The following is a 380,262-nucleotide window of genomic DNA, read 5'->3' on the forward strand; positions in this document are numbered from 1 at the left end:
GTGGGCGGCCATCGGCGTGCGGGCCGATTTTCTTGCGCAGGTTGCTGACGTGCATGTCCAGACTGCGGTCGTACAGGGTCAGTTTGCGGCCCAGGGCCAGTTGCGCCAGTTCCTGCTTGTCCAGCGGTTCGCCGGGCTGGCGCATCAGCGCTTCCAGCAAGCGGCTTTCGGACACCGTGAGGGTCAGCTCCTTTTCGTCGACACTGACCACACCGCGCATCGGGCTGAAGGTCAGGTCGCCCAGTTCTAGCTGGCTGGATGATGCGACCGGATGACTGCGGCGCAGCACGGCGCGCAGGCGGGCAGTGAGTTCGCGAGGGTCGCAGGGCTTTGCCAGGTAATCGTCAGCGCCCAGTTCCAGACCCAGAATGCGGTCCAGCGGCTCGCCGCGTGCCGAGAGCATGACCACCGGCAGGTCGGGGTGGTCGGCACGTAATTGCTTGAGCAACTCCAGACCGCTGCCGTCAGGCAGCATCACGTCCAGCACCACGGCAGCGGGTGCGGCGTCGGCCAATGCCTGACGCGCGCTGGTCCCGTCGTGACAGGCGCGCACCTGAAAGCCTTCCTGGCTCAGCCAACTGCTCAGCAGTTCGCACAGTTCCTGATCATCATCAATTAGTAACAGCTCGCTCATGACTCACTCAATTTAGCCACTGCCGACGTTGCCTACGCCAACCGCTGACCAATATACCGCACAGAAGGGCGAACATCGCAACGCCACCGCCTGCGATGAACCATTGTTGCTGCTCGGTCAGCAGGCGCGGGGGCGCTGCGGACAGTGCTTCTTTGAGCTGCAACTTGAGCTTTTGGTTCTCCTGACGCAAACGTGTCAGCAAGGCGTTGTTGCGTTCCGGATCGGCGTTCTGCAACTGCCGGGTCAATTCTTCGCGCTGCCGCTCGCTGTCCTTGAGACGCACCTGGAGGTCGGCCATCTGGCTGGCGGTGCCTGGCTGATGCAAAGGCTGTACTGCGCCACCTTCACCGACCGTCTCGGCGTTTACCTGCACACTCGCCGTCATCAATATCGCCAACAGACACCACGTCGCTGAACGCATCAGAACTCCCTTTTACCGAGCCGTGTAAATTCGCACATTGAGCGGGTTATCGGCAGGCAGGCGGGAATGATGAATGAAGGTCGGGGCGGCAGGACGGCCCTGCTTCGCTGGAAGCAGGGCGTGCAGGTGTGGTCGAAGGGCGGGGATCAGGGCAGGACTTGCTTGAACGGCTTGACCACGACGTTGGCATAGACGCCAGCGGCAACAAATGGATCGGCTTCGGCCCACGTCTTGGCGGCGCTTTGCGATTCGAACTCGGCAACGATCAGGCTGCCGCTGAAACCGGCAGCGCCCGGGTCGTTGCTGTCGACTGCCGGGTGTGGACCGGCCAGCACCAGACGGCCTTCATCCTTGAGCGCGTTGAGGCGATCGAGGTGCGCCGGGCGAACGCTGAGGCGTTTTTCCAGCGAGTTTTCGACGTCGGTGGCGATGATTGCGTAGAGCATGTCAGTCCTCGGATTTGGTCGTATTGGGAGCGGTGTCGTGCAGGTGGCGTGACAGGTAGATTCCCTGGCCGACCAGGAAGATCAGGGTCATGCCCAGGCTGCCGAATACTTTGAAGTCGACCCAGAATTCCTGATAAGTGAAGGCCACATACAGGTTGGCTGCGCCACAGAACAGGAAGAATATGATCCAGGCGATGTTGAGCCGGGTCCAGATCGCCGCCGGCAGGGTCAGTGCATGCCCCATGATGCGCTGGATAAGCGGACGGTCGCCGATGAAATGACTGCCGGCGAAGGCGACGGCAAACAGCCAGTTGACCACCGGGGCTTTCCATTTCAGGAAGGTTTCGCTGTGGAAGGCCAAGGTCAGGCTGCCGAACACCAGGCACGCCACCAGCGTGAGCCACTGGCTTTTTTCCAGCTTGCGTTGTTTGACGTAGAGAATGCCGTAGACCACCACCGAACTGATGATCAGCATCGCCGTTGCACTGAAAATGCCGCCTACCATATAGGTATTACCGAGGATATCCACGGCACGCGGCTCGGTTTTGTAAACGATGAAGAACAGGAGCAGCGGGATGAAGTCGATGAATTGTTTCACAATGGCAGCCAGAAGCAGGATGTGGCGGCATAATAACAAACATCAATGAACACGAAAGCATCACTATGAATGTAGACCTGCACTGCCACAGCACCGCTTCCGACGGGGCGCTCTCGCCTACGGCACTGGTTGCGCGTGCTCATGAAAACGGCGTGCGCGTCCTTTCGCTGACCGACCACGATACCCTCGAAGGGCTTGAAGAGGCCCGTGCGGCGGCGCATTCATTGGGTATGCAACTGGTCAACGGGGTGGAGCTGTCCTGCACCTGGGGCGGCGCGACCATCCATATTCTGGGTTACGGATTCGATACCCAGGCCCCGGCGCTGACCGAAGCCATCGGCCGTTTGCATGAAGGACGCTGGCTGCGTGCGGAAGAAATCAGCCGTAAATTGGCGATCAAAGGTATGCCTGGCGCGCTGGAAGGCGCTCGCGCGATTCAGCAGGAGCTGGGTGACAGCGGTAATGCGCCTGCGCGTCCGCACTTTGCCGACTTCATGGTGCGCTCGGGTTTCGTCAAGGATCGCGCCGAGGCATTTCGCAAATGGCTGGGGGCGGGCAAACTGGGCGATGTGAAGCAGCACTGGCCGACGCTGGAGGACACGGTCGCCACCTTGCGGGCGTCGGGTGCGTGGGTCAGCCTTGCGCATCCTTCACATTATGACTTTACCCGCAGCAAACGGCGTAAACTGGTCGGCGATTTCGTCCAGGCCGGTGGGCACGCCATAGAAGTGGTCAATGGCATGCAGCCTGCCGATCAGGTCGGAACCCTGGCCATCCTTGCACGCGAGTTCGGTCTGCTGGTCTCTGCTGGCAGCGACTTCCACGGTCCTGGCACCTGGGGCGAGATCGGTACTTATCGTCCCGTGCCTGAAGATCTACCGCCTTTGTGGTGCAGATTCAAACATGAACAGCCTACTGCCGCCGTCTGAACAGGAAGTAATCGTGAGTCAATTTTTCCAGGTCCATCCGGAAAACCCGCAGCCGCGCCTGATCAAACAGGCCGCTGAAATCATCAAGGCCGGCGGGCTGGTGGTGTACCCGACAGATTCGTCCTATGCACTGGGCTGCCAGATCGGTGACAAGAGCGCCATCGAGCGCATCCGCCGCCTGCGCCAGCTGGACGACAAGCACAACTTCACCCTGATGTGCTGCGACCTGTCGCAGCTGGGGCTGTTTGCCAAGGTCGACACCGGCGCGTTCCGTGCACTGAAGGCGCACACGCCCGGGCCGTACACCTTCATTCTCAATGCCACCCGTGAGGTGCCGCGCCTGGTGCTGCACCCCAAGCGCCGCACCATCGGCCTGCGGGTGCCAAGCCATCCCATCGCCCAGGCCCTGCTGGAGCAATTGGGTGAGCCGCTGATGAGCGTCAGCCTGATCATGCCGGGCGACAGCGTGCCGCTCAGCGATCCCTACGAGATGCGCCAGATTCTCGAGCATCAGGTCGACCTGATCATCGACGGCGGGATCGGCGGTATTTCGGCGTCCACGGTCATTAACCTGGCCGAGGGTGAACCTCAGGTCGTTCGGGTCGGCTGTGGTGATCCGACGCCGTTCGGTGAACGCGCCTGATGACAGCCGTCGAGGCAGTGGACAGCCAGGCAGACGCCCAGCAGGAACTGCCGTTCGCGCTGGTCTACGGGCGTGCTGTCACGCAGATGCCGCTCGACCTGTACATCCCGCCCGACGCGCTGGAGGTCTTTCTCGAAGCGTTCGAAGGCCCGCTTGACCTGCTGTTGTACCTGATCCGCAAACAGAACATCGACATCCTCGATATTCCCGTTGCCGAGATCACCAAGCAGTACATGGGTTACGTCGAGCTGATGAAAACCGTGCGCCTGGAGCTGGCTGCCGAGTATCTGGTCATGGCCGCCATGCTGGCCGAGATCAAATCGCGCATGCTGTTGCCGCGCTCGGCGGAAGTCGAAGAGGAAGAAGGCGATCCACGCGCCGAGCTGATTCGCCGCTTGCAGGAATACGAACGCTTCAAGGTCGCCGCCGAGGGTATCGACGGGCTGAGCCGGGTGGGCCGCGATGTCATCGTGCCGAAACTGGACGCTCCCGAAGCCCGCGCACGCAAGTTGCTGCCGGATGTCAGCCTTGAAGAAGTGCTGATGTCGATGGCCGAAGTACTGCACCGTGGCGACATGTTCGAAAGCCACCAGGTCAGCCGCGAGGCACTGTCCACCCGCGAGCGCATGAGCGATGTCCTGGAACGTCTCAAGGGCGGCGGTTTTGTGCCGTTCGCCGAGCTGTTTACCGCCGAAGAGGGGCGTCTGGGTGTGGTCGTGACGTTCATGGCGGTGCTTGAGCTGGTCAAGGAGTCACTTGTCGAACTGGTCCAAAACGAGCCCTTTGCGGCGATCCATGTCCGGGCGCGAGCCGAGTAGAGCAAGAACACACCCATGAACCTCAACGAACCCCGCGAACTGGCCCCGCTGCTTGAAGCATTTCTGCTGGCCTCCGGAAAACCGCAGACGCTGGAGCGCCTGTATGAGTTGTTCGAGGAAGGTGAGCGCCCTGAGCCTCCGGTGTTCAAAAAGGCACTCGAGGTGTTGCGCAAGTCCTGTGAGGGGCGCGCCTTCGAGCTCAAGGAAGTGGCATCGGGTTATCGCCTGCAGATTCGTGACCGCTTCTCGCCGTGGGTCGGGCGGTTGTGGGAAGAGCGGCCGCAGCGTTACTCCCGAGCCATGCTGGAGACCCTCGCGCTGATCGCTTACCGCCAGCCGATCACGCGGGGCGAGATCGAAGATGTCCGTGGTGTCGCGGTCAACAGCCACATCGTCAAGACTCTGCTCGAGCGCGAGTGGATTCGTGTGGTGGGCTACCGGGATGTGCCCGGCAAACCGGCCATGTTCGCGACCACCAAAGGCTTTCTCGACCACTTCAATCTCAAAAGCCTCGACGAGCTGCCGCCGCTGGCCGACCTGCGCGAGATGGAAACCGAGCCGGTGCTGGATTTCGAAGAGGCACCGGTGCCTGCGCACCTGCAAGCCCTGGCCGACGCCAGCCTCGACCCGGACGCAGAGCCGGAAGCCCCGCGTGACGAAACCAGCTTCCGCAGCCTGCTGGTGGAACTGGACTCGATGGAGCAGGGCCTCAAGACCGACTTCGACGACCTGCTGCGCGCGGAGCCAGAGCCTGAAGGCGACAAAGGCGACGATGAGGTCTGATTGACTCGCGCTCCCACGCTGAAGCGTTCAGCGTGGTACACAAGTCTCGTGGGAGCGAGCTTGCTCGCGAAGGCGATGGTGCAGGCTCGCTATTTTCGGATTCTGTGCGGGCCCTTTCGCGAGCAAGCTCGCTCCCACATGACCTGTATGTAGCCATGAGCGCTCTGCGTCCTCTTGATACCTCGTCCTGGAGCGTGCAGAACGATAATCAGGACTGTCGTGCCAACGCCCAGCGCATTTCGGTCGAATTCATACGCCAGCCCAGGGTCACATCTGATACCACTCGCCATGAGATTCGCTGCCCATGAGTTCGACCAAGAACCCCTGCATCAGCCTGTGCAAGTTCGATGATGACATTTGTCTGGGATGCGGCCGCAGCAAGCGCGAAATCAAGGCCTGGAAGAAACTCGACAAGGACGACAAGCGCACGGTGCTCGAGGAGTCTGCCAAGCGGCTGGCCAAGCTCAAGACCGCCGGTCGTAAAAAGAAGAAGTGATTCGGGCATTTGCCGTTGACGCCGGATGCGTAAACCGGCGCAGGGGCGTATGATGGCCGACCCTCGGCGATCAAGTGTCGCCCGGGCTTTCAAGTATTTCGCCTTGCCGCTATCCACAGCGCGCCGGGCACAGGTCTTGCCGGTTCTCGGCCAGCCCTGATTCGACACACCGGGAGGTGCCCAGATGAGTGAAAAAGACAAGCAGGACAGCCAGGAAATCGGACCCGCAGGCGAAAAGCTGCAGAAGGTTCTGGCGCGCATTGGCGTGGGTTCACGCCGTGACGTGGAAGCCTGGATTACCCAAGGCCGTATCAAGGTCAACGGCAAGGACGCGACCCTCGGTCAACGCGTCGACCTGCATGACGCCATCAGTGTCGATGGTCGCGTCATCAAGCGCGAAGAAGCGGCCGAAACGGTCCGTCGCGTCATCATGTACAACAAGCCCGATGGTGAAATCTGCACCCGTGACGACCCGGAAGGCCGTCCGACCGTGTTCGACCGTCTGCCGCGTCCGAAGGAAGGCCGCTGGATCAACATCGGTCGTCTCGACATCAACACCACCGGCCTGCTGATGTTCACCACCGACGGTGAACTCGCCAACCGCCTGATGCACCCGTCGTTTGAAATGGACCGTGAATACGCGGTTCGTGTGCGTGGCGAAGTCGATGACGACATGCTGCTGCGCCTCAAGAATGGCGTGATTCTCGAAGACGGTCCTGCACGCTTCACCGATATCCAGCAGGCACCGGGCGGCGAAGGCTTCAACCACTGGTATCACTGCGTGGTGATGGAAGGCCGTAACCGCGAAGTGCGTCGTCTCTGGGAATCCCAGGGGCTGGTGGTCAGCCGCCTGAAGCGCGTGCGTTACGGACCGGTGTTCCTCAACTCCGACCTGCCGATGGGCCGCTGGCGCGAAATGAGCCAGTACGAAGTCGATATTCTGGCAGCTGAAGTTGGTCTGCAACCTGTGGCCCAGCCGCAGATGAATGCCAAGACCAAAGACAAGATGGAGCGTCTGCAGCGTCAATCGTCGCGCCCTCTGGGCAAAGGCGAGCGTGTTCGTACCTTGCGTCCGGCGGCTGGTGCTCCGGCGACCGGCGGCGAACGCGCACCGCGTCAGCCGCAGATCACCGGCAGCGAGCGCGATCGTCCGCGCGGTGGCGATTCGACTCAGCGTCCTTCGCCGCGCAAGGATTCGGGCAAGCCCGGTTCACGCGCGCCGCGTCCGGCCGACAACAGCCGTGGTACGCCGGTCGCCGAGCGTCCGAGCGACATGAACAAGCGTCCGGCCAAGCCGGGCCCGAAGCGTATCGGCATCAAGCTGGTCAACGATGATGCGCCGTCAGGCAAACGTCGTGGCCCACCGGCAGGTTCAGGTCAGCGTCCAGGCTTCGGTCGTCGCAAGCCTGAGTGATCGCTCGGTGTGAATGAATGGCAACGCCAGTCCACAGGGCTGGCGTTGTCGTTTTCGGCGCTCTGAAAAGCGCTGTCACACTGCGGTCACGCATCGACCTTCCGGTTTTGAACCTCAGCCGGAATGCCCGTGTACAATGCTGCGCTTTTTTCTGTGAAACAGTGCTGTTCAACGCTCCGGGCCATCCGCCTCGAACGCTGCAATTCTGTTGCGTCACAAGCGCAGCAGGTTCTATTTCGTCACAGCACAAGATCGATCAGGTGGCTATTGAATGAGTGAAACAACCTCACCCTCGGGCGAACTGAAACGCGGCCTGAAGAATCGACACATCCAGTTGATCGCCTTGGGCGGTGCCATCGGGACGGGCCTGTTTCTCGGCTCGGCGGGCGTGCTGAAATCAGCCGGGCCGTCGATGATTCTCGGTTATGCCATCTGCGGCTTCATCGCCTTCATGATCATGCGCCAGCTGGGCGAGATGATCGTCGAAGAGCCGGTCGCCGGGTCGTTCAGCCACTTCGCGCACAACTACTGGGGCGGTTTCGCCGGGTTCCTGTCGGGCTGGAATTGCTGGCTGCTGTACATTTTGGTCGGCATGTCCGAGTTGACCGCCGTCGGCAAATACATCCATTACTGGTTGCCGGACATCCCGGGCTGGGTATCCGCAGCGGCCTTCTTCGTGCTGATCAATGCCATCAACCTGACCAACGTCAAGGTGTTCGGCGAGACCGAGTTCTGGTTCGCGATCATCAAGGTGGTGGCGATCATCGGCATGATCGCGCTGGGCAGTTACATGCTGGTCAGTGGCAGCGGTGGCCCGCAGGCCTCGGTGATTAACCTCTGGGAGCATGGCGGGTTTTTCCCTAACGGCGTCGGCGGCTTGGTGATGGCGCTGGCAATCATCATGTTCTCCTTCGGCGGGCTGGAGATGCTCGGTTTCACCGCTGCCGAAGCCGAACAGCCGAAGACCGTGATCCCCAAGGCAATCAACCAGGTCATCTACCGCATCCTGATTTTCTACATCGGCGCGCTGGTGGTGCTGTTGTCGCTGACGCCCTGGGACAGCCTGCTGGCCAGTCTCAATGCGTCTGGCGATTCCTACAGCGGCAGCCCGTTCGTGCAGGTGTTCTCGATGCTGGGCAGTGACACGGCGGCGCATATTCTTAACTTCGTGGTGCTCACAGCGGCACTGTCTGTGTACAACAGCGGCACCTACTGCAACAGCCGCATGCTGGTGGGCATGGCCGAGCAGGGCGATGCACCCAGGGCGTTGGCCCAGGTCGACAGGCGCGGGGTGCCGGTCAAGGCGATTTTCGCCTCTGCCGCGGTGACACTGGTTGCGGTGCTGCTCAACTATTTCGTGCCGCAGCAGGCGCTGGAACTGTTGATGTCGCTGGTGGTGGCCACGCTGGTGATCAACTGGGCGATGATCAGCTACTCGCACCTGAAATTCCGCCAGCACATGAATCGGACCGCGCAAGTGCCGCTGTTCAAGGCGCTGTGGTATCCCTATGGCAACTATGTGTGCCTGGCGTTTGTGGTGTTTATCCTCGGCATCATGCTGATGATCCCCGGCATCCGCATATCGGTGTACGCGATACCGGTCTGGCTGGCGGTGATGTGGGTCTGTTACCGGGCCAAAAACAGGCGTAGCGTTATCGTGCCTGCCCAGTCCTCCGGCAAGTAGCCTTGCCCGTTGCCGAGAAGAAGATAACCCGATGCTGGTGATTTCCAACAACGTCCATCTGCCCGACGCCGAGATCGAATTGACTGCTATCCGTGCTCAGGGCGCAGGAGGGCAGAACGTCAACAAGGTCTCCAGCGCCGTGCATTTGCGTTTCGATATCAATGCCTCGTCGCTGCCGCCGTTCTACAAGGAACGGCTGCTGGCGTTGAGTGACAGCCGGATTACCAGCGACGGCGTGATCGTGCTCAAGGCCCAGCAGTATCGAACCCAGGAGCAGAACCGTGCCGATGCGTTGCTGCGCCTGAGTGAGCTGATCGTCAACGCGGCCAAGGTCGAAAAGAAGCGCCGCCCGACCCGCCCGACTCTCGGCTCCAAGACCCGACGCCTGGAGTCCAAGAGCAAACGCGGCTCGATCAAGGCCGGACGCGGGAAAGTGGATTTCTGAAGTGTTTTTCAGTCTCGTGCCACGCTGGAGCGCTTATCGCTATAAATAAGTCCGCTCTTGATTCTGGCCGCAGGCCGTGCGGACTTGTTCGCGAAAGGGCCCGTACCGTCGCAGAAAATTTAGCGTTCAAAACAACGCCTTCGCGAACAAGTTCGCTCCCACAAGAGCCCTCCCGCCCACGTTAGAACGTAGGAGCGAACCGGCGCCCACGCTCGAACGTAGGAGCGGACTTGTTCGCGAAAGGGCCCGTGCCGTCGCAGAAGATTTGACGTTCAAAACAATGCCTTCGCGAACAAGTTCGCTCCCACGCCCTGCGGGCAGAATCCTGAAAATTCCGCTTTCCGGGCTATTCAGGACCTGTATATCTATGAGCACCGATCATCGCTGGCGCAACGCCTGCGCCTGCTTGTACAGATAAACGCTCAACGCCAGCCCGGTAAGTGACGCCAGTGCCGCGAACAGGAAGATCGAGACGAAGCCGAAGCCGGCAGCAATCGCGCCTGCCAGTGGCCCGGTGATGCCCAATGACAGGTCTATGAACAGCGAATAAGCGCCTACTGCTGCGCCTCGGCTTGACGCCGGGACCAGATTGACCGCTTCCACACCCAGCGCCGGGAACACCAGCGAGAACCCGAAACCGGTCAGCGCCGCGCCAGCCAGTGCCAGGTTTGGAGTGGGTGCCAGCCACAGCAGCAACAGGCCCAGGCTTTCCACCGACAGACAGACAATCGCCACTCGAAAGCCGCCCAGGCGATTGATCAGGTTGCCGAACAGCAGGCGCGCGGCGATGAAGCTGCCGCCAAACAGCGTCAGGCACAGCGCGGCATTCGGCCAGTGGTTGCTGGCGTAATACAGGGTGATGAACGTCGCGATAGTGCCGAAACCGATACCGCCCAGCGCGAGGCCCATGCCATGCGGAAACACTCGCCCCAGCACATGCATGAACGGCAGTCGCTCACCCTGCACAATCGGCGCGGGCTCTTTGTGCCATGTCAGGTAAAGCCCCAGCGCGCACAGCAGCATGATGCTCACGCCCACTGTCCACAGGCCGAGTTCGTCAACCATCCACACACCTAATGGCGCACCAATGGCCAGCGCGCCGTAGCTGGCGATACCATTCCAGGAAATGACCTTGGCGGTGTTCTGCGCGCCGACCCGGCCTATGCCCCAGCCAATCGAACCCGAACCGACCAGGCTTTCCGCGGCACCGAGGATCACCCGGCCAATCAGCAGAATCACCAGGCTCGCCATCGGCCAACTGTCCAGCCATACCGGCACCAGCATGAACACACCGCTCAGCCCGCAGCCGGTCAGCCCGATCTGCACGGCCTTCTTGCTGCCCAGATTGTCGATGATGCGACTTGCCCAGGGCCGACTGATCAGCGTGGCCAGGTATTGCACGCTGATGACCAGTCCTGCGATGACTGCACCGAAGCCCAGATCACTGTGGACGTAGCCGGGCAGAACGGCGAGGGGAATGCCGATGTTCAGGTAGCCGATGAAGGTGAACATCACAATGGAAACGACGGTCAGGGTAACGGCCATCGGGGTTTGCGGTGTGTTTTTCGGTGTCTCGGACATGGGGCGGGCTTTCATTCTGTGCGGGCATGGCGTTCGAGCGGGCAGGGAAAAACCCTTAGCAAGCTCTCGAAGTGCTCATCATACCGATGCATCGGGTGATGCAGGTGCAACAGATTGAAATAAACGTGAATGGAAGGTTATTCGTGCCTGGGTGCCACAAGGTGTGTGGTCACGAGGGCGGCCAGGGCGTTTTCCTGAGTACCGAAGCGGGCGAGCAGGGCGCTCTGTTTTTCCGGGCTGAGGCGTGACCAGATCTCGATCATTTTCTCGGCGGTGCCAATCAGGGCGCTGGCTTGCGTTTCAGTGAAGTCGCTCATAAAAATCTGCTGTTTGCCTGTTGCTGGTTTTCCAGGCGTATTGAAAACCGGCAAAACCGTTTTTCGATACGCCTGAAAACAATCGCCTTCAGTCTTTGCGTCCGGCTTTCTGGCTGTCTTGAGCCGAGGGTGCTGCTTTCATTGCGACAGGTTGACCAAGCTCTTGCTGAGCCAGAGTCGACTGTTGTGGTTCCTGTTGGCCTGGTGGGAAGTTAGGGATTTCATGCATCGTCGTCGCTCCTCGCAAGGGGTTGCAGATAGAACCGTGCTTTAAAAAGCCTGCGCAGGATAACCCACCGAAAATGACAATCAGGATATTTTTTTACCCCGATTGCCCTGATCGTGAAACAAAATGGCTTTTTTACTGTCCGGCTTTTTATCTCGCGAGGCGCTGACGAGCTTGATTTCATTGGGCCAGACCGTGTGAGCAGGGGCCGCGGCCCGTTGAACATTTTATTTTCGGCCTTCTGCATCCTTGGCCACTTCGTCAGTGCGCGCGGCCATGATGAAATCGTTGCGGTGCAGGCCCTTGATCGAGTGGCTCCACCAGGTCACGGTCACTTTGCCCCACTCGGTCAACAGGCCCGGGTGATGGCCTTCCGCTTCGGCAATTTCGCCCACTGCGTTGGTGAACGCCAGCGCCCATTTGAAGTTCTTGAACAGAAACACTTTTTCCAGCTGCATCACCGCGTCGCGGACCTCGATGTTCCAGTCCGGGATCTGCTTGAGCAGTTCCGGCAATTCGGCTTCGCTGACCTGCGGCGCGTCGGCACGGCAGGCTTCACAGTGAGCTTGATTCAAGGTGGTCATAAGCAGAGGGTCCTTTTCGGATAGCGGGCCGAGGGTCAGGCGGCGTGGCTTTTGGTTTTAGGTGGAAATTTGGGAGCGTGCAAGCCCAACTGCATGCCTTGCCCGACCAGCGCCATGATGTCTTGCTGCGCCAGATCGAACAGACGCTTCAAATCCGGCAGGACAAAGTACAGCGGTTGCAGAATGTCGATGCGATACGGTGTGCGCATCGCTTCAAGCGGATCGAAAGGCTGGTGTTCGGGGGCTGACGACAAGCTGTAAACCGCCTCCTTTGGCGAAGAAAGAATACCGCCGCCGTAGATTTTCCGTCCTTGTGGTGTGTCGACCAGGCCGAACTCGATGGTCATCCAGTACAGCCGGGCCAGGTACACGCGTTGTTCCTTGCTCGCGCTCAGGCCGAGTTTGCCGTAGGTGTGGGTGAATTCGGCAAACCATGGATTGGTCAGCAGCGGGCAGTGGCCAAATATTTCATGAAAGATGTCCGGTTCCTGCAGGTAGTCCAGTTCTTCTGCGGTACGAATGAACGTTGCCACCGGAAAACGCTTGCTGGCCAGCAGCTCAAAGAACGTCTGGAAGGGGATCAGCGCGGGAACTCGCTCGACCTGCCAGCCAGTGGTCGCGCCCAGAACCTTGTTGATTTCGCCTAGCTGAGGGATGCGATCGAGCGGCAGGCCCAGTTGTTCGATGCCGTCCAGATACTCCTGACAGGCGCGCCCTTCGATGATGGTCATCTGCCGGGTGATCAGGGTGTTCCATACCGCATGTTCGTCCGCCGTGTAATCGATGAAACCCGAAGCGTCCGGCTCGCGTGCCACGTAAAGCGTCTGGGCCATGCTGATGTCCTCGAAAGGCTGCTGTTTTTAAAGTGTTCTTGTCAAAGCCTGTGGTCAGGAATAACCCGGTTTCGGAGGCACGTCAGCGGCTGTGAGCGGGGTGGCGCGAGGATTTGATCACTGGTCCGTAACGAAAAGTTTACGATTACGATAGGCGGGGCCTGAAATCAGCCATTCTGTCGCTCGCGAAGTGTGAATGCGTAACGTATTGTTGACATTAATTTTGCTGCCTCACAAAAAACTACCCTCACAGGGGCGATGACTCATGCGCATCAAGGTGCACTGCCAGAACCGCATCGGCATTCTTCGCGACATTCTCGATCTGCTGGTGGCTTACGGTGTCAACGTGGCACGCGGTGAAGTGGGGGGCGAGCACGGTGATGCGATCTATCTGCATTGCCCGAACCTGATCAACCTGCAGTTCCAGGCCCTGCGCCCGAAGTTCGAGGCGATCACCGGGGTGTTCGGCGTCAAGCGTGTCGGGCTGATGCCCAGCGAGCGCCGGCACATGGAGCTCAATGCCTTGCTCGGCGCGCTGGAATTCCCGGTGTTGTCCATCGACATGGGCGGGGCCATCGTTGCGGCCAATCGTGCCGCCGCGCAGTTGCTGGGTGTGCGGGTCGATGAAGTGCCGGGCATGCCCTTGTCGCGTTACGCCGAAGATTTCGACCTGCCTGAGCTGGTGCGCGCCAGCCAGTCGCGGATCAATGGCCTGCGGGTCAAGGTATGCGGCGATGTGTTTCTTGCCGACATCGCGCCTCTGCAATCGGAACATGACGACAGCGAGGCGATGGCCGGGGCCGTGCTGACACTGCACCGCGCTGATCGGGTCGGTGAGCGCATTTACCATGTGCGCAAGCAAGAGCTGCGTGGCTTCGACAGCATTTTTCAAAGCTCGAAGGTCATGGCTGCTGTGGTTCGCGAGGCGCGGCGCATGGCGCCCCTGGATGCGCCGCTGCTGATCGAGGGGGAAACCGGTACCGGCAAGGAATTGCTGGCCCGCGCCTGTCACCTGGCCAGCCCGCGCGGCCAGTCACCGCTGATGGCGCTCAACTGCGCCGGGTTGTCGGAGTCCATGGCCGAGATCGAGCTGTTCGGCTATGACCCCGGCGCGTTCGAAGGCGCGCGAGCGGAAGGGCGGCTGGGGCTGTTGGAACTGACCGCGGGCGGCACGCTGTTTCTTGATGGCGTGGGTGAGCTGAGCGCGCGCATGCAGGCCAAGCTGCTGCGCTTCATTCAGGACGGAAGCTTTCGCCGGGTCGGCAGTGACGAGGACATGTTTCTCGATGTGCGGGTGATGTGTTCGACCCAGGTCGATCTGTCGGAGCTGTGCGCCAAGGGCATGTTCAGGCAGGACCTTTATCATCGCCTTAACGTGCTGTCGCTGCATATACCGCCGCTGCGCGACTGTCTGGACGGTCTTGAGCCTCTGGTGGAGCATTTTCTCGATCAGGCCAGCCGGCAGATCGGCTGTTCGCTGCCCGGCATATCACCTGCGGCCATCAAGCGTCTGAGTCAGTACCACTGGCCCGGCAATGTGCGGCAACTGGAAAACGTATTGTTTCAGGCTGTATCGCTGTGTGACGGCGGCAAGGTGCAGGCCGAACACATTCGTTTGCCGGATTACGGCGTGCGACAGGGATTGAGTGAGGTGTCGCTGGAGGGCGGGCTGGGCGCAATTATCGGGCGCTTTGAAAAGTCGGTGCTGGAACAACTGTATGCGCAATATCCCAGCAGTCGCCAATTAGGCAAACGCCTGGGGGTGTCTCATACAACGATTGCCAACAAGTTGCGCGACTATGAAGTGGGGCGCGAATCAGATCCGCATTCAGTCGATAAATAACTCGCTGATTGATGACTCTGCAACTTAACGTCGTGCATGCGCCTCGCACCTTATAGAGCGGCGAGGCGTCGTGCACAGGCTGTGACAGCGAAAAGCCTCAACCGTTGCTGCAGCCGTTGCCCATCACCTGATAGCTCATAATGTGGCGTGCGCCTTGCGAGTCCTCATACACCATGCGTGCCGGGACCACTTCGCAGACATTGGGGACCTGGCTGATGGAGATAACCCGGGCGATATCCAGATGCGTGCCGTAGGTATATTGCTCGACACGCGCCTGTTGCGCCGCCACTTTGGTCTGCGATTCTTCGGCCATGGCGAAACTGCTGATGCCGCACAGGGCCAGGGCCATTAATAAAGCTTTCATTGTCGTTTACCTTTTTGAAAGTGAGCGCCGTCGCATCACGTTTTTGACGTCATGGGCTCAGGCGGTCTGATGCGTTTTTCGAGTTGGAACAACACTGCGTGGGGGCAGTTGATGTTTGCCTTGTTGGCGGATCGAATTCTATGCCTGTTGCAACAGCGCATATATAAAGACTTTGGATAAGCGCTTTTATCAAAATGGTAATAATCTGACGTACTGCTTCACGCGTGCGGCTTGTCGTCATGGCCCCGGTCCCGCCGGTAAGACCAACGTCGAATGGCCCCTGCGGATGAGGCGGGATACAACAGGGGCATAAAACAACAACTATCCACCGAGGTAACCAAGATGAGTGCAGCTTCCCTGTACCCCGTCCGCCCAGAAGTCGCAGCGACTACGCTGACGGATGAAGCGACCTACAAGGCCATGTACCAGCAGTCGGTGGTCAACCCTGATGGTTTCTGGCGTGAACAGGCTCAGCGCCTCGACTGGATCAAACCTTTCACCGTGGTCAAGCAGACCTCGTTCGATGATCACCGTGTCGATATCAAATGGTTCGCCGATGGCACGCTGAACGTCGCCTATAACTGTCTGGATCGCCATCTGGAAGAGCGCGGCGACAGCATCGCCATCATCTGGGAGGGCGACGACCCTTCCGAGCACCGGGAAATCACCTACCGCGAACTGCACGCCGAAGTGTGCAAGTTCGCCAACGCGCTGCGTGGCCAGGACGTGCACCGTGGCGACGTCGTGACGATCTACATGCCGATGATCCCCGAGGCTGTGGTCGCCATGCTGGCGTGCGCCCGGATCGGTGCGATTCACTCGGTGGTGTTCGGCGGTTTCTCGCCCGAAGCGCTGGCTGGCCGGATCATCGATTGCAGTTCCAAAGTGGTTATCACCGCCGACGAAGGTCTGCGTGGCGGCAAGAAGACTGCGCTCAAGGCCAACGTCGACCGCGCCCTGACCAACCCGGAAACCAGCAGCGTGCAGAAGGTTATCGTCTGCAAGCGCACCGGGGGCGAGATCGAATGGAACCGTCACCGTGATATCTGGTACCACTCGCTTCTGGAAGTGGCGTCCAGCACCTGCGCGCCGAAAGAGATGGGCGCCGAAGAGTCGCTGTTCATTCTCTACACCTCGGGCTCGACCGGCAAACCCAAGGGCGTGTTGCACACCACCGCAGGTTATCTGCTGTATGCGGCGCTGACCCACGAGCGCGTGTTCGACTACAAGCCTGGCGAAATCTACTGGTGCACCGCTGACGTCGGCTGGGTGACCGGGCACAGTTATATTGTCTACGGCCCTCTGGCCAATGGTGCGACCACGCTGCTGTTCGAAGGCGTGCCAAACTATCCGGACATCACCCGTGTGTCGAAAATCATCGACAAGCACAAGGTCAATATTCTCTACACCGCGCCGACCGCGATCCGCGCCATGATGGCTGAAGGCACCAAGTCCGTTGAAGGCGCCGACGGTTCCAGCCTGCGCCTGCTGGGTTCGGTGGGCGAGCCGATCAACCCGGAAGCCTGGGCCTGGTACTACAACACGGTCGGCAAGCAGAACTGCCCGATTGTCGATACCTGGTGGCAGACCGAAACCGGCGGCATCCTGATCAGCCCGTTGCCAGGCGCGACCGCCCTGAAGCCGGGCTCGGCGACACGTCCGTTCTTTGGCGTGATCCCGGCGCTGGTGGACAACCTGGGCAACCTCATCGAGGGTGCTGCCGAGGGTAATCTGGTAATCCTCGATTCGTGGCCGGGCCAGTCGCGCTCGCTGTACGGCGATCACGACCGTTTCGTCGATACGTACTTCAAGACCTTCCGCGGCATGTACTTCACCGGTGACGGTGCCCGTCGTGACGAGGACGGTTATTTCTGGATCACCGGGCGTGTGGATGACGTGCTCAACGTTTCCGGGCACCGCATGGGTACCGCGGAAATCGAAAGCGCGATGGTTGCGCACCCGAAAGTCGCCGAGGCGGCCGTGGTCGGTGTGCCGCATGACCTGAAGGGGCAGGGCATCTACGTCTACGTCACCCTCAACGGCGGTGAAGAACCAAGCGACGCGTTGCGTACCGAATTGCGCAACTGGGTGCGCAAGGAGATCGGCCCGATTGCCTCGCCTGACTTCATTCAGTGGGCGTCGGGCCTGCCGAAGACCCGTTCGGGCAAAATCATGCGCCGTATCCTGCGCAAGATTGCGACTGCCGAGTACGATGCGCTGGGTGACATCTCCACCCTGGCTGACCCGGGCGTGGTGCAGCATCTGATCGACACGCACAAGACCATGAATGCTGCCTGAGCGATCCTGTGACTGAAGCGCCCCGTTCGGTGAGAGCCGAACGGGGCGCTTTTGTTTCAAGTGTCTGACTTGGAAAACGGGATATATATCGGGTTGTTACCGGTCTACACGGTGTTGTCGAACGTTGCTTCGTTGTAGGACACGTCCGAGCTTTCTATGTAAGAAGGTGCGACACCGCAGGGCTTTTAAACCCCCATGTGACACGCTGGGCTTGCCGGATTAAAAGGGTTTGCCAATAATGGGCGCGCTTTTTGCTGTTATGACAGGTTGAGTCTGTGTTGCTGGATCAGCAGATACAGGCCCCGTCAATACCGTGTAGTGGGTTTTCATGCGCTTCTGTAACTAGTTGTCGCATTGAAGAAATATCGACTTCGAGCCTGTCGTTAAAATGCCCCTCATTCGCCGAAGGGCTGTGAGCCGCCTGCGCGGTGTCACGTACCCGGCGTCGCTTTTCCCCGAGGTTGTCCTTTCGCACATTGGGCGCTTGCTCACTTTGCCACTTGTCGTGCTTTACCGATGGAGTCCCTGGAAATGAAAAAGCTCATGCTTATTGGCGCGATGGCGTTGTCCGTGCTCGCCCAGCCGATCTTTGCTGATGAAAAACCACTGAAAATCGGTATCGAAGCGGCTTACCCTCCGTTCGCGTCCAAGGCCCCGGACGGCAGCATCGTCGGCTTTGACTACGACATCGGCAATGCGCTGTGTGAAGAAATGAAGGTCAAGTGCACCTGGGTCGAGCAGGAGTTCGACGGCCTTATCCCGGCGCTGAAAGTGCGCAAGATCGATGCGATCCTGTCGTCGATGTCCATCACTGACGACCGCAAGAAGTCCGTGGACTTCACCGGCAAGTATTACAATTCCCCGGCGCGTCTGGTCATGAAGGACGGCACCACGGTCAGCGACAGCCTGGCAGAACTCAAGGGCAAGAAGATCGGCGTGCAGCGTGGCTCGATCCACGAGCGGTTCGCCCGCGAAGTGCTCGCTCCCAAGGGTGTCGAAGTGACGCCGTACGGTTCGCAGAACGAAATCTACCTGGACATCGGTGCAGGCCGCCTCGACGGTACTGTCGCCGACGCCACGCTGTTGCAGGATGGCTTCCTGAAAACCGACGCTGGCAAAGGCTATGCGTTCGTAGGCCCGTCGTTCGTCGATCCGAAATACTTCGGTGACGGCATCGGCATTGCTGTGCGCAAGGGCGACAAGGCCAACCTTGACCGTCTCAACGCCGCCATCGCCGCGATTCGTGCCAACGGCAAGTACAAGGCCATCCAGGACAAGTATTTCGATTTCGACATCTACGGCAAATAAGTCGTCGTCCTTACCCTGACCAATGGCGCAAACAGAATTGCCTGGATTGCGCCATTTTTATTCCACGCTTGAGGACCGCACATCATGTTGAAAGGTTACGGAGCTGTCATCCTCGAAGGTGCCTGGCTGACGTTGCAGCTGGCCCTGTCGTCGATGGCTCTGGCGATCGTTCTCGGTCTGATCGGCGTGGCGCTGAGGCTGTCTCCGGTACGCTGGATTGCCTGGCTGGGCGATCTGTACAGCACGGTGATTCGTGGCATTCCCGATCTGGTCCTGATTCTGCTGATCTTCTACGGCGGCCAGGACCTGCTCAACCGCGTTGCCCCCCTGCTGGGGTTTGACGACTACATCGACCTTGATCCGTTGATGGCCGGCATCTGCACGCTGGGCTTCATCTTCGGCGCGTATCTCTCGGAAACCTTTCGCGGCGCATTCATGGCCATCCCCAAGGGGCAGGCCGAGGCAGGCATGGCGTATGGCCTGAGCAGTGGCAAGGTGTTCTTCCGCATTCTGGTGCCGCAGATGATTCGTCTGGCGATTCCCGGCTTCACCAACAACTGGCTGGTGCTGACCAAGGCCACCGCGCTGATTTCCGTGGTCGGTCTGCAGGACATGATGTTCAAGGCCAAGCAGGCGGCCGATGCCACCCGCGAGCCTTTCACCTTCTTTCTGGCGGTTGCGGCGATGTACCTGGTGATCACCAGTGTGTCGCTGCTCGCCTTGCGTTACCTCGAAAAACGCTACTCGGTAGGCGTGAGGGCGGCTGACTTATGATCTTTGACTACAACGTGATCTGGGACAGCCTGCCGCTGTACTTCGGCGGCCTGCTGACCACCCTCAAGCTGTTGGCGATTTCGCTCGCGTTCGGGCTGCTGGCGGCATTGCCGCTGGGCCTGATGCGGGTCTCGAAAAACCCCTGGGTGAACATGCCTGCCTGGCTGTATACCTACGTGATTCGCGGCACGCCGATGCTGGTGCAACTGTTCCTGATCTACTACGGGCTGGCCCAGTTCGACGCGGTGCGCGAAAGCTTTTTGTGGCCCTGGCTGTCCAGCGCTACCTTTTGTGCCTGCCTGGCGTTCACCATCAACACCAGCGCCTACACGGCGGAGATCATCGCCGGCAGCCTCAAGGCAACACCGGCCGGTGAAATCGAGGCCGCGCGGGCCATGGGCATGTCGAAAGCCAAGATGTACCGGCGCATTCTGCTGCCCTCGGCCTTGCGCCGGGCGCTGCCGCAGTACAGTAACGAGGTCATGATGATGCTGCAGACTACCAGCCTGGCGTCCATCGTGACCCTGATCGACATCACCGGCGCGGCGCGTACGGTCAATGCGCAGTTCTACCTGCCTTTCGAGGCTTATATCACCGCAGGCGTTTTCTATCTGGGCCTGACATTCATTCTGGTGCGGCTGTTCAAGATCGCCGAACGTCGCTGGCTGGGCTACCTCGCCCCACGGAAGGTCTGAAATGCAAAGAACCGATCATGTATTGCCGTGGAGTACCCTCGGCACCGAACGCACGCTGAGTGTCTTTCGCTTCGGCACCGGTGAGCGCAAGGCGTACATTCAGGCCAGCCTGCATGCCGACGAACTGCCCGGCATGCGCACAGCCTGGGAGCTGAAAAAGCGTCTGACCGAACTTGAGCAGCAAGGCCTTCTCAAAGGTGTCGTCGAACTGGTGCCGGTGGCCAATCCACTGGGCCTGGGGCAGTTGCTGCAAGGCGCGCATCAGGGCCGTTTCGAGTTCGGCAGTGGCAAGAACTTCAATCGTGACTTCACCGAGCTGAGCGAACCGGTCGCCGAGTTGCTGGAAGGACAGTTGGGCGATGACCCGCGTGCCAACACCCGGCTGATTCGTCAGGCAATGAGCGCTGCGCTCGAGGCTCTGCCTGCGCCGCAGAGCGAACTGCAAGGCATGCAACGCATCCTGCTCAGTCATGCCTGTGTCGCTGATGTGGTGCTCGATCTGCACTGTGATGCCGATGCCGCGCTGCACATGTACGCCTTGCCGCAGCACTGGCCACAATGGCGTTCGCTGTCGGCGCATCTGAATATCCAGGTGGCGCTGCTTGCCGAAGATTCCGGTGGCAGCTCCTTCGATGAGGCCTGCTCGCTGCCGTGGCTGCGTCTTTCGCGGATTTTCCCGCAGGCGCAGATCCCGCTGGCCTGCCTCGCGACCACTCTTGAGCTGGGCGGTCAGGCCGACACCGGCAAGCCGCAGGCACTCGCGCACGCCGAGGGTATTCTGGCGTTCCTCGCCGAACAGGGTTTTATCAGCGGCGACTGGCCGCAGCCGACGCACGAAGCCTGCGAGGGCTTGCCGTTCGAAGGCACCGAATTGCTCTATGCGCCGCACCCTGGCGTGGTGACGTACCTGCGCGCTGCAGGCGACAGGGTCGAGGTGGGCGATCCGCTGTTCGAAGTGATCGACCCACTGTCCGATCAGGTCAGTACCATTTGTGCGAATACTGCCGGGGTGTTGTTCGCCATCGAGCGGCTTCGTTACGCTCAACCCGGTTTCTGGCTGGCCAAGGTGGCGGGGCGCACGGCGCTGCGTCACGGACGTCTGCTCAGTGATTGACCGTTCTGTGGAAACCCAAAGCATGAACAAACTGGAAGTGCAGGATCTGCACAAGCGCTATGGCAGTCACGAAGTGATCAAGGGCGTGTCCCTGACCGCAAAAGCCGGCGATGTCATCAGCATCATTGGCTCCAGCGGCTCGGGCAAAAGCACCTTTCTGCGCTGCATCAACCTGCTCGAACAGCCCCATGCCGGCAAGATCCTGCTCAACAACGAAGAGTTGAAGCTGGTGCCGAACAAGGACGGCGGCCTGAAGGCTGCCGACGCCAAACAGTTGCAGCGCATGCGCTCGCGTCTGTCGATGGTGTTTCAGCACTTCAATCTGTGGTCGCACATGACTGCACTGCAGAACATCATCGAAGCGCCGGTCCATGTGTTGGGTGTGTCGAAAAAGGAAGCGCTGGAGAAGGCCGAGCACTATCTGGCCAAAGTCGGCGTGTCCCATCGCAAGGACGCTTACCCTGGGCACATGTCCGGCGGTGAGCAGCAGCGCGTGGCGATTGCCCGCGCACTGGCGATGGAGCCCGAGGTGATGCTGTTCGATGAGCCGACCTCGGCGCTGGACCCGGAACTGGTCGGTGACGTGCTCAAGGTCATGCAGGGCCTGGCTCAGGAAGGCCGCACCATGGTGGTGGTGACTCACGAAATGGGTTTTGCCCGTGAGGTCTCCAATCAGCTGGTTTTCCTGCATCAGGGCGTTGTTCTGGAGCGTGGCGATCCGCGCGAAGTGCTGGCCAATCCGCAGACCGAGCGTTTGCAGCAATTCCTGTCCGGCAGCCTGAAGTGACGATCGGCAGCGCATGACGATGCCTTTTTATGCCAGAACAGGGCATGCTGCGCGACGCGCGACACGACCTGGATGTTCCAGACCGAGCTATCTTTCCAGACTCGGCTTTTGCGGCGATACGTATCGGATGTCCCAATGACTGCCCATCGAATAGGTTTCCTCGTCTGGCCTGGCACCAAAGCCCTGACCCTGGCACTGGCCGAGGAAGCCTTGCGCGTTGCGCAGCGCGTTCATCCCGAAGTGGTCTATGAACTGTCGTTCCTGCAGGCCGAGGCCGCGGAGCCTTCGGCGGTTGCCGGCGCGTGGCAGTTGCCGGGTGAGCCCTGGGCGGGGCGGCTGGAAGGCTTTCAGAAGCTGTTTTTACTGGCTGACGAGCCTCCTGCAGGTGTGGCCCCGGCGCTGGGCAGCGCGCTCAAGCAACTGGTGCGTGCCGGTTGTTCGATTGGCGGGCTGTCGGCGGGCGTCTATCCGCTTGCGCAACTGGGCCTGCTGGATGGCTACCGGGCCGCTGTGCACTGGCGCTGGCAGGACGACTTCGCCGAGCGCTTCCCCAAGGTCATCGCCACCAGCCATTTGTTCGATTGGGACCGGGATCGCCTGACTGCCTGTGGTGGCATGTCGGTGCTCGACCTACTGCTGGCGGTGCTGTCCCGTGATCATGGGGCCGAACTGGCCGGGGCGGTTTCCGAGGAGCTGGTGGTCGAGCGCATTCGCGAAGGCGGCGAGCGTCAGCGCATTCCGCTGCAGAACCGTCTGGGCTCCAGCCATCCCAAGCTGACCCAAGCGGTACTGTTGATGGAGGCCAACATCGAAGAGCCGTTGACCACCGACGAAATCGCCCAGCACGTGTGCGTGTCTCGTCGTCAATTGGAACGGATCTTCAAGCAGTACCTTAACCGTGTGCCCAGTCAGTATTATCTGGAGCTGCGCTTGAACAAGGCGCGCCAGATGCTGATGCAGACCAGCAAGTCGATCATTCAGATCGGCCTTTCGTGCGGTTTTTCCTCGGGGCCGCACTTCTCCAGCGCTTACCGCAATTTCTTCGGTGCCACGCCGCGTGAAGACCGCAATCAGCGACGCAGCAGCAGCCCGTTCGAACTTTCCCCTGTGCCTGCCGAACGCGGTTGATTGCCTTGTCGCGATAGAAGTGCTGCCGCGACAGCTCTGGTCCAGACAGGCCAGCCTCAATCCGTTTAAACTGCGCCTTTGTGACGCAAATTGTCGCATTGCCGAAAACCTTGAAAAAACCCGGTTTTGCGCTGTAACAAGTTGTCGCCTGGCGGCAAGGCCGAACACAATTCAGTCCTTACAATCTTTCCATCGCTCGCCAGTTTCAGGCAGGCGTTCCTCATCAGGAGACTCCGATGTCCGTTGAGCATGCTGCGGTGCAACGCGCCGATTTCGACCAGGTAATGGTCCCCAATTACGCCCCGGCCGGGTTCATCCCCGTGCGCGGTGCGGGCTCCCGGGTCTGGGATCAGGCGGGGCGCGAACTGGTGGATTTCTCGGGCGGGATCGCCGTCAACGTATTGGGCCACTGCCACCCGGCGCTGGTCGGTGCCTTGACCGAGCAGGCCAATAACCTCTGGCATGTGTCCAACGTCTTCACCAACGAGCCGACCCTGCGTCTGGCGAAAAAACTGGTGGATGCGACGTTCGCCGAGCGCGTGTTCTTCTGTAACTCCGGTGCTGAAGCCAACGAAGCCGCTTTCAAGCTGGCGCGTCGTGTGGCGCATGATCAGTACGGCCCGGAAAAGTACGAAATCATCGCGGCCCTGAACAGTTTTCATGGCCGTACCCTGTTCACTGTCAGCGTGGGTGGGCAGCCGAAGTACTCCGATGGTTTCGGGCCGAAGATCACCGGCATCAGCCATGTGCCGTACAACGACCTCGACGCACTGAAGGCCGCCGTTACCGACAAGACCTGTGCCGTGGTGTTGGAGCCGATCCAGGGCGAGGGCGGTGTGCTGCCGGGTCAGCTTGAGTACCTGCAAGGTGCGCGCAAGCTGTGTGACGAGCACAACGCGCTGCTGGTGTTCGATGAAGTGCAGAGCGGCATGGGCCGTAGCGGCCATCTGTTCGCCTACATGCATTACGGCGTGACCCCGGACATCCTTTCCAGCGCCAAGAGCATCGGCGGCGGCTTCCCGCTGGCGGCCATGCTCACCACTGAAAAGCTCGCCAAGCACTTTGCGGTCGGCGTCCATGGCACCACCTATGGCGGTAACCCGCTGGCTTGCGCGGTCGGTGAAGCGGTCATCGATGTCGTCAATACGCCTGAAGTGCTGGCTGGCGTGCAGCGCAAGCATCAACAGTTCAAGACCCGTCTGGAAAGCATCGGCCAGCAGTACGGCGTGTTCAGCGAAGTGCGCGGTCTGGGCTTGCTGATCGGTTGCGTGTTATCCGATGCCTGGAAAGGCAAGGCCAAGGACATCTTCAATGCGGCCGAGGCCCAGGACCTGATGATTCTGCAGGCCGGCCCTGACGTGATTCGTTTCGCGCCGAGCCTGGTGATTGAAGACGCAGACATCGAAGAGGGCCTGAACCGCTTCGAACGCGCCATCGCCAAACTGACATCCTGACTCGATTGCAACCTTGCGGTGCCCGCCTGATGGCGGGTGCCGAACCTGTTTCCTGCGCCATGCGGCCTGACGCCGCGTGGTGCTCTTACTAGCGCCGGTCGTAAAGGCTGGTCGATCTACAAGGAGTGGCACCATGCTGGTAATGCGCCCTGCGCAAATGGCTGACCTGGCCGAGGTTCAACGCCTCGCTGCCGACAGCCCTATCGGTGTCACGTCCTTGCCCGACGATGCTGGCCGCCTGACCGACAAGATCGGCTCGTCGGAGGCGTCGTTTGCCGCCGAGGTCAGCTTCAACGGCGAAGAAACCTACTTCTTCGTGCTCGAAGACAGCGAAAGCGGCAAGCTGGTGGGCTGCTCGGGCATCGTGGCCTCGGCGGGCTATTCCGAGCCGTTCTACAGTTTCCGCAACGAAACCTTCGTGCATGCTTCCCGTGAGCTGAAGATCCATAACAAGATTCACGTGCTGTCGCAGTGTCATGACCTGACCGGCAACAGTCTGCTGACCAGTTTCTACGTGGTCCCGGAGCTGGTCGGCACGGCATGGTCGGAGCTCAATTCGCGCGGCCGTCTGCTGTTTGTCGCCAGTCACCCCGAGCGCTTTGCCGATTCGGTGGTGACCGAGATCGTCGGTTACAGCGATGAGCAGGGCGACTCACCATTCTGGGATGCCATCGGGCGCAACTTCTTCGATATCAATTACGCCGCTGCCGAACGCCTGTGCGGGCTGAAAAGCCGGACCTTCCTCGCTGAGCTGATGCCGCATTACCCGATCTACGTGCCACTGCTGCCCGACGCGGCGCAGGAAGCCATGGGGCAGGTGCATCCGCGCGCGCAGATCACCTTCGACATCCTGATGCGCGAAGGTTTTGAAACCGATCACTACATCGACATTTTCGACGGTGGACCGACGCTGCACGCGCGGGTATCCGGGATCCGTTCGATTGCCCAGAGCCGTCTGGTTCCGGTCAAGGTCGAGCCCGGGCAAACCAGCGATGTCGGCAAGGGCGGGCGTCTGTATCTGATCGCCAATGGCCTGTTGCAGGACTACCGCGCGGTGCTCCTGGAGCTGGACTGGGCGCCCGGCAGGCCGGTGGTGCTGAGCCTCCTGGCTGCCGATGCCCTGGGTGTTGGTGAAGGTGCCAGTGTGCGGATCGTCGCGGTCTGAACCGGACGTTCGATAGCTGATTAGCGAGTTTCAAGGCTCTTGATGAGCCGCTGAGGAGATAACATGATCGTTCGTCCTGTACGCAGCAGCGACCTGCCCGCGTTGATCGAGCTGGCGCGCAGCACCGGCGCCGGTCTGACGACCCTGCCCGCCAATGAGCAGCGTCTGGCGCACCGGGTAGGCTGGGCCGAAAAGACCTTTCGCGGCGAAGCCGAGCGCGGCGACGCCGATTACCTGTTCGTGCTGGAAGATGATGACGGCCGGGTGGTGGGCATTTCCGCCATCGCCGGAGCGGTCGGTCTGCGCGAGCCCTGGTACAACTACCGGGTTGGTCTGACCGTCAGTGCTTCACAGGAGCTGAACATCTACCGGGAAATTCCGACCCTGTTCCTGGCCAACGACCTGACCGGCAATTCCGAGCTGTGCTCGCTGTTCCTGCACAGCGATTCGCGCACCGGCCTCAACGGCCGCCTGCTGTCCAAGGCGCGCATGCTGTTCATCGCCGAATTCCCCAGGCTGTTCGGCAACAAGATCATTGCCGAAATGCGCGGCATGTCAGATGAGCAGGGCCGTTCGCCGTTCTGGGAAAGCCTGGGGCGGCACTTCTTCAAGATGGAATTCAGCCAGGCCGATTACCTGACCGGCGTGGGCAACAAGGCATTCATCGCTGAACTGATGCCCAAATTTCCGTTGTACAGCTGCTTTCTTTCCGAAGACGCACGCAACGTGATCGGTCGGGTGCACGCCGACACCGAGCCTGCGCTGACCATGCTCAAGAGCGAGGGCTTTTCGTATCAGGGTTATGTCGACATCTTCGATGCCGGCCCGGCCATCGAGTGCGAGACCGGCAAGATTCGCGCAATCAAGGACAGCCAGGCGCTGGTGCTGGCCATCGGCACGCCCGGTGACGATGCTCCACAGTTCCTGATCTACAACCGCAAGCGTGAAGACTGCCGCGTGACCGTAGGCGCTGCGCGTTTTGCCGCTGGCACGCTGGTCGTCGCTCCGCAAACCGCCAGGCGGCTGCGCATGAGTGCCGGCGACAACGTACGCGCGGTGCCCTTGTCTGCGGCGCGGGAGGGCGTTTGATGAATAGCCTTTACATCGCAGGTGCCTGGCAGGAAGGGCAGGGTGAGCTGGTCAAGTCGCTGAACCCCGTGACTCAGCAGGTGCTGTGGTCCGGGCGTGGCGCGAGCTCCGCGCAGGTTGAGCAAGCGGTGCAGGCGGCGCGTCAGGCATTTCCCGGCTGGGCGCTGCTGTCTCTGGATCAGCGCATCGCGGTACTGGAAGCCTTCGCTGCACGTCTCAAGCATCATGCCGACGCGCTGGCGCACTGCATCGGTGAAGAAACCGGCAAACCGTTGTGGGAGTCGGCGACCGAAGTGACCAGCATGGTCAACAAGATCGCCATCTCGGTGCAGAGCTATCGCGAACGAACCGGCGAAAAGAGCGGGCCACTGGGCGACGCCACTGCGGTACTGCGCCACAAGCCGCATGGCGTGGTCGCTGTGTTCGGCCCGTACAACTTTCCGGGGCATCTGCCCAACGGCCATATCGTCCCGGCCTTGCTGGCGGGCAACGTGGTGCTGTTCAAACCCAGCGAGCTGACACCGAAAGTCGCTGAGCTGACCGTCAACTGCTGGATCGAAGCCGGGCTGCCTGCCGGTGTCCTGAACCTGCTGCAGGGCGGTCGCGAAACCGGTATCGCGCTGGCGGCCAATCCGGGCATCGACGGCCTATTCTTCACCGGGTCGAGCCGGACCGGCAATGCGCTGCACCAGCAGTTCGCCGGTCGGCCGGACAAGATTCTTGCGCTGGAAATGGGCGGTAACAATCCGTTGATCGTCGATCAGGTTCAGGACATTGATGCAGCGGTGTACACCATCATTCAGTCGGCCTTTATTTCCGCCGGCCAGCGCTGCACCTGTGCGCGTCGTCTGCTGGTGCCCGAAGGCGACTGGGGGGATGCCTTGCTGGCACGACTGGTTGGCGTCAGCGCGACTATCGAAGCCGGGGCGTTCGATCAACAGCCTGCGCCGTTCATGGGCTCGGTGATTTCGCTGGAGGCCGCACGTGCCTTGCTCGACGCGCAGCGCGAGCTGCTCGCCAACGGCGCGCTGACTCTGTTGGAAATGCGCCAGCCGCAGCCCGGCGCCGCGCTGCTGACGCCGGGCATTATCGATGTCAGCGCGGTGCCGGATCGACCCGACGAAGAGCTGTTCGGCCCGCTGCTGCAGGTCATTCGCTACGCCGGTTTTGACGCCGCCATCGCCGAAGCCAACGCCACCCGTTATGGCCTGGCCGCAGGTTTGCTCTCGGACTCCGAAGCGCGTTATCAGCAGTTCTGGCTGCACAGCCGTGCCGGTATCGTCAACTGGAACAAGCCGTTGACCGGAGCCGCCAGCAGCGCTCCGTTCGGCGGGGTCGGTGCCTCTGGCAACCACCGCGCCAGCGCCTATTACGCGGCCGATTATTGCGCCTATCCGGTGGCTTCGCTGGAGGCGGGCAGCCTGACGCTGCCTGCGACACTGACCCCCGGTATCAGGCTGAGCTGACAGTGCGCACGATTGCTTATAAAAACAGATCCACGGAGCCTTGCCGATGAAGTCCTGTGAAGTGAATTTTGACGGTCTGGTCGGGCCAACCCACAACTACGGCGGGTTGTCCTACGGTAACGTTGCCTCCCAGAGTAACAGCCAGCAAAGCGCTAACCCGCGTGAGGCGGCGCTGCAAGGCCTGGCAAAAATGAAGGCGCTGATGGACCTGGGTTTTACCCAAGGCGTGCTGGCACCGCAGGAACGTCCTGATGTGTCCGGCCTTCGCCGTCTGGGCTTCACCGGCAGCGATGAGCAGGTGATTGAAAAGGCGGCCCGTCAGGACATGCCGCTGCTGGTCGCCAGTTGCTCGGCATCCAGCATGTGGGTGGCCAACGCGGCCACGGTCAGCCCCAGTGCCGACACTGCCGATCGGCGCGTGCATTTCACGGCGGCCAACCTCAACTGCAAATACCACCGCAGCATCGAGCATCCGACCACCACTCGCGTGCTGGGCGCCATGTTCGCCGATGCAAAGCATTTCGCTCATCACCCTGCGTTACCGGCTGTCGCGCAGTTTGGCGATGAAGGCGCTGCCAACCACACCCGTTTCTGTCGTGATTACGGCGAGGCTGGGGTCGAGTTTTTTGTGTTCGGCCGCAGTGCGTTCGACACGCGCTACCCGGCGCCGCAGAAGTACCCGGCCCGTCAGACCCTGGAGGCGTCACGCGCCGTTGCGCGGCTGCACGGCCTGAGCGAGGCCGGCGTGGTCTATAGTCAGCAGAACCCGGCGGTCATTGATCAGGGTGTGTTCCATAACGATGTGATTGCGGTCGGCAACGGTGAGGTCTTGTTCTATCACCAGGACGCATTCCTCAATACCGAGCCGATGCTCGATGAGCTGCGCGACAAACTCAGTCGTGTCGGCGGGCAGTTGCGGGCGATTTGCGTACCGCGTGCCGAGGTCTCGGTTCAGGATGCCGTGCGCTCCTATCTGTTCAATAGCCAGCTGTTGTCGCGGGCCGATGGCTCGATGCTGCTGATCGTGCCGCAGGAATGCCAGGCTAATGCGAGCGTCTGGGCTTACCTGCAACGGCTGATTGCCGATGACAGCCCGGTTGCCGAGGTCAAGGTGTTCGACCTCAAGCAAAGCATGCAGAACGGCGGAGGTCCGGCCTGTCTGCGCTTGCGTGTGGCACTCAATGACACCGAGCTGGCGGCGGTGAATCCGGGGGTGATCATGACCGCGCCGTTATACGAAACGTTGACGCAGTGGGTCGACAGGCACTACCGGGACCGCATGAGTGAAAGCGATCTGGCCGACCCCCGATTGCTCAACGAATGTCGCACGGCATTGGATGAACTGACGCAAATCCTTAAACTGGGCGCGGTTTATCCGTTTCAACTGAATTGAAGCACCCTGCGCGTCGGGCAATTGTCCTGCGCACTATTTCATTTATAGAGAGCATTCCTACATGAGCGACGCCCTGCAACTGATCCTTGAAGACACTGATGGCACCCAGCTGGAAACGTCCTGCACCCGCGTTGCCGTCATCTGGCAGGGCAAGGAATTGTGGATTCAGCAGGATGGCCGTGGCCAGTTGCTGATCGGCGTTGACGTCGAAGAAGACGACGCCGAATACGCCAACCTGCTGCTGCGTCCGCTGGCGACCAACCTGGTCAGCCTGCAACTGGAAATGGAGCCAGCCGACATGGGTGTCGAGGAAGACGGTCACGTTCACGGCCCTGACTGCAACCACTAAGGAAGCGCGCCATGCTCGCCCTCGGCAAACTGCTTGAACTGACCCTGGCTGGACGTGAGCCAGCGGAGAAGACTCAACTGACCGTCGAAGGCGTGCGCATGCGCTGGATGGGCGAGGGCGCGCTGGAAGTCCGCCCGCCAGAAGTTCGTGACAATGGCACCGATCTGCTGCTGTCTGCCGGTATCCATGGCAACGAGACGGCACCCATCGAGCTGCTGGATGAACTGATCCGCAGCATCGCGCGCGGCGACCTGAAACCGCGCGCACGTATTCTGTTCCTGTTCGGCAATCCCGACGCCATGCGACGCGGGACGCGTTTTGTCGAGCAGGATGTCAATCGGCTGTTCAATGGCCGGCACGAGCAAAGTGGTGGCGCCGAGGCCTTGCGCGCTTGCGAGCTGGAGCGACTGGCAGCCACTTTCTTCAGCCTGCCGGACCGCTACCGCCTGCATTACGACCTGCACACGGCCATTCGTGGCTCGACGATCGAGCAATTCGCGCTGTACCCGTGGAAGGAAGGACGTAATCATTCGCGGCTTGAACTGGCCCGGCTGCGGGCTGCGGGTATGAGTGCGGTGTTGCTGCAAAACAAGCCGTCCATTGTGTTCAGCGCCTACACCTACGATCAGTTGGGTGCCGAGGCCTTCACTCTGGAACTGGGCAAGGCGCGGCCGTTCGGGCAGAACCAGCAGGTCAATCTTGGGCCACTGCGCTTGTGTCTCGAGCAGCTCATCGAGGGCACCGAGCCTGAGCGGGATGACGATCTTGAAGGGTTGCAGCTGTTCAGCGTGGCGCGGGAAGTGATCAAGCGTACCGATGCGTTCACGTTCAATCTGGCCGATGACGTCGAGAACTTCTCGCCGCTTGAAAAAGGCTACGTGCTGGCCGAAGACGCGGGTGGTTCACGCTGGGTAGTGGAAGAGGAGGGTGCGAGGATCATCTTCCCCAACCCCAGGGTCAAAAACGGCCTGCGGGCTGGGATTCTGATCGTACCCACTGATGCGGATAGCCTCGGCTGATCGCCCGGCACCCTCAAGACCGGACGCAGAGCGTCCAGAACGGCATTCCCACGCTGAAGCGTGAGGAACGGTAGGTGTCCGGGAGAACACCTACCGATGCTTCGTCTTAGCAGGCCGCTTTCTGCTGTGCATCCAGACGGCGCAGACTGCGTACCTTGTTCAGGGTGTCAGCGCAGGTCTTGGCCGCTTCTTCGCCCTTGTGCACGAAGTGATCGAAGAAGAACTTCTGATGCTCTTCGCCTGCATGGAAATGATGCGGTGTCAGGACCACGGAGAACACCGGTACTTCGGTTTCCAGTTGGACCTGCATCAATGCGCTGACCACTGACTGCGCGACGAACTCGTGACGATAGATGCCTCCGTCCACTACCAGTGCGGCGCCGACGATGCCAGCGTAGCGGCCGGTATTGGCCAGCAGTTTTGCATGCAGCGGGATTTCAAAGGCGCCGCCCACTTCAAAGATGTCGATATCGCTTTCGGCATAGCCCTGATTGGCCATCTCGGCGATAAACCCTTTACGGCTCTGGTCGACGATATCCTTGTGCCAGCAGGCCTGGATGAACGCGACACGCTCGTTTGCGTGGCTTTTGCTTTTGCTGTCGATTGCAGTTGGTTGCACGTGTTCTGACTCCTGTTTATGGAAAAAACAGGGCATTTGGATCGAAAGGGATTCAAGCTGCGTAGGAAAGCCTCCTGAACGATGTCGTTCATGGATAGGTTTTACAGACGTTCTTGCTGACACCAATCCCGCTCTCTCTTCATCCGGACTATGACCGTCGGCCCCGGAATCACACCGGGTCTGCTGACCTTGCAGATAGCAGCCAAAGCCGCGATCCCCAAGCGCTCGCGGGCTAGACGCATTGCGCATCATTACCGCCGGTGGGGAATTGCACCCCGCCCTGAGAACGTTGCCGTCACTTTACGTGGCCGGCGCGAGATTTTTATCATAGTTCGCTGGATCATGCATGGACACTTTCGTACGGTACACCTACCTTTTTCTTATAAGGGCACGGAGTATCGAGAGCGGCGGTGCTTGATTATCATGTACCGCGGCCTCAGTAATGCCTTGTTGCAAGCCAAAGGTTGCATGCATTATCGATCTTCAACTTCAGGGAGCTTTTTCGTGACTGTCATCGATCTGCGCAGCGACACAGTGACTCTGCCTACGGCCGGCATGCTCGATGCCATGGCACGTGCGCCCGTTGGCGATGACGTCTACGGTGAGGACCCTACGGTCAATCTGCTCGAAGCAACGCTCGCCAGGCGTCTCGGGTTCGACGCCGCGCTGTTCGTGCCGTCGGGCACCATGAGCAATCTGCTGGCGCTGATGGCGCACTGTGAACGCGGCGATGAGTACATCGTCGGCCAGCAGGCCCACACCTATAAGTACGAAGGTGGCGGTGCGGCAGTGCTGGGCTCCATTCAGCCGCAGCCACTGGAGGTACAGGCCGACGGTTCTCTGGACCTGCAGCAGGTGCTCGACGCCATCAAACCCGATGACTTTCACTTCGCCCGCACGCGCCTGCTGGCTCTGGAAAACACCATGCAGGGCAAAGTGCTGCCCTTGGACTACCTGGCTGCCGCGCGTACCCTGACCCTGGAAAAGGGGCTCGCTCTCCACCTGGACGGCGCACGGCTGTACAACGCTTCGGTCAGGCTGGGTGTCGATGTTCGCGAGATTACCCGGCACTTCGATTCTGTTTCGGTCTGCCTCTCCAAGGGGCTGGGCGCGCCGATCGGCTCGGTGCTCTGCGGTTCGCACCCGTTGATCGCCAAGGCCCGCCGCTTGCGCAAGATGCTGGGCGGTGGCATGCGTCAGGCTGGAGGGCTGGCTGCGGCAGGGCTCTACGCGCTGGATCATCAGGTCGAGCGGTTGGCGGATGACCATGCCAACGCGGCGTTTCTGGCTGAAGGCCTGAGCGGGCTCGGCTACGCTGTCGAGCCGGTACAGACCAATATGGTCTATGTGCCGATCGGCGAGCGCGCGGCATCGCTCAAGGCGTTCTGCGCCGAGCGGGGCATCGTACTCACGGCCGCACCGCGGCTGCGTATGGTGACCCACATGAACGTGTCGCGCGCTCAGATCGAACAGGTCATCGCCGCATTCGCAGCCTTTGAACACTCATGACATGCCGATAATCCAGTTACTTGTTTCTATCGCACAAACACACTGTACCGAGGGCGCAACGCCTATATAATGCGGCCCTTTGCCGTCGCTACGTCATTTGACGTTTTGCACTTGCCTCTGGCCGCAGTCTCCGTGGAAGAACCTATGAAAAGCGCAGAAATCCGTGAAGCCTTCCTTGGCTTCTTCGAAGAGCAAGGCCACACTCGTGTCGCTTCAAGCTCCTTGATTCCGGGCAACGACCCAACCCTGCTGTTCACCAACGCAGGCATGAACCAGTTCAAGGATTGCTTCCTGGGCCAGGAAAAGCGCGCCTACACCCGCGCCGTTACCAGTCAGAAATGCGTGCGTGCCGGTGGCAAGCACAACGACCTGGAAAACGTCGGCTATACCGCCCGTCACCATACTTTTTTCGAGATGCTGGGCAACTTCAGCTTCGGTGACTATTTCAAGCGTGATGCCATCACCTACGCCTGGACGTTCCTGACCTCCGAAAAATGGCTCAACCTGCCCAAGGAAAAACTCTGGGTCACGGTGTACGCCACTGACGATGAAGCCTATGACATCTGGACCAAGGAGATCGGCGTGCCAGCCGAGCGCATGGTTCGCATTGGCGACAACAAAGGCGCACCGTACGCCTCCGATAACTTCTGGACCATGGGCGATACCGGCCCGTGCGGTCCTTGCAGCGAGATTTTCTTCGACCACGGCCCGGAAATCTGGGGTGGCCCGCCAGGCTCGCCGGAAGAAGACGGCGACCGTTACATCGAAATCTGGAACAACGTATTCATGCAGTTCAACCGGACTGCAGATGGTGTGCTGCACCCGCTGCCAGCGCCTTCGGTCGATACCGGCATGGGCCTGGAGCGTGTCAGTGCGGTTCTGCAGCACGTGCACTCCAACTACGAAATCGATCTGTTCCAGAGCCTGCTGGCTGCGTCTGCCAAGGCCATTGGTTGCAGCAATGACAACCAGGCTTCGCTGAAGGTCGTGGCTGACCACATTCGCTCGTGCGGCTTCCTGATCGCCGACGGCGTGCTGCCGTCCAATGAAGGTCGCGGTTATGTGCTGCGCCGCATCATTCGTCGCGCCTGCCGTCACGGCAACAAGCTGGGTGCCAAGGGCAGCTTCTTCTACCAGATCGTTGCCGCGCTGGTTGCCGAGATGGGGTCTGCGTTCCCTGAGCTGGTGCAGCAGCAGTCGCACATCGAACGCGTACTCAAAGGCGAAGAAGAGCAGTTCGCCAAGACCCTCGAGCAAGGTCTGAAAATTCTCGAACAGGATCTGGCCGACCTCAAAGGCACCGTGGTTCCGGGCGAAGTGGTGTTCAAGCTGTACGATACCTATGGCTTCCCGATGGACCTGACAGGCGACATCGCCCGTGAGCGTAATCTGACCCTGGACGAAGCAGGCTTCGAGCGTGAAATGGACGCCCAGCGCGTGCGCGCCCGTTCGGCCAGTTCGTTCGGCATGGATTACAACAGCCTGGTCAAGGTCGATGTGGCCACCCAGTTCACCGGTTACTCGGCGACCACTGGCAGCGCCAGCGTCGTGGCCCTCTATAAGGAAGGCCAGTCGGTTTCTCACCTGAATGAAGGTGAAGAGGGCGTGGTAATTCTCGACGTCACTCCGTTCTACGCCGAGTCGGGCGGTCAGATCGGTGACAGTGGTTTCCTGCAGGCCGGTGACGCGCGCTTTGACGTCAGTGATACCACCAAGACCGGCGGCGCCTTCCTGCACCACGGCGTTGTGGCGTCCGGCAGCCTGAGCGTTGGCGCGCAGGTTGAAACACAAGTGGCTGATGAAGTTCGCGATGCAACCAAATTGAACCATTCGGCCACTCACTTGCTGCATGCCGCATTGCGTCAGGTGCTGGGTGAGCACGTTCAGCAGAAAGGCTCGCTGGTCGACAGTCAGCGTCTGCGCTTCGACTTCAGCCACTTCGAAGCGATCAAGGCCGAGCAACTGCGCGCGCTGGAAGATATCGTCAACGCCGAGATTCGCAAGAACACCGAGGTCATGACCGAAGAAACCGATATCGACACGGCGAAGAAGAAGGGCGCCATGGCGCTGTTCGGCGAGAAGTACGGCGACAGCGTTCGCGTACTGAGCATGGGCGGCGAGTTTTCCGTCGAGCTGTGTGGTGGCATTCACGCCAGCCGCACCGGTGACATCGCGCTGTTCAAGATCGTCAGTGAAGGCGGTGTCGCAGCAGGCGTGCGCCGTATCGAGGCCGTCACCGGCGCTGCGGCCCTGGCCTGGCTGAATTCGGCCGAAGATCAACTCAAGGAAGCCGCGACGCTGGTCAAAGGCAATCGCGACAACCTGCTGGACAAGCTGACGGCGGTGATTGAACGCAACCGTCTGCTGGAAAAACAACTGGAACAACTGCAAGCCAAGGCAGCCAGTGCCGCCGGTGACGACCTGTCATCAGCTGCGCTGGATGTCAAAGGGGTCAAGGTTCTGGCCACGCGCCTGGATGGTCAGGACGGCAAGGCGTTGTTGGCGCTTGTCGATCAGTTGAAGAACAAGCTCGGCCGCGCAGTGATCCTGCTCGGCAGTGTTCATGAGGACAAGGTTGTCTTGGTCGCAGGCGTGACCAAGGACCTGACTGGCCAACTCAAAGCCGGTGATTTGATGAAGCAGGCAGCTGCCGCCGTAGGTGGTAAAGGTGGTGGCCGTCCTGATATGGCTCAAGGCGGTGGTGTCGATGCCGGTGCGCTGGATTCAGCGCTGGCACTGGCCGTTCCTTTTGTAGAGCAGGGTATCTGAGTCGGGTCAGCAGGCCTGCCGCACACCGGCAGGCCTTACTTGGACTCGAATGTTAATGGGTGCTCTTAACGGGATTTGAGGCGGCTTTGAGATGGCTTTAATCGTACAGAAATTTGGCGGCACCTCCGTGGGCTCTGTAGAGCGCATCGAGCAGGTGGCCGACAAGGTCAAGAAATTCCGTGAGGCGGGTGACGACCTGGTGGTCGTGCTGTCGGCCATGAGCGGTGAAACCAATCGTCTGATCGAGTTGGCCAGGCAGATCAGTGATCAGCCGGTTCCCCGTGAGCTGGATGTCATTGTCTCCACGGGCGAGCAGGTGACCATCGCGCTGCTGGCGATGGCCTTGATGAAGCGTGGCGTTCCGGCGGTGTCCTACACCGGCAATCAGGTGCGTATCCTCACCGACAGCGCGCACAACAAAGCGCGCATCCTGCAGATCGACGACCAGAAGATCCGCTCCGACCTGAAAGCGGGTCGTGTGGTGGTGGTCGCCGGTTTCCAGGGTGTCGACGAACACGGCAACATCACGACCCTCGGGCGTGGTGGCTCGGACACGACCGGTGTTGCCCTGGCGGCGGCGCTGAAAGCGGACGAGTGCCAGATCTACACCGACGTCGATGGCGTCTACACCACTGATCCACGCGTCGTGTCGCAGGCCCAGCGTCTCGACAAGATCACCTTCGAAGAGATGCTGGAAATGGCCAGCCTCGGTTCCAAGGTGCTGCAGATCCGTGCGGTCGAATTCGCCGGCAAATACAATGTCCCGCTGCGCGTTCTGCACAGCTTCAAAGAGGGGCCGGGCACCCTTATTACAATCGATGAAGAGGAATCCATGGAACAGCCGATCATTTCCGGCATCGCCTTCAACCGCGATGAAGCCAAGCTGACCATCCGTGGTGTGCCAGACACCCCCGGCGTGGCGTTCAAGATTCTCGGCCCGATCAGCGCGGCCAATATCGAAGTGGACATGATCGTGCAGAACGTCTCGCACGATAACACCACCGATTTCACCTTCACGATCCATCGCAACGACTATCAGGCGGCCTTGCAGGTGCTTGAGGCTACCGCGCGTGAAATCAGCGCGCGTGAGGTTTCCGGCGATACCAAGATCGCCAAGGTGTCCATCGTCGGCGTTGGTATGCGCTCGCATGCCGGCGTTGCCAGTCGTATGTTCGAAGCGCTGGCCAAGGAGAGCATCAATATCCAGATGATCTCCACATCGGAAATCAAGGTTTCCGTGGTCATCGAAGAGAAATACCTGGAGTTGGCTGTGCGCGCACTGCACACGGCCTTTGAGCTGGATGCTCCGCGGCAGGGCGAATGACCCTGTCATCGAAGGGCGCGGCGTGACCGCGTCTTTCGGGTGCTGCGCAGAAGGGCTTTTGTTTTCTTTGCGTTAGTCGATATACAGGTAGTGGTTATGGCGTTTTGCTACTGTCACTGCCTATAGGTTTGCAGACTGTTGTCCCTGAATAAAGGCGTAAGGAGAAAAGTATGCTGATTCTGACTCGTCGGTGCGCGGAAAGCCTGATCATTGGAGATGGTGAGATCACCGTCACCGTGCTCGGAGTGAAGGGTAATCAGGTGCGTATTGGTGTCAATGCGCCCAAGGAAGTCGCGGTTCATCGTGAAGAGATTTACCTGCGTATCAAGAAAGAGAAGGACGAAGAACCAAGCCATTAATTTTTATTGAATTTTTGGTTTGCAAACGGGGAAAAGGGTGGTTATTATACGCCCCGTGTTGCGGAGAGCTGGCCGAGTGGCCGAAGGCGCTCCCCTGCTAAGGGAGTACACCTCAAAAGGGTGTCGGGGGTTCGAATCCCCCGTTCTCCGCCATTATTTATGTAGTGCGTAAGATTGGGCTTGATCTGTAAGTTGTTGAATTTACTAGAAAAAGTGCTTGACTAAACAATTTTACGACCTATAATGCGCGGCACCAACACATGCACTCGTAGCTCAGCTGGATAGAGTACTCGGCTACGAACCGAGCGGTCACAGGTTCGAATCCTGTCGAGTGCACCATTTAAAGTTGTTTGAAGTGTTGTAAGTAATTACAAGGTTTCCGATAACTGGCTCCAACCAGAGGTGATCTGGTCTAAAAACACCAATGCACTCGTAGCTCAGCTGGATAGAGTACTCGGCTACGAACCGAGCGGTCACAGGTTCGAATCCTGTCGAGTGCACCATACAAACGAAAAGCCCACATCGAAAGATGTGGGCTTTTTGCTTTCTAGCGTTTTCCTTTAACGCATCCGTTCTCGTCAAATGTCACCTTATTGCTGCGGCCTTTTTTCTGGTTGTACACGTAATGCAATTCTCCATTGCGGTTAGTAACTTTGTCGGGGCGTCCCAGCAGGCTCTCGACATCACGCTGCGTCATACCGGGAGGGGTGCGCTGGTTGATGATCGCAGCCCGGCGCTGTTCGGCGCTCAAGCGGTTTCCACAGCCATCATCGCGTGTGCCGACCACGACCAGTGTCTGATCTGCCGGTTTTCCACGCGCGGTTTGCGCAGTGTTGGCGGGCGGCATCACATCGATACGGGTTCCCGGTGGTGCGTTGAAGGCTCTCTGCAGGCGGGTACTGTGCCCATCCGGGCAGCCGAGGGTGGTAAACGTAATCTTTCCGGATGCATCCTCGCAGCGATGAACGTTGCTGGCGGTTGCAGCGGCAGGAAGGCAGAGCAGGGCGCTCCACAGCAGCAGATGATTTTCAGGTCGCATGCTCAAGGTCCTCCGTGACAGGTGTCGGCAAAGGCTAACTGCGGTCTTTGAAAGGGGCGAGCGTGTTTTATTGGCTGAATGTGACGTCGAACCCTGGCTGGCTTACGGAGTTGTGCAGGTTTGCGCTGCAAACGGTTGTTATGAGCTGAATTTTCTCGCGTGCGCTTCGCTCAAAGCGGTGTATCATTGCGCCCGTCAGCTCCGCCGGGGCTTGTGGAACACCTCCATGGACATACCCAGTCGTTACTCGATAATGTTTTTCAACAATCATGAATTAACTGATTGATCTCCCGGCGTGCTCCGCTGCTGGGAGTGGAGTTCGCCTATGACCGAAAGAGAAGTAAAAAAAACGCAGGAAAGCTTGCAGGATCGCCTGGCTCAGGTTGTCGATCTGCTGCAGCGCCAGCGTATTGTTGAAGACCTGACCCACCGTCAGGAAGGTCAGCATCAGGACCGTGTAGAAAACCTGGTTCACCGGCAGAACCTCGTCGAGTTGCAACGCAAGCTCGAAGACCTTCACTCTGCCGACGTCGCCTATATCCTTGAAGCCTTGCCCCTGGAAGACCGCCTGACCGTCTGGCAGCTGGTCAAGGCCGAGCGCGACGGCGACATTCTTCTTGAAGTATCCGATTCCGTTCGTGAAACCCTGATCGCCGACATGGACGATCATGAGTTGCTCGCGGCGGCACGGGACATGGACGCCGACGAACTGGCCGACCTTGCTCCCGAGTTGCCCCGCGACGTCGTTCACGAGCTCATGGAAACACTGGATTCACAGCAGCGTGAGCGCGTGCGGTCGGCCTTGTCCTATGACGAGGATCAGGTCGGTGCGCTGATGGACTTCGAGATGGTGACGATCCGTGAGGATGTCAGCCTTGAAGTCGTGCTGCGCTACCTGCGCAGGCTCAAAGAGCTGCCTGGTCACACCGACAAACTGTTCGTAGTCGATTCCGAGGGTGTGCTCAAGGGCGTGCTGCCGATCAAGCGTCTGCTGGTCAATGATCCGGAGAAGCAGGTTGGCGAAGTCATGGCCAACGATCCGGTCAGCTTTCACCCTGAAGACGATGCCTACGATGCGGCACAGGCGTTTGAGCGTTATGACCTTATCTCCACGCCGGTCGTGGACAAGAACGGCAAGCTGATCGGCCGTCTGACCATCGATGAAATGGTCGACCTGATCCGTGAGGAAAGCGAGAGCGAAGTCCTCAACATGGCGGGTCTGCGTGAAGAAGAAGACATCTTCGCGTCGGTATGGCGTTCGCTGCGCAACCGCTGGTCCTGGCTGGCAGTCAACCTGGTAACCGCGTTTCTGGCCTCGCGTGTGATCGGCCTGTTCGAAGGCTCCATCGAGAAGTTGGTGGCGCTCGCTGCACTGATGCCTATCGTGGCCGGGATTGGCGGCAACTCCGGTAACCAGACCATCACCATGATCGTCCGCGCGATGGCGCTGGATCAGGTCAATACCGGTAATACGGCGCGATTGCTGCGCAAGGAGCTGGCTGTCGGCTTGATCAATGGTCTGATCTGGGGGGGGGTGATCGGCGTGGTCGCCTACTTCCTGTATGACAGCTGGTCGCTGGGTGTGGTCATGACCGCAGCCATGACGCTCAACCTGTTACTGGCAGCGCTGATGGGTGTTTCCATTCCTATGGCGCTTGCACGTTTGGGGCGAGATCCCGCGATGGGGGCGAGCGTCATGATTACGGCGATGACCGACAGCGGCGGCTTCTTCATCTTTCTCGGGCTGGCGACGATCTTTCTGCTCTAAGGCTCGCGACGGCTAGAGTCTATTGAAATAAAAAAACCGCCATGATCAGGCGGTTTTTTTATGGTTCCGCCAAGTCTTCAGGTCGCTGTGTAACGCAATAAGCCGACGACTAATAAAGAAAAAGGCTACAACGAAAAAGGCCAGCTTTCGCTGGCCTTTGTCTGTTACGTCAAATCTCAGGACTCTTCGGAAGCGAGTTCCGTGTCATGAGCAATCAGCGAAACAAGAGCGTTCTGTTGACGATGTGAAAGCTGACGAAAGCGCTGCAGCAGCTCGCGTTCGTGCAAGGACAGCTCAGGACTATCGAGGCGCAGGCTTGGTTCATCACCAAGAGCACCTTCCTGAATCAGGCTTTGTTCGAGACGAGCGATGATTTCCGAGTTCATGCTGCGGTGATGATTCTTGGCTACCTCTTGCACGCGATTACGCATGCCGTCTGGTAGGCGAACGACGAACTTGTCAGCCGTGCGGCTGGAATAAGTAGCCTGTTTCATAGGGCTCATATATTTAACCGGTTAGTTCAGGGGAAGCGGTTCTAGCAAGTGGCCGCAAGATTGTCACAGTCAGACAATCATTTTGGCCAAATGTTCAACCGGGGTTCCAAGGGGCCGACATCATGCCGTATTACGTCGAATCCTTGGCGTCAATTCTGTGACAAATATTGACTCAGGTAGCGGCGTATTGCCAGCACCAATTATCAGAAATGCGAGCGAATTTGCAAACTCATCACATTTGTCCCCGGATAAAAGGGCACGCCATTGAGCTTTTTTGCTGTCATTGCCATTTGACTCTGAGTATGCGTCTAAATTCAGCGTGACCGAGGTTAGCCGACAAAGGGTTGGCTGCGGTGCAGGAAGGTTCTTTCGGAGGAGGGGAGATTCTGGATGCGAACGGTCAGACGACCGGGCAGATTACCGCAGGTAGCTTCGCTTTCAGCGAAGCACCGGGTCGAATTTGAAGCGGCGACCGACGAACAACGCAACCACAAAGAGACTGGCGAACACGCCTGCGGCGATGTTTGCAGCGATACTCATAGCCTGTGCATTAACAGGAAGCAAAAGGTCGGCGACGACAGCCATGATCGCCAGGACCAGAAATGACAACGCGGATTTTGACATGGCTACTCTCTCTTGGAAGGGTCGTTGCGGGCGTTATCAGAAAACCCAGCGCTGTTCAGCGCGTGGAAACTGAAGTGACTCATCATCGTCATTGGCCAGCACCGCTGCGCTCGCAACGCGTTCAGTCATGATTGCCAGCTTTGGCGCCTGACTGATCTGGTGGTGGACAGGAGCAGGCGTGATGGCCTGAGCATCCTTGATACCAGAATCCTGGAAATGAAATGCTACCAGAGCCACCAGAGCTGCCGCATTCAACACTGAGAGAGTCTTGTTCATTTTCCAGTACCTGTGCCCGACCGTTTGGGATGAGATGTGTTCCACAGATATCAATAATGCAGTCTGCATGCCAATCAGAAAATGATAAAAAGTCCTTTAAAATCAATTGCTTATTAAATTAAAAAAAGTGCTCTACAGTGCGTTTTGCAATGATGGCTTTTTGGGGGATTGCAAATTGCATGATCGGTTTATCAGGCCGTGTTTTCAGGCGACATCGGCTACAGGGTCGAAGGACAATGACGACATGACAAAAGCGCCACATGCCGCTAAGATGCACGCCGTCCTCGCTGGCACCGATCGGTGTGTCGGCACGCAGTGTCTCAGTAGCTCAATTGGATAGAGCATCCCCCTCCTAAGGGGAAGGTTGCAGGTTCGAACCCCGCCTGGGACACCATACAAACAAGCATCACTGACTCTCCTCCGCCGCTGCATCCTTCCCAGCCCCCTCATTAATCAACACCATGCTCTGCGGTGCAGACAGCGCTACACCCAATTCCCTCAGACGCCCCAAGACCGTAAATAACAGATCACTCCGTGCGCCCCCCACCGAGCGTGGGCTGTTCACATAGCCGCTGGCGCTGATGATCAAACCGGTATTGGTCAGGTCCTTGAACGTGACTGACGGTGCTGGTGCGTCGAGTATCGCTTCATGCTCGGTGAAGGCCTGCAACAGCAGTTCGCGTATTTGCAGGACGTCTGTTTCCAGGGGCAGGGTAAGGGTGATTCCGACCACGCCCAGCGCATTGCCCATAGTCACGTTGCGGACGTTCTGCGTGATGAACTGCGAGTTCGGCACGATCACTGTTGAGCGGTCGCCCATCTGGATTTCGGTCGCGCGGACGTTGATCCGGCGAATATCGCCTTCGACCCCCGCCAGGCTTACCCAGTCGCCGACTTTGACCGGACGCTCGGTCAGCAGAATCAGGCCGGAGATGAAGTTCTGCACAATGGCTTGCAGGCCGAAACCTATCCCCACCGACAGCGCACTGACCACCCAGGTCAGATTGGTGAGGCTGATATTGAGCGTGGACATCACCACGGCTACCACCAGCACAAAGCCGATGTAACCGATCAGGGTCACCAGCGAGGCCTGCATGCCTGCGTCCATGTTGGTTTCGGGCAGCAGGCGTTCTCCAAACCACTCCTTGAGTACACGCACACTCAGCAGGCCGACGACCAGGCAGACCAATGCCACCAGAATGTCGCTGGGGACAATGTTCAGGTTGCCCATGGATTTGGACGTGACATCCAGCTGAGTAAAGCTGGCGAGCAGGTCGCCCGGGCTCGACCCTGAAGGCATGAACGCCAGCAGTACAGCGGTGAGCAGAAGCAAGGTGCGGCCTATGCCGGCCAGTACGGTACTTGCCTGCGCCTGATGGCGAGTGGACAAGCCCAGCGCTGAGCCCAGCGCCAGGCCGCCAGGTTGTTTGGGTGACAGGAGGGTTTCGCAGATGTCACCGAAGCAGGCGATCAGCAGGTATGCAGTGGACGCCACCACGCTGATCCAGAGCAGTTTCACTGCCAGAAAGTAAGCCAGCGTCAGGTAGCCGCTCAACAACGCCAGCAAACTCAGGCCGACCCACACCGCAACGATAAACGGAATCAGCCCGGCGAAGCCTGCCGGGCGCTCTAGTTCAAAGCGGCGGCGGGTACGGCGGTAGCGCAACAGGGCGTAGAAGAACACCAGCGAAACCGCCAGTGCCGTCAGGCCATTGACCGCAACGGTCAGTGCCAGGCTGCTGGCAATCACACTGTTGATTCGTTCCTGGGTGCCGATGACCATCAGTGCCAGTGCCAGGGCAGGGGGGAAGCGGCCCAGTGCGGTGGCAATCTGGTCAGGAATTTGCGGCAGGCGCCACGAGGCATGTGCCAGCATCAACAGCGCGCGGCCCAGACCGACGATGAAGGCGCAGAAGGTAATCAGCGTCTGCACCTGATCGAGCAGATTGACCACGTCGTTGCTGAGCACCGCGTTGTGGACGATTCCCCAGCGCAGCAAGGAAGTGGCAATGGTGATGGTGAGAATGGTCGACAGCCCGACCGCCAGGGCCAGGGCGCTGCGGCGCAGGCGGCCTTCGGGCAGCCAGCGAATCATCGCCCAGATCAGCAGGCGCTCCAGCAGGCGCCGGACAACCACCCAGATGAACAACGCGCCCAGCACCACGCTGATGAATTGCACACGGTTGTCCGGTGCCATCGCGTTGTTGAGTACTTGGCGCACGTCCACCAGAAGCCTGTTCAGGCGTCCCAGGTCGTCATCGGTCGGGCGAATCAGCGTGGACCAGAATGCCGAACTGAGCGGGCTCGCCGTGCGCGTGCTGATCTGTGAATCGAAAAGGCTGCGGCGCAGGTTGAATATCTGCGTAGCCAGATCCCGGGCTGACTGGCTCAGCTCATTGGTCTGACGTTCATCATTGACCAGCGCGTTTTTCTGCGCGGTCAACGTCTTGCGCTGACTGGTCAGGCTTTGCGCTTCGTCCGGTTGCACCGGCCCGAGAATGTTGAGCTGATCATTCAGGTGTTCGATATCGACAGCCTGCTGAGCAATCAGATTGTCGGTTTGTTTCTGGACCTGCAAAGCCGCCTGGCGCAGGCTTGAAAGCAGGTCGTCGTTGGCGCTGACCGTCACTTTCTGACGGATCTGATCGAGCTGTTGGCTCAGATCATCCAGGCTCGGGGCATCCACGGCAGGGGTCGCGCTGCTGGCGCTATCGGCCTGGGGGGCGGGAGCATTCTGGGCCAGGGCCGGCAAGGTCACGCAGAGCAAAAGCAAGGCGAGCAACCCGGTACGAAAACGGTTCAGCGAAGCGTGCTGCATTCTTTTTCCTTCTTTCTCTGCGCTATGCGGCCAGGCGAGGCCTGTGGTTCGAGCCTGGGTCTTGTACGTTTTTGAGCAGCATTCACTGGCCGCCCGAGATCGGCGCACAGGATATCAAGGCGCTCACGTTTGAGCGCTGTCAATGCGGGCCAACCCATGCCTGAAGGCTGCATTTTCAGCAGAATCTTCTCCGATTGCCAGGCTTGCGGATCAGCCGAGTGGATACTACTGGCCTAACAAGTGTTAGGTAAACGTTGACTCAGAACAAAAGTACCGCTACGGTGTGGATACCTAACGATAGTTAGGTAGGTGTTTTACCCTACCTCACAGGCCTGACCATGACCTCTAAATTGCGACTTTTCACCTCTCCTTCGGCTTTTCCGAATCCTCAACGCCTGCGTTTGTTCATCCACGAAAAAGGCATTGCCGATCAGTTCGAAGAAACCATTTATGACATGACGCCGGGTGGAGAGCAGCGTGGCTGGCGTCATCTGAACATGAACCCGTGGGGTGAAACACCGACCCTGGAACTGGCAGACGGCAGCTTCATATCCGAGACGGCCGCTATCGCTCGCTATCTGGATCAGTCTTATCCGGGCCGCAAGATCATGGGCGAGGGCGCTCTGGAGCAGGGCCTCGATAGCATGTGGGACAACCGCATCTGGGTGCATATCCTCTATCGGATCGTTACGGCCTTTCACGTGCTGCACACCGGACTCGGTTTCAAGCTTGAACTGACCAAGAACGAAGCATGGGGCGAGCACTGCCGCAAAGAAGCGCTGAGCCACGCGGCATTGGTCAATCGTCATTTGTCCGATGGTCGCGAATGGCTGCTGGGCGGCGATGCGCCAACGTTCGCGGACATCACGCTTGCAACTGCTATTGCCTTCTCCAAGTTTCCGGTCAACGCCACGCCATTGGATGAGCGTTTCGAGTTTCTGGACCTGTACTGGCAGCGCTGGCAGAAACGTCCGGCTTTTCAGGCGGCCTATGCTGATCGCAGCAGCGGTATTCCCGAGCTGGACTCGCCGGCCGAGTGATTGAGCTGTTTTTACGCTCACCTTATCGCCGGGAACGTCATGCGGGATGTTCCCGGCGATAGCCGTTTCAGCTTGTGAGAAACCGACGATGGCCGTTCAGCAGCGGATGGCTGCTGCCATGCGTCACACCGTCTTTCTACCTAACAAAAGGCAGGTTTTTGAATTAGCATGTGCCGGTCTCCAGAAACGCGTCCGAAGTACAAGGCACTACGATGACCATCAACGCCCGTGAGGCGATCCTGCTTGCTGCGAGAAACATCGCCCAGTCCCAGGGCTACAACGGCCTGAACTTTCGCGATCTGGCCGCCCAGGTCGGAATCAAGCCGGCCAGTATTTACTACCACTTCCCCAGCAAGGCTGATCTGGGTGTCGCTGTTGCCAGGCGATACTGGCAGGACGGTGCCGCTGCACTTGAGACGATCGCCGAAGAAACCCCCGATCCCAGCGAAGCATTACAGCGCTTTCCGGAGATCTTCCGGCGCTCGCTGGAGGTTGAAAACCGCCTTTGCCTGGGCACTTTCGTCGGCGCTGAAACCGACAACCTGCCGCCGGAGATGACTGAAGAAATGCAGCTATTCGCCCAGGTCAACATTGCCTGGCTGAGCAAGCTTCTGGTGGCAGCGAACATTTGCACGCCTGCGGACAGCGAGGTGCGGGCGCAGGCCATTTTTTCCGCTGTGGCGGGCGCTCAACTGGTCGCCAGAAGCAGGTCGGACATAGCCCTTTTTGACACGTTGATCGACACCTATCGCGCCTGCGGGCCATTGCCGAGCCAAGTCAGTATGGGAAGGCGCTGATACGTCCAGACCATGGCATCTATACCGGCAAGCGAAACTGCTTGCGCAAGCTTTTATCGAACGCTCCGGCAGGCGCGAAGCGCCGTAGCAGGCTGATTTGTCGGGCGGCCTTGCCGGCGGTGTATCGATGCCGTGGGCGAACATCGCTCGCCGCTTTCAGTACCACCGCTGCGACAACCTCGGGCAGGTCGGCTGTCGGCATCACATCGGCGAGCAACGCACGGACACCCGCTCGCGCCTGATCATACTCCGGCAACCGTGAGTCCGGCTCGATGCCGTTTTGATCGAAGACGGTGCGTACGAATGCCGGCTCAATGACCGAAACCCGGACGTCGAAGGCGCGAATTTCGTGATCGAGCGATTCCGAATAGCCTTCCAGAGCATGTTTGACCGCCGAATAATGAGCCGAGTAGGGCGCGGGTATCAGTCCCAGAACCGATCCGATATTGATAATGCGTCCCCGACCTTGTTCGCGCATCGACGGCAGTACTGCGCTGGTCATGCGCATGACGCCAAACAGATTGACGTCGAACAGTGCCTGCACTTGTGGGATCGAGAACTCCTCGGCCCCGCCCAGCATGCCGATGCCGGCATTGTTGACGAGCAGGTCGATACGCCCGGTTTTCGCAAGCACGGTGGCAACGAGCGCGCGGACAGAGTCGTCATTCGTGACATCGCAGGTCAGCATGGAGACCTTTGCATAACTGTCACCAATTTTGCGGCTTGTGCCAAACACGGTATACCCCGCGCGCGCCAGCGCCTCTGCGGTGGCACGACCGATGCCCGATGAGGCACCCGTGACGATGGCGGTTCTTTCGGAAGAGGTGTCCATTTGATACTCCAATGCTCGACAGATGCGGGCCTGAATGGTGGCTGAGTGGACGTTGAATAAACGCTTACTTGATCTTCACGACGACCTTGCCTTTGGCACGGCCCTGGCCCAGGTATTCAAGCCCTTCGCTGGCCTGTTCAAACGCAAAGACCCTGTCAATCACCGGTGTTATGTGACCACTTTCGAGCAACCTGGCGATGTCGCCAAGTTGAGCGCCATCCGCGCGAACAAACAGAAACGAGTACGACACATTCTTCTTCCTCGCCAGGCGCGTGATTCTGCGGCTCATCAACCCGAATACGAAGGTGAAGAAGACATTCATCCGCCGAGCCCTGGCGAATACCTTATCCAGCGGGCCGACCAGGGATACGATCTTGCCGCCGGGCTTGAGGATGCCGACAGCTCTTTCAAGGTCGTCTCCCCGGGTGGTGCCGAGCACCAGGTCAACGTCGTGCAGCACTTGTTCAAATGCCTGCTCTTTGTAATTCACGACTTCATCTGCGCCCAGGCTGCGAACCAGCTCCATATTCCCCGCGCTGGTGGTCGTGGCCACTGTGGCGCCCAGGTGTTTGGCCAGCTGGATGGCGAAGGTACCGATACCTCCAGACCCGGCCGGTATGAACACCTTCTGGCCCGCTTTAAGAGGGGCGCGTTCCTTGAATGCCTGCCACGACGTAAGCCCGACCATCGGGATGGAGGCGGCCTGAACAAAGTCCAGATTGGCGGGTTTCAATGCGGCAGCGTGTTCCGGTACGGCGGCGAACTGGGCGATGGCGCCCCCACGCAGTTCGAACAGGCTCGCGAATACTGCGTCGCCTGCCTTGAAACGAGTGACTGCGCTGCCTACTTGAATGACCATGCCTGCCAGATCGCTGCCCATGGTGGCCGGTAGTTGCAACTTCACTACAGGCTTGAAGACCCCCGTAGTGATGATGTTGTCGATCGGGTTCAACCCGGCCGCGTGAACTTCCACCAACAGTTCGTCAGGTTTGATGGCCGGTATGGGGACGTGGGTAATCGCAATCTCAGGCGACTTGCCGTACTTTTCGAATGTCAGTGCTTTCATGACGCTCTGATTCCAGTGTCGTCGAACAAGGGTGTGGATCTGCCGCGGCTTGACCCGCCTCAGGCTTGCGGGCGATAGCGCTCGGCCGCCTGAGCCTGTCGAATGTCCGACAACAGCCCTTGCCGCGCCTCATCCAGCGAGTCCCAACGACCCGCTACATGCAGCGGCGGAATGGTCACCTGCTCGCGGCGGTCGTAGCCCACCAGTGCCGCATCAACCAGTTCGTCGACGTCCATCACCTCTGCAATCGTGTTCAGATCGATCCCCGCACGCTCCCAGATTTCGGTACGCGTAGCCGCCGGGAGCACCGCCTGGACGTAGACGCCGTTGGGCGCCAATTCCACGTTCATTCCCTGGGAAAGGAACAGCACGTAGGCCTTGGTCGCACCGTAGACCGACATGCCGAACTCTGGCGCAAAGCCCACCACCGAACCGAGGTTAACGATCGAGCCCGAGCCGGACTGCGCGAAACGTGGGGCCACGGCGGCCGCAAGGCGTGTCAGGGCGACGATATTGAGGGCGACAAGCTTGTCGATGGACTCGGCGTTCTGTTGCGCGAACCCTCCGGATTGAGCAATGCCCGCGTTGTTGATCAGCACACCGATGCTGGCGTCCTCACGCAGGCGGGTTTCCAGAGCTGTGAGGTCGGCAGCTTGAGTCAAATCGGCCTGAATGACTTCAACGGCAACGCCGTTTTCTTCACGAAGGCGTGCTGCCAGATCATCAAGACGTGCCTTGTCACGAGCGACCACTACGAGATTGTGACCGCGACGGGCAAATCGTTCGGCATATACCGCGCCGATGCCGCTGGAAGCACCGGTAATGAGAACAGTGGATGGCGTTGTCATGGAGGATGTACTCGTAAACTGCGTGGAGGAGATGGCAGTTATGATTACGATCAAAATCTAAAATGTCAACGTATTGATGTCGATCGACATCAAAAATAGGCCGTGCTGATCCTGCTCGGGTTTCGGAAGGGGACGTGGGGAACATCATGGGAAGACGTGCGGGCAAATTGCATGCACACCGCCGAAACCGCTTCTGCGCAAGCGCAGTCACGACGGCGGTTGTGTATCGATCTGATGGAGGTCTGTGCGTCTGTTTTCAGTCTGACGGCATAAGCACGGCGCATGTCATCAATTGCAGTACCGACTCGGCAGAGGGAATAGGGGGGGTATTCGTCTTTCTGTCGATGGTCAGGGAAGCGTAGCCATGCGCGGTGCTCCAGGCGAGGAAGGTGCGCTGTTCAAGCAGTTCCGGGTCGGGCTCGCTACCGTATTTTGTTATCCAGGCGTTGCGTATCGACTGGCGGAGGACTTGCAGCGCACGTTCACCCGATTCGAGAAGCCTGGGCAACGTGCGGTTTACACCCGCGCCAAACATCAACCGGAAGTGCTCCGGGTAACTTTTGGCGAAACTTACATAACCAATGCCGCAACCCAGGAGGGTGTCGTCAAGTTCCTGTTGCACGGCAACGATGACGTCGGCCATGCGCTCATACCCATCGGCCACCACCTCCGCCAGCAGATTTTCCAGAGAGCCGAAATGGTGGGCGGGGGCGGCATGAGAGACATTCGCCCTTCTGGCGCACTCGCGCAGTGACATGCCGCGGACTCCCGCTTCCCCCACGATATCCCAGGCGGCCTGACGCAGGACGGCGGGCAGATTGCCGTGGTGGTAGGTCCGTGGGGCGTCTGAAGTCGACATGTAAGGCTCCCTATCATGAAACAAAAGTTATATTCCCATCGGTTCAGCCTATCTTGTCAGTGACAAGATAGACTGTTCTAATGGCGCCAGATCATCTGACGGGCGTGGGGAATAGCGATGAGCGACATCATCAACAGGCTTCGACTATTGACGCTGCGCGGCATGTTCACGCTGAGCAGCCGTATTCTACCGGGCATCACTGGAAGATACCTCGCTCAACGTTTTGTGACTCCTCAGGCGTCCGGACGTGCCAAGGCTGCCGAAATCCTGAGTACAGCGACGGATGTGCAAACCGGTAGCCTTGAACTGGACGGCATCAGAATTGCCACCTATGTCTGGGGCGATCCCTCCAGCCAGCCGTATGTGTTGCTGGCCCACGGCTGGTCAAGTTACGCAATGCGTTTTATTGGATGGGTGCCGTTACTGCGCTCGATGGGCTACGCCGTGGTGGGGTTCGATCAGCCCGCCCACGGGTTGAGCGCAGGCAATATCAGCCACATGACCCAGTTCGTGGCTGTGCAGCAGCACGTGGGACGCCATTTCGGAAAACCTGCGGCGGTGATAGCGCATTCATTGGGCGCTTCATCGATTGTTTTCGCTCAGGAACAGTCGTGGTGCCCTGGTCGTTTTATCCTGATTGCGCCGTTCCTGGCACCTACGGACAGCGTACTTCAACTATTCGATTCGGTCGGTGTTGCCCACACAGTATTCAAACCTTTCGAGGGCGTCCTGCACTCGCTGACCGGACGCCGCTTTGCAGACTACGACGCCAGTTCGCGACTGCCGCTGCTTGATCGTCCCGCCCTGATCATTCATGACCGCCGTGACCGTGAAACACCGTGGGAAAAGGGCGCTCGTTTTGCAGAACTATGGCCGGGGGCGCGTCTGTTTACCACTGAAGGGCTTGGTCACAATCGGCTGATTGATCACCCTTCGGTGATTGCGGAAGCGATGAACTTTCTGAAACCGGATCATCTTTGACGGCACCCGCAACGGATGGCCTTTCCAACGGTTCCACTCTGAAGCGTCTATACGCAGCTTCATGAAATCCGTATGTGCCAGCTGGATCTGGCTCGTTTAATTGCAAGATGAATAACGGAAGCCAGATGCGTTTCCGCTCATCACGAGCTGAGCTTCTTTTAAAAGTCCTGACACAGCCGGACAGGCGAGTCAGCGTCTTCAGAAGTGGGAGGCCGCTATGGGTTTTAATAATTTTTCCGATGAATTGGCGGTGCTTGAAATCGTCCGCAGCGCGAACTTCGTCCGCCCTGGAAAGTTGACGTCCGGTCAAATTTATCTCGCGTTGATACGCCTTCAATCAGACGTTCCGGCGGCCGGGGATTTTATGGCAATGATTGATGAGCTGGTCAAAGAGGGGCTGCTGGTTTCAGCCGCTGTGCTGGAGCACGACATCTCGTTTCCCTATGTCCAGCACATTGTTCTTGGTGTTACCGAAACAGGTGCGGCCGTACTGGAAGACCGGAGTTTTCAGGCTGACCTTTTTTACGTGTGATCGACGGTGCCGTTTCTTGCTTTTGGTGTAGGCGAGCTGCCGGATGGGCTGAATGGAACAGTCGAGCAGAGCAGGCCGCTGCCTAACGCTTTCCGGCAGCGGCCTTGCCACGTCAGATTCGGAAACTGCCCACCAACTGCGTCAATCGAGTGGACTGCTGTTCAAGGTCAGTGCACGCACGCAGGGTCGCGTTCAGGTTCTCTACGCCTTGCTGGTTCAGCGTATTGATCTCGGTGATGTCCACGTTGATCGCTTCCACGACGGCGGTCTGCTCTTCGGTGGCAGTCGCCACCGACTGGTTCATGCCGTCGATTTCGCCGATACGCTCGGTGACGTTTTCCAGACTTGTCACGGCCTTGTTGGCAATCTCGACCGTTTCAACGCTCTCGCGCTGGCTGTCGTTCATGATCGCCACGGCTTCACGAGCACCGGATTGCAACTGCTCGATCATCTCCTGCACCTGACTCGCTGATTCCTGGGTTCGGTGCGCCAGGCTGCGGACTTCATCGGCAACCACGGCAAAACCTCTGCCGGCCTCACCCGCACGCGCGGCCTCGATGGCCGCATTGAGGGCCAGTAGATTGGTCTGTTGGGAGATGCCGGTAATCACGTCGAGGATCTGGCCGATGTTGGCTGTTTTGGTATTCAGCGTCTCGATCTGCTCGCTTGCGCTGCTGATGCGTTTGGAGAGACGGCTCATGGCCGAGATGTTCTGCCCGACTACGTCCTGCCCGTTAGATGCCAACGTCCGTGCATCGCTGGAGTGCCCCGATGCACGCGCGGCGTTCTGGGCGATCTCCTGTGTTGCGGCGCCCAGCTCATTGATGGCTGCGGCGACACTGTTGGTGCGGTGGGACTGCTGATCGGAATTGAGCATTGACGAGTTGGATGCGTTCAATACCCGCTGGGCAACTTCGTTGAGCTGTACGGTGGAGGAGGCGACTTCACGCATCGAGTCATGGATTCGCTCTACAAAGAGGTTGAAGCCGTTGCCCAGATAGCCGAACTCGTCTTGGCTCTCGATAATCAGGCGCTTAGTCAGGTCACCTTCGCCGGCAGCGATATCGTGCATGGCGCGGCCCATCAGGTTCAGTGGCCGCAGCAGGACGCTCAGGAGCATGCCCAGCAGCAGGATGATCAGCACCACAGCAATCACAGTGGCCACGATGGCCGAGTTTCTGAACTCGCCCAGCGCCGCATAGGCGATGTCTTTATCCATCGCCACGCCGACGTACCAGTTGACCGATGGCAGACCGTCCACGTGAGCGAAGGTAAGGATCTGTGTCTTGCCGGCATATTCGCTTTCACTGAGGTCTTGCGACAGCTTCGGTGTGTTCGTCGGGTAGACTTCGGCCAGCGTCTTCATCACCAGCGAGGTGTCCGGATGAACCAGAATGCGGCCATTCGCATCGACCAGGAACGCGTATCCGTCGCCGTGCAGTCGCAGTGAACTGATCATCTTCACCAGGATTTCCAGGCTCAGGTCACCGCCAATCACGCCGGCCACGCCAGACTCACCCTTGATCGGTGTGGCAAGGGTCACGATCAGGCCCTTGGTCACCGCGTCCAGATACGGCTCGGTGAGGATGGTTTTGCCGGCGCGAACGGCATCGACATACCACGGCCGCGTTCGCGGGTCGTAATCGGCCGGCATGTCATCAGGCGGCTGGGTGACGAAGGAGCCATCACTTTTGCCCTGGTAAATGCTCATGAAGGTGGCGATCAGCGTGGGTTGGCCGAGCACCCGATTCTGCTCTTGCGCGGACTGAGGCGAAGAGGCGTTTTCCGCCAGGTTCTCTACCAGAAGAATTCGCCCTGAAAGCCAGTTACGGATATTGCCAGCGGTGCTTTCGCCCGTCTGGTTAAGGTTCTCCTTGAGCTGCACGCGCAACGCATTGCGCTGCAGATAATCGTTGTAGAAGGTGAACAGTGTGAAGGCGGCGATCACCACAAGGGACGCTGCCAAGAGGATTTTATGACTGAATTTTAACGATGTTCTCATGCCGGTATGAGCCTTTAGAGGGGTATTACGCAAGGAGTCATAGGTAGTGGGTAAAGCTGGGGTGGTTATCGGCGGGAATCGATGTTTATGAATGTCATATGTCATATAAATGACAAAACACCTGAAGGTTTCATCCTTCAGTTCAGAATGACGCTGTCAGTTCAGTAGGCAGGGTGATTCAAATCGAGATACCACTGTGCATAAGGCGTGTTTTTCACCTTGCGCCGATTGAAGTCCTCGGCGCCATCGGTCCACCAGACCTCACCGCGCTCGCCAAGCGCAACCTTGGCCTTGTCCACACTGGTCCGAGCCGTCTTCAAGGCTTCGGGGTCTTCGGACGCCTTGGCGGCCTTGACTGCACGACGTGCAGCCATCAGCTCATCCACCAGATGCTGGCGGACGTCGTCGCTCAAAGAGGGATTGGAGCACCGCCAGAGTTGGTCACTGACCACAAAATACCGACCGTCAGGCGTGGTCGGATTCACCCTACGAAAACCCGCGGGCGACCGCGTCAGCGCCGATCAGGCCTGTCACTCGCCCGGCCAGCGCATCCAGCCCGAACGGCTTGGTGAGCACTTGCGTGCAAGGCCGCAGGTGGCAATCGTCCAGCACGGATGTTTTGGCATAACCGGTGATGAACAGGGTCGGCAGGCCCGGTCGACAGTCGCCTGCCGCATCGGCCATTTCCCGGCCATTCATGCCGCCCGGCAAGCCTATGTCACTGATCAGCAGGTCGATGCGTGTGTCCGACTGCAGGATCTGCAAACCTGACTGTGCGTCTGCCGCTTCCAGGCAGTTGTAGCCCAGACCGCTGATGACTTCGGCGACGAGCATCCTCACCGAGGGTTCGTCGTCCACGATCAGGACGGTTTCGCCGGTGTGATGCGGCGGTTCTTCAATGACTTCCGGCTCGAAGGGGCGGGGAGCATTTTCAGCAGTGTGGCGTGGCAGGTGCATGACTACGCTGGTGCCCTGGCCTTCGACCGATTCGACGCGAATCTGCCCGCCGGACTGGCGCACAAAACCATACACCATCGACAGCCCGAGACCGGTGCCGGCACCTATGGGCTTGGTGGTGAAGAACGGTTCGAAGGCTTTGGCGGCAATGTCCGGACTCATGCCGATGCCCGTGTCGGTGACCCGTATGCTCAGGTGCTCGCCGGCAGGAATGCCATGGTCCGGATCGGTGCACTCTTCAAGAGACGCGTTAGCGGTCTCGATGATAATGCGCCCGCCGTTGGGCATCGCGTCACGGGCGTTCAGGCACAGGTTCAGAAGCGAGCTTTCCAGCTGGGCATGATCGATCAGCGCAGGCCATAGATCATTCTGGGCGACGACCTTTATGTCTATCTCCGGGCCGACGGTACGGGCGATCAACTCTTCCATGTCATGAATCAACCCGTTGACGTCGGTGACTCTCGGCGACAGTGTCTGGCGTCGGGAGAACGCCAGCAGACGGTGAGTCAGCGACGCCGCGCGGCGTACTGCGCCCTGGGCGACCGACACGTAACGGTCAACATCGCCGACGCGCCCCTGAGCCAACCGTTTGGTGATCAGTTCCAGGCTGCCGGAAATACCGGCCAGCAGGTTGTTGAAGTCATGAGCGATGCCTCCGGTCAGTTGCCCGACGGCATCCATCTTCTGCGAGTGGCGCAGGGCGTCTTCGATCTGCTCGCGTTCGAAAACGGCTTGTTCGATGCGCTGTTCGAGTGTCTGATTGAGTTCTCTGACCGCTTCTTCGGCTTTTTTTCTGGCGGTGACATCAACCGACGAGCCGATCAGACCGATCACCTCGCCGTTTTCATCGAGCAGGGGCGCTTTGGTCGAGAGCCACGTCGCTGCAGAGCCGTCAGGCAGGTTGACGTGTTCTTCGATCTGTTCGCTGACATTGTTCTGCATGATCCGGCGGTCGGTTTCCATGAGCACCCGTGCCTGCTGCGGATCATCCAGAAACTCCAGGTCCGTCTTGCCGATGAAAAACGCGGGCGGCTTGCCGATCAGTTCAGCGGTGCCACGATTGGCGACCAGCATGCGACCCTCGAGATCCTTGGCGTAGACGACGCCGGGAACGGCAGCCGTGAATATCCTCAGCAACTCGTTGAGCCGGTCGCGCTCCTCTTCAGCCGTGCGACGGCTGTCTATATCGAGCAATACGCCCGGACTGCGAACAGGTTTGCCGCGACTATCGCGCTCGATTCGTCCGCTGGCTTCGATCCAGCGATAAAGACCGTCTTCATGCAGAACCCGGTATTCGCATCGGTAGGTTTCGCTGCTTTGAAGCGCGTCCTCGATTGACTTGTCGACTCTGGCCGAGTCGTCGGGATGAATGGAGGCAATCACCAGTTCCAGTGGCAAGCCTTTGGCGCACAGCTTCGGGGACAAACCGAAGGTCCGGGCAAAACGCTCATCGCCGGTCAACTGATCGGCAATGATGTCCCACACCCAAGTGCCGACAACTGCCCCTGAATCCAGGGCGAGTTGTAGTAGCTGCTCGGCCGCTTCCTGCTCCGAAGGCGGGGGTGGCTGGGGGGCAAATGGCCTGCCGCCAGAAACATCATTGCTCATCACTATCGACCCACTTGAACGCCTGGTTCACAAAGACTCAGTCATAGGGCAGCGCAGCGGCCTGAAAGTTGTACAAAATTTATTCTATTTTGTGCCTGATGCCTCACAGAGTGATCAGTGACACTCGATCATTCCATGATTCTGGATAGGGTGATATTAAATTAATATCATTTGAGGTGCGCGCTATTTTCAGCGGAGCAGGCAGGGCAGCGCTTTCAGGTCATGCCGGGCTCGGCGAGTCACCTGAAAGCGCTGGTTTCATTCAAGTATTCAGCGTCCTGCGAACGTCTCAATGCTGGCCGACGGGCGCAGGCAGGTTGGCAGCCTGCACCGGCGACCAGCGGGTTAGCGCATAAAACACTGCGCCGCCCAGGATGCAACCGGTAAACCAGGCGAAGTTGGCAATCGGCTTGAACCACTCGACAAAGGTGAAGCACAGACCGACCAGTGCAGTGAGCAGCAGTGCCTTGACCGCGATCCAGTTGACGCCGTTGGTGTACCAGTAACGACCGCTTGGCGTGTCATTGAACAGGGCGTCGACGTCGATCTGCTGTTTCTTGATCAGGTAGTAATCCACCAGCAGGATGCCGAACAGCGGGCCGATACAGGCCGCCAGCACGTCCAGAGTGTAATGGATCACTTCCGGGTTGTTGAACAGGTTCCAGGGGGTGATGAAGATCGACGCTACGGCAGCGATCATGCCGCCTGCGCGCCAGCTGATGCGGCTGGGCGCCACGTTGGCGAAGTCGAAGGCAGGGGAAACGAAGTTGGCGACGATGTTGATACCGACCGTCGCGGTCACGAAAGTAAAGGCGCCGAGCAGCACGGCCGTGGTGTTATCGATGCGCGCGACGGTCGCGATCGGGTCGTGGATCATCTCACCGAAAATCGGCAATGTGCCCGAGACGATCACCACCGTTACCAGTGAAAACGCCAGAAAATTCACCGGCAAACCCCAGAAATTGCCGCGGCGCACGTCGGCCATGCTGCGGCAATAGCGGCTGAAATCACCGAAGTTCAGCGTCGGCCCAGAGAAATACGAGACCACCAGCGCGATGGCCATGACCACTTGCCCGAACGCCGCCCAGCCGGACAACTCTTTTTCAGCCAGGGTGAAACTGATGTTATCCCAGCCGGCGCGCCAGACAATCCAGCCTGCCAGCGCGAACATCACCGCGTAAACGGCAGGACCGGCCCAGTCGATGAAACGTCTGATCGACTCCATGCCGGTCCAGAACACAGCAGCCTGAACCACCCACAACGCCAGAAAGCCGGACCAGCCAAGCCACGACAGCCCGAGAAAGGTCACATTCTGATACGCAGCCAGTTCCGGGAAGAAACGCAGCACCACGATCACCAGCGCGCTGGACGCCAGGTAGGTTTGAATGCCGTACCACGCCACCGCGATCAGCCCGCGAATGATGGCGGGAATGTTGGCACCGAAGACGCCGAAGGCCAGGCGGCAGATGACCGGGTAGGGCACGGCGGCTTGCTGACTGGGTTTGGCGACCAGATTGGCGATCACTTGAATGATGCAGATCCCCACCAGCAGCGCGATCAGCACTTGCCAACTGGCCAGGCCCAGAGCGAACAGACTGGCCGCGAAAACGTAGCCGCCGACGCTGTGCACGTCGCTCATCCAGAACGCCAGGATGTTGTACCAGGTCCACTTCTGCGGCACCGGCCCCAGATCATGGTTGTGCAAGCGCGGGCTGTACCCGGTCGGGCGTTGATCTGTCATTGCGTGACTCCCTCGGTGTGTCGTGACGGGATCGGAGTACGATCGGCGATTTTTTTGTATACGATCGTGTACGCAAAACATGTGCCATACGATTTCTATTCGGCCGGGAATGGCCGCGAGTCTTGTTTCAGGGCGCTTGTATCGAGACGGGTGGGTAAATCAGACAGGTTCGAACCTGCGCCTGAAGTGCACGTAAACAGGGCACTTTTGCTCATTTAAGGTGCGATTCATGCGTTTTCGACTGAGGAGCCATTTGGCGCGCTGCTAAATTGCGCTACTCATCATGTTCCGCATCAGGCACTATTCTTGTATACGATCTGTAATGCCAATGCGATGTGAAGCCATGATCCGATCTGACAGTGCCCCGTTGTTTCTCACGCCTTCTGCCGATGAAAAAGGCCGTGATGAACAGATTTACCAGCATGTACTGGAAGCTATCGTCGAACATCGGCTCGCTCCCGGGACGCGCTTGCCCGAGGACGCTTTGGCCGACGTATTCGAGATCAGCCGTACCGGCATTCGCAAGGTCTTGCAGCGTCTGGCGCTGGAACGACTGGTGACCCTGCGCCCCAAGCGCGGCGCAGAGGTTGCGCAACCGTCGGCTCAGGAGGCACAGGATGTATTGGGTGCCAGGCAACTGATCGAGCCCGCGCTGATGGCCGATATCGCCACGCGAGTCGCCGGTCAGTGCCTGCAAGCCCTGCGCGCGCTCTGCGATCAGGAGCATGAGGCGCAACACGCCGGGCGCCACAGCGAAGCGATTCAATTGTCGGCGCGTTTCCATGTGCAACTGAGCGCGCTGGCGGGTAATCAGGTGTTGACCGAGCAGGTTGCGCAGCTCACCACACGGTCCTCGTTGATTGTGGCGGTGTACGGCTCGCGACGCAGTGTCGGCTGTGATTGTGGCCAGCATGTTGACTTGCTGACCTTGCTTGAAAGCGGGCAGGGCGAACAGGCACGTGAATGGATGGCCGAGCATTTACGGCGCATCCGTGCCAGCCTGAATGTGGATGCGCCGGTCAGCGAGACAGTGGATTTTCATAGCATTTTCAAACGGCGCTGAAGGAGTTCCGGTGCGTATTCAAGTAATCAACCCCAACACCAGCGAAGCCATGACCCATAAGATTGGCCTCGCGGCGCAAGCCATTGCGCGCCCCGGTACGCAGATTCTTGCGTGCAGCCCCGATGATGGCCCGGTGTCTATCGAAGGTCATTTTGACGAAGCGATCGCGACCCTTGGCGTGCTGGAAGAAATACGCAAAGGCCGTGAGCAGCAGGTCGACGCGCACATCATCGCCTGTTTCGGCGACCCCGGCCTGCTGGCGGCACGCGAGTACGCCAGCGCCCCGGTGATCGGTATCGCCGAAGCGGCTTTTCACATGGCCAGCCTGATTTCTACCCGTTTCGCCGTGGTTACCACACTGACCCGCACCCGGATCATCGCCGAACATCTGCTGCAGCGTTATGGCTTCAGTGAATTATGCACATCGGTGCGCTGTATCGATCTGCCGGTGCTGGCGCTGGAGGAAAGCGGGCCGGAGCTCATCGAATGCATGGCCGAACAAGCCCGTCGCGCCCGTGATGACGAAGGGGCGGGAGCCATTGTGCTGGGTTGCGGCGGGATGGCGGATCTGGGCAGGCAGTTGAGCGAAGCGATCGGCCTGCCGGTCATCGACGGCGTGGCTGCGGCGGTGAAGCTGGCCGAATCGCTGGTGGATCTGGGCCTGACCACCAGCAAACACGGCGACCTGGCCGACCCCATCGGCAAACCGTTCAAAGGCCGATTTGCCTACCTGAGCCGTTGATGGCTTCTGCCCGAAGGGCGTAGGAGCGAACGTGTTCGCGAAAGGGGCGGCATGAACGATGAACATTCATCGTCTGAATACCGTTCGCGAACAGGTTTGCTCCTGCGGCCTTAGGCCAGAATCAAAAGCGAACTTGTATCTCACATAGCCGGAACGCCACCCCCGACCAAGGCTTCGGTCGTGTCGTCGGGCACCACAATCGTATTGTTGCCCGGCGTCAGGATGACCTTGCGGCAATCCTCTTCCTTCTTGTCGAACAGCTTGTAGCCCTTCGCCGCATCCTCCAGTGACATCCGGTGCGTGATGATAGCTTCGGGCTCCAGGCGGCCGGCCTCAATGTGTTCCAGCAGTTCAGGCATGAAGCGATGCACGTGGGTCTGGCCCATCTTGAAGGTCAGGCCCTTGTCGAACGCATCGCCGAACATGAAGCCGTGGATGAAACCGGCATATACGCCTGGCACACTGACCACGCCGCCACGTCTTACCGCCGCGATGCACTGACGCAATGCCTTGCCGCTGCTGCCTTCCAGCTTCAGCGTGGCCAGGATGGTTTCAGTGGTGCTGCCCTTGGCCTCGAAACCCACCGCATCCACAACGCCGTCCACGCCACGCATGCCAGCAGTCTGGCGGATGATCGTGTCGGCCGGATCATCATCTTCGTCGAAGTTGATCGGGATCACGCCGTAGGTTTTCTGCGCATAGGCCAGACGGTACGGGTGGTGATCAACCATGAAGATCTTCTCCGCACCGAGCATTTTTGCGCACGCTGCGCTCATCAGGCCGACCGGGCCAGCCCCATAAATGGCAACAGTCGAGCCTTGGCCTATCCCGGCGTTGAGTACAGCCTGCCAAGCGGTGGGGAGAATATCGGAGAGGAACAGAACCTTCTCGTCAGCCAGCGTGCCCGGCACCTTGAACGGACCGACATTGGCCTTGGGCACGCGCACGTATTCGGCCTGGCCGCCCGGGACGCCGCCATACAGATGGCTGAAGCCGAATAGCGCCGCGCCTGGTGGAATCGACTTTTTGTTAAGAATCGCGCCACGTCCGGTGTTGGTGGTTTCGCAGGCCGCGAACAGGTCGATGTTGCAGAAAAAACAGCTGCCGCAGGCGATGACGAACGGGATCACCACGCGATCGCCTTTGGCCACGGCCGTGACGGCCGAGCCGGTTTCTTCCACGACGCCCATGAACTCGTGACCGAAAATGTCGCCATGTTCAACCGTAGGGATTTTGCCGCGATACAAGTGCAGGTCGGAACCGCAGATAGCCGTCGCGGTTACGCGCAGAATGATGTCATCCGCTTGCTCGATCACGGGGTCCGGCACCGTGTCGACCTTCACATTGTTCGCACCGTGGTAAGTCAAGGCTCTCATGGTTAATCCTCAATGGCAGCAGGAATTCCGCTCCGTTAATGAAGATGAACCATGAGATTTTTGTTGGTTCAGCGCGATTGGTCGACGTGGGACTAACGGTAGGTCAGTTGCGGAACGCCGTCATATCCTGCAACAGCATGCCCATCAGGCGGTTGGCGCCGACACTCAGTTGACGGCCCAGGCGGCTGATCAGGTGGGTCTGCGGGGTGCTGAACACCTCATGCTGCAAGGGCAGGGCCCGCAATGTTCCGGCCTTTATTTCTTCCTCCACGACAAAGGTCGGCAGCAGCGTGACGCCACCCTGCATGGCGAAGTGCTTGAGCATGGCGAAAGTGCTGCAGGTCAGCGTCGGCTGCACAGTGATGCCCAACTGGTGCTCGGCTTGCAGCAGAATCTGGCGGATACCGTAAGACACTGCGGGCAGGGCGACACGGTAGTCTTCAAGTGCCTGCAGCTTTATCGGGCCTGGTTCTTCCGCCAGCGGATGATTCGGCGCGGTGATCACACAGACCGGTTGACGCTGATGCGCATGCGAGCGGATTTTCGGGTCGGCAGCCGGGTTGAAGACCAGGCCGATGTGCGCTTCATCCTCGACCACCTGGCGAATCACTTCGTTGCTGCCACACACGTTCACGATCAGTTCGATCCTGGGGTACAGCTCGGAAAACCGGGCCAGCGGCTGCGCGAGACTCTCCAGAAACCCCTCTCCGGAGACCAGCGTCACCGAGCCGCTGTGCAAGCCTTTCAGAGCCTGAATCGAATCCAGCAGGACCTCCTGCTGCGTCAGTCGCTGGCGGTAGTAGGCCAACACCTTTTCGCCCGCCTCGGTCGGTTTGACGCCGCGTCGATGACGCTCCAGCAGTGGAGAGCCCAGCTCCTGTTCCAGTTGCGCGATCTGACGGCTGACCGCCGAAGGCGCAACGTTGAGGAAGTCGGCAGCAGCCCGGACGCTGCCCAATCGTACGGCTTCGAAAAAATACAGGATGCGTCGATCTTGAACGAGGCTCATGGGCTTCCAGTGTTGCGCTAAAGGCAACATAAATTCGATTTTTGGATTATTGCTGAGAGGGGAGAGCGCTGTCCATACTCGAATCATCAGCACATTGCAGGCCGAAAGGGCCCGCAGCGTCATCCTCTAATTCGTACAAAATCTTTGATCGGGATGCAGACATGACTTTGAAAGCAGGTGTGATCGGATTGGGCAACATGGGCGGCGGCATGGCTGCGACGCTGGCGGGCAAGGGCTTTGATGTCAGCGGCTTCGACCTGTCGCAGGCCGCGCTGGCCCAGGCCGAAAGCAAGGGCGTCAAGCCGGTTGCCGATCGCACGCAACTGATTCAAGGCGTGGACATTCTGATCCTCTCGCTGCCCAAGGCCGAGCATGTGGAATCGGTGTGCCTCGGCGCGGGTGGCATCAACGAGGTGGGTCGCAAGGGCCTTATCGTCGTCGATACCACGACGTCAACGCCGGAAATGAGCCGCAAGGTCGCCACCGAACTGGCGAAGAACGGCATCGCGTTCATCGACGCGCCGGTGTCTGGCGGCCCGAAAGGCGCAGCCACCGGCACCATGTCGATGGTCATCGGTGCCGAGGACGCCGACCTGGCGCGCGCCATGCCAATCCTGGAAGGCATGAGCGGGACACGCGTGCACGTCGGGCAATGTGGCGCAGGCAATGTCGCCAAGATCGCCAACAACATGCTCGCCGCCTGTCACCTGATCAGCACTGCCGAAGCCGTGGCGATGGCCGCGCGTGCAGGGGTCGATCCGGAAAAACTTCTGCAGGGCCTGAATGCCGGTTCCGGACGCAGCGGTGCCACGCAAGTGATGTTCCCGACCTGGGTACTCAACAAGGCCTATGACTCGGGTTTCACCATGGGCCTGATGCGCAAGGACGTTGGCCTGGCCAGCGATCTGGCGGACAGCCTGGACATGGACCTGCCGCTGTCGCGCGTCGTCGCACAATTGTGGCAGGCCAGCAGTGAAACCCTGGCGGACAATGAAGACTTCTGCGCCATCGTGCAACGCACCGATGGCAAACTTTACGGTCATGGAGAATAAGCGATGAGCACTGCAAAAATCCTCGAACTGATGCGTCCTTACTGGGGCGATCGCAGTGTCATCGCCAGCTACGTAGGTGGCCAGTTCATCGAAGGTCACGGCGCGCCCGTCGAAGTGCGCAATGCCCATGACGACAGCCTGTTGCTGAGTTTTCCGGATGCCGACGAGTCGTTGGTCGAAGTGGCCGACAAGGCCGCCAGGGCTGCACAACAACAATGGTGGGCACTGACCGCTCAGGCGCGTGGCCGCGCCATGTATCAGGTGGGCAATCTGATTCGTGACGAGCTGGAAAACCTCGCTCAGATTGAATCCCTGACCGCCAACAAGCCGATCCGCGATGCGCGTGTCGAAGTGCTCAAAGTGGCCGAGATGTTCGAGTATTACGCCGGTTGGGCGGACAAGCTGCACGGCGAAATCATCCCGGTGCCGACCACGCACCTGAACTATGTGACCTACGAACCACTGGGCACGGTGTTGCAGATTACGCCCTGGAATGCGCCGATCTTCACCTGCGGCTGGCAGATCGCCCCGGCGATTGCAGCGGGCAACGCGGTCATTCTCAAACCGTCGGAACTGACCCCGCTCAGCTCGCTGATGGTCGGCGTGCTGATCGAGCGTGCCGGCGTGCCGAAAGGGCTGGTCAACGTGATTGCCGGTTTCGGTCATTCCATCGGCCAGGCGTTTATTGCCAAGGCTGACATTCGCAAGGTGGTGTTCGTCGGCTCACCCGCCACTGGCCGGCATATCGCTGTGGCAGCGGCGCAGCGTTGCATTCCTGCGGTGCTGGAACTGGGCGGTAAGTCGGCCAATATCGTGTTCGACGATGCCGACCTGGAAGTCGCCTTGCGCGGTGCCCAGGCTGCGATCTTCTCCGGTGCCGGGCAGAGCTGTGTTTCAGGTTCGCGCCTGTTGGTGCAGGAGTCGATCTTCGAGAAGTTCACCAATGCCCTGGCGGTGGCTGCGACGCAGTTCAAGGTCGGTGACCCGAGCGATCCGGAAACCCAGATCGGCCCGATCAACAACGCCAAGCAATACAGTCATGTGAAAAACATGGTCGAGCAGGCGCTCAAGGACGGCGCAAAACTGGTGGGCGAGCACGCTGATCCGATCCCGGAAAAGCCCGGTTACTACATCAACCCGACCGTTCTGGCGGGCACCAACGCGCTGTATTGCGCGCAGGAAGAAATCTTCGGCCCGGTGGTAGTGGCGATTCCATTCAAGGACGAAGAGGACGCGATCCGCATCGCCAACGACAGTCGTTTCGGTCTGGCCGGTGGTGTCTGGACCCGTGATGTCGGCCGCGCTCACCGCGTTGCAAAGCAAGTGCGAGCGGGGACCTTCTGGGTCAACGGTTACAAGACGATTCACGTCAGTTCGCCGTTCGGCGGCTATGGTGAGAGTGGTTATGGCCGGTCTTCCGGTCTGGATGCCCTGCGCGAGTACAGTGAAGTGAAAAGCGTCTGGGTCGAAACCGCCGCCAAGCCAGCCGCCAGCTTTGGCTATGGCGCGAGTCTGGAGTAAGCACATGTCCATTTCAAAGACGTTGATTGACGAAGCCACCGTGTGGCGCCGCACCCTCCACGCCGCGCCGGAACTGGGGTTCCAGGAGCTGAAAACCTCTGACAAGGTGGCTGAGTTGCTGAGCGGTTTCGGCATCGAGATCCACCGAGGTCTGGGCGGCACTGGCGTGGTTGGCACCCTGCGTAATGGTGACGGGCCGACCATCGGCCTGCGTGCCGACATGGATGCCTTGCCGATTCAGGAGCTGGGCGACAGCGTTCACAAGTCGACCCACAAGGGCTGCATGCACGCCTGCGGTCACGATGGCCACACCGCGATCCTGCTGGCCACCGCCAGGCATCTGGCCGAGACTCGCCGCTTTCGCGGCACGGTGCATTTCGTCTTCCAGCCTGCCGAAGAGAACCTCGGCGGCGCACAGCGAATGATCGAAGACAGGCTGTTCGAGCGCTTTCCGATGGAAGCCATCTACGGCCTGCACAACTGGCCGGGTGTGCCTGCGGGCAAGGTTGTGATCAATCCGGGTCCGATGATGGCCTCGCTCGACACCTTTGAAATCACCCTGACCGGCAAGGGCAGCCACGCGGCCATGCCGGACAAGGGCAATGATCCGATCGTGGCCGCAGCCGAGCTGGTGCTGGGGCTGCAAACCATTGTCTCCCGGCGCCTGTCACCGCTCGACTCGGCGGTGGTCAGCATCACTCAGTTCAATGCCGGTGAGGCGATCAACGTGATCCCGGAAACCGCCACGCTGCGTGGCACCGTGCGTTGCCTGCAAACCCCTGTGCGGGAAAAGGTCCAGCGACTGATCGGCGAGTTCGTCGAGCGTTTGCCGACGGCCTTCGGCGTGCGCGGCGAACTGGTTTACAACGTCGGCTACCCGGTGACCGAAAACCACGTCGAAGCAGCAGCCACGATCCGTCGTGCAGCGGTCGCTGCAGTGGGCGAGGCCAACGTGCAGTGGGGCTGCAACCCGTCGATGGCCTCCGAAGACTTCGCCTTCATGCTGCATGCCTGTCCGGGTGCCTACATCTGGATGGGCGTCGACGGCGAGAAGCCGTCGGCGGCGTTGCACAATCCGTACTACGACTTCAACGACCAGGTCATCGAACCCGGCGTTGCGGTCTGGACCTCGCTGGTGGAGCAGTGTTTGCCGCTGAGTTGAATGGCTCGCATACATATGTCGTAGGAGTGAGCTTGCTCACGAAAGCAATGGTCCAGACGCCCTTTTTTATGGGATTTACTGGCCTCTTCGTGAGCAAGCTCACTCCCACCGGGAACGGACTCCGTCAAGGTGCCGCGAGCAATTCCACTGCAATACCGGATATGTCCGGCAGGCAGGTCAGCAGGTGGTCGCGCAGTTCCAGTACTCGCTGGCGCTTAAAGCTGTCCTGCAGCCAGACCAGGTAATAGGCATCTCCGGTGCCAACCGCCGAGTTGAACGGCAGAAAAACCTGGCCTTCGTTCAGGTCATCAGCGACTAGAAACAGATCGCCAATCGACACACCGTGCCCTCTGACCGCGGCGGTAATGCCCTGATCAAGCGTGTCGAACACCTTGCCTTTGCTCAACGTCACCTGACCGGAGAGGTCCATCCGGTTCAGCCAGCGCCGCCAGTCGCGGCGGTCGCTGGACGGATGGATAAGTTCAGCGGCCTGCAGCCTCTCTGTTCCCCACGGCTGGTCGCCTAACGTGTCTGCCGAGCAGATCGGGATCAGCCACTCATCGAACAGCTTGCAGGTTTCCACCTCGGCACCAAAGTTGCCATTGCCCAGCAGAATCGCGCAGTCGAAAGGCTCCGAATAGAAGTCCACGCTATCAAAGTCCATCCACACGCTGGACAGCTGAACCGGCAGGGCGGGCGCAGGCTTTTTGAAGGACTCCAGCGCGTGCAGCAGCCAGCGCATGGTCAGGGTGGACGGTGATTTGAGGCGCAGATTCGCGCCCTGACCCCGGAAGGGCTGGCAAGCGTCCTCGATAATCCGGAAGCCGATCTTGAGCTGGCTGGACAGCCGCCGGCCCTCGTCACTGAGCGAAAGCCGCGGGCCATTGCGTTCGAACAATCGACAGCCAAGGGTTTCTTCCAGGGTACGAATATGACGGCTGATGGCACTCTGGGTAAGAGATAGCTCCTGCGCAGCACGCGTAAATGAGCATGATCGGGCCGCTACTTCAAAGGCTCTCAGCGCGTAAAGAGGCGGTATACGTTCAGTCATGTGATAACTAACCATGATTATTTGTCATAGTAGGTTACACCTTTTTCCATTTTTCCGCGCACGCGTCTCCGGTCAGAATCGCCGGCTCGTCCACTGTCGTAAAAATCAAACAATAAGGCGGTGTTCTTATCTGCTGCGTGCGTGAGGGAATATGCTGCCCAAGTCCGAAAAGCTGTTGCGCCAATCTGTTGTAAGACATTTGCTGGAAAGTGACACCGCCCTGGAAATGGGCTGGCGGGTTCAGGCTTACAGGCAGTTCGAGCAGGTGCTGAGTGACAAGGGCTTCCCTTGTCTGTTTGGACGCCGTGCCAACAAGTCCGGAAGTTGTCTGCTGCTGTTCATCCCCTGTGAGAATGAGCAACAAGCGCTACGTGACGGCATGGAAGCGTACGTGAAGTTCGTTAATGACACACCACTTGAAGATCGCCTGTTCAACCCGTTGATTGTCATTTTCGAGAAAACCGATTTCAACAGCCTGGCCGAAGAACAGGCCTATGCCTGGGCCACCCTGCAACATTTACATGAAGGTGACCGATCACCCTGGCCGGCCAACGCCTGCACAGACCCTGAAGTGTTCGAGTGGACCTATCACTTCGCCGGACTGCCGATGTTCATCAACATGAGCTTTCCCCGTCACAGCGCGATGAAAAGCCGTTCGCTGGGTGGGCACATTGTGTTTGTGGTCAACCCTCGGGAGAACTTTGACGAGGTGGCAAGCGCCGAGACGGAAAGTGGTCGCAAGGTCAGGGAAAAGATTCGCCAGCGAATCGCCGATTACAACAACGGCGTGGTACCCGACACGCTGGGTTTTTTCGGCGACCGTAGCAGCCTGGAATGGAAGCAATATCAACTGTATGAAGAAGGCGGGCTTTCACTGTCCCGTTGTCCTCTGCACATCAAAGTCGACAAGACTGACCATTTGAACGAGCGTTGAGTACCCATGGATATATCGTTGCTGCTGATCTACATGTTCAGCGTGTTCATGCTGATCATCACCCCTGGTCCGGTGGTGGCACTGATCGTCAACACCAGCCTGGCGTGCGGGCCGAAACGCGCGATGTTGACGGCGCTGGGCACCAACTGGGCGTCACTGGTGCTGGTGTTGGTCGCGGCATTGATTCTGACGGGAACACTGTCGGTGAGCGTAAGCATGCTCAACTGGATCAGCCTGGTGGGCTGTTTCTTCATCGCTTACCTGTCGGTGCAGGCGCTGGAACAGGCGTTGCGTTACGCCCCGTCGCGGCCTGAAACAGCGCCAGCGCCGATGCCTGCGCATAGCAGGCACAGCGGGCTGGTGACCGGTTTTCTGGTCGGAATTTCCAATCCGAAGGACATCATCTTCTTCGTCTCGTTTTTCCCGCAGTTCATTCACGTCACCGAATCGTTCAAGGGCAGCATCGCCTTGTTGTCGTTGCTGTGGATCATCATTGATCTGTCTATCCTGTTCGCCTATATCTTCCTGATGCGCCAGAAACTGGCCTTGAAGTACAAGCGCAAGATCGAAGTCGCCTCCAGCGTGACCTTGCTGCTGATCGCGCTGGGCGGGATCCTCTATTCGGGCTCGACACTGTTGAATCAGTAAACGCCTGCGCCCATCAGCACTCGATCAGGTTGACCGCCAGGCCGCCGCGTGAGGTTTCCTTGTATTTGTCGTGCATGTCGGCGCCGGTGTCGCGCATGGTGCGGATGGCGTGGTCCAGCGAGATGTGATGCTCGCCGTCGCCGCGCAGGGCCATCTGGGCGGCATTGATGGCCTTCACGGCAGCAATCGCGTTGCGCTCGATGCAGGGGATCTGCACCAGCCCGCCGACAGGATCGCAGGTCAGCCCCAGATTATGCTCCAGGCCAATCTCGGCAGCGTTCTCCACCTGCTCGGGCGTTGCGCCGAGGATCTCTGCCAGACCGGCGGCGGCCATCGCGCAGGCCGATCCTACCTCACCCTGACAACCGACTTCGGCACCGGAAATCGAGGCGTTTTTCTTGCACAGAATGCCGACCGCAGCGGCGCTCAGGAAAAAGCGCACCACGTCATCGTCATTGGCCGTGGGTTTGAATTTCATGAAGTAGTGCAGCACGGCGGGCACGATGCCAGCCGCGCCGTTGGTGGGCGCCGTCACCATGCGCCCGCCTGCGGCGTTTTCTTCGTTGACCGCGAGGGCGAAAAGGTTGACCCATTCCATGGCGCTCAGCGTCGAGCCGATCACGTTGGGGTTATCGAGGTTCTGCAGGTTCTGATGCAGGCGGTAGGCACGCCGCCGCACGTTCAGGCCACCGGGCAGGATGCCGGTTTCCACCAGGCCCTTGTCGACGCAGGCGCGCATCGCGGCCCAGATCACCATGATCTTCTCGCGGATTTCTTCCTCGCTGCGCCAGACCTTCTCGTTGGCCATCATCAGTTCGGAAATGCTCATGCCGTGGGTCTTGCACAGCTTGAGCAACTGCGCGCCGCTGAAAAAATCATAGGGCAGGACGGTTGTGTCGTTGTCCAGCACGCCGCTGGCGGCCTGTTCGGCGTCGATCACAAAACCGCCGCCCACCGAATAGTAGGTCTGCTCGTAAAGTTCGCCGTTCTTGCCGTAGGCACACAGGGTCATGCCGTTGGGGTGGTAGGGGAGGCTTTCATCGAGCAGGCACATGTCCCGCTCCCAGACGAAGGTGATGGCCTGTTCGCCCGCCAGCATCAGCTGGTTATCGGCACGCAGTGCGTCGATGCGCTGGTTGACCTGGCTAGGGTCGATCTGATCCGGCCACTCACCCATCAGGCCCATGACTGTTGCGCGATCGCTGCCGTGACCGATGCCCGTGGCCGACAGAGAACCGTACAATCGCACCTCGATCCGTTCTACGCTGTGCAACCGGTTGTGGTTGCGCAGCTCGGTCACGAACAGCGCACCGGCGCGCATTGGCCCTACGGTGTGGGAACTGGACGGCCCGATGCCGATTTTGAACATGTCGAAGACGCTGATAGCCATCACGAAGGTCCTTCAGGTGAGATGATGCACGGGAATTTGGTATTCCCCTTTTTCTGTTACTCATCTTTGGCTTCGGCTGTCGAAACGACAAACGATTGTTGCTATGCAACGCTTTAGCGGAACTCTTCAATGAGCAGAATCTTCAACGCACAGATGCACGCCTGGCTACAGGTGTTCGCCTGCGCGGCCCGTCACCTGTCCTTCACCCGCTGCGCGGAAGAATTGCACGTCACCCCCGGCGCGATCAGTCAGCAGATGCGCCAGCTCGAGGAGCGCCTGGGCTTTGCGCTGTTTCACCGGGTCGGGCGCGGGCTTGAGCTGACCGCGGAAGGTCAGCGTCTGGCGGTGGTCGCCAACGAAGTGCAGAGCCGTATCAGCGAAGAACTGCGCCTGCTGTATTCCGGGCGTATCGGCGGGGTGTTCAAGCTGCGCTGCATTCCATCATTCCTGAGCAAATGGCTGATGCCGCGCCTGCCACGCTTGCAGGCAGCGTTTCCGGACATCCAGTTGCGGATCATTGCCGAGGACAGCAGCGGGTCGTTGCGTGATGACGATTTCGATCTGGCCATCGACCTGAACGACGGCAGCTATCCGGGGTTGTCGACTACGCCCTTGCTGGAGGAGGAGCTGTTTGCGGTCTGCTCGCCAGACCTGCTGGTAGGCAAGCCGCCGCTGGATACGCCCAGTCAGCTGGTGCACTTCCCGTTGCTGCACGACATCACCGCCTGGCGCGGCAGCTATGAATATGCGGAGTGGGAGTTCTACCTGACGGCCATCGGTGCCGATGGCATCGACGTGCGTCGCGGCCACACGTTCAATCGTAATCATCTGACCATCGACGCCGCGCGTATGGGTATGGGCGTGGCCATTGCACGCAAGGCGCTGATCACCGATGAGCTGGAGCAGGGCTTGCTGATCGTGCCGTTCGGCCATCCGATAAAGGCCAGAAAGAAATACGTGCTGGCCTATCGCGAAGGGGCGCTCAGCACCCCGTCACGTCGCGCAGTGCATGACTGGCTGGTGAACGAGGCGCTGGGCTGATTCGATCCGAATCATTCGGTGCGAATCAATGAAACAGCTCGGCGATCAATACCGCGCCAATGAACGTACCGAAGTTGGCCAGGAACGACACCAGCACAATCCGCCAGCCCAGGCGGCGGAAGGCCGGGAGGTCCTTGGCAATCGACAGGCCGGCGAAGGTCAGCATCGGGGTAATGACCGCCAGCAGGTTGATCGAGCTGGTGACTCGCGCAATCTCGGCGGCCCAGGGGCAGGCCGGCGAGGTCAGGAACATTGCTACCAGCGACACCATGCACACCGCGGGGATCTTGCGGCGAAGCAGGTTGCACAGCACCTCACCCGCGAAGGCGCAGAAAATCATGATGCCCATACCGGTGAGGGCATCGGCTGACAGGGTCTTGTAGCCGACATAGTTGGCAATCAGCGCCAGTGCACCCGCCGCTAGCCAGGCACTGATCTTGCCCGACCAGCCCAGCTCCGGCACCTCCAGCGACACGTCGCTGTGGCGCAGACCTTCCTCGCTCATGGACGCCTTGGTGGTGCGGCCGATCAGCGGCTCGAGCACACGGTAGCCCCAGACCGCCAGTGGCAGGGAGATGAACAGGGTGAAGTAGGTGCCGATGGTGGTGGTGATCAGGTTCGAGGCTGCCGCCAGAGTCATGACTTCCTTGGCGACTTCTGGTGTCTGTTGCGCGGCAATCGCCCCGGCAGCGGCGGCCATCATGCTGCCCGAGCCGATCCCTGAGCCCATCGCCAGCGAGTTGGGATGGAAGATCCCCAGGCTGGCGATAAACCCGGCGACAATCGCAATGAACAGCGCGCCGAACAGGGTGCCCGTCAGGTATTCGGCCAATACACCGCGACCCTCCGGAGAGTCCATGCCATAGCGTTCGCCGATGATTGCCAGGCTTGGTTCACGGCCGACCGAGAAGGTCGCACCGATGGCTTCGCGCTTGATACCGAGCATCAACGCCACCGGCAGACCGAGCACCACGGTGCCGACGAAGTGGCCGAACTCCTGAAACATCAGCGCCCATCCGGAAGCGAACACCACCGGCAGCGAGCCGCCGACCACCAGGCCGAGCTTGGCGATGAAAATCAGCAGGGCAGGTTGCAGGATGGAGGCCGAGCGCAATTGCGTACCGTGGTCGATACCAATGGTGCCTGGCATACGGCGACTGGCAAGGCCGATCATCGCGCCCAGCAGCAGCGCCCAGACCATCGGTAACAGCACCACTTTGCCGGGGCCCAGCGGGATACTGATGGCACCGATCATTTCGGCAATGATGAGGATAATGGCGGCCCAGACATACAGTTTCACCGTCGATGAAACGGCCTGATTGTCACCCGACACTGCAGCGTGTGAGTTTTGCATGATGATCCCCTTGCCTGCTGAATGGCCTTTTTCAGGCCTTATCAATCGTTATTCTGTTTTTCAGGTCGGCGCGGTGAAGCGCCAGGGCAGCGTTGAAAAGTCCATGAAGTCATGGAGACCGTTATCCGGCCAGGTATTTTTATGAGGTCTGAATGTGATCCAGACCCAGGCTGCTTCGAGCCTTTGCAAGGGGATCACCGGGTGCGCTATTTGAAGGGATGAGCCTTTGAATACGGCACTTTGCTGTCCACACGCAATCGCAGTATGCATAGCACGAGGTTGCACACCAATATTGCGAATTTTATTTATCGTTGCTTTAAACAGAACGCAGAACGCTAAGGGAATGTGACGCAGAGCGCTCATCATTATGCACAAGTCCGCTTTTGATTCTGGCCGAAGGCCGTAGGAGCGAACTCGTTCGCGAAGACGATGTTGGCTATCGTGCCGACGCTCCGCGTCGTCATGCCGTTCTGGACGCTCCGCGTCCTCTTGGCGACGCAGAGCGTCGAGACCTGCATTCCCACGCGGAGCGTGAGGAACGATAGTCTCAACTCCGTGCCGAAGCTCTGCGTCGATATGCACGGACAATCCGATTATCGTGCGACGCTCCGCGTCGTCATGCCGTTCCGGACGCTCCGCGTCCTCTTTGCGACGCAGAGCGTCGAGACCTGCATTCCCACGCGGAGCGTGAGGAACGATGATCTCAACTATCGTGCAGCCCCTGTCGCTCTCACTAATCAGTAGGCGGGACTGCTCAGTTCCAGCGCCCTGGCGCATTCCTCCAGTGAGCGCCGCTGGGTGTCGGCATACAGGTCCAGTTCGTTGAGCGTCCCGCGTCCCAGTGCCTGCTCGAAATCCTGCTGATTCGAATTCGTCGCGTAGTGCGCCTGTGCGTTATCGCCCAGGTTGGACTGGAAAATGCCCGCCGCACTGACCGGCAAAAAGTCTTCGTACACCAGTGGCTCGAAGCGCACGTGACCTGCTTCGACAAGCTGCTCCAGACTGCCGGATGCACGCTCGGCAATACCTGATTCGGTCGGGAAATAGCGGAAGTAGGCCAGGCCCTGCCTGCGCATTTCAGCGTGGCTGTCCGGAAACGCCTCGAACGTGTTTTCCAGCAGCTCGGCATAGCGCAGGGCATTCGCCTCATTGGGGAACTCACCCAGCGCGTCTCGGGCCTCGTTCAGCAGCCGGTCATACAGCTCGCGACCTTTGGGGGTCAGTGCAGCGCCACGCTGTTCGATCTCGCCGAAGCGTGCCGAGTGGCTACCCGACTGACTGCCACCCTGGCCCATGAAGGCAATCGGTTCTTCCAGCGCCTTGAAGCTGGTCTGGCGCAGCAGAATCGGGCACTGGCGACGTGGCGGCCCCTCGACCACCGCCTTCGGTGTGATGCCTTTGCCGGGCATACCGGCCTGAACCGCATCAATGTCCAGCGTGCGTGGCGTCAGGTGGTTGATGTGCGGACCTCGAAACGCCACCACATCGGCGATCAGGCGATGCTGAGTGTTCAGCTTCTGGTAGTCGTCCAGCGAAACGGTCGCCATGTTGTGCCAGCGAAAGGTTTCCAGCGCCTGCTGAATGAACTCGGCCGCATCGGTTTCGCTCAAGCCGCCGTCTGCTTCATGCTTGTCGATCAACGCCAGGGCGCCGGGCGTGAAGATACTGCGTTTGCCCAGCACCTGACCGGCGAACTCACGCAGGCTGTCGCTTTCGATCAGTTCCAGACGCAGCAACGAGGTGAACACGCGAAACGGACTGACCTGCAGCGCCTGCTCATGCACGGCGCGAAAGGCGGTGGAGTGAACCGGCACGCCGGCCGCGCTCAGGTCGTAGTAACCCACCGGCTGCATGCCCATGACCGCGAACAGGCGGGCGAGGGTGGCCAGTTCCTGTGCCGTGCCGACGCGGATTGCACCGTGCCGTTCCATATCCAGGCGCTGGATTTCACCGGTCTGGCGCAAACTGTCCAGCACGCTGCTGTCATGGTTCATGACCTGTTCGTTGACTTCACTCACCAGCGCCATCAGCGTGCCGTACAGCGGCACTTCGTGCTTGTACATCTGCGACATGGCGCGAGAAAAGCCCGCGCGGATCTGGTCCGGGTCGGCAAAGCGTGCTGTGCTCATCAGGGTGTTTTCTCCGTACGGGTTCAAGCCAGCGCTGCCAGGCAGCGCTCGAAAATATCCAGCCCTTCGTGCAGCACGTCGGGCTCGATGGTCAGCGGGATCAGCAGGCGGATGATGTGCCGCGACTTGCCGCTGGGCATCAGCAGCAGCCCGGCGTCCCTGGCCAAGCTCAGCAGCTCGGCGAGCTGTCGGGTGCCGGGCTCGCCCTCCGGCGTGATCAGTTCGATACCGCGCATGCAGCCGACACCGGTCAGCCTGCCCAGATACGGCGACAGTTTGCTCGTCCGCCAGGCTTCATAGCGTGAAACGATAGCGTGCTCCTGCTGCTCGCCCCAGCTGGACAGGTTGGCATCGGTCATCTGCGCCAGTGACGCGAGGCCCGCTGCGCAGCCGATCGGGTTACCGGAATACGTGCCGCCCAGGCCGCCCTTGGGCAGGTTGTCCAGCAACTGCCTGCGACCTACCACCGCGCCCAGCGGGATGCCGCCCGCAATGCTTTTGCCCAGCAGAATCAGATCCGGCTCGATGCCCAGACGACTGAACGCAAAACGCTGCCCGGTACGGCCGAAGCCGGACTGGATTTCATCGGCGATCAGCACGATGCCGTGTTTATCGCAGAACGCTCGCAGTGCCTGGGCAAAGTCCGGCTGCATGGCCAGAAAACCGCCTTCGCCCTGAACCGGTTCGAAGATGATGCAGCCCACGTCGTTGACGTCGATCTCGACGCTGAACAGCCGGTCCATGGCCTTGAGCGCCTGCTCGGTGGACACGCCGTTGTCCTTGCTGGGGAACGGAATGTGAAAGACCGGACCGGGCAGCACGCCGACTTTCTGTTTATAGGGCGCTACCTTGCCGTTGAGGTTCAGGGTCGCCAGCGTTCGGCCATGAAAGCCGCCGTCAAAGGCGATGACCGCCGTGCGGCCGGTGGCGCCGCGTACGATCTTCAGCGCATTTTCGGCCGCTTCCGCACCGCTGTTGGTGAGCATGCCGCTGAGGGGGTAACTGACCGGTACGAACTGCGTGAGCTGCTGCATGAAGCGGATATACGGGTCATGAGGCGTGGCGTTAAAGCAATAGTGGGTCAGCTTTGCCGCCTGATCCTGAATGGCCGTGACCACCTGCGGGTTGCAGTGCCCCAGATTGAGCACCCCGATGCCGCCGACAAAGTCGATATAGCGCTTGCCGGTGGTGTCCCAGACTTCGGCGTTGCGGCCGTGGGACAGCGTCATGTTGTGGACAAACGAAATGGATTCGCTGATGTGTTCGCTCATCGGCCTGGCCCTGACTCCGGGTGATCATGATGGCCTTATCCAAACAAACATCGGGCCGCGCTCGCAAACGAAATAAAATCACCGGGTCATTCCAATAATTCCCGATGTAAGGGCTTTTATGGCTATTAACGATCAGGAGTTCATTCCTAAAAGGAATCATGTTTTTCAAAAACGTCGTTTGTAGCCCGACCCTGAGTAGCTTGATACTGAGGTCATCGATGATTTCCACCGGGTTCATGACAGGAGAATCAACATGGTTGCCGAGTTATTAGCACGTCTGGGCGTAGCGAACAGTGCTCACACACAAGGGGACTATCCGGTTTACACCCCGATTGATGGCAGCCGGATTGCCTCGGTCACGCTTGAAGACAAGGCACAGGTCGTGGCGCGTATCGACAGCGCCCACAATGCGTTTCTAAAGTGGCGCACAGTACCGGCGCCACGGCGTGGCGAGCTGGTGCGGATCTTTGGTGAAGTGCTGCGTGAGCACAAGGCTGATCTGGGCGAACTGGTGTCGGTCGAGGCCGGCAAGATCACTCAGGAAGGTCTGGGTGAAGTGCAGGAAATGATCGACATCTGCGACTTTGCCGTCGGTCTGTCGCGTCAGTTGTACGGCCTGACCATCGCCTCCGAGCGTCCCGGTCATCACATGCGCGAAACCTGGCACCCGCTGGGTGTGGTCGGCGTGATCAGCGCGTTCAACTTTCCGGTTGCGGTCTGGGCCTGGAACACCACGCTGGCGCTGGTCTGCGGCAACCCGGTGATCTGGAAACCTTCGGAAAAGACTCCGCTGACGGCACTGGCCTGTCAGGCGCTGTTCGACAAGGCGCTGAAGATTTTCGGTGACGCGCCGGCAGCACTGGCGCAACTGGTGATCGGTGATCGTGACGCCGGTGAAGCGCTGGTCGACGACCCTCGCGTGCCACTGATCAGCGCCACCGGAAGCACCCGCATGGGCCGTGAAGTCGGGCCGCGTGTCGCCGCCCGTTTCGGGCGCAGCATTCTGGAGCTGGGCGGCAACAACGCGATGATTCTGGCCCCGAGCGCCGATCTGGACCTGGCCGTGCGCGGCATTCTGTTCAGTGCGGTAGGCACCGCCGGTCAGCGTTGCACCACGTTGCGCCGCCTGATTGTGCACCGCTCGATCAAGGACGAAGTGGTCGCCCGCGTCAAGGCAGCCTACGCCAAGGTGCGCGTCGGTGATCCGCGCGAAGGCAATCTGATCGGCCCGCTGATCGACCAGCAAGCGTTTTCGGCCATGCAGAACGCGCTGACCAAGGCCCGCGACGAAGGCGGCCAAGTGTTTGGTGGCGAGCGTCAGTTACAGGACAAATACCCGAACGGCTACTACGTCACGCCGGCCATTGCCGAAATGCCTGGCCAGAGCGAAGTCGTGCGTCACGAAACCTTCGCGCCGATTCTCTACGTGCTGGCTTACGACGACTTTGAAGAGGCCTTGCGCCTGAACAACGAAGTGCCGCAGGGCCTGTCGTCGTGCATTTTCACTACCGACCTGCGTGAGGCCGAGGCTTTCCAGAGTGCCGCGGGCAGCGATTGCGGTATTGCCAACGTCAATATCGGCACCAGCGGTGCGGAAATCGGCGGGGCATTTGGTGGCGAGAAGGAAACCGGTGGGGGGCGCGAATCCGGCTCCGATTCGTGGCGCGCCTACATGCGCCGGCAGACTAATACCGTCAACTACTCCCGCGAGTTGCCGCTGGCTCAGGGCATCGTTTTCGACTGATGTGAACCGGGCGCTTATTGCCGACATTGCTGGAGCTTTTCGATGGTGCAGTTTGCTGAAGGCTGTCTGTGGGAACAATTGACTCCGCAACGCCCGGTCAGCCCGGCCCTGAGCGGTGAGCGGAGCGCCGACGTGTGCATCATCGGCGCCGGGTTCACCGGTCTGTCGGCGGCGTTGCGCTTGCTGGAAGGCGGCAAGTCGGTGTGCGTGGTCGAAGCGCATCAGGTCGGGCATGGCGGTTCCGGACGCAACGTCGGTCTGGTGAATGCCGGGACCTGGGTGGCGCCCGATCAACTGGACAAGGTACTGGGCAGTGTCGAGGCCAGCCGATTGAATGGCGCGTTGGGCGCGGCGCCGGCACTGGTGTTCGCGACCATCGACAAGTACCGCATCGATTGTCAGGACACCCGCACCGGCAACCTGCACATGGCGCACAACGCCAAGGGTCTGGCTGATCTGCGTAGCCGTGCCGCACAGTGGCAACGGCGTGGTGCCAACGTTGAATTGCTGACCGGCAAACCCTGCGAAGACGCCTGTGGCACCGACAAGGTAAGCGGCGCCTTGCTCGATCATCGCGCAGGCACGGTGAACCCGATGGCTTATGTCTCGGGCATGGCGCTTAACGTGGTAGCGCAGGGTGGGCAAGTATTCGGTGATTCTCCTGTCAACGGTTTGCAACGCACCGCTGATGGCTGGAAGGTCTTTACTGCTGCGGGCAGTGTGCGCGCCGAGAAAGTAATCATCGCGTCCAATGCCTACACAGAGGGCGAGTGGACCGACATCAAGGATCACATCTTCGCTGGTTATTACTATCAGGTCGCTTCGCAGCCACTCAGCGGTGCCGAGCAGGCGCAGATTCTGCGCGGCGGGCAGGGTTCGTGGGACACGCGTACGGTGCTCAGCAATATTCGTCGCGACGCTCATGGGCGCCTGCTGCTGGGCAGTCTGGGTAACGCCGGCAATTATCCGCTGTGGTTCATTCGTCAGTGGGCGGATCGCGTCCAGCAGCATTACTTTCCGCAACTGGGCCGGGTCGAGTGGCAGAGCACCTGGACCGGGCGCATCGGCTTCACGCCGGACCACTTGCTGCGCCTCTTCGAACCTGCGCCAGGCTTGCTGGCGGCGACCGGTTTCAATGGCCGGGGGGTGACCACCGGGACACTGGTGGGCAAATGCTTTGCCGATTACCTGCTGAGCAACGACGCAGCTGCGCTGCCGGTGAGCTTTTCAAGCGGTAAAAAGGTTTCGGGCAGTTCGCTGCGCAGTCTGGCCTACGACGCGGGTTTCACCCTGTATCACGCCGGGCAATGCCTGCGCGTGGTGCTTTGAGCCAGGCAGGGTTCAGCTCGTCCTGCTCTTGATGCGCAGCTCTGCACACAGTCCGCCCTGCGCCGAGTTGCGCAGGTGCAGGCTGCTTTCCAGTTTGCGTACGATCATGTCGACGATCGCCAGCCCCAGTCCTGCGCCGTTGCTGTGACCCTGGCTGTAGAAGCGTTCGAACAGGCGAGCCTTCTGCTGTTCGTCGATACCAGGCCCAGCGTCTTCGACCGACAGGTGCGCGCTGCCATCTTCCTGGGCGTGCAGGGCAACGCGAATCTCGCTGGCGGTCGGGGCGAAATTCAGCGCATTGGTCAGCAGGTTCTGCAGGGCAATGGTGATGGCTGCCGGGTCGCTGCGGATCACGCAATCCTCGCCTTCTTCAAATACCAGATCGACGCGCTTCTCCAGTGCCAGCGGCGTGAGTTCGGCCATTTCCTCGCGTACCAGCGTGTTCAGCTCGAAGGTCTGTAACTGACTGACTTCAAGGCGCGGTTCCAGGCGTGCCATGGTCAATAGCTGACTGGCCAGGCGGGCGGCGCGGTCGACGCCATGCACGAGAAAGTCCAGCGCTTCCAGGCGTTGCTCCGGGGTTTCGGCCTGGCGCGCGTTCTGCGCGTGGATACGCAGGATGGTCAGCGGCGTGCGCAATTCGTGGGCCGCGTCAGCGATGAAGCGTCGCTCGCGTTCCAGCACACTTTCGATCTGGGTCAGCAGGCGGTTGAGCGCGTACTGCATGGGCTCCAGTTCTTTGGGCAGGGGCGTTACATCAAGCGGTTCCAGGCTCTCGGCATCGCGCTTGCGGATAACTCTGGCCATTGATTGCAGCGGGCGCAGGCCCCAGCCGATGGCCAGCCAGATCGCGACCACCAGCAGCGGCACACCGATCAGCGCCGGCCACAGCGTGTGACTGACAATGCGCTGAATCAGGTCCTGGCGTACGTCATCGCGCTCACCCACCCAGATCAGAAAACCCTGCTGTGGATCGGCGAGGAGAAAGCCGCACCACTCGTGCCCGTTTTCGACTAAGTCGTGGGAGCCTTCGGTTGCGGGAGGTGCGCTGAGCAGCGGGGCTTCGGCCGAGCGCACCAGCAGCTCGCCCGAGGTACGCCAGACCTGAAAGGTCAGCCGGGTTTCGTAGGGGTGGGCCACGCCGCTGGTGCCAACCCGGCTCATGGCCTGATCGAACGCCTGATACAGCTTGTCGAGATCCTGCTCACCCGCTGCGCGCTGACGTAGCACACCCTGCAGCAGACGCGCGCTCTGGGCCAGTTGTGCATCGTAGACTTCTTCGATTTCGTGATGGCTGTCGCGCAGGGCGAGCAGGCTGATCGTCAGGTCGCCGAGCAGCAACAGCATCAGTACCGGGATCAGAATACGCGCGCGTACCGAGGTCATGCCTTGAGCTCCAGCAGGTAGCCGACACCGCGCACGGTGCGGATCAGCTCGGTGGACAGTTTCTTGCGCAGGTTGTGAATCAGCACCTCCAGCGTGTTGCTTTCGACCTTGTCCTGCCAGCCGTACAGGGTATTGGACAAGCGCTCGCGGGTGACCACCTTGCCGGGACGGATCATCAGTTGATGCAGCAGCTGGTATTCCATCGGCGTCATCGGTACTTCACTGCCCTGAAAACTGACCTGTTGCGACGCCGGGTCGAGGCTGATGCCGGCGTGTTCCAGCAGCGGTTGCGCACGGCCCTGGCTGCGCCTGAGCAGGGCGCGGACCCGGGCTTTCAGTTCATCGACGTCGAATGGCTTGATCAGGTAGTCGTCCGCGCCGGCATCCAGACCAGCAATACGGTCGGCAGTCCCGTCGCGTGCGGTCAGGATCAGTACCGGCAAGGTAAGTGCTTCGGCGCGCAACTGGCGCAGCAGGTCCAGGCCATCCATGCGCGGCAGTCCAAGATCGAGCAGCAACAGGTCGAATGGCTCGCTGCGCAGGGCGTGCAGCGCGCTCAGCCCGTCCTCCAGCCAGTCGAGGGTATAGCCCTCGGTATTCAGGGCCACGCGGATGCCTTGACCAATGGCTCGATCATCCTCGACGAGAAGCAGGCGCATAGGGCTTTGACCGGTGAGTGTGGGGAAGGGCGCCATGATGCCGTCAGCAGGCAGCAGCGCGAAGTGCCGTGTGTCCGGGAAGATGTTACGAGCTATTACGTATTAAGCTTTTCCTAAGATTCGTTTCGCACAGTAGGCGCTCCTTAACTGCTTGCGAGTATTTGTCATGCGTAAAGTCCTGCTGATTTCCTTGTGTCTGGCCAGCCCGCTGGCACTTGCCGGCCCGCAATGCACCACGGCTGACAAGTCCCAATGGCAGGATCAGGCCAAATTCCAGGAGCAACTCAAGGCTCAGGGTTACGAGATCAGCAAGTTCAAGGTGACTGACGGCAACTGCTACGAAATCTATGGTTTCGACAAGGACAAGCGCAAGGTCGAGATCTATCACGATCCGGTGACGGGTAAAGCGGTGAAGACCGAGACCAAGTAATGAGCCGTGTTTCCCTGCGCCTGTGGGACCCGCTGGTCAGGCTGTTTCATGTCTCGATCGCGGGTGTCTTCGTTGCCAATTATTTCTTCAATGAAGCAGGTGGCGACTGGCACATCTGGCTGGGCTATTACGCGGTTGCCTGGCTGGCGGTGCGCGTGGTGTGGGGATTCATCGGGCCGCGCAGCGCACGCTGGAGCGATTTCTGGCCACATCCGGCGCGCCTGCGTGCGCACATCCGCTCGCTGATCGACCGGCGGCCGATGCATCGGCTCGGCCATTCCCCGCTCGGCGCGTTGGTCATGGTACTCATGATGGTGCTGATCTTCGGCATGGGCCTGACCGGTTTTCTGATGGAAGAAGTCGATGCCCTGTGGGGCGCCGACTGGCCGCAGGACATCCACGAAATTCTCGCCAACACTTTGTGTGCCTTGGTGGTGCTGCACATGGCCGCCGCCATCTTCGAAAGCGTTCAGGTGCGTGACAACCTGCCCTTGTCGATGCTGACAGGCAAGCGACGCCCGTTGCCCGAAGATCGCCATCGCTGAAACCACACCTTTGTTCCTCTTTACAGTGATGCCTCCCGATGCGTGTTATTTCCCGAAACCTGGCTGCATGGAGCGCAGGCCTGATTGTTGTGGCGATTTTTCTCAGTGCGTGGCTCAGCCATCCACAGCACCGTATTGCGCCGTTCGCGCTCAGCCCCGCGCCGGTTGGCGCTGAAAGCGTGGCGCCCAAGGCGTCCTACATTTCGCGTTTCGCGTCTTCCGATCTCGACGACTTCGTGCATTCCTCAGCCGTGACGGCATTGCCCGGTGGCGACCTGATGTCGGTGTGGTTCGCCGGTTCTCGCGAGGGCGCGGGCGACGTTGAAATACGCACCTCGCGCTTCGACGCGGCCAGTGGTGAGTGGGGCGGCGAGCAGGTGCTGGCAACCCGTGATTCCACCCAGTCGGGCACTGGTAAATACATCCGCAAACTGGGCAATCCGGTGATCGCCCTGGCTCCGGACAATCGCCTGTGGCTGTTCTACGTTTCAGTCTCGGTCGGCGGCTGGGCGGGCAGTACGGTCAACGCCATGGTCTCCAGCGACATGGGCTCCAGCTGGTCGCCGCCGTGGCAACTGGTGACAACCCCGTTTCTGAACATCAGTACGCTGGTGCGCGGCGCGCCGGTGTTTCATGCCGACGGTTCGATCGGCCTGCCGGTCTATCATGAGTTTCTCGGCAAGTTTGCCGAATACCTGTACCTGAGCGCCGACGGTGAAGTGATCGACAAGTTTCGCATCAGCCGTGGCAACAATTCCCTGCAGCCCACCGTCGTGCCTTTGGACGGGCAGCGCGCCGTGGCCTTGTTGCGCTATGCCGGTGAGACGTTCCACCGGGTGCTGGCCAGCCGCACCGAAGACGGCGGGCAGAGCTGGAGCGAGCCGTATCCGTTGACCCCGAGCAACCCCAATTCTTCGCTGGCTGCGGTCGGTGTGCCAGGCAAGGGGCTGCTCGTGGCGCTCAACGACCTGCGCGAGGGGCGCTTTAAACTCAGTCTGTACGGTACTGACGAGGAGATGAACGTCTGGAGGCCACTGATGGATTTCGACAAGTCGCCCGATCCGCTGGGCACACCGTTTACCCTCGAAGCATACAAGGAGGTGATCGGCGAGGGCTTCCGCAGTTCCAGTGGCGCCCTGCGTCAACCGATGGAAGAGGCGTTTCTGAGCAATCTGGACCAGCGCGTCTGCTCGCCCCAGGGCTGCGACTTCGAATACGAATACCCGTACTTCATCCGCAGCCCGGACGGCCTGTATCACCTGGTCTACTCATGGAATAACACCTTCATCAAGCATGTCAGCTTCAACGAGGCCTGGCTGGCGGAGCAACTTTTATGATCGCGTTGGGATTGGCTCATCTGGCATTTGCCTGGACCCTGTTTGTGCTGTTGGCGCCCTTGACCGCATCGTTATGGTGGCGCTGCGGCCTGCTGGCTGCCGTCTCGCTAGTGAGTGTGATCTCGATCGACGGGCTGTCGATGGCGTCCTATGCCCGCAGCCTGACCGATGACCTGGCCATCAGCAGCCTGGTGCTGCTGGGCTGGCTGACCCTGCAGCGACTGGGTGTGCTCAGGCCGATGGCAGTGTCCAGGCGCGGGCTGATGCTGTTGGTGTTCGCTGCGCTGGCACTGACTTTGTACCCGGCCACGCTGGGCCTGACGTATTTCGATCCGTACCGCTGGGGCTACAACCCGCGGCCGATGATCATGGTTGTCGCTGTCATCGCGCTGGGGCTGGTCTTTATGCGCAATGCGCTGGCCGTCGTGATGCTCAGCGCAGCGACGCTGGCCTTCACTTTCCGCATCAAGCCATCGGAAAATTATTGGGATTACCTGATCGACCCGCTGCTTGGCCTTTACTGCTGTGGGGCCTTGCTGGTCCTGGCTGTCCGGTTTGTTTATCGCCGCACAATGGAGACGCGCCGTCCGGCGGCTCTGTCTGCCGGCAATGTCTAGAGGAATGACGATGAGTTGGTTGCAATCGCGACGCCTGCATTATTGGCTGGGCGCGGTCATGGTGGTGTTCCTGCTGTCGGCGTTGCTGAGGGGCGTGTTCTTCTACGGGTTTTCCGGTATCGAACCGGGCACGCTGTTCACGCATGGCGAGGTCGCAAAGACGCTCGGCATCGGTTTGCGCTTCGACCTGCGCCTGGCGCTGCTGATACTGCTGCCGGTCGCGGTGCTGCTCTGGATGCCAGGTTGTAACCTGATCAGCGTGCGTGCCCTGCGCTGCCTGGCGCGGGGCTATCTGATCGTGGCGCTGGCGATTCTGACAATGATTTACATCGTCGACTTCGGCCATTACGCCTATCTCGGGGTCAGGCTCAACGCCAGCGTGCTGCGCTATCTGGAGGATGCGCAGATTTCCCGGGACATGCTTTGGCAGACTTATCCAGTATTCTGGATCACTGTCGGCTGGCTGCTCACTGTCGCAGTGCTCGGCTGGGCATTGATCAGGCTTGAACGTGCCACCCTGGACCGTGAGGCCAGACCGATCAAACGCGGGTCCGTGGTCTGGGGTTCGGCGCTGATGGTCTGTGCAACCTTCCTCGGCCTGCTGGGCCGGGTCGAGAATCTCAATCTGGAAAACCCGGTACCGTTGCGCTGGAGCGATGCGTTCTTCTCAGGCAACAGCCAGGTGGCGGCACTGGGGCTCAACCCGGCGCTGTTCCTGTACGACACGCTCAAGGTCTCCCAGTCGAACTTCGACGAACCCGAGGTGCGCAAGCACTATGAGCGGGTCGCGCGTTATCTGGGCGTCCGGCAGCCAGATGTACAGGGATTGAGTTTCAAGCGTCACCAGACCGTGCAGCCCTACCGGCTGCCGGGCGAGCGGCCGCCGAATGTCATGTTCGTCATGCTCGAATCGCTGGGCACCAGTGCTGTCGGTGCCTACGGTAACCCGTTGAACCCGACGCCAAACCTGGACCATCTGGCCACTCAAAGCTGGTTCTTCAAGCACTTTTACGTACCGGTGACCGGCACTGCGAAAACGGTCTGGGCGAGCATCACCGGGGTGCCTGACGTGACACGGCAGGAGACCGCCACGCGCCATCCGCTGCTCACACGGCAAAACACCATCATCAATGACTTCAAGGGGTACGAGAAGCTGTACATGATTGGTGGCAATTCCGGCTGGGCCAACATGAACGCCTTGATCCGTCGCAGTATCAACGACGTACGGCTGTACGACGAGCGCGACTGGAAGTCACCGCAAGTGGATGTCTGGGGGATTTCCGACCTGGATCTGTTCAAGGAGAGCGACCGGATCCTGCGTGCGTTGCCAGCCGACAAACCGTTCTTTGCCTATGTGCAGACTGCGGGCAATCACCGGCCGTTTACCATTCCGAAGGACAACGACGGTTTTCAGGTCAGCGACAGGACCGTGGAGCAGGTCCAGGCCGCCGGTTCGCGTAGCGTGGAGCAGTACAACGCCGTGCGCCTGCTGGATTTCAACATCGGACGGTTGATGGAACTGGCCAAGGCGGGCGGTTACTACGAAAACACCATCTTCGTGCTGTTTGGCGATCACAACACGCGCATCAGCCAGATCCCGCACATGGCGCCGGCGTTCGAGCAACTGGGCCTGGAGAGCAACAACGTTCCGCTGTTGATTCACGCCCCCGGCCTGCTGGGCACACGCGTTGTCGACGAAGCGGTCGGTCTCGCCGACCTGCTGCCGACACTGGCGGGGATGGCCGGAATGGACTTCACCAGCGGCACCATGGGTCGTGACATTCAGCAAGCGGCTCCGGAAGGTGAACGTGTGGTGCCGCTGGTACTGCGCGAAGGTACGTTCCCGCTGATCGGCGGTGTCACGCGCAACTACCTGCTGCAAATGGAGCACGACGGCAGTTCGCCAACGCTCCATGACCTGTCTTCACCCACGCCGCTGGACAACGTCGCCGAACAGAACCCGCAAGAGTTCGAACGGCTGCGCGACCTCACCCGCGGTCTGCATGAAACCTCGCGAATGATGCTGTATCAGAACGTGCGTTGACGAAGCGAACCGGCCTTTGTCAGCGTTGCTACGCAAGCCGCTGGTCGAGTCAGCGGCTTGCCTGAGGATGGCATATTTATTGGATGATGTTAAAGTGCTTGCGCCTGTGAACCACGCACGCACGAAACGCATATAGGGCTCGGTTTTCGACTAGCTTCGTTAGTTGAGCGCGTATTTTGCGGGGAGTTGTAAACCGTCGTCCTGTCACGCTGGCTTTTATCTTTATGGATTGCGGTATTTCATCGCAAACACATGAAAAAACTGTCAGATTTTGCTCTGAATCTGTATTTTGGCGGCCTGTTTTCGCTCGGATGCGTTTTTTGCCCATTGCACACTCAAGAGCCTTACTGGATGCCGGCAAGTTTTTCATGTGTTAACCCGCCGAAACTGCTTGATGCACTGCGTGCTGAAACGAGGCAGTTGCACGTCAAGCTTGAAAAACGCATGCCGTTTTTTTCACCCGCTCTGGATCACGCTCTTTACCTCCGTCTGCTTCAGGCCTACTACGGTTTTTATGCACCGCTTGAGGCGATACTGCATGGCAGTGCCTTGATACCTGCGGAGCTTATTCCGGTCGAGAGGGTCAAAACTCCTGTGCTGGTCGAGGATCTGCGTGCGCTGGGGCTGTCCGATCACGACATCGGGCAATTGCCCCGCTGCGAACGGTTGCCCACTGTTGATTCTGCCGGTGCATGCCTGGGTGTGATGTATGTGCTGGAAGGGGCGACACTGGGCGGGCAGGTGTTGCGACGTGAGATAAACCGGCGTTTGGGCCTGGATGAGCAACGTGGAACGGCCTTTCTCGATGTTTACGGTGCCCTCACCGGACCTCGCTGGAAGGCGTTTCTGAATCATCTGGACGACGTGCCGCGAGAAGTTGTTCTTATTGATGCCGCCGCGTTTGCAGCGCACTCCACATTTGCATGTTTCGAGCACTGGCTCGAGGGTCAAGAGGTACTGCTATGAGCCAACTCGACAAAGACGCCTTTGAAGTCCTTCTGGCCAATTGTGCGGATGAGCCCATTCAGTTCCCTGGCGCCATTCAACCCCACGGCCTGCTGTTCACGTTGCAAGAGCCCGAGCTGACTATCCTGCAAGTCAGTGCCAACGTGCACTCTGTGCTGGGCCATGTGCCCGAGCAGGTGCTCGGCAAGGGGCTGGACTGTGTGCTGGGCGCTGGCTGGGCCGAGGTGATTAAAAGCGCCAGTGCTCATGACTCGTTCATCGACGCGCAACGCCTGCTGATGTCGATCAACGGCATCGAGTTTGAAGCCTTGCTGCACCGCAGCCAGGGCGTTCTGATTCTGGAACTGGAGATTCAGGACAAGGATGCGCAAGCGATCGGTTATTCCGAGCGCACCGGCAACATGGGCCGCATGTTGCGCCAGTTGCATGCTGCGAGTGATCTGCAGACCCTGTATGAAGTCAGTGTCCGCGAGATCCAGAAAATGACTGGTTACGACCGGGTGCTGATCTACCGTTTCGAAGAGGAAGGCCATGGTCAGGTGATCGCTGAAGCGTCGTCGCCCTCCATGGAGCTTTTCAACGGACTGTTTTTCCCGGCATCGGACATTCCCGAGCAGGCGCGCGAACTGTATCGCCGCAACTGGCTGCGCATTATTCCCGATGCCGATTACATCCCGGTGCCCCTGGTGCCTCAACTGCGTCCGGACACTCAGGAGCAGCTTGATCTGAGTTTTTCGACGTTGCGCAGTGTTTCACCGATCCACTGCCAGTACATGAAGAACATGGGCGTGCTGTCATCCATGAGTGTTTCACTGATTCAGGGCGGCAAGTTGTGGGGATTGATCAGTTGCGGCAACCGCACGCCGCTGTACGTGACTCACGAACTGCGCAGTGCCTGCCAGGCGATAGGCCAGGTGCTTTCCCTGCAGATCAGTGCCATGGAAGCGCTGGAAATAAGCCGTCAGCGAGAGGCGAAAGTCAGGGCGCTCGAGCAATTGAATCTGGCCATGGCCGAGTCCGAAGAAAACGTCTTTGACGGTCTGGCGCAGCAACCACAGTTATTGATGGATCTGGTAGGCGCGAGCGGCGTCGCCATCATCGAAGACCGGCAAACGCATTGTTTCGGCACCTGCCCGGAGCCTTCTGAGGTACGTGCACTGCATGCGTGGATGATTGCTGGTGGCGAACCAGTGTATGCCAGTCATCATCTATCCAGTGTCTATCCGCCTGCCGAGGCCTATCAGCCAGTTGCCAGCGGCGTATTGGCGATGAGCCTGCCAAAGCCGGTCGACAACGGCGTTATCTGGTTTCGCCCCGAGGTCAAGGAAACGGTTCAGTGGAGCGGTAATCCGAAAAAACCACTGGATATGGAGAGCTCGGCAGGCGGCATGCGTCTTCGGCCGCGCACCTCGTTTGAGATCTGGAAAGTCGAGATGACCGGGATCGCTACGAAGTGGAGCTATGGCGATGTGTTCGCCGCCAATGACCTGCGCCGCTCCGCTCTGGAAAATGACCTCGCCCGCCAGGTGCGCAGGGAGCAGCAGGCCGTTCGCGCCCGCGACGAGCTGGTAGCGGTTGTGTCCCATGACTTGCGCAACCCGATGACGGTCATTTCCATGCTGTGTGGGATGATGCAGAAGTCGTTCAGCTCCGATGGGCCACACACCTCGCGACGTATTTCCACGGCAATCGATACCATGCAGCAAGCGGCCAGCCGCATGAATGTGTTGCTCGAAGACCTGCTCGACACCTCGAAAATCGAAGCAGGCCGTTACACCATTACGCCGCAGCCGCTGGAAGTCAGCCAGATATTCGAGGAGGCTTACACCTTGCTGGCCCCCCTGGCGATGGACAAGTCCATCGAGATCTCCTTCAACGCCGAGCCTGACCTCAAGGTCCAGGCCGACCCGGAGCGTCTCTTCCAGGTGCTGTCCAACCTGATCGGCAACGCCATCAAGTTCACCCCGAAAATGGGCACAATCGGTGTGGCGGCAATGTCCAACGGCGCTGAAATCGTGTTCACCGTACGGGACTCCGGCGAGGGTATCCCTCCCGAGCAGTTGCCACACATCTTCGAGCGCTACTGGACCGTCAAGGAAGGCAACCCGACCGGCACCGGTCTGGGCCTGTACATCTCGCAAGGCATCATCAAGGCACACGGCGGTGAACTGGCTGCGCAAAGCCGGGTGGGCGAGGGCAGCGAGTTCCGCTTCACGGTGCCAATGGCAGTTTGATCGCTTTCTCAGGCTTGCAGTGTGTGTCGGCTCAAGCCTGAGTCGCGTCAGCCCTGATGCCAGTTAGTGGCTTTTTCGATGTATTCAGCGTTCGCCGGAAGTACCTTGCGCAGGAAAGCGAGGTACTTGTCCATCAACGCCTTGCTGGGAAAGCGCGCGGCGAAGCCGGTGGTGATATCGTCGCAATGGATGATGACCATCAGGCGTCTGTGATCGACCGTGACAAATTCATGCAGGTGCCAGGGGGCGGTTTGTCGATGGTGGACAGGGTTTTCCCAGTTCAGCAGTTTGATGGCGGCGATGAAGGCCATCGCTACCGGGCCGACCAGAAAGAGCAACGATCCGGTCAGGACGGCGACGAATCCGAATACCAACATGACGAAAATGGCGATGCCCTTGAAGAAGCTTGAGGCGAAGTCGGGGTAGTGGAGGTAATACTCGACCGTGGCGCCATCGGTTTTCAGGGTGTAGTTGAAGATGGTTTTTTGGCGGATGAGCAGGCCTACGAAATAGGCAAGAACGCCGGCGAGCGCTAATACAGTGCCCACTAATGAGTAGAGACTATCTGAAAACATTATCCAGCCTCCCCACAGGTAAAGTGTGCATCCTGTTAGGTAGAGTGCGATAAATATGGACTGAGTTATCATCATTTCTCTGGGCGATCTTGCAAGTGTTTTGATTTTCCAGTTCAGAACATCTCTACCCTGTGGCAAAGTTGGGACTTTTTCTTGTTGAGTCATATAAGTGTGCCCTCTGCGACTTCTAGAGTCGGCGTACCGGCTCTGTTTGATGCCTTCACTTCAAGTTCCACAGCAGCCAGTCCGTCAATAGCGGTATCGCCTCTTGGGCCAAGCTCCATCTGAAACAGATAGCTTCTATCGTCTTCGCCAAGGTTTAAAAGACTGGCCGGATACCAGATTTGCAGCTCGAGATACATTGCGTCCTTGTTCAGTGGCACCCAGGTTTCCCAGATGAGGTCTTCATTTTCTGGTGGCATGAGAGGGTAGGTGAGGTCATCACTCGCCTTGCCAGAAGGCGTGTTGGTTAGCTTCCCGAACTGTTCGGCTTTCCTGAATTGCCCGCGGTCCAGAAAAGCTTGATGCAGCGGGTCGTCTATTTTTTCTACAGGTAGCACTCCCCATGGTCGCTTGCTGCTGACGATGTTGAAGTGTATGGACTGCCCGCGTATCAGGTTGGGCAATTGCACTTGTACTCCAACACCATTTTGTACCGCTACGCTGTAGTGATCTCCTTTTCCTAGATAACGGTTTTCATAATGCACCGTGCTTTTGACATGAACCTGCGGAGATAATTGAATTTCCATCAGTGCGCGAACTTCTTCATACTCACCTTTGGCAGTCTCAGCGTAGCGATAGTCCAGGGTTCTGGACCAACAGCACTTGCGTAGCCACCAGCCGACACTGTCTTGCTTGAAATAATTCAGGGTCATCGTAGTGAAAAGATAAATAGAACCTATTATGAGCAACGCCACACTGAACCATGAGCTCATCGCAACAGTCGCGAATGCACTGGCAGGCGATAATCCTCCCATCAATTGAAAAGTTGAGCCCACTCCCATTGTGAACACAGAAATGCCTTTTACAATGATTACGTTCTTTTCTTCTGGTGTTTTTGCTGCGTAAAAGTCATCTGCAATATCAAATATTTCAAGCGTAACTGCCGCGAGTCCAAACCCACCCATCGCCACCATCGAACCTCTAAACCCCCTTATCGCATCCCCCCAAACCGCATTACCTCGTGCTTTCCAGTAAGCCGCCGATTTATCGAGAATGCCTATGTTATAGCCGCCAATGACAAGTGGCTTCGCCGTACTGATAACCGCCCACGGTGCTTCAACAAACACCGCCATCAACAGGTTAAAGCTGTACCCCAGCCCATACGTTACCTTGCCAATATCCTTGGCACTGAAGTCTCCATCCCGAGTAAGGTCGCGATAAGTGAAGGCGGTGTTGATGAAGTTGAGCATGATCACGCTCCAGGTGATCGAGCCGGCAATCCCTCCCAGTCCATCGAGCCAGCGTTTGGCGGTCGCCAGCCAGTCTTTGGTGATGGCTTTGCCCGACTGGAAGTACAGGCGAATCTCATCCTGCAACTGCCTGGCGTACTCGTTGTTCTGAAAGTCGAGCAGGGCGGGCATGCTCAGTTCGTGCAGGCGAAGCTTTTGCTCGAGCGTGCGCAGGTGGCTGGCGATGCTTTTGCGGGGGTTGTAAGCGGTGGGGTAGAGCCAGCTGCGACGGGTATCGCTGATCTGTTTGTTGAGCACCTGCCACTCACTGATCCAGTTTTTCAGCTTCGCGAGCATCTTGTGATCGATCGCGATACGCGCCTTCGAATCGAGCAGGATCTGGCCTATCAACAGCGTGCGTATCAGTGCAACGATGTTCTGCTGCTTGCCCACCGCCAGGCGGCTGTCGATGGGCACCCAGGCCAGCAGAATGCTTTCGAACGTCGCCTTGCCTGCGCTGCTGGCCAGTTGGCCGAGAGCTTTGAAGGTGTCCTGAACGGGTTGTTTCAGCGCCTTCATCCACGGCTTGTCGGCAAAGCCCTGATGATTGAGCGTGCCGTTGAGTTCGCCGATTCGGGTGGCCAGGTTGGTCACGTCGCCAAGGCCGTTCAGCAGCGCGTTGGCCTCCTGATGCAGCGCGTGTTTGAGCGCCGGTGAGAAGCCGTAGCGCAAGGTGCCAAACAGGCTGCTGTCGTTGGCTTCCTGCTCGGCAAGCCAGGTGCTGGCGGCGTTGTCCTGAGCGTAGATGATCTGCAGGTTAAGCATGAGCGTTTGCAGATAAAGCAGGCTTTCGGGGTGGGTGGTGTCGACAAACAGCTTGAGCGGTTCCGTGCCCAGATGGGTCGACCATTGCCGAAAGTCGCTTTGCGTGTCACGCACCTGTTGCAGCAGTGTGTCGCCGGTTGGCAGGTGCTGCTGAAGGTATTGGCGCGCACCGCTCAGATCGACCTCGCGCCGCCATTTGTGGCGATCTTTCCAGGCTTGCAGGGCCTCGTCGGAGGGCGCGCTGCCGTAACGCATTTCAATCAATTTGCGCATGTCCAGGCTCTTGAACATGTCCGGCATCAGCAGAAAATCGCCGGGAACGTTACTGCTGCTGATCTGCGCTTCCTCAAGGATGCACTGCTCGAAGTAAGCTTCGAGCTCGCCCAGGTACTGATGGGTGAGCGCCGCATTGTCGCGCACCGATGCCGGCAATTTCTCCGGTTCGCCTTCAGCGCCACACAGTGCGGTAACCGTCTGGGCGATCTGGATCCTGTGTTCGTACTCGGCTTGCCAGTTGCGGTAAGCGGCCTGATCGGCGGCCAGTTGCATACCCAGATCGTTGAAAATGGCCAGCGGGTCATCAAGGGCAATGAGCAGTGAACTGTGCTGGTCTTCAACGCTGCCCTGCCAGAAAACGTCAGCGCCGATTGGCGAAAACAACGGCTGGGTTTCTTCGCTGGAGGCCTTGGATGTAGGAATCGTCGAGTCTGCAAAGCGGCCATCGTCAACCACATGCTCCTTGTCGATGTCCGCCACCGCTTCGGCAATGCGGTTCAACGGCAAGGTATCCGGCTCGGCCATGGTCATGCAGTAGCGTTTCAGATCCAGCGCTTTCATCCATGCAGAGCGGCTTGCCGGGTTCGAACGCAGGTGTTCGCATGTTCGCCACGTCCATTGCAGCGGAGAAAAGGCGATATGAAGCCGGTTGTTTCGCGGATAGAGCAGGAAGGGTTTGCCATCGTCGGCACCGCTTCGCCGGTCACTGCCAAGCTGCGTATCGGCCCACACAATACGGCTCAGGTTGCCGGTGGCGGCTGACACCGCGTACTCGTGCAACGTTTCGGCAGTCTCGTCATAGACATATACGTAACCGTCATACAGCTGGCGAAGGGTATAGCTGCGTGTTTTCAGCTTCGGCATCACCGCCCAGCGGCTGCCCTTGAGTAGCGGTTTCAGCTTCTGGGGAGCGGTATCGTAGCGGGAGCGATCCAGCGCATAGCGCACGGGCACGATGGCGACGTCAGGTCCGCGGAAGGGACACAGGCTGGTGGCCGTGGCGGGAGTTTTGGCGAACGTTGCAGCACGTCGTTGAGTATGGGTGCCGGATTTGTCGGTCATGCATGGAATCTCTGCGCAGAAACGGTCGATATCGCCCGCTGTATGCAGAGGTGCATTCCAAGATATGTGCCGACTGTCTACTTATCTATAAAAAACAAATAGATAGGGATTTAAAGCAAAGACATCGAGCAAGAAAAGCGTGAAATAGTGCGCAAGTATCTGCACACGTGCGCTGACTCGCGCATGCTCGCTGCATCGCTTTGAGTACAAGCCTTGGTCAATTTTATTTAGGTATTGGGTGCGCAAAAGTCTGCACGGCCCGCGCCAAGTGCCACGAACAGGAAATCAGGTCGTTTGCCGAATCAGGCAGGCAGTGCAATTTCCACCTGAATACTCTTGCGTGCCTTGAACGGAGCGAGCAGGGATTCGTCATCCACCGGGTTGGTAATCAGCGTCCAGGGCTGGCGCAAGGGTGTCCAGTGCTGCTGACGAGCTCGGCCCAGCTTGGTGACGTCAGCCAGGACAAAGACCTGAGCGGCGCGTGCCACCATGTTTTCCTTCAGATACGCCTGTTCGGCGCTGGCCTCGCACAGACCCAGCTCCGCTACCACGCCATCGGCACTGATGAACAGTTTGTCGGCACTCAGGTGTTCCAGGGCTGCCTGCGCCGCCACGCCATAGGTCGACATGCTCGATGCGCGCAGCGTGCCGCCGAGCACGGTGATGCGCCCATCGGGGATCAACGCCAGATCGCTCAGCGCCAGCAGGTTATTGGTGATCACATGCAGCCCGCGCCGCTGATTGAGAATGTGCGCCAGCGCGCTGGTACTGGTACCGCCTTCGAGAAACAGCGTGTCGTGATCCTCGATGTGCGCCAGTGCGGCACGGGCGATGTCCATTTTTTCCTGGCTGTGCTGACGGCTGCGCTCTTCCAGAGAAGTTTCCGGCTCGCGCTGACCGACGTGTGCCGCGCCGCCGTAGGTGCGCAGGATCAAGCCGTGTTCGGCCAGGGCGGTCAGGTCGCGGCGAACCGTGGCTTCCGAGACGCCGAGTTGGGCGCACAGCTCGTCCACGTTGGATTTGCCGGAAAGAACCAGTTCGAGTATCGCTTGACGACGGTTGGCGACTTTCATTACAGCCCTTGCACTAAAGCCTGGAAGCGGGATGCAACCTTACAACGACGCACCGCCGCATACCACCAGGCTTTGCCCGGTAATTGCACCCGCGTCGGGGCCGAGTAGAAACGCCGCCAGACCGGCGATTTCCTCGGGTTGCACGAAGCGGCCTATCGGAGGCTTTCGCGGCGGCGTGCCACTGCGTCCCGGGTCCAGCAGCATCGGCGTTTCGGTCGCGCCGGGGGCGATCAGGTTGACGGTGATGTTACGCGGGGCCAGCTCGATCGCCCATGAGCGAACCATGCCTTGCAGCGCCGCCTTGGTCGCTGCGTACTGGCTGCGTTGCGCCGCGCCCTGCATGGTGCGGCTGCCGATCATCAGGATACGGGCACCGTCGCGCAGGCGTGGGTAAAGCGCATTGACCATGTGGCTGGCAACGGCCACATGCAGATGCCACATCGCCTGGCCATCGGCATCGTCCAGTTCGCCAAGCGCTGCAGTGCGCATGAAGCCGGCCGCATGGATCAGTGCATCGATGCGCGGTGTTTGCTGCAGGGCTGCGTCCAGCGCGTTGAAGTCGTTGAGGTCGCACGCTCGCCAGGTGAAGTTCTTGTGTTCCAGGTCTGGCGTGCGGCGGCTCAGACCGGTGACCTGCAAGCCCTGTGTCAGCAAGCGCGTGATAATGGCTTTGCCAATGCCGGAGCTGGCACCGGTGACGAGTACGGACTGAATCGGTTCGGGCATGGCATGGGTTCCGCAAAGGCGTCGATCGGCAGCAGGCTGATCGACGCGGGTGGGTCAACGGATCGCGTTCAGCGGCAAGTGAATATGTTTGATCTTCTGTCGGAAGTAGGTGAAGGCGACATGCAGGCTGCCATCCGCGGCCTGGATGATGCTGGGGTAGGAGAATTCGCGGTTGAGCTTTTCCTGTGAGTTGTTGGTCAGGCAAAAGCCGTCGCCCAGCTCCAGGTCCAGACGGGTCGGCCAGGTACCACCGCCGTCCCGCGAGACCGCCAGGCTCATTGGCGCACGGGGGATGCCCCACACTGCAGCCTTGCCGTCCTCACGCGGTCCCGGTGTGATCCGCTCGTCACCTTCGTCTTCGATTTCGTCGTACAGCGAGGCGCGGCGCTGGGCGTGGCCGTCGGCGCTGACAGGGTTATAGACCAGTGCCAGCTCGTCCGTCGCCAGTCTCACGAACTGGATCGACGAGTTGTTGTTGGGCAATTCGGTCGGTGCCGGCACGCTCCAGGTTCGGCCCCGGTCGCTGGACCGGCTGCTGTAGATGAAGTCTGCCCAGCGGCTGCGGAACAGACCGAGCAGGCTACCATCCGCCAACTGATGAACATTCATGTGCACGCTGCCGGTGCTGTCAGGCACGTCGTGGCGTGACCAGTTGTGTCCTTGATCGGTGGAGATCATTACTGCACTGACGTCATGGTTGCCGACCCACTTTTCACCGGGGCCGGTGATGCAGTACCAGACCGGCAATACCCAGTCACCGTTATCCAGTACCACCGGCGGCTGGCGTACAAAGGTACCCGGCTCGTCGAACAAGGTGTCTACAGGCCCCCAGCTCTGGCCGTAGTCCAGCGACAGGCGACGGCGGATGATCGCGGTCTCCTGATTACCGGAAATCTGTGCGGTCCAGATCAACCACAGCGGGCCGTCGGGTGCTTGAAACAGAATCGGGTTCTGTTCGGAGCGGGTCGAGTCTTCGGACATTTTCCGGGGCTCGCTCCAGACGCCCGTCACCGGGTCACGGCGCGACAGCAGTACGAAGATGTCGGCCATACCCTCCTGAGTCCCCGCGAACCAGGTGCATAGCACTGTGCCGTCGGCCAGCTCGTGCAGGTTTGCCGCATGGTTCTGTGCGTAAGGCGTTGGCAGGAACGCGTCCTGACGGGTATCAGCGGTTGGCATGGGGGACCTCGGTTTCTACAGGATTGGCAGGTTGGCTCGGCGCGGACTGGGGCAGCAGGCGCTCGATGGCAATCACAACGGCAGGTGTCACCAGGGCGATGTACATGTTGTCGATGCCGTAAGGGTTGTTCAACAGATACCAGACGCTGGTGGTAATCGCTGAGGCGATCAGACCCAGCGTGGCGCCTCGGCCCGAACCGAAGAACGGCAGGTAGATGGCGATCATGGCGACAACGGCAATCGACAGGCGCAGGGCGCGAGTGAAGAATGACAGGTTGAGGATTTCGGGGACGAAGAACACGAAGAACAGCGGCACGAAACCGATCACCAACGCGATCAGGCGTGTGGTTTTGAATTCCTGATCCACGGACGGTTTGCGCCACGGTACGTAGAAGTCACGGACGACCAGCGAGGCGATGGCCAGCGCTACCGTACTGACGCTGACGAAAATCGAAGCGACCAGCGAGATGGTCACTACGCCTGCCAATACCGGGCTCATCGATTGCAGGAAGATCGGCAGCGCGTACAGGCTGCTCATTTCCGGGTGCAGGTACTTGGACGCGACACCGATGAAGCCCAGCGCCAGGGCAATCGGGATGCACAGCAGCGAGGCATAGAAGGTCGAGCGGCGTGCTGCGTTCTGATTCTGCGTCGAGGAGATGGCCTGAATGATGAACTGCGTGGAGAAAATCGCGCCGACCGTGCCGATGATCCAGGCGAGGATTTTCGAACCACCGATGGCGCCGTCCCACGTGAAGTAATGCTCGGGCATGTTCTGCACCACGGGGCTGAAGCCGCCAGTCATTTTCAGTGCCACGCCGAGCACGATCAGCACGCCGATGTATTTCACCCCGGTGTGCAGAATACTCATGTAAGCCACGCTTTTCAGGCCGCCGAACACGTAGTAGAGCGTGCTGATGATCGCGGTAATGAAGGCCGCAGTGGTCAGGTTGATCTTCAGAACCGTGGCAATGGCCGCCGCGCCGCTGACGTAGTTGCCGACGTTCACCAGCAACAGCGCGTAGATCATGATGATCGAGACTGCGAGTTTGGTGGAGGTGCCGTATTTTTTGGCGATGAAGCCGGAAATGGTGAATTCGCCGGAGCTGTACAGCTTGCGCGCCATCAGCAGGCCGAACAGCGGGAAGCCGATGGCTGCGGCGATCACTGACCAGGAGGCGGCAAAACCGCTTTCGAAGGCCGCTTGTGCCGTACCGACCGTAGACTTGGCGCCGATGAATTCGGACATCATCAGCACGCCGACGACAAAGGCGGGCATGGTGCGCGAGGCGACCATGTATTGCTCACTGGTCTTGCTGCGCAGGCGCATGCTCATCCAGGTGGTTATGAGGATGTAGACGACCACCATACCGATGATGATCGAGGTGTCTTGCGCGTTGAAGGTATCCATCAGTCTCGCTCCATTGTTTTTGTTCTGGCGCGTTATGGGGTGCCGCTGGGGATCGTTGGGTCAGTACCGGTAACGACCTCAGACGGCGATGGAATTGCGGGTGTCGCGTTTTCGGGTGGCCAGCTCCACGGCCTGGCGCATGGCTTCGATCAGGCTGCGTTCGTCGGCGATGCCCTTGCCGGCGATGTCGAAAGCGGTGCCGTGATCCACCGAGGTGCGGATCACCGGCAGGCCGATGGTCACGTTGACCCCGGCCTCCAGACCCATGACCTTGACCGGGCCGTGGCCCTGATCGTGGTACATCGCAACCACGGCATCGAAGTCGCCGCGTCCGGCACGGAAGAACAACGTATCGGCGGGCAGCGGGCCTTCCACGCGCCAGCCACGGGCGCGCAGTTCATCAATCGCAGGCTGGATCTTGGTGGCTTCTTCGCCATAGCCGAACAGGCCGTTTTCCCCGGCGTGAGGATTGATGCCACAGACCGCGATCAGCGGGTTATCGATGCCTGCGCGGGTCAGCGTCTCTCTGGCGCGCTCGATGGTGCGCTTGACCAGCCCAGGTTCGATGCGCGCAATGGCGTCGATGATGCCGATGTGGGTTGTGACGTGAATTACCCGTAATGTCGGGGTCATCAGCATCATCGACACTTCTTCGATGCCCAGCAGGTGCGCGAGCATTTCGGTGTGACCGGGGAAGATATGCCCGCCTGCGTGCAGGGCTTCCTTGTTCAACGGAGCGGTGCAGATCGCATCCAGCTCGCCGGCCTGAGTCAGTTGCACCGTACGCTCGATATAGCGGAAGGCCGCATCACCGGCGACCGGCGAGAGTTTTCCATAAGGCAGGTCGGCGGGGATCAGACCCAGGTCGATGCAGTCTACGCTGCCCTGAATGAAGCGCGCTTCTGCCGGGCTGGCGATGCTGTTGACGCGCAGTTGGCTGCCGACGATGCGGTTGGCGTCTTCCAGGCGTTGCGCATCGCCGATCACCAACGGTCGGCAAGTCGCGTACACCGAGGCATGGGTGAGCATTTTCATGATGATTTCCGGTCCCACCCCGGCGGCGTCGCCCATGGTGATACCAATGACGGGACGTTCAGACATAGGAAGCTTCCTCGTTGAAAGGGGTGTCGGTCGCAGCCGGTGCGTGGAGCCGTTGCCAGGCGTCAAGCAACGTGTCGGGGTCGCCGAAAGCGCCGGCTTTGGTCACTACATTGAGTGTGTGCCTGCCCAGTTGCGCTTCGGCCAGAACCACGCCGGTGGCCAGTTCGCCAGACAGCATCAAGCGTTCGATACCGGCGGCAATCAGGATCGCCCTGGCGGTTTCACCGCCCGTGGCGATCAGCGAGCCTGCATGGGGCAGGGCGGGTGCCAGCCATTGCGCCAGCGCGTGACTCAAGGTGGCTGCCCGAGCTGGATCGCGCTGTTGTTGATCGAGGCGCACCAGTACATCCTGCCCGGCGGCGAGGTGTTGCTGAAGCTGCTCGCTCAGGGCATCGCGCTCGGTGCTCCTCTCTTCATTGAGTAGCGTCGAAGGTTGTAGCGTCAGGCACAGTGCCTGACTGGCGTGCGCGAGGCTGTCGGCCTGGGCTTGAGAGTGCCGGGACATGCTGCCGATCACGGTCAGCACCGGTGAGCGTGGTCTGACACTGATCGGCAGCGCTGCGGCCAGACCGAACGCTTGTGGCAGATGGCGAGCCAGCCCGGCAGAGCCGACCCAGAACAGCTCGTCGTGCCAGCCCACTGACGCGTCGGCCAGACGCAGCAGGTCACTGTCCAGTTCAGCGTCGCAGACCAGCACCTGCACACCCTGCTCAAGCGCGCTGCGCAGAGCGGTTTTCAGACCGGCAGGGTCACGAATGGCGTCGAGCCCCAGCCATTGCGTGTGCAGGCCCTGCGCGGCAAACAGCTCAAGCAGGTCGCCGGTGCCCTGCAGGTGCTCGTTGCGCCACACATCACTTTGATCGACCGGCACACCATTTATCAATTGCACACCCATCACGGTCGTGCGCTGCATGGCCGGGAACGCCGGAGCGACCAGCGCCATGCCGCGCAGTCCCTGCAAGGCATCGACCTCGCTGGCGATATTGCCGCGCAGTGTCGAGTCGATTTTCTTGTACAGCGCCATGCCTGCGCGGGACTGTTGTTGCAGCGCTACGCGGTTCTGTTCGGCGGCCTGTTGCGGCGCCAGGCGACGCGAATCGGTATCGAAGGCGATGACACCTTGCAGGTCTGGGGCGCCGTTGCTCAGCAGCACATGGGTATCGAACCGCGAGGCGAAATCCGCCGCGCAATCGGCGGCCCCGGACAAGTCATCGGCGATGATCAACAGGCCGGGAAACTCGACGTGACTCATGGCAGCAGGCACCGGTACAGTTGCTGGATATCGTCAAGGCTGAGCGCCTTGGGATTATTGGTCATCAGGCGGGTGACCCTTGAGGCCGCCACGGCCATGTCAGCCAGATGCTCTTCGGCCACGCCAAACTCACGCAGGTTCTGCGGGATGTTCAGCACTTGAGTCCATTGGCGAATCTGTTCGATCAGCTTGTGGGCCGCCGCCTCATTGCTGTCGTCCTGCTGTGCTACACCGCAGATCAGTGCCGCGCGCTTGAGCCGTTCGGCGCAACTGTCCAGATTGAAGGCCATCACGTGGGGCAGCAGCATGGCGTTGGCTACGCCGTGGGTGACGTGAAACTTGCCTCCCAGCGGGTAGGCCAGCGCATGCACTGCAGCGGTCCCGGCAGCCGTCAGCGCCAGGCCGCCGTACATCGAACCCAGCAGCATGTCGCCGCGAGCGCGCACTGATTCCGGTTGTTGCCAGGCTTCCACAATGCTGCCTGCGATGAGACGCATCGACTCCAGGGCAAAGGCATCGCTGATCGGGTTGGCCTTGGTGGAAATGAAGGACTCCAGCGAGTGCGTGAAGGCATCCATTCCGGTCGCGGCAGTGATCGCTCGGGGCAGGCTGAGGGTCAGTAATGGATCGAGAATCACCAGCGTCGGCAGCAGATGGCGGCTGACCACGCCGATCTTCAGTTCTTCGTCGGGCAGCGTGACGATCGCGTTGGGTGTCACTTCCGATCCTGTACCCGATGTGGTGGGCACCAGCACCATGGGCTTGCCGGGGTGGGTCACCTTGTCGATGCCCAGCAGGTCTCTGAGTGGCGTGTCATTGGTCAACATGACGGCGAACAGCTTGGCGGCATCCAGCACGCTGCCTCCACCGATGGCGATCAGGGCGTCCGGCGCATGCGGAGCGACGTCGTCACGGAACACACGTTCGATGTTTTCCAGGGTCGGTTCGATTTCGACGTTGTCGAGCATGTGCACGCGGATATTCAGGTCGCGTAGCTGATCGGTGACGCGCTGGGTGACACCAAGGTTATGCATGGCGTTTTGCGTGACCAGAATGACGGTCCTGACCGGCACATCGAGCAGTGGCAGCTTTTCGCCCAGCAGATCCAGGCTGCCGGGACCGTGGACAACATGCTTCACGGTCTGGAAATGGTAGGTAGCAGACATCGCAATGACCTCAGGCTTGGCGGTAAACGGCCAACAGGCTGTGAAGTTTTTCCAGCGCGGCGGCGTCGAGCGGCTGTACCGGCGCACGGCAGGGGCCGACCGGTACATTGAGCAGTTGCGTGGCGGTTTTCAGCACTACAGGCAGGGTGCCCAGCGCGAAGGCATCGCGCAGCGGGCGCAGGGACTCCTGCGCGGCGCGGGCAGCGTCATGATTGCCCGACTGGAAGTGGTTCCAGATCGACATGACCAGACCCGGCACCGCGTTGGCGGTTGCAGCCACCGCGCCGTCACCGCCGGCCAGCAGGTTCCAGTGGATCAGCGAGTCGGTTCCGGCGAATACCGCGAAGTCGTCGCTGCGGTACTTCATCATCTGCACCAGTGCATCGAAGTTGCCAGCACTGTCCTTGATGCCCTTGATCTGCGGATGCTGGCTGAGGGTGGCCACGGCATCCGTGCCGATCGACATGCCGGTCTTGGCCGGAATGTTGTACATCATCAGCGGCAGTTCGGACGCATCGGCGATACTGGTGTAGTGCTTGATCAGCTCGCGCTGGCTGACAGCGTTGAAGTACGGCGTGATGATCGACAGGGCATCGGCGCCCACATCGATCATCTTTTTGTTCATTTCAATCACTTCGTGCGTGGCAAATGCCCCGGTGCCGACTACGACAGGTACGCGCCCTGCCGTCGCTTCGACGGTAATACGAGCGATCTTTAGTTTTTCCGCTTCGGAAAGGGCGAAGAACTCACCGTTGGTGCCCAGTACGAAAAGCCCGTGAACACCTGCATCCAGAAGGTTTTCGATCAGATTGCGCAGGGCCTGCTCGTCGAGCTGCTGATCTTCGGTGAAGGGCGTGACCAGAGCTGGAATGATGCCGCGAAATTGCATGGCCAGGTTCTCGTTTTATTTTTAGTAAAACGATAGTGATTGAATCGATCATTACTGGCAAGCATTTTGAGCGTTTTTTTCACGAAGGAGTGGGGTGATGCAGTAAAAATGAAAGAACCGATCAAAAAGCCAGGCACAAGGCCTGGCTCCAGATGAGGGTATCGAAAAGGTCAGGCGGGCCTAGCCACCTCGATTGCCGACGAACGACTGACCCGCAAGGCCACCAGACTGCCGACGATGGTCAGCGCGGCCAGTGAATACAGCGCCAGGGTAGTCGAGCCGGTTTGATCCTTTATCCAGCCCACCAGGTAAGGGCTGAGAAAGCCTGCCATCTGCCCGATCGAGTTGATCAGCGCCAGCCCGCCTGCGGCAACGCTGGCGCTCAGCAGGGCGGTTGGCAATGGCCAGAACATCGGCAGGCTGGTCAGCGCACCCATTGTCGCGATAGTCAGCCCGATGATGGCAACGATGGGCAGCGTCGCGAAGTTGGCGGCAATGATCAGGCCGGTCGCGCCCATCAGCATTGGCACCACCAGATGCCAGCGGCGCTCATTACGCAGGTCGGCGGAGCGGCCGACCAGCAGCATGAACACGCCCGCCATCAGGTACGGCACGGCACTGATCCAGCCGATCACCAGTGCATCGCTGAAACCGAGGTTCTTGATGATCGACGGCAGCCAGAAATTGATCGCGTAGACGCCGCTTTGAATGCAGAAGTAGATAAAGCCCAGAATCCATATGAACGGCATGGTCAGCACTGAAGCCACCGAGCTCTTGCCGTGCACCGGACGGCTCAGTTCATCGTTGGTGATATCGGTCTTGACCCGCTGACGCTGCGCGGGCGTCAGCCAGCGGGCATCCTCGACCCTGTCGCACAGCAGAACGAAGGCCAGCACACCCAGCGCCACGGTAGGCAACCCCTGAATCAGAAACATCCATTGCCAGCCGGCCATTCCGCCCTGGCCCGCAGCGAAATGGTTGAGAATCCATCCGGAAAAAGGACCGCCCAGCAGTCCGGAGACCGGAATGGCCGACATGAACAGTGCCATGATCCGTCCGCGACGCTGGTTCGGATACCAGCGCGAGAGGTACAACACGATGCCGGGGAAGAAGCCGGCCTCTGCCATACCGGTCAGAAAGCGCAGCACGTAGAACTCGACCGGCGTGGTGACGAACAGCAGGCAGGTCGAGAAAATTCCCCAGGTAATCATCATCAGACCGATCCAGCGACGCGGCCCGAAGCGGTTCAGCGCCAGATTGCTGGGCAGGCCACACAGCACGTAGCCAATGAAGAAGATACCGGCACCGAGGCCATAGACCGTCTCGCTGAAACTCAGGGCATCGAGCATCTGCAGCTTGGCAAAGCCCACGTTCACGCGGTCGAGGTAATTGAACAGGTAACAAATGAAGATAAACGGGATAAGGCGCAGGGTGATGCGACGGTAGACATGATTGCCTTCGGCGTCGCCCACCTCGTGGGTCGAGACAGGTGTCATGGCGGGTGTTCCTCTGTGCTTGTTGTTTTTATATAGCCGGATAGCTACTGGGTGCACTCCTGATCATAGGTGGGCAGTGACAAAAACGCTTTGGGGTTTTGCACGGCGGCAGGGGGCACGCGTTATGTGATTGCACAACGCGTGCCTCCGCGGAGCTTATGGCTTGCCGCGAATGTCAGCACGCAACGAAAATCACTGCGCCGGGGCCAATGCTCTACTCGACAGCCTCATACGGCAAGCCCACATAATTCTCGGCAATGGTCCTGCGCCCGGCTTCCGAGCCGACGTAGTAGTCCAGTTCGGTTTGCTGGATGCGCTGGCTGAACGCGTCTGTGTCGGGAAAGTTGTGCAGCACCGACGTCATCCACCAAGAGAAGCGCTCGGCTTTCCACACTCGGCGCAGGCAGATCTGTGAATACTTTTCCAGCAGGTCAGTGCGGCCTTCCTGATAGACCTTGAGCAGGATACGGTACAGCGTGCTGACATCGCTGGCCGCCAGGTTCAGCCCCTTGGCACCGGTCGGCGGGACGATGTGCGCGGCGTCGCCGAGCAGGAACAGGCGCCCGTACTGCATGGGTTCAACCACAAAGCTGCGCAGCGGCGCGATGCTTTTCTCAATGGACGGGCCGGTGACCAGGCGCTCTGCCAGATGCTCGGGCAGGCGGGATTTGAGTTCATCCCAGAAGCGCTCGTCCGACCAGTCTTCGACCTTCTCGTCGGCACTGACCTGCACGTAATAGCGGGTACGAATGGCCGAGCGCATGCTGCACAAGGCAAAGCCGCGCGGGTGATTGGCATAGACCAGCTCTTCGTTGACCGGCGGCGTATCGGCCAGTACGCCGAGCCAGCCGAACGGATAAACGCGTTCGAATACCTTGAGGGCGTCGGCGGGAATCGATTGCCGTGACACGCCGTGAAAGCCATCACAGCCGGCAATGTAATCGCAGTCCAGGCGCACGGTCTCGCCGTCTTTCACAAAGGTCAGGTACGGACTGTCGCTCTTGAGGTCGTGCGCTTTGACGTCTGCGGCGTCATAGACCGTCATTGCACCGCTGGCTGCGCGCGCGGCCATCAGGTCGCGGGTGACCTCGGTCTGGCCGTAGACCATCACCGTCCTGCCATCGGCAAGGCTCTTCAGGTCGATGCGCTCGCAACGACCAGCGAACGCCAGCTCGAAACCGTCATGGATCATGCCCTCTGCGTCCATGCGTTCACTGACGCCCGCTTCACGCAACAGGTCGGTCATGCCTTGTTCCAGCACGCCGGCGCGGATGCGCGACAGGATGTAGTCGGGGTCCTTGCGCTCGACGATGACGTTATCGATGCCGGCACGTTGCAACAGTTGGCCCAGCAACAATCCGGAAGGGCCTGAACCGATAATGGCAACCTTGGTTTTCATGGCGATAGTCCTGTCTTTTGATCCCTGCCAGGTTTAGTCAGCGGGAAATGTTTGTTTTTGTCTCCTGCATTTTTAATGGATGCCGTCGAGATAAGAAGGCAATATCCGCTGCATTATCTGGACTTTTCGAGGGTCCGGACCAGAGAGGACGACATGGCCAGACCTGCCACAGCAGCGATACCGGTGTTCAAACTCTATGGGGAAACCGCGGCCTGGCCGACCCCCGATCTGATCCATTGTGAGTCGATCCCCGAGCGCAGCAGGATTCACGAATGGGAGATCAAGCCGCATCGGCATGGCGATCTGGTCCAGCTGCTTTACGTGCAGTCGGGCAAGGCGATGCTCAAGGTCGAGGACCGGGTCAGCGAGGTCGAGATGCCTTCGTTGCAGGTCGTGCCCGCACTCAGCGTGCACACCTTCAGGTTTTCCAGAGATATTCAGGGCCATATTCTCAGCCTGGCCAGACCCTTGGTGGAGCAACTCGAGGCTGCGCTCGACGTCTCTGCCCTTAGCGCTGCCCGCTGCTATGCGCTCGGGGCGGACAGCGATTATGTCGACACGCTGTTCAATGCCATTGCCAATGAATACCGGCAGCCCAGAGCGGGCCGCGATCTGATGCTGCACTCGCTGGTCAGTGTGCTGGCGGTGTGGCTCAGTCGGCGCAGCAGTGAAGGTGCTGGCGAAGAGACTCACGCCATGGATCGCGGCCGCGAGCATTTGCAGGTGTTCATGCATCAACTGGAAGCGAGTTTTCGCGAGCACTGGTCGATTGACCAGCATGCCCAAGCGATGGGCATCAGCGCCGCGCATTTGAATGCTCTGTGTCGGCGGCTGTGCAACCAGTCGGCCTTGCAGATCATCAGTGAGCGCTTGCTGCTGGAGGCCAAGCGCAACCTGATCTACACCACCCTGACCATCAATCAGGTGTCAGACAGCCTGGGCTTTTCCGAGCCGGCGTATTTTTCGCGTTTCTTCAAGCGCGCTACCGGGCAATCACCCAAGGCATTTCGTCGGCAGCAATAGAAACGGGGTGCTCAAGAGCACCCCGTTGGCTTGTCGCAGGTCGCTGTGCGGTCAGGTCACGACCTGGTAGCACGGCACGTACGCCGCGCCGCCTGGCAGCTTCATGCGGTGCTGATCGACGAAGGCCTGCAACAGCTTGTCCAGCGGGCCCATGATCGATGGATCGCCGTGGATCTGATAAGGACCGTGCTGTTCGATCAGGCGAATGCCCTTGTCCTTGACGTTGCCGGCGACGATGCCGGAAAACGCCCGGCGCAGATTGGCGGCCAGTTCGTGAGTCGGCACATCGTGGTTCAGTTGCAGTCTGGACATGTTCTCGTGGGTCGGATCGAAAGGGTGCTGGAAGCTTTCCTCGATCTTCAGCAGCCAATTGAAGTGAAACGCGTCATTACGCTCGCGGCGGAACCGCTTCACTTCCTTAAGGCCCTGAGTCATCTGCCGGGCAACGTCTGCCGGGTTGTCGATGATGATCTGGTAGTGGCGCTGCGCCTCTTCACCCAGCGTGGCACCGACAAATGCGTGCAGTTGCTGCAGGTACGGCTCGGTGTTTTTCGGGCCGGTCAGGATCACCGGGAACGGCACGTCCTTGTTGTCCGGGTGCATCAGAATGCCCAGCAGATACAGGAACTCTTCGGCAGTGCCTGCGCCACCAGGGAAAATGATGATGCCGTGACCGACGCGGACGAACGCTTCGAGGCGTTTTTCGATGTCCGGCAGGATCACCAACTCATTGACGATCGGGTTGGGCGCTTCGGCAGCGATGATGCCCGGCTCGGTCAGGCCCAGGTAGCGACCGCCGACGATACGCTGCTTGGCGTGCGCGATGGTCGCGCCTTTCATCGGGCCTTTCATCACGCCGGGGCCGCAGCCGGTGCAGATATCCAGGCTGCGCAGGCCCAGTTCGTGGCCGACTTTCTTGGTGTATTTGTATTCTTCGGTATTGATCGAATGGCCGCCCCAGCACACCACCATCTTCGGCTCGACACCAGCACGCAGGGTACGAGCGTTGCGCAGCAGGTGGAACACGTAGTCGGTGATGCCCTGGGAATTGCTCAGGTCGATGCGCTGGCTGTCCAGCTCGCTTTCGGTATAGACGATGTCGCGCAAGGCGCTGAACAGCATTTCGCGGGTGCTGGCGATCATCTCGCCGTCGACGAAGGCATCGGCCGGAGCGTTGAGCAGCTCCAGGCGAACGCCGCGGTCCTGTTGATGGATGCGGACTTCAAAACTCTCGTACGCTTCAAGAATGGTCTTGGCGTTATCGACGTGGGCGCCAGTATTGAGAATGGCCAGGGCGCACTGGCGAAACAGGGTATAGGTGCTGCCTGAACCGGCCGCGCTGAGCTGCTGCACTTCACGTTGGGACAGGGTTTCAAGGCTGCCTTTCGGGCTTACGGTGGCGTTAATCACTTGTCTTGGGATCATTCTATTTTCCATTAGAGCGATGCAGTCGAGCATCAGGATGGTGAATATCGAGAACATTCACCCCTGTGGAGCCTTTTCTACAGCACTTGGCCGGGAAAGCAAACGCCGGACCGCAGACATCCCCTGTTTGAGCCGTTGTGCGTCGTCGCAGGATTGAATCGGCAGGTGAATTCTTTTGAAAGCAGGCACTTGCTTCGCATGACCGTGCGGCTGAATTTTGACGCGGACAACGGGCAATAGTGAACCTGACCCCATTAACGGAGTCTGTTAGCTGATGGACTTTCTGGACGGCCTGCACGAAAGGGATCATCAGGTGCTTTTTCAGCGCGCCTGATAGGCAGACATTCCGTCCGGGCAGGAGTTGCAAAACCGTTGATCACTTGCCGCTCCCATCCTTAGCCGGCCCGTTAAACGAGGCTTTATTTTCATTTCAGATAAAGATAATTATCGCCATGTCTCGTCATTTTTCCGCACTTCTTTCCCGAGCCCCTGGCCTGTTCGTCGTTTCGCGTCGCTTGCTCGGCGCAGGCCTGGTTGGCGCTGCATTGACCGTTGTCGTGCCTGGCAGCGCACAGGCCGCAGGCAGCGATCGCTGGGTCAGCGACAGTCTTACGACTTATGTACGCAGCGGACCAACCGATGATCACCGGATTGTGGGAACGCTGAAATCCGGGCAGAAGGTCGAGCTGCTCAGCGCTTCGGGCAAGTTCAGCCAGGTGCGCGGCGAAGGCGGTTCCACGGTGTGGATTCCGAGCAGCGACTTGCAGGAAGTCCCTGGCCAGGCCGAGCGTGTCCCACAACTGACTCAGCAGGTCGCCGATCTGACCGAGCAACTGGCGGGCATCGACAACACCTGGAAGACTCGCGTGCAGGGCATGCAGGAAACGCTGGACGCGCGCAAGAAACTGGTCGATGAGCTGGAGGCGCGCACCAAGACCCTCAACGATCAACTGGCCGACTCTCAGGCTGAATTGCGTGCGACTCAGGCACGACTTGGCGATGAGAACAAGCAAGTGATGATGCGTTACATGGTCTACGGCGGCAGCATTGCCGGTGCCGGCTTGCTGGTCGGCCTGATCCTTCCGGCGCTGACCAAGGGCCGTAAGAAGAACGACGGCTGGGTGTAAACCACCTTGATCACCTCACATGCCAGCGTCCCGCGCTGGCATGTTGTCCGCCACGCTGTGCGTTTTATCGAGTGCGCAGCCGATGTGTGACGGACCTCTCCGAAAATGCCTTTCCCCTGCCGCAATCACGATCCAGCCCACACTCTTTATGCCTGCCTGGCACAGGGTTCGTGCGCGAAGTTGATGTTCGTTCTACAGTTTCTGCGTGGATGGTCGAAAAACTGAGTGTCGCCCTCAACCTCGTGCGCTGACGCATAGGAGGAGGGGACCGGCAAGTTGTGTAATGGCTCTTTGCCATCAGTTATTATGTGCGTCCTGAAAAATGGGCTGCCGAGTCGGGCCTGAATGATTTTCATGCCGCGGGTCTCATATTTTCACCCTCTCCTGTGCAGGAATCCGGATGCTGGCGTACAACCAAAAAAGCTTTCTTATCGTTGATGATTTCTCTGACTTTCGCAGTTCAGTGAGATCGATGCTGCGTGAGTTGGGCGTCAAGGAAGTGGACACTGCCGACACCGGCGAGCAGGCTCTGCGCATGTGCTCGCAAAAGCGTTATGACTTCGTGCTGCACGATTTCAACCTGGGTGATGGTCGCAAGAACGGTCAGCAAGTGCTGGAAGACCTGATGATCGAGCGGCTGCTGAGTTACGAAAGTGTATTCATCATGGTCACTGCCGAAAACAGTCAGGCGATGGTCATGAGTGCGCTTGAGTGGGAGCCGGATGGTTACCTGACCAAGCCGTTCAACCGCGCCGGACTGGCCCAGCGCCTGGAAAAGCTGGTGCAGCGCAAGACCTTGCTCAAGCCGATTCTGCAGGCCCTCGACCGTCGCAAACCGGCCGAAGTACTGGCCGCGTGCGACAAGCTGATCGAGCAGGACCCACGTTATGCGCCGTTGTGCCTGCGCTACAAGGCCGATGCCCTGCGTGACCTGAAGCAGAACGAGCCCCTGGAAGCGTTCCTCAAGACCATTCTGGCCGATCGGGCCACGCCGTGGGCCTACGGTGCATTGGGCAGCCTGCTGCTCAAGCGCGGCAAGACCGCCGAGGCGCAGGCTGTCTACGAACAGGCAATCAAGGCATTTCCGACCATGCCTGCGCTGTTCGATGGCCTGGCTGATGTGCTGGTCGCGCTTGGCGATGGCAAACGCGCGCAGTCCGTGCTGGAAAGCGCAGTGCGCCTGTCGCCGCTGGCGGTGCGTCGGCAGAAGCTGCTGGGCAAGCTGGCATTGGGCAACGAGGACTTCGAAAGCGCTTCCAAGGCATATCGCCAGGCTGTCTCCCAAGGTCAGCATTCGCGTTTCAAGGATCCGGAAACCAACCTGGGGTTGGCGCATGCGCTGATCAGCAAGGGCGGTGATCAGGGGCTCGATGCGCGCACCCGTGTCGAGATCAACAACGCCCTGGTCGACGTGGCCAAGGAGCATGGCGACGACGAGGGTCTGCAAGTGCGCACCCGCTTGATGAAAGCGGCCAGCCTGCAGCATTCGGACCCGGAAACCGCAGCCAAGCTGACCGAGCAGGCAATGGCCAGACTGGATGGCATGGAGCAGGTGCTCAGTGCCGATGCCGCACTGATGGTGGCTGCGCAACTGAAGAAGCTTGGTCAGGAAGAGGCCGGTGCCGGCGTCTTGAAGAGTTGTGCGGGAGCCTATGGCGATGATCCTGCGGTGATGAAAAGCATTGCCAGCATGACCGATGATCCGGCGATTCTGGGTGCCAGCAAGGCGGCTGTCGATTTCAACCTGCAAGGCGTGCGCAGCTACAAGGCCGGCAATCTTACGGAAGCACAGGCATTTTTCCGCAGTGCGCTGGGGCTGCAGCCAAAGAACATCAGTATTGCGCTGAACATGGTGCAGTCGCTGCTTCACCCTGGCCAGAATCTGGGCCAGGCCGGAATTGACGAGTGCCGTGCCAGCCTGACCATGCTTGGCAAGATCCCGGAAAGCGATCCACGCTATGAGCGCTACCAGAAACTCAGGGAGAGGGCATTCAGCGCATGAGTGAGGAGACAGAGCAGGGCCTCGACTTTTCCATGGTGATCGCCTCCACGGTGCACGACATGAAGAACTCGCTGGCGACGCTGATCCAGGCACACAGCCAGTGGCAGGCGAAGCTTTCGGTCCAGCAGCGCGATACGCCGGAGCATGGCGTCATCAATTACGAGTTCGCCAACCTCAACGGGATGCTCGTGCAGTTGCTCGGCCTTTACAAGCTGGGTGTCAACCAGATGCCGTTGCGTCCGGACTACCACGAACTGGACGATTTCATCGAAGCGCAACTGGCCCATCATCAGGACGTGCTGGCCAGCCGCGGGATTGCCGCGCGTCATGCGATCGATGTGGTTAGCCCCCTGGGCTTTTTCGACCGCGAACTGATCGGCTCGGTGGTGGGCAATATCATCGTCAACGCCATCGGCTTTGCCCGCGAGCAGATTGTTGTCAGTGTCGGTGATGAAGGCGGGCAACTGAAGATCACCATCAATGACGATGGCCCCGGCTACCCGGCGTATCTGATCGAACGCCAGACCGACTATGTGCAGGGCATCAACCAGGGCAGCGGCAGTACCGGCCTGGGCTTGTATTTCGCTGCGCACATTGCCCGGCTGCATGTACGCAACGGCATGCGCGGGCGCATTGAAATCGCCAACGGCGGCGTGCTGGGCGGGGCGATGTTCAGTATGACCCTGCCCTGAGAGGCCGCAGCCTTTCCAAGAGCACCCCGCAACGCCTTGTCAGGATTGCGGGGCGTATTCGGCGCTTAGATATTCAGCCCGAAGTTCTGTTTGATGCTGTTCAGGCTGTCCATCAGGTCCTGATCAGACGCCAACGGATGTCTGACCGGTTCGCAGCCGTGCTTGAGCGTGAAGTGCTCGATGGCCGCAAGAGCATTTTGCCGATGCAGGGTATCGGACGAAATCGTTGAGCCCTCAAGCGTCCAGGGCTCGTCCCCCAGATACAGCTGCGAATTATCGATGTCGGCAAAAAACCAGAACGGCGGGTGCATGTTCTGGTTGATGATGGCCAGGGTGTGGTCGACGTGTTCGAAGGCGTTGTGATACGTCTCGTCCATCAGGCCGGCCGCTTCCAGGCTCCGTCTGGAATAGTAGGAAAACGCGCCGACGCAATGGCGGTACAAGGGCAGGTTGATGCCATTGCCGTAGTCAATCCTGTACACCGCATTGGCCTCGCCGGACGGCGTCTTGTTCATCAGGCCATGCTGGCTGTAATTGAGGTGCTGAATACCGGTCAGTGTCGAAGTCAGAATATAAAGCTCGAAGACTTCCGGGCTTTTTATGTAGATGTCGTCTTCGATCAGGAACAGATGCTCGCACCCGGCATCCATCAGTCGCGACAAGGCTCTGTTCTTGGATTTTCCAACGCCGAGGTTGGTTTCGTTATTGAAGAAAACCTCGCTGTCATACGCGGAAAACTCCGGATACACATCGCCGTCATTGATGATGACAACGCAGTCGATGATCTCGGCAGGCAGGGAATCGTAAAGTTTTTTCAGCAGCGCAGGACGGTTGTAGGTGACGATTCCGCAGCCAACCTTTTGACCATTGATCATGGTGATCCTCTGTTCTCTTGGGCGTTAGCGTGATTGTTTGTTGATTGGCGTCGCAGCGTGGCGAGTGGTTCAGGCCTGCGCTGACGTCAATCGACGTATGTACGCGGTGGATTGCAATATTTGCGCCAATTGCGGGCACGCCAAAGACCTGGAGCGGTGCCGGTTAAAGTTTTAGCGGACACCGCCGAAACCGATGAAAGACTGTATTCGATATCACGATGAGCGGTGGGTGGGTGATGCTGTTAGCTAAAAAGTACTGCCAGGGGCATGGTATAGAGTTGGGCGCAGCGGCTCACAATGCGTTCAATCTTGCCAATTGCCTGAACGTTGCGCCGTGCAACGGTGTGGATTTTTTGCACCCTCGCGACATGGAAGACTATCAGCAGTACTTCGTCGAGCAGATGAAAGTGTCGGGCGACGTTTCGAAGGTCGACATGCTGGGCGATTTTCAGTGCATCCATACGGCCGACTCGTCAGTTGACTATCTGATCAGTTCGCACGTCATCGAGCACGTCCCCAACCTGCTCTCTGCCTACGTCGAATCCTTCAGAGTGCTGAAGAACGGCGGGGTATTCTTCTGCATCTTTCCCAAGCGCACCGCAGCCAAGACTGATCGGGCCCGTCGTTTGACGACGCTGGCGCAGATGATCGAGGACTATGAAAACAAGGTCGACATGACCACCGTCACTGAAGGCGAGTGGCGCGGTCACTATCAGGTCTTTTCCCTGCAAAGCATGCTCCGCGCAGTCAATTATGTTAACTCGTCAGGCCTGGGTTGCTGGTACATCGAGTGCGTCGAAGAAACCGATTCGAAAGTAGGCAACGGCCACACCGTCGTGCTCCGCAAAGTGGAGGGCTTGTCTGCGGAAAAGTGGCAGGACGTCGGCGACTTCAATACCCAGTTCAATCAGTTGTTGATGGCGGGCAAGCTCGAGAACGCGCTGACGCTGACCAAAATCATGCTGTCATTCAATTTTTTCGATGCCACCAGGCTGCACCTTGCCGGCGCTCTAAGTCGTCAGTTGGGCAATGTGGCCGAAGGCGTCGAATTCCTGCGTCAGGCCCTTGTGGTCGACCCGGAAAACGAAGACTACCGAAAGGAGTTCATCGAAGTGACCGGGACGCCTTTCCATAACCCGGTTCTCTGACGCGGCAGGCCGACAGCCTGAAGCGCGGTGCTTGAAGATTGCAGTCTGAAGGTTGAAGCTTGGCGTTTGCTGCTCAACTAAAAGGACTGACCCATGACAGGCAATGACCCCCATTCGCAGAAAGAAATGCTAATGGGCATTGATGAAGTGGAGTGTGTGACCCCGGATTTGAACGGTGTACCGCGCGGCAAGGTGATGACGGCTGAAGGTTTTCTCGAGGGCCGCCGTTTGCAGCTGGCGCGCGGTGTGTTGCTGCAATGCATCATGGGCGGCTATCCGCCGGCGCGCTTCTACGGCAGTGACGACGGCGATCTGGCGCTGATCAGTGATCCACAGCAGCTCCACCGTCTGCCCTGGAGCACATCGTCGCGCGCCTTGGCTATCTGTGATGCGCAGGACCTCAATGGTCAGCCCTGCATGCTCTCCACCCGTAATCAGCTCAAGGCAGTTATCGCCCGTTACGCTGCGCAGGGCCTGGTGCCGGTGGTGGCCACCGAACTCGAGTTCTTTGTCTTTGCGCCCAACCCCGAGCCGCTGTATCCGTTCGTACCGCCGACAGGGCTGGACGGACGACGCGAACAGGGGCATTCGGCATTCAGCGTCAGTTCCAACAACGGCTTGCGGCCTTTTTTCGCCGAGGTATACGCCTGCATGTCGGCGTTGGGCCTGCCGCGTGACACGGTGATGCACGAGATGGGCGTCAGTCAGTTCGAGATCAACCTGCTGCATGGCGATCCGCTGCTGCTGGCCGATCAGACGTTTCTGTTCAAGCACCTGCTCAAGGAGGTGGCGCTCAAACACGGGTTCATCGTGGTGTGCATGGCCAAACCGCTCGCCCATACAGCGGGCAGTTCGATGCATATTCATCAGAGCGTGGTGACAGCAGAGACCGCAACGAACATCTTCAGTGATGCGCAGGGTGAGCCGACCGACACGTTTCGTCATTTCATTGCTGGCCAGCAAGCCTGCATGGCGGACTTCACCGCGCTGTTCGCGCCCAATGTGAATTCCTACCAGCGCCTGTGCCATCCGTATGCCTCGCCCAACAACGCCTGCTGGTCCTACGACAATCGCGCTGCCGGATTACGTATACCGTCGAGTGCAGCGGCGGCCAGAAGGGTGGAGAATCGTCTGCCGGGCGCTGATGCCAATCCCTATCTGGCCATTGCCGCAAGTCTGGCGGCCGGGCTGCATGGCATCGAGCAACGGCTGGAACCGACGCCGCCGCTGCAGGGCGAACTCGAGGTGCCGGAAGAATTGTTATTGCCGTGTACCTTGCACGCTGCTCTGGAGCGTCTGAAAAGCAGTCAGTTGGCCAAGGAACTGTTTGGTCATGAATTCATCGAAGGCTACATCGCGTCGAAGACCCTGGAACTGACCAGTTTTTTTGACGAGATAACCCCCTGGGAACGGCGCGTGCTGGCTGCTCAGGTTTAAGAATCGCAGTGTTGGGCTCGCCCAGTCGGGCGACTCCCTATTTTTGGAAAGTTGATGCGCCAAATCTGGAAGTCCTTTCGAGCGCTTTATTTTGCCTCGTTGATGATGTTGATCGGCTCGGGTCTGCTGAGCACTTATCTGGCCCTGCGCCTGGCGGCCGATCAGGTTGACAGCCTGTGGGTCGGTGCGTTGATGGCCGCCAACTATTTCGGTCTGGTGCTGGGCGGCAAGATCGGTCACCGCCTGATCGGCCGTGTCGGTCACATTCGCGCCTACGCCACCTGTGCCGGCATCGTCGGCGCGGCTGTACTCGGGCATGGCCTGATCAGCTGGTTGCCGGCCTGGCTGGTGCTGAGGGTCATCGTAGGTCTGGGCATGATGTGCCAATACATGGTCATCGAGAGCTGGCTGAACGAGCAGGCGGCCGCCAAACAGCGCGGCATGGTCTTCAGCGGTTACATGATTGCCTCCTACCTGGGGCTGGTGCTGGGTCAGCTGGTGCTGGTGGTTCACCCGCAACTGGGGCCTGAGCTGCTGATGCTGGTAGCGCTGTGTTTCGCACTGTGCCTGGTGCCGGTCGCCATGACCCGGGCGATTCACCCGGCACCCCTGCACCCGGCACCATTGGAGCCGCGCTTCTTCATGAAGCGTGTGCCGCAGTCGTTGACGGCGGTACTGGGCGCCGGCCTGATCATCGGCTCGTTCTATGGTCTGGCACCGGTCTACGCCGCTGAGCAGGGGCTGTCCACCGAGCAGGTCGGTCTGTTCATGGGCTGCTGCATTCTGGCCGGGTTTCTGGTGCAGTGGCCGTTGGGCCTGCTGTCCGACCGCTATGACCGTTCCGTACTGATGCGCATCTTTGCCGCCGCACTGGTGGTGGCGTCATTACCGCTGGCGGTGTTTCCCAGTGTGCCGGTCGAGGTGCTGTTCGGTGTCGGGTTTCTGGCTTCGCTGATGCAGTTCTGCCTTTATCCGCTGGCAGTGGCCTTCGCCAATGACCACGTCGAGGCCGAGCGCCGGGTATCGCTGACGGCCATGTTGCTCATGACCTACGGCATTGGCGCCAGTATCGGTCCGTTGGCCGCGGGTGTGGTGATGAAGCAGTTTGGCGGTCACATGCTCTATGCGTTCGTCTGTGGCGCGGGTGTGATTCTGGTACTGCTGATCAGGCCCAAGGCGGTCACTCACTTGCATCAGGTCGAAAACGCACCGCTGCACCACGTTGCGATGCCGGACAGTATGTCCAGTTCGCCACTGGTGGTTGCACTTGACCCGCGTGTCGATGAGCAGGTGGTTCAGGAACAGATGCAGGCAACCGTTGAGCCTGAGACGGAGCCCGAGGCGGTGTCTGAAGCTGAGGTCGATGCAGAAAGCGAGGTTCTGGCGCAGACCGAGCCGGCTGCCGGAGCGGAACCAGCTGAAGCCGATGGGCATGAACGCGAGCGTGAAAGCGAGACCTGGAAGGCCTGAGGGGAGAGTGCAGGGTAGTGCATGATTGCGGCAGCATTGCCGCAATCGCCGAAGGATTCAGGAGAGTGTCAGAAGTCCTCGTCTTTGTCGAAGCGTCGTGCTTCGCGCTGTAATTGATAGACGAAGCGCTCGACCTGACGCTGCACCAGCCCACTCATGTTGTGGAAGCGGACGCCGGCAAAGGTGGTGTTGAATCGTTCTTCGAAATGCAGGTGGCGCAACTCGACAGGTGCTGTCATGGCGCCGAAAGGCAGCTTGGCGACGAAACGCTCGTATACCTGGCCCAATTGCATGCGATCGGACACGTCGCCCTCGAAGCGCAACTTGCAACCGGTGGCAGAAATGTCCAGCAGCTTGCCGGCCAGCGTGAACTTCAAGCGGTCACCGCCGATTTCTACATCGACCAGTTGTGCCAGCTTCAGCGCAGCCCGAAATGCGTTGCGCCGCTGGTGATAGACCACTTCCTCAGGCATCGGGCCACGGTACATGCGTTGACCGTCAGTGCTGAGGATGTCCATGTGCGCAGTACTTTCCCAGGCAATCCGCACGCCGTCATGAAAGCCTTCGACACGGAAGGATTCGCCGTTGCTCAGAAAGCGTTCGCCATCACGGGGGATCATCTCGTCGAGAGCCATGACGTTGTTGTCACGGTCGACTTCAAGCAGATAACTCTGAAAGCGCTGGGGACGCTCATGGAAGGTAATGATCAGAGGATCATGACTCTCGAGTAGCAGCCGCAGGTTGGCGGCGATTTCCAAAGGTGTATTGAGAACCTTCGGGGGCTGCGGAGCATCGTCCGCGCTTGAGCCATTCACGTTCTTGAATCTCCAGGCAAAATACTACGGCAACGCAACAGCAGGCATTCTGCCACTATGCACGAAACCTTGATACAGGAAGTTACGCCTGACTCAGGGGGCGTGGTTTTGCTCTAAGGGCAGTCGATCCGCGACTGTCATAGAGTGTAGGCGTATCGCCACCGTTCAGTATGCGAAGCTGGTGAGCGGTACTGACCTGTTGCAGCTGGATCAGACTACCATTGCGCTCGTTGAGCGTCTGGCATTCGTTGATCAGTGTATTCAGTTCGTCGGCGGCCAGCAGCAATTGCTCACCGATATCCGACTGGCTGGCCAGTTGCTGGAGACCACTGCGATTGGCTGGCAGGCCCATGCCCGCAAGCACCTGGCTACGCTTGCGGCCGTGCTGGTCGAGAAGAATGACCAGCGCCTGTTTCTGCGCCAGCACCTGCTCCATCTCGCCCATGTCGCGGCCGTGAAGAATCAATGATTCGGCCTGCAACAACTCAAGAAGCTGTCGGGCTGAAACCATGTCGTCAGTGATCATCTGCAGCAAAGTAGTGTCGTGCATCGCATGCTCTGGTTTTTAAGCGTCCAGAATATCCAGCGCCAGCCTTGGCTTAGCGTTGGGTTTCGAAATTCAACAGTTTGCTGGCGACACGGTTGCTGTCCACTGTGTAACTACCGTCGGCGATGGCCTGTTTGAGCTCGGCAACGCGAGCACTGTTGACGGTTGGCAGATCGGTCAGCTTGTCCGTGATTTTCTGCAACTGTTGAGCCTCACTGCTCAAGGAAAAAGTTTCCCCGGTGCTTTTGACACCTGCGGTGACGGCAGGGGCTGGGGCATCGGTTTTGGCGGTGTCTTTACTGGCGCTGGTACGTGAAGTACCGGCAACAGCCTGTGAGTTGTTAAGGCGACTGAAATCTATGACCATGATTGAAAAAACCTCTGGGTGTTTGGACGCTTGCCTTGTTTTCGGCCAACCCCTGTCAAACTTTAGGCTGATTGTGAGAAAGCTTCCCAATAGACGACATTTGCCGTCGGGCATTCCCCGCAGTCTAAAAAAAACACACCCTTCGCGCCACCATCAATGCACTACATAGCGACTTCCACCTGCCCTGGGCCGGTGACACTTGCTTTGATCACCCGCTGGGAATTGAGGTTTTTCACCCGTATCTGTTCGTTGAAGCCTCCATCGGACATTGCTTCGCCGGGCATGCGAACCGCCAGCGAGCCGCTGCGCGCGATGATCACCACCTGATCGCCCTTGTGAACCATTTGTGGCTGTTCAAGCGCCACCGGGGTAATGACCTGGTCGATGACCATTTGTCGGACAACCTTCTGACCGACTGCCTGATCCAGCGACGCCAGGAAACCCTGACCCAGACTGCTGACATCCCGCTCACGCATCGCGACGTCTTCTTCGGTGACGATCGCGTCACGCTTGAGCGGGCGCATCACGGTCACGACGTTGCGATACAGCAATACCTGAGCGGGCACAAACACCGTCCAGGGCGAAGAACCTTCGCAGCGCACGCGCACGGTAACCCGGCCAACCGGGCGCGGACTTTCCAGTGTGGCTGTCAAATCCTTGTCGCAGGCACCCATCCTTAAACGCGGGTCGAGCTGCTTGACCTGTATCTCATGACGCCCGTCAATCTGGTTGGTTGCCAAATAGTCTTCTACTGTGAACTCAAGAAACCCTTGGGTGACGCCGATAAGCTGTTCAGGCAGTGTGAAATTCTCGGCACGAGCGAGGGTCACCGTGCTGGAAAGGCACAGCAGAGCGATTGCGCACAGAAGCCTGCGGGTTTCTAATGCGAGGTGTCGAGAAATTGTCGTCTTTGCGTTCATGACGTAATAAATAGCAAAGCCCGTGCCGCTTGTTGATCTGGTGTCTGGGCGGCGGTCATTTTGTAAGGGGGTTCGGCATGGCAGGTGTAATGGATTCGGTAAACCAGCGAACTCAGCTGGTGGGTCAGAATCGCCTGGAGCTGCTCTTGTTCCGTCTCGACGGCAAGCAGCTCTATGGGATCAACGTCTTCAAAGTGAAAGAAGTACTGCAATGCCCGAAACTCACCATCATGCCCAAATCGAGCAAGATCGTTCGGGGCGTGGCCAATATTCGTGGCGGCACGATCCCGATCATGGATCTGGCAATGGCGACAGGATCCACAGGGATGATTTCGCTGGTTAACTCCTTCGTCATCATTACCGAGTACAACACCAAGGTTCAGGGCTTTCTGGTGCATTCTGTCGAACGCATCGTCAACATGAACTGGGAAGAGATTCATCCACCACCCAAGGGCACCGGGCGCGATCATTACCTGACCGCCGTCACCCGGGTTGATAACCAACTGGTGGAAATCATCGACGTCGAGAAAATTCTCGCCGAAGTCGCGCCAGTGTCCGAAGAAATCTCGGTCGGTGTCATTGACGCCGAGGTTCAGCACAAGGCTGTCTCTATGCGCGTGCTGACGGTCGATGACTCGTCGGTGGCCCGCAAGCAAGTGAGCCGCTGCCTGGAAACCGTCGGGGTGGAGGTCGTCGCGCTCAACGATGGTCGTCAGGCGCTGGACTACCTGCTCAATATGGTCGCAGAAGGCAAAAAGCCTGAAGAAGAGTTCCTGATGATGATCTCCGACATTGAAATGCCGGAGATGGATGGCTATACCCTTACCGCAGCAATACGTAATGATCCACGCATGCAGAAGATGCACATCACCTTGCATACCTCGTTGTCAGGGGTATTCAACCAGGCGATGGTCAAGAAAGTCGGCGCGGATGACTTTCTCGCGAAATTCCGGCCTGATGATCTGGCGGCCAGGGTCGTTGCGCGGATCAATGCAGCAGAATAACCAGCCGGGGGCGTCGTCCCCGGTGATTCACATGATTTGAGAGGCGGCACTTTGTCTACGGGTAATTTGGATTTTGATCAGTTCCGGGTATTTCTGGAAAAAGCCTGTGGCATTCTGCTTGGGGAAAACAAGCAGTACCTGGTGTCCAGCCGCCTCAACAAATTGATGGAGCAGCAAAGCATCAAGTCGCTTGGCGAGTTGGTCCAGCGTATTCAGACCCAGCCGCGCAGTGGTTTGCGCGAGCAGGTCGTCGATGCGATGACCACCAACGAAACCCTGTGGTTTCGCGACACCTATCCGTTCGAAGTGCTGAAGAACAAGGTGCTGCCCGAGCAGATCAAGGCCAGCCCTGGTCAGCGACTGCGCATCTGGTCGGCCGCCTGTTCGTCGGGTCAGGAACCGTATTCGCTGTCGATGTCCATCGACGAGTTCGAGCGTGCCAATCAGGGTCAACTCAAATCGGGCGTGCAGATCGTCGCAACCGATCTGTCGGGCTTGATGCTCAATAACTGCAAGACCGGCGAATACGACAGTCTGGCTATCGGCCGCGGCCTGTCGCCGGATCGTCTGCAGCGCTTTTTTGACGTTAAAAGCCCGGGCCGCTGGGTGGTCAAGGCGCCGATCAAGAGTCGTGTGGAGTTCCGCTCGTTCAACCTGCTCGACAGCTACGCCTCGCTGGGCAAATTCGACATCGTGTTCTGCCGTAACGTATTGATCTACTTCTCCGCTGAAGTGAAGAAAGACATCCTGCTGCGTATCCACGGTACGCTCAAGCCAGGCGGTTACCTGTTTCTGGGGGCTTCCGAAGCACTCAATGGTTTGCCGGATCACTACCAGATGGTTCAGTGCAGCCCCGGGATCATCTATAAGGCCAAGTGACGGTCTGCCAGTTGCCTGCGATGAAAAAAGAGACCTTCGGGTCTCTTTTTTTGTGCGCGGCTGAAAACAGCTTTGATCGTCTGCCCATCGGTTTCATGTTTGCGTACTGTTGCTCACCAGTTTTGCAAAAGCGTTGGCGGCGGCGCTCTGGTAGCCGTTTTTACGCCGCAGCAGCGCAACCGTCCGCCCGGGCAAGGCAGGGATCGTCTGAACTTCGCACAACCCAGGCTGCTCGCGAACGATGGCATCGGGAAGAATGGTCGCCATGCGGCCCTGGGCAACGACCTTGAGCAAAATGGCAATCGAGTTCGCCTCGAGGCCGACCGTCGGCTTGAAGTTCTGCGTATGGCACCAGGCATCCAGCAATTGGCGAGTGGCGAATCCGGGGGCGAGCAAGGCAAAGCGAAGCGTTTGCAGGTCCTCAAGTGTCAGCACGGTCTGTTTTTCGGGGGCAGACTTGGCCATGACCAGGCACAGTTGTTCATCGAACAGAGGCTGGCTGTCTATCTCGACGGCATGACTGCCGGCAAAACCGATGGCCAGATCGAGCGCGTCACTGATCAATGCCTCGGTGATCCGCTCCAGAGGCAGCTCCGTGAGGATGATTGCCACGCCGGGATACAGCGCGCTGAAGCGGTCGATCAGCGGCGCTATCAGGTATTCACTGAAGGTGGGCGTGACGCCGAGGCGCAAGTGTCCGCGTGACAGGTCGCTGACATCGTTGAGCGCACGCTTCCCGGCCTCCAGCTCAAGCAGGCAGCGACGCGCGTGGTCCAGATAGACGCGGCCGGCATCGGTCGGCACGACACTGCGGCGAGTGCGGTCGAACAGTTGCACACCCAAGCTGCTTTCCAGTTGCCTGATCTGTTGCGACAACGCCGGTTGCGAGACATGCAGGGCCTCGGCCGCCCGGGTGAAATTGCCATGATCGGCGACCGCCAGCAAATAACGTATATGGCGTAACAGCATGGAATCACCATAAGTCAGGGTTATGGCGATGATCATAAATCAGTCTTGGATCTTATGGTGATAGTTGCCGATGCTGTGATTGACGTGAATTCATTCCGGAGGGTTACCTATGCCGCACAGCAACATTTCCAGAGCGCCGCGCCAGCATCTGACTGAACGTGTGCTGCAGGCCAAGACCGCAAAGAACCTGACGTGGGCAGGGCTTGCAGAAGGTACGGGGTTGAGCGTGGTGTATGTCACGGCTGCATTGCTCGGTCAGCACCCTTTACCCGAGGCGGTGGCCGAGGTAGTCGCCGAGCGTCTCGGGCTGGACAGGGACGCGGTCGCCGAACTGCAAACCATCCCGTTGCGCGGCAATGTCGAAGACGTCTCCAGTGACCCGACGATCTATCGCTTCCACGAAATGGTTCAGGTCTACGGCACAACGCTGAAGGCATTGGTGCATGAGCAGTTCGGCGACGGCATCATCAGCGCAATCAACTTCAAGCTCGACATCAAGAAAGTCGACGATCCGGAAGGGGGCGAGCGAGCCGTGATCACCCTCGATGGAAAATTTCTGCCCTACAAACCGTTCTGAGGACGCTGGTATGAGTGATAAAGGAAGACCGCCATTTCCACCCTTTACCCTGGAGACGGCTGTCCAGAAAGTCCGTGGCGCCGAGGATGGCTGGAACTCTCGCGATGCGGCTAAAGTTGCGCTGGCCTACACCGAAGACACGTACTGGCGTAACCGCAGCGAGTTCATCAATGGCCGCGCAGAGGCTCAGGCCTTTCTGGAACGCAAGTGGCGCAAGGAACTGGACTACCGGCTGATCAAGGAGCTCTGGGCATTCACGGATAACCGCATAGCCGTGCGCTATGCCTATGAATGGCATGACGACTCCGGCAACTGGTTCCGTTCGTATGGCAACGAAAACTGGGAGTTCGCTGCAAACGGCCTCATGCAGCGGCGCTTTGCCTGCATCAACGATTTGCCGATCGCCGAGTCCGAGCGCAAATACCATTGGCCATTGGGGCGCCGACCGGATGATCACCCGGGTTTGAGTGAGCTGGGTCTCTGATTGAAAGCGCTGTCCGGGCGGAAATGATCGAAAACCGCCCGGACTTTCATTCGGTGGCGGGTGCGTCGGTAGCTGATGCACTGTCGCCAAATAAGCTTTGATCTCTAGCCATGCCTGCGAAAGGATTCTCTCTACCGCCGTTCACGAATTGAGTTGCTTTTTTCGCGTGTGCCAGCAGTTCGGGATCAGTCGTGTCAGGCACCTCGGCATCATTTTTAGCCTTGTTGACGTCGTAGCTTCGGCCAATGATCTGGTCAAGCTTCTCAGCTGCTTTCGCCCCCAGTGCATCATGATCAAGGCTCGCATCTCTTGACGCCGCACGCGTCGCGCTTTCGCTGAGTTGCACAGAAAGAGAAGAAAGTTTGCCTGAGTCCTGCGCTTTGTTTGAGGTGGCAGAAGGGGCACGGGGGGAGGGTGAGGTGGCGGGGGACGCCACAGCTTTCGCGGTGTTAATGACCGGGTTGTTGTGAGTGCCTATTGAGTCGACCAAGATGAAGCTCCTTTCCAATTCCCAATCCTTGTGCGCTTGAGTGTATCGGTCATCACCACAATCCTGTAGTGCAGATACGAGATTCGCCAACGCTGCCCCCATACTGGCAAAAAAACGGCACCCACCTTGCCGCTTTGCCCCTCCACAGCGGAAATGCCTTGCCGCTTTTCTGGCATTGCCGCCTCGCCGCCGCCTGTGGGCCCTGCAATCATTGGCTTTTACAACATGGCACGCTGATTGCTTTGTCAGTAACAACAGAATCAGGTCAACCGGCAAAGGTTTCCCGAAATGAGCATCAGCTTCGATAAAGCGCTAGGCATACATGAAAAGGCTCTGAACTTCCGGGCTCAGCGTGCAGAGGTGTTGGCCAACAACATCTCCAACGCCGACACCCCGAACTTCAAGGCTCGCGATCTGGACTTCTCGTCGGTGCTGGCTGCCGAAAACGACAAGGTGCAGAACGGTCATTTCGCGCTGAACAAGACCAACAGCCGTCATATCGAAGCCGAGGGCATGGGCAATGACGACGGTACGCTGATGTATCGCACGCCGTCGCAGCCTTCGCTGGACCAGAACACCGTTGATTCCCAGGTCGAGCAGGCCAGCTACACCGAGAACGCCATGGGCTTCCAGGCCAGCTTCACATTGCTCAACAGCAAGTTCAAGGGGCTGGTTGCAGCCCTTCGCGGAGAATAATTCATGTCACTAGCCAATGTGTTCAACATTGCCGGTAGCGCCATGAGTGCCCAGACCACGCGTCTGAACACCACGGCCAGTAACATCGCCAACGCCGAGACCGTGTCTTCGAGCATGGACCAGACCTACCGCGCCCGTCACCCGGTGTTCGCCACCGTGATGCAGGGTCAGCAGTCCACAGGTGGTTCGCTGTTCCAGGACCAGGGCGAAGCCGGGCAGGGCGTTCAGGTCAACGGCATCATCGAAGACAGCTCGAACCTGGAAGCACGTTACGAGCCCAATCATCCTTCCGCTGACAAGGACGGGTATGTCTATTACCCCAACGTCAATGTCGTGGAAGAAATGGCCGACATGATTTCTGCCAGCCGGTCTTTCCAGACCAACGCAGAAATCATGAACACCGCTAAATCCATGATGCAGAAGGTTCTGACCCTCGGTCAGTGATAGAAGGCGAAAGTTATGGCCGTTGATAACACCTCAGCAACCAGCGTTTCATCGACATTCCTGAATACGCTGCAGAACCCGACGCCGACCAAGACGGACTCTACCGGCACGCTGGGCAAGGATTCGTTTCTGCAACTGCTGGTCACGCAGATGAAGAACCAGAATCCTCTGGACCCGCAGGACAACACGCAGTTCGTGGCGCAACTGGCGCAGTTCAGCAGCCTTGAAAGCATGCAGAACCTGACGTCGACGGTGGATACGATCGCCAGCAGCTACAAGTCGTCGCAGGCCTTGCAGGCCTCGTCACTGGTCGGTCGCTCGGTGATCATTGATGCGAGCAGTACTTCGGTCGATACCACCAAAGGCCTGACCGGTTCGATCGTGGTGCCGGGCGAAAGCTCGCTAACGACCGTCAAGGTGTACGACGCGCAATCGAATCTGGTCGACAGTGTTGACCTGGGCACGCAAAAAGCCGGTACCACCAGCTTTGCCTGGGACGGTACGGACTCAAGCGGTACCCAGCTGCCATCGGGTACTTACAGCTTCAAGGCTGAAGGCTCGGTGGAAGGCAAGAACACGCAGTTTTCAACTTACCTGCCCGCCACGGTCAACAGTGTCACGCTGGGTGTCAATGGCGCAGAAACAACGCTTAACCTGGCCAGCGGCAGTGTCGCCCTGTCCAAAGTTCAAACTATCGGATTGTAGAGCCGCTACGGCGCAGGAGTGAAACATGTCTTTCAATATCGGCCTTAGTGGGCTCTATGCTGCAAACAAAAGTCTCGACGTTACCGGCAACAACATTGCCAACGTCGCGACAACCGGTTTCAAATCGTCACGTGCCGAGTTCGCTGATCAATATGCTCAGTCGATTCGCGGTACTTCCGGCAATACCAGCGTCGGCAGTGGCGTGACTACCGCTGCGGTTTCCCAGCAGTTCTCCCAGGGCAGTCTGACCACCGGAACAGCCAACAGTCTGGACCTTGCCATCAATGGCGACGGGTTCTTCATGCTCAGCAATAACGGTGAGAAGCTGTATACCCGTGCCGGTGCATTCCACACCGACAAGGAAGGCTATGTCGTCAACAGCAGCAACATGAAGCTGCAGGGTTACAACGTTGACGCCAATGGCTCAGTGGTGACTGGCGCGCTCAGCGATCTGCGTGTGAACGCGTCCAACCTGGAGCCCAAGGCGACGACCACAATCACCAACTCCGCCAACCTGAACTCGACAACCGCGCTGCCGACCGTTTCGACGTTCGATGCCACCGACACCAATAGCTACAACGTCAAGTACAGCACCCCGACTTATGACACTCAGGGTAATGCGCATACCCTGGATCAGTATTTCGTCAAGACCGGCACCAATACCTGGTCGATGTATTCCCTGATGGACGGGCGCAGCATTTCCGATCCGACGTCCACCACGCCGGACAAGAATAACCTGACATTCGACTCCTCGGGCAATCTGGTGACCACTGCCGGCGGCTCTGTTCCTACCGACAGCGCCAACATCAAGTTCAACGCTGACGGTACATTCGCCGTGACCAACTGGGTGCCTGGCGTGCAGGTCGGTACTGGCACGACAGCTACCTGGGCAGCCAACGGTGCGACGGGCGCTGCTTCGATCAAGCTGGACATGTCGAGCACTACCCAGACCGCTTCGGTATCCGGTCTGCTCAAACAGGATCAGAATGGCTACGCCACTGGCCAGCTTAGCGGCATGAACGTTGACTCGAGCGGCAACCTGTTCGCCACTTATACCAACGGCAAGTCGCAGGTGATCGGTCAGACTTCGCTGACCAGCTTCGCCAACGTGCAGGGTCTGGCGCAGGCCGGCGGCACCAACTGGCGTGAAACGTTCGCTTCCGGTGTACCGGTGAGCGGCGCACCACAGTCGGGTACGCTGGGTTACATCACCGGTCAGGCGCTGGAAGAGTCCAACGTCGACCTGACCATGGAACTGGTTAACCTGATCAAGGCGCAGAGCAACTATCAGGCTAACGCCAAGACCATTTCCACCCAAAGCACCATCATGCAGACCACTATTCAGATGACGTAATACGCGTTGTTTGATACGTGCTGAAAGAGCCCCTGTAAAAAGGGGCTTTTTTATGGGTGTCTGCAAAGTATTTTGTCATGTCTTTTTTAGTGCTGAAAGTTACGGATTACTCCCTCAGTCTACTTGGAAACTTCCTACGCACGATGGTGTGAGAATAAAACTCCTCTATGAATTGCCTTTATGGCAAGGGAGTTCTCATGTCATTCAATACAGCGATCAGCGGTATTCAGGCTGCCAATAAACGACTGGAAGTAGCGGGTAATAATATTGCCAACGTCGGCACCCTGGGGTTCAAGTCGTCTCGTGCGCAGTTTTCTGCTCTATATGCGTCCGCACAGTTGGGGGCCGGGCAGCACGCTGTCGGGGATGGCGTACGACTTGCTTCGGTGCAGCAGAATTTCAATCAGGGTGAAACCGTGATCAGTTCCGGCAATGCGTTGGATATGCGTATTCAGGGTAACGGTTTTTTTGTGGTCAGTGATCAGGGTTCACTGGCCTATACCCGGGCCGGCGCCTTTCTGAAGGATGCTGCCAACTTTGTCGTCGACAGCGATGGTGGGCGTTTGCAGGGTTATGCCGCAAACGACAAGGGCGAGATTGCCAGTGGTATCCGCACGGACTTGCAGATCGATACGTCCAACGTCGGTGCTCGGGCCACGACCCGGGTGGCCGAAACCATCAATCTGGATGCCTCGCTGCCGTCACTCGCCCGCTTGCCGACCTTTGACCCGGACAACCCCGCGACCTATACACGGGTTGCCACCCGGACCATCCAGGATGTGGGGATCACTCCGGTGCCCGCAGCCGACCATGAACTGAAGCAGTATTTCGTCAAGACCGAGGCTGATCAGTGGTCGATGTATGTACTGGTGGACGGGCGCAACCCGGTGGATCCCGACAGCGTAGCGCCGTTGCAGGTAAGCCTTGAGCTGAAGCCTGACGGTTCCCTGTCGTACAGCGGCAATGATCAGCATCTGCGCAAGCTTTCGGACACCGAGTTTGCCTTGCAGGGTTGGGTGCCTGCCGCGCAGGTCAATGGCGCCTGGGCGGCAAATGGCTCCCTGAACGGCGGGGCTGTTTCGTTGCCGTTGAGCGACGCCGGGGCCAGTCTGCTCGATCCGGGCGATACGGTCATGCATCGGCCGGTTCCGCACTTCAACCCCGCAGATCTGAACACCTATAGCAGGATGTTCGGTAACCAGATCTTTGACAGTCAGGGCAACACCCATGAGCTGAAACAATATTTCGTGAAGGATGGCACCAACAGCTGGCGCCTGCACGTACTGATCGACGATCGAAACCCGCAGAACTCCGGGTCCACCACGCCGCTGACGGCAAACATCGTCTTCGATTCCCATGGCGCCGTCGCGTCGTTGACCGGCAGTCCGGGCCTGAGCAGCAATGGCGATCAGCTGAAGCTCACGGGCTGGTCGCCTGTGATGGCGGTTGATCCTGGCACCGGTCGCGAGCGCTGGATATCCAATGGAGCGGCTGGCAGCGCTGACGGCATCACCATCGACTTCACCCATCTGCTTCAGCACAACGCTGCCAGTTCGCGCTCCGCCGCATATGTGGATGGCCATTCGGCAGGGGAATTGAAAAGCCTCGACGTTGGCCGGGACGGCATTCTGCGTGCCGGGTTTACCAATGGCATGACTAAAGATATCGGTCAGGTGATGCTCGCCAGTTTCGCCAATCCGCATGGCTTGCAGCCGCGTAGCGATACACGCTGGACCGCCACTGCCGATTCCGGAGTGGCTGAATATGATGTGCCGGGCGTCGGTACGCTGGGCAGCATCGTCAGTGGCGCACTGGAAGGTTCGAACGTCGTGCTGGCCGATGAGCTGATTGCGCTGATCCAGGCCCAGACGGCCTATCAAGCCAACTCCAAGGCGATATCCACCGAAGTGACGCTGATGCAGACGCTGATCCAGTCGACCTGATCAGATCGAGCAGTCGGCTTTGATGAAGTGGCCTTTCAAGCGTTTCCAGCCTGGGCCCGGGCTGGCCTGGGCGCAGACGATCCGGCTGTCGCCCTGCCATTTGTAATAGTGGGCGGGAGCGGCCTGAGAGAGCAGGGCAAAGGTCATCAGGCTCGCGCTCGCGATACCGATGATGCACGCACGAAAAGGCATGGCGGTTCCCGGTCACGGTTGCGGTGTCGGCAAGATTATCACTGTCGATCCGGTTCTCGGCGCAGTTCGATGAAGTTTTTTTGGCGGTGTTTCCTGTCTGGCAAGCGGCAGGCGGCAGTCCACCGCCGCTATTGGTTGGCGCTCTTTCTTCAAGCCATCGGCGATCGCCAGTTTTTACTGGCTAATCAGGCATTTGTATCGAGCCTGACAAGTTGGTTCAAAAATTGCTTTAACCCTTTCAGAACAGCTACAGGCGGCAAGCGTCTGTCGGAGGAGGAAGACTGTGGACAAGTTGCTTTACGTCGCAATGAGCGGTGCATCCGAAAACGCGATCGCGCAAAAGGCTCATGCCAACAACCTGGCAAACGTCTCGACCAACGGTTTCATGCGGGACCTGGAACAGGCCCGCTCCATGCCGGTGTTTGGCGAGGTCATGCCATCGCGAGCCTACGCCATGAGCGAGCGTCCCGGGACCGACTTTTCCGCCGGTGCGATGGTGCAGACCGGTCGTGAGCTGGACATCGCCGTCAAGGGTGATGGCTGGATCGCAGTGCAGACGCCCGACGGCGGTGAAGCCTACACCCGCAGTTCCGGCATGAACATCGATGCCTTGGGCGTGTTGCGCGACGGCAGTGGTTTGCCGGTTATGGGCAACGGCGGTCCGATTGCCGTGCCGCCTCAGCAGCAGATCGAGATCGGCGCCGACGGCACGATCAGTATTCGTTCGCTGGGCGAGAGTCCTCAGGTGATGGCGCAGGTCGACCGCATCAAGCTGGTCAAGCCTGACCTGAAGACCATGGAGAAGGGCCCTGATGGCCTGATCCACACCAAGACCGGCCGGCCTGCCGATGCAGATGCCACCGTTCAGGTCGAGTCCGGCTTTCTGCAGGCGAGCAACGTCAATGCGGTCGAGGAAATGACCTCGGTACTGGCCTTGTCCCGTCAATTCGAATTGCACGTCAAGATGATGAAGACCGCCGAAGAAGACGATCAGTCTATGGCTCGCGTCTTGCAACTTGGCTAATCAATGACAGCTTGCGCCGACAAACCGGCGCTCGAGGAGAACACACATGCTTCCTGCACTATACGTCGCCAAAACCGGTCTTGCCGCTCAGGACACCAACCTGACCACCATCTCCAACAACCTGGCGAACGTCTCGACCACCGGTTTCAAGAGTGACCGGGCCGAGTTCCAGGACCTGCTGTATCAGATCAAACGCCAGCCGGGTGCCCAGTCCACTCAGGACAGCGAACTGCCTTCCGGCCTGCAACTGGGTACCGGTGTGCGTATTGTCGGCACGCAGAAGAACTTCACTGCCGGTAGCCTGCAGACCACCAACAACCCGCTGGACCTGGCGGTCAACGGTCGTGGTTTCTTTCAGGTGACCCAGCCGGACGGCACCATTGCCTACAGCCGTGACGGTACGTTCCACCTCGACGCCAACGGCCAGATCGTCACGGCCAACGGTTATGCCCTCGAGCCTGCGATCGTCGTTCCGCAGAACGCCCAGACTTTTACGGTCGGTCAGGACGGTACTGTTTCCGTCACGCTGGCAGGCGCAACCGCTACGCCGCAGATCATCGGCAATATCCAGACCGCCGACTTCATCAACCCCGCCGGCCTGCAGGCCATCGGTGGCAACCTGTACCTGGAAACCGGTTCGAGCGGCGCGCCGCAGATCGGCACCCCTGGCCTTAACGGCCTGGGCCCGACCCTGCAGAACACCCTTGAAAACTCCAACGTCAGCACCGTTGAGGAACTGGTCAACATGATCACTACCCAGCGCGCCTACGAGATGAACTCCAAAGTGATCTCGACCGCTGACCAGATGCTGCAAAACCTGACTCAGAACCTGTAAGTCCTTGATGTCGCTGCTCGTAGAACCGCTCAATCCGATGGGGCGCCTGATAAGCGCCTGTTACACCGCGAGGTTTCAAGTGTCATGAACCGCCTTAGTGTTCCGCGTTTTTCAGTGTTGATCGCTTCATTGTGCGGGATCACCCTGCTGTCCGGCTGTGTTGCGCCGACGGCCAAGCCCAATGACCCTTATTACGCTCCGGTGTTGCCGCGTACGCCCATGTCGGCGGCTGCCAACAATGGCGCCATCTATCAGGCCGGTTTCGAGCAGAACCTGTACGGCGACCGCAAGGCCTTCCGTATTGGCGACATCATTACCATCACGCTTTCCGAGCGTATGGCGGCGAGCAAGGCGGCCACTTCGGCGATGACCAAGGACAGCACCAACAGCATTGGTCTGACCTCGCTGTTCGGTTCGGGTCTGACCACCAACAACCCGATTGGCGGTAACGACCTGAGCCTGAACGCTGGTTACACCGGCGCGCGGACCACCAAGGGTGATGGCAAGGCCGCACAGAGCAACAGTCTGACCGGCTCGGTCACCGTGACGGTTGCGGATGTGCTGCCCAACGGCATTCTGGCGGTGCGTGGCGAGAAGTGGATGACCCTCAATACCGGTGACGAACTGGTGCGGATTGCCGGCCTGGTCCGGGCTGACGACATCGCGACCGATAATACCGTGTCGTCCACCCGTATCGCCGATGCACGTATTACCTATTCGGGGACCGGAGCCTTTGCCGATACCAGCCAGCCAGGCTGGTTCGACCGGTTCTTCCTCAGCCCGTTGTTCCCTTTCTGATAGCGGGATAGACATGATCAAGCTCAAGCAACTGATAGCGGCGACCTTGTTGTTGTCCACAGCGTTCGGCGTGCATGCCGAGCGTCTGAAGGACATCGCAAGCATCTCCGGCGTACGGGCCAACCAGTTGATCGGTTACGGTCTGGTCGTGGGTCTCAACGGTACAGGTGACCAGACCACCCAGACCCCGTTCACCCTGCAGACCTTCAACAACATGCTGTCGCAGTTCGGCATCAAGGTGCCGTCGGGTTCGGGCACCGTGCAGCTGAAAAACGTCGCGGCGGTTGCGGTGTACGCAGATTTGCCAGCGTTCGCCAAACCGGGCCAGACGGTCGATATCACTGTTTCCTCGATCGGTAACTCCAAAAGCCTGCGCGGTGGTGCGCTGTTGATGACACCGATGAAAGGTGTCGACGGCAACGTTTACGCCATCGCTCAGGGCAACCTGGTGGTCGGCGGTTTCGACGCGGAAGGCCGTGACGGCTCGAAGATTACCGTCAACGTTCCGTCGTCGGGTCGAATCCCCGGTGGTGCGTCGGTAGAACGCGCTGTACCGAGCGGCTTCAACCAGGGCAACACCCTGACGCTGAACCTGAATCGCTCCGACTTCACCACTGCCAAGCGCGTCGTGGACAAGATCAACGACATGCTTGGCCCTGGCGTCGCTCAGGCGCTGGACGGTGGTTCGGTGCGCGTGACTGCGCCGCTCGACCCAAGCCAGCGTGTGGATTACCTGTCGATTCTGGAAAACCTGGAAATCGATCCGGGCCAGACCGCTGCCAAGGTCATCATCAATTCGCGGACCGGCACCATCGTCATCGGCCAGAACGTCAAGGTTTCACCTGCCGCCGTCACCCACGGCAGCCTGACCGTGACCATCACCGAAGACCCGATCGTCAGCCAGCCGGGCGCATTGTCCGGCGGACAGACGGCGGTAGTGCCTCGCTCGCGGGTTAACGCCCAGCAGGAACTGCACCCGATGTTCAAGTTCGGTCCAGGCACCACGCTGGATGAGATCGTTCGCGCGGTCAATCAGGTGGGCGCTGCGCCCGGTGACCTGATGGCCATCCTCGAAGCCCTTAAGCAGGCCGGCGCGTTGCAAGCCGACCTGATCGTGATCTGAGGATTCGAGCATGGATATGCCCAAGAGCGGAATTTCGTCGGCGGTCGATTCGGGTGCCTACACCGACGTCAACCGTCTGGCGTCGCTGAAGCATGGCGACAAGGACAGTGTGGAAAACCAGAAGAAGGTGGCCCGCGAGTTCGAGTCGCTGTTCGTCAGCCAGATGCTCAAGGCCATGCGCTCGGCCAACGAAGTGCTGGCCAAGGACAATCCGATGAACACCCCGGCCACGCGGCAGTATCAGGATATGTATGACCAGCAGTTGGCGGTCACGCTGTCCACCCGTGGCAACGGTATCGGTTTGCAGGACGTGCTGATGCGCCAATTGTCGAAAGACAAGGGGATAAACCACGCTGCGCCGGTCAATACGACCGACGCTGCAACGGCCGCTACTGACGCTGCGCCGGCCAAGACCGGTCTGGCGACCAGCGTCTATCAGCGTCCGTTGTGGGCCACGCGCTCGGCGGCTGCCGATCAGGCGGCGGCTGCGGCCTCGGCGTCCGGAGAAGGGCGCAACGACATGGCGCTGCTCAATGCGCGTCGTCTGTCGCTGCCCGCCAAACTCACCGATCGTCTGCTGGCCGGCATCGTGCCTTCTGCCACCACAGCCGTCAGCAACAGCCCGGTGCCGGCTCGTGCGACAGCCGGTACTTCAGGCAACAACGGCGACTGGACACTCGATCCGAACCTGGCCCCCGCGCCGGAATACGTGCGCTCCATGGCCCAGCCACCGCTGGCACCGGCCAAGCGCGCGTTCAGCAACGCCGATCAGTTCGTCGAAACCATGTTGCCACTGGCCAAGGAAGCCGCAGCGCGTATCGGCGTCGACCCGGTCATGCTGGTGGCGCAGGCGGCACTGGAAACCGGTTGGGGCAAATCGATCATGCGTCAGCAGGACGGTAGCAGCAGTCACAACCTGTTCGGCATCAAGGCGGCGGGCAGCTGGAAGGGTGCCGAAGCGCGTGCGATCACCAGCGAGTTCCGCGACGGCAAGATGGTCAAGGAAACGGCGGATTTCCGTTCCTATGATTCCTACGCCGACAGCTTCCACGACCTGGTCAGTCTGTTGCAGAACAACAGCCGCTATAAAGAAGTGGTCAATTCGGCCGATAAACCGGAACAGTTTGTAAAAGAATTGCAGAAGGCCGGTTACGCCACTGACCCGGACTATGCCAGCAAGATTTCGCAGATTGCGAAGCAGATGAAGAGTTACCAGACTTACGCCGCTGCAGCGGGCTCTTCCACGACTTTATAAGGTTTGACTCATGTCGCTGATTTCAATTGGGCTCTCAGGTATCAATGCCAGCAGTGCCGCGATCAACACCATCGGTAACAACACGGCCAACGTGGATACCGCGGGTTACTCGCGTCAGCAGGTGCTGACCACGGCTTCGGCGCAGATCGCTCTTGGTCAGGGTGTAGGCTACATCGGTACCGGCACTACGCTGTCGGACGTACGTCGCATCTACAACAGCTATCTGGACACCCAATTGCAATCGAGCACCGCCCTCAGCGCGGATGCAGTGGCTTATTCCGGTCAGGCCAGCAAGACCGATACATTACTGTCAGACAATGCGACGGGGATCTCCGTGCAATTGGCGGACTTCTTCACCAAGATGCAGGGCATCGCCACCAGCGCCACGCAGTCGGCCGAACGCTCGTCGTTCCTGACCCAGGCTGGCGCGTTGAGCGCACGCTTCAACTCGGTTTCGTCGCAGTTGTCCACGCAGAACGATAACGTCAACACGCAGCTCAACACCTTCACCAAACAGGTCAACGAGCTGACCACCACCCTGGCGAGCCTGAACAAGCAGATCACACAAGCGTCTGCGGGCAACGCCACGCCGAACACCCTGCTTGACTCGCGCAGTGAAGCGGTTCGTCAGCTCAACGAGCTGGTCGGTGTGAAAGTGGTCGAGAACAACGGTAACTTCGACATCTATACCGGTACCGGACAATCACTGGTCAGTGGCGGCACGTCCTACAAGATGTCGGCCAGCCCGAGCCCGTCCGATCCGTTGCAGTACAACGTGCAGGTTGCCTACGGCCAGACCCAGACCGATGTGACCTCAGTGCTCACTGGCGGCTCGATCGGTGGTCTGTTGCGTTACCGCAACGAAGTGCTGGTGCCTGCGACCAACGAACTGGGCCGTACCGCGATGGTATTGTCGGACCAGGTCAACAGCCAGATGAACCAGGGCATCGACAGCAAGGGCAATTTCGGTTCGAACCTGTATTCCAGCATCAACAGTGCCGAAGCCATTACCCAGCGCAGCATCGGCAAAACCACCAACAGTGTCGGCTCCGGCAACCTCAACGTCACCATTGGCGACACCAGCAAGCTGACCGCCAACGATTATGAAGTGACGTTCAGCGACTCGTCGAATTTCACCGTACGTCGTCTGCCCAACGGCGAGAGCGTCGGTGCCGGTTCGCTGGCTGACAATCCGCCCAAACAGTTCGATGGCTTCAGTGTGAGCCTCAACGGCAATACGCTGGCAGCCGGTGACAGTTTCAAGGTCATCCCGACCCGCACTGGCGCGTCGGGGATCTCGGTGGTTCTGACCGACGCCAAGGATATTGCAGCGGCCGCGCCCTTGACGGCAACGGCGGGATCCAGCAACTCCGGTACTGGTGGCTTCACCCAGCCGGTGCTGAACACCAAGTCGGATATCTACGACAGCACTCAGACCGCTGACCTGCGCAATGCGCTCAAAGACTCCACCCCGATGAAACTGGTGATGGGTGCGGTCAGCAGTACCGGCGTGCAGAGTTACACCCTGATCAATGCGAGTGGCGGGGCGGTGCTCGACCAGAACGGCAATGCCGTTGGTGGCTCGATCATCCAGGGCCAGGCCAACACGATCAAATTGAACGTCGGCTATACCGACACCACAACGACGCCGAGCAGCAGCACTGCGTTCCAGCTGGAAATGACCATCTCCGGCTCGCCGGTTGCCAATGACACGTTCAGCATCGGCATGACCGGTGGCGGCTCGTCCGACAACCGCAACGCGTTGGCAGTGGTCGGCCTGCAGACCGCCAAGACCGTCGGTGTCGTCAACGGTGGCGTGGGCACCAGCCTGTCCGGTTCGTATGCAGATACGGTATCGGTTGTGGGTACGCTGGCGAGCCAGAGCAAGAACGATGTGACCGCCACTGCGGCCGTTGTCAGCCAGGCCAAATCGTCACGCGACTCGGTCTCGGGTGTATCGCTCGACGAAGAGGCGTCCAACCTGATCAAGTATCAGCAGTACTACACCGCCTCTTCGCAGATCATCAAGGCAGCACAAACCATTTTCAGCACGCTGATCAACAGTCTTTAAGGAATCGTGAGCCATGCGTATCTCGACTACCCAGTTCTTCGAATCCACGAACACCAATTATCAGCGTAACTATTCGAACCTGAACAAGACCAGCGAAGAGGTCTCCAGCGGCATCAAGCTCAATACCGCAGGCGATGATCCGGTAGGTGCCGCGCGCGTACTGCAACTGGCGCAGCAGAACTCCATGCTGACCCAGTACGAAACCAATATCGGCACGATCAATACCAACGCGGTGACCACCGAGACCACGCTGACCAGCATCATCGACACGATGCAGGCTGCGCGGGAGCAGATCGTATCGGCAGGCAGTGGCGCGTTTACCGACTCGGACCGGCTCGCCAAGGCTTCGGCCCTCAAGCAGTACCAGAGTCAGATTCTGGGCTTGATGAACAGCCAGGACCCTAACGGTCAGTACATATTTTCCGGTTCCAAGGCCTCGACGCCACCGTATTCGCTGAACGCCGATGGCTCCTATAGCTACAAGGGCGACCAGACCAGCGTCAATCTGGCGGTAGGTGATGGTTTGGTCATGGCCAGCAACACGACAGGTTTCGAGGCCTTCGAGCAGTCGGTCAACACAACCCGTACGTCTGCCACACTGCTTTCGCCTGCAACCGATGACGGCAAGATCGGCCTCAGCAGTGGCCTGGTGACGTCCACTCCGACCTATAACTCCAGCTACCAGGGCGGCGAGCCCTATACGCTGACTTTTCTCAGCGGTACGCAATTCAAGATCACTGATGCCAGTGGCACTGACGTGAGTTCCGATACCTCGACTGGCGGCAAGTTTTCCCACGGCTCGTTCGATGCCCAGACGTTTACCTTCCGCGGCGTGGAAATGACGCTCAACGTCAACCTGCCGGCCGCTGACCGGGTCTCGGACGCTACCGCAGATGCGGCGCTGGCCAATCGCAGCTATCAACTGGCGTCGACACCGGACAGTGTTTCCACCTCGCGCAGCGCCGGCAATACGTCAACGGCGACCGTCAGCAGCTCTGTCGTGGGCAATACCGCTGCGGACCGGACTGCTTTCAACAATACCTTCCCGACAGACGGCGCGATCCTCAAGTTCACCAGCCCGACCGATTACGAGCTGTACGCCGCGCCGTTGACCACCAGCAGCAAGCCAGTGTCCAGCGGCACCATGACCGGCTCGACGGCCAACGCCTCCGGTGTGAACTTCAATATCAGCGGTACACCGGCTGCCGGTGATCAGTTCATCGTCGAGTCTGGCACGCACCAGACCGAGAACATTCTCAATACGCTGACAGCGGCGATCAAAGCCCTGTCGACGCCCACCGATGGCAACCTGGTGGCCTCGCAGAATATGACGGCAGCGCTGAACTCTGCGCTGGGCAACATGAGCAGCGCCATCGAACAAGCTTCTACGGCACGTTCCAGTGGCGGCGCGCGTCAGCTGGCGGCAACCGCCCAAGGTACGACCAACGATCTGCTCAAAGGCAACAACACTACTGAGCAAGGTACTTACGTAAACGCTGACATCGTCGAGGCGACCACCCGCCTGACATTGCAGAAAACCATGCTGGACGCTTCTCAGCAGGTGTTTACCATGCTATCCAAGTTGAACCTGTTCAGTCAGCTTTGAGTTCTGACGTTGAGCATCCGCCGTCTTTTTTCAGCGGTGAGGGGGGCCACTCGACTGAAGGGCCCCCAGCCGCTCGCGAGTCAGTCATAGTGAATTCAGTCCCCCTCGTCAGTATTGTCATTCCCGCCTTCAATTCGCGCTTCTTCCGCGCAGCGCTGCAAAGTGCGCTCGACCAGGTCTACGACAATCTCGAAATCATCGTCTGTGACGATTGCCGTAGCGACGAGATCAAGGCGATTTTCGACGAGCTGGTAGCTCCCGACAGCGACCGGGCCCGTTACCTGCGCAATCCTCAGCGCCTGGGATTTCAGGGCAATCTGCTCAAGTGTCTGGAGCAGGCGAGCGGCGAATACATCAAGTTTCTCTGCGATGACGACCGCCTCTATAACTACTGCGTTGCGCATCAGGCGCAAACCCTCGATACCTACAAGGATGTCCAGCTCGTCGTCAGCAAACGCCATCTGGTGGACGTCGATGATTATGTCCTGCCGGCCCGCATGGAAAACGTTGGTCTGGTGCCCTACGACGCTGTGTTCAAGGGCGAGGACATGCTGGCGATTTTCGAGCGCACGCCGCGCAATTATCTGGGCGGTTTCAGTGGCGCGATGATGCGTCGCGCCGATGTGCAGGAATACCTGCCGTCCATTGCGCTGCCGCAGGGCTTCGTTGCGCTGCTGGATTTCACGCTGTTCATCTGCCTGCTGCGGCGCGGCAATCTGGTTGTGCTGCACAGCATCCAGAGTACCGAACGCCTGCACCCGGGGCGCTTCAGCAGTCAGGGCGATATGTACCAGAAAGCCACCACCGAATGGGGCTGGCTGAACGAAATGCTCAAGGCGCGTAGCGGCGAAGACGCACCGGCTCAGGGCTGGGTACGTTTTCTGCCTCTGCGCCGCGCGCACGAAGAGCCGCGCGAGTGGGACGAGGTAGGCCTTTACGGGGTGATGGCGGGTCGCCAGGGCGTGATGATGAGCCGCGTCGGCAGTGCCAGTGACAGCTATGCCGAACTGTACGCCGAATGGCTGTCCTGCCGCCGGTTTTCCGAGCCGCAAAAAAAGCTGCTCGAACAACGCATAGTGAGTTGGGCATGGCAGCCACGTATTGTGCCGGTGATCATCGATCAGCAGGGTGATGCCGAAGCCCTCGACATCACCTTGCGCAGCCTGGCCGAACAGGACTATGCCGCAGACTCGGTGGTGGTACTGACCAACGCCATTGTTGACGATCCGCAGGTGCTGCGTTTTTCTCTACAGCCGGACTGGGCTCGGCAGTTGAACGAAGTATTGCCACTGCTAGAGAGTGCCGACTGGGTCTACCTGTTGCGCGCCGGTGACCGGCTGACGCAGCCGGCGCTGCTGATTCTGGCCGAGCGTATTGCCCAGACTCCCGGTCTGCTGTGTGTCTACAGCGACGAAGGCGCGCTGGTTGAGGACGAGTCCAGAGAGCCTATTTTCAAACCCGGCTTCAACCTGGATCTGCTGCGTGCCTATCCCTATGTCGGGCGCACGCTGGCGTTCGAGCGGCGAAATCTGCTGGACATGGGTGGTTTCGATCCGGCCTTCGATGAGCTCGCCCCGCACGATGTGATCTGGCGTCTGGTCGAGGGGGCAGGGCCGCAGAGCATCGAGCACATCGCCGAAGTGCAGGTCGAGTCGCGTCTGGCATTCGCCGACTGGCTGTCACTGCCTTGTGTCATCGAGCACAGCGAACCTCTGGTTGCGGCCCACCTGTCGCGGATCGGCAGAGAGCACGTCATTCATCACGATCAGTTGCCGTTGCTCAATCGCATCGAGTACGTTCATCCGTCGCTGCCTCTGGTCTCGATCATCATCACCGCCAGGGATCAACTCGGCGCCCTGGAGCGCTGCATAGACAGTCTGCTCAGCAACACCACCTACCCGAATTACGAAGTCCTGATCGTCGACAACGCCAGCGAAAGCGCCGAAGCGCGGGCATGGTTCACGGCGATGAGTGAGCTGGGCAGCGACAAGCTGCGGATTGTTTCCCTGTCCGAGGCTGGCAGCGAAGCAACCGCCCAGAATCATGCCGCCGGTCAGGCGCGTGGTGATTATCTGCTGATGCTCAGCGCCTATGCCCTGATCCATCAGGCGGACTGGCTGCAGGGGCTGATCCACCATGCCCAGCGTCCCGAGGTCGGGATCGTCGGTCCACGCATCCTCAATCCGCAAGGCAATATTCTGTACGCCGGCATGGTCATGGGCATGGATGGCCTGGCCGGTCGGCCGTTCATCAATTTCCCCGCAGGGGCCAGCGGCTACATGCAGCGTCTGCAGTTGACCCAGAACTGGAGCGCGGTCAGTGGCAATTGCCTGATGGTGCGCAAGGAGGTGTTCGACGCTGTTGGCGCACTGGAGGCGGCGACCTTCACGCAGGGTCTGCAGGACCTGGACCTGTGCATGCGCGTCGGGCGCGAGGGTTACCTGATCGTTGGCACCCCGGATGCATCGCTGGTACTGGCCGAGCCTGCTGCCGTTGAACGTAATGAGGCGTCTCGCCAGGCGCTCGATGACGAGCAGAAATCGTTCTTTCAGAAGTGGCTGCCGAAAATGGCCAGGGATCAGGCCTACAATCCCAACCTGTACCTCAACGAGGCGCTGTCGTTCACCCTCGATCCCGGTCTGCTGGCGGGCTGGAGTCCGTTCTGCACCCGCCATCTGCCTTTCATTTTCGGTATGGCGGTCAACTCTTCGGCGGTGGGTCACTACCGGGTCAGCCAGCCCCTGCTGGAGTTGATGGCGGCCGGGCGGGTGGTTGGCCGTATGACTTACGAGACCGCAACGCCCGTCGAAATCGAGCGCCAGTCGCCAGATGTCATCGTCTTTCAGGGCCGGTACACAGAAGCCAAGGTCCCGGACATCGAGCTGGCAAAGAACTACTCCAATGCCATGCGTATTTTCGAGCTCGATGACTACATCGCCGATGTCCCCGAGCGCAATGAGCACAAGCGCAACATGCCGGACAATATCGGCGCCATGCTGCGCAAGGGCATAGGTCTGTGTGATCGCGTGGTGGTCTCGACTCACCCGCTGGCCGAGGCGTTGTCGGGCATGCACAGCGATATTCGCGTCGTGCCGAACATGCTGGCGACGCATTTGTGGAGCAATCTCAGGAGCCAGCGTCGCAGCTCCGACAAGCCGCGTATCGGCTGGGGCGGCGGAACCAGCCATCGCGGGGACCTGGAGCTGATTGTCGATGTGGTGCGCGAACTGGCTGATGAAGTCGAGTGGGTATTCTTCGGCATGTGCCCGGACCTGCTCAAGCCCTACATCCATGAGTTCCATCCGGGGGTCAGCCTGAAAACCTACCCGGCCAAGCTCGCCAGCCTGAACCTTGATCTGGCACTGGCGCCGCTGGAATTCCATATTTTCAATGACTGCAAAAGTAACCTCAGGTTGCTTGAGTACGGCGCCTGCGGCTACCCGGTGATCTGTTCCGACACCGAAGCGTATCGGGGCCATCTGCCAGCGACCCGTGTGTACACCAACAGCTCGGATGAATGGTTGCAGGCAATCCGCATGCACTTGTCCGACCCCAATGCCAGCTACCGCATGGGTGACGAGTTGCGCGAGACAGTACTGCGCGACTTCATGTTGCGCGGCGAAAACCTGCAATATTGGGCCAACGGCTGGTTGCCGGACTGATCCGATCCGTTTGAACACGCACCAGCAGGTTGCCTGCCGGCGCGGTCACGCTACGCTCTTGCTTCAACGCCCGCTGCGGTTGAAGGCGCAATCGATTCGTTATAAGGAAAGATCATGCAAAGCCATTCGGGAAATGAACATAACGCTTTGAATCAGCGTCTGACCCTGCTGTTGATGGCCAGGGACCAGCCAGACTTCCTGCGCCGCGCCTTGAAGTATTACAGCGAGTTTCCGTGCAACCTGATAGTGGTCGATGCATCGGCCCAGCCTGATGCGGAAATTGCCGCGAGCGCTGGCTTGCATTACCTGCAGAGTGACGCGCTGGTCAATGCCAGCCTTGGCGTCAGGGTCGCAGAGGGGCTCAAACAGGTGACCACACCCTTCGTGGTCCAGGCTCCGGTCGACAGTTTTTTGCTGCCTGATGCACTGCGCGCAGCGCTGAGCTTTCTCGAGGCCAACCCGACATACGGTGCCTGTCAGGGCTACAGCCTGAGCTATCAGGCGCAGGTCGGCCAGGTGGATTATTTCCGCCGCGATCGCAAAACCTGCGAAGACTATGCCGCAGATGATGCGGGCGAGCGGGTTCTGGGTTTCATGAGCGAAAGTCTGTCGCTGCTCAGCGCAGTGACGCGCACGGAACTGGCGCAGCAGTGGTTCACCTCGGTTGCCGATGACACCGAGCCGCACTGGCAGGAAATCGGCCACATGAACTACCTGGTTGCTGCGGCCCGCCTGCGCATCCTGCCAATCCCTTATGCACTGCACTTCACCTCGGGCAAGCAGGTCGAGCTACGTCACGGCACCGCCATTGCCGCAGCCGTCAGACACACTGATCCCAAAGCCAGGGCCGCCCGCGACGCATTCGCCGAAAAACTGGTCGCGCTGCTCGGCGAAGGCTCGGGCTTCGAAGGCGCACAGGGCCTGCAAAAGATCCAGGCTGGCCTTGCAGTCATGGGCGAATGCCTTAAGACCCAGGCTTTCCAGGGCGATGAGAAAATCATCAGCGCGGTGTGGAATGTCGGCCTTGAGCAATCGGACGCGCTGTTCGAGCCTCGTCAGTTTGTCGAAATGCCGTTCTACAACCAGGCGTTGTTCGATGAGCTGGCCAAAATCGAATTCCTGATCCACATCATGCCAGCGGGTCGTTTGCAGCTGGAAGGGCTGGAAGCGGTGCTGCTCAAGCAGGCTGAATTGTTGCGCGAGCAGAGCAACCCGGATGCTGAAGCGCGCATCAGCCGCCTGTGGTATGCCTACGAAACCTACGCTTTTAACCTGGGTGTCGTGCAGAGCCTGATCGCGGAGTTGATCAGCGGCAAAGGCAAGGACAGTGAAAAGCAGATCGAAATGGTTTCGGCCTGGAGCCAGCGTCTGCAGGCGGCATCCGGTTTCGACAACGGTCGGCTGTTCGATGGCATGGCTTCCGGTCGACTGCTCAACTGGCTCGATTCGCGCGATCCGGCGCCTGAGGCCCTCAAGCAGATCAGCGACAGGCTCGCCAGCAAACCGGCCGGGTCGCAGATCGGTATCTTGCTGCTGGACCTGGACGCGGACGTCTTCAAGCTGCAGGCCACGTTCGACAGCCTGATCAACAGTCACTACAAGGCCTTCAGGGTGGTGGTGTTCACCACCGGGGAATTGCCAGCGGTGACCACGCTGCACAATACCCTGCACTTTGTGAAAGTCACCGAAAGCAACTACGTCGACAAGATCAACCAGGTCGTCAAGCAGTCACCCAGCGACTGGCTGATGCTGGCACGGGCCGGCGAAGAGTTCACCCGCAGCGGTCTGCTGCTGGCCAGCGCCGAGCTGATCGATGCGGCGCAATGCCGGGCTGTTGCCGTGGACGAGATTCAGCGTCAAGCCAATGGCACACTGACCCCGGTGTTCCGTCCCGGCTTCAACCTTGATCTGCTGCAAAGCCTGCCGGCATTGATGGCTCGTCACTGGCTGGTGCGCCGTGAGTTGCTGGTCGAGGCGGGTGGTTACTCGCGCGAGTTTCCCGAGGCGCTGGAATTCGATCTGTTGCTGCGTCTGATCGAGCAGGGCGGCATGAGCGGTCTGGCCCATCTCAGCGAACCGTTGCTGATCTGTGATGCGCCCGAACTGAAAGACAATCCGGACGAACAGAAAGCGCTCAAGCGCCATCTTGGCAAGCGCGGTTATCAGGCGGAAGTCAGCTCGGCGCAGCCTGGCACCTACAAGATCGATTATCGCCACGCCCATCGGCCGGTGGTTTCGATCCTGCTGCACAGCCAGGACAACCTGCCCGAATTGCAGCGCTGCCTGCAAAGCATTCTGCAACGCACCCGCTATCAGCGTTATGAAGTGCTGATCGGTGACAACGCCAGCACCTCTGCCGAACTGTCGACCTGGCTTGACCGGCAGGAGCAGGTGTCGGGTCGCGTGCGGGTGTTCCGTGCCGAACAGCGCATGAGCCCTGCGGCCCTGCGCAATCTGATCAGCCAGGAAGCCGGTGGCGAATACCTGATCCTGCTGGATGCCGAAAGTCAGATCGTCAATGTCGGCTGGATCGAATCACTGCTCAACCAGGCGCAGCGCCCGGAAGTGGGCGTAGTAGGCGCCAAGCTGGTGAATGGCGAAGGCGCAGTGACTCAGGCCGGTCTGGTGCTGGGACTGAATGGCGGCGTGGGTTCGGGGTTTGTCGGCGAGCCGAAGACCGCCACCGGCTACATGCAGCGCCTGGTGGTCGAGCAGAACTACTCTGCCGTGTCATCGGCCTGTCTGATGATTGCCAAGGAGCTGTACAACGCTGTGGGCGGTCTGGATGAAGATCTATTCGCCGAAGCGCTTGCCGATGTCGACCTTTGCCTCAAGGCTGCGCAGGCCGGCTACCTGACGGTATGGACGCCGCATGTGCAGGTGGTGCATTCCGGTGTGGTGCATGCCCCGCAGCAGGCGCGCGAAGCATTGATGGACAAGTGGTCAGCGCAGTTCGCACAGGATGAGGCCTACAACGCCAATCTGGATCTCGACGGCAAGGGTTTCACTCTGGCCGGCTGAGTCGTCCGCCCTCGTAAAACCGGCTGCTTCGCGGCCGGTTCGCTGCCTTGAAGGCTTCCTCGCAGAGAGCCGTCGGCAAGGATCAAGTGCCTGTTCCCTCGACGCAAATTATCGTAAAGCATGCAGACGGGAGTGACCTGCGGGTCATAACGTGCATCTCCACTGTATTGTTTTACAGGGAGCGACATGCGCCTGACTTGCTTTAACCTGCCAAGCGCCCTGAAAATGTCCGTAAATCACTCCTATTCGGTAGCGCTCCGATTTCATCGGGACGAAAAATGACCTGTTTACTCATCGGGAAGCCATGATGATTGGCATTAAAAGCATAGCGAGTTACGTGCCTGTTGCAGGTGTCGATAACTACGCTCAAGGCGCCAAATTCGGCAAGGATGAAGAATTCATCCTTGGGAAGATCGGCTCCACCTTTCTGCCGCGCAAAGACGCCGGCCAGGAAACCTCGGATCTGTGCGTTGAGGCAGCCAATACGCTGTTTGCCAATAACCCGCAGCTCAAGCGCGAAAGTATCGATGTGCTGATCGTCGTCACCCAGAATGGCGACGAGGAAGGGCTGCCGCACACCGCGGCCATCGTTCAGGACAAGCTGGGGCTGTCGACCAACGTTGCTGCATTCGACATTTCGCTGGGCTGTTCCGGCTATGTGTACGGCATCTATGCGATCAAGGGCTTCATGGAAGCGGCAGGCTTGAAAAACGGCCTGTTGATCACTGCCGATCCGTACTCGAAAATTGTCGACCCGGAAGACCGCAATACCACCATGCTGTTCGGTGATGCTGCGACGGCCACCTGGATGGGCGAGGGGGCCGAATGGCAGCTGGGCAAGGCGAAATTCGGTACCGATGGTTCCGGTGCGCCACATCTCAAGGTCAGCAACGGCATTTTCTTCATGAACGGTCGCCAGGTGTTCAACTTCGCACTGTTGAAAGTGCCAGCGCATCTGCACGAGCTATTGGCCGAGTCTGATTTGACCCCTGACGACGTCGATGCCTTCTGTATTCACCAGGGCAGTGCGGCGATCGTCGATGCGGTCGCGCGGCGCTTTGAAGACAAGCCCGAGAAGTTTCTCAAGGACATGGTCGAAACCGGCAATACCGTGTCATCCAGCATTCCGCTGCTGATCGAAAAGCACGTGCTCGGCTCTTCATGGACGCGCGTCGCCTTGAGTGGTTTTGGTGTGGGGCTTTCCTGGGGCTCTGCAATTATCTATAAAGGCTGAGTTTACTTCGCCTGACAAAGAACGCCTGCGGATAAATCCCCAGGCGTTTTTAAATTAAATAGTGATCCACGTCACACTTTTAACTTCGTGGCACAACGCGCTCACCTGTCGCCACTTCTGACTGTCATGAATTTCTCTCTGTTGCTTCGCGGGTTTATGCCCCCAAACCCTTGTTTTATAAGGGGTGTCACGGTGATGGCAAAATATTAAAAAAAAACACTCAAGCAACCTGCCATCGCGACGATAACTATTACGAAGGTTCTCTAGGCACACCCGGCGCTTGCAGGGGCCGGAAGCCACGTAGTACCAAACCAACGAGGAATTCATCATGGCTTTAACAGTAAACACCAACGTAGCATCGTTGAACGTCCAGAAGAACCTGGGTCGCGCTTCCGACGCCCTTTCGACCTCGATGACTCGTCTGTCTTCCGGTCTGAAAATCAACAGCGCCAAAGACGACGCTGCTGGCCTGAACATCGCCACCAAGATCAACTCGCAGATCAAAGGTCAGACCATGGCGATCAAAAACGCCAACGACGGTATGTCCATTGCTCAGACCGCTGAAGGCGCGCTGCAAGAGTCGACCAACATTCTGCAGCGTATGCGTGAACTGGCTGTTCAGTCGCGAAACGACAGCAACAGCGCTACTGACCGCGTTGCACTGAACAAAGAATTCACCCAGATGAGTTCTGAGCTGACCCGTATCGCCAACAGCACCAACCTGAACGGCAAAAACCTGATCGACGGTTCTGCCAGCACCATGACTTTCCAGGTTGGCTCCAACTCCGGCTCCGCGAACCAGATCACTCTGACTCTGAGCGCCAGCTTTGATGCAAACACCCTGGGTGTCGGTTCGGCAATCACCATCGTCGGTTCCGACAGTGCTGCTGCAGAGACCAACTTCTCTGCTGCAATGGCCGCTATCGACTCGGCTCTGCAGACCATCAACAACACGCGTTCTGATCTCGGTGCTGCACAAAACCGTCTGACCAGCACCATCTCCAACCTGCAGAACATCAACGAAAACGCCAGTGCTGCACTGGGTCGTATCCAGGATACCGACTTCGCTGCTGAAACTGCACAGCTGACCAAGCAACAGACTCTGCAACAGGCTTCCACCTCTGTTCTGGCTCAGGCTAACCAGCTGCCATCCGCTGTACTGAAACTGCTTCAGTAATATCAGCGTGAGTTTTAGCGGGGGAGTACTTAACGGTGCTCTCTCGCTTTTTTACTTTCTGAGGTGATGGTCATGGATATGAGTGTGAAGTTGAACGTGACTTATCCGGCCGTTCAACCGGCGAGTCAGGCCCCTGTGCCGGACGCGTCCGTTGACAAGCCTGCCGATAAGGCGCCCGTCGAGCGTGTTGCCGCCACGGCTGAAAGTAAAGGCTCCGGTCTGCACAAGGATGATTCCAAGGACGATGCCAAAGTCAAGGCAGCCGCCGAGGACATCCAGAAGTTCTTTCACGAGGTCAAGCGCAATCTCGAGTTTTCGATCGACGAAGATTCTGGCAAAGTCATTGTCAAAGTGATTGCAAGCGATTCCGGTGAAGTAGTACGACAGATTCCCAATGCAGAAATCCTGAAGCTGGCCGATAGCCTGAGTGATGCGAACAGTTTGTTGTTCCGCGCCAAGGCCTGATCGCCGGTACGGTATGTGTTGTCGGGTCATTCGCCTTTTGAAAGGGCGGCGAACCCCGCAGCATTCTTGAAGGGAGAAGCACCATGGCAAGTCCGATTACATCTTCAACAGGCGTGGGTTCGGGTCTGGCAATTTCCGCCATCGTCGAAGGTCTTGTCGGTGCTGAAAAAGCGCCCAAGCAAAACCAGATCGACAAGCAGAGCGCCTCCACGACTGCATCCCTGTCGGGTGTCAGCCAGTTGACGTCTGCACTGGCTGCTTTCCAGAAAACACTGGACACTCTCGCCAGTTCCACCACACCTGCTTTCCAGGGCTTTGCTGCCACGTCTGCCAATGAAGCGGTGGTCAAGGCCACTGCGGGCAACACGGCAGTCAATGGCACCTATGCGATTAATATAAGCCAGTTGGCAACACCTTCGAAGGTGGCTACCGCCGCGCTGGACTCGACGCAGTCGAGTGCTATTCCGAGTGGTACGCTGAAAATCACTCAAAATGGCACTGATTACAACGTGGCGATCGACAAGACCTCGACGCTGCAGGAAGTGCGCGACAAGATCAACTCGACGCTGCAGGGTAAAGGCATCACCGCCAACATCATCAACGACAACAACGGTTCCAGGCTGGTGTTCAGTTCGACGACCACCGGCAAGGGCAGTGACATTTCGGTGACGGGTGCTTCCGGCCAGGAAGCACTTAACATCGATGGCACCAAGTTGATGAGTGAATCCAGTACTGGCACTGATGCCAATGGAAACGCCATTCCTGGCGCCGGTGCGATTACCGCTGTCGCCAAGGACGCCGCATTCACGGTCGATGGCCTGAGTCTGACCAGCAAGACCAATACCGTGAGCACGGCCATTTCCGGTCTGACATTCGAGCTGGTCGCGCCCAGCGCTTCTTCTGCTGCTTCGGCATCGACCACGGTCACGGTCGCCACCAACACCGATGGTCTGAAAACCTCATTGCAGTCGTTTGTCGACTCTTACAACACGCTGGTTTCACTGGTGTCCTCGTTGACCAAGGGCACTGTCGACAGTGAGGGTAAATACACTGCCGCTGCATTGACCGGCGACTCCACCCCGCGTGCGCTGTTGGCAACGATACGCGACCAGATTTCCACTGCCACGTCGAATGCCGGTTTGAGTTCCCTGGCGCAATTGGGGATCAAAACTCAGCAGGCTGACGGCAAGTTGTCGTTGAACACCACCGAATTGACTACAGCGTTGAGCGACAAGAAGCTGGGCAGCCAGATTCAGGCGATGTTCACCGGTGTGACCAGCGCTGACGGCACGACCTCGGGTGGCTTGATCGCACGCTTGAACACTGCGCTTGAACCCTATACGAAAGCCGACGGCGTTCTGGCTGGCAAGACCACCAGCCTCAATAAAGTGCAGACTCGACTGGCCAGTGATCAGGAGGCGCTCAACCGTCGTATTACCACGTTGACGGCAACCCTCACCAAGAAATACAACGCAATGGACTTGGTCGTCGGGCAGTTAAAGGCAACGGCTTCAAGCATTACTTCGATTTTTGAAGCGATGAACGCCCAGAAAAACGCCTCGTAAAAAAACGAGTGTGGAAGTATCAGCAACCCGACTCTGTGTCGGGTTTCTGCTTTTGGGCTAAAGTTTCTGCGCACTGCGTCGATAGCTTGAGTATCAGTATTCTGGATTTGTTACGAGGCCCCTTATGAATCCGATGTTAGCGTTGCGGCAGTATCAGAAGATCGGCTCCCAGGCTCAGACCTCAGAGGCCAGCCCTCATCGTCTGGTGCAAATGTTGATGGAAGGTGGCCTCGACCGCATCGCTCAGGCCAAGGGCGCCATGGCGCGCAGGGACGTCGCTAACAAGGGCGTACTCATCAGCAAGGCCATCGACATTGTGGGCGGTCTGCGTGAGGGGCTGGATCTGGAAAATTCACCCAGTGACACGCTGCTCAGGCAGGACAGCCTGTATCACTACATGATGACGCGCCTGGCGGAAGCCAACGCTCGCAATGATCAGAAGATACTCGATGAAGTCGCTGGCCTGTTGATCACCGTCAAGGAAGGCTGGGATGCAATCGGTACCATGCAATAACCCGCTGTTCCGAGGAGAATAAAAATGAGTGCTGCGCTCAAGCGTATCGAAGAAACCCGGGAAGCCTTGGTAGGGGCACTGGCCGAGCGTGACTGGGAGGCTATCGTCAAGCTTGACCTGGCGTGTCGCGAGTGTGTTGACGCGGTGGTGAGCGAAGCGCCCGATGACGAACCTGCTCTGCGCAGCAACCTTGAGGAGTTATTGGGGGTCTATCGGCAATTGATTGATGTTGCCACCGGCGAGCGTCAAGCGGTTGTCGAAGAAATGACTCAAATCCAGAATGCGAAGAGTGCTACGAAGGTATACCATCTGTTCGGTTAATGTTTAATTGTCATTTTTATTGTTCGACAAGAATTTCGCCATAAATTTGACTGTGTTCGTTTTTTTGACTTAACTAGTGATGTTTACTATTTTCTGGCGTCTCAAGGTTTATACATCTGAGAAGCCAAGCTGCCCCCCAATCATGGGCATTAAGTTGACTAGGGAAGTTGCTATTGCATGTGGCGTGAAATCAAGATTCTGCTAATCGATGACGATAGCCAGCGCCGCCGGGATCTGGCGGTGATCCTGAATTTTCTTGGCGAAGAAAATCTCTCCTGTTCCAGTCAGGACTGGCAGCAGGTGGTCGGCTCTCTGGCGTCTCCACGAGAAGTACTGTGCGTACTGGTCGGCAGCGTAAACGCGCCGGGCAGCCTGCAAGGGCTCCTTAAGACCATCGCGGCATGGGATGAGTTCCTTCCTGTGCTGCTGATGAGTGAAAATTCCTCTGTCGAATTGCCCGAGGATTTGCGCAGGCGAGTGCTCTCCGCACTCGAAATGCCACCCAGCTACAGCAAGCTGCTCGATTCGCTGCACCGTGCCCAGGTCTACCGCGAGATGTACGACCAGGCTCGCGAGCGCGGCCGTCATCGTGAACCGAACCTGTTTCGCAGTCTGGTAGGTACCAGCCGCGCGATTCAGCACGTGCGGCAGATGATGCAGCAGGTCGCTGACACCGACGCCAGCGTACTGATCCTTGGTGAGTCGGGGACGGGCAAGGAAGTGGTTGCGCGTAACCTGCACTACCACTCCAAGCGCCGAGATGCGCCGTTCGTGCCGGTCAACTGCGGTGCCATTCCGGCCGAACTGCTCGAAAGCGAGCTGTTCGGACACGAGAAGGGCGCGTTTACCGGCGCGATCACCAGCCGTGCCGGCCGCTTCGAGCTGGCCAACGGCGGCACCTTGTTCCTTGACGAAATCGGCGACATGCCGCTGCCGATGCAGGTCAAGCTGCTGCGCGTCTTGCAGGAGCGCACGTTCGAGCGTGTGGGCAGCAACAAGACGCAGAGCATCGATGTGCGCATCATCGCCGCAACGCACAAGAATCTCGAGACCATGATCGAGCTGGGCAGCTTCCGCGAAGATCTTTACTACCGTCTCAACGTGTTCCCGATCGAGATGGCGCCGTTGCGTGAGCGTGTCGAAGACATCCCGCTGCTCATGAACGAATTGATTTCGCGTATGGAGCACGAGAAGCGCGGTTCGATTCGCTTCAACTCCGCAGCCATCATGTCGCTGTGTCGCCATGCCTGGCCGGGCAACGTCCGTGAGCTGGCCAACCTGGTCGAGCGCATGGCGATCATGCATCCGTATGGTGTGATTGGTGTAGCCGAGCTGCCAAAGAAGTTTCGCTACGTCGACGACGAAGACGAGCAGATGGTCGACAGCTTGCGCAGCGAGATCGAAGAGCGTGTGGCGATCAACAGCAATACGCCGAACTTCGCTTCCGGCGCGATGCTGCCGCCTGAAGGGCTCGATCTGAAAGACTACCTCGGTGGTCTGGAGCAGGGCCTTATTCAGCAGGCGCTGGACGATGCCAACGGTATCGTTGCTCGCGCTGCGGAGCGCCTGCGCATTCGTCGGACCACGCTGGTCGAGAAGATGCGCAAGTACGGTATGAGTCGTCGTGAGGGCGATGAACAGGCAGATGATTGACGCCGGTTTTTTGTGCCAAAAACCAAGCCCCTGATTTTTCAGGGGTTTTTTTTAGGCACGGGGATTGCTAAGTCTCTCTTAACACACCGTTTACTGACGGTTCGCCACGAGAGAGATGAATCATGTCCCAGGCCGCCCAACTGACTTCCGCCCTATCTGTTCAGGCTCAGTACTCCCCGGAACTGGAAAGTCGTCAGGGGCTTGAGCAGGCATTCTCGCTGTTCAATCAAATGTCGGCGCAACTGACCGACTCCTACGGCTTGCTTGAAGCGCGCGTCACTGAGCTCAAGGGCGAACTGGCTCATGCCGGTGCCCAGCGCCTTCAGGAGCTGGCGGAAAAAGAACGCCTGGCCAACCGACTGCAGAATCTGCTCGATCTGCTGCCCGGCGGGGTGATCGTCATTGATGGCATGGGCGTCGTGCGCGAAGCCAATCCGGCGGCCATCGATCTGCTTGGGCAGCCGCTGTTGGGGATGCTCTGGCGTCATGTGATCAGCCGCTGTTTTGCACCCCGTGAAGATGATGGCCACGAAGTCTCGCTCAAGGATGGCCGCAGGCTTTCCATTGCCACGCGTTCGCTGGATGCCGAGCCAGGGCAGCTGGTGCTGCTCAATGACCTGACCGAAACCCGTCATCTTCAGGAACAGCTGGCTCGTCACGAGCGCCTGTCGTCACTGGGCCGTATGGTCGCTTCTCTGGCGCATCAGATTCGTACACCGTTATCCGCTGCCATGATCTACGCCAGCCATTTGACCGAGCAGGAACTTCCGGTGGAAACCCAGCAGCGTTTCGCTGCGCGGCTCAAGGATCGTTTGCATGAGCTGGAGCATCAGGTTCGCGACATGCTGGTGTTCGCCCGGGGCGAGCTGCCGTTGACGGATCGTCTGGCGCCCGGTGCTCTGTTTCAGGCGCTGCAAAATGCTGCTGCGACGCATGTTCAGGGCGTGTCGGTACGCTGGCAGTGCGACAGCATCGATGGCGAGCTGCTGTGCAATCGCGACACATTGGTCGGCGCACTGCTCAATCTGATTGAAAACGCTGTCCAGGCCAGCGCTGGCCGGACACTGCTGAAGATTCACGCCTACAGTCGCGGCAATGTGCTGCGGATCTGCTTCAGCGATAACGGCAGCGGCATTGACAAGGCCGGTCTGGCGCGCATCGGTGAGCCGTTCTTTACCACCAAGACCACCGGCACAGGGCTTGGTCTGGCCGTGGTAACTGCGGTGTCGCGTGCGCATCAGGGGCGCGTGCATTATTTGTCGCGGGTTGGCCGTGGTACCTGCGCCATTATCAGTCTGCCATTGATCCCGGCTTCCAGTTCGACAGGTAATAACTGATGCCGATCAATGTGCTGCTGGTCGAGGATGACCGTTCGCTCCGCGAAGCGCTTGGGGAAACCCTTGAGCTGGCCGGTTATGGCTATCAGGCGGTCGGTTCCGCCGAAGAGGCGCTGGTGGCCGCCGAGGCGCGGCCCTTCAGTCTGGTGATCAGTGACGTCAACATGCCGGGCATGGACGGTCACCAGTTGCTGAGTCTTTTGCGCAGCCGGCATCCGCAATTGCCGGTGTTGCTGATGACTGCGCATGGCGCAGTCGAGCGCGCGGTCGAGGCCATGCGTCAGGGGGCTGCGGATTACCTGGTCAAGCCATTCGAGCCCAAGGCGCTGATCGCGCTGGTTGGGCGGCACGCACTGGGTCGTCTGGAGCCTGCCGAGCGCGATGGGCCGATTGCTGTCGAGCCCGCCAGTATCCAGTTGCTGAACCTGGCCAGCCGCGTGGCGAAAAGCGATTCCACCGTGCTGATCTCCGGCGAGTCCGGGACCGGTAAAGAGGTTTTGGCGCGTTTCATTCATCAAAACTCGCCCCGTGCCGATAAACCTTTTATTGCGATCAACTGTGCAGCGATTCCGGACAATATGCTGGAAGCCACGTTATTCGGCCATGAAAAGGGTTCGTTTACCGGCGCCATTGCGGCGCAGGCTGGCAAGTTCGAGCAGGCGGACGGCGGGACAATCCTGCTGGACGAGATTTCCGAAATGCCTCTGGGGCTGCAAGCCAAATTGCTGCGTGTGTTGCAGGAACGCGAAGTCGAGCGCGTCGGTGCGCGCAAACCGATCCTTCTGGACATTCGCGTCGTGGCGACCACCAACCGCGATCTGGCGGGTGAGGTGGCGGCGGGGCGTTTCCGTGAAGATCTGTTTTATCGCCTGTCGGTATTTCCACTGGCATGGCAGGCGTTGCGTCAAAGGACTGCCGATATTCTGCCATTGGCCGAGCGGCTTCTGGCCAAGCACGTCAATAAAATGAAGCATGCGCCGGTGCGTCTTTCCGCCGAAGCGCAACAGTGTCTGGTGAGCTATCCATGGCCCGGAAATGTCCGGGAGCTGGATAACGCCGTGCAGCGGGCCTTGATTCTGCAGCAGGGCGGGGTGATTCAGGCGCAGGATTTCTGTCTGTCCGGGCCGGTCACCAGCCTGCCTGTTGCTGCGCCTGTCGAGGCGGCAGCGGCTGTGACTGGCACTGTCGTGGCGGAGAATGCAGGTACCGGCGTCAGCCCGGAATCGGTCGGCGCGCTGGGCGATGACCTCAGGCGTCACGAGTTTCAAATGATCATCGACACCCTGCGTTCTGAACGGGGACGTCGCAAGGAGGCTGCGGAACGCCTGGGTATCAGCCCGCGTACATTGCGTTACAAGCTGGCGCAGATGCGTGACGCCGGAATGGATGTGGAGGCCTATCTGTTTGCCACATGAGCAACGCACAGTGATTGCCGTTCCCGATCGGCGGTCCCTGAATATTTTTGCTGTGATGCAAGCCTGAAATTAAACCCGGCGTCCCGTGAATACGGGCGGTCCGGCGCGACCTCGTGTCAAGCGACATGATGCACTCATCTGGTGTGGCAAATAGCCGCCATCTAGCTGGCATCGTTGTTGCTATACCTTCTGTACCCGCTGAATCAGTGTCAAAAATTTGCGGGCCTTACGAGAGATATGTCCATGAGCCAAGGTGTTGAATTTAATCGCTTGATGTTGGATATGCGGGCCATGCAGATGGACGCGATGTCTGCGCCCAAGCCCGTGTCCGGTGCGCAGGAAGCCGGTGCCAGCAGCTTCGCTGACATGCTTGGTCAGGCCGTCAACAAGGTCGCGCAGACCCAGCAGGCTTCCAGCCAGTTGGCCAATGCATTCGAAATCGGCAAGAGCGGCGTGGATCTGACCGACGTCATGATTTCGTCGCAGAAAGCCAGCGTGTCTTTTCAGGCGTTGACCCAGGTACGTAACAAGCTGGTTCAAGCTTACCAAGACATCATGCAGATGCCGGTTTAAGGGACGTACTGAGTCATGGCTGAAGCAGCTGCCGATACCGTTCCTGCAAGAGCGGGCGCTTCCGAAAGAAAACCGTTGTTCGGTATGTCTTTTCTGGAAAATCTTTCCGAAATGACCATGCTGCGTCAGATCGGCCTCATGGTCGGTCTTGCCGCGAGCGTGGCCATCGGCTTCGCCGTGGTGCTCTGGTCCCAGCAGCCTGACTATCGTCCGCTTTATGGCAGTCTGGCGGGCATGGACAGCAAGCAGATCATGGACACCCTGACTGCAGCGAACATCAACTACACCGTCGAGCCGAACTCCGGTGCGCTGTTGGTGAAGTCCGATGATGTGCAGCGTGCGCGCATCCAACTGGCTCAGGCGGGTGTGGTACAGAACGACGCCAACATCGGTTTCGAAATCCTCGACAAGGATCAGGGGCTGGGCACCAGTCAGTTCATGGAAGCCACGCGTTATCGTCGTGGCCTGGAAGGCGAGCTGGCGCGTACCATTTCTGCGTTGAACAACGTCAAGGGTGCCCGCGTGCACCTGGCGATTCCGAAAAGCTCGGTATTCGTCCGTGATGACCGCAAGCCAAGCGCTTCGGTACTGGTCGAGCTGTACGCCGGTCGTTCGCTGGAGCCGAGTCAGGTCATGGCCATCATCAATCTGGTGGCCACCAGTGTTCCCGAGCTCAGCAAGTCGCAGATTACCGTCGTTGACCAGAAGGGGGCTCTGCTTTCCGATCAGGCGGAAAACTCCGAGCTGACAATGGCCGGCAAGCAATTCGACTACAGCCGTCGCATGGAAAGCATGCTCACCCAGCGCGTGCAGAACATTCTGCAGCCGATTCTGGGCAATGACCGCTATAAGGCCGAGGTCTCGGCAGTGGTTGATTTCAGCGCTGTCGAATCGACCGCCGAAAGCTTCAACCCTGATCAACCTGCCTTGCGCAGCGAGCAGTCGGTCAATGAACAACGTTCCAGCAGCTCAAGCTCGGGCGGCGTTCCGGGGGCGCTGAGCAATCAGCCGCCCGGCCCGGCGACGGCTCCGCAGACTGCAGGCGGTGGTGCAGCCGGTGCAGCCGGCCCTATCGCTCCAGGCCAACCCCTGCTGGATGCCAATGGTCAGCAGATCATGGACCCGGCAACCGGTCAGCCCGCGTTGGCGCCATACCCGGCCGACAAGCGCGTGCAGTCGACCAAGAACTTCGAGCTTGACCGTTCCATCAGTCACACCAAGCAGCAACAGGGCCGTCTGACCCGCCTTTCGGTTGCGGTAGTGGTCGATGACATGGTCAAGACCAACGCGGCCAATGGCGAAGTCACCCGTGCTCCATGGAGCGCGGCGGATCTCGCTCGCTTCACACGGCTGGTACAGGATGCCGTCGGTTTCGACGCCAGCCGCGGCGACAGCGTCAGCGTGATCAACGTGCCGTTCTCCAGCGAACGCGCTGAAGTGCTGCCTGAAGCGTCGTTCTATTCGCAACCCTGGTTCTGGGACATCGTCAAGCAGGCTGTTGGCGTGATCTTCATCCTGATCCTGGTGTTCGGTGTACTGCGCCCGGTGTTGAACAACATCACCAATGGCAAGCGCAAGGAATTGGCAGGTTTCGGCGGCGACGCCGAACTGGGTGGCATGGGCGGTCTGGACGGCGAATTGTCCAACGATCGCGTAAGTCTGGGTGGCCCGCAGAGCATTCTGCTGCCAAGCCCGACCGAAGGCTATGACGCACAGCTGAATGCAATCAAGAGTTTGGTGGCTGAGGATCCTGGCCGTGTGGCTCAGGTTGTGAAAGAGTGGATCAACACTGATGAATGAACGAGCCATGGTAGCCAAACTCTCCAAAGTTGAAAAAGCGGCTGTACTGTTGCTCTCGCTGGGCGAAACCGATGCGGCTCAGGTGCTCCGGCACATGGGCCCCAAGGAAGTCCAGAAAGTGGGTGTGGCGATGGCGCAGATGCGCAACGTGCATCGCGAGCAGGTCGAAGAGGTCATGAGCGAATTCGTCGACATCGTCGGCGATCAGACCAGCCTTGGCGTCGGTTCCGACGGCTATATCCGCAAGATGCTGACCCAGGCACTGGGCGAGGACAAGGCCAACGGCCTGATCGACCGGATTCTGCTGGGTGGCAATACCAGCGGGCTGGACAGCCTCAAGTGGATGGAGCCGCGTGCGGTCGCCGACGTGATCCGTTTCGAACACCCTCAGATTCAGGCCATCGTGGTCGCCTATCTCGATGCCGACCAGGCGGGCGAGGTGCTTGGGCATTTCGATCACAAGGTGCGCCTCGATATCATCCTGCGCGTGTCTTCGCTCAACACCGTACAGCCAGCCGCTCTCAAGGAATTGAACCAGATTCTCGAGAAGCAGTTCTCCGGTAACGCCAACACGTCGCGTACCACACTGGGCGGTATCAAACGTGCGGCCGATATCATGAACTTTCTCGACAGCTCGATCGAAGGTTCGCTCATGGACTCGATCCGCGAGGTCGACGAAGACCTGTCGGTGCAGATCGAAGACCTCATGTTCGTCTTCAACAATCTTTCCGACGTGGACGATCGCGGTATCCAGGCGCTGCTGCGCGAAGTATCCTCGGACGTGCTGGTACTGGCGCTCAAGGGCTCCGACGAAGCAATCAAGGAAAAAATCTTCAAGAACATGTCCAAGCGTGCCTCCGAGCTGCTCCGCGACGACCTGGAAGCAAAAGGTCCGGTGCGTGTCAGCGATGTGGAAACCGCCCAGAAAGAAATCCTCACCATTGCACGTCGTATGGCCGAGGCCGGCGAGATCGTACTCGGTGGCAAGGGTGGCGAGGAAATGATCTAAGGATTCAGCCGACTCATGTCCAGTTCCAATAAAGAATCGGCCAGCGACCTCATTCGCGCCAAGGACGCCGGGTTACTCGACATCTGGGCGCTGCCCAGCTTCGATCCGCACGTGGAGCCAGAACCAGAACCGGAGCCCGAGCTGGTCGACGAACCGGCCGAGATGGAAGAAGTGCCGCTGGAGGAAGTCCAGCCACTGACTCTGGAAGAGCTGGAAAGTATTCGCCAGGAGGCCTGGAACGAAGGCTTCGCCACCGGTGAAAAGGAAGGTTTTCACAGTACTCAGCTAAAAGTGCGTCAGGAAGCGGAGGTCGTTCTTGCGGCAAAAGTCGCCAGCCTGGAACAGCTGATGGGTAACCTGCTGACACCCATCGCCGAGCAGGACACTCAGATCGAAAAGGCCGTCATTCTCCTGGTCGAGCACATCGCGCGTCAGGTTATCCAGCGTGAACTGGTCACAGATTCTGCGCAGATTGCCAGCGTCCTGCGCGATGCCCTCAAGCTATTACCGATGGGCGCGCAGAATGTGCGAATTTTCATAAACCCTCAGGACTTTCTGCTGGTCAAGGCCATGCGCGAACGTCATGAGGAGTCGTGGAAGATCGTCGAAGACGAAGACTTGCTGCCGGGCGGTTGCCGTATCGAAACCGAGCATAGCCGCATCGATGCCAGCGTCGAAACACGCATCGCCCTGGCAATTTCCAAGATGCACGACCAGTTGCATGAACAGGTAACCCATCCTGCGGCAGCCGATCTGAGCGTCGATCTGGATGCCTCGCCAGGCAATGCAGCCAATGTTGACGAATCCGACGCGGATACCCTCGATGCGCCTTGAACGCACCAGTTTCGCCAAGCGCCTCGGTTCCTATGCCGAGTCGATCAGTTTGCCTGCCCAACCCGTAGTGGAAGGCCGCCTTTTGCGCATGGTAGGCCTGACGCTTGAGGCTGAGGGGCTGCGCGCGGCAATGGGCAGCCGCTGTGTGGTCATCAATGACGACAGCCATCATCCGGTTGAAGTCGAAGCCGAAGTGATGGGTTTTTCCGGTAGCAAGGTGTTTCTGATGCCGGTCGGCAGCGTGGCGGGCATCGCGCCTGGCGCGCGGGTCGTACCGCTGGCCGACACCGGTCGCCTGCCGATGGGCATGAGCATGCTGGGCCGGGTGCTCGATGGTGCCGGTCGCCCGCTGGATGGTCGCTCGCCGATCAAGGCCGAAGACTGGGTGCCGATGGATGGCCCGACCATCAACCCGCTCAAGCGCGACCCCATCAGCCAGCCACTGGATGTCGGCATTCGCTGCATCAACGGTTTATTGACGGTTGGCCGCGGTCAGCGTCTCGGGCTGTTTGCCGGTACGGGCGTGGGCAAGAGTGTGCTGCTCGGCATGATGACGCGCTTCACCGAGGCAGACATCATCGTCGTCGGCCTGATCGGTGAGCGGGGCCGTGAGGTCAAGGAGTTCATCGAGCACATTCTCGGCGAAGAGGGCCTGAAACGTTCGGTGGTGGTCGCCTCGCCAGCCGATGACGCGCCTCTGATGCGCTTGCGAGCAGCGATGTATTGCACGCGAATCGCCGAATACTTTCGTGACAAGGGCAAGAATGTCCTGTTGCTGATGGACTCCCTGACCCGTTTTGCTCAGGCTCAGCGGGAAATCGCACTGGCCATTGGCGAGCCGCCGGCCACCAAGGGCTATCCGCCTTCGGTGTTCGCCCGCTTGCCCAAACTGGTCGAACGCGCCGGCAATGCCGAGGCGGGTGGTGGTTCGATCACCGCGTTTTACACGGTGCTGTCGGAGGGTGATGACCAGCAGGACCCGATTGCCGACTCGGCGCGTGGCGTACTCGACGGTCACATCGTGTTGTCCCGGCGCCTGGCCGAAGAGGGGCATTACCCGGCCATCGACATCGAAGCGTCCATCAGCCGGGTCATGCCCGCCGTGGTCAGCCCCGAGCACATGGCGCGTGCGCAGCATTTCAAACAGTTGTGGTCACGCTACCAGCAGACTCGCGACCTCATCAGCGTGGGGGCCTACGTAGCAGGCGGCGATCGCGAAACGGATATGGCCATTGCGCTGCATCCGGTACTGGTGCGCTACCAGCGTCAGGGCCTGCGTGACAACGAAAGCATACAAGGCAGCAGCGAGGCGCTGGCGTCGATCTTCGCACCAGCGCCTGGCGGCTGATAATCCATGGCCCAGAGTCGAGCGGCGCGTCTGGCGCCAGTGGTCGAGATGGCAGAAGCTGCCGAGCGAACCGCCGCCCAGCGCCTTGGGCACTTCCAGGGGCAGGTCAATCTTGCCAACAACAAGCTGCAGGAGCTTGACCAGTTTCGCCAGGATTATCAGCAGCAATGGTTGCAGCGCGGCAGTGCCGGGGTTTCCGGGCAATGGCTGCTGGGTTATCAGCGCTTTCTCAGTCAGCTCGATGTCGCCGTTGCCCAGCAATACAAAAGTCTCGAATGGCACAAAGCCAATCTGGATCGGGCGCGCAGCGCCTGGCAGGATTGCTACGCGCGGGTAGAGGGCTTGCGCAAGCTGGTGCAGCGCTACATGGACGAGGCGCGCAGGCTGGAGGATAAGCGCGAGCAGAAACTGCTCGACGAGTTATCGCAGCGCCTGCCGCGCCATGAACAATTCTGACGTTTGACTCAATCAGACCGCAGTGATCTCTCTGGCTGGTCTACGCTATCAATGTCTCGGTGATGAAACACCTCGAGGTTCCCATGACTGTCACTTCCGAACGTTCTGCCGATGGCCAGACGCTGACCCTTTTTATCGAAGGACGCTTCGATTTCAATTCCCATCAGGCGTTTCGCGCTGCCTATGAGGACTATCCGCAGTCGCTGAATTACGTGGTCGACCTGCGCGGTACTCATTACCTGGACAGCTCTGCGCTGGGGATGCTGTTACTGCTGCGCGATCACGCCGGGGGTGACAAGGCATTGGTGCGCCTGGTCAACTGCACGCCCGATGTGCTGAAGATTCTGGCCATTTCCAATTTCTCGAAGCTGTTCGAATTGAGCATACCCAGTGCAACCAGCCCTGAAAAAACTGTGCATTCTGATCGCTGACGACAGCGCCAGTGACCGGCTTCTGCTTTCAACTATCGTAGCGCGGCAGGGGCACCGGGTTCTTAGCGCTGCCAATGGTGTCGAAGCGGTCGCCATCTTCAAGGCTGAAAGCCCGCAGTTGATTCTGATGGACGCCATGATGCCGGTCATGGATGGCTTCGAAGCGGCGCGAAGGATCAAGGCATTGACCGGCGAATCGCTGGTGCCGATCATCTTCCTCACCTCGCTCACCGAAGGCGAAGCGCTTGCACGTTGCCTGGACGCCGGTGGCGACGATTTCATGTCCAAGCCTTACAACCCGCTGGTACTGGCCGCCAAGCTCAACGCCATGAACCGTCTGCGGGTATTGCACGAAACTGTCCGCCAGCAGCGTGACCAGATCGCAAGGCACCATGAGTATCTGCTCAATGAGCAGCGTGTCGCCAAGGCGGTGTTCGATCAGATCGCCCACGCCGGTTGCCTGGGGGCGAGCAATATCCGCTACCTGCAGTCCCCCTACGCACTGTTCAACGGCGACCTGATGCTGGCCGCCTACACACCCGCCGGGCACATGCAGGTGCTGCTCGGGGATTTCACCGGACATGGCTTGCCGGCTGCGGTGGGTGCGATGCCACTTGCAGAAGTGTTCTACGGCATGACGGCCAAGGGCTATGGCCTGGTTGAAATCCTCCGTGAAATGAACGCCAAGCTCAAACGCATCCTCCCGGTCGATATGTTTTGTTGTGCGACGCTGCTGTGTATCAATCTGCCGCAGCGGCAGGTCGAGGTCTGGAGCGGTGGCCTGCCCGACGGCTACCTGTTGCGCGGCGCGCAGGGCGAGCATGTGCCGCTGGCCTCGAATCATCTGCCATTGGGCGTATTGAGCGTCGATGCCTTCGACGCGCGCACCGACGTGTATCCGTTGGCGCCGGGTGACCGCATATTTCTGCTGTCCGACGGCGTGCTTGATACCAGTAACAGTCAGGAAGAGCTGTTCGGCGCGCAACGTCTGCGACAGGTTCTGTCTGCCAATCGCGAGCCGCACTTGCTGATCGAGGAGATCCTCGTGGCGCTCAACGAGTTTGGCGGCAAGGCGCGTGACGATGTCAGCCTGCTGGAGGTCAGCGCTGTCGAGGCGCCGCTGGAAAATTTGCCTGTCATGATGTATTCGGACAGCGGCGCCTCCAGCCCGCTGGACTGGTCGGCCAGTTTCGAGTTTCGTGCCTCGACGCTCAAGCGTTTCAACCCTCTGCCTTATGTCCTGCAATTGCTGCTGGAGGTACATGGCCTGCGTGATCAGGGTGCCGCACTGCACATGGTGCTCGGCGAGCTGTACAGCAATGCGCTGGAGCACGGTGTGCTAGGGTTGGATTCGGCGCTCAAGCACGATGCAACGGGGTTCGCGCTCTATTATCAGCAGCGGGCAGAGCGTCTCGACAGGCTGCAGTCAGGCTTCATCCGGGTGAGCCTGCAGGTCGAAGCGGTCGAGCAGGGCGGTCGGCTGACCCTCAGTGTCGAGGACAGCGGCCAGGGTTTCGATGTGGAAAAGACCCGGACGCTGACGCCTGCCAGCAATGAACTGTATGGTCGCGGGCTGCATCTGGTCTGTGAATTGAGTCGCGAGGCCAGGTGGTCCAGGGATGGCAGGACCGCCTGCGTGGAATTTTGCTGGGAGGGAGTGGCATAATCCCCGCCTGGAGTCTTGATCAAGGAGTGAACAAGTGTCGATTCATCTGGATTACAGCGTTTTGACTGCCTTGCAGGAGGTCATGGAGGACGAATATCCAACCTTGCTGGATGTTTTTCTCAGGGATTCCGAGCAGCGTATCGCGCAGTTGCGTCTGGCTGTCGGGTCGCGCAATCCTGATTTCCAGGAACTGAGCCTTAACGCTCACAGTTTCAAGGGCAGCAGCAGCAACATGGGCGCCTTGCAGCTTTCCGAGCTATGTCGCCAGCTCGAGGAGCAAGCCCGCCAGCAGCAGTTCGCAGGTCTGGCAGAATTGATTGGCACGATCGACAGCGAATACATGACGATTCGCGGGTTGTTCAATTCCGAGCGGCAGCTGTTCGTCAGCTGAGCCCTGAAGTCTCCCTCGATTCCCGTTATGGAGATCATTTAAAAATTGGCCCGCATATTGCTAACTACTCTGGTAAGGCGATAACCAGCAGCTGATGCGGAGACCGAAATGCCCCTTGCTACCAATGCGCTTCTTCAGGCCACAACCTCTGTGACCGCCAGGTCCGGTGTGGCCAACAACGCGGTCAAGTCTGCTGACAGCAGCAAGGACGGGGCCTCCAGCTTTTCCAATGTCTATGCAAAGCAGGCGAAAGACACCGTCCCTGCGCGTGACGATGCGCCCGTAAAACCAGCTCGCGACAAGACCGCGCCTGACAAGGACAAGGTTGCCGCTGGCAAGGACAAGCCTGCAAGCGATCAGACGAATGCCGCCGACAAGTCGAGCGTTGCCGATAGCGGCAATGATTTGCCAGCCAAGTCGGCAAGTGCGGATGATGACGCGGCGCATTCCGGCTCGAAGCAGGACGATGCGCAGGCCTCTGCCGATCCGGCGCTGACTGAGGGCCAGGCGGTCGTCGATCCGGCCCTTGACCCGGCATTGCAGGCAATGGCCGCACAGGCTCCCGCGGCGCCTGTAGCCAAGGCGCCACCAAGTGCGGAAGTTGTCACCGCACCAGTGGTCTCGGCGCTCACCACCGCTCAGGCGGCACCGCCAGTCGTGGCCGAAGACGCCTTCAATCCCGACGCCGATCCGCTGGACGGTCTGGATGCCGTGCAGTTGGCGCTGGAAAACGCCACTGCCAAGACTCAACTGGCTGCGCAGAACGCCCAGGCTGCCAACAAGGCGACGCCGAGCAACGCTGAAGCTGACCCCAATCAGAATATCGTCAATAACCTGTCGGTCCTGAGCGAGCAACTTCCCTCCGAAGGCAGCAGCACTGAAAGCAGTGACAAGTCGTTCAGCGGTTTGATCGGTGAGGGTCTGAAGGATGTCAAAGGCGCCGCCGGCGACACGCGCGTCGACAACTTTGCCGATCGCCTCGCTGCGCTCAGTCAGGCCGCGCAACCGGCACGCGCAGCGGCAGCACCTGCCGCGACCTTGATGAACCAGCCGTTGGCCATGCATCAAAGCGGCTGGACCGAAGGCATCGTCGACCGCGTCATGTACCTGTCGAGCCAGAATCTCAAGACCGCCGATATCAAGCTGGAACCTGCCGAACTCGGTCGTCTCGATATTCGTATCAACATGGCGCCTGAGCAGCAGACCCAGGTGACCTTCATGAGCGCCCATATGGGTGTACGTGATGCACTGGAAAGCCAGATGTCGAAGTTGCGTGAGTCGTTCGTGCAGCAGGGGCTTGGCAACGTCGACGTCAATGTTTCCGACCAGTCGCAACAGCAGGCCCAGCAACAGGCTCAGGAGCAGGCCAGCCGTGCCCAGCGCAGCGGTCGTGGCGGTGGCATGAGTTCCAGCGATACCTCCGATGAAATCGCAGGCGTCGATGCAGCCATTCCGGTCAGCCAGCCAGCGGCACGTGTGATCGGCACCAGTGAGATCGATTATTACGCGTGAGGCTCTTGAGTTGCATGGCAGCCGCGACGCGATGTCATGCATTGCATGAACTTGATGGCGCAGAAATGCTTTTTTAACGCGATGGCACAGACGACCCAGATTGCGACGTAAGTGACAGGGCGAAGTCGGGCCGGAAACGGAGTTGCGGGTTTTGCCTACTTTGGCCCCATCAAAGCAGGTCGCCGAGGGGCGAAAAGGTGACTTGAGTCGAACCTCAATCCACCTGAGAACGAAAAACCATTATGTGACGCGGAGCGTCACGAACTGCATTCCCACGCGGAGCGTGGGGACGATAGTCGTGGCAGTCGCGACACGACGTCATGAACTGCATTCCCGCGCGGAGCGTGGGGACGATATTCGTGGCAGCCGCGACACGACGTCATGAACTGCATTCCCACGCGGAGCGTGAGGAACGGTAGTCATTAGCTCCCGAACTGTGCCTTTAGCCAAACTGCCCTAAAGTGCTTTAACAAGAATCACGATCCCTCCGCGCCCAGGCGCGTAACCGTTTGTGTCCAATACATCTCCGCCTCGTACAACTCTGGCATAACACTTGCTCTGCCTCTGTCACGTATTGAAGAACCTCTTGAATAGTGACGGATTATTGGCATGGCGCAGAGCGAAGAAGTTAAAGACCCCGCGACCACAGGCAAAGGTAAAGGCAAACTCAAGCTCATTATCATCGCCGTCGTGGCGCTGCTGCTGGCCGTAGGCTTGTCGGTGGGCGCGACCTGGTTCCTCATGCACAAGAGCGAAAGCAAGGAAGATCCAGCGGCGGCCGCAGCGGCAGCCAACGTCAAGCCAGTGGCGGTGTTCGAACCGATGACCCCGGCCTTTGTGGTCAACTTCAACGCCAATGGCCGCCAACGCTATATGCAGGTGAGCATCACCATGCTGGGCCGTAACGCCGCCGACATGGAAGCGCTGAAGGTCCACATGCCATTGATCCGCAACAATCTGGTCATGCTGTTTGCAGCCATTCCCTTCGAATCGCTGGCTTCGCCGATCGGCCAGGAAATGCTGCGTCAGAAAGCGACCGCCAGCATTCAGGAAGTCGCGCAGAAAGAACTCGGCAAGACTGTGATCGAACAGCTGCTCTTCACTAACTTCGTATTGCAGTAGGACTCTCACATGGCCGTGCAAGACCTGCTCTCCCAGGACGAGATCGATGCGCTGCTGCATGGCGTCGACGATGGGATGGTCCAGACTGACAACAACAGCGAACCTGGCAGTGTCAAAAGTTACGACCTGACCAGCCAGGACCGGATTGTCCGCGGACGCATGCCGACGCTGGAAATGATCAACGAGCGCTTCGCCCGCTACACACGTATCAGCATGTTCAACCTGCTGCGCCGCTCGGCGGACGTGGCGGTGGGCGGTGTTCAGGTCATGAAGTTCGGTGAGTACGTGCATTCCCTGTACGTGCCGACCAGCCTCAATCTGGCCAAGATCAAGCCGCTGCGTGGCACCGCGCTGTTCATTCTCGACGCCAAGCTGGTGTTCAAGTTGGTGGATAACTTTTTCGGCGGTGACGGGCGTCACGCCAAGATCGAAGGCCGAGAATTCACGCCAACCGAACTGCGTGTCGTGCGCATGGTGCTGGATCAGGCGTTTGTCGACCTCAAGGAGGCCTGGCAGGCGATCATGGAAGTCAATTTCGAGTACATCAACTCGGAAGTGAACCCGGCCATGGCCAACATCGTCGGGCCGAGCGAGGCTGTAGTGATCTCCACCTTCCACATCGAACTCGATGGCGGTGGCGGCGATCTGCACGTGACCATGCCGTACTCGATGATCGAGCCGATCCGCGAAATGCTCGATGCCGGTTTCCAGTCTGATCTGGACGACCAGGACGAGCGCTGGGTCAACGCGCTCAAGGAAGACGTGCTGGACGTCAACGTTCCGCTCACCACGACCATCGCCCAGCGCCAGTTGCCATTGCGGGACATCCTGCACATGCGCCCTGGTGATGTGATCCCTGTGGAACTGGGCGATTCGCTGGTCTTGCGTGCCAATGGCGTACCTTCGTTCAAGGTCAAGCTTGGCTCGCACAAGGGCAAGATGGCCCTGCAAGTAATCGAACCCATAGCGCGACGCTGACCAGTCTGGTCAACGTCGGAAATTGTTGCGTAACTGAAATACTGCGTGCAGAGGACAACCGATGGCTGATGAAAACGATACGATGTCTGCTGAAGATCAGGCATTGGCGGATGAGTGGGCTGCTGCATTGGGCGAAGCTGGCGACAGCCAGGCTGATATCGATGCGCTGCTGGCTGCGGATGCCGGAAATTCGGGTAGCCGGATGGCGATGGAAGAGTTTGGCAGCGTGCCGAAAAGCACCGGTCCGGTTTCTCTGGATGGTCCCAACCTGGATGTGATTCTCGACATTCCGGTGTCGATCTCCATGGAAGTGGGTAGTACCGACATCAACATCCGCAACCTGCTGCAGCTCAACCAGGGCTCGGTGATCGAACTGGATCGTCTGGCAGGCGAACCCCTTGATGTGCTGGTCAACGGCACACTGATCGCGCATGGCGAGGTGGTGGTGGTCAATGAAAAGTTCGGCATCCGTCTGACCGACGTGATCAGCCCGAGCGAACGCATCAAGAAGCTGCGCTAAGTGAGGCGCTGGCTGAGTGTTCTGCTGACCCTGCCATCGCTGGCCTGGGCCGCCGAACCCGCCGTTCAGGCGGCGCCTGCGCAAGTGGCCAATACGGTCTCCGGCGGTATGGGCGGGCAGGTGGTGCAACTGCTGTTCGGTCTGATCCTGGTGATTGGCCTGATTTTCGTACTCGCGTGGCTGATGCGCCGGGTGCAGCGCGTCGGGCCGAACAGCAATCAGGTGATCGAGCTGGTGAGCTCGCGCGCGCTGGGGCCGCGTGATCGGCTGGTGCTGGTGCAGATCGGCAATGAACAAGTGCTGCTGGGCATTACGCCCGGGCGAATCACGCCTTTGCATGTGCTCAAGGAGCCCGTGCAGGTGCCGGTGCGCGAGCAGGCTACCCCTGAATTCGCTCAGCGCCTGATGGAGCTGATGGGCAAGGATAAGGACAAGAAGTAATGGGCGCCTTGCGTTTCCTGATACTGCTGTTGCTGGTGATGGTGACGCCCGCTGCGCTGGCGGCCGATCCGCTGTCGATCCAGGCGATCACGCTGTCCAATGGTGCCGATGGTCAGCAGGAGTATTCGGTCAGTCTGCAGATTCTGCTGATCATGACCGCGCTGAGCTTCATTCCGGCGTTCGTCATGTTGATGACCAGCTTCACGCGGATCATCATCGTCTTCTCGATTCTGCGTCAGGCCCTCGGCTTGCAACAGACGCCGTCGAACCAGATCCTCACCGGCATGGCGTTGTTTCTGACCATGTTCATCATGGCGCCGGTATTCGACCGGGTGAATCAGGATGCCTTGCAGCCTTATCTGGCCGAGAAGCTTTCGGCGCAGGATGCGGTGGCCAAGGCGCAAGTGCCGATCAAGGACTTCATGCTGGCCCAGACGCGCACCAGCGACCTCGAGCTGTTCATGCGCCTGTCCAAGCGCACCGACATCCCGACCCCGGATGCCGCGCCGTTGACCATTCTGGTTCCGGCGTTCGTGATTTCGGAGCTCAAGACAGCGTTTCAGATCGGCTTCATGATCTTCATTCCGTTTCTGATCATCGATCTGGTGGTGGCCAGTGTGCTGATGGCGATGGGTATGATGATGCTGTCGCCGCTGATCATTTCTCTGCCGTTCAAGATCATGCTGTTTGTGCTGGTGGACGGCTGGGCGCTGATTGTCGGCACCCTGGCCGGCAGTTTTGGTGGCGTATGAGCCGTTTCACTGAGGAGTCTGCCCGATGACGCCGGAAGTAGCCGTCGATCTGTTCCGCGAGGCCCTGTGGCTGACCACTGTGCTGGTTGCGATTCTTGTTGTGCCAAGCCTGTTGTGCGGTCTGCTGGTGGCAATGTTTCAGGCGGCCACGCAGATCAACGAACAGACCCTGAGCTTCCTGCCGCGCCTGCTGGTGATGCTCGTCACCCTCATCGTCATCGGCCCGTGGCTGTTGAAAATATTCATGGAATACATGCTGTCGTTGTACACCAGTATTCCGACTCTGATCGGCTAGCATCGCATGCAGCCGATGCTCGCGCTGACCGATACCCAGATCAGTACTTGGGTAGCCAGCTTCATGTTGCCGCTGTTTCGCATCATCGCGTTGCTGATGACCATGCCGATCATCGGCACCACGCTGGTCCCGCGTCGGGTGCGCATGTACCTCGCCGTGGCGATCACCGTGGTGGTCGCGCCTGCGCTGCCAGCCATGCCGCCCGTGCAGGCGCTCGACCTGAGCGCGCTATTGCTGATCGGCGAACAGATCATCATCGGCGCCGGGATGGGCCTGTCGCTGCAGTTGTTCTTTCATATCTTTGTGGTCGCGGGCCAGATCATCTCCACGCAGATGGGGATGGGCTTTGCTTCGATGGTCGACCCTACCAACGGTGTCTCCTCCGCCACCATTGGCCAGTTCTTCACGATGCTGGTCACCCTGTTGTTCCTGGCCATGAACGGTCATCTGGTGGTGCTGGAAATCCTCGTCGAGAGCTTTACCACGATGCCGGTCGGCAGTGGTTTGCTGGTCAATAACTTCTGGGAGCTGGCCAACGGGTTGGGCTGGGTACTGGCTTCGGGTCTGCGGCTGGTGTTGCCTGCGATTACCGCGCTGCTGATCATCAACATCGCTTTTGGCGTCATGACCCGTGCCGCGCCGCAACTCAACATCTTTTCCATCGGTTTCCCGCTCACGCTGGTGTTGGGCATGGTCATTCTGTGGATGACCATGGGCGACATTCTCAATCAGTATCAACCGATCGCTACGCAGGCCTTGCAGGCGTTGCGCGACATGGTGAGGGCTCGTTGAATGGCAGAAAACGAGAATGGCCAGGACAAGACAGAAGACCCCACGGAAAAAAAGGTCAAGGACTCACGGGCTGACGGCCAGATCGCTCGCTCCAAGGAGCTGACCACGCTGGTGGTGATGCTGATGGGGGCGGGCGGGCTGTTGATGTTCGGCTCCGATATCGCCCTGATGATGTCCGAGCTGATGCGTGACAACTTCACGATATCCCGCGAAACCCTGATGGATCAGTCCTACATGGGCAAGGCGCTGCTCAGTTCCGGGATGCACGCGCTGATCGTGGTCCTGCCGTTTCTGATCGCCATGCTGGTTGCCGCACTGGTGGGGCCGATCATGCTCGGCGGCTGGCTGTTCGCCACCAAATCATTGATGCCCAAGTTCAGCCGCATGAATCCGGCAGCAGGGCTCAAACGCATGTTTTCGCCGCATGCGCTGGTCGAATTGCTCAAGTCTTTCGGCAAATTCCTGATCACTCTGGCGGTTGCGCTGGTGGTCCTGAACAATGAGCGCAAGGACCTGGTCGCGATTGCCCACGAGCCGCTTGAGCAGGCCATGATTCACAGCCTGATGGTGGTGGGCTGGAGCAGTTTCTGGATGGCGTGTGGCCTGATATTCATCGCGGCGGCGGACGTGCCGTTCGTGTTGTATGAGGCGCACAAGAAGCTGCTGATGACCAAGCAGGAGGTGCGCGACGAGCACAAGAACAGCGAGGGCAGCCCAGAGGTCAAGCAACGTATTCGCCAGTTGCAGCGTGAAATGTCCCAGCGACGCATGATGGCCTCCGTCCCTGAGGCTGACGTGATCATTACCAACCCGACACACTTCGCCGTCGCCCTCAAATACGATCCCGAGCAGGGCGGGGCACCGATGTTGCTGGCCAAGGGTACTGATCTGGTGGCGCTGAAAATTCGCGAAATCGGCGCGCATAACGAGATCCTGATTCTGGAATCTGCGGCACTGGCGCGTTCCATTTACTACAGCACCGAGCTCGATCAGGAAATTCCCGCCGGCCTGTATCTGGCCGTCGCCCAGGTGCTGGCCTACGTCTATCAGATCCGCCAGTTCCGCGCCGGCCAGGGCAAGCGCCCCGACCCTCTGGGCGACATCAAAATCCCTCCCGACCTGCAGCGCGACGCGTAGTCCGGTCCCCTCTCGCGACGTTCGGGCATCAATCTGAAAGGCCCTGGTTTCAGACGCTCCGCGTCCGCTCTTGCACAGGCAAACGAGAAGATTTTTCTGACTGCGCTCAGCGCACTGGATTTACGTGATTTCTGTGTCTAAAGCCTTACCGCCACTGGCTTTGTAAAAGTTGGACAGCTTTTTGCAACAGGGTCGATACAGGGCGCCATCGGCGTCAATGTTTTGATCTAGTGCGCAGGTAACGAATCAGTGGATCGCTCTCAATTACTCAGTAGCGCACGCAGCAATATCACAGGCCTGGGCCGTGGTCAGTTGGGCGTTCCGTTGTTGTTGCTGGTCATGATGGCAATGATGATGTTGCCTATGCCGCCATTCCTGCTGGACGTGTTCTTCACGTTCAACATCGCACTGTCCATCGTCGTGCTGCTGGTGTGTGTGTACGCCCTGCGGCCGCTGGACTTCTCGGTATTTCCGACCATTCTGCTTGTCGCCACGTTGCTGCGTCTGGCGCTGAACGTCGCTTCCACTCGGGTGGTCATGCTTCACGGGCAGGACGGCCACGCCGCTGCGGGCAAGGTGATTCAGGCCTTCGGTGAAGTGGTGATCGGTGGTAACTATGTCGTTGGTATCGTGGTGTTCGCGATTCTGATGATCATTAACTTCGTGGTAATCACCAAGGGTGCCGGCCGTATTTCCGAGGTGAGCGCGCGCTTCACCCTCGACGCGATGCCCGGCAAACAGATGGCGATCGATGCCGACCTCAACGCCGGCCTCATCGATCAGCCGGAAGCCAAGCGCCGCCGTGCCGAAGTCGCCCAGGAAGCCGAGTTCTACGGTTCCATGGACGGTGCCAGTAAATTCGTGCGCGGCGATGCGATCGCCGGTCTGCTGATTCTGTTCATCAACCTGATTGGCGGCATGCTGGTCGGTATCCTGCAACACAACATGACCTTCGCCGACGCAGGCCGCGTTTACACCCTGCTGACCATCGGTGACGGTTTGGTGGCGCAATTGCCATCACTGCTGCTGTCCACCGCCGCCGCGATCATGGTGACCCGTGCTTCCGGTTCGGAAGAGATGGGCAAGCTCATCAATCGTCAGATGTTCGCTTCGCCCAAGGCGCTGGCGGTTTCCGCTGCGGTCATGATCGTGATGGGGCTGGTGCCGGGCATGCCGCACTTCTCCTTCATCAGCCTCGGCCTGGTGGCTGCAGGCGGCGCGTATCTGCTCTGGAAGAAAGAAAATCAGGTGAAAGTCGAGGCGCTGGCCGAAGTGCAGCGTCAACAGGACCTGCTGCCTTCGCCGACCCGCGTTCAGGACGCCAAGGAACTGGGTTGGGATGACGTGACGCCCATCGATATCATCGGCCTGGAAGTGGGCTACCGCCTGATTCCGCTGGTGGATCGCAACCAGGGCGGTCAGCTGCTGGCGCGTATCAAGGGCGTGCGCAAGAAGCTCTCGCAAGAGCTCGGCTTCCTGATGCCCACCGTGCACATTCGCGACAACCTCGATCTGGCGCCCAGTGCCTATCGTCTGACGCTGATGGGCGTGATTCTGGCCGAGGCCGAGATCTACCCGGATCGCGAACTGGCGATCAACCCCGGTCAAGTGTTCGGCACCCTGAACGGCATTACCGCCAGAGACCCGGCGTTTGGTCTGGAAGCCGTGTGGATCGAAATCAGCCAGCGCAGTCAGGCGCAGTCGCTGGGGTACACCGTCGTCGATGCCAGTACTGTAGTGGCAACCCACTTGAACCAGATTCTCTACAAGCATTCGCATGAGCTGATCGGCCACGAGGAAGTCCAGCAATTGATGCAGTTGCTGGCCAAAAGCTCGCCCAAGCTGGCTGAAGAGCTGGTGCCTGGCGTGCTGTCGCTGTCTTCGCTGCTCAATGTGCTGCAGGCGCTGCTGGCTGAACACGTACCTGTGCGGGACATTCGCAGCATTGCAGAGGCTATCGCCAACAACGCCGGGAAGAGTCAAGATACCGCCGCTTTGGTGGCCGCAGTTCGAGTGGGTCTGAGCCGCGCAATCGTCCAAAGCATTGTAGGCGTTGAGCCGGAGCTGCCTGTTATCACTTTGGAACCAAGGTTGGAACAGATATTGCTCAATAGTTTGCAGAAGGCTGGTCAGGGTCAGGAAGAAGGCGTTCTTCTTGAGCCAAGCATGGCTGAGAAGCTCCAGCGTTCGTTGATTGAGGCCGCCCAGCGTCAGGAGATGCAAGGGTTGCCGGTAATTCTTCTGGTAGCAGGGCCTGTCCGGGCGATGCTGTCACGATTTGGACGATTGGCTGTACCGAACATGCATGTTCTGGCGTATCAGGAAATTCCGGACAACAAGCAAGTAACCATCGTAGCGACTGTCGGGCCAAACGGCTGAGGTAGTGAGTCATGCAAGTTAAGCGATTTTTCGCCGCCGATATGCGTCAAGCCATGAAGCTGGTTCGCGATGAGCTGGGCGCTGAAGCGGCCATCATCGGTAACCGGCGCATTGCTGGTGGCGTAGAGCTGACTGCTGCTCTGGATTACAAGCTGTCCGCCCTGGCACCGCGTGTGCCGAACATGGAGCTGGAAGACGAGCTGCGCAAGACTCAGTCGCGCATCGTCTCCGCCCAGGCCGAATTGAACAACCGCAGCGACAGCGACGCATCGGTCAACCTGCAGCTGTTTTCCGGCAAGCCGGTCAACCCTGCCGATACGCACATCGAACCGACGCTCGAAGAGCCGCCGCGCCCATTCGCGTACGCACCGCCACAGGCCGCCGAGCCTGCCGTTGGCCAGCGCGCCTATGACTCGATGCGCTCCGAATTGAACGGCCTGCGCGAGCTGCTGGAAGTCCAGCTCGGCTCGCTGGCCTGGAACCAGTTGCAGGGCAGTCGTCCGCAGCAGGCCAATCTGTGGCGTCGCCTGCAACGTGTCGGCTTGTCCGGCCCGCTGTCACGCGATCTGCTGTCGATGATCCCGGAGATCGACGAGCCTCGTCAGGCCTGGCGCATGCTGCTGGCTCATCTGGCACGCATGATCGCCGTGCCGGAAGTCGAGCCGCTCGAAGAGGGCGGCGTGATTGCAATGGTCGGTCCTGCCGGCATGGGCAAGACCACCACCCTGGCCAAACTGGCAGCACGTTACGTGTTGAAGTACGGCCCGCAGAATATCGCACTGGTCAGCATGGACAGTTTCCGTATCGGCGCGCAGGAGCAGCTCAAGACCCTTGGGCGCATCCTCAACGTGCCGGTCACCCATGTCGATCCTGGCCAGTCCCTGGTTCAGGCGCTGGAACCGCTGCTGCGCAAGCGCGTAGTGCTGATTGACACCGCCGGGCTGCAGGCCAGTGATCCTGCGCTGCGCATGCAGCTGGAAAGCCTCGCGGGTCGCGGCATCAAGTCGCGCAACTATCTGGTGCTGGCAACCACCAGCCAGAAGCAGGTGCTGACAGCCGCGTATCACAGTTACAAGCGTTGTGGCCTGGCCGGATGCATTCTGACCAAGCTTGATGAAACAGCCAGCCTCGGTGAAGTCCTGAGCCTGGCGATCAGTCACGAATTACCTGTGGCCTATCTCACGGACGGACCACGCATTCCTGATGACCTGCATATTCCGCGTCGTCATCAGCTGGTAAGCCGCGCGGTGAGTGTGCAGATGCAGGATGAGCCTAGCGAGGAAGCAATGGCTGATATGTTTGCTGACCTCTATCACACCCCTGGCAAGAGAGTGGGTTAAGTGATGGATATTATTGGAATGTCCCTGCGTCAACGGTCTGCCATGCAGTGTTCATACGCGAACGTGCAGCCCTCGATGTGGTTTCGGTCTACGCAAGACAAGGTAAAGAAATAACATGGGCAGCATGCATCCCGTACAGGTTATCGCGGTGACCGGTGGCAAAGGTGGCGTCGGTAAGACTAACGTGTCAGTGAACCTTTCACTGGCCCTTGCCGAGCTTGGCCGTCGCGTCATGCTGCTGGACGCCGATCTGGGTCTGGCCAATGTCGACGTGCTGCTCGGGTTGACGCCCAAGCGCACGCTTGCCGATGTCATCGAGGGGCGTTGTGAGTTACGCGACGTGCTGTTGCAGGGGCCGGGCGGGGTTCGAATCGTACCCGCTGCTTCCGGCACCCAGAGCATGGTGCATCTGTCGCCCGCCCAGCATGCCGGCCTGATCCAGGCGTTCAGCGAGATTGGTGACAACCTCGATGTGCTGGTGATCGACACGGCTGCCGGTATAGGCGAGTCGGTGGTCAGCTTCGTGCGCGCCGCTCAGGAAGTGCTGCTGGTGGTGTGCGACGAGCCCACGTCGATCACCGATGCCTACGCCCTGATCAAACTGCTTAACCGCGATTACGGCATGAACCGCTTCCGGGTGCTGGCCAACATGGCACAGAGCCCGCAGGAAGGGCGCAACCTGTTCGCCAAGCTGACCAAAGTGACGGATCGTTTTCTCGATGTTGCGCTGCAGTATGTAGGTGCCGTTCCGTACGACGAGTGCGTACGCAAGGCGGTACAGAAACAGCGCGCCGTCTACGAAGCATTCCCGCGTTCCAAATGTGCACTGGCCTTCAAGGCCATTGCCCAGAAGGTTGATACCTGGCCGTTGCCAGCCAACCCGCGGGGTCATCTCGAGTTCTTCGTTGAGCGACTCGTTCACCAGACCAGTGCAGGGCCTGTGCAATGACTGCGAGCGGCTACCAGATGTACAGCAAGGCTTCCCGTAATTCACAATACGAGTTGATCGAGCGCTATGCGCCACTGGTCAAGCGTATCGCTTATCATCTGCTGGCGCGCTTGCCGGCCAGTGTGCAGGTCGAGGATCTGATCCAGGCCGGCATGATCGGCCTGCTTGAAGTCTCCACCAAGTATGATTCCACCAAGGGTGCGAGTTTCGAGACCTATGCCGGCATTCGCATCCGGGGTGCGATGCTCGATGAGGTGCGCAAGGGGGACTGGGCGCCACGCTCGGTACACCGTAATACGCGTATGGTCAGTGACGCAATTCGGGCAATTGAAGCTAAAACCGGCCGTGACGCTAAAGATCACGAGGTTGCGGCCGAACTCCAGTTGAGTCTCGATGATTACTACGGGATTTTGAATGACACCTTGGGCAGCCGCCTCTTCAGTTTCGACGACCTGCTGCAGGACGGCGATCATGAAGGGCTGCACGAGGATGGCGCAAGCGGATCGCTTGAGCCGTCGCGCGACCTGGAAGACGAGCGCTTCCAGGCTGCGTTGGCCGATGCAATTGCCAATCTGCCAGAGCGCGAGCGTCTGGTGTTGGCGCTGTACTACGACGAAGAGCTGAACCTCAAGGAAATCGGAGAGGTTCTCGGGGTCAGCGAATCGCGGGTCAGTCAGTTACACAGCCAGTGCGCAGCTCGTTTGCGAGGGCGTTTGGGGGAGTGGCGAGCGCGTTGACAGGCAATGTGCGGTCTATGGCCGCGCGTTGACTGCAAGCCGGCTGTGCAGAGCGTTACGTGGTAACGGGGTGGACCCGTCAGAAGCCTGTCAGGTATTGCCTCGATGGGCTTGTTTCTCAGGTCCTTGCCTGTTGTTGTGCCAAGCCCGTCGTCGTTTCGTACAGCCGGGGGTGTGCTGTGCCAGTATTGAGTGAACAGCGTGTTCAGGTGCTGAATGCGTTAAAGACTGCTTGGAGGTCGAATTGGACAAGAACATGAAAATCCTCATCGTTGATGACTTCTCAACGATGCGGCGGATCATCAAGAACCTTTTGCGTGATCTGGGGTTTACCAACACATCGGAAGCGGACGATGGTCTGACCGCATTGCCGATGCTGCAGAGCGGTGCCTTTGACTTTCTGGTGACGGACTGGAACATGCCTGGCATGTCCGGTATCGATCTGCTGCGCGAAGTCCGCAAGGACGAACGCCTCAAGAGCCTTCCCGTGCTGATGGTCACTGCCGAAGCCAAGCGTGAGCAGATCATTGAAGCTGCCCAGGCTGGGGTGAACGGTTATGTAGTCAAGCCATTCACTGCCCAAGCCCTGAAAGACAAGATCGACAAGATCTTTGAACGCGTCAATAGCTGATGCAAGCCGCGAGGGCGCTATGGATAACAATGATTCGATGGCCGACTTTGAGTCGACCTTAAAAAGACACGCGCAGGAACTTGTCACCAGCCTTGAAAAGGGTCGTTTCGGTGACGCTGTGCAACTGATCCACGAACTCAACCAGACACGCGACCGCGGCCTTTATCAGGAAGTGGGCAAGCTGACTCGTGAGCTGCACAGTGCAATCGTAAACTTTCACATCGATCCGCACATGCCTCAAGCCGAGGAAGTGTCGCAGATCACGGATGCTACCGAACGCCTGTCGTATGTGGTGAGGCTGACCGAGAATGCGGCCAACCGCACCATGGACCTGGTGGAAGAGAGTACGCCGGTCATGAACGGCCTGAGTTCCGACGCCAAGGCGTTGAGCGATGACTGGGGACGTTTCATGCGCCGCGAAATCGGTGCCGAAGAGTTCCGCGAGCTGGCCAAGCGGGTCGATGGTTTTCTGACGCGTACCGAGAAGGAAACCCATCAGGTTTCCGCGCATCTCAACGACATTCTGCTCGCCCAGGATTACCAGGACCTTACCGGTCAGGTCATCAAGCGTGTGACGCAACTGGTGACCGAAGTCGAGAGCAATCTGCTCAAACTGGTGCTCATGGCCAGTCATGTCGATCGCTTCGCAGGCATCGAACATGACGAACAATCCATCCTCGATGAAAAAGATCCTAAAAAACATCTCACTCAGGGTGAAGGTCCGCAGATTCATGCCGATAAACGTGAAGACGTCGTATCCGGACAGGATGATGTAGACGATCTGCTATCGAGCCTCGGCTTCTAAGATCTGTAGACGGTTAATTTTAGGGAGCACCCCATGAGCTTCGGCGCCGATGAAGAAATCCTTCAGGATTTTCTGGTAGAGGCCGGCGAAATTCTGGAGCAGTTGTCAGAGCAATTGGTCGAGCTGGAAAGCCGACCGGATGATGCTGATCTGCTCAATGCAATTTTTCGCGGTTTTCACACTGTAAAAGGGGGCGCCGGCTTCCTCCAGCTCCATGAGCTGGTGGAGTGCTGCCACATCGCCGAAAACGTGTTCGACATCCTGCGCAAGGGTGAGCGTCGCGTTGATTCCGAACTGATGGACGTGGTCCTGGAAGCACTGGACACCGTCAACAGCATGTTCGGTCAGGTACGTGAACGGACTGACGTAACTCCGGCGACGCCAGAACTGCTGGCCGCGCTGTCGCGTCTGGCCGAGCCACAATCCGCCGACGAGGCCGCGGCTCCCGAGCCAGAGCCCGAGCCGGTGGTCGAAGTCCAGGCTGCTGCGGTTGCAGAGCCAGCGCCTGGCGACGAGATTACCGATGATGAATTCGAGCAACTGCTCGATTCGCTGCACGGCTCCAGCCCGGTGTCTGCAGCGCCTGCACAGGCGCCAGCAGCAGCGGCCGCGCCGGCGGGTGACGAAATCACCGATCAGGAATTTGAATCCCTGCTTGATCAGTTGCATGGCAAGGGCAAGTTTGCGGCCGATGCTGCAACCGCTCCGGCCCCTGCACCTGTGGCGCAGGGCAGTGCAGCGCCTGCCGGTGACGAAATCACCGACGACGAATTCGAAGCGTTGCTCGATCAACTGCACGGCAAAGGTTCGTTTGACGCCGCGGTAGCGACGCCAGCAGCTGCTGCACCCGTAGCCGTTGCTGCCAAGGCGCCCGCTGCTGCGGCCGCGTCGGACGAAATCACCGATCACGAATTTGAAAACCTGCTCGACGAATTGCACGGCAAGGGCAAGTTCGAGCCTGAGGCGATTGTTGCCAAGGCATCTGCTCCGGCAGCCGCAGCGGCTGCTCCGCCACCGCCGCCACCTGCTGCCAAGCCTGCTCCGGCGCCTGCTGCGAAAGCAGAGCCGGCCAAACCTGCTTCGGCGCCAGCCCCTGCGCGCGCTCCTGCACCCAGCGGCGAAAAGCCGGTGGCGACAGAAGCCGAAACCACGGTTCGTGTCGATACCGCCCGACTGGACGAGATCATGAACATGGTCGGCGAGCTGGTGCTGGTGCGTAACCGCCTGGTACGCCTGGGTCTCAACAGCGGCGATGAAGCCATGTCCAAGGCGGTTTCCAACCTGGATGTGGTCACCGCCGATCTGCAGACTGCGGTGATGAAAACCCGCATGCAGCCGATCAAGAAAGTCTTCGGTCGCTTCCCGCGTCTGGTTCGCGACCTGGCTCGCCAGCTCAAGAAAGAGATCAACCTGGAGCTGGTCGGTGAAGAGACCGACCTCGACAAGAACCTCGTAGAGGCGCTCGCCGATCCGCTGGTCCACTTGGTGCGCAACGCTGTCGACCACGGTATCGAAACGCCGGAAGAGCGCGAAGCCACGGGCAAGTCCCGCGGCGGTCGTGTGATCCTTTCGGCGGAGCAGGAAGGCGACCATATCCTGCTGTCGATCTCCGATGACGGTAAGGGCATGGACCCTAACGTCCTGCGCTCCATTGCTGTGAAACGCGGCGTCATGGACAAGGATGCAGCCGATCGGTTGAGTGACACCGATTGCTACAACCTGATCTTCGCGCCGGGCTTCTCGACCAAGACCGAGATTTCCGATGTGTCGGGTCGCGGTGTGGGCATGGACGTGGTCAAGACCAAGATCTCCCAGCTCAATGGCTCGATTAATATCTATTCGACCAAGGGCCAGGGTTCGAAGATCGTCATCAAGGTGCCGTTGACCCTGGCGATCATGCCGACCCTGATGGTGATGCTGGGCAACCAGGCCTTCGCTTTCCCGCTGGTCAACGTCAACGAAATCTTCCACCTGAACCTGTCGACTACCAACGTGGTTGATGGCCAGGAAGTGGTGATCGTACGTGACAAGGCCTTGCCGCTGTTCTACCTCAAGCGCTGGCTGGTCAGTTCTGCGGCTCATGAGGAACAGCACGAAGGGCACGTAGTGATCCTGACGGTCGGCACTCAGCGCATCGGTTTTGTCGTCGATCAGCTGGTCGGTCAGGAAGAAGTGGTCATCAAACCGCTGGGCAAGATGCTGCAAGGTACGCCGGGCATGTCGGGCGCCACCATCACCGGTGACGGTCGCATTGCCCTGATTCTCGATGTACCGAGCATGCTCAAGCGTTACGCCGCACGGCGTATCTGAACCCGGGGTTGCGGGCAGCCTGGCTGCCTGCGACACCTATTGGAGTGTTTATGGCAGTCAAGGTCCTGGTGGTGGATGATTCCGGTTTTTTCCGCCGCCGCGTTACGGAAATTCTTTCTTCGGACCCCAACATTGTAGTTGTCGGCACCGCCACCAACGGCAAGGAAGCGATTGAGCAGGCGCTGGCACTCAAGCCGGATGTCATCACCATGGACTACGAAATGCCGATGATGGATGGCATTACGGCAGTTCGCCACATCATGCAGCGTATCCCCACCCCGGTATTGATGTTCTCGTCGCTGACGCACGAAGGTGCGCGCGTGACGCTGGATGCTCTTGACGCCGGTGCGGTGGATTTCCTGCCCAAGAATTTCGAAGATATCTCGCGCAATCCGCAGAAGGTAAAGCAACTGCTGTGCGAGAAAATCAACAGCATTTCACGCAGCAACCGCCGTTCCAGCGGCTTCGGTTCAGCCAGTGCAGCTCCGGCCGCACCGGCTCCTTCGACGTTGTCCAGCCGCGCGTCTGCGCCAGCCCCTGCACCTGCCAGGACGGTGCCGTCACGCACGGCGACACCTGCTGCGGCTCCGGCTGCCCCGGCCACTCATGCGCCGGCGCACCCGACTACTTCAGGCACAGCCAAGCGTAAGGCCTACAAACTGGTGGCCATCGGCACCTCAACCGGCGGTCCGGTCGCGCTGCAACGGGTGCTGACTCAATTGCCAGCCAATTTTCCGGCACCACTGGTGCTGATTCAGCATATGCCTGCGGCGTTTACCAAGGCATTTGCCGAACGTCTCGACAAGCTCTGCAAGATCAGCGTCAAGGAAGCGGAAGACGGCGACGTGCTGCGTCCTGGCCTGGCGCTGCTGGCGCCGGGTGGCAAGCAGATGATGGTTGACGGGCGCGGTACGGTGAAGATTCTGCCGGGCGACGAACGCCTCAATTACAAGCCGTGCGTCGACATCACCTTTGGCTCGGCTGCCAAGTCCTACGGCGACAAGGTGCTCTCGGTGGTCCTGACTGGTATGGGTGCCGACGGCCGCGAGGGCGCGCGACTGCTCAAGCAGGCCGGCAGTACCGTGTGGGCGCAGGATGAAGCGAGCTGCGTGATTTATGGCATGCCGATGGCCATCGTCAAGGCCGAACTCGCGGATGCGATCTACAGCCTCGACGACATCGGTCGGCACCTGGTAGAGGCCTGTCTCTGATGGATGTACTGAGCCTTATCGGTCTGATTCTGGCGTTTGTCGCAATCATTGGTGGTAATTTTCTCGAAGGCGGGCACCTCGGTGCCTTGCTCAATGGCCCGGCAGCTCTGATCGTGCTGGGCGGTACGCTCGGTGCTTCGCTGTTGCAGTCGCCGATGAGTGCGTTCATGCGTGCCATGAAAATCATCCACTGGATCATTTTCCCGCCGCGTATCGATCTGCCCGGTGGGGTTGACCGGGTCATCGGCTGGAGCATGACCGCCCGCAAAGAGGGCTTGCTGGGTCTTGAAACCGTAGCCGATTCCGAGCCCGACGGTTATGCCCGCAAAGGGTTGCAACTGTTGGTCGACGGTGCCGAGCCTGCAGCGATTCGCAGCATTCTTGAAGTGGATTTCATCACCCAGGAAACCCGCGATATCCAGGCTGCGAAAGTATTCGAAAGCATGGGCGGCTACGCGCCGACCGTGGGTATCATCGGCGCCGTCATGGGCCTGATTCATGTCATGGGCAACCTGGCTGACCCCAGTCAACTGGGCAGCGGTATCGCCGTCGCCTTCGTTGCCACGATCTATGGTGTGGCCATGGCCAACCTGATCCTCCTGCCAGTGGCGAACAAGCTCAAGGCCATCGCCCACCGTCAGGCGCGCTATCGCGAAATGTTGCTTGAAGGTCTGTTGTCCATCGCCGAGGGTGAGAACCCGCGCTCCATCGAACTCAAGCTGCAAGGCTTCATGGAGTAACAGCGCATGGCTCGCCGTCGTCAGGTCGAAGAACATGAAAATCACGAACGCTGGCTGGTGTCGTATGCCGACTTCATTACCTTGCTGTTCGCGTTTTTCGTGGTCATGTACTCGATTTCCTCGGTCAACGAAGGCAAGTACAAGATTCTGTCCCAGGCATTGGTCGGCGTGTTCAATGACACCGAACGCACCATGAAGCCGATCCCCATCGGTGAGCAGCGCCCGGTTTCAGTCAAGCCCGCCGAGCCGCTGGTCAAGGACAGCGAGCAGACTGACGCAGGCATAGGTCAGGCGTCCGATGACCCGTTGCAGACCATTGCCCAGGACGTGCGCGATGCGTTCGGTGACCTGATCAAGTCCGACCAGATGACTGTGCGCGGCAACGAACTGTGGATCGAGATCGAACTCAACTCCAGCATGCTTTTCGGCAGTGGCGATGCGATGCCCAGCGACAAGGCCTTCACCATCATCGAAAAGGTCGCCGGGATCGTCAAACGCTTCGACAACCCGATCCATGTCGAGGGCTTTACCGACGACCAGCCGATCAGCACTGCACAATTTCCGACCAACTGGGAGCTGTCTTCAGCACGTTCTGCCAGCATTGTGCGCATGCTCGCCATGGACGGTGTCAATCCGGCGCGTCTCGCTTCGGTGGGCTATGGTGAGTTTCAGCCGATCGCCCCCAACACCAGCACCGTCGGACGCGCCAAGAACCGCCGTGTAGTGCTGGTTATTTCGCGCAATCTGGATGTTCGCCGCAGCCTGACCAGCGCTGGATCGGCCAATGTGCAACCGGATGCCGCATTGAGGCGTGCTGGCACACAAACTGCACCGGTGCCAGCAAAGCCGCCGGTACGCGCGAACGCCGTCAATTCTCCGTCACCCGCCCCCTAAACATCGTATCGGTATGGTCGTCGCTGTACGGAAGGAAAAACATTAATGAGAGTCTGGGCAGTAGCCAACCAGAAAGGTGGAGTCGGAAAGACCACCACGACCATTGCCCTGGCCGGTTTGCTGGCCGATTCAGGCAAGCGCGTGGTCGTGGTCGATCTGGACCCTCACGGCTCCATGACCAGTTATTTCGGGCATAACCCGGACGAACTGGAACACAGTGCTTTCGATCTGTTTCTGCATAAAGGCGCGGTGCCGGAAGGTCTTCCCGGCCAGTTGCTGCTGCCTACCAGCGATAAACGTATCTCGCTGATACCCTCCAGCACCGCGCTCGCCACACTGGAGCGTCAATCACCGGGTCAGAGCGGCCTGGGCCTGGTTGTCGCAAAAAGTCTGGCTCAGTTGTGGCAGGATTTTGACTATGCGTTGATCGACAGTCCGCCGCTGCTGGGCGTTCTCATGGTCAATGCCCTGGCGGCCAGCCAGCAGTTGGCGATTCCGGTGCAGACCGAGTTTCTGGCCGTGAAAGGTCTGGAGCGCATGGTCAATACGCTGACCATGATCAACCGTTCGCGCAAGGTGCCGCTGCCTTATACCATCGTGCCGACATTGTTCGACCGTCGTACCCAGGCATCGCTGGGCACCTTGAAATTGCTGCGCGACAGCTTCCCCGAGCATGTCTGGCAAGCCTATGTGCCGGTCGATACACGATTGCGCGATGCCAGCCGACTGGGGCTTACGCCGTCGCAGAACGACAGCAAGAGTCGTGGTGTGATCGCTTACCGGGCATTGCTCAAGCATATGCTCGCCGAGCAGCTCAATGCGCAGGTGGCCTGACGTGAACGTCTACTCTTTCTACATTGTTTGCTCAAGTGATGCCTCAATGCGGCCGATAACTGTATCAGGCTGCACATGCTCCATTTTTTGTTGGGCCCCGGTATGAACCGCCCTGTAGAAGTTGCAACACGACCCAAACTGGCTTTGCAGTCCTACCTGGACGCATTGTTGTACGACGCGACTGAAGTGCTCGAAGAGCCCGTCAGCAGCATCGATGAATTTCAGGCGGCTGTGCTCGAAGAGCAGGCCTTTGATGCGCGGATGCAAGCGCAGATCAAGCCGCTGGCCGTCGCGGTTGCCGCACCGGCTCCGGTGGCTGTAGCGGTCAAGGTTGAGGCGCCTGCGCCAGTGGTTGAAGTCGCTCCGGTGATCGTTGCCGAAGCGCTGCAGGTTGAAGTGGCTCAGGTTGAGGAGGCAGTGCCAACCGTTGCGCTGGTAGAACCGGTCGCCGAGTTGAGCACGCTGGCAGCCCAGCGTACACCGACACCACCGCCGACCAGTGATGGTCGTCCGGCATGGGCTGCCGAGCCGTTCGAATGCCTGTTGTTCGATGTGGCCGGTCTGACACTGGCGGTTCCGTTGGTGTGCCTGGGGTCGATTTATCCGCTGGCGGGGCAGGAGCTGACGCCGCTGTTCGGTCAGCCGGACTGGTTTCTCGGGATCCTGCCTTGTCAGGCAGGCAACCTGAAAGTGTTGGATACGGCGCGCTGGATCATGCCTGATCGCTACCGCGACGATTTTCGCCAGGGATTGCAGTACGTGATTTCGGTGCAGGGATACGAGTGGGGGCTGGCGGTGCATCAGGTCAGTCGTTCGTTGCGTCTTGATCCGAACGAGATCAAATGGCGCGCGCAGCGAGGTCATCGTCCATGGCTGGCGGGCACGGTCATCGAGCACATGTGCGCGTTGCTGGATGTTGCAGAGTTGGCCGAGCTGATAGCCAGTGGCGCGGTCAAGCAGTTGAACAAGTCGAAATAATCATGGGTCGGTGCCAGTGGCGTCACCTGCAAAGAACACACGTGAGGGGTTGGGGTTATGAATAAGTCGTCTGCACAAGGTTCCGAAGATCCTATTCTGCAATGGGTTACGTTCCGCCTGGACAACGAGTCCTATGGCATCAACGTAATGCAGGTGCAGGAAGTGCTGCGCTACACTGAAATCGCCCCGGTGCCGGGTGCGCCAAGCTACGTACTGGGCATTATCAACCTGCGCGGTAACGTCGTGACCGTGATCGATACCCGTCAGCGTTTTGGTCTGGCCCCGGTTGAAGTCAGCGACAATACGCGTATCGTGATCATCGAAGCCGACAAGCAAGTGGTCGGTATCCTGGTCGACAGCGTGGCGGAAGTGGTTTACTTGCGTCAGTCAGAAGTTGAAACTGCGCCTAACGTCGGTAACGACGAATCGGCCAAGTTCATTCAGGGCGTTTGCAACAAGAACGGCGAACTGTTGATTCTGGTTGAACTGGACAAAATGATGTCCGAAGAAGAGTGGTCCGAGCTGGAGAACATCTGATTGATCTTTGAGGTAGCTGTCGTCTTCCTGGGCATTCTCTGGGTTGTCACCCTGTTTATGTTCCTGGCCCATACCAGGCGTCAGCGCAAGCTCGACGCCGGGCGTGACGAGGCGGCTGCCTTGCGGGATCAGCGGATCAAGGAGTTGGCCAGGCGTCTGGACAACTACCAGAACGGCACGGTGCGCATGGGCGAAGCGTTGCATGAGCTGCGTGCCGTCGTTGCGCCGTTGCCCGACAAGCTCACCGCCCTGGAGCAGCGCGATCCCTCCACGCTGTCCTTCGCCCAGGCCGCCCGTCTGGTCGGCATGGGTGCCAGCATCGACGAGCTGACCCAGTCCTGCGGCCTGACCCAGGCCGAAGCGCAATTGATGACCAAACTGCACGGTAATACAGCGAGCTAGTTTCTCGTTCGTATGGCTATCGCTCCCACGCTCCGCGTGGTAATGCAGTTCGTGACGCTCTGCGTCACACAGCGGTTCTGCGACTTCAGATGCATTGAGGTTCGACTCAGGTCACCTTTTCGCCCCTTGGCGAGTTACTTTGACGGGCCAAAGTAACCAAACCCCCTCGCTCCTGTTTCCGGCCCGACTTCGTCGGGTTCCTTCGTCCTGTCACTAACGTCGCACTCTGCGTCGTCAGTGCCATCGCGATAAAAAAGCGCATTTACGATAGCCGTGAGCGCTGGAGAGTTTGGAACCTGTAACTCAGTCCATGCGCCCTTACTGCTCGTCCAGCGCAAACTCGGTCAGACAGAACGTCGGGATCTTCAGGTCGTTAAGACGCTTGGAACCGCCCAGTTCCGGCAGGTCGATAATCGCAGCGGCCTCGTACACTTCGGCACCCATGCGGCGGATCAGGTTGGCGGCGGCGATCAGCGTGCCTCCGGTCGCGATCAGGTCATCGAACATGATGACCGAGTCACCTTCGCACAGGCTGTCGGCATGCACTTCCAGATACGCTTCGCCGTATTCGGTCTGATACGCCTCTGACAGTACATCGGCAGGCAGTTTGCCTTGTTTGCGGAACAGCACCAGTGGCTTGTTCAGCTGATAGGCGACCACCGAACCAATCAGAAAACCCCGCGCGTCCATGACGCCGATATGGCTGAACTCGGCATCGATGTAGCGCTGCACGAAGCTGTCAATCACCTGACGGGTGGCCTTGGGCGATTGGAACAGGGGCGTGATATCGCGGAAGACCACGCCCGGCTTTGGGAAGTCCACGACCGGGCGGATGAGGGATTTGAAGTTCGATTGATCGAAAGTCATCAGGGGGTTCCATGGCAGTTTTGGCCGACAGTTTAAGCCGACCCGCCAAAGATCGCACGTTTCAGCTTTGCATCGACCCGCCAGCCAGCGCACACAGCTCGATGGGGGCGAGGATGTGAATCTCTTTGCCCTCGGCAGAAATCAGCTGATTTTGCTGGAACCGGGTAAATACACGGGACACCGTCTCGACTGCCAGACCCAGGTGATTACCGATTTCATTGCGCGACATGCTCAGTCGGAACTGATTGGCCGAAAAGCCTCTGGCGCGGAAGCGTGCAGACAGATTGATCAGAAAGGTGGCGATACGCTCATCGGCGGTCTTTTTCGAGAGCAGCAGCATCATTTGCTGATCGTCGCGGATCTCACGGCTCATGACGCGCATCAACTGCCGACGCAGCTGCGGCAGTTTCACGGACAGTTCGTCCAGACGCTCGAAAGGGATCTCGCAGACCGATGTGGTTTCCAGTGCCTGCGCCGAGACCGGGTAAGCCTCGGCGTCCATGCCTGACATGCCCACCAGTTCGCTGGGCAGGTGAAAGCCGGTGAGCTGTTCTTCACCGCTGTCACTGATATTGAAGGTTTTCAGTGCCCCGGAACGCACCGCGTAGACCGACTCGAAGGTGTCCCCCTGACGAAACAGAAACTCGCCTTTTTTCAGGGGGCGGCCGCGTTTGACGATCTGGTCAAGGCAGTCCATGTCTTCGGTATTCAACGAAAGGGGCAGGCACAACGGCGCGAGACTGCAATCCTTGCAATGAGCCTGGGTTTGAGCGCGCGACTTGACTGGCTCGGACATCACTTAATTCCTTGTGGGAAATCACACATAAGCTGTAAGGGTAACTCACCCGTGCTTGTCGGGGCCAGCCCGCAAATCTTTCGCAGTCATCAAGGTCGCAGACTGTCTGCCGATAACCCTGTATTCCTTCAGCCACATCAGGATGCCTTGGCATGTCAACGACACTCCCGTTGATCAACAGCATTACGATACGGACTGCGACCTCGCAGACCACCTACAGTTATGCCGAGCAAAGCACTGCCGAGACATCTGCAAGCGAGACAAAGGGCATACAGGTCAATTTGTCCGCAGAAGGCAAGGCGGCTGCTTCATCGTCCTCCAAAAACGCCGATATCGAGCAGAGCGGTCTGCCTGCTTCCGTGCAGAAGATCCTCAAGGCGATTCGCGAGCTTCAGCGCAGGATCGAGGAAACCATGGAGCAGATCCAGAAGGCCCTGAATGACCCCAGCCTGAGCCCCGAGGAGCGACGGACCAAGGCCGCGGCACTGCAGACCGTGCTCAGCACGTTGCAGGCGCAGGTGAGCAATTCCACGGCCGATATGTCGTCGCTCATGAACGGCCTGGGCTCCAGTGACGCCGACAAGACCAAGGCGGGGATGCTGGTTCTGGCCAAAATGTAGAGCCTGGACGCGGGTCATATCACTCGGGAGAACTGCTGTCTGTTGTGCCGGGTCAGGTAAGCATCGAAGACCATGCACACTGCGCGTACCAGCAGTCGGCCTGCCGGTCTGACTTCAATGCCCGTCTCATTCAGCGTAATCAGCCCGTCGCTGGCCATGCCGAGCAGTTGCGGCCACGCTTCGCTGAAATAGTCCCTGAAATCGATGCAAAAGGTCTTCTCGATCTCGCCGAAATCCAGGGTGAAGCCGCAGATCAATTGCTGAATGATGGCGCGCCTGATGCGGTCGTCATCGTGGCAGATCAGTCCACGTCGAGTTGCGGGCTGGTCGCTGTCCAGCAGCCTCAGATACTCGCTCAGGTCGCTGCTGTTCTGGCTGTACAGCTCACCAACCTGACTGATGGCCGAGACACCCAGGCCGATCAGGTCGCAGTGACCGTGCGTGGTATAGCCCTGAAAGTTGCGTTGCAGGGTCAGGTCTTCCTGAGCGATGGCCAGGTCGTCGTCGGGCAGGGCGAAATGGTCCATGCCGATGTAGCGATAACCGGCGTTGCCCAATTGCTCGACGGTGCGCTCCAGCATCAGCAGTTTGCTCGCTGCATCCGGCAGATCCGCAGCGTCGATGCGCCGCTGCGGCATGAAGCGCTCGGGCAGATGCGCATAGTTGAACACCGACAACCGATCGGGCTGCAGATCGATGACCTTGTCCACGGTGTGGCTGAAAGTCTGCGGGTTCTGTGCGGGCAGGCCGTAGATCAGATCAATATTCACCGAACGAAATTGCAGCGTGCGCGCCGCTTCGACTATCGCGCGGGTCTCTTCCAGGCTTTGCATGCGGTTGATCGCCCGCTGCACCGTCGGGTCAAGGTCCTGCACGCCCAGGCTGACCCGGTTGAAACCCAGCTCGCGCAGCATTCCCATCGTCGACCAGTCCGCTTCGCGAGGATCAATCTCGATGCCATAGTCGCCGGAATCGTCGTCCAGCAGGTTGAAGTGTGAGCGCAGTTGCGCCATCAAGCGGCGCAGTTCGTCGTGACTGAGAAAGGTCGGCGTACCACCGCCCAGGTGCAGTTGCTCTACCACCTGATCGTGCGCCAGGTGACAGGCGAGCATTCGCATCTCGTGTTCGAGCCGTTTCAGGTAGGCCTGAGCCCGTCCGCGGTCCTTGGTGATGACTTTGTTGCAGGCGCAGTAGTAGCAAATGTTCGCGCAGAAGGGCAGATGCACGTAAAGCGACAACGGACGTGATGCCTTGCGGCTTTCGCGCAGCGCATGCAGCAGGTCGAAGGCGCCCACTTGGGTATCGAACTGCGCTGCAGTCGGATAGGACGTATAGCGCGGCCCCGCCACATCGTAACGATGGATCAGGTCTGAATCCCAACGAATGGCGTCAAACATGCGCGCGTTTCCCGGTCTGGCTGGCGATGTCGCGAGCATACGCAGGAGGCCGGGGGGCGGCGTTGATGTGGATCAAGTGGCAAGAGCTGCCAGCGTCAGTGCCCCATCAGCCAGTGCTGGTGGGGGCCTGGCAAGGTCCAGATACCGAAGACCATCACCAGCAAACCTCCCGCCATGCGCACACCACGCTTGCGTAACAAGACCGTGGTGCGCTCGGCAGCCAGACCGGTGGCCAGCAGAACCGGCCAGGTGCCCAGCCCGAAGGCCAGCATCAGCAGCGCGCTGTCGAGAGGGTTGCCCTGACTGGCGGCCCACAGCAGGGCGCTGTAGACCAGCCCGCAAGGCAGCCAGCCCCACAGCGCACCGAGCATCACGGCGCGCGGCACACTGGACACCGGCAACAGTCGACTGGCCAAGGGTTGCAAATAGCGCCACAGGCCTCGGCCGAGACGTTCTATATAAGTGAGCCCGCTCCACCAGCCGGCCAGGTACAGCCCCATCATGATCAGCAATACGGCAGCGACGATGCGCAAGCCCGTCGCCAGCGGACTTTGTGCCACCGCCCAGCCGACCAGTCCGGAACACAGGCCAGCTGCGGCGTAACTGAGAATGCGCCCCAGGTTGTAGGCCAGCAGCAAACGAAACCGGCGACTGCGCTGTTCCTTGGGGATGGCCAGCGTCAGGGCGCCCATCAGGCCACCGCACATGCCCAGGCAGTGACCACCGCCCAGCAGCCCGAGAATGAACGCCGAGAACAGCATCGAGGCGAGTTCAAACATCGCATTTCTCGTCCGGGCCCGACTGCGGAGACTCAGGCGGGACATGCTCCACAGGCGGCGTGTCATCGAACAAGATGCTGTGTGCCGGACCTTCCATGTCGTCGTACTGACCGCTGTCCACTGCCCAGAAGAACACGTAGATCGCCACGCTCACCAGCAGCAGAGCGGCAGGGATCATGATGTAAAGGGCGGGCATGAAACCTCCGGTGCAGATTGGGGGGCAAGGGCACGACGCGGCAGGCGGGTCAGGCGCAAGGCGTTGAGCACTACCGTCAGTGAACTGATCGACATGCCGATCGCCGCCCACACCGGAGTGATCCAGCCCAGGGCCGCGAAGGGCAGCATGAGGCCATTGTACAGACCGGCCCAGAGCAGGTTTTCGATAATGACGCTACGCGTGCGTCGGGCCAGATTCAGCGCGTCGATCAGCACCGGGAGGCGGTTGCACAGCAGCACTGCGTCAGCGCTGGTTTTGGCGAGGTCGGTGGCCGAGCCCATCGCCACACTGATGTCGGCTGCTGCCATGACCGGTACGTCGTTCACCCCGTCACCGATCATCAGCACCTTGCGCCCCTGAGCCTGAAGCCGGCGCAGCACCTCCAGCTTATCGTCCGGGCGCAGGCCGCCACGCGCCTCGTCGATGCCCAGCGCCTGCGCGACGCTGTCAACCATCGGTGAGCTGTCGCCTGACAACAGCAGCGTTTTCCAGCCTCGCGACCGGCATGCCTGTAACAGGATGTCGGCATCCTCGCGCAGTCGGTCGTCCAGCACCAGCCATGCGAGAGGGCCCTGCGTATCGCCCAGCAACAGCCATTGGCCGCAACGCCCGGTTGGCAAGGGTGTTTCAGCACCGCTCAGCGCGCAGACGAATGCCGCCTCGCCGATGCGCAGCAGATGCCCGTCAACACGACCTTCCAGCCCCAATCCCGGTGTGCTGAGCACCTCTTCGGCAGCCTTTGGTGCTCGACCGAACGCGCGGGCGATGGGGTGCTCGGAGCGGTTTTCCAGGGCCGCCGCCAGTTCCAGGCAGCGATTGGCGTCCAGCTCGCGCAATGGGTGAATGCTGCGCAACGTCAGGCGTCCTTCGGTCAGAGTGCCGGTCTTGTCGAAGATGACCGTGTCGATCTGGTTGAGGCCTTCGAGCACATGACCCCGGGTCAGCAGCAGGCCGAGCTTGTGCAGCGTGCCGGTCGCCGCAGTCAAGGCGGTCGGTGTCGCCAACGAGAGTGCGCAGGGGCAGGTGGCGACGAGCATGGCCAGGACGATCCAGAATGCGCGCGATGCGTCCAGCTGCCACCAGATCACCCCGATCAGTGCGGCCGCGATCAGCGAAAACAGCAGAAAGGTCTGTGCCGCCCGGTCGGCAATCTGCGCGAGTCGGGGCTTTTCTGCCTGCGCGCGTTCGAGCAGCCGGACAATGGCCGAAAGACGGGTTTCGTGGCCCAGCGCCGTCACGGCAACGGTCAGTGGGCTTTCGACATTCAGCGTTCCTGCGGTGACCGCATCGCCCACTCTGCGCATCTGTGGCAAGTATTCGCCGGTCAACAGCGATTCATCGATACTGGAGCGACCCTCGAGGATTTTGCCATCGGCCGGTATCACTGCACCGGGCTGTACCAGCACCCGATCGGCCAAGTGCAGTTCGCTGAGCATGATGCGCTGGCTCTGGCCGTCGTCGCTGAGGCGCAGGCATGAGGCGGGCAGCACGTTGACCAGTTGGGCCGTGGCCGCTGCCGTGCGCTCGCGGGCGCGGCGTTCCAGGTAACGTCCTGCCAGCAGGAACAGTGCAAACATGCCGACTGCATCGAAATACAGCTCGCCAGCGCCGGTGACGGCGGTCCAGATCCCCGCGGCGTAGGCCGCGCCTATTGCCAGCGACACCGAGACATCCATTGTCAGGTGGCGGCTGCGCAGGTCGCGCAAGGCACCGCGAAAGAATGGCGCGCAACTGTAGAAGACGATCGGCGTGGTCAGAAACAGCGCCACCCAGCGCAGAATGGTGTGCATCTGCGGGCTGAGGTCGATATTGAATTCCGGCCAGGTGGCCATGGTGGCCATCATGGCCTGAAACCACAGCAGGCCGGCTACGCCCAGTTGTCGCAACGCCAGACGATTGTCACGCGCCAGGCGTTCGGCTGCGCGGTCGGCCTGCCATGGATGGGCGACATAGCCAATCGCGTGCAGCTCGCTCAGCAATTGGCTGAGCGCAAGCTGGTCGGGGTGCCAGCGCACCAGCAGGCGATGAGTGGACAGATTCAGGCGCGCTTCGGCCACTGCTGGCAGCCGCCCCAAGCGTTGCTCGATCAGCCAGCCGCAGGCCGCGCAACTGATGCCTTCGACAAGCAGGGTGGCTTCTGAAAGGTCGCCGTCGTGGCTCACGAAGGGCGCCTGTACGTCGGTGCGGTCGTAGAGCACCAGTTCCTCGAACAATTGGCTGGGCAGGCTTTCCGGGTTGGCCGAGGTTTCACTGCGGTGGCGGTAATAGTTGTCCAGACCGCTGGCGACGATGGCCTCGGTCACTGCCTGACAACCGGGGCAGCACAGCTGTCGGGTGGCACCGAGCACTATCGCGTTGAAATGGCTGCCCGCTGGAACCGGTAAGCCGCAGTGGTAGCAGTGCAGCGGAGCAGGAGAGGAGGGCTTGGCCACGCTCAGTCTTTCCGGCGTTGCGCGGCTTGCAGGGGCTCGTCACCCAGGGTCACGTCGTCAGTGCCGATCTGTTCCTCCTCGAAGAGGCGCCAGGTCTGCTCGCCTTCGACACCCAGCAGTTCCACAAAACGCCGACCATCGACCTTGTCCTGCAACTGACCGATGTAACGGCCCGGTTCCGACGGGCTGCGGGTCAGGAACACCCGGCGATCACTGGCAGGGCGCGTGGGCGAAATGAGGTTGAGTTCCAGACGCTCCGGGTTGCTGTTGCCGCTCAGGTGCAGCCCGACTTCTCCGGTCAGCTCATCCAGGTGCAGGCGCGCGTGCAGTTTGAGGGTCTGGGCGAGCACTTCGCGATTCAACGAGCGATTGATGCCTTTGCCGGCCTCGTAATAGTTATCGGTGACCAGCGGATCCGGGTGGGTCACGGCGATGAACACCATCGACAGGCTCAAGGTCACCGAACCGGTGAGGATGGCGATGATGATCCATGGCCAGAGGTGCCGGTACCAGGGGCTTGCAGCAGTCGCAGCGGGCATGACGGTGCTCTTAACGAATGGGTGGGCCGAGGAAGCGGCTTTGGGTCTCGACCTGAGTATCGCTGTCGATGTCCTTGAGGGTAAAGGTTACCTCGTTGCTGTGCGACGGCAGTTTTTCCGGCGCACTGGACAGCTCCACCGGCAGGCTGACGATTTCGCCCGCCGGGACACTGATTTCCCGACGGCCCTGCAGCCTCAGGTCGGGCAGGCCGCTGGCCTGCAGCACATAGGTGTGGTCCACCTGATCCTTGTTCATCACTTTCAGGCTGTAGACGTTTTCGATCCGGCCTTCGGCGTTTTCCCGGAACAGCATGCGGTCCTTGCTGACCTCCAGACCCACCAGCGTGCGCATGCAGAAAGCAGCCGTCAGCAGCGCAATCATCAGCAGCAGGACCAGCGCATAACCGACCAGACGTGGGCGCAGAGTGCGGGTGCGTTGCCCGGACAGATTGTGTTCGGTGGTGTAGCGAATCAGGCCGCGAGGGTAGTCCATCTTGTCCATGACCGTATCGCAGGCATCGACGCACGCCGCACAGCTGATGCACTCCACCTGCAGGCCGTCACGAATGTCGATGCCGGTCGGGCAGACCTGCACGCACATCGTGCAGTCGATGCAGTCACCCAGCCCCAGTGCCTGAGGATCAGCCTCCTTCTTGCGCGGGCCTCGGGCTTCGCCACGATTCTGGTCGTAGGAGATGATCAGCGTGTCCTTGTCGAACATCACGCTCTGGAATCGCGCATAGGGGCACATGTAAATGCATACCTGTTCGCGCAGCCAGCCGGCATTCAGGTAAGTGGCCAGGGTAAAGAAACCGACCCAGAAATAGGCCCAGCCATCCGCCTGGCCCGTGAACAGATCCACGCACAGCGCGCGGATGGGTGAGAAATACCCGACGAAGGTCATGCCGGTGGCAAGCCCGATCAGCAGCCACAGGCTGTGCTTGGCGAACTTGCGCAGCAGTTTGCCGGCACTCACCGGGGCATGGTCGAGCCTGATGCGCTGGTTGCGGTCGCCTTCAGTGACTTTCTCGCACCACATGAAGATCCAGGTCCAGACACTCTGCGGGCAGGTATAGCCACACCAGACCCGGCCGGCATAAACGGTGATGAAGAACAGCCCGAACGCTGCAACGATCAGAATGCCGGACAAGAGGATGAAATCCTGTGGCCAGAACGTCGCGCCGAAGATGTAGAACTTGCGTTCCGGCAGGTTCCACCAGACCGCCTGATGCCCGCTTCGATTCAGCCAGACCGTGCCGAAGAAGATAAGCAGCAACAGGGCGCCGCCGAGCATCCGCACATTTCGAAACAGACCCTTGAACGCGCGGGTCTGGATTTTCTCGCGCGAAGCGTAGAGGTCGGTGAATTCGCCGTTTATTTCGGATGCCGGGGTGATGTCGTGTACTGGAATCTGCTTGGTCATCGATGAGTCCAGCGGCGGTGGCCTGGCCCCGGCCTATAAAGGTCTGGCAGGTTCACACCCGCGTTCAACGTGATGCACGTGAATAAACGGCCGCTTCTTCATTCAACTGGCTGACCCAGGGATTGAGCAGCGCGACCCCGCACGACTGAAAGTCCATTGTGTTGCGTGTGACCACGGTCATGCCATGCACCAGCGCAGTGGCGGCGATCAGCGCATCGCTTTCGCTGCGCGGGTCGGGAACGTGCAATTGCGCGCAGCGCCTTGCGACCTGAGTGTCGACTGTCAGGATACGTCCGGCGAACGCCTTCATTACATGCTGGTCGAGCCACATTCGCAATACAGCGCCTTGTGTCGGGTCGCGGCGTTCGATGCGCAGGATACCTGTTTCGAGTTCAAGAATCGTGATGGACGAGATGAACAGGCTGGAGGCCATCTGCGTTCGCGACCAACGGAGCACGTTCGCATCGGCGTTGCGTTTTCTGAGTTCGGACACCACGTCGGTGTCGAGCAGGAACATCAGGACAGGTCAACCGGTCGAGTCGTGATGACAGCCCGTTGCGGCTCGAATTCGATATCGAAGTGCGCCGGCATGATCAACAAGTCAGCGATGCTCTCTGCACTGCCGGTCAGTTGCAGGTACGCCTCGATCGAAAGCAGCACATGGGCAGGGCGGCCTCGGTCGGTAATGAACACCGGGCCTTCATTCGCGGCCTTCTTGGCCCCGCTGGTGTCTTGGTTGAATTCGCGGCTTGAGAGGGTTGTTGTCATGAAAGCGACCTCTGGAATGGGCAGACACATCGTTGTCATAATGAGCAATTCTAAGCGTGTAGAGATGTAACTACAATGCGTGCAGTGACGCAAATTACTACCGCGCACTGCTTGCCTGGTATCCCGATGCTAAAAATCCACTTGGTCTGAAGGTTCCTGACGCAGCATATGGGTCAGCTTTGCTGACTACGGCGTATGCAGTGCTTATCTGCATGCGCGTCAGTGCGCGTCGCCAGCTTCTCTTGGTATTTCAGATTGCAAAAATGCAAAATTTATTACCGAAGCCCGTCACGTAGGCGTGGAGTAATAAGCAGCCCCTATGACTGGGCTACTTATTAAACGTCGTGCCGTTTGTCACTCAAAGAACTGCCGTCGGTATCTAATAGCCGACCTATCAGTTCTGATAGTAGAGTTTCAGCAGATGTTTGTAATAATGAGTACAGCCGAAATGCTCTGAGTAACGCTCTCTGTCCGTGTTTTGGTTCTGGGGTTTTAGTTTTCATGAGGGTTTTGATATGTCTAACTACAGGCTTTTTCCTTGTGCGTTGTTCAGCACATTGTTATTGATGTGCGGGTGCGTTAGTGATGTGAAAAATGAAAGCCCAGACGCTGTGGCGAGCGCGGTCGGGCCGAAGGGCATAATAAGGCATATTATATTTGCTTCTGACCCTCAATACCCTTGGTCAAAGGATAAAAAAAACATAGAGGACAGTCTGGGCGCTTTGCCGCACCAGCAATCGCAGGACGTCCTACTGCCATCCCGTTCCTCGGTTAACGAGGTCAGTACTGAAGACCTCATCAGAAATCAATATTCTGCGATACAAAAATGGCGTGCCGGAGCCATGGGCGGGACAGGCAATAACCCGGTCATCATAAACGGAGACATGACGGCGTTTGGCCATGGCGATGAAAGGGCATTTTTGTACGGGACACTGGATTCAATATTGTCGACGAATTGGTATTTTGGACTGGGTAATCATGATTATAAGAACAATGTGGGTAACTGCCAAAACAACGGCTGCGCCAGAGACAGTATGAACGACCTCATTGGCCGGATGGGCGGTAATAATATGGATTACAGTCTGGATAATGGCGGTGGTCTTCCTCCAACCAAGCGATATTCCGGAAGCTTTGCTTACTATAAAGATTTGGGTAGGGTACGGTATATTCAATTGAATCTGGAGCCTTCTTATATCAACTGGTTTTATTCCTTAGGCACACCGCTGGTCAGGTCAAAGTATGAGTTTGATATCCAGTCACCTGTCGAAAATGGTTGGCTGGAGCGTGTGCTGATAGATGCAAGGGCTCAGAGGAAATTCGTTATTATCGGCATGCATGATCCGGCTGAATGGACGTATTCCCCTAACTCGCGCACGAGAGAAATATTAACTCGGTTCCGTAACTTACTAAAGCTCTACGATGTTTCAGCTATCTTTGCGGGCCACTTCCACGCCAGCGCTGGACGCTACTCCAGCACTTATGATGGGGTGCCTGTTTTTCTGAGTGGCTCGGCAACTGAAGAAACTTTTCTCATTGTTGATGTCAATGAAAGTTCTAGTCTTTTTCAGGTTTGGCTCGTTAAGAACAATAATCCGCAAGCCGCTCAATATTTGGGTGCGTTGCCGTTGAAACTGTCCGTTGCTGTTCCTCCCGTTGACGAATATGACAATGCAGGGCTTTGGGGGCGCTGGGGGGGCACGGCATCTTGTTCAGAGACGCAGCATATAAATGGTTTTCAGGTCAAAGCGGAAAAGTGGCAAGGTAACAGTGACGATACAGCCATCAACGCGATCGTTATGTATTGCAATAATAATCAGGTATTAAGGAGCGAGGAAGCGGGCTGGGGAGACTGGACCGCGATCGTTCGCTGTCCTTCAGGCAAAGCTGTGGACGGGTTTCAGTTGAAAATGGAGGCTCATCAAGGAAACGGTGACGACACTGCGGTGGACTCCGTCAGGCTCGTCTGTGAAGGAGATCAGTATATAGCTGCACCTTACGACACAAACTATGGTGTCTGGAGGAAAACTTACCGTTGCCCCACCGGAATGGTTGCCACCGGCTTTGAAACCCGCGTCGAAACCTATCAGGGTAGCGATGACGATTCTGCGTTGAACGGCATGCGGATGAGATGCAGTCCCAAGCCTTGATCTATCGCTGATGGCAGTCGTAGTTTTTTGCGCTATCACGATGCCAGGTTTTGCTATCGGCAAAACAACATCACTTGGGCTCTGCCGGTTTCTCCTGACGCGACAGGCTGTAAACATAGGCAGCCAGAATGTGAACGCGGTCATTGCCTTGCAGTGCTTGCTGAGCAGGCATCTGGCCCTGGCGGCCATCACGAATGGTCTGCTGCAACTGCGCGAAGCTGGAACCGTAGATAAACGCACTGGGGTGGGTCAGGTCCGGCGCGCCGAGAATCGGCATTCCCTTGCCCTCTGGCCCATGACAGGCAACGCACAGGCTGGCGAAGGTCTTTTGTCCGGCCACCGGGTCAGCTTTCGCATCCTCCGGTAGCGGGCGGGCGTCCAGCTGCGTCAGCACGTAGGCCGCCACATCGCGAACACCCTGTTCGCCGAGCACGCTGCCCAGAGCCGGCATCACGCCCATACGCCCGGCGAGGATGGAGGTCTTGATCGCCTGGGCATCGCCGCCCCAACGCCAGTCGGCATCGGTCAGATTGGGGAAGCCGTAGGCACCTTTCGCGTCAGAGCCGTGGCAGACCGAGCAGTTGGACGCAAACAGGCGAGCACCGATTTTCAACGCCTGCGGATCTTTGGCCACTTCCTCGACGGGCATGGCGGCGTACTTGGCAAACAGCGGCCCGTAACGGGCTTCGGCGTTTGCCACTTCCCGCTCCCATTCGTGGACACTGGTCCAGCCTTGCTGGCCGTCGGAGAATTGCGTCTTGCTGTCCTGGTCACGGTATTCATAACCGGGCAGCAAACCCTGCCAGTTGCCCAGGCCCGGGTACAGGAGCAGATAGCCCAACGCAAAGACGATGGTCGCTATGAATAGGTAGAACCACCATCTGGGTAGCGGGTTGTCGTATTCCTCGATACCGTCGAATGTATGGCCGACAGTTTCATCCGTGGGTTCGTCGGGCTGACCTTTGCGCGTGGACACAAGCAGCCAGAGCATGGCGATGATGGTGCCCAGGGTCAGGACCGCGACGTACAGGCTCCAGAACGTACTCATGACCGGCCGTCCCGTTCAGCCCTGGCAGTTTCGACCTTGCCGATGGCCTCGGGATCATCCGCGAAAGGCAGCAGGGTCGCGTCGTCGAAGTCTGCCTTGCGGGCAGGGCTGAACACCCACAGCATCAGGCCGATGAACGCCACCATCACGACCAGTGTGCCAAGGCCTCGAATCATTCCGATGTCCATCATGTTCACCGTTTGCTCTTGATGAGCGTGCCAAGGCCTTGCAGATAGGCCACCAGCGCGTCCATTTCGGTCTTGCCCTGTACCGCAGCCGCCGCACCGGCGATATCCGTGTCGGTGTAAGGGGTGCCGAGGGTACGCAGCACCTGCAGCTTTTTCGCAGTCTGCGTGCTGTCGATGGTCTTCTCGGCCAGAAACGGATAAGCCGGCATGATCGAGGTCGGGACCAGGTCGCGCGGGTTGTTCAGGTGTACACGGTGCCACTCGTCCGAGTAACGACCGCCGATCCGTGCCAGGTCCGGCCCGGTGCGTTTGGAGCCCCACAGGAAAGGATGATCCCAGACGCTTTCGCCTGCCACCGAGTAATGCCCGTAGCGCTCGGTTTCGGCGCGCAGCGGTCGGATCATCTGCGAGTGGCAACCGACGCAGCCGTTGGCGATGAATACATCACGGCCTTCCACCTCAAGCGCGCTGCGTGGCTTCATGCCCTCGATAGGCTGGTTGGTCACGTCCTGAAAAAACAGCGGGACGATCTGCGTCAGTCCGCCGATGCTCACGGCAATCACCATGAAGAAGGCCAGCAGGCCGATGTTTTTTTCCAGCGCATCATGCTTCATCAATGCGCCCCCGCGACTGCGATACGGGTGGCCGCCTCGGCCGCCTGCGGGTCCGAGGCACGTATCGTACGCACGACGTTGTAGGCCATCAGCAACATACCGCTGGTGAAAATCGCGCCGCCGATGGCCCGCACGATATAGCCCAAGTGGCTGGCCTGCATGGTTTCGATGAAGGAATAGGTCAACGTGCCATCGTCGTTCACCGCGCGCCACATCAGGCCCTGGGTGATGCCATTGACCCACATCGAGGTGATGTAAAGCACGGTGCCGACGGTCGCGAGCCAGAAGTGTGTGTTGATCAGGCTGACGCTGTACATATGCGGTCGGGCATAGAGTTTCGGAATCATGTGGTAGATCGATCCGATGGTAATCATCGCGACCCAGCCCAGCGCCCCGGCGTGGACATGGCCGATGGTCCAGTCCGTGTAGTGCGAAAGCGAGTTGACGGTCTTGATTGCCATCATCGGGCCTTCGAAGGTCGACATGCCATAGAACGCCAGCGAGACCACCAGAAAGCGCAGTATCGAATCGGTCCGCAACTTATGCCACGCGCCCGACAGCGTCATCATGCCGTTGATCATCCCGCCCCAGCTGGGCACCAGCAGAATGATCGACATGACCATGCCCAGCGACTGCGCCCAGTCCGGCAGCGCGGTGTAGTGCAGATGGTGCGGACCGGCCCAGATATACAGGGTGATCAATGCCCAGAAATGCACGATGGATAAACGATAGGAGTAGACCGGGCGCTCGGCCTGCTTGGGCACGAAGTAATACATCATGCCGAGAAAACCGGTGGTCAGGAAAAAACCGACGGCATTGTGTCCGTACCACCACTGGATCATGGCGTCGGTCGCGCCAGCGTAGGCCGAATAGGATTTGAACAGGCTGACCGGCAACGAGATATGGTTGACGATGTGCAGCATGCCGGTCACCACGATGAACGCGCCGTAGAACCAGTTGGCGACGTAGATATGCCGGGTGCGGCGTTTGACGATGGTGCCGAAAAACACTGCAGCGTAGGCGGCCCAGACGATGGCCAGCAGAATCGCCACCGGCCATTCGAGCTCGGCATATTCCTTGGTGGTGGTGTAGCCCATCGGCAGGGTCACGATGGCGCCGACGATCACGGCCTGCCAGCCCCAGAAGGTGAAGGCCGCCAGACCATCGGAAATCAGCCGCGTCTGGCAAGTGCGTTGCACCACGTAATAAGAGGTGGCGAACAGCGCGCAGCCGCCGAAGGCAAAGATCACCAGATTGGTGTGCAGCGGGCGCAGGCGTCCGAAGGTGGTCCATTCAAGTTCCAGGTTCAGCCCTGGCCAGACCAGTTGCGAAGCAATGAACACGCCCAGGCTCATGCCGACCACACCCCAGACCACAGCCATGATGGCAAACTGGCGCACCACGGTGTAGTTGTAGGTTGTAGGACTGATTGTTGTGCTCATTGCAGACTTCCACGATTCAGAGGGTTACCGCAGACGTAATCGGGCCAGGGCGATGCAGCGCTGGCAATCGCATCGAAGCACACCGAAGAGGCAGGGGCAGGAACAGACAGGCACATCAATGAGCGTCAAAGGGCTGCGGCAGACGCGTGTCACGAGTTTAGCGTTGAAACAGGGGGTGTGGGAAGTCGCAGGTTCTGTACGAAAAGATGCTGCGCAATGCGTCAGCGAGTATTCCGCACCCCGTTGCAGGGTGCGGAGTTCACGCATCGCCGCTGGACTGGAACACAGCGGTGGCGACCTTCGCGTACAGACGAGTTGATCAGGACCCGCGCAAAGACTGTCACGTATGTTCAGTCGGCAGTAACACCTGTCATTGCCCAGCAAATCGGCCTGAGCAGGCATATGACTCTGGTGACCGACTCAGCGGTGTTGTTGCAATGTGCGAGGCCAGTGCCGTCAATGAAACCGCCCGGCGGTGTCAGGTTTGGGGCGCTCATCGCCTGGGTACTTTACCTAGTGCACCTTGACAGAGTACCCGGGCAGACCTGAATGGCGGCTGTCCGACGGGGCGGGGCGTCTCGATGCGCCGTGCGCTCGCGATTCGTACGGGATTCGCGACCCGGTTCGCCGCTATAGTGATGGGCTACTTTGCGACCCACCTGAATGAGGCAAACATGAGCAACGGCTTTAAGCCCGGTATCGGTCAGGATCAATGGCTGCAGCTGGTCAGTGAAAGAGGCTGGCTGTGGACGCCCGCGCAACTTGCGGGTGCGCTGGACGCGCCGACCCTGTTGCTGGCGCATGGTGCAGGTGCACCGATGGACAGCGACTTCATGAACCGCATGGCGGCTGATCTGGCGGCGCAAGGTATCAGCGTCCTGCGCTTCGAGTTTCCTTACATGGCGCAGCGGCGTCGGGGCGGCAGCAAGCGCCCCCCCAATCCACAGGCACAATTGCTGGAGTGCTGGAGAGAGGTGTTCGCCTGTGTGCGTGCTCACATCCGCGGGCGTCTGGCGGTCGGCGGCAAATCAATGGGCGGGCGGATGGCCAGCCTGATCGCCGATGAGCTTGAGGTCGATGCGCTGGTGTGTCTAGGGTATCCGTTCTACGCCGTGGGCAAGCCTGAAAAACCACGCGTGGCGCATCTGGCCGACCTTAAGACACCCACGCTGATCGTGCAGGGCGAACGCGACGCGCTAGGCAATCGCGAAGCCGTAGAAGGCTATGCATTGTCGAGTGCCATTCGGCTGCACTGGTTGCCGACTGCCAATCACGACCTCAAAGCCCTGAAGGTCGCGGGTATCAGCCATGAGCACTGCCTGGCTGAGTCCGCGAGAGAGATTGCCGGGTTCCTGCGCACCTGAGTCACCGGCAAGGCAGGCCGATGGTGGTTCGCATTTTACCCACCTTGCCGTCGGCGATGACCTGCCATATCCACTGAGCGGGGGACTGTTCCAGCTCCGATCTCAGCGTCAGCCGACCCGTCAGTGAGGACGTCCTGAAAGGCTGTGAGTTGATGCTCGCGGCAAAGCGGCCTTCATGGGTTGCAGGTTGAACGCAGCGTTGGCGTGAGGGAGTCGGACGGTGCATGGGCTGGCCCTGGGAAACTCCTGAAAACGGTGACAGGGCGTTACGCCTTTAGCGCAACGCCCTGCCGGATGAACAATGGGTTCAGCAATCGGTCATCTGATGCCTACGCCGAGACTGGAATTGTGACTCTTCAGTTTGAAGTTGCCGCCAGTGACCATGTTTTTCACGTAATACCAGTTCCATCCGCCGATGCCGGCGCTTGAAACAGTCGACGACCAATAGTTGCCGTTGCCCATCGGCCAGCGATTGCCGTACAGGTTATAGATCTCCACCAGTTCGTGAATGGTCGGAATCCTCGCGCTGTTGTTGCCCGCGTTTTTGCTGATCTGAGAAAAGCTGCCGCTGCCCAGACCGATGCAATGGATGACGCCGGTGACGGTGATCAGGTAGCTTTTACTCGCGCCCGAAGCATCGGTCGCCGTAATGGTGGCTGTGCCGTTGCCTCGAACCGAGGTCAGGCCATTGCTGTCCACTTTCGCGACCAGCGGGTCGCTCGAAGCGTACTGATAGGGTGCCTGTCCGCCACTGGCCTGACGCAGAAGGGTGGTATCGGACGGGAAGTTCGGCAACAGGTCCGGCGAGCCCGGAAGCAGATACACCTTGCCGGCCAGCGTGACCGGCGAGGTGTCCAGCAGCAGCTCGGGCTGCGCCGCCAGAATCTGCAAGGCCAGCGTGCCGGATACCTGCACCAGACCGTTGACGCGATTGACCACATAAGAAATCGCCACCGTCTGCCCGGCGTTTGCCGTTACCAGAGCAAACGCAAACAGCATCTCCAGCGTCTTGCCGGCTTCTGCGCTCGACAGGGTCTTTTCCTGGGTGTCACTGCCGTTCGGCCCTTGCCATTGCACGATCACCTGATCGCCGGCTTTCAGGTTGGCGGTGGCGTCGATCACCACGGTTGCACCGGATGAAGCGTTGGCCGGGTCGAGTATGGTGCCGATGGCTTCTTTTATGGTTGGGGTGGGCAGGGGCGTTGCTTGCGCGAGTTGCAGCTTCACGTCCACCGACTCCGAGGCCATGGACAGATTCCCTGCCATATCTGTAATCGTGTAGTAGACCGGCGCCTCAATGTCGCCGATCAACTCCAGAAACGGCTTGGCGAAGTCGACCATTGTTCGTTTAAGACCCACGTCATCACTGCTCACCACCGCCATCGGACCGAGCAGATCATTCCAGTAGGTGCGGACAACATCGCCCTCCTGCATGCCGTTGTAGCTGGCAATCGTCCCTGAAAGCACGTTACCCATGGTTTGCAGTTCTTCTGAGGTCAGACCGTTCTGTACCTGCGTGGGAAAAATGATGGGGGCCAGCAGCGGATCGCCAGGCGGGGTAAGGTCTACGATTACAACTGTCTCGGCAGAAAACTCGACGACCATATTGATCGGGTTTTCGACCGCGTAAGCCACCGAGTGACGACCTTCCGTCAACAGCTCGGATGGAATGTGCAGCATGAGGTCGTCACCTGGCATCTGCGAAAGCAGTATCTCTTTCTTGAGACCAATAAGCACTCCATCGAAGTACAGCTGATAGGTATAGCCGGGGCGCGCGCCTTGCCAGACGTTCAACAGCACTTCGAGGGGCATGTTCAAACTGTCGACGGGTAATAGTCCACCGTTCAAGGCGGCTGCGATGACTGGCGAAGTCAGCACGTTTTCTTTTTTTTCAGTCGCAAGGTTATACATGGGCGTTCCTTCTACGTGTAAAAGTTGCGGGCCTTGTGAGCCCGCAACGGTTTAGCGACTCAGACAGGTAAAGTCGGTAGGTTTAAGCATATGCACGATGACGCGAGTGACCGTGGAGGTTGCCGGACTTTGATTGCTGCCTTCGACAGGGTCGACGGTATAACTCGCCTCCGCAAACCCTGTGCAAATAAGCAGTGTGTTGATCTGAGGGACCTTGAATACATGCCCTTGCACAACATCCACTTCATCGAGCTTACGAGTCGTCACATAAGTAGTGGCTTCGATGGGATTATTGAAGTCGTCAAAACCCTTGAACGTGAAGGTGATCTTCTGGCCCTCGGCAATATTTACATAAGGTGAGACTTTTACATCGGCACCGTCTGGATTTTCATTGGGCCCCAGCACTCCGTTGGACGTGAGATTGAACGTGGGCCCAGTCAATCCGTTTTCGCCACCGGGTTGCTCTTCTCGAGACCGTACTGTTACAGGCTGAGTCGGACTCGTCATACTGTTTGGGTTTCCTGTACGCGTGACTGTGAAGTACACCGGAATGGCCTCGCCAGTGCCTTGCAACTTCATCAGCTCGTTATCAATCGGAATAATCAAGTCTCTTGCCGCTGCAACGTCGCTAGACCGTATTTGATACCACTGCGTTTTTAACTGATTGCCCCAGTACAGGTTCAAATCATCATTGATTTCGAATCCCGTATTCCAGAGCACTACGCCTCTGCCGTTCAACTCGTAATCGTCTTCGTCGATGAAGTTGTCCTGGGTGTTCGGGTTTTGTACGCTCGTCCCTTGTATCGTCAAATTGTTCAAGGGGGTGGGGAAGGGAAGTGTTGTAAAAACGTCTATGTGGGTGTCCAGCGATGTGCCGGTCAGTTCGCCGTTGCGAAACACTTCATAATGAACCGCGGTGTCGCCTTGCGGACCTTGGGCAATGGCCTCAAATGGCAGTTTCAACGTGAGTATGACGGCTTCATTTTCGTCGCCAGGTGCAACGAAGACAGGGGTCAAGGGATTATTGGTGCCCCAGAATAGCTGGATGCTATCAAGCGCCGCTGCGCCCGGATAATGGGGGATGTCGACCAATACTCCGGCCTGAGCTTCCAGATAATCAATCAGATCGCCTACCGCTTGATCAATGACAGGTGCCGGATAATCAGAAGGCAAATCTTTCAGCCTTAATTTCACCGCTACAGTGTTCGAGAGGATTGAAGGGTTGCCTGCACGGTCGATGACCTGGTAACACACCTGCTTTTCTTCCTCCCCCAACGTTTGCAGAAACGCTCGTGTAAAAGTGACCGAGACCTTGTCCAGACCCATGTCGGTTTCGTTGACGACGGCAGTGGGGCCTACGATATCTCCCCACCTGGTCAGAATGCGGTCATGCTTGGCCATACCGGTGTAGCCGGGAATCTGCACATCAAGTTGGCCACCCAGTTGATCGAGCTCGGCGGCAGTCAGACCGTTCTGGATCTCGGCTGGGAACTGTATGGCAGCAAGCTCCGGAGCGCCTGGCGCTGTCCGGTCGATCTGAATCCGGAAAATTTCCGATCTCTGTTCTACCTGATTGATCGGATTGACAACGACGTACGCGACATCGTGGAAACCTTCCAGCAACAGCTCGGCCGGGATCTCCAAGTGCAGGGGGTCTCCTGGTGCATGTGAGGGCAGAATCAGTTTTTGGGGGCCAGTCGCGATACTGTTGAACAGCAGTTGATATGTGTAACCAGGAAGTGCCGCTGGCCATACAACGAGATCGACCGTCAACGGTTGTGATGCCTCAGCGACCGGTATGAGCCCTGGCGTATCCTGATCATGAAATGCGACTGCAATATCGGGTGCAGCCAATACAAGATTCAAGTTTCTGTGCCTGTTTCCGGAAATTGAAACAGGTGTTGGGAGATAGTTGTTTGAGCAATTTTTCATGTGTAGAGGCCTTATCATTAAAATTTTGTAGGGGATTTCCTACTTTTTTTCGAACGTGTTTCTGAATGAGATTTTTTGGGTTGGTACTTGGCGAAAGAGTCAATGATGTTCTCAGTCAAAATTGGACGTAATAGGGTTTTGGTGGGCTGGTCAAGTGGTTGTGTGGAGATTATTTAATTAGTTTGAGAGTTTTTTGCTTGGCGCCCATTTGGATGCTCGCTGTAAGAAACTTCTTATATTATTTTGGGAAGGCTCCTACGTTTTGGGTATTGAACAGGGCCAGGGTTTATGAATTAAGTAAGCTATCTTTCCACTCTCAAAAAAACGAGGAGATGGACGGTGTCTAGTAGAAAAAGTAACGTCGTTAAGTCGCGGGGTGGCGCGTTTCAACTTGCCGTGATTGCTTTTGGCGCTCTCGCTAATGTACAGGCGTCGGCAGCGGCATCGGGCGATAATAATGGTCTGCCTTTAGACACTGCAGCAGTCACCGGATTGTGGCCGGATGAAGAGTTGCCAGATGAAACCGTTAGACGGGCTGAAATCATTACCGTAGGTCCTGATACTCCTTTCGATTCTTATCACATTGGTTATCAAAGTGTTCTTAATATTGTCGGTGGGCGAGCAGACCAGGTGGTCGTGAGAGACGCTACGGTCAATATTCAGTCCGGCGTGGTTGAGAGCGGTATCAGCCTTTCCGATGCGTTGGGTAATCTCTCCAACGCTACCGTGAAAAACGCGACAGGTAGCGGCATCGTTCTTCATGGAGTGATGGGCTCTATCAACCCTGGCTCCACGGTATCGGCTCATTCAAGCGATGTATCGGGATCGGGCGACGGTATTTCAGTCGGGTTGTGGGGGGCGCTGAGTATTTTCAATACCGATGTGCGCGGGTTTGCGTCGCAAAGCAAAAGTGGCCAGGGGATTTCTGTTTCTGGCGCCAATGTGCTGATCGCCGACAACAGTCATGTGACAGGCGACATGAATGGAATCCATCTGGTAGATGGATCCCAAGCCGGAATACTGGTCGGAAACAAGTCCGTTGCTGTGATTGACCGATCGATAGTCCAGGGTTTGGCCGGGGCCGCCATCAAAGTAAACCAGCGCGTTGCACTCGACATCGAGGCCGACATTGCTGTGCAAAACCATTCCGAGCTATGGGCCGGAAATGGCAACCTGCTGGAGGTGGAAGATCACAGCACTGTCAACTTCAACGTCGATAACAGCACCCTCAATGGCAACCTTGTCGCCGATGACACCAGCACCCTGAACATCACGCTGCAAAACGACGCACAATTGAACGGCAACATCGTCAATGGCAACCGTCTGGCGATTACCTCGGGCAGTCACTGGCAGATGCAGGGCGACAATGCCGTCAGGTCGCTTTCCCTGCATGGCGGCAGCGTGGCGTTTGCTGGCGAAGGCTTTCATACACTTTCGCTGAATGAGTTGTCAGGGGGCGGCACGTTTGGCTTGCGCGTGGATCTGGACAACGGTGTCGGAGATCTCATCGACGTCAACGGCCAGGCCAGTGGACAGTTCGGCTTGCAGGTGCGCAACACGGGGGTGGAGGTTGTGTCTGCTGACATGGCACCGCTCAAGGTGGTGCATACCGAAGGTGGCGACGCGCAATTCAGCCTGCTGGGCGGGCGGGTCGACCTGGGCGCCTATTCGTATTTGCTGGAACAGCAGGGCAATGACTGGTTCATCGTCGGTAAAGACAAGGTCATAAGCCCCTCGACCCAGAGCGCGCTTGCCCTTTACAGCGCGGCACCTGCCATCTGGATGAGTGAGCTCTCTACCCTGCGTTCGCGCATGGGTGAGGTTCGTGCTAGCGGCAGGGCGGGCAGCTGGATGCGCGCCTATGGCAACAGGCTGAATGCCACGACCAGTGACGGTGTCGACTATCGGCAGAAGCAAAGTGGCCTGTCGCTGGGGGCCGATGCGCCCGTCGAGGTCAGCAACGGCCAACTGGTGGTCGGTGTGCTGGGAGGGTACAGCACGTCCGGTATCGATTTGAGCCGTGGTACTACGGGTAAAGTCGACAGCTACTATGCAGGCGCCTATGCCACCTGGCTGTCGGACGATGGCTACTACGTTGACGGCGTGCTCAAACTCAACCGCTTTCGCAACAAGGCAGATGTTGCCATGAGCGATGCAAGCAAGGCCAAGGGTGACTATACCAACAACGGGGTAGGGGGCTGGGTAGAGTTCGGCCGCCACATCAAACTGGCGGACGATTACTTTCTCGAACCGTTCGCTCAGTTGTCCAGTGTCATCGTTCAGGGACAGGAACTGCGCCTGGACAACGGCATGAAAGCGAAGAACGATCAGACCCAATCGCTATTGGGCAAGGTGGGCACCTCGCTGGGCCGCAGTGTCGCGCTCAAGGATGGCGGGGTATTGCAGCCTTATGTGCGCGTCGCCGTTGCACAGGAGTTTTCGCGCCGCAACGAGGTGAAAGCCAACGATGTGAAATTCGATAACAGCCTGTTCGGTTCGCGCGGCGAACTGGGCGCCGGGGTATCGGTGTCGCTGTCCGAGCGTCTGAAACTGCACGCAGACTTCGATTACATGAAAGGTCGGCATATCGAGCAACCCTGGGGAGCGAATGTGGGGTTACGCCTGGCATTCTGATCCTTAAGGCCAGTGCCTGAGTAACACCAGAGCCCCCGGTGAATGATCACCGGGGGCTTTTCGGTTAATGATCGGTAAACCTGCGTTTGCGTTGCCTCTGTCGGGACGTGACAGGCACCGCGTAGTTGACGTTCACCCGCAACACCGGCGATGTGCCGATCAGGCGATGATCACGATAAAGCTCGTAATACAGGTCAACCAGGCCGTACTGAACATAGGGCGTGAAGTTGTAGGAAATACACAGCACACGTACCACGCTGTTTTCGCCTACCCGATGGAAAAGCGTTGTCGATGACAGGTTTTTACCCCAATAGAAATGGATTTCGTCACCCCAGCACATTTTGACTGACCCAGGGATATGGATGGTAATGCCCGCATGTGCCTGTTCGTGACTGATGGAATCAGGATCGATGTTAGGCAGCACAGGTGCTTTCAGCGTGTTGGAAATATCGGATGGAAGATGGAGAGGGCTCGCGTGTCGGTAGCGGCTCTCGTGGGGTGGGGCTTCTTGAACAGTGCTCGCGCTGTCGGGAGTGTTTTTTTCTTTTTGGGTGCGCGCCGCTACATCCGTGGATTGTTGTTTATCCATCGTAAACTCTTTTATTGACATTAAGTTGAGTTGTTATGTGCGTGCCGGCAGTTGTCGGCAACGGAATTATTACAAGGCACATAAGTGTTCAGGTCAAGTGTCTGCCGATATCAAAGACACGCCAAGCTTGTGTGAGGTTATGCAGTTACATTTGGTATCATGTGCACAGTGAGTTATCACTCGTTAGTGTTGGAGATGCTGTAAATAAAGGGTGTGGCTTGGTGTGGGTGTTCTTTCAGGGGTTTTTGTGTGTGAAATACCTGTAGGACATTAACTACAGATAAGTCTTACAGAAGGTGAAAAAGTAGGTTTTGGCTGAATTCCCACTCCTGCGTAGGAATATTCACTCAACTTTATCATTAGGGTCTCGCACGCGTTAGCGTGCGAGGCCGTCAAGGTTGTGGGCGGAAATGTAGGCTGCTGTGTTTAAACTTGTATTGACGGTGCCGGGGTGTTCAGACCGAACAGCAATGCTTTGCTGAAAACGATCTGCATGTTGGCGTAAGGGGTAATAAATAACTACCGCATCAACTGGATTTCAACTAATCGGAGTATGCGTCCACTGTCAATAGATAAAAGTACTGCATTGCTGTCATTGAAGGTGTTAAAAAATATCCTGCACGTTCTTCAGATGGCTTCTCAAGTTCTGTCAGATTTGAAGGGAGTGCTAACACTGCACACTATTGACGCTCATAAAAAAGCCCCGACCAACCGAAGTTTGTCGAGGCTTGGCATACAGTCTCAGGCCTTAGCGATTAAACCGCTCTACCAGTGAATACTGTGAGTTGGCCGTGTCGGTCAGTTCACCACTTAATACGGCAGAGCGACGCGCTTCGTCAGAGGTCTGATCTGCCAGACTGGCGATGGTGGCGATGTTGCGATTGATTTCCTCGGCCACGGCGCTTTGCTCTTCCGTGGCGGTGGCGATTTGCGTGGTCATGTCGGTGATATTGGCGACGGCCTCGCTGATGCCCACCAGCGCCTGATCTGCCTCCAGTACCCGGGCTACGCCTTCTTCGGCCTGACGGCGACCGGTGTCCATGGTGTGAACCGCGTCGGTTGCGGTCTGCTGCAGTTTGGCGATCAGGCCATGAATCTGTCCGGTGGACTCGGCGGTGCGTTGCGCGAGCTGACGCACTTCATCTGCCACAACCGCAAAGCCGCGACCCATCTCACCGGCGCGCGCCGCTTCGATCGCGGCGTTGAGCGCCAGCAGGTTGGTCTGGTCGGCAATGCCTTTGATCACATCGACCACGCCGCCGATTTCATCGCTGTCCTTGGCCAGGCGGGTCACGGTCAGGCCGGTTTCGCCCACCGAGGTGGACAGGCGCTGAATGGCTTCGCGGGTTTCACCGGCGATATCGCGACCGCGACGCGTCAGTTCGTTGGCCTGCTGGGTGGCATCAGCGGCACGGTTTACGTGATTGGCGACTTCCTGAGTGGTGGCGGCCATCTGGTTGATGGCGGCGGCAACCTGCTCGGTTTCCACACGCTGACGTTCCAGCCCGATCGAACTGGCATTGGCCAGCGAGTTGGACTGGCGGGCCTGACTGTTCAGGTGTTCGGCGGTGTCCTGCAAACGCGTCAGGCAGGTTTTCATGCGCGCTTCCTGGCTGAGGATCGACATTTCCAGACGCGCTTGCGGGCCACGGCTGTCAGTGTACATCTGCGCGATCAACGGGTCGGAAGTGGTCTGTTCGGCCAGGCGTAACAAGCGTTTGGTGCCACGCTGCTGCCAGGAAAGCCCCAGCAGGCCGAGCGGTACCGACAACGCCGCAGCCAATGCAAAACCCCAGTGTGAATTGAGCCACACGCCGATCAGGAAGCTCAGTTGACTGACCAGAATGAACGGCAGCCAGTCCTGAAGTACCGGCAGCCACTTGTCGCGGTTTGGTACGGCGCTCTTGCCCTTGTTGAGGCGGGTGTAAAGCGCCTCGGCACGGCGGATCTGTTCGGCGGTCGGCTTGATACGTACCGACTCGAAACCCACCACCTGGCGGTTTTCCAGTACCGGCGTCACGTAGGCATTGACCCAATAATGATCGCCGTTCTTGCAGCGGTTCTTGACGATGCCCATCCACGGCTGCCCGGACTTGAGCGTGGTCCACATGTGCTCGAAGACTGCAGGCGGTACGTCCGGATGACGTACGGTGTTATGCGCAGCACCCAGCAATTCAGCCTCGCTGTAACCACTGATGTCGACAAAGGCATCGTTGCAGTAGGTGATGGTGCCTCGGGTGTCGGTGGTGGAAATCAGTCGTTGTTCGGCAGGGAATGTCCGCTCATGTTGAGTGACGGGCTGGTTGTTGCGCATGGGATTTCGATCCTTCGATCCGGAAGACTGTGGCGTGGTTATCGGCGGGCACGTCGATAAATTGAGCGACGTGCGACAAGTGACCGGAGAGTCAGCCCTGGCGGGCCAGCATGGGACAGGTGAACAGCCCGTAATACATCAGGCTGGAGGTGGGCGGAGCAGGAGCGAGTTTATAAAAATTTTCATGCTGGGGCCTGACCCTTAAGCAGGATGCAGGCCCCATTCAGGGGTATCAGGACGCGATCAGCTGGCGCAGCACGTAATGCAGAATGCCGCCCGACTTGAAGTATTCCACTTCGTTAAGCGTATCGATGCGGCACAGCACGTCGACGGTTTCCTTGCTGCCGTCTTCGCGGTCGATATGCAGGGTCAGGCTCATGCCCGGCTGTACGTCTGCGTTGGTCAGTCCGGTGATCTTCAGCGTCTCCTTGCCGGTCAGGCCGAGGGTCTTGCGCGTCTGGCCGTTCTTGAACTGCAAAGGCAGCACGCCCATGCCCACCAGGTTCGAGCGGTGAATCCGTTCGAAGCTTTCGGCGATGACCGCCTTGACGCCCAGCAGGTTGGTACCTTTGGCTGCCCAGTCGCGGCTTGAACCCGTGCCGTATTCCAGACCGGCAATGATTACCAGCGGCGTCCCTTCTTCTTGATAACGCATGGCCGCGTCGTAGATCGCCAGCTTCTCGCCGGAGGGCACATGCACCGTGTTGCCACCTTCCTCGCCGCCGAGCATTTCGTTGCGGATACGGATATTGGCAAAGGTCCCGCGCATCATCACTTCATGGTTGCCACGGCGCGAGCCGTAAGAGTTGAAGTCCTGATACGTGACGCCTTTCTCCTGAAGGTAGCGCCCGGCAGGGCTGTCGGCCTTGATATTACCGGCAGGGGAGATATGGTCGGTGGTCACCGAGTCGCCCAGCAGGGCCAGGATGCGTGCGTTTTCCACGTCTTCGATAGCCGGCAGCGGACCGTCGATGCCGTCGAAGAACGGCGGGTGCTGAATGTAGGTGGAATCGTCCTGCCAGACGTAGGTGGCAGCCTGCGGCACTTCGATGGCTTGCCATTGTTCGTCGCCGGCAAAGACTTCGGCGTATTCCTTATGAAACATGCCGGTGTTGACGCTGGCCACGGCGTCGGCGATTTCCTGCTGACTCGGCCAGATATCGCGCAGATAGACCGGTTTGCCGTCTGCGCCTTCGCCCAGGGGTTCGCTGCTGATGTCGATGCGCACCGAGCCTGCCAGTGCATAGGCGACTACCAGGGGGGGCGATGCCAGCCAGTTGGTCTTGACCAGCGGATGGACGCGGCCCTCGAAGTTGCGGTTGCCCGAAAGCACCGACGCGACTGTCAGGTCGGACTGTTGAATAGCTTTCTCGATAGGCTCCAGCAGCGGTCCGGAGTTGCCGATGCAGGTGGTGCAGCCGTAACCGACCAGATCGAAGCCCAGGGCATCGAGGTATTGGGTCAGACCTGCTGCGTTGTAATAATCGGTCACCACTTTGGAGCCGGGTGCCAATGAGCTTTTCACCCACGGCTTGCGCTTCAGGCCTTTCTCGACGGCTTTCTTCGCGACCAGCCCGGCTGCCATCATGACGCTGGGGTTGGAGGTGTTGGTGCAGGACGTGATCGCCGCGATCACCACAGCGCCGTCTTTCAGATGATAGGTCTGGCCGTTGTATTCATATTGGGTTTCGCCGCTGACCTGGGCCTCGTTGCCAACCGCGACACCGCCACCGCCTTCGCTCTCCAGGCGACCTTCATCGACCTTGGCAGGCTTGACCTGCAGACCGAGGAAATCGCTGAAGGCCTTGGACACATTCGGCAGCGCTACACGATCCTGAGGGCGCTTGGGGCCAGCAAGGCTGGCTTCGACCGTGCTCATGTCCAGTTCCAGGCTGTCGGTGAACACCGGTTCCTGGCCTGCCAGACGCCATAGACCCTGAGCCTTGCAATACGCTTCGACCAGCTTGACGGTCTCGTCGGGACGACCCGACAGACGCAGGTAATCCAGCGTGACGTCATCGACCGGGAAGAAACCACAGGTTGCGCCGTACTCGGGCGCCATGTTGGCAATGGTCGCGCGGTCGGCCAGTGGCAGATCGGCCAGGCCGTCGCCGTAGAACTCGACAAACTTGCCGACCACACCTTTCTTGCGCAGCATCTGGGTGACGGTGAGCACCAGGTCGGTAGCGGTGATGCCTTCCTTCAGTTTGCCGGTCAGCCGGAAACCGATGACTTCCGGGATCAGCATCGACACCGGTTGGCCAAGCATCGCCGCTTCGGCTTCGATACCGCCCACGCCCCAGCCCAGTACGCCCAGGCCATTGATCATCGTGGTGTGCGAGTCGGTACCGACCAGCGTGTCGGGGAATGCGTAAGTGCGGCCGTCCTCTTCCTTGGTCCATACCGTGCGGCCCAGGTATTCGAGGTTCACCTGATGGCAAATGCCGGTGCCGGGCGGCACCACGCTGAAATTATCGAAAGCGCTCTGGCCCCAGCGCAGGAACGCGTAGCGCTCACCGTTGCGCTGCATCTCGATGTCGACGTTCTCGCCGAACGCCTCGGCGTTGCCAAACTTGTCGACCATCACCGAGTGGTCGATCACCAAGTCCACCGGGGACAGCGGGTTGATGCGTTGCGGGTCACCACCAGCCTTGGCCACGGCAGCACGCATGGCGGCCAGATCGACCACGGCCGGCACGCCGGTAAAGTCCTGCATCAGCACGCGGGCAGGGCGGTATTGAATTTCCCGGTCAGAGCGACGCTCGGTCAACCAGTCGGCAAGCGCCTTGAGGTCGTTGCCGGTTACTGTCTTGTTGTCTTCCCAGCGCAGCAGGTTTTCCAGCAGCACCTTGAGTGACATGGGCAGCTTGTCCAGATCGCCCAGTGAGCGGGCGGCTTCCGGCAGGCTGAAGTAGTGGTAGGTCTTGTTATCGATTTCGAGGGTTTTAAGGCTCTTCAGGCTATCGAGGGAGGGCATGAATGTCTCCTTTGAGGAATGTTCTCCGAACATCGGTTCACGGGCTCCATGTGCATCAGGTCGGGAGCGCCGCATCAGGCTTCAACTGTTGTGGACTGTTCTGCAGCACCAGTGGTTCCTGGATTGGGCTATCATGCGCGGCTTTCAAGTCTGCGGGGTTACGCCCGAGTGCCCACTGCCCAGGAGTAACCCATGAATACACTGTTTATGCACTGCCGACCCGGTTTTGAGGGCGAAGTCTGCTCGGAAATAGCCGATCACGCCGCGCGCCTGGACGTGGCCGGGTATGCCAAGGCCCGTCCCGACACCGCCTGCGCCGAATTCATCTGCACCGAGGCGGATGGTGCCGAGCGGTTGATGAACGGTCAGCGCTTCGACAAGCTGATCTTTCCCCGGCAGTGGGCGCGGGGGCTGTTTCTCGAGTTGCCGGAAACCGATCGCATCAGCGTGATTCTGGCGCAGCTGGCGGCGTTCCCGATCTGCGGCAGTCTGTGGCTTGAGGTGGTGGATACCAACGACGGCAAGGAACTGTCGAATTTTTGCAAGAAGTTCGAAGCGCCGCTGCGCAAGGCTCTGACTCAGGCAGGCAAACTGGTGGATGACCCGCGCAAGCCGCGTCTGCTGCTGACCTTCAAGAGTGGTCGCGAGGTGTTTCTCGGTCTGGCCGATGCGGACAACTCTGCCATGTGGCCGATGGGCATCCCACGCCTCAAATTTCCCCGCGAGGCACCTAGCCGTTCTACCTTGAAGCTGGAAGAGGCATGGCACCATTTCATCCCCAGAGACCAGTGGGACGAACGCCTTTCCGGCGACATGACCGGCGTGGACCTTGGTGCCGCACCGGGTGGCTGGACGTATCAACTGGTGCGCCGCGGCATGCTGGTGACGGCAATCGATAACGGGCCGATGGCGGAAAGCCTGATGGACACCGGGCTGGTCCAGCACTTGATGGCTGACGGTTTTACCTACAAACCCCGGCACCCGGTGGACTGGATGGTCTGCGACATCGTCGAGAAGCCTGCGCGCAATGCCGCGCTGCTGGAAACCTGGCTGGGCGAAGGCCTGTGCCGCGAAGCAGTGGTCAACCTCAAGCTGCCGATGAAACAGCGTTACGCTGAAGTACGCCGACTGCTCGACCGCATCGAAGAGGGCTTTCAGGCGCGAGGGGTACGGGTGTCCATCGGCTGCAAACAGCTCTACCACGACCGCGAAGAAGTCACCTGCCACCTGCGCAGGCTTGATGTGGCCAAAGCGGCGAGAAAGTGATTTCTCACACTCGCGCCGCATGCTTCAGTGACTATAGGATTTCAGTGACTATCGGATTATCGTGCCAATGCTCCGCGTTGGTACGCAGTTCGTGACGCTCTGCGTCACAAATCATCGATACTAAACAATGTCATGCCTTACACGCAGTCGCTGCCAACTCAGTGCTTTTCAACCGCGATGGCACTGACGACGCAGAGTGCGACGTTAGTGACGGCTGAGTCCTGGCGCTGATCCGGGGGTAGCCTGGCAGGACGCCAGGCTAGCCGCACCGGGCCATGGATGGCCCGTTGCGGCGACCCCCGGATCAGTGTCAGGGCGAAGGAACCCGACGCAGTCGGGCCGGAAACAGGAGCGAGGGGGTTTGCCTACTTTGGCCCCATCAAAGTAGGTCGCCGAGGGGCGAAAAGGTGACTCAAGTCGAGCCTGAATCTCACTGAATCGCAGAACTGTGTGACGCAGAGCGTCACGAAAGGCATTACCACGCGGAGCGTGGGAACGAGAATCTGGGCAGAACGCCAATCCACCTGACGCCACAGAACCGCTGTGTGACGCAGAGCGTCACGAAAGGCATTACCACGCGGAGCGTGGGAACGAGAATCTGGGCCGAACGCCAATCCAGCTGACGCCACAGAATCGCTGTGTGACGCAGAGCGTCACGAACTGCATTCCCACGCGTAGCGTTGGAACGATCCTCATCGTAGTCTGAGCCCCATTTTCCGGACTTTCAGCACCAGCGCCACTCAACCAAACCCCACAATAGCCTTGGTCTCCAGATACTCTTCGAACCCCTGCACACCATACTCGCGACCGTTGCCAGAGCGCTTGTAGCCGCCGAACGGGGCCATCGGGTTCCAGGCGGGGTAGTTCAGGTGCACCTGCCCGGCACGAATGCGCGAAGCCACCGCGCGTGCCTGCTCGAGGTTTTGCCCCTGGACATGCGCACCCAGGCCATAGACCGTATCGTTGGCAATTGCGATAGCCTCCTCAATCGTGTCGTAGGCCATCAGGCACAGCACCGGGCCGAAAATCTCTTCCCGGGCGATACGCATGGACGAATCCACCTCGGAAAACACCGTTGGCCGGGTATAGAAGCCTCGCTCATGGCCCAGCAACCGTCCCGGCCCGCCGCACACCAGCTTCGCGCCTTCGCTCAGCCCTGCATCGATCATCGCCTGGACACGGTGAAACTGCGCCTCGTTGGCGATAGGGCCCAATACCGTGTGCTCCGACTGCGGATCACCCACAACGATTGCCGCGGCCGTTTCGGCAGCCAGCGCTTCGACTTCCGCCAGTCGGTTCCTGGGCACGATCATTCGCGTTGGTGCGCTGCACGACTGACCCACATTGCGGAACGCGGCCATCACGCCGGGCGGCACCGCGTTGGCGAAGTCGGCGTCGGGCAGCAGGATATTCGGTGATTTGCCGCCCAGTTCCTGAGTCACTCGTTTAACCGTCGGTGCGGCGGCCTGCGCCACCAATGCGCCTGCCCGATTGGAACCAGTGATCGAGATCATGTCGATATCAGGGTGAGCCGCCATAGCGCCGCCGACTTCGGGGCCGCTCCCATTGACCAGATTGAACACCCCGGGCGGCAGACCGGCGTCATGCACCAGTTGCGCGAACAGCAGGGCGCTCAAAGGCGACAATTCGCTGGGCTTGAGCACCACCGTACAACCCGCCGCGATGGCCGGCGCGACTTTGGCGGTGATTTGATACAACGGCCAGTTCCACGGCGTGATCAGGCCACACACCCCGATGGGCTCGCGTTCGATTGCCGTGCCGCCTTCAACGGTCTGGAAGCGATAGGTCGCCAGCAGGTCACGTGCGACACGCACATGCTCGGCGGCCAGCGGCACCTGCATGGCCCGCGCCGAACTGATGGCTGCGCCCATCTCCAGCGAGATCGCCTGCGCCAGTTGTTCCTTGCGCTCTAGAATAAGCTCGTGGATCCGACCGATTATCTGTGCCCGGGCGTGCGCCGAGGTGCCGGACCAGCCCGCAAAGGCTGCCCGCGCCGCTGCAACCGCGCGGTCGACGTCGGCGGCCGAGCCACTGGCAACGTGCGCCACCACCTCTTCGGTCGCAGGGTTGATCACCGCAATACTGACCGGGTCGAGCGGGGCGGACCACCCCCCATCGATATACAGTTTCAGCGCGGTGTCCGGATCAACGTGATGGCTGTTCAAGGACTGTGAGGTCATCCAGCGGGCTCCCTGGAGCAATAATGGTCAAGGCCAGGCACTTTGCTGTCAGGCCGTTCGATACCCATAAGCTAACAAAGCAGTCTGGATAAAAAGCGCCGATCTGCCGGGTTGCAAAGAATAATCTGCTGTATGCAACCCGCTAACATGGCGGACCTGTTTCGGCCGTTTATCCGCGCTGTTTTCAGCCGATCGCCTGAGTCACCAGCGCGAATTGCTGCACATCCGGGGCGGAGGCGGGCGGCGTCCCGAGCACCATGCGCGGTGCCCTGTCGACACATGGCAGCCCCAGCCCTTCGAGCCACGCTGCCAGTCCGCAGTCAGCCAGAATGTCGAAGCGCACGAACATGCCGGGTATCTGTTGCAACAGGTGTTCAATCAATCGTTGTGCCTGATCGACATCACGGGCGACCACCGGACCGATGATATGACCGCGCCCGAAGCGGCGCAGCAGGGCGATGCCTTGCAACTGACCTGCGTATTCAATCCCGACCGCGCGTTCTGCATCGCGCGACAACAGGTCAGTCAACACGGCAGTGCGATCCAGGCCGCTGCCCGCGTTGGCCAGTCGGATCAGTTCTGCGTGGTCGGTCGGACCCAGCGTACGAATCGGCAGGTCGTCTTTCGGTGCCAACAGACCTGACAGGTCAGCAATGCCCTGATGCTGCTGGATGCGGGCAAAATCCACGAAACCCAGACTCTGGTAAAGCGGCGCGCCCAGTTCCGTAGCGTTGAGGACTGGCGTGCGCGGTGCCGTCGCGTCGAGACACAGCTTCATCAAGCGGCGACCGATGCCTTTGCCCTGATGATCATCGCGGACGATCACCAGCCCGATCGAGGACCAGTCGCCCTGATGGCAGGTAAACGCTACGCCAACCAGTTGGCCATCATGCTCGGCGACAAAGCCCTCGGAAGTACGTTGCACCATTGCCCAGTCCTGTTCGCGATGTGGCCATTTGAGGCTCACTGAAAGGGCATGGGCTGCCGGGATATCCTCCGCAGTCACCGGGCGATACTGGTAGTGAGCGTCTGTGGTTGCAGGCATGGCGCCTCCGTTGCGATGGGGTGGGTGAGTGGTTGGGCTCATACCAGCTTTCCAGTGCTCATCAGGCTGGACATGAGCGGCATCTCGATGGCGGTCGGATCGGTGAAGCGGCGAATATCGAACGGGCTGATCAATGTGCGCGTGCTGCCGGTGCTGATCAGCTCGGCCATGACGTCACCGACGCCGGGGCCAAGCTGAAAACCATGGCCGCAGAAGCCAAACGCGTAGAACAGGCCGTCGACCTTGCCGCTGCGGCCCATGATCGGCAGCGAGTCCGGCGTGTAACTCTCGATGCCGCTCCAGACACGGATGATGTTCAGCTTCTCTGCACCTGGTAGCAGGCGTTTCATCTGTTTCATCTGGTTGATCAGGCTCTCCGGCTTGAAGTAGGCGCGGCGGTTGAGCATGTCCGGTTTATTGCGATTGCCGCCTCCGATGATGATGTTGCCGCGCGGGATCTGCCGGAAATAGATCACTTCTTCCTTGATCCTGGTGAACACCCCGATCACCGTCGGCAGCGCGTAAGGTATCGGTTCTGTCACCGACATCTGCGGTCCGTTCGGCTCAAGAGGCACTGACTCGCCGAATTGCTCGGCGAGCCTGGCGCCCCAGGCACCCGCAGTGATGAGCAACTGTTCGGCGACGAATAGCTGTCCATCGGCGGTGGTGACCTGAAACTCGCCGCCGACCTTCTGCACCTCGATCACTTCAGTGCGTTCTTCAATTCTTGCACCTGCGCGAATCGCCGCACGGGCGAATGCGGGTGCAGCCAACCGCGGGTTGGCGTGCCCGTCATGGGGCGCATAGGAACCGCCTTTGACTTGTGCACCAAGAAACGGAAAACGGTCATGCAGAGCCTTGCCGGAAAGGATCTGCAAATCCAGCTCGCGGGCTTCCGGGGCGGCGGCATAGGCTTCCAGTTCGGCAATTTCGTCTTCGCGATAGCAAACGCGCATATGCCCGCTGGGAATGAATTCCAGGTCTTCACCGATCAGCTCAGGCAGGCGCTTCCACAGTGCCCAAGAGCGATTGGACAGTTCCAGTTGGCCAAGAAATCGTCCCTGACGGCGCACGTTGCCGAAATTCACGCCGCTGGCATATTGGCCGATCTGGTCACGCTCCAGCAGGGTGACCGAACGGCCGTGCTGGCGCAGAAAAAACGCGGAGGACGCGCCCATGAAGCCGCCGCCGATAATCAGGACATCGCTTTTTTGTGGGGTCATGAGGGGCTCCCGGTCATGTTCATTGATCACAGCGCGCCAAGGCTTCGATCTCGATCAGGTAGCCGTGGTGCAATTCCGGGACCGGCACTACGGCACGCGCAGGGCGATGCTCGCCCAGATAGCCCGCGTAGAGACGGTCGAAGGCAGGCCAGTGTTGGACGCCGGCAATATAAATGGTCACTTTCAGCAGGTCATTCGTGCTGCATCCCGCCGCGCCGAGGATGGCCAGCAGATTGTCCAGCGCGACCGCAGCCTGGACCTCGAACGGCTCCCCGACGCTGTGACTGCCATCGGCGCGCACCGGCAATTGTCCGGAAACATGCAGCGTGCCCTGATGCAGCATCGCCTGCGAATAATGCCCACCGGGTGCTGCGGCCAGGGACGTACTGATCGGTTTCATCTCACCAGCCATGCAGGCGACTCCAGGTATGGATTGCGCCTTCGCTGTCGCAGGCGTGGTAGTCCGGGAATTGCGCGCCGGTGGCACAGGCGTGATTGGGCAGAATGCGCAGTCGGCTGCCGATGGGAAAACGCTTGCTGATGTCGGTCTCGCTGCCCGTAGCAAGCGTGATGATGCCGTGCTCCTGATTGGCACCGGTGACCCGTGCACCGTCGATCCACTCGCCGCTTTCGCTGCACACCTGGCCGTAGCCGAAATCCTCGCGCTGGCGCTGAGTGCCACGGTCGCGGCTCATGGCCATCCAGCCCGCGTCAACGATGATCCAGCCCTTGTCGTGCTGGTGGCCGATGACCGTGGTCAACACGCTCAGGGCCAGCTCATCTGCCTGGCATACGCCAATGTTGTGCATCACCAGGTCGAAGAACACATACACGCCGGCGCGAACTTCGGTCACGCCATGCAGGCTCTGCGCCGACAGGGCCGTCGGTGTCGAACCAATGCTGACGTCCGCACAGGGCAGTCCTGCCTGACGAATCCGCTCGGCGGCGCTGACGCAGAGCCTGCGCTCCTGTTCGGCGAGGGCTTGCAGGGCTGCGGGGGTGTCGAGGTCATAACTGGACCCGGCATGGGTCATTACCCCACGCAGTTGCATGCCACCGTCGACCAGCGTGCGCGCGACCTCGACGAGCGATGCATCGTCGACGGTCAGGCCGGAACGATGACCGTCGCAATCGATTTCAATCCAGACGTCGAAACGTTCGTCATGCGCCTGGCCGAAGACCACAATCGCCCGGGCAGCCGCCACGCTGTCGGTCAGGAGGCTCAGGCGGCAGCCCTTGCGCCGCAGTCTGAGTGCCTGCTCCAGCTTGCCGGGCGCAATGGCCACGGCATAGAACACATCGTCGATGCCCTCGGCAAAGCAGTGTTCGGCCTCCTTTAATGTCGATACCGTGACGCCGCTGGCGCCCGCTGCAATCTGCGCCTGAATGACCGGCAGGCATTTGCTGGTCTTGACGTGTGGGCGCAAGCGCACGCCCAGTTCATTCATGCGTTGTTGCATGCGCTGGATATTGTGCTGCATGCGCGACACATCGAGCAGCGCGACAGGCGTATCGAGAGAGGACAGGGAGGCTGACATGGAAAGCGCTCATGTGGCTGGGTACGGCAGCCACTCTACGCAGCGATGATGAAGCTGTGGTTCAATGCGTGATCATCAATCATTAAGCTGAAGTGAATGATAGCCATCGAAGACCTGCGTTTGGCCGTGACCCTGTCGCGCTGCGAATCGCTCAGTGCTGCCGCCAGAATCCTCAACGTCTCGCCGCCGGCGTTGTCGATGCGCTTGCGCAAACTGGAGGCGCAACTGGGCATCACCCTGGCCAATCGCGACGCCAGGCGCCTGAGTCTGACCGCTGATGGCGAGCGTTTCGCACGCGAAAGCGCACAGTTGCTGGAGCAGTTGGAGGCGCTTCCGGAGTCCTTCAAGCAGCGTGACGAACGGCTGGCGGGTACGCTGCGCCTGGCAGCGCCATTCGGTTATGGGCGCCAGCGCATTGCGCCGCTGCTGGCGCGCTTCGCCAGGCTGCACCCGCAGTTGTGTCTGCAGCTGGACCTGCGCGAAACACCCTGGCCGGACCGTCATGACAGCGATGCGGTGATACACATCGGTAGCCTCAATGACAGCCAGTGGATCGCCAGGCCGCTGGCGCAGAACCATCGCTGGCTATGCGCCAGCCCGGCGTATATCGAGCAGCATGGTGTGCCCTCGACGCCCGAACAGCTGGCTGCCCATCGCTGCATCTGTATTCGCGAAAACGATGAAGACGTCACCCTCTGGCACCTGAGCAAGGGCCAGACCAAAAAGACCCTACGCATCGAGCCCGCGCTGCTCAGCAACGACGGTTCGGTCGCCCGGCGCTGGGCCGAGCAGGGGCTGGGCATCGTGTTGCGCTCGCAGTGGGACGTCAGCGACGCCATTGCCAGCGGCAGGCTGGTAAGGGTGCTCGCCGATTGGCAGCTGGCCAGTGCGCCGATCAACCTGCTGGTGCCTGTACGCAAGCATCGCAGCGCACGGGTGCAGGCGCTGACCGAGTTTCTCGAGACAGCTCTGAAAGCCTGATCCGGCAAAGCAACGGCACGCTGTTGGTCGCAGGGTTGAATACCTTAATTGACGCTCACGGCAACGCGCGGGTATAAACCGCGTCTTGTGTTTTTGTCGGATTTTTCTCCATGAGCTTCAGCCCCCTGATTCGCCAGTTGATCGATGCCTTCCGCGTGCTGCCGGGCGTCGGTCAGAAAACCGCTCAGCGCATGGCGTTGCAGTTGCTGGAGCGTGACCGCAGCGGCGGTTCGCGGCTGGCGCAGGCACTGGGGCAGGCGATGGACGGCGTGGGTCACTGCCGCTCGTGCCGTACGCTGACCGAAGAGGAACTCTGCCCGCAATGTGCAGATACGCGTCGTGATGACACGTTGTTGTGCGTGGTTGAAGGCCCGACGGATGTCTATGCGGTGGAGCAGACCGGCTACCGCGGTCGTTACTTCGTGCTCAAGGGCCATCTGTCGCCGCTCGACGGCCTGGGGCCGGAGGCCATCGGCATTCCGCAGTTGATGGAACGCATCAGCCAGCAGGGCACCTTCACCGAAGTGATTCTCGCGACCAATCCGACCGTGGAAGGCGAAGCGACGGCGCATTACATCGCCCAGTTGCTCCATGACAAGGGCCTGGTCGCGTCGCGCATCGCCCACGGCGTTCCGCTGGGTGGCGAGCTGGACCTGGTCGACGGCGGTACCCTGGCGCACTCGTTTGCAGGGCGCAAGCCGATTTCGATGTGATACCGGCCAGCGCTTCTGCTGTCAGTAGCGCGGTGTAATATCGCGCTCGACAGGTGGCGCGTCCGGGTCCTGACCTGCCGGAAACTTGCCTTTCAGGTGCCAGGCGAACGCGATGATTTCGGCAATCGTGCGGTACAGCGGCTCGGGAATGCTGTCGCCCAGCTCCATGCGTGCCAGCAGCTTGACCAGTTCGGCATTCTCGTAGATGGGCACTTCGTATTCGCGAGCAATGGCCAGAATCGCCTCGGCCAACTGGTCGTCGCCCTTGGCGCTGAGCGTCGGAGCATGCTGGCCGTCATAGCTGAGGGCGATAGCCTGGCGCGGAGTGTGGTCGGGTAGGCTCATCAGGCGTTCTCGTCGATCCAGCGTTGTTCGAGCGCGGTACGCGGACCGCTTGGCGGTGTGCCGTGACTGCAGGCCAGTTCACCCACTGCCAGGCCGCAGGCTATCAGCCGTTCGCGCAGATACCCCAGCTCATGTTCGATCAATGCCGCGCTGTCGGGGCGCTCGGCCCACAGCTGGCTGGACAGCGTGCCGCGCAGTAACTGTGCATGCACCTGCAAGGGGCCCAACGGCTCGAGGTCGAACGCCAGATCGACTTTCCAGAGCTTTTCCCGGGTGTCCTTGATCTCGCCATCATCACGGTCTTCGGTGGCCTCCTGATCCGGCGTGTCTTCGCGCTGCACCTTGACCTGCAAGGGCACGATGTCGTGGGCGTTGCGCATTGGCACTTCCAGTTGCCAGGTGGTCACCTGGGTGCCGTCGGCGTTGGTACGTGTCTGCTCCAGACCGCCCAGTTGATGGCTTTGCAGGCGTGATACGGCAGCCGCAGCGAGCTTGAGGAGGATTTCCAGATCGTCCTCCTTCTCGCCTCCGCTGACCGTGCGCGATGGCAGCGGAAAAATGCTTGGCTGTGTGCGTGCCGCGACCAGGCCCAGGGTGCCCAGCGCATTGCGGATTGCATTGGGCATTGTGCGCGCCAGGGTATTGGACGCCGCAGCTGCGCCATAGGACGTGTTATCCGGCAGGCCGGGAAGGATCTGGGCGATCAGGCGCATCAGATTGGCTTTCATGTCCGGCATGTGCGCCGGGTTCAATCCGGCCAGCAGCTTGGCTTCCAGAAATACACCGCTGGCGTTGAGCGCCTGTGCGACGCCTTTGGGCGTGGTCATCTGCTCAACGTCGGGCAGGTCGGCAAGTAACTGGTTGATACTGGCCTGCAGCGGCGCGCTGATGGCCGGGCTGGTACTGGTCGGGCTGCCGGACTGCAGGTTTTGCAGGGCGTTGATCAGAGTGTCCAGCGAGCCTTGGCGATTTTGCTGTGCGGACAGTTGCTGCGCCACGGCCAGTTGGTCGAAACGACCGGGCAGGGCAACGAAGTTGAGTGCCTGATTGCCTTGCACCTGAGCGCTCAAGAGGCTGCCCACCGTCAGCGGCTGCGGGCTCTCGATGGTCAGGCTGGAACCCGCCAGCGCTGTGTTGAGCAGCATCACGATGGACCGGTAGGTGGGCGTCGCAGCGGCCGGGTTCTGGCCGGCCAGTTGATTGACTCCCTGAGCGATCACCTGGCTGGTCATGACTTTGCCCTGCAGCAGCGTGCCGACCGGTAATTGTCGGGTATCGATGCTGGTCATCGAGTTTTTCAGCGCGCCGTTGAGCTGCTGCAGCGTCAAGGTCAGCTCGTTGGCCGACGCCTGCGCCACTTGCAGCAGGCTGCCGGGCGTGAACGGGACGCTGCTGGTGACCGGTAAATTGGTCAGGCTGCCGTTGGCGAGCACCAGTCGCAACAACAGCTGGAAGTTCTGGTTGACCTGCTTGAGGGTCAGCACTTCGGCGTTGACGGTCTCGCCTTCGGGGATCAGATTTTCCGCCGATTGCAGCATGGTCAGCACTTGCGCCGGGGAGATGCCGTTGCGCAGCAGTGTCATGGTGGCGTTTGTTGCCGGAACGCTGGTGATGTCGCCTGTCATTGAACTATCGACCCGAGGAAATTGCCCCTTTGATAACAGGACTCGCATGTATAATACCGGCCGAAACCGGACCAGCCGCCATTAACTTCTCTTCATGTAACGGCCGTATCAACCCCGACTTGAACCGCGTTTTACTCCGTATGTGTCTGTTTTGGCACATTTCGCGACGCAAAGCACTGGAAACGCTCGATGATCCCAGCCACCCCATTTTTGCAAGCGACGGCTCTGGCGTGTGAGCGGGACGGGCGGATGCTGTTCGAAAACCTCGATCTTCAGTTGCACACAGGCGACATGTTGCAGATCAGCGGTCCCAACGGCTGCGGCAAGACCAGCCTGCTGCGCCTGCTGTGCGGGTTGATGCAGCCAACGGTCGGGCAGGTAGTGCTCGACGCGCAGCCAGTGGGTCGTGAGCCCGCGGCACCGGGCAGCAAGCTGTTGTGGATCGGTCATGCGCCAGCGCTCAAGGATGTGCTGACGCCGCTGGAAAACCTGTCCTGGCTCAGTGCACTGCACCAGCCAGCCGATGCCGACGCCATAGCCACCGCCCTCGATGCGGTCGGCCTGGCAGGTTTCGAGGACGTGCCCTGTCACACCTTGTCGGCCGGGCAGCAGCGTCGCGTCGCGCTGGCGCGTCTGTATCTGCCGGGTCCGCCACTCTGGCTGCTCGACGAGCCGTTTACCGCGCTCGACCGCCAAGGCATCGAGCAACTGGAAAACCACCTTGCCGGGCACTGTGAACAGGGCGGCATGATTGTCATGACCACCCACCACAGCCTGAGCCGGGTGCCTGCGGGCTATCGGGACCTCGACCTGGGGCAGTGGTCAGCATGAGCAATGTGTTTGTCCTGCTGATGCTCCGTGAGGTGCGGCTGCTGGCGAGGCGTCCCGCAGAGCTGGCTAACCCACTGGTGTTCTTCGCGATCGTGGTCGCCCTGTTTCCGCTAGCGCTGGGACCGCAGACGCAATTGTTGCAAACCTTGTCGCCGGGGCTGGTCTGGGTGGCGGCGCTGCTGGCCGTGCTGCTGTCGCTGGACGGGCTGTTGCGCAGTGATTTCGAGGACGGCTCGCTGGAGCAGTGGGTCCTTTCGCCGCACCCGCTGGCCCTTCTGGTGCTGATCAAAGTGCTGGCACACTGGGTTTTTTCCGGGCTGGCACTGGTACTGTTGTCACCCTTGCTGGCCTTGATGCTCGGCCTGCCGGTGCAGTGCCTGCCGGTGTTGATGGTTTCACTGCTGCTGGGCACACCGGTGCTCAGCCTGCTGGGGGCATTGGGGACGGCATTGACCGTGGGGTTGAAGCGTGGCGGCCTGCTGCTGGCATTGTTGATACTGCCGCTGTATATCCCGGTGCTGATTCTGGGCAGCGGTGCGTTGCAGGCCGCGTTGCAGGGCATGCCGACGACCGGCTATCTGTTGTGGCTGGGCAGCCTGGCGGCGCTGGCGATCACCCTGACACCCTTTGCGATAGCCGCTGGCCTGAAGATCAGCATCGGCGAATAATTGTGGTTCCGGGATCGAGACTTCGATGCCGTTCAATACCCTGGATGTACCCTGATGAAAAGCAACGCCATGAAAAGCAGCATCGGTTGGGCCTGCCTGCACACGCTCGGCTCACCGAAAGGGTTTTATCGCGTCAGCGCACGCCTGCTGCCCTGGTTGAGTGTTGCCGCCGTGCTGTTGCTGGTCATCGGCATGGTCTGGGGCCTGGCGTTCGCGCCGCCGGATTACCAGCAGGGCAACAGCTTCCGGATCGTTTATATCCACGTACCTGCCGCGATGCTCGCCCAGTCCTGTTACGTCATGCTGGCCGTGTGCGGGCTGGTCGGGCTGGTCTGGAGAATCAAGCTGGCCGATGTCGCACTGCACTGCGCTGCACCTGTTGGCGCGTGGATGACCGTGCTGGCGCTGGCGACCGGCGCGATCTGGGGCAAGCCCACCTGGGGAGCATGGTGGGTCTGGGACGCGCGACTGACCTCGATGCTGATTCTGCTGTTCCTGTATTTCGGCCTGATCGCGCTGGGCAATGCCATCAGTAACCGCGACAGCGCCGCCAAGGCCTGCGCGGTGCTGGCCATCGTCGGTGTGGTGAACATTCCGATCATCAAGTATTCGGTCGAGTGGTGGAACACCCTGCACCAGGGTTCGACGTTCAGCCTCACCGAGAAGCCCGCCATGCCGGCTGAAATGTGGCTACCGCTGCTGTTCACCACGCTGGGTTTCTACTGCTTGTTCGGCGTGCTGTTGATGATGCGCATGCGTCTTGAAGTATTGCGTCGCGAAGCGCGCACGCAATGGGTCAAGGCCGAGATACTGCGCAGCCTGGGTCACTCAACCGCGCAGTCGGAGAACACGCTTTGAGTTTTGCATCGTTCAGCGACTTTCTTGCCATGGGCCGCCACGGCGTGTTTGTCTGGTCGGCCTACGGTCTGTGCCTTGTGGTACTGCTGGTCAACGTGGCGCTGCCGCTATGGGCACGGCAGCGGTTTATGAAACAGCAGGCGCGTCGCATGAAGCGGGAGAATCGCCCGTGAACCCGTTGCGCAAAAAACGCTTGTTGATCATTGTCGCGCTGCTGGCCGGTGTCGGTCTGGCCGTGACCCTGGCCCTCAGCGCTTTGCAGGAAAACATCAACCTGTTCTACACCCCCAGCCAGATCGCCAATGGCGAGGCACCGCTGGATACGCGCATTCGGGCTGGCGGCATGGTCGAAAAGGGCTCATTGCAGCGCTCGGCCGATTCGCTGGACGTGCGTTTTGTGGTCACCGATTTCAACAAGTCGGTGACCATCACCTACCGAGGCATTCTTCCTGATCTGTTTCGTGAAGGGCAGGGCATCGTGGCGCTGGGCAAACTCAATGCACAGGGCGTAGTGGTGGCTGATGAAGTACTGGCCAAGCATGACGAGAAATACATGCCCCCCGAGGTCACCAAGGCGCTGCGTGACAGCGGTCAGGCGGCACCGGCTGCGTCTTCCACACCCGTCAAACAGGGTTGACCGATGATTCCCGAACTCGGCCAGCTGGCCATGATTCTGGCATTCTGCTTTGCGCTGGTGCAGGCCATCATTCCGCTGATCGGCGCATGGCGCGGTGATCGCTTGTGGATGAGCCTTGCCCGTCCGGCAGCCTGGGGCCAGTTCAGCTTTCTGATCTTCGCCTTCGGTTGTCTGACCTACGCGTTCATGGTCGACGACTTCTCAGTCGCCTACGTTGCACAGAACTCCAACACCGCGCTGCCCTGGTACTACAAATTCAGCGCCGTGTGGGGTGCGCATGAAGGTTCGCTGCTGCTCTGGGCGTTGATTCTTGGTGGCTGGACCTTCGCCGTGTCGGTGTTTTCCCGGCAACTGCCGCAGGTGATGCTGGCGCGGGTCCTCGCCGTGATGGGCATGATCAGCCTGGGTTTTCTGTCGTTTCTGATCCTCACCTCCAACCCGTTCGCGCGTCTGTTGCCGCAGATGCCTGCCAACGGACGTGATCTGAACCCGCTGTTGCAGGACATTGGCCTTATCGTGCATCCGCCGATGCTGTACATGGGCTATGTCGGCTTCTCCGTGGCCTTTGCATTCGCCATCGCTGCCTTGCTCGGCGGCCGACTCGACGCCGCCTGGGCGCGTTGGTCCAGGCCGTGGACGCTGGTGGCCTGGGCCTTTCTCGGCATCGGCATCAGCCTTGGCTCGTGGTGGGCGTATTACGAACTGGGCTGGGGCGGCTGGTGGTTCTGGGACCCTGTGGAAAACGCCTCGTTCATGCCCTGGCTGGTGGGCACTGCGCTGATTCACTCGCTGGCGGTCACGGAAAAACGTGGCGTGTTCAAGAGCTGGACGGTATTGCTGGCCATTGCTGCGTTTTCTCTGAGCCTGCTGGGCACTTTCCTGGTCCGTTCCGGAGTGCTGACCTCCGTTCACGCCTTTGCCTCGGACCCGGCGCGCGGCGTGTTCATCCTGATGTTTTTGCTGTTCGTGGTCGGCGGTTCGCTGACCCTGTTTGCGATTCGCGCACCGGTGGTCAAAAGCCACGTCGGGTTCGGTCTGTGGTCGCGGGAAACCCTGCTGCTGGGCAATAACCTGTTGCTGGTGGTTGCCGCGTCCATGATTCTGCTGGGCACCCTTTATCCGCTGGTGATCGATGCCATGAGCGGCGCCAAGATGTCGGTCGGCCCGCCTTACTTCAACACGCTGTTCGTGCCGTTGATGGGCCTGTTGCTGGCGGTCATGGCGGTCGGTGTACTGGTGCGCTGGAAGGACACACCACTGAAATGGCTGCTCGGCATGCTGGCCCCGGTACTGCTCGGCAGCGTCGTTCTGGCAGTGCTGGCCGGTCTGCTGCTGGACGATTTCCAGTGGGCGGTGCTGGCCGCTCTGATGCTTGCCGCCTGGGTGCTGCTGGCCGGGGTTCGCGACCTGCTCGACAAGACCCGCCACAGGGGGCTGCTCAGTGGCGCACGCAGTCTGACCCGCAGCTACTGGGGCATGCAGCTGGCGCACCTTGGCATTGTCGTGTGCGCGCTGGGCGTGGTGCTGTCGAGCCAGAACAGCGCCGAGCGCGATTTGCGCATGGCCCCCGGCGAATCCACCGAACTGGGTGGGTATACCTTTGTCTTCGAGGGCGCCCGGCATTATGAAGGGCCGAACTTCACCTCGGATCGGGGCACCGTTCGTGTGTTACGCAACGGCGTTCAACTGACCGAACTGCACCCGGAGAAACGCCTCTACACCGTGCAGCAATCGATGATGACCGAGGCGGGCATCGATGCCGGTTTCAGTCGCGACCTGTATGTCGCCCTGGGTGAACCGCTGGGCGATGGTGCTTGGGCTGTTCGGGTTCATGTCAAACCGTTTGTGCGCTGGATCTGGCTTGGCGGCCTGCTGACCGGTCTGGGCGGGGTGCTGGCGGCGCTCGATCGGCGTTATCGCACCCGGGTCAAGAACAAGGTGCGCGAGGCGTTGGGTCTGTCGGGAGCTGCACAATGAAACGCTGGTTCATGGTACTGCCACTGGTGCTGTTTCTGGGCGTGGCGGCGTTGTTGTATCGCGGTTTGTATCTGGACCCCGCCGAGCTGCCCTCGGCACTGATCGGCAAGCCTTTTCCGGCGTTCTCGCTGCCGGCGGTGCAGGGCGAGCGGATGTTGAGCCGTGCCGATCTGCTCGGCAAACCTGCGCTGGTCAACGTCTGGGGCACCTGGTGCGTGGCCTGCCGGGTGGAGCATCCTGTACTGACCCGGCTGGCGCAGCAGGGCGTGCTGATCTACGGCGTGAATTACAAGGACGTCAACGCGGACGCGCTGAAATGGCTCAAGGAATTCCATGATCCGTATCGGTTGAATATTCGTGACCAGGAGGGCTCTCTGGGGCTCGACCTAGGGGTGTACGGCGCGCCGGAAACCTTCCTGATCGATGCTCAAGGCGTCATCCGTTACAAACACGTCGGGGTCATCGACGATGCGGTGTGGCGCGAAAAGCTTGCCGCGCGTTATCAGCAACTGGTCGATGAGGCGCGGCCATGAAGCGCTGTCTGTTGATCGTCCTGCTCGGCATGCTGTGTTCCGGTATTGCTCACGCGGCCATCGACGCTTATGCCTTTCGCGACGACGCCGAGCGCGCGCGCTACAGCGAACTGACCAGAGAGCTGCGCTGCCCGAAATGCCAGAACCAGGACATCGCCGACTCCAATGCGCCGATTGCCGCCGATTTGCGCAAGGAAATCTACCGCATGCTGGGCGAAGGGCAGAGCAATCAGCAGATCATCGATTTCATGGTCGATCGCTATGGCGATTTCGTTCGCTACAAACCGAGCCTGACTGCGCGTACCTGGCTGCTGTGGTTCGGGCCGGCCTGCCTGCTGGTCGGCGGGCTTGTGGTGATCGGGCTTATCGTTGGCCGCCGCCGCAAGGCACAATCCGCACAGGCCGACGGACTCTCCGAAGATGAGCGGCAGCGTCTTGCCACCTTGCTGGATGAGCACCGGCCATGATCGATTTCTGGATGGCAACCGGGCTGTTGCTGCTGGTCGCGCTGAGCTTTTTGCTGATTCCGCTGCTGCGCGGCCATCGCGCGCAACGGGAAGAAGACCGCACGGCTCTGAACGTGGCGTTGTATCAGGAGCGACTGAGCGAGTTACAGGTTCAGCACGAGCAGGGCGTGTTGTTGACGACGCAATTGCAGGCTGCACGTGCCGAAGCAGCGCGCGAGCTGCTCGCCGACACCGAAGGCGCAGAGCCTGCCCGGACATCGCGTCTGGGCAAGCCCTTGCTGGTGCTGGCTGCGGTGCTGGTCCCGGTGTTGGGACTGGCGGGCTATCTTCAACTGGGTGCCAGTGACCGGGTTGAATTGAGTCGCGAATTCGCTCGACCACCGACCTCGCTGGCAGACATGACCCAGCGCCTTGAGCGCAGCGTGCAGGCTCAGCCGGATTCCGCCGAAAACCTCTATTTTCTGGCGCGCAGCTATATGGCGCAGAACCGCCCCGGTGATGCCGCGCAGATGTTCGAGCGTTCGGTGGCGCTGGCCGGAAGGCAGCCCGAGTTGCTCGGGCAATGGGCTCAGGCGCTGTATTTCGCCCGCGACAAGCACTTCACGCCACAGGTGCAGGCGCTGACCGACGAAGCGCTGCAGGCTGACCCCAGGGAAGTTACCAGCCTTGGCCTGCTCGGGATTGCCGCGTTCGAAACACAGCGCTATCAGGCGGCCGTGGATTATTGGACCCGGTTACTTGCCGCACTGCCCGCAGATGACGCGTCGCGTTCGGCACTGGAAGGCGGCATTGCCCGCGCCAGAGATAACCTTGCCAAACGCGCTGCAGACGCGGCGCCAGCAGTGAAGGCGAAGTCGATAAAAATTCATGTCGAGCTGGCTCCCGGGCTTCAAGGCAAAGTAAGGCCGAGCGACAGCGTGTTCATCTTCGCCCGCGCCATCAATGGCCCGGCGGCACCTCTGGCGGTCAAACGCATTACCGTGGCGGACTTGCCTGCCGACGTGGAACTGAGCGATGCCGATGCGATGATGCCGCAACTGAACCTGTCGAACTTCGCGCAAGTCCAACTGGTTGCGCGAGTGTCTCGCGCGGGGCAGCCAACCACCGGTGAGTGGGTCGGCCGCAGTCAGCCTCTGGCCAGTGATACTGCGGCGCAGCAGGCATTGACCATCGACAGTCCGGATAACTAGAGAAATCGCTTATGTACCGTACCGCACGCATCACCTTGTTGGGTCTGGTCGTTGGCCTGAGTGCCTGTGCTGTCCAGCATCCGGCACCGCCTCACAGTCAGGATCCGATTCTTAACCTGCCGGGTGGCCAACAGCCCGGCGCGCCGCGTCCGAGTACCGCACCTTCGGAGCCTGCCAAGGCACCTGCCGCAGCGCCGAAGACCTCGGCCAGCTTCGCGCCGCCACCGGGTGGCGGCAGCCATTGGGACCCGCGCCTGGGCGTGTACGTGATGGACGATCAGCCCAACACTTTCTATCGCCAGCGCACCTATTACCAGTGGAATGACGGCTGGAGCTGGGCAACCAGCCCCAACGGTCCGTGGCAGGCGACCGATGTCAGTGGTGTACCGGCAGGGCTGGGCAAACAGTTCAGTAAATGATTCAGGCTTCAACAAAAACGGCGACCTCGAAGGTCGCCGTTTTGCATTGCCTGAGCGGCTTATTTACCCGGATAGATCTGGTCGAACACCCCACCATCGATGAAATGGGTCTTCTGCACCGTGCGCCAGTCACCGAAGGTTTTCTCCACCGAGAGGAAGTCCACTTTCGGGAAGCGATCGGTGTACTTGGCCAGCACCGCCGGATCACGTGGGCGCAGGTAGTTTTTGGCAGCGATTTCCTGGCCCTCCGGGGACCATAGGTAGTTGAGGTATTCCTCAGCCAGGAGGCGGGAGCCTTTCTTGTCCACGACCTTGTCGACCACACTCACCGGTGGCTCGGCTTCTGCCGACACGGAGGGATAAACCACTTCGAACTGATCGCGACCGAATTCGCGGGCAATCATTTCCGCTTCATTCTCGAAGGTGACCAGCACGTCGCCGATCTGGTTGGTCATGAATGTCGTGGTCGCGCCACGGCCGCCGGTATCAAGCACCGGCACATGGCTGAACAGATCACCGACGAATTTCTTCGCCGCCGCTTCATCGCCACCTTTTTTCAGGGTGTAACCCCATGCCGAGAGGTAGGTGTAGCGACCGTTGCCCGAGGTTTTCGGGTTGGGCACGATGACTTCCACGCCATCCTTGATCAGGTCCGGCCAGTCTTTGAGGGCCTTCGGATTGCCCTTGCGCACAATGAACACCGTGGCCGACGTGAAGGGCGCGCTGTGGTTCGGCAGGCGGCTGACCCAGTCTTTCGGCACCAGCTCGCCGTTGTCGGCCAAGGCGTTGATGTCGGTGGCCATGTTCATGGTGATCACGTCAGCCGGCAGCCCGTCGATGACCGAGCGCGCCTGCTTGCTCGACCCGCCGAAGGACATCTGCACGGTCACCTCTTCATTCTTCTCGGCTTTCCAGTGTTTCTGGAAGGCGCTGTTGTAGTCCTTGTAGAAATCACGCATCACGTCATAAGAGACGTTGAGCAGCGTTGGAGCTGCCTGGGCAGCGCTGGCAAAAGCCAGGCCGGCGGCCAGTAGCGAGGCGGCGAAGAGTTTATTCACTGCAGGGTCCTTGAGATGAAGAGTCGTGTGACAAGCCTGATGGCGTAATGCCGCGACACTATCAGCATCGCGCCTGCGGTTTAAAGACCGAAAAGATCTTTGCTTATGCCTTGTGCTCGGTTTTTTTGAACAATTGATTGCCACATCTTGAGCAGAACGCCGCGCCATGCTCGTGAAGGTTTTTCGAGCACACGGGGCAGTCGTGTTTCAGTTGCTCGCCGCGCATGGCATTGGCCAGCTCGGCGGTGAATATCCCGGTAGGCACGGCGATGATTGAGTAGCCGGTAATCATCACCAGCGAAGAGAGCATCTGGCCGAGCGGGGTCTTGGGCACGATATCGCCAAAGCCCACCGTCGTCAGGGTCACGATAGCCCAGTAAATGCCCTTGGGAATACTGGTGAAGCCATGCTCTGGGCCTTCGATCACGTACATCAGCGTGCCGAACACCGTGACCAGTGTAGACACGGTGACCAGAAACACGATGATCTTCTGCTTGCTGCCACGCAGCGCCGCCAGCAAATAGTTGGCCTGGCGCAGGTAGGTGCCGAGCTTGAGCACCCTGAAGATCCGCAGCATACGGATGATCCGCACGATCAGCAGGTATTGCGCATCGCTGTAATAGATCGACAGCACGCCGGGCACGATGGCCAGCAGGTCCACCAGCCCGTAGAAACTGAATGCGTACTTCAGCGGCCGTGGCGAGCAATAGAGGCGCAGGATGTATTCGATGGCGAACATCAGCGTAAAGCCCCATTCGATCCATGCGAAAAGCATCGCGTAATCACGATGAATACTCTCGATGCTGTCGATGATAGTGACCAGCAGACTGAGCAGAATCGCGACCAGCACCGCCTTGTCAAACATCCGCCCGGCAGGCGTATTGGCCTCGAAAATAACAATATGCAACCGCTCGCGGCGGCTGAGAGAGCTGTCCATGGTGCTTCCCGAATCAAAGATCGGGTGAGCCTAGGAGCATGGATCGGCAAGTGCAAGCACACAAGCGAGCTTGCTCGCGAAGAGGTCGTTACAGCCGCGTAAAGGTGACCTGAGCCGACCCCCAATCCACCTGATATCGCAGAACCGCCGTGTGACGCAGTGCATCACGAACTACATTCCCACGCTGGAGCGTGTGAACGATAATCCGGGTAGTGACTGACACGGGGAGTAAACATGCAGTATGCAGGCGAAGGCTTTTCTCTCAGGATATTGGCATTTGATGATGCCGAGCTGATCAGCCGTTATGAAAACACCCATCGCCAGCATCTGCAGCCCTGGGAACCGCTAAGGGACGATGACTATTTCATCCTCGAAAACACCCGATCAAGGGTCCAGCAGCAATGGGAAAGCATGCAGACCGGCAGCGCGGTCTTTTTCCTCATAACAGCTCCGGGCGGCGAATTGCTGGGACGCTGCAGCTACACCAACATCGTGAGAGGCGCTTTCCAGGCCTGCAACCTCGGCTTCTCACTGGCAGAAACCGCTCAGGGGCGTGGCTTGATGAAAAGATCGCTGGAAGTCACCAATCGCTACTGTTTCGAACAGATGGGGCTGCATCGAATTATGGCCAGCCACATGCCAGCCAATGTACGCAGCGAGCGACTTCTGCAATCACTCGGCTTCGAAAAGGAAGGGCACGCGCGCGCCTACCTGAAAATTGCCGGTGTCTGGGAAAATCATGTCCTCAGAGCACTGATCAATCCGAACCACGCCTGATGGCGTGGCGAACGCGCATCCTACTGCTGCGCCACGTCATCCTTCTCCCAGCCGCCGCCGAGAGCCAGAAACAGATTGATCTGACCCATCGCCACCTGCGTGTTGGCCTCTGCCATCTGCGCGCGTACGTCGGTGTAAGTGCGCGTGGCTTGCAGGTCGGCGAGGAACGAGGCGCGCCCGGCCTGATAGAAGCGGTGCGTCTGGTCAGCCGCTTCTTTGGCAGATTGCTCGGCTTCTCTGAGGGCGTCGCGGCGGTCGAGCAGGGCGGTGTATTGCGCCAGGCCAGTCTGGGTTTCACGGATGGCGTTGAGCACCACACCATCAAAGCGCGCAAGGGCCGCCTGCGCCGAGGCTTCGGCTTGATGGATGCGGGCGCGCGAGCCATTTGAAGGGATGGTCCAGTTCAGCAGCGGGCCGAAGCCCCAGCGATTGGCCGCCGGTTTGCCGAGGTTCTCGATCAGGCCGGTGGTGCCAATGCTCGCGCCGATGCTGATGTCCGGATACAACTCGCCGGTGGCAACGCCGATCTCGGCAGTCGACATCGCCAGATGGCGTTCAGCCTGACGCACATCCGGGCGGCGTTTGAGCAGTGCTGCTCCGTCGCCCACAGGAATGACCTGCGCAATCTGCGGCAACTGGTTGCAGGCGCTTACCCCGGCGGGCAGTTGCTCGACAGGTTTGGCCAGCAACATCGACAGGCGAAACATCGCGGCCTGACGGCGCGCTTCGTAACGGGGCATTTCGGCGCGCAATGACTTGAACTGCGTCTGCGAACGAGTGACCTGGGTTTCATCGCCACGCCCGGCATCGCGCAGGCGCTGGTTGAGGGTCACGCTCTGTTGTTGCAGGTCCAGCGATTCGCGGGCGATATCGAGCTCTTCGTTGGCGGCACAAATCTGCGTGTAGGCGCGCACCACATCGGCGACCACTGTGATACGTGCCGTATCCACCGCCGCCTGATTGGCATCGACATTGGCCTGCGCCGCCTCGATGCCACGCTGCAAGGTGCCGAACAGATCGAACTGGTACGAAGTGGTCAGACCCACGTCGCCGACATTGGCCACCGGCACCTTGTCGGTCAGCAGAAACGCCTCGCCGGACTCCTGCACGCGCTGAGCGCCGATCTTCGCGCCGTTGGTAAAGCCGCCAGCCGCCTCGGCTTCCGAGGTCTGATAGCGAGCACGCTGCAGGTTGGCGGCGGCGATGCGCAGGTCGGTATTGGAAGCGATGGCCTGGCGCACCAGCTCATCCAGCCGCGCATCCTGATACAGACGCCACCAGTGCGCCGGCACCGGGGCGGAAACCGTGTTGACCGAGCGGCCCGCCAGTTCACCCTGCAGGTCCGGACGGTTGATCGCGCCCTCCTTGGGCAACCGGTAATCCGGGCCGACCATCTGGCAGGCCGACAGCAAGGCGGTAAAGCCGAGCGCGGCCACGCGTAAAGCACGTTTCATCGGCTGCGCTCCTGCGTGTCGTCGATGATCGACACCGTCGCGGTACGTCCGGCAATCATGCGGAAGTCGGCGGGCACGTCATCGAAGGCGATCCGCACTGGAATCCGCTGCGCCAGACGCACCCAGCTGAAAGCCGGGTTGACGTTGGGCAGCAGGTTCGAGCCACTGCTGCGGTCGCGGTCTTCGATACCGGCAACGATGCTCACCACATGGCCGGTCAGCCGCGCGTTGTCGCCGATGACGCGGATGTCGACGCCCTGGCCGACATGGATGCCATCGAGCTTGGTTTCCTCGAAATAGCCGTCGATGTGGAACGACGTCGAATCAACCACCGAAAGCACTGGACGCCCGGCAGTGACGAACTCATGTTCGCGGGGCGCGCGGTCGTTGAGGTAGCCGTCCACCGGGCTGCGTATTACCGAGCGATCCAGGTTCAACTGCGCGGCGTCCACTGCAACCTTTGATTCGCCCAGTGCGGAAAGGGCTCGGGCTTCGCGTGACTGGCTTTCTTCCAGTTGTTCGCGGGCGACCAGATTGCCCAGGCCACGGTTACGTTTGTTCTCACGGCGTGCCTGCTCCCAGGTTTCCTGACGTTCGGCGACCGTCGCCTGCGCCTGGCGCAGTGCCAGACGGAAGCGGTCCTGATCGATGGTGAACAGGACCTGGCCCTTGTGCACGGGCTGGTTGTCAGTGACTTCGACCTTCTGGATCAGCCCGGAGACGTCCGGTGCGATTTGCACGATGTCGGCGCGGATATGCCCGTCGCGCGTCCACGGTGCATACATGTAATACATCACCATGCGCCATACGACCACGGCGGCCAGGGTGACAACCAGCAGGGTCAGGACCACGCGGCCCAGTGTCAGTATCGGTTTTTTCATGTCATCAGGTATCGACTTAGAGTATCCACGGCGCCGAGCAACAAAGCGTATAGACCTACGTTGAACAAAGCCCGGTGCCAGACCAGACGGTAGAAGTGGGCACGCGACAGCACCGCATGCACGACAAGAAACAGCAGATAGGCGATGCCCATCATCGCCAGAAACGTGGGGATGAAGATCCCGCTGATATCCAGATCACCGATCACAGGGGCGCTCCATCGATGTTATGCGGCAGTTGTTCGGTCAGTTCCCCGCCCACGGTGACGATCTCGACCCCCGGCAGCAGCGCCAGGCGCAGGCCGCTGAGAGCATGCAGCAGGTGCAGTCGGGCCGGGTTGTCGCCCATCTCCTGATCGGTCAGTGAACGGCGTGCGCGGTCCATGGCCATCAGCAGGCCTCTGGGCGCGGGCAGTCGTTCACCGGCCTTGCGGCACTGTTTGAAATAGCCGCTGACTTCGTCGATCACCTGACGCAGCAATACCTGAGCCGCAGGCGTGGCGCGGCGGGTGTAGGCCAGCAGGTCGAGCATGTTCAGCGCGACGCGCAGCTCACGCAGGGCAATCCCGGTGTCCTGAGCGGTGAGCGTCAGGCGCGGCAATTGCTGCATCAGGCGGTCGAGCATTTGCACGCCCATGCGCCGGTGTTCGGCCAGAGAAGCGTTTTCACTGAGGCTGGCAATGTCACGCCAGCTGAAACGGGTCAGACGCTTGACGGCCAGTTCGACGCCGAACGGGCGGAACACCAGGGTCCAGATGAAGGCGAACAACAGCCCGGCAGGACCCGCCAGGTTGGAGTTGAGGAAGTTCATGAAGTCCGCGTCATAAGCGCTCTGGATGCTGATGAACGACGAGGTGTTGACGATGGTCAGCAGCGTGCCGAGAAAGAAGCGCGGTTGCACGGTCAGGGTACCGACGCAAATGAACGGCACGGAAAAGGCCAGCACCAGCATCGGGAAGTCATGCAGGTTGGGCAGCACCACGAACAGGTACAGGCTGGCGAACACTACCGAGAGCAGGGTCCAGAAGAAGAACCGGTAGATTTGCGGAGCAGGGTCGTCCATGGCAGCGAAGAAGCTGCACGACACCGCTGCCAGTGCCACGGCACTTGCGCCGTCTTTCCAGCCGAGCAGAATCCATAACACCGACGCAGCAATGATCGCCAGTACTGTCGAAGTCACCGAATAGAGCATCAGGCCGCGGTCGAGAAACGGGGTCAACCGGCCCAGGCGCCAGTGGCGATAGACCGCGCGCCACTGTGACTGATCGTCGGTCTTGATCGCGTATTGCAGGGTTCGGCAATCCAGCCACAGGTCGATCCACTCACCCAGCCTGAACAGCGTATTGGATAGCAGCAGTTGATCGCGATCGTCCAGTTGCGCGGAATCTGGTTGCAGGCTCTGCAAGTCGTGGTGCAACTGTTGCCATCCTTCCAACTGCGGCGCGTCGGCAGTGCTTTCGAGCCAGTCACAAGCCTTTTGCAACAAGGGCTTGATGCTGGCCAGCAGCTCGGGCGTGCGCCGCTCCAGCGCCCACAGCGCGTCATCCAGCGCATCGATGACCGGCAAGAGGTGGATCATCCGGCCGCGCAGTTCATTGGCGTTGCGCACGGTTTGCTTACGGGCGCCTTCGTGGCTCAACTGGCCGATCATCATTTCCAGCGAGTTGAAGCTGCCGACCATCGAATTGCGCAGCGTGCCGATTTCTTCGGGCTGACAGGTACGGCTGATAAAGCGCTGACTGTAGGTCGCGGCATCACTGAACCATTTCTCCGTGGTGGCCTGAAACACAGGTGCCAGGCGCCTGGGCCAGAACATCGCACCTACGACGGCGGCGCAGATGATGCCGAGAAAAATCTCTTCGGTACGCGACACCGCGATGTCGAACACAGCCTGCGGGTTGTCGACCACCGGCAGCGAAATCAGCGGCATGGTGTAGCCGGCCAACATCAGGGCGTAGCTGTTGGCGGTGCGCAAGTGCAGGGACAGAAACAACAGGGTCCCGGTCCACAGCCCGACCACGATGGCCAGCAACAAGGGCGTTTGTACGAACATCGGCACCAGCAGCACCGACGCCGCTGCACCGGCCAACGTCCCGGCCGCTCTGTACAGCGCCTTGGAGCTGGTCGGGCCGACGAAGGGGCTGGAGACGATGTACACCGTGGCCATCGCCCAGTAGGGGCGGGGCATTTCCATCAACAATGCGATGTACAGCGCCAGCATCGACGCGCCGAAGGTGCGCACACCGTAGAACCAGTCACGTGCCGGCGGAACGCTGGAGAAAAATCCGTTCAAGCCTGGCCCCCGTGTTCGCGCTGCGCCGCATCAGCAAAGGCCTGTAACACACGCAAGGTGGCCTCCAGATCGGCAGGCTGCAGACCTTGCAGCACTTCGGCGCGCAAGCGGGTCAGCTCGGCTTCGATGGAGCAGGCCAGTGCGCGACCTTTGCGAGTCAGGCTCAAGGCCTTGGCGCGGCGGTCATTCGGGTCTTCAGTGCGGCAAACGATATCGGCCTTGCACAACTGGTCGAGCAGACGCACCAGCGTCGGGCTCTCCATGCCAGCCGCCTGGGCGACTTTCACCTGATGTGCGCCATCGCCCAGACGCGCAATGGCCAGCAACGGACCTGCGCAGGCTTCGGAAATGCCATAGGTCACCAGCGTGTTCTGGCAGATGCGTCGCCATTGGCGAGACGCGGCCACCAGGCCACAGCTGATTGTCCGATGCAGGGATTCGACAGACATGGAAACACCAGGAATTTAGTTAGGAGCGATATTGTTAGCAGGGAGATAAATAGCTTGCTAACTAATATCTCGTAACAACTGCTTACAGTCAACCCGAAGCCGCCCGGCGGAGGCGCTTTTTTAACCCGGCGAAAGCGTATTTCGAGGCAGCGCAGCGTTGATGAAGGGGCGCCTTTGTCAGTTTCAAGTGCCATAAGTTCATTTTCCATGAAGATAATTGCTACCGTCTGTCGGTAATTTGCGGCTTTTTGCGCTGTATCGGCCTCGATACATTCAAAAAAATGACGCGCTTCGCAAAACACTTCTTCACGTTAATCAACGCTTGCAGCTTGGTGGTGGCACATAGCTTCATCGCAACAATTGATATCGCAATGATGGCATCGGCTATATTTAGACGTTTTGTTGACGCCAAAGCATTGTCGATGCTGTTTAAAAAATAAACGATTCAGCCGATAGTCTGGATGACCAAACGGGCCAGCACACCCGTTCCAGAGCCATTCAGTTGGTGCGCGATGCGCACCTTGCGAGCTACGCCATGATCGACCTTGCTACCTGGAATCTCTCCGTCCCTGTCGGAAGCCCTGCGACCATCATCGAAACCCCCAAATTGGTAAAGGGCTATCGGGATGGCTATTTCCAGTCCGGGGATACGCTGTTCTTCTGGGCACCGGTGACGGGTTCAACCACCGAAAACGCCAAGTACCCGCGTTCCGAATTGCGCGAGACGACGTCGGACGGAAGAGTCTTCAACTGGGCCTACTCCAGTGCCGACAACTTTCTGCGCGCGACACTGGAAGTCGATCAGGTGCCTTCCAGCGGCAAGATCGTGATCGGTCAGATTCACTGCTACCAGAGCACCGAACCGCTGCTGAAGGTGGAGTATCAGTACAAGGAGAAGCTGCAGACCGGCAATATCGTCGCCAAGTTTCGTCGTACGCCGGACTCGGAAATCGAGGTCATCAACATCGCCCAGGGTGTGCCGCTCAATAAGCAGTTCAACTACACCATCAACCTATCGCCGTCTGGCGATCTGACGGTGAATGCCTTCGACGCAGTCTGGTACGCCAAGCTGGATTCAGCCTGGGCCAGCAAACTGTTCTATTTCAAGGCAGGGGTCTACACCCAGGACAACACCGGCTACACCACGGAAGGCGGCTCGGCCACGTTCTACAAGCTGGCCATTGCCCACGAGAAAAAGAATTGATCCTTTCGCGCCGCAGGCTTCAGGCCGCCGGGAATATCAGACTGAAGCAGATTCTGCCGACGGCGGGTTGAGCGACTTCGACCCGACCGCCGTGCAGTTGCATGATTGCCGTGACGATCGCCAGCCCCAGGCCGTTGGAATCCGAACGCTCATGGCGTGAGGCATCACCGCGATAGAAACGATCGAACAAGCGTGCGAGGGTGGCTTCCGGCAGCACCGGTCCACGGTTCTCCACATCGATCTTCCAGTGCCCGTCCACAGCCGTCACCTGCATCAGAATCTCGCTGTCTTCATCGGCGTAGCGGATCGCATTGGCGACCAGATTGCTCAATGCACGCCGTAGCAAAATCGGATCGGCCTGCAACGTACCTTGTCCGTGGGGGCTCAGGGTCAGGTTGCGTTCTTCGGCCAGCCCTTCGAAATAGCCGGCAACCCGTTGCAGTTCATCATGCAGATCCAGCGACTGACGCTCCAGAGCGGCCTGGGCTTCGTCCGCCCGTGCCAGAAACAGGATGCTTTCCACCAGCCGCGAGATGCGCTCCAGCTCTTCCAGATTGGAGGCCAGCAGCGCCTGATATTCATCGGCGCTGCGGTTCTGGCGCAAGGCAACCTGACAATGGCCCATCAGCGAACCGACCGGTGTGCGGATTTCGTGGGCCAGATCGGCAGAGAACTGCATCAGGCGTCGGTAGCCATCGTCCAGACGGTCAAGCATGGCGTTGAAGGCGTCGCTCAATTGTTGCAGCTCGACGGGCGTATCACGGCTGTCGAGGCGTTTGTGCAGGCTGGCCGGGGTGATTGCGGCGGCATGGGCAGCCATTCTTCGCAGTGGACGCAAGCCGCGACGCAGCAGTACATAACCCAGGGCTGCGGTGATCAGAAACGCCAGGGCCACGGCTATATAGATGCGCTGACGGAAGCTGGCGAGCATGGCCATTTCCTTGACCATCAAATGCGCTGCCTGCAAACGTACTTCGACACCGTTGGACATCACCTGTACGGCAGCAGCGCGCAACGGCACGCCTTGCAGGCTCATGCCGCTGCGCAGGTCATCGACACGCAGCGGTTGGTCCTGCGCCACGGTCGGCAGTTCCGGCAAGGGCGCGTGCTGCGGGTTGACGGAGATAACCGGTGACTTGCCCGGCTCGCCGATGATGAAGATGTCTTCTTCGCTGTCGAGCATGTTCTCGAACAGCTGCGGGCTGCCCTTGAGGTTGTCCATGGTCAGGTCATAGCGCAGCAGCTTGCGAAAGTGGTCCAGTCGCGCAAGCACGGCATGGTCACTGCGTTGCATCACTGTTGCCTCGATTGACTGATACAGATACAGGCCGGCACCGCTGACGGTGAGCATCGCCACCAGAGCAAATGCCAGGGTCGAGCGCAGGGTCAGGGAAGGCTGGCGTCGCATGGCCGTACCTCGCACACATAACCAATGCCGCGCACGGTGTGGATGAGCTTGACCGGGTAGGGCAGGTCGACCTTGCTGCGCAGACGCTTGATGGCGACGTCGACGACATTGGTGTCGCTGTCGAAATTCATGTCCCAGACTTCCGAGGCAATCTGTGCCCTGGACAGTACGTCGCCTTCGCGGCGCAATAACAGGTGCAGCAGGGCGAACTCCTTGTTGGTCAGCACGATAACCTGTTGCTGACGCGTCACCCGGCGGCGCAACAGGTCCAGTTCCAGATCGGCCAGATGAAAATGGTCCGCCTCGCGCACCACGCCCCGGCGCAGGATGGTGCGGATGCGCAGCAGCAGTTCAGTGAAGGAAAATGGCTTGACCAGATAATCGTCGGCGCCCAGTTCCAGGCCGCGAATCCGGTCCTGCAACTGGTCGCGCGCGGTGAGAAACAGCACCGGCACGTCCTGCCGGGCGCGCAGTACTTCGATGATTTGCCAGCCGTCGATGCCTGGCAGCATCACGTCCAGCACGATCAGGTCGTAGCGGTTTTCCAGCGCCAGGTGCAGGCCGTCGGCCCCGTGCTGGGTCCAGTCCACCTTGTAGCCGGACTCACCCAGACCCTTCTTCAGGTACTCGCCGGTTTTGGTGTCGTCTTCAATCAGCAGGATATGCATCGTTTTGTCCGCTACGCTTTTGCCTGCACCCATGGTGCGCCGATGCCGGAGTCTAACCAGTTGCCGACAAGGTGTCCGGCGAATGACAAAAATGTCATTGCCCGGTCATTCTGCGGTGCCGGTAACGGTGCAAGGATGGGTTTCAGATATCAACTGCCAAGGAAGTACCGATGAAGACTGCACTCTCTACTACGTTCGGCCTGCTGTTGCTCAGCGCTGCTGTCATGACTCAGGCTGCTGACATGAAGGTGGTTAAACCGATGCGCGGGACCGTCGACAGCGTCAGCGCCGACACCCTCGATTTCACCACCCGCTCGGGTCAGCACGAAAGTATCAAGCTGACTGACAAGACCGGTATTCGTCTTGTGTCCGAAGCTGACTTCAAGCAAATCAAAGGCGACAGTTTTGTCGGTTCGGCTGCCATCCCGCAGGCGGACGGCACACTGAAAGCGCTGGAAGTGACCGTTTTTGAAGCCAGCCTCAAAGGCAGCGGCGAAGGCCACTATGGCTGGGAAAACGCTGATGGCAGCACCGGCACCATGACCAATGGCACCGTTGGCACGTTGGCTGGCACCGATGGCCGCACGCTGACCGTCAAATACGAGGGTGGCGAGAAGAAGCTGGTGGTGCCGCAGGATGTGCCTATCGCCTACGTCGAGCCAGGCAAGGTTGATCAGTTGACCAAGGGCGCCAAGGTCGTGGTGTTCCCGGCTGACGACGGCAAGTCTGCCCGTGGTGTGGCAGTCGGCAAGGACGGGTTTACCCCGCCGATGTAATCACCGCCAGGGCTGTCAGGGGCGCAAGGCTGCCCCTGACAGCTTTTTCCATGCCTGATCAGAGGGATCTCGACATGAAAACCCGCCCCATTCATCCGTGGCCGGTGCGCCTGACGCACTGGGTCAATGCCGTGGGCATGGTCTGTATGTTCATGAGCGGTTGGGCGATCTACAACGCATCGCCACTGATGCCGTTCACCTTTCCCAAATTCCTGACACTCGGCGGCTGGCTGGGCGGTTCCATTGCCTGGCACTTCGCGGTGATGTGGCTGTTGGTCATCAACGGTCTGATTTATGTGCTGTATGGCGTGTTCAGCCGCCATTTCAAACGCGACCTGCTGCCGGTCCGGCCGTCCGAAGTGACGCGTGACATGAGTGACGCGTTGCGTTTTCGACTGGTCCACGTCAAAGGCCGTTACAACGCGGTGCAACGGCTGATGTATTGGCTGGTGCTGGCCATGGGGGTGCTGGTGGTGCTGTCCGGCCTGGCCATCTGGAAACCGGTGCAGTTTCAGGGGCTGGTCAGTCTGCTGGGCGGATTCGATTTCGCCCGTTGGGTACATTTCGGGGCGATGACCGCCATCGGCGCATTTGTCATCGTCCATCTGCTGCTGGTCGTGCTGGTGCCCAGTACTTTGCTGCCGATGATTACCGGCGGCCGCCAGCCGAACGAAGACGGAACTGCGCAATCATGAACGAACCACGTAAACGCATCACTCAGCGTATCCGCCTGGAGCCCGCGCAGGAGCGTCAACTGATCGATATTCAGCGCCGCTCGTTTCTGCGCGCGGGGCTGACCGTGGGCGCGATGTCGATGCTCACGGGCTGCAACCTGCAGGATGGCGATCAGGTCGACAAGGTGCTGTGGGCCATGTCGCGCTGGAATGACCGGGTTCAGGCCTGGCTGTTCAATGGCCAGAAGCTGGCGCCGACCTACAGCAAGGCGCAGTTGACCAACCCGTTCCCGTTCAATGCCTTCTACCCTGAGTACAACGTGCCGGAGCTGGATCTTTCCGATTACCAGCTGGCGGTGTCGGGGCTGGTGCGGGACAAGCAGCCGTGGACGCTGGGGGCGCTGCGCAAACTGCCGCAACGCACGGACATCACGCGGTTGATCTGTATCGAGGGCTGGAGCGCGATAGGGCAGTGGGGCGGTGTGCCGTTGAAGACCTTCCTGGAGTACATCGGCGCTGATACAACGGCGCGCTTTGTCGGTTTCAAGTGCGCTGACCGCTATTACTCGAGCCTGGATATGCCCACTGCGCTGCATCCGCAGACGTTGCTGGCGCTGGACTTCGGTGAAGTGGCGCTGCCACCTGATTATGGTTACCCGTTGCGGGTGCGGGTGCCGACCAAGCTGGGTTTCAAGAATCCTAAGCACATCGTCGAGATTTTCGTCAGCAACGAGAATCCTGGGGGGTATTGGGAGGATCAGGGGTACAACTGGTTCAGCGGGATCTAGGAGCGGACGCAGAGCGTCGCACGATGGCGGTAGTGAGATTATCGTTCCTCACGCTCCAGCGTGGGAATGCCGTTCGTGACGCTCTGCGTCACACAGCGGTTCTGTGGTGTCAGGTGGATGTAGGCTCGACTCAAGTCACCTTTTCGCCCCTCGGCGAATTACTTTGATGAGGCCAAAGTAACCAAAGCCTTTCGCTCCGGTTTCCGGCCCGACTTCGTCGGGTTCCTTCGCCCTGTCACTGATCCGGGGGTCGCCGCAACGGGCCATCCATGGCCCGGTGCGGCTAGCCTGGCGTCCTGCCAGGCTACCCCCGGATCAGCGCCAGGACTCAGCCGTCACTGACGTCGCAATTTGCGTTGTCTGTGCCATCGTGGTTGAAAAGCATTTCGGTGGTAGTTAATACGATTTTGACTATCGTTCCTCACGCTCCGCGTGGGAATGCCGTTCGTGACGCTCTACGTCACATGGCGGTTTTTTCTTTGTCAGGTGGATTGAGGTTCGGCTCAGGTCACCTTTTCGCCCCTCGGCGCCTTACTTTGAAGGACCAAAGTAAGCAAAGTCCCAGCTCCGGTTTCCGGCCCGACTTCGTCGGGTTCCTTCGCCCTGGCACTGACGTCGCACTCTGCGTCGTCAGTGCCATCGCGTTAAAAAGCGCTTTCAGGCGCGGCGTTTCAGGTCAGTTCAGGCCCAGTTTGCCGCGCAGGGTCGAGAGGTCTTCTGCCAGGGTGTTGACCGGGCCGACCAGGGCTTTGCGGTCGTTCTCTTTGACTTTGTCGTAGGTTTCAAAGCCACCGTCCTTGGTCTTGTACTTGGCGAGGATTTTGTCCACGGTGGCGAAGTTCTTGTCGACTTTGCTGGAGAAGGCCTTGTCCTGCTGTTCGATCTGCGGGCGGAACAGGTCGACGATTTTTTTCGCGCCGTCGATGTTGCCCTGGAAGTCATACAGGTCGGTGTGGCTGTAACGGTCTTCTTCGCCGGAGATCTTGGTCGCTGCCACTTCTTCCAGCAGGGCTGCGGCGCCGCCGACGACTTTTTCCGGCGGGAAAGTCAGGTCGGCCACGCGCTTTTCCAGGTCCTTGACGTCGCTCAACAGCTTGTCGGCGATAGGGCCCTGATCTTTTGTGGTGTTCTGCGAGAACAGCGCATATTCCAGACGATGGAAGCCGGTGAAGTCTTCCGCCGTCACGCCTTGTTCATGGTCGTCGACGCGTGAGTCGATGGATGCGTCCAGGTCACTGAACAGTTCGGCAATCGGTTCTACCGACTCGTAGTACACGCGGGTCGGAGCGTAGAGCTTCTTGGCCGTTGCGATGTCGCCTTTCTTCACGGCATCGGTGAATTTCTGGGTGTGGCTGACCAGCTCTTCAATGTTCTCGGTCACGTAGATCTTGTAGTCCGACACCGGGCCTACCAGATCCAGCGGCGCGGTGGCGGCAAAGGCCGCCAGCGGGGTCTGGAGCAGGCCAAGGGTCAGGAGCAAAGCCAGGGGCGTCTTTTTCATGAGTGTCTTCCGGGTCGGGAGTGGATAGGTCATGCGTTTTTAGTGGGCGCTACGGCCGCCAGCAGCGAGCGACCGATGAAATCCTGGTCGCCGGTTACCCCCGGCAGGGTGAAGAAATAGCCGCCTCCGATTGGTTTGAGGTATTCCTCCAGCGGCTCGCCGTTAAGCCGGCTCTGTACCGTAATGAAGCCTTTTTCCAGATCGGCCTGGTAGCAGATGAACAGCAGGCCCATGTCCAACTGACCGTTCTTGTTAACCCCATTGGAGTAATTGAACGGGCGGCGCAGGATCAGGTTGCGCTGGCTTTCGGCAGTACGCGGGTTGGCCAGGCGGATGTGCGAATCCAGCCGGGTTTTCTTGCCTTCCGGGTCGGCCGCATAGTTGGGCACATCGCTCTCGACCTTGCCGTCCATGGGCGCGCCGGTGCTTTTGCTGCGGCCGAAAATCGATTCCTGCTCCTGCAGCGGCGTGCGGTCCCAGCGCTCGACGAAGTTGCGGATGATGCGCACCGCCTGATAGCTGCCATTGGCGGCCCAGGCCGGTTCATCGCTGCCCGGCTGCACCCAGACCAGCTCGTTCATGGTCTTCTGGTTGTTGGAATCCGGGTTCGCCGAACCGTCCCGGAAACCCAGGAAGTTGCGCGCGCTTTCCGGCGGCTGACCGGGTTTCTTCGGTGCCTGGGGCGGCACGGTGCCTTCCTGTTTCCAGCGCACCAGCAGCAGGTCGGGCAGGTTCTTGACGATGTCGCGCAGCGCATGGATGTTGCTGTCGGCAGTGTTGGCGCAGAACTGGATGCTCAGGTCGCCGTGGCAACTGGCCGGATCCAGCGCATCGTTGGGGAAACCGGTCATGCGGCTCAAGCGTTTCGGCTTGACCGGGGCCAGACCAAAACGCTCATCGAACAGCGATTCGCCCACCGACACGGTGATGGTCAGGTTGTCCGGGGTCACCACCGGACCGAGAATGCCCGAGTCCAGCGGTGGCAGTTTCGGATCGATCTCCGGCACCGGGCCACCGGTCATCAGGAACGCGATGCGCTCGTTCAGCGTGCGAAACAGGCGTTCCAGGTCCTCACGGTCGGCGGCCAGAACATCGAATGCCACAAGCATGCCCGCGGCCGGGCGCGGGTTGACGATGCCGCTCTGATGCTGGCCGTGAAACTCGTTGTGATCCTGCGTTTTTTCACTGTTCGGCGCTTCGGCGACTTGTGCAGGTGCTGCGGCAAGTACATTGCCACTCAGGCTGCTGCCAGCCAGCGCAGCCCCTGCAGCGCCGAGCCCCATCAGCACGCGGCGGCGTTGCAGGGAGGCCGGAGCGTTGGTTGTTTCTGGATTGCTGTCCGGATTTTTCATCGTGATGTGCTGTGCTCCAGTGAATCAGAGGCCAGAGAGGCCGAGTGCCGGGTCGATGCCATTGAGTGCGTCAGCCAGAGCGCCAGCCTTGGCGGCGATCTGCTTGCGCTGCGCCTCATCCACCTGGTCGTAGGGGCGCACACCACCATCAGCGCTGCTCAACGCATCGAGCGTGGTGTCCAGATCCGCCATGGCGGCGTCGATCTTCTGCAACAGATCGCCTGCACTGCGGCTCAGCAACGGACGCAGCAGGTCGACGATCTTGCGGGTGCCGTCCAGGTTGGCGGCAAAACCGTTCAGGTCGCTGTGGCTGTAACGTTCCTCTTCGCCGTTGCTGCGTACCTCAGCCAGGCTACGCAGTGTGCGAGTGGCAATGGCCGCCAGCTGTTCGGGCGCCAGCGATTGCGCCATCAACTGTTGCTTGAGCTGGGTGACATCGGTTTGCAGACGCTGCGCGATCGGCGCCAGGCCCTCGACGCTGTGTTGCTCGTACAGGCCGTATTCGATGCGGTGAAAGCCGCCGAAGCCGGGGTCCTGTTCACGTTTCTCGTAATAGTCGGCGCGGGCGTTGATTGCGTTGTCCAGCTCGGCCAGGCGCTGCGCAGCCGGTGCAATGCGCTGGTAGGCGGCGCGGGCGGGCAGGTAGGCCGCCTGGGCAGCGCTCAGGTCGCCGGCATCGATGGCCTGTTGCAGGGCGTTGACTGCCTTGATCAGCGCCGAACTCTGCAGGCTCAGGTACACGCGGTATTCGGAGAGCGGCCCGATGAAGGCGGTCATGGACGGACGCGCCTTGGCCTTGGCGTCGGACTCTGCGGTCGGCGTGACATGCAAGGTGCCGCGCGGATTGCTCAGCAGACCGCAGGTAATCGCGTAATCGCCGGGTGCCAGGTTGGCATTGATCACCTGGCTTAGCCCAGGTGCGATGTTTTCCCGTTCTTCAATCACCAGCACGCCATCGAGGATTTCCCATTCGACGGCGCGCTCCGAGCGGTTGACGATGCGGAAGGCGTTCTTGCCCGCCGCGACCGTCAAGGCGTTCGGTTCGCAGTTGTGGGCGTGGATATTGACCACGGTTTCAGTACCGGCATTGGCCGCGCGCTTTTTGGCCGCGACCTGCGAGGCGTAGTAGAACAGCCCGCCAGCGGCGATCATCAGGATCACTGAGCCGGCGACTGCCAATCGCAGGACACGGGGCGACCGGGCTTTCCCGGAAGGCCCTGAGGGACGGTTAGACATGGAGGCCCTTATTCGTTCGTAACAGAAGATGTGTTTGGCTGCATGACCTTGCCAGTCGTCGGGGTGTGCGGCTTGAAGAACAGCAGCAGTGCCCCGATCAGGTAAATCAGGTAGGCACTCAGGGTGCTGACCGTCGGCGCGTCCTGATAACCGAACATGCCCGCCAGTACCGAACCGGCAGGGCCGTCCATCGGCAGCAGCGCACTGATGTCGAAGACCACCTCCTGCAGGTGATTCCAGACGCCGGCTTCATGCAGTGCCTGAACGGAGTTGGCGAGAATGCCCGCCGCTACCACCAGAATGAACAAACCGGTCCAGCGGAAAAACAGGCTCAGGTTCAGACGCATGCTGCCGCTGTAGATGGCTACGCCGAAACCGACCGCCAGCAACAGGCCGAGCAGCGCACCCAATGGCGCGCCGGAGCCTTCGCTCTGCTGGAACACGGCGAGCAGAAAGAATACGGTTTCCAGCCCTTCGCGGGCCACGGCAAAAAACACCATGGCGATCAGCGCGTAGGTCTGGTTTTTCGAGCCGGTGAGGGCCGCGTCGAGTGATTCGTGCAGCGCATGCTTGATCGACCGCGCGACCTTGCGCATCCAGAACACCATGGAGCTGAGAATGCCGACCGCGATCAGGCCGACGATCCCTTCGAACAGTTCCTGCTGCTTCTGTGGGAACTCGGCGCTCATCAACTCAAGCCCGCCACCGACGAACAGCGAGAGCGCGGCGGCCAGAAATACGCCGATCCACACCGCAGGCATCCACTCGCCGCGGCCGGTCTGCTTCAGGTAACTGGCGATAATGCCAACGATAAGCGCGGCTTCGATGCCTTCGCGCAGCATGATCAAAAAGGGAACGAGCATATCTCACCGAGTCAAAGCTGTAGGGTGAAGGTGTCTCGGCATGTCGTAGGCCGGAAACACTGCGTAACATAATGATACTCATTCTTGAATGCGTGTAGTTGTTTTTTATCGGGATTGCGTTTTTGAAAAGTCGTTCAGGTCAGGTTCAGCTAATCGATCACGATTTTCTGAACGTTCCGTGGTCTTCGGAAATCAGCGATCATTTTCAACACCCCTGTAAACCGTGGTTGCCCCTCTGACCGCTTTATTCCGGAAATCATCATGTCATCAGAATCAGACAGCGCTGACCGCAGGCATGCCGAGGCGGTCGCTGCGCTCAGGTCCATAGACCCGCAATGGCAGTCGCTGATTGACCAGGTCGGCCCCTGTCTGCACCCGGTCAGTGCGGCGCAGGACCCGTTTCAGGCGCTGGTCAAGGCCGTCGCCTACCAGCAATTGCATGCCAGGGCAGGCGATGCGATGGTCATGAGGTTGCGTGCGCTTTTTGTGGATGACAGCTTCCCGGGGGCGCAGGCACTGGTCGAGCTGGATGATCAGGCACTGCGCTCTTGTGGGTTCTCGGCGTCCAAATGCCGGGCGATCAAGGCGATTGCCGCTGCGCGAGTGGACGGTCTGGTGCCTGAGGTCAGTGCGGCGCTGGCCATGGGCAACGAAGCGCTGGTCGAACGCCTGATCCAACTGCCGGGCGTGGGGCGCTGGACCGTGGAGATGATGCTCATTTACGGGCTCGGTCAGCTGGATGTGATGCCCGCCAGCGACTTCGGCGTGTGCGAAGGCTACCGGCGACTGTATGCTCTGGAACTCAAACCGTCGCACCGGCAAATGGCCCGGCTTGCCGAGCGCTTCGCGCCTTACCGAACCATTGCTGCCTGGTATCTGTGGCGAGTGCCGGCCGATTTCAGCGAAAACGGCTCATCTCGAATTTGAAAGCAAGAGTCGGAGTGCCCGGTGGCCCTGACAGGCGCAGGCTTATCGAAACTCAAGGCAGGCTCGACCATGGACAGCACAGAACGCACCCAACCGGCACGCGCCCCGCGCACTGAAGACGACCCGCGCTGGGACATTCTGGTCAATCGGCGTTCACACGCTGGCGCTGACTTCGTTTATGGCGTGCTGACCACCGGCATCTATTGCAACCCTTGCAGCCCGACACGCCTTCCGCGTCCGGAGAACGTGGTGTTTTTTGACAGTGCGCGCGACGCCGAGGCTGCCGGGTTTCGCCCGTCCCTGCGCAATGCCGGCGACCCGAATGCGCTGCAACTCAGGCACGCAGAAGTCGTTGCCCAAGCCTGCAGACTGATCGATGCCGCCGAATCGATGCCCAATCTGACCGAGCTCGCCGAGCAGGTCGGGATGAGCGGTTTTCATTTCCACCGTATTTTCAAAAGGCTGACCGGGCTGACGCCCAGGGCCTACAGCGTCGCCTCGTTACGCTCGCGGGTGAAAACTCAGCTCTCAGAGGACGTAAGCATTACCCGTGCGTTGTACGAGGCGGGCTACAACTCCAACAGTCGTTTCTATGAGGCTTCGCAGAACATGCTCGGCATGAAACCTTCTGAATACCGCGCGGGCGGCGCCAATGTCGATATCAGGTTCGCCCTGGGTGAAAGTTCGCTGGGTTCGATTCTGGTGGCCACCAGCAGCAAGGGCATCTGTGCGATTTCGCTCGGTGATGACCCGCATGCGCTGATCGAAGCTTTCCAGGACCAGTTTCCCAACGCCAACCTGATCGGTGCAGACGCAGCGTTCGAACAACTGGTTGCCGAGGTCGTGGGTTTTGTCGAATCACCCGCGACCGGCCTGGCGCTGCCACTGGATATCCGCGGCACGGTGTTTCAGGAGCGGGTCTGGCAGGCGCTCAGGGACATTCCCGCTGGATCGACGGCCACCTACACGCAGATCGCGGCGCAGATAGGACTGCCCAGTGCAGTCCGTGCGGTTGCCAACGCCTGCGGTGCGAACAAGCTTGCGGTGGCCATTCCCTGTCACCGGGTGGTGCGCAGCGATGGATCGTTGTCGGGCTATCGCTGGGGCGTCGAGCGCAAGCGCAAGCTGCTTGAACTCGAAGCGGCCGAGCAGGCAGGGCTGTTTTCAGAGCGTTGAGCAGCAGCCCATTTTCTGCAGAATTCGATAGGCCAGTTTTACCCGCTCCTCGTTCGGGTAGTTTTTGTTGGCGAGGATGGCAATCCCCAGCTGCTGCTCCGGAATGAACGCCACATAGCCACCGAAACCGTTGGTTGATCCGGTTTTGTTGACCCAGACCGAAGATTGCGCTGCCTGCGGCGGCTCGATCATTTCGGCTTTGACCGTGTTCAGCATGGCGCTGGCATTGCCCTCAAGCAGCGTCTCCAGACGCACCGGCAGCGGATACTGTTCCCAGATCAGGTCCTGAGTCATGCCGCCGACCTTGAAATAGCCGGTCCTTGTATCGCGCAGGGCTTTTTGCAGTGCGGCGTCGTTTTGACCGAGGTTGATGTTCGCTTCGATAAAACGGAGTACGTCCCGGGCACTCGATTTCACGCCATAGGCTTGCGCCGCCAGCGGACCTGGATTGACCCTGACCGGCTCGTCGAGCTTGTTGTAGCCCTGCGCATACAGCGCCTGCTTTTCATCGGGCACGTTGATATAGGTATTACTCAGACCCAGCGCTGGAAACAGCCGCTGCTGCAGGGCTGTTTCATACGGCAGCTTCATGCTGCGCGCCGCAACCATGCCGAGCAGGCCCACACTGGGGTTGGCGTAGGTGCGATGGGTGCCGGATAGATATTCGGGCTGCCACGCCTTGAAATATTCCATTAACTGACGGGTGTTGTGCACTTTATCCGGCACCTGAAGCGGGAAGCCGCCAGCCGTGTGAGTGCCCAGATGGAAAACCGGCACCTTGCCCAGTCGCGTAGCCTGCAACTGCGGAATATAGCTGTCGATGCTTTGCGTCAGCGACAGCTGCCCATTGGCCTGTGCCCAGGTAGCGAGGGTGGCGGTGAAGGTCTTGCTGATCGAGCCCAGTTCAAACAGCGTATCGCGGGTGACTGGCTGGCCAGTGGCTTTTGACGCGACGCCGTAGGCGTAGAACTGCTGTTTGCCCTGGTGAGTGACGGCGATCGACAGGCCCGCGATATGATTTTCCTGCATCACTTTGCTGGCTTCTGCCTGCACGAATGCGTCGACAGCCACGGTGTCGTCGTCTGCAACAGCCACCGCACTGGCCAGCAGAAGTCCTGTGCAGAGCAGCGTTCCATTCCATTGCATTGGGTTATTCCTTGTTGTTTTGGGGCATGGGCCGATCATCAGAGCGCCTTCCTGGGAGCCCCTCCGTGGTGGTCGGTCGTCAAAGGTTTGCGTAATATGCCCACTTTTTTGCGCTTCTTCCACGGAGCGCCGCTCAGGTAACCCATGAAAACGATCCGTATACGTGCCGAAGTCCTGGCAGGCCTCACCACATCTTTTGCATTGGTGCCCGAGTGCATCGCCTTTGCGCTGGTGGCTCATCTCAATCCGCTGATGGGGCTCTACGGTGCGTTCATCATCTGTACCCTGACTGCGCTGTTCGGCGGGCGTCCGGGCATGGTGTCCGGCGCGGCCGGTTCCATGGCGGTGGTGATCGTCGCGCTGGTGGTGCAGCAGGGTGTGCAGTATTTACTGGCGACCGTATTGCTGGGTGGCCTGATCATGATCCTGTTCGGCTTGCTGCGGCTCGGCAAACTGGTGCGACTGGTGCCGTATCCGGTGATGCTGGGCTTCGTCAACGGCCTGGCAATCGTCATCGCGATGGCGCAACTGGAGCACTTCAAGGTGGGTGAGTCATGGCTCAGCGGTACGCCGCTGTACGTGATGCTCGGGCTGGTGGCGCTGACCATGGCGATTGTCTATCTGTTGCCACGCCTGACCCGCATTGCGCCGCCAGCGCTGGTGGCGATCCTCAGCGTCGGGCTGGCGGTCTACCTGCTCGGCCTGCCGACCCGCACCCTGGGCGACATGGCGCACATTGCCGGTGGCTTGCCGGTATTCGCCATGCCGGACATCCCGTGGAATCTGGAGACGCTGCGCATCATTGCGCCTTACGCCATTCTGATGGCGCTGGTCGGTCTGCTGGAAACCCTGCTGACCCTGAACCTGACCGACGAGATCACCGAAACCCGTGGCTATCCGGATCGTGAGTGCGTAGCGCTGGGCGCTGCCAACGTGGTCTCCGGTGCCTTCGGCGGCATGGGCGGCTGCGCGATGATCGGCCAGACCGTCATCAACCTGAGTTCTGGCGGCCGTGGTCGTCTGTCGGGCGTGGTTGCAGGTTTGATGATCCTGATGTTCGTGCTGTTCCTCTCACCGTTGATCGAGCGCATTCCATTGGCGGCGTTGGTCGGGGTGATGTTCGTGGTCGCTCAACAGACTTTCGCCTGGGCCTCGCTGCGTGTGCTGCGCAAGGTGCCGGTCAACGATGTGCTGGCGATCATTGCCGTGACGGTGGTCACGGTGCTGACCGATCTGGCCACTGCAGTGCTGTTCGGGATCATTATCGCGGCGATCAACTTCGCCTGGCAGCAGGCTCGTGAGCTGTACGCCGACAGCCATGTCGAAGCCGACGGCAGCAAGGTCTACCACCTGCATGGCACGCTGTTCTTCGCCTCGACCACACCGTTTCTCGACCAGTTCAACCCGGCCGAAGACCCGGCGCAGGTGACACTGGATTGCCGCCACCTGAGCTTTGTCGATTACTCGGCCATCGCTGCGCTCAAAACCCTGCGCGAACGCTACGCCAAGGCGGGCAAGCACCTGCGTGTGGTCCACCTGTCCGAGCGCTGCAAGCGACTGCTCAAGCGTGCCGGCGTGCAGCATGCCTGAGTTGAGTTGAGTTGAGTTGAGTTGCGCGGCGCAGCCTCGTATAGGCTGGATGTCTTTTCTCCGATAGCGAAGGGTGTGTGCCTGATGGATGCTGTCTCTCCTCTGCAAGCCTACGAACGTGCCGTCCAGCGTGGTTTTCAACCCGATCAGGCGCAGTTGCAGGCCGCCCGGCAATTGCAGGTGTGTTACGAGGGGCTGGCCGACGCTCGAGGTCGGGCCCGGGGCGTTTATCTGTGGGGGCCGGTCGGGCGTGGCAAAACCTGGCTGATGGACCGCTTTTTCGAAAGCCTGAGCGTACCGGCCCGGCGTCAGCATTTTCATCACTTCATGCGTTGGGTGCATAAACGCATGTTCGAGTTGATGGGCACCTCCCAGCCGCTGACCGTGGTTGCCAGGGAGCTGGCGCGTGACGTGCGGGTGATGTGTTTCGATGAGCTGTTCGTCACCGATATTGGCGACGCAGTGATCCTGGGCGGGCTGCTGCAGGTCATGTTCGAGGAGGGCGTGGTGCTGGTCTGCACGTCCAACCAGCCACCGGAGCAGTTATACAGTCACGGCCATAATCGCGAGCGCTTCCTGCCAGCGGTTGCGGCCATTCTCAAGTACATGGATGTCGTGGCGGTCGACGGCGGCGAAGATCACCGACTGCACCCCGGGCAACTGCATCAGCGCTACTGGATTGCCGAAGCCGGTCGACCCAGCGCCCTACAGGGCATCTTCGAAGCGTTGAGCGCGGATCAGCCGGTTCACGACTCGCAGGTCATGCTCGGTTATCGCAGCATCAACGTGGTTCAGCATTCCGACACCGCCGTGTGGTGCCGTTACCGCGACCTTTGCGAACAGCCGCTGGCGGCCATGGATTTCATCGCCCTGTGCGATCGCTTTTCGGTGATTCTGCTCAGCGAGGTGCCGCTGCTGGGGGCAGCACAGCGCGAAGCGAAAATCGCCCGCGGCACCGAGGATGGCGTCGAGCAGGTGAGCGCAGGGGATCGCGAGCTGCCGCAGTTGTCGCCTAACGATGATGGCGTGCGACGCTTCATCGCGCTGGTCGACGAGTGCTATGACCGGCGCATTCCGCTGTATGTCGAAGCGCCGGTGCCGATGGACGAGCTGTACACCGAGGGCTATCTGTCGTTTGCCTTCCGGCGCACCCTCAGTCGACTTCAGGAAATGCAGTTGGAGCGTTTCACCGAGTCTTGACGCTCAGCTCGCATCCCGGCGTCGCTGGGCCAGCATATGCTTGGCGCCTTCGATCATCAGTACCACGACGGCCATCCAGATCGGCAGGTACGTCAGCCATTCCTCGCGACCGATGCTCTCGCCGAGCAGCAGGGCGACGCCGACCAGCAGCACCGGCTCGACATAACTGAGCAGCCCGAACAGGCTGAACGGCAGCAGGCGGCTGGCAAGGATGTAGCTGACCAGCGCCGAGGCACTGATCACCCCGAGCAGCGGAATCAGCAGGTACAACAGCGGTGCCTGTTGAATGGCCTGAGGATGGCCGTTGGCGATGAACCACAGTCCGATGGGCAGCATCAGCAGCATGTCGAACCAGAGCCCGCCGAGGTGATCGGTCTTGAGCTTGCGACGCAGCACGAAGTAAAGGGGATAGCCGCCCGCGACCAGCAGGGTTTCCCAGGAGAAACTGCCCAGCCTCCACAGCTCATGCACCACGCCGATCATGGCAAACACCGCAGCGACTTTCTGCAGGTAGGAGAGGTGCTCGCCGTATACCAAGCGGCCAGTGAGAATCATGCTCAGCGGCAGCAGGAAATAGCCCAGCGATACCTCCAGACTGCGCCCGTGCAACGGTGCCCACATGAAGATCAGCAACTGCGCACCGAGCAGCACCGAAGACAGCAGCAGCGCGAAGATCAGCGGCGGTTGCTGCCTGAGCCGGACAGCCACTTCGCGGACTCGCCGCCAGTCACCGCTGACCAGCATGAACAGCGTCGCGCATGGCACGGTGAGCAGCATGCGCCAGCCGAAGATCTCTTCACCGTCGAGCGGGGTCATCAGTGACGTATAAAAATACATGACCCCAAACAGCGTTGACGCCAGGACCGACAGCACCACACCTTTGTACACAACGGCCTCCGCGACAGCTGATTCGACAGATTACGCACCTGTCTGGTGCGCGTGGTCGTCAGTCTACTGGCCTGAGGTGCAAAAAGCTGCAAATCGGACGGCCCTTGCACGACGATGGAACGAGCCTCGTGCAAGTGCATCAGAGGTTTTGGCTAATCGATCAGCTTTGTTAGGCTGTCGCGCTGGCCGGCGTGACCGTACTCGGCAAATTACAAGGAGCATGCATGACCTCTTTCAGCACCGCAGCCCAGGATGCCAAGGCTCGGGCGGAGCAGTCTTCGACGCGTATCGCGTTTTTCATTGCCGGTTTCAGTGTCGCCTCGTGGGCGCCGCTGGTGCCTTACGTCAAACAGCGGATGGGCCTCGATGAGGGCACGCTCGGGCTCTTGTTGCTGTGTCTGGGGGTGGGCTCGATCATTTCGATGCCGTTGGCGGGAGCACTGGCGGCACGGTTAGGCTGTCGGCGCCTGCTGGTCTGTTCGACGCTGCTGATCTGCCTGTGTCTGCCGCTGCTGGCGACGATTTCCAGTCTGCCGCTATTGATCGCCACGCTGTTTCTGTTTGGCGCGAGCATGGGCGGGGTGGATTGCACGGCCAACGTGCAGGCGGTGATCGTCGAGCGCGCCAGCGGCAAGACCATGATGTCGGGCTTCCACGGCCTGTTCAGCCTCGGCGGGATTGTCGGTGCCGCGGGTGTCGCCGGCTTGCTCAGTCTGGGCATCTCGCCGTTCACGGCGATGCTGATCGTGGTATTTCTGACGTTGGTTGCGCTGGCCAAAGCGGCGCCGAATCTGTTGCCTTACGGCAGTCCGGCCGATGGGCCAGCCTTTGCCATCCCGCGTGGCGTGGTGCTGTTCATCGGCCTGCTGTGCTTCACCGTATTTCTGGCCGAAGGCGCGATGCTCGACTGGAGCGCGGTATTCCTGACCTCGTTGCGTGGTGTCGAAGCGGCGTATGCCGGGCTGGGCTATGCGGTATTCGCCGCGACCATGACCCTGGGGCGGTTGTTTGGCGATGCGGTGGTAAAACGGGTGGGCTCCAATCGGGTGATCATTCTTGGCGGACTGTGTGCCGCAGCGGGTCTGGCCGTCGCGACATTGATCCCGGTCTGGCAGGCGGCGCTGCTGGGGTATGCATTGGTAGGCGCGGGTTGCTCGAACATCGTGCCGGTGTGCTACAGCGCGGTCGGTCGGCAGAAGACCATGCCCGAAAGCGTGGCCATCCCGGCGATTACCACAGTCGGTTATGCCGGGATTCTGATCGGTCCTGCGGCAATCGGTTTCATCGCCCATGTCAGCAGCCTTGAACTGGCGTTCATGGTCGTTGCCGTGATGCTTCTGGGCGTGGCGATCGGCGGCAGCAAACTCAGGACCTGATCCCCGCTACAACCTGCGCGCCATCCCCGACACCCGGATCGAGCTTCCCCGTTGCTGCGGGATTTCGGCGCGCAGGCGCGATGGGCTGCCCATGTCCTCGCCCTGAATAATGTCTATCAAACCGCCATGCGGCCAGTCGATATCGCGCAGATAGCCGCCCAGTGCCGCCGTGGCCGCTCCGGTGGCCGGGTCCTCATAAACGCCACCGAACGCAAACGGGTTGCGGGTGTGGAACAACTGATCGGTCTCGGCCCACGCCAGCAAAATCGTCGCCCAGCCTTCACGGACCATCAGGTCGTGCCCCGCTTGTTGGTCATAGCGCATGGCCTTGAGCCTGGCGCGGCTGTTCAGCGCCAACAGCAGGTGCCCGGCACCGCCATTGATATGCGCGGGGCTAATGCGCTCATCCAGATCGGCATGGTTATAGCCGAACAGCGCCAGGGCTTCTTCCAGCAACAGCGCGCTGATCGGCGTGCTGAACGTGGGCGGCGATTGCAGCGCCGCCGACGTCAGAGAGCCCTGCGCATGGCCTTCGACAGTAATCTGCGCCTGATTGAGTGTCAGCTGATACACGCCATCGCCTTGCTGCGCCGCCAGCGCTGCGCCCAGGGCGATGGTGGCGTGCCCGCAAAACGGTACTTCTGCCAGCGGCGAGAAATACCGCACCCGCCAGCCGGCTTCGACAGGCGCAGCGAACGCCGTTTCGGAAAAACCGATGTCGGCGGCAATCTGTTGCATGACGGCATCATCGGGTAACGCATCGCCGATCCATACGCCTGCCGGGTTGCCACCGCGATCTCCATCGCTGAACGCCGCCAGTTTGAGTACTTCAGTTGTCATCGAAGGGTGTCCTTGCCTGTGTCAGTAGGGGACAGTGTGCAATGGCAAGGATTTGATTATCCAGTGAGAACATTTGATGTACGGCATCCATCTGCCTGATGCGTCACACCTCACACCTCGCCAGGCGTCGCTGCATCAGGCGTTCACGCAGCGTGTCGTAGGCCCAGTTGAACAGCAGGGTATAGGGCAGAAACATCAGCAGCAGACCGATGTCCAGCCAGAACGCTTCCATCAGGCTGATTGTCAGCCACCATGCGGCCAGCGGCACCACGGCCAGAATCAGTCCGGCTTCGAACCCCGTTGCGTGCAGGATGCGGACCGTCAGGTTCATGGTAAATCCGCAGCGGTTGCGCAGACGGTCGAACAGCGCGTTGTAGGTCATGTTCCACAACATGGCGATGGTCGAGATCATCACCGTCATGGCCCCCATCATCGCCAGCGATTGGTCCATCAGCCAGGCCAGCAGTGGTGCGACCAGAATCACACCGCCGATCTCGAACAGCGCGGCATGCAGCGCCCGCTCACGCAGGGTTTTGCTGGCGAGGCCGGGTTGCCGGTCGGTGTGCGGTTGGTTGTTACTCATGACTACGCTGTCCTTGGTGCTGATGGATGGCAGTATTATCATCGGTGTTTGCGTTAAGCTGAAAATCAGTACCATCGGTTAAACCGATATGAGAGCGCCATGAGTTATTCACCAGAAGCCCTGGAAGCCTTCGCCCAGATTGCCGCGCTGGGTTCTTTCAGCGCCGCCGCACGCCGTCTGGGCAAGAGTCAATCGACCATCAGTGAGGCGATCGCCCGCCTGGAAATCGACCTGGGGCTGGAGCTGTTCGACCGTTCTTCCAGGCAACCAGTCCTGACCGAAGCGGGTAGGGTGATGCTTGGCCGTGTCGATGATCTGCTGTGCGCCTCGGACCGGCTGCGTCGTGCTGCCGCGCGGCTTGCAGCAGGCGTCGAGCCGCGGCTCACGCTGGTGCTGTCGGATGCCAACCAGTTTGCTGATTTCGAGCGGCTGATGACCGAACTCGATCAACGCTTTCCAGAGCTGGAGATGGAATGCGTGTTCGCCGAGCATGGCGACGCCATCAGCCTGGTGCAGTCGGGCAGGGCGTCGCTGGGGCTGCTGTCGGCGCAGGCCAGCTACCCACCGGAAATCGGTCACGCGACCATCGATGAAAGTGCCGATTTCGGTCTGTTCGTGTCGCACAAACATCCGCTTGCCGCGCTGGAACGGGTCGATTACCAACAGTTATCCCGCTATCGCGCCTTGCGCCTCAATACGCTGATCGAGCACAGCATCCCCACCGACGACTTGCCCACCAGCGGCCATCGGCATTGGTCGGCACCCAATTACCTGCTGTTGATGGACATGGCTGCGTTCGGCTTTGGGTGGTCGGCATTGCCGCGCTGGCTGGTGTCGCGTTATTCGGGCGGACTGCTCAAAGAACTGCACGTCTCCGGTTGGCCGCGGCGCTCGGCGGTGGACGTCATCTGGTCATTCCAGCGCAGCCTGGGGCCTGCGGGCGCGTGGCTGCTGGAGTCGCTGGTGCCGTTCGCGGGAGAGTGAGACGGGTTTAAGCGAATTCCTGTACGCCACAAGCCCTTCCAACCTCGCGACTGCAACAGAATCCCGCTATAAAGAGTGCCTGCAACCCGACGGCAGAAGGAATCAGGCATGGCTTTCGATTGGCACTCCGACCTCATCACGCGTGATACGCCGGTGGATGACACCTATCGGAACACGCAGAATGTGAGGCGTTTCATGACCGGGCAGTGCGGGGCGTCGTTCAGGTTCGATCGGCCATTCATGGCATGGATCAACAATGGCGAGCCCAAGAACATGGGGCAAGTCGCGGACCAATGGTTGCGCCTGCATGCCGCAGCTTCGGCGTCTAACTGATATCACGGGTCAATCGGGATCGGTACAGCGTGGCCCCTGTACTCGTGAATGTTGTTCACAAAAGTACCTATCGCGCTGACTGGGTCAAAAAACCAGAATTTCTGAGCTCAAAACGCCATTATTTTTGCATGCGAGCGGTTTTTCTCGTAGCGTGCTCGTGCCGCCCCGCATGACGGGAAAGCGGCGCAACCAATACCTCAGGTGCCGCCGCTTTGACCCCGACAGATTTACAACATCTCCAGAGCCGATTGGCGGCTCTGGAGCAGGAAAATGCCTCGCTTAAAGAGAGCCTGAGCGTCACCGGTCGGGAGGCCGAATACGCCCTGGCCCAATCCCAGGAGCGCTATCGTTTTCTGTTCAACGCCATGGATGAAGGCTTTTGCATCATTGAGTTCTTTGACGGTCCACACGGCCCGCTGAGCGATTACATTCACGTCGAAGCCAACCCGGCCTACGAGTACCACGCCGGCATTTCCAACGTGGTGGGCAAGAAGCTGCGCGAGATGGTTCCCGAGGAGGCTGATGGCTGGCTGGAGTTTTACGGCGACGTGTTGCGGACCGGCAAGCCGATCCGTTTCGAGCGCGAACTGGTGGCCACAGGGCGCTATCTGGCCTTGACCGCGTTTCGCATCGAGCCGGCCAGCCGCAAGCAGGTCGCGGTGTTGTTTCAAGACATCACTGAACGCAAACGCGCTGAACTGGCGCTCAAGCAACTGAACGAAACTCTGGAAGCACGCATTATCGAAGCGGTGGCCGAGCGTAATGTGCTGGCCGACGTCGTCAACGGCACCAATGCGTTCATTCATGTCGTCGACTGCAATTTTCGCTGGATGGCCATCAATGGCGCTGCCCTGCGCGAATTCGAGCGTCTGTTCGGTGTTCGGCCGCAGGTGGGTGACAATATGCTCGACCTGCTCGACGACCGGCCGCAGAGCAAGGCTGATCTTGAACGGCGCTGGACGCGTGCGTTGGCGGGCGAAGAGTTCGCCGAAAGTGTCAGCTTCAGTGACTCGAACGATCCGGCCAGCCATTTTGAAATACGTTACAGCACGCTGCGCAATGCTCAGGGGCAGGCCATTGGGGCCTACCTGTTTGCCTACGATGTCAGCGAACGGCTTCGCGAGCAGGAGCGCCTGAGCCAGGCTGAGGAAGCCTTGCGCCAGTCCCAGAAGATGGAAGCCGTAGGCCAGTTGACGGGCGGTATCGCCCATGACTTCAACAACCTGTTGACCGGCATCACGGGTTCGCTGGAACTGCTCAAGACACGGGTGAGCCAGGGCCGTTTCAATGAACTGGACCGCTACATAGGGGCTGCGCAGGATGCCTCCAAACGTGCGGCGTCACTGACTCATCGATTGCTGGCGTTTTCGCGCCGGCAGACCCTTGACCCCAAGCCGGTCGACGTCAACCGATTGGTCATCGGCATGGAAGAGCTGATTCGTCGTACGGTCGGACCGCATATCACTGTGGAGGTGGTGACCTCGGTCGGGTTGTGGTCAACGTTCATCGATGCACCGCAGCTGGAAAATGCCTTGTTGAACCTGTGCATCAACGCCAGGGACGCCATGCCGCGCGGCGGGCGAATTACCATCGAGACAGCCAACCGCTGGATTGACGAGCGCGGCTCACAAAGCCGCGATCTGATCCCCGGGCAATACCTGTCGCTGTGTGTCAGCGACACCGGTACAGGCATGTCGCCCGAGGTCATCAATCGGGCCTTCGACCCTTTCTTTACCACCAAGCCACTGGGGCAGGGTACGGGGCTGGGCTTATCGATGGTGTACGGTTTCGTGCGCCAGTCCGGCGGGCAGGTGCGTATCTATTCCGAGCCTGATCAGGGCACGAACATGTGTCTCTACCTGCCGCGTCATTACGTTGGGGCACCGGAAGAGATCGAGGCTGCAGATGCTGCTGGATCGGCGCCTGTGCAGACCGAGCGTACCGTGATGATTGTCGACGATGAGCCGACCATCCGCATGCTGGTGGCCGAAGTGCTGGAGGATCAGGGCTACATTCCGATCGAGGCGGGCGAAGGCGCATCTGCGCTCAAGGTGCTGGAGTCCGATGCGCGTATCGACCTGCTGGTCACTGATGTCGGGTTGCCGGGGGGTATGAATGGCCGGCAATTGGCCGATGCCGCACGCATCATTCGACCCGACCTCAAGGTGCTGTTCATCACCGGGTACGCTGAGAACGCCATCATTGGCAACGGCCATCTGGATCCGGGGATGTGGGTGCTCACCAAACCCTTCACCATGGAAGCGTTTGCCAGCCGCATCTACGAAATGATTGAGCGCGAAGACTGATTCCAGCAGCCGTCAGCGGGTGGGCGGCGCCTGGAATTCACCCTTGGACAAGCCTTCCACGTCATTGCCCATGCTGTCACGAATGCTCAGGTCTGCGCCCTTGTCGGTCAGCTCCTTGAGCACTTCGGTGCGTTTGAACAGGGCGGCGTACATGGCTGCGGTCTGCCCGGCATTGTTGGTAAGGTTCGCACCGCAATCTGCCTGAACCAGACGCTTGGCGATGCTCAGTTCACCTTTGAAAATCGCACCCATCAGCGCCGTATTGCCGCGATTGTCCTTGGCGCAAGGGTCTGCTCCGGCATCTATCAGGCGTATCACCGAGTCTTCATGGCCGTGATAGGCCGCGAGAATCAAACCGGTATAGCCTTGTTCATCGCGGATGTTAAGGTCGTAATGAGCCTCGATAAACGTGTCCAGCATCGGGTTGTTGCCTTCACGGGAGGCGTCGAAAAACAGCGTGCGCAGCTGGCTGGCCGTCTGTTCGGCAGTCAGCTCCGGGGGCGGTGGAGTGGGGGTCGTTGTTGATGTCGGTGGTGTGGCGTTCGCGGCTGCGGCGAACAGCAGCAAGCCATAGATCAGATGCTTCATGGGCGTTCTCCTGACGGGAACCGTCCCGGCGACTGAGCACCGGGACGGGGTATCAGATCATCAGTCCTTGAGGCTTGCAGCCAGGGACTTGACCTTGCTCAGATCGCCTTTGGCGACTTCGGCTACCCGAGTGCCGTAGTCCGGATCTGCCTTGTACAGGTACGACAGCATGATGTTCTTGCTTTCAGTATCGGTGTCGGCCAGCGACTCGCCGAAGCTCTGCACCAGGTCAGTCTTCTCTTTCGCGCTGTAGGAGCGATACAGATCACCCGCCTGCTTGAAGTTCTGCTCACGCGTGATCTTCGCCTGCTGGGTAGTGCCACTGAGCGGCAGTTCGCTGTAGCGCGCCTTGTCATCCGCTGGACGAGGTTCCAGACGGCTCGGCTCATAGTTGACGCCGCTGGTGGTGTGGCCAGTGTTCAGCGCACCGTCCTGATTACCGTTGTTGACCGCAACCTTGGGCTGGTTGACAGGCAGGCTCAGACCATTCGCGCCAAGGCGATACATCTGGGTGTCAGCGTAGGAGAACACACGGCCTTGCAACAGGCGGTCCTCGGAAGGTTCGATACCTGGAACCAGGTTGGCCGGGGCCATGGCGACCTGCTCGGTTTCCTGGAAAAAGTTATCGACGTTCTTGTTCAAGACCATCTGCCCGATCTTCTTCTCGGGAACGTCCGGCCAGATCTTGGTGGCGTCCAATGGATCGAAGTCGAATTTCGCCAGCTCTTCAGGCTTCAGGACCTGAACGTACAAATCCCATTTCGGGAAGTCCCCCTTTTTGATCGCACCAACCAGGTCGTTGGTCAGGTGGCTGTAGTCCTTGGACTGGACTTGAGCGACTTCCTTGGGATCAAGGTTCTTGATGCCCTGCAGGGATTTCCAGTGGAACTTGACGTAGTGCACTTCGCCCTTGGCATTGACCAGTTTGTAGGCGTGTACACCGTTGCCATCCATGAAGCGATAGCCTGCTGGGGTGCCCTCGTTCGAATACAACAGGGTCAGCGTACGGGTGGCTTCCGGTACGTGGGAGAAGAAGTCGAAGCGACGCGAGTCGTTGTCCAGGTTGGTACGCGGATCAGGTTTGAACGCGTGGACCATGTCCGGGAACTTGATGGCATCACGAATGAAAAACGTCGGGAAGTTGTTGCCAACCAGGTCCCAGTTACCGTCAGCCGTGTAGAACTTGGTGGCGAAGCCGTGCGGGTCGCGCAGGGTTTCAGGCGAGTGATTGCCGTGAACCACGGAGGAGAAGCGTACAAATACCGGCGTCTTCTCACCGGATTTGAAAACGGTCGCCTTGCTCAGATCACTGATGTCGGCAGAGGCCGTAAACTCGCCTTTGACGCCGGTGCCGCGGGCATGCACGACGCGCTCGGGGATGCGTTCGCGATCAAAGCGCTGCAGCTTTTGCAGCAACTGAACGTCTTGCAGCAGGACAGGGCCCTGGGCGCCTGCGGTCTGAGAGTTCTGATTGTCGCCGACGACGGCGCCATTGTCGCGGGTCAGGGTGTCGGCTGCATAAACGGTCGGAACAGTAATCAGACCGGCTGCAGTCAGGCACACCATGTGTCTGGACCAGTTTAATAACGGCATTTTGAATCCCTCATATTTTTAGTAGGCCGGATAATCTTAGGCGCGTGAGGGAAATGCGGTGATTATAAAAATATATTGGGGTGATTGAGATAAATACTCGAACAAAAGGTGGACCCGGTAACGGATGTTTGTACCGAGTTGGCCTGATGCGTTGATTGCACGTTCGGTCGCTGTAAATCAAGTTATATTTCCATTTTTTTGCTAGTTATGCATCCCTTTGAAAAAATTGGATTTTTATTGAATGTCAACAGTCATTAAACTTCCTTGTATCCTCTTACTCAGGTAGATGTGAATCATTATCAACTTTATTATTTGGTAACAGACTGGCGACTGTGGTGTGTGCTGGTACGATCGTACCGATACTTGTGGTGGTCTTTCGGGTGGATGGCTATTTGATATTCTTTTTTTAAAATCATCGTATAAGTTGCAACTAAGTTGGCGCGCTGCAGCATGCTGGCAATATGACAATATCGGTCCTGAGTGCCTCGACGCGCTATCATGTGGCCACATCCCGTACAAACACACCTATTAATGGAGCCCCTTGTCCCATGTCGACGATCATGCTGCTGAAAACCCCGCCGCCGGAATTCATCCGTAGCCAGATCCAGCAGATGGTCGTCGACTACGTGACGGACATCAGTCTGGTGGCGATCGCGGCGAGCAACCCGCTGTACAACCTTTACCAGTACGGCGTGGGGTATGAGGTGCATTTGTACCTGAATGCCATGGACGGTTCGCAGCAGCTGACCGTGGAGCTGATCGTCGCGCTGGACGATGAAGACCCCGAAACTGTAGTGGGGTTTTTGCTCTATCTGCCTGTGCAGGACGATCCGCAGGCCTGCGCCGTAGCCTACATGGCGGTGCGCGACAGCCACCGCCGTCAGGGCATCGCACGCTCGATGCTGGAGAAAATGACGAGCCGCTATCCGCACGCAGAGCTGTATTGCGTGGTCGGCAAAGTCGCGTATTTCGAGGTAATGGGCTTTCAGGTGCTGGGCGCGCGTGGTCCGCAGGTCATCATGAACACGCGTGATCACGGTACTGACGGTCTGCTTGCGGTCATGGATATCGCGCCCATCTACAACTCGGTCGAAGTGCGGCAGATCCACGCTTACCTGCTCAAACAGCACGGCAAAAGCGCGATGGTCGATGCGGAGAAGCAACGCGATCGCCATCTGGACCGCATGACTCTTGAAGCGAGAACGTTCGCCGAGCAACGTCTTGGCAATGATGGCCTGGCAGCCGGCGCATCAAACACCGTGCGGCTGCACTGATAACGAACAGGATTTGCGAACGGGGCGGTGCCGATAGAAGGCAATAATCGCAGATCTGCGACTTGTCAAAGTTTTTCTATCAAAAAGCGAGGAGGTCGGGAACGATCCAAATGAGGTGAAGTCATTATGACATCATCGCTGTTTGATCAACTCATTCCGGCACTGACATCACTCCTCATTCAGCAACAGGTAAGCCCCATGAACGTCCTGCGTCAGTCCAAATTTTCTACCAAGCTGCTCTCCGCTTTCATCATCTGTGCATTGATTACGCTGGCCGTCGGCGCCTTGGGTATGGTGGGCGTGACACGCCTGGCCAATGCCCTTGAGCTGACCTTCTCCAACAACCTTGTCTCGGTCAGCAACACCAATGAAGCGCTGACCAGCTTCACCGCCCACAACCGCGGGCTTTACCGTTTGCTGGATGCGCAGGATGGCGGTGTTTCCGAAACGGACAAGGATCGAGTTCGTCAGGCGTTGAGTGATGACCTGGCCCGTGCGCAAAAAGTGTTTGCGATCTACCGCGCCACGCCTCTGGAAGATGACGAGCGCGCCGCCGGTGACCAGTTGGAACTGATGCTGCCCGCGTACGTTTCGAGCTCTCAACAGGTTGTCGACCTGATGAAGGCGGGTAATTACGAGGCTGCCCGGACCCAGTTGAACAGCCTTTCCTCGGAAAGCTTTACCAAGGTGCGCAGCTATCTGCGGATCATGATCGATTCCAACAACCGTCAGATCAAGGAAGGCGCAGCCGCTGCTGCCGACCTGAAGGCCAGTTCGGTATTGATGCTGGAGATTGGCGTGGTGATTGCTTTTCTGGTGGCCATCATGCTCGGCGTGCTGATTACCCGCATGATCACCCGTCCTTTGGCTGTCGCAGTCGCCAGTGCTCAGCGCATTGCGGGCGGTGACCTGACCCAGCCCATTGTTTCCAACAGTGGCGATGAGGCCGGACAACTGTTGAACGCGCTGTCCGACATGCAGGGCGGTCTGAAAAACACCATTCAACAGATTGCCAGTGCCTCGGACCAGCTGGCTTCCGCTGCCGAAGAACTGAGTGCCGTCACCGATGAAAGCACCCGCGGGCTGACTCGCCAGAACGACGAAATCCAGCAGGCGGCAACGGCCGTCAATCAGATGACTGCCGCAGTGGAAGAAGTGGCGCGTAACGCGGTATCCACGTCTGAGGCTTCGAAGTCTGCTACAGACGATGCCATCGATGGCCGTGGCCAGGTCGATCACACGGTCAAGGGCATCACCACCATGGTCCATGAGATCACCGCATCCACTGGCGCTGTGTCCGAGCTGGCCGGGCATGTCCGGGAAATCAGCAAGGTGCTTGACGTTATTCGCAGTATCGCCGAGCAGACCAACCTGCTGGCCTTGAACGCCGCCATTGAAGCTGCACGTGCTGGCGAACAGGGTCGTGGTTTTGCGGTGGTGGCTGACGAGGTTCGGGCTCTGGCGCACCGTACCCAGGCATCGACAGTGGAAATCGAAGGCATGATCAGCACCGTGCAATCGGGTGCTGACGGCGCGGTTGCGGCGATGGGCAAGAGCCTGTCACTGGCCACCAACACGCAGGAACTGGCCCAGCGTGCGGGCGCGGCGCTGGAGAAAATCACCCAGGGTGTTGCAACCATCAACGAGCGCAATCTGGTCATTGCCTCTGCTTCGGAAGAGCAGGCCCAGGTGGCTCGCGAGGTGGACCGCAACCTGCTCAACATTCAGGACCTGTCGACCCAGAGCGCTGCGGGTGCCAACCAGAGCAGCGCGTCCAGTCAGGAACTGTCGCGACTGGCCACCTCGTTCAATTCACTGGTGGCCAACTTCAAGCTGTAAGTCGCTCCCAAGAGGCATTGTCTGGCGCACGTCCTGGCCCGATCGGTTGTGAAATTCCGGTCAGGCATAAAAAAGGCGTTGCGCCCGACCGGGTCATTTCGCGCATCATAGGCGGACTCAGCCCGAGAGAGACTTTTCATGCCTGTCATTCATTACTTTCTGCGCCTGTCGCTCCCGCGAGTGTCGTTAGCCTTTCTGGCCGTGTTGTGCTCTGGTGTGTTTGCCAGTGCTGCGCTGGCTGGCGACGAAACGCAACTGATCGAATCCCTCAATGCCTATCGCAGCCAGGCACAGCGCTGTGGCGAGCAGGTGTCCACGGAACTGCCGCCGCTGACCAGCGACGCCCGTCTGGTGCTGCCGGCCAGTGGCAATCTGGACCTGCAACAGGCGTTGACGCGCGCTTCCTACCCAATGGTCACTGTGCAGGCGATAAGCCTGTCCGGTCCGAACAATGCAGACGCTGCACTCAAGGCGGTTCTGGAGAGTTTCTGCCGCGTGGTGCTGGACCCGCAGTTCGTCGACATCGGTGTCAGCCGCGAAGGGCGAGACTGGCGTATCGTGCTGGCGCGCTCACTGGTCGCGTCGCGTCTTGGCGACTGGCAGACAGAGGGGCAAAAGATTCTGGAAATGATCAACAATGCCCGCACTCAGGCACGTCAGTGCGGCCCACAATCCTTCGCCGCTACCACGCCGCTGGCCTGGAACCTGGTTCTAGGGACCGCTGCGCAACGTCATTCCCAGGCGATGGCCAATCAAAACTTTTTTGACCACAAGGATCGTGACGGCCGCACGCCTGGCGACCGCGCTGAACTGGCCGGGTATGTGGGACAGCAGGTGGGCGAGAACATTGCTGCCGGCCAGGACAGTGCGCGCAAGGTGGTGGATGGCTGGCTGCTGAGCCCGGGCCACTGCGCCAATCTGATGAATCCGGATTTCCGCGAGCTGGGTGCAGCCTACGCGATGGACCCCAAAAGTGACGCAGGGATTTACTGGACGGCAATGTTCGGCACGCAGCAGTAGCGTCTAGCGCTGCGCCAGTGGCTGGCAAGCCTGGGCAGACCATTCGAAGGAGAGATGCCGGGAAGCGAGCTTCCCGGCAGAGGGGCTTAAACGCGGAATTGCCTGGTGAGACGGTTCAGGCTTGAAGCCAGGGTCGACAGTTCGGCAGTGGCGATGGCCGTCTGATTGGAACCCTCGGACGTCTGGCTGGACAGATCACGAATGCTGACCAGGCTTCTGTCTACTTCTCGAGCGACCTGAGCCTGTTCTTCAGCTGCGGTGGCAATCATCAGGTTACGTTCATTGATCTGGCTGATGGATTCGGTGATTTCGAGCAGCGCCTTGCCGGCACCATTGGCCATCTCCAGTGTCTTGTGGGCCTGAACGCTGGTCTGCTCCATTGCGCTGACAGCATTGCCGGTGCCGGTCTGAATCGAGCCGACCATCTGTTCGATTTCACGGGTCGATTGCTGAGTACGATGCGCAAGTGCCCGGACTTCGTCCGCAACCACGGCAAAGCCCCGTCCGGCTTCACCTGCGCGGGCTGCTTCGATGGCCGCGTTGAGTGCCAGCAGGTTGGTCTGTTCGGCGATGGCCCGAATCACATCCAGCACCTTGCTGATATCCGTCGCCATGACGGCCAGGCCCTGTACCTCGGTGGACGTAATCTGCACCTTGGAAACCATCAGGTTGATCGCCGTGACGGTCTCATCGACCTGAGCGCGCCCGGCCATGGCGGCAGTGCTGGATTGCGAGGTCACCTCAGATGCCGATGCGGCATTACTGGCTACTTCTTCCACCGCCGCGCTCATCTCGTTAACGGCCGTGGCTGCCATTTCGATCTCGTTGGTCTGGCGCTGAATGGTGCGCGATGCGTCCTCCGTGACGGCATGCATTTCCTCGGAAGTGGCAGCCAGCTGGGTGGAGGAGTCGCCGATCAGGGTCAGGGCATTGCGCAGGTTGGCCTGCATGGTGGCAAGTGCGGCAATCAGTTTCGCCGCCTCATCAGTGCCATGCTGCGGAATATCCTTGCTCAGATCATTGGTGGCGATGCGTTGCGCGATACTCAACGAATCGCCAATCGGGCCAGTCAGGCTGCGGGTGTACATCCAGGCAAGGAGCAGCGTGGTAATGACGCCCACGGCGATGAAAATACCCACCACCCACAGCGTCTGCTGATAGGCAGTCTGAGCGGTATCACCGGCTTTCTCGGCTTTGGCGTCGTTGACGGTCCTGAGTTTCTTCAGTCCGGCTTCAACCTGATCGGCCGCGCTTTTCATTTCGCCATTGGAGGTTGCCACTGCAGCTTCCAGATTGCCGGCGGCCACCGAGGCCAGGTAGCGATCCTGTGCCACCTGATACCCGGCCTGTGCCTGGGACAATTCATCGAATGCCTGGCGTCCTTGCGGAGTCACGATCAATTTGCCGAGGGCGTCAAAATAGCCGGCGATCAGCGAACGAGACTGCTGGATATCGCTGAGCGCCTTGGTCTTTCGGTCCTGCGGTTCAATCGGATTGCGCACTCGGGCGTTGTTGCCCCGAATACTGACAAACTCCCGATCAATCGACGCGAGCTGTTTCACGCTCGGAAGCACATTGGTCTCGATGAATTTTTCCGCAGCATTGAGCTCGGCGGCCTGACGCAGGGCGAGCAAGCCCAAAGCAATGATCATCAGGCAGAACACGCCGAAACAGAGCGTCGAACGAGCGGCCAGGTTAAGTTTTCGCAGGATCATAAGTGTTTCTCCGAAGGGGTAATCAGGTATCGCCCTCATTCGGATTAACTTGGCCGTAAAAGAGTAACAAAGTGTTTCAGAAGGGTTGCAATATTGACTTTTATCAAAACCGCTTGGTTCTGTTATGCGGACTCAACGTTTCTCCATACCCAACATGAAGGTATCCACCGCGCGTTCGACCATGGCGTGAATTTCTTCGATACTCAGCGGCATGGGCGCCTGCTGGTAAAGACGAATGTCGGTTTCGGCAGTCAATAGCGAGGTCAACTGCAATGCGGCGATGTGCGGATCGGTTTCACGCAACTGGCCTTTTCGCATCGCCAGAGCCATCAGTGAGCTGACTGTTTGCAAACACTGGCTGGGACCGGACTCGTAAAACATCATGCCGATGTCCGAGTGCCCTGACTGGGCCACTACCATGCGATAGACAGCCAGTGCCTTGTCGTCATTGATGAGCACCATGAGCATGCGTTCCCCGAAACGGGTAAACAGTGTTCTCAAATTGATCGGTTTGTCATCCTGGATCGCCAACTCTGAAACCGCGTCGGCCAGATGAGCGGTTGCGAGCCTGTTAACCACGGCGATGAACAGTTCTTCCTTGGAGGGGAAGTAACTGTAGATCGTCGCCTTGGAGCCACCCATTCGTTTGGTGACTTCATTCATCGAGGCACGCTCGTAGCCCATTTCGAGGAAGACACTTGCTGCGGCATCAATGATGGCTTCGCGGCGAGCTTCAGTACGGACCTTCATTCATATCCTCAATTCTCCAGTGGGCAGATTGTGTGCAAAATTCTCTAGACTGGAACTGAACCGTTCGGTACGATTTCAGCAGACTCCGTGGAGCTTACTGGAAAAGCAGGCGCAGATAAATGCCGATGGACTGCACCCGGCCATTCGTTGCCCGAATCCATTCAAAGATGGAGTGAACAGTTCTATGACCATTATCGACTTCAACAAATCCGTCAAACGTGCTTTTCGTAGTAATACGGCAGCCGCTCCTCAGCTGGAAAAAATGCTGACCGTGATTCTGAAGACCGACGCTCCTGTGCTCATGGGGATTTGCAGTGACGGGCTGCGTAGCAACAGCAATGTAGTGGGCGGGGAATTTTACGGCGAAAACTTCAGCGGCTCGGTACTCTCCGGCGGCAGCAATACGCTGGTTGAGTTGTCATCCGAGCTTGCCTTTCTGGAAACCCGTTTCACGCTGGTCACCCAGTTGGGTGAAATGATCAACGTTGAAAGCAGGGGCGCTCTACTCGTTGACGAAGCGGGCCAGCACGACCTGCAGAACGGAGTATGGCCAATCAGCGAAGGCCATTATCAGTGCACCTGTACACCGCGCTTTCAGGTCTCTCTGGGCCCTAACGAGTGGCTGGAGAAGAGCGCATTCATCGGCAGGTTCGAATACCTGTATGGCAATGAAGCGCTGATCAGCTTTTACCGAATGAAGTTCTGATCAGTCCCTGCGAATGTCCGCGTAGCACGCCTGGGCAGGCCTGCTACGCGGCAGCCTTTTAAAACGTGACGCTGGCACTCAGGCGCGCGGTGCGCGGTTCACCCACGTTGACCTGCAACTGGCTGCCGGTGCTGGACGGGTAGTACTGCTTGTCGAACAGGTTATCCACATTCAACTGCAGGCGTGTTTTATAACCGGCCATGGGCACGTCCCAGCGCAGAAACGCATCCGCCACTGTGTAGCTGCTCATATAGAAGGTGTTGGCATCGTCGCCAGCACGTTCGCCCACATAGCGTGCGCCGCCACCTGCATGCCAGTCGCCCAGGCCGGACGGGACTTGCAGATGGTGGGTGAGGTACAGGCTGGCCGTATGCTTGGGGGCCTGGCTAAGACGATTGCCCTTGTTGCTTGGATCATCCAGCACTTCGGTGTGGGTGTAAGCGTAAGTGCCGATCATGTCCCAGCGCTCGGCAATTCGACCGGTCACGTCCAGCTCGATGCCTTGTGAACCTACCTTGCCAGCGGCTTCGCTGACACCCGTCACGCCAGTAGGGGTGACGACGTTTTTCTTCTCGATATCGAACACCGCAAGGTTGAAGTCGAGTTCCGGTGCCAGTGCATATTTGGCCCCGACTTCGTAACTGCGACCTTCTTCCGGGTCGAAGGTGGTGCCGTCATCGTTAACGTCATCATTGGGGACGAAGGAGCGGCTGTAGTTGCCGTACAGCGACAGGTCTTCATTGACCTTGAATACCAGGCCCGCCATCGGCAGGAATATATCGTCATTTTTGTCCAGGTTAGTGTTGCGGCTGGCGCCGAGGCCTTGGGCGATGTACTGGTCATAATGCTGATAGCGGCCGCCGAGGACCAGAATCCAGCGGTCATCGAGGTGCCAGTTATCCTTGAGGTAAATGGACGATGAAGTCAGTTGATTGCTCAGGTTGCTGTTCGCTGCGCTGATCACGCTGGGCTCTGCCAGGCTGCCATAGCTGGGCGAAAAGATGTTGAAGCCGTTCTGGGCGGTGTTGCGATAGGTCTTGCCGCGGTACTTGTCGGAGTCTTCCTGTTCGGCACCGATCAGCAGATCATGTTGCTGGCCAAACAGCTCCTGCTTGCCGATGAAGTCCCAGCTGGCATAACGCGTTTCATAATCGTAGTGGCCGCCATTGGCCTGACGCCGCAGCACGCCGCTGCTGGACAGCGTACTCGGCTGGGCAATCGAGAGGCTGTAGCGGTCGTTGTTCCAGCCGTAGGTCAGACGGGTTTTCCAGTCATCGCTGAGCTGGTACTCGAAGCGCGCGGTTGCGGTTTCGCTGATGCCGACTGTATTGGACCATTTTTCATCCAGTCGCTTGTCGTAGCTGATATTGGCAGGATGGCCGCCCGTGAACACCGTGCCACGATCGAACGGGCTCACGTAATCGTTGTATTCGTAAGCCAGCGTCAGGCTGGCGCGCTCCCCCGTCCAGGACAGCGACGGCGCGACCAGCGTGTGCTGGTCAACGCCGTAGTTACGCCAGTAGTCCTCGCTCTGACGCTCGGCCACCAAGCGGTAGGCCAGCCCCGAGTCGCCCAGCGGGCCGGTGGTGTCGATGCCGAAGCTGCCGCCGCCTTCGCTGTACGCCGAGCCACTGAGCGTGGTGCTTTGCACGTATTGCGGCTGTTTGCTGATCACGTTGATCACGCCACCCGGCTCCATGGCTCCGTACAGCAGCGAGGCCGGGCCTTTGAGCACTTCAACGCGTTCGGTGGTAGCGCCGAAATTTTTCGACACCACCGAGCGCACGCCGTCACGCAGCACCGAGCCATCATCGTTGGTGCCAAAGCCACGCTTGACCAGCGAGTCCTTGGTGTTGCCAAGCGTGTTGCCCTGGCTGACGCCACTGACAAACTTCATGGCATCGTCCAGCGAGCGCACGTTGTAGTCGGCGATGGTCTGCGGTGTCACCACGTTGACCGACTGCGCTTCTTCCTTCAGCGGTACATCGCTCTTGCTCGCGGTGCTGGCGCTTTTGGCGCTGTAGCCTTCCTGTGTTTCGGTCGCGGTTGCCGACACCTGCGTGGCAGGCAGCGTTGCGGTTTCGGCTGCATGCACTGCGCCGCCGGAGAACATCGCCAGAGAAAGCGCGGACAGCAGAAAAGTGCCGGGACGGCGAGGGCATTGGAAGGAAGTGCTCAAGGGAGATGCTCTGCTAGGACGTTAATAGCAATAATTGTAATTTGATATTAATTCTCATGTAAATAAATGATTGAGGCGCCTGCCGGCTTCTTTCCCCCTGCAAACAGGGGGCGCACGGCTCAGGGCAGATTAGATACATTGGCATCAATCCGCTTACCCATGCTGATAATGGGCTCAGGCGTATAGCCCAGGGCTTGATAGAAGGCCTGCACGCTTTCATTAAAGGTATGGATCTGCAGGTTGATCTTCACACAGCCAAGCTCCGCGAGCGCTTTTTCAGCGTGCCTGACCAGCCGGGTGCCCAGGCCTTTGCCACGCTGTTGGGGATCAACGGCAACCGAATACAGCCAGCCGCGATGACCGTCATAGCCGGCAAGGAGGGTCCCGACCACCTCGTCATCCGCTAGAGCGACGAAAAACAAATGATCGTCGACAGCCTTTTTCTTGTCGATCGACAGGTCTGGGCGATTGTGCGGCTTTTCGTCATTGAAGACGGTCTTCCACAGTTGGATGACCGCGAGACGGTGATGCGGGTCTGAATACTCGACAATACAGTTCATTGCGGGGTCCTTTAGCCATGAATCCGAAGACTAAGGCCACGCGCCCTGCATTGTCTAACCGGCGGTCTTTGAGCCCTTGCCCTGTTTTGTCACCTGAGGCAGCGATGCGGGTGTATCGAGCAGGGCGCGAATGGCCCGGCTGTAAGCGGGCTGCCCGAGCTGCATGCTGTTGTTATGCGTACCGCCAGGCACCAATAGCAGTTTCTTCGGTTCCTGCGCGGCCTCAAACAACTGTTCGCTGAAGCGGGCCGGGACATAGCGATCCTCGGTGCCATGCACGATCAGCACCGGCATATGGATGTCTGCAATCTTGTCCAGTGAGTCGAACTTCTGCGACAGCAGCCAGCGCACCGGCAGCGAGGTATTGGCCAGCGCGGTAGCCACATCGGCCAGGTTGGTGAACGTGGATTCTATGATCAGCCCGCGGGCCTGAATCGGCACATTGCCCTTTTCAGCGTCTTCGCCCAGCTCGGCAGCCAGATCCACTGCCACCGCACCGCCCAGAGAATGTCCATAAATCAGCCTGCGCTGCGGATCGGGTTGCAATTGCTTCAGGCGTTCCCAGGCGATGCGTGCGTCTTCATACACGGACTTCTCCGACGGCAGCTGGCCCATGCTTTGCCCGAAACCCCGGTAGTCGATCGCCAGTATCGAGTAACCCTGCGCCTTGAGTTGCTGGATACGGAACAGCTGGCCGGTGAGGTTCCATCGTGATCCATGCAGGTACAGCACCGCCGGGGCGTTCTTGTCCGCAGCGGGCCACCACCATGCGTGGATATTCTGTGAGTTACCGAATGCCGGTGTACTGAGTTCGATTTCCTGTACATCTGCCGGCAGACCGCTGTACCAGCTGGCGGTACCGGGCTCGATGCGAAATACCAGTTCGCGCTCCTTGTGTTCAAGCACTGCGCAGCCAACGGGCAGGCCAAGGATGACGGCTATCATGCTAATCCATCTGAGCGGACGGGCTTTGAAGCGAGCCAGAGGCGAAATCGACATAAGAAGGAGAGTCCGGTCAACAAAGTGAAATAAATGCAGAATCTGCATCCGGGATGCAAGACCAGCCGACGAACGCCGGGTTACAGGATATTGCGTACCTGCGCCGGAAGGATTGATAGACCGAGGCGAGTAAAACCGGTGGCTTCAATACCTTGCGCGATGTGGCCCGAAGGCAGCCTGGACAACGACGCTCATTAGCACGTTTTGTTATTGAGGTAGCCCTTATCGATAGCTGCGGATTATGCTGTGTCGGCGAGGGCGCTGTGTTTTTGTCATCTACCGCCGCCGGATTCGCCGATCTGCCTGCTGTATTCCCGCGCTTTCTTCAATTTCTTCAAGAGGTTACCGCCTATGTTCACCTACCGTCCCCTGGAAGAAAAAGACGTCCCCCTCATCTGCGAGATGCCGCAGAATGCCGATGAGCTGTTCTATATGTTCCCCAGGGCCACGTACCCGTTGACCGCCTCGCAACTCATCGAAGCGCTTGAGACGCGTCATGATTCGACCGTCATCGAGATGGATGGCGAAGTAGTAGGGTTTGCCAACTTTTCTCTCTGCACGTTTCGCGGCCGCTGTTCGCTGGGCAACGTCATCATCGCACCGAAAGCCCGCTCCAGAGGAGTAGGGCGCTTCATGATCACCACCATGATGGGGATTGCGTTCGACAAGCACGAGGCGAGTGAAATGATCGCGTCCTGCTACAACCACAACGTCCCGGGCTTGCTGTTCTATCCGCGAATGGGGTTTCGTCCTTTCCACATCGAAGAAAAGCGCGACAAGCGTGGCGAGCGTGTTGCGCTGATTCACCTGCGGCTGTCCGGCACCGACGCAAAAGAGAACATGCAAGACACACAAGAGTAAGTTTTCGAGCGGGGCACGCAGGACTCTTTTAAAGGAGCGGGCGTGCCTTGCGAGCGCAGTAACCATTTCATGTTCAACCGTTCGTCGGTCTTTATTCCTTCCGTTCACGTGCCTTTTATACGCTGCGGTTCACGCCGAGTCCCATTCTGTTGAAGAACATGAGGGTGAATCGTTTTTTCTGTGGGAGCACTCAATAAGAAACCGCGTTAAAAGGATGATCGATATTCAGGTATGGAAGTTGCCTGAAGTGCAGCGCGCAGTGTATAACGGGTTTAAGCATCAAGTGAGTGGCGACGGATAATTGGCGGGCTGGCGCGGGCCGTTTTTAAAAAGTCATCAACAATAAAAATTATCAAAAATTTGTCACTGTCGGGACATGCTTACACACATAAGGAGATAAAGAGATGATCGCGAGTGGACTGTCCGAGTTAGAACTCAGAAGCATCGTTGAACGTGCGTTCCTGCCGTTACGCTGCACCTGTACGATTGCCAATGATCAGATGAACGTGCAGATAAGCGACCCGGTATCGGGGCGTACCCAGCGCCAGATGAATCTGCCGCTCAGCCGTATCAATACGGTTCGGGACATCTCGGCACTGGTGGCCGAGTTGCGCGAAGAACCGGTAATGCCCCGGGTGGCGAAAGCGTATTACAGCGCTGCCTGATACTGCTGCACCCCGCTGATGCCCCGGCATCACGTTACCTGGCCCTGATCATCGCTGATCGGGGCCTTGTCGTTTCTAAGGGCCGCTTTATCGACCGCATTCGGCGCAGGCAGAGAGGCTAGGCGGGTATTCATGAACGCGAACCTCTGGTGGCGCACAACCGCTTTATGCTCGTCAAATTAACAGCGTCGAAAGAATGCTATTTTTAGCGCGGACTATAAAAAATAAGTTGAACGCATTGAATGCGTTAATGTCAGCGAAAACTGCTTTTTTGAAGGGGCATTCAACGATTAAACGATACAAGGTCATTCAAATCATCAGGTTATAAAGCGTTCCAGGCCATTGTCGCCGCTTGCAGCCCATTTGACACCCCCGATTTTCTTTGCAACTATTCAGTTGCCCGACTTATTTTGTAACGCATTGTCACTCTTTTCAGGCTGATAAAAGCGTTGTCTTAAAAAGGGCGGTAGCATGACGCCTTCTTCCTGTCAGGTCTGAACATTGGGCCTGTGTCTGTTGTACCTAGTGTAATTTTTTGTGAAGAACACCTTCTCTAACCATGTCGTCTCATGGGCGCCGTGAATGAGCGCGTGTGTAGTGTGCTGCATGTGTTTCGCCTCGAATCGTGCAGGGACGCTGGTTCGCCTTATCAATCAGGTATTCGACATCCAGAACATCTGGACTGCACCCACGTATGAAAATGACGATGGAGCATCATTATGTTTGATAACTGTATGGAAACAGCCTGCGGTTGCGTGGTGGGAGGTGCCGGGCTCGCGGGCATGGGCTTTTTGTTCTACGCCCTGAAGAGCGGCGCGATGCCCGGGCTCGCTGCCAAAGGACTGATTGTCATCGATGCAAGCGACCAGCCGGGGGCGGGTGCGCTGGGAGATTACCGGATTACTGCCAACTCGGTAGGCGATGTATTCATCGACTGCCTTCGTGATCCGGCATTGCGCGAGGTGTTCGAACCCCTCGAGTACTCGGCAGCCTATTGGCGCATCAAGGCGCAGGCACAGAGCGCGCCACAGCTGTCGGATGTGGGCCTGCTCATGGCCGAGGCAGCCAGGCTGGTGCTGGACCACATCGTGCAACGTTATGGCGTAGAAGTATGGTCCGGCACGCGCCTTGATGAGGTGATTTGCGAGGGCGACGAGTTCTGTCTGCACGTTGACAGCGTGTACGGCAAAAGAAGCGTGCGCTGCCAGACGCTGGTGCTCAACCTGGGCGGGCGCCAGGATCCACAACACCTGATCGATGATCTTGCCCGGCAAGGTCTGACGCTGCCGGACACCTGCACTATCCAGAGCGCTGACCGCTTGTTGCGCATGAACGCGGTGCAGTTACGCGAAGTATTTGCCCCGGCGCTGGCCGATAACGGGCGTATCACCATCGTCGGGGGATCTCACAGCGCTTTCTCGACGCTTGAGAATCTGGCGGATGCACTGGAGTTTGCTGGCTTGCAAGAACTGTCACTGGTTCACCGGAGCAGTATCAGGCTGTATTACGAAAGTGCTGAACTGGCGCACGCAGCCGGCTACGCATTCGACGCGCAGCTTGATGTCTGTCCGGTTTCAGGTCGGATCAACCGTTCCGGAGGTTTGCGTTACCGTGCCCTGGAGATCGGGCGCGAAGCGCTGCAAAGCGGCCGCGTAGGCAAAACCGGCGTGCACGTGCAGATGGTGCAGACACTGGGCGGACGCCCCGATGAACACGAGCAGGCACGACGTGTCCTGGCTGATTCGACTGTGATCGTGCAGTGCTCTGGTTATCAGCCCGTGTTGCCCAGACTGAAGGATGCCGATGGCAACCTTGTCAGCTTGCGCGAGGCCAAGGGGGGACTCGACTCGGACGCTGGCGGCTGCCCGTTCGACCAGCACGGTCGTCGAATCAAGGGCCTGCATCTTTTCGGTCTGGGCGCCGGACTGGGCGTAGACCCGCAATTGGGCAGCGAACCCGCCTTCGACGGCCGGATATACGGCGTCTGGCAGTTTCATCATGATGCCAGCCGAGTGGTACTGGAGGCGGTCACGCGCAGGCTCGCTCATCAACCTGTAGCTGCCGAGACGTTCATTTCGGAGGGGTTCATGCAGGCGGCTTTAGGCCTTCAGGCCGGTTAGGCCGGTGCAGCAGAGAAGCGCAGAATGGCGGCCATAAAAAACGGCGTCCCAGGGACGCCGTACGGCCGGTCTGCCAATAAACGGCAGATCAGCATTGAATAAGGGGGTGGTGCGGGAATTATTGTGGGTCCTGGTTGGGAGCCAGTTCTGCCTGGATACGTTTGTAGATTTCTTCACGATGCACTGAAACATTTTTAGGTGCATTGATGCCCAGGCGGACTTGAAGCCCTTGAACGCCAAGAATCGTGACGGTGATCTCGTCACCGATGTTTATGCTTTCGCCTACTTTGCGAGTGAGTATCAACATAATCTTTTCCTTGATGGCCTCTTGAAAACGCCTCTCTCAAGAGGCTGGCGTTTGCCTTTGCGTGGTGATTGTTGCCGAGTGCATCCAAATGCATCCGTCTTATGACGTCGCACAGGTGAATTAAATTCCCTCGGTTCATTTTCTTGTCATCGAGATTTGCATCCCGGATACGACGAGTGCGCCAATTCTGCCCGTTTCGACGTGAAAATGCCCGTATTTACTGGCGTCATATAAAAAGTAACGTCAGCCGCTGCACCGTTCAGGGTCGTCATCGTCTCGGTCGACGGTGCTGCTCAAGCCATTTCGATATGAGTACAAGCGTAGGCACGACTTCACCAGATTGCCCGGGCTTTCTGAAAATTCAAATGAAAGTGGCGAACGAGTGTGTAGGAAGGGGCTGCAGATCACCGTAGTGTCCACGCTGATGCGGTGTATTGCGGGGGGGCTGGGAAGGGTGATGCACAGGCGTGAGGCGGGGCCAGGCGTTCGCGGGCTGCAGCTCCCGCGAAGGCCTGGTCCGGGGTTTACACCGCCATCGACAACAGCATGATGAAAATCAGGCCGACGACCGAGAGGATGGTTTCCATCACTGTCCAGGTCTTGAAGGTCTCGGCAACGGTCATGTTGAAGTACTGCTTCACCAGCCAGAACCCGGCGTCATTGACGTGCGACAGGATCAACGAACCGGCACCGGTTGCCAGCACCAGCAGTTCGCGATTGACGCCTGGAATCAGGCCGACCACCGGCGCTACGATGCCGGCACCGGTAATGGTTGCCACCGTCGCCGAACCGGTTGCGATGCGGATGACCGCCGCTACCAGCCAGGCCAGCATGATAGGGTTGATCTGCGCCTGCACAGCCATGTGCCCGATCACGTCACCGACGCCACTGGCCACCAGCATCTGCTTGAAGCCACCGCCTGCGCCCACGATCAGCACGATTGCCGCCACCGGAGCGAGACTCTGGTCCAGCAGCTTCATGATCTTGCTGCGGTCAAACCCGCGCGCGGCACCAAAGGTGTAGAACGCCAGCAATAGCGCGGCAAGCAGGGCGGTGATCGGGTGACCGATCAGATCCATCCAGATGCGGAACATGTTGTTTTCCGGCAATACCACGTCGGCCAAGGTCTTGAGCAGCATCAGGAAGACTGGCAGCAGGATGGTCACCAGCGTGATGCCGAAGCCTGGCAGGTTGTCAGTGCTCGACTCCTTGGCAATCTGGTCCATCAGTTCCTTGGACGGCGTACCGGGGATACTTTTGGAAATCCAGTTACCGAAGATCGGGCCAGCGATGATGGCGGTTGGCAGAGCAACGATCAGTCCGTAGAAAATGGTCTTGCCGATGTCTGCACCGAAGATGCCGATGGCCAGCAACGGACCCGGATGCGGTGGAACCAGACCGTGCACGGCTGACAGGCCTGCCAGCAGCGGAATGCCGATCTTGACGATGGGCACGCCGGTACGTCGCGCGACAATGAACACCAGCGGTATCAGCAGGACAAAACCGATCTCGAAGAACAACGGGATGCCCACCAGGAAGGCAGAGAACATCATTGCCCAGTGCACTTTCTGCTTGCCGAAGGTGCGTATCAGCGTTTGCGCAATCTGGTCTGCGCCGCCCGAGTCGGCCATCAGCTTGCCGAGCATCGTGCCCAGGCCAAGGATGATACCGACGAAGCCCAGTACGCCACCGAAGCCGTCCTGGAAGGATTTCATGACTTTTTCGACCGGCATTCCCGAGGTCAGGCCAAGAAAGCCTGCCGCCAGGGTCAACGCGACGAAAGGGTGCACCTTGAAGGTGGTGATCAGCAGCACCAGGCCGACGATGGTCACCAAGGCATCGACGAGCAGGAACGTCTCATGGGTCATACCGAACATGGGTGTCTCTCCGGTTTATTGTTTTAAGGAACTGTTAACAGCGCCGACTTCAATCGTGTGTGCGCAAGACAGCGCTGTCTTTTGCACTCACACCTTTATCAGGCGTGAGAGCCTTTCCACCATGCTGCGGCTTGTTTGCCGATGACATCGATAGGCTGGGACGCGTCCACGATCAATGTCAGCGGTTCGCCATAGGGCGGTTCGAGGGTCGCGAACTGGCTGTCCACCAGGCTGGCGGGCATGAAGTGCCCAGGCCGGTGCGAGCAGCGTTCGCTGGCGAGTTCCTTGCTGAGTTCCAGAAAAACGAAACCCAGGCCAGGCACCGCATCACGCAGGCGCTGGCGATAAATGAGCTTGAGCGAGGAGCAGGTCAGCACCGGGTGTTCACCGTTGGCGAGGGCGGCAGCCATCTCTTCGCCCAGGCGGGTCAGCCAGCCGGCACGGTCTTCGTCGTTGAGGGGGGTTCCGGCGCTCATCTTTTCGATGTTGGCCGGTGGATGGAACGCGTCGCCTTCGATCAGACGGCCGCCGCTGTTCAGGGCAATCTCGGCACCCACGGCGCTTTTGCCGCAGCCAGACACACCCATCACCACAAGGGCGGAAATAGCAGTATTCGCAGTTGTCACAGTAGGCACCTCATCTGGAGACAGCGCTGTCTTCTTTCGGGTGGACATGAGTCCCAGCCCGGACTGTTCCAGTTATTTGTCGTTGTTTTGGGCTCATCAATAAGCATGGGAGGCTGTTCTCCGCGGGACCCGAACCGGGCAACCCCTGTGAAACCAGCGATAAAGCATTGTCACGTTCCATGAGACAGCGCTACCTTATGGGGCATTCGACACATTTGGCAACCCTTATGTTAGTTGGCAACGCATGATACGCATTGGTTCCCGCTCTACCGGTCGCCCCACGCTCAATGAAGTGGCGAAGCTGGCTGGTGTCTCTCCGATCACCGCCTCGCGTGCGTTACGCGGTATCAGCACCGTGGCGCCTGAACTTGTGGAAAAGGTCCGTGCTGCGGCGCAGGGCCTGGGTTATGTAGCCAACCCGGCCGCCAGGGCACTGGCTTCTTCCTGCAGTCAGACCGTCGTGGTGCTGGTGCCGTCACTGTCCAACCAGTTGTTCATCGAGACGCTGGAAGCCATTCAGGACGTGTTGCGCGTGCGGGGCCTGGACGTGGTCATCGGCAACTACCATTACTCACCTGACGAGGAAGAGAAGCTGCTGCGCAACCATCTGGTCAATCGCCCGCGCGGTATTCTGCTGACCGGTTTCGACCACACGGCAGCGTCTCGCCAGATGCTTGAAACCAGTGGCATACCCTGCGTGCACATGATGGAACTCGACACCCGCCTGGGCGCCTATTGCGTCGGGTTCTCGCAACAACAGGCCGGTGCTGAAGCCGCGCGCCATCTGCTCGGGCGTGGCCGCCGTCGGCTGGCGTACATGGCCGCCCAACTCGACCCTCGTGTACTGCAACGTGGCGCCGGGTTCCGTCGGGTGCTGGAAGACGCCGGGCTGTTCGACCCCGCGTTGCAGGTCTCGACACGCCAGGCCTCGTCGATCGGTCTGGGCGGGGAGTTGTTTGCGCGCCTGCTTGACCAGCATCCGGATGTCGACGGGGTATTTTTCTGTAACGACGACCTGGCACAAGGCGCCGCGCTGGAGGCCTTGCGCCTGGGCGTCACGATTCCCGAACGAGTCTCTCTGGTGGGCTTCAACGACCTGCCGGGGTCCGCTCACATGGTGCCGCGCCTGACCTCGATACGCACGCCCAGAGAAGAAGTCGGGCAGCGCGCTGCTCAGGTATTGCTGGGCCTGCTTGACGGGGTCACCCAGCAGCCTCTGGTGGATCTCGGCTTTGAACTGGTGGTGCGGGAAAGCTCTTGAGGATTTTCCCCGGCCAATTCTCGCGAGCCTTCTCCGGGTCATTGCGCTGACCAATGGTAATGGCGCTCTGCGGGCTCGATGCCTTCGGGCTGGAGTGCCCGACCGCGCTGTCCTGCACTGCCAGCGATACCCTCATTCGAACGGTTCCGGCACATTTTGACTGTCATTTCTGACAGTACCCATCCCCCCGTGTTGAGTATTCAATGACCCTATGTTTTTGGCTCGGAGCGGCATAAGTGTCTTGGCCGCATCGTTGGATGACGGGGATATATCTTCTTATCTATTCCCCGTTCTGGCGGTCTTACAAGACCTATTGAAGGATCAGAGAAATGCAAAAAAAAGCATCTCAGAACGTTAGAGCCTTGACGCATATCGCTGACCCCGTCGGTTCGGGTGTGCCCTTGGACATCGCGTGGCTGACCGGCATTATCCCCCTGGGCTTTGTACCCGCACAGATCGCTATCAGCCCTGATGAAACCACGTTGTATGTCGCCCATGAAAGTGGCCGGGAAGTCAGTGTGGTCGACATCGCCAGTGCCAGCGTAACGGGCGCCATCAAGCGGGCAGGGGCCGGCGCGATTACCCTGAGCCCCGATGGTAAAAGGCTTTACACCATTGGCCAGAAAAGGTGCTACGTGGTCGATACGCGCCTGCGCGAAGTGATCAGGATACTCCCGGCAGCCAACGTCAACAGGATCCTGTGCAGTGCCGATGGCCGTTTTATCTGCCTGTCCTTTCAAAATGCGCTAGGCGGTTTGATTCGCCTGATCGAGACCGAGAATTACACGGTCGAAAACGAGTTCGATCTGGGCGCCCTGACCAACGCATCGCTGGCCCTCGGGATCAGTCCGTTGAACGACAGGTTTTACGCGACCATGCTGGTTGATCGCACCGCGCCTACCGATGTTCTTGCGATCAGCAAGGTCGATTACCTGCAGCATGACATTACCGGGTTTTCCGACCCACGTTCGATGGCCTTCAGTTCCGATGGCGCCTGGCTGTATGTCGGCGGCATCGACGAGGTCTACATCGTCGATGCCGCGACCAATAAAACCTTCTATCGGGAAAAAATCGGCACGCAGGGTTACCCGGTGAAAGTCATCGGCGTGACACCGGATGACCGCTATGTCTACGCAATCTACACCTGTAATTACGACGTTTACCGGATCGATACGGTGAAGGGCATCGCCACCTGCATTGCCTACTTTCCGTCGGTAGGCGGCGCGGTACTCAACAAGACCGGCACGTATATCTATTCCAGCCATCCGGACATGAGCTGGATTTCGATCTACCGGCTATGAAGACTCCTGCAGTGGCCTGGCTTGCGTGTGACCAGCCGGGCCGCCCGTCAGTCGGCGTCAAGTGCTGCGACACCGGCCTTGGCGACCTGAGCATCCTGTTCGGCTTTCACGCCTGAAACCCCCAGCGCACCGATTACCTGGCCGTCGACGATGACCGGCACACCGCCTTCCAGGGAAGTCAGCAGTGGAGCACTCAGGAATGCAGTGCGCCCGCCATTGACCATCTCTTCGTAACCCTTGGACTCACGTTTGCCGAGTGCCGAGGTGCGGGCTTTTTCGATCGCGATGTAGCTGCTGATCGGTGCGGCGTCGTCCAGTCTCTCGAATGCCAGCAGATGGCCGCCGTCATCAACGACGGCGATGGACACGGCCCAGCCATTGGCCCGTGCTTCATCGCGTGCGGCGCCGAGCATCAGGCTGATTTCGGTCTGGGTCAGGACGGCTTTGATCTTCATGGGGTTCTCCGGAGCAGTGATTATTGAATAGGGTTCAGTGTGATTCAGGCGTGCCAAGCGCTGCGTCGATCAGTTCGATCCAGTGCCGCACTGGCGTTCGGCCGGCGCTGGCCAGATGGGTCTGACAGCCGATATTGGCGGTGGCAATCACCTGCGGTTTGCCGCTCTCCAGTGCGTTCATGCGGTTGTCGCGCAGTTGACGGGCGATGGCAGGCTGGGTGATGGAGTAGGTGCCTGCAGAGCCGCAGCATAAATGACCGTCCGGCACTGTGGTCAGATTGAAGCCTAGACGAGTCAGGACACGCTCGACTTCGCCGCCGAGTTTTTGCGCGTGTTGCAGCGTACACGGGCAGTGAAACGCCAGGCGCTGATCGGTCTTGATGCCGAGGGTTTCCAGCGGTTCGTCGCGCAGCAGTTCGACCAGATCCTTGGTTCGCGCGCTGATCTGCCCGGCCTTGTCGGCATAGGCTGGATCATGGCGCAGCAGGTGGCCGTAATCCTTGACGAAGGCCCCGCAGCCGCTGGCCGTCTGGATCAGGCTTTCAACACTGCCCTGCAACGCGGGCCACCACGCGTCGATGTTGCGCCGTGCCCGGTCCAGCCCTGCCTCCTGTGCATTGAGGTGATAATCCACGGCGCCGCAGCAACCCGCCTGTCCGACCGCCGTAACGCCGATGCCCAGACGATCCAGCACCCGCGCCGTAGCGCTATTGGTGTTGGGCGACAGGCCCGGTTGAACGCAACCTTCCAGGAGCAGCACCTGGCGCGCATGACCGGTGTGCGGACGAAGTCCGGCAGGATGGACCGTCTCCGGCAGCTTGGTGGCCAGGGTTTGTGGCAGCAACGGCCTGAACTTCAGGCCCATGCCGGTCAGGGATTTGAACAGCCCGGGGTGGGGGATGACGCGACGCAAGCCTTCACGCAGCACGCGTTCTGCGAGTGGCCGCGGCACCAGGGCCTCAACCGCCGCGCGGCCGATGTCCAGCAGGTTGTGGTAATCCACCCCGGACGGGCAGGTGGTCTCGCAGTTGCGACAGCTCAGGCAGCGGTCCAGATGCAGACGGGTTTTCTCGGTGACCGGCTGACCTTCGAGCACCTGCTTGATCAGGTAGATCCTGCCGCGTGGACCGTCCAGCTCATCACCCAGCAATTGATAGGTCGGGCACGTGGCGTTACAGAAACCGCAATGCACACAACTGCGCAGGATACGTTCGGCTTCTTCGGCGCGCGGCAGGGTTCTGGCGTGTTCACTCAATGTGGTCTGCATGTTTCAAAGCTCCGCGTACAGTCGGCCGGGGTTGAAAATCCCCTGCGGGTCGAGTCGGGTCTTGAGTGCCTGATGGTAGCGCAGCACAGGTGCGGCCAACGGTTCAAACGGGCTGTCGACGACGCCCTGGCTGTAGCAGGTCGCATGGCCGCCAACCGCCATAGTGATCGCTCTAATGGTTTGTCCGTCAGCATCCGACTTGAGCCAGCGTTGCGCGCCACCCCAGTCGATCAACTGCTCGCCCGGCAGATCCGGCAGGCGGCTGTCAGCAGGTACACAGAGCCGCCACAGCGGCCGAGGGTCATCGAAGAAGGGCAGGCGGTGCGCATTCAACTGTTGCCAGTACGCGGCATCGAGCAGCTCGCCGCCGAGCCGGTCCCGGGCTGCGGCCACTGAACCTTCACCGCCTTCCAGGCGCAGACGCAGTACGTGGCCATCATGGCTGGCCGCGCTGATCGGTATCGGTTGCTGACCCCACTCGGCAAGGCGCGCCAAGGCCAGCGCGCTGTCCATTTCCAGTGCGATGCTGCTGCACAGACGTGGTTTGGGCAGCACCTTGAGCGACACCTCGGTCAGCAGCCCCAGGCAGCCGAAACTGCCTGCCATCAGGCGTGAAACGTCATAACCTGCAACGTTCTTCATGACTTCTCCGCCGAAACGCAGGTGTTTGCCAAGACCGGTGATGACCCGTGTGCCCAGCACGAAATCACGCACCGACCCACTCCACGGACGGCGCGGTCCCGAGAGCCCCGCAGCGACCATGCCGCCGAGCGTTGCCGCGCCGAAGTCGGGCGGTTCGCAAGGCAGCATCTGACCTGCGGCATCCAGCGTCTGTATCAGCTCGTTCAATGGCGTACCGGCGCGCGCCGTGATCACCAGTTCTGTCGGGTCATAACTGACGATGCCTCGGTGCTCGCGGGTATCGAGTATTTCGCCAGCCGTTTCACGACCGAGAGAAGCCTTGCTGTTGCCGCCCTGAATACGTAACGGCCGGTTATCGCGGAGCGCCTGATCGACCCGCTGGAGCAGTGCCTGGCTGACGTCGTTGTCCATCGTGCTCATCAGAAGCGCTCCAGGTCGGGGAACGGCAATTGCCCGGCATGTATGTGCATGGCGCCAAATTCCGCGCAGCGATGCAGCGTCGGGATGTTCTTGCCAGGGTTGAGCAAACCGCTGGCGTCGAATGCCGCCTTGATGGCATGGAAGAAGGTCAGCTCGTCGCTATTGAACTGGGCACACATCTGATTGATCTTCTCGCGACCGACACCGTGCTCGCCAGTAATGCTGCCGCCGACCTTGACGCACAGCTCGAGGATTTTGCCGCCCAGTGCCTCGGCGCGCTCCAGCTCACCCGGTTGATTGGCATCGAACAGGATCAGCGGATGCATGTTGCCGTCACCCGCATGAAACACGTTGGCGACGCGCAAGCCGTATTGCTCGGATAGCTCCCTGATGCTGCGCAACACTCCCGGCAACTCACGGCGCGGGATGGTCCCGTCCATGCAGTAGTAATCCGGCGACAGGCGACCCACGGCCGGGAAAGCGTTCTTGCGCCCGGCCCAGAAGCGGACCCGCTCGGCTTCATCCTTCGCCTGGCGCACTTCGGTAGCGCCCGCCAGTGTCAATACCTCGCTGACCCGTTCGCAATCGGCGTGCACGTCGGCTTCGACGCCGTCCAGTTCACAGAGCAGAATGGCTTCGGCATTGACCGGGTAACCTGCGTGAATGAAATCCTCGGCGGCACGAATCGCCAGATTGTCCATCATCTCAAGTCCGCCGGGGATAATGCCCGCGGCGATGATATCGGCCACCGCGCGTCCGGCCTTTTCCACTGAATCGAACGCCGCCAGCAGCACCTTGGCCACTTGCGGTCTGGGTAGCAGCTTGACCGTGACTTCGGTAATGACGCCGAGCATGCCTTCGGAGCCGGTGAACAGTGCCAGCAGGTCGAAGCCCGGCGAGTCCAGCGTGTCGCTGCCCAGTGTCATCGGCTCGCCTTCCACGGTCAGGATCTCGACCTTGAGCAGGTTATGCACGGTCAGCCCGTACTTGAGGCAATGCACGCCGCCGGCATTTTCCGCCACATTGCCGCCGATGGAGCATGCAATTTGCGAGGACGGGTCCGGCGCGTAATACAGGCCGTGGGGCGCTGCCGCCTGAGAAATGGCCAGATTGCGCACGCCGGGCTGAACCCGCGCCAGGCGCGCCGAAGGGTCGATATCGAGGATCTGATTGAAGCGTGCCATGACCAGCAGCACGCCTTTTTCCAGCGGCAGCGCGCCACCCGACAGCCCGGTGCCCGCCCCACGAGCGACCACCGGTACGCGACGTGCGTGGCACAGCCTGAGCAGCGTCTGTACTTCTTCCACATGCCGCGGCAATGCCACCAGCATCGGTGTGCTGCGATAGGCCGACAATCCGTCGCACTCGTAAGGCCGCAGTTCTTCGGGCCGATGCAGGATGTCCAGGTCGGGCAACTGCTGTTGCAGCGCCTGCAACAGTTGTTGCTTGTCGACGGCGGGCAGCACGCCATCGATGCGTTCGTCGTAAAGGATATTCATCAAGCCACCCTGGGTTGTTTTTATCGGGTTAATGCATCCTAGCTCATTCGCTACGAAGCTTGAGTTGACAGCGAAGGTCTGATCACGCAATTTACGCATTACGTAATGCGGTTACGAAAATAAAAACACGCACCCATGCGTCAGGCAGGCGACTCCCGTGGACCTATTCACTTATTACCGCTCGACCTCCAGTTACCGTGTGCGTATTGCGCTGGCCCTCAAGGGGCTGGATTACACGGCGGTTCCGGTCAACCTGGCGCTTGAGGGCGGCGAGCAAAACAAACCTGATTACACGGACTTGAACCCGCAGGGCAGGGTGCCTGCGCTGCGGCTGGACGATGGAGTGGTCATCACTCAGTCACTGGCGATCATCGAATACCTGGAGGAGCGTTATCCGCAACCTGCGTTACTGGCGCAGGAGGCCGTGATGCGAGCTCGACAGCGTGCCGTGGCGGCGCTTATCGGCTGTGACATCCAGCCCTTGCACAACGTTTCGGCGCTTGACCGGTTGCGCACGCTTGGTCACGACGAGGCCGCTGTCGTGGCCTGGACCAGGCATTGGATCGGCCAAGGCTTGCAGGCCGTCGAGCAGTTGATCGGGGAGCAGGGTTTCTGTTTTGGCTCAAGCCCCGGCCTCGCGGATATTTACCTGTTACCGCAGTTGTACGCAGCCCATCGTTACCACGTTGACCTGACTGCATTTGCGCGTATTCAGCGGGTCGAGTATCTGGCCATGCAGCACCCGGCCTTTCAGCAGGCACATCCTGATGCACAATCGGACAAGCCGGAGTAGGCTGCCTTCATGAAGATTCTTGGTCTGCAACTGATATTCGGTGATTTTCTCGCACGCAGCGTGCGAGGGATTCCGTGTGCGCCGCCCGCAGGACAGTGATTGCCAGGGTTACCCACTCTCACTTTCCTGCAAGGAGCCAGTCATGGCTGATCTTTACGAAAATCCAATGGGCCTGATGGGCTTTGAATTCATCGAGTTCGCGTCACCGACGCCCAACAGCCTTGAGCCCGTGTTTCAGATGATGGGCTTCACCAAAGTCGCAACGCACCGCTCCAAGGACGTGTCCCTGTTTCGTCAGGGCGCGATCAACCTGATCCTCAACAACGAGCCGCACAGCCTGGCATCGTACTTTGCCGCCGAGCATGGTCCTTCGGTATGCGGCATGGCGTTCCGCGTGAAAGATGCGCAGAAGGCTTATAACCGGGCACTCGAACTGGGTGCACAACCGCTGGAAATCGCTACCGGGCCCATGGAGTTGCGCCTGCCCGCGATCAAGGGCATCGGTGGCGCGCCGTTATACCTGATTGATCGCTTCGGCGAGGGCACGTCGATTTACGATATTGATTTCAATTTCATCGAAGGCGTCGATCGCCACCCGGTCGGTGCCGGTCTGAAATTCATCGATCACCTGACCCACAACGTGTACCGCGGGCGCATGGCGTATTGGGCCGGTTTCTATGAAAAGCTGTTCAATTTTCGCGAGCTGCGTTACTTCGACATCAAGGGCGAATACACCGGCCTGACCTCCAAAGCCATGACCGCCCCGGACGGCATGATCCGCATTCCGCTCAACGAAGAGTCGTCCAAGGGGGCGGGGCAGATTGAAGAGTTCCTGATGCAGTTCAATGGCGAAGGCATCCAGCATGTAGCGTTCTTTACCGATGACCTGATCAAGACCTGGGACGCGCTGAAAGCAACCGGCATGCGCTTCATGACTGCGCCACCGGACACCTACTACGAGATGCTGCAAGGCCGCCTGCCCGATCACGGTGAGCCGGAGGCCGAGCTCAAGTCACGCGGCATTCTGCTCGATGGCTCTTCCGAAGGGGGCGAGCGTCGCTTGCTGTTGCAGATATTCTCCGCCACGCTGATGGGCCCGGTGTTTTTCGAATTCATTCAGCGCAAGGGCGACGACGGGTTTGGCGAAGGCAACTTCAAGGCGCTGTTCGAATCCATCGAACGCGACCAGATCCAGCGTGGTGTACTGACGCCGGATTGAGCGATAACCGGAAGTGCCCGCCTTGCGCGATCAGACGAGCCTGCTCAGGCTCGTTCTGAGTCATTTGTGCTTGAGCACGTCAGCCTGCCGATTGTGAGACGAGATATAACGCTCGGTAAATTCATGCGCCGGCATGGGACGACCATACAGATAGCCCTGACCCTCGTCGCACACATAATGACGCATCAGACTTTCCTGCTCGCGGGTCTCTATGCCTTCTGCCGTGACCTGGAGATTGAAGCCGTTCGCCAGCCTGATAACGGCCTCGATGATAACTTCGTCTTTTTTGCTGCGCTCAACGCCACTTACGAATGAGCGGTCGATTTTCAGCCGTGTCACCGGATAGTCTTTCAGCAGGCTCAGGGACGCATAGCCGGTACCGAAATCGTCGAATGCAATGCCCACTCCCAATGAGCGAAGGTGGCGCAGCGGTTCCATGATGCGCTGTTCGTTTCGCAGGATGATGTTTTCCGTGATCTCCAGCTCGAGAGCGTGTGCTGGCAAGGAAAAGTCTTCAAGCGCACTTTCAACCATTTCCGCAAAGTCACGCATGCGAAACTGCGCGGCGAACAGGTTGACGCCGATGCGGAATTCGTCACAGCCGGTATTTCTCCATTGCGCTGCCTGCTCACAGGCTGAACGCAGGATCCATTCGCCCACCGGCACCGCAAGAAGACCTGCTTCCAGTGCAGGTAGAAAAACCGCCGGGGACACCACACCCAGTGTCGGATGGTTCCAGCGAATAAGGGCTTCGGCTCCGGTAATACGACCGTCCGCAAGGCGTACCTGAGGCTGATAGTACAGCTCGAACTCTTTGTTGGCCCACGCCTGACGCATCGATGAGCTGAGCGCGCCTCTTCTTGACGCGGTCTGTCGATGCTCGGAGGTGAAGGTGCGAACAAGGGAACGTCCGTCAGACTTGGCCTGGTAGAGCGCCAGATCCGCATTGCCGAGCATTTGCTCCTCGTCGTAGTCGCAGCCGGACCTTACGGAGACGCCGATGCTGGCGCCGATGTAGATTGAATTGTCTTCAAACTCAATCGGTTCCTCGATGACCGCGATGAGCTCCAGGCCCAGCCTGGTCGCGTTGTCAGGGTCTGCCGTGTCTGACAGGAACACGACAAACTCATCGCCGCCCAGACGCGCGACCATATGGCTGGCCGGGACGTTTTCGCGAAGACGAAGAGAGGTCACCTGGAGCACAAAATCCCCCGCAGCGTGGCCCAGCGTGTCGTTGACGTCCTTGAAGCCGTCCAGGTCGATCAGCAGGATGGCCGCCGAAAGCTGTGCGCCGCACGCTTCCTTGATCCGCCTTTTGAGCGTCGATCGGTTGGCAAGGCCGGTCAGATGATCGTATTCAGCCGCATGCTTGAGTAATTTGTCCGCCTCGACACGCTGGGTGATGTCACGAATGATCGCTCCGAATTGTGGCTCGCCGGCATACGTCCATTGTGAGAGCGAGAGCTCGATGGGGATTGTATGACCGTCGCGATGGATGGCCGTCAGGTTGATGGATTTTCCGATAATGGAGGCCGGGCCGCCTGCAGACACCCTCGACAGACCTGCATGATGTCTGGAGCGCATTTCGGGCGGAATAATGATATCGAGAGGCTTTCCCATGGCGTCCTCGGATCGATGCCCGAAAATGAGCTCGGCCGAATTGTTCCATGAGATGATCCGGTTTTTGCTGTCCGAGCAGATGATCGCGTCGGGTGAGGTCGAGGTGATATTCATGAAGCGGGCGTGGCTGTCTTCATTCTCGAGCTCGAGCCGACGCAATTCCATTCTTTCGATGACCATGACCGCCAGGTCCTGAAGAATCAGTTGGTCTCGCTCCGAGAAGGTCTCCCGAGGTTTATTGTCGATCAGGCACAGGCTGCCCAGCACATGACCGCTGGGGGTTATCAGTGGCGCCCCGGCATAAAAGCGAATATAGGGAGCGCCTACCACCAGAGCGTTTGAGCGGAACCTCTCATCCTGCAATGCATCAGGCACCAGAAAAACGTTACGGCCCATCAGCGCAAAATTACAGAATGAGACGTCGCGGCCCGTTTCGCAGACATCGAGGCCAACACGCGCCTTGAAGAATTGCCGGTCGCGATGAACCAGAGAAATCAGAACAATGGGCGCGTCGAAAATCCGCGATGCCATTTGCACGATCTGATCGTATTCATGCTCAGGTGGGGTATCCATCAACGAAAAAGCATTCAAAATCCGAATACGCTCTTCGTCGTCATCGCCGACTGGGTAAGTACTCATTTGAGGTCATCGCTATAAGCTGATCGCGCCTGAAACGCGAAGCGATCGATGTACAATGCCGCTGTGCCGGCATCGGTGAAAACACCCTGCCAACACGCGCTTGCGCCATGCCGGAAAAGCAAAGTTCGATACATTGCAGCACCTCTCACAGTAGTGTATCGGTAGCTGTCTCTAGCAGCTTAGAAGCTGTATCGTCAAAAAACCGAATACCTGTAATGACTTCTTGAGCAACTAGCCTGCGGGGCATTCATTCAACTAAGCCCCGCGTGACCTCGGTGTAACAACGTGTTCGGGTGAGTGGCGCTAAGGTATGGAAACTGCATGGCGGGGTTCACTGCCAATTTGATGACAACCCTATGAAACGGCTTTCCTTTATTTCGACGAGGCTTACACCTTCGGCGCTCAGCAAAGCGTTGATCGGCTTCATTGCCCTGGTCTGTCTATCGCTGACCCTGGCTACCGTCTGGCAGATGAACCAGTCGAAGCTCGAGCGCGCGGCCACCGCCAGGATTGCGGTGTCCAATATCGTGCTTGCCGCTGAGCAGCAGGCTCAGGACACCCTGCAACAGGCTGACAATACGCTGCGTGACCTTGTCGAGCGTGTGGAACAGGACGGGGTTGCAGGCCAGCAGCAAAGCCGCTTGACCAGGCTGATGGCTCAAGACCTGATAAACGTCAAAGGGCTTCAGGGGCTGTTCATCTACGATGCTCAGGGCAACTGGGTCGCCAATTCCTTTGCCAATGGCGTGCACACCAGAAACAACGAAGACCGCGATTACTTCATTTACCATCGCGATAACCCTGACCCGTCCATTCATGTAGGGTCTATCGTAGAAAGCCGTAATACCGGGGATATGGTCATCCCGGTCAGTCGGCGTATCAATGCTGCGGATGGCAGTTTTGCTGGCGTTGCACTGGCCACCGTACCGGTGGCTTATTTCCAGGCGTTTTTCCAGCGCATGGATGTAGACGACAAGGGGGTAATCTTTCTCGCTCTTAGCAATGGCGACCTGCTGGCGCGACGCCCCACATTAACCGCACTAATGACCACCAATGTCGCCAAGGGCGATATCTTCACTCGCTATCTGCCCTACAGCGACAGCGGCACCGCGGTGATCAACTCCGTGGTGGACGGGGTGGAAAGGATCTACGCCTATCGGCGAGTGTCCGGATTGCCGATCGTCGCCGCTGCAGGCGTCTCCTGTCAGCATGTGTTCGCGCCCTGGTGGGCTTATGCACACCGGTCCATGACCATCACCGGCATCATTATCCTTGCGCTGGTTTTGCTTGGCGTCCTGCTGTACCGGCAAATCCAGCAGTTGATCAATGCGGAAGGTGAACTGAACATCGCCAGGAACGAACTGGAGATCATCGCTCACACGGACAGCCTCACGCACCTGGCCAATCGACGCTGCTTCGATGCGGCCTTGCAGCAGGAGTGGGGGCGGGCGAGCCGGAATACTGCAACTATCGCGATCATTCTGCTGGATATTGACTGGTTCAAACAATACAACGACACCTACGGTCATCTGCAGGGAGACGACTGCCTGAAACAAGTGGCTGGGCTCATAGGCAACAGTCTTGACCGGGCTGGGGATATCGCGGCACGTTACGGCGGCGAGGAGTTTGTCATTCTGCTGCCTGAAACCGACCTGGCAGGGGCGCTGAAGATCGCGGAAAAAATCAGATCATCCGTTGAAACCACTCGTATAGAGCACTCGGCCAGCCCGCTGGGCAAACTGACCATCAGCTCGGGCGTGGTGTCGATCAACGCAGCAGAGAAGGATGGACATACCGCCGCGTTGGCGGAAGCGGATCGGCTGCTTTACCTGGCCAAAACCAAAGGGCGTAACCGCGTCGAAGGTCGGCTGATTCACGGCTGGCATGGAGCGAGCCATTTCGCCAGGGTATCAACCGCCTCTTCCTGAGTCAGTCTGACGGACGGCTACCGCCCATACGCTCGCTGATGGCCTGCGCCGTTTGCAAAAGCCGCCTGGCCGCCAGATTCTGCGTCTCGTCGTTCAACATCGATCCCGGCCCGACCACGGTGATCACCCCCACCAGCTTGTCACCCATGGCGAACAGCGGTGACGAGGCTGCATTGATACCCGGCATCAGCAGGCCCTGAATCTGGTGCACGCCGGTGGTACGAATCTGCTCGACATGCTGCTCGACCTCACGCAGCTGGCCGGTGCTCAGCAACGGCACTTCCTGCTCGCGGAGCGCAGCGGTTTCGCGCCCGTTCAGAAAACTGTCGAACACCAGGCCGGTGGACGAGCCAAGCAGCGGCAGCACCGAGCCGATCTGCGTGACCAGCGTCACCGCACCCATCGAGGGCTCGACATACACCACGGTCGGCCCCTTGTTGCCCCATACCGCCAGAAAACAGGTCTGATTCAACTCGTCGCGCAGGCCAGCCAGCCAGGGGGCGGATACCTTCAGGACATCCAGCTTGCCGAGCGAGGCCAGCCCTACCTGCAACGCCTCGCGTCCCAGCCCATAGTGATTGTTGACGGCATCCTGTTCAGCAAAGCCACTGGCAATCAGCGCCTGCAGATAACGATGGACCTTGCTGGCGGGCATGCCCAGGTGTTCGGCCAGTCTCGACAAAGACGTGGCAGGGGAGAGTTCGGCGAGCGCCTTGAGCACGCCCAGCCCGACTTCGGCGGCCTGGACCTTCTGCTGGCGTCCGCCTGCGGGGCTTTCGGTTTGCTGGGTCATGGGATGCTGTGCGCCGATCGGGAAAGGCAGCTTTATAGCTTGACCGGCTGGCAAACTCAAATTACGTTATGCGTAATCTGTTTACGTTAAATTATATTTCCTCGTGTCTGTGTCCGACCCCACAATAACAAGAGGTCCAGATGGCTATCCACTCCAGTTCCGACGCACTGCTTTATCAGTCGGGCTTTGGCAACCAGTTCAGCAGCGAGGCGCTGCCTGGTGCCTTGCCGATTGGTCAGAACTCGCCGCAGAAGCATCCGCTGGGCCTGTATGCCGAGCAGTTCTCGGGCACCGCTTTCACGGTTGCGCGCAGCGAAGCCCGACGTACCTGGCTGTATCGGATCAGCCCATCGGCAGCCCATCCGCGTTACCAGCGCATGGATCTGCAGATCGCCGGTCGGGAGCAGGGGCCGATCAACCCCAACCGGTTGCGCTGGAATGCCTTCGATATCCCGAAAGAGCCGACCGATTTCATCGACGGCCTCATCCCTCTCGCCAGCACCTCGGCGGCGGAGCAGGCCGAGGGCGTCAGCGTTTACCTGTACACCGCCAACATCTCCATGCAGCGAGCTTTCTTTAGCGCGGATGGCGAATGGCTGGTGGTGCCCCAGCAGGGCCGGCTCAGAGTCGTCACCGAATTGGGCCTGCTGGACATCGAACCCCTGGAAATCGCCGTCCTGCCGCGAGGTTTGAAGTTCAGCGTGCACCTGCTCGATAGCAGCGCCCGCGGATACCTCTGCGAGAATCACGGCTGCGCCCTGCGCCTCCCGGAACTGGGTCCGATCGGCAGCAACGGGCTGGCCAACGCACGTGATTTTCTGACCCCGGTCGCCTGGTTCGAAGACAGTCGCCAGCCAATGCAACTGGTGCAGAAGTTCCTCGGTGAGCTGTGGTCGACGCAACTGGAGCACTCACCGTTTGACGTGGTGGGCTGGCACGGCAATAACGTTCCGTACAAGTATGATCTGCGGCGTTTCAACACCCTCGGTACGGTCAGCTACGATCATCCGGACCCGTCGATTTTCACCGTGCTGACCTCACCGGGGGCTATTCACGGCCAGGCCAATATCGATTTCGTGATCTTTCCGCCGCGCTGGATGGTGGCGGAAAACACCTTCCGCCCGCCGTGGTTCCACCGAAACCTGATGAACGAGTTCATGGGCCTGATCGACGGCGCGTACGATGCCAAGGCCGAAGGCTTCATGCCCGGTGGCGCTTCGCTGCACAACTGCATGAGCGCGCACGGCCCCGATAATGTCACCGCCGAAAAGGCTATTGCCGCCGAGCTGAAACCGCACAGGATCGACAACACCATGGCCTTCATGTTCGAGACCGGCAAGGTCTTGCGCCCCAGTCGTCACGCGCTCGACTGCCCGCAACTGCAAACCGATTACGATGCCTGCTGGAAGGACATGGCCAGAACGTTTACCAGGGAGCCACGCTGATGAATACCGCGTTCAAGCGTCGTAGCTGGGTCGAATCTGCCAACAGGCATGCCGATTTCCCTTTGCAGAACCTGCCATTGGGCGTGTTCAGTCACGGCCAGACCGGCCCGCGTGGCGGAGTGGCGATAGGCGACAGGATTTTCGATCTGCACGCGGCAACAGAATCCGGGGTGTTTCAGGGACAGGCCGCCGACGTTGCTGACGTTGCCAGCCGCGACCAGCTCAATGATTTTCTTGCGCTGGGTGCCGCAGCGCGCCAGGCATTGCGCACCGCCTTGTTGCAGTTGCTCGATGAAGACAGCCCGCAGCGCGACAGGCTGCAGGGTATGGCCGGTTTGTTGCTGCCGATGAGCGAGTGCACGTTGCACATGCCCGCTCGGGTAGGTGATTACTCGGACTTCTACGTCGGTATTCATCATGCGCTGAATGTCGGCAAGCTGTTCCGCCCGGACAACCCGCTGCTGCCCAACTACAAATACGTGCCGATCGGCTATCACGGCAGAGCGTCGACCTTGTGTCCCTCGGGTACTGCTGTGCGGCGCCCCAGCGGACAAACCCTGGCGGCAGGTCAGGAGTCGCCCGTTTTCGGTCCCTGCCAACGCCTCGATTACGAACTGGAACTAGGGGTCTGGATCGGGCCGGGAAATGTCCAGGGCGAGGCCATCGGGATCGATCGGGCCGCCGAGCACATTGCCGGGTTCTGCCTGCTCAACGACTGGTCGGCGCGTGACATACAGGCATGGGAATACCAGCCACTGGGGCCATTTCTGTCGAAGAGCTTCGCCACCACGATTTCGCCCTGGGTGGTGACTGCCGAAGCCCTTGAACCGTTTCGTCGCGCCCAACCGCCGCGTCCGGACGGCGATCCGCAACCGTTGGCCTATCTGCTGGATGACCACGATCAGCAGGGTGGGGCGCTGGATATCGAGCTGGAAGTGCTGCTGCTGACTGCACGGATGAAAGCCGACGGGCTGGCGCCTCACCGGCTGGGTCTGAGCAACTCGCTGAACATGTACTGGACAGTGGCGCAGATGGTCGCGCATCACAGCGTCAACGGCTGCAGGTTGCAGCCGGGTGACCTGCTCGGCACCGGTACGTTGTCCGGTCCCGGAGAAGGTCAGTACGGCAGCCTGCTGGAGATGACCGCCGGCGGCAAACAACCGGTGAGCCTACCCAACGGCGAAGTACGGATGTTCCTGCAAAGTGGCGACGAGGTGATTCTGCGTGCCCGTTGTCATCGCGACGGGTATGCCTCGATTGGCTTTGGTGAGTGCCGGGGCGTTGTGCTCGACTGAGAATACCGTGCTCGGCTCCTGCAACGTCAGCGGGTTATTTCGTACCAGCCAAGAAACATGTCCAGCGTCGATTCGACCACCGTGTGCTGCTCCTCGGGGGTAAGCAAGGCCGCACTGAACGTTACCTGCGGCCAGAACGCGAACGACTTGAGCAATGCATGCATCTGCGTCGCGGCAAAGGCCGGGTCGACCGGTTTCAGACGGCCGTCTTTCTGCGCGGCGCGAATCCAGGCACTGAAGGTTTCTTCTCGCTCATTGATACGCGCCATCCACACCTGAGCCCGCTCGGGGGAGTGAATGGTCGCGCCGACCACCACGCGGGCCAGGTCGAGAAAATGGCTGTTGGTCAGGTTGCGCATCTTGCCCCAGAGCAATTCCCGTAACTGCTCGCGCAAGCCGATTTGCGGATGAAAAACCACTTCGGCCTGCGGCGGGGCGCAGCTCCAGAGGCGCTGCAGCATCTCGGCGAACAGTTCTTCCTTGCTGGGGAAGTGGTTATACACCGTACGTTTGGAAACCTCGGCCCGCGCGGCGATCCGGTCCATGCTGGTGATCTCGAAGCCACGATCGCCGAATTCGGCGATAGCCGCCTGGACGATGGATTCGCGTTTCTGATCGGTGAGGCGCATGGGTTCGGTCATAGGTTCGCTTCAAACGTGCGTTTAGAGAAAATTACACTCAGCAGTTTACTTGTCACCGAGGATCATGCAAGCTTAAAACTACACCGTGTAGTGTAAAACACTGTTACATATTTTCCCTCGGACATCCTGCAACAGGATCACGTACGAAGTATGCACGGCTGGAGCCTCAACCTGCCCCCAGGAGTCAGCGAACCATGGCCTCGACACATCAGAAAAAGGACTCTTCTACACTGCCTGTCTTGTCCCGTCACGAAGGGCGATACCGCAATCACGCCACCATGAAGCCGTCGAGTCTGCTTCGCACGCTCGGTATTTTCTGGGATCAGGCGTTCAACAAACCCAAGGACACACGTCCGGCAGGCGAAATTCCGGTACAGCCGCTGTCGCGTCAGCAATTGCTGGCGGCACCGAACAACACGGTGTATCGCCTGGGGCATTCGACCGTTCTGCTCAAACTGCGCGATCAGTTCTGGCTTACCGACCCCGTGTTTGCCGAACGTGCCTCGCCCGTGCAGTGGGCGGGCCCGCAGCGCTTTCATCAGCCGCCGATCAGCCTCGAAGAGTTGCCGCCGATCAAGGCGGTGATTCTTTCGCACAACCATTACGACCACCTTGATCGTATGGCTATCAAGGCGCTGACCGACAAGACCGAGCACTTTCTGGCACCGCTTGGCGTGGGTGATACGTTGATCGAATGGGGCGTGCCTGCGCACAAGGTGCGTCAGCTGGACTGGTGGCAGTCCACCGAAGTGGCGGGCATCGAGTTCGTCGCCACGCCTTCGCAGCATTTCTCGGGGCGTACGCTGCTCGACAGCAACCGCACGCTGTGGGCGTCCTGGGTGATGATCGATAGCGATCAGCGGATTTTCTTCAGTGGCGACAGCGGTTACTTCGATGGCTTCAAGACCATCGGCGAGCAATATGGGCCGTTTGACCTGACCCTGATGGAAACCGGCGCCTACAACGTCGAGTGGCCTGATGTGCACATGCAGCCCGAGCAGACGCTGCAGGCGCATCTGGACCTGCGCGGTCGCTGGTTGCTGCCGATCCACAACGGCACCTTCGACCTGTCGATGCATGCCTGGCACGAGCCGTTCGATCGCATTCTGGCCCTGGCCTGGGAGCAGAATGTCTCGATCACCACGCCGATGATGGGCCAGCCGTTTTATGTGCAGTACCCGTGTCGGGGTCTGACCTGGTGGTTGGGCGTGGATGAGGTGGTTGAGTCTGAAACCGCACAGACGGAGGGCGCAGAACCCTGCAACTGCCGTCGTCAGAACGCCTGAAAACCAACTCTGGTAACGATGAACTGATTTTTAAATAGCAGGGCCCAGATTTTGATTTGTCACCTGAGCACACGCCCGGCCTAATCGTGACCCTCGACAGGGAGGGTGAAGGTATGCAGATGCGTGGCTCGGTGGTTCAGAATATGGGGTTAATGATCAGTGTCATACTGGTGGCGCTCAACTTGCGTCCGTCGATGGCCGCTGTCGGTCCATTGTTGGTGGCGATTCGGCTGGACGTCCCACTGGGTTTCGGGACGGCGTCGTTGCTGACCATGCTGCCGGTCATGGCCATGGGACTGGCAATGTTTTTCGGCATGGGCATCGCTCGCTACCTGGGGTCGTATCGCAGCATCATGCTTTCACTGGCGCTTATCGGTCTGGCAACCCTGGCGCGTCTGTTTCTGGATTCTGCTGCCGAACTGATTTTCAGCGCTGTGTTGGCGGGGCTGGGTATTGCCTTGATTCAGGCGCTGATGCCCGCGTTGATCAAATCGCGCTTCAAAGCCAATGTCTCCTTGTGCATGGGCTTGTATGTGACTGCGATCATGGGCGGGGCCGCGCTGGCCGCTTCATTCAGCCCCGTGGTGATGGGTAGCAGTGGCAGTTGGCGCTTCGGCCTGGCGGTCTGGTCACTACTGGCTCTTCTGGCAATGTGCTTCTGGTTTGCCCAGCGGCGCGTATTGCGCTCCGATGCGTCAACCACTGCAGGGCTCCGGCAGACTTTCTTCCACACGCCTCGGGCCTGGATGCTGGGGGTTTTCTTCGGCCTCGGCACTGCGTCCTATACCTGCGTGTTGGCCTGGCTGGCCCCGTATTATTTGGAGAACGGCTGGAGTGAGCAGAGTGCAGGGCTGCTGCTGGGTTTTCTGACCCTGATGGAGGTCGTATCGGGTCTGCTGGTGCCGGTGCTGGCCAACCGCAGTCGCGATAAGCGCGTGGCGCTGGTTGTGCTGCTGCTGTTGATGATGACCGGCTTTGCCGGGCTGATTCTGATGCCGCAGCAGTTGGGACTGCTGTGGGCATGCCTGCTGGGATTGGGGATTGGCGGTCTTTTTCCGATGAGCCTGATCGTGTCCATGGATCATTTCGATGACCCACAGCAGGCGGGCAGCCTGACGGCATTCGTGCAAGGCGTGGGTTATCTGATCGCCAGCCTGTCGCCGCTGCTTGCCGGAGTGATTCGTGACCTGACGGGCAGCTTTGCGGGTGCATGGTGTTCACTGATGGCGTTGGTCGCGGTCATGCTGTTGATGGTGGTGCGACTCGACCCCCGGCGTTATGCTGATCATCTGCGCGACGCACTCGACGAACCTGTCATCACTGGCAGATAGGCGGCATGATCGCATTTTGATGCTATCTTGTGCGCGTTGACCTGACCGCCTGGTCACAGCGCCAGCGAGATACCTTGATGCTTAACAGTAATGCTCTGAGAAAGCTGGACATGCAGGACCTGATGGTCTTTGTCTCGGTGTATGAGCAGCGCAACCTGACCCTGGTCGCGGAAGCGTTGCATGTCAGCCAGTCGACGGTCAGTTACTGCCTGAAAAAGCTGCGGGCGAACTTCGAGGACGACCTTTTCATCTGCACCCGCAACGGCATGCGCCCGACCCGCAAGGCATTGGCCATGCACGACCATGTGCAGCAGATTCTCCGCTCGGTCAATCTGTGCCATGACGGCCTGGATCTGTTCGACCCGACTCGCACACAAACGACCTTCACGGTCTGTGCGCCGGAGTATTTCGAGCTGCTGGTATTGCCGCATTTGATGCGTGACTTCGCTGCCGCTGGTTTCTCTGTGACGGTCAATGTGCAAAAACTTGAGAAGCAGTTGCCTGCCGAGCAGTTGAACGACGGTCGTTTTGACCTCGCCCTGTGCTTCGGGCCTGGCTTTCACCGAGTCCCGGACAGTCTGATTTCGCAGGTGTTGATGGAGGATGATCTGGTTTGCGTCATGGACTCCAGGTTCGCGCCGCTCAGCGCCCTGATCGACACTCAAACCTTCGTCCAGCATCGTCATGTCTACCCGACGCCGTGGACGTCCGACACCAACATGGTGGATGGCTGGCTGCAGCGACAGGGTCTGGAGCGCAACATTGTCGCGCGGGCCAACAGCTATCGGGCGGCCTTGCAATTGCTGGAAGGCACCGATTTCATGCTGGTTCTGCCACGGCGTATTCAGACGCTGCTGGGTAATGAACCGTGGATTTCCGTATTCGAACTGCCACCTGACCTGCCTGGCTTCAGCCTGGACATGCTGTGGAGCGCCCAGGCGGATCGAGACGAAGCCAGCGGCTGGCTGCGTGAACAAGTCGTGAAGGTGTGTGCCGAACGCGGCTTGCTCTGACGGGTTGTCAGTTGCCTGACTTGTCTTTCTGCGGGTCGGGTGAGGTGGCAGGTCGGGCCTGTTCGCCCTGCTGATTGAGCTGTTTGTTCTTCTCGCCCACCTTGCCGGCGTTTTCCGGTTTGTGATCGAGGTCTTCGCGTTTGGATTCATCTGCCATGACCGTATTCCTTTTTGTCGGGGGGTATGGTTATTGGTCAGTGTGGCGGGTGCAAGATTCGATTTAAATGACGCGCGGTTCATTGCCCGGTGCTGTTAGCGTCGGACGCTGAACCGCGCACATCAATCAGCTCAACAGAGTGATCAAGTCTTTGGCCGCCTGCGCAGAGCTGGCCGGGTTCTGGCCAGTTACCAGCTTGCCATCGGTCAACACGTAGACGCCCCAGTCGTCGCCCTTGGAATAGTCACCGCCCAGTTGCTTGAGCGTGTCTTCGACCAGAAAAGGCACGACATTGGTCAGGCCGACCGCTTCTTCTTCACTGTTGGTGAAGCCTGTGACACGGCGGTCCTTGACCAGCGGCTGGCCGTCCGGCGACTTTACGTGACGCAATACGCCAGGTGCGTGGCAGACCATCCCGTGTGGCTTGTCTGCCTTGGCAAAGGCCTCGATCAGCGCGATGGAGTCCTTGTCTTCAGCCAGGTCCCACAGCGGGCCGTGACCGCCCGGGTAGAACACGGCATCGAAATCGGCCGCATTGACGCCAGACAGAAGGCCCGTATTGGCGAGCGCTTTTTGCGCATCGGCATCTTTGGAGAAGCGCTTGGTGTCGTCGGTCTGAGCGTCAGGCTCATCGCTTTTCGGGTCCAGCGGTGGTTGACCGCCTTTCGGAGAGACCAGCGTAACGTCGGCACCGGCCTCTTTGAACGCGTAATACGGCGCGACGAACTCTTCGAGCCAGAAACCGGTTTTCTTGCCGGTGTCGCCCAGTTGGTCATGGGATGTCAAAACCATCAGGATTTTCATGTGCATGCTCGTCTTCGAAGGGGTGAGAGGGTGTAGACAGGCAAAAACCTCAAGTGTTGTGAGAATTTTTTACCACCGAAACGAGCAGGGCCGGATGTCGACACAATGACGTGCGTCGACATCCGGCCCTGTTTCACCGCTGCGTTTAAAAACGTCGGATGAGGATCATTGCTCCTTGGTCAGATCCACCAGCGGTTCTTTGCGCACTTCGGTCTCGCGACCGTCCTGAATGTGCTTGACCTGCCCAAGGGCTTTGTCGACAGCACCTTTGTCAGCCAGCAGACTGTAGCTGATCTGGAACTGGCGTTGCTCTTTCGGCGCAATGGTTGGCACCAGATTCAGCGGTCGCTGGAAGCGGCGGTTGTAGGAGAAGCTGGTCCCCGGTTCCAGTCCGGTGACGTAGCCCTGGCCTTTGGTGTCGGTGTTTTTCCACAGCGAGAACACCGGCAACTGCTTGGTATTGAAACCGACCGACACGCCCAGGCTGCCAGCCTTGTTGTGCAGCACGGTCAGCGTGTCACCCTTGGCATCGCCGTAGGGCACGATGTTGTAGACCGTCTCGTCGTAATCCGGCGTCGGTGCGCGGTAGGTCTGCCAGTCGTCCAGGTCACCCTTGGCTTTTTCATTGAACGGCGAGACCTGCTTGACCGGCGCTTCGAAACGCGCCCCCTGTTCGAGGAACGGCGTGCTGAAGTTGCTGTGGTACAGCGCCTGGTATTCTTTCGGATAGTCGCCATTGTTGGTCAGCGTATCGTTGAGCGAAAAGCTCGTGCTGCCTGGCTCCGTGACCAGTTCGGTCTGCACCGAGAAGTCGACCTTCTTGAACGCCTGCTCCTTCAATTCACCCTTGAGACGGATCGCGTAGGGCGGTTTTTCGTCGATCTGCAGTGTCACCTTGCTCGCCGGAATGTTGGCCGCACGGCCGTGCAGGGTCAGCAGCTCGCCGTTGTCCATGCCTGGGTGGCCCACCCACTCATAGCCGCAGCGGGTCACTAACTCGTTGAAACCTTCCAGCCAGCCCAGGCCGCCGCGGCCATTGAGCTCGATGAAGGCCGGATTGACCACGTCCTTGACCGGAGAATCCCAGCCCATGCGCACATCGCCGACTGATGCCTGCAGCACGTTCATGCCACGGGTCGGGACGACTGACAGCTTCATCGTGCCATTATCGATATCGATAATGCTCACGCCTTCCTGACGACCGCCATGCAGCGTACGCATCGTGACAGTGAACGGCTTGTCGGTCTTGACGCCCAGCTGCTGACTGGTGATCTGCTGATTCTGCGCAGCCTTGTCGGTGTCGAGCAGCACATAATCCCAGGCAAACACACTGGAAGCGGCTGTAAGAGCGCCGAGGCCTACGAGCAGAGGAAGGGATTTCATGGTGATGGTCCTTCTGTAATTATTGGAATTATGGTGTTGCATACCGTCTGAACAGCTATTTAACGCCGAGTTAAACGATTCAGCAATGGGCAGAGTCCAGGCACAGCGCTTTTAACCACGATGGCACTGACGACGCAGAGTGTGACGTCAGTGACAGAGCGAAGGAACCCAACGAAGTCGGGCCGCAAGCAGGAGCGGGGACGTTGCTCACGTTGGTCCCTCAAAGTGAGTCGCCGAGGGGCGAAAAGGTGACCTGAGTCAAACCTCAATCCACCTGACAAAGAAAAACTGCTGTGTGACGCAGAGCGTCACGAACTGCATTCCCACGCGGAGCGTGAGGAACGAGAATCCGAGTCGAACCTGAATCCACCTGATACCACAGCCTCCTTCGTGAACAAGTTTGCTCCCACGGCCTCCGGCCAGCATCAAAAGCAGATTTGTGTATAACGATGAGCGCGGACGATGAGGAACGAGAGGTGCCTCGCCGAGTATAGCCAGGCACGTTAATCACCGGTCATCGAGATTCAGGTGACTGCCCCCGAACCTGATCGAGCCCAAGCCGCTCGGCTGCCGCCTCACCCAGCAACCGCTCGATCTGCGCATGCTCCCAACCGCTGAGCAAACTCACCGGATCAGTGCGCAGCCAGCTTTCGAACGAGCCTTCCCGACCCAGCGGACAGCGACATGCCCGACAGCGGGTCGGGCTGCCCTCGGCGACTTCCAGCGTCAGCAACCAGCCGTCAATCTCGACCTGTTGCAGCCCGAAGCCGGAGGATGTGCCGATAAGCTTCAGCGACCGAGTACCCATCGCAGCATCCCGCAGTTGCTGATACACCTCACGAGTCGTCAGAGCTTTCACAGGCGTCACTCAAATCCATTTTGCTGAGTAAAGCACGATTCCGAATCGTGCCGGTTAAAGCAGACGCTTCAAAACGTCGACGGCGCACCAAACAGGCTTTCGATCTCGGGCCGGGTCTGGTTGATCGCACCCAACTGACGGATCAGTTCGGCCTGCCTGCTGCCACGCACGCCAGCAGTGGTCATCAGCGCATCGCGCACGTAGGTGTAGACGCCGCTGACACCGAACGGCGTGATGTAGCGAACATGCTGGCTGATGCCTTGGGTGATCGTCTTGAAATGCTCGCTGGCGTAATAGGTTCTGCGCGTCCAGGCCGATTCGAACACCAACTCCATCATGACGATATTCAGGCGCGACTCTTCGACCTCATGATTAACGTCCGGCGCAGGCGGCGCAGGCTTGGCGTTATCGTAGGGTTGCGCAAGGTGCAGGCGCAGTTTCAGCACAGCCTCGGAACCGGCCATGTCACGGGCGAGCTGCTCAATGGCTTTGCGGGCTGCGGGCAGATCATCGCTGGCGAGATGAAAGTGCAGATGCATCTTGTCCAGTGTGGCGGTTTCGTTGGGGATCGGGTCAGGCAGGCGATCCACCAGGGTGCTGGAGCCATCCGGTACGTCGTAGGCGATGGTTTCTTCGAACATATTCTGCTCGTCGGAGAACAGCAGGGCGCTGGCATCCTTGAATTGTTTCTGCGCATCGGCGGACAGAAAGCCGATCTCCACACCACCATCCAGCACGTAGCCCGGTAATGCCTTAACGCCTTCGATGACTGGCCAAAGGTGGCCGTCCTTTTCGCGCGTCAGGTGATGCTGAACGTACCAGCCCAGGCCCTCAAGCCTGGCGCACAGCGGGCCATGAACGTCGCGCCAGTAGGTCGCGAACAGTTCATGGGGAACACCCGTCTTGCGCAGCACGGTGGTGTAGGAGTTGATGACGATGTTTTCATCGCGAGCGGCGTGGTTGCCGGAAAAGTGGCTGGCGGAAAAGGCTGAGTTGGGCATGGAGGCTCTCTGTCATGAAGATATTCCTCTCAGGCGCCTCGCCGCCGAGGTAAGTTCAAGGAAACTTACCGGCGGACGCACCCTTGTGCTGCGATGCAGGGCGAGACGAACAGGTAACCCCGGTAGGCGCCGGCCAGAGTACGTACCGCCACGACCGACCACATCAGTGCCAGCAGCGCAACGAGCCACGTGCCAAACACATCGAAGAAGCCCAGATGCAGGGTAGCGCCGAGTTTGAGCGTCGCCACTGCATACACGCCGAGCGGGAAGGTGAACGCCCACCAGCCCAGGTTGAAGCCGATGCCCTGTTTCACGTAGCGCGCCGTAATCAGCACGGCCAGCGCCATCCACCACAGACCGAGCCCCCAGAACAGCATACCGACCACCACACCGATGCCTGCTGCTACCGTGCCGATGGATGCGAGGCCGTGGGCGGCGAAGATGGCCGGGGCGTCGCTGCCCATCACCAGCATGCCCAGTGCGCCTGTACCGATGGGCCCGAGTGCCAGCCAGCTGGAGGCGGCCATGCTTTCGTGGGGCAGTTTGTGCAACGCCAGGCGCAACAGCAGAATCACCAGAATGCTCAACGCCACGGGCACCGAGTAGGCCCACAGTACGTAGCTGGTGATCAGCACGGTGAACTGCGAGTCAGCGGTCGCAAGATGCGTTGTCAGCGATCCCCCGCAGGCCGCTGCAACTTCGGCCGCCACCACCGGTAACAGCCAGACAGCAGTCATCTTCTCGATGCTGTGCTCCTGACGGGTGAACATCATGAAAGGGATCAGCACCCCACACGCCAGGGCCATCGCCACGTCCAGCCACCACAAGGCTTCGGCGACCGGAACAATGGCACTGCCCCAGCGCGCCGGGCCGAATACCAGCAGGCCGTTGATGAGGGTGGCCAGGCCCATGGGAATGGTGCCGAAGAACATCGACACGGTGGAGTGCCCGAAGACCTGACGCGCCTCATGGAAAAACAGCAACCAGCGGCTGGCGTACATCACGCTGAACAGCGTGAACAGGGCGATGTTCAGGAACCACAGCGCTTCGCCCAACGCACGCAGCGGGGCAGGGCCACCCGGCAGCTGCGCCAGCGCCAGCGACAGAATGCCGGTGCCCATGGTCACGGCGAACCAGTTGGGGGTGAATTGCCGAATCGCCTCCAGCGGGCTGCTCAGCGCTGTGAAGGGGGCGTTGCCCTTGATGAGGATTGCGAGTCTGCTCATGGCAGTCTCCTGCGGGTGATTTCGGGATGTGCCATCAGTCTACGGATCGACAGTCAATCTTCTAAACGGGTAATCTCTCTCATTGTTACCTGTTTTTCAGGTAGGTCTACCCGGCGAGAGAGACGGCCTTGAGAATCAACCTGCGGCAATTACAGATTTTTTGCGCGATCACCCGCTGTGGCAGCACCACCAGCGCAGGCAACGCTCTAGCACTGTCCCAATCAGCCACCAGCGCAGCATTAAACGAGCTTGAAAGCGCGCTGGGTACGCGTTTGTTCGACCGGGTTGGCAAACGCCTGGTTCTGAATGACAGCGGCCAGACGTTGCTGCCGCGTGCCATGAAAATGCTGGAAAACGCCCAGCAGATCGAGGACAGCTTTCTATTGCCCGACGCGGCGTTGAAGGCTCGGCTGCGCATCGGCAGTAGCAGCACCATCGGCAATTACGTCGTGCCACAGATCGTCGGAGCATTGCGCAGCTCGACGCCTCAACTGCGAATCGATGTGGACATCGGCAACAGCGCGCTGATCGCGCGCAAGGTTGCGCAGTTTGAAATAGACATGGGGCTCATCGAGGCACCCTGTCATCTGCCGGAGTTGATCGCCGAGCCGTGGCTGGTCGATGAAATGGTCATCGTCGCCGGCTGCGCCCATCCGCTGGCCGGGCAGGAATACGTGTCACTGGGCGATCTGCAGGGCGCGGAGTGGCTGCTGCGTGAGCAGGGTTCGGGGACGCGCGAAGAGGTCGAACACTTGCTGCTCAGGCATTTGCACGACTTGCAGGACATGCGTCAGGTAGGCAGTTCGGAAGCGATCATGCGCACCCTCGCGCAAGGCATTGGCATCAGTTGCCTGTCCCGTCGTGTGGTCGCCGACCTGCTGGCGAGCGGGCAGTTGCGCACGCTCGCCAGCCCGTTGCCGCCGCTCAATCGCCGGTTCTTCATGATCAGGCATCGCGACAAGTTCATCTCGCCGAGCCTGGAGCGCTTCAGGGAGGCCTGCCGCCAGGCTGCCGATCAGGCTGACACGTTGCGCCATGGCTTGAGCCACAACGCCAGCCCGACCAGCAGCAGCGCGCCGTAAACACAGCTCAGGCCCAGTTGCAGCCAGGTGTCGTGCAATGGATGCAGCAACAGGGCGGCGATAGCCATCAGCAGGCTGGCCAGTAACCAGTGGCTGCGCCACGGCAAGACATGCAGCAACGACTGGCGACGCATCAGCAGCACGCCGGTGACCAGCGCGCCGCCCAGCGCGGCGAGGGCAATGCCGGTCAGGCCGAAGGCAAAGGGCAGTGCGCCGAGCAGCAGTGCATTGCACAGGCTGCCCACTAGCTCGCAGTTGAGCGGCAGGCGCGTGTCGCCAGCGGCGTAGGCATAACGCGCCAGCAAGGCATTCCAGGCACCGAACATCAGCGGCACGGCAAACCAGGCGAGCAGTTCCGGCAGCGGCCCGCCCTGGGTCTGGTTGGGCAGCAGCAGGGCCACCAGCGCCCCGGCTGCACCGATCAGGCCGGCCACTGCCGGCAAGGTCAGCAAGGTCGCGCTGCCCAGCCCGCGCTTGAGCAACGACAGGCGCTGATCGCCGGCACTGCCGCTCATCAGGCCGAGCAGCACCTGATTCAGGCTCATCAAGGCAATCAACGGCAGGTTGATCAGTTTGCGCGCCAGGTTGACCCAGGTCACCGCGCCTTCGCCGAGCAGCGAAGCCACCATGCGCTCCAGCAGGGCAAGCCCCTGGCTGGCCAGGTTGCTGCTCAGCAGCGGGCCGATACGCTGTAACAGCTCACGCATTGCGCCCGCTTCCGATTGCCACTGCCAGGGCCGCCAGCCCGAACGATACAAGGCGGGCAACAGCACACCCGGCATCAGCACGCTACCCAATACGCACGCGCTGGCCAGCCCGCTCGATGTCGAGGCATGGCTGAACGTGGCGAGGTAAATGACCGGCGGCAGGTTGAACAGCAGCGAGCCGAGCCCGGCCAGCACGAAGCGCGAGCGAGCCTGTAGCGGTACGCAAAACAGCGCATGCAGCATGAAGCCCGGAGCGCACCATGCCAGCCAGCGCAAGCCACTGGCAGCCTGCGTGTAGCCATCGGCGTCCAGCCCAGGACCGATCAGCCGCACCAGTCCCTCTGCGCTCAACAGCAGAACGACGCTCACTGCCAGCCCGGTCAGCAACAGACGCGGTGCCATGCCTCCCAGCCAGCACTGTTGCCGTTCAACGCTGCGCTGCTGATAAAGGGGCAGGGCAGCGGCGCTGAGCAAGCCCGCGGCCAGTGACATGCGCAGCGCCTCGGGGAGGAACATCGAAACCAGAAACGCGTCGCTCTGACCTCCGGCACCCCAGGCCGCCACCAGCAGCCATTCGCGGGCAAATCCGGCAGCCAGACCAGTAAGGGTGGCCAGTGTCAGCCACAGTGTCGAACCCAGCATCGTCTGTGCTTCTGATCAGTGAAACAAGGTGAACAGGCCTTTGCCGCCCACCTTGTACTTGAGGCCGCGAGCGCGCTCGCCCTTGATCTCTGCGTTCGGGCCACTGACGATGGCGTAGGGCGGAACCGGTTTGGAGACCACGCTGTTACCGCCCACCACGGCACCTTCGCCGATGTCGGCGCCGAACGAGAGCAGCGCGCGGCTGCAGATCCACGCGTAGTCGCCGATGAACACCGGTCCGCCTACCGCCCAGAATTCGGGTTCGTTGAGATCGTGTCCACCGGCGATGATCAGCACATGTGAAGCGATGGTGACGTGATCGCCGATCACCAGCCCACCGCGTGCGTCGAGTTGGCAGTGCCAGCCCACCGTGCTGTCATTGCCTATGCGCAGGCTGTCGACGCCGAGCACCTCGGTATTGCGCCAGACGGTCGAGCCCTTGCCGATCTTCGCGCCGCCGATGCGCAACCACAGCAGGCGCAGGGTGTGGCTGGGGATCTTGCAGATGAGGATGTTGTAAGCCTGCTCCCAGGTCCGCAACATGCGGTCGCGCAGGGTCGGCCAGTTGATCCCGTACAGCGGAATAAGCGCGCCTTTGGTTTCGCTGGCCAGCAGCTTGTAGAAGCGTCGCGCCAGCGGGTGTTCGATTCTCGTCTCGATATTCAGGTAGCAGATGAACGACAGGGTGCGTTCCTTGATCCGCGTTTCAAAGCACACTTCGTTGTCCAGCATCCACTGATAGGCGGCTTCCAGCTCTTCGAGCGGCACCGCCATCTTGCGCGCGTAATCGGGCAGTGCCTCTCTGAGATTATGAGAATGCAGCATGCGGTGTTTCATGAGGAGGCTCCCGGCTCGGGTGAGGCGTCAAGGTGTCTGGATGTCATGTCGGGCCTGGCGCGCAGGCGTCTGGTTTCGTGCAGGCTGATGCCGAGCAAGAGCCAGAACAACGCAACCAGCACACTGGTGAAGCTGAAGTAATGGTCGAACAGACCGCTGAACAACGCAGCCAGTACACCGGTGGTGCAGCCCAGCGCAATGGCGTTTTCGCGAGTCAGCACGACCCGGCCGCTTCCGGGACGCACTTCCTTCCACCAACTGAGGGTGATAGCGATGAACAGCAGCATGCCGGGTATGCCGATCTTGTAGATGAAGTTCAGCCACAGGTTGGAAATGCCGAATTCTGTGTAGCCCAGCACCGGTGGGTCGGTCTTGAAACCGATGCCGAACGGGAAGGTGGCCACTGCGTCGGGGAAATGGCTGTATTCCAGGAAGCGAATCGCGGTACTGGCATCGTCATTGCTGAACAGCCCCATCAGCCGGTCTTGCAGGGGCGGGTAGAACATCAGCAGAAGAATGCCGGCCACCATGCCACCCATCAACAGCCGTCCCAGATGCGGAATGCGTCGCCGGGCCATCAGCAGCATCACTGCGATCAGGCTCAACAGCGCGCCGCGTGAGCCGGTCAGCAACAGGCCGACCACGCCAAGGGCCGCCACCGCAAGGCCCAGCCTGCGGGCCGTGCCGCTGCGCGTCATGCCGAAGCAGAAGGCGAGTGGCAGTAGCATCGCCAGCGCACCCCCCGCCACGTTGGGGTGCATCCACGGCGAACCCATGCGGCTGGCGAACGAAAGCAGGCTCTCGCTCAACACGTCGGCACCGCTGTAGCCCAGGCTGCCGAGGATCGGAATGATTGCAGTGGCCGAGCCTTTGGTGACGTAGACACCGATCGACAGCACCAGCAACAACAGCGTCCCGCCGAGCAGCGCGATGACTGCGTTTTCCAGCGTTTTGAGGTCGGTCAGCAGACGGGGCACCAGAAACAGGATCGACAGGTTGAACAGCCAGCGGATCCAGTTGATCGGGCCGTTGCCCTCGGCGATGACGGTCAACTGGCCGACCAAAAACGGAAACGCACTGAACAGCATCAACGCCACCAGCAGCCGTTCGGGGCGCAGCATATGGGGCACACGGTGGCGTTCCTGAAAGACTGCATGGAGCAGATAGCTGGCCCAGGTCAGCATGATCAGCGCTTCGGAGACCGTGGTGCGAATGCCGATCTGAATCGTCGAGTAGGGCAGGAAGGTTCCGATCAGGCAGAACAGCAGCAGCCCGCGTACCGGCCGGCGGATGATCGTGGCAACCGCCACGATACCGATTGCCGCCGCTACCACGAAGGGCGCCGGCAGCATCCAGATCATTACGCCGAACAGCAGGCTGAACAGCAGCCCCAAGGGCAAGGCCAATGGCATCAGCGCAATTCCTCCAGCGCCACGTGCACGCGTTCGCAAAAGGCTTTCAACTGGTAGCGCTGCGTCCAGTCTGTGGCAATCGCCGGATCCTCTTCAGGCGCCTGCGACAGGGTCCCCATCAACCTGATCAGGTTACCGCTGTCGACCGGCGAAAAGCGTGGGCTGTCGGGCGGGGCGACTTCGTCCAGCGAGGAGCCCGAGGCCACTGCAACCGGTGTGCCGCTGTTCAGTGCTTCAATCACCGGCAGCCCGAAACCTTCACTTTTGGAGGGTTGCCAGAGCCGTTCGGCATTTTTGTAGACGGCGTGCAGTTCGGCGTCGCTCAGGCCGCTGAGCACATGCAGACCCGGTAACTGGCGCTGCGCTTCGGTCAGCGGATCATCGCCACCGACCAGCACCAGTTCCGGGGTATCGACGAATTGCATGCGCGCGGTCTGCCAGGCATCCACGAACCATTTGATGTTCTTGCGCGGTTCGCGCGTGCCCACGCACAGCCAGTAACGCAGCGGCAGGCGCAGTTGCGCGATGTCGGCCGGCTCACCCTTGAAGGCTTCCACCAACAGCGGTATGACGCGCAGCTTGGCTTTGATCCTGGGGAACATCCGTGCAGCCTCGTTTGCAGTGAATTGCGAAGGCACCCAGATCTGGTCGGCAACCTTCAGCGACCAGGCAATCGACAGGTAGTCGGTCATCCGGTAGATCCTGGCTTTCAGTCGCGAACCGTGACTGTTGTGCTGCGTGAGCTGAAACAGATCGTGCAGTTGCAGTACGTAACGCATATCGCCCGGCTTGCGCCCCAGCGGCAGGCCCATGTTGATATTGGCCATGTAGATCTGAATGCCGGCATCGCGCAGGGCTGCAGGCAGGAACTGGCCTTCGAAGCGCAGGCGATCCGGCAGCCGATGAACTGAATTCAATGGGGCAGCCCAGCGCGGGGCATGCATCAGGCGGCGTACCGGATGATCGTAGGGGGCCACGCCGAACAGTTGCAATTGCACGTCCGGGTGTTCACGGAATGCCCGTTCCAGTGCCAGGTTCTGGCGTCCGATGCCGCTGGTGGGGTAACCGGCTGCGGCGCGGTAGTCGAGTCCTATACGCATGAGCGCAATCCTTGCTTGGAGAACGAAAAGCGGGTGTAAATCACTTCCAGCTGAGCGGCGGAAACGGACCAGTCATGCCGGGCGCGAACATAAATGCGGCCGGCTTCGCCAATCTGCTCAAGCTGCAGTGGTTTGTCGGTGTATTCGGCGATCAGTGTCGCCAGCCCTGACGCATCCTCGCTGCCCAGGTAATGTTCGCCATGCCGCACCGCCAGTCCGGAAACACCCTGTGCGGTGGTCACCACTGGCAGGCCGGCGGCCATGGCTTCCAGGGTCTTGAGCTTGGAGCCGCCGCCCTGGCGCAGGGGTGCGAAGAACATCGAGGCAGTGGCCTGCAAGGCACGCAGGTCAGCTACATAACCCAGCCATTCAATGCGCGGGTCAGACCAGCGCTCGCGCCAGGCGGGCGGCATGCCGAAGCCGCCGATGGCAAAACGCACATGGGGTGCCAGGGCCCAGACCTTTGGCATGATCTCGTCCAGCGCCCATTCGATGGCGTCGACATTGGGGCCGTATTCATAGTTGCCGATGAACAGCAGGCGATGGCTGTGACGGTCCGCGTGGACGCTGGCGTAGTAATCGCAGTCGACACTGTTGACCACATAGGACGTCGCCCTGCCGCTGAGACGCGAAAGCGCCTTGGCATCGTCCTCGGTGACCGCGATCAGCTCACCGGTCTGGCGAAACACGCGGGTTTCCCAGCGCCGGTAGCGCCAGCGGTCATAGACCGCGAAGGCATTGGCCCAGCGTGGCAGACGGTCATAGCTGGCGGCACCCAGGTCCGATTCGACATTGTGCTCGGTCAGCACGAAAGGTTTGCCGGAGCGCTTGAGCGCATGCTCGAAGGGCTGAAAGGCATAAGTGTGCTGCAGCTGAATAATGTCCCAGTCTTCCTCCAGCAACTGTTCGAAGGCCTTTTCCAGTTGCGGTGCGTAACCGTTCACGCTGGCCAGCATCGGTGGCGGGGCAAACGCCACGGCCAGCAGGGTACGCAAGCTGAGCAACGGGCGTCGATCGATCACGATCAGGCGTTCCAGCCAGGGCTCCAGTGCCGCGCGGGCATCGTCGTCCAGCGGGTTCTTGGACTGCACCAGCAGCGTGATGCGATGACCACGTGCTGCCAGGTTGCGCAGCAAATGGTATTCCCGGGTTTTGCCGCCACTGGTGGTGGGCCAGGGCAGATAGGGGAGCGTCCACAGGATTCGCATGGCTCAGGGCTTCCATTCCAGAATTTGCAGAGTCGGCTTCAGCAGCAGGGTGATCCCCTGGCTGCCGGACAACGGGGTGCGGCTACCGGTCAATGGGTCGTGGACCACCGCATCGGTGATAGCCGGGAAAGTCAGCGATGTGCCCGCCGCACTCCAGAACATCAGCAAGTGCGAGCCATCCGCGCGCGTCCATGGTATGGCATACAGGTCGTCCGGTACGCTGCTTACGGCGGGTGGTTCGGCGGGCAGCAGACGTGGCCCGGTGATTTTCAGAAAGTTCTGCAGCGCGGTGTAGGCCGGTTTGGGACTGGCTTGCAGGTCAAGCAGCCCGTAACCCTGATCGCGGGCCGAGGCGCGCTCGTCCAGATCGCTGAGGTTGAACAGGAAGATGCGCTGGAAATCCATGGCGCTCATCAGCGCCAGACGCCGCAGGGTGTAGTCAGCCTGGCCGGAGGTGCCAATCAGGTGCTGCATCTCCACCGGGCCTGCATAGCTCGACCAGCCCCATTCAGTGGCCCACACCTGCTTGACGCCATTGCTGTGCAACAACTGGTTCATGGCATTGGCACGCACCAGAAAATCGCGATCCGGTATGGAATCGCCTTCCGGGTACTCGGAGTAGGGGTGATAGGCCGCGACGATATTCTGCTGGCCCAGGCCATTATCGAGCAGCGTCTGCAGCATGTAGCCAGAGGTGCTATGCATCTGACTGTAGTAAGCCATGCCTGACGTGACAATCGTCTTGTTCGGCAGGACGGCGCGGATCGCATTGGCGGTGGTGGTCAGCAAGCGGCCATAGGCAGCCGGATCCTCTTTGGGCAGCCAGACGATGTTCGGCTCGTTCCAGACCTGCCAGTTGTTGACCTGCGGATAGCGCTGGGCCAGGGCGGTCATGCGTGCGGCGAACACGTTGAAATCCGTCGGGGGGTATTGATCGCGGCTCTTTGCATCGGCCGGCGCGCTGCTGGCGAAAGGCGCTGACCCGACCAGGTACGCCAGGGTGTTGTAATTGTGCGCCTTGATCGCGGTCATGGCGGCGTCCAGCTCGGTCAGGGCGTAGCGGTCCTTTTGCGGCTCGATCACCGGCCAGTGAATGGTCAGCCTAACCCAGTTCAGGCCCAGTTCGTCCAGACGGCTCATCTGCTGTTGGTAGATGTCCGGGGCGAAGTACTGAAACTGTACGTTGACGCCCAGAAAGTCCGCCCAGACCACCTCGCGAGGCGCCTTGAGGACCGTTGCCGCCTGGGCGGCGCAGCTCATTGCTGCGCCGAGCAGTATGCTGGTGACGAGTTGCCCGAATCTGGATGGACGCTGCATGTCACTTCTCCTGGCAAGCCTGGCGAAATACATCCTGAAAATGTTCTGCGGTATGGCTCCAGACCCGGGCCTTGCCCATCTGCGCGGCGTTGTCGGCCCACTGCCTGACCAGCTCCGGTGTTGCGCAGGCGCGGGCGAGGGCTTGCGCCAGCCCGTCGACATCGCCTTGCGGGTAGATCATGCCGTTGCCATGCGAGACTTCTTCGGCAAACGAGCGCGCATCCGAAGTGATCACGCCACGTCCGCAGGCTACCGCCCAGGACAGCGCGCCGCTGGTGCCGCGCAGTTTGCCGAGAATCTTCAGTTTGCTCGACTCGCGATAGGGCAAAACCATCACGTGGTGGGCCTGGATCACCTGCGCAATCTGTTCGGCAGGCAGGTCCAGTTGCCAGTCGATCAGATCGACAAGGCCCAGTTGGCGGATGCGCAGGCGTAGTTGTTCCAGATAACTGCCGGACGGGCCAAAGGCCATTTCCGGCTCGCTGCCGCCGGCCAGGGTCAGGCGCACGGTCGAGCGCAGCGCAGGCTGGGCGGTGAATACGCTGGACAGCGCATCGAGCAGGTCCTCGATACCCTTGCCGCGATAAATGAAACCGAAATACAACAGACGCAAGGGATTCAACGGCGGTAACGGCATGGGGGCGATGTCGAGGTTGCCGTGATTGATGACGGCCATCTGCGCTGCCGTCAGCCCCATGCGCTGGCGCAGGCTCTGACTGCCTGCCTGGGTCAGGGTCACCAGCCGGGTCATGTGCCGCGCCAGCTGCCGTTCTTCATGCAGGCACAGCGGATCGGCCAGTACTGTGGCGATTTCCGGCAGCGGCGAGCGCATGCCGCTGACCATCGATAATGGCCACGGCAGTTTCTCGCGCCGCCAGACCAGGCGCTCGGGATCGTGCACGGTCGCGGTCAACGGCAGCCTCGGGAAACGCCGACGCAATGCGCGCAGGGCTTGAAACTCCGCCAGCCGACCGCCGCCCAGTTCGGCGTGGACCAGATCGATGCCGCTCCAGTCGGTTTCGGCCACCCGCTGTTGTGCAGCGCGGGGATCGTTGCCAACACCCTGCAGCGGTGTACTGACCTGCAGACCCAGGCCTTCAAGCGCATGCCGCAGATGTCCGGCGTAATCGGCGATGCCGTTCTGTTCGGGCGGCAGCGGCGCAAGCAACGCTATTCGCATCAGCCTCGGCTCCCGATCCGCTTGAGGAAATTCAGGACCTTTTCAGGCACTTCGAAGCGCCGACGGTTGATGATGATGCCGTCGACTTTCTTGAACGCGGTGTTGAGGTTGTTGAGCGTGTCTTCCAGCATCGGCACGGTGGTGTCCTGGGCGCGAACCACCAGCACGATCAGGTCAGCCTTGCGCAAGAGCACGAAGGCGTCCTGATTCGCCGAAAGCGCCGACGCATTGATCAGCACGATTTCGCCAGGACTGGCCGGGCCGCGGCCCTCGGTACGCACCCGATGGCCCTGTTCGATCAGCAGCGCGCTTAACCGCGCGATCACGAACGATACGCCAGCTCCGTACTTGACCGAGGTAAAACCGATGGTCAATCCGCGCTCTTCTACCTGATCAAGCGGCAGAATGCCGTACACCCGATGCAGATTCGAGGTGAACGCTGCACTGCGTTCCTGAGCACGTTCCAGGTCGGGGAGGCTGGTCCAGACCGGAACACCGAAGCTGCTCTCGATCTTGTCGCCGTCGTGAATGCGCTGGTCCAGCAGGTAGAAGAAGTACAGGGCCACGGCACCGACCACAATACTCAGCGGGAATGCCAGAAACAGCATCAGCAGGCTTTTCGGGAATACCCGGCTGGGGTTGAAAGTCGCGTCCTCGACGGTCGCGATATTGCTGATCTGGCTGTTGTCGAGCTCACGGTCGATACGCGATTTTTCCAGGCTGTCCTTGTACAGCGCATAGCTTTTCTCTGCTGCATCGAGTTCGTTCTGCAGGCGCGACAGTTCCGGTTCCAGATTCAGCGCCTGCTGGCGGTCGCTTTCCAGCTGGGCAATCTGCGCATTCTGTTGGGCAAGCTGGGTTTGCAAGCGCGCGTAGCTGGTCTGCTGGTCGGCATACACATTCTGCATGCGGTTGTAGATGGGGTTGGGCGTGATGCTTTCGGAACGCTGCACGGTGGCGTCCTGTTCCTTGAGCAGTTTTTTGAGGTTATTGATTTCCTCGTTGATGGCCCGAATCGGTGGCGCCTCTTCCTTGAACGAGCGAAGCATTTCCTGGCGCTCGACTTCCTTGCCGTTGATGCGGTTCTGAAGGTCCTGACGATTGGGGTTGAGGGCCAGTTCACGGCCTGCAGAGACGGTCTTGGGTTGTTCTGCCAGTTGTTTTTTCAGCAGGTCCAGACCTGCCTTGGTCGAGGCAATCGAGCGGGTGGTGTTGTTGCGCTCGGTGCGCAGATCGTTGAGCCCCTGCGAAGTGTCGGCCAGACGCTGGGAAATACTGACCGCGCTCAACTGGTTCAGGTAGTTCTGAATTTGCTTCTTGTACTCGATGATGTTCGCACCGGTCGTCTTCACTTCCCCTTCGTAAAACGCGTACAGGCTGACACGGCCCAGCGTTTTGGTGCGCTGCGTCTGGTACTCGGTGATCCAGGTCTTGAGTACGGTCTGCGCGATTTCCGGGTCGTTCCAGGTAAATCTCAACTCCATCACCGACGAGCCCGGTTCATGGCTGACCTTGAAGTTTTTCTCCAGATCCTCGGCCAGACGTTCGACCTGAGAGCGGTTTTCCACCAGCCCGATGAACTGCAGAACGTTGCGCACGCCATTGACGAGCGCTCCGACTACGGTCTTGATGCCGTTCTTCACCGAGGCCAGAACGCCGGTTTCAGGTGGCACCATGGACAGTTCGGCGAGGTATTTCTCGGACACTGCACGCATGATCGGCCGCCCGCTGAGCATGCGCTCCTCGTCGAGCAGCGGATCGCGCAGACCGCTCGGAATCACAATGGCCTGACGATCAGACAACTCGATCGGCACCGTGCTGCTGTCGCGGCCCGGCTTGACCAGCAGCAGGGCGGTGGACTCATAGCGGTTGGGGAGCAGAAACGCGCCCAGAAGAATGATGACGAAGGTCGCCAGCACGGTAATCCTGACTTCGCGCTGGAAGATGAAGAGCAGGCGCAGCAGGTCGCGGAATGAGCGGATGTTGATCATGTCTGTTTCCCTGACAATTAATTGTTGTTGCGCAGCTCGTAATTCATGCCCAGGCCGATCGACTTCGCGAAGGGGATCAACTGGTTGAAATACAGGGACACGCCGTCAACCTTGTTGCCGACCGACGATTTGGGAACGAACACGATATCGCCGCGTTTCAACAGGACCGGTGCGCTGGGGCCACCGGCGCCGCCGGCCCAGAGAAACTTGCTGTAATCGAAGAAGTAAGTCTTGTAGAGGCCGTTTTCTTCCTGACGCAGCAGGGCGACCTGACCGGCATCGGCGTCAAGCGCCACGCCGCCCGCGCCGACAATCGCCTGGTCAAGGTTGGTAGCGACGTTGACCGGCAAAGTGACCGAGTTGCGCACCGCGCCGCCGACAAACACGGTATTGCCCGGTGACTGGGAAATGTTGATGGTCAGCGCGGTCTCGCGGTAGACGTTCTGCAGCTTGCTTTCCAGCAGGTCGTTGAGTTGCTGGAGGGTCAGGCCTGCGGCCTTGACGGTGCCGATGTAAGGGTAGGAAAAGGTGCCGTCGTTGAGCACCTGAAACAGGGTCAGTTCATAGATGGAGTTGGCGGTGAACGCCGAAATCGACGGCGCCTCACCACTGTTGCGCACGATGCGCAGCGTGTCGCCGGGGCGGATCCGCTCCGGTGGCAGCGGCTTGCCTGCCAGCGCGCGCCCCGCCGCCTGACCGGCCTCGATTTGCGCACGGTCATCGGGCAGGCCCACCCTGGAAGGGGTATTGCACGCACTTAACAGCAATAAGCTGGCGATCAGCATCATGCTTTTCATTGGTCCTGAGCTCCTGTCATGCACAAATACGGCTCCCTTGCGGGTAATAAATTCATGTTGGCGGGTCATGCGTGTTCCGGGTGCTGTCAATTGCGTGCCGCGTGAATCAAGCGGCGCTTGCTGCTGCGCCGATCAGCTCTTCACGGCCTTGTCGGGTACACGTCCATAAATGTCGGTAAAACGTACGATGTCATCCTCGCCCAGGTACTCGCCGCTCTGCACCTCGATCATCACCAGATCGATGACGCCAGGGTTGACCAGACGATGCGTGTGGCCCGGCTTGATGAAGGTCGATTCGTTGGTATCCAGCATGAACTCGCGCTCGCCGTTGGTGACGCGGGCCATGCCGCTGACCACGATCCAGTGTTCGCTGCGGTGATGGTGCATCTGCAACGACAGTGACGCCTGCGGGCGAACCACGATGCGTTTGATCTTGAAGCGCTTGCCCTCTTCGAGGACGGTGTAAGTGCCCCAGGGGCGTGTGACCGTGCGGTGCAGGCGGTAGGCATCATGGCCCTGACGTTTGAGCTCCTGAGCGATGATCTTGACGTCCTGACTGCGGCGACCGTCGGCGATCAGCAAGGCGTCGGGGGTGTCGATGATGATCAGATTGTCGAGACCAATAGCGCCCACCAGACGCTTGGGAGAGTCGATGTAGCAGTTGCTGACGTCGTGCAGCACGGTTTCGCCATTGCAGTAGTTGCCTTGAGCATCGCCGGGAGACAGTTCACGCACCGCCTGCCACGAGCCGATATCACTCCAGCCAAGCTGGCAGGGCACCACGGCGACTTTGTCGGAGCGTTCCATCAGCGCGTAATCGATGGAAATGTCCGGTGTCAGGGCAAACGACTCACTGTCCAGCTCGACTTGCAGCTCACGGTTGCCTTCCTTGCGCGGGCTGGATTCCAGGCACGCGCTGACGGCGCTCAGGACGTCCGGCGCATGCGTGCGCAGCTCGCGCAGCACGGCGTCGGCGCGCATGCAGAACATGCCGGAATTCCAGAAATGCTGACCACTGTCCAGATAGCCTTGGGCGGTGATCGCGTCGGGCTTTTCGACAAAACGGGCGACCTGACAGGCGTCGGCATTGAGTGCCGGGCCTTTCTCGATGTAGCCGAAACCGGTTTCCGGCGCGGTCGGCAGGATGCCGAACGTCACCAGCCAGCCCTCTGCGGCCAGCTTCTGTGCAGCGCTCACTGCTCTGGAGAATTCCGCCACGTCGGTGATCAGGTGATCGGCAGGCAACACCAGCAGTTGCGCTTCGTCGCCATACAGTTGGCTGACGTGCAATGCCGCGGCGGCAACGGCAGCTGCTGTATTACGACCGAAGGGTTCGAGGATGAAATCCAGACGTGCATTGCCTTTGTTCAACTGGCGGTAGTCGTCCACCGTGCGGAAATACACTTCCCGGTTGGTGACGGTCAGCAGACGCTCGACGCCGGGCAGACCGACCGCACGCAGAAAGGTCTTCTGCAGCAGGCTTTGGCCGTCTGGCAGGCGCATGAATGGCTTGGGCATCGCTTCACGGGAAACCGGCCAAAGACGGGTGCCGGAGCCGCCGGCAATGATGCAGGGAATGAGCGTGCTCATCAGTAAGCCTCACGGGTGAATAGCACTGCAGGCACAGTGCGCATAAGGATGTAGAGGTCGAACCAGACGGACCAGTTTTCTATGTACTCAAGGTCGAACTCGACGCGTTTTTCGATTTTTTCAACGGTGTCGGTTTCGCCCCGATAGCCGTTGATCTGCGCCAGTCCGGTAATGCCTGGTTTGACGCGGTGCCGCGAGGTGTATTCCTTCACCGCCTGCTCGAACAGAATCCCGGCTGCCTTGGTCGCCGTGGCGTGCGGACGCGGTCCGACCATCGACATGCTGCCCGCCACCACGTTGAACAGCTGTGGCAGTTCATCCAGGCTGGTTTTGCGAATGAAGCGACCGACCCGCGTTATTCTGGCGTCACCGCGGGTGGTTTGCCGTTCGGCCGTTGCATCGGCCTGGTGCTGATGCATGGAGCGGAACTTGAACACTTCGATCAGGCGATTGTTGTACCCGTAGCGCTTCTGACGGAAAAACACCGGTCCTGGCGAATCGAGCTTGATCGCCAGTGCGACCAGCAGCATCAAGGGTGATAGCGCCAGAAGCGCCAGCGATGACAGCACGATGTCTTCAGCGCGTTTGATGAACGGCGACCAGCCACTGAGCGGCAGATCCGAGGCATTGAACATCGGCAGCCGGGCGACTTCGGTGATGCGGTTGTGGGTGTGCCGAAAGGCGATCATGTCCGGCACCAGCAATACGTTGACCGGTAGCCTGCGCAGTTCGCGGATGATGTAGTCCATGCGGTTTTCCGCTGTCCAGGGCAGGGCGACCAGCACTTGGGTCACTTTCTCTTCGCGGATCAGCCGCTCCAGATCGCTGGTATTGCCCAGCAGTGGCAGGTTGGCTACGGTCTTGGGCATGCGCCCGATACGGTCGTCGATAAAGCCGGTCACCCCCGAACGAATGTCCTGATGTTCAAGCAGGTATTCGGCGAGGCGCTGGCCATTCTCCGTCGCGCCAAGAATCACGGCGTGCTGCAGGAACACGCCCTTGCGCATCTGACGTTTGAACAGCATCAGCAGCAGCAGGCGAATGATGCCGAACAGCGCAAGGCTGGTCAGGTACCAGATCAGCAGTTCTTCCGGTGGGAGGTAGCCGAACAGGCCCATTGCCTGCTGCATGAACAGCAACAGTCCGAAGGCGGCCGTCCAGGCCAGCGCCATCGCGCCCATGCGCAGATCGTTGCTGAACAGTGCTTCGGAATAGACGCCCATGGCCTGGAACACCAGCACCCCGACAAAGCCGAAAAACAGCAGCATGGTCAGGTAACCCTGCTGTGTTTCCGCTCCGCCATCCTTGATCAGCAGAATGATCACAAGGCCCGGCAGTATGCAGGCGATGCCGTGAGCCAGGCGAATGCCGAAAAGAAAGTATTCGACCAGGCTGGTGCGGGTCAGCGAAAGGCTGTCGACGGGCTGCAACCTCATGGAAATCCCTTACTCCCTGTGTGCGCCTGAATTCTGCTGACCCAGGACGTATTTCTATTTTTTGTAAGACCCGAGAGGTGTTTCTACGGGGACTGTGTCCAAGCGTAGCCAGTTACAGGTCGTGCTGATGAGGAATCCGGACCGTCTTTTGTGAATATCACTTTATATATGTCGTCCCTTACCGGATTTTATTTAAGCCTTTTCAATCATTTGTGAAGGAAATTTCCCTCAAGTGAGGGTACTGCTGTCAGTAAAGCTCATGAAACGAATAGTGACAGGACAAAAGTGCTTCAGCCCTGACGCAGGCGTTGATCCGGACAGCCCGTTGCGAGGTTCTCCCCAGTACCTGCGGGGGCAAGCGAGCTGTTGCAGAGGTGAAAAAAATTTCCGCAACGGATGGGCTTTTTCCGGCTGCCCGGGGTCAGAGTCATGCGTCGTGCGAAATGTATGCGGGCGCCGATTACACCAAGAGCGTCGCTCGCAGGTTTCAATTCGTAGGGTTCGGCAGAGGAGGTGTCATGACACAACGCAGGGCAATGCTCATTCTTCACGGTAAACAGGCACTCAACGAAGACGTGCGTGACGCGGTGGCAGACAAGCGCAAGCAGGGTTGGGAACTGGACGTGCGACTGACCTGGGAAGCCGGCGATGCCCAGCGCCTGGTCGGCGAGGCCTTGGCCGCCGGTCATCGGCATATCGTCGCAGGTGGTGGCGACGGCACCTTGCGCGATATCGCCGAAGCCTTGGCAATGGCCGAAACCAAGGCCAGCCTGACTATTCTGCCGCTGGGGACTGCCAACGATTTTGCCCGTGCGGCTGGCGTGCCTCTGGAAGTCTCCAGGGCCCTGCAACTGATGGACGTGGCTCCGCGTGCCGTCGATCTGGGTGAGGTCGGCGGCAAGCTGTTCCTCAATATGGCGACCGGTGGGTTTGGCAGCCAGGTCACGGCCAGCACGTCCGAAGACCTGAAGAAGGTGCTGGGGGGCGCTGCCTACCTGTTCACCGGCCTGACCCGATTCAGCGAGCTGCATGCGGCCCACGGCGAGCTCACCGGGCCGGATTTTCACTGGCGCGGCGACCTGCTTGCACTGGGTATCGGCAATGGTCGGCAGGCGGGCGGTGGACACGAGCTGTGCCCGACCGCGCTGGCCGATGACGGTCTGCTCGACATCAGTATCCTGCCGGCGCCTCAGGAAGTGGTCGGCACGCTGAGGAGTCTTCTGGAAGGCGGGCTGGGCATCGACAATATGTTCGTTCGAGCGCGTTTGCCGTGGGTAGAACTCAAGTCCGCCCAGGGCCTGGATATCAATCTGGACGGTGAGCCGCTGTCGGGCGAGTACCTGCGTTTCGAGGCCCGGCCGGGGGCACTTCAGGTACACCTGCCAACCGATTCGCCGGTACTGAGCGGCGCACCTGAACTCAATCGTCCAGACTGATAATCCGTTCGCGAACGCAGAACAGCACCAACCCGGCCACGTCGAATATCTGCAGGCGCTTCATGACCTGGGCACGGTGAGTCTCGATGGTCTTGACGCTGAGTCCCAAGCCATCGGCAATCTCGCGTGTGGACTTGCCGCGCACGATCAGGCGCAGGATTTCAAGTTGGCGAGCGGTCAGGCGATAACGCTCCTTCGCCGCCTGAGCCCGGTCTGAGGGGGTACCGCGCAATGCGCACTCGATGACCATCTGAGCAATGGCCGGGCTCAGGTAGCGCTCGTTGCTGCGCAGCGCCCCGAGTGCCTGTTCGAGTTCCGCAGCCGTAGTGTCCTTGAGCAGATAACCATGCGCGCCGATGTCGAGTGCACGCATGATCATGTCCGGATCATTCTGCATCGACAGGATCAATACCTTGCAGTGCGGTAGCACCTGCAGCAGGTGCTCGAGTGCATCCAGGCCGTCGACACTTTTCATGCAGATGTCGAGCAGGATGATGTCGGGCCTGAGCTGCTGCGCAAGGTTTGCCAATTGCGCGCCGTCAGCCGTTTCGCCCACGATGGTGTATCCGGGCATGTCTGCAACCAGCGCTCGCACGCCGGCTCTGATAAGGGAGTGGTCGTCGACCAATAACAGATTGCAGGTCATTGTGATTTCTTGTGCAAATGGGACCGCTCAAGCGCGTGTGCAGTCTCTGGTCATACGTGAAGACGATGTCAACACCAGTAAAGACAATGAACGGAAAATGCTGGCGTGACAACGCTGCCTCAATGACATCGCGATACGATTCTCAACGGCCGGGCGTGATCGAGCGTTATTGGCGGGTTGCATCTTTCGGCAAGGCCGATTGCGCGGAGGCGCTGGCCAGTTTTTCCAGCAGTTCGAGCTGTTCGTGGTCGTCCATCGTCAATTCGCCGGTCAGCGGATCGAGAAGCTCGACTTGCCAGTACATCAGCGTCAGGCAGTTCTTGACGGCCAGCAGGGCTTCCTGGGAAAGCTCGTTGGCCTGACTGCCGGTTTTCAACAACTGGCACAGCTGGCGGGAAAAATCGGCAATGCACGGCACAGGAACGGCCTCTGCCTCCTGCGCGAGCTTGCGCAGGGTTGTCAGCAGGCAGCCGGTAGCGTCCTCGTCGTTGGGGATCAGCTCCAGATGCGAAAGACATTCTTCCGACTTGTGCAAAAGTGCCTGAGACAGGCTCAGGAACTGGTCGTGCTTGTGCTGCCAATCGTTGTGGCTCAGCATCCTTTGTCTCCACTGATCATGGATAGCGAACTTCCGCCCGCGGCGAATGGCTGACAGTTAATGTCGATTTCAAACAAAAGTATGTAGGACGTTTCTGAATGTCGCCAGCGCCACTCGATTGCAGGGATTGGGACGCGGACACAAATCGAACGCCATTCATGTAGTGAGAATGCCGTCACAATAGTGGCAATTAGATGTCGATCATATCAGGTTATCCCTGATTGACTTTTTGCGGATATATGATTTTGCTCTGGGCGCAAAGAGGCGCCGAGGCATTTTCGGCGCGGGTTTGAAGCTGTATTTGTGTGTCTTGAAAGCGACATCAGTAAAGCATGATGGTAAAATGACATCAATGCTTGAGAGTGGCCGTTCATCGCCATTAAGGTCCGGCTGATTTCAGCCGATACAAGCTCAACAGAATCAACGCGACCATCGCTTCAGGAGCTAATAATGGCAGGCATTCTCGACACAGTAGATCAGCGCACACAACTGGTGGGCGAGAATCGCCTGGAAATCCTCATGTTTCGCCTTGCCGGTCGGCAGTTGTTTGCGATCAACGTGTTCAAGGTCCAGGAAGTATTGCAGCTACCCAAGCTGACCCTCATGCCGCAACGCCATTCGTTCGTGTGTGGTGTGGTCAACCTGCGCGGCCAGACCCTTCCGGTGATCGACCTCTCCCAGGCCATCGGCATGCGCCCACTGGTACCGGGTCCGGGCAGCACAATCATCGTCACCGAATACAACCGGTCGGTTCAGGCTTTTCTTGTTGGCGGTGTCGACCGTATCGTCAACATGAACTGGGATGCAATCATGCCACCGCCGGTCAGCGCAGGTCGTCAGCATTACCTGACCGCCATCAGCAAGGTCGATGATCAACTCGTAGAGATCATCGACGTTGAAAAAGTGCTCGCCGAGATCGTGCCTTACAACGCCAAGGTATCCCGCGAGAAGCTCGAAGATCCGGTGCTGGAAAATGCCCGTGGTCGGGAAGTGTTGCTGGTCGACGATTCCAAGGTCGCGCTGGCGCAGTTGCGCGATACGCTGTCTCAGTTAGGCCTCAAGCTGCACGTCGCCAGCGACGGCCTCAAGGCGCTGAACATGCTCAAGGCCTGGGCGGACGCAGGCGAGAACGTGCACGAGAAGCTGCTGATGGTGTTCACCGATGCGGAAATGCCGGAAATGGACGGCTACCGTCTGACCACTGAGATTCGCAACGATGCACGCCTGCGCGGTCTGTACATCGTCCTGCATACTTCGTTGTCCGGCAGCTTCAACGAATCGATGGTCAAGAAGGTCGGCTGTGACAACTTCCTCTCCAAGTTCCAGCCCGACAAGCTGGTCGAGGTCGTGCGCGAACGTCTTTTGATGATTGTCTGACACCGCGCTCGATTCTTCATCGCGAGTGCTGCCGGCTCCGGCTTCGGATAAGCTTTGCTGTCTGCATCAAAGCTTATCCAGCCCCAAAGGAATCGGCGCACATGTTACGTCTCAGCTCGCTCTATCGTTTCCCCCTCAAATCCTGCAAGGCCGAGTCGATGCAGCGCGCCTCGTTCGATGCGTTGGGGTTGGCGGGCGATCGACGCTGGATGCTGGTCGACGCCAGTAATGGCCGATTCTTCACTCAACGCGCCCTGCCGCACATGTCCCGACTGTCGGTATTGTGGAACACCAGCGGTGGCGTAACCCTTTCGGCACCTGGCTTCGAGCCTCTGGACGTCGCGATTCCGCTGGATATCGACTCTAATTTGCGTGGCGTGACCGTCTGGCGTGACTCGCTGCAGGTTCCGGATGCGGGTGATGAGGCCGGCGAATGGGTCAGCCGGTTTATCGGCAAGCCCACGCGCATGGTCTACCTGCCAGCGGAGCGTGCGCGCTGGATCCCTGGCGGCTACCAGACGGTCAACGACCGGGTGAGCTTTGCCGATGGTTTTCCATTGCTGCTGATCGGCCAGGGATCGCTCGATGACCTGTCAGCGCGCATGGGCAGGCCGATGGAAATGCTGCGTTTCAGACCCAATCTGGTGATCGAAGGGGCCGAGGCCTTTGCCGAGGATGGCTGGAAACGCATCCGTATCGGCGACATCGAGTTCCAGTTGCTCACGCCTTGCGCACGCTGCATCCTGACCACTGTCGACCCGGCAACCGGCGAGCGCAGTGCAGATCGCGAACCGTTTGCCACGCTCAAGACTTATCGGGAAGTTGAAGGCAACGTGCTGTTCGGTCAGAACGTGGTCAACGAGGGGGTGGGCGAGCTTGAAGTGGGCATGTCCGTCGAAGTGCTGGAGTAGGGGCGGGCAGCGCTATTGTCCGGCAGGAGTGCTGTGCGCGGCACTCCTGCCGACACCGGTCACTGGTCGTCGAAAAACCGTTCGTGCCAGTCCACCAGAGGCTGCGGCGAGTTGAGCTTCTGGCCGTAGATCACCGAGTACGACAATACGTTTTGCACGTACTGACGGGTTTCATCGAACGGAATGCTCTCTACCCAGACATCGAAGGCCAGATGATTGGCACCTTTAAGCCATTGGCGCACGCGCCCCGGGCCAGCGTTGTAGGCGGCTGAGGCGAGCACCCGGTTGCCGTTGAACTGCGCATGCACCGAGCTCAGGTAGGCGGCGCCCAACTGGATGTTGGTGTCCGGGTCGAGCACCTGCTGAGGCGAGGCCAGCGGGATGCTGTACTTGCGCGCGGTCTCCTTGGCGGTGGCAGGCATCAATTGCATCAGCCCGCTGGCACCGACGCCCGAGCGGGCATCATCCATGAAGGCGCTTTCCTGACGCGTGATGGCGAACACCCAGCTCGAATGCAGGCCGCGCACCTTGGCTTCGCGTACCAGCGTGTCGCGGTGCGCCATCGGGAAGCGAATATCCAGATCGTCCCAGTATTGCGCCTGGCTGATGGTGCGGATTGCCGGGAAATACCACTGCATGTCGTAGGCCAGCTTGGCCTGGGCAACCATCTCGTCACGATTGAACAGGCGGCTCACGTGATACCACTCGCGCCGACCGTTGACGATCTCGCCGCGATCATGAAACTCCAGTGCGCGACGCACGCCCGGCGTGTTGCGTACCTTGTTGATCAGCGCCTGGCTCAGCACCAGCGGCTTATTGTTGAGCTGGTATGGGCTCTGGGTGCGATCGGCAGCCAGAAAGCCGTAGAAGTCACGCTCCTTGGCGACATCCTTGTACAGCGCAGCAATCAGCGGGCTGTTGGGTTGCGCCAGTTCCAGAGAGCGGGCTTCCCAGTAACGCCAGCGATTGGTCGCCGCCAGATCCTTGGGCAGCCGGCGCGCGAGCTCATAGGCGTCTTCCCAGCGACCCAGGCGCAGCAACAGGCGCAGGCGCCATTCGGTCACGGTGTCGTCACGCAACTCGGGGTCATATTTGGTCATGACCTCCAGTGCGCGGTCGTCATAACGACGCGCCAGGGTCAGGCCGATTTCCTTGGCAATTTCGACCTGCTCTTCGCGGGAGAAATGCATGGTCACGGCGTAGCCATCGAGCATCGACAGGGCTTTCTGCGGGTCCTGCTTGGCGAGCCGACGCAGGCCGAGACCGACCACGTCGGACATCGCTTCGTCTACCGGGGCAAATTGCGACGGGTTGTTGACCATCTCCGGTTTCTGCGCGACAGCCAGTAGCAGGCGTCCTTGCGGTGCCAGCGAGTTGAGGCTGTCCACCAGCGTGCTGGCCAGACTGTAATTACGCGTCTGCGCCGCCAGCTTGGCGCGCTGCCAGCGCTTCTGTTCGGTCAGCTGGCCGGCGGCCGCCCACTGGGCAAAGAAACCGTCACAGGCGGCGGGTAATGTCTTGCCGGTCATCCAGAGCTTTTCAGCACTGGCGAAGCCTTCGGCGCGTTTGTTGTTGTTCAATTGGTACTGCCCGTACAGGCAGTCCAGCTCGACGAACTTCATCTTCGGGTCGTAATACTTGACGAAGGTTTGCCAGTCGCCACGCTCGGCCAGCCAGCGCAACCAGCGCAGCTTCATCCAGTTGGCTTGCGGCAGGTCGCCGTGCTCGGCAAGGAACTTCTCGATTTCGGGATTGCTTGCCGTTTTCAGGCGCGCCGTCAGTTCGTCGTATTCGAGGTAAGGCTCCAGCGGATAGTCGGCCAGGGCTGTGGCGTACATCTGGTAGGGGCCGGAATCGCCCTTGGCCAGTGCGCGCTTTGCTTCGTCGTAATACTTGCGTTGTTGGTTGAGGTCTACCGCATGAGCAGTCTGGACGGCGGTGGCGGAGAGGAGCAGGCACGATAAAAAGCTGAACAAACGACTGCGCATGAGACTTCCGAGCAGATGAGTCGGTGAAAAGTATTGCTAGCTTAGCCTTTTGCCAGCTCTTGGTGAAAGCATTGCCGACGAGCTTGTCTCATATGGAAATAATTGGCGGTCATAAAGTCTTGTCGAGGCGCGCAGCGGTGCCATGAATGCCGACATCTGCCTGCTATCTCAGGTAGAATGCGCGCCCGGTTTTTGGAGAAGCTCATGACCCTGCTCAAATTCAGCGATGTGTCCCTTGCTTTCGGCGCCATGCCGTTATTGGACAAGGTGTCCTGGCAGATCGCCCGTGGCGAGCGGGTGTGCATCATCGGCCGTAACGGCACAGGCAAATCCAGCATGTTGAAGCTGGTAAAAGGCGTTCAGAAGCCTGATGACGGGGCTGTCTGGCGCGCGCCCGGCCTCAAGATCGGCGAATTGCCCCAGGAATTGCCGGTAGCCGACGGACGGACTGTGTTCGACGTGGTGGCCGAAGGTCTGGATGGCGTCGGTGCCTTGCTGGCCGAGTACCACCACCTGGCGCAGAACTGCGTCACCGAGGAAGACCTGAACAAGCTGATGCATGTTCAGCAGGACCTCGAAGCCCGTGATGGCTGGCGCCTGCAGCAGTTGGTCGAGAGCACTCTCAGCCGCTTGCAGTTGCCTGCCGACAAGACCCTGGCCGAACTGTCCGGTGGCTGGCGTCGCCGTGTTCTGCTGGCCCAGGCGTTGGTGTCCGAGCCGGACCTGCTGTTGCTCGACGAGCCGACCAACCACTTGGATATCGGCGCCATCGCCTGGCTTGAAGAAGCCCTCAAGGATTTCCAGGGTGCAGTGCTGTTCATCACGCACGACCGGGCATTCCTGCAAAACCTTGCGACCCGCATCCTTGAGCTGGACCGCGGCGGCCTGATCGACTGGGATGGCGACTACGCCAGTTTTCTGGTCCACAAGGAAGCTGCGCTGGCTGCCGAAGAAACCGCCAACGCGCTGTTCGACAAGCGTCTGGCCCAGGAAGAAGTCTGGATCCGCCAGGGCATCAAGGCTCGTCGCACCCGTAACGAAGGTCGCGTGCGTGCGCTCAAGGAGCTGCGCGTAGAGCGCAGCGAGCGTCGTGAGCGTACCGGCAAGGCCAACATTCAGCTCGACACTGCCGAGAAGTCCGGCAAGCAGGTCATGGTGCTCGATAACGTCAGCTTCGCCCATCCGGGCGGGCCGACCCTGATCAAGGATTTCTCCATGGTCCTGCAGCGCGAGGACCGTATCGGTCTGCTCGGCGCCAACGGTACCGGCAAGACCACGCTGCTCAAGCTGATGCTCGACAACCTGCAGCCAACCGCAGGCAAGGTTGAAGTCGGTACGCGTCTGGATGTGGCCTATTTCGACCAGTTGCGTCACCAGCTCGATCTGGAAAAGACCGTAATCGACAACGTTGCCGAGGGACGTGATTTCATCGATATCGATGGCCAGAGCCGTCATGTGCTGAGCTACCTCGGCGACTTCCTGTTCAGCCCGCAGCGTGCCCGCACGCCGGTCAAGGCGCTTTCCGGTGGCGAGCGTGCCCGTCTGTTGCTGGCCAAGCTGTTCAGCAAGCCAGCCAACCTGCTGGTGCTCGACGAACCCACCAACGACCTGGACGTCGAAACCCTGGAGCTGCTCGAAGAGGTTCTGCTGACCTTCAAAGGCACTGTGCTGATGGTCAGTCACGACCGGGCATTCCTCGACAACGTCGTCACCAGTACGCTGGTGTTCGAAGGCGAAGGCAAGGTTCGCGAGTACGTGGGTGGTTATCAGGACTGGCTGCGTCAGGGCGGGTCACCGCGTCTGCTGGGCGTCGCCGACACCAAGTCGGGCAAGGCCGAGCTGGCCAGCGCTGTGGTGCAGGCCGCACCGGTTGCCGCTCAGGACATGCCGGTGGCGAAGAAGAAGCTCAGCTACAAGCTTCAGCGTGAGCTGGAGGCGTTGCCTGCGCAGATCGATGAAGTCGAAGGCAAGATGGCCGCGCTGAACGCGGAAATGGCCGAGCCGGGCTTCTACCAGCGCTCGTCCGAGCAGACTGCAGCCGTGCTGGCGCAGCTGGAAAACCTGCAGGCCGAACTGGACAAGCTGCTGGAGCGTTGGGCCGAACTGGACGAGTGATCGTCCGGCGCGTCTCAGGTTGCAGGAAAAGCCCGGGTCACCGGGCTTTTTGCTATAGCGGGCCCGGGATTATTCAGGCTTCTTGTCTTCCTGTTTGTTGAGGCGTACGGCCAGTACGTCACAGGGCGCGCCATGCACGACGTCGTTGGTGGTCGAGCCTAGCAGCAGGGCCAGGCCATGGCGGCCGTGGCTGCCGACAACGATTACGTCGCAACCCTTGTTCTTGGCCAGTTGATGGATTTCCTGACGCGGCTGGCCATACACAAGATGGCTTTCGCCTTCGTTGAGCAGCGGGAATCTTAGCTTGAGCGAGTCCTGTACTTTCTTGAGTTTTTCCTTGGCCTGGTCGAATTGCTGCTGCTGCAACTGCGACAGGTCCATGGGTACATCACCGCCAAAGGCCATTGCCATGGGTTCGACGATGTGCACGATCGACAGCTTCGCGCCGCTGTCTTTTGCCAGCATGCTGGCGCGGTGGATGACCGATTCACACTCATCGGTGAGGTCGATGGCAACCAGAACGTGTTTGTATGGCATGAGGGTGTCCTCCGGGAGAATTGCAATGATGGGAGTATGGCTCTTTCGTTCGCATCTGGGCAGGCCCCCGTGCAAGTCATTGTTTTCAAGAATGTTGTAAAGAGCCTGAAATCGGCTGGGGGCAAGAAATATGACGGTCTGGATAGTCCTGTCAATCATTGGTGTAATGCTGAGTCCGCTGGTGTGGTTACGTCCCTCGCGCCAGCAAAGCGGCAGGATGGCGTTGCGCATGCAGGCGCGGCGGCTGGGCATGGGTATGCAACTGACCCCGCAGGAGTGGCCGCACTGGCTGAGCAAAGAGCCGCCCAGCCCTTGCGCGCAGTACCATCGTCCGCGTCTGGGCTCGCATGCAGATACCTGGGTGTACTGGCAAAGCGAACCGGGCGTATGGCTTAACCGCTGGCGCGAGCCTTGCGAGGACGCGAGGCTGCTGCCCCACCTGCAAACGTTGCCCGTGGATGCCTACAAGGTCGAGGCTGATGGGCAACTGATTGCGGTGTACTGGGCCGAGCGGGGCGAGGCAGAAGTGTTACAGCGTATTGATGCGGTGCTCAGGGCGCTGGCCTGACCCTGAATCGCAGGCATTAAAAAGCCCGATAACAACATCGGGCCGGGGTTGGCCAGGCAGGCCGATAATTCGTCGCGTGCCGACAGGCTTTCGCTGCCATGTCGGCTTTCGCTGTTGCGCACCCGCAAATCAGCTGCATTGCGAGCCTCTTGTGGCGCAGTGCTGCGACTCTAGACCTTTTGCTCCTTTTTGTCGCGATTCCTGCAAATATTTTTTGCATGTGCCCTCGTGCGGTGCGTTCCTGGCTGATTTTCCCCGCGCTTATCGATTGTCACGCATCGCGATTATTGTCATGCAGAGGCCCGTCGTCCCTGGCGTGGCGGCTTATTACCGCGCTCCGCGTCCAGCAACTGCAGGGCATTCAAGTGAGCACTATCATTACCGCGAATGATGGAAGATCTTAGGTTGCAGCGGGCATTATGGGGCCTCGGCATGTTCCTGTTAAAACGCGAATTTTCAGGCGTTTTGTCGAATTGACAATCTTGTGGTTATGCCTGATGGTGTGCGTACCCAAATCAAACGGGCGTATGAAATGAGCGTTTGGTCGTCAGAGGGCTCTCACAGAATCCCGACTACCACGTCGCGGCGGTAAGCGTGTGATTTGGCGTGTTCATCGACGGCGACGTCGTAGCCCCGTCGGACATTGAGGTCCGGCGGGTATTGTTCAGCTTCCATATTGTGGAGATCAGTTGATGATTTACGAAGGTAAAGCCATCACGGTTAAGGCTCTTGAAAGTGGCATCGTCGAATTGAATTTCGACCTCAAGGGTGAGTCCGTCAACAAGTTCAACCGTCTCACCCTCAATGAGTTCCGCCAGGCAGTCGACGCGCTCAAGGCCGACGCATCGGTCAAGGGCGTGATCGTCACCAGTGGCAAAGATTCATTCATTGTCGGCGCCGATATCACCGAATTCGTCGACAACTTCAAGTTGCCGGAAGCTGAACTGGTCGCTGGCAATCTGGAAGCGAACAGGATTTTCAGTGATTTCGAAGACCTGAACGTGCCGACTGTCGTCGCAATCAACGGTATTGCGCTGGGCGGCGGTCTGGAAATGTGCCTGGCCGCAGATTATCGAGTCATCTCCAGCAGCGCTCGCGTCGGTCTGCCCGAGGTCAAGCTCGGCCTGTACCCGGGTTTTGGCGGCACCGTGCGTCTGCCACGCATTATCGGCGCTGACAACGCGATCGAGTGGATCGCCTCGGGCAAGGAAAACGCCGCAGAAGATGCGCTCAAGGTTGGTGCCGTGGACGCGGTGGTTGCGCCAGACAAGCTGCAGGCTGCTGCCCTTGATTTGATCCAGCGCGCCATTTCCGGCGAGTTCGATTACAAGGCCAAGCGTCAGCCGAAGCTGGACAAGCTCAAGCTCAATGCCATCGAGCAGATGATGGCATTCGAAACCGCAAAAGGCTTTGTCGCAGGTCAGGCCGGCCCGAACTATCCGGCCCCGGTAGAAGCCATCAAGACCATCCAGAAAGCCGCCAACTTCGGTCGTGACAAGGCGCTGGAGATCGAAGCTGCCGGTTTCGTGAAAATGGCCAAGACTGCTGCTGCGCAGAGCCTGATCGGCCTGTTCCTGAACGATCAGGAGCTGAAAAAGAAAGCCAAGGGTTACGACAAAATCGCCAAGGACGTGAAACAGGCTGCCGTACTGGGCGCCGGGATCATGGGCGGCGGTATTGCCTATCAGTCGGCAGTCAAAGGCACGCCGATCCTGATGAAGGATATTCGCGAAGAAGCCATTCAACTGGGTCTGAACGAAGCGTCCAAACTGCTTGGCGGTCGTCTGGAGAAAGGTCGTCTGACCGCTGCGAAGATGGCCGAAGCGCTTAACGCCATTCGTCCTACGCTGTCCTACGGCGATTTCGGTAACGTCGATCTGGTCGTCGAAGCAGTCGTCGAGAATCCCAAGGTCAAGCAGGCGGTACTGGCCGAAGTCGAAGCCAATGTGGGTGAAAACACCATTCTGGCGTCCAACACCTCGACCATCTCGATCAGCCTGCTGGCCCAGGCCCTCAAGCGCCCGGAAAACTTCGTCGGCATGCACTTCTTCAACCCTGTGCACATGATGCCGCTGGTGGAAGTGATCCGTGGCGAGAAATCCAGTGAAGAAGCGGTCGCCACGACCGTTGCCTACGCCAAGAAAATGGGCAAGAACCCGATCGTGGTCAACGATTGCCCGGGCTTCCTCGTCAATCGTGTACTGTTCCCGTATTTCGGTGGTTTCGCCAGACTGGTCAGTGCAGGCGTGGATTTTGTGCGCATCGACAAGGTCATGGAGAAATTCGGCTGGCCGATGGGTCCTGCCTATCTGATGGACGTGGTCGGTATCGACACCGGACACCACGGGCGTGATGTCATGGCCGAAGGCTTCCCTGATCGCATGAAGGACGATCGCCGCTCTGCGATCGACGCTCTGTACGATGCCAAGCGCCTCGGGCAGAAGAACGGCAAGGGTTTCTACGCGTACGAGACCGACAAGAAGGGCAAGCCCAAGAAGGTCAATGACCCGGCGGTGCTGGACGTGCTCAAGCCGATTGTCTACGAACAACGCGAGGTCAGCGATGAAGACATCGTCAACTGGATGATGATCCCGCTGTGCCTGGAAACGGTCCGCTGCCTGGAAGACGGCATTGTCGAAACCGCTGCCGAGGCTGACATGGGCCTGATCTACGGTATCGGTTTCCCTCCGTTCCGTGGCGGCGCGCTGCGCTACATCGATTCCATCGGTGTTGCCGAATTCGTTGCCCTGGCTGACCAATACGCCGAACTGGGTGCCCTGTATCAACCGACCGCGAAGCTGCGTGAGATGGCCGCCAATGGCCAGAGCTTCTTCGGTCAAGCGTCTTCCGAGGAATGAACCAATGAGCCTTAATCCAAGAGACGTCGTGATTGTCGACTTCGGTCGCACCCCGATGGGCCGCTCCAAGGGCGGCATGCACCGCAACACCCGCGCTGAAGATATGTCCGCGCACCTGATCAGCAAGTTGCTCGAGCGCAACAACAAGGTCGATCCGGCCGAAGTCGAGGATGTGATCTGGGGCTGCGTCAACCAGACCCTGGAGCAGGGCTGGAACATTGCGCGCATGGCGTCATTGCTGACCCAGATCCCGCACACCTCGGCCGCCCAGACGGTCAGCCGTCTTTGTGGTTCGTCCATGAGCGCGCTGCACACGGCTGCTCAGGCAATCATGACCAACAACGGTGACGTGTTCGTCATCGGCGGTGTCGAGCACATGGGGCATGTCAGCATGATGCATGGCGTCGACCCGAACCCGCACATGTCCCTGCACGCCGCCAAGGCCTCCGGCATGATGGGCCTGACCGCTGAAATGCTCGGGAAAATGCACGGCATCACCCGCGAGCAGCAGGACGCTTTCGGCCTGCGTTCCCACCAGCTGGCGCACAAGGCAACGCTGGAAGGCAAGTTCAAGGACGAGATCATCCCGATGCAGGGCTATGACGAGAACGGTTTCCTCAAGGTCTTCGACTACGATGAGACTATTCGTCCGGACACCACCCTGGAAAGTCTGGCGGCACTCAAGCCTGCCTTCAATCCAAAAGGTGGCACCGTGACTGCCGGTACGTCTTCACAGATCACCGACGGTGCGTCGTGCATGATTGTCATGTCGGCCCAGCGTGCCCAGGACCTCGGCATCCAGCCGATGGCGGTGATTCGTTCGATGGCGGTGGCCGGTGTCGACCCCGCAATCATGGGTTATGGTCCGGTTCCAGCCACTCAGAAAGCGCTCAAGCGCGCTGGTCTGAGTATTGCCGATATCGACTTCTTCGAGCTCAACGAAGCCTTCGCTGCACAGGCCTTGCCGGTGTTGAAAGATTTGAAAGTGCTCGACAAGATGAACGAGAAGGTTAACCTGCACGGCGGCGCCATCGCTCTGGGGCATCCTTTCGGGTGTTCCGGTGCACGCATCTCCGGCACTTTGCTCAATGTCATGAAGCAAAATGGCGGCACCTTCGGTGTGTCGACCATGTGTATTGGTCTGGGTCAGGGCATCGCGACCGTTTTCGAACGCGTCTGATTCCTGAGTGTGATGCGAGCCGGGGCTTGGTGCCCCGGCTTTTGTTTTTTGGAAAAATGGTTTAAGGCAAATTTTCTGGACGTGTTACAAGAGGACCGCGACATGCAATTGCAACCAGGGCTCTATCGCCATTACAAGGGCCCGCACTACCGGGTTTTCAGCGTTGCAAAACATTCCGAAACCGAAGAGGAAGTCGTGTTCTATCAGGCTTTGTACGGCGATTTCGGCATGTGGGTACGTCCCTTGAGCATGTTTCTGGAGTCGGTCGAGGTTGACGGCGAGCACGTCCCGCGCTTTGCTCTGATTGAGGCTGAACCCAGCCTGTTTTCCCGAACGTGAGAGGCGATTGCACAACAGGCTGTGCTTGACCTCACCTTGTAGCCACTATATATAGCGTGGCCTTTACAAGCTCCTCACTGTCTTTCATCTAGTATTCAGGAATTTTCTGATCCATGGGCAAATCGCTGGTCATCGTGGAATCCCCGGCTAAGGCCAAGACCATCAACAAGTATTTGGGCAACCAGTACGTGGTGAAGTCGAGTATCGGCCATATCCGAGACCTGCCCACCAGCGGTTCGGCGAGTGCCGCCAAAGATCCTGCCGCCAAGCGTGGCAAGGCCGCTGCGGGCGAAGGCCCGGTACTGACGCCGAAAGAAAAGGCGCAACGCCAGCTGGTCTCGCGCATGGGAGTCGATCCGGAACACGGCTGGAAAGCCAAGTACGAGATCCTCCCCGGCAAGGAAAAGGTCATCGAAGAGCTGCGCAAGCTCGCCAAGGATGCCGACACCATCTATCTCGCGACGGACTTGGACCGCGAAGGGGAAGCCATTGCCTGGCACCTGCGCGAAGCCATTGGTGGTGATGACAGCCGCTACAAGCGCGTGGTGTTCAACGAGATCACTAAGAAAGCCATTCAGGAGGCGTTTTCCAAGCCAGGCGAACTGGACATTGCCCGGGTCAATGCCCAGCAGGCGCGTCGCTTCCTCGACCGCGTCGTCGGCTACATGGTTTCCCCACTGCTCTGGCAGAAAGTTGCCCGTGGCTTGTCCGCCGGGCGCGTGCAGTCGGTTGCGGTGAAGCTGGTGGTCGAGCGCGAGCGTGAAATCCGCGCGTTCAACCCTGAAGAATACTGGGAGATCCACGCCGATCTGGGCACCGCCAAGGGCGCCAACGTGCGTTTCGAAGTAGCGCGTGAAAACGGCGAAGCGTTCAAACCGCTCAATGAAACCCAGGCCATGGCCGCTCTTGAAAAGCTCAAGGCGTCCAGCTACAGCATCGTCAAGCGTGAAGACAAGCCGACCAGCAGCAAGCCATCGGCGCCGTTCATCACCTCGACCCTGCAGCAGGCGGCGAGCAACCGTCTGGGCTTTGGCGTAAAGAAGACCATGATGATGGCCCAGCGCTTGTACGAAGCGGGCTACATCACTTACATGCGTACCGACTCGACCAACCTGTCGGCTGACGCAGTCAGCATGGCGCGTGACTACATCCAGACCGAATTCGGCAAGAAGTACCTGCCGGAGTCGCCCAACGTCTACAGCAGCAAGGAAGGCGCGCAAGAGGCTCACGAAGCGATTCGACCTTCCGACGTCAACACTCACCCGAGCAAACTGACCGGGATGGAGCGTGACGCCGAGCGTCTTTACGAGTTGATCTGGCGCCAGTTCGTGGCCTGCCAGATGCTGCCTGCGCAATACCTGTCGACCACCGTCACGGTCGCCGCCAGCGATTTCGAGCTGCGCGCCAAGGGCCGCATCCTGAAATTCGATGGTTATACCCGTGCGCTGCCGCAGATGGCCAAGCCGGGCGATGACGATGTTTTGCCGGACATGGCACAGGGCGAAACCCTGAAACTGAACAAGCTCGATCCAAGCCAGCACTTCACCAAGCCGCCTGCGCGTTACTCGGAAGCGAGTCTGGTCAAGGAGATGGAAAAGCGGGGCATTGGTCGCCCGTCGACCTACGCAGCGATCATCTCGACCATCCAGGACCGTGGCTACGTGGCGTTGCATAACCGCCGCTTCTACTCGGAAAAGATGGGCGACATCGTCACCGGACGTCTGTCCGAAAGCTTTTCTAACCTGATGGACTATGGCTTTACCGCCGGGATGGAAGAAAACCTCGACGACGTGGCTCAGGGGGAGCGCGACTGGAAAAACGTGCTGGACGAGTTCTACGGTGATTTCCGTAAAAAGCTCGACGTGGCCGAGGCCGCTGATGGCGGCATGCGCGCCAACCAGCCGGTGATGACCGACATCCCGTGCAAAGTGTGCGGCCGTCCGATGCAGATCCGTACAGCCTCGACGGGCGTTTTCCTGGGTTGCTCCGGCTACAGCCTGCCACCCAAGGAACGCTGCAAGGCGACCGTCAATCTGACTCCCGGCGACGAAATTGCCGACGATGACGAGGGTGAGTCCGAATCGCGGGTTCTGCGCGGCAAGCATCGCTGCCCGATCTGCAGCACGGCGATGGACGCCTACCTGCTGGACGAGAAGCACAAGCTGCATATTTGCGGCAACAACCCTGATTGCACTGGTTACGAGATCGAGGAAGGCACTTACCGTATCAAAGGCTATGAAGGTCCGAGCCTGGAATGTGACAAGTGTGGCAGCGAGATGCAGCTCAAGACCGGCCGTTTCGGCAAGTTCTTCGGCTGCACCAACCCGGACTGCAAGAACACCCGCAAACTGCTGAAAAGCGGTGACGCAGCGCCGCCGAAGATGGACCCGGTGAAGATGCCGGAGCTCAAGTGCGACAAGGTTGACGATACCTACATACTGCGTGATGGCGCTTCGGGCCTGTTCCTGGCCGCCAGCCAGTTCCCGAAGAATCGCGAAACCCGCGCACCGCTGGTCATCGAAATCGCCCCGCACAAGGACGAAATCGATCCCAAGTATCACTTCCTTTGCGAAGCGCCGAAGAAGGATCCGGACGGTCGTCCAGCAGTGATCCGCTACAGTCGCAAGACCAAAGAGCAATACGTCCAGACCGAAGTAGAGGGCAAGCCTACCGGCTGGCGTGCGTTCTACGACGGCAGCGCCTGGAAGGTTGAAGACAAGCGTTGATCGCAAGCGCCCGGCTCAAGGTAGCCGGGCGCTGTTTTCGATAGGCATCAGCCTGTTTCGCCGGCCTGTCCAGGCGCCGCAGGCTATGCTGTTCTCTATCCCATCGTTGTGGAGAGTGTCGCCATGGCCCATGAGCTCTATACCCGTACCAACCAGAAAATCTATTTCGCAGGGCTCTCGCTCGAGGCGTTGGGCAGGGCGGAGAAGGGGCAGGCGGTGAACTCTCCTGCGTTGTTGCAGGCAGAGCGCGAGTCCGTGCTGTTTCATCTCTACGGTGCGCTGCTGGGCCTGTGCCACGAGATCGCAGGCTACTACCGTCTGCCACAAGCCGGTACGCGTCGTGCGGAGGAATTGTTGACGCAGGAAGTGTTGGACGCCATCGCCATCCCAGAAATGGCCGAGCTGGTAGAGCTTGCCCAGAATCGCCAGACTTGGCTTGCGCAACTGCTGTCGGCCTATAACGCATTATATGAGCCGCCTCGTGCGCCGAAAAAGCTCAAGGGTGATGTCACGCAGCCGATGATACAGGCAGTGAACCTGGATGCCGAGCCGGAGTCTGAACTCTCACGTGAAGAGCTTGAAAATTGGCGTCAACAACTCAAAGGGTTGGCCATCCGTTTTCGTGAAGGCCTGAGCGAATGCTGAAAACCAATGAAGTAAGGGCTGGCAGGCTGTTACAATGCCGGCTTATCGCGGAGTAACTGTACCAATGCCTACCTCTTTCCTGGAAATTGTCGAACTACCTGACGGACGTATAGAGCTGCGTCGTGCCGATGACGAGGGTTCCCTGGTAACGCTTGATTTCTCTGCGGATGCCAAAGCGTTCATGCAAGGTCAGCATGTCGAAGTCGCCAAAGCCATGTTGAGTGTGGGTGTGCAGATGGCTGGCCGCCTGGCTGAAGGCGAAATCGAAAAGGATGATGTGCCTCACGTTCTGCACTGATCGACGACTGGGCCTCAGCCCAGCCGGATGTTCAGGCTCTGTGCTTCCCCGATTTTTGCTGCACTGATCAATTGCTGACGCGCTATGGCGCCCAGCGGGTTGATCCAGCTCACCACCGTATGACTACGGCCCAGTCGAAGTGCTTCGCGCGTCAGCTCCAGTACGCTTTGCGTGCCGCGTGGCTGCAGCAGAAGAATTCGCTCCCTGTTGAGCCCCGCATCGCGCAGCCATGTCTGGGTCAGGCTGGATGGCGGTGCGATCAGCGTCAGCCAGCGCGCATCCAGTTCCTCGCTCAATTCCCGAAGGATGGGTGCAAGAAGGTTGAGGCAGTTCCCGGCAGCGCCACGCAATGACAGTTCACTGAAGGGCTCTGGGTCGTTGCTCCACGGCGTTTCGACTGCATCTGTGAGCAGAGGGGCGATGGGCTGGGCCAGAAACGCCTCGAACAGCGGCAATTGCGAATGCGGTGCTTGATGGAACTGCATAACGTCTCCTTAGCGGCGAATGACGCCGACGCTTAAACCTTCGATCACCAGTTCCTGATCCTTGAGATCGACCTCGATGGGTGCGAAATCAGGGTTTTCCGCCAGCAGCCAGACCTTGCTGCCTTCGCGCTTGAAGCGCTTGACGGTCACTTCATCGCCGATCCGGGCAACCACGATCTGGCCGTTGCGGGCCTCGCGCGTGGTGTGCACGGCGAGCAGATCGCCATCCAGAATGCCGACGTCCTTCATGCTCATGCCGTGAACGCGCAACAGGTAGTTGGCGCTCGGGTGGAAGAAGGACGGGTTGATGTTGCAGGACTCTTCGATGTGTTGCTGAGCCAGGATCGGTGCACCTGCTGCGACGCGGCCGATGACCGGCAGGCTGCTGTCATCGGGCCGCGCTTCGAAGCCGGGAATTCGAATGCCGCGTGAAGCACCCGGAGTCATTTCGATGGCGCCCTTACGGGCCAGGGCCTTGAGGTGCTCTTCCGCCGCGTTGGGCGATTTGAAGCCCAGCTCCTGAGCGATTTCCGCACGTGTCGGCGGGAACCCGTTGTCTTCCAGGCAGCGTTTGATGAAACCCAGGATTTCAGCCTGGCGTGGCGTCAGTTTGATCATGAGGGGCGCTCTGGCTTTTTATACAGTGACTGGGATTATATACAGTGAAGGCGCGTTGGCAATCATCCATTTCATTTTCGCCGCCAGGCGGTGGTCAACCCGCGTAGCGCTTCTCGTCCAAAACCTCGGTAACACCTGCGTTTTGTCATTTAACATCCATTACCGTGACTGTTCGGCCACAAAATGAACGGCCCGGCTTGACAACCGAGGCGTTTGATACGTATGTTTCAAACGTTCGTTTGTTAGGCAGAGAGCCATGGCCCAGTCGGAAACCGTTGAACGCATTCTTGATGCTGCCGAGCAGTTGTTTGCAGAGAAAGGCTTTGCCGAAACGTCCTTGCGCCTTATCACCAGCAAGGCGTCGGTCAATCTGGCAGCAGTGAACTATCACTTCGGCTCGAAGAAGGCGTTGATCCAGGCCGTATTCTCGCGTTTTCTGGGACCCTTCTGCATCAGTCTTGATCGCGAACTGGAACGTCGCCAGGCAAAGCCCGAGCACAAGCCAAGCCTTGAGGAACTGCTGGAGATTCTCGTCGAGCAGGCACTTGTGGTGCAGCCACGCAGCGGTAACGACCTGTCGATCTTCATGCGCCTGCTGGGGCTTGCCTTCAGTCAGAGCCAGGGCCACCTGCGCCGCTACCTCGAAGACATGTATGGCAAAGTGTTCCGTCGCTACATGACGCTGGTCAACGAAGCCGCACCGCGCATTCCACCCATCGAGCTGTTCTGGCGCGTGCACTTCATGCTCGGTGCTGCGGCGTTCAGCATGTCCGGCATCAAGGCCCTGCGCGCCATTGCCGAGACCGATTTCGGCGTCAATACCTCCATCGAGCAGGTCATGCGCCTGATGGTGCCGTTTCTGGCCGCCGGCATGCGCGCCGACACCGGCGTCAGCGACCCGGCAATGATCGCCGCGCAGCTCAGGCCGCGTACCAAGAGCAGCACCGGCACACCAGCGGTCGCCAAGGCCTGAAGCCTCTGCCCTTGCCCTGAATCAAGCGGCACCGGCGTGTCGGATTGCGTCGGGCTTCAGGATCAAGCACCATGCCCGGATTGTGAACGAGCACTGGTGTGTAAGGGTTTTTCTATGAGTTCTGGCCTGCAAGGCTCCCTGATGGTCGATGTCGCCGGCACCTGGCTGACCAGTGAAGACCGTCAGTTTTTGCGTCAGCCCGAAGTGGGCGGTTTGATCATCTTTGCCCGAAACATCGAGCATCCCCGTCAGGTTCGTGAGTTGAGCGCCGCAATTCGGGCCGTGCGCCCGGACCTGCTGCTGGCCGTCGACCAGGAGGGCGGCAGGGTGCAGCGCCTGCGTGAGGGGTTCGTACGCTTGCCGCCAATGCGTGCCATTGCCGACAAGCCTGATGCCGAGCTTCTGGCTGAACACTGCGGCTGGCTGATGGCGACCGAAGTGCTGGCGGTCGGACTGGACCTGAGCTTCGCCCCGGTGCTGGACCTCGACTACCAGCGCAGCGCCGTGGTCGGCACGCGTTCGTTCGAAGGCGATCCGCAGCGCGCGGCGTTGCTGGCAGGGGCGTTCATTCGTGGGATGAACGCTGCAGGCATGGCTGCCACCGGCAAGCATTTTCCCGGCCACGGCTGGGCTGAAGCCGATTCTCATGTGGCTATTCCGAATGACGAGCGCAGCCTCGAAGAGATCCGCGCCAGTGATCTGGTGCCGTTTGCACGTCTGAGTCAGCAACTGGCTGCAGTGATGCCGGCGCATGTCATCTACCCGAAAGTCGATTCGCAGCCCGCAGGCTTTTCAAGGCGCTGGTTGCAGGACATTTTGCGCGACGAACTGCAATTTGACGGTGTTATTTTCAGTGACGACCTGTCGATGGCCGGCGCTCATGTGGTCGGGGATGCGGCGAGCCGTATCGAAGCGGCGCTGACAGCCGGATGCGACATGGGCCTGGTGTGCAACGACCGGGCGGCCGCCGAGCTTGCGCTGGGTGCTGCGCAGCGTCTGAAGGTCAAGCCTTCGCCACGTATCGCGCGCATGCGCGGTCAGGCATCGGCCAGTACCGACTATCGGCAACACCCGCGCTGGCAGACCGCGCTCCAGGCTCTGCGCGCTGCTCAACTGATCGATTAAGGATTTGCGATGACTGTTTACGCGATTATTGGCGGCACCGGCCTGACCCAGCTCGAGGGCCTGAACATTCGGCAATCCCTGCCGATGAACACCCCTTATGGCGCACCTTCCGGCGAAATCCAGATCGGCGACTATGCCGGTCGCGAGGTGATGTTTCTGGCGCGCCACGGCCACCCGCACCGCTTGCCGCCGCATCAGGTCAACTACCGGGCCAATATCTGGGCACTGAAGCAGGCGGGTGCCGAAGCGATTCTTGCGGTCAACGCAGTCGGTGGCATTCATCCGGCCATGGGCACCGGGCATTTCTGTGTGCCGCATGATCTGGTCGACTACACCAGCGGTCGCCAGCACACGTTCTTTGCCGATGATCTGGAAGAGGTCACGCACATCGACTTCAGCTATCCGTACAGCGAGCCCCTGCGCGCCCGGCTGATTGCAGCATTGACTGCCGAGGGATGCGCGTTCTCCGACCGGGGCGTCTATGCCTGCACCCAGGGACCGCGTCTGGAGACCGTTGCCGAAATCATCCGCCTGGAGCGCGATGGCTGCGACATCGTTGGCATGACTGGCATGCCCGAGGCCGCGCTGGCTCGTGAGCTGGAGCTTGAATACGCCTGCCTGGCGCTGGTGGTCAATCCGGCAGCGGGCAAGTCGACGACCGTCATTACCATGGCGGAAATCGAACAGGCCCTGCGTGAGGGGATGGGCAAGGTGAAGGCCACGCTTGCCCGGGTCCTGTCGGCGTCCTGAGTTACAGCATGCGCTTGAGGGTATTGTCCTTGCGCACCAAGTGGTGCCAGAGCGCGGCGATCACATGCAGGCCGATGACATAGTAGAAGATCGAGCCCAGCAGTTTGTGCACGTCTTCGAACGTCTCGGCCAGGTGGTCCGAGGTGGCCAGCGGCCAGGGAATCTGCAGATCGGTGAGGGGAATGGGCAGTGCGCCTTTTTCCACCATCACTGTCAGCAGGCCCAGCAACGGCTGGGCAAACAGGAACGCATACAGCGCGTAATGGGTCAGGGTTGCGACGATGCGCAACGCCCCTTCAAGCGGCGGTGTGATACCGGGCGGACGATGACGTCGACGCTCGGCGACACGGAAAAACGCCATGATCAGAATCAGAATGCCGACCCAGTAGTGGCTCTGCACGACCAGCAAGCGGTATTCCGAGCCCTTGCTGAACTGGGTGCGGCTCAGAATCAGGGTGTACGCCAGCACGATCAGAATGGCCATGGCCCAGTGCAGCCATCTGGCTCGGGCGGTGTAGCGTTGAGAAGTCGATGCATCCACGGTTTGATTCCTTGTCTCTTTTTTTGCAGGACTGATAGACAGCTTAGGCTGTCTATCAGGCGCCTGCGTTTCATGTTGGCCTGATTTTTTTCACGTGTATCTCTGCGCCACTGCATATGGCAAATACACAGCACGTGAGATACGCGACGGAACCTGTGCTCACGGGTGGCTTCATATGCCGTGAATATTCACCCGGGAGCAAGTCTTGACCAGTGCCAATCCGCCTGTCGGCCCAGCGACACCTGTGTCCGCCAGTGTTTCATTGAATGTACTGACCATGAACATGCACATGGGCTTTGGCATTTTCAATCGCCGCTTCATTCTGCCCGAGCTGCGTGAAGCTGTGCGCACTGTATCGGCCGATATCGTGTTTCTTCAGGAAGTGCACGGCGAACACCAGAGCCACGCGCGCAGGGTCAAGGACTGGCCGACGATTTCGCAGTACGAGTTTCTGGCCGACAGCATGTGGAGTGATTTTGCCTACGGCCGCAACGCGGTGTATCCGGATGGCGATCATGGCAACGCGTTGCTGTCCAAATACCCGATCATCCAGCATGAAAACCTCGACATTTCCATTCATGGCACCGAGCAGCGCGGCTTGTTGCACTGCATTCTCGAGGTGCCACACGCGGGCCGGGTGCATGCGGTCTGTGTGCACCTGGGACTGCGTGAAAGCCATCGACGTCAGCAGCTCAAACTGCTTAACGAGCTGATGGCGCGTATTCCCGAAGGCGAGCCGGTGATCGTTGCCGGTGACTTCAATGACTGGCGCCAACGCGCCGATGCGTCGCTGCAGGGCAGCGGGCTGCACGAGGTTTTCGTAGAGCGCTTCGGGGCACCGGCGAAAAGCTTTCCGGCCCGTTGGCCATTACTCCGGCTGGACCGGATCTATGTGCGCAATGCAACGTCCCACCGGCCGAAAGTGTTGTCCAGCCGACCGTGGTCCCACCTTTCCGATCATGCACCGCTGGCGGTGGAGTTGACCTTATGAGCAATACGACAGGGCAGTGGCGCGACGGCAACTCGGTAGAGTTGCTGATCAATGGCGAGGATTTCTACGCCCGGGTATTCGAGTGCATACGTGCCGCGCGCAAAGAGGTGCTGATCGAGACCTTCATCATTTTTGAAGACCGAATCGGCGAGGGTCTGCAACAGGCGTTGCTCGAAGCCGCTGCGAATGGCGCGAAGGTGGTCGTCACGGTGGATGACTATGGCACCTCGGATCTGAGTTCGACGTTTGTCAAAACCATGATCGACGCCGGTATCCAGATTCAGCTGTTCGATCCGCGCCCAAGGTTCATGGGCATGCGCACCAACCTGTTTCGCCGGCTGCACCGCAAGGTGGTGGTGATCGACGGCGAATTGGGCTTTATCGGCGGCATCAATTACAGCGTCGATCACATGACTGACACGGGGGTGACGGCCAAACAGGACTATGCCGTTCTGGTCCGCGGCCCGATTGTTGGCGATATTCACCACAGCGCGTTGAATATGCTCAGCAAGGTCGTTCGTGACAAATTGCCGCCCGTTGCACTGAAGCTGGACCGCGCCGGTGACGCCAGCATGCTGCTCGCCGAGCGTGACAATGACGAGCACAGTACCGATATCGAAGAGCAGTACCTGAAGGCGATTCGCGCTGCGAAGCAACGGATCACCTTGGCCAATGCGTATTTTTACCCCAGCTATCGCTTTCTGCGTGAGCTGCGCAATGCATCACGGCGGGGCGTCAAGGTCACCCTTATTTTGCAAGGTCAGCCCGACATGCCGTTCGTACGGGTTTGCTCGCGGTTGACGTACACCTATCTGCTGCGCGACGGCGTGGTCATTCATGAGTACAAGCAACGTGCACTGCACGGCAAGGTCGCGCTGATCGATCAGGACTGGTCCACCGTGGGCTCCAGCAATCTTGACCCGCTGAGCCTCGCGCTGAACCTGGAAGCCAATCTGTTCATTCGTGATCGCGGGCTCAATGAGCATCTGCAAAACCACCTGATGGAGCTTGCCGCTGCGCACAGCAAGCAGATGAGCCTCAAGGGCGCGGCGCGTGGCCAGTGGTGGCGTGCGCCGATGATCGTCTTGAGTTTCTTTTTCCTGCGCCGTTTTCCGGCCATTGCCGGTTTGTTCCCGGTTCACGGTGTGCGCCTCAAGCCCCTGCGTGCCGGTGATGTAGTGCCCGAAGCGAAAGTGATCGAACAGCAGCAGAACAACCATCCGATGGACCAGGAGAAAACCCTATGACCCAAGCCACGCAGGCAGCGCCGCAAAGCGCGCAGGGAACCAAGTGGAAATGGGCAAAGCGGGCGTTCAATCTGTTTTTCTTTATCGCCGTCCCGGTTCTGCTGTTTATGCTGGTCAAGAAGCTTGACTGGCAAGAGGTGAAACAGGCGTTGGCGTCCTACAAGGCCAGCACCCTGGCTATCGCGGCTGTTGTGGCCTTTGCCAGCTACGCGACCTACTGCGGCTTTGACGTGTTGGCGCGTTATTACACCCGGCACACATTGTCGATCAAGCAGATCGTGCCGGTGACGTTTGTCTGCTACGCGTTCAACCTCAACCTCAGTTCCTGGGTGGGCGGCATTGCCTTGCGTTACCGCTTGTATTCGCGACTGGGGCTGGATGTTTCGACCATCACGCGGATTCTCAGCCTGAGCCTGATTACCAACTGGCTGGGCTACATGCTGCTGGCCGGTTTTGTGTTTTCGATGCGCTTTCTGGAGTTGCCCAAGGAGTGGTCGATCGGCACCACAACCCTGCAATTGATCGGCTTCGGACTGTTGGCCGTGTGTTTTGCGTACCTGCTGGCCTGCCGGTTTTCGAAAAAACGCTCATGGACCATCCGTGAGCAGGAGTTCAATCTGCCGTCGATGAAGCAGGCGCTGATGCAGGCCAGTCTGGGCGCTCTGAACTGGTCGTTGATGGCCGCGGTGATTTACACCCTGCTGCCGGACAAGGCGTTTTATCCGGCGATTCTCGGTGTGTTGCTGATCAGCAGCATCGCCGGTGTGATCACTCACATTCCAGCGGGCCTCGGTGTGCTTGAGACCGTGTTTATCACCTTACTGGCGCACCAGTTCTCCAAGGGCAGCCTGCTCGCAGCGCTGATCGGCTACCGCGCGATCTACTTCCTGCTGCCGCTGCTGCTGGCACTGGTGGTGTATCTGGTGCTGGAAAAACGCGCGAAGAAAATGGGCGAGAAGAACCAGCAACGCATGGGCGAGGAAGCCAAATCCTGAGGGCTCAGCCCTCAGTCATCAAACCCGACCTGCTCGTGTATTTCATCGACCTTGAGTTCCAGGCGATAGGCCACGGCAATGAACAGCGCCTGGCACAGGCATAGCGTGGCGCTCAGCGAGCGGAAGGCGAACGAGCTGCCCTCGTTGACCAGCAACACCGAGTTGGCGCGCTTGGCCAGCGGCGACAGGTTGCTGTCGGTGATGATCAGCGTTTTGGCCTGGTGGTGCTGGGCGATGCGCAGGCAGTGCTGGGTCTCCTTGCCATAGGGCGTGAAGCTGATGGCAATCACCAGGTCATTGGCGCGCACACTGCGCATTTGCTCGCGATAGCTGCCCCCCAGGCCGGAGATGAGATGAATGCGCTTGTTGGTGTGTTGCAGGTTGTAGACCAAATAATCAGCCACCGCGAATGAGCGGCGCACGCCCACCACATAGATGTTGTCGGCGTTGACCACCAGGTCCACGGCTTTCTCGAATTCATCGTCATCCAGTTCGACACTCAGGCGTTCCAGGCCGGAGAGGGTGGCGCTGACGCATTCGCGTGCCAGATCGCCTGCATTGGCCTTCTGTGACTTGTTGGCGATCAGGCTGCGGATACGCTGCTGGTAATTCTGCACCGGCGTGGTCTTGTGCGTATAAGCCTCGCGAAACAACGCCTGCATCTCGCTGAAACCGCTGAACCCGAAACGCTGGGAAAATCGCACGATGGCCGAAGGGTGGACTTCGCACTCGCGGGCGATGTCACTGATCCGGTCAACCATGATCCGGTCGCTCTGCTGGCTCATATAGCTGGCAATCCGCTTGAGCTGACGCGGCAGGCCCTCGTATTCATCAGTGATCAGCCGCAACAAGCCTTCGGCACTGTTCGGCGGCATGTCGACGCTCGTCCCGGGCAGAGTGGGCTGATCGGCGCTGGTCATATTCAAATCCTTTCTGCTTGTTCTTCTTCAGGGCAACGGCGCGCACAGCACGACCGTTGTGGGCCTGACGGTGGAGGCTGCCTTGGGGCAGGAGCGACGACTATATCCTACCCGCCTGCGCAGTGTGCCAGCACTTGAGTGGCGGTATGGAAAAAATATTCCACTAAAAATAATTATAGAAAAAATATTGATTGATGTGTCTTGACGTTTTACGCTGCATTCACAAAGCAGCGTGTACACATGATGCAGGCGCTGCAGGCTGATAAAAATAACAGGAGCCACCATGGGCCAGACACGCTTTGCCACTGGGCGTCAGTTGGATCTGATTTGCCTCGGACGCCTGGGCGTCGACCTTTATGCGCAACAAGTGGGGGCGCGACTCGAAGACGTTTCCAGTTTCGCCAAGTACCTGGGCGGCTCGTCGGCCAATATCGCCTTCGGCACGGCCAGGCTCGGTCTCAGGTCGGCCATGCTCAGCAGGGTCGGCGACGACCACATGGGCCGTTTTCTGGTCGATTCCCTGGCCCGCGAAGGCTGTGATGTCAGCGCCATCAAGCGCGACCCCGAGCGTCTGACGGCGATGGTGCTGCTGGGGTTGAAGGATCGTGAAACCTTCCCCTTGGTGTTCTACCGTGAAAACTGCGCTGACATGGCCCTGCGCGCCGAGGACATCGACGAGCAGCAGATTGCCTCGAGCAAGGCGCTGCTGATCACCGGCACGCATTTCTCCACTGATCAGGTGTTCAGGGCCAGCAGTCAGGCGCTCGACTATGCCGAGAAGCACAACGTCAAGCGCGTGCTGGATATCGACTACCGCCCGGTGCTCTGGGGGCTGGCAGGCAAGGCCGATGGTGAGACCCGGTTCGTTGCCGATCAGAAGGTCAGCCAGCATGTGCAGCGCATCCTGCCGCGTTTCGACCTGATCGTCGGCACCGAAGAAGAATTCCAGATTGCCGGCGGTTCGACCGATTTGCTCGCGGCCCTGCGTAAGGTGCGTGAACTGACGGCCGCAACGCTGGTGGTCAAGCTCGGCCCGCAAGGCTGCACGGTGATTCACGGGGCCATTCCTGCGCGGCTGGAAGAGGGCGCCATCTACCCCGGCGTGCAGGTCGAAGTACTCAACGTGCTCGGTGCGGGCGACGCGTTCATGTCCGGTTTTCTCAGCGGCTGGCTCAAGGAAGCCAGTGACGAACGCTGCTGCCAGCTGGCCAATGCCTGTGGCGGGCTGGTGGTGTCGCGGCATGCCTGTGCGCCCGCGATGCCGACCCCGGCCGAACTCGATTACCTGTTCAACAGCCCTGAACCCATCACCCGTCCTGATCAGGATGTCGCCCTGCAACGGCTGCATCAGGTCAGCGTGCCGCGCAAGCAGTGGCGGCAGTTGTTCATCTTTGCCTTCGATCATCGCGGCCAGTTGGTCGAGCTGGCGCAACAGGCCGGGCGTGATCTGGGCAGCATCAGCCAGCTCAAGCAGCTGTTCGTGCAGGCGGTCGAGCGGGTCGAAGCCGACCTGCGCAAGCGCGGCATCGAAGCCGATGTCGGTCTGCTTGCCGACCAGCGCTTCGGTCAGGATTCACTCAACGCCGCAACCGGTCGCGGCTGGTGGGTGGCGCGTCCGGTGGAAGTACAGGGCTCAAGGCCGCTGGCCTTCGAGCACGGTCGCTCCATCGGCAGCAATTTGCTCGCCTGGCCGCAAGAGCAGATCATCAAGTGCCTGGTGCAATATCACCCCGATGACGAGCCGATGTTGCGTCTGGAGCAGGAAGCGCAGATCAAGGCGCTCTACGACGCTTCGAAAGTCAGCGGCCATGAGTTGCTGCTGGAAATCATTCCGCCCAAGGATCACCCGTCGCCTCACCCGGACGTGATGCTTCGCTCGCTGAAGCGCTTGTACAACCTGGGCATCTACCCGGCGTGGTGGAAGATCGAGGCGCAGAGTGCGCAGGTCTGGCAGCAACTGGACGAACTGATCCAGCAACGCGATCCGTATTGCCGCGGCGTGGTACTGCTCGGGCTCAATGCGCCTGTCGAAGAGCTCGCTGCCGGCTTTGCCGAAGCTTGCCACAGCCGCGTCTGCCAGGGCTTTGCTGTCGGCCGGACAATATTCCGTGAGCCAAGCCGGGCCTGGATGGCCGGAGAAATAGACGATGCGACGCTGATCAGTCGGGTGCAGAGCACCTTCAACTGGTTGATCGAGTCCTGGCGCGAAAGCCGCGCCTGATTCGTTCCGGATTTCGACGCCACGACAACGTCGCGATAACAACAAAAAAGGTGCAGCCATGCCCGTTTCGACTTCCACACCCAGAATCCGCATCGGCATCAATCCGATCTCCTGGAGCAACGATGATTTACCGGCCCTCGGCGGAGAAACCCCGCTGAGCACGGCGCTGAGCGAAGGCAAAGCCATTGGCTACGAGGGCTTCGAGCTCAACGGCAAGTTTCCGAAAGATGCCAAGGGCGTCGGCGATGTGTTGCGGCCCCATGGCCTGGCGCTGGTGTCCGGCTGGTATTCCAGCCGCCTGGCGCGGCGTTCGGTGGCCGAGGAAATCGAAGCCATCGCTGCGCATGTGCACCTGCTCGCCGAAAATGGCGCTTCGGTGCTGGTGTACGGCGAGGTGGCCGACTCGATTCAGGGGCAACGTATCCCGCTGGTCGAACGTCCACGTTTTCACACCGATGCCGCCTGGCATGAATACGCCGAAAAACTGACCGAGCTGGCACGTTTCACCCTGTCTCGAGGCGTGCGCCTGGCGTATCACCACCACATGGGCGCTTACGTCGAGTCGCCGCAGGATATCGACCGGCTGATGGCGCTGACCGGCGAGGAGGTCGGGCTGCTGTTCGATTCCGGGCATTGCTACATGGGTGGTGGCGAGCCTCTTCAAGTGTTGAGCAAGCACATCCAGCGTATTTGCCATGTGCATTTCAAGGACGTGCGCAAGCCGGTGGTGCAACTGGCACGCAACAACCTGTGGAGCTTTCCGGACTGCATCATCAACGGCACTTTCACGGTGCCGGGGGACGGCGATATTGACTTCTCGGCGCTGCTCAAGGTCTTGCGGCAGGCCGGTTACAACGGCTGGCTGGTGGTCGAGGCCGAACAGGACCCCGCCGTAGCGCCCAGCTATGTGTACGCCAAAAAGGGCTATGACACGTTGCGCCAACTGCTGGCCGATGCACGATAAGGAGGACTGCAACATGAATCTGCTGACCAAAAGCAAATCCACTGGCCGCGACGTCGTAGCGCTGGCCCCCGGTTCGCTGGAATACGTGAACTTCGCCGCCTACCGCCTGGAGTCCGGAGAAAGCCTGCCGCTGAGCGCAGGAGAAAACGAGCTGTGCGTGGTCCTGCTGACCGGGCACGCCAGCGTCAGTGGCGAAGCGCCGGGGCAGGGCGCTTTCAGCTGGGAAAACATCGGCGACCGCCAATCGGTGTTCGAAGAAAAATCACCGTTCGCGGTCTACCTGCCGCCGCATAGCCAGGCGCAGTTTGTCGCACGCGGCGCGGTGCAGCTTGCCGTATGCACGGCGCCGGGCGATGCCGGCAAACATTTTCCGGCACGCTTGATCATGCCGGGCAGCATGAAGCGCAGCGTACGCGGCAAGGGCGCCAATACCCGTTATGTGTGCGACATATTGCCGGACAGCGAAGCGGCGCATTCGCTGCTGGTGGTCGAGGTGCGTACACCTTCCGGGCATTCCTCCAGTTACCCGCCGCACAAGCACGACCGGGACAACCTGCCGCACGAGAGCTTTCTCGAAGAAACCTATTACCACCAGGTCAACCCGCCGCAGGGCTTCGTTTTTCAGCGGGTTTATACAGACGACCGCAGCATCGATCAGGCCATGGCCGTGGAAAACAATGACCTGGTGACCGTGCCCAAGGGCTACCACCCGGTCTCCGTCCCCTACGGCTACGAATCCTGGTACCTGAACGTAATGGCCGGCCCGACGCGCGCCTGGCAGTTCCACAACGATCCGCAGCACAGCTGGCTGCTGGATCTCTGATTTCCCATTTGTGTTATGGAGGCATGAGATGAACGAGTCACCGGTGATCGGCCACTACATCAACGGACACCTGAACAATGGCGAGGGTGAGCGTTACAGCGATGTCTTCAACCCGGCAATCGGCACGGTCCAGGCGCGTGTTGCGCTGGCCAGCGTGAAGACTGTGGATGAAGCGGTTGCGGCGGCCAAGGCGGCGTTTCCGGCCTGGGCCGAGCAGTCCTCGCTGCGCCGGGCGCGGGTGATGTTCAAGTTCAAGGAACTGCTGGACCAGCACCATGACGAACTGGCGCAGATCATTTGCCGCGAGCACGGCAAAGTGTTGTCCGACGCGCGCGGAGAGGTGGTGCGCGGTATCGAGATCGTCGAATTTGCCTGCGGTGCCCCCAGTCTTCTGAAGAGCGATTTCAGTGACAACATCGGCGGTGGTATCGATAACTGGAACCTGCGTCAGCCACTGGGCGTCTGCGCCGGGGTTACGCCGTTCAACTTTCCGGTCATGGTGCCCTTGTGGATGATTCCCATGGCGCTGGTGACCGGTAACTGCTTCATCCTCAAACCTTCCGAGCGCGATCCGTCGGCCAGCCTGCTGATGGCGCGCCTGCTCAAGGAAGCCGGTCTGCCCGATGGCGTCTTCAATGTGGTGCAGGGTGACAAGGTGGCGGTCGATGCGTTGCTGCAACACCCTGACATCGAGGCCATTTCCTTCGTCGGCTCGACCCCGATCGCCGAGTACATCCATCAGCAAGGCACTGCCCATGGCAAGCGCGTGCAAGCACTGGGCGGCGCCAAGAACCATATGATCGTGATGCCCGATGCTGATCTGGACCAGGCCGCCGACGCCCTGATCGGGGCGGCTTATGGCTCGGCCGGAGAGCGCTGTATGGCGATCTCGATTGCCGTGGTGGTCGGCGATGTCGGCCAGCGCCTCATCGACAAGCTGCTGCCGCGCATCGACCAGCTCAAGGTCGGCAACGGCATGCAGGCCGATTCGGACATGGGGCCGCTGGTCACCGCTGTGCACAAGGCTAAGGTCGAGGGCTTCATCGATCAGGGCGTCAAAGAAGGCGCGAAGCTGATCGTCGATGGCCGCAACTTCAAGGTGCCGGGTGCCGAGCAGGGCTTTTTCGTCGGCGCGACGCTGTTCGATCACGTCACGCCGCAGATGCAGATCTACAAGGAAGAAATCTTCGGCCCGGTGCTGGGTATCGTGCACGTCGCGGATTTCGCCAGCGCCGTGGCGCTGATCAACGCCCATGAGTTCGGCAATGGCGTGTCGTGCTTCACCAGCGATGGCGGCGTGGCGCGCGCATTCGCTCGCAGCATCAAGGTCGGCATGGTCGGCATCAACGTGCCGATCCCGGTGCCCATGGCCTGGCATTCGTTTGGTGGCTGGAAACGTTCACTGTTTGGCGATCACCACGCGTATGGCGAAGAAGGCCTGCGTTTTTACAGCCGCTACAAAAGCGTCATGCAGCGCTGGCCGGACAGCATCGCCAAAGGCCCCGAGTTCAGTATGCCGACTGCCAAATAATTCGCGGCAACGCATCGCAACACTTTCCACCTCAAACAACAATAAGGTGTGAGCATGAGTACAACCCGACTGACCATGGCCCAGGCCCTGGTGAAGTTTCTCGATAACCAGTACGTCGAAGTCGACGGCGTGCAGAGCAAATTCGTCGCTGGCATCTTCACCATTTTCGGGCATGGCAACGTGCTGGGTCTTGGGCAAGCGCTGGAACAGGACAGCGGCGACCTGGTGGTTCATCAAGGCCGTAACGAGCAGGGCATGTGCCACGCCGCCATCGGTTTTGCCAAGCAGCACCTGCGGCGCAAAATCTACGCGTGCAGCTCTTCGGTCGGGCCTGGCGCGGCGAACATGATCACCGCCGCCGCAACCGCCTCGGCCAACCGCATTCCATTGCTGCTGTTGCCGGGTGACGTCTATGCCAGCCGCCAGCCCGATCCGGTGCTGCAGCAGATCGAGCAGTTTCACGACCTGAGCATCAGCACCAACGATGCGTTCAAGGCGGTGAGCAAATACTGGGATCGCATCAACCGTCCCGAGCAGTTGATGAGCGCTGCGCTCAATGCCATGCGCGTATTGACCGATCCGGCCGATACGGGCGCAGTCACGCTGGCGCTGCCTCAGGATGTGCAGGCCGAGGCCTACGATTATCCGGACAGTTTCCTGCAAAAACGTGTGCACCGTATCGACCGTCGCCCACCTAGCCAGGCCATGCTCGATGATGCGTTGCACCTGCTGGCACGCAAGCGCAAGCCGTTGCTGATCTGCGGCGGCGGGGTGCGTTACTCCGGCGCGGCGGATGCCTTGCAAACCTTTGCCGAGCGCTTCGATATCCCGTTCGCCGAAACCCAGGCCGGCAAGAGTGCCCTCGTTTCGGCACACCCGTTGAACATGGGCGGCATCGGCGAAACCGGTACGCTGGCGGCCAATCGGCTGGCAAAAGAGGCGGACCTGATTATTGGTGTCGGTACCCGCTATAGCGACTTCACCACTGCGTCGAAATGGCTGTTCCAGAACCCGGATGTGCAGTTTCTCAACCTCAATGTCGGTGCTTTCGATGTGCAGAAGCTGGACGGCGTGCAGTTGCTAGCCGATGCACAGGTGGCTTTGCAGGCGCTGACCGAAAGCCTTCAAGCCAGCGGCTATCGTGCGGCCTGGGGCGATGCGCCAAAGACCGCGCGTGCCGAGCTGGAGGCCGAGGTGGATCGCCTGTACGCGGTCGAGTACCAGAGCGAGGATTTTGTCCCGGAAATCAACGATCATCTGGACCCGGCCGTGTTGCGCGAATTCATCGAGCTGACCGGCTCGTGCCTGACCCAGAGCGGCGTGCTGGGCATCCTCAATCAGAACGTGCCTGACGACGCGGTGATCGTCGCGGCGGCAGGCAGCCTGCCGGGTGACCTGCAGCGCGCCTGGCGCAGCACCGGGGTCGACACCTATCACGTCGAATACGGCTATTCCTGCATGGGCTATGAGGTTAACGCCGCACTGGGCGTGAAACTCGCAGCGCCGCACCGCGAAGTCTTTGCACTGGTCGGCGATGGCTCTTACATGATGCTCCATTCGGAGCTGGCCACCTCGATCCAGGAGCGACGCAAGATCAACGTGGTGTTGCTCGACAACATGACCTTCGGCTGCATCAACAACCTGCAAATGGGCAACGGCATGAACAGCTTCGGTACCGAGTTCCGTTTCCGTAACCCGCAAACCGGCAAGCTGGATGGCGACTTTGTGCCGGTGGATTTCGCCATGAGCGCTGCCGCGTACGGCTGCAAGACCTACAAGGTCAGCACCGCCGAACAGCTGCGCGATGCACTGGCCGATGCGCAACAGCAGACAGTCTCGACCCTGATCGACATCAAGGTCCTGCCCAAGACCATGATCCACAACTACCTGTCCTGGTGGCGTGTCGGGGTTGCCGAAGTGTCGACCACCGGCACCACAGCGCAGGTGTACGAAAAACTCAGTCGCGAGCTGGCCAAGGCACGTCAGTACTGATCGTTTTCTCGCTAGGACTCCATGACTCCCTTCCCGGGAATACCTAATAAAAAAAGGAACATGAACATGGCATTGAAACTCGGCGTGATCGGCACAGGCGCAATCGGTCAGGATCATATCCGGCGTTGCAGCAAGACGCTGGTCGGCAGTCAGGTGGTGGCCGTCACCGACATCAATCTTGAGCAGGCAGCGAAGGTCGTGCGCGAGCTGGACATCGGTGCCGAAGTGTATGCCGACGGGCACGCACTGATCGCCGCGGCGGACGTCGAGGCGGTTCTGGTCTGCTCCTGGGGGCCCAGTCACGAAGAGTTCGTGCTGGCGGCCATCGCTGCGGGCAAACCGGTGTTCTGCGAAAAGCCGCTGGCAGTCACTGCCGAGGGCTGCCGGCACATTGTCGAAGCCGAGATCGCCAGTGGCAGGCGTCTGGTGCAGGTGGGGTTCATGCGCCCTTATGATCAGGGCTATCGCGCCCTTAAATCGGTGATCGACAGCGGCCGGATAGGTGAGCCGCTGATGCTGCATTGTGCGCACCGCAACCCGCGTGTGGGCGAGAACTACAAGACCGACATGGCTATCACCGACACGCTGATTCACGAACTCAATGTACTGCGCTGGCTGCTCAACGATGACTACGTGTCGGTGCAGGTAGTCTTCCCGCGCAAGACCAGCAAGGCTCTGGCACACATGAAAGACCCGCAGATCGTGATGTTGGAAACGGCACGCGGTACACGCATCGACGTTGAGGTCTTCGTCAACTGTCAGTACGGTTACGACATCCAGTGCGAAGTGGTGGGCGAGAGCGGCATCGCCAGGTTGCCCGAGCCGTCACAGGTACAACTGCGCAGTGAAGCCAAGCGGTCGAACGAAATCCTTATGGACTGGAAGGACCGCTTCATCGCTGCCTATGACGTTGAACTGCAGAATTTCATCGACGGGGTGAAGGCGGGGACGATCTTCGGGCCTTCCGCCTGGGATGGTTATGCAGCCGCCGTGGCCGCCGATGCCTGTATTCTGGCGCAGAACAGCGGGGCGATCGTCCCTGTCACACTGGAAATGCGTCCGGCTTTCTACGGCTGACGCCCGACACATACAGGAGACATGCATGCGAGCAGGATTGGTAGGCTACGGAAAGGGAGGGCGTTACTTTCATGCGACGCTGATTTCAAGTTTGCCGGGTGCCACGTTTGTGGGCGTCGTCACACGCTCCGAAGAGCGCAAGCAGGAAGTGGCCAAAGACCTTCCCGGCGTGGCGACCTTCGATACGCTGGCCGATCTGGTCGCTGCCGGGGTTGATGTGGTGGTGATTTCCACACCGCTGGCCTCGCGACGAGCGTTGATCCTCGAAGCGATAGAGCTGGGTGTCGGGGTCGTCAGCGACAAACCCTTCGCCAGTGATGCAGCCCAGGCGCGCGAGCTGGTGGACGCGGCCGAGCGTCGTGGCGTGCTGCTCAGCGTTTATCAGAACCGCCGCTGGGATTCGGACTTCCTCACTGTGCGCAAGTTGCTCGACAGCGAGGCACTGGGCGCGGTCAGCCGGTTCGAGTCCAGCATCGAGCGTTATTCGCCACGGTCTGTCGGCAAGGCCAGCGGCGGTGGCGTGCTGCGTGACCTGGGCAGTCATCTGGTGGATCAGGCGCTGGTGCTGTTCGGCCCGGTCGAACGGGTGTATGCGGAACTGCAATTCGCTGCGCCGCACGACGAACTGGATCACACGTTCTTCGTTTCCCTGCGCCATGCCGGCGGCGTGACCTCGCACCTGTCCGGCAGCTGCCTGCAAAACACTGCCAAGCCGCGTTTCAGGGTCAGTGGAGCGAAGGGTTGTTACAGCGTCGACGGGCTGGATGGTCAGGAAGAGGCCGCCTTTGCCGGGCTTACGCCAAGGTCCGAGGGCGAGCGCTGGGGTGTCGAGGAGCATCGGCGCTGGGGCTGGTTCGAGCAGGGCGAGCATCGCGAGCGTGTGCCGTCGGAGCGTGGTTGCTGGCTGGAGTTCTACCGCCAGTTGCAAAGCGCGGTTGACGAGCAGGGTATTAATCCAGTCAATCCGCATGACGCGATAGCCTCGGCGCAAATCATGGATGCCGCGCGCCTGAGTGCCAGAGAAGGGCGCGTTGTGGTGCTGTAGCCATTGCGCGCTGCAGCGCATCCAGTGGCCCGTTATCGAAGAGAGCCTGACGCTTGCCATGCGTCGGGCTTTGTCGTCTCTGTAACCGAATAAAATGAAATGGAATAAAATTCTAAAATCAGTTGAATTGGAAAATATTTTCCAATAGAGTCGTTTTCAGGTTGCCGACTATCGAATCCCTCGCGTTTTGAAGGTTTTTCAAAGCACGAGAAGCAAGCCCGACAAAAACAAAACAAAAGATAGGTACTGTCGATGAAAACCCCTACCTCTGGCGTCACCGCCAAGCGTTCTGCCACCTCGTCATTCTGGATCCGGACCCTGGAGCGATTTCTCACCGTCGTCGCCCTGAGCCTGTGCGTGCGCCACAAGGATGCGCAACTGTTCTGCATTCCCGGTGCCACCGGGATCCGCCTGTCACGCTGATTCGCTGCATCCGAACAACAACAATAATTTGGAGACAGATCCTCATGAAGACCAAGATTGCTTTGACCTCATTGGCGATGGCGCTGATGGTGGGCAGCGGTGCAGCTTTGGCCGATATCAAGATTGGTGTGGCCATGTCGCAGTTCGATGACACCTGGCTGACCTACCTGCGTGACGACATGAATGCCAAGGCCAAAGTCATGTCCACGACCGAGAAAGTGGACCTGCAGTTCGTCGATGCCCGCGCGGATGTCAACAAGCAGCTCGATCAGGTCAAGGACCTGATCAACAAGAAAGTCGACGCCCTGATCGTCAATCCGGTCGACACCGCCGCTACTGCGCGGATCACCAAGGAAGCGGTCGCCGCCGGTATCCCGCTGGTCTACGTCAACCGCCGCCCCGACGATCCGAAACTGCCTGCGGGCGTCGCCACAGTGACGTCGGATGACATGGAGGCCGGCCGACTTCAGGCGCAATACATCGCCGACAAAATGAAGGGCAAGGGCCGCGTCATGATTCTTCTGGGTGACCTGGCCAACAACTCCACGCAAAACCGCACCAAGGGCGTCAAAGAGGTGTTGGCCAAGTACCCGGACATCAAGATAGACCAGGAGCAGACCGGCACCTGGCTGCGCCAGAAGGGCATGGACCTGACCAACGACTGGCTTACCCAGGGCCGAAAATTCAACGCGGTGCTGGCCAACAACGATGAAATGGCCATTGGCGCGGCGATGGCGCTGAAGCAGGCAGGCGTGGATAAAGGCAGCGTTTTCGTTGCCGGTGTCGACGGTACACCGGACGGGCTCAACGCCGTGACCAAGGGCGATCTGGCCGTATCGGTCTATCAGGACGCGAAAGGACAGGCCGACGGGGCGATCGATGCTGCGGTGAAACTGGCCAGGAAGGAGAAGGTCGAGCCCCAGGCGATCATCATTCCTTATCGCCTGATCACCCCTGAAAACGTCGCCACCTTCAAATAACAACGATCGCCAGGCCTGGGAGGGCATGCCAATGCGCTCCCGCAGCCTGCCGCTTGAGGAGTTGTGATCATGTTCGGTTCTGCTACTGCCAATCCGCCCGCGCAACGCGATCTGCCGTCCGGCGACGGGGGCGGAGGGGCGCCTGATGCCCAGGCCCCGTATCTGCTGGAAATCAGCCATGTCAGCAAGGGCTTCCCCGGCGTCATTGCGCTCAATGATGTGCAATTGCGCGTTCGCCCTGGCAGCGTGCTGGCGCTGATGGGCGAGAACGGAGCCGGAAAATCGACCCTGATGAAAATCATTGCGGGCATCTATCAGCCGGACTCGGGCGAAATCCGCCTGCGTGGCAAGCCGGTCCGCTTCGATACGCCTCTGTCAGCGTTGCAGGCGGGTATCGCCATGATCCATCAGGAACTGAACCTGATGCCGTTCATGAGCATTGCCGAGAACATCTGGATCGGTCGCGAACAGCTCAACGGCCTGCACATGGTCGATCACCGCGAGATGCACCGCTGCACTGCCGAACTGCTGGAGCGTCTGCGCATCAAGCTCGATCCCGAGGAGCTGGTCGGCACGCTGAGCATTGCCGAGCGGCAGATGGTGGAGATCGCCAAGGCCGTGTCATACGACTCGGACGTGCTGATCATGGACGAACCGACCTCGGCGATCACCGAAACCGAAGTCGCTCACCTGTTCTCGATCATCAGCGACCTGCGTGCCCAGGGCAAAGGCATCATTTACATCACCCACAAGATGAACGAAGTCTTCGAAATCGCCGACGAAGTGGCGGTGTTCCGCGACGGCGCCTATATCGGCCTGCAGCGCGCCGAAAGCATGGACGGTGACAGCCTGATCACCATGATGGTGGGCCGTGAACTGACCCAGCTGTTCCCCGAGCGGGAAAAACCGGCAGGCGACGTACTGCTGTCCGTCAATCAACTGAGCCTGAACGGCATTTTCAAGGACGTGAGCTTCGACCTGCGTGCCGGGGAGGTGCTTGGCATTGCCGGTCTGATGGGGTCCGGGCGCACCAATGTCGCCGAGACCCTGTTCGGCATAACCCCCAGCGACAGCGGCGAGGTGCGCTTCGATGGCAAGACGGTGCACATCGGCGATCCGCATCAGGCGATTGAACTGGGTTTTGCGCTGCTCACGGAGGATCGCAAATTGACCGGCCTGTTTCCATGCCTGTCAGTGATGGAAAACATGGAGATGGCTGTGCTGGCCAACTATGCCGGTAACGGTTTCGTGCAACAGAAAGCCTTGCGCGCACTGTGCGAAGACATGTGCAAAAAGCTTCGGGTCAAGACGCCGTCGCTGGAGCAGTGCATCGACACATTATCCGGTGGTAACCAACAGAAGGCACTGCTCGCGCGCTGGCTGATGACCAACCCCAGGGTGCTGATTCTGGATGAACCCACACGCGGTATCGACGTGGGGGCCAAGGTGGAAATCTACCGCCTGATCTCCCTGCTGGCCAGTGAAGGCATGGCGGTCATCATGATTTCCTCGGAGCTGCCGGAAGTGCTTGGCATGAGTGACCGGGTCATGGTCATGCACGAAGGCGAAATGATGGGCATCCTCGATCGTGGCGAAGCGACCCAGGAAAAAGTCATGCATCTGGCCTCCGGCCACAAGGTTCATTGAGTTCGCACTACAGGGCTCGGTAGAAGAAGAACAAGAGGAAACGAACATGAGCGACGCGATTCTGCAAAATAAACCGGCCATGACGCCGACCCGAAGCAAACGGCGGCTGCCCACCGAACTGAGCATCTTTCTGGTGCTGATCGGCATCGGCCTGATCTTTGAACTGTTCGGCTGGATCGTCCGTGATCAGAGCTTCCTGCTCAATTCCCAGCGTCTGGTACTGATGATCCTGCAGGTGTCGATCATCGGCTTGCTGGCCATTGGCGTGACTCAGGTGATCATCACTACAGGCATCGATCTCTCGTCGGGCTCGGTACTTGCACTTTCAGCGATGATTGCCGCGAGCCTGGCACAAACCTCCGACTTCTCCCGGGCGGTGTTCCCGTCGCTGACCGACCTGCCGGTGTGGATTCCGGTCGTTGTCGGTCTCGGGGTCGGGCTGCTGGCGGGCGCCATCAATGGCAGCATCATTGCCATAACCGGCATTCCGCCGTTCATTGCCACGCTGGGCATGATGGTCTCTGCGCGCGGTCTGGCACGCTTCTATACCGAAGGTCAGCCGGTGAGCATGCTCTCCGACTCGTACACGGCCATCGGCCAGGGCGCGATGCCGGTGATCATCTTTCTGGTGGTGGCGGTCATCTTTCATATTGCCCTGCGTTACACCAAGTACGGCAAATACACCTACGCCATTGGCGGCAACATGCAGGCGGCACGTACTTCGGGCATCAACGTCAAGCGCCATCTGGTGATTGTCTACAGCATCGCCGGGCTGCTGGCCGGGCTGGCGGGTGTGGTTGCCTCGGCGCGGGCGGCAACCGGGCAGGCCGGGATGGGCATGTCCTACGAGCTGGACGCGATTGCCGCTGCGGTCATCGGTGGCACCAGCCTTTCCGGAGGGGTCGGGCGGATCACCGGTACGGTGATCGGTGCGCTGATCCTCGGCGTGATGGCCAGCGGTTTCACCTTTGTCGGTGTGGACGCCTATGTTCAGGACATTATCAAAGGCTTGATCATTGTCGTGGCCGTGGTAATCGATCAATATCGCAACAAGCGCAAGACCAAGCGCTGATTCAATCACCTGCAGCAAAGGGCCTTTCAAGGCCCTTTTGTGCGTTGGAGTTTGCAGGAACCGATTCGCTGTCAGTGGGTCAGAGCCTCATCAAGCAACCTGCTGGTCAGGTCTTTCGCCCGCATTTCAAGGGTTTTACGGTATTCGCTGTACAAAAATCCTTCAATTGTGTTGCCGAGCCCGCTAGCCGGCCTTAGACTGCCGCCCCTCGTAAATTGAGTGCCAGGTGGCGCTTGGAGATTATTGGTTTGAACGGCAACGTCAGGCCGCTCCTCAATGCACGTTTTTTTATAGAGAAATAAATGACAAAGGAAAAGTTGCTGGCCATGCCGGCCGATGACTACATGAACGCCGAGCAGCACGCTTTCTTCGTCGAGCTGTTGCAGGGCATGAAGGTCGAGATCCATGAGCGTATCGAGCAGAGCCGCATTGCGATCGAGAGCCTGGACACGCCTGCCGACCCGGCTGACGCCGCTTCGGTCGAAGAAGAGCGTCACTGGCTGGTCAACGTGATCGATCGCGACCAGCGCATGCTGCCACAGTTGGAAATGGCCCTTTCGCGTATTGCCGACGACACCTTCGGCTGGTGCGACGACAGCGGCGAGCCAATCGGCCTCAAGCGCCTGCTGATCAGCCCGACCACCAAGTATTGCATCGAAGCGCAAGAGCGCCACGAGCAGATCGACAAGCACCAGCGCCAGGCCTGATACGCAGGCAACAGCGACTGAGTGACCAGACCGGGAGGCAAGCAATTGCCTCCCGGTTTTGTTGTGCCCGGGATTTGTCGAAAACGCGTTGATCGCCATCGCTCGGTCGCTACGACCAACAGCGCATGGCACAAGGCCGTTATCTGGCGTTTAATAGTGTCATAACGACAATGACAGACGGGGTGACGCAGCATGGCCGAGAACCTATCCATGGCAGCCGGATTACCGCTGGCCGATACGCCCGACGCTGCATCGAGGTGGTGGGTGCCAGCGGTGCAGAGCGTAGTCCTGTGCCTGCTGTTCGCCGCCATGAGCGTTGCAGGTCTGTCGCTGTATGTCGTCGTTCCCCTGGCGCTGCTGGTGGTCTGGTTGCCGCGCCTGGTGCGCAGCAGGCAAGTGCTGCCAGGCAGCGCGGTGGGCGACAGCGATATCGCTTTGCTGACTCGCGACCTGTCGCGCACCACCAGTCATAACGCGCTGTCCGCGGCCCAAGTGGCCTTTTCCGTTGGTCGGCTGGCTGGCAAGGTGCAATCGCAACTGGGGGCTGCCGAACAGATCGTCAGCAGTGCCGAGCAGATGATCGCCACCGAGCAACAGACGGCCCAGTTGAGCCAGCAGGCATTGGTTGCTGCCAGCGAGGCGCGGCAGCGCAGCGAATCGGGTAGCAGCGTGCTGAATGAGTCCATCGAGCGCATGCACCACCTGAGCAAGCGTGCCGTCGGCAGCCGTGAGCTGATCGAGGCACTCAGCCAGCGCAGCGAAGAGATCCAGCGTGTGACGCTGGTCATTCAGTCGATTGCCAGCCAGACCAACCTGCTGGCGCTCAACGCCGCCATCGAAGCGGCGCGGGCTGGCGAGCACGGACGCGGTTTCGCGGTGGTTGCCGACGAAGTCCGTGGTCTGGCCGGCCGCACTGCCAGTGCCACGGGCGAGGTCGGGCAGATGGTGGCGGATATCCAGCAGCGCACCGCACAAGTCGTGGAGCAAATTCGCGAGCTGTCGGCCGATCTGGACGTGGGTGTCGAGCAGGTCGAGCTGACCGGCGAGCACCTGGGCAATATCGCCCGGCTTGCGGTCGAGCTGGAAAGCCAGGTCGGCGAAATCGCGCAGGGCGCGAGGAGCAATCAGGATCAATTGGCGAGCCTGTTCGACGCTGTCGAGCATATGCGCAGTGATCTTGCCGTCAGCGATGAGCAGACCCGGCAACTGGCCAAGGCCGCAGTGCAGATGGAGGGGCAGGCCGAGACCATCAGCCAGCGCCTGGCGCAGGTCGGTCTGGATGAATACCACCAGCGCATTTACGACCTGGCTCGTGAAGGCGCACGCATGATCAGCGAAAAGTTCGAGGCCGATATCGAACAGGGGCGGGTCAGCCTTGATGACCTGTTCGATCGCAATTACAAACCCGTTGCCAATACTTCGCCCACCCGCTTTACAACGCGTTTCGACCGTTACACCGATCAGGTATTGCCCGCACTGCAGGAGCCGCTGCTGTCGCGCCATGAAGGTCTGGTATTTGCCATCGCCTGTACGCAACAGGGCTATGTGCCGACGCACAACAACGCCTTCAGCCAGCCTTTGACGGGTGATGCGACGGTGGATAACGCGCGTAATCGAAGCAAGCGCAAGTTCGATGACCGTACCGGCATTCGCTGTGGCAGCCACCAACAGCCGGTCCTGCTGCAAACCTACACGCGAGACACCGGCGAACTGATGCACGACCTGTCCGTGCCGATCATGGTCAACGGACGACACTGGGGTGGTCTGCGCCTGGGGTACAGGCCGCAAGGCCGTTGATACGGCTAACCGATCATTCGGGTTGGCAACGGGGCTGGCCTGTTAGTTGGTTTTCATTGAAAGAGTGCATCAGAAAGTTATCAGTGCGTGTGTGTAGGGTTTTATTTATAAGTAATAAAGTCATGACTATAGAAGTCGTAGGAAAGGTCTGAAAAGGCGCAACATGGCTTGACTGCTCACTGTCTTTAAGCAAGCTGTTTAAATCAACGTTATTTACGTTTTGATTTAAGTGCGGCCTTTTCCTGGCTTGCCTCTAGGGACGGAAAAGTTATGAGCGATAAATGGAGTTTCCAACAGTCAGCAGCCCTTTCAGATGTGGTGACACGCCGCGTCACGGCGCGGGTAGGCATTTTCTTCGATGGGACGGGAAATAACCGGGTCAACAGTCAGATCGGTGCCGACTGCCAGGCATTGATGGAGATCAATGCGGGGCAGCACATTAAAGCGTGTGCGGGTCGTCATGTTCAGCCTGGCAGTAGTTACAGTAATGATCCGAGCAATATAGCCAGACTGGTCGATATCTACCGCCTGCAACCTGTTGCCGAAAATGACGGTGAAGGCCTGAAGGTGTATTACCCGATCTATATAAGTGGCGCCGGCACTACTTCCGGTGGCCGTGATTCGGTATGGCCGGGGCAGAGTTTTGGCCGCGGGGCCACCGGCGTGATATCCAAGGTGGAAAACGCATTCAAAAAGCTGAAGTCGGTATTGAACGCGTTCCCCCGCGACAACCCCGATTGTGTGCTGGATGCGCTGGAACTGGACGTGTTCGGTTTCAGTCGAGGTGCAGCGTCGGCCAGGCATCTGGTCAATGAAATCCTCAAGCAGCGTTCGGGCATGCTCGAGCCGATACTCGAAAGCCGCAGGGTCAGGTTGAGCGACAGTTTCAGCTGGAGCAACGGCAGCGTACGGCTCAAGGTTATCGGTCTGTTCGACACCGTGGCGGCCATAGGCAGCTTCAAGGACATGGGCAATACCCGCGATGCGAGCAACAGGAGGGTCAATCTGTACCTGCCTCCGGGGTGTGCGCAGCAGGTGTTGCATCTGGTGGCTCGCGATGAGTCACGGCGCAACTTTGCGTTGAACAGCGTCCTGCCCGTGTGGCCCAGAGAAATCGTTCTGCCCGGTGCACATTCCGATATCGGTGGGGGTTATCCTCCACAGATGGAAGAAAGCGTACTGCTCACGCGCCCCCGTAGCAGCGTGGTAAGCCGTGACAGTTCCTGCGAGGCGGCACCGAGCTGGAAGGAGGCACAGGCTGAGTTAAACCGGATGAACCGCGATCACTGGATCGACCCGCTCGACAGCCAGGCCTGGCTGAGGGTTCAGACATGCGAGAGCAAGTGTTATTCGTGCAGGAAAAGCTTGAATGGCATGAGTACGGTCGCTGCCGCAGTGGGCATGAGCCGCCAGGTATTTGGCCATCTGTCGAGGGTGTCGTTGCTGGTCATGCACACACTGGCGTGTGATGAGGGCGTGCCTTTCAATCCGGTGCCACTGACACCTGAATTCCAGCTGCCTCCCGAACTCGAGAACATCTCTACCCGGTTGATCGACTATGCGCGAGGCGGGCCTTACTTGCTGGACAGTCATGAAGAGGCATTACTGCGCTGGCGCTACATCCATCAGTCCGCGCACTGGAATGCAGTGGTTGGCAGAGTAGGTACGTTAGGCGACGCTGTTTTCGTCCACGCACCCCAGCCAGGCGGCCGGATATTGCATCCCAATATCGGCCAGCCCGGTTATCCGCAATAGGCCTCAACGCCCGAGTGGCTCACTCGGGCTTTTTGTGAAGACGCACGTTCAGCTCGTCGACCACCATCGCCCATTCGGCATCTTCGTGCAGTTGTTCCTTGAGAAAGTCAGACTGACGCGGCGTCCAGAATTCTGCGTCGATCAGTTTGACGTCGTCGGGCAGAGGATGGCTGGCGATAAACTTTTCGATGCTTTCATCATCGGAATCCAGCGCCAATTGGGCGAACAGGTCGTTGATGGTAGTTGTAGTCTGTTCCATGTCATCTCCTCGCCGGGGGATATCCCCGTATTCATCAGTTCTTATGGGAGTGGTGGGCACAGGCAAGAGTTCGATGCATTTGGCTGTGGAGAAAAGATGGCTTTTTTTGCAACGGCTATAAATGATATGTTTCTGCTATCGCAGGATGCACCCAACGCAGGCTGGAACCCGTCCAGCCTTTGCGCCGTGCCCGGGCTGACTGCAATTTTCAGGGCATCAGCGCTGCTGTGACACTGCTGTGTACAAAAGGTATATATCCCGTAGCTGCCATGAGCCGGTAGAATCCGCCACCCGCCTGCACAAGGTTTGCGGCGGCGCTGTCTGCGCTTCTGCGTGCAGCATGCCGGAAAATCTCCGGCCACATGAAGCGGTCTATGGACGAATCACTTTCTCGACTGCCCTGACATCAGGCAGCCTCATTTCATGTTTGAGGGTTTGTACTTTGGCTGTAAGTAATCTGGATACCCATGCCTTGTTCGTGCTCGGCGACCTCCGTGCACAGTTGGTCAAGCAGTTCCAATCCCGTTTTGTCTACATCACCGAACAATCAGCCGAAGGCATCTATATCGCTGAAATCGACACCGAAACCGCACTGGTAGTCGACGATAAACCTCGCCTTGAGCTCAAGGTGGGCGACCATTTCCGCGCTTCTGTTCTGCCCAGTCGCGAGGGCGGCAAGCTCGAATTGAAATTCCGTGAAATCAAGACCACCGTGTACGGGCTGGGCGAATATGCCTTCGTCGACGTCCCCGAAGGTCACGGTATCGTGTTCAAGGAAGGTCAGACCGTATTCATGGTCTTCGCTGCGCAAGAGCAACTGCAGATCGGCATGAGCAAGCTTCTCAAAGGCGCGGTCGGCAAGGCCGCCAAATGGCGCAAGGGCGAGCTGACCTTCAAGGCCAGCGAGTAACACTGGCCAGGCGTCGGTTCAGCCGCCTGTCGATTCTCCGTTGCCGGCACCGCTGCTGACTTCCGCGGGCACGTCGTCACCGGCCATGCGCTTGCGGAACAGCGCCGTGCGCGCCAGCAGCAGGGTGGTCACCGGTACCGTGATCGCCAGCAATACCGGGATCAGCCAGGCGTGGATCACCGGTTCCGACTTCAGCGCCGAGAAGTAGATGATCGACGCCAGCGCAACGCACCAGGCGCCCAGCGTCGATGCCAGGGCGGGCGGGTGCATGCGCTGGAAAAAGTCCTTGAGGCGCAGCAATCCCAGAGCACCGGTCAAGGCGAACAGGCTGCTGGCGATCAGCAGCCCGGCGGTCAGTATTTCCACCCAGAAGGGCACTGTATTCGGCAGTCCGGTCATTCGATCACTTCTCCGCGCAGCAGGAACTTGGCCAGAGCGAACGAGCCCACGAAGCCGAACAGGGCAATCAGCATGGCCGCTTCGAAATACGTGTCACTGGCGTAGCGAATGCCAAGCACCAGCATCATCAGCATGGCAATGATGTACAGATAATCCAGCGCCAGCACCCGGTCTTGCGCCGAAGGCCCCTTGAGCAAGCGCAGCAGGGTGATCACCATCGCCAGAGCGAAGATCAGCAGGCTGATCAGGATGGCGTTGTCGAGCAGTGCACTCATTGAAAGATCTCCATCAACGGTCGCTCATAGGTGGTTTTGAAGTGCTCGATGAATTGCGCTTCGTCCTCCAGATCGAAGACATGCATCAGCAGCACGCTGCGATCCAGTGCCAGCTCCGACCACACCGTTCCGGGTACTACCGTGGTGACCATCGCCAGCGCGGCCAGGCCGTGGGCGTCGTGCAGGTCCAGTGGAATGCGTACGAAGGCCGAGCGTGGCGGACGGCTTTCGAGCCGCCAGACGCTCAGGCCGACCTGCACATTGGAGATCACCACGTCGCGTCCCACCCGCCATAAGAACTTCAGGATCGTACCTGGTTTGCGAATACGTACCGGCAGCGGGCGCAGCGGGGCCATCAATACGGGGGCGAGAAACCCCAGCACCGCGCCCAGCAGCAAGTGACCGGGGCTGATCGACAGGTTCAATACCAGCCACAGCAGCCAGAGTGCCAACGAGAGGAGCGGGGCGGGAAACAGGCGCTTCATGGTTGCCCCTCCGGATCGACTTCCCGACTGGTGGGGCCGGGTATCGGGCGTGTGGCGAGCACTGACTGCACATACTGTTTGGGCTCATGCAGCGCTGCGGCGGTGTCCTGGGTATAGCGCAGCAAGGGCTCGGCCTTGAAGGTCAGCGCGATGCACAGACCCAGAAGGATGATGATCGGCAGGCATTCGTTGCGGCGCAGCATCGGCGAAGGGCGCTCGTGTGGCGTCCAGAAACGTTGCGTGCCGAGCCTCGAGAAAGCGATAAGCGACGCCAGCCCGGAAAAGATCAGCAGGCCGATCAGCATCCAGGCCTGGGTCGAAAGCGCTTCGTCCTGCGCGACGTCCAGCCCCAGCGGGTTCATCAGGGCGCTGAGCAATGTCAGCTTGCCGATGAACCCGGAGAGCGGCGGCATGCCGATGATCAGCAAGGCGCAGACGATAAAACTCAGGCCCAGAAAGGCCATGGTCATGGGAATGACCTGACCGACCACGACCTTCTGTTCGTCGTCCAGGTTGGTGCCGGGCGGCGGATGCAGAGACTCCAGGGTACGAGGCAATTGATCCACATCGTATTCCAGAGGGATCTCGTTGGCCGAGCGGGAGCGTTCGATCAGCTCGCCCAGGAGAAACATGGCACTCAGCGCCAGCGTCGAACTGACCATATAGAACAGCGCACCCGAGGTCAGGCTTGGCTGGGCGAAACCCACGGCAGACAGCAGAATGCCCGCTGACACCAGTATGCTCAGGCTGGCAAGGCGTTCCAGACGCTGGGCGGCGATGATGGCGATGGCTGCAGTGAAAATCGTTGCCATGCCGCCATAGATCAGCCAGTCGCCGCCGAAGAATGCCGATGCACCGGCCTGGCCGGAAAACAGCAGCGTCCACAGGCGCAGCAGGGTGTAGATCCCCACTTTGGTCATGATCGCAAACATCGCCGCCACCGGCGCGCTGGCTGCCGAGTAGGCAGGGACCAGCCAGAAGTTGAGCGGCCACATGCCGGCCTTGGCCAGGAACGCCGTGGCCAGAATCGCAGCACCCGCATGCAGCAGGCCCAGATCGGACTCCGCCACCTGCGGGATCTTGATGGCCAGATCGGCGAAGTTCAGCGTGCCGGTCACCCCGTAAATCAACGCAGCACCGATCAGAAACAGCGACGAAGCCAGCAGGTTGATCGAAATGTAATGCAGGCCCGTCGATACTCGTGCCCGGCCGGAGCCGTGCAGCATCAGGCCGTATGACGCTGCGAGCAGTACTTCGAAAAACACGAATAGGTTGAACAGATCAGCAGTCAGGAACGCACCGTACAGCCCCATGAGCTGGATCTGGAACAGCGCATGGAAACTGGCACCGGCCCTGTCCCAGCGAGCCAGCGCGAACAGCAGGGCGCAGACACCGACAATCCCGGTCAGCACCAGCATCATCGCTGACAGGTGGTCCACCACCAGTACGATGCCGAACGGCACGCCCCAGTTGCCCGGCAGATAGACACCGATCGAGCCGCTGCTGCCGCTGTGTTGTACCCAGAGGAACAGCACCACGGAAATACCCAGCCCGAAGATGCTGGAAAACAGATTGATACGGCCCTTGAGAGGCCGGTGCTTTTCGCCCAGCCAGAGCATCAGCCCGGCGGTCAGCAGCGGCAGCAGGATGGGCGCGATGATCAGTTGATTCATCCCGCTCATGCCTTGGGCTCCCGGCCATCTACATGGTCGGTGCCGGTCAGGCCTCTGGAGGCGAGCAAGACCACCAGAAACAGCGCGGTCATGGCGAAGCTGATGACAATCGCGGTGAGCACCAGCGCCTGTGGCAACGGGTCGGTGTAATTGAGCAGGTCCTGAGGAATACCGTCCTTGATGATCGGCTCTCTGCCGATGAACAGGCTGCCCATACTGAAGATGAACAGGTTGACCCCGTACGACAGCAGGCACAGCCCCATGACCACCTGAAAGGTACGTGGCCTGAGGATCAGCCAGACGCCGGAGGCGGCCAGCACGCCGATGGCAATTGCAATGACTTCTTCCATCAGAGGATTCCTTGCGGGTTGGCGACAGGCTTGGGCAGTTGCGTCGGCCGATGGCTACGCACCGACTGGTGCGCCAGTGCGGTGAGAATCAACAGCGTCGAGCCGACCACCACGGCGTACACGCCGACATCGAAGAACAGCGCGCTGGCGATGTGAATATCCCCCAGGATCGGCAAGTTGACATGAGCGGTGTGGGTGGTCATGAACGGATAACCCAGCAGCATCGAGCCCGCGCCGGTCAGCACTGCGCACAACAGGCCTGTGCCCATCCAGCGTAACGGTCGCAGGCTCATTTGCGCCTCGACCCACTGGGTGCCTGCCACCATGTATTGCAGGATGAACGCCACCGACATCACCAGCCCGGCAACAAACCCGCCGCCAGGCTGATTGTGACCGCGGACGAACAGGTACATCGAAATAATGAAGGCAATCGGCAGCAGCAATCGAACCAGTGCTGCCGGCACCATCATGAAACCGAGCGCGGTATCGCTGGCGCTGCGCGGGTTGACCAGATCCGTCACCACGTCACGGGCCAGCAGGCGCTGCTGGGCGGGCAGCAGAATGCTTTCCTTCGGTGGGCGGAAGCGTCGCAACAGGGCGAACACTGTCATGGCGACCGCCGCCAGCACGGTGATCTCGCCAAACGTATCGAAGCCGCGAAAATCCACCAGCATCACGTTGACCACATTGGTGCCGCCGCCCTGGGGCAACGCGCGACTCAGGTAGAAGGACGAGATGGCGTTGGGCGTCTGGCGGGTCAGCATGGCGTAGGAGAGTATCGCCATGCCCAACCCCACGAGCACCGCCAGGCCGAAGTCGCGTATGCGCCGGGTGCGGGCACGCAGGCGTGCGCTGAGCGGAGCGACATCTTCGTTGCGTCGCGGCAGCCAGCGCAGACCGAGCAGGATCAGCACCGTGGTCACCACCTCCACGACCAGTTGCGTCAGTGCCAGATCAGGCGCCGAGAACCAGACGAAGGTGATGCAGGTCATCAGACCGCACACGCTGACCATCACCAGTGCTGCCAGACGGTGATATTTACCCTGCCATGCCGCGCCTATGGCGCAGGCAATCGCGATGAGCCATAGCGTGACAAACACCCCGGAGCCCGGAATCTTCGGTCGGTCGCCCCAGGTCAGGCCGCTGAAATACATCGGAATGAAACCGCCCAGTACCGCCGCGAGCACCAGCAGAAACAGTTGTGGCTGCAGGCGGCGAGTGCTGACCTTGCGTTCGAAACGGCGCGCCCAGTGCATCATCACAACCTGACTGCGCTCGAAAAAGCGCTTGCCGTTGAGGCGTCCCACCAGTGGCGGGGCGGTGATGCGCTCGTGCTTGAGCGGCTTGCGCAGCAACAGATACAGAATGATACCGCCGGCCATCGCCACCAGGCTCATGACCATTGGCAGGTTCCAGCCGTGCCAGATCGCCAGGCTGTATTCGGGCAATGTTCCACCGACTACCGGACGCGCAGCGGCGGCGAGCAGGGGGGCGACCGATTGCGCCGGGAAAATCCCCACCACCAGACACGTCAGGACCAGCAGTTCGACCGGTGCACGCATCCAGCGCGGCGGTTCGTGCGGCAGGTGCGGCAGATCCTTGGCCGCCGGACCGAAAAACACATCGACCGTGAAGCGCAGCGAATAGGCAACGCTGAAGATCCCGGCAATGGTCGCGATCACCGGCAAGGCAATCTCGACCCAGGCTGTGGCGGAAATGAACACGGTTTCGGCAAAGAACATTTCCTTGGACAGGAAGCCGTTGAGCAGCGGTACGCCGGCCATCGACGCGCTGGCGACCATCGCCAGTGTCGCGGTGTAGGGCAGCAGCCTTACCAGGCCACTGAGACGCCGGATATCGCGTGTTCCGCTCTCGTGGTCGATGATACCGGCGGCCATGAACAGCGACGCCTTGAAGGTCGCGTGGTTGAGAATATGGAACACCGCAGCCACCGCAGCCAGCGGGCTGTTGAGGCCGAGCAGCAGGGTGATCAGGCCCAGATGGCTGATGGTCGAGTAGGCCAGCAGACCCTTGAGATCATTCTGGAAGATGGCGGCGTAGGCGCCGAGAATCAGTGTGCAGGCCCCCGCGCCACTGACGATCCAGAACCATTGCTCGGTGCCGGACAGCGCCGGCCACATACGCGCCAGGAGGAAGACCCCGGCCTTGACCATGGTCGCCGAGTGCAGATACGCCGACACCGGCGTGGGCGCGGCCATCGCGTGCGGCAGCCAGAAATGGAACGGGAACTGGGCGCTTTTGGTCAGCGCGCCGATCAGAATCAGGGTCAGTAACACCGGGTACAGGGCATGCGCACGAATCGCGTCGCCGGAGGCCAGGACACGGTCCAGGTCGTAACTGCCGGCCACATGGCCGAGGATCATCATGCCGGCCAGCAGCGCCAGACCGCCTGCGCCGGTGACCATCAGCGCCATGTACGCGCCGCGTCGGGCATCGGCCCGATGGTGCCAGTAGCCGATCAGCAGGAACGAGAACAGGCTGGTGAGCTCCCAGAAAAACACGATCTGAATCAGATTGCCGGACATCACCAGTCCGAGCATGGCGCCCATGAAAGCCAGGAAAAACGCGAAGAAACGCGGCACCGGATCGTCCGGCGACATGTAGTAGCGGGCGTACAGCGAGACCAGCGCACCGATGCCCAGCACCAGCATCGAGAACAGCCAGGCGAAGCCGTCGATGCGCAGCACGAAGTTCATGCCCAGGCTTGGCAGCCAGAAATACTCTTCACGAATCACGCCGCCGTCGGCGATCTGCGGGAACCACAAGGCCATCTGCACGGCGCCGATGAGGGCGATCAGACCGGCCAGAAACGATTCCGCGTTACGCGCGTTGTGCGGCAAAAAGGCCGCCAGACAGCTGCCGATGAAAGGCAGAAGCAGTAGAACTATCAGGGACATAGACTTCTAATCTGCAGGGGAATGTCAAGCATCATACGTGCCAGACACTCCGATACCAAAGGGACGGTTTCCGAAATTTCCTACAAAAAGTGTCTGCTTTTTTAATTCGGTAAATAATTGCTTCTGATGCGGTGATATGTCGTTGGAACAGTTTCGAAGAAACAAGGTGGTTGACGGTCTGCAATTAAGCACGGTTCATTCAGCTTCGCGCACGCCTCGCTGCTGTTGCTCTTCGTCGACGACGTTCTGTTCGGCGCGCGGAGAACGCCGCTTCATTTCGCTGACGATCACCCCGGCCACAATCAATGCCGCGCCCAGCAGGGCGATGCCCGGCAAACGTTCGCCGGCGAGTCTTCCGACAATCCCGGCCCAGACCGGTTCACCGGCATAAATCACGGTGGCGCGGGTAGGCGAAACACTTTTCTGTGCCCAGTTCATGGCAATCTGGATCGCCGCACTCATGGTCCCAAGTCCCACGGCACTGAGCACCAGCAACCAGGAAAAATCCGGCAAGTGTTCCTCGGTTGGAACGATCATCAGAAATGCCAGCGCTGAAGCAGTTGCCAGTTGCACCACCGTGACTCGACGCACATCGACCTCACCGGCATAGGCGCTGATCATGATGATCTCGGCGGCAATGGCCACCGTGCTGATCAGCGTCACGATTTCGCCGGAACTGAGTTGCAGGGATGCGCCTTGCGGCCCCGCTACCAGCATCAGCCCGGTGAAAGCCAGGATGATGCCCAGTGTCGGCATCAATCCTGGTCGTCGACCGAGTACCAGCCATTGCAACAAAGGCACGCAGGGCACGTAGAGTGCCGTGATGAACGCGGACTGGCTGCTGGGGATAGTCTGCAGTCCGATCGTCTGCAAACCGTAACCGAGCATGATCGCGGTGCCGATGAAGACGCCCGCCTTGAGTTCGAGGAAGGTAAGACCGCGCAGCACCTTTATTGAAAACAGCGCTACGATAAGCGCTGCGGCGGCAAAGCGCAGGCCGACGAAGAACATCGGCCCGCTGACGGTCATCGCATGCTGGACCAGCAGAAAGGTGCCTCCCCAGAGCATGGTGATCAGAATCAGTACGGCTTCTGCCTTGCTGATGCGGGGTATGCGGCTGATAGACTTCATGTCAGCTCCTGGTTCCTGTTAATTGCCATGCGCGCGGTGAAAGGCGGAACAACCTGACAGTGTTCCTGGGCTGGGCAGTATAATGCGCAACGGTTTGATGTGAGCACCTGCATGCACAAAGAAAATTCCCAGCGCCCTCCGGTGCTGCAGCACGTCAGCCAGAACGTCCGGCGTCTGCGTAACAGTGCGGACCTCAGCCAGACGGCTCTGGCGGAAAAGTCCGGAGTCAGCCGACGCATGCTGGTCGCTATCGAGGCCGGCGAAAAAAACGTCAGCCTGGCGACACTGGACCGCGTGGCCGAAGCCTTGGAAGTGGCGTTCAGCGACCTGATCCAGGCACCTGAAAATCGTGATTACAGCCGCATTAACGAGCTGGCATGGGCCGGTACGATCGTCGGCAGCAAGGCGGTACTGCTGGCCAGGGCCGTTGCCCGGCGCGAGGTGGAGTTGTGGGAATTCTGCCTGCAGCCTGGGGACGCCTATGTCTCGGAGGCCGATCCCGATGGCTGGAGTGAACAGGTCTACGTCGTCGAAGGGCATCTGACGTTGCGCTTTGCCGACCCTGCGGCCGTGCAGCAGGTCGAGGCGGGCGAGTTCTTCATGTTTCCCAGCAACCAGCCGCACCGCTACTGCAACGACGCCGATGTGCCCCTGCGCTTCGTGCGTAATGTCGTGCTCTGACCTTTCCGATTCTTTATCGCAACTCGACCGAGGCGCTGTTCGATGACTGAAGATTCCCACCAGACGGCTGACATTCTGATCATCGGCGGCGGTCTGAGCGGCACCATGCTGGCGGCGCAACTGCTGCGCAGACCGGGCCAGCGCCGAATCCTGATTATCGAAACCCGCAGCGAACTCGGCAGGGGCGAGGCCTACAGTGCGACGGAGCCGGGCCATACGCTCAATGGCAACGCTGCGCGGATGAGCGTCGATCCGGATAATCCGGATGACCTCACCCAGTGGCTGACTGACTATCTGGCCGCCGGGGGCTGGCCTGAAGCTTATGAGCAGAGGGTCCCGGTTGCCGAACTGTTTCCGCCACGCGGTGTGTTCGGGCTTTATGTTCAGCAGCGACTGCGTGAAGCCCGAAGCGCTGCTGAAGCCTTTGGCTCGACCGCCGTGCATGTGCCCGGCGAGGCAGTCGACCTGCAGGTCCATGAAGGCGGGGTCAGTGTCTCGCTGGCTGACGGCCGTAAGTTGCGCGGTAGCCGTGCCGTGCTGGCGACCGGCATGTACGCGGCTTCACGCACCCCGCGACGCGATTCGAACGAGCTGAACACGGCAGCGCTGGACCCTTGGGATGTGTCGGTGATGAAAAAGCTTGATCCGCAGTCAAAGGTGCTGATCATCGGTTCGGGGCTGACCATGGTCGATGCGCTGGTCTCGCTGGAAACGGCGGGGCACCGCGGGCCCATTCAGATTTTTTCCCGGCACGGCCTGCTGCCGCACGTTCGGCGTCAGCCGCCGGAATGGTCTGATTTTCTTGCTCAGGACCCGAGTATCCGCAGCACTCGGCAACTGGTGCGCAAAGTGCGTGAACAGTGCGAACTGGCCATCGAGAGCGGCATTGACTGGCAGGCCCCGCTGGACACCGTGCGGGCCAACGTCGGCAGGCTGTGGAATCAGGCCAGCGACCAGCAGCGCCGCCAGTTCGTCCGTCATGTAAGGCCTTGGTGGGAGAGTCACCACCATCGCTCCCCGCCGCCGAGCGCTGCGCTACTGGCGCGGCTGATCAGGCAAGGGCGGTTGAGTATTGATGCGGCCTCGCTGCAGGGCGTGGCCAGCCTGCCGTCAGGTCAGGTACAGATCAGCGTTCGTCGACGCGGGGAGAGTCAGCCGACGCAGATCACCGGCGATGCGTTGATCAACTCCACCGGTATCGAATACGACTGGCGGCGCGTGGACCGCCCGTTGCCCCGGCAACTGCTGGCACGCGGGCTGATCCAGCCCGGTCCGCTGGCACTCGGCATCGCCGCCGACGCCACTGGCGCAGTGCTCGACGCACACGGTCAGTACTCGGCACGTCTGTTCGCCATGGGCCCGCCATTGCGCGGAATGTGGTGGGAAAGCACTGCGGTGACCGACGTGGCAATTCAGGCCAAGGCGCTGGCGATGCGCTTGTCGTAAAGCGCCGCCTGCTCAGAAGAGGACGCAGAGCGTCCGGAACGGCATGCCCACGCGTAGCATGGACACGATGGTGTTCTGCCGGACAGTGATCGTTCCTCACGCTCCAGCGTGGGAATGC

The 380,262-nt window shown here is 59.5% G+C and carries 344 protein-coding genes, 4 tRNA genes, 1 pseudogene and 1 riboswitch (1 of these 350 running past the window's edge); of the genes and pseudogenes, 201 read left to right on the forward strand and 148 right to left on the reverse strand.

From position 1 onward, the window contains the following. The 4 genes from LCH65_RS05050 to LCH65_RS05065 all read right to left on the reverse strand — a co-directional run. Window positions 1-634, reverse strand: the 5' portion of a protein-coding gene (locus LCH65_RS05050) for a response regulator transcription factor (RefSeq protein ID WP_003434516.1). Its footprint begins 44 nt before the window's first position; the window shows 634 of its 678 coding nt (coding positions 1-634); it begins with the start codon at window positions 632-634; its stop codon lies beyond the left edge, outside the window. A gap of 7 nt (window positions 635-641) precedes the next feature. Further along, window positions 642-1,055 (reverse strand): translation initiation factor 2, encoded by a 414-nt coding sequence (locus tag LCH65_RS05055; protein WP_054080870.1) that lies wholly within the window; start codon window positions 1,053-1,055, stop codon window positions 642-644. A gap of 146 nt (window positions 1,056-1,201) precedes the next feature. Then, a complete protein-coding gene (locus tag LCH65_RS05060; RefSeq protein ID WP_003369841.1) occupies window positions 1,202-1,501 on the reverse strand; it encodes a YciI family protein in 300 nt (99 codons plus the stop codon). A 1-nt stretch (window position 1,502) separates the two neighbouring features. Then, window positions 1,503-2,099 carry a septation protein A gene (locus LCH65_RS05065; RefSeq protein ID WP_003314713.1) on the reverse strand — a complete coding sequence of 199 codons (597 nt, stop codon included), beginning with the start codon at window positions 2,097-2,099 and terminating at the stop codon, window positions 1,503-1,505. Between the two features lie 65 nt (window positions 2,100-2,164). On the opposite strand from LCH65_RS05065, the gene LCH65_RS05070 reads away from it, so the two are divergent. The 8 genes from LCH65_RS05070 (at window position 2,165) to arfB (ending at window position 9,311) form a co-directional block, all read left to right on the forward strand. Continuing rightward, complete coding sequence (locus tag LCH65_RS05070; RefSeq protein WP_003434521.1) at window positions 2,165-3,028, forward strand: PHP domain-containing protein; 864 nt, start codon at window positions 2,165-2,167, stop codon at window positions 3,026-3,028. A 13-nt stretch (window positions 3,029-3,041) separates the two neighbouring features. After that, window positions 3,042-3,671, forward strand: a complete 630-nt coding sequence (locus LCH65_RS05075) for an L-threonylcarbamoyladenylate synthase (protein ID WP_003434523.1) — start codon at window positions 3,042-3,044, stop codon at window positions 3,669-3,671. A 119-nt stretch (window positions 3,672-3,790) separates the two neighbouring features. Next, entirely contained in the window at window positions 3,791-4,489 is a 699-nt protein-coding gene (locus LCH65_RS05080) for a ScpA family protein (protein WP_170846047.1), read from the forward strand. A gap of 15 nt (window positions 4,490-4,504) precedes the next feature. After that, entirely contained in the window at window positions 4,505-5,272 is a 768-nt protein-coding gene (gene scpB, locus LCH65_RS05085) for an SMC-Scp complex subunit ScpB (RefSeq protein WP_003369852.1), read from the forward strand. Window positions 5,273-5,576: 304 nt separating this feature from the next. Continuing rightward, window positions 5,577-5,768, forward strand: a complete 192-nt coding sequence (locus LCH65_RS05090; RefSeq protein ID WP_002554453.1) for a DUF1289 domain-containing protein — start codon at window positions 5,577-5,579, stop codon at window positions 5,766-5,768. A gap of 184 nt (window positions 5,769-5,952) precedes the next feature. Then, a complete protein-coding gene (gene rluB / locus LCH65_RS05095; protein ID WP_058397103.1) occupies window positions 5,953-7,182 on the forward strand; it encodes a 23S rRNA pseudouridine(2605) synthase RluB in 1,230 nt (409 codons plus the stop codon). Between the two features lie 271 nt (window positions 7,183-7,453). Then, window positions 7,454-8,866, forward strand: a complete 1,413-nt coding sequence (locus tag LCH65_RS05100; RefSeq protein ID WP_226439205.1) for an amino acid permease — start codon at window positions 7,454-7,456, stop codon at window positions 8,864-8,866. Between the two features lie 31 nt (window positions 8,867-8,897). After that, window positions 8,898-9,311: an alternative ribosome rescue aminoacyl-tRNA hydrolase ArfB gene (arfB, locus tag LCH65_RS05105; RefSeq protein WP_003314723.1), complete on the forward strand. Its 414-nt coding sequence runs from the start codon at window positions 8,898-8,900 to the stop codon at window positions 9,309-9,311. 378 nt (window positions 9,312-9,689) lie between these two features. Here the strand turns inward: arfB and LCH65_RS05110 are convergent, their stop codons facing one another. The 4 genes from LCH65_RS05110 to phhA all read right to left on the reverse strand — a co-directional run bounded on the left by LCH65_RS05110 (window position 9,690) and on the right by phhA (window position 12,852). Next, window positions 9,690-10,892 carry an MFS transporter gene (locus tag LCH65_RS05110; protein ID WP_003434534.1) on the reverse strand — a complete coding sequence of 401 codons (1,203 nt, stop codon included), beginning with the start codon at window positions 10,890-10,892 and terminating at the stop codon, window positions 9,690-9,692. A 137-nt stretch (window positions 10,893-11,029) separates the two neighbouring features. After that, the gene (locus LCH65_RS05115; protein ID WP_003369861.1) at window positions 11,030-11,209 is read right to left on the reverse strand and encodes a hypothetical protein; all 180 of its coding nucleotides are present in this window, start codon (window positions 11,207-11,209) and stop codon (window positions 11,030-11,032) included. Window positions 11,210-11,662: 453 nt separating this feature from the next. After that, on the reverse strand, window positions 11,663-12,019 hold the full coding sequence (locus LCH65_RS05120; RefSeq protein WP_003369864.1) for a 4a-hydroxytetrahydrobiopterin dehydratase: 357 nt from the start codon (window positions 12,017-12,019) through the stop codon (window positions 11,663-11,665). A 35-nt stretch (window positions 12,020-12,054) separates the two neighbouring features. Further along, the gene (phhA, locus tag LCH65_RS05125) at window positions 12,055-12,852 is read right to left on the reverse strand and encodes a phenylalanine 4-monooxygenase (RefSeq protein WP_003369866.1); all 798 of its coding nucleotides are present in this window, start codon (window positions 12,850-12,852) and stop codon (window positions 12,055-12,057) included. A 265-nt stretch (window positions 12,853-13,117) separates the two neighbouring features. Between phhA and LCH65_RS05130 the strand changes: the two genes are divergently transcribed. Further along, window positions 13,118-14,695, forward strand: coding sequence for a sigma-54-dependent transcriptional regulator (locus LCH65_RS05130; RefSeq protein ID WP_058397101.1), 1,578 nt, complete (start codon window positions 13,118-13,120; stop codon window positions 14,693-14,695). Between the two features lie 97 nt (window positions 14,696-14,792). Here the strand turns inward: LCH65_RS05130 and LCH65_RS05135 are convergent, their stop codons facing one another. Beyond that, complete coding sequence (locus LCH65_RS05135; protein WP_058397100.1) at window positions 14,793-15,059, reverse strand: DUF2790 domain-containing protein; 267 nt, start codon at window positions 15,057-15,059, stop codon at window positions 14,793-14,795. Between the two features lie 342 nt (window positions 15,060-15,401). Here LCH65_RS05135 and acs point away from each other — a divergent pair, with 342 nt between their 5' ends. The 14 genes from acs (at window position 15,402) to astE (ending at window position 31,098) form a co-directional block, all read left to right on the forward strand. Continuing rightward, a complete protein-coding gene (acs, locus tag LCH65_RS05140; RefSeq protein WP_226439206.1) occupies window positions 15,402-17,357 on the forward strand; it encodes an acetate--CoA ligase in 1,956 nt (651 codons plus the stop codon). 531 nt (window positions 17,358-17,888) lie between these two features. Continuing rightward, complete coding sequence (locus tag LCH65_RS05145) at window positions 17,889-18,665, forward strand: ABC transporter substrate-binding protein (protein ID WP_003434548.1); 777 nt, start codon at window positions 17,889-17,891, stop codon at window positions 18,663-18,665. A gap of 84 nt (window positions 18,666-18,749) precedes the next feature. Further along, window positions 18,750-19,439 (forward strand): ABC transporter permease, encoded by a 690-nt coding sequence (locus LCH65_RS05150; RefSeq protein ID WP_003369874.1) that lies wholly within the window; start codon window positions 18,750-18,752, stop codon window positions 19,437-19,439. Then, the gene (locus LCH65_RS05155) at window positions 19,436-20,134 is read left to right on the forward strand and encodes an ABC transporter permease (protein WP_226439207.1); all 699 of its coding nucleotides are present in this window, start codon (window positions 19,436-19,438) and stop codon (window positions 20,132-20,134) included. The genes LCH65_RS05150 and LCH65_RS05155 overlap by 4 nt, the downstream gene beginning before the upstream one ends. Window position 20,135: 1 nt before the next feature. Further along, on the forward strand, window positions 20,136-21,248 hold the full coding sequence (locus tag LCH65_RS05160) for a succinylglutamate desuccinylase/aspartoacylase family protein (RefSeq protein ID WP_003434558.1): 1,113 nt from the start codon (window positions 20,136-20,138) through the stop codon (window positions 21,246-21,248). Window positions 21,249-21,270: 22 nt separating this feature from the next. Next, entirely contained in the window at window positions 21,271-22,035 is a 765-nt protein-coding gene (locus LCH65_RS05165; protein WP_003434561.1) for an ATP-binding cassette domain-containing protein, read from the forward strand. Window positions 22,036-22,170: 135 nt separating this feature from the next. Then, on the forward strand, window positions 22,171-23,163 hold the full coding sequence (gene argR, locus LCH65_RS05170) for a transcriptional regulator ArgR (protein WP_003434564.1): 993 nt from the start codon (window positions 22,171-22,173) through the stop codon (window positions 23,161-23,163). A gap of 236 nt (window positions 23,164-23,399) precedes the next feature. After that, window positions 23,400-24,617: an aspartate aminotransferase family protein gene (locus tag LCH65_RS05175; RefSeq protein ID WP_004416903.1), complete on the forward strand. Its 1,218-nt coding sequence runs from the start codon at window positions 23,400-23,402 to the stop codon at window positions 24,615-24,617. Window positions 24,618-24,750: 133 nt separating this feature from the next. Then, entirely contained in the window at window positions 24,751-25,782 is a 1,032-nt protein-coding gene (gene aruF, locus LCH65_RS05180; RefSeq protein WP_226439208.1) for an arginine/ornithine succinyltransferase subunit alpha, read from the forward strand. A gap of 63 nt (window positions 25,783-25,845) precedes the next feature. Then, window positions 25,846-26,871, forward strand: a complete 1,026-nt coding sequence (gene astA / locus LCH65_RS05185) for an arginine N-succinyltransferase (RefSeq protein WP_044309931.1) — start codon at window positions 25,846-25,848, stop codon at window positions 26,869-26,871. Next, a complete protein-coding gene (astD, locus tag LCH65_RS05190) occupies window positions 26,868-28,337 on the forward strand; it encodes a succinylglutamate-semialdehyde dehydrogenase (protein WP_226439209.1) in 1,470 nt (489 codons plus the stop codon). Before astA ends, astD begins: the two co-directional genes overlap by 4 nt. A gap of 46 nt (window positions 28,338-28,383) precedes the next feature. Then, window positions 28,384-29,730, forward strand: a complete 1,347-nt coding sequence (astB, locus tag LCH65_RS05195; RefSeq protein WP_003434576.1) for an N-succinylarginine dihydrolase — start codon at window positions 28,384-28,386, stop codon at window positions 29,728-29,730. Between the two features lie 61 nt (window positions 29,731-29,791). Further along, entirely contained in the window at window positions 29,792-30,079 is a 288-nt protein-coding gene (locus LCH65_RS05200) for a hypothetical protein (protein ID WP_003314741.1), read from the forward strand. An 11-nt stretch (window positions 30,080-30,090) separates the two neighbouring features. Beyond that, window positions 30,091-31,098, forward strand: a complete 1,008-nt coding sequence (gene astE, locus LCH65_RS05205) for a succinylglutamate desuccinylase (RefSeq protein WP_003434579.1) — start codon at window positions 30,091-30,093, stop codon at window positions 31,096-31,098. Window positions 31,099-31,204: 106 nt separating this feature from the next. On the opposite strand, the gene LCH65_RS05210 is transcribed toward astE, so the two are convergent. After that, window positions 31,205-31,717, reverse strand: coding sequence for a 6,7-dimethyl-8-ribityllumazine synthase (locus LCH65_RS05210; protein WP_003369893.1), 513 nt, complete (start codon window positions 31,715-31,717; stop codon window positions 31,205-31,207). A 126-nt stretch (window positions 31,718-31,843) separates the two neighbouring features. After that, window positions 31,844-32,009: riboswitch (FMN riboswitch) on the reverse strand. Window positions 32,010-32,221: 212 nt separating this feature from the next. Between LCH65_RS05210 and ltaE the strand changes: the two genes are divergently transcribed. From ltaE to LCH65_RS05245, 7 genes are all read left to right on the forward strand, one after another. Further along, window positions 32,222-33,226, forward strand: a complete 1,005-nt coding sequence (gene ltaE / locus LCH65_RS05215) for a low-specificity L-threonine aldolase (protein ID WP_058417443.1) — start codon at window positions 32,222-32,224, stop codon at window positions 33,224-33,226. A 144-nt stretch (window positions 33,227-33,370) separates the two neighbouring features. After that, entirely contained in the window at window positions 33,371-35,995 is a 2,625-nt protein-coding gene (gene alaS, locus LCH65_RS05220; protein ID WP_003434584.1) for an alanine--tRNA ligase, read from the forward strand. A 91-nt stretch (window positions 35,996-36,086) separates the two neighbouring features. Next, a complete protein-coding gene (locus LCH65_RS05225) occupies window positions 36,087-37,319 on the forward strand; it encodes an aspartate kinase (RefSeq protein WP_003369901.1) in 1,233 nt (410 codons plus the stop codon). 170 nt (window positions 37,320-37,489) lie between these two features. After that, window positions 37,490-37,678, forward strand: a complete 189-nt coding sequence (gene csrA / locus LCH65_RS05230) for a carbon storage regulator CsrA (RefSeq protein ID WP_002554426.1) — start codon at window positions 37,490-37,492, stop codon at window positions 37,676-37,678. Between the two features lie 62 nt (window positions 37,679-37,740). Next, window positions 37,741-37,831, forward strand: a tRNA-Ser gene (locus tag LCH65_RS05235). Between the two features lie 109 nt (window positions 37,832-37,940). After that, window positions 37,941-38,017 (forward strand) — tRNA-Arg (locus LCH65_RS05240). 87 nt (window positions 38,018-38,104) lie between these two features. Beyond that, window positions 38,105-38,181, forward strand: a tRNA-Arg gene (locus LCH65_RS05245). Window positions 38,182-38,225: 44 nt separating this feature from the next. Here LCH65_RS05245 and bamE read toward each other — a convergent pair. Then, window positions 38,226-38,717 carry an outer membrane protein assembly factor BamE gene (bamE, locus tag LCH65_RS05250; RefSeq protein WP_003369903.1) on the reverse strand — a complete coding sequence of 164 codons (492 nt, stop codon included), beginning with the start codon at window positions 38,715-38,717 and terminating at the stop codon, window positions 38,226-38,228. Window positions 38,718-39,042: 325 nt separating this feature from the next. Between bamE and mgtE the strand changes: the two genes are divergently transcribed. Beyond that, entirely contained in the window at window positions 39,043-40,485 is a 1,443-nt protein-coding gene (gene mgtE / locus LCH65_RS05255; protein ID WP_003434593.1) for a magnesium transporter, read from the forward strand. Window positions 40,486-40,661: 176 nt separating this feature from the next. Here mgtE and LCH65_RS05260 read toward each other — a convergent pair whose 3' ends face one another. The 3 genes from LCH65_RS05260 to LCH65_RS05270 all read right to left on the reverse strand — a co-directional run bounded on the left by LCH65_RS05260 (window position 40,662) and on the right by LCH65_RS05270 (window position 41,879). Beyond that, window positions 40,662-40,988 (reverse strand): Arc family DNA-binding protein, encoded by a 327-nt coding sequence (locus LCH65_RS05260; RefSeq protein ID WP_002554423.1) that lies wholly within the window; start codon window positions 40,986-40,988, stop codon window positions 40,662-40,664. A gap of 429 nt (window positions 40,989-41,417) precedes the next feature. Next, on the reverse strand, window positions 41,418-41,603 hold the full coding sequence (locus tag LCH65_RS05265; protein ID WP_003369912.1) for a PA3371 family protein: 186 nt from the start codon (window positions 41,601-41,603) through the stop codon (window positions 41,418-41,420). Between the two features lie 36 nt (window positions 41,604-41,639). Next, the gene (locus tag LCH65_RS05270) at window positions 41,640-41,879 is read right to left on the reverse strand and encodes a hypothetical protein (protein WP_003369913.1); all 240 of its coding nucleotides are present in this window, start codon (window positions 41,877-41,879) and stop codon (window positions 41,640-41,642) included. A gap of 317 nt (window positions 41,880-42,196) precedes the next feature. Here LCH65_RS05270 and LCH65_RS05275 point away from each other — a divergent pair. Beyond that, window positions 42,197-42,273: transfer RNA gene (locus LCH65_RS05275), tRNA-Arg, on the forward strand. Window positions 42,274-42,285: 12 nt separating this feature from the next. Here the strand turns inward: LCH65_RS05275 and LCH65_RS05280 are convergent. Beyond that, complete coding sequence (locus tag LCH65_RS05280) at window positions 42,286-44,697, reverse strand: DUF3772 domain-containing protein (RefSeq protein WP_226439210.1); 2,412 nt, start codon at window positions 44,695-44,697, stop codon at window positions 42,286-42,288. A gap of 338 nt (window positions 44,698-45,035) precedes the next feature. Between LCH65_RS05280 and LCH65_RS05285 the strand changes: the two genes are divergently transcribed. Together LCH65_RS05285 and LCH65_RS05290 are read left to right on the forward strand one after the other, a co-directional pair. Then, window positions 45,036-45,737: a glutathione S-transferase C-terminal domain-containing protein gene (locus LCH65_RS05285; protein ID WP_054080885.1), complete on the forward strand. Its 702-nt coding sequence runs from the start codon at window positions 45,036-45,038 to the stop codon at window positions 45,735-45,737. A 212-nt stretch (window positions 45,738-45,949) separates the two neighbouring features. Then, complete coding sequence (locus LCH65_RS05290) at window positions 45,950-46,534, forward strand: TetR/AcrR family transcriptional regulator (protein WP_072364881.1); 585 nt, start codon at window positions 45,950-45,952, stop codon at window positions 46,532-46,534. A gap of 19 nt (window positions 46,535-46,553) precedes the next feature. Here the strand turns inward: LCH65_RS05290 and LCH65_RS05295 are convergent, their stop codons facing one another. From LCH65_RS05295 to LCH65_RS05310, 4 genes are all read right to left on the reverse strand, one after another. Next, window positions 46,554-47,366, reverse strand: coding sequence for an oxidoreductase (locus LCH65_RS05295; protein ID WP_226439211.1), 813 nt, complete (start codon window positions 47,364-47,366; stop codon window positions 46,554-46,556). A gap of 64 nt (window positions 47,367-47,430) precedes the next feature. Beyond that, window positions 47,431-48,432, reverse strand: a complete 1,002-nt coding sequence (locus LCH65_RS05300) for an NADP-dependent oxidoreductase (RefSeq protein ID WP_096121417.1) — start codon at window positions 48,430-48,432, stop codon at window positions 47,431-47,433. 59 nt (window positions 48,433-48,491) lie between these two features. Further along, complete coding sequence (locus LCH65_RS05305) at window positions 48,492-49,280, reverse strand: SDR family oxidoreductase (protein WP_003369923.1); 789 nt, start codon at window positions 49,278-49,280, stop codon at window positions 48,492-48,494. 256 nt (window positions 49,281-49,536) lie between these two features. Further along, window positions 49,537-50,139 carry a WHG domain-containing protein gene (locus tag LCH65_RS05310; RefSeq protein ID WP_003434607.1) on the reverse strand — a complete coding sequence of 201 codons (603 nt, stop codon included), beginning with the start codon at window positions 50,137-50,139 and terminating at the stop codon, window positions 49,537-49,539. A 117-nt stretch (window positions 50,140-50,256) separates the two neighbouring features. Between LCH65_RS05310 and LCH65_RS05315 the strand changes: the two genes are divergently transcribed. Further along, on the forward strand, window positions 50,257-51,120 hold the full coding sequence (locus LCH65_RS05315) for an alpha/beta hydrolase (RefSeq protein WP_128774988.1): 864 nt from the start codon (window positions 50,257-50,259) through the stop codon (window positions 51,118-51,120). 217 nt (window positions 51,121-51,337) lie between these two features. Beyond that, entirely contained in the window at window positions 51,338-51,652 is a 315-nt protein-coding gene (locus tag LCH65_RS05320) for a hypothetical protein (RefSeq protein ID WP_003434609.1), read from the forward strand. A 112-nt stretch (window positions 51,653-51,764) separates the two neighbouring features. Here the strand turns inward: LCH65_RS05320 and LCH65_RS05325 are convergent, their stop codons facing one another. From LCH65_RS05325 to LCH65_RS05340, 4 genes are all read right to left on the reverse strand, one after another. Next, window positions 51,765-53,654 carry a methyl-accepting chemotaxis protein gene (locus LCH65_RS05325; protein ID WP_226439212.1) on the reverse strand — a complete coding sequence of 630 codons (1,890 nt, stop codon included), beginning with the start codon at window positions 53,652-53,654 and terminating at the stop codon, window positions 51,765-51,767. A 161-nt stretch (window positions 53,655-53,815) separates the two neighbouring features. Continuing rightward, a complete protein-coding gene (locus tag LCH65_RS05330) occupies window positions 53,816-54,139 on the reverse strand; it encodes a hypothetical protein (protein ID WP_226439213.1) in 324 nt (107 codons plus the stop codon). Window position 54,140: 1 nt separating this feature from the next. Next, window positions 54,141-56,219 carry a PAS domain-containing sensor histidine kinase gene (locus LCH65_RS05335; protein ID WP_226439214.1) on the reverse strand — a complete coding sequence of 693 codons (2,079 nt, stop codon included), beginning with the start codon at window positions 56,217-56,219 and terminating at the stop codon, window positions 54,141-54,143. A gap of 289 nt (window positions 56,220-56,508) precedes the next feature. Beyond that, window positions 56,509-57,960: an NCS1 family nucleobase:cation symporter-1 gene (locus LCH65_RS05340; protein ID WP_003369940.1), complete on the reverse strand. Its 1,452-nt coding sequence runs from the start codon at window positions 57,958-57,960 to the stop codon at window positions 56,509-56,511. Between the two features lie 343 nt (window positions 57,961-58,303). Between LCH65_RS05340 and LCH65_RS05345 the strand changes: the two genes are divergently transcribed. Continuing rightward, on the forward strand, window positions 58,304-59,023 hold the full coding sequence (locus LCH65_RS05345) for a GntR family transcriptional regulator (RefSeq protein WP_058397083.1): 720 nt from the start codon (window positions 58,304-58,306) through the stop codon (window positions 59,021-59,023). Between the two features lie 10 nt (window positions 59,024-59,033). After that, the gene (locus LCH65_RS05350) at window positions 59,034-59,765 is read left to right on the forward strand and encodes an aspartate/glutamate racemase family protein (RefSeq protein ID WP_003369945.1); all 732 of its coding nucleotides are present in this window, start codon (window positions 59,034-59,036) and stop codon (window positions 59,763-59,765) included. 140 nt (window positions 59,766-59,905) lie between these two features. Here LCH65_RS05350 and LCH65_RS05355 read toward each other — a convergent pair whose 3' ends face one another. Beyond that, window positions 59,906-61,141 carry a zinc-dependent alcohol dehydrogenase gene (locus LCH65_RS05355; protein ID WP_058397082.1) on the reverse strand — a complete coding sequence of 412 codons (1,236 nt, stop codon included), beginning with the start codon at window positions 61,139-61,141 and terminating at the stop codon, window positions 59,906-59,908. Between the two features lie 103 nt (window positions 61,142-61,244). Next, on the reverse strand, window positions 61,245-62,150 hold the full coding sequence (locus LCH65_RS05360) for a LysR family transcriptional regulator (RefSeq protein ID WP_058417452.1): 906 nt from the start codon (window positions 62,148-62,150) through the stop codon (window positions 61,245-61,247). Window positions 62,151-62,311: 161 nt separating this feature from the next. Between LCH65_RS05360 and LCH65_RS05365 the strand changes: the two genes are divergently transcribed. From LCH65_RS05365 to LCH65_RS05375, 3 genes are read left to right on the forward strand one after another with little or no spacing between them, the layout of a single operon-like run. Beyond that, window positions 62,312-63,202 carry an NAD(P)-dependent oxidoreductase gene (locus tag LCH65_RS05365; protein WP_058417453.1) on the forward strand — a complete coding sequence of 297 codons (891 nt, stop codon included), beginning with the start codon at window positions 62,312-62,314 and terminating at the stop codon, window positions 63,200-63,202. 3 nt (window positions 63,203-63,205) lie between these two features. Continuing rightward, the gene (locus LCH65_RS05370; protein ID WP_003434615.1) at window positions 63,206-64,723 is read left to right on the forward strand and encodes an aldehyde dehydrogenase family protein; all 1,518 of its coding nucleotides are present in this window, start codon (window positions 63,206-63,208) and stop codon (window positions 64,721-64,723) included. Between the two features lie 4 nt (window positions 64,724-64,727). Further along, entirely contained in the window at window positions 64,728-65,885 is a 1,158-nt protein-coding gene (locus LCH65_RS05375; protein ID WP_054080897.1) for a M20 aminoacylase family protein, read from the forward strand. 124 nt (window positions 65,886-66,009) lie between these two features. Here the strand turns inward: LCH65_RS05375 and LCH65_RS05380 are convergent, their stop codons facing one another. Next, a complete protein-coding gene (locus LCH65_RS05380; RefSeq protein WP_032609679.1) occupies window positions 66,010-66,936 on the reverse strand; it encodes a LysR family transcriptional regulator in 927 nt (308 codons plus the stop codon). Between the two features lie 151 nt (window positions 66,937-67,087). On the opposite strand from LCH65_RS05380, the gene LCH65_RS05385 reads away from it, so the two are divergent. After that, a complete protein-coding gene (locus LCH65_RS05385) occupies window positions 67,088-67,870 on the forward strand; it encodes a YqcI/YcgG family protein (RefSeq protein WP_003434618.1) in 783 nt (260 codons plus the stop codon). 6 nt (window positions 67,871-67,876) lie between these two features. Further along, a complete protein-coding gene (locus LCH65_RS05390; protein ID WP_003434619.1) occupies window positions 67,877-68,518 on the forward strand; it encodes a LysE family translocator in 642 nt (213 codons plus the stop codon). 13 nt (window positions 68,519-68,531) lie between these two features. Here the strand turns inward: LCH65_RS05390 and LCH65_RS05395 are convergent, their stop codons facing one another. Further along, complete coding sequence (locus LCH65_RS05395; RefSeq protein ID WP_003369966.1) at window positions 68,532-69,908, reverse strand: L-serine ammonia-lyase; 1,377 nt, start codon at window positions 69,906-69,908, stop codon at window positions 68,532-68,534. 129 nt (window positions 69,909-70,037) lie between these two features. On the opposite strand from LCH65_RS05395, the gene LCH65_RS05400 reads away from it, so the two are divergent. Then, window positions 70,038-70,949, forward strand: a complete 912-nt coding sequence (locus LCH65_RS05400) for a LysR substrate-binding domain-containing protein (protein WP_003314779.1) — start codon at window positions 70,038-70,040, stop codon at window positions 70,947-70,949. A gap of 25 nt (window positions 70,950-70,974) precedes the next feature. Here the strand turns inward: LCH65_RS05400 and LCH65_RS05405 are convergent, their stop codons facing one another. From LCH65_RS05405 to LCH65_RS05420, 4 genes are all read right to left on the reverse strand, one after another. Further along, entirely contained in the window at window positions 70,975-72,303 is a 1,329-nt protein-coding gene (locus LCH65_RS05405; protein WP_003434622.1) for a DUF3100 domain-containing protein, read from the reverse strand. Between the two features lie 60 nt (window positions 72,304-72,363). Then, window positions 72,364-72,669 carry a hypothetical protein gene (locus LCH65_RS05410; protein ID WP_223272531.1) on the reverse strand — a complete coding sequence of 102 codons (306 nt, stop codon included), beginning with the start codon at window positions 72,667-72,669 and terminating at the stop codon, window positions 72,364-72,366. Window positions 72,670-73,040: 371 nt separating this feature from the next. Next, entirely contained in the window at window positions 73,041-74,432 is a 1,392-nt protein-coding gene (locus LCH65_RS05415; protein ID WP_054080898.1) for a VOC family protein, read from the reverse strand. 23 nt (window positions 74,433-74,455) lie between these two features. Then, a complete protein-coding gene (locus LCH65_RS05420; protein ID WP_054080899.1) occupies window positions 74,456-75,703 on the reverse strand; it encodes an aspartate aminotransferase family protein in 1,248 nt (415 codons plus the stop codon). A 253-nt stretch (window positions 75,704-75,956) separates the two neighbouring features. Here LCH65_RS05420 and LCH65_RS05425 point away from each other — a divergent pair, with 253 nt between their 5' ends. Continuing rightward, window positions 75,957-77,447: an aldehyde dehydrogenase family protein gene (locus LCH65_RS05425; RefSeq protein ID WP_003434633.1), complete on the forward strand. Its 1,491-nt coding sequence runs from the start codon at window positions 75,957-75,959 to the stop codon at window positions 77,445-77,447. Between the two features lie 42 nt (window positions 77,448-77,489). Continuing rightward, a complete protein-coding gene (locus tag LCH65_RS05430; RefSeq protein ID WP_058397075.1) occupies window positions 77,490-78,776 on the forward strand; it encodes an FAD-binding oxidoreductase in 1,287 nt (428 codons plus the stop codon). Between the two features lie 12 nt (window positions 78,777-78,788). Here the strand turns inward: LCH65_RS05430 and LCH65_RS05435 are convergent, their stop codons facing one another. Next, window positions 78,789-80,162, reverse strand: a complete 1,374-nt coding sequence (locus LCH65_RS05435) for a sensor histidine kinase (protein ID WP_003434638.1) — start codon at window positions 80,160-80,162, stop codon at window positions 78,789-78,791. Beyond that, entirely contained in the window at window positions 80,159-80,821 is a 663-nt protein-coding gene (locus LCH65_RS05440; RefSeq protein WP_003349281.1) for a response regulator, read from the reverse strand. Before LCH65_RS05440 ends, LCH65_RS05435 begins: the two co-directional genes overlap by 4 nt. A gap of 166 nt (window positions 80,822-80,987) precedes the next feature. Between LCH65_RS05440 and LCH65_RS05445 the strand changes: the two genes are divergently transcribed. The 7 genes from LCH65_RS05445 (at window position 80,988) to LCH65_RS05475 (ending at window position 88,994) form a co-directional block, all read left to right on the forward strand. Next, complete coding sequence (locus LCH65_RS05445; protein WP_003349279.1) at window positions 80,988-81,251, forward strand: PepSY domain-containing protein; 264 nt, start codon at window positions 80,988-80,990, stop codon at window positions 81,249-81,251. Further along, window positions 81,251-81,796: a cytochrome b/b6 domain-containing protein gene (locus LCH65_RS05450; protein WP_003369989.1), complete on the forward strand. Its 546-nt coding sequence runs from the start codon at window positions 81,251-81,253 to the stop codon at window positions 81,794-81,796. Before LCH65_RS05445 ends, LCH65_RS05450 begins: the two co-directional genes overlap by 1 nt. Window positions 81,797-81,834: 38 nt before the next feature. Further along, window positions 81,835-83,133 carry a sialidase family protein gene (locus LCH65_RS05455; RefSeq protein WP_058397073.1) on the forward strand — a complete coding sequence of 433 codons (1,299 nt, stop codon included), beginning with the start codon at window positions 81,835-81,837 and terminating at the stop codon, window positions 83,131-83,133. Next, window positions 83,130-83,750: a hypothetical protein gene (locus tag LCH65_RS05460; protein ID WP_072364894.1), complete on the forward strand. Its 621-nt coding sequence runs from the start codon at window positions 83,130-83,132 to the stop codon at window positions 83,748-83,750. Before LCH65_RS05455 ends, LCH65_RS05460 begins: the two co-directional genes overlap by 4 nt. Window positions 83,751-83,760: 10 nt before the next feature. Further along, entirely contained in the window at window positions 83,761-85,794 is a 2,034-nt protein-coding gene (locus tag LCH65_RS05465; RefSeq protein WP_226439215.1) for an LTA synthase family protein, read from the forward strand. A 351-nt stretch (window positions 85,795-86,145) separates the two neighbouring features. Continuing rightward, a complete protein-coding gene (locus LCH65_RS05470) occupies window positions 86,146-86,760 on the forward strand; it encodes a biliverdin-producing heme oxygenase (protein WP_003369999.1) in 615 nt (204 codons plus the stop codon). Continuing rightward, window positions 86,757-88,994 carry an ATP-binding protein gene (locus LCH65_RS05475; RefSeq protein ID WP_096105604.1) on the forward strand — a complete coding sequence of 746 codons (2,238 nt, stop codon included), beginning with the start codon at window positions 86,757-86,759 and terminating at the stop codon, window positions 88,992-88,994. Before LCH65_RS05470 ends, LCH65_RS05475 begins: the two co-directional genes overlap by 4 nt. Window positions 88,995-89,041: 47 nt before the next feature. Here LCH65_RS05475 and LCH65_RS05480 read toward each other — a convergent pair whose 3' ends face one another. From LCH65_RS05480 to pobA, 12 genes are all read right to left on the reverse strand, one after another. After that, window positions 89,042-89,734, reverse strand: a complete 693-nt coding sequence (locus tag LCH65_RS05480; RefSeq protein ID WP_226439216.1) for a permease — start codon at window positions 89,732-89,734, stop codon at window positions 89,042-89,044. After that, window positions 89,731-93,123, reverse strand: coding sequence for a toxin VasX (locus tag LCH65_RS05485; RefSeq protein WP_345945904.1), 3,393 nt, complete (start codon window positions 93,121-93,123; stop codon window positions 89,731-89,733). The genes LCH65_RS05480 and LCH65_RS05485 overlap by 4 nt, the downstream gene beginning before the upstream one ends. Before the next feature lie 302 nt (window positions 93,124-93,425). Beyond that, window positions 93,426-94,196, reverse strand: a complete 771-nt coding sequence (locus tag LCH65_RS05490) for a DeoR/GlpR family DNA-binding transcription regulator (protein WP_003436038.1) — start codon at window positions 94,194-94,196, stop codon at window positions 93,426-93,428. Between the two features lie 39 nt (window positions 94,197-94,235). After that, a complete protein-coding gene (locus LCH65_RS05495; RefSeq protein WP_072366876.1) occupies window positions 94,236-94,922 on the reverse strand; it encodes an SDR family oxidoreductase in 687 nt (228 codons plus the stop codon). 54 nt (window positions 94,923-94,976) lie between these two features. Then, window positions 94,977-96,101, reverse strand: coding sequence for an exo-alpha-sialidase (locus LCH65_RS05500; protein ID WP_226439218.1), 1,125 nt, complete (start codon window positions 96,099-96,101; stop codon window positions 94,977-94,979). Further along, window positions 96,088-97,512: a sodium:solute symporter family protein gene (locus LCH65_RS05505; RefSeq protein WP_003436044.1), complete on the reverse strand. Its 1,425-nt coding sequence runs from the start codon at window positions 97,510-97,512 to the stop codon at window positions 96,088-96,090. The genes LCH65_RS05500 and LCH65_RS05505 overlap by 14 nt, the downstream gene beginning before the upstream one ends. A gap of 78 nt (window positions 97,513-97,590) precedes the next feature. Next, window positions 97,591-98,613: a 4-hydroxythreonine-4-phosphate dehydrogenase PdxA gene (gene pdxA / locus LCH65_RS05510; protein WP_003436046.1), complete on the reverse strand. Its 1,023-nt coding sequence runs from the start codon at window positions 98,611-98,613 to the stop codon at window positions 97,591-97,593. After that, the gene (locus tag LCH65_RS05515) at window positions 98,606-99,865 is read right to left on the reverse strand and encodes a four-carbon acid sugar kinase family protein (protein WP_226439219.1); all 1,260 of its coding nucleotides are present in this window, start codon (window positions 99,863-99,865) and stop codon (window positions 98,606-98,608) included. The genes pdxA and LCH65_RS05515 overlap by 8 nt, the downstream gene beginning before the upstream one ends. Then, window positions 99,862-101,031 carry an iron-containing alcohol dehydrogenase gene (locus LCH65_RS05520; protein ID WP_003436050.1) on the reverse strand — a complete coding sequence of 390 codons (1,170 nt, stop codon included), beginning with the start codon at window positions 101,029-101,031 and terminating at the stop codon, window positions 99,862-99,864. Before LCH65_RS05520 ends, LCH65_RS05515 begins: the two co-directional genes overlap by 4 nt. A 10-nt stretch (window positions 101,032-101,041) precedes the next feature. Next, on the reverse strand, window positions 101,042-101,920 hold the full coding sequence (gene dapA, locus LCH65_RS05525) for a 4-hydroxy-tetrahydrodipicolinate synthase (RefSeq protein ID WP_187600142.1): 879 nt from the start codon (window positions 101,918-101,920) through the stop codon (window positions 101,042-101,044). Between the two features lie 170 nt (window positions 101,921-102,090). Further along, window positions 102,091-103,416, reverse strand: a complete 1,326-nt coding sequence (locus LCH65_RS05530) for an MFS transporter (RefSeq protein ID WP_099266316.1) — start codon at window positions 103,414-103,416, stop codon at window positions 102,091-102,093. Window positions 103,417-103,630: 214 nt separating this feature from the next. Beyond that, window positions 103,631-104,815, reverse strand: coding sequence for a 4-hydroxybenzoate 3-monooxygenase (pobA, locus tag LCH65_RS05535; RefSeq protein WP_096120670.1), 1,185 nt, complete (start codon window positions 104,813-104,815; stop codon window positions 103,631-103,633). 153 nt (window positions 104,816-104,968) lie between these two features. Here pobA and LCH65_RS05540 point away from each other — a divergent pair, with 153 nt between their 5' ends. Further along, window positions 104,969-105,838: a helix-turn-helix domain-containing protein gene (locus LCH65_RS05540; protein WP_044309050.1), complete on the forward strand. Its 870-nt coding sequence runs from the start codon at window positions 104,969-104,971 to the stop codon at window positions 105,836-105,838. Between the two features lie 51 nt (window positions 105,839-105,889). On the opposite strand, the gene ppnN is transcribed toward LCH65_RS05540, so the two are convergent. Then, a complete protein-coding gene (gene ppnN, locus LCH65_RS05545; protein ID WP_003436065.1) occupies window positions 105,890-107,263 on the reverse strand; it encodes a nucleotide 5'-monophosphate nucleosidase PpnN in 1,374 nt (457 codons plus the stop codon). Between the two features lie 452 nt (window positions 107,264-107,715). Between ppnN and LCH65_RS05550 the strand changes: the two genes are divergently transcribed. The 3 genes from LCH65_RS05550 to LCH65_RS05560 all read left to right on the forward strand — a co-directional run bounded on the left by LCH65_RS05550 (window position 107,716) and on the right by LCH65_RS05560 (window position 111,084). Beyond that, window positions 107,716-108,390 carry a TIGR04211 family SH3 domain-containing protein gene (locus LCH65_RS05550; RefSeq protein ID WP_003436066.1) on the forward strand — a complete coding sequence of 225 codons (675 nt, stop codon included), beginning with the start codon at window positions 107,716-107,718 and terminating at the stop codon, window positions 108,388-108,390. Between the two features lie 400 nt (window positions 108,391-108,790). Next, entirely contained in the window at window positions 108,791-110,392 is a 1,602-nt protein-coding gene (locus LCH65_RS05555; protein ID WP_003370034.1) for a tetratricopeptide repeat-containing response regulator, read from the forward strand. After that, complete coding sequence (locus tag LCH65_RS05560) at window positions 110,389-111,084, forward strand: ATP-binding protein (protein ID WP_044309047.1); 696 nt, start codon at window positions 110,389-110,391, stop codon at window positions 111,082-111,084. Before LCH65_RS05555 ends, LCH65_RS05560 begins: the two co-directional genes overlap by 4 nt. Before the next feature lie 65 nt (window positions 111,085-111,149). Here LCH65_RS05560 and LCH65_RS05565 read toward each other — a convergent pair whose 3' ends face one another. Beyond that, complete coding sequence (locus LCH65_RS05565; RefSeq protein WP_003370038.1) at window positions 111,150-111,959, reverse strand: hypothetical protein; 810 nt, start codon at window positions 111,957-111,959, stop codon at window positions 111,150-111,152. 236 nt (window positions 111,960-112,195) lie between these two features. Here LCH65_RS05565 and LCH65_RS05570 point away from each other — a divergent pair, with 236 nt between their 5' ends. From LCH65_RS05570 to LCH65_RS05580, 3 genes are all read left to right on the forward strand, one after another. Beyond that, complete coding sequence (locus tag LCH65_RS05570) at window positions 112,196-113,107, forward strand: methyltransferase domain-containing protein (RefSeq protein WP_032609902.1); 912 nt, start codon at window positions 112,196-112,198, stop codon at window positions 113,105-113,107. Window positions 113,108-113,302: 195 nt separating this feature from the next. Further along, a complete protein-coding gene (locus LCH65_RS05575) occupies window positions 113,303-114,544 on the forward strand; it encodes a glutamine synthetase family protein (RefSeq protein ID WP_226439254.1) in 1,242 nt (413 codons plus the stop codon). 54 nt (window positions 114,545-114,598) lie between these two features. After that, window positions 114,599-116,014 carry an MFS transporter gene (locus LCH65_RS05580; RefSeq protein WP_129430139.1) on the forward strand — a complete coding sequence of 472 codons (1,416 nt, stop codon included), beginning with the start codon at window positions 114,599-114,601 and terminating at the stop codon, window positions 116,012-116,014. Between the two features lie 68 nt (window positions 116,015-116,082). Here LCH65_RS05580 and LCH65_RS05585 read toward each other — a convergent pair whose 3' ends face one another. The 4 genes from LCH65_RS05585 to flgA all read right to left on the reverse strand — a co-directional run bounded on the left by LCH65_RS05585 (window position 116,083) and on the right by flgA (window position 118,663). Next, complete coding sequence (locus LCH65_RS05585) at window positions 116,083-116,829, reverse strand: flagellar brake protein (RefSeq protein ID WP_003370048.1); 747 nt, start codon at window positions 116,827-116,829, stop codon at window positions 116,083-116,085. Between the two features lie 82 nt (window positions 116,830-116,911). Beyond that, window positions 116,912-117,379, reverse strand: coding sequence for a flagellar protein FlgN (locus LCH65_RS05590; protein WP_003370050.1), 468 nt, complete (start codon window positions 117,377-117,379; stop codon window positions 116,912-116,914). 49 nt (window positions 117,380-117,428) lie between these two features. Continuing rightward, window positions 117,429-117,743, reverse strand: a complete 315-nt coding sequence (flgM, locus tag LCH65_RS05595) for a flagellar biosynthesis anti-sigma factor FlgM (RefSeq protein WP_003370051.1) — start codon at window positions 117,741-117,743, stop codon at window positions 117,429-117,431. Between the two features lie 161 nt (window positions 117,744-117,904). Continuing rightward, the gene (gene flgA / locus LCH65_RS05600; protein ID WP_003417867.1) at window positions 117,905-118,663 is read right to left on the reverse strand and encodes a flagellar basal body P-ring formation chaperone FlgA; all 759 of its coding nucleotides are present in this window, start codon (window positions 118,661-118,663) and stop codon (window positions 117,905-117,907) included. 77 nt (window positions 118,664-118,740) lie between these two features. Between flgA and LCH65_RS05605 the strand changes: the two genes are divergently transcribed. Further along, entirely contained in the window at window positions 118,741-119,667 is a 927-nt protein-coding gene (locus tag LCH65_RS05605) for a chemotaxis protein CheV (RefSeq protein WP_003436070.1), read from the forward strand. Between the two features lie 51 nt (window positions 119,668-119,718). Beyond that, window positions 119,719-120,546, forward strand: coding sequence for a protein-glutamate O-methyltransferase CheR (gene cheR, locus LCH65_RS05610; RefSeq protein WP_003347319.1), 828 nt, complete (start codon window positions 119,719-119,721; stop codon window positions 120,544-120,546). Window positions 120,547-120,639: 93 nt separating this feature from the next. On the opposite strand, the gene cynR is transcribed toward cheR, so the two are convergent. Further along, window positions 120,640-121,551: a transcriptional regulator CynR gene (cynR, locus tag LCH65_RS05615; protein WP_183131766.1), complete on the reverse strand. Its 912-nt coding sequence runs from the start codon at window positions 121,549-121,551 to the stop codon at window positions 120,640-120,642. Between the two features lie 73 nt (window positions 121,552-121,624). Between cynR and cynS the strand changes: the two genes are divergently transcribed. Together cynS and LCH65_RS05625 are read left to right on the forward strand one after the other, a co-directional pair. Continuing rightward, window positions 121,625-122,092 carry a cyanase gene (gene cynS / locus LCH65_RS05620; RefSeq protein WP_003391308.1) on the forward strand — a complete coding sequence of 156 codons (468 nt, stop codon included), beginning with the start codon at window positions 121,625-121,627 and terminating at the stop codon, window positions 122,090-122,092. A 10-nt stretch (window positions 122,093-122,102) separates the two neighbouring features. Next, a complete protein-coding gene (locus LCH65_RS05625) occupies window positions 122,103-122,576 on the forward strand; it encodes a nuclear transport factor 2 family protein (RefSeq protein ID WP_003370064.1) in 474 nt (157 codons plus the stop codon). A 46-nt stretch (window positions 122,577-122,622) separates the two neighbouring features. Here LCH65_RS05625 and LCH65_RS05630 read toward each other — a convergent pair whose 3' ends face one another. After that, window positions 122,623-123,066: a hypothetical protein gene (locus tag LCH65_RS05630; RefSeq protein ID WP_129484921.1), complete on the reverse strand. Its 444-nt coding sequence runs from the start codon at window positions 123,064-123,066 to the stop codon at window positions 122,623-122,625. Between the two features lie 288 nt (window positions 123,067-123,354). Here LCH65_RS05630 and flgB point away from each other — a divergent pair, with 288 nt between their 5' ends. The 5 genes from flgB to LCH65_RS05655 all read left to right on the forward strand — a co-directional run bounded on the left by flgB (window position 123,355) and on the right by LCH65_RS05655 (window position 128,208). Then, a complete protein-coding gene (flgB, locus tag LCH65_RS05635; protein ID WP_003370068.1) occupies window positions 123,355-123,762 on the forward strand; it encodes a flagellar basal body rod protein FlgB in 408 nt (135 codons plus the stop codon). Between the two features lie 3 nt (window positions 123,763-123,765). Then, the gene (gene flgC / locus LCH65_RS05640; RefSeq protein ID WP_002554316.1) at window positions 123,766-124,206 is read left to right on the forward strand and encodes a flagellar basal body rod protein FlgC; all 441 of its coding nucleotides are present in this window, start codon (window positions 123,766-123,768) and stop codon (window positions 124,204-124,206) included. 15 nt (window positions 124,207-124,221) lie between these two features. After that, window positions 124,222-124,911, forward strand: a complete 690-nt coding sequence (flgD, locus tag LCH65_RS05645; protein ID WP_003370069.1) for a flagellar hook assembly protein FlgD — start codon at window positions 124,222-124,224, stop codon at window positions 124,909-124,911. Window positions 124,912-124,936: 25 nt separating this feature from the next. Then, window positions 124,937-126,265 (forward strand): flagellar hook protein FlgE, encoded by a 1,329-nt coding sequence (flgE, locus tag LCH65_RS05650; RefSeq protein WP_003436076.1) that lies wholly within the window; start codon window positions 124,937-124,939, stop codon window positions 126,263-126,265. A 197-nt stretch (window positions 126,266-126,462) separates the two neighbouring features. Further along, on the forward strand, window positions 126,463-128,208 hold the full coding sequence (locus LCH65_RS05655; RefSeq protein ID WP_099266313.1) for a flagellar hook protein FlgE: 1,746 nt from the start codon (window positions 126,463-126,465) through the stop codon (window positions 128,206-128,208). Here the strand turns inward: LCH65_RS05655 and LCH65_RS05660 are convergent, their stop codons facing one another. Beyond that, window positions 128,209-128,400, reverse strand: coding sequence for a hypothetical protein (locus tag LCH65_RS05660; RefSeq protein ID WP_032609907.1), 192 nt, complete (start codon window positions 128,398-128,400; stop codon window positions 128,209-128,211). A 283-nt stretch (window positions 128,401-128,683) separates the two neighbouring features. Here LCH65_RS05660 and LCH65_RS05665 point away from each other — a divergent pair, with 283 nt between their 5' ends. The 50 genes from LCH65_RS05665 to LCH65_RS05910 all read left to right on the forward strand — a co-directional run bounded on the left by LCH65_RS05665 (window position 128,684) and on the right by LCH65_RS05910 (window position 184,280). After that, complete coding sequence (locus LCH65_RS05665; RefSeq protein ID WP_003370079.1) at window positions 128,684-129,424, forward strand: flagellar basal body rod protein FlgF; 741 nt, start codon at window positions 128,684-128,686, stop codon at window positions 129,422-129,424. Between the two features lie 46 nt (window positions 129,425-129,470). Next, window positions 129,471-130,259 (forward strand): flagellar basal-body rod protein FlgG, encoded by a 789-nt coding sequence (gene flgG, locus LCH65_RS05670; protein ID WP_003412455.1) that lies wholly within the window; start codon window positions 129,471-129,473, stop codon window positions 130,257-130,259. Between the two features lie 84 nt (window positions 130,260-130,343). Beyond that, the gene (gene flgH, locus LCH65_RS05675; RefSeq protein WP_002554309.1) at window positions 130,344-131,057 is read left to right on the forward strand and encodes a flagellar basal body L-ring protein FlgH; all 714 of its coding nucleotides are present in this window, start codon (window positions 130,344-130,346) and stop codon (window positions 131,055-131,057) included. A gap of 13 nt (window positions 131,058-131,070) precedes the next feature. After that, window positions 131,071-132,180, forward strand: a complete 1,110-nt coding sequence (locus tag LCH65_RS05680; RefSeq protein WP_003436081.1) for a flagellar basal body P-ring protein FlgI — start codon at window positions 131,071-131,073, stop codon at window positions 132,178-132,180. 10 nt (window positions 132,181-132,190) lie between these two features. Continuing rightward, window positions 132,191-133,435 carry a flagellar assembly peptidoglycan hydrolase FlgJ gene (gene flgJ, locus LCH65_RS05685; RefSeq protein WP_003436082.1) on the forward strand — a complete coding sequence of 415 codons (1,245 nt, stop codon included), beginning with the start codon at window positions 132,191-132,193 and terminating at the stop codon, window positions 133,433-133,435. A gap of 10 nt (window positions 133,436-133,445) precedes the next feature. Then, window positions 133,446-135,506: a flagellar hook-associated protein FlgK gene (gene flgK / locus LCH65_RS05690; protein WP_003436083.1), complete on the forward strand. Its 2,061-nt coding sequence runs from the start codon at window positions 133,446-133,448 to the stop codon at window positions 135,504-135,506. A gap of 13 nt (window positions 135,507-135,519) precedes the next feature. Continuing rightward, window positions 135,520-137,112 carry a flagellar hook-associated protein 3 gene (locus tag LCH65_RS05695; protein WP_003370095.1) on the forward strand — a complete coding sequence of 531 codons (1,593 nt, stop codon included), beginning with the start codon at window positions 135,520-135,522 and terminating at the stop codon, window positions 137,110-137,112. Window positions 137,113-137,201: 89 nt separating this feature from the next. Beyond that, the gene (locus tag LCH65_RS05700) at window positions 137,202-140,774 is read left to right on the forward strand and encodes a glycosyltransferase (RefSeq protein ID WP_058416895.1); all 3,573 of its coding nucleotides are present in this window, start codon (window positions 137,202-137,204) and stop codon (window positions 140,772-140,774) included. Between the two features lie 114 nt (window positions 140,775-140,888). Next, the gene (locus LCH65_RS05705) at window positions 140,889-143,795 is read left to right on the forward strand and encodes a TIGR00180 family glycosyltransferase (RefSeq protein WP_058416896.1); all 2,907 of its coding nucleotides are present in this window, start codon (window positions 140,889-140,891) and stop codon (window positions 143,793-143,795) included. Window positions 143,796-144,102: 307 nt separating this feature from the next. After that, on the forward strand, window positions 144,103-145,029 hold the full coding sequence (locus LCH65_RS05710) for a ketoacyl-ACP synthase III (protein ID WP_054081560.1): 927 nt from the start codon (window positions 144,103-144,105) through the stop codon (window positions 145,027-145,029). Between the two features lie 328 nt (window positions 145,030-145,357). After that, window positions 145,358-146,206 (forward strand): flagellin domain-containing protein, encoded by an 849-nt coding sequence (locus LCH65_RS05715; protein ID WP_003370106.1) that lies wholly within the window; start codon window positions 145,358-145,360, stop codon window positions 146,204-146,206. Window positions 146,207-146,278: 72 nt separating this feature from the next. Continuing rightward, window positions 146,279-146,671: a flagellar protein FlaG gene (locus tag LCH65_RS05720; protein ID WP_003344024.1), complete on the forward strand. Its 393-nt coding sequence runs from the start codon at window positions 146,279-146,281 to the stop codon at window positions 146,669-146,671. A gap of 83 nt (window positions 146,672-146,754) precedes the next feature. Beyond that, entirely contained in the window at window positions 146,755-148,236 is a 1,482-nt protein-coding gene (gene fliD, locus LCH65_RS05725; protein WP_226439220.1) for a flagellar filament capping protein FliD, read from the forward strand. Between the two features lie 124 nt (window positions 148,237-148,360). Further along, window positions 148,361-148,750: a flagellar export chaperone FliS gene (gene fliS / locus LCH65_RS05730; RefSeq protein WP_003370112.1), complete on the forward strand. Its 390-nt coding sequence runs from the start codon at window positions 148,361-148,363 to the stop codon at window positions 148,748-148,750. A 24-nt stretch (window positions 148,751-148,774) separates the two neighbouring features. After that, window positions 148,775-149,071 (forward strand): flagellar protein FliT, encoded by a 297-nt coding sequence (gene fliT, locus LCH65_RS05735; RefSeq protein WP_003370114.1) that lies wholly within the window; start codon window positions 148,775-148,777, stop codon window positions 149,069-149,071. A gap of 177 nt (window positions 149,072-149,248) precedes the next feature. Beyond that, window positions 149,249-150,724 carry a transcriptional regulator FleQ gene (gene fleQ, locus LCH65_RS05740; protein WP_058416897.1) on the forward strand — a complete coding sequence of 492 codons (1,476 nt, stop codon included), beginning with the start codon at window positions 149,249-149,251 and terminating at the stop codon, window positions 150,722-150,724. 122 nt (window positions 150,725-150,846) lie between these two features. Then, a complete protein-coding gene (locus tag LCH65_RS05745) occupies window positions 150,847-152,061 on the forward strand; it encodes an ATP-binding protein (protein ID WP_003370117.1) in 1,215 nt (404 codons plus the stop codon). Continuing rightward, window positions 152,061-153,476 (forward strand): sigma-54 dependent transcriptional regulator, encoded by a 1,416-nt coding sequence (locus LCH65_RS05750; protein ID WP_058416898.1) that lies wholly within the window; start codon window positions 152,061-152,063, stop codon window positions 153,474-153,476. The genes LCH65_RS05745 and LCH65_RS05750 overlap by 1 nt, the downstream gene beginning before the upstream one ends. Window positions 153,477-153,719: 243 nt before the next feature. Beyond that, window positions 153,720-154,049 carry a flagellar hook-basal body complex protein FliE gene (gene fliE / locus LCH65_RS05755; protein WP_002554293.1) on the forward strand — a complete coding sequence of 110 codons (330 nt, stop codon included), beginning with the start codon at window positions 153,720-153,722 and terminating at the stop codon, window positions 154,047-154,049. Window positions 154,050-154,064: 15 nt separating this feature from the next. After that, a complete protein-coding gene (gene fliF, locus LCH65_RS05760; protein ID WP_003436100.1) occupies window positions 154,065-155,849 on the forward strand; it encodes a flagellar basal-body MS-ring/collar protein FliF in 1,785 nt (594 codons plus the stop codon). After that, window positions 155,842-156,858, forward strand: a complete 1,017-nt coding sequence (fliG, locus tag LCH65_RS05765) for a flagellar motor switch protein FliG (protein ID WP_003316807.1) — start codon at window positions 155,842-155,844, stop codon at window positions 156,856-156,858. The genes fliF and fliG overlap by 8 nt, the downstream gene beginning before the upstream one ends. Before the next feature lie 15 nt (window positions 156,859-156,873). Continuing rightward, a complete protein-coding gene (gene fliH / locus LCH65_RS05770; RefSeq protein ID WP_044309029.1) occupies window positions 156,874-157,692 on the forward strand; it encodes a flagellar assembly protein FliH in 819 nt (272 codons plus the stop codon). Further along, entirely contained in the window at window positions 157,682-159,040 is a 1,359-nt protein-coding gene (gene fliI, locus LCH65_RS05775) for a flagellar protein export ATPase FliI (protein ID WP_003370128.1), read from the forward strand. Before fliH ends, fliI begins: the two co-directional genes overlap by 11 nt. A 6-nt stretch (window positions 159,041-159,046) precedes the next feature. Continuing rightward, window positions 159,047-159,496: a flagellar export protein FliJ gene (gene fliJ, locus LCH65_RS05780; protein WP_002554288.1), complete on the forward strand. Its 450-nt coding sequence runs from the start codon at window positions 159,047-159,049 to the stop codon at window positions 159,494-159,496. Between the two features lie 83 nt (window positions 159,497-159,579). After that, window positions 159,580-159,927 (forward strand): STAS domain-containing protein, encoded by a 348-nt coding sequence (locus tag LCH65_RS05785; protein ID WP_003370131.1) that lies wholly within the window; start codon window positions 159,580-159,582, stop codon window positions 159,925-159,927. Beyond that, complete coding sequence (locus tag LCH65_RS05790; protein ID WP_003370133.1) at window positions 159,887-161,593, forward strand: fused response regulator/phosphatase; 1,707 nt, start codon at window positions 159,887-159,889, stop codon at window positions 161,591-161,593. Before LCH65_RS05785 ends, LCH65_RS05790 begins: the two co-directional genes overlap by 41 nt. Window positions 161,594-161,627: 34 nt before the next feature. After that, window positions 161,628-161,984 carry an Hpt domain-containing protein gene (locus LCH65_RS05795; RefSeq protein ID WP_072366888.1) on the forward strand — a complete coding sequence of 119 codons (357 nt, stop codon included), beginning with the start codon at window positions 161,628-161,630 and terminating at the stop codon, window positions 161,982-161,984. Window positions 161,985-162,092: 108 nt separating this feature from the next. Then, entirely contained in the window at window positions 162,093-163,496 is a 1,404-nt protein-coding gene (locus LCH65_RS05800; RefSeq protein WP_226439221.1) for a flagellar hook-length control protein FliK, read from the forward strand. Between the two features lie 609 nt (window positions 163,497-164,105). Next, the gene (gene fliL, locus LCH65_RS05805) at window positions 164,106-164,618 is read left to right on the forward strand and encodes a flagellar basal body-associated protein FliL (protein ID WP_003370139.1); all 513 of its coding nucleotides are present in this window, start codon (window positions 164,106-164,108) and stop codon (window positions 164,616-164,618) included. A gap of 9 nt (window positions 164,619-164,627) precedes the next feature. Continuing rightward, window positions 164,628-165,596, forward strand: coding sequence for a flagellar motor switch protein FliM (gene fliM / locus LCH65_RS05810; protein ID WP_003412410.1), 969 nt, complete (start codon window positions 164,628-164,630; stop codon window positions 165,594-165,596). A 61-nt stretch (window positions 165,597-165,657) separates the two neighbouring features. Next, the gene (fliN, locus tag LCH65_RS05815; RefSeq protein ID WP_003370145.1) at window positions 165,658-166,116 is read left to right on the forward strand and encodes a flagellar motor switch protein FliN; all 459 of its coding nucleotides are present in this window, start codon (window positions 165,658-165,660) and stop codon (window positions 166,114-166,116) included. Beyond that, window positions 166,117-166,557 carry a flagellar biosynthetic protein FliO gene (gene fliO, locus LCH65_RS05820; protein ID WP_003436111.1) on the forward strand — a complete coding sequence of 147 codons (441 nt, stop codon included), beginning with the start codon at window positions 166,117-166,119 and terminating at the stop codon, window positions 166,555-166,557. Next, on the forward strand, window positions 166,557-167,309 hold the full coding sequence (gene fliP / locus LCH65_RS05825) for a flagellar type III secretion system pore protein FliP (RefSeq protein ID WP_003370151.1): 753 nt from the start codon (window positions 166,557-166,559) through the stop codon (window positions 167,307-167,309). The genes fliO and fliP overlap by 1 nt, the downstream gene beginning before the upstream one ends. A gap of 25 nt (window positions 167,310-167,334) precedes the next feature. Continuing rightward, the gene (locus LCH65_RS05830; RefSeq protein ID WP_002554277.1) at window positions 167,335-167,604 is read left to right on the forward strand and encodes a flagellar biosynthetic protein FliQ; all 270 of its coding nucleotides are present in this window, start codon (window positions 167,335-167,337) and stop codon (window positions 167,602-167,604) included. Window positions 167,605-167,610: 6 nt separating this feature from the next. Beyond that, window positions 167,611-168,396 carry a flagellar biosynthetic protein FliR gene (fliR, locus tag LCH65_RS05835; protein WP_032609911.1) on the forward strand — a complete coding sequence of 262 codons (786 nt, stop codon included), beginning with the start codon at window positions 167,611-167,613 and terminating at the stop codon, window positions 168,394-168,396. Then, on the forward strand, window positions 168,397-169,533 hold the full coding sequence (gene flhB, locus LCH65_RS05840) for a flagellar biosynthesis protein FlhB (RefSeq protein ID WP_003370155.1): 1,137 nt from the start codon (window positions 168,397-168,399) through the stop codon (window positions 169,531-169,533). A gap of 249 nt (window positions 169,534-169,782) precedes the next feature. Continuing rightward, window positions 169,783-171,912: a flagellar biosynthesis protein FlhA gene (gene flhA / locus LCH65_RS05845; protein WP_003436113.1), complete on the forward strand. Its 2,130-nt coding sequence runs from the start codon at window positions 169,783-169,785 to the stop codon at window positions 171,910-171,912. Window positions 171,913-171,923: 11 nt separating this feature from the next. Beyond that, entirely contained in the window at window positions 171,924-173,252 is a 1,329-nt protein-coding gene (gene flhF / locus LCH65_RS05850) for a flagellar biosynthesis protein FlhF (RefSeq protein WP_003436114.1), read from the forward strand. 115 nt (window positions 173,253-173,367) lie between these two features. Further along, entirely contained in the window at window positions 173,368-174,201 is an 834-nt protein-coding gene (fleN, locus tag LCH65_RS05855; protein WP_003412391.1) for a flagellar synthesis regulator FleN, read from the forward strand. Next, window positions 174,198-174,938: an RNA polymerase sigma factor FliA gene (gene fliA / locus LCH65_RS05860; RefSeq protein ID WP_002554271.1), complete on the forward strand. Its 741-nt coding sequence runs from the start codon at window positions 174,198-174,200 to the stop codon at window positions 174,936-174,938. The genes fleN and fliA overlap by 4 nt, the downstream gene beginning before the upstream one ends. Before the next feature lie 256 nt (window positions 174,939-175,194). Further along, window positions 175,195-175,569 (forward strand): chemotaxis response regulator CheY, encoded by a 375-nt coding sequence (locus tag LCH65_RS05865; RefSeq protein WP_161420660.1) that lies wholly within the window; start codon window positions 175,195-175,197, stop codon window positions 175,567-175,569. A gap of 19 nt (window positions 175,570-175,588) precedes the next feature. After that, the gene (locus LCH65_RS05870; protein WP_003370183.1) at window positions 175,589-176,374 is read left to right on the forward strand and encodes a protein phosphatase CheZ; all 786 of its coding nucleotides are present in this window, start codon (window positions 175,589-175,591) and stop codon (window positions 176,372-176,374) included. 33 nt (window positions 176,375-176,407) lie between these two features. Next, window positions 176,408-178,684, forward strand: a complete 2,277-nt coding sequence (locus tag LCH65_RS05875; RefSeq protein WP_080479793.1) for a chemotaxis protein CheA — start codon at window positions 176,408-176,410, stop codon at window positions 178,682-178,684. Between the two features lie 50 nt (window positions 178,685-178,734). After that, window positions 178,735-179,895, forward strand: a complete 1,161-nt coding sequence (locus LCH65_RS05880; RefSeq protein ID WP_003436116.1) for a chemotaxis response regulator protein-glutamate methylesterase — start codon at window positions 178,735-178,737, stop codon at window positions 179,893-179,895. After that, window positions 179,895-180,635 carry a flagellar motor protein gene (locus LCH65_RS05885; protein ID WP_003436124.1) on the forward strand — a complete coding sequence of 247 codons (741 nt, stop codon included), beginning with the start codon at window positions 179,895-179,897 and terminating at the stop codon, window positions 180,633-180,635. The genes LCH65_RS05880 and LCH65_RS05885 overlap by 1 nt, the downstream gene beginning before the upstream one ends. Before the next feature lie 6 nt (window positions 180,636-180,641). Further along, window positions 180,642-181,529, forward strand: coding sequence for a flagellar motor protein MotD (gene motD, locus LCH65_RS05890; RefSeq protein WP_003370193.1), 888 nt, complete (start codon window positions 180,642-180,644; stop codon window positions 181,527-181,529). Window positions 181,530-181,574: 45 nt separating this feature from the next. Next, window positions 181,575-182,363 (forward strand): ParA family protein, encoded by a 789-nt coding sequence (locus LCH65_RS05895; RefSeq protein WP_003370196.1) that lies wholly within the window; start codon window positions 181,575-181,577, stop codon window positions 182,361-182,363. Between the two features lie 75 nt (window positions 182,364-182,438). Then, entirely contained in the window at window positions 182,439-183,341 is a 903-nt protein-coding gene (locus tag LCH65_RS05900) for a CheW domain-containing protein (protein ID WP_003436127.1), read from the forward strand. Window positions 183,342-183,398: 57 nt separating this feature from the next. Further along, window positions 183,399-183,878 (forward strand): chemotaxis protein CheW, encoded by a 480-nt coding sequence (locus LCH65_RS05905; RefSeq protein ID WP_003370201.1) that lies wholly within the window; start codon window positions 183,399-183,401, stop codon window positions 183,876-183,878. Beyond that, window positions 183,879-184,280 carry a DUF2802 domain-containing protein gene (locus LCH65_RS05910; protein ID WP_003370204.1) on the forward strand — a complete coding sequence of 134 codons (402 nt, stop codon included), beginning with the start codon at window positions 183,879-183,881 and terminating at the stop codon, window positions 184,278-184,280. 318 nt (window positions 184,281-184,598) lie between these two features. Here the strand turns inward: LCH65_RS05910 and LCH65_RS05915 are convergent, their stop codons facing one another. Both LCH65_RS05915 and fnr read right to left on the reverse strand, forming a co-directional pair. Further along, window positions 184,599-185,147 carry an adenine phosphoribosyltransferase gene (locus LCH65_RS05915; protein ID WP_003370206.1) on the reverse strand — a complete coding sequence of 183 codons (549 nt, stop codon included), beginning with the start codon at window positions 185,145-185,147 and terminating at the stop codon, window positions 184,599-184,601. A 61-nt stretch (window positions 185,148-185,208) separates the two neighbouring features. After that, on the reverse strand, window positions 185,209-185,943 hold the full coding sequence (gene fnr / locus LCH65_RS05920) for a fumarate/nitrate reduction transcriptional regulator Fnr (RefSeq protein ID WP_003370208.1): 735 nt from the start codon (window positions 185,941-185,943) through the stop codon (window positions 185,209-185,211). Window positions 185,944-186,095: 152 nt separating this feature from the next. Between fnr and LCH65_RS05925 the strand changes: the two genes are divergently transcribed. Further along, window positions 186,096-186,563 carry a hypothetical protein gene (locus LCH65_RS05925; RefSeq protein ID WP_003436132.1) on the forward strand — a complete coding sequence of 156 codons (468 nt, stop codon included), beginning with the start codon at window positions 186,096-186,098 and terminating at the stop codon, window positions 186,561-186,563. A gap of 14 nt (window positions 186,564-186,577) precedes the next feature. Here the strand turns inward: LCH65_RS05925 and hemN are convergent, their stop codons facing one another. The 8 genes from hemN to LCH65_RS05965 form a co-directional block, all read right to left on the reverse strand. Next, a complete protein-coding gene (gene hemN, locus LCH65_RS05930) occupies window positions 186,578-187,960 on the reverse strand; it encodes an oxygen-independent coproporphyrinogen III oxidase (protein WP_226439222.1) in 1,383 nt (460 codons plus the stop codon). Window positions 187,961-188,055: 95 nt separating this feature from the next. Further along, window positions 188,056-188,739 carry a sulfite exporter TauE/SafE family protein gene (locus tag LCH65_RS05935; protein WP_044309019.1) on the reverse strand — a complete coding sequence of 228 codons (684 nt, stop codon included), beginning with the start codon at window positions 188,737-188,739 and terminating at the stop codon, window positions 188,056-188,058. Continuing rightward, window positions 188,732-188,935: a cbb3-type cytochrome oxidase assembly protein CcoS gene (gene ccoS, locus LCH65_RS05940; protein ID WP_226439223.1), complete on the reverse strand. Its 204-nt coding sequence runs from the start codon at window positions 188,933-188,935 to the stop codon at window positions 188,732-188,734. Before ccoS ends, LCH65_RS05935 begins: the two co-directional genes overlap by 8 nt. After that, the gene (locus LCH65_RS05945) at window positions 188,914-191,388 is read right to left on the reverse strand and encodes a heavy metal translocating P-type ATPase (RefSeq protein WP_226439224.1); all 2,475 of its coding nucleotides are present in this window, start codon (window positions 191,386-191,388) and stop codon (window positions 188,914-188,916) included. Before LCH65_RS05945 ends, ccoS begins: the two co-directional genes overlap by 22 nt. A gap of 2 nt (window positions 191,389-191,390) precedes the next feature. Then, on the reverse strand, window positions 191,391-191,927 hold the full coding sequence (locus tag LCH65_RS05950; protein ID WP_003370222.1) for a FixH family protein: 537 nt from the start codon (window positions 191,925-191,927) through the stop codon (window positions 191,391-191,393). Window positions 191,928-191,937: 10 nt separating this feature from the next. After that, entirely contained in the window at window positions 191,938-193,350 is a 1,413-nt protein-coding gene (gene ccoG / locus LCH65_RS05955; RefSeq protein ID WP_065349462.1) for a cytochrome c oxidase accessory protein CcoG, read from the reverse strand. 64 nt (window positions 193,351-193,414) lie between these two features. Next, a complete protein-coding gene (locus LCH65_RS05960; protein ID WP_096137223.1) occupies window positions 193,415-193,867 on the reverse strand; it encodes a type II toxin-antitoxin system VapC family toxin in 453 nt (150 codons plus the stop codon). After that, window positions 193,867-194,118 (reverse strand): type II toxin-antitoxin system Phd/YefM family antitoxin, encoded by a 252-nt coding sequence (locus LCH65_RS05965; RefSeq protein ID WP_096137222.1) that lies wholly within the window; start codon window positions 194,116-194,118, stop codon window positions 193,867-193,869. Before LCH65_RS05965 ends, LCH65_RS05960 begins: the two co-directional genes overlap by 1 nt. Before the next feature lie 587 nt (window positions 194,119-194,705). Here LCH65_RS05965 and LCH65_RS05970 point away from each other — a divergent pair. Continuing rightward, window positions 194,706-196,265 carry a metallophosphoesterase gene (locus tag LCH65_RS05970; RefSeq protein ID WP_226439225.1) on the forward strand — a complete coding sequence of 520 codons (1,560 nt, stop codon included), beginning with the start codon at window positions 194,706-194,708 and terminating at the stop codon, window positions 196,263-196,265. A gap of 70 nt (window positions 196,266-196,335) precedes the next feature. Here LCH65_RS05970 and ccoP read toward each other — a convergent pair whose 3' ends face one another. From ccoP to ccoN, 4 genes are read right to left on the reverse strand one after another with little or no spacing between them, the layout of a single operon-like run. Next, window positions 196,336-197,313, reverse strand: coding sequence for a cytochrome-c oxidase, cbb3-type subunit III (ccoP, locus tag LCH65_RS05975; RefSeq protein WP_226439226.1), 978 nt, complete (start codon window positions 197,311-197,313; stop codon window positions 196,336-196,338). After that, window positions 197,310-197,501, reverse strand: a complete 192-nt coding sequence (locus LCH65_RS05980; RefSeq protein WP_032699162.1) for a CcoQ/FixQ family Cbb3-type cytochrome c oxidase assembly chaperone — start codon at window positions 197,499-197,501, stop codon at window positions 197,310-197,312. Before LCH65_RS05980 ends, ccoP begins: the two co-directional genes overlap by 4 nt. Before the next feature lie 5 nt (window positions 197,502-197,506). Further along, window positions 197,507-198,115, reverse strand: coding sequence for a cytochrome-c oxidase, cbb3-type subunit II (ccoO, locus tag LCH65_RS05985; RefSeq protein WP_003370233.1), 609 nt, complete (start codon window positions 198,113-198,115; stop codon window positions 197,507-197,509). Beyond that, window positions 198,115-199,557: a cytochrome-c oxidase, cbb3-type subunit I gene (gene ccoN, locus LCH65_RS05990; protein ID WP_003370235.1), complete on the reverse strand. Its 1,443-nt coding sequence runs from the start codon at window positions 199,555-199,557 to the stop codon at window positions 198,115-198,117. The genes ccoO and ccoN overlap by 1 nt, the downstream gene beginning before the upstream one ends. Before the next feature lie 674 nt (window positions 199,558-200,231). Here ccoN and LCH65_RS05995 point away from each other — a divergent pair. Continuing rightward, window positions 200,232-200,921 (forward strand): alpha/beta family hydrolase, encoded by a 690-nt coding sequence (locus LCH65_RS05995; RefSeq protein ID WP_226439227.1) that lies wholly within the window; start codon window positions 200,232-200,234, stop codon window positions 200,919-200,921. A 318-nt stretch (window positions 200,922-201,239) separates the two neighbouring features. On the opposite strand, the gene LCH65_RS06000 is transcribed toward LCH65_RS05995, so the two are convergent. Beyond that, entirely contained in the window at window positions 201,240-202,832 is a 1,593-nt protein-coding gene (locus LCH65_RS06000) for an Ig-like domain-containing protein (RefSeq protein ID WP_226439228.1), read from the reverse strand. Window positions 202,833-202,883: 51 nt separating this feature from the next. Continuing rightward, on the reverse strand, window positions 202,884-204,764 hold the full coding sequence (locus tag LCH65_RS06005; RefSeq protein ID WP_226439229.1) for a hypothetical protein: 1,881 nt from the start codon (window positions 204,762-204,764) through the stop codon (window positions 202,884-202,886). Between the two features lie 768 nt (window positions 204,765-205,532). On the opposite strand from LCH65_RS06005, the gene LCH65_RS06010 reads away from it, so the two are divergent. Continuing rightward, a complete protein-coding gene (locus LCH65_RS06010) occupies window positions 205,533-207,398 on the forward strand; it encodes an autotransporter outer membrane beta-barrel domain-containing protein (RefSeq protein WP_226439255.1) in 1,866 nt (621 codons plus the stop codon). A gap of 64 nt (window positions 207,399-207,462) precedes the next feature. Here the strand turns inward: LCH65_RS06010 and LCH65_RS06015 are convergent, their stop codons facing one another. From LCH65_RS06015 to acnA, 3 genes are all read right to left on the reverse strand, one after another. Next, window positions 207,463-207,987 carry a hypothetical protein gene (locus LCH65_RS06015; RefSeq protein WP_183131665.1) on the reverse strand — a complete coding sequence of 175 codons (525 nt, stop codon included), beginning with the start codon at window positions 207,985-207,987 and terminating at the stop codon, window positions 207,463-207,465. A gap of 748 nt (window positions 207,988-208,735) precedes the next feature. After that, window positions 208,736-210,301: a PAS domain-containing methyl-accepting chemotaxis protein gene (locus LCH65_RS06020; RefSeq protein WP_003436183.1), complete on the reverse strand. Its 1,566-nt coding sequence runs from the start codon at window positions 210,299-210,301 to the stop codon at window positions 208,736-208,738. Window positions 210,302-210,533: 232 nt separating this feature from the next. After that, the gene (gene acnA, locus LCH65_RS06025) at window positions 210,534-213,278 is read right to left on the reverse strand and encodes an aconitate hydratase AcnA (protein ID WP_044308497.1); all 2,745 of its coding nucleotides are present in this window, start codon (window positions 213,276-213,278) and stop codon (window positions 210,534-210,536) included. A gap of 192 nt (window positions 213,279-213,470) precedes the next feature. On the opposite strand from acnA, the gene rlmM reads away from it, so the two are divergent. Then, window positions 213,471-214,544 carry a 23S rRNA (cytidine(2498)-2'-O)-methyltransferase RlmM gene (gene rlmM / locus LCH65_RS06030; RefSeq protein ID WP_060708020.1) on the forward strand — a complete coding sequence of 358 codons (1,074 nt, stop codon included), beginning with the start codon at window positions 213,471-213,473 and terminating at the stop codon, window positions 214,542-214,544. A gap of 740 nt (window positions 214,545-215,284) precedes the next feature. On the opposite strand, the gene LCH65_RS06035 is transcribed toward rlmM, so the two are convergent. The 5 genes from LCH65_RS06035 to LCH65_RS06055 form a co-directional block, all read right to left on the reverse strand. Continuing rightward, a complete protein-coding gene (locus tag LCH65_RS06035) occupies window positions 215,285-216,745 on the reverse strand; it encodes an aldehyde dehydrogenase family protein (RefSeq protein WP_122241025.1) in 1,461 nt (486 codons plus the stop codon). A gap of 184 nt (window positions 216,746-216,929) precedes the next feature. Continuing rightward, entirely contained in the window at window positions 216,930-217,790 is an 861-nt protein-coding gene (locus tag LCH65_RS06040) for a GNAT family N-acetyltransferase (RefSeq protein ID WP_074808725.1), read from the reverse strand. A gap of 38 nt (window positions 217,791-217,828) precedes the next feature. Next, entirely contained in the window at window positions 217,829-219,013 is a 1,185-nt protein-coding gene (locus LCH65_RS06045; RefSeq protein ID WP_003417790.1) for an FAD-binding oxidoreductase, read from the reverse strand. A gap of 19 nt (window positions 219,014-219,032) precedes the next feature. After that, complete coding sequence (locus tag LCH65_RS06050; protein ID WP_003370265.1) at window positions 219,033-219,425, reverse strand: RidA family protein; 393 nt, start codon at window positions 219,423-219,425, stop codon at window positions 219,033-219,035. After that, window positions 219,415-220,551 carry a DSD1 family PLP-dependent enzyme gene (locus LCH65_RS06055; protein WP_003370267.1) on the reverse strand — a complete coding sequence of 379 codons (1,137 nt, stop codon included), beginning with the start codon at window positions 220,549-220,551 and terminating at the stop codon, window positions 219,415-219,417. Before LCH65_RS06055 ends, LCH65_RS06050 begins: the two co-directional genes overlap by 11 nt. Window positions 220,552-220,647: 96 nt before the next feature. Between LCH65_RS06055 and LCH65_RS06060 the strand changes: the two genes are divergently transcribed. Both LCH65_RS06060 and recR read left to right on the forward strand, forming a co-directional pair. Beyond that, the gene (locus LCH65_RS06060) at window positions 220,648-221,532 is read left to right on the forward strand and encodes a LysR family transcriptional regulator (RefSeq protein WP_060708016.1); all 885 of its coding nucleotides are present in this window, start codon (window positions 220,648-220,650) and stop codon (window positions 221,530-221,532) included. 110 nt (window positions 221,533-221,642) lie between these two features. Further along, window positions 221,643-222,245, forward strand: a complete 603-nt coding sequence (recR, locus tag LCH65_RS06065; RefSeq protein ID WP_003370271.1) for a recombination mediator RecR — start codon at window positions 221,643-221,645, stop codon at window positions 222,243-222,245. Window positions 222,246-222,266: 21 nt separating this feature from the next. Here the strand turns inward: recR and LCH65_RS06070 are convergent, their stop codons facing one another. Both LCH65_RS06070 and LCH65_RS06075 read right to left on the reverse strand, forming a co-directional pair. After that, window positions 222,267-222,590, reverse strand: coding sequence for an EscU/YscU/HrcU family type III secretion system export apparatus switch protein (locus LCH65_RS06070; RefSeq protein ID WP_003370273.1), 324 nt, complete (start codon window positions 222,588-222,590; stop codon window positions 222,267-222,269). After that, complete coding sequence (locus tag LCH65_RS06075) at window positions 222,590-224,215, reverse strand: flagellar hook-length control protein FliK (RefSeq protein WP_226439230.1); 1,626 nt, start codon at window positions 224,213-224,215, stop codon at window positions 222,590-222,592. Before LCH65_RS06075 ends, LCH65_RS06070 begins: the two co-directional genes overlap by 1 nt. A 189-nt stretch (window positions 224,216-224,404) precedes the next feature. Here LCH65_RS06075 and ccmA point away from each other — a divergent pair, with 189 nt between their 5' ends. From ccmA to LCH65_RS06125, 10 genes are read left to right on the forward strand one after another with little or no spacing between them, the layout of a single operon-like run. Next, window positions 224,405-225,046 (forward strand): cytochrome c biogenesis heme-transporting ATPase CcmA, encoded by a 642-nt coding sequence (ccmA, locus tag LCH65_RS06080; protein ID WP_032609920.1) that lies wholly within the window; start codon window positions 224,405-224,407, stop codon window positions 225,044-225,046. Then, window positions 225,043-225,714 (forward strand): heme exporter protein CcmB, encoded by a 672-nt coding sequence (gene ccmB / locus LCH65_RS06085; RefSeq protein WP_065349480.1) that lies wholly within the window; start codon window positions 225,043-225,045, stop codon window positions 225,712-225,714. Before ccmA ends, ccmB begins: the two co-directional genes overlap by 4 nt. A gap of 54 nt (window positions 225,715-225,768) precedes the next feature. After that, window positions 225,769-226,572, forward strand: coding sequence for a heme ABC transporter permease (locus LCH65_RS06090; RefSeq protein ID WP_226439231.1), 804 nt, complete (start codon window positions 225,769-225,771; stop codon window positions 226,570-226,572). Then, window positions 226,569-226,745 carry a heme exporter protein CcmD gene (gene ccmD, locus LCH65_RS06095; RefSeq protein WP_226439232.1) on the forward strand — a complete coding sequence of 59 codons (177 nt, stop codon included), beginning with the start codon at window positions 226,569-226,571 and terminating at the stop codon, window positions 226,743-226,745. Before LCH65_RS06090 ends, ccmD begins: the two co-directional genes overlap by 4 nt. Beyond that, window positions 226,742-227,209 (forward strand): cytochrome c maturation protein CcmE, encoded by a 468-nt coding sequence (ccmE, locus tag LCH65_RS06100; protein WP_003370285.1) that lies wholly within the window; start codon window positions 226,742-226,744, stop codon window positions 227,207-227,209. Before ccmD ends, ccmE begins: the two co-directional genes overlap by 4 nt. Window positions 227,210-227,212: 3 nt before the next feature. Continuing rightward, window positions 227,213-229,186 carry a heme lyase CcmF/NrfE family subunit gene (locus tag LCH65_RS06105; protein WP_226439233.1) on the forward strand — a complete coding sequence of 658 codons (1,974 nt, stop codon included), beginning with the start codon at window positions 227,213-227,215 and terminating at the stop codon, window positions 229,184-229,186. Continuing rightward, on the forward strand, window positions 229,183-229,719 hold the full coding sequence (locus LCH65_RS06110; RefSeq protein ID WP_187810170.1) for a DsbE family thiol:disulfide interchange protein: 537 nt from the start codon (window positions 229,183-229,185) through the stop codon (window positions 229,717-229,719). Before LCH65_RS06105 ends, LCH65_RS06110 begins: the two co-directional genes overlap by 4 nt. After that, window positions 229,716-230,186, forward strand: a complete 471-nt coding sequence (locus LCH65_RS06115; RefSeq protein WP_074808734.1) for a cytochrome c-type biogenesis protein — start codon at window positions 229,716-229,718, stop codon at window positions 230,184-230,186. Before LCH65_RS06110 ends, LCH65_RS06115 begins: the two co-directional genes overlap by 4 nt. After that, window positions 230,183-231,376 carry a c-type cytochrome biogenesis protein CcmI gene (gene ccmI / locus LCH65_RS06120; RefSeq protein ID WP_003370294.1) on the forward strand — a complete coding sequence of 398 codons (1,194 nt, stop codon included), beginning with the start codon at window positions 230,183-230,185 and terminating at the stop codon, window positions 231,374-231,376. The genes LCH65_RS06115 and ccmI overlap by 4 nt, the downstream gene beginning before the upstream one ends. A gap of 11 nt (window positions 231,377-231,387) precedes the next feature. Further along, window positions 231,388-231,795 carry a hypothetical protein gene (locus tag LCH65_RS06125; RefSeq protein ID WP_003370296.1) on the forward strand — a complete coding sequence of 136 codons (408 nt, stop codon included), beginning with the start codon at window positions 231,388-231,390 and terminating at the stop codon, window positions 231,793-231,795. A gap of 59 nt (window positions 231,796-231,854) precedes the next feature. On the opposite strand, the gene LCH65_RS06130 is transcribed toward LCH65_RS06125, so the two are convergent. Both LCH65_RS06130 and LCH65_RS06135 read right to left on the reverse strand, forming a co-directional pair. After that, window positions 231,855-232,853, reverse strand: a complete 999-nt coding sequence (locus tag LCH65_RS06130) for a sulfate ABC transporter substrate-binding protein (protein ID WP_058397967.1) — start codon at window positions 232,851-232,853, stop codon at window positions 231,855-231,857. 103 nt (window positions 232,854-232,956) lie between these two features. After that, window positions 232,957-233,790 (reverse strand): ion transporter, encoded by an 834-nt coding sequence (locus LCH65_RS06135; RefSeq protein ID WP_003370300.1) that lies wholly within the window; start codon window positions 233,788-233,790, stop codon window positions 232,957-232,959. Between the two features lie 234 nt (window positions 233,791-234,024). Here LCH65_RS06135 and LCH65_RS06140 point away from each other — a divergent pair, with 234 nt between their 5' ends. Then, a complete protein-coding gene (locus LCH65_RS06140; RefSeq protein ID WP_072366902.1) occupies window positions 234,025-234,567 on the forward strand; it encodes a GNAT family N-acetyltransferase in 543 nt (180 codons plus the stop codon). Between the two features lie 20 nt (window positions 234,568-234,587). Here LCH65_RS06140 and LCH65_RS06145 read toward each other — a convergent pair whose 3' ends face one another. From LCH65_RS06145 to LCH65_RS06165, 5 genes are read right to left on the reverse strand one after another with little or no spacing between them, the layout of a single operon-like run. Beyond that, complete coding sequence (locus LCH65_RS06145; RefSeq protein ID WP_003370304.1) at window positions 234,588-236,021, reverse strand: efflux transporter outer membrane subunit; 1,434 nt, start codon at window positions 236,019-236,021, stop codon at window positions 234,588-234,590. Then, window positions 236,018-236,902: an HlyD family secretion protein gene (locus LCH65_RS06150; RefSeq protein ID WP_003344172.1), complete on the reverse strand. Its 885-nt coding sequence runs from the start codon at window positions 236,900-236,902 to the stop codon at window positions 236,018-236,020. The genes LCH65_RS06145 and LCH65_RS06150 overlap by 4 nt, the downstream gene beginning before the upstream one ends. Beyond that, window positions 236,899-237,108, reverse strand: a complete 210-nt coding sequence (locus LCH65_RS06155) for a DUF1656 domain-containing protein (RefSeq protein ID WP_003315925.1) — start codon at window positions 237,106-237,108, stop codon at window positions 236,899-236,901. The genes LCH65_RS06150 and LCH65_RS06155 overlap by 4 nt, the downstream gene beginning before the upstream one ends. Further along, a complete protein-coding gene (locus LCH65_RS06160; RefSeq protein ID WP_003370307.1) occupies window positions 237,105-239,192 on the reverse strand; it encodes an FUSC family protein in 2,088 nt (695 codons plus the stop codon). Before LCH65_RS06160 ends, LCH65_RS06155 begins: the two co-directional genes overlap by 4 nt. Continuing rightward, window positions 239,189-239,641 carry a MarR family transcriptional regulator gene (locus LCH65_RS06165; protein WP_226439234.1) on the reverse strand — a complete coding sequence of 151 codons (453 nt, stop codon included), beginning with the start codon at window positions 239,639-239,641 and terminating at the stop codon, window positions 239,189-239,191. Before LCH65_RS06165 ends, LCH65_RS06160 begins: the two co-directional genes overlap by 4 nt. A gap of 535 nt (window positions 239,642-240,176) precedes the next feature. Here LCH65_RS06165 and LCH65_RS06170 point away from each other — a divergent pair. Beyond that, window positions 240,177-240,845 carry a polysaccharide lyase family 7 protein gene (locus LCH65_RS06170; protein ID WP_011268396.1) on the forward strand — a complete coding sequence of 223 codons (669 nt, stop codon included), beginning with the start codon at window positions 240,177-240,179 and terminating at the stop codon, window positions 240,843-240,845. 19 nt (window positions 240,846-240,864) lie between these two features. Here the strand turns inward: LCH65_RS06170 and LCH65_RS06175 are convergent, their stop codons facing one another. Beyond that, complete coding sequence (locus LCH65_RS06175) at window positions 240,865-242,253, reverse strand: heavy metal sensor histidine kinase (protein ID WP_003370316.1); 1,389 nt, start codon at window positions 242,251-242,253, stop codon at window positions 240,865-240,867. Further along, complete coding sequence (locus LCH65_RS06180; RefSeq protein ID WP_002554192.1) at window positions 242,232-242,921, reverse strand: heavy metal response regulator transcription factor; 690 nt, start codon at window positions 242,919-242,921, stop codon at window positions 242,232-242,234. The genes LCH65_RS06175 and LCH65_RS06180 overlap by 22 nt, the downstream gene beginning before the upstream one ends. Before the next feature lie 170 nt (window positions 242,922-243,091). Here LCH65_RS06180 and LCH65_RS06185 point away from each other — a divergent pair, with 170 nt between their 5' ends. The 3 genes from LCH65_RS06185 (at window position 243,092) to LCH65_RS06195 (ending at window position 245,159) form a co-directional block, all read left to right on the forward strand. Beyond that, the gene (locus LCH65_RS06185; RefSeq protein WP_002554191.1) at window positions 243,092-243,697 is read left to right on the forward strand and encodes a hypothetical protein; all 606 of its coding nucleotides are present in this window, start codon (window positions 243,092-243,094) and stop codon (window positions 243,695-243,697) included. A 74-nt stretch (window positions 243,698-243,771) separates the two neighbouring features. Further along, window positions 243,772-244,392, forward strand: a complete 621-nt coding sequence (locus LCH65_RS06190) for a cytochrome b/b6 domain-containing protein (protein ID WP_003370324.1) — start codon at window positions 243,772-243,774, stop codon at window positions 244,390-244,392. Then, window positions 244,389-245,159, forward strand: a complete 771-nt coding sequence (locus tag LCH65_RS06195) for a molybdopterin-dependent oxidoreductase (RefSeq protein WP_003370326.1) — start codon at window positions 244,389-244,391, stop codon at window positions 245,157-245,159. The genes LCH65_RS06190 and LCH65_RS06195 overlap by 4 nt, the downstream gene beginning before the upstream one ends. A gap of 676 nt (window positions 245,160-245,835) precedes the next feature. Here LCH65_RS06195 and efeO (LCH65_RS06200) read toward each other — a convergent pair. From efeO (LCH65_RS06200) to efeU, 4 genes are read right to left on the reverse strand one after another with little or no spacing between them, the layout of a single operon-like run. Further along, window positions 245,836-246,660, reverse strand: coding sequence for an iron uptake system protein EfeO (gene efeO / locus LCH65_RS06200; protein WP_003370329.1), 825 nt, complete (start codon window positions 246,658-246,660; stop codon window positions 245,836-245,838). A gap of 29 nt (window positions 246,661-246,689) precedes the next feature. Further along, entirely contained in the window at window positions 246,690-248,012 is a 1,323-nt protein-coding gene (gene efeB, locus LCH65_RS06205; protein WP_003370331.1) for an iron uptake transporter deferrochelatase/peroxidase subunit, read from the reverse strand. Between the two features lie 24 nt (window positions 248,013-248,036). After that, complete coding sequence (gene efeO, locus LCH65_RS06210) at window positions 248,037-249,248, reverse strand: iron uptake system protein EfeO (RefSeq protein ID WP_226439235.1); 1,212 nt, start codon at window positions 249,246-249,248, stop codon at window positions 248,037-248,039. An 8-nt stretch (window positions 249,249-249,256) separates the two neighbouring features. Next, entirely contained in the window at window positions 249,257-250,111 is an 855-nt protein-coding gene (gene efeU / locus LCH65_RS06215) for an iron uptake transporter permease EfeU (RefSeq protein ID WP_003370335.1), read from the reverse strand. Between the two features lie 261 nt (window positions 250,112-250,372). Between efeU and LCH65_RS06220 the strand changes: the two genes are divergently transcribed. Both LCH65_RS06220 and ada read left to right on the forward strand, forming a co-directional pair. Further along, window positions 250,373-251,038: a DNA-3-methyladenine glycosylase gene (locus LCH65_RS06220; RefSeq protein WP_003436229.1), complete on the forward strand. Its 666-nt coding sequence runs from the start codon at window positions 250,373-250,375 to the stop codon at window positions 251,036-251,038. A 69-nt stretch (window positions 251,039-251,107) separates the two neighbouring features. Next, complete coding sequence (ada, locus tag LCH65_RS06225) at window positions 251,108-252,214, forward strand: bifunctional DNA-binding transcriptional regulator/O6-methylguanine-DNA methyltransferase Ada (RefSeq protein WP_074808751.1); 1,107 nt, start codon at window positions 251,108-251,110, stop codon at window positions 252,212-252,214. On the opposite strand, the gene ampC is transcribed toward ada, so the two are convergent. Next, a complete protein-coding gene (gene ampC, locus LCH65_RS06230) occupies window positions 252,203-253,360 on the reverse strand; it encodes a class C beta-lactamase (RefSeq protein WP_074808755.1) in 1,158 nt (385 codons plus the stop codon). The genes ada and ampC overlap by 12 nt on opposite strands. 144 nt (window positions 253,361-253,504) lie before the next feature. Between ampC and LCH65_RS06235 the strand changes: the two genes are divergently transcribed. Next, window positions 253,505-254,950, forward strand: coding sequence for a SulP family inorganic anion transporter (locus tag LCH65_RS06235; protein WP_003370343.1), 1,446 nt, complete (start codon window positions 253,505-253,507; stop codon window positions 254,948-254,950). A gap of 84 nt (window positions 254,951-255,034) precedes the next feature. Next, window positions 255,035-256,150, forward strand: a complete 1,116-nt coding sequence (gene zapE, locus LCH65_RS06240) for a cell division protein ZapE (protein WP_065349494.1) — start codon at window positions 255,035-255,037, stop codon at window positions 256,148-256,150. 3 nt (window positions 256,151-256,153) lie between these two features. Here the strand turns inward: zapE and rarD are convergent, their stop codons facing one another. Continuing rightward, complete coding sequence (rarD, locus tag LCH65_RS06245; RefSeq protein ID WP_058397961.1) at window positions 256,154-257,038, reverse strand: EamA family transporter RarD; 885 nt, start codon at window positions 257,036-257,038, stop codon at window positions 256,154-256,156. Between the two features lie 224 nt (window positions 257,039-257,262). Between rarD and LCH65_RS06250 the strand changes: the two genes are divergently transcribed. Beyond that, entirely contained in the window at window positions 257,263-258,414 is a 1,152-nt protein-coding gene (locus LCH65_RS06250; RefSeq protein ID WP_003370349.1) for an MFS transporter, read from the forward strand. A gap of 6 nt (window positions 258,415-258,420) precedes the next feature. Here LCH65_RS06250 and LCH65_RS06255 read toward each other — a convergent pair whose 3' ends face one another. Both LCH65_RS06255 and LCH65_RS06260 read right to left on the reverse strand, forming a co-directional pair. After that, window positions 258,421-259,254, reverse strand: coding sequence for a PhzF family phenazine biosynthesis isomerase (locus LCH65_RS06255; RefSeq protein ID WP_003370352.1), 834 nt, complete (start codon window positions 259,252-259,254; stop codon window positions 258,421-258,423). Window positions 259,255-259,357: 103 nt separating this feature from the next. Then, window positions 259,358-259,837 (reverse strand): multidrug/biocide efflux PACE transporter, encoded by a 480-nt coding sequence (locus tag LCH65_RS06260; protein WP_003436242.1) that lies wholly within the window; start codon window positions 259,835-259,837, stop codon window positions 259,358-259,360. Between the two features lie 99 nt (window positions 259,838-259,936). On the opposite strand from LCH65_RS06260, the gene LCH65_RS06265 reads away from it, so the two are divergent. The 3 genes from LCH65_RS06265 (at window position 259,937) to LCH65_RS06275 (ending at window position 263,460) form a co-directional block, all read left to right on the forward strand. After that, window positions 259,937-260,821: a LysR family transcriptional regulator gene (locus LCH65_RS06265; RefSeq protein WP_003436246.1), complete on the forward strand. Its 885-nt coding sequence runs from the start codon at window positions 259,937-259,939 to the stop codon at window positions 260,819-260,821. 108 nt (window positions 260,822-260,929) lie between these two features. Next, window positions 260,930-261,154, forward strand: a complete 225-nt coding sequence (locus LCH65_RS06270; protein WP_003370358.1) for a DUF6434 domain-containing protein — start codon at window positions 260,930-260,932, stop codon at window positions 261,152-261,154. 212 nt (window positions 261,155-261,366) lie between these two features. Further along, a complete protein-coding gene (locus LCH65_RS06275; RefSeq protein ID WP_032609924.1) occupies window positions 261,367-263,460 on the forward strand; it encodes a PAS domain-containing protein in 2,094 nt (697 codons plus the stop codon). 12 nt (window positions 263,461-263,472) lie between these two features. Here LCH65_RS06275 and LCH65_RS06280 read toward each other — a convergent pair whose 3' ends face one another. Both LCH65_RS06280 and katB read right to left on the reverse strand, forming a co-directional pair. Then, window positions 263,473-264,048 carry an ankyrin repeat domain-containing protein gene (locus LCH65_RS06280; protein ID WP_003370362.1) on the reverse strand — a complete coding sequence of 192 codons (576 nt, stop codon included), beginning with the start codon at window positions 264,046-264,048 and terminating at the stop codon, window positions 263,473-263,475. Window positions 264,049-264,108: 60 nt separating this feature from the next. After that, window positions 264,109-265,614 (reverse strand): catalase KatB, encoded by a 1,506-nt coding sequence (gene katB, locus LCH65_RS06285; protein WP_003370364.1) that lies wholly within the window; start codon window positions 265,612-265,614, stop codon window positions 264,109-264,111. 575 nt (window positions 265,615-266,189) lie between these two features. Here katB and LCH65_RS06290 point away from each other — a divergent pair. The 3 genes from LCH65_RS06290 to LCH65_RS06300 all read left to right on the forward strand — a co-directional run bounded on the left by LCH65_RS06290 (window position 266,190) and on the right by LCH65_RS06300 (window position 269,774). Beyond that, complete coding sequence (locus tag LCH65_RS06290; RefSeq protein WP_003436258.1) at window positions 266,190-266,915, forward strand: GNAT family N-acetyltransferase; 726 nt, start codon at window positions 266,190-266,192, stop codon at window positions 266,913-266,915. 198 nt (window positions 266,916-267,113) lie between these two features. After that, window positions 267,114-268,754: a methyl-accepting chemotaxis protein gene (locus LCH65_RS06295; RefSeq protein WP_032609943.1), complete on the forward strand. Its 1,641-nt coding sequence runs from the start codon at window positions 267,114-267,116 to the stop codon at window positions 268,752-268,754. Window positions 268,755-268,892: 138 nt separating this feature from the next. After that, complete coding sequence (locus LCH65_RS06300; protein WP_003370372.1) at window positions 268,893-269,774, forward strand: CAP domain-containing protein; 882 nt, start codon at window positions 268,893-268,895, stop codon at window positions 269,772-269,774. A gap of 86 nt (window positions 269,775-269,860) precedes the next feature. Here LCH65_RS06300 and LCH65_RS06305 read toward each other — a convergent pair whose 3' ends face one another. Beyond that, window positions 269,861-271,489, reverse strand: coding sequence for a methyl-accepting chemotaxis protein (locus tag LCH65_RS06305; RefSeq protein ID WP_054081600.1), 1,629 nt, complete (start codon window positions 271,487-271,489; stop codon window positions 269,861-269,863). Between the two features lie 132 nt (window positions 271,490-271,621). Further along, window positions 271,622-272,239 (reverse strand): TetR/AcrR family transcriptional regulator, encoded by a 618-nt coding sequence (locus tag LCH65_RS06310; protein ID WP_003370390.1) that lies wholly within the window; start codon window positions 272,237-272,239, stop codon window positions 271,622-271,624. Window positions 272,240-272,423: 184 nt separating this feature from the next. Here LCH65_RS06310 and LCH65_RS06315 point away from each other — a divergent pair, with 184 nt between their 5' ends. After that, a complete protein-coding gene (locus LCH65_RS06315) occupies window positions 272,424-272,945 on the forward strand; it encodes a DUF3237 domain-containing protein (RefSeq protein WP_003370392.1) in 522 nt (173 codons plus the stop codon). Window positions 272,946-273,003: 58 nt separating this feature from the next. On the opposite strand, the gene LCH65_RS06320 is transcribed toward LCH65_RS06315, so the two are convergent. From LCH65_RS06320 to LCH65_RS06330, 3 genes are all read right to left on the reverse strand, one after another. Then, the gene (locus LCH65_RS06320) at window positions 273,004-275,124 is read right to left on the reverse strand and encodes a TonB-dependent siderophore receptor (protein ID WP_080336513.1); all 2,121 of its coding nucleotides are present in this window, start codon (window positions 275,122-275,124) and stop codon (window positions 273,004-273,006) included. A gap of 119 nt (window positions 275,125-275,243) precedes the next feature. Then, the gene (locus LCH65_RS06325; RefSeq protein WP_226439236.1) at window positions 275,244-275,684 is read right to left on the reverse strand and encodes a GNAT family acetyltransferase; all 441 of its coding nucleotides are present in this window, start codon (window positions 275,682-275,684) and stop codon (window positions 275,244-275,246) included. Window positions 275,685-275,738: 54 nt separating this feature from the next. Next, on the reverse strand, window positions 275,739-276,683 hold the full coding sequence (locus LCH65_RS06330) for an alpha/beta hydrolase (RefSeq protein WP_054081604.1): 945 nt from the start codon (window positions 276,681-276,683) through the stop codon (window positions 275,739-275,741). Between the two features lie 351 nt (window positions 276,684-277,034). Here LCH65_RS06330 and LCH65_RS06335 point away from each other — a divergent pair, with 351 nt between their 5' ends. The 3 genes from LCH65_RS06335 (at window position 277,035) to LCH65_RS06345 (ending at window position 280,329) form a co-directional block, all read left to right on the forward strand. Beyond that, window positions 277,035-277,544: a GNAT family N-acetyltransferase gene (locus LCH65_RS06335; RefSeq protein ID WP_003370401.1), complete on the forward strand. Its 510-nt coding sequence runs from the start codon at window positions 277,035-277,037 to the stop codon at window positions 277,542-277,544. Between the two features lie 404 nt (window positions 277,545-277,948). Next, on the forward strand, window positions 277,949-278,209 hold the full coding sequence (locus LCH65_RS06340) for a DUF1652 domain-containing protein (protein ID WP_003370403.1): 261 nt from the start codon (window positions 277,949-277,951) through the stop codon (window positions 278,207-278,209). A gap of 719 nt (window positions 278,210-278,928) precedes the next feature. After that, a complete protein-coding gene (locus tag LCH65_RS06345) occupies window positions 278,929-280,329 on the forward strand; it encodes a pyridine nucleotide-disulfide oxidoreductase (protein ID WP_099266243.1) in 1,401 nt (466 codons plus the stop codon). 118 nt (window positions 280,330-280,447) lie between these two features. Here LCH65_RS06345 and csrA (LCH65_RS06350) read toward each other — a convergent pair whose 3' ends face one another. The 3 genes from csrA (LCH65_RS06350) to LCH65_RS06360 form a co-directional block, all read right to left on the reverse strand. After that, window positions 280,448-280,636: a carbon storage regulator CsrA gene (gene csrA, locus LCH65_RS06350; protein WP_002554157.1), complete on the reverse strand. Its 189-nt coding sequence runs from the start codon at window positions 280,634-280,636 to the stop codon at window positions 280,448-280,450. Window positions 280,637-281,160: 524 nt separating this feature from the next. After that, window positions 281,161-282,513: a GntP family permease gene (locus LCH65_RS06355; protein ID WP_003436276.1), complete on the reverse strand. Its 1,353-nt coding sequence runs from the start codon at window positions 282,511-282,513 to the stop codon at window positions 281,161-281,163. Between the two features lie 98 nt (window positions 282,514-282,611). Beyond that, the gene (locus tag LCH65_RS06360) at window positions 282,612-283,100 is read right to left on the reverse strand and encodes a gluconokinase (protein WP_003344097.1); all 489 of its coding nucleotides are present in this window, start codon (window positions 283,098-283,100) and stop codon (window positions 282,612-282,614) included. Window positions 283,101-283,383: 283 nt separating this feature from the next. Here LCH65_RS06360 and LCH65_RS06365 point away from each other — a divergent pair, with 283 nt between their 5' ends. Together LCH65_RS06365 and LCH65_RS06370 are read left to right on the forward strand one after the other, a co-directional pair. After that, entirely contained in the window at window positions 283,384-284,400 is a 1,017-nt protein-coding gene (locus LCH65_RS06365; RefSeq protein WP_054081606.1) for a LacI family DNA-binding transcriptional regulator, read from the forward strand. A gap of 329 nt (window positions 284,401-284,729) precedes the next feature. Further along, window positions 284,730-285,701, forward strand: a complete 972-nt coding sequence (locus tag LCH65_RS06370) for a YncE family protein (protein ID WP_003370412.1) — start codon at window positions 284,730-284,732, stop codon at window positions 285,699-285,701. A gap of 47 nt (window positions 285,702-285,748) precedes the next feature. On the opposite strand, the gene LCH65_RS06375 is transcribed toward LCH65_RS06370, so the two are convergent. Genes LCH65_RS06375 through glcD form a run of 4 tightly spaced genes read right to left on the reverse strand, consistent with a single transcriptional unit; the run spans window position 285,749 to window position 289,984 of the window. Further along, window positions 285,749-286,156 (reverse strand): heme-binding protein, encoded by a 408-nt coding sequence (locus LCH65_RS06375; protein ID WP_096107026.1) that lies wholly within the window; start codon window positions 286,154-286,156, stop codon window positions 285,749-285,751. A gap of 34 nt (window positions 286,157-286,190) precedes the next feature. Continuing rightward, window positions 286,191-287,423 (reverse strand): glycolate oxidase subunit GlcF, encoded by a 1,233-nt coding sequence (gene glcF, locus LCH65_RS06380; RefSeq protein ID WP_058397950.1) that lies wholly within the window; start codon window positions 287,421-287,423, stop codon window positions 286,191-286,193. A 3-nt stretch (window positions 287,424-287,426) separates the two neighbouring features. Beyond that, window positions 287,427-288,485 carry a glycolate oxidase subunit GlcE gene (glcE, locus tag LCH65_RS06385; protein WP_058397949.1) on the reverse strand — a complete coding sequence of 353 codons (1,059 nt, stop codon included), beginning with the start codon at window positions 288,483-288,485 and terminating at the stop codon, window positions 287,427-287,429. Beyond that, complete coding sequence (gene glcD, locus LCH65_RS06390; protein ID WP_003436290.1) at window positions 288,485-289,984, reverse strand: glycolate oxidase subunit GlcD; 1,500 nt, start codon at window positions 289,982-289,984, stop codon at window positions 288,485-288,487. Before glcD ends, glcE begins: the two co-directional genes overlap by 1 nt. A 157-nt stretch (window positions 289,985-290,141) precedes the next feature. On the opposite strand from glcD, the gene maiA reads away from it, so the two are divergent. Beyond that, complete coding sequence (gene maiA, locus LCH65_RS06395; protein WP_226439237.1) at window positions 290,142-290,777, forward strand: maleylacetoacetate isomerase; 636 nt, start codon at window positions 290,142-290,144, stop codon at window positions 290,775-290,777. 142 nt (window positions 290,778-290,919) lie between these two features. Further along, on the forward strand, window positions 290,920-291,996 hold the full coding sequence (gene hppD / locus LCH65_RS06400) for a 4-hydroxyphenylpyruvate dioxygenase (protein ID WP_003370421.1): 1,077 nt from the start codon (window positions 290,920-290,922) through the stop codon (window positions 291,994-291,996). 60 nt (window positions 291,997-292,056) lie between these two features. On the opposite strand, the gene LCH65_RS06405 is transcribed toward hppD, so the two are convergent. After that, on the reverse strand, window positions 292,057-294,255 hold the full coding sequence (locus tag LCH65_RS06405; RefSeq protein ID WP_044308535.1) for an EAL domain-containing protein: 2,199 nt from the start codon (window positions 294,253-294,255) through the stop codon (window positions 292,057-292,059). A 356-nt stretch (window positions 294,256-294,611) separates the two neighbouring features. On the opposite strand from LCH65_RS06405, the gene LCH65_RS06410 reads away from it, so the two are divergent. Next, window positions 294,612-296,183 (forward strand): sensor domain-containing diguanylate cyclase, encoded by a 1,572-nt coding sequence (locus tag LCH65_RS06410; protein ID WP_024662292.1) that lies wholly within the window; start codon window positions 294,612-294,614, stop codon window positions 296,181-296,183. 1 nt (window position 296,184) lies between these two features. Here the strand turns inward: LCH65_RS06410 and LCH65_RS06415 are convergent, their stop codons facing one another. After that, window positions 296,185-296,976: an IclR family transcriptional regulator gene (locus LCH65_RS06415; RefSeq protein ID WP_024662291.1), complete on the reverse strand. Its 792-nt coding sequence runs from the start codon at window positions 296,974-296,976 to the stop codon at window positions 296,185-296,187. A gap of 140 nt (window positions 296,977-297,116) precedes the next feature. On the opposite strand from LCH65_RS06415, the gene hmgA reads away from it, so the two are divergent. Together hmgA and fahA are read left to right on the forward strand one after the other, a co-directional pair. Further along, complete coding sequence (gene hmgA, locus LCH65_RS06420) at window positions 297,117-298,421, forward strand: homogentisate 1,2-dioxygenase (protein ID WP_024662290.1); 1,305 nt, start codon at window positions 297,117-297,119, stop codon at window positions 298,419-298,421. Beyond that, window positions 298,421-299,716 (forward strand): fumarylacetoacetase, encoded by a 1,296-nt coding sequence (gene fahA / locus LCH65_RS06425; protein ID WP_226439238.1) that lies wholly within the window; start codon window positions 298,421-298,423, stop codon window positions 299,714-299,716. The genes hmgA and fahA overlap by 1 nt, the downstream gene beginning before the upstream one ends. A gap of 26 nt (window positions 299,717-299,742) precedes the next feature. On the opposite strand, the gene LCH65_RS06430 is transcribed toward fahA, so the two are convergent. After that, window positions 299,743-300,357 carry a TetR/AcrR family transcriptional regulator gene (locus LCH65_RS06430; protein ID WP_003370440.1) on the reverse strand — a complete coding sequence of 205 codons (615 nt, stop codon included), beginning with the start codon at window positions 300,355-300,357 and terminating at the stop codon, window positions 299,743-299,745. A 194-nt stretch (window positions 300,358-300,551) separates the two neighbouring features. Here LCH65_RS06430 and LCH65_RS06435 point away from each other — a divergent pair, with 194 nt between their 5' ends. The 3 genes from LCH65_RS06435 to LCH65_RS06445 all read left to right on the forward strand — a co-directional run bounded on the left by LCH65_RS06435 (window position 300,552) and on the right by LCH65_RS06445 (window position 303,987). Further along, a complete protein-coding gene (locus LCH65_RS06435) occupies window positions 300,552-301,643 on the forward strand; it encodes an MBL fold metallo-hydrolase (protein ID WP_024662288.1) in 1,092 nt (363 codons plus the stop codon). A gap of 113 nt (window positions 301,644-301,756) precedes the next feature. Next, on the forward strand, window positions 301,757-302,974 hold the full coding sequence (locus tag LCH65_RS06440) for a cyanate transporter (RefSeq protein ID WP_096120282.1): 1,218 nt from the start codon (window positions 301,757-301,759) through the stop codon (window positions 302,972-302,974). 77 nt (window positions 302,975-303,051) lie between these two features. Next, the gene (locus LCH65_RS06445) at window positions 303,052-303,987 is read left to right on the forward strand and encodes a LysR family transcriptional regulator (RefSeq protein ID WP_060708930.1); all 936 of its coding nucleotides are present in this window, start codon (window positions 303,052-303,054) and stop codon (window positions 303,985-303,987) included. Between the two features lie 7 nt (window positions 303,988-303,994). On the opposite strand, the gene LCH65_RS06450 is transcribed toward LCH65_RS06445, so the two are convergent. From LCH65_RS06450 to LCH65_RS06475, 6 genes are all read right to left on the reverse strand, one after another. Beyond that, complete coding sequence (locus tag LCH65_RS06450; protein WP_002554136.1) at window positions 303,995-304,144, reverse strand: hypothetical protein; 150 nt, start codon at window positions 304,142-304,144, stop codon at window positions 303,995-303,997. 126 nt (window positions 304,145-304,270) lie between these two features. Continuing rightward, the gene (locus LCH65_RS06455; protein ID WP_002554135.1) at window positions 304,271-304,948 is read right to left on the reverse strand and encodes a type 1 glutamine amidotransferase domain-containing protein; all 678 of its coding nucleotides are present in this window, start codon (window positions 304,946-304,948) and stop codon (window positions 304,271-304,273) included. 165 nt (window positions 304,949-305,113) lie between these two features. Next, window positions 305,114-306,331: an aldose 1-epimerase family protein gene (locus LCH65_RS06460; RefSeq protein ID WP_226439239.1), complete on the reverse strand. Its 1,218-nt coding sequence runs from the start codon at window positions 306,329-306,331 to the stop codon at window positions 305,114-305,116. A 514-nt stretch (window positions 306,332-306,845) separates the two neighbouring features. After that, window positions 306,846-307,190 (reverse strand): hypothetical protein, encoded by a 345-nt coding sequence (locus LCH65_RS06465; RefSeq protein WP_128775306.1) that lies wholly within the window; start codon window positions 307,188-307,190, stop codon window positions 306,846-306,848. Between the two features lie 68 nt (window positions 307,191-307,258). Then, on the reverse strand, window positions 307,259-308,191 hold the full coding sequence (locus LCH65_RS06470; RefSeq protein WP_072366926.1) for a hypothetical protein: 933 nt from the start codon (window positions 308,189-308,191) through the stop codon (window positions 307,259-307,261). Window positions 308,192-308,256: 65 nt separating this feature from the next. Next, window positions 308,257-309,417, reverse strand: coding sequence for a TDT family transporter (locus tag LCH65_RS06475; protein WP_060707999.1), 1,161 nt, complete (start codon window positions 309,415-309,417; stop codon window positions 308,257-308,259). 128 nt (window positions 309,418-309,545) lie between these two features. On the opposite strand from LCH65_RS06475, the gene LCH65_RS06480 reads away from it, so the two are divergent. Beyond that, window positions 309,546-310,499 (forward strand): LysR family transcriptional regulator, encoded by a 954-nt coding sequence (locus LCH65_RS06480; RefSeq protein ID WP_058416945.1) that lies wholly within the window; start codon window positions 309,546-309,548, stop codon window positions 310,497-310,499. Here the strand turns inward: LCH65_RS06480 and LCH65_RS06485 are convergent. The 12 genes and pseudogenes from LCH65_RS06485 to LCH65_RS26315 form a co-directional block, all read right to left on the reverse strand. Continuing rightward, on the reverse strand, window positions 310,433-311,848 hold the full coding sequence (locus LCH65_RS06485) for a lipid II flippase MurJ (RefSeq protein ID WP_058416946.1): 1,416 nt from the start codon (window positions 311,846-311,848) through the stop codon (window positions 310,433-310,435). The two genes, LCH65_RS06480 and LCH65_RS06485, sit on opposite strands and share 67 nt — an antisense overlap. Before the next feature lie 15 nt (window positions 311,849-311,863). Continuing rightward, complete coding sequence (locus tag LCH65_RS06490; protein WP_058416947.1) at window positions 311,864-312,685, reverse strand: acyltransferase; 822 nt, start codon at window positions 312,683-312,685, stop codon at window positions 311,864-311,866. After that, window positions 312,682-314,097, reverse strand: coding sequence for an O-antigen ligase family protein (locus LCH65_RS06495; protein ID WP_044308545.1), 1,416 nt, complete (start codon window positions 314,095-314,097; stop codon window positions 312,682-312,684). Before LCH65_RS06495 ends, LCH65_RS06490 begins: the two co-directional genes overlap by 4 nt. Continuing rightward, the gene (locus tag LCH65_RS06500; protein WP_128775303.1) at window positions 314,097-315,197 is read right to left on the reverse strand and encodes a glycosyltransferase family 1 protein; all 1,101 of its coding nucleotides are present in this window, start codon (window positions 315,195-315,197) and stop codon (window positions 314,097-314,099) included. Before LCH65_RS06500 ends, LCH65_RS06495 begins: the two co-directional genes overlap by 1 nt. Next, a complete protein-coding gene (locus LCH65_RS06505; RefSeq protein ID WP_003436329.1) occupies window positions 315,188-316,405 on the reverse strand; it encodes a glycosyltransferase family 4 protein in 1,218 nt (405 codons plus the stop codon). Before LCH65_RS06505 ends, LCH65_RS06500 begins: the two co-directional genes overlap by 10 nt. Before the next feature lie 3 nt (window positions 316,406-316,408). Next, window positions 316,409-317,722, reverse strand: coding sequence for a cellulase family glycosylhydrolase (locus LCH65_RS06510; protein ID WP_003370465.1), 1,314 nt, complete (start codon window positions 317,720-317,722; stop codon window positions 316,409-316,411). 1 nt (window position 317,723) lies between these two features. Next, window positions 317,724-318,902 carry a glycosyltransferase gene (locus LCH65_RS06515; protein ID WP_003370466.1) on the reverse strand — a complete coding sequence of 393 codons (1,179 nt, stop codon included), beginning with the start codon at window positions 318,900-318,902 and terminating at the stop codon, window positions 317,724-317,726. Then, window positions 318,902-320,893, reverse strand: coding sequence for an exopolysaccharide transport family protein (locus tag LCH65_RS06520; protein WP_003436332.1), 1,992 nt, complete (start codon window positions 320,891-320,893; stop codon window positions 318,902-318,904). The genes LCH65_RS06515 and LCH65_RS06520 overlap by 1 nt, the downstream gene beginning before the upstream one ends. Before the next feature lie 17 nt (window positions 320,894-320,910). After that, on the reverse strand, window positions 320,911-321,690 hold the full coding sequence (locus LCH65_RS06525) for a polysaccharide biosynthesis/export family protein (RefSeq protein WP_003370469.1): 780 nt from the start codon (window positions 321,688-321,690) through the stop codon (window positions 320,911-320,913). A gap of 132 nt (window positions 321,691-321,822) precedes the next feature. Beyond that, the gene (locus LCH65_RS06530) at window positions 321,823-323,280 is read right to left on the reverse strand and encodes a mannose-1-phosphate guanylyltransferase/mannose-6-phosphate isomerase (protein ID WP_074808798.1); all 1,458 of its coding nucleotides are present in this window, start codon (window positions 323,278-323,280) and stop codon (window positions 321,823-321,825) included. Further along, a complete protein-coding gene (locus LCH65_RS06535) occupies window positions 323,280-324,716 on the reverse strand; it encodes an undecaprenyl-phosphate glucose phosphotransferase (protein ID WP_003370475.1) in 1,437 nt (478 codons plus the stop codon). Before LCH65_RS06535 ends, LCH65_RS06530 begins: the two co-directional genes overlap by 1 nt. Before the next feature lie 290 nt (window positions 324,717-325,006). Beyond that, window positions 325,007-325,236, reverse strand: a pseudogene (locus LCH65_RS26315) (hypothetical protein). On the opposite strand from LCH65_RS26315, the gene yegS reads away from it, so the two are divergent. After that, window positions 325,235-326,152: a lipid kinase YegS gene (yegS, locus tag LCH65_RS06540; protein WP_003436337.1), complete on the forward strand. Its 918-nt coding sequence runs from the start codon at window positions 325,235-325,237 to the stop codon at window positions 326,150-326,152. The pseudogene LCH65_RS26315 and the gene yegS overlap by 2 nt on opposite strands. Here the strand turns inward: yegS and LCH65_RS06545 are convergent. Together LCH65_RS06545 and LCH65_RS06550 are read right to left on the reverse strand one after the other, a co-directional pair. Next, window positions 326,136-326,798 carry a response regulator transcription factor gene (locus LCH65_RS06545; RefSeq protein ID WP_003436338.1) on the reverse strand — a complete coding sequence of 221 codons (663 nt, stop codon included), beginning with the start codon at window positions 326,796-326,798 and terminating at the stop codon, window positions 326,136-326,138. The two genes, yegS and LCH65_RS06545, sit on opposite strands and share 17 nt — an antisense overlap. Window positions 326,799-326,964: 166 nt before the next feature. Next, window positions 326,965-327,396, reverse strand: coding sequence for a hypothetical protein (locus LCH65_RS06550; protein WP_003436340.1), 432 nt, complete (start codon window positions 327,394-327,396; stop codon window positions 326,965-326,967). Between the two features lie 450 nt (window positions 327,397-327,846). Here LCH65_RS06550 and LCH65_RS06555 point away from each other — a divergent pair, with 450 nt between their 5' ends. Both LCH65_RS06555 and LCH65_RS06560 read left to right on the forward strand, forming a co-directional pair. Then, a complete protein-coding gene (locus LCH65_RS06555; RefSeq protein WP_003315817.1) occupies window positions 327,847-328,773 on the forward strand; it encodes a chemotaxis protein CheV in 927 nt (308 codons plus the stop codon). A gap of 101 nt (window positions 328,774-328,874) precedes the next feature. Then, the gene (locus LCH65_RS06560) at window positions 328,875-329,684 is read left to right on the forward strand and encodes an MOSC domain-containing protein (protein ID WP_060707996.1); all 810 of its coding nucleotides are present in this window, start codon (window positions 328,875-328,877) and stop codon (window positions 329,682-329,684) included. A 59-nt stretch (window positions 329,685-329,743) separates the two neighbouring features. Here LCH65_RS06560 and LCH65_RS06565 read toward each other — a convergent pair whose 3' ends face one another. After that, window positions 329,744-331,672 carry a transglycosylase SLT domain-containing protein gene (locus LCH65_RS06565; RefSeq protein ID WP_003370486.1) on the reverse strand — a complete coding sequence of 643 codons (1,929 nt, stop codon included), beginning with the start codon at window positions 331,670-331,672 and terminating at the stop codon, window positions 329,744-329,746. 204 nt (window positions 331,673-331,876) lie between these two features. On the opposite strand from LCH65_RS06565, the gene LCH65_RS06570 reads away from it, so the two are divergent. After that, window positions 331,877-333,787 carry an ATP-binding cassette domain-containing protein gene (locus LCH65_RS06570; protein WP_003436344.1) on the forward strand — a complete coding sequence of 637 codons (1,911 nt, stop codon included), beginning with the start codon at window positions 331,877-331,879 and terminating at the stop codon, window positions 333,785-333,787. 69 nt (window positions 333,788-333,856) lie between these two features. Here LCH65_RS06570 and LCH65_RS06575 read toward each other — a convergent pair whose 3' ends face one another. After that, complete coding sequence (locus LCH65_RS06575) at window positions 333,857-334,324, reverse strand: universal stress protein (protein WP_003370492.1); 468 nt, start codon at window positions 334,322-334,324, stop codon at window positions 333,857-333,859. 130 nt (window positions 334,325-334,454) lie between these two features. Here LCH65_RS06575 and LCH65_RS06580 point away from each other — a divergent pair, with 130 nt between their 5' ends. From LCH65_RS06580 to LCH65_RS06610, 7 genes are all read left to right on the forward strand, one after another. Next, window positions 334,455-334,892 (forward strand): hypothetical protein, encoded by a 438-nt coding sequence (locus LCH65_RS06580; RefSeq protein ID WP_032609932.1) that lies wholly within the window; start codon window positions 334,455-334,457, stop codon window positions 334,890-334,892. Window positions 334,893-335,584: 692 nt separating this feature from the next. After that, window positions 335,585-337,750, forward strand: a complete 2,166-nt coding sequence (gene fadB, locus LCH65_RS06585; protein ID WP_226439240.1) for a fatty acid oxidation complex subunit alpha FadB — start codon at window positions 335,585-335,587, stop codon at window positions 337,748-337,750. Between the two features lie 4 nt (window positions 337,751-337,754). Beyond that, the gene (fadA, locus tag LCH65_RS06590; protein ID WP_003370497.1) at window positions 337,755-338,930 is read left to right on the forward strand and encodes an acetyl-CoA C-acyltransferase FadA; all 1,176 of its coding nucleotides are present in this window, start codon (window positions 337,755-337,757) and stop codon (window positions 338,928-338,930) included. Between the two features lie 102 nt (window positions 338,931-339,032). Then, on the forward strand, window positions 339,033-339,269 hold the full coding sequence (locus LCH65_RS06595) for a DUF1653 domain-containing protein (protein WP_003370499.1): 237 nt from the start codon (window positions 339,033-339,035) through the stop codon (window positions 339,267-339,269). 113 nt (window positions 339,270-339,382) lie between these two features. Beyond that, window positions 339,383-341,995 (forward strand): type I DNA topoisomerase, encoded by a 2,613-nt coding sequence (gene topA, locus LCH65_RS06600; protein WP_003436352.1) that lies wholly within the window; start codon window positions 339,383-339,385, stop codon window positions 341,993-341,995. A 123-nt stretch (window positions 341,996-342,118) separates the two neighbouring features. After that, entirely contained in the window at window positions 342,119-342,640 is a 522-nt protein-coding gene (locus LCH65_RS06605) for a DUF6586 family protein (RefSeq protein ID WP_003436354.1), read from the forward strand. A 64-nt stretch (window positions 342,641-342,704) separates the two neighbouring features. Then, window positions 342,705-342,938, forward strand: coding sequence for a hypothetical protein (locus tag LCH65_RS06610; protein ID WP_003315798.1), 234 nt, complete (start codon window positions 342,705-342,707; stop codon window positions 342,936-342,938). A gap of 14 nt (window positions 342,939-342,952) precedes the next feature. On the opposite strand, the gene sulA is transcribed toward LCH65_RS06610, so the two are convergent. Continuing rightward, the gene (gene sulA / locus LCH65_RS06615; RefSeq protein ID WP_054081620.1) at window positions 342,953-343,423 is read right to left on the reverse strand and encodes an SOS-induced cell division inhibitor SulA; all 471 of its coding nucleotides are present in this window, start codon (window positions 343,421-343,423) and stop codon (window positions 342,953-342,955) included. Between the two features lie 9 nt (window positions 343,424-343,432). Next, window positions 343,433-344,041 carry a transcriptional repressor LexA gene (gene lexA / locus LCH65_RS06620; RefSeq protein ID WP_003315796.1) on the reverse strand — a complete coding sequence of 203 codons (609 nt, stop codon included), beginning with the start codon at window positions 344,039-344,041 and terminating at the stop codon, window positions 343,433-343,435. Window positions 344,042-344,297: 256 nt separating this feature from the next. Here lexA and psrA point away from each other — a divergent pair, with 256 nt between their 5' ends. The 3 genes from psrA to LCH65_RS06635 all read left to right on the forward strand — a co-directional run bounded on the left by psrA (window position 344,298) and on the right by LCH65_RS06635 (window position 346,889). Further along, entirely contained in the window at window positions 344,298-345,014 is a 717-nt protein-coding gene (gene psrA / locus LCH65_RS06625) for a transcriptional regulator PsrA (protein ID WP_003370508.1), read from the forward strand. 126 nt (window positions 345,015-345,140) lie between these two features. Continuing rightward, window positions 345,141-346,139 (forward strand): beta-N-acetylhexosaminidase, encoded by a 999-nt coding sequence (nagZ, locus tag LCH65_RS06630; protein ID WP_170846041.1) that lies wholly within the window; start codon window positions 345,141-345,143, stop codon window positions 346,137-346,139. 9 nt (window positions 346,140-346,148) lie between these two features. Further along, complete coding sequence (locus LCH65_RS06635) at window positions 346,149-346,889, forward strand: S-methyl-5'-thioinosine phosphorylase (protein ID WP_003436361.1); 741 nt, start codon at window positions 346,149-346,151, stop codon at window positions 346,887-346,889. A gap of 1 nt (window position 346,890) precedes the next feature. Here the strand turns inward: LCH65_RS06635 and LCH65_RS06640 are convergent, their stop codons facing one another. Next, a complete protein-coding gene (locus LCH65_RS06640) occupies window positions 346,891-347,430 on the reverse strand; it encodes a cytochrome b (RefSeq protein WP_003370513.1) in 540 nt (179 codons plus the stop codon). 205 nt (window positions 347,431-347,635) lie between these two features. Between LCH65_RS06640 and LCH65_RS06645 the strand changes: the two genes are divergently transcribed. Genes LCH65_RS06645 through LCH65_RS06655 form a run of 3 tightly spaced genes read left to right on the forward strand, consistent with a single transcriptional unit; the run spans window position 347,636 to window position 350,663 of the window. Beyond that, window positions 347,636-348,421 (forward strand): endonuclease/exonuclease/phosphatase family protein, encoded by a 786-nt coding sequence (locus LCH65_RS06645; protein ID WP_003370515.1) that lies wholly within the window; start codon window positions 347,636-347,638, stop codon window positions 348,419-348,421. Beyond that, window positions 348,418-349,668 carry a cardiolipin synthase ClsB gene (gene clsB / locus LCH65_RS06650; protein ID WP_044308554.1) on the forward strand — a complete coding sequence of 417 codons (1,251 nt, stop codon included), beginning with the start codon at window positions 348,418-348,420 and terminating at the stop codon, window positions 349,666-349,668. Before LCH65_RS06645 ends, clsB begins: the two co-directional genes overlap by 4 nt. Next, on the forward strand, window positions 349,665-350,663 hold the full coding sequence (locus LCH65_RS06655) for a lysylphosphatidylglycerol synthase domain-containing protein (protein ID WP_226439241.1): 999 nt from the start codon (window positions 349,665-349,667) through the stop codon (window positions 350,661-350,663). Before clsB ends, LCH65_RS06655 begins: the two co-directional genes overlap by 4 nt. An 11-nt stretch (window positions 350,664-350,674) precedes the next feature. On the opposite strand, the gene LCH65_RS06660 is transcribed toward LCH65_RS06655, so the two are convergent. Next, window positions 350,675-351,583 (reverse strand): MurR/RpiR family transcriptional regulator, encoded by a 909-nt coding sequence (locus LCH65_RS06660; RefSeq protein WP_003315787.1) that lies wholly within the window; start codon window positions 351,581-351,583, stop codon window positions 350,675-350,677. A 283-nt stretch (window positions 351,584-351,866) separates the two neighbouring features. Between LCH65_RS06660 and iolC the strand changes: the two genes are divergently transcribed. From iolC to LCH65_RS06730, 14 genes are all read left to right on the forward strand, one after another. Then, complete coding sequence (gene iolC / locus LCH65_RS06665) at window positions 351,867-353,804, forward strand: 5-dehydro-2-deoxygluconokinase (protein WP_058416956.1); 1,938 nt, start codon at window positions 351,867-351,869, stop codon at window positions 353,802-353,804. Window positions 353,805-353,862: 58 nt separating this feature from the next. After that, entirely contained in the window at window positions 353,863-354,768 is a 906-nt protein-coding gene (gene iolE / locus LCH65_RS06670) for a myo-inosose-2 dehydratase (protein ID WP_003436374.1), read from the forward strand. Between the two features lie 13 nt (window positions 354,769-354,781). Further along, window positions 354,782-355,591 carry a 5-deoxy-glucuronate isomerase gene (iolB, locus tag LCH65_RS06675; RefSeq protein WP_003436377.1) on the forward strand — a complete coding sequence of 270 codons (810 nt, stop codon included), beginning with the start codon at window positions 354,782-354,784 and terminating at the stop codon, window positions 355,589-355,591. Window positions 355,592-355,619: 28 nt separating this feature from the next. Continuing rightward, window positions 355,620-357,122 (forward strand): CoA-acylating methylmalonate-semialdehyde dehydrogenase, encoded by a 1,503-nt coding sequence (locus tag LCH65_RS06680; protein ID WP_003436387.1) that lies wholly within the window; start codon window positions 355,620-355,622, stop codon window positions 357,120-357,122. A gap of 54 nt (window positions 357,123-357,176) precedes the next feature. Then, the gene (gene iolD / locus LCH65_RS06685) at window positions 357,177-359,114 is read left to right on the forward strand and encodes a 3D-(3,5/4)-trihydroxycyclohexane-1,2-dione acylhydrolase (decyclizing) (protein ID WP_060707991.1); all 1,938 of its coding nucleotides are present in this window, start codon (window positions 357,177-357,179) and stop codon (window positions 359,112-359,114) included. Between the two features lie 66 nt (window positions 359,115-359,180). Next, entirely contained in the window at window positions 359,181-360,191 is a 1,011-nt protein-coding gene (locus tag LCH65_RS06690; RefSeq protein ID WP_226439242.1) for a Gfo/Idh/MocA family oxidoreductase, read from the forward strand. A gap of 25 nt (window positions 360,192-360,216) precedes the next feature. Then, complete coding sequence (locus LCH65_RS06695; protein WP_054081627.1) at window positions 360,217-361,236, forward strand: Gfo/Idh/MocA family oxidoreductase; 1,020 nt, start codon at window positions 360,217-360,219, stop codon at window positions 361,234-361,236. A gap of 252 nt (window positions 361,237-361,488) precedes the next feature. After that, window positions 361,489-361,659 (forward strand): hypothetical protein, encoded by a 171-nt coding sequence (locus LCH65_RS06700; protein ID WP_003370533.1) that lies wholly within the window; start codon window positions 361,489-361,491, stop codon window positions 361,657-361,659. Between the two features lie 44 nt (window positions 361,660-361,703). Continuing rightward, window positions 361,704-362,639, forward strand: a complete 936-nt coding sequence (locus LCH65_RS06705; protein ID WP_058416960.1) for a sugar ABC transporter substrate-binding protein — start codon at window positions 361,704-361,706, stop codon at window positions 362,637-362,639. Window positions 362,640-362,708: 69 nt separating this feature from the next. Further along, a complete protein-coding gene (locus LCH65_RS06710) occupies window positions 362,709-364,286 on the forward strand; it encodes a sugar ABC transporter ATP-binding protein (protein ID WP_003370535.1) in 1,578 nt (525 codons plus the stop codon). Between the two features lie 46 nt (window positions 364,287-364,332). After that, complete coding sequence (locus LCH65_RS06715) at window positions 364,333-365,358, forward strand: ABC transporter permease (protein ID WP_003370536.1); 1,026 nt, start codon at window positions 364,333-364,335, stop codon at window positions 365,356-365,358. Between the two features lie 302 nt (window positions 365,359-365,660). After that, window positions 365,661-366,065 (forward strand): TraR/DksA C4-type zinc finger protein, encoded by a 405-nt coding sequence (locus LCH65_RS06720; protein WP_002554078.1) that lies wholly within the window; start codon window positions 365,661-365,663, stop codon window positions 366,063-366,065. A 192-nt stretch (window positions 366,066-366,257) separates the two neighbouring features. Further along, a complete protein-coding gene (locus LCH65_RS06725; RefSeq protein ID WP_032609937.1) occupies window positions 366,258-367,862 on the forward strand; it encodes a methyl-accepting chemotaxis protein in 1,605 nt (534 codons plus the stop codon). Between the two features lie 270 nt (window positions 367,863-368,132). Beyond that, window positions 368,133-369,617 carry a DUF2235 domain-containing protein gene (locus LCH65_RS06730; protein WP_058397934.1) on the forward strand — a complete coding sequence of 495 codons (1,485 nt, stop codon included), beginning with the start codon at window positions 368,133-368,135 and terminating at the stop codon, window positions 369,615-369,617. Between the two features lie 19 nt (window positions 369,618-369,636). On the opposite strand, the gene LCH65_RS06735 is transcribed toward LCH65_RS06730, so the two are convergent. Next, complete coding sequence (locus LCH65_RS06735) at window positions 369,637-369,876, reverse strand: DUF2789 domain-containing protein (RefSeq protein ID WP_003315766.1); 240 nt, start codon at window positions 369,874-369,876, stop codon at window positions 369,637-369,639. A gap of 442 nt (window positions 369,877-370,318) precedes the next feature. Between LCH65_RS06735 and LCH65_RS06740 the strand changes: the two genes are divergently transcribed. After that, complete coding sequence (locus LCH65_RS06740) at window positions 370,319-370,786, forward strand: hypothetical protein (protein ID WP_003370542.1); 468 nt, start codon at window positions 370,319-370,321, stop codon at window positions 370,784-370,786. Between the two features lie 18 nt (window positions 370,787-370,804). Here LCH65_RS06740 and LCH65_RS06745 read toward each other — a convergent pair whose 3' ends face one another. From LCH65_RS06745 to LCH65_RS06775, 7 genes are all read right to left on the reverse strand, one after another. Further along, window positions 370,805-371,185, reverse strand: coding sequence for a Na+/H+ antiporter subunit G (locus tag LCH65_RS06745; RefSeq protein ID WP_003370543.1), 381 nt, complete (start codon window positions 371,183-371,185; stop codon window positions 370,805-370,807). After that, window positions 371,182-371,460 (reverse strand): K+/H+ antiporter subunit F, encoded by a 279-nt coding sequence (locus LCH65_RS06750; protein WP_002554071.1) that lies wholly within the window; start codon window positions 371,458-371,460, stop codon window positions 371,182-371,184. The genes LCH65_RS06745 and LCH65_RS06750 overlap by 4 nt, the downstream gene beginning before the upstream one ends. Then, window positions 371,457-371,945 carry a Na+/H+ antiporter subunit E gene (locus LCH65_RS06755; protein ID WP_003370544.1) on the reverse strand — a complete coding sequence of 163 codons (489 nt, stop codon included), beginning with the start codon at window positions 371,943-371,945 and terminating at the stop codon, window positions 371,457-371,459. The genes LCH65_RS06750 and LCH65_RS06755 overlap by 4 nt, the downstream gene beginning before the upstream one ends. After that, the gene (locus LCH65_RS06760; RefSeq protein ID WP_003436395.1) at window positions 371,942-373,627 is read right to left on the reverse strand and encodes a monovalent cation/H+ antiporter subunit D; all 1,686 of its coding nucleotides are present in this window, start codon (window positions 373,625-373,627) and stop codon (window positions 371,942-371,944) included. The genes LCH65_RS06755 and LCH65_RS06760 overlap by 4 nt, the downstream gene beginning before the upstream one ends. Then, a complete protein-coding gene (locus tag LCH65_RS06765) occupies window positions 373,624-373,968 on the reverse strand; it encodes a Na+/H+ antiporter subunit C (RefSeq protein ID WP_002554068.1) in 345 nt (114 codons plus the stop codon). Before LCH65_RS06765 ends, LCH65_RS06760 begins: the two co-directional genes overlap by 4 nt. Then, window positions 373,968-376,886 carry a monovalent cation/H+ antiporter subunit A gene (locus tag LCH65_RS06770; protein WP_226439243.1) on the reverse strand — a complete coding sequence of 973 codons (2,919 nt, stop codon included), beginning with the start codon at window positions 376,884-376,886 and terminating at the stop codon, window positions 373,968-373,970. The genes LCH65_RS06765 and LCH65_RS06770 overlap by 1 nt, the downstream gene beginning before the upstream one ends. A 195-nt stretch (window positions 376,887-377,081) precedes the next feature. Further along, window positions 377,082-378,017 carry a DMT family transporter gene (locus LCH65_RS06775; RefSeq protein WP_044308566.1) on the reverse strand — a complete coding sequence of 312 codons (936 nt, stop codon included), beginning with the start codon at window positions 378,015-378,017 and terminating at the stop codon, window positions 377,082-377,084. A gap of 111 nt (window positions 378,018-378,128) precedes the next feature. On the opposite strand from LCH65_RS06775, the gene LCH65_RS06780 reads away from it, so the two are divergent. Together LCH65_RS06780 and LCH65_RS06785 are read left to right on the forward strand one after the other, a co-directional pair. Continuing rightward, entirely contained in the window at window positions 378,129-378,698 is a 570-nt protein-coding gene (locus LCH65_RS06780; protein ID WP_096120300.1) for an XRE family transcriptional regulator, read from the forward strand. Between the two features lie 42 nt (window positions 378,699-378,740). After that, entirely contained in the window at window positions 378,741-380,144 is a 1,404-nt protein-coding gene (locus tag LCH65_RS06785; protein ID WP_072366941.1) for an FAD/NAD(P)-binding protein, read from the forward strand. Window positions 380,145-380,262 lie beyond the last annotated feature (118 nt).

This window comes from Pseudomonas sp. MWU16-30316 (assembly GCF_020515645.1).
GTDB classification, from domain to species: domain Bacteria; phylum Pseudomonadota; class Gammaproteobacteria; order Pseudomonadales; family Pseudomonadaceae; genus Aquipseudomonas; species Aquipseudomonas cerasi.

Excerpts from the sequence above, each read along its gene's own strand:
- LCH65_RS05090 (WP_002554453.1), top strand. The coding sequence starts at position 5,577 with ATGAGTTCGACCAAGAACCCCTGCATCAGCCTGTGCAAGTTCGATGAT.
- LCH65_RS06750 (WP_002554071.1), bottom strand. The coding sequence starts at position 371,460 with ATGAGTGCACTGCTCGACAACGCCATCCTGATCAGCCTGCTGATCTTC.
- LCH65_RS05130 (WP_058397101.1), top strand. The coding sequence starts at position 13,118 with ATGCGCATCAAGGTGCACTGCCAGAACCGCATCGGCATTCTTCGCGAC.
- LCH65_RS06560 (WP_060707996.1), top strand. The coding sequence starts at position 328,875 with ATGTTACGTCTCAGCTCGCTCTATCGTTTCCCCCTCAAATCCTGCAAG.
- ccoO (WP_003370233.1), bottom strand. The coding sequence starts at position 198,115 with ATGAAGCATGATGCGCTGGAAAAAAACATCGGCCTGCTGGCCTTCTTC.
- LCH65_RS06760 (WP_003436395.1), bottom strand. The coding sequence starts at position 373,627 with ATGAGCGGGATGAATCAACTGATCATCGCGCCCATCCTGCTGCCGCTG.
- mgtE (WP_003434593.1), top strand. The coding sequence starts at position 39,043 with ATGACCGAAAGAGAAGTAAAAAAAACGCAGGAAAGCTTGCAGGATCGC.
- LCH65_RS05660 (WP_032609907.1), bottom strand. The coding sequence starts at position 128,400 with ATGCCTTTTCGTGCGTGCATCATCGGTATCGCGAGCGCGAGCCTGATG.
- LCH65_RS06550 (WP_003436340.1), bottom strand. The coding sequence starts at position 327,396 with ATGCTGAGCCACAACGATTGGCAGCACAAGCACGACCAGTTCCTGAGC.
- LCH65_RS06270 (WP_003370358.1), top strand. The coding sequence starts at position 260,930 with ATGGCTTTCGATTGGCACTCCGACCTCATCACGCGTGATACGCCGGTG.
- fliA (WP_002554271.1), top strand. The coding sequence starts at position 174,198 with ATGACTGCGAGCGGCTACCAGATGTACAGCAAGGCTTCCCGTAATTCA.
- LCH65_RS05925 (WP_003436132.1), top strand. The coding sequence starts at position 186,096 with ATGTCAACGACACTCCCGTTGATCAACAGCATTACGATACGGACTGCG.
- LCH65_RS06565 (WP_003370486.1), bottom strand. The coding sequence starts at position 331,672 with ATGCGCAGTCGTTTGTTCAGCTTTTTATCGTGCCTGCTCCTCTCCGCC.
- LCH65_RS05720 (WP_003344024.1), top strand. The coding sequence starts at position 146,279 with ATGGATATGAGTGTGAAGTTGAACGTGACTTATCCGGCCGTTCAACCG.
- flhB (WP_003370155.1), top strand. The coding sequence starts at position 168,397 with ATGGCAGAAAACGAGAATGGCCAGGACAAGACAGAAGACCCCACGGAA.
- sulA (WP_054081620.1), bottom strand. The coding sequence starts at position 343,423 with ATGCAGTTCCATCAAGCACCGCATTCGCAATTGCCGCTGTTCGAGGCG.
- LCH65_RS05135 (WP_058397100.1), bottom strand. The coding sequence starts at position 15,059 with ATGAAAGCTTTATTAATGGCCCTGGCCCTGTGCGGCATCAGCAGTTTC.
- fliJ (WP_002554288.1), top strand. The coding sequence starts at position 159,047 with ATGGCCCAGAGTCGAGCGGCGCGTCTGGCGCCAGTGGTCGAGATGGCA.
- LCH65_RS05270 (WP_003369913.1), bottom strand. The coding sequence starts at position 41,879 with ATGAACAAGACTCTCTCAGTGTTGAATGCGGCAGCTCTGGTGGCTCTG.
- LCH65_RS05960 (WP_096137223.1), bottom strand. The coding sequence starts at position 193,867 with ATGTTCCTGCTCGACACCGACGTGGTGTCCGAACTCAGAAAACGCAAC.
- LCH65_RS05320 (WP_003434609.1), top strand. The coding sequence starts at position 51,338 with ATGGGTTTTAATAATTTTTCCGATGAATTGGCGGTGCTTGAAATCGTC.
- yegS (WP_003436337.1), top strand. The coding sequence starts at position 325,235 with ATGACACAACGCAGGGCAATGCTCATTCTTCACGGTAAACAGGCACTC.
- LCH65_RS06725 (WP_032609937.1), top strand. The coding sequence starts at position 366,258 with ATGGCCGAGAACCTATCCATGGCAGCCGGATTACCGCTGGCCGATACG.
- LCH65_RS06775 (WP_044308566.1), bottom strand. The coding sequence starts at position 378,017 with ATGAAGTCTATCAGCCGCATACCCCGCATCAGCAAGGCAGAAGCCGTA.
- LCH65_RS06525 (WP_003370469.1), bottom strand. The coding sequence starts at position 321,690 with ATGAAAAGCATGATGCTGATCGCCAGCTTATTGCTGTTAAGTGCGTGC.
- LCH65_RS06330 (WP_054081604.1), bottom strand. The coding sequence starts at position 276,683 with ATGTCGATTTCGCCTCTGGCTCGCTTCAAAGCCCGTCCGCTCAGATGG.
- ccmB (WP_065349480.1), top strand. The coding sequence starts at position 225,043 with ATGAGCAATGTGTTTGTCCTGCTGATGCTCCGTGAGGTGCGGCTGCTG.
- LCH65_RS06220 (WP_003436229.1), top strand. The coding sequence starts at position 250,373 with ATGTCATCAGAATCAGACAGCGCTGACCGCAGGCATGCCGAGGCGGTC.
- flhF (WP_003436114.1), top strand. The coding sequence starts at position 171,924 with ATGCAAGTTAAGCGATTTTTCGCCGCCGATATGCGTCAAGCCATGAAG.
- LCH65_RS05150 (WP_003369874.1), top strand. The coding sequence starts at position 18,750 with ATGTTGAAAGGTTACGGAGCTGTCATCCTCGAAGGTGCCTGGCTGACG.
- fliS (WP_003370112.1), top strand. The coding sequence starts at position 148,361 with ATGAATCCGATGTTAGCGTTGCGGCAGTATCAGAAGATCGGCTCCCAG.
- LCH65_RS05335 (WP_226439214.1), bottom strand. The coding sequence starts at position 56,219 with ATGAGCAATGATGTTTCTGGCGGCAGGCCATTTGCCCCCCAGCCACCC.
- pdxA (WP_003436046.1), bottom strand. The coding sequence starts at position 98,613 with ATGTCTGAACGTCCCGTCATTGGTATCACCATGGGCGACGCCGCCGGG.
- LCH65_RS06355 (WP_003436276.1), bottom strand. The coding sequence starts at position 282,513 with ATGTTCGGTATGACCCATGAGACGTTCCTGCTCGTCGATGCCTTGGTG.
- LCH65_RS05550 (WP_003436066.1), top strand. The coding sequence starts at position 107,716 with ATGTCTCGTCATTTTTCCGCACTTCTTTCCCGAGCCCCTGGCCTGTTC.
- efeO (WP_003370329.1), bottom strand. The coding sequence starts at position 246,660 with ATGAAAAAGACGCCCCTGGCTTTGCTCCTGACCCTTGGCCTGCTCCAG.
- LCH65_RS06295 (WP_032609943.1), top strand. The coding sequence starts at position 267,114 with ATGAACGTCCTGCGTCAGTCCAAATTTTCTACCAAGCTGCTCTCCGCT.
- LCH65_RS06280 (WP_003370362.1), bottom strand. The coding sequence starts at position 264,048 with ATGAAGCATCTGATCTATGGCTTGCTGCTGTTCGCCGCAGCCGCGAAC.
- LCH65_RS06370 (WP_003370412.1), top strand. The coding sequence starts at position 284,730 with ATGCAAAAAAAAGCATCTCAGAACGTTAGAGCCTTGACGCATATCGCT.
- LCH65_RS05875 (WP_080479793.1), top strand. The coding sequence starts at position 176,408 with ATGAGCTTCGGCGCCGATGAAGAAATCCTTCAGGATTTTCTGGTAGAG.
- fliI (WP_003370128.1), top strand. The coding sequence starts at position 157,682 with ATGCGCCTTGAACGCACCAGTTTCGCCAAGCGCCTCGGTTCCTATGCC.
- LCH65_RS06145 (WP_003370304.1), bottom strand. The coding sequence starts at position 236,021 with ATGAAACGTGCTTTACGCGTGGCCGCGCTCGGCTTTACCGCCTTGCTG.
- LCH65_RS05490 (WP_003436038.1), bottom strand. The coding sequence starts at position 94,196 with ATGAAAGTCGCCAACCGTCGTCAAGCGATACTCGAACTGGTTCTTTCC.
- glcE (WP_058397949.1), bottom strand. The coding sequence starts at position 288,485 with ATGAGCACGATGGACAACGACGTCAGCCAGGCACTGCTCCAGCGGGTC.
- LCH65_RS06745 (WP_003370543.1), bottom strand. The coding sequence starts at position 371,185 with ATGACCGGACTGCCGAATACAGTGCCCTTCTGGGTGGAAATACTGACC.
- LCH65_RS06150 (WP_003344172.1), bottom strand. The coding sequence starts at position 236,902 with ATGAAAAAACCGATACTGACACTGGGCCGCGTGGTCCTGACCCTGCTG.
- LCH65_RS06345 (WP_099266243.1), top strand. The coding sequence starts at position 278,929 with ATGTTTGATAACTGTATGGAAACAGCCTGCGGTTGCGTGGTGGGAGGT.
- LCH65_RS05325 (WP_226439212.1), bottom strand. The coding sequence starts at position 53,654 with ATGAGAACATCGTTAAAATTCAGTCATAAAATCCTCTTGGCAGCGTCC.
- fahA (WP_226439238.1), top strand. The coding sequence starts at position 298,421 with ATGAATACCGCGTTCAAGCGTCGTAGCTGGGTCGAATCTGCCAACAGG.
- LCH65_RS05590 (WP_003370050.1), bottom strand. The coding sequence starts at position 117,379 with ATGCACGACACTACTTTGCTGCAGATGATCACTGACGACATGGTTTCA.
- LCH65_RS05750 (WP_058416898.1), top strand. The coding sequence starts at position 152,061 with ATGCCGATCAATGTGCTGCTGGTCGAGGATGACCGTTCGCTCCGCGAA.
- hppD (WP_003370421.1), top strand. The coding sequence starts at position 290,920 with ATGGCTGATCTTTACGAAAATCCAATGGGCCTGATGGGCTTTGAATTC.
- ccmA (WP_032609920.1), top strand. The coding sequence starts at position 224,405 with ATGATCCCAGCCACCCCATTTTTGCAAGCGACGGCTCTGGCGTGTGAG.
- LCH65_RS06595 (WP_003370499.1), top strand. The coding sequence starts at position 339,033 with ATGCAATTGCAACCAGGGCTCTATCGCCATTACAAGGGCCCGCACTAC.
- LCH65_RS05520 (WP_003436050.1), bottom strand. The coding sequence starts at position 101,031 with ATGTCTGCTACCTACCATTTCCAGACCGTGAAGCATGTTGTCCACGGT.
- LCH65_RS05880 (WP_003436116.1), top strand. The coding sequence starts at position 178,735 with ATGGCAGTCAAGGTCCTGGTGGTGGATGATTCCGGTTTTTTCCGCCGC.
- LCH65_RS05915 (WP_003370206.1), bottom strand. The coding sequence starts at position 185,147 with ATGACTTTCGATCAATCGAACTTCAAATCCCTCATCCGCCCGGTCGTG.
- LCH65_RS06290 (WP_003436258.1), top strand. The coding sequence starts at position 266,190 with ATGTCGACGATCATGCTGCTGAAAACCCCGCCGCCGGAATTCATCCGT.
- LCH65_RS06695 (WP_054081627.1), top strand. The coding sequence starts at position 360,217 with ATGCGAGCAGGATTGGTAGGCTACGGAAAGGGAGGGCGTTACTTTCAT.
- LCH65_RS06705 (WP_058416960.1), top strand. The coding sequence starts at position 361,704 with ATGAAGACCAAGATTGCTTTGACCTCATTGGCGATGGCGCTGATGGTG.
- alaS (WP_003434584.1), top strand. The coding sequence starts at position 33,371 with ATGAAAAGCGCAGAAATCCGTGAAGCCTTCCTTGGCTTCTTCGAAGAG.
- motD (WP_003370193.1), top strand. The coding sequence starts at position 180,642 with ATGGCTCGCCGTCGTCAGGTCGAAGAACATGAAAATCACGAACGCTGG.
- LCH65_RS06365 (WP_054081606.1), top strand. The coding sequence starts at position 283,384 with ATGATACGCATTGGTTCCCGCTCTACCGGTCGCCCCACGCTCAATGAA.
- LCH65_RS06340 (WP_003370403.1), top strand. The coding sequence starts at position 277,949 with ATGATCGCGAGTGGACTGTCCGAGTTAGAACTCAGAAGCATCGTTGAA.
- LCH65_RS06180 (WP_002554192.1), bottom strand. The coding sequence starts at position 242,921 with ATGCATATCCTGCTGATTGAAGACGACACCAAAACCGGCGAGTACCTG.
- LCH65_RS05415 (WP_054080898.1), bottom strand. The coding sequence starts at position 74,432 with ATGAGCACAGCACGCTTTGCCGACCCGGACCAGATCCGCGCGGGCTTT.
- phhA (WP_003369866.1), bottom strand. The coding sequence starts at position 12,852 with ATGGCCCAGACGCTTTACGTGGCACGCGAGCCGGACGCTTCGGGTTTC.
- LCH65_RS05885 (WP_003436124.1), top strand. The coding sequence starts at position 179,895 with ATGGATGTACTGAGCCTTATCGGTCTGATTCTGGCGTTTGTCGCAATC.
- cynR (WP_183131766.1), bottom strand. The coding sequence starts at position 121,551 with ATGATCATCGCCATAACCCTGACTTATGGTGATTCCATGCTGTTACGC.
- LCH65_RS06490 (WP_058416947.1), bottom strand. The coding sequence starts at position 312,685 with ATGAAACACCGCATGCTGCATTCTCATAATCTCAGAGAGGCACTGCCC.
- cynS (WP_003391308.1), top strand. The coding sequence starts at position 121,625 with ATGCCGCACAGCAACATTTCCAGAGCGCCGCGCCAGCATCTGACTGAA.
- LCH65_RS06635 (WP_003436361.1), top strand. The coding sequence starts at position 346,149 with ATGACTGTTTACGCGATTATTGGCGGCACCGGCCTGACCCAGCTCGAG.
- LCH65_RS05565 (WP_003370038.1), bottom strand. The coding sequence starts at position 111,959 with ATGATCAATGGTCAAAAGGTTGGCTGCGGAATCGTCACCTACAACCGT.
- LCH65_RS05455 (WP_058397073.1), top strand. The coding sequence starts at position 81,835 with ATGCGTGTTATTTCCCGAAACCTGGCTGCATGGAGCGCAGGCCTGATT.
- LCH65_RS05705 (WP_058416896.1), top strand. The coding sequence starts at position 140,889 with ATGCAAAGCCATTCGGGAAATGAACATAACGCTTTGAATCAGCGTCTG.
- LCH65_RS06075 (WP_226439230.1), bottom strand. The coding sequence starts at position 224,215 with ATGACAGGCGACATCACCAGCGTTCCGGCAACAAACGCCACCATGACA.
- LCH65_RS06510 (WP_003370465.1), bottom strand. The coding sequence starts at position 317,722 with ATGCAGCGTCCATCCAGATTCGGGCAACTCGTCACCAGCATACTGCTC.
- LCH65_RS06040 (WP_074808725.1), bottom strand. The coding sequence starts at position 217,790 with ATGCCTGCAACCACAGACGCTCACTACCAGTATCGCCCGGTGACTGCG.
- LCH65_RS05575 (WP_226439254.1), top strand. The coding sequence starts at position 113,303 with ATGACGGCTGAAGGTTTTCTCGAGGGCCGCCGTTTGCAGCTGGCGCGC.
- LCH65_RS05385 (WP_003434618.1), top strand. The coding sequence starts at position 67,088 with ATGCTGCCCAAGTCCGAAAAGCTGTTGCGCCAATCTGTTGTAAGACAT.
- LCH65_RS06135 (WP_003370300.1), bottom strand. The coding sequence starts at position 233,790 with ATGGACAGCTCTCTCAGCCGCCGCGAGCGGTTGCATATTGTTATTTTC.
- LCH65_RS05965 (WP_096137222.1), bottom strand. The coding sequence starts at position 194,118 with ATGACAACAACCCTCTCAAGCCGCGAATTCAACCAAGACACCAGCGGG.
- LCH65_RS05445 (WP_003349279.1), top strand. The coding sequence starts at position 80,988 with ATGCGTAAAGTCCTGCTGATTTCCTTGTGTCTGGCCAGCCCGCTGGCA.
- flgD (WP_003370069.1), top strand. The coding sequence starts at position 124,222 with ATGGCCGTTGATAACACCTCAGCAACCAGCGTTTCATCGACATTCCTG.
- LCH65_RS06050 (WP_003370265.1), bottom strand. The coding sequence starts at position 219,425 with ATGGCTGGTGAGATGAAACCGATCAGTACGTCCCTGGCCGCAGCACCC.
- fnr (WP_003370208.1), bottom strand. The coding sequence starts at position 185,943 with ATGTCCGAGCCAGTCAAGTCGCGCGCTCAAACCCAGGCTCATTGCAAG.
- acnA (WP_044308497.1), bottom strand. The coding sequence starts at position 213,278 with ATGCCCTCCCTCGATAGCCTGAAGAGCCTTAAAACCCTCGAAATCGAT.
- LCH65_RS06660 (WP_003315787.1), bottom strand. The coding sequence starts at position 351,583 with ATGACCAGCGCCGATCAGCCCACTCTGCCCGGGACGAGCGTCGACATG.
- katB (WP_003370364.1), bottom strand. The coding sequence starts at position 265,614 with ATGGTGTGCCTGACTGCAGCCGGTCTGATTACTGTTCCGACCGTTTAT.
- LCH65_RS05540 (WP_044309050.1), top strand. The coding sequence starts at position 104,969 with ATGGCCAGACCTGCCACAGCAGCGATACCGGTGTTCAAACTCTATGGG.
- fleQ (WP_058416897.1), top strand. The coding sequence starts at position 149,249 with ATGTGGCGTGAAATCAAGATTCTGCTAATCGATGACGATAGCCAGCGC.
- LCH65_RS05870 (WP_003370183.1), top strand. The coding sequence starts at position 175,589 with ATGGATAACAATGATTCGATGGCCGACTTTGAGTCGACCTTAAAAAGA.
- LCH65_RS06435 (WP_024662288.1), top strand. The coding sequence starts at position 300,552 with ATGGCCTCGACACATCAGAAAAAGGACTCTTCTACACTGCCTGTCTTG.
- clsB (WP_044308554.1), top strand. The coding sequence starts at position 348,418 with ATGAGCAATACGACAGGGCAGTGGCGCGACGGCAACTCGGTAGAGTTG.
- LCH65_RS05500 (WP_226439218.1), bottom strand. The coding sequence starts at position 96,101 with ATGCCAACCGCTGATACCCGTCAGGACGCGTTCCTGCCAACGCCTTAC.
- LCH65_RS06770 (WP_226439243.1), bottom strand. The coding sequence starts at position 376,886 with ATGTCCCTGATAGTTCTACTGCTTCTGCCTTTCATCGGCAGCTGTCTG.
- LCH65_RS05265 (WP_003369912.1), bottom strand. The coding sequence starts at position 41,603 with ATGTCAAAATCCGCGTTGTCATTTCTGGTCCTGGCGATCATGGCTGTC.
- LCH65_RS05830 (WP_002554277.1), top strand. The coding sequence starts at position 167,335 with ATGACGCCGGAAGTAGCCGTCGATCTGTTCCGCGAGGCCCTGTGGCTG.
- LCH65_RS05980 (WP_032699162.1), bottom strand. The coding sequence starts at position 197,501 with ATGGACATCGGAATGATTCGAGGCCTTGGCACACTGGTCGTGATGGTG.
- LCH65_RS05505 (WP_003436044.1), bottom strand. The coding sequence starts at position 97,512 with ATGGATACCTTCAACGCGCAAGACACCTCGATCATCATCGGTATGGTG.
- hemN (WP_226439222.1), bottom strand. The coding sequence starts at position 187,960 with ATGTTTGACGCCATTCGTTGGGATTCAGACCTGATCCATCGTTACGAT.
- LCH65_RS06170 (WP_011268396.1), top strand. The coding sequence starts at position 240,177 with ATGATCGACCTTGCTACCTGGAATCTCTCCGTCCCTGTCGGAAGCCCT.
- flgB (WP_003370068.1), top strand. The coding sequence starts at position 123,355 with ATGAGCATCAGCTTCGATAAAGCGCTAGGCATACATGAAAAGGCTCTG.
- LCH65_RS05695 (WP_003370095.1), top strand. The coding sequence starts at position 135,520 with ATGCGTATCTCGACTACCCAGTTCTTCGAATCCACGAACACCAATTAT.
- LCH65_RS05280 (WP_226439210.1), bottom strand. The coding sequence starts at position 44,697 with ATGCAGCACGCTTCGCTGAACCGTTTTCGTACCGGGTTGCTCGCCTTG.
- LCH65_RS06515 (WP_003370466.1), bottom strand. The coding sequence starts at position 318,902 with ATGCGAATAGCGTTGCTTGCGCCGCTGCCGCCCGAACAGAACGGCATC.
- LCH65_RS06115 (WP_074808734.1), top strand. The coding sequence starts at position 229,716 with ATGAAGCGCTGTCTGTTGATCGTCCTGCTCGGCATGCTGTGTTCCGGT.
- LCH65_RS05995 (WP_226439227.1), top strand. The coding sequence starts at position 200,232 with ATGAGCAACGGCTTTAAGCCCGGTATCGGTCAGGATCAATGGCTGCAG.
- LCH65_RS05115 (WP_003369861.1), bottom strand. The coding sequence starts at position 11,209 with ATGAGCGACTTCACTGAAACGCAAGCCAGCGCCCTGATTGGCACCGCC.
- dapA (WP_187600142.1), bottom strand. The coding sequence starts at position 101,920 with ATGCAATTTCGCGGCATCATTCCAGCTCTGGTCACGCCCTTCACCGAA.
- recR (WP_003370271.1), top strand. The coding sequence starts at position 221,643 with ATGAGCTTCAGCCCCCTGATTCGCCAGTTGATCGATGCCTTCCGCGTG.
- flgA (WP_003417867.1), bottom strand. The coding sequence starts at position 118,663 with ATGAACGCAAAGACGACAATTTCTCGACACCTCGCATTAGAAACCCGC.
- fliR (WP_032609911.1), top strand. The coding sequence starts at position 167,611 with ATGCAGCCGATGCTCGCGCTGACCGATACCCAGATCAGTACTTGGGTA.
- fliL (WP_003370139.1), top strand. The coding sequence starts at position 164,106 with ATGGCGCAGAGCGAAGAAGTTAAAGACCCCGCGACCACAGGCAAAGGT.
- astB (WP_003434576.1), top strand. The coding sequence starts at position 28,384 with ATGAAGTCCTGTGAAGTGAATTTTGACGGTCTGGTCGGGCCAACCCAC.
- LCH65_RS05785 (WP_003370131.1), top strand. The coding sequence starts at position 159,580 with ATGACTGTCACTTCCGAACGTTCTGCCGATGGCCAGACGCTGACCCTT.
- LCH65_RS05460 (WP_072364894.1), top strand. The coding sequence starts at position 83,130 with ATGATCGCGTTGGGATTGGCTCATCTGGCATTTGCCTGGACCCTGTTT.
- LCH65_RS06310 (WP_003370390.1), bottom strand. The coding sequence starts at position 272,239 with ATGAAGGTCCGTACTGAAGCTCGCCGCGAAGCCATCATTGATGCCGCA.
- glcF (WP_058397950.1), bottom strand. The coding sequence starts at position 287,423 with ATGCAGACCACATTGAGTGAACACGCCAGAACCCTGCCGCGCGCCGAA.
- LCH65_RS05060 (WP_003369841.1), bottom strand. The coding sequence starts at position 1,501 with ATGCTCTACGCAATCATCGCCACCGACGTCGAAAACTCGCTGGAAAAA.
- LCH65_RS06720 (WP_002554078.1), top strand. The coding sequence starts at position 365,661 with ATGACAAAGGAAAAGTTGCTGGCCATGCCGGCCGATGACTACATGAAC.
- LCH65_RS06710 (WP_003370535.1), top strand. The coding sequence starts at position 362,709 with ATGTTCGGTTCTGCTACTGCCAATCCGCCCGCGCAACGCGATCTGCCG.
- LCH65_RS06325 (WP_226439236.1), bottom strand. The coding sequence starts at position 275,684 with ATGAACTGTATTGTCGAGTATTCAGACCCGCATCACCGTCTCGCGGTC.
- LCH65_RS05605 (WP_003436070.1), top strand. The coding sequence starts at position 118,741 with ATGGCAGGTGTAATGGATTCGGTAAACCAGCGAACTCAGCTGGTGGGT.
- LCH65_RS05055 (WP_054080870.1), bottom strand. The coding sequence starts at position 1,055 with ATGCGTTCAGCGACGTGGTGTCTGTTGGCGATATTGATGACGGCGAGT.
- LCH65_RS05295 (WP_226439211.1), bottom strand. The coding sequence starts at position 47,366 with ATGGACACCTCTTCCGAAAGAACCGCCATCGTCACGGGTGCCTCATCG.
- LCH65_RS05290 (WP_072364881.1), top strand. The coding sequence starts at position 45,950 with ATGACCATCAACGCCCGTGAGGCGATCCTGCTTGCTGCGAGAAACATC.
- LCH65_RS05370 (WP_003434615.1), top strand. The coding sequence starts at position 63,206 with ATGAGCACTGCAAAAATCCTCGAACTGATGCGTCCTTACTGGGGCGAT.
- astE (WP_003434579.1), top strand. The coding sequence starts at position 30,091 with ATGCTCGCCCTCGGCAAACTGCTTGAACTGACCCTGGCTGGACGTGAG.
- LCH65_RS06730 (WP_058397934.1), top strand. The coding sequence starts at position 368,133 with ATGAGCGATAAATGGAGTTTCCAACAGTCAGCAGCCCTTTCAGATGTG.
- arfB (WP_003314723.1), top strand. The coding sequence starts at position 8,898 with ATGCTGGTGATTTCCAACAACGTCCATCTGCCCGACGCCGAGATCGAA.
- LCH65_RS06185 (WP_002554191.1), top strand. The coding sequence starts at position 243,092 with ATGAAGACTGCACTCTCTACTACGTTCGGCCTGCTGTTGCTCAGCGCT.
- LCH65_RS05410 (WP_223272531.1), bottom strand. The coding sequence starts at position 72,669 with ATGATGAGCGCTCTGCGTCACATTCCCTTAGCGTTCTGCGTTCTGTTT.
- fliP (WP_003370151.1), top strand. The coding sequence starts at position 166,557 with ATGGGCGCCTTGCGTTTCCTGATACTGCTGTTGCTGGTGATGGTGACG.
- LCH65_RS05950 (WP_003370222.1), bottom strand. The coding sequence starts at position 191,927 with ATGCCCGCTGCGACTGCTGCAAGCCCCTGGTACCGGCACCTCTGGCCA.
- LCH65_RS06530 (WP_074808798.1), bottom strand. The coding sequence starts at position 323,280 with ATGAGCACGCTCATTCCCTGCATCATTGCCGGCGGCTCCGGCACCCGT.
- LCH65_RS06680 (WP_003436387.1), top strand. The coding sequence starts at position 355,620 with ATGAACGAGTCACCGGTGATCGGCCACTACATCAACGGACACCTGAAC.
- LCH65_RS05900 (WP_003436127.1), top strand. The coding sequence starts at position 182,439 with ATGCTCCATTTTTTGTTGGGCCCCGGTATGAACCGCCCTGTAGAAGTT.
- LCH65_RS06460 (WP_226439239.1), bottom strand. The coding sequence starts at position 306,331 with ATGAAATCCCTTCCTCTGCTCGTAGGCCTCGGCGCTCTTACAGCCGCT.
- LCH65_RS05625 (WP_003370064.1), top strand. The coding sequence starts at position 122,103 with ATGAGTGATAAAGGAAGACCGCCATTTCCACCCTTTACCCTGGAGACG.
- LCH65_RS05425 (WP_003434633.1), top strand. The coding sequence starts at position 75,957 with ATGGTTGCCGAGTTATTAGCACGTCTGGGCGTAGCGAACAGTGCTCAC.
- LCH65_RS05355 (WP_058397082.1), bottom strand. The coding sequence starts at position 61,141 with ATGAGAGCCTTGACTTACCACGGTGCGAACAATGTGAAGGTCGACACG.
- acs (WP_226439206.1), top strand. The coding sequence starts at position 15,402 with ATGAGTGCAGCTTCCCTGTACCCCGTCCGCCCAGAAGTCGCAGCGACT.
- LCH65_RS05390 (WP_003434619.1), top strand. The coding sequence starts at position 67,877 with ATGGATATATCGTTGCTGCTGATCTACATGTTCAGCGTGTTCATGCTG.
- LCH65_RS06090 (WP_226439231.1), top strand. The coding sequence starts at position 225,769 with ATGAAAAGCAACGCCATGAAAAGCAGCATCGGTTGGGCCTGCCTGCAC.
- LCH65_RS06605 (WP_003436354.1), top strand. The coding sequence starts at position 342,119 with ATGGCCCATGAGCTCTATACCCGTACCAACCAGAAAATCTATTTCGCA.
- LCH65_RS05110 (WP_003434534.1), bottom strand. The coding sequence starts at position 10,892 with ATGTCCGAGACACCGAAAAACACACCGCAAACCCCGATGGCCGTTACC.
- LCH65_RS05400 (WP_003314779.1), top strand. The coding sequence starts at position 70,038 with ATGAGCAGAATCTTCAACGCACAGATGCACGCCTGGCTACAGGTGTTC.
- flgH (WP_002554309.1), top strand. The coding sequence starts at position 130,344 with ATGAACCGCCTTAGTGTTCCGCGTTTTTCAGTGTTGATCGCTTCATTG.
- LCH65_RS05360 (WP_058417452.1), bottom strand. The coding sequence starts at position 62,150 with ATGAGCCTCGTTCAAGATCGACGCATCCTGTATTTTTTCGAAGCCGTA.
- LCH65_RS06485 (WP_058416946.1), bottom strand. The coding sequence starts at position 311,848 with ATGCTGGGTTCGACACTGTGGCTGACACTGGCCACCCTTACTGGTCTG.
- LCH65_RS05935 (WP_044309019.1), bottom strand. The coding sequence starts at position 188,739 with ATGTTTGAACTCGCCTCGATGCTGTTCTCGGCGTTCATTCTCGGGCTG.
- scpB (WP_003369852.1), top strand. The coding sequence starts at position 4,505 with ATGAACCTCAACGAACCCCGCGAACTGGCCCCGCTGCTTGAAGCATTT.
- LCH65_RS05440 (WP_003349281.1), bottom strand. The coding sequence starts at position 80,821 with ATGCGCCTGCTTCTCGTCGAGGATGATCGAGCCATTGGTCAAGGCATC.
- csrA (WP_002554157.1), bottom strand. The coding sequence starts at position 280,636 with ATGTTGATACTCACTCGCAAAGTAGGCGAAAGCATAAACATCGGTGAC.
- LCH65_RS06785 (WP_072366941.1), top strand. The coding sequence starts at position 378,741 with ATGACTGAAGATTCCCACCAGACGGCTGACATTCTGATCATCGGCGGC.
- fliE (WP_002554293.1), top strand. The coding sequence starts at position 153,720 with ATGAGCCAAGGTGTTGAATTTAATCGCTTGATGTTGGATATGCGGGCC.
- LCH65_RS06430 (WP_003370440.1), bottom strand. The coding sequence starts at position 300,357 with ATGACCGAACCCATGCGCCTCACCGATCAGAAACGCGAATCCATCGTC.
- LCH65_RS05305 (WP_003369923.1), bottom strand. The coding sequence starts at position 49,280 with ATGACAACGCCATCCACTGTTCTCATTACCGGTGCTTCCAGCGGCATC.
- LCH65_RS06610 (WP_003315798.1), top strand. The coding sequence starts at position 342,705 with ATGCCTACCTCTTTCCTGGAAATTGTCGAACTACCTGACGGACGTATA.
- LCH65_RS05365 (WP_058417453.1), top strand. The coding sequence starts at position 62,312 with ATGACTTTGAAAGCAGGTGTGATCGGATTGGGCAACATGGGCGGCGGC.
- ccoN (WP_003370235.1), bottom strand. The coding sequence starts at position 199,557 with ATGAGCACAACAATCAGTCCTACAACCTACAACTACACCGTGGTGCGC.
- LCH65_RS06655 (WP_226439241.1), top strand. The coding sequence starts at position 349,665 with ATGACCCAAGCCACGCAGGCAGCGCCGCAAAGCGCGCAGGGAACCAAG.
- psrA (WP_003370508.1), top strand. The coding sequence starts at position 344,298 with ATGGCCCAGTCGGAAACCGTTGAACGCATTCTTGATGCTGCCGAGCAG.
- LCH65_RS06505 (WP_003436329.1), bottom strand. The coding sequence starts at position 316,405 with ATGCGAATCCTGTGGACGCTCCCCTATCTGCCCTGGCCCACCACCAGT.
- LCH65_RS05530 (WP_099266316.1), bottom strand. The coding sequence starts at position 103,416 with ATGACACCTGTCTCGACCCACGAGGTGGGCGACGCCGAAGGCAATCAT.
- LCH65_RS05340 (WP_003369940.1), bottom strand. The coding sequence starts at position 57,960 with ATGACAGATCAACGCCCGACCGGGTACAGCCCGCGCTTGCACAACCAT.
- LCH65_RS05570 (WP_032609902.1), top strand. The coding sequence starts at position 112,196 with ATGCTGTTAGCTAAAAAGTACTGCCAGGGGCATGGTATAGAGTTGGGC.
- glcD (WP_003436290.1), bottom strand. The coding sequence starts at position 289,984 with ATGAATATCCTTTACGACGAACGCATCGATGGCGTGCTGCCCGCCGTC.
- LCH65_RS06375 (WP_096107026.1), bottom strand. The coding sequence starts at position 286,156 with ATGAAGATCAAAGCCGTCCTGACCCAGACCGAAATCAGCCTGATGCTC.
- LCH65_RS05165 (WP_003434561.1), top strand. The coding sequence starts at position 21,271 with ATGAACAAACTGGAAGTGCAGGATCTGCACAAGCGCTATGGCAGTCAC.
- rlmM (WP_060708020.1), top strand. The coding sequence starts at position 213,471 with ATGAATACACTGTTTATGCACTGCCGACCCGGTTTTGAGGGCGAAGTC.
- LCH65_RS05715 (WP_003370106.1), top strand. The coding sequence starts at position 145,358 with ATGGCTTTAACAGTAAACACCAACGTAGCATCGTTGAACGTCCAGAAG.
- fadB (WP_226439240.1), top strand. The coding sequence starts at position 335,585 with ATGATTTACGAAGGTAAAGCCATCACGGTTAAGGCTCTTGAAAGTGGC.
- ppnN (WP_003436065.1), bottom strand. The coding sequence starts at position 107,263 with ATGATCCCAAGACAAGTGATTAACGCCACCGTAAGCCCGAAAGGCAGC.
- flgK (WP_003436083.1), top strand. The coding sequence starts at position 133,446 with ATGTCGCTGATTTCAATTGGGCTCTCAGGTATCAATGCCAGCAGTGCC.
- fliT (WP_003370114.1), top strand. The coding sequence starts at position 148,775 with ATGAGTGCTGCGCTCAAGCGTATCGAAGAAACCCGGGAAGCCTTGGTA.
- LCH65_RS06440 (WP_096120282.1), top strand. The coding sequence starts at position 301,757 with ATGCAGATGCGTGGCTCGGTGGTTCAGAATATGGGGTTAATGATCAGT.
- LCH65_RS06470 (WP_072366926.1), bottom strand. The coding sequence starts at position 308,191 with ATGCCCAACTCAGCCTTTTCCGCCAGCCACTTTTCCGGCAACCACGCC.
- LCH65_RS06020 (WP_003436183.1), bottom strand. The coding sequence starts at position 210,301 with ATGCGCAACAACCAGCCCGTCACTCAACATGAGCGGACATTCCCTGCC.
- LCH65_RS05485 (WP_345945904.1), bottom strand. The coding sequence starts at position 93,123 with ATGACCGACAAATCCGGCACCCATACTCAACGACGTGCTGCAACGTTC.
- argR (WP_003434564.1), top strand. The coding sequence starts at position 22,171 with ATGACTGCCCATCGAATAGGTTTCCTCGTCTGGCCTGGCACCAAAGCC.
- LCH65_RS05710 (WP_054081560.1), top strand. The coding sequence starts at position 144,103 with ATGATTGGCATTAAAAGCATAGCGAGTTACGTGCCTGTTGCAGGTGTC.
- LCH65_RS05800 (WP_226439221.1), top strand. The coding sequence starts at position 162,093 with ATGCCCCTTGCTACCAATGCGCTTCTTCAGGCCACAACCTCTGTGACC.
- LCH65_RS06545 (WP_003436338.1), bottom strand. The coding sequence starts at position 326,798 with ATGACCTGCAATCTGTTATTGGTCGACGACCACTCCCTTATCAGAGCC.
- LCH65_RS05655 (WP_099266313.1), top strand. The coding sequence starts at position 126,463 with ATGTCATTCAATACAGCGATCAGCGGTATTCAGGCTGCCAATAAACGA.
- ccoG (WP_065349462.1), bottom strand. The coding sequence starts at position 193,350 with ATGACCAAGCAGATTCCAGTACACGACATCACCCCGGCATCCGAAATA.
- LCH65_RS05200 (WP_003314741.1), top strand. The coding sequence starts at position 29,792 with ATGAGCGACGCCCTGCAACTGATCCTTGAAGACACTGATGGCACCCAG.
- LCH65_RS06260 (WP_003436242.1), bottom strand. The coding sequence starts at position 259,837 with ATGAGTAACAACCAACCGCACACCGACCGGCAACCCGGCCTCGCCAGC.
- LCH65_RS05310 (WP_003434607.1), bottom strand. The coding sequence starts at position 50,139 with ATGTCGACTTCAGACGCCCCACGGACCTACCACCACGGCAATCTGCCC.
- zapE (WP_065349494.1), top strand. The coding sequence starts at position 255,035 with ATGGATGCTGTCTCTCCTCTGCAAGCCTACGAACGTGCCGTCCAGCGT.
- LCH65_RS05895 (WP_003370196.1), top strand. The coding sequence starts at position 181,575 with ATGAGAGTCTGGGCAGTAGCCAACCAGAAAGGTGGAGTCGGAAAGACC.
- LCH65_RS06475 (WP_060707999.1), bottom strand. The coding sequence starts at position 309,417 with ATGAGCAGACTCGCAATCCTCATCAAGGGCAACGCCCCCTTCACAGCG.
- LCH65_RS06360 (WP_003344097.1), bottom strand. The coding sequence starts at position 283,100 with ATGGGTGTGTCTGGCTGCGGCAAAAGCGCCGTGGGTGCCGAGATTGCC.
- LCH65_RS05495 (WP_072366876.1), bottom strand. The coding sequence starts at position 94,922 with ATGCCCGAACCGATTCAGTCCGTACTCGTCACCGGTGCCAGCTCCGGC.
- LCH65_RS06140 (WP_072366902.1), top strand. The coding sequence starts at position 234,025 with ATGCAGTATGCAGGCGAAGGCTTTTCTCTCAGGATATTGGCATTTGAT.
- LCH65_RS05100 (WP_226439205.1), top strand. The coding sequence starts at position 7,454 with ATGAGTGAAACAACCTCACCCTCGGGCGAACTGAAACGCGGCCTGAAG.
- LCH65_RS06125 (WP_003370296.1), top strand. The coding sequence starts at position 231,388 with ATGTACCGTACCGCACGCATCACCTTGTTGGGTCTGGTCGTTGGCCTG.
- LCH65_RS05905 (WP_003370201.1), top strand. The coding sequence starts at position 183,399 with ATGAATAAGTCGTCTGCACAAGGTTCCGAAGATCCTATTCTGCAATGG.
- LCH65_RS06265 (WP_003436246.1), top strand. The coding sequence starts at position 259,937 with ATGAGTTATTCACCAGAAGCCCTGGAAGCCTTCGCCCAGATTGCCGCG.
- LCH65_RS06755 (WP_003370544.1), bottom strand. The coding sequence starts at position 371,945 with ATGAAGCGCCTGTTTCCCGCCCCGCTCCTCTCGTTGGCACTCTGGCTG.
- LCH65_RS06060 (WP_060708016.1), top strand. The coding sequence starts at position 220,648 with ATGATAGCCATCGAAGACCTGCGTTTGGCCGTGACCCTGTCGCGCTGC.
- LCH65_RS06495 (WP_044308545.1), bottom strand. The coding sequence starts at position 314,097 with ATGCCATTGGCCTTGCCCTTGGGGCTGCTGTTCAGCCTGCTGTTCGGC.
- ccmI (WP_003370294.1), top strand. The coding sequence starts at position 230,183 with ATGATCGATTTCTGGATGGCAACCGGGCTGTTGCTGCTGGTCGCGCTG.
- LCH65_RS06555 (WP_003315817.1), top strand. The coding sequence starts at position 327,847 with ATGGCAGGCATTCTCGACACAGTAGATCAGCGCACACAACTGGTGGGC.
- LCH65_RS06535 (WP_003370475.1), bottom strand. The coding sequence starts at position 324,716 with ATGAGGTTGCAGCCCGTCGACAGCCTTTCGCTGACCCGCACCAGCCTG.
- LCH65_RS05175 (WP_004416903.1), top strand. The coding sequence starts at position 23,400 with ATGTCCGTTGAGCATGCTGCGGTGCAACGCGCCGATTTCGACCAGGTA.
- LCH65_RS05555 (WP_003370034.1), top strand. The coding sequence starts at position 108,791 with ATGCTGGCGTACAACCAAAAAAGCTTTCTTATCGTTGATGATTTCTCT.
- LCH65_RS06415 (WP_024662291.1), bottom strand. The coding sequence starts at position 296,976 with ATGACCCAGCAAACCGAAAGCCCCGCAGGCGGACGCCAGCAGAAGGTC.
- LCH65_RS06055 (WP_003370267.1), bottom strand. The coding sequence starts at position 220,551 with ATGTCAGCCTCCCTGTCCTCTCTCGATACGCCTGTCGCGCTGCTCGAT.
- LCH65_RS05420 (WP_054080899.1), bottom strand. The coding sequence starts at position 75,703 with ATGAGCGAACACATCAGCGAATCCATTTCGTTTGTCCACAACATGACG.
- iolB (WP_003436377.1), top strand. The coding sequence starts at position 354,782 with ATGAATCTGCTGACCAAAAGCAAATCCACTGGCCGCGACGTCGTAGCG.
- iolC (WP_058416956.1), top strand. The coding sequence starts at position 351,867 with ATGGGCCAGACACGCTTTGCCACTGGGCGTCAGTTGGATCTGATTTGC.
- LCH65_RS06575 (WP_003370492.1), bottom strand. The coding sequence starts at position 334,324 with ATGCCATACAAACACGTTCTGGTTGCCATCGACCTCACCGATGAGTGT.
- LCH65_RS06780 (WP_096120300.1), top strand. The coding sequence starts at position 378,129 with ATGCACAAAGAAAATTCCCAGCGCCCTCCGGTGCTGCAGCACGTCAGC.
- LCH65_RS06445 (WP_060708930.1), top strand. The coding sequence starts at position 303,052 with ATGCTTAACAGTAATGCTCTGAGAAAGCTGGACATGCAGGACCTGATG.
- LCH65_RS06235 (WP_003370343.1), top strand. The coding sequence starts at position 253,505 with ATGAAAACGATCCGTATACGTGCCGAAGTCCTGGCAGGCCTCACCACA.
- iolE (WP_003436374.1), top strand. The coding sequence starts at position 353,863 with ATGCCCGTTTCGACTTCCACACCCAGAATCCGCATCGGCATCAATCCG.
- LCH65_RS05405 (WP_003434622.1), bottom strand. The coding sequence starts at position 72,303 with ATGCAAAACTCACACGCTGCAGTGTCGGGTGACAATCAGGCCGTTTCA.
- LCH65_RS05345 (WP_058397083.1), top strand. The coding sequence starts at position 58,304 with ATGATCCGATCTGACAGTGCCCCGTTGTTTCTCACGCCTTCTGCCGAT.
- LCH65_RS05560 (WP_044309047.1), top strand. The coding sequence starts at position 110,389 with ATGAGTGAGGAGACAGAGCAGGGCCTCGACTTTTCCATGGTGATCGCC.
- LCH65_RS05470 (WP_003369999.1), top strand. The coding sequence starts at position 86,146 with ATGCCGGCAAGTTTTTCATGTGTTAACCCGCCGAAACTGCTTGATGCA.
- fliN (WP_003370145.1), top strand. The coding sequence starts at position 165,658 with ATGGCTGATGAAAACGATACGATGTCTGCTGAAGATCAGGCATTGGCG.
- LCH65_RS05680 (WP_003436081.1), top strand. The coding sequence starts at position 131,071 with ATGATCAAGCTCAAGCAACTGATAGCGGCGACCTTGTTGTTGTCCACA.
- bamE (WP_003369903.1), bottom strand. The coding sequence starts at position 38,717 with ATGCGACCTGAAAATCATCTGCTGCTGTGGAGCGCCCTGCTCTGCCTT.
- LCH65_RS06300 (WP_003370372.1), top strand. The coding sequence starts at position 268,893 with ATGCCTGTCATTCATTACTTTCTGCGCCTGTCGCTCCCGCGAGTGTCG.
- ccoS (WP_226439223.1), bottom strand. The coding sequence starts at position 188,935 with ATGCCCGCCCTTTACATCATGATCCCTGCCGCTCTGCTGCTGGTGAGC.
- LCH65_RS06315 (WP_003370392.1), top strand. The coding sequence starts at position 272,424 with ATGACCATTATCGACTTCAACAAATCCGTCAAACGTGCTTTTCGTAGT.
- LCH65_RS06010 (WP_226439255.1), top strand. The coding sequence starts at position 205,533 with ATGGGCTCTATCAACCCTGGCTCCACGGTATCGGCTCATTCAAGCGAT.
- LCH65_RS05145 (WP_003434548.1), top strand. The coding sequence starts at position 17,889 with ATGAAAAAGCTCATGCTTATTGGCGCGATGGCGTTGTCCGTGCTCGCC.
- LCH65_RS05865 (WP_161420660.1), top strand. The coding sequence starts at position 175,195 with ATGAAAATCCTCATCGTTGATGACTTCTCAACGATGCGGCGGATCATC.
- fadA (WP_003370497.1), top strand. The coding sequence starts at position 337,755 with ATGAGCCTTAATCCAAGAGACGTCGTGATTGTCGACTTCGGTCGCACC.
- LCH65_RS06690 (WP_226439242.1), top strand. The coding sequence starts at position 359,181 with ATGGCATTGAAACTCGGCGTGATCGGCACAGGCGCAATCGGTCAGGAT.
- LCH65_RS05395 (WP_003369966.1), bottom strand. The coding sequence starts at position 69,908 with ATGGCTATCAGCGTCTTCGACATGTTCAAAATCGGCATCGGGCCGTCC.
- LCH65_RS06570 (WP_003436344.1), top strand. The coding sequence starts at position 331,877 with ATGACCCTGCTCAAATTCAGCGATGTGTCCCTTGCTTTCGGCGCCATG.
- lexA (WP_003315796.1), bottom strand. The coding sequence starts at position 344,041 with ATGATCAAACTGACGCCACGCCAGGCTGAAATCCTGGGTTTCATCAAA.
- LCH65_RS06580 (WP_032609932.1), top strand. The coding sequence starts at position 334,455 with ATGACGGTCTGGATAGTCCTGTCAATCATTGGTGTAATGCTGAGTCCG.
- LCH65_RS06335 (WP_003370401.1), top strand. The coding sequence starts at position 277,035 with ATGTTCACCTACCGTCCCCTGGAAGAAAAAGACGTCCCCCTCATCTGC.
- rluB (WP_058397103.1), top strand. The coding sequence starts at position 5,953 with ATGAGTGAAAAAGACAAGCAGGACAGCCAGGAAATCGGACCCGCAGGC.
- LCH65_RS05160 (WP_003434558.1), top strand. The coding sequence starts at position 20,136 with ATGCAAAGAACCGATCATGTATTGCCGTGGAGTACCCTCGGCACCGAA.
- LCH65_RS06035 (WP_122241025.1), bottom strand. The coding sequence starts at position 216,745 with ATGACCTCACAGTCCTTGAACAGCCATCACGTTGATCCGGACACCGCG.
- fleN (WP_003412391.1), top strand. The coding sequence starts at position 173,368 with ATGGGCAGCATGCATCCCGTACAGGTTATCGCGGTGACCGGTGGCAAA.
- LCH65_RS06255 (WP_003370352.1), bottom strand. The coding sequence starts at position 259,254 with ATGACAACTGAAGTACTCAAACTGGCGGCGTTCAGCGATGGAGATCGC.
- LCH65_RS06070 (WP_003370273.1), bottom strand. The coding sequence starts at position 222,590 with ATGAGCCTACCCGACCACACTCCGCGCCAGGCTATCGCCCTCAGCTAT.
- LCH65_RS06305 (WP_054081600.1), bottom strand. The coding sequence starts at position 271,489 with ATGATCCTGCGAAAACTTAACCTGGCCGCTCGTTCGACGCTCTGTTTC.
- flgC (WP_002554316.1), top strand. The coding sequence starts at position 123,766 with ATGTCACTAGCCAATGTGTTCAACATTGCCGGTAGCGCCATGAGTGCC.
- LCH65_RS05430 (WP_058397075.1), top strand. The coding sequence starts at position 77,490 with ATGGTGCAGTTTGCTGAAGGCTGTCTGTGGGAACAATTGACTCCGCAA.
- LCH65_RS06000 (WP_226439228.1), bottom strand. The coding sequence starts at position 202,832 with ATGTATAACCTTGCGACTGAAAAAAAAGAAAACGTGCTGACTTCGCCA.
- LCH65_RS06500 (WP_128775303.1), bottom strand. The coding sequence starts at position 315,197 with ATGCGTATAGGACTCGACTACCGCGCCGCAGCCGGTTACCCCACCAGC.
- LCH65_RS05435 (WP_003434638.1), bottom strand. The coding sequence starts at position 80,162 with ATGACCTCGGTACGCGCGCGTATTCTGATCCCGGTACTGATGCTGTTG.
- LCH65_RS06165 (WP_226439234.1), bottom strand. The coding sequence starts at position 239,641 with ATGTCTGTCGAATCCCTGCATCGGACAATCAGCTGTGGCCTGGTGGCC.
- ada (WP_074808751.1), top strand. The coding sequence starts at position 251,108 with ATGGACAGCACAGAACGCACCCAACCGGCACGCGCCCCGCGCACTGAA.
- ampC (WP_074808755.1), bottom strand. The coding sequence starts at position 253,360 with ATGCAATGGAATGGAACGCTGCTCTGCACAGGACTTCTGCTGGCCAGT.
- topA (WP_003436352.1), top strand. The coding sequence starts at position 339,383 with ATGGGCAAATCGCTGGTCATCGTGGAATCCCCGGCTAAGGCCAAGACC.
- efeU (WP_003370335.1), bottom strand. The coding sequence starts at position 250,111 with ATGCTCGTTCCCTTTTTGATCATGCTGCGCGAAGGCATCGAAGCCGCG.
- efeB (WP_003370331.1), bottom strand. The coding sequence starts at position 248,012 with ATGAAAAATCCGGACAGCAATCCAGAAACAACCAACGCTCCGGCCTCC.
- LCH65_RS05155 (WP_226439207.1), top strand. The coding sequence starts at position 19,436 with ATGATCTTTGACTACAACGTGATCTGGGACAGCCTGCCGCTGTACTTC.
- iolD (WP_060707991.1), top strand. The coding sequence starts at position 357,177 with ATGAGTACAACCCGACTGACCATGGCCCAGGCCCTGGTGAAGTTTCTC.
- LCH65_RS05260 (WP_002554423.1), bottom strand. The coding sequence starts at position 40,988 with ATGAGCCCTATGAAACAGGCTACTTATTCCAGCCGCACGGCTGACAAG.
- LCH65_RS05515 (WP_226439219.1), bottom strand. The coding sequence starts at position 99,865 with ATGAGTCACGTCGAGTTTCCCGGCCTGTTGATCATCGCCGATGACTTG.
- LCH65_RS05580 (WP_129430139.1), top strand. The coding sequence starts at position 114,599 with ATGCGCCAAATCTGGAAGTCCTTTCGAGCGCTTTATTTTGCCTCGTTG.
- LCH65_RS06250 (WP_003370349.1), top strand. The coding sequence starts at position 257,263 with ATGACCTCTTTCAGCACCGCAGCCCAGGATGCCAAGGCTCGGGCGGAG.
- aruF (WP_226439208.1), top strand. The coding sequence starts at position 24,751 with ATGCTGGTAATGCGCCCTGCGCAAATGGCTGACCTGGCCGAGGTTCAA.
- LCH65_RS05465 (WP_226439215.1), top strand. The coding sequence starts at position 83,761 with ATGAGTTGGTTGCAATCGCGACGCCTGCATTATTGGCTGGGCGCGGTC.
- LCH65_RS06195 (WP_003370326.1), top strand. The coding sequence starts at position 244,389 with ATGAACGAACCACGTAAACGCATCACTCAGCGTATCCGCCTGGAGCCC.
- LCH65_RS06405 (WP_044308535.1), bottom strand. The coding sequence starts at position 294,255 with ATGAGTACTTACCCAGTCGGCGATGACGACGAAGAGCGTATTCGGATT.
- efeO (WP_226439235.1), bottom strand. The coding sequence starts at position 249,248 with ATGTCTAACCGTCCCTCAGGGCCTTCCGGGAAAGCCCGGTCGCCCCGT.
- LCH65_RS06520 (WP_003436332.1), bottom strand. The coding sequence starts at position 320,893 with ATGATCAACATCCGCTCATTCCGCGACCTGCTGCGCCTGCTCTTCATC.
- csrA (WP_002554426.1), top strand. The coding sequence starts at position 37,490 with ATGCTGATTCTGACTCGTCGGTGCGCGGAAAGCCTGATCATTGGAGAT.
- LCH65_RS05315 (WP_128774988.1), top strand. The coding sequence starts at position 50,257 with ATGAGCGACATCATCAACAGGCTTCGACTATTGACGCTGCGCGGCATG.
- LCH65_RS05120 (WP_003369864.1), bottom strand. The coding sequence starts at position 12,019 with ATGACCACCTTGAATCAAGCTCACTGTGAAGCCTGCCGTGCCGACGCG.
- fliH (WP_044309029.1), top strand. The coding sequence starts at position 156,874 with ATGTCCAGTTCCAATAAAGAATCGGCCAGCGACCTCATTCGCGCCAAG.
- hmgA (WP_024662290.1), top strand. The coding sequence starts at position 297,117 with ATGGCTATCCACTCCAGTTCCGACGCACTGCTTTATCAGTCGGGCTTT.
- fliM (WP_003412410.1), top strand. The coding sequence starts at position 164,628 with ATGGCCGTGCAAGACCTGCTCTCCCAGGACGAGATCGATGCGCTGCTG.
- fliG (WP_003316807.1), top strand. The coding sequence starts at position 155,842 with ATGAATGAACGAGCCATGGTAGCCAAACTCTCCAAAGTTGAAAAAGCG.
- LCH65_RS06175 (WP_003370316.1), bottom strand. The coding sequence starts at position 242,253 with ATGCGACGCCAGCCTTCCCTGACCCTGCGCTCGACCCTGGCATTTGCT.
- LCH65_RS05375 (WP_054080897.1), top strand. The coding sequence starts at position 64,728 with ATGTCCATTTCAAAGACGTTGATTGACGAAGCCACCGTGTGGCGCCGC.
- LCH65_RS06455 (WP_002554135.1), bottom strand. The coding sequence starts at position 304,948 with ATGAAAATCCTGATGGTTTTGACATCCCATGACCAACTGGGCGACACC.
- LCH65_RS05480 (WP_226439216.1), bottom strand. The coding sequence starts at position 89,734 with ATGACTCAACAAGAAAAAGTCCCAACTTTGCCACAGGGTAGAGATGTT.
- LCH65_RS06005 (WP_226439229.1), bottom strand. The coding sequence starts at position 204,764 with ATGAAAAATTGCTCAAACAACTATCTCCCAACACCTGTTTCAATTTCC.
- flgM (WP_003370051.1), bottom strand. The coding sequence starts at position 117,743 with ATGGTCATAGATTTCAGTCGCCTTAACAACTCACAGGCTGTTGCCGGT.
- fliF (WP_003436100.1), top strand. The coding sequence starts at position 154,065 with ATGGCTGAAGCAGCTGCCGATACCGTTCCTGCAAGAGCGGGCGCTTCC.
- flgJ (WP_003436082.1), top strand. The coding sequence starts at position 132,191 with ATGGATATGCCCAAGAGCGGAATTTCGTCGGCGGTCGATTCGGGTGCC.
- LCH65_RS05475 (WP_096105604.1), top strand. The coding sequence starts at position 86,757 with ATGAGCCAACTCGACAAAGACGCCTTTGAAGTCCTTCTGGCCAATTGT.
- LCH65_RS06105 (WP_226439233.1), top strand. The coding sequence starts at position 227,213 with ATGATTCCCGAACTCGGCCAGCTGGCCATGATTCTGGCATTCTGCTTT.
- LCH65_RS05070 (WP_003434521.1), top strand. The coding sequence starts at position 2,165 with ATGAATGTAGACCTGCACTGCCACAGCACCGCTTCCGACGGGGCGCTC.
- LCH65_RS05745 (WP_003370117.1), top strand. The coding sequence starts at position 150,847 with ATGTCCCAGGCCGCCCAACTGACTTCCGCCCTATCTGTTCAGGCTCAG.
- LCH65_RS06190 (WP_003370324.1), top strand. The coding sequence starts at position 243,772 with ATGAAAACCCGCCCCATTCATCCGTGGCCGGTGCGCCTGACGCACTGG.
- LCH65_RS06450 (WP_002554136.1), bottom strand. The coding sequence starts at position 304,144 with ATGGCAGATGAATCCAAACGCGAAGACCTCGATCACAAACCGGAAAAC.
- LCH65_RS05450 (WP_003369989.1), top strand. The coding sequence starts at position 81,251 with ATGAGCCGTGTTTCCCTGCGCCTGTGGGACCCGCTGGTCAGGCTGTTT.
- LCH65_RS05225 (WP_003369901.1), top strand. The coding sequence starts at position 36,087 with ATGGCTTTAATCGTACAGAAATTTGGCGGCACCTCCGTGGGCTCTGTA.
- LCH65_RS06110 (WP_187810170.1), top strand. The coding sequence starts at position 229,183 with ATGAAACGCTGGTTCATGGTACTGCCACTGGTGCTGTTTCTGGGCGTG.
- flgE (WP_003436076.1), top strand. The coding sequence starts at position 124,937 with ATGTCTTTCAATATCGGCCTTAGTGGGCTCTATGCTGCAAACAAAAGT.
- LCH65_RS06045 (WP_003417790.1), bottom strand. The coding sequence starts at position 219,013 with ATGACCCCACAAAAAAGCGATGTCCTGATTATCGGCGGCGGCTTCATG.
- LCH65_RS06735 (WP_003315766.1), bottom strand. The coding sequence starts at position 369,876 with ATGGAACAGACTACAACTACCATCAACGACCTGTTCGCCCAATTGGCG.
- LCH65_RS05380 (WP_032609679.1), bottom strand. The coding sequence starts at position 66,936 with ATGACTGAACGTATACCGCCTCTTTACGCGCTGAGAGCCTTTGAAGTA.
- LCH65_RS06715 (WP_003370536.1), top strand. The coding sequence starts at position 364,333 with ATGAGCGACGCGATTCTGCAAAATAAACCGGCCATGACGCCGACCCGA.
- LCH65_RS06765 (WP_002554068.1), bottom strand. The coding sequence starts at position 373,968 with ATGGAAGAAGTCATTGCAATTGCCATCGGCGTGCTGGCCGCCTCCGGC.
- astA (WP_044309931.1), top strand. The coding sequence starts at position 25,846 with ATGATCGTTCGTCCTGTACGCAGCAGCGACCTGCCCGCGTTGATCGAG.
- LCH65_RS05285 (WP_054080885.1), top strand. The coding sequence starts at position 45,036 with ATGACCTCTAAATTGCGACTTTTCACCTCTCCTTCGGCTTTTCCGAAT.
- LCH65_RS06700 (WP_003370533.1), top strand. The coding sequence starts at position 361,489 with ATGAAAACCCCTACCTCTGGCGTCACCGCCAAGCGTTCTGCCACCTCG.
- ccoP (WP_226439226.1), bottom strand. The coding sequence starts at position 197,313 with ATGAGTACGTTCTGGAGCCTGTACGTCGCGGTCCTGACCCTGGGCACC.
- pobA (WP_096120670.1), bottom strand. The coding sequence starts at position 104,815 with ATGAAAACCAAGGTTGCCATTATCGGTTCAGGCCCTTCCGGATTGTTG.
- LCH65_RS06015 (WP_183131665.1), bottom strand. The coding sequence starts at position 207,987 with ATGGATAAACAACAATCCACGGATGTAGCGGCGCGCACCCAAAAAGAA.
- LCH65_RS05300 (WP_096121417.1), bottom strand. The coding sequence starts at position 48,432 with ATGAAAGCACTGACATTCGAAAAGTACGGCAAGTCGCCTGAGATTGCG.
- fliD (WP_226439220.1), top strand. The coding sequence starts at position 146,755 with ATGGCAAGTCCGATTACATCTTCAACAGGCGTGGGTTCGGGTCTGGCA.
- LCH65_RS06410 (WP_024662292.1), top strand. The coding sequence starts at position 294,612 with ATGAAACGGCTTTCCTTTATTTCGACGAGGCTTACACCTTCGGCGCTC.
- flgG (WP_003412455.1), top strand. The coding sequence starts at position 129,471 with ATGCTTCCTGCACTATACGTCGCCAAAACCGGTCTTGCCGCTCAGGAC.